Genomic DNA, 461,373 nt, shown 5'->3' with positions numbered 1-461,373 from the left:
GGGCTAATCAGGTGCAGCGCCGCTACCGCCCACCATACAGTGAGTAAAACAGCTAACGTGCCAATGCTTAAAGTGACCTGACGCGAGAGCGGCCAGCGCCATTTCAGCCGCCGCGAATGCAGTTTTTCATTAATAAGCACACTCATGAGAACGCCTCCCGTTGCTCAAATACGCGGCTTAAAACATATTCGCGCATGGCGATGAATTGTGGATCGGACTTGATGCTGCGGCTCGACTCTCCCGCAACAAAGCGGCGAGCAAAGTTGAGCGGCAGCCGCTCCAGCACGCGGCCAGGGCCGGGTGAAAGCAGAACCAGTTCAGTCGCCATAAACACCGCTTCTTCTATATCATGGGTAATCAACAACACCTGCTTGCCCGTCTCCTGCCAGAGTTTCAGCAGCAGGGTTTGCATCTGGTCGCGGGTGAAGGCGTCCAGCGCACCAAACGGTTCGTCGAGTAATAACAGCTGGGGATTTGCCGCCAGCGCGCGGGCAATCCCTACCCGCTGACGTTGACCGCCGGAAAGCTGCCAGATGTAGCGTTTTTCTGCGCCTTCCAGCCCCACTTTTTTCAGCATCTGGTGCGCGATTTCTAGTCGCTGCATTTTCTCAACACCTGCCAGTTGCAGGCCGAATGCCACGTTGTCCCGTACATTGCGCCACGGTAGCAGCCCTTCATTCTGAAAAACTACGCCACGCTCTGCTCCCGGTCCCTCAATGCCCTTACCCGCCAGTTGAATGCTGCCATGCTGATAAGGCACAAAACCGGCAATCAGATTCAGCAGGGTGGTTTTGCCGCAGCCGGACGGCCCCAGCACCACCAGTAGCTCGCCGCTTTCCAGCATCAGGTTGATATCTTCCAGCGCCGGTTTGCCGCCATAATCGGCATAGAGATGAGAGATTTGCAGCATCTGCGCCTCCTTTTATTGCACGAAGCGCGAGGTAACGTACTGGCTGTAATCATTCGCTACAGCCGGGACTTTGCCCTGCTCTTTCAAAAACTGCGCGGTGTCGATGATCGCTTTGTTCACCGGTCCGGTCAGTTCTGCCGTTTGTTGCTGCGGTGTCAGATAGGTATTCCCCTTCACCAGCCCCGGAACGTCACCTTCCGGCACGCCGCTTAAACGCGCCAGCTTGCTGATGTTTTCCGGCTGTTTCAGCCACGCGTCTGGGTTAGCAATGTACGGTTGCTGAGCATCGATGGCGCTTTTAGCGAACGCTTTCACGACTTCAGGATGTTTCTCGGCAAAATATTTGCGCACTACCCAGACGTCCAGTGTCGGCGCGCCCCACTGCCCGACCTGTTCAGAATCGGTCAGCACCTTGCCATCTTTTTCCAGGGCGTTAACCGCCGGTGCCCAGACATAAGCACCATCAATGTCTTCCCGCTGCCAGGCGGCGATAATCGCAGGCGGCTGCAGGTTCACAATCTCCACTTGCCCGGGTTTAATGCCCCAGTGTTTCAGCGCCGCCAGCAAGCTGTAATGCGTGGTGGAGATAAACGGTACGGCAATGCGTTTGCCAATCAGATCTTCCGGTTTGCTGATGGTTTTCTTCACCACCAGCGCTTCGGAGTTACCCAGTTTTGACGCCAGCAAGAAGACCTCAATCGGCACCTGTTGGCTGGCTGCAACCGCTAATGGGCTGGAACCGAGGTTGCCGATTTGCACATCGCCAGAAGCCAGTGCCCGCACGATGCTGGCCCCGCTGTCAAACTTACGCCAGTCCACGGTCGCCCCGCTCTCTTTAGCAAAGGTGTTATCAGCCTGAGCCACTTTCGCCGGTTCAGCGGAGGTTTGATAGGCCACAGTGACGTTCACCGCCTGTGCCTGAAAAGCGATGAATGCCAGTGCGGCAAGAAGTGTGTTACGCGATGAAATTGCCATGATTGTCTGCTCCCCTGTCTTGTTATGGGAGCAGTATTTCGTTGCTGGTCAGTTTGATAAAGGAATTAAAACGTCTTGTTAAGAACAAAGCGTTTTTAGAAAAAAACTGGCAATGGTTAGCGAGTTTACGCATTTTGCAGCTTGGGCGAATGTAGCATGCCGATTCACAAACCAGATCAGATGTTCGCTCTCCGGCAAATTATTGCCATTTTGTTACATCCATTCCATATCTGTCGCTGGTTGATTGCCAGCGACGCGCCGTGATGCATGATAGGAGAATGAGATAATAAGAGAAGAAAAGTATGATTAGGGTTGTGCTGGTGGATGACCATGTGGTGGTGCGCTCTGGCTTCGCACAGTTACTCTCTCTGGAAGACGATCTGGAGGTCATTGGTCAGTACAGTTGTGCCGCGCAGGCATGGTCGGCATTAACTCATAATGACGTTAATGTTGCCGTCATTGATATCGCCATGCCGGACGAAAATGGCCTCAGTCTGCTTAAGCGCCTGCGTGCACAAAAACCGCAATTTCGCGCCATTATTCTTAGCATTTATGACGCGCCCACCTTTGTGCAAAGCGCGCTGGATGCCGGTGCCAGCGGCTATTTGACCAAACGCTGTGGGCCGGAAGAGTTAGTACAGGCGGTGCGCTCGGTCGGGCTGGGCGGGCATTATCTCTGTGCCGATGCAATTCGGGCTTTACGCGGCGGCGGGCAACCTGCCCAGGCGCTGGAAATTCTCACCCCACGAGAACGTGAAGTGTTTGATTTACTGGTCAAAGGAGACAGCGTTAAAGAGATCGCCTTTAAACTCGAACTCAGTCATAAAACGGTACATGTGCATCGCGCCAATGTGCTGGGAAAACTGAACTGCCATAGCACCATTGAACTGGTACATTTTGCGCTCGACCACCATCTGCTGGCGGGGCATTAATGTCGCGTAACCTTCGTCATTGGGTGATTTCGCTGTTTATTGTGCTGGCCTGGGGAAGCGGCTGGCTGATGTTGTGGACGCTCAGCTTTTATCTGACCAATAACGGTCAACAGGCAGTGTTATTTCTGCCGCACGGAGTTTACCTCGCTCTTCTTATTTTGCTCTCTCGCCGTTACTGGCCTGCGTTGGTGCACCCCCCTTTGCTGATGATGTTCTGGCTGCACAGCGAGCAACTGTTGAACGGCTATCTCATGCTGGCAACGCCGGTTATTAGCCTGCTTCCTGCCATCCTTGCACAAAACGTCTGGCACCGTTTTCCACTTTACTGGCAGCGTCTGACGTTGCTGTTAGCCTCAGTAACAGCAGCTTCATTGCTGAATACAGCCATGCTAACCCCTTTTATGTCAGGCCCAATAATGCTGCCCGGTCTGACCTCATTTACCGGCGGCGTATTGTTGACGCCGTTTGTCTATCTCATCTTTGAGTTTCTGCGCCAGCAGCATCGCTATCAGCTTCTGAGACTCGATACGCATAATCCCCCCTTGCGAACCTCTTTAATCATCTGGTGTAGCCTATTTTTTATTATTGGTATCGGCACCCAGATGGTGTTGTCGCCTGAAATCGAACGCCTGCTGCTGATCGTGGTATTTCTACCCAATGTGGTCATGGCCTGGAAATTTGGCTGGCAAGGTGGCGTACTCTCGGGGCTTTTGGGCAGCATGATGATCACTATTGCCCGCCAGATTGGCGTGGGCTTTAGTAACCTGGTGGAACTGGAGATTTTTCTCGCAACCCAGGCATTGCTGGGAATTGGCCTGGGCATTGCCATCAGTCGCCAGCAACATCTGGCGCTAAACCTACATCATTACCGTCAGCGACTGGAGGCAGAACTGGCAGCACGGCGGGCATTGGCTGAAAAGCTGATCCACACCGAGGAAGACACGCGTAAAAGCCTGGCTCGCGAGCTGCACGACGAAATCGGTCAGAACATTACCGCCATTCAGATCCAGTCGCAACTGGTGACGCGGGCACGCGATCCGGCGCAAGTTCATTCCGCAGCTAGCCAAATCAACGAACTCGCCCGCCGCATTCATCTCTCCACCCGCCAGTTGCTGCGCCAGTTGCGGCCACCCGCGCTTGATGAACTGACATTCCGCGAAGCATTACTTCATCTGATTAATGAATTTGCCTTTAGTGAACGCGGCATTCATTGCCAGTTTACCTATCAACTAACCACCACGCCAGAAAACGAAACGGTTCGCTTTACACTGTATCGGTTATTGCAGGAGTTACTCAATAACGTCTGTAAACACGCCGAAGCCAGCGAAGTGACGATTATTCTGCGCCAGCAGGGAGAGATATTGCACCTGGAGGTCAGCGACAACGGTATAGGAATCGCCAGCGGGAAAATGACCGGATTTGGCATTCAGGGGATGCGTGAACGCGTCAGTGCCCTGGGCGGCGACTTAACGCTCGAAAAACATAACGGTACGCGGGTAATTGTTAACCTGCCCACATTTTTGCAACAAATCGCCGGATAACCAGGAAAAAGTCTTAGGCATCCCGGATTTTCTCTCATCCTCTTTCACTTTCATTTTCATATAGTCAGCAACATGGAGACGACCATGCACGCGCGTTCAGCGAGAGAGATTAATCAATGCTACCGGACATTACGTCCGCGATTGCTGATGTGCATGATTATTGGCTACGCCGCATTTTATCTGACGCGAAAAAGCGTGAATTACGTCCTTCCGGCGCTGCAAACCGACCTCGGACTGGATAAAGGCGACATTGGCCTGCTGGGTTCGCTGTTTTATCTCAGCTACGGATTGTCGAAATTTACCGCCGGACTGTGGCATGACAGCCACGGACAACGCGGTTTTATGGGCGTCGGCTTGTTCGCCACTGGGCTATTGAACATGGTGTTTGCCTTTGGCGAATCACTTACGCTTCTGCTTGTGGTCTGGACACTGAACGGATTTTTTCAAGGCTGGGGGTGGCCACCGTGTGCCCGCTTACTGACCCATTGGTACTCCCGTAATGAACGTGGTTTCTGGTGGGGCTGCTGGAATATGTCGATCAACATTGGCGGAGCGATTATTCCGCTGATTAGCGCCTTTGCCGCCCACTGGTGGGGCTGGCAGGCCGCGATGCTGACACCGGGGATTATCAGCATGGCATTAGGGATCTGGTTAACGCTACAGCTTAAAGGCACACCCCAGGAAGAGGGATTACCGACGGTGGGTCAGTGGTGTCACGATCCGCTGGAATTACGTCAGGAACAACAAAGTCCGCCGATGGGGCTGTGGCAAATGTTGCGCACCACAATGCTGCAAAATCCGATGATCTGGCTGCTGGGTGTCTCTTATGTACTGGTTTATGTGATCCGGATTGCGTTAAACGACTGGGGCAATATATGGCTGACGGAAAGCCACGGCGTCAACCTACTCAGCGCCAACGCCACGGTAATGCTGTTTGAAGTGGGCGGCTTACTCGGCGCGTTATTTGCCGGATGGGGTTCGGATTTGCTGTTTAGCGGGCAGCGAGCCCCCATGATTTTGCTGTTTACCCTGGGGTTGATGGTGTCGGTCGCTGCACTCTGGTTGGCACCGGTTCATCACTATGCCCTTCTGGCTGTGTGCTTTTTTACTGTGGGCTTTTTTGTCTTTGGCCCGCAAATGCTGATTGGACTTGCGGCAGTGGAATGTGGACACAAAGCTGCGGCGGGTTCAATCACCGGATTTCTCGGTCTGTTCGCCTATCTCGGTGCGGCGCTGGCAGGCTGGCCGTTGTCGCTGGTTATCGAACGCTACGGCTGGTCAGGAATGTTCAGTTTACTCTCGGTCGCCGCAGTACTTATGGGTTTACTGCTGATGCCGTTACTGATGGCGGGCATCACCACCACTCACGCTCGAAGGATAAAACAATGAAAATGCCCCTTACCTCTACTCTGATTGCTTCTGCCGTTGCGCTGGCAACCTTAACGGGTGCCGCACAAGCGAAAGGTCGACTGGTGGTCTATTGCAGCGCCACCAATGAAATGTGTGAGACCGAAACCAAAGCGTTTGGCGAGAAATATGATGTGAAAACCTCGTTTATCCGCAACGGCTCCGGTAGCACCCTGGCAAAAGTCGATGCTGAAAAGAAAAACCCACAGGCTGACGTCTGGTACGGCGGCACCTTAGACCCGCAGTCGCAGGCCGGCGAGATGGGTCTGTTACAGGCATATAAATCGCCTAACCTTGAACAGATCATGGAAAAATTCCGCGATCCGGCAAAAGTGAAAGGAAACCTTTCCTCCGCCGTTTATGTGGGGATCCTCGGGTTTGGCGTCAACACAGAGCGTCTGAAAGAGAAAAACCTGCCTGTGCCGAAGTGCTGGAAAGATCTCACCAAACCTGAATATAAAGGCGAAATTCAGATTGCCGATCCACAAAGTTCCGGTACCGCCTACACCGCGCTGGCTACCTTTGCGCAGCTGTGGGGGGAAGATCAGGCCTTTGATTATCTAAAACAACTTAACACCAACGTCTCCCAGTACACCAAATCAGGCATTGCCCCGGCACGTAACGCCGCCCGCGGCGAAACGGCGATTGGTATTGGTTTCCTGCATGACTACTCGCTGGAAAAAGAACAGGGCGCACCACTGGAGTTGATTTCCCCGTGTGAAGGTACGGGCTACGAAATTGGCGGCGTCAGCATTCTGAAAGGCGCGCGCAACCTCGACAACGCCAAACTGTTTGTGGACTGGGTATTATCAAAAGAAGCTCAGGAACTGGCGTGGAAGAAAGGGAAGTCTTATCAGATCCTGACCAATACCACCGCCGAAACGTCGCCAAATTCGCTGAAGCTCGACGACCTGAAATTAATCAACTACGACATGGATAAATACGGTTCCACGGATGTTCGTAAGGCATTGATTAATAAATGGGTCAGCGAAGTGAAGATGGGTAAATAAACCCGCATTGCGTGCATTTGCCGGGCGCAGCACAAACGCCTGCCCCGGCCAACCATACCGGAACTGCTATGTCACAGACACTTGCACTCCATCCCGTGAAAAAGCGGGATGCGATTTTCCTTTGGGTTTTGCTGGGCTGGCTGGCATTTATCCTGTTGCCGAGCTGGAGTCTCGATTATGGTCTGCTGGAGTCCACGAGTGATGAGATCCTCGAGGCGTACAGCTGGTCGCATTTTAATATCAGCTGGCTGTGGTATTTACTCCCGAGTTTGCTGCTGGTTCGCCCGTTTAATGAGGCCAAACGCGAGCAGCGTAGCCGTCATTATTTTGATGCCGGCTGGGCATTGCTTTGTTTAGCGTTTATGGTCATCAGTGCCACCATCGTTGGCCGCGGTCTAGGCTACGCCGCCATCGTGCTGTTTATCGAATTAAGCGCGATAATGACGCTGGCCTTAACCCGCCTCGAATGGCTGGGTGGCGACCGCTTTGTGATCGGCTCGCTGATTGCGATTGTGGCGCTGATTGGCATTTTTATCGTCTGGCCGAGCATCGCCATTTTTATCCCGATGTTCACCAACGACGCGGGAGGGTTCGCCCCACTGGCGTTTATGAATGTGCTCTCGCAGGCACATATTGTTCAGGTGATCGTCAACTCCATCGTCTTATCGATAGCGGTTGGTATTGGCTGTACTTTCTTCGGTCTGGTGCTGGCGATATATACCACGCGCATCGCTAAACGCAGCGCCGTAATCGGCCGCATCTTTTCCATTCTGCCAATTGTCACGCCACCGTTTGTGGTCGGCTTAGGCGTTACGCTCATGATGGGGCGCTCCGGCTACATAACGGAATTTATGGTGGAGTGGTTTGGGCTGACCAACACCAACTGGCTGTATGGTTTTACCGGGATCTGGCTGGCACAGGTCCTGGCATTCACGCCAATGGCTTTTATGATCCTTGATGGGGCCATTAAAACCATTCATCCCTCGCTGGAAGAGGCCTCCTACACCCTGCGTGCCAGCCGCTGGCAAACCTTTAACGGCGTGTTTGTGCCGTTGCTAAAGCCCGCGCTCGCCAATGCCTTTTTAATCGTCGTGGTACAGTCACTGGCTGATTTCAGTAACCCGCTGGTACTTGGCGGCAACTTCGACGTACTGGCGACGCAAATTTACTTCTACATTACCGGCTCGCAGCTGGATTATCAGGCCGCCAGCACCCTTGGCGCTTTCCTGCTGCTGTTCTCGCTACTGGTGTTCTGCGTCCAGTATATGTGGATTGGTAAACGCTCTTACGTCACGGTTTCCGGAAAGTCCTACCGCGGCGATGTCCAGCCACTACCGGTCACCCTGGTGTGGAGCGTGGTCGCCATACTTGCGATATGGATTGTCTTTAACGCCCTGCTCTATGGCAGCATTTTCTACGGCAGCTTCACCGTGAACTGGGGCGTAGACTACACCCTAACGCTGGATAACTTTATCAAGTTATTTGGTCAGGGGATGAGCGACGGCGCGTGGCCTTCACTGTTAGATACCTTGCTCTACGCCGGGATTGCCGCACCCATTACCGCTATCTTTGGCCTGCTCATCGCCTGGGTGGTGGTGCGCCAACAATTCAAAGGCAAAAAGACCATCGAGTTCACCACCATGTTGTGCTTTGCCGTACCGGGTACGGTGGCGGGCGTCTCGTATATTCTCGCCTTTAACAGCGCTCCGGTTTATCTCACCGGAACGGCGGCAATTGTGATTATCTCGATGGTGATGCGTAACGTTCCGGTGGGTATTCGCGCCGGGATTGCGGGTCTGGGGCAGATCGACAAATCGCTGGATGAAGCCTCACTTAGCCTGCGTGCGGGTTCCCTGCGAACCATTACGCACATTTTACTGCCGTTGTTACGCCCAGCTATTCTCTCGGCCCTGATTTACAGCTTTGTGCGGGCTATCACGACGGTCAGCGCCATCGTCTTTCTCGTCACGCCGGACACACGCGTGGCAACCGCCTACATCCTTAACCGCGTAGAAGACGGCGAATATGGCGTAGCCATCGCCTACGGTTCGATTCTGATCGTGGTGATGCTGGCGATTATTTTCCTCTTTGACTGGCTGATCGGTGAAGCACGTATTTCCCGTTCTAAAGCCAAAAACCAGGCGTAATGGAGCGCACTATGAGTCAGAAAAATTTTGTGGAACTGCGCAACGTCACTAAACGATTCGGCAGTAATACGGTTATCGACAATATCAATCTCACCATCCCACAAGGGCAAATGGTGACGCTGCTCGGTCCTTCCGGATGCGGCAAAACCACCATTCTGCGTCTGGTTGCCGGGCTGGAAAAACCGAGCGAAGGGCAAATTTTTATAGATGGCGAAGATGTCACGCATCGTTCCATTCAGCAACGCGATATCTGCATGGTGTTTCAGTCATACGCTCTGTTCCCACATATGTCGCTGGGCGAAAACGTTGGCTATGGGCTGAAAATGCTTGGCGTGTCGCGTAGTGAAGTGAAGCAGCGGGTGAAAGATGCGCTAGCAATGGTGGATCTGGAAGGATTCGAAGACCGCTATGTCGACCAGATTTCCGGTGGTCAGCAACAGCGTGTGGCTCTGGCCCGTGCGTTGATCCTTAAGCCTAAAGTGCTGCTGTTTGATGAGCCGTTAAGTAACCTCGATGCCAACCTGCGTCGCAGCATGCGCGATAAAATCCGCGAGCTGCAAAAGCAATTTAACATCACTTCGCTCTATGTGACTCACGATCAAAGTGAAGCTTTCGCGGTGTCCGACACCGTGTTGGTGATGAATAAAGGTCACATCATGCAGATTGGTTCACCGCAGGATCTCTATCGTCAGCCCGCCTCCCGCTTTATGGCAAGTTTTATGGGCGACGCCAACCTGTTCCCGGCGAACTTTAGCGAAGAGTATGTCGATATCTACGGTTATCGCCTGCCGCGCGCGGCGCATTTCCCGGCGCAAGGTAGCGGCACCGTCGGCGTTCGCCCGGAAGCCATCACCTTAAGCAATCACGGCGAAGAGAGTCAGCGTTGTGTTATTCGCCATGTCGCCTACATGGGGCCGCAGTACGAAGTGACCGTAGAATGGCATGGTCAGGAGATTTTATTGCAAGTCAACGCCACCCGTTTACAGCCCGATATTGGTGAGCACTATTACCTCGAAATCCATCCTTACGGGATGTTTGTTTTAGCGGATGCGGCATAAAAATAGCAGATAAACGGTCCCAACCTGTCTTGAGGGACCGTTCACCTGTTTAAACGTCGGACAACAATTATTCTCCGGCGTTATATACTATAGGGGGGTATGCATTGACATATAGCATACCCCCCTATAGTATATTGCGTGCAGATGATGAGGTGCGAAATGCCCAGTACTCCGGAAGAGAAGAAAAAGGTCCTTACTCGAGTTCGTCGTATTCGGGGGCAAATTGATGCTCTGGAACGGTCGCTGGAGGATGATGCCGAATGCCGTGCCATACTCCAACAGATCGCTGCCGTTCGGGGCGCGGCTAACGGGCTGATGGCAGAAGTGCTTGAAAGCCATATCCGGGAAACGTTTGACCGAAATGACTGCTACAGCCGCGAAGTCAGCCAATCCGTTGACGACACTATTGAACTGGTTCGTGCCTATCTTAAATAGCTGAATCTATTACCATATTGAGGAAGAGCGAGAGATGAAATCACGTGCTGCCGTTGCATTTGCTCCCGGTAAACCGCTGGAAATCGTTGAAATTGACGTTGCACCACCGAAAAAAGGTGAAGTGCTGATTAAAGTCACCCATACCGGCGTTTGCCATACCGACGCATTTACCCTCTCCGGCGATGACCCGGAAGGTGTATTCCCGGTAGTTCTCGGTCACGAAGGGGCCGGCGTTGTGGTTGAAGTCGGTGAAGGCGTAACCAGCGTCAAACCTGGCGACCATGTGATCCCGCTTTATACCGCAGAGTGCGGCGAGTGTGAGTTCTGTCGTTCCGGCAAAACTAACCTCTGCGTCGCAGTTCGCGAGACTCAGGGCAAAGGCCTGATGCCAGACGGCACCACCCGTTTTTCTTACAACGGGCAGCCGCTGTATCACTACATGGGATGCTCTACATTCAGTGAATACACCGTGGTTGCGGAAGTGTCTCTGGCCAAAATTAATCCAGAAGCAAACCATGAACACGTCTGCCTGCTGGGCTGTGGCGTGACCACTGGCATTGGCGCAGTGCACAACACCGCTAAAGTCCAGCCAGGTGATTCTGTTGCCGTGTTTGGTCTTGGCGCGATTGGTCTGGCAGTAGTTCAGGGGGCTCGTCAGGCGAAGGCGGGACGGATTATCGCTATCGACACTAACCCGAAGAAATTCGATCTGGCGCGTCGTTTCGGTGCTACCGACTGCATTAACCCGAATGACTACGACAAACCGATTAAAGATGTCCTGCTGGATATCAACAAATGGGGTATCGACCATACCTTTGAATGCATCGGTAACGTCAACGTGATGCGTGCGGCGCTGGAAAGTGCGCACCGCGGCTGGGGTCAGTCGGTGATCATCGGGGTCGCGGGTTCCGGTCAGGAAATCTCCACCCGTCCATTCCAGTTGGTCACCGGTCGCGTATGGAAAGGTTCCGCGTTTGGCGGCGTGAAAGGTCGTTCCCAGTTACCGGGTATGGTTGAAGATGCGATGAAAGGCGATATCGATCTGGAACCGTTTGTCACGCATACCATGAGCCTGGATGAAATTAATGACGCCTTCGACCTGATGCATGAAGGCAAATCCATTCGAACCGTAATTCGTTACTGATTTCCCGCTGATTTCGCCCCGTCCAGTTCAGACGGGGTTCTCAATACCGTCCCCGGGCAGCCGTCCGGGGATTAACCGTGAGATAATGACTGATGGAACTCATTGAAAAACATGCCAGCTTTGGCGGCTGGCAAAATGTGTATCGGCATTATTCCCAATCACTGAAATGTGAAATGAATGTCGGCGTCTATCTCCCACCAAAAGCCGGGAATGAAAAATTGCCGGTACTGTACTGGCTTTCGGGCCTGACCTGTAACGAGCAGAATTTCATTACTAAATCGGGGATGCAACGTTACGCGGCTGAGCACAACATTATTGTTGTTGCGCCAGACACCAGTCCGCGAGGCAGTCATGTCGCAGATGCCGACCGTTACGATCTCGGACAAGGTGCCGGGTTTTACCTGAACGCAACGCAAGCGCCGTGGAATGAACATTACAAAATGTATGATTATATCCACAACGAGCTGCCGGATTTAGTGATGCAACATTTTCCGGCAACGACCAGAAAGTCTATCTCAGGTCATTCTATGGGCGGGCTGGGCGCGCTGGTGCTGGCGTTACGTAACCCAGATGAATATGTCAGCGTCTCGGCGTTTTCGCCCATTGTCTCCCCATCGCAAGTACCGTGGGGACAGCAAGCCTTTGCCGCATATCTTGGTGAAAATAAAGATGCCTGGTTGGATTACGATCCGGTGAGCCTTATTTCACAAGGTCAACGCGTTGCGGAAATCATGGTTGATCAGGGATTGAGTGATGATTTTTACGCAGAACAGCTGCGGACTCCAAATCTTGAAAAGATCTGCCAGGAGATGAATATCAAAACGTTAATCCGTTATCACGAGGGTTATGATCACAGCTATTATTTTGTCTCCAGTTTTATTGGCGAGCATATTGCCTACCACGCCAATAAACTGAATATGCGTTGAGCATCCGCGCACGCCAGCCGGATGCGGCGTGAACGCCTTATCCGCCTACATTTCGCCCATAAACCGTAGGCATGATAAGACGCGCATAGCATCGCATCAGGCATCTGCGCACAACTGCCGGATGCGGCGTGAACGCCTTATCCGGCCTACATTTCGCCCATGAGCCGTAGGCATGATAAGACGCGTCAGCGTCGCATCAGGCATCTGTGCACGACTTATCTATGTTTACCACATCAAATCATCAGGCACTTTAAAGTCGGCATACGGATCGTCTTCATCCTGCTCTTCGGCGCTGAGCGCGCTGTGCAACACAATACTGCTGGCGTCACGCTGAGCAATTTTATCGGCAACGCTGGCGGGAATAATGGCGTATTCACCTTCGCTATTGTTATCGATCTGCAAACGTGCAATCGCCAGACGACCATTAATCAACTGCGTTTGTGTGAGCTTATCGACAAAAATCTTCTTAATCAGATTGCCATCGGTAAAGTTAAAACCGATATCGCCATTGGCAATGGTGATCCGGTTCATTTCAATAAGCTGCTTCACCTGAGCTTTATATTCTTTCGCCAGTGCCGCTTGTTTTTGCTGCTCGCTAAGCTGTTTATCACGCTCAAGCTGTGCCTTTTTATTTTCTTCTACCGCCGCCCGAGCCTCACGCGCCTGAACGCGCGATTTTTTCGCCGTTCTCTCGACCTTCGCCGCTTTTTTGCTGGTGACTAATCCTGCTTTGAGCAACTGCTCTTGTAAGGTAAGTTTTGCCATCTTTGTTTCCAAACCCGCTGAATAATTTTTAGCGAGTATACCTGTAAACGCCGTAGGTGTATTGGGGGCAAGTCCCTTTCGCCCCGGCTTAATAAGGCGCGTCAGGCATCAGCGCACGGCTGCATTCGTGATTTTCGACTCATCAAAATAAACACCGCTAATCCAGCAACAAGAATACCCGGCGCAGATGCAGCCATTACGCCAACCGTGCCAGTGCCTAATGCCAGCATTTTCCCTGCCAGCAACGGGCCGCTCATGGCACCCAGACGCCCAATCGCCACGGCGGTTCCCACGCCGGTTGCGCGGATCTGCGAACTGTAAAACAACGGAGCCAATGCATACAAAACGCTTTGCCCACCTGTTGCAAACAACCCTGCGACGAATCCCGCCAGCAACATACCGTTAAATGATGACACCGTTCCCAGCGCTAACAGCGAAGCTAACATACCGCTATAAATCAGTAGCGACATGGTCATTGGACGCAGTTTATCCATCAAGGCGCCCAATATTAACGTCCCGCTTGCCGCCCCCATTTGTAGTGCAAACATCACCCCTGCCGCCTGCGATGGCTGGAATCCTTGTTCCACCAAAAGCAGCGGTAGCCAGTTGATCAACATGTAGACCACCAGCAAAGTGAAGAAATAACACAACCACAGCAGCAGCGTTGCGGTTGCCGTTTCTGGCGCAAATAACGCACGCAGCGGCGGCGCGGCCTGTTTTTCGCCAGCGAACACCGCCGACTCCGGCAGCCAGCGCATTAATAGCGGCACCAGAATCAGCGGCACCACACCACCGACCCAAAACACCGTTTGCCAGGCTAAGTTTGCCCCCGCGAAACCCAGCGTCGCCGCCAGCGCTGCGCCAATGGGGACACCGCAATACATCAGGCTCACCGCCGTTCCACGAAAACGTGGCCCCGCCGCTTCAGACGTCAGGGCGATAAGATTCGGCAACGCCGCCCCCAGCCCGACACCGGTCATCAGCCGCGCAAAGACCAGTGAGGGGAAATCCCAGGCAATAGCCGTTGCCAGCGAGAACAAACCAAACAGCGCAACTGAACCAATCAAAATGCGTTTACGACCATAACGGTCCGCCAGCATTCCGCCAACCAGCGCGCCGGGTAGCAAACCGAGTATTCCGGCACTGAATATCCAGCCCATTTGCATTTTATCGAGTGCAAAAGCCTGGGCGATGCCACCCGCCGCAATGCCAGCCGCCTGAAGATCCAGTCCTTCCATCAGAGCGACTAAAAAACAAAGCCCGATGGTCAGCATCAGGCGGGATGAAGATGATGAAGGGGTACGAGTCGACATAAGATGAACCTCGTTGCGAATGCAGGTGAATCGCGGCTGATACATTGCCAGCCGCGTAATCAAAACCATTTAATGACTGCCTACGGACGAAAGTAGGCCGGATAAGGCGTTTATGCCGCATCCGGCTGTCGTGCGCCATTGCCTGATTCGACGCTGACGCGTCTTATCATGCCTACAAATTCCCGCGCCATCCGTAGGCCGGATAAGACGTTTACGCCGCATCCGGCAGTCGTGCACAGATGCCTGATGCGACGCTGACGCGTCTTATCATGCCTACAAATTCCCGCGCCATCCGTAGGCCGGATAAGGCGTTTATGCCGCATCCGGCAGTCGTGCGCCATTGCCTGATGCGACGCTGACGCGTCTTATCAGGCCTGGGATGGGTATACAAAATGCACGTTGCCAGCAGTCAACATGATTTGTTGTTGCGCAGATCCAGCGCCACGTCGACGATCATATCCTCCTGGCCACCGACCATCCGGCGTTTACCCAGCTCAACGAGAATATCCACCGCGCTTAAACCATAACGCGCCGCCGCCGTTTCACAGTGACGCAAAAAGCTTGAGTAAACACCAGCGTATCCCAGCGCCAGCGTTTCGCGGTCGACACGTACCGGACGATCCTGCAACGGACGCACCAGGTCGTCAGCGGCATCCATTAACGCATAGAGATCGGTCCCATGCTGCCAGCCCAGTTTATCCGCGGCGGCAATAAACACTTCCAGCGGTGCGTTACCTGCACCCGCGCCCATCCCCGCGAGGCTAGCGTCGATGCGGTCACAGCCCTCTTCCACCGCCGCGATAGAGTTCGCCACACCAAGACTCAGGTTATGGTGAGCATGCATGCCAGTTTGCGTTTCCGGTTTCAGCACCGCTTTCAGGGCGCGGAAACGGTCGCGGATATCGCTCATGTTCATCGCACCGCCAGAATCCACCACATAAATACAGGTCGCACCGTAGCCTTCCATCAGCTTTGCCTGTTTTGCGAGATTCTCTGGCGTGGTCATGTGGCTCATCATCAGAAAGCCAACGGTATCCATTCCGAGTTCGCGGGCATACTGAATATGCTGAGCGGAAACATCAGCTTCGGTGCAGTGCGTAGCCACACGAACCACCCGCGCGCCAGCCTGCCAGGCATTTTTCAGATCGTGAATAGTGCCAATTCCTGGCAGCAACAATGTCGCGATTTTGGCGTGCTTCACCACATCCGCCGCAGCTTCAATCCATTCAAGGTCGCTATGCGCACCGAAACCATAGTTAAAGCTGGAACCCTGCAAACCATCGCCATGGGCCACTTCAATCGAATCCACGCGGGCATCATCCAGTGCTTTGGCAATCTGGCGGACATTTTCAAGTGAATACTGATGACGAATGGCGTGCATACCGTCACGCAACGTGACGTCCGAGATATATAGTTTTTTACCGTTCATGCCGCTTCTCCTGCCTTGCGCGCCAGTGACTGGGCCATTTTTTCTGCTGTCGCCAGCGCACTGGAAGTCATAATGTCGAGGTTGCCTGCGTAGGCAGGCAGATAATGCGCTGCGCCTTCGACCTCCAGCCAGACCGCCGTTTTCAGCCCAGAGAACTGACCAATGCCCGGTAAATTAACCGGTTTATCCTGCGGGATAACTTCAAACTGCACGCGCTGTTTCAGGCGATATCCCGGTACGTAAGCCTGCACCGCCTCAGCCATTTCATTGATTGAGGCTTCGATATCATCTTGTGAAGCTTCATCGCTCAATACATACACCGTGTCGCGCATCATCAACGGCGGCTCTGCCGGATTAAGCACAATAATCGCCTTCCCTTTTGCCGCGCCGCCTACGACTTCAATGGCTCGCGAGGTGGTTTCCGTAAATTCATCGATATTGGCACGCGTGCCAGGGCCAGCAGATTTACTGGCGATAGAAGCGATGATTTCGGCGTAATGAACACGCGCCACGCGTGAAACCGCCGCTACCATCGGAATGGTGGCCTGGCCGCCGCAGGTGACCATGTTGACGTTCAATTGATCGACGTTTGCGTCGAGATTAACGACCGGCACGCAGTAAGGGCCGATGGCAGCTGGCGTCAGGTCGATTAAGCGAATATCCGGTTTCGCTTCGCGCAAAGCGGCATCGTTTTTCACATGTGCGCCCGCGCTGGTCGCATCAAACACTATATCGATATCAGCAAATTCAGGCATGTTCATCAGCCCAATCACCCCTTCATGGGTGGTAGCGACGCCCATGCGTCTGGCACGCGCCAGCCCGTCGGACTGAGGATCAATGCCGACCATCACCGCCATCTCCAGATGCTGACCGTGACGCAAAATTTTAATCATCAGGTCGGTGCCAATATTGCCAGAACCGATAATGGCGACTTTACGCTTACTCATGACAGACTTCCTTTTAGGGCTGCGTTTGAAAATGTCGCAGCAACTGAACCTATGCCTTCAATATGGGCTTCAAAACGATCGCCCGCATTCACCGCCACCATCGGACCTAATGCCCCGGTAAGAATGATATCTCCGGCGCGCAGCGGTTCACCCAGGCTGGCCATTTTGCGTGCCAGCCAGACGGCGGCATTAAGCGGATGTCCCAGGCATTCGCTGCCGCGCCCGCTGGAAACCTCTTCGTTATTACGCGTCATCTTCATGGCGCAGTTTTTCAGATCTAACCCTGCCGGACGTTGCGCCGGACCACCGATGACATACACCCCACAGGAGGCGTTATCTGCCACGGTATCGACAAACTGAATCGACCAGTCGCGAATGCGGCTGCCCACCACCTCCAGCGCCGGAAGCACCCATTCAATGGCGTTATACAGTTCGTCGAAGGTAATATCCGTTGCGGGTAAATCGCGGTTTAGCACCAGTGCGATCTCTGCTTCAATACGAGGTTGCAGAACACGGGAAAAAGGAATGGTTTCGTTATCGCCATAACACATGTCGGCAAATAATGTTCCGAAATCCGGTTGATCAACCCCCAGTTGTTGCTGCACTTTCGGATGCGTCAGTCCCACTTTACGCCCCACAACGCGACGCCCCAGCGCGACGTCATGTTGCACATTTATGTGCTGAATGGCGTAGGCCGCTTCAGCGTTATCGATACCAATCAGATCGCGTAGCGGTGCAATCGCTTCGCCCTGTTCTGCGGCGCGGCGTAAATCCGCCGCCAGTTGCTCAAGAGTATGCTTCGTCATGACCGTTCCTTAAGGACGTGCGAGGAAATTCAGTACCAGTTGATTGAAAGCGTCGGCATGTTCCCACTGCGCCCAGTGACCACAGTCGCGGAAGATATGCAGCTCAGAACCGGCGATGCCAGAAAGCAGACGCAGCCCTGCGTCCATCGGCACAAAACGGTCGTTACGCCCCCAGACAATCAGAGTTTGCGCTTTGATTTCCGCCAGACGTGGGCCAAAATCCGGGAACTGTTTCGGATTGGCTTCCAGGCTCTTAACGAAGTTTTCCAGGTGATCGCGACGCGACAGCATATTATTCAGGCGCGCTTCAAACAGGGCGTCAGTCAAATCGCTGGTATCGAAAACGAAGATATCCATCATCAGCTTCAGATTTTCGATAGTCGGCTGGCGATAAAGCTGATTCAGTCGCTTAATGCCTTCAGTTGGCATCGGCGTAAACAAACTCATGCCACCTGTACCGCCGCCCATCAGCACCAGTTTGCCGACGCGCTCCGGCCAGTTAAGGGTGAACGCCACAGAACTGTGGCCGCCCATCGAGTTGCCCAGCAGGTGGATTTTGGCGATATCCAGTTGATCCACCACGCTTTTCAGGATGCGCGCATTGAGATCCGATCGCGAACCACTGTTAACGATCGAATCGCTCTTACCCCAACCAGGACAATCCAGCAGGATCACCCGATAACCAGCTTCTACCAGCGGATCGATATTGCGGCTGAAGTTCGCCCAGCCCGTAGCCCCCGGGCCGGAGCCGTGCAGCAGGACAACGGTTTCGTCGCCTTGACCGCAGTCATTAAAATGGATGCGCAGCGTTTTACCCGCTTCTTCTACATTCAGAAAACAGCTGGTGGCGGCTTCGGTTTGTGGCTGATAACTCATCATCTTCTCCTGCATATTCAGTTCTCTGTTCTGGCGCTTAACGAGCCAAATCCGGCAATCCACTCCGGGATCGGGCGGTAATAACGCCCTTCGCTACGCCAGTTGCCAAACGCAGAAATAGCGGCAAAAGCAGCGACCCAGGTTTTGATTTCATGTGTCGACTTTCCTGCAATGGCGGAAAGCTCTTCGTTACTGACGGCATCCAGTTCCTGTATGCGTCCCTGCTCCAGCAAAGACATGAACTGGTTATCCCAAATCGGGTTGAGCGGATGCAGAGTTCTCTGATCCTCAACAAACCTCTCAGCGGCGCTAATCACCCGTTGCTGGCGCATTTCGCGCTCATTGGCGGGCAAATCTTTCCCGCTACCCAACAGACGATCGCGCATATGGGCATCCGCTTTCGCCAGTTCTGGCACTGGCGGCTGATGGGAAAGCCCACCGGAACCCAGGAACAGCACGCGCTTATTCAGCGTGCTGGTGAAACGTCCAATGGCTTCACCCAACATGCGGGTACGCTGAAAACCAGGTAGCGGCGTGGCGACACCGTTGATGAATACAGGCAGGACCGGCACCTTATCCAGCCCACCGAGCAAGAACTCCAGCGGCTGGGCGAACCCATGATCCACCTGCATACAGTAAGAAACGGCAAGATCAATCCCGCTCTTCATGACGGCATGCGCACAAGCCTCCGCCAACTCCACAGGCACAGGAAGCTCTCCTGCCGCACTGCCGAAATCGCCAATTGCCGTCGCCCCAACGCCTAAACAGAAGGGTGGCATCACGTCATAGAAAAAACCGTTGTAATGATCTGGCGCAAACAGCACCACCAGTTCAGGGGAGAAGGCCGCAATACGCTCGCGGGCGCTGGCAATCACGCCATTGACCTCATCGAGTATCTCTTGCGCCGGGTCGACATACCCTACCAGCGGCGAGTGGGAAAGACAGTGAAGATAAGCGTGCATATCAGGCTACCTTTTCGACAGAAACGTCGACATCAGGGCGGTTGAGTGTCATCACGGACGCCAGTTTATTCAGCGTATTACCCAGAGTTTGCGGAATGGCGATGGCGGCAACAAAGCGATCCGGGCGCATCACCACTAGCGAAGCATTATGTTGTGCGAACCAGCTACGCAGGCGACCTTGCGTATCGCCCACGCGCAGCACGCCGTCGTAGTTATCCTGCGCGGTATGAATTTGCACATCCGGCACCACCTGAATGAAGCGAGTACCCAGCGCGCGCCATTGCTGGATTTGCTCATCGCTCATCCCCCACAGTGGATTGCATCCCCAGCCAATTACCGCGAAGTTCGCGCCGATCGCGTTATCGAGCAGCGTCACGTCGCCGTTTTCCAGCGTGACTTTCGGCTGAATAAACATCTTGCCGACCGGAGAGTGCTTCGCTTCGCCTTCACGCACCAGCGCACCGGCGTAATATTGCGGCATCGGCTTGAAGCGCATTTCGAGAAAGTAGCGTTTTACTGGCGGTAGATAATTCAGCAGCCAGGAAACACCGTCACGTAACGTACCCTGCCAGCGTTTCGGCGGAGCCAGTACGTTGCCCGCCGTCACCGACAGATCAATCATCGCTTTGGCGTGATCGCGACGTTCTTGTTGATAGGTATCGAGCAGCGCATCGCGAGCTTTCCCCTGGATAACCAACGCCAGTTTCCAGGCGAGGTTAAAGGCGTCGCGCATACCACTGTTATAGCCCTGCCCCTGCCACACCGGCATGATATGTGCGGCATCGCCCGCCAGCAGTACGCGGTCAATACGAAAACGTTGTGCCAGTCGCGCGTTGTGGGTGTAGACACGCTGGCGAATCAACTCGACGTTGTCCGGATTAGGCAGCACTTTGCTTAACAGCTTGCGCATATTTTGCGGCTCGCGGAGCTGTTCTTCGGTTTCGCCCGGCATCACCATAAATTCAAAGCGACGTACCGCATGAGGCAGAGCCGCAGAAACATACGGGCGCACCGGATCGCAACACAAATAGATATGCGGCGTACTTAACGGATCGTTGGCGATATCCACCACAATCCACTGATTTGGTGCGGTTTTACCTTCAAACGGCACATTCAGGGTGCGCCGGACAAAACTTGCTCCACCGTCACAGGCTACCAGCCACTGGGCTTTGACCGTTTCCCGCTGCCCTTCTGCCGTTTTCAGATACAAGGTCACTTCGTCATCTTGCTGGCTAAAGGCCTCCAGCTCGCGGGAAAACAGGCAGCGCACATTCGGAAACCGCGATAACCCTTCCAGCATCACCGCATCGACCTGCGGCTGAATAAAGGCGTTACGACGCGGCCAGCCAAATTCATCGGTCATTGGCTGAATATCAGCAAAACAGCGGCCTTTTGGGGTAAGAAAACGCATCGCATGCCACGGCGTAGTGTGCGGCAGAACATTATCGACAAGGCCAACCGACTGCATGGTGCGCAGCGCCTCGTCATCAATTCCAATCGCGCGTGGATAGTCGATCAACTTATCGAGTTTCTCCACCACCAGCACGTCAATGCCCATCTGGCCGAGATAGTTCGCCATCATCAGCCCGACCGGACCGGCACCAGCGATCGCCACCTGAACGCAATGGTTAACAGCAGGCTGGATGTCAGGGTGTTGTATTGCCATTTCAGTACCTCACGACTCGGAAAAAATGCCGTTGCGCGCACAGTTCAACGCAACTTATTTTGTTAAAAACATGTGAATGATTTTTTATTGTGCGCTCAGTATAGGAAGGGTGTTTTCGGCTACAATCGAAACATGCCTGAGTGTGCACCAAGTGCACAACGTTGTTTTAACTATAGAAATGTCAATTAATATGCAGAAAGATGAGCAGACGGAATACAAAACCGTGCGCGGCTTAACCCGCGGTCTAATGTTATTAAATATGTTAAATAAACTCGATGGCGGTGCCAGCGTCGGGCTGCTGGCGGAGCTCAGCGGCCTGCATCGCACCACTGTGCGGCGACTGCTGGAAACGCTGCAGGAAGAGGGATATGTCCGGCGCAGTCCCTCCGATGACAGTTTTCGTCTGACCATCAAAGTGCGGCAATTAAGCGAAGGATTTCGTGACGAACAATGGATTTCTGCACTGGCAGCCCCGCTGCTGGGCGATCTGTTGCGCGAAGTGGTATGGCCGACAGATGTGTCCACGCTGGATGTTGATGCAATGGTGGTACGCGAAACCACCCACCGTTTCAGCCGTTTATCCTTTCACCGGGCAATGGTCGGGCGACGTTTACCGCTTCTGAAAACCGCCTCGGGCCTGACCTGGCTGGCCTTTTGCCCGGAACAAGAACGCAAGGAGTTAATCGAAATGTTAGCCGCCCGCTCCGGTGATGACTATCAGCTGGCACGGGAGCCGTTAAAGCTGGAAGCCATTCTGGCGCGCGCACGCAAAGAGGGTTACGGACAGAACTATCGTGGCTGGGATCAGGAAGAGAAGATCGCCTCCATTGCCGTGCCCCTACGCAGTGAACAACGGGTGATTGGCTGTCTGAATCTGGTGTATATGGCAAGCGCAATGACCATAGAACAGGCAGCGGAAAAGCATCTTCCGGCGCTACAACGGGTAGCAAAACAGATCGAAGAAGGGGTTGAATCGCAGGCTATTCTGGTGGCCGGACGGCGAAGCGGCGTGCATTTACGCTAGTTGCGCCAATGTGTAATTTGGCCCATTCTCATCGTTATTCGCCCATTTGCCCACATGCACAGTACGGGCTGCACGCTACGCTAATGCCATCAATACTGTGATGTGGAGCAAATCATGAAAATTACTCAAATTCGTAATGCCACCCAAATTATCCAATACGCTGGCAAAACATTTCTTATTGACCCGTTACTCGCGCCTAAAGGAAGTTATCCGGGTTTTGCCGGAACGGCACGCGCAGAAATCCGCAATCCAACGGTAGAATTACCGTGCGATTTAACAACGTTACTCAACGTTGACGCCCTAATAGTGACCCATTTGCATGAAGATCACTGGGACGAAACAGCCTCCCGCGTCGTCCCCAAAGATAAACTGATTTATGTGCAAAATGAGCAAGATGCTGAATCACTGCATAAACAAGGATTTACGCATCTTACCGTACTTGCCGACGAGACTAAATTTGGCGATATTACTCTGCATAAAACGACAGGGCAGCACGGCTCCGATCGCACCTATGCAGACCCGGCTATGGCGAAGCGTTTAGGCGCAGCCTGCGGCGTTGTTTTCCAGCACCCGACAGAGAAAACGCTCTATCTGGCTGGCGATACCCTCTGGCGTGATGACGTCGAGGCTACAATGCTAACTTTCCAACCAGAAGTGGTGGTGTTGAATGCCGGATTTGCGCATGTTCTGGGGCATGGCGCGATAATTATGGGAGCTGAAGATATTCTCAAAACACATTTTACCCTGCCAGAAGCGCAAATTGTCGCGACACATATGGAGGCCGTAAACCACTGTTTGCTGACGCGTGATGCGCTCAAGGAATACGCCAGAGATAATCAAATTATCGAATTTGTGAACGTACCAGAAGATGGTGAAACGTTGACATTCTAATTCGGAGATAAAGAGTGTTATGCGCCCGCTAACTGTTGCCATTATCGCCGTTGCCGGTTTTAGTCCTTTTCACCTTTCCGTACCGTTTATCGTGTTTAGCGAAAAAATGGCGGAGAAAAAACGCTTTCATGTAATTATCTGCGCTGAAAAGCCGGGAAATGTGGACTCTGCCGATGGATTTTCCGTAACCGCCACCCATGACTATACGGCAGTCATCCAGGCGGATATTGTGATAATTCCTTACTGGGGAACAATTACACAAAAACCGCCACAAAAACTGCTGGAAGCCTTAACGACCGCACGAGATAACGGGGCACAGATTGTCGGGCTTTGCCTGGGCACGTTTGTGCTCGGCTATGCAGGTTTACTGAACAATAAGCGTGCTGCCACGCACTGGGAGTTCGAGCGTGAATTTCAGGCACGTTTTCCACAAACACATCTGGATATTAACGCGTTGTATGTAGACGATGATGGCATTATTACCTCTGCCGGTACTGCCGCGGCGCTGGATTGCTGTTTGTATATTGTTCGGCAACATTTTGGCAGCGACTATGCTAACCATATTGCCCGACGGATGGTCGTACCGCCATATCGCACCGGCGGTCAGGCGCAGTTTATAGAGCAACCGGTGCCGAAAAATACCCATGATGAACGCATTAACCTCCTGCTGGATTACCTGCGGCAAAACATTGCGCAACAGCATGATCTCGACTCGCTGGCTCAGCGAGTAATGATGAGTCGCCGCACACTAACCCGTCATTTTATGAAAGCGACCGGTTCGAGTATCGCCGAATGGCTCATCACTGAACGCTTACGCCGTAGCCAGGAACTGTTGGGATCCAGTCAGTTGCCCGTTGAGCGGATAGCGGCTGAGGTGGGTTTTCTCTCACCTGTGACCTGGCGTCAGCATTTTAAATCTCACTTCGGCGTCAGCCCCGCAGAATGGCGCAAAACCTTTCGTGGTATGGCATGATAGCGCCCGGAAGAAAGTCAATTCAGGGTGGTGAATGTGAAACCAGTAACGCTATACGATGTCGCGGAGTATGCCGGTGTCTCTTATCAGACCGTTTCCCGCGTGGTGAATCAGGCCAGCCACGTTTCAGCGAAAACGCGGGAAAAAGTGGAAGCGGCGATGGCGGAGCTAAATTACATTCCCAACCGCGTAGCACAACAGTTAGCGGGCAAACAGTCGTTGCTGATTGGCGTTGCCACCTCCAGTCTGGCCCTGCACGCACCGTCGCAAATTGTCGCGGCGATTAAATCTCGCGCCGATCAACTGGGTGCCAGCGTGGTGGTGTCGATGGTAGAAAGAAGCGGTGTCGAAGCCTGTAAAGCGGCAGTACACAATCTTCTCGCGCAACGCGTAAGTGGTCTGATCATCAACTATCCGCTGGATGACCAGGATGCCATTGCTGTGGAGGCAGCCTGCGCTAATGTTCCGGCGCTATTTCTTGATGTCTCTGACCAGACTCCCATCAACAGTATTATTTTTTCCCATGAAGACGGTACGCGGCTGGGCGTAGAGCATTTGGTCGCATTGGGTCACCAGCAAATCGCGCTGTTAGCGGGCCCATTAAGTTCTGTCTCGGCGCGTCTGCGTCTGGCGGGCTGGCATAAATATCTTAAACACAATCAAATTCAACCGATAGCGGAACGGGAAGGCGACTGGAGCGCCATGTCCGGTTTTCATCAAACCATGCAGATGCTGAATGAGTGCATCATTCCTACCGCGATGCTGGTTGCCAACGATCAGATGGCGCTGGGTGCAATGCGCGCCATTACCGAGTTCGGGCTGCGCGTCGGCGCGGATATCTCGGTAGTGGGATACGACGATACCGAAGACAGCTCGTGTTATATCCCGCCATTAACGACCATCAAACAGGATTTTCGCCTGCTTGGGCAAACCAGCGTGGACCGCTTGCTGCAACTCTCTCAGGGGCAGGCAGTGAAGGGCAATCAGCTGTTGCCCGTCTCACTGGTGAAACGAAAAACCACCCTGCCACCCAATACGCAAACCGCTTCTCCCCAGGCGTTGGCTGATTCCTTAATGCAGCTGGCGCGACAAATTTCCCGACTGGAAAGCGAGCAGTGAGCGCAACGCAATTAATGTGAGTCAGCTCACTCATTAGGCACCCCAGGCTTTACACCTGATGTGTCCGACTCGTATGTTGTATGAAATTGTGAGCGGATAACAATTTCACACAGGATACAGCTATGACCATGATTACGGATTCACTGGCCGTCGTATTACAACGTCGTGACTGGGAAAACCCTGGCGTTACCCAACTCAACCGCCTTGCGGCGCATCCTCCTTTCGCCAGCTGGCGAAATAGTGAAGAGGCCCGCTATAATCGCCCTTCCCGGCAGTTACGCAGCCTGAATGGTGAGTGGCAATTTGCCTGGTTCCCGTCCCCAGAAGCGGTGCCGGAAAGTTGGCTGGAGCGCGATCTTCCTGACGCCGATACTGTCGTCGTCCCCTCAAACTGGCAGATGCTCGGTTACGATGCGCCTATCTACACCAATGTGACCTATCCCATTGCAGTCAATCCACCGTTTGTTCCCACGGAGAATCCGACAGGTTGTTACTCGCTCACATTTAATGTTGATGAAAGCTGGTTACAGGAAGGCCAGACGCGAATTATTTTTGATGGCATTAACTCGGCGTTTCATTTGTGGTGCAACGGGCGCTGGGTCGGTTACGGACAGGACAGCCGTTTGCCGTCTGAATTTGACCTCAGCGCATTTTTACGCGCCGGAGATAACCGCCTCGCGGTGATGGTGCTGCGCTGGAGTGACGGTAGCTATCTGGAAGATCAGGATATGTGGCGAATGAGCGGCATTTTCCGTGACGTCTCGTTGCTGCATAAACCGACCACACAAATCAGCGATTTCCATGTTGCCACTCACTTTAATGATGATTTCAGCCGCGCGGTACTGGAAGCAAACGTTCAGATGTGCGGTGAACTGCGCGATGCGCTGAGGGTGACGGTTTCTTTGTGGCTGGGTGAAACGCAGGTCGCCAGCGGTACGGCGCCTTTCGGCGGCGAAATTATCGATGAACGTGGTGGTTATGCCGATCGCGTCACGCTACGCCTGAACGTTGAAAACCCGGCGCTGTGGAGCGCCGAACTCCCGAATCTCTATCGTGCAGTTATTGAACTGCACACCGCCGACGGCACGCTGATTGAAGCAGAAGCCTGCGATGTCGGTTTCCGCGAGGTGCGGATTGAAAATGGTCTCCTGCTGCTGAACGGCAAGCCGTTGCTGATTCGCGGCGTTAACCGTCACGAGCATCATCCTCTGCATGGTCAGGTCATGGATGAGCAAACGATGGTGCAGGATATCCTGCTGATGAAGCAGAACAACTTTAACGCCGTGCGCTGTTCGCATTATCCGAACCACCCGCTGTGGTACACGCTGTGCGACCGCTACGGCCTGTATGTGGTGGATGAAGCCAATATTGAAACCCACGGCATGGTGCCAATGAATCGTCTGACCGATGATCCACGCTGGCTACCGGCCATGAGTGAACGCGTAACGCGGATGGTGCAGCGCGATCGAAATCACCCGAGCGTAATTATCTGGTCGCTGGGTAATGAATCGGGCCACGGTGCCAATCACGACGCACTCTATCGCTGGATTAAATCTGTCGATCCTTCCCGCCCGGTGCAGTATGAAGGCGGCGGAGCAGACACCACAGCCACCGATATTATTTGCCCGATGTACGCGCGCGTGGATGAAGACCAGCCCTTCCCGGCAGTGCCAAAATGGTCCATCAAAAAATGGCTTTCGCTGCCTGGAGAGACGCGCCCACTGATCCTTTGCGAATACGCCCACGCAATGGGTAACAGTCTTGGCGGCTTCGCGAAATACTGGCAGGCGTTTCGTCAGTACCCCCGTTTACAGGGTGGATTCGTCTGGGACTGGGTGGATCAGTCGCTGATTAAATATGATGAAAACGGCAACCCGTGGTCGGCTTACGGTGGTGACTTTGGCGATACGCCGAACGATCGCCAGTTCTGCATGAACGGTCTGGTCTTTGCCGACCGCACGCCACATCCGGCAATGACAGAAGCAAAACACCAACAGCAGTTTTTCCAGTTCCGTTTATCCGGGCGAACCATCGAAGTGACCAGCGAATACCTGTTTCGTTATAGCGATAACGAGCTCCTGCACTGGTCGGTGGCGCTGGATGGCAAGCCGCTGGCAAGCGGTGAAGTGCCTCTGACTGTCGCTCCACAAGGTAAACAGTTGATTGAACTGCCTGAACTGCCGCGGCCGGAGAGCGCCGGACAACTCTGGCTTACGGTACACGTAGTGCAACCGAACGCGACCGCCTGGTCAGAAGCCGGACACATCAGCGCCTGGCAACAATGGCGACTGGCGGAAAACCTCAGTGTGGCACTCCCCTCCACGTCCCACGCCATCCCGCAACTGGCCACCAGCGAAACGGATTTTTGTATCGAACTGGGTAATAAGCGTTGGCAATTTAACCGCCAGTCAGGCTTTCTTTCACAGATGTGGATTGGCGATGAAAAACAACTGCTGACGCCGCTGCGCGATCAGTTCACCCGTGCCCCGCTGGATAACGACATTGGCGTCAGTGAAGCGACCCGCATTGACCCGAATGCCTGGGTAGAACGCTGGAAGGCGGCGGGCCATTACCAGGCCGAAGCCGCGTTGTTGCAGTGCACGGCAGATACGCTTGCCGACGCGGTGCTGATTACCACTGTCCACGCCTGGCAGTATCAGGGGAAAACCTTATTTATCAGCCGGAAAACCTACCGTATCGATGGGCACGGTGAGATGGTCGTCAGTGTGGATGTTGAAGTAGCGAGCGACACACCGCATCCGGCGCGGATTGGCCTGACCTGCGAGCTCGCACATGTCGCAGAGCGGGTAAACTGGCTCGGATTAGGGCCGCAAGAAAACTATCCCGACCGTCTGACTGCGGCCTGTTTTGACCGCTGGGACTTGCCATTGTCAGACATGTATACCCCGTACGTCTTCCCGAGCGAAAACGGTCTGCGCTGCGGGACGCGCGAATTGAATTATGGACCACACCAGTGGCGCGGCGACTTCCAGTTCAACATCAGCCGCTACAGCCAACAACAACTGATGGAAACCAGCCATCGCCATCTGCTGCGCGCGGAAGAAGGCACATGGCTAAATATCGACGGTTTCCATATGGGAATTGGTGGCGACGACTCCTGGAGCCCGTCAGTGTCGGCGGAATTCCAGCTGAGCGCCGGTCGCTACCATTACCAGTTGGTCTGGTGTCAAAAATAATAATAACCGGGCAGGCCATGTCTGCCCGTATTTCGCGTAAGGAAATCCATTATGTACTATTTAAAAAACACAAACTTTTGGATGTTCGGTTTTTTCTTTTTCTTTTATTTTTTTATCATGGGAGCCTACTTCCCGTTTTTCCCCATTTGGCTACATGACATCAACCATATCAGCAAAAGTGATACGGGTATTATTTTTGCCGCTATTTCTCTGTTCTCGCTATTATTCCAACCGCTGTTTGGTCTGCTTTCTGACAAACTCGGGCTGCGCAAATACCTGCTGTGGATGATTACCGGCATGTTAGTAATGTTTGCACCGTTCTTTATTTTTATCTTCGGGCCACTATTACAATACAACATTTTAGTAGGGTCGATTGTTGGTGGTATTTATCTTGGTTTCTGTTTTAACGCCGGTGCGCCAGCAGTAGAGGCATTTATCGAGAAAGTCAGCCGTCGCAGTAATTTCGAATTTGGTCGCGCGCGGATGTTTGGCTGTGTTGGCTGGGCGCTGTGTGCCTCGATTGTCGGCATCATGTTCACCATCAATAATCAGTTTGTTTTCTGGCTGGGCTCTGGCTGTGCACTCATCCTCGCCGTTTTACTCTTTTTCGCCAAAACGGATGCGCCCTCTTCTGCCACGGTTGCCAATGCGGTAGGTGCCAACCATTCGGCATTTAGCCTTAAGCTGGCGCTGGAACTGTTCAGACAGCCAAAACTGTGGTTTTTGTCACTGTATGTTATTGGCGTTTCCTGCACCTACGATGTTTTTGACCAACAGTTTGCTAATTTCTTTACTTCGTTCTTTGCTACCGGTGAACAGGGTACGCGGGTATTTGGCTACGTAACGACAATGGGCGAATTACTTAACGCCTCGATTATGTTCTTTGCGCCACTGATCATTAATCGCATCGGTGGGAAAAACGCCCTGCTGCTGGCTGGCACTATTATGTCTGTACGTATTATTGGCTCATCATTCGCCACCTCAGCGCTGGAAGTGGTTATTCTGAAAACGCTGCATATGTTTGAAGTACCGTTCCTGCTGGTGGGCTGCTTTAAATATATTACCAGCCAGTTTGAAGTGCGTTTTTCAGCGACGATTTATCTGGTCTGTTTCTGCTTCTTTAAGCAACTGGCGATGATTTTTATGTCTGTACTGGCGGGCAATATGTATGAAAGCATCGGTTTCCAGGGCGCTTATCTGGTGCTGGGTCTGGTGGCGCTGGGCTTCACCTTAATTTCCGTGTTCACGCTTAGCGGCCCCGGCCCGCTTTCCCTGCTGCGTCGTCAGGTGAATGAAGTCGCTTAAGCAATCAATGTCGGATGCGGCGCGAGCGCCTTATCCGACCAACATATCAGGACGGAATGATCAAAATGAACATGTCCATGACAGAAAGAATAAAAGCAGGAAAGCTATTTACCGATATGTGCGAAGGCTTACCGGAAAAAAGACTTCGTGGGAAAACGTTAATGTATGAGTTTAATCACTCGCATCCATCAGAAGTTGAAAAAAGGGAAAGCCTGCTTAAAGAAATGTTTGCCACGGTAGGGGAAAACGCCTGGGTAGAACCACCCGTCTATTTCTCTTACGGTTCCAACATCCATATAGGCCGCAATTTTTACGCAAATTTCAATTTAACCATTGTCGATGACTACACGGTAACAATCGGTGATAACGTATTGATTGCACCCAATGTTACTCTTTCCGTTACGGGACACCCTGTACACCATGAATTAAGAAAAAACGGAGAGATGTACTCTTTTGCGATAACGATTGGTAATAACGTCTGGATCGGCAGCCATGTGGTCATTAATCCAGGCGTCACCATCGGGGATAATTCTGTTATTGGCGCGGGAAGTGTCGTCACAAAAGACATTCCACCAAACGTCGTAGCTGCTGGCATTCCTTGTCGGGTTATTCGCGAAATAAACGACCGGGATAAGCAATATTATTTCAAAGATTTTAAAGTTGAATCGCCAGTTTAAATAAGCAAAATTGCCTGATGCGCTCCGCTTATCAGGCCTATAAGTTCAGTGATCTACGTAGGCCGCATCCGGCGTAAACAAAGCGCAGGAACGAGCGTCGCATCATGCCTCTTTGACCCACAGCTGCGGAAAACGTGCTGGTGCAAAACGCAGGGTTATGATCATCAGCCCAACGACGCACAGCGCATGAAACGCCCAGTCCATCAGGTAATTGCCACTGATACTACGCAGCACACCAGAAAACCACGGAGCAAGCCCGGCAATGATAAAACCGATCCCCTGCATAAACGCCACCAGTTTGCCAGCAATAGCCGGTTGCGCAGAGTGATCGAGCGCCAGCAGCAAACAGAGCGGAAATGCGCCACCCAGACCTAACCCACACACCATTGCCCACAATACCGGCAATTGCAGCGGCAGCCAGATAAAGCCGCAGAAACCCACCAGTTGTAACACCAGCGCCAGCATTAACAGTTTGCGCCGATCCTGATGGCGAGCCATAACTGGCATCAGCAAAGCTCCTGCGGCTTGCCCAAGCGTCATCAATGCCAGCAAGGAACCGCTGTACTGCGCGCTGGCACCAATCTCAATATAGAAGGCGGGTAACCAGGCAATCAGACTGGCGTAACCGCCGTTAATCAGACCGAAGTAAACACCCAGCGTCCAGGCGCGGGGAGTGAAGACTACGCGAACCGGAGTGGTTGTTGTCTTGTGGGAAGATACGACCTCGCGGGAGCTTTGCCACCACCAGGCAAAGAGCGCAATAATGGCAGGCAGCGCCCACCAGGCGAGAGTCTGGAACCAAATCTCGCTGTGTTGAACTAACCAGGGCGTCAGGGCGGCACCAAGTCCACCGCCGCCCATCAGAGCCGCAGACCACAGCCCCATCACCAGTGGCGTGCGCTGCTGAAACCGCCGTTTAATCACCGAAGGCATCACCGCCTGAATGATGCCGATCCCCACTCCACCGAGCAGTGCGCTGCTAAGCAGCAGCACACTTTGAGGGTAAAGCTCTCGCATCAATGCGCCGACGGCTATCAGCAACAAACTGATGGCGACGCTGCGACGTTCGCTGACATGCTGATGAAGCCAGCTTCCGACCAGCGCCAGCCCGCCCATGGTGACCACCGGCAGAGCTGTCAACAGGGCAGCCACGCTAAAGCTCATTCCGCTCGCCTGGCGCAATTGCGGTAGCAGTGGCCCGACGGAGGTGAGCAGTGGTCGCATATTAAGACCAATCAGCACCAGAACCAGCAGCATCGTGAACGTCTTTTGATGGTCGCGCATGGCTGTCAGAACGGTTTGGTCGGCAGATATTTACCATCTAAAGTGATGACCGCACGTTCGCCACCTTCCGGGTCCGCCACTTTCTTGACGTCGAGTTTGAAGTTAATCGCACTGATAATGCCATCGCCAAACTTCTCATGAACCAACGCTTTTAGGGTCGTACCGTACACCTGCAACATTTCATAGAAACGGTACATCGTTGGGTCGGTTGGAACACGGTCATCAATGCAGCCACGCAGTGGAATCATCTGCAACAGTAAAATGGCGTCTTCGTCAAGCTCCAGCTTCGCCCCGACCAGGCGGGCAGCGTCGGCAGGAAGCGCCTGCTGCCCCAGCAAAGCCGCGGTCACAAAGGCTTCTGCCAGACCGGTGCCGTCGGCAATCTCGGCAAATGAGAGATCTTTTTTAGCTTTGCTGAGCAAAATGGCATCGGCAAGATCAAGACGAATATTGCGGTTAATTTGCGACTGAATCATGGTGAATCTCCTGATGGTTTAAAAATAAGGTTACGCTGCGGTCGGCTGGCGTAGCGGTATGGCACAAACGCGAGGATTAGCGGCCAGTGGCACAAACTGGCGGGTTGCGCCGTCAAAGGCTGCGATACTGCCGCTTTCAATGTCGTAAACCCAGCCGTGCAGGGCGATCCGCCCCTCTTCGAGCGCCAGGCGCACCGATGGATGAGTTTGCAAATTAGCCAACTGAGCAATGACGTTTTCACGTACCATCGCCGCAGCTTTTGACGCTAAATCGGAATGCGGGCGCGCCTCATTAACGACGCGGGCTGAATCGGCATAACGCAGCCAGTGGGAAACAGCAGGCATATGGTCCATGCACTGACAGCTGGCAATGGCGGTCATCGCGCCACAGTTGGAATGACCGCAAATCACAATGTCAGATACCCGAAGCGCAGCGACGGCATACTCCACCGAAGCAGAAACGCCACCAGGTTCCGGTCCGTAGGAAGGGACGATATTGCCCGCGTTGCGAATCACGAACAGATCGCCAGGTTCGCGTTGCGTCACCAGCTCAGGGACCAGACGGCTGTCGGAGCAGGAGATAAAAAGTGTGCGCGGGCTTTGCTTTGTCGCCAGCTGTTTAAACAAGGCTTCCCGCTCAGGAAATGCCTCGCGCTGGAATTTAAGGAATCCATCAATAATCTCTTTCACCGTTAACCTCTGTCTGTCTCTGGAATGAGAGGCAGACTACTCGCCGATTGCCATAAGGTAAAAGACTCATTTATGATGAGTTCTATTGGATTTGCTTATAGGTTGGCGAATGCTCTCTCGACATATCAATTACTTTCTTGCCGTGGCTGAACATGGCAGCTTCACCCGTGCCGCCAGTGCGTTGCATATCTCCCAACCTGCGCTTTCCCAGCAGATTCGCCAGTTAGAAGAGAGTTTGGGCGTACCGCTGTTTGACCGTAGCGGGCGAACGATTCGTCTCACCGATGCGGGAGAAGTCTGGCGACAGTACGCCAGCCGTGCGTTACAGGAACTGGGGGCGGGTAAACGGGCGATTCATGATGTTGCCGATTTGACGCGAGGATCGCTGCGCATCGCCGTCACCCCCACCTTCACGAGCTACTTTATCGGCCCTTTAATGGCGGATTTCTATGCGCGTTATCCCGGCATCACGCTCCAGCTACAGGAAATGTCACAGGAGAAAATCGAAGATCTGCTTTGCCGCGACGAGCTGGATGTTGGGATTGCCTTCGCGCCGGTGCATTCGCCGGAACTGGAGGCAATACCTTTACTGACAGAAAGTTTAGCGTTAGTCGTGGCGCAACATCATCCACTGGCAGACCATGAACAGGTGGCGTTGAGTCGCTTGCATGATGAAAAACTGGTACTGCTCAGCGCGGAATTTGCCACCAGAGAGCAAATTGACCACTACTGCGAGAAAGCGGGGCTACATCCACAGGTGGTGATAGAGGCGAACTCAATTAGCGCAGTTCTGGCGCTGATTCGCCGCACTTCCCTTTCCACATTGTTGCCAGCAGCGATTGCCACACAACATGACGGGCTTAAAGCTATATCCCTTGCCCCACCGTTACTGGAGAGAACGGCGGTTTTGTTGCGGCGGAAAAATAGCTGGCAGACAGCCGCCGCGAAGGCATTTTTGCAAATGGCGTTGGATAAATGCGCGGTTGTTGGCGGGAATGAATCGCGGTAGCCGCTGACACAGGTCAGCGGCTGGAATTGCCTGATGCGGACGCTTATCAGGCCTTGTATTATCCCTCCTGTGCAGAGAAAATCGGCCAGTTTTCTCTGCCTGCAGTCCGCATGCCGTATCGGGCCTTAGGTTTTCAACCTGTTGCGTAGATTTATGCAGCGGACTGCCTTTCTCCCAAAGTGATAAACCGGACAGTATCATGGACCGGTTTTCCCGGTAATCCGTATTTGCAAGGTTGGTTTCACGATGGAACATGAACTTCATTATATCGGTATCGACACCGCTAAAGAGAAACTGGATGTCGATGTGTTGCGTCCTGATGGTCGTCATCGCACCAAAAAATTCGCTAACACCACTAAAGGGCACGATGAGCTGGTGAGCTGGCTGAAGGGTCACAAGATTGACCATGCGCATATCTGCATCGAAGCGACCGGCACCTATATGGAACCTGTCGCAGAGTGCCTTTACGATGCAGGCTACATAGTGTCAGTCATTAATCCTGCGTTGGGTAAAGCTTTCGCTCAGAGTGAAGGACTGCGTAACAAGACTGATACCGTGGATGCGCGCATGCTGGCAGAGTTCTGTCGTCAGAAGCGCCCTGCAGCCTGGGAAGCGCCTCACCCGCTTGAACGCGCGTTGCGTGCCCTGGTAGTACGCCACCAGGCGCTGACAGATATGCACACGCAGGAACTGAACCGCACTGAAACGGCGCGGGAAGTCCAGAGACCGAGCATTGATGCTCACCTTCTGTGGCTTGAAGCAGAGCTGAAGCGTCTTGAGAAGCAGATAAAAGACCTGACAGACGATGATCCGGATATGAAACACCGCAGGAAACTGCTGGAAAGTATCCCGGGTATCGGAGAGAAAACATCTGCGGTATTACTGGCTTATATCGGTCTGAAGGACCGCTTCGCCCATGCCAGACAGTTCGCCGCTTTTGCGGGTCTGACACCACGGCGTTATGAATCAGGCAGTAGTGTGAGAGGGGCAAGCCGGTTGAGTAAAGCCGGACATGTGTCGCTTCGCAGGGCGTTGTATATGCCTGCAATGGTAGCCACCAGTAAGACTGAGTGGGGACGGGCGTTCCGCGACCGTCTGGCGGCTAATGGCAAGAAAGGAAAAGTGATTCTCGGCGCGATGATGCGCAAGCTGGCACAGGTGGCGTATGGAGTGCTGAAGTCAGGCGTACCGTTCGATGCGTCACGGCATAATCCGGTAGCTGCGTAAAAATCGCGGAAGGGATGAAAAAAACAGCGCCTGACGGCGCTGTGTCTGGCATGCCTGCAATCTGGGAAACCAGGGTAGAAAAAAACTTGCAGGCCATAACAGTATCTACGAGTTCAGTGCAAGGCGTTCACGCCGCATCCGACATAAACTACGCTCGCTGCAACCCAGCCGATTACCGTTTGTAATCGATGGCTTCTGGCTGCTCCAGATATACGGTGGTTTGTGCCGGTTGTGTGCTGGCAATCACCTTGCCGCCACGTACCGAATAACGTACCGGAACCTGACGGCGCAGCGCATCAAATCCATTTTCAGCCGGCAGGATAATCAGGTTGGCGCTGTTTCCGGCGGCAATGCCGTAATCCTGCAAATTCAACGTCCTGGCGCTGTGGTGGGTGATTAAATTCAGGCCATCGTTAATCTGCCCGTAGCCCATCAGCTGGCAAACATGCAGCCCCATATGCAGCACTTGCAGCATATTCGCCGTTCCCAGCGGATACCACGGATCGAAGACATCATCGTGACCAAAGCAGACGTTAATGCCGGACTCCAGCATCTCTTTAACGCGCGTAATACCGCGACGTTTTGGATACGTATCGAAACGCCCTTGTAGATGAATATTGACCAGCGGGTTGGCGACAAAGTTAATACCGGACATTTTCAGCAAACGGAACAGGCGCGAGGTATACGCCCCGTTATAGGAGTGCATTGCCGTGGTGTGGCTGGCGGTGACTCGCGCGCCCATGCCTTCACGGTGAGCCAGGGCGGCAACGGTTTCGACAAAGCGCGACTGTTCGTCATCGATCTCATCACAGTGAACATCAATGAGACGGTCGTATTTTTGCGCCAGGGCGAAGGTTTTATGCAGCGACTCCACGCCATATTCACGGGTAAATTCAAAATGCGGAATCGCCCCCACTACGTCAGCCCCTAAGCGTAACGCCTCTTCCAGCAACGCTTCACCGTTGGGATACGACAAAATCCCTTCCTGCGGGAAGGCGACGATTTGCAGATCAATCCACGGCGCGACTTCCTGCTTCACTTCCAGCATTGCTTTCAGCGCAGTCAGGGTTGCATCCGAAACATCGACATGGGTACGCACATGCTGAATGCCGTTGGCAATCTGCCATTTCAGCGTTTGCCAGGCGCGTTGTTTCACATCGTCATGGGTTAATAACGCTTTGCGCTCGGCCCAGCGTTCAATGCCTTCAAACAGCGTGCCAGACTGATTCCAGTTCGGTTGTCCGGCGGTTTGCGTGGTGTCCAGGTGAATATGTGGCTCCACAAACGGCGGTATAACTAAACCTTGTTCGGCATCCAGGCTGTTTTCAGTTATGGGCATCACGCCGGATTGCGCATCAATGGCGCTGATTTTTCCGTCCTGCAGATGAATCTGCCATAGCCCCTCTTTGCCGGGTAACCGGGCGTTAATAATTGTCTGTAAAGCGTTATTCGACACTGTTAGCCTCCACATGCGTCATTGCAGCTGTCGTTTTGCGATTCAAAATCGGGTTAAGGATCAGATAGCTCAGCGCACCACCTAATACCGCGTTGACCGGAACAATGCCCGGTAACCAGTGGCCTGCGGCAATCCCCAGCGCGACCGCCAGAATCGCCACCCAATTGACACTCATCATACGCGTGGTCGCAAAGTGCTCATAGCGGCGACGGTTCATCAGATAGTCGGCGATGATCACGCCACCCACCGGAGGAATAGCAGCCGAAAGGAAAGTCAGCCAGCCGACAAAATTGTTATACAGCCATAGTGCGCAGACCGTGCCGATAACACCGTTGATTACTGAAAGAGTTTTGCTCGACATACCGGTAATATTGGCGAAACCTAAACCCGACGCATAGAGCGCGTTATCGTTGGTGGTCCAGATATTCAACCCCAGCACCACAATCGCGGGCAGCAGCAAGCCCTGAGCAATCATCACATCAGAGATATCCGCCATCCCCAGTGCCGCAGCGCCTGCCGCACCGAAAATAAACATCAACGAGTTGCCGAGGAAAAAGGCCACCATCGCCACCAGCACCGCCAGTTTGGCATTGCGACCAAAGCGGACAAAGTCAGCGGTGAGCGTACCCGCACTGATAAATGACCCCACAACCAGCGCCAGCGCGACATTGAAATCTAGCGGTTGTGCGGGAACGACCGCTTTTAAGGCGTCCAAACCGCCCATGCCGTTAACGGCCAGCCATACGGAATAACCGCCAAGGCAGGCAATCGCCGGAACCGCAATCACCGAAAGTACCGTCAGCGCCGAAATGCCAAAGAAGACGGTGACGGTCATCAGTAAACCGGAAACGGCAATCAGCAAATTAATATCCAGCCCGGTTGCCTTGCCCACCGGAATAGCAAACATCGCCACGCCAACACCAAACCAGCCGACCTGAGTGCCGCCCAGCAGCAGTGAAGGCAGCCATGAGCCTTTAACACCAAACGAGAAGCGAGCAAGAAGATGGGTGGTCAGGCCGGTTTTTGCGCCAATGTAACCAAGAAATGAAGTGTAAATACCGAGGAGAAGATTACCGATGAGGACTGCGAGGAAGAAATCATGATAGCTAAGACCGGTTCCGAGAGTGCCGCCGGTCCACATACTGGCGGAAAAGAAGGTTAATCCCAGCATGACGAACGTCAATGCCAATACCCCTTTCCGCGCCGACTGCGGGACTGGCCCCTGGCTAAAGTTGTTATCTTGCGACACGAAATTCCCCCTTTTTGCTGTTTGAAACCCAAAAAATCCGCCGCATTCTATTCATCTGAAGATAAAAAGCAATCGTTTTCGTGGAGGGGATATATTTTTTATATGGATGAATGCGGAAAAGTGGATAAAAACTTATTTGAGAAAAAATGGGTACACATGATAAGACACGCCTGCGTCGCATCAGGCATCTGCGCACGGTGTCGGATGCGCCGCGTGCGCCTTATCCGACCTACGGTTCAGGCCTGTAGGCATGATAAGACGCGCCTGCGTCGCATCAGGCATCTGCGCACAGTGTCGGATGCGCCGCGTGCGCCTTATCCGACCTGCGGTTCAGACCTGCAGGCATGATAAGACGCGTCAGCGTCGCATCAGGCATTGGTGCACGGTGTCGGATGCGCCACACGACACATCCGACAACACCTTACTCTTCCATCGCCTGGCGGATCTGATCCAACGACGCAGGATCATCAATGGTCGTCAGATCTCCAGGATCGCGTCCTTCGCAAATCGCCTGGATCGTGCGGCGCAGCATTTTTCCGGATCGCGTTTTTGGCAATTGCGAGACAAACCAGACGTGCGCCGGGCGACCAAAGTTGCCAATCTGGCTGTCCACCAGCGCCATAATCGCCTTCTCTTGCGAGTGCGCCACCTCGCGATCTTCCAGGCTATCGCTCTCTTTCGGAATGACAAACGCCACCGCCACCTGCCCTTTCAGCGCATCTTTCACCCCAACCACCGCCACTTCAGCAACGCCCGGATGACTGGAGATACTCTCTTCAATCTCGCGTGTGCCAAGCCGATGCCCGGCAACATTAATTACATCGTCAGTACGCCCGAGAATAAAGTGATAACCGTCAGCATCGCGGATGCCCCAGTCAAAGGTGGCGTACACCGGACGGGAAAACAGCGACCAGTACGTCTTCACAAAGCGGTCGTCATCGCCCCAGATGGTTTGAATACACCCCGGCGGCAGCGGCCCTTCCACCACTACCATCCCTTTCTCGTTGACACCGCACGGTTCGCCGGTGACTTCATTGAGCAACTGCACGTTGTATCCATACATCGGCACGCCGGGGCTTCCCAGACGTGTCGGCCTGTCGTCCAGACCACGAGCAATCGCCATAATCGGCCAGCCGGATTCGGTCTGCCAGTAATTGTCGATGACCGGCACATCCAGCGTATTGCTCACCCAACTGGCAGTCGGCTCATCCAGCGGCTCCCCCGCCAGATAGAGCACTTCCAGCGACGAGAGATCGTGTTTGCGAATTTCAGCGGTAGGGAATTTTTTCAGCACGCGGATGGCGGTCGGCGCTGAGAACATCCGGCTAACCTGATATTTCTCGACGATTTTCCACCACACACCGCAGTCAGGATAAGTCGGCAATCCTTCGTAAACAATGGTCGCCATCCCCGCCAGCAGCGGCGCGTAGACGATATACGAATGCCCCACTACCCAGCCGATATCTGACGCACAGAAGAACACACCGCCCGCTTTGCCACCAAAAATGGTGTCCATTGAGGTCGCCAGCGCCACCGCATAACCGCCGACGTCACGCTGTACACCTTTTGGTTTGCCGGTCGTGCCGGAGGTGTAGAGAATGCAGGAGGTTTCGTTGGATTCCAGCCACGCCACCGGCACCCGCGCGCCGATGTGCTGATGGCGCAATGACGCGAAATCGACATCCCGTCCGGTAACGCGCGCCATTTTCGCCAGCCCGCGATCCACCAGCAAAACGTGGCGCGGCTGATGCTGCGCCTGACTTATCGCATCGTCGAGCAATTTTTTATAAGGAATGATTTTGCCACCGCGCGCTCCGGCATCTGCCGAGACAATCAGCACCGGTTTAGCGTCATCAATCCGCGCAGCCACGCTGTGCGAGGCAAATCCACCAAACACTACCGAGTGAATAGCGCCAATGCGCGCGCAGGCCAGCAGGGTAATATGCGCTTCGGCAATCATCGGCATATACACCAGCACCCGATCGCCACGCCGTACGCCCAGTGAGCGCAGCATTGACGCCACCGCGTTCACTTCGTCATGCAACTGGCGAAAGGTAAAAGTGCGCTCTTCTTCTGTTTCCGAAGAGACGGCAATTAATGCCAGCGCCTCTGGCTGTTTCTCCAGCCAGCGGTCGATGGCGTTGTGGCACAAATTGGTTCGGCCTTCACAAAACCAACGAGCAAACGGCGGATTGCTGTGATCGAGCGTTTGCGTAAAGGGCGTCTGCCAGTCAATACGCCGGGCCTGCTCGGCCCAGAATTGCTCCGGTTCGTTAATCGAACGCTGATAAAATTCGCTAAAAGACATAATGCTCTCCTGTTGAACTTACGCCTTACCGCCGTTTACTTAAATGACGTACAGATCGAGATACTCATTGACCGGCATCTGTTCCAGGCGAGCTCTGTCGAGAGAAACGTCCAGAATGCGCTGCTGCTGTCGAGTCGGGAACTGGCGCGCGAGGTTGATTTTGAATTTATCGACCAGTTTTGGAATACCGTCCTGACGGCGGCGAGCATGACCAATTGGGTACTCCACCACCACTTCTTCAAAGCGCGTGCCGTCGGTGAACTCAAGGGTAATGGCATTGGCGATGGCGCGTTTTTCCGGGTCGTGGTAGTCAGCGGTAAATGCCGGATCTTCAAAGCAATTGATCTTCTCGCGCAGGGCGTCGATGCGTTTATCTTGCGCAACGTTGTCTTCGTAATCTGCCGCCGTTAAGCGCCCGAATAGCAGCGGGATCGCCACCATGTACTGAATGCAGTGGTCGCGGTCAGCCGGGTTATTGAGCGGCCCTTTTTTGTCGATGATGCGAATACAGGCTTCGTGGGTGCGAATGGTCACTTTTTCGATATCTGCCGCCGTTTTGCCTGCTGCCTGCATCTGTTCATAGAGCGTCATCGCCGCTTCAACTGCCGTCTGGGAGTGGAACTCCGCCGGGAAGGAGATTTTGAACAGCACATTTTCCATGACGTAAGAACCGTACGGGCGCTGGAAGCGGAACGATTCACCTTTAAAGGAGACGTCGTAGAAGCCCCATACCGGCGCGGTCAGAGCTGACGGGTAACCCATTTCGCCCGTTTTCGCCATCAGCGCCAGACGTACCGCGCGGGATGTAGCATCGCCCGCCGCCCAGGATTTACGCGTACCGGTGTTCGGTGCATGACGATAAGTGCGCAGCGACTGTCCGTCTACCCATGCCAGCGAAACGGCGTTGAGGATTTCATCACGGGTCAGGCCAAGCATTTCGGCGACCACGGCGGTGGAAGCCACTTTCACTAACAGAACGTGGTCGAGGCCGACGCGATTAAAGGAGTTTTCCAGCGCGATGCAGCCCTGAATTTCATGGGCTTTAATCATTGCGGTCAGCACCTGTTTCATGGTCAACGGCGCTTTGCCGCTGGCGACAGCGTTGCGTGAAAGCCAGTCTGCCGTTGCCAGAATACCGCCGAGGTTGTCGGAAGGATGGCCCCACTCCGCCGCCAGCCAGGTATCGTTAAAATCGAGCCAGCGAATCATCGCGCCGATGTTAAATGCCGCCTGGACGGGATCGAGCTGGAACTGGGTTCCGGGGACGCGCACACCGTTAGGTACAACGGTGCCGGGGACAATTGGCCCCAACAGTTTTTTACAGGCCGGGTATTCGAGAGCTTCCAGACCGCAGCCGAGGGTGTCGAGCAGGCAGTAATGGGCGGTGTCATAGGCCACTCTGGAGCTGATTTCGTAGTTCATGACGTAATCGACAATATCAATAATTTCGCGGTCGAATTCCGGGCGGATGTTGTTGATTTGAGCTGACATTGGGTACGTTTCCTTCTTGTTATTCGTAGAGGTTTACTGGCGCTTATCCAGCGCGACAAACTGGCGGTCTTCAGGGCCAACATAATTGGCGGAAGGACGGATAATTTTGTTGTCCTGACGTTGTTCGATAATGTGCGCCGCCCAGCCGGTGACGCGGGCGATAACAAACAGTGGCGTGAACATCTCGGTGGGAACGCCCATCATGTTGTAGGAAACAGCGGAGAACCAGTCGAGATTGGGGAACATTTTTTTGCTCTCCCACATTACCGTTTCCAGGCGATCGGCGATGTTGTACATCTTCAGCGAGCCGCCTTCCTGCGAGAGCTGCTTCGCCACTCGTTTGATCACCTGATGACGCGGGTCGGCGATGGTATAAACCGGATGCCCAAAACCAATCACCACTTCTTTGTTTTCAACCCGCTTGCGGATATCAGCTTCGGCTTCGTCCGGCGTTTCATAGCGTTGCTGGATCTCCAGCGACACTTCATTCGCCCCGCCGTGTTTCGGCCCGCGCAGTGCGCCAATCGCGCCGATAATGGCTGAATACATGTCAGAGCCGGTGCCCGCAATCACCCGGCTGGTAAAGGTGGAGGCGTTAAACTCGTGTTCGGCGTACAGCACCAGCGAAATATGCATCGCCTTTTCCCAGCTTTGCGACGGCTTTTCGCCGTGCAGCAAATGCAGGAAGTGACCGCCGATGGAGTCGTCATCGGTTTCCGGCTGGATGCGTTCGCCGTTGTGGCTGTAGTGATACCAGTAGAGAAGAATCGAGCTAAGCGACGCTAATAATTTGTCGGCAATATCCCGCGCGCCGGAAACGGTATGCCCCTCTTTTTCTGGCAGCGTGCAGCCGAGCGCGGAAACCCCGGTGCGCATAACATCCATCGGGTGCGACGCCGCTGGTAAGGCTTCCAGCACGGTACGCACGTTAGCCGGTAAACCGCGCAGGGCTTTCAGTTTTGTTTTGTAAGCGGCGAGTTCGTCACGGGTCGGCAGTTTGCCATGGATCAGCAGATGCGCCACTTCTTCAAATTCGCAATGTTCCGCCAGATCAAGAATATCGTAGCCGCGGTAATGCAGGTCATTGCCGCTTTTACCCACCGTACACAGCGCCGTATTGCCCGCCGGAACGCCAGAAAGTGCCACAGATTTTTTCGGTTTAATGACATGGGTACTGTTTTGCAGGATCGTTGTGTCGCTCATGTTGTCCTCGTCATTGTTATCATTTGTAGGGTCGAGAATGTTGTCGGATGCGACGCTATGCGTCTTATCCGACCTACAGTTCAGTTCATCCCGTAGGCCTGATAAGCCGCGTCAGCGGCGCATCAGGCATCGGTTGTCGAATACAACCAACGGGCGTTTGTTTTATTTCGTCTGGCTACGGGCAAACAGGTCGTCGAGCTTTTCTTCGTACTGGTAGTAGTTAATGCTTTCATACAGCTCGTTGCGGGTCTGCATGGTGTCGATGACGCTTTTCTGCGTGCCTTCCTGGCGCAGGACGTTGTAGACATGTTCAGCGGCGCGGTTCATTGCGCGGAAAGCAGAAAGGGGATACAGCGCCATTGCGACATGGGCGCTGCGTAATTCGTCGGTGGTAAACAGCGGCGTGGCACCAAATTCAGTAATGTTGGCAAGGATCGGCACCTGCACCGCATCGGCAAACTGGCGGTACATGGCGAGTTCGGTAATTGCTTCCGGGAACAACATCTCGGCACCCGCTTCAACATAGGCCTGCGCACGCTCGAGCGCCGCATCCAGCCCTTCAACCGCCAGCGCATCGGTGCGCGCCATGATCACAAAATCAGGATCGGTTTTCGCATCCACCGCCGCGCGGATCCGATCCACCATTTCTTCTTTTGAAACGATCGCTTTGTTCGGACGATGTCCGCAGCGTTTTGCTCCAACCTGATCTTCAATATGTAAGCCCGCCGCACCGGCTTTAATCATCGATTTCACGGTGCGGGCAACGTTAAAGGCCGAAGAGCCAAAACCGATATCCGCATCCACCAGCAGCGGCAGCGAGCAGACGTCGGTGATACGACGAATATCAGTCAGCACATCATCAAGAGTAGAAATACCGAGATCCGGCAACCCCAGCGAACCTGCCGCCACACCACCGCCGGAGAGATAAATCGCCTGATATCCGGCACGCTGCGCCAGCAGCGCATGGTTGGCGTTAATGGTGCCGACAATCTGCAATGGATTTTCTTTAGACAGTGCAGCGCGAAACGCTTTACCTGGAGAGTGTAGAGACATAGCCCATCCTTTGTTATCAACTTGTTATTTACGTTGATAAACTCAGAGCAAGGGGTGTGCCACAATTACCTGGATGAAATTAAATGTTTTATTTCAATTTGTTATAGATAAAGCCATGAAGCAATCCGCAAATATGCGTTTCAGTTAACGTTTCAGGCAATGTTTCACTGCGTTTCATTGCAACAATTATGAAACAAGACTAAACCCATTATTCGGTTTCTTAACTTTGCGGTGCGCTATGGCACATCCACCACGGCTGAATGACGACAAACCGGTTATCTGGACGGTATCTGTAACGCGGCTGTTCGAGCTATTTCGCGATATCAGCCTCGAGTTTGATCACCTGGCAAACATTACTCCTATCCAGCTTGGCTTTGAAAAAGCAGTGACCTACATCCGCAAAAAACTGGCCAGCGAACGCTGCGACGCCATCATTGCCGCTGGCTCTAACGGTGCGTACCTGAAAAGCCGCCTGTCGGTACCGGTGATTCTGATAAAACCGAGTGGCTATGATGTGTTACAGGCACTGGCAAAAGCTGGAAAACTCACCTCTTCTATCGGCGTTGTCACCTATCAGGAAACCATTCCGGCACTGGTAGCGTTTCAAAAAACCTTTAATTTGCGCCTCGACCAACGTAGCTACATTACCGAAGAAGACGCACGTGGGCAGATTAACGAGCTAAAAGCCAACGGCACCGAAGCGGTGGTCGGCGCGGGGCTGATTACCGATCTGGCAGAAGAAGCCGGAATGACCGGAATTTTTATCTATTCTGCCGCCACCGTGCGCCAGGCATTTAGCGATGCGCTGGATATGACGCGCATGTCGTTACGCCATAATACTCACGATGCCACCCGCAACGCCCTGCGTACTCGTTACGTGCTGGGCGATATGCTCGGTCAATCACCACAGATGGAACAGGTACGGCAGACTATTTTGCTGTATGCCCGCTCCAGTGCGGCGGTGTTGATTGAAGGGGAAACGGGGACGGGCAAAGAGCTGGCGGCCCAGGCGATTCATCGGGAATATTTTGCCCGCCACGATGCGCGACAGGGCAAAAAGTCACATCCGTTTGTTGCCGTCAACTGCGGGGCGATTGCTGAATCTCTGCTGGAAGCGGAGCTGTTTGGCTATGAGGAAGGGGCGTTTACCGGCTCGCGACGCGGAGGACGCGCCGGGCTGTTTGAAATCGCCCACGGTGGCACGCTGTTTCTTGACGAGATAGGCGAAATGCCGCTGCCGTTGCAGACCCGGCTGCTGCGGGTGCTGGAAGAAAAAGAGGTCACCCGCGTCGGCGGGCATCAGCCTGTTCCGGTGGATGTGCGGGTTATTAGCGCCACTCACTGCAATCTCGAAGAGGATATGCAGCAAGGGCGTTTTCGCCGTGATCTGTTTTATCGACTGAGTATTTTGCGTCTGCAATTGCCGCCGCTACGCGAGCGGGTGGCGGATATTCTGCCGCTGGCGGAAAGCTTTTTGAAAGTGTCACTGGCGGCACTTACTGCGCCGTTTTCTTCCGCGTTACGTCAGGGATTACAGGCAAGTGAAACTGTGCTGTTGCGCTACAACTGGCCGGGAAATATTCGTGAACTGCGCAATATGATGGAACGACTGGCGCTATTTTTAAGTGTGGAACCGACGCCGGATTTAACGCCGCAATTTTTGCAGTTGCTACTGCCGGAACTGGCGCGCGAGTCGGCGGAAACTCCCGGTCCATGCTTACTGACGCCACAACAGGCACTGGAGAAATTTAATGGCGATAAAACAGCCGCGGCGAATTATTTAGGTATCAGCCGAACGACATTCTGGCGGCGGCTGAAAAACTGAAATGCCGAATCCAGCGCGAACGCCTTATCCGGCATAAATTTCAATAGATGATCACCGATAAACTTACGCATCGGGCATGTTTACATGGGGTGCAGAATTATTTCTTCTTATAAATATTTGCCGTGCCGTGGATCTTATTGTCAGTTTGACCAGAGGTCAGCACCAACACATCTGCCCCTTTTTCATCCGCTTTTTTGATCAGATCTTCTTTCGCATCTGCAGTCGACATTTCATTACTGGTTGAAATATCACCTATTTTTTCATATTGCGATGCAACTTTTTCAAATTCTGCTTTGGTCATTAATTCTGCGGCATAAACGTTGGTAACGGCAAACGCTAACGCACCGATTAACATTTTAGAGATTATTTTCATATTACGGCTCCAGAGTTGTTATCAAACTATCACCCACCCATATTATTGGGCTGATTAATAATTAGTTCAGTCAGGGCATAAACGCCAGTAACCGGAAATAAGACACTTTGTGATCTCTCTCGCATCCGATTACTTTTTGTAGAAATATGATGAAGTTACTTCACTTATTTATGGATGAAATCACATGGATCCCTTGCACGCCGTTTACCTGACCGTAGGACTGTTCGTGATGACTTTTTTTAATCCGGGAGCCAATCTTTTTGTGGTGGTACAAACCAGCCTGGCTTCCGGTCGACGCGCAGGAGTGCTGACCGGGTTGGGCGTGGCACTGGGCGATGCGTTTTATTCCGGGTTGGGTTTGTATGGTCTTGCGACACTCATTACGCAGTGTGAGGAGATTTTTTCGCTTATTAGAATCGTCGGCGGCGCTTATCTCTTATGGTTTGCGTGGTGCAGCATGCGCCGCCAGTCAACACCGCAAATAAGCACACTACAACAACCGATTAGCGCCCCCTGGTATGTCTTTTTTCGCCGTGGATTAATTACCGATCTCTCTAATCCACAGACCGTTTTATTTTTTATCAGTATTTTCTCAGTAACGTTAAATGCTGAAACACCAACTTGGGCACGTTTAATGGCCTGGGCGGGAATTGTGTTCGCATCAATTATCTGGCGAGTCTTTCTTAGTCAGGCGTTTTCTTTGCCCGCTGTGCGTCGTGCTTATGGGCGTATGCAACGCGTTGCCAGTCGGGTTATTGGTGCAATTATTGGTGTATTCGCGCTACGCCTGATTTACGAAGGAGTAACGCAGCGGTGAGCAGATAATTTACTCTCTACGTAATCAACCTGATTTGCCGAATCCCGCTCATCGGCGATGATATCCCCCGTAATGCGTGGTCCTTATTTCCGATAAGTTTACTTGAGTCTTTAGCTTCCCATTTCAGCCCACTCTCCCCTGTGTGGGCTTTTTTCATTTGTCTGCTTCAGTGAGTAGCTGGCAATGCTCCATCCACTCTGCAAGGATGATAATAAGAGGATCTGATTCAGAAGAGTTTTGAAAAATTGGACCGCCATCGAGGCCTCGAACCCCGTACCATACAACAATCCTGGTTGTCGTCTGCTCTTCCTGATGAGCTAATGGCGGTTTGTGATATGAGCCTTACAGCATATTGTCTGTCAGGCTTGAGTGCGATGCGTAAGATACAGAAAAGACCCCACACAAACATGATGGAATTATGAATTTTTTCATATGAATGTCAACCAACACATTCATAAAACATTCGCACAAGTTCACTTTTTAAGCAACATGACGCCGATCACAACAAAATATCGGCGAAAAAGGAGGGTAAATGCCATTTGACGTAGAGATAAGCAGATGAAATGATTACCCGCTTTGCGATTCACTCTCTGATGGAATAACAAATTGGAGAGGGAAAAGTTTCTAAACTAAAGAGTGTAGCGTATTTTAACGTGCTTATTTACAGGATAATATTTGTCACCTAATTCCTGCACTCTATTAGATACCCATTGATTTAATCGTGCATCATCTCTGTATGTTTTCACGTTCAGAACGGAGAGCAATAACATCACTAGCGATTCAGGAAAAACAGGGTAAAAATTTTTTAAGTGCAATAATAATTCATACGCAAGCGCCTGCTTAATAGGTGCGTCTGCGTCCGGAATGCGCGACATTTCGCGAAGCCATTTTTCTACATGCTCACATTCTTTCCCTTCACGGAAAAGTCTCAACAAAGGCATATGGTGCTCAAGAAGAATGCATTTGCAATCTGTTCGTACTGAATCGATAAACTGCACTAATTTCTTAAGTCCGGTGAAGCGTCCGGCATGGATATTCTCTTTAATATCAAGAAACACGTCATCCTGATCATATACCCAAACGGTCCCTTTTTGATTTTCAAGTATCCGAAAAACAAACTTAATCGGGTAATCAGGGTAATCCACCCAGTCATAAACTCCAGGGAAATCATTAAACTGCACATTTATGGTAAGCGCATTGTCGGCTGCCCACTCGCAATCTCGTACGGCAGCCATGAGATAAATGAGTTTATCATCATCGACTAAATCATCACGACAATCATAAGGATAATCATAGTATTGTTTAATCAAAACCTTGAATATATCGACACAAGAAACCAGTGTACTTCTGATATCTTCAGGTAACTGATTGTTTTTAACCGTATTGTGTACGCTTTGTTTCGTATATAGCAACAAATTATTGTGCGGCGCTTTTAATGATATCATTGCGATCTCTCTTAAATAAAAATAAACGTCGCAGATAATAAAGCCCTGATTAAACCAGGCACTATCAGAAATCGCTCATAACTAATATATGCAGCATTGTGTACTGGAGGGAATTAATTTAACAATTTGAATTTACGTTATAGATTTTACTGCTACTTAGATAGTATTTCGCCCTTCTTAACTAAAAAGTTAAGTGGAGGGCGAAATTAATATGTTAAATCATAGAGCATTTATTAATTTTTTCAGTCTGTTAGTGTGCGATTATCGATAACAAAACGATATTTCACATCACCACGTAGCATTCGCTCATAGGCTTCATTAATTTGATCGGCCCGAATCATCTCTATATCAGCCACGATGCCATGTTCGGCGCAAAAATCGAGCATCTCCTGTGTTTCTGGAATGCCGCCAATCATAGAGCCGGCTATCGCGCGGCGTTTCATGATCAGGTTGAAAACTTCCGGCGATTTATGCGGTGTCGCAGGCGCACCAACCAGCGTCATGGTGCCATCGCGCTTCAGCAAGGTGGTAAAATCGTCGAGATTATGTGGCGCAGCTACGGTATTCAAAATGAAATCGAAACTCTTCAGATGAGCCGCCATCTCATCGGCATTGCGTGAGTTAACAACTTCATCGGCCCCCAGGGCTTTTGCCGCTTCGCGTTTTGACTCAGAAGTGGTAAATGCCACCACATGTGCCCCCATCGCGTGGGCCAGCTTAATCCCCATATGTCCCAGACCGCCGATGCCAACCACGCCCACTTTTTTACCCGGCCCGGCCTGCCAGTGACGTAGCGGCGAGTATGTGGTGATCCCTGCACACAACAAAGGAGCCACCGCCGCCAGCTGCGCTTGCGGGTGACGAATACGCAGAACATATCGCTCATGAACGACGATCTGTTGTGAGTAGCCGCCCAGCGTATGGCCCGGTTCGTCCGGCGTCGGCGAGTTATAGGTGCCGGTCATGTGATCACAGTAGTTTTCCAGCCCATCTTCACACTCTTCGCAATGTTTACAACTGTCGACAATGCAGCCGACACCGACCAGATCGCCCGGCGCATATTTTTCTACCTGATCACCAACGGCTACCACGCGCCCTACAATTTCATGGCCCGGCACGCAGGGATAAACCGTCCCCGCCCACTCGGAACGCACCTGGTGGATATCGGAATGGCACACGCCACAGTAAGCGATTTCAATTTTGACATCATGCGGTCCCGGTTCACGCCGGGTGATATCCATCGGTTCAAGTGGTTGTTTAGCGGAATATGCACCAACAGCTTTGATCTTCATTGTGTTTACTCCTGATTAGCTATATGTATTTGGCGATGACTGAAATGCCATCGCAGCAAAACGCGTCCATTGAATATAGCCAATATTTAAACCACCCGATCCAGCCCCAACATGCCGCGAGCCTGAATGAAACAGAGCAGCAACGTTCCCCATAAGGCCATCGTCAGGTAGGGGCTTATCCCGAGAATATTGAAGCCGCTTTCAATAATTTGCAGAAGAAACAGCGCCAGCACCATACCAATTATCCGCCCGCTGCCGCCGTCCGGATTAACCCCGCCGAGTACTGCCGCGAGGATTGACACCAGCAAGTACGATTCGCCATAAGAGGCCTTAGCCGAGTTGAGTTTCGACATCATCAAAAATGCCGCTACCGCACAAAGCAAGGCGGAAATGACATACACCCATATCAGCACCCGACGCGTGTTAATACCGGAGTAAAGTGTTGCTCGTTCGTTAGAACCAATCAGATAAATGGATTTACCGAGCGGCGTTTTCTCCAGCAATATCCACAGCCCCAGCGCCACTGCGGTAAACAACCACATCGGTAGCGGAATACCGAACCACTGTGCATGATTCAACCACAGCACCCATGAGGGATAATTAGCAATGGCGCTACCGCCTGTCACCAGAATATTTACTCCTTTGAGCAACGTCATCATCCCAAGCGTTGCAAGAATTGGCGACACTCGAATACCGGCAATCAATACGCCATTACATAAACCAATTATCACCGCCGCGCCAGCGCCCGCCAGCAGCGTAGCGACAACCGTAGCAATACCCGGTGGATACTGAGTCGCCACCCACGCCATCACCAGTGAACAGGCGTTAGCAGTGGCAATAATTGACAAGTTAATGCCACCGCAAAGCATGGTCACCGCCATAGCCAACGCCAGAATGCCCAGCACGGGCATTTGCGAAGCGACGGACTGGAAATTACTTATCGACCAGAAAATCTCCGGCATAGTAATGCTGAAGGCGGCAACAGTTAGCACCAGCAGGCCGATCAAGTAAAACTCAACGTTATTACGCCACGATTTTTTCATAGCAGACTCCGGTTCTGATGCTGACTCCACGCCGTGGCGCTAATGCTGGCAACGATGATGATGCCTGTGATCAATGTTTGCCAGTAAGACGAGACTCCCAATAAATTTAGCCCGTTTTGCATCACTGCCAACAACACCACGCCGAGCAAAGTACCGGTTAACGTGCCGCGCCCGCCGAGCAAACTAGTGCCGCCAAGCACCACCGCAGCCAGTACTGTCAGCTCATAACCCAGAAGAGAATCGGGGGCGACAGTCATCACCGTCCACGACTGCACTACACCCGCAGCACCAGACATCAATCCCATATAGCCGTAAACGAAAAGTTGCAGTTTCAGCACGCTAAAGCCGATGCGACTGGCTGATTCACGGTTCCCACCAAGGGCATAGATTTTGCGCCCCACACTGGTGAAATTCATGATAAATGCTGTTAGCAGCACCACCGTAATCATGGCGATCAGCGGCAGACCAAGGCCATAGTCATAGCCGTCAACATCGGTGTACTTGAACAACATTACCCCCTGCTCAAACCACGGCGGAAAGTCGTACAGCCACACACCTTTACTCAACCATAACAGCAGGCCATAGAAAATATTCAGCGTCGAAATGGTGATGATGATAGAAGGCACCCGTAGGCGATTAACCAGTAAGGCGTTTATTAAGCCAAGTAAAATGCCGATGCCGCCCGCTAGGGCAAACGCGACAGCAAAGTTGCCACCCATTTTTTGTAGCAACAGCACCATGCCGTATTGCGCAATGATGGTCATTGCTGGAAACGAAATATCAATTCCACCGGAAATTAACACCACAAACAAACCACAGGCGAGAATAGTCAACATGGCATAGTTATTGGCGAGATCGTACAAATTACCGAATGTCAGAAACTCGTCGCTGCGCCAGGCAAGGCCGACAAACAGCCCCACAATCAGTAATGCCAGCCAGAATTCATGACGTTTTTTCAGTTCAGCCATTTACCACCTCCGCAATCCTGGCCTGAGAACTGCTGTCAGGCAGGAAGCTATGGGTGATCTGACCTTTTTGCATTACCAAAATCCGGTGGCTTTGATACCACGCTTCTTCAATTTCATCGCAGATCATCAATACCGCAATGCCATGAGCCGCCAGATCGCTGATAATGCCGTATATTCCTGCTTTGTTGGCGATATCAACACCGACAGTCGGGCTATCGAGAATCAACAGTCGTGGCCCAATCGCCAGCCATTTGGCGATCGATACTCGCTGCGCGTTACCCCCGGAAAGCGTATTCACCGGGAGATGTGGGTCAGAGACTTTGATGGTCAATGCCTTAATTAGCCTATCCACCAGGTCACGCACTTTAGCTTCACTCAGAAAGCCGAAGCGATCTTTTACCTTGTGAAAAACAGTGCTAATGATGTTGTCTTCAATAGATTGCGCCATCACCAAACCGCGCGACATGCGATCTTCCGAAACATAACCAATACCGTGGCGGATGGCGTCCTGGTTACTATGCAGTGTTACCGGCTGACCGTTGATGAGGATCTCACCAGCATCCGGTCGGGTCATACCAAACAGACTCAGACATAATTCCGTGCGCCCCGCACCAAGCAGGCCAACAATCGACACCACTTCGCCCGCTTCCACCCGCAAGTTAATATTTTGATATTCCCCATGACGACTTAAATTACGCACCTCCAGCACTGGGGTGCTGGATTTTCCCTGCCACAACTCTCGCACCTGATATTCAAACTCCTGGCCGGTCATCAGGAAACCGAGTTGTTTTGTGGTCATCTCTGCAGCCGGAAAGGTCCCGACCAGCTCACCATCTTTCAACACTGAAATACGGTCGGAAACTTCCATCACCTCTTCCAGACGATGACTGACGAAGACCACGCAAATCCCGCGTTCCCGCAATTGATGCACCACCTGTAATAACCCTTGCACTTCCTGATGGGTCAGCGAAGCGGTTGGTTCATCCATCACGATCAACCGTGCGTCCTGCGCCAGTGCACGGCAAATTGCCACCAGCTGACAGCGGGCAATTGAAAGCTCAGAAACGAGCGTATCCAGTGGCAATGTGACGTTAATACTGGTCATTGCCGCCTGCGCCACCTCACGCAGACGACGTCGGTTAACAAACAGACCGTGGTGATAGTGATTCACGGCGATATTCTCCCAGACACTCAGGTTAGGAAATAAAGAGAGGTCCTGATAAATCACCTGAATCCCCTGCGCCACCGAAGCGGCGGGTGTCAGCTTTGACCAGTTTTTCCCACCAAGCGTAATTTCCGCCCCCTCATCCGGGCGATAAACACCGGACATAATTTTAATCAACGTCGATTTACCACAGCCGTTTTGCCCGGCAAGGCAGTGCACCTCACCCGACATAAAGTCGAGAGAAACATCGCGCAGCGCTCGCGTGGCATGAAACGTTTTGTTGATATGACGAAGGGAAAGGAAGGTTTCCATAGCATCCCCTGGCAATAAGAATCGGGGCTTTCGCCCCGAAGAAATGGATTAATAAAGTGAGTCAATATTGTCTTTGTTGACCAGTAATACCTTATGGAAACGGATAATTCGCTTATCCATATCTACGTCGGCCTTACCGAGATTCTCCATTTCTAATCCAGGTTTGATCTCTTCACCCTTCAGCAACGTGCTGGCGACGGCCGCGAGTGCGTAACCTGCAGAGGCCGGATCGTAAGTAATCCCTTCGGTGATATCACCACTTTTAATCAGTGATGCCGCCTGTGAAGGGATCATCATGCCATAGACTGCGACTTTATTTTTCGCCCGTTTCTCTTTCACCGCACGTCCCGCGCCAATCGGACCGTTTGAACCAAAGGAGACAACCGCTTTCAAGTCAGGATAGGTTTTCATGAGGTCCAGTGTGGTACGACGTGAGTCATCCACACTCTCGGCAACCGGCATACGGCGAGTAACTTCATGCATATCCGGGTAATGCTCTTTCTGGTATTTCACCAGCAAGTCAGCCCACAAGTTATGCTGTGGCACGGTCAAACTACCCACGTAAATCACATAGCCGCCCTTGCCACCCATGCGTTTCGCCATATGTTCAACATATTCAGCGGCAAATTTTTCGTTATCAATGATTTCGATATCCCAGTTAGCACTTGGCTGACCGGGGGATTCGTTGGTCAGAACCACAATTCCGGCATCTCGCGCTTTTTTGAATACCGGTTCCAGCACGTTGGCATCGTTTGGCACAATTGTAATTGCATTAACCTTACGGGCGATTAAATCCTCAATGATTTTAACCTGTTGCGGTGCATCAGTACTTGAAGGCCCCACCTGTGACGCATTAACACCAAAGGCTTTACCCGCCTCGACCACACCTTCGCCCATGCGATTAAACCACGGCATACCATCGACTTTAGAGATATTCACCACGACTTTTTCCGCGGCCTGGAGCGGCGCAGAAATTAGCGCAGCGCCTAATAACAGCGAAGACACCATATTGATAACAAAACGTTTATTCATCATTTCAGCCTCATTGCAGGGTAGTCAGGAAGTGTTCGCCCAAATTAGCGCGCTGGAGAGAATAAGAATTTTCGAATATTTTTATGCAGAATAAACAGCCCTATTTCAGGCAGCTATTAAAAATTTGGTTGTAAATATGGACAAAACGGGCAGTAACAATAAGTGTGACAATCATCACGTAAAAAATAGCAAAATAAACAAAATTAGCGATACTTTATGTTTGTGAGCTTATTTCGCGTAGAAAAATAGTTATCTACACAACGTCAATAAGGGCATATTCTTCAAAGATAACGTCCATTTCGGGTGAATAGCATCCTTCTGCCTGGAAAAAACGACGGTGTTCATTACGCCAATATTCAAGACTGAGGTCACCTTCACCTTCCTTACGGGCAAGCTCCGCGGTGACATCAGAAAAGCGCAGTAAATGCAGGCCAATAACTCTGATAACACACACAGGCTCACCACGGCTATTTTCTACAATCTTATACTCGCCAATCATCGGAAATGCGTTGTCTTCAATACATCCCGCCAGCGAACCACAGGAAGCAGTTTTAACACCAGTTGCAATCAACGTTGCGAGGTAATCGGCCAACGCTGCTGAATCGCCAAAAGTACAAAAGGAAGCATGGGGATATTTTTGTGAGATTTTTTCTTTTATGGTCATGGCAATATTTTCGCGATAACAGAACAACAAATTACATCTTAATTACTGTCGATAACTATCAGCAAGAGGATCATTGGTTTTTCTATGTTTAATCTTTTTTATCCGAAGCAGGTCACATTTATGACTTGATAAATACCTTTGTTAAAACTCACTTTTGTGTATTTCTCTCAAATAATCCCCTGGAAATTATGCCGGGAGATTATAAAGTTCAGGATCATTCATTAACAAACCATTCCCGCCCCACTCCCTGGGGCTTAAATCTCTTACTATTCACCGTTGCAGGCGTTTCAAATTCGTATCAACCTGCCACACTCCCCCACACCAGTTGCCCTTTATGGAACGTTGCGGTTCTCGGCGAGATACGCGCCACCGCCTCGGCGGAACAGGAGGCGTCCACCAGCACAAAGCTGGCGTCATCCTGCGCTTTGGGCCAGACGCGCTCGCCTTTTTCGTTGAGCGGCAATACATCACCAGTGGCTAAAAACAGCGAGCGGGAGAGGTTCTGTTCGTTAGGACGAATATAGAGTTGCGCATACAGATTGGCTTTTTCCAGCATGTCACCCAGGCCGTAAGGCGACCAGTGGTCGATAACGCTGTCGGTGCCAGTCATGACTTTTACACCTTTGTCGTGCAGCTGTTTGAGTGGCATATGCAACGTGCCAATCGGTACCGTCGAGGCAATAGAAATTTGCTGCGCCGCCATCCGGTGCGCCAGTTCATCTACCTGTTGCTCATTGAGCGTTGCCAGCGCAAAGGCGTGGCTGATGGTCAGTTTGCCCTTCAGTTGCGGCGTTTTCTCCACCATTTCAACCATATAATTGATGGCCGCCACGCCTGCCGGAGTGGTTTCATGCAGATGAATATCGACGCCTTTGTCGTAGTCCAGCGCAATCTGGAACATGGTGTCGAGGGATTTTTCCATCGCGCCATCAACACTGGTCGGGTCCAGCCCGCCGACGTAATGCGCCCCTGCCTGCATCGCTTCACGCATCAAGGGTTCCGATTTCGACAGCAGCAAACCGTGCTGCGGGAAGGCGACGATTTCACACTCGAAGCCCGCCTGACGTCGCGCCAGCACCGCCTGCAAATTTTGCAGATTTTTCAGGCCGGAAACCGGTTCGATATTGCAGTGGCTGCGGGCAATGGTGGTGCCTTTCGACTGCAATAAATCGATCAGTTTTTCTGCCCGCTCCTGAGTGTAGGGTTGCAGTTCCGGCAGCATTTTCTGCTCAAGTTTGATCATGTCCTGGATAGTGGTGCCTGCAGGGCGATTGAGTGAGCGCCACGGTCCGCCGTAAAAGGTTTTGTCAAGATGAATATGCATGTCGCGAGTAGTGGGCAACATAAGCTTACCGCCAGCGTCATAGTGCGGTAGCGTGGCGTCCGGATGCTGCTTGTTCTCATGTAGCGCAACAATTTTACCGTCCTGAATCTCCACGGTCTGGCGCGCCGTGCGGGTCTGTACTGCCACACCGTTTTCGTAGTCAAAACCGGTTTCCAGCAGCACGTTGTCGAGATAGTAGTGCGGGTCAGTGATTTTCATTGTGTTATTCGCGTCGCAGTGGGTTGTGCCAGAGACCTCCGCATGGGCGAATGGCACAGAGGTACCAAACAGCGCGGCGGCGGTGACCATCTTACCGCTCTGGCTCAAAAACTCACGACGGCTATTGTTTTCTTTCATCTTACGTCCTTACGTTTTAATAATATGGGTGCCCGTCTCGCCACGCAGCGCCGCGGGCAGGCATTCCGGCGTGGTGATAATCACTTCTTTACCGCCCTGTTCCAGGAACGTCAGGCTGGCGATGATTTTTGGCAACATGCTGCCTGGCGGGAAATGCCCTTCCTGCATATAGCGGGTCATGGTGGCAATATCCACCCGATCCAGCGCCTGCTGCTGCGGTTTGCCAAAATGAATACACACTTTTTCGACGCCGGTGGTGATCACCAGAATGTCGGCGTGAATTTCGCGGGCCAGCAGCGCGGTGGAGAGATCTTTGTCGATAACCGCGTCCACGCTTTGGTAATCTCCCGCGTCAGTACGCACCACCGGAATTCCGCCACCGCCCGCACCAATCACCACAAACCCTTGTTGGATCAGCGCTTTAATGGCAGGTGCTTCAACAATACGTTTCGGTTCCGGCGAGGCGACCACGCGGCGATAGCCGCGTCCGGCATCTTCAACAAAACGCCAGTCAGGGTTTGCCTTTTGTAATTCGTTACGCTGGCTTTCACTGAAGAATGCGCCAATGGGCTTGGTGGGGTGAGCAAATCCCGGATCGTTTTTATCCACTTCCACCTGAGTCACCACGGTGACGGCTTTTTTCTCGCCGTGGCGCGCCAGCCGATTGTTCAGCGCCTGTTGGATCAAGTAGCCAATGCCGCCTTGCGTATCCGCCACACAGTTCGCCAGCGGCGTTAAGGGCAGCCCTTCGCGCTCGTGGGCAATCTCCGCACGGCGTAGATCCAGCCCAACCTGCGGCCCGTTGCCGTGGGTCAGCACAATGTCGTAATCGGAAGCCAGCATTTCCAGCACCGTATCGGCGACGGCCTTCACCGCCTCCGCCTGATGCTCAATCGACTGGCTGGCGTTATCTTTGATAATGCTGTTGCCACCAATGGCAACGACCACAAGTTCTTTCATGTTGTTATGTCCGCTACAGAGGGTGATGGGGTTATGACCAACGCCAAATTGCCTGATGCGCTACGCTTATCAGGCCTACAGATTCTTGAGCCATTCGTAGACCGGATAAGGCGTCCACGCCGCATCCGGCAATCGTGACAAATGCCTGATGCGCTACGCTTATCAGACCTACAGATTCTTGCGCCATTCGTAGACCGGATAAGGCGTTCACGCCGCAACCGGCAATGGTGACAAATGCCTGATGCGCTACGCTTATCAGGCCTACAGATTCTTGCGCCACTCGTAGGCCGGATAAGGCGTTCACGCCGCATCCGGCAATCGTGACAAATGCCTGATGCGCTACGCTTATCAGGCCTACAGATTCTTGCGCCACTCGTAGGCCGGATAAGGCGTTCACGCCGCATCCGGCAGAGACAACGCGCACTTTGCAGGTCAGACGCCGTAACGTTCGCACCAGCCAAGAATGGCTTTTTCGAAGCAGGCGAATGGTGGATGCACAATGCCCGCGCCAATCATGCCGACGCCCGCATCTTTATGGGCAATGGCGGTGTTGATCACCGGCAGAATGCCACTGCTACCCACGCGGGTGATGTCGATTGCCGTCGGCACACCCATAAAACCGAGCAGCGGAATGGTCACGTTGGGGTTTTCGCCGAGGGTGATTTCGCGCATCTGACGGGAGAAATCGATAGCCTCTTCCACCGTACCGCCCACCAGCGCGACGATTGCAGGCGCGGTCGCCATAGCAAATCCACCAATGCCGTAGGTTTCGGTGATGGCGCTGTCGCCAATATCCAACCCAGAATCTTCCGGCTTATAACCGGCAAACATCGGGCCGATGACCTGCTGCGCCGGGCCGGTAAACCACTGCCCCGGTAATCCGCTGACCCGCAGGCCGAACTCGACGCCGTTACGCGCCATCGTGGTCACCACGGTGCTGTATTCGATGCCGTGCGCCGCATCCATCGCTGCTTTACACATTGCCATCCACGTCGGGCCGGAGAAGTAATCGCTGCTGGCGACAAACTCAAACACTTCACGCTGTTGCTCGACAGAATAGCCCGCCTGAATAATCCCCGGCGTCAGCGCCTGAATCAGCAGCGTCGTCCCGGCGTTATTGCGGTTATGACACTCATCGCCCATATGCAGCGCCTGCGCCAGCATTAAGCGCAGATCAATCTCACCGAGAATCTTCATTGCGTCGCGCAGCATTGGCCCCTGCACATCGCGCATCCAGTTGAGGCGGTCAATCACGCTCTGATCGTTAGCGCCCATACGCAAAATCTTCGCCATCTGCTCGCTCATGTTGGTGTAAGCGATGTTGCCGTAGGTTTTGTTTTTCACGATGTGCATAAACATTGAGGCCGAGGTGACGCCCGCCATCGATCCCACACAGTCGTGTTCGTGGCACGGCGAGAAAGTGATCTCCCCGGAGGCCGCCAGTTCAGCCGCCTCGTCAAGATCTTTCGCCAGTCCTTCGAACACCAGCGCCCCGGTGACCGCGCCTTTCATCGCGCCGCACATTTTTTCCCAGGTCACTGGTGGCCCGGCGTGAAGAATGGTTTTCGGCGTCATACCCGGCACCACGTTAATCGCCTGATCAAAACCAATCAGCACCGGATGCGACTGGATAATGCGCTCCAGCGCCTGCTGGTTAGCGGCGGCGATTTTGTCTGCCAGCGGCGAATCGGCAATATTGTCCAGCGCCTGCACCACCTGCATATTGCCCTGCCCCGGCGGCGTCCAGTCGAGTTGGGTTACTTCTACATGCTGCTTTTTCAGATCATCGCTAAACATAGCGATGCCGACATTAATAACGTTCAACGGTTGGCTAAACAGTGACTGGCTCATCAGGCTTCCTCCCCTTTGCAAATAAATTCACGCGCCAGCAATCCGGTATTGGTGCTGCTGCTTGCCAGAATTACCCCGGCATCAAGCAGCATCTGGCTTTGTTGTTCTAATGATGGCGTATCGAGATCGGTGCCCAGTACATAGGCGAGAATGATCAACTCGCGTCCTTCGGCAGCGGCGATCGCTTTCGCTTCTTTGATTGCCTCGATGGTGGAACCGACCGGATCTTCATGCGATCCAAATCCGAGCACAAAATCCATCACGATCACCGCCACTTCTGGATCGCGCGCTTCTTCGATCAAGCGACTGATGCGGTTGGTGGGGTCAATCATTGGATGCGGCTTGCCGTTGGTGAAGTCGTCATCGCCAAAGTCGAGGAAGGTATGTTTGATGCTGCGGTTGATATCTTGCAGGCGGAATTCAGGATCGGGCTGGATATTGCTGTAGACATCGCCGTGTTTTTCCATCACCGCGAACATGGTTTCGTCACACAGCGTGCCGCCGCAGAACAGGCCACGAATGTATTTCTGCTGCGGTTGCAGGCGAGCGCGCACGTCAGCAATCAACGGCTGGTTCAGCGTATGCAGCTCGAGATGTTCCTGTTTCACGCCGGAGAGCATCACCGCTTTCAATGCCGCCTCTTTACTGCCGCGGGCAAACTGTAGCCCCTGCTCATCCACTGGCGTTTCGCCACGACCGAGGAAGCAGACTACCACCGGCTTGCGGCAGGCGCGTGCGCGTTCCAGCACTTTGCGGGCCACCGCAGGCGCAGGCGGTTTGGAGATAAGCACAATGATTTCAGTTTGCGGATCGTTTTCCAGCATCCCGATGGCGTCGAGCATCATCAGGCCGCCGATTTTCTCGCTCAGGTCGCGCCCGCCGGTGCCAATCAGTTGCGAAATGCCGCCACCAAATTCATGAATGCGGACGCTCAGCTCCTGGCTACCGGTGCCGGATGCGCCAACAATACCGATGTTGCCGCGACGCACAGCGTTACCAAAGCAGAGCGCCGCGCCGTTGATAATCGCCGTGCCGCAGTCTGGCCCCATCATCAGCAGCCCTTTTTCGTGGGCCAGTTGCTTGAGCGCCAGTTCATCTTCAACTGAGACATTATCGGAAAACAGCATCACGTTCAGATCGTTTTGCAGCGCCTGACGCGCTTCGCGAGCGGCAAACAGACCGTTGACCGAAATCACTGCCAGGTTACTTTCCGGGATATGCTTTTTGGCGCTGGCAATAGTGGCATAACGCGCCTCGTGCGAGCCGCTTTGCGCTTTGCTGTTGAACAGTTCTTCAATCTCCACCAGCAACTGCTCGTTGTCTGCGCCCGCTTTGCCGTTGATGACAATCATCAGGTCGCCGTTTTTCGCCTGCTCCAGCTCCGGCGTCAGCAGCCCTAAATTCTTCAGAACGCCTTTGTTCATTTCGGTCGCCATCGCCACAAATGCCTGCTCGACGCCGTCGAGTTTATTTGCACGCGTGGAGATAGACATCAGCGAGACAGAATCAAAATAGGTATTCGGTTTAATGACTATTTTAACTGACATAATTCCCTCCGTAGGTTTGGCTCAGCGCACAACCATCGGCCATGCCATACAGCATGTCGCAGCCGGAACTGGAGCCAATATGTTTAATTTTTTCTATTGCCTGAGTTGCGTTCCCAGGTATGTCATAAATAATGTTATGAATAAAACGATGAATATTTTCCCGGCAGCGTTGTTGTAATGCGGCTTCCAGCGTTATGGCACTTAATAACGTGGTATTATTTCTGCCGCGTTGCAGACCGAGATAAAATTCCTCTTTGTATTTTTCCGCCGGATGCCCGGGAATAAATAAAATAAGCGCCAGACCTGTTAAATAATCATCGGCTGATGGTGTAAGGCCAATCCCTAACCCCATCATACTGACGACCGCTGAGGCGATATTTTGTTTATCGTTTACGGCCTGAATAACTGCCCGTCGTTTAATATGTAATTCTTTTTTTAATGCCTGATAGAACGGGTTATCGCCACAATAATTAAACAGGGTTTCATTTTCCCCCAGGTGTTGATGAATAATGTCGTGCCACTGTTGCCAGGCGATAAGGTGAAAATTTTCAGCGGTCATTTGCAAAGCTGGGGACAGCCAACGCTGGCAATGACTCATCTCTATATGAAGATGTTGACCAACCGTAATACCTTGATCATCAAACTGAACCTTATCACCATGACGGAACAGACCATCAAAGTGAGTGAGTGCCAACCGACAACTGTTTGGCGCATTGTCGTACTCTTCACAAAGCAGTGTCAGCAACTGCTGGCGGGCCGGAAGTGCGATATTTACCGCTCTGGCAAAGACCTGTTCAACCTGTCCTTGCCCCCGCTGCGCCAGAAAATCAGCATCCGCAGTTAGCGCCCACACACACCGTCTTTCTGGTGTGTTGATAGCAAGCCTCCCGGTTTATGCACCTGCGGCAATCAGTAACTGCGCAATCTCTTCAAAGCCTCGTTCCCGCGCCAGTTCCAGCGGCGTTTTGCCATATTTATCCGTCATGTGCGGGCTGGCACCGTGTTCCAGCAATAACTGGACAATCGCCTGCTGTTTTATCCCGCCATCATTAAGCACAATTGCTTCCAGTAGCGGCGTCCAGCCAACATGGTTGGTCTGGTTAACGTTAATCTCCGTATGCGCCAAAAGCTCTTTTACAATACTTAAATGGCCTTTTTCACAGGCAGGCGTCAGGCCGACACCGCCAAAACGGGTGACGCAATTAAGATCGGGTTTAGCCGGTAAAATAATCCGTAACAGGGTTAAATCGCCGGTCAGGCAGCTCATTAAAAAAGGATTTAAACAGGTCTGGTCTTGTTTATTAATATCCGCACCGGCATCAATTAACGCCTGAACGCAAGCATATTGCTGATATAAACTTGCCAGCGTAATTGCCGTTTTCCCCTGCCGATCGCAGGTATTTATATCGACACCCAGCGCAAGGCAAGTTTTTACTTTATCGATATCACCCTGTTGTGCAGCCAATAAATAGTCGGCAGGTAGATTTTTTATACTCATTAACATTCCCCTGGTTTTTGTGGCTGTTTTCGATGAATTGAGAATAGCAACGATAATCTGATAAAAGAACCCGCTTAAATTTAATTCGCCGTATTTCGCCTTTTTGTTGAATGATGTTCAACAATCTTTTCGCAGTGTGCGGTAGTGCAATATTTATTTCTTTGACCCGATACCCTTTCACTCAATCAGGTTTTATTTCTCTATAGTCTGCACATGTAAGAGTAGCTTTCGTCCATGTCTAACCAGAGGGGAACAAGATGAACGGACTCACGGCAACGGGTATAACCGTCGGTATTTGTGCAGGGCTTTGGCAGTTAGTGTCTTCACATGTCGGGCTCTCTCAGGGATGGGAATTATTAGGAACCATTGGCTTCGTCGCCTTTTGCAGTTTTTATGCCGCAGGCGGCGGTAAATCGGGGTTTATCAGAAGCCTGGCGGTTAATTATTCCGGGATGGTGTGGGCGTTTTTCGCCGCGCTGGCTGCCGGTTGGCTGGCCTCGGTGAGTGGGATTTCCGGCTTCTGGGCGAGCGTGATTATGACTGTACCCTTCTCGGCGGTGGTGGTCTGGCAAGGACGTTTCGGTTTACTGTCTTTTATTCCCGGAGGCTTTCTCGGCATGACGCTATTTTTTGCCAGCGGGATGAACTGGACGGTGACATTACTGGGTTTTCTGGCGGGTAACTGCGTGGGGATAATTTCAGAATATGGCGGACAAAAATTAAGCGAAGCGACGACTAAACGCGACGGGTATTAAAAGTTATTCAAAAATGATTATCTATCTTTAACCGATACCTCTACAGTCATAGCTGGAGAAATTCATAGTAGATAATGGCGGGAATGGTTTAATGAACTCAATTTTTACCGAAGAGAATCTGTTGGCATTTACTACCGCTGCGCGTTTTGGCAGCTTCAGTAAAGCTGCAGAAGAGTTGGGTTTAACCACTTCCGCCATTAGCTACACCATCAAGCGAATGGAAACAGGGCTGGATGTGGTGCTGTTCACTCGCAGTACCCGCAGCATTGAGTTAACGGAGTCCGGGCGTTATTTTTTCCGCAAAGCTACCGACCTGCTGAATGATTTTCACGCCATCAAACGCAGCATCGATACTATTTCGCAGGGCATAGAAGCGCGTGTGCGTATTTGTATTAATCAGCTGCTTTATACGCCCAAACACACCGCACGCTTATTACAGGTACTGAAAAAGCAATTTCCAACCTGCCAGATTACCGTCACCACCGAAGTGTATAATGGCGTCTGGGATGCGATTATTAATAATCAGGCGAATATCGCTATCGGCGCACCCGACACGCTGCTGGACGGCGGCGGCATTGATTACACGGAGATTGGCGCGATTCGCTGGGCTTTTGCTATCGCCCCGGATCACCCGTTAGCCTTTGTGCCGGAACCCATCGCCGAAAGCCAACTACGTCTCTATCCTAATATCATGGTGGAAGACACCGCGCATACGATTAATAAAAAAGTGGGCTGGTTGCTGCATGGGCAGGAGTCGATTCTGGTGCCAGATTTCAACACCAAATGTCAGTGCCAGATTTTAGGCGAAGGAATTGGTTTTTTGCCGGATTACATGGTCCGTGAGGCGATGGCGCAATCCCTGCTGGTTACCCGACAAATCCATAATCCGCGCCAGGATTCACGCATGTTACTGGCGACCCAGCACTCTGCCACCGGTCAGGTGACGCAGTGGATTAAAAAACAATTTTCGCCAAATGGCATATTAACGGGGATCTATCAGGATTTACTGCATCGGGAGAATTAATCGCTGCCAACCTCCCGATGCGCTGTGAATAGCGGTTTACATCAACCACCTGCTTTCATTACCCATTCAGAGATAAATTTATTACCCGGTACTGGCGGAGAGTACAAATAGCCCTGCAAAAAGTGAACGCCTTTGCCGATCATTAAATCCGCCTGCTCCTGGGTTTCTACCCCTTCCGCCACAATACTCAGACCAGGCTTACGCGCCAGTTCGACAATATTGTCCACAATATGACCGGAAATTTCGTCGACACTCGCCATTTGCACAAACGACTTGTCAATTTTAATAAAATCGACCGGAAACGCCTGCAAATAACGATAGGTCGCATAACCCGTACCAAAGTCATCCAGCGCAAAGGTAATGTTGTGCTGATGAAGGCTGTCAAATATCGCTCTGGCTTCTGGCGTTACCGGAATGGGGTTGCGTTCCGTTAGCTCAAGAACCAGCTTGATTTTATCGTTACCTAATTTCTTGACCAGGTTCAGACACTCTTTTTCAAATCCTGCGGCCAAAAAACATCCTGCCGAGACGTTGATGCCAATATGGAAATTATCCGGCAGCAAATGTTTTACTGGCATCAGAATATCCGCAGTCTGTTTCATCAGCTGGCGAGTCATTATGACAATAAGACCGGATGACTCCGCCAGAGGAATAAACTGATCCGGTGGGATAATTCCCGTTTGCGGATGTTCCCAGCGAACAAGCACTTCACAGCCCGTCAGTACCCCTGTCTGCGCGCAGAAAACGGGCTGGATCCACGGTTTGAATTCGTGATTTTCCAACGCCAGACTGATGGCTTCAGGCGTGACGATATGGTGATAGTGATTATCATTAATATATTTGTGACTATTATTACCCGTGGCGGATATGATCTCCGGATTGTACTGAAAGAAAATATCCCGCCAGAAAGTAATATCGCTCTGAATCCCCAGTTTCTCAAAGAGCTGTTTCTTTTGATGTGAAATGGTCTTTGCACTGCGATTTCTGTACTGTGATATTTCTGTTACAGACATTCCCTGCATCAGCAGCTTGAGTAGCAGTCGTTCTTTCTCGGATACGCTACCAGGCAATGACAAATGAACCGTTGTACCGAACTCTTGCAGAAAAACACGAAAATCACATGAATTCATGAACACACCTTTTATCTTTTATCGCTGTTCAGTATGAGTGATTACCTGTGGATTCCTGAGCACACATAAGGGGTAACCATAAACATTAGCGATGCCATACGTATAACATCCCACATCACTATCAAGAAGATTATCTTTACCTCTGATGCTCGCTCAAAAACAGTTACGCTAAATACCTTAAAAAGGTAATCACAAGTCAAACTCAGGAGATAATCACGCAAGAATGCAATATTAAAATTCAGATACTCATTTTTGGTAATAAAGAAGTAGTTGGACTATTTCGATATTTATAATTTCCCACTACGTATTGACGCCCATTCATGAGTAAAGGCGCATTATATGAATTTAACAATCCAGATCAACTGAAAATACCTCAACCTCATAAACACATAGCGTCAACATTCAATGACATAATGAGTAAAGATGTTGGTTATGCATACACGTCATTACTCTATGCCAATCCCTTAACAACCTGCCTTTTAAGACTGAATCCATTCAGCAATAGATAGCCAACATTATAACAATGACAATAAAAACAATATTTAAAACAATCAATAAAATATCAGACACAGACAATTAAACCTTAAACAACAAACAGTTACATTGATTTTAGTTGATTTGCGCTACGCGTTCCCCATGAATAAAGCGTCATTTCAAATTAGCACCAATATTTACATTAAATAAGACTAAGCTTATTGAACATTCACAACAGTCCAAACGTAGTGTTTGGGCTTCAATAGTTCTTTTCTTTTTTATTATCTGTTGCCTGGCAATCATCAATCGATACTAAGGGCTTAACTGTACAGATATAACGTATCAAGAGGTAAGAGAAACCGCGCCATATGCAGACATGGCGCGGTTTTATGCAATAACAATCACGCGTCCGGGAACATCACGCTATGGCCCGGCGCTTCACGATGGAGATGGATAAAGTTAAGGTGCCGCTCGTACTGGTCGAGAATATCGGTGATCACCTGCTCTTTGCTGTAGTCCATCAGGTCGTTGCCCTGGCTGCCTTCTAACAGGAAGGTTTCCAGCCGGTAGTAGGTCGATTTACCGCTACGTGCGCGGTAGGTAAAGCCCGGCACCGAATATTGCTGCGGCCAAATCTGATAGACAAAGTTTTGCTCTTCGCCCATATGCACCAACAAATCCAGATGCCCCAACTGTTGTCCCTCTTCCGGCGGCAGGCTTTTTAGCTCCACGTACGCGCCGCGCAACCGCAGCTCCTGCGCCACTTCTTCCATTGCCGGGTAACAGACCGTCTCCATCATCTGTTTAGTGTAACGCGTGCCCGGATAATTCATCAGGCGCGAGAGACGCTTTTTCCAGCTCAGGCGATCCTGAAGCCCCAGCGGTCGCGGTGCGGTATCACGGTTGGCACTTTCACGGCGGTAATCTTCTACCTTCAGAGATTTATACAATCCCGCCATCACGAAGAAAATCACAAAGCTGAACGGCAGCCCCATGATTACCGTGGTGTTTTGCAGCGCGGATATCCCGTTGGTCATCAGCATGCCAAGCGTCAGCAGACCAATCGCCACCGACCAGAAGACGCGCAGCCAGCCGGGGGCGTCGCTGTTGATATCTTTAAGCTGCGAGGTGAAATTCCCCAGCACCAGCGCGCCGGAGTCCGCCGAGGTCACATAAAACAGCAGGCCAGTAATGGTGGCAACCGAGGCGCTAAAGGTAAACGCCGGATACTGCGCCAGCAGGCTGTAGAAGCCGCGCTCCGGATGGACCATCGCTTCCTCGGCAAATGCCGCGCCGCCGTGAATGATTTCATACAACGCGCTATTGCCGAACACCGAGAGCCATAACAGCGTGAAGGTAAACGGAATAATCAACGTGCCCAGCACGAACTGGCGAATGGTACGCCCACGCGAGATACGCGCCAGGAACAGGCCGACAAACGGCGACCATGCCACCCACCATGCCCAGAAGAAGAGCGTCCAGTTATTCATCCACTCAACCGGACGGTCGAAGGCAAAACTGTTGAGCGTCAAGCCCATAAAGCGATTCACATAGTCGCCAACGTTCAGCACCAGCGCATTAAGCAGGAACGAGGTGTCGCCCATAAACAGCACGAACAGAATCAGCCCCAGCGCCAGTGCGACATTGAGTTCAGACAATACGCGAATGCCTTTGTCGACACCGGATGTCACCGAGATAGTCGCGATGATCACCGACAGCGCGATCAGCGCCGCTTTCGCCGCCATTGAATCCGGAATATCAAACAGTACGCTCAGGCCATAGTTAAGCTGCACCACGCCAATGCCGAGCGTGGTGGCAATCCCGAAGATGGTGCCGATTACCGCTGCAATATCCACCGAATGACCAATCGGCCCGTTGATCCGTTTACCGAAAATCGGATACAGCGCCGAGCGGATCGTGAGCGGCAAATTATAACGATAGCTGAAGTATCCGAGCGCCATGCCCATCAGCGCATACATCGACCAGCCGGTTAAACCGTAGTGGAAGAGCGTCCAGACCATCGCCTGACGCGCCGCCTCCATCGTCTGCCCTGCCCCTTCCGGCGGCTGCATATACTGCGTGACCGGCTCAGCAACGGAGAAGAACATCAGATCAATACCAATCCCGGCGGCGAACAGCATCGCCGCCCAGCTCAGTAAACTGAACTCTGGCTTAGACTGCTCAGGCCCAAGTTTTACCGAACCAAAGCGCGAACAGGCAATGCAGACCACAAAGACAATATAGAGCGTTGCCGCTAACAGATAGTACCAACCAAAAGTTTTAGAAACCCAGTCCAGCGTGCGGCCAATCCACAAGGCCGAGAAGTCGCGAAACAGGATCGTTGTCAGGGAAAACAACAAAATCAGTCCGGCGGAAGTATAAAACACCACCGGATTGATTTTGTCCTTTTCCCTGCTGTGCGAAAGGTCTGTCATCCAGTATCCCCACTGTTATTGTTACCATTTAAAATCAAATTAGTAACAATTAAGACACATTTTATATTGAACGTCCAATCAATAACCGCTTTAATAGATTAACAACGCTGATGAATGGAGTGGCAAAAATGCCCAAATTGGGGATGCAGTCGATCCGGCGCAGACAACTGATCGACGCCACGCTGGAAGCAATAAATGAAGTAGGTATGCACGATGCGACGATCGCGCAGATCGCCCGCCGGGCGGGCGTTTCCACCGGGATCATTAGCCACTATTTCAAAGATAAAAATGGTCTGCTGGAAGCAACCATGCGTGATATCACCAGCCAGCTGCGTGACGCGGTCTTGAACCGCTTACACGCGCTACCGGATGGCAGCCCTGAGCAGCGATTACAGGCGATTGTTGACGGAAATTTCGATGAGACTCAGGTCAGTAATGCTGCGATGAAAGCCTGGCTGGCGTTTTGGGCCAGCAGTATGCATCAGCCGATGCTTTACCGTTTGCAGCAGGTGAGCAGCCGCCGCTTGTTGTCGAATCTGGTGAGCGAATTTCACCGCGAGTTACCGCGCAAAGAGGCACAGGAGGCAGGTTATGGCCTGGCCGCGCTGATTGACGGTTTATGGCTGCGCGCGGCATTGAGCGGTAAACCGCTGGATAAACCTCTCGCACACTCGCTGACCCGTCACTTTATTACTCAGCATTTACCCACCGATTAACCGAGGAGACGTGATGTCCCGAATGGCAGAACAGCAGCTTTATATACATGGTGGTTATACCTCCGCCACCAGCGGTCGCACCTTCGAGACCATTAACCCGGCCAACGGTAACGTGCTGGCAACCGTGCAGGCCGCCGGGCGCGAAGATGTCGATCGCGCCGTGAAGAGTGCCCAACAAGGGCAAAAAATCTGGGCGGCGATGACCGCCATGGAACGCTCGCGCATTCTGCGTCGGGCCGTTGATATTGTGCGCGAACGCAATGACGAACTCGCTAAACTGGAAACCCTCGACACCGGAAAAGCGTATTCAGAAACCTCAACCGTCGATATCGTTACCGGCGCGGACGTGCTCGAGTACTACGCCGGGCTGATCCCGTCGCTGGAAGGCAGCCAGATCCCGCTACGCGAGACGTCGTTTGTTTATACCCGCCGTGAACCGCTGGGCGTGGTCGCCGGAATTGGCGCATGGAATTACCCGATTCAGATTGCTTTGTGGAAATCCGCACCGGCGCTGGCCGCAGGCAACGCGATGATATTCAAACCGAGCGAAGTTACCCCGCTTACCGCGTTAAAGCTGGCTGAAATCTACAGCGAAGCGGGCCTGCCGGACGGCGTATTTAACGTGTTGCCGGGCGTAGGTGCGGAAACCGGGCAGTATCTGACCGAGCATCCGGGCATCGCCAAAGTGTCATTTACCGGCGGCGTCGCCAGCGGCAAAAAGGTGATGGCTAACGCGGCGGCTTCCTCCCTGAAAGAAGTGACCATGGAGCTGGGCGGTAAATCACCACTGATCGTTTTCGACGATGCGGATCTCGATCTCGCCGCTGATATCGCCATGATGGCGAACTTCTTCAGCTCCGGTCAGGTGTGTACCAACGGCACCCGTGTGTTTATTCCGGCGAAATGCAAAGCCGCGTTTGAGCAGAAAATACTGGCGCGCGTTGAACGCATTCGCGCGGGCGACGTTTTCGATCCGCAAACTAACTTCGGCCCGCTGGTCAGCTTCCCGCATCGCGATAACGTGCTGCGTTACATCGCCAAAGGCAAAGAGGAAGGCGCGCGCGTACTGTGCGGCGGCGATGTATTGAAAGGCGATGGCTTCGATAACGGCGCATGGGTTGCACCGACCGTGTTCACCGATTGCCGCGACGAAATGACTATCGTGCGCGAAGAGATCTTCGGCCCGGTGATGTCGCTCCTCACGTATGAGTCTGAAGACGAAGTGATTCGCCGCGCCAATGATACCGACTACGGTCTGGCGGCGGGTATCGTCACGGCGGATCTGAACCGCGCGCATCGCGTCATTCATCAGCTGGAAGCGGGTATTTGCTGGGTCAACACCTGGGGAGAATCCCCGGCGGAGATGCCCGTTGGCGGCTACAAACACTCCGGCATTGGTCGCGAGAACGGCGTGATGACGCTCCAGAGTTACACCCAGGTGAAGTCCATCCAGGTTGAGATGGCTAAATTCCAGTCCATATTCTAACCAGGAGGTTTATTTGCAATTTGACTACATCATTATTGGCGCCGGCTCTGCCGGCAACGTCCTCGCGACACGTCTGACTGAAGATCCGAACACTACCGTGCTGCTGCTTGAAGCGGGCGGCCCGGACTATCGCTTTGACTTCCGTACCCAAATGCCCGCTGCGCTGGCGTTCCCGCTACAGGGTAAACGCTATAACTGGGCCTATGAGACCGAGCCGGAACCGTTTATGAACAACCGTCGCATGGAGTGCGGACGCGGTAAGGGGCTTGGTGGATCATCACTGATCAACGGCATGTGTTACATCCGTGGTAACGCGCTGGATCTCGATAACTGGGCGAAAGAACCCGGTCTGGAGAACTGGAGCTACCTCGACTGCCTGCCCTACTACCGCAAGGCCGAGACGCGCGATGTGGGCGAGAACGACTACCACGGCGCTGATGGCCCGGTAAGCGTGACCACCTCAAAACCGGGTGTCAATCCGCTGTTTGAAGCGATGATTGAGGCGGGCGTGCAGGCGGGCTATCCGCGCACAGAAGACCTTAACGGTTATCAGCAGGAAGGTTTCGGCCCGATGGACCGCACCGTCACGCCGCAGGGCCGTCGCGCCAGCACCGCGCGGGGTTATCTCGATCAGGCCAAATCGCGCCCGAACCTGACTATTCGAACTCACGCCATGACCGATCACATTATCTTTGACGGCAAACGCGCGGTAGGCGTCGAGTGGCTGGAAGGCGACAGCACCATCCCAACCCGCGCAACGGCCAACAAAGAAGTGCTGTTATGTGCAGGCGCGATTGCCTCACCACAAATCCTGCAACGCTCCGGCGTCGGCAACGCTGAACTGCTGGCCGAATTTGATATTCCGCTGGTGCATGATTTGCCCGGCGTGGGCGAAAATCTTCAGGATCATCTGGAGATGTACCTGCAATACGAGTGCAAAGAACCGGTTTCCCTCTACCCTGCCCTGCAGTGGTGGAATCAGCCGAAAATCGGTGCGGAGTGGCTGTTTGGCGGCACCGGCGTTGGTGCCAGCAACCACTTTGAAGCAGGCGGATTTATTCGCAGCCGTGAGGAATTTGCGTGGCCGAATATTCAGTACCATTTCCTGCCAGTGGCGATTAACTATAACGGCTCGAACGCAGTGAAAGAGCACGGCTTCCAGTGCCATGTCGGATCGATGCGCTCGCCAAGCCGTGGGCATGTGCGGATTAAATCCCGCGACCCGCACCAGCATCCAGCGATTCTGTTTAACTACATGTCGCACGAACAGGACTGGCAGGAGTTCCGCGACGCGATTCGCATCACCCGCGAGATCATGCATCAACCGGCGCTGGATCAATACCGTGGCCGCGAAATCAGCCCCGGCGCGGAATGCCAGACAGATGAGCAGCTCGATGAGTTCGTGCGTAATCACGCCGAAACCGCCTTCCACCCATGCGGTACGTGCAAAATGGGGTACGATGAGATGTCCGTTGTGGATAGCGAAGGCCGCGTGCACGGGCTGGAAGGCCTGCGCGTGGTGGATGCGTCGATTATGCCGCAGATTATCACCGGCAATTTGAACGCCACGACGATTATGATTGGCGAGAAAATAGCGGATATGATTCGCGGGCAAGAAGCGTTGCCGAGGAGCACGGCAAGATATTTTGTGGCAAATGGGATGCCGGTGAGAGCGAAAAAAATGAGTCGTGATTTGAACTAACTCAGGAACCTATCAGATTGAGAGTTACCGTTCTACGATAAGGACCGAATCCTTATATAAAAAACATAGGTAACTCTCATGCTTCATATCCAGTATTCATGATGCTGGTTTTTTGCTGATGTTTTTACCAGAATATTCCTGATACAGACTATTAATTCAAGCTTATCTGCGACAGATTTCATTTTCTGGATATATTATGAGTGACAAATCAAACAGGATATCGATCTGATTGAAATTTTATTTTATCTGAAGAAAAAGATTCGTGTTATTCTGTTTATTATAGCTGTTTGTATGACAATGGTGCTATTATTTCTGTATATCAATAAAGACAATATAAAGCTGAGTTACAGCCTAAAAATAAACCACACAACATCAGGCATACTTGTAAGCTGTAATAGCAATAATAACTTTGCCTGTCAGACCACAATGACTGAAGATGTTATTCAGCGAATTACGAGTTTTTTAGACCAGTACTAATGCTAAAAATTGCCTTGTCAAAAAAATGGTAGATGAATACCAACAAAACTCTGGGCAGTAATAAACAGCATTCTGATAGAGAGTGCCTGTATATAGCTGAAGTGACAATGACCGGGAAGGGAACCCGTTTTCAGGAATGGATGCCTGTCTTTTTCACTGTAAATATCCTGGCATTACTAATGCCAGGATATTTACAGAAGAGGAGCATAACCATGACAGAACGGGGTTAAGTCAGGTTGTCCTTAGCGCTATTCGCAACCTCGTGCCGCCTTCAGGTTTATGTCCAGACTTCATATCTCTCTCAGCAATCCTCAATAATCAGATACACCGCTTTCACCGGACCATGAACCCCGACGACTTTGATAAGCTCAATGTCCGCCGTTGAACTGGGACCACTGATGATGTTAATACATGACGGCATTCGTTCACCGGCCTGCGCTTTCTGATGCAATTTTTCTGCGAGTTGCGCTACACGCGGCAGGATTGTGCTTTTACGCAGGATAAAAAGAGAAGATTCCGGGAGCAGGCTCAATGAACGCCCGCGCCCGGCGGCGGAAAAAAGAACCACGCCTCCCGATTCGGTTAAACCATATTCAGCATACTGAACCGCCCCGGAAATCCTGGAGACTAAACTCCCTGAGAAAGAGGTAAACAGGATGACTAAAAATACTCGTTTTTCCCCCGAAGTCCGTCAGCGGGCGATTCGTATGGTTCTGGAAAGTCAGGATGAATATGACTCACAGTGGGCGGCAATTTGTTCCATTGCCCCAAAGATTGGCTGTACGCCGGAGACTCTGCGTGTCTGGGTTCGCCAGCATGAGCGGGATACCGGGGGCGGTGATGGTGGGCTCACCAGCGCTGAACGTCAGCGTCTGAAAGAGCTGGAACGTGAAAATCGTGAACTGCGCCGCAGTAACGATATCCTTCGCCAGGCTTCCGCTTATTTTGCGAAGGCGGAGTTCGACCGCCTCTGGAAAAAATGATGCCACTGCTGGATAAGCTGCGTGAGCAGTACGGGGTCGGACCGGTATGCAGCGAACTGCATATTGCCCCGTCAACGTATTACCATTGTCAGCAACAGCGACATCATCCGGATAAACGCAGTGCCCGTGCGCAGCACGATGACTGGCTGAAGAGAGAGATACAGCGCGTATACGATGAAAATCATCAGGTGTACGGTGTGCGTAAAGTCTGGCGTCAGTTGTTACGGGAAGGAATCAGGGTGGCCAGATGTACAGTGGCGCGCCTCATGGCGGTTATGGGACTTGCCGGTGTTCTCCGGGGTAAAAAGGTCCGCACTACCGTCAGCCGGAAAACCGTTGCCACAGGTGACCGCGTAAACCGTCAGTTCGTGGCAGAACGTCCTGACCAGCTGTGGGTGGCTGATTTTACTTACGTCAGCACATGGCAGGGCTTCGTCTATGTGGCGTTTATCATTGATGTGTTTGCCGGATACATCGTGGGGTGGCGGGTCTCATCGTCTATGGAAACGACATTCGTGCTGGATGCGCTGGAGCAGGCGTTGTGGGCCCGTCGTCCGTCTGGCACCATCCATCACAGCGATAAAGGCTCTCAGTATGTGTCACTGGCCTATACGGAGCGACTAAAAGAAGCCGGATTACTGGCATCAACAGGGAGTACAGGCGACTCGTATGACAACGCGATGGCTGAGAGCATCAATGGTCTTTACAAAGCGGAGGTAATACACCGTAAGAGCTGGAAAAACCGTGCAGAAGTGGAACTGGCCACACTAACGTGGGTGGACTGGTATAACAATCGACGATTGCTGGGAAGGCTGGGCCATACTCCTCCGGCAGAAGCAGAAAAAGCTTATTATGCTTCCATCGGAAACAATGATCTGGCAGCCTGAGTTCACAGATAAAACACTCTCCAGGAAACCCGGGGCGGTTCATACACTACGCCAACTTTAGCCTGCTCTGCTTGTGATATGTTCTCAATACCTTTCGCCGGATCCCAAACAACGGCATTGCATTCCTGCTGCAAACGTTCGCTAATCCCCAATTCCTCCAGCCTCGTGTCACGGCTAATCACGACCGACTGCTCTCCCAGCTCTTTACACAGACATATTGCAGCTTCTGCGGCCTGCGCCTCGCTGGTCAGTTCACAGCGCGTCAACATAACATCGCTGGCAAACTGGATAAACGCGTCACAGCGCTGCTGTTGGTTAAGTTCGGTAAGCCGCTCGTTAGCATAGTTGTTAAGCGGCGCATCTTCTGCTTGCGGTTCAAGTCGCTGCGGGCGACCCAGTGCCTGAGCAACGTTATTCAAAAATTCGCTCCGATTATCCATTCTTTTTCTCCTGCGCCTGATGTTTCTTAAACCAACTACGGAAACTCTCTCCGTCAGCTTCAGGAAGATCGCGTGCTTCCATCCAGTCGCTAATCGCGCCAAATTTGAGTGGTGTTTTGCCGCCATTGATAAACCAGCTTGCCGCATGAGCACCAGCCATCATCCCGACTTTCCACAATCCTGGATGACTATTGGCATAAGCGAACATTTTTATCGCCCGTTGCTCTGCTTTTGCGGTGATCCCTTTTTCAGCCATCACCCGACGATGACGCAAAATCAGTTTTGACAGCGGAATACGCACCGGACACACGCTGTCACAAGCGGTGCATAAAGAGCAGGCGTAGGGTAAATCTTTAAAATCTTTATAGCCGCCAAGTAGCGGAGAAATCACCGCACCAATTGGCCCTGGATAAATAGAGCCATATCCATGACCGCCAATATGGCGATATGCCGGACAAGTATTCATACAAGCCCCGCAGCGAATACAGCGCAGCACATCCCGAAATTCAGAAGCCAGCACCTCAGAACGCCCGTTATCGACAATAACCAGATGAAACTCTTCAGGACCATCAACGTGCCCCGCTTCGCGCGGTCCTGTCAGCCAGGTGTTGTATCCCGTCAAACGTGCACCAACGGCACTGCGCGCCAGCATGGTGATCAATACATCTACCTCTGCAAACGTGGGGGCAATACGCTCCATTCCCATCACTGCAATATGCGTTTTAGGCAGCGTGGTACACATTCGCGCATTACCTTCATTGGTCACCAGGCATACCGAACCGGTCTCTGCCACCGCGAAATTACAGCCGGTAATACCTATTTCAGCACTGAGGAAATCTTCGCGGATTTTTTGCCGAATGAATAAGGTCATCGCTTCAGGCGTTTCCGGCCCCTCATAACCCAGACGTTCGTGTAGCACTCGACGGATCTGATGGCGATCTTTATGAATTGCCGGGACCACAACATGAGAGGGCGGATCTTGATCCAGCTGGAGAATGTATTCACCCAGATCGGTTTCAATCACCTGAATGCCTGCATCCTGCAACACATGATTGACACCAATCTCTTCGGTCACCATCGATTTAGACTTCACCACCTTCCGGGCATTTTTGCGCTGAGCGACTTGTAAAATATAACGAGTGGCGTCTTCTTTGGTTTTTGCAAAATAGACGTGACCGCCGTTCTGCGTCACTTTTTCTGAAAGCTGGTACAGATAAGCGTCGAGATTACTCAGAACATGATCACGTATCTGGGCGGCCCGGTCGCGCCACTCCTCCCAGTGCCCCAATTCATCGACCATTTTTTGCCGATTTGCCCCAATACGCTGCTGCGCGTTTGCCACAGCTTTGCGCATGATCGGATCTTCAATTTGCTGACGGATGCGTGTCTTAAAATCTGTATTACTGGTTTTGATCGACATCTTTATATCCTCAGCGGCTCATCAGCACTTCAGCAATATGCATCACTTTGACTTTCTGCCCTTCCCGTTGTAATCGTCCACTGATGTTCAGCAGGCAACTCACGTCAGCACCAATTAAATACTCAGGGCGGACTTCCATCAGGTGCGAAACCTTTTCTTTCACCATCTCGCCGGATATTTCGGCCATTTTGACCGAGAACGTGCCGCCAAATCCGCAGCAGGTATCCTGTTCAGCAAAGGTCAACAGCTCCAGTCCACGCACATTTTTCAGCAGCGTAAGTGGCTCGTCCTTCACCCCCAGCTTACGGGCCAGGCTACAAGATGGGTGATACACCGCTCTCCCTTGCAAACTGGCACCTACATCGACTACCCCTAATGTATTAACAATAAAAGAGGTGAGATCCTGCATACGCGCGGCAACCTTTTCGGCACGTGATGCCCATTCAGGCTCATCCGCCAGATACGTTGGGTAACTTTTTACGGCATAGGTACAGGAGCCAGCCGGTGAAATAATGGGATCGTCGTTATACTCCAGTGCGGCGATCAGATTTTTCATCCCTGGAATCGCTTCTTTGATATAACCACTATTGATCGCAGGCTGACCGCAGCATCCCTGTTTCTCCGGGAAATTTACGCGACAGCCGAGTTTTTCCAGTAGCAGCACGGAGTCTCGTGCCATTCTTGATTTCAGGGCGTCACCAATACAGGTGACAAAGAAATTGACATTCACAACTAATACTCCATTACTTCATGCCCATTTATGCCCGATGTTTCCCCCCACCAGGGGATCAATCATCAATAAATATGGCGTTCTTATTTAATTGGCTAGCAACATACCACCCCTCATTTGTATGACAAATGATAATCTTTCATCCAAACTTCAAATGCAATAACTAATTTTATTTCTTTCGGCATCGCTCACATTTTATAGGGAAATCGACGATCATTTTTGGCATAAGAAATTCATTTAAAAAGGCCACATCCCTTATACCTATTCAGAGCTACTTATTCAGGGGTTGTTGAGATATACAATGATGGTGTACTAACAAAATCACCGGCAATAATCAGGTATCAAGTAATAGTCGGCATTTATTTAATTAAAGCAATTTAGTTTGCGTTTTTATTTACATACTGGGCCAGCATTCTTCAAAAAAACATATAAAACACAGTTGGAAATAGAAATAGTTGAAAGGCTCACAACACCCGGAATGCTGATTATCTTTGCTCCGATTCCTGGCGGTTTTATTCAGGGTGCAAGCTGTCTGACTCTTTCCCGATATTCTCCCGGGGTACAACCAAACTCGCGGACAAACGCCTTGTGAAAAGATGATTCACTGGCATAGCCTACTGACTCAGCGATCACCACAACAGGGAGCGTTTCCCGGGAAAACATCTGGGCCGCTATTTGTAGACGCAACTTTGTTAATACAGACAGCGGCGTGGTTCCGGAAACATCACGGAAAAGCTGGGCAAAACTTGCCCGGGACATGTGGGCGATGCTGGCCAGCGATTCGACGGTCCAGGCGTGTCCTGGCATTTCCAGCATTTGCTGTATTACCGCACCAAGACGTGGATGCAGAAGCAAACTGAGAATGTTTTTCTCAGTATTAACCTGTGCAATCCACTCACGCACCGCGAGGGTAAAGAATGTAGCGCAGATCTGGCTACACAGTGCATCCACTCCCGGCATTGCCGATTTGGACTCCTGTTGTAAAAACGGGATCGCCTCCCTCAGCCAGTTATATTCCACGCTGTGGTTAACCGGTGCTACAAACAGCGTTTCCGGCAAAGACGTTAAAAAATAACGCGCCGAATGTTGCAGTCGAAGAGTGCCACAGACAATACAGGTCGATTCATTATCGACATGACTCAGGCGATGAGCTGAATTTTGTGGTAGCAGGACCACATTTCCCGGGCGTAATGTAAAAATCTCTCCCGTCGGCATTTCCAGCTTCGCCGCTCCTTGCGTTAACGCATGCCAACGAATAACCGACAATTCCCCGGCACCATGTGGAAGTTGCCAGTCACTTCCTAACACGCAATTCTTATCGATCGTTCCTTGTGGAGCGTTAAGCATCAACAAACGGCTAAGAGCATCCATACCAGACTCCTGAGTGGTTTTTGATTACAAACACCAACAATCTTAGACAATAATTAATCTAATACCATCAAATGGTTAATCATGATTTTTGTTTTGTGATTCTGATTAAGAAAAAGAAAATACCAGACGATAAGACAAAATATCAAGCGTTGTGAAGAAATGTTATTTGCTATTTTGCGTCTATAGTCATGATGTCAAATGAACGCGTTTCGACAGGAAATCATCATGAATAAATATCAGGCAGTTATTATTGGTTTTGGCAAGGCTGGAAAAACATTAGCCGTCACGCTGGCAAAAGCAGGTTGGCGTGTGGCTCTCATCGAACAATCAAATGCAATGTATGGCGGGACCTGTATTAATATCGGCTGTATCCCAACCAAAACATTGGTTCATGACGCACAGCAGCACACAGATTTTGTCCGTGCCATACAGCGTAAAAATGAAGTGGTTAATTTTTTACGTAATAAGAATTATCATAATCTTGCGGATATGCCCAATATCGACGTGATCGACGGCCAGGCGGAGTTTATCAATAATCATAGCCTGCGTGTTCATCGGCCTGGGGGAAATCTGGAGATTCATGGCGAGAAAATTTTTATTAATACCGGTGCACAAGCCGTGGTTCCGCCAATTCCTGGAATTACCACCACGCCTGGTGTATATGACAGCACCGGATTACTTAATCTAAAAGAATTGCCTGGGCATTTAGGTATTTTGGGCGGCGGATATATTGGCGTTGAGTTCGCCTCTATGTTCGCTAATTTTGGCAGCAAAGTAACCATTTTAGAGGCAGCTTCGCTGTTTTTGCCTCGGGAAGATCGGGATATTGCTGATAATATCGCGACGATTTTACGCGATCAGGGCGTCGATATGATCCTCAATGCCCATGTGGAGCGAATCAGTCACCATCAAAATCAAGTGCAAGTGCATAGCGAGCACGCCCAACTGGCGGTGGATGCACTGTTAATAGCTTCCGGTCGTCAACCGGCTACCGCTTCGTTACATCCAGAAAATGCCGGTATCGCAGTAAACGAGCGCGGGGCAATTGTCGTTGACAAGCGATTACATACCACCGCAGACAATATTTGGGCGATGGGAGATGTTACCGGCGGGCTGCAATTTACTTACATATCACTGGATGATTACCGCATTGTGCGTGATGAGTTGCTGGGAGAAGGCAGACGTAGTACTGATGATCGGAAAAATGTGCCTTATTCCGTATTCATGACACCGCCCCTGTCCAAGGTTGGTATGACAGAAGAGCAAGCCAGAGAGAATGGTGCTGATATTCAGGTGGTGACATTGCCTGTAGCTGCAATTCCGCGCGCCAGAGTGATGAACGATACCCGTGGGGTATTAAAAGCAATTGTTGATAATAAAACCCAACGTATATTAGGGGCATCACTGCTGTGTGTTGACTCCCACGAGATGATCAATATAGTGAAAATGGTGATGGATGCCGGGCTGCCTTATAGCATATTACGCGATCAGATATTTACTCATCCGTCGATGAGCGAATCACTCAATGATCTATTTTCATTAGTCAAATAAACTCAAAATCAGACGCCAGGACAAATATTCTGGCGTCTCAGAGAAAAGAATCTTATTAATTCCTTGTTATTATATAACTTCTTAATCACTTCATTGATGGTATTTTATATGTTTAAAAAACCTGTTTTATTTGCAACACTATTATCTGGCGTTATGGCATTTTCCACCAATGCAGATGATAAAATAATTCTGAAACATATCAGCGTCTCGTCAGTATCAGCATCACCGACAGTTCTGGAGGATGCCATTGCTGATATAGCCAGAAAATATAATGCTTCATCCTGGAAAGTCACATCGATGCGAATTGATAATAATTCAACCGCAACAGCAGTATTGTATAAATAAGGATGTTCACAATGGAAAAATACCTGCACCTGTTAAGTCGGGGAGATAAAATTGGCCTGACATTGATTCGCCTGAGTATTGCGATTGTTTTTATGTGGATTGGGTTATTAAAGTTTGTCCCTTACGAGGCAGACAGCATTACACCATTCGTCGCAAACAGTCCACTAATGTCGTTCTTTTATGAACACCCGGAAGACTATAAACAGTATCTGACTCACGAAGGCGAATACAAACCAGAAGCAAGGGCATGGCAATCGGCCAATAATACCTATGGTTTTTCCAACGGTCTTGGCGTCGTGGAGGTGATTATTGCTCTGCTGGTTTTGGCTAATCCTGTCAATCGCTGGTTAGGTTTATTGGGAGGGCTGATGGCATTTACCACACCGTTGGTAACACTCTCATTTTTAATCACCACCCCGGAGGCATGGGTACCCGCATTGGGTGACGCTCATCATGGTTTCCCTTATTTATCTGGTGCTGGTCGCCTGGTATTGAAAGATACTCTGATGCTGGCAGGTGCTGTCATGATAATGGCAGATTCGGCGCGGGATATTCTTAAACAACGCAGTAATGAATCCAGTTCAACGTTAAAAACTGAATATTGATAATCCGAACACTGTCTGTTGTTCACTTTTTCAGGCGTCAGGCTCCCTTTCTGATGATGAAGCCTGACGCCATATTACCGGAGATATGACAGAGTGAAGATCAATATCACTCCTCTGTTAAAAGATTCTTGTCGTCTCAGGTAAAATAAGTGATTAATATCAATCATGTATTTTTACAGCAAGACAACCACGAACAAACTCAGGATTAAAATGTTTTACCGATTCCCCAACATAACCCAAATCAAGCGAACTAATTTGCGCCATTTCTTTCTCTGTCAGTGAGAAATCCCAAATAGCAAAATTTTCTTCGATACGCTGTTGATGTGTCGATTTCGGAATAACGACCACTCCCCGTTGAATATTCCAACGCAGAATGACCTGAGAAATCGATTTTTGATGGGCATCTGCAATATTCTGAAGCAGACTATTTTCAAAGGGTTTATGTCTTCCACCGCCTAACGGAGCCCATGCTTCAGGCTGCACGTTATAATACTTCATGGTTGCCAGCGCCTCTGGTTGGGCAAAATAGGGATGCAACTCGACCTGGTTGACCATCGGTTTAACTCTTACCGTTTCACAAAAGTTTGCCAGAACATGAGGGTAGAAATTGGAAACCCCAATCGCTTTTAATTTGCCCTCTTCATAGGCATCTTCGAGTGCACGCCACGCACTAAAATAATCGCGCATGGCCTGGTGCAATAAATAGAGATCGAAGTATTCTAGTCCCGATTTTTTTAATGACGCTTCAATACCTGCTTTTGCCGTATCCTGATTCAACATATCCTGCACCCACAATTTAGACGTTATAAATAACTCATCTCGGGTACATAAACCTTCAGATATAGCTTCACGAACGGCTTCACCGACGGCATCTTCATTACCGTATACCGCTGCAGTGTCGATGAGTCGATAACCCGTGCGGATAGCGTTCAACACTGACTGTTTGCACACGTTTTTATCGGTAACCTGAAAAACACCAAATCCCATCATCGGCATTTTCAGATTGTTACTTAATACGGAAAATTCCACTGTCAGTCCCTCCATTAGGTATGAACAATGAGTCTACGTTAAAACGTAACTGGATTTGCCCCTATATTTCCAGACATCTGTTATCACTTAACCCATTACAAGCCTGCTGCCGCAGATATTCCCGTGGCGAGCGATAACCCAGCGCACTATGCGGATGCCATTCGTTATAATGCTCGAACGCCTCTGCAAGGTTCTTTGCTGCCGTTAACCCGTCTGGTTTGGGCATGATACTGATGTAGTCACGCTTTATCGTTTTCACGAAGCTCTCTGCTATTCCGTTACTCTCCGGACTCCGCACCGCCGTGTTCTTCGGTTCAAGTCCCAACATCCGGGCGAACTGGCGTGTTTCATTAGCCCGGTAGCATGAACCATTATCCGTCAGCCACTCCACTGGAGACGACGGAAGATCGTTGCCGAAGCGGCGTTCCACCGCTCCCAGCATGACGTCCTGTACTGTTTCACTGTTGAAGCCGCCGGTAGTGACCGCCCAGTGCAGTGCCTCACGATCACAGCAGTCCAGCGCGAACGTGACACGCAGTCTCTCTCCGTTATCACAGCAGAACTCGAACCCGTCAGAGCACCATCGCTGATTGCTTTCTTTCACGGCCACTCTGCCTGTATGTGCCCGTTTCGATGGCGGTACAGCAGGTTTTCGCTCAAGCAACAGCGCATTCTGGCGCATGATCCGGTAAACACGTTTGGCATTGATCGCAGGCATACCATCAAGTTCTGCCTGTCTGCGAAGCAGCGCCCATACCCGACGATAACCATACGTGGGCAGCTCTCCGATAACATGGTGTATACGGAGAAGCACATCCGTATCATCAGTGTGACGACTGCGGCGGCCATCCATCCAGTCATCGGTTCGTCTGAGAATGACGTGCAACTGCGCACGCGACACCCGGAGACAACGGCTGACTAAGCTTACTCCCCATCCCCGGGCAATAAGGGCGCGTGCGCTATCCACTTTTTTGCCCGTCCATATTCAACGGCTTCTTTGAGGAGTTCATTTTCCATCGTTTTCTTGCCGAGCAGGCGCTGGAGTTCTTTAATCTGCTTCATGGCGGCAGCAAGTTCAGAGGCAGGAACAACCTGTTCTCCGGCGGCGACAGCAGTAAGACTTCCTTCCTGGTATTGCTTACGCCAGAGAAATAACTGGCTGGCTGCTACACCATGTTGCCGGGCAACGAGGGAGACCGTCATCCCCGGTTCAAAGCTCTGCTGAACAATTGCGATCTTTTCCTGTGTGGTACGCCGTCTGCGTTTCTCCGGCCCTAAGACATCAATCATCTGTTCTCCAATGACTAGTCTAAAAACTAGTATTAAGACTATCACTTATTTAAGTGATACTGGTTGTCTGGAGATTCAGGGGGCCAGTCTAGTAACCTCAAATTAGTATGTGGATTTTGATATCACTTATGCAAAAAATTCATTAATAATGTAGGACTGAAACCTCTCTATTTTTGGGGCAATGAAGCAGACGCTATCAGTGCTTTTGCCTTGGGACTTGCTGTTTTTGATACACTTAGGGTCCAGGACATAACGAAAATGTGCGATATGACAAAGAATTAACGGAGAATGTGATGATCAGGCAGAAGATTCTACAGCAGCTCCTGGAGTGGATTGAGTGCAATCTCGAGCACCCTATTTCAATCGAAGATATCGCACAGAAATCTGGCTACAGCAGACGCAACATCCAGCTTCTGTTCCGAAATTTCATGCATGTGCCTTTGGGAGAATACATTCGCAAACGAAGGCTTTGTCGCGCCGCCATTCTTGTCCGGCTCACCGCGAAATCTATGCTTGATATTGCACTCTCTTTGCATTTTGATTCACAGCAGTCATTCAGCCGCGAATTTAAAAAGTTATTCGGCTGCTCTCCCCGTGAATACCGCCACCGTGATTATTGGGATCTCGAAAATATCTTCCCTTCTTTTTTAATACGTCAACAGCAAAAGACGGAGTGTAGATTAGTCAACTTTCCTGAGACACCTATTTTTGGCAATTCATTTAAATATGATATTGAAGTGTCGAATAAATCACCGGATGAAGAAGTCGAACTGCGACTTCATCATTTAGCCAGATGTATGAAGAATTTTAAGACGGATATCTATTTCGTCTCCACGTTTAAACCGTCAACAAAATCGGTCGATTTGCTGACAGTTGAAACTTTTGCCGGTACGGTATGTAAACAAACCGATTCAGAGATGCCGAAAGAGTGGATAATTAACCGAGGACTGTATGCCTCTTTCCGCTATGAAGGTGAGTGGGAGCACTACCCTGAATGGGCGCGAAACCTCTATCTGATGGAATTACCTGCCAGGGGGTTAGCCAGAGTGAACGGCAGTGATATTGAGCGATTTTATTACAATGAAGATTTCGTAGAAAAGGATAGCAATGATGTTGTTTGCGAAATATTTATCCCTGTTCGTCCGGTTTAGTTATCGCTATGTCTAAATGAATTTATAACAAGACTACTGTCAGGCAATTCAATAAATAATGGCGTTGAAGATGTCAACGCCATTATTGTTTATTAGAATGTTACTTTCATACTCTTAATATTATTTCATCGCCTCCTCGCCCGTTGCCGTATTGGCATCCACCGCGGTAATGGTCACCGTCACTGGCTTCATTTCGTACCCGCCATAAGTCAGGGCGTTAAATGTGAACGTATAGACACCAGGCTTGCTGGTACTAAATGTACGCGTGATTTTTCCGCTCACGAAATGGTCATTTTTCGACGGCAGGAACTGATAATCCTTCTCCGTCACCCCTTCCGGCGTCTGAATGTCAACCCACATATTCCCCCCAACAGGGTTGTTTGCCGACATCAGGGTAACCTTCAGCGTTGCGGTCGATTCCCCATCTGCCACCAGAGATTCCATATCAGATGTTGCGGTGAGTACCGCATTTTTATCATCCGCCACGAAACTGGATTCAGCCGTTTTCGTTGATACCTGACCGTTGTCCTGACTCACTTGCGCCGTAAGTGTATATTTCGCTGCAACAGTCGTGGTGGCGGTGAAAATAGCCTGCCCTTGCTCATTCGTTGTCGCTGTGCCATTCGGTTCCAGGTTTAAAGAAGCCGGGCTGGCGGTCAGCGTCACTTCGCTATCTTTCAACAAATTGTTATTGGCATCAGTCACCGTAACTTTATACGTCTGTTTGGCTTTGCCATCCGCCACTGCACGGTTGCCAATCACCTCAATACTGGAGATGGTCGCCGTAGTCTTATCCGCCACAAACGTAATGCTCTTCGCGTCTGAAGGCTGGTTATTTCCTGCTGAAGCCGTGATCTCATACGTTCCGGCAGTCACTGAAACCACCTGCAACTCTGCTTTCCCTTCATCGTTGGCTTTCACCCAGACATTATCACCTGTAAGTGGCTTGACGCCCCGAGGCAGATTAAAGGTCACCAGAGTTCCTGGAACAGGGTTACCGTTTTTATCCTCAACGGTCGCCGTCAGCGTAAAGGCATCTTTGCCGTTTGCCACTTTTTGAGCGGCAGTGTCAACCTGCAGGTTTGCCTGACCGGTGCTGGCGTCTGCGTTGAATTTCACCGTGACCGTCTTCTGAGCATTATTCACTGAGGCCGTGATACTGTGTTCCCCAGCAACGGTTGCTATCAACTCAATGTCCGCTTTACCTGCGGCATTGGTTGTTATTGTATTCCCCGTCTTGCTGGTCACACCCTGCGGTAAAGTCAGCGTAACTTCTTGCCCCTGCAACGGGTTACCATAGCTGTCCACGACGGTCAGGGTTACCTGGTTAGCAGACTGTCCATTTGCCAGTTGGTTATTCACCTTCACCGCCATATCACTGATCACTGCCCGGGAAGCGTCGCCTGCAACATTCAGCACCAATGGCTGAGCAACGGCATTTTGGCCGTTCACGCGTGGCATGACAGACAACTGACCTGCAGCCGATCCCAGCGTTAAGGTCGCCACGTAGACCCCATTACTTTGCTCTGTCCAGCTTCCAACTGAAGGTCGCTCTGATCCCGTGCTGGCGGCACCGCTAAACACTGGTGCATCTGGCTTCAGCCCGGTGACCGGGTTCCCGTACGCATCCTTCACGGTGAAGGTGAGTTCCGTCGTCGTTTTAACCGTTGGAGTCTTATTGTCCACAACAAGCGTAGAGTTCGCTGATGACATCTCCCCGGCGATGACCGTCAACTGCGCGGCTTCGGTGGCTGCTGGCTGGCCGTTGAAGAGCGGCATGACACGAAGCTCGCCCGTCTTTCCGCCTGTGGTCAACGTAGCAACATAGGAACCGTCACCTTTTTCGGTCCAACTGGAAATAGTCGCCCCTTCAGAGGCGGTCCCCGTCAAACTTGCCGACAACGAAAGACCACTGATAGCGTTGCCATGCGCATCTTTCGCCACCAGCGTCACGGTTGTGCTTTCGCCTGCTTTTACGCGATCTGCGGCTACAGACACTGTCGACTGGCCTGAAGATAACGCATCAGCCACCACGGTTACTTTTGCCGCGTTTGCTGCCGCATCCTGTCCATTTAGCTTCGGCATAACTTCTAATTCACCCGCCGTAGAGCCGAGAGTAATCTGCGCAGTCCACGTCCCATCACCATTATTTGTCCAGCCAGATGCCGTAGAACCAGCAGCTGCTGCGCCCGATAATGACGGTGCATCCGGATTGAGGCCAGTTACAGGGTTGTCATTAGCATCTTTTGCCGTCCAGATTGCCGTAAGCGTACCGCCGACCACCGGTTTATCAGGATTCAGGGTGATGGACGAATGTGCTGCATCAAGCGGCCCGGCAACAAACTTCAGCGTTTGTTGTAACGTGCCCAGCTGATACTGCTCGCTGAAGGCACGCACAACAACGTTTCCGGCACGGGTCGAAGAAACCGTGGCGCTGTAAACCCCTGGTTTTATTTCCGAAATGGCACCAACGGTTACACCATTAGTGTCTTGCGGAACAAGTCGCAGGCGGCTGGCTTCTCCCGTCACCGGATTACCCTCGGAGTCCACCGCTGTCAGTGTCAGCGTGTAGGCTTGCTGACCATCAGCAACCACATCACCTGACGGCTCGTTAGCGCTCAGGGTGGAGTTTGCCACATCCATCATCGTGGCCCGCAGTTCTGCAGTGACAGTTTTGCTCATGTCATCAACGCTAACAGTAATCGTTACCTCACCTGACTGCGTTCCGGTAGTAAAGACAGACTGATACACCCCTGCTTCAGTTTCGGTGAACTCACCCAGTGTGGGTTTTGCCTGTGATTTAGTGGCCTTCAGGGTACGAGTCACAATATTTCCAGCCGGTTTGAAGGTTAGTTCAGTCTTGATCTGATCTTTCATGCCCGTGACTGGCTGGCCCTCGGCGTCGCGCAGAGACAGCACCAGCGGCTTTTGCTCATTACCGTTAGCAAGCATTTGAATACTGCTCTGACCGTCAAGCGTTAACGCCGTACGATCGGCGCTCATACCAGCTCCGCTAATAACCACTTCTGTCTGCACACGTTTCGAGGCATTGCCTTTGTTATCGTAGGCAACTGCTGAAATCGCATAATAATTGTCTTTGCCTGGACGGTAAGCCGGGAGCGTTACTTGCCACTGACTACCCTGACCGGTAATTTTGCCACCTTCAGCCAGTAATGACGGCGCTTCCCACTGCACATTTTTCAGTCCGTGAGTTGCTTTGCTGACCACAAGCCCCAGGGAAACCGTCTGACCGCCCTTGCCTTCAATACGCTCAGGCAGAGCAATACGGATCACTTCAGATTTGCGGTACTCAAGAACGATGTTGTTATTACGCTCAACCAGGTCATAGCGGCTGCCTGCCAGCATTCGACGCTCGCGAATGCTGTCTGTATCGAGTTGTTTTTCCAGAGGTTCGCCAATTCGGTAGTTAACTTCCAGGCCAAAGCGAGTGTCATTCTCACCACTCTTGCCCTGCTTATGCCCGGCGCTCAGTGTCAGAAGAGGCACTGGTGTATAGGTTACCTCGGCAGAAATAGCATGCGGGTCTTTCTGGCGTTTATCTTTACCAAACAGCCCGACTTCATCGCCATAATACTGCTCATACATCAGGCTTGCGCCAAGCTGCGGCCAGGCAGGTAAATAGCCCTCAGCACGAATATCCCAGCCATTCGCCGGGCGTTCCTGATAATCCTCAACATCCGGTGATTTTTTCCAGCCAGAAGCCCGGATATAACCATTGGCGCTCAGTTTCAAATAATCACGCCAGTATTCCGCACCAACACCAATGCGGGTATGACTACGGGATAAATCATGATCGATAAAAGTATTCACCCCCGCCATCCAGTCATTTCCTGAAAAATGACGCCAGCCAAAACCAATATTTGACTGAGTACGATCGTCGGTACGATGTATTGCCCCCTGAGTGAACAACATATTTGTCGGCGTGTCATAAATCGGATAAAGCATTTCCAGCGAAGAGTCCTTCAGCGAGAAATCTTTATCAACATTCAGTTTGACGCGCGCAGTACCATATTTCCCGAGCCACTCCTGTATTTCCTGGTTAGCTTTAGCTGTGGCTATTCCGGTAATAAAATTACGTGTCGCATCGCTATCTGGCTGACTGCTTAAAAATGTCCCGGCATTTGCGGCAAACGATGCGACATTTTTCTCCACATTATTATCAGCAGCTACCGTGGTGTTTTCCATGCTCAACCGTGGCTGAACCGCATGCTGCGCGCGTGCTGCCATTACTGGGGTAAAGGTGACAGCGAGTGGGAAAAGAACCTGAACAGAGATATTTGCCCACGCCACGCAGCGGGCCAGAACTGAATAACGAAATCGTGGTTGTTTATGACCTGTTTTATAACGTGACATTGAGATAATTTCCTGATGAACGAATTAACGAACATAGGCAAACACAAATAATGGTGTCTGCTTGTCAGAAAAACCGGGGATTTCCCGGTTTCCTTTTCCACAGAAAAGGAAATACCTTTATGTAAGAAAGTGTACCGCCACCTAATATATCCAGTGTCTGTAGCCACTCATCAGGTGGTTGGGCGCGGGATTATATTTTCATTTATGGGTAAAAATTTAGCTTTTTGTGCAAGCCATTAAATAGATACCTAAGTCATATTTCTTACTCTGCGGACAGTGAATAATTCATTATTCAGAGTGAATAATAATGACCTGCTTTTAATTTACCACGATTGGAAATACGTCGAAGTAGGTATATACGCCAGGATAAACCGATATATTTTTTATGGATATTCATTTTCCTTCATCAGACTGTGAATTGCAGGGATATCGAACTTGCACGACTCATCGCAACACTCAAACAGATTTATGAATTTCGTTCATAACCCCTGACAAATCCTGCCGTCTAATCGAGCTTTTCCCTTTACGTTATGCTTCTCATGAACGATAACACAACTTGTTCCTGAATTAACCATTCCGGATAAACTATGGGATCAAATTCAGGCATCGAAAGGAACTGGCTGGTTTCCGTTAATGGATTAAATATCTATTACTCTCCCGAGAGTAAAACTATCAAACCAATGAGTAACCGATACAGCCTCGCAAATTCTTTCAGATAATTAACCCGTCACTGCGGCACGTTCTCTCATAAGGCGTGCCTGCTGTGTAATCCAGTATGTATCCGGCATACTTGACGGTTTAGTAGAACTCAATTCCTTTCCCAGGTTACCAACAACGATATCTTGTATAACACCCCAGGAGATACGACATTATGATGAGATGAGGTATGCTCCTCAGCGCCAATCAACGCCAGGGCTGGGCCAGTTTTGAGATCAGACTCATTCCCGGACTGACTTCAGGCGACATATATCAATGACTTTGGGGCAATAAAAGATAGCCGATGTAATACATCCATTCAAATTTGTGATACATGTCAAAAAATTGGTTGACCAAACTCGTTATTTATATAAGGGCACTTACGAAGTGCACTCTTTTTTAAAGCGAGGAAGTACCAATGAAAGAGAATAAAGTACAGCAAATCAGTCATAAACTGATTAATATCGTTGTTTTTGTCGCAATTGTAGAATACGCCTATTTATTTCTCCATTTCTATTAATAACGGCAATAAACTGTTCACTTCAGTGATATTTAAAATATGCATCCTCTCCCTTTTTTTTAAGTAATTATTATATCCGTGGGAGAGGAATACACGCTGTCAGGTAATCAATCAAACTGCGATAAATCATCGGCCAGTAAAGTGGAGATAGCCTCCATTCTCGAAAAATTCATACTCTCAGCGAAACCATCATCAATCACTCATCCAGGCGTTTATGGGAGCGTCGCCAATGGCTGCTAACAATGCCAGACTTCCCCGTTGCCGAAATTCCACATACCACAAATGGTCACAGGGATTGGGTGTTGAAATGATCCGGATGAGCATGTATCTTTGCGGTTATGTTATAACATAACATGTAAAAATGATGAAACCCAATATCCATCCTGAGTATCGTACTGTGGTGTTCCATGACACCAGTGTTGATGAGTACTTTAAAATCGGCTCGACTATCAAAACAGACCGTGAGATTGAGCTGGATGGCGTAACGTATCCGTACGTGACAATTGATGTCTCTTCGAAATCGCACCCGTTCTATACAGGGAAGCTGAGAACAGTGGCATCAGAAGGAAATGTTGCACGATTCACCCAACGTTTTGGTCGTTTTGTTAGCACGAAAAAGGGGGCGTGATGAAAGTCCTTAACTCTCTGCGTACCGCAAAAGAACGCCATCCAGACTGTCAGATTGTGAAGCGAAAAGGACGGCTGTATGTGATTTGTAAATCTAATCCACGTTTTAAGGCCGTTCAGGGGCGTAAGAAAAAGCGTTGATTCATAATTCGCCGAATTAACGATATTTGTCTGATTAATAATCAGACCGGATTAATGTTGGTGTGTTTATAACACCAACATTAATTTCCTGGGGATATATTCTTCCTGTTCATTTGAGGTCAACTGCCTGACGTTTCTCTCCGAATATTCCATTATCTTAATGTTGACTTGTTGACCAACTTCGCCCCTGTATGCTGGTATCAACTCTCTTTTAGACTGAACAAGCCACTCCGCCCCCTCCCTTTGCGGAGCAGCCTGCATTTACACTCAAACTGTTAAGATGATAAATGTGGTAAATCTGTTGGTACTAACATAAAAACGTTTACGCCACAGGAACAGCCTGATCCACCGGTAACCCCATCGCCGACGTTCGAGTGCCAGTTAGAGTAACGCGCACAGATGACTGCACGCAGTGCCCTGTCAAAGAGGCCATCGTTCCTGTGACAGCTGGCAGCCTTCGTTTAACTTCACTTAATTTGGCTCTTGGGGGGCTTACCGAACAGATGACGTAGTCACACCTATTCAATTTATCACCACTTATTGGAGTAAACACCCATAACCATCTTGTGCGGCATGTTAATCCATTAAAACACCTTATTGATTGTCAAATCTTCTTTAATGATGGCCAATAATAGTTTTATGCTCTATTTATTATCATTAAAAATTGTTTTTTTACTAGTCGAGCACAAAACGCATTAAGACTATTCCTAACACCTCAGGGCAAAGTTCCTGGCTAATATAAAATGCAAGTAAGAATTGAACGTTATATTGCCAATAACCTTATGAAACTGAATGTCTTTTTCTTCTTATCAAAAAGCAATATTTTCATTTTTAGTAAATATTGACTTAACCATGGAATTCCTTTTCTGTTCACATATTGACACTCATCAGGAAAAAAACATAAATTTAAGCCCAATCGAAAATAATTAAAACTTAATCTCGTTTAACCTATATTGATATGTGCTACGTATCTTATTTACTTCCGATTTACTAACAACACTGAATGTACCTGTAAAAATTACAGGTTTGGAAAGTAGTGACATGGCAAAATGATTACAGCAGGGACTATGAGGTTAAAAACCATATGGAATATCAAAACCGTTCTGATAAATACATCTGGTCTCCCCATGACGCCTACTTCTATAAAGGACTCTCTGAACTGATTGTGGATATCGACAGATTAATTTATCTATCGCTGGAGAAAATTAGAAAAGATTTCGTGTTTATCAATCTCAATACGGATTCTTTAACTGAGTTTATAAACCGTGATAACGAATGGTTATCCGCGGTAAAGGGGAAACAGGTCGTATTGATTGCGGCCAGAAAGTCAGAAGCCTTAGCAAATTATTGGTATTACAACAGCAATATTAGGGGCGTGGTATACGCTGGGCTGAGTCGTGATATTAGAAACGAATTGGCCTATGTGATTAATGGCAGGTTTCTCAAAAAAGATATTAAGAAAGATAAAATCACTGACCGGGAAATGGAAATTATCCGCATGACGGCCCAGGGAATGCTGCCTAAATCGATTGCCAGAATTGAAAATTGTAGTGTGAAGACAGTGTATACCCATCGGCGTAATGCTGAGGCCAAGCTGTACTCAAAAATATATAAGTTGGTTCCGTAAACTCCAGGCAAGTTAGTTTTAAAAAATGACTCACAGGGACATCATGTCCTCAATTTAACTCGGGAAGAAAAGCAATGAAAAAAAAGGTTCTGGCAATAGCTCTGGTAACGGTGTTTACCGGCATGGGTGTGGCGCAGGCTGCTGACGTAACAGCTCAGGCTGTAGCGACCTGGTCGGCAACAGCCAAAAAAGACACCACCAGTAAACTGGTTGTGACGCCACTCGGTAGCCTGGCGTTCCAGTATGCCGAAGGCATTAAAGGCTTTAACTCACAGAAAGGTCTATTTGACGTGGCTATTGAGGGTGACTCAACGGCTACCGCCTTTAAACTGACCTCACGTCTTATCACCAACACCTTAACCCAGTTGGATACCTCAGGTTCCACACTGAATGTGGGCGTGGATTATAACGGCGCGGCAGTCGAAAAAACTGGCGATACCGTGATGATCGATACCGCCAACGGCGTACTGGGCGGCAACCTTAGCCCGCTGGCTAACGATTACAATGCCAGCAATCGTACCACCGCACAGGATGGTTTCACCTTCTCCATCATCAGCGGTACCACCAATGGTACCACCGCAGTAACCGATTACAGCACTCTACCGGAAGGCATCTGGAGCGGCGACGTTAGCGTACAGTTCGACGCGACCTGGACCAGTTGATCTCTTTGATGTACCAGCAGGGGTAACCCCCTGCTTTATTCCTGGACGGAATTGTTATGAAAAAGCACCTTCTGCCTCTCGCTCTGCTGTTTGCCGGAATATCTCCGGCCCAGGCGCTGGATGTCGGCGATATATCATCGTTTATGAACAGTGACAGCAGCACGCTGAGCAAAACAATCAAAAACAGTACCGACAGTGGTCGCCTCATCAATATCCGTCTCGAACGGCTCTCTTCACCGCTTGACGACGGGCAGGTTATCGCAATGGACAAGCCGGATGAGTTGCTACTCACTCCCGCCAGCTTGCTGCTACCCGCCCAAGCCAGCGAAGTGATCCGCTTCTTCTATAAGGGACCAGTAGATGAAAAAGAGCGCTACTACCGCATTGTCTGGTTTGATCAGGCCCTCAGTGATGCGCAGCGCGATAATGCCAACCGCAGCGCTGTAGCCACTGCTTCCGCCCGCATCGGCACCATTCTGGTCGTCGCCCCCCGCCAGGCGAACTACCGCTTTCAGTACGCCAACGGCTCCCTGACAAATACAGGAAATGCGACGCTGCGGATCCTCGCCTACGGCCCCTGCCTGAAAGCCGCCAATGGTAAGGAGTGTAAAGAGAACTACTACCTGATGCCGGGCAAGTCGCGTCGTTTTACCCGCGTGGACACGGCGGATAACAAAGGACGGGTTGCACTTTGGCAGGGTGATAAGTTCATTCCCGTGAAATAGATAGCTGTGCAGATGGATAACGACAATGCCTTTACGACGGTTCTCCCCAGGACTGAAAGCCCAGTTTGCCTTCGGCATGGTCTTTTTGTTCGTTCAACCCGATGCCAGCGCTGCTGACATAAGCGCGCAGCAAATAGGTGGGGTGATTATTCCGCAGGCCTTCAGTCAGGCGCTTCAGGACGGCATGAGCGTCCCGCTCTATATTCATCTTGCCGGTAGCCAGGGTCGCCAGGACGATCAGCGAATCGGCAGCGCTTTTATCTGGTTGGATGATGGACAGTTACGCATCCGGAAAATACAGCTGGAAGAGAGTGAAGATAACGCCAGTGTCAGCGAACAAACTCGACAGCAGCTGATGGATCTGGCGAACACCCCGTTCAATGAGGCCCTTACCATCCCCCTGACTGACAACGCGCAGTTGGATCTCAGCTTGCGCCAACTGCTGCTGCAGCTGGTGGTCAAGCGCGAAGCACTGGGCACCGTACTACGCTCACGTAGCGAAGACATCGGGCAATCCAGTGTTAACACCCTCAGCAGTAACCTGAGCTATAACTTCGGCATCTATAACAACCAGTTGCGTAACGGCGGGAACAATACATCCAGCTATCTGTCGCTAAATAACGTGACAGCACTGCGCGAACATCATGTGGTACTCGACGGCTCGCTGTATGGGATCGGTAGCGGTCAACAGGACAGTGAATTATATAAAGCGATGTATGAACGCGATTTTGCTGGTCACCGATTTGCCGGTGGAATGCTCGACACCTGGAACTTGCAGTCCTTAGGGCCGATGACCGCCATTTCAGCAGGGAAGATTTACGGCCTTTCCTGGGGAAACCAGGCCAGCTCCACCATCTTCGACAGCAGCCAGTCGGCCACGCCAGTGATCGCCTTTTTACCTGCAGCGGGCGAAGTACATCTCACCCGTGATGGGCGGTTACTGAGTGTTCAGAACTTCACCATGGGCAATCATGAAGTGGATACCCGAGGTCTACCGTACGGTATTTACGATGTGGAAGTTGAGGTCATCGTTAACGGTCGCGTGATCAGCAAACGCACCCAGCGGGTCAATAAGCTGTTTAGCCGGGGGCGCGGTGTCGGTGCGCCGCTGGCGTGGCAGATATGGGGCGGCAGCTTTCATATGGATCGCTGGTCGGAAAACGGGAAAAAGACGCGACCAGCTAAAGAGAGTTGGCTAGCAGGAGCCTCGACCTCCGGCTCACTGAGTACGCTTAGTTGGGCGGCAACGGGATATGGGTACGATAATCAGGCAGTGGGTGAAACCCGTCTGACGCTGCCGCTTGGGGGAGCAATCAACGTTAACCTGCAAAACATGCTGGCCAGTGACAGCTCATGGAGCAATATCGGCAGCATCAGCGCCACACTACCGGGAGGCTTTAGTTCACTGTGGGTTAATCAGGAAAAAACCCGCATTGGCAATCAATTGCGACGTAGCGATGCCGACAACCGTGCAATCGGCGGCACACTTAACCTGAACTCACTGTGGTCGAAGCTGGGCACATTCAGCATCAGCTACAATGATGACCGCCGTTACAACAGCCATTATTACACGGCAGATTACTATCAAAATGTCTACAGCGGTACCTTTGGTTCGCTTGGCCTGCGGGCCGGTATTCAGCGCTATAACAACGGCGACAGCAGCGCCAATACAGGGAAATATATCGCTCTCGATCTCTCGCTACCACTGGGCAACTGGTTTAGCGCAGGGATGACCCATCAAAACGGCTACACCATGGCAAACCTGTCAGCACGCAAACAGTTTGATGAAGGAACCATTCGCACTTTTGGTGCCAATCTGTCACGAGCCATCTCCGGCGATACCGGTGATGACAAAACTCTCAGTGGTGGGGCGTATGCACAGTTCGACGCTCGTTACGCCAGCGGAACGCTGAACGTCAATAGCGCGGCGGACGGCTACGTCAATACCAACTTAACTGCCAATGGCAGCGTTGGCTGGCAGGGTAAAAACATTGCTGCCAGCGGGCGGACTGATGGCAACGCCGGGGTGATATTCAATACCGGGCTGGAGGACGACGGTCAGATCAGCGCCAAAATCAACGGACGGATTTTCCCGCTTAACGGCAAGCGCAACTACCTCCCGCTCTCTCCGTATGGGAGATATGAGGTGGAGTTGCAGAACAGCAAAAACTCACTCGACAGCTACGATATCGTCAGCGGCCGCAAAAGCCATCTGACCCTCTATCCAGGCAATGTCGCCGTCGTTGAGCCAGAGGTGAAGCAGATGGTTACCGTCTCCGGTCGTATCCGTGCAGAAGACGGCACAGTGCTGGCTAACGCACGGATTAACAACCATATCGGCCGAACCCGAACCGATGAAAACGGCGAGTTTGTCATGGACGTGGATAAGAAATACCCCACTATCGATTTTCGCTACAGTGGCAATAAAACCTGCGAAGTGGCACTGGAACTCAACCAGGCGCGCGGTGCCGTCTGGGTCGGTGATGTGGTCTGCAGCGGCCTCTCATCGTGGGCGGCGGTGACGCAGACAGGAGAAGAGAATGAGAGTTAACCTACTGATAGCAATGATAATCTTTGCGCTATTCTGGCCAGCAACCGCGCTCAGAGCGGCAGTGAGCAAAACAACCTGGGCGGATGCACCGGCACGCGAGTTTGTGTTTGTCGAAAACAACTCAGACGACAACTTTTTCGTCACTCCTGGCGGGGCGCTGGATCCGCGCCTGACCGGTGCCAACCGCTGGACCGGTTTAAAATACACTGGCTCAGGAACCATCTATCAACAAAGCCTCGGCTACATTGATAACGGTTACAACACCGGCCTTTATACCAACTGGAAGTTTGATATGTGGCTGGAAAATTCGCCGGTTTCATCTCCTTTAACTGGCTTGCGCTGCATCAACTGGTACACAGGGTGTAATATGACCACCAGTCTTATCCTGCCGCAAACCACCGACGCCAGTGGATTTTATGGCGCGACGGTGACCAGCGGCGGCTCGAAGTGGATGCACGGCATGTTGTCAGACGCGTTTTACCAGTATCTGCAACAAATGCCCGTTGGCAGCAGCTTTACGATGACCATCAATGCCTGCCAAACCTCAGTGAACTATGACGCCAGCAGCGGCGCGCGCTGTAAGGATCAGGCCTCCGGCAACTGGTATGTTCGCAACGTCACCCATACGAAAGCAGCAAATTTGCGGTTGATAAATACCCACTCGCTGGCGGAGGTATTTATCAACAGCGACGGAGTACCGACTCTGGGCGAAGGGAACGCCGACTGCCGGACGCAAACCATCGGCAGCCGTTCAGGATTAAGTTGTAAGATGGTTAACTATACCCTGCAAACAAACGGGCTCAGCAACACCTCAATCCATATATTCCCGGCGATCGCCAACTCGTCGTTAGCCTCGGCCGTCGGGGCGTACGATATGCAGTTCAGTCTGAATGGCAGTTCATGGAAACCGGTGAGCAATACCGCCTATTACTACACCTTCAACGAGATGAAGAGCGCAGACTCGATCTATGTTTTCTTCTCGAGCAACTTCTTTAAGCAGATGGTGAACCTGGGGATCAGCGATATCAACACCAAAGATCTATTCAACTTTCGCTTTCAGAACACCACATCACCGGAGTCTGGCTGGTATGAATTTTCTACCTCCAACACGCTGATTATCAAACCCCGTGATTTCAGCATCAGTATTATCTCCGATGAATATACTCAGACACCGTCGCGAGAGGGATATGTCGGCAGCGGCGAACCGGCACTCGATTTCGGCTATATCGTAACCACCAGCGGTAAAACAGCTGCCGACGAAGTGCTGATCAAGGTGACCGGACCCGCGCAGGTGATTGGCGGGCGCTCCTATTGTGTCTTCAGCTCCGATGACGGTAAGGCGAAAGTACCGTTCCCGGCGACGCTTTCCTTTATTACCCGCAACGGAGCTACAAAAACCTACGATGCCGGGTGCGATGATAGCTGGCGGGATATGACCGATGCGCTGTGGCTAACCACACCGTGGACTGATATCTCTGGCGAAGTGGGGCAGATGGATAAGACCACTGTCAAATTTTCAATTCCAATGGATAACGCCATTTCGCTGCGTACGGTAGATGATAACGGCTGGTTTGGCGAAGTCAGCGCTTCAGGAGAGATTCATGTTCAGGCGACGTGGCGTAACATTAACTAAGGCGCTGCTGACAGTGGTCTGTATGCTGGCGGCACCTTTGACACAGGCGATTTCGGTCGGCAATCTGACATTTTCGCTGCCGTCCGAGACTGACTTTGTCAGCAAACGTGTAGTGAATAACAACAAAAGCGCACGGATATACCGTATTGCCATCAGTGCCATCGATAGCCCAGGCAGCAGTGAATTGCGCACTCGACCGGTGGATGGTGAACTGCTTTTCGCTCCCCGCCAGCTGGCGTTGCAGGCTGGTGAGAGTGAGTATTTTAAATTTTACTATCATGGCCCCCAGGATAAACGCGAGCGCTACTACCGGGTCTCATTCCGCGAGGTCCCCACTCGCAACCAGACAAGACGTAGCCCAACCGGCGGCGAGGTCAGCACAGAGCCGGTGGTGGTGATGGATACCATTCTGGTAGTACGACCACGTCAGGTTCAGTTTAAATGGTCCTTCGACCAGGTGACAGGAACGGTAAGTAACACCGGCAACACGTGGTTTAAGCTACTGATTAAACCAGGATGTGATTCGACCGAAGAGGAAGGCGACGCCTGGTACCTACGTCCAGGGGACGTGGTTCATCAGCCTGCGTTACGTCAACCGGGGAATCATTATCTGGTCTATAACGACAAATTCATTAAGATTAGCGATTCCTGTCCGGCTAAGCCCCCTTCGGCGGACTAAGACTTATCCATCGGACGAGGGAAGAATTCCACCTCAGAGACTCAAATAATCGTTTAAATGATGTGGAAGCGATCGTCAATGTCACCTGTAATGATGGGCTTTCTCATATGTACACCATAGTGTTCAGGAGACACGGAAAGGTGCCAGGCAGCCTGCTAACGAGTGGTTTCTTCACGAATTAGTACGTAAAATCGGTAACGGCTGGAAATCATTCAATACTCACACTATCGAAAGTTCCCCAGCCAACCGCGGTACGTTCTTACATACGAGGTACCGCTGTTCTCTTTACGATTTATAGCTGTACTGGTGAATTATGAGCAATCTGAATCCATGCATGACGTGTGGTGCCTGTTGTGCATTTTTCCGCGTCTCTTTTTACTGGGCCGAAGCCGACGATGCTGGCGGTACCATTCCCGCCAGGCTCACTGAACAAATATCCCCTTTTCACCGATGCATGAGCGGTACCAATCAGAAAAACCCCCGATGTATTGCCCTTGCAGGAACACCGGGCAAAAATGCCTGCTGCACGATATATAAAAATCGATCGTCCACGTGCAGAGAATTCGCCATGTCTGGTGAGAACGGAGTCGTCAATGAGGCTTGCAATCGTGCAAGAGCTAAATACGGGCTGACACCGTTATAAATATGCAATAATTAATTGCACTGCCCCGCCAGCTATAATCGCGGGGCTTCGTTTTTCAGGGATAACAAAACCCGAGACTTCTTCCATCTGCCAGCAACAATGCCTCTTCCTCTACAGTGTTCTCCGGATCTACAGCATCCTGAAGTAGCGCGATGTACTCACTGGCTATCTGCATCAGAAAGTTAAAAACAATGTTTTTAACCTATAAAAATGGCGCTGTATTTGCGCCATTTTTATCATTCAATGCATTATCTGTTTGAGCCTAAAGGGATCTCAGGGTCTGGCTCATGAGTAATTCTGTTTCGTAAATCTCTGCGAATAATTTCAATGGACCAGAACCAGACTAAATGTCCAAAAATTTCAGAAACATTCTCATACCACGGGAGATCAAACAGAGGTGGCGTCAGTCCCATGAGAGGGAATGAAATCATATGAACAAAAAGTTGGGCTAAAGCACCTGCCAGTAAGCCCTGCCAGAGTTTAATTTTTGGAAATACTTCAGCGACCACACAATAACCGACAGCAAACACTATCGAAAAGATAATGTGCGTAACACCAACCCAGTTAAAGACATGCCCGGCAAAGGTATAAACAGCCGCATTGGGATCTGTCAGCCCCAGCCAGTCTCGAAGAAAAATATACGGAGGATTGAGAAAATTACGGGAGCAATCAATTTGCCCAGCAGCCCTGATTAATGATTCCGGGCCACACGCTGCATTAAACATATCCACCGGGCTACGTGGCGGCAATGGAACTTCTGCCCCCCACTTAACAAATGCGGAAACAACGCCAGCAATCAGCCCAATGAATGCAGCAAGACCATAACGTCTGCGGTTCGGTGGAGTTTGTTCAAATATATTCATATTTACCCTGTTTGTTTCATTATGTTGTACACCTCTTCAGGAGTATTCATAAAACAAGATAAATGTAAAGAACTGTATTGTTTTGTATAATGCAATGGTGACTAATCGCCAATTAATATAAGCACCATCATTTCTCCCTATTTTTATGTTAGAAGTGACAACGATTTGCAGGGTGATGCAGAGCTGACAATCACAGGTTTACTTATCGGTTTTTGCATCGCACAACTAAAGCAATAAACTAGCTCCCGTCATCGGCGAATATGAATTAATTAGCCGGGCTCATAGCTGCATTCGCGTTTTAAGAATAATCCTCCTGCTCTCACCGACTATGCTTAACGTTTAAAAAAGCATCAACACTCTCGCAACGCACTCTTATTTTCCCCTTTAGAATACCGGAGGCCTGGTATGAGCAACCAAGGCGAATACCCCGAAGATAATCGGGTTGGGAAGCACGAGCCGCACGATTTTAGTTTGACCCGCCGCGATCTGATTAAAGTGAGCGCCGCAACGGCGGCGACCGCCGTGGTTTATCCTCATTCTACGCTTGCGGCAAGCGTTCCGGCAGCTACACCCGCGCCAGAGATAATGCCCCTGACACTTAAGGTGAACGGCAAAACCGAGCAGCTTGAGGTGGATACCCGAACCACGCTACTGGACGCTTTGCGTGAAAATCTGCATCTGATCGGTACCAAGAAAGGTTGCGATCACGGACAGTGCGGAGCCTGTACCGTACTGGTCAATGGTCGCAGGCTTAATGCCTGCCTGACGCTGGCAGTCATGCATCAGGGGGCCGAGATCACCACCATTGAAGGCCTGGGTTCACCAGAGAATCTTCACCCCATGCAGGCGGCCTTTATCAAGCATGATGGCTTCCAGTGCGGCTACTGCACCTCCGGGCAAATTTGCTCATCAGTAGCGGTGCTAAAAGAGATTCAGGACGGCATTCCCAGTCACGTCACGGTCGATTTGGTTTCCCCTCCAGAAAGAACTGCCGATGAGATCCGTGAACGTATGAGCGGCAACATCTGTCGCTGTGGTGCATACGCTAACATCCTTGCCGCCATTGAAGACGCTGCGGGGGAGATAAAATCATGAAGGCGTTTACCTATGAACGTGTGAACACCCCTGCCGAGGCGGCACTTAGCGCTCAGCGCGTACCCGGCGCAAAATTTATCGCTGGCGGGACCAATCTGCTGGACCTGATGAAGCTGGAAATTGAAACGCCAACCCACCTTATCGATGTGAACGGGCTCGGGCTCGATAAGATTGAAGTGACCGACGCGGGTGGGCTGCGCATCGGCGCACTGGTACGGAACACCGACCTGGCGGCTCACGAGCGCGTGCGTCGTGATTACGCGGTACTCTCCCGCGCTCTGCTCGCTGGCGCGTCTGGTCAGTTACGTAATCAGGCAACCACCGCAGGTAATCTGCTCCAGCGCACGCGCTGCCCCTATTTTTACGACACCAATCAGCCCTGCAATAAGCGCCTGCCCGGGAGCGGCTGCGCGGCACTTGAAGGCTTTAGCCGTCAGCACGCGGTGGTAGGCGTAAGCGAAGCCTGCATTGCCACCCATCCGAGCGATATGGCGGTCGCAATGCGGTTGCTGGATGCGGTGGTGGAAACCATCACGCCGGAGGGAAAAACTCGCAGTATCACACTGGCTGATTTTTATCACCCACCGGGGAAAACGCCGCACATTGAAACCGCCCTGCTTCCCGGTGAGCTTATCGTTGCGGTGACGTTACCTCCGCCGCTCGGCGGAAAACATATCTACCGCAAGGTGCGCGATCGCGCCTCCTACGCCTTTGCCCTGGTATCGGTCGCGGCGATTATTCAGCCTGACGGCAGCGGGCGCGTCGCGCTGGGCGGAGTAGCACATAAGCCCTGGCGCATTGAGGCTGCGGATGCTCAGCTATCCCAGGGGGCGCAGGCCGTGTATGACGCGCTGTTCGCCAGCGCCCATCCCACCGCTGAAAATACCTTTAAACTCCTGTTGGCGAAGCGAACGCTTGCCTCCGTACTGGCTGAAGCGAGGGCACAGGCATGAAATTTGATAAACCCGCAGGGGAAAACCCGATCGATCAGCTGAAGGTTGTCGGTCGTCCCCATGACCGCATCGACGGACCGCTGAAAACTACCGGCACGGCACGCTACGCCTACGAATGGCATGAAGAAGCCCCCAACGCCGCCTATGGCTATATCGTCGGTTCCGCCATTGCCAAAGGGCGCCTCACCGCCCTTGATACGGACGCCGCGCAAAAAGCGCCGGGCGTACTGGCTGTCATTACCGCCAGTAACGCTGGGGCACTCGGCAAAGGCGACAAAAACACCGCCAGGCTGTTAGGCGGCCCCACTATTGAGCACTATCATCAGGCCATTGCGCTGGTAGTGGCCGAGACCTTCGAACAGGCGCGAGCGGCGGCCTCGCTGGTGCAGGCGCACTATCGCCGTAATAAAGGAGCTTACTCCCTGGCGGACGAGAAACAGGCCGTCAGTCAGCCGCCGGAAGACACGCCCGATAAAAACGTTGGTGACTTTGACGGGGCTTTCACCTCCGCTGCGGTGAAAATTGATGCTACATACACGACCCCGGACCAGAGCCATATGGCGATGGAGCCGCATGCCTCGATGGCCGTCTGGGATGGAAATAAGCTTACCCTCTGGACCTCAAATCAGATGATTGACTGGTGCCGCACCGATCTGGCAAAAACGCTGAAAGTGCCCGTGGAGAATGTGCGTATTATCTCCCCGTATATCGGCGGAGGGTTTGGCGGCAAGCTATTCCTGAGAAGCGATGCGCTGCTGGCGGCCCTCGCCGCCCGTGCGGTGAAACGTCCGGTTAAAGTGATGCTCCCCCGCCCCACTATTCCCAATAACACCACGCACCGCCCCGCCACCCTTCAGCACCTGCGTATCGGTGCCGACCAGAGCGGGAAAATCACCGCTATCTCACATGAAAGCTGGTCCGGAAACCTGCCCGGCGGCACGCCGGAAACGGCGGTACAGCAAAGCGAATTACTCTACGCAGGGGCAAACCGTCATACCGGCCTGCGGCTCGCCGCGCTTGATTTGCCGGAAGGGAACGCCATGCGTGCGCCCGGCGAAGCCCCCGGTCTGATGGCGCTCGAAATCGCGATCGACGAACTGGCGGAAAAAGCGGGCATCGATCCCGTCGAGTTTCGCATCCTGAATGACACTCAGGTTGACCCCGCCGACCCGACGCGCCGCTTCTCTCGCCGTCAGCTTATCGAGTGCTTGCGCACCGGAGCGGATAAATTTGGCTGGAAGCAGCGCAACGCCACACCCGGACAGGTGCGCGACGGGGAGTGGCTAGTCGGCCACGGTGTTGCGGCGGGCTTTCGCAATAATCTGCTGGAAAAATCGGGGGCTCGGGTTCACCTCGAACAAAACGGCACCGTTACCGTAGAAACGGACATGACCGACATTGGCACCGGCAGCTACACCATTCTAGCCCAGACGGCAGCGGAAATGCTTGGCGTACCGCTGGAGCAGGTTGCGGTTCACCTCGGCGATTCCAGTTTCCCGGTTTCTGCGGGTTCTGGTGGACAATGGGGCGCGAATACCTCCACCTCCGGCGTTTACGCCGCCTGTGTGAAACTTCGCGAAATGATTGCCTCGGCGGTCGGGTTTGATCCTGAGCAGTCGCAGTTTGCCGACGGCAAGATTACCAACGGTACCCGAAGCGCCACGCTACATGAGGCCACCGCAGGCGGCAGACTGACAGCGGAAGAGAGCATTGAGTTCGGCACTCTCAGCAAGGAGTACCAGCAATCGACCTTTGCCGGGCATTTTGTGGAGGTCGGCGTGCATAGCGCGACGGGAGAAGTTCGGGTCCGGCGTATGCTCGCCGTGTGCGCAGCAGGGCGCATTCTGAATCCGAAAACTGCACGCAGCCAGGTCATTGGCGCGATGACTATGGGCATGGGCGCGGCACTGATGGAGGAGCTGGCGGTAGATGACCGTTTGGGCTACTTCGTTAATCACGATATGGCGGGGTATGAGGTGCCGGTTCATGCGGATATCCCAAAACAGGAGGTGATTTTCCTGGATGATACCGACCCCATCTCCTCCCCGATGAAGGCCAAAGGTGTCGGTGAGCTGGGCCTGTGCGGCGTAAGCGCGGCTATCGCCAACGCGGTGTATAACGCCACCGGTATTCGGGTACGGGATTATCCCATCACTCTGGATAAGCTGCTCGATAAACTGCCGGATGTGGTTTAAGGAGGAACAATGTCATACTCGCTTTTTGACAAAGACGAGCACTGGCATAAGCCAGAGCAGGCGTTTCTCACCGATGACCACCGGACCATTCTGCGCTTCGCCGTAGAGGCGCTAATGTCCGGTAAAGGAGCGGTGCTGGTGACGCTGGTGGAGATACGCGGCGGCGCGGCGCGCCCGCTCGGAGCACAGATGGTGGTGCGCGAAGATGGTCGTTACTGCGGTTTTGTCTCTGGCGGCTGCGTGGAGGCCGCTGCCGCTTTTGAAGCGCTGGAGGTGATGGGCTCAGGCTGCGATCGCGAAATTCGCTATGGCGAAGGTTCGCCGTGGTTTGACATCGTTCTGCCCTGCGGCGGTGGGATCACGCTGACGCTCCATAAACTACGCTCGACACAGCCTCTGCTCGCCGTGCTGAACCGCCTGGAACAGAGAAAACCGGCGGGTCTGCGCTACGATCCGCAAGCTCAATCGCTGGTGTGCCTGCCCACACAAACCCGAACGGGCTGGAATCTCAATGGCTTTGAGGTGGGGTTCAGGCCATGCGTCAGGCTGATGATTTATGGACGTTCTCTTGAGGCGCAGGCAACCGCGAGTCTTGCAGCAGCCACAGGCTATGACAGCCATATCTTCGATCTTTTTCCGGCCTCAGCCAGCGCTCAGATCGATACCGATACGGCGGTCATTTTGCTGTGCCATGATCTCAACCGGGAGCTGCCAGTGTTGCAGGCCGCGCGAGAGGCAAAACCCTTTTATCTCGGCGCATTGGGCAGCTATCGAACCCACACGTTACGTCTGCAAAAGCTCCACGAGCTAGGATGGTCCAGGGAGGAGACAGCGCAAATCCGGGCACCCATCGGGATATTCCCCAAAGCCCGGGATGCGCATACTCTGGCACTCTCCGTGCTGGCAGAAGTCGCTTCTGTACGTCTCCATCAGGAGGAGGATTCATGCCTGCCCCCGTCGTCGTGATCCTTGCGGTCGGGCGTGGAGAGCGCTTTCTCTCCTCCGGGGGAAATACCATAAATTAAGAGAAAAATCTGCAGTAGCCGTTTTAGAAAATCACCTAAATCGTTTAAAAGAGCGCCCAACCCATAGTGGGCGCTCATCGCCTTGTGTAACTTATTCAGCAACGCGCGTCCTCGCCGGACTAAAGCGCACCGGCCTTCTGGCGTGCGGTAACAAAGGTCAGTACGCCAGCGCATAGGAGCAGCACGCTACTCATGGCAAACGTACTCTGCCAGCCGAGGTGGTCAAACACGATGCCTCCTGCCGTCGATCCAAGGGCGATTGAAAGCTGAATCACCGCGACCATTAGCCCGCCTCCGGCTTCCGCGTTGTCGGGCAACGTACGCGCAATCCATGTCCACCACCCGGTTGGCGCGGCGGTTGCCAGCATGCCCCAGAGGCCTAACAGCAGCGAGACCATCCAGACGTGATGCCCGGTAAGCATCAGGCCGATGGCAATGACGGCCATCAACCCAGGTATGGCCATCAGCGTAGGGTAGAATTTTCTGTTGAGGAATGTCGAAACAACCAGCGTGCCAATAAAACCGGCCACGCCGATAATCAGCAAAATCAACGACAAGCCTGAGGAATTAACCCGTGTCACCGACTCCAGAAACGGGCGCACATAGGTGAATAGCGCAAACTGCCCCATGAAAAACAGGCCACAAGCTATCATGCCGACCACAACCATGCGGCGGCTAAATAAGCGGAATACCGTGCCAAATGACGTGTGGCTTTTATTCGCATCCATACTGGGCAGGCTGATGCACTGCCAGATAAAGGCGACAACCGCCATGGGCACCAGGCACAAGAAAGCGCCTCGCCATCCGACCGTAGCCCCCAGATAGCTTCCCAGCGGTGCGGCCACGACCGTCGCCAGCGCATTACCGGCATTGAAAATCGCCAGCGCACGCGTGACCTGTTGCTGCGGCACCAGACGAATAGCCGTTGCCGCAGACATCGACCAGAATCCGCCAATGGCCACACCAATCATCGCACGACCAACCATATACATCAGATAACTGGAAGCCAGCGCAATAATAAGCCCCGATACGGCCATCAGAACCGTCATTCCCAGCAGCAGGAATTTACGATTCATCTTTCCAGCTAGCGTTGAAAGCGTCAGGCTTGTCAGAACCGCCAGCGCGCCGGAGATAGCAATCCCCTGCCCAGCCAACCCCTCCGTCACGCCTAAATCGCGGGCAATCGGCGTGAGCAGGCTGACGGGCATAAATTCAGAAGCAATCAGCACAAACACGCACAGGGTCATGGCAAAAATACCGCCCCAGTATGCGCGCTGATGATGAGGTGATGGTGTTTGGTTTAGCGTCGACATAGTGAAATTTCACGAAGGCCAGGATAAAAGCCACCAGCCTATGGCCGGTGGCTTTGCATCAATTCAGGAGAGGTTTTATTTCAGTTTGGTCTGGAAAAATTGTTCGAACTTCGCGAAAGGTATTTTTCCGGCCACGTTATCGTACAGGTCCACGTGATTTGCCCCTGGTACCACCACCAGCTCTTTATCTTTACTGCCAACCGCCTTGTAAGCATCTTCAGCAAAATAGCGTGAATGTGCTTTCTCACCGGTCACAATCAGCGTCGGAATGGTGATTTCACTGGCGTAACTCAACAGCGGCATATTCATAAATGACAGCGGCATCGTTGCCGTCCACGCCCCGGTAGAGTTAACGGAATGTTCGTGGAAGCCGCGTGGCATGCGATAGTAGTCAAAGAACTCTTTCAGTACCGAATGAGGATTTGCCGGCAGCGTTTCTGGCAGAATGCGCTCGCCCGCACTGACCTTGCCATTGCTATCGACATTAATATCATGACCACCGTGAGCGAACGTTCCGCTCTGCGCATCCTTCCAGCGCTGTTCATTCAGATATTGCAGAACAGCACGACGGTCGGCGGTAGAATAACGGTCTTCGCCATCCCCCACACCATGGCCCATCGCCCGGCTCATGTCATACATCACGCTGGTAGCAACCGCTTTAACGCGGGTATCCATCGCCACGTCGTTCAGCACCATGCCGCCCCAGCCACAAATACCGAGTAGCCCGATACGGTTGCGATCTACCTCTTTTTGCAGCCCTAAGAAATCCGCCGCCGCGCTGAAATCTTCAGTGTTTATATCCGGTGAGGCGACGTTTCGCGGATAGCCGCCGCTTTCCCCGGTGTAAGAAGGATCGAACGCCAGGGTAACAAACCCTCGTTCCGCCAGCGTCTGCGCATACAGGCCGCTGGATTGCTCTTTCACCGCGCCAAATGGCCCACTGACCGCAATCGCCGCCAGCTTGCGATCGCCACGGTCTTTAGGCAGGTAAAGATCGCCCACTAAGGTGATGCCATATCGGTTCGGGAACGAGACTTTACGGTGATCGACTTTCTGGCTCTCGGCGAACGTTTTATCCCATTTATCTGTCATGGACACAGGGGCATTAGGATTGGTTGAATCAGCATAACTCATTGTCGTGACTCCACTTAATGATGCGAAAAGCAGCATGGTCGGCATCGCGGTTTTTAGCGTTCGGGTGAAGGCTTTCATAAAAATCCCCATAAAAAACAACAGAGAGATACAGGTTTCCGACGGACAACACTGCGGTGCTTTACTTTGATGGGGTCATTATAGTGAGCAGAATTAGTGCTGATTAGGGGGCGATTAATGCTAAGATTAATACCATATTGTTATAAATTAATGCGGAGATTGCCGGCATGAAGGGGGGATGTTTCAATGGCGAAAAGGGAGAACTACAACGAGCTGTACCTGTTTATGCAGGTGGTGCGGGAAGGCAGCTTTACCGCAGCGGCTCAGCGGCTGGGTCTTGCTCAGTCAGGAGTCAGCCGTTCTGTTCGCGAGCTTGAAGAAAGGCTCGGCGTCCAGCTGCTGGTGCGCACCACGCGTAAACTGTCGCTGACGCAAGCAGGCGAGCAGCTCTACCAGAAGACGGCATCTGGATTTGAAATGTTAGATCTTGGGCTTGCCACACTGGCGCACTATCGAGAGACGCCCTCCGGCACGGTACGTATCAATGCCAGCCAGCACGCGATTGATAAATGCCTGCTGCCAAAGCTGGCGGTATTTAAACAGCGATATCCTGATATCCGGCTTGAACTGATAAATGAGAGCCGGTTCGTCGATATCATCGAGGAAAGATTCGATGCTGGTGTCCGCCTGGGGCCTGAAGTCGGCCAGGGTATGGTCGCGGTACGCATCACGCCCGATATGGAGATGGCAATTGTGGGGACTCCGGAACATTTTCGTCGCTATGGTTTTCCGCAAACCCCGGCGGATTTAAAGGCGCATCCCTGTATCGCCTATCAGTTTGCCGACGGTAGCGTATACCAGTGGGAACTCAATCAGGATGATAAAAAAATCACTCATCGACCTGAAGGGCAATGGGCCCTATCCGACAGCTATATGGAAGCAGAAGCCGCACGGCTGGGCCTCGGATTGGCCTATGTTCCTGTTGAACTGGTTGCGGATGATTTAGAACACGGTAAGCTTATCAGAGTGTTGCAGCGTTACAGCCTGCGAATGGAGGGATTGTTTCTCTATTACCCTCATCGCAACGTCTCCCCCGCTCTGCGGATGGTCATTGATACATTGAAAATCTGAACGTTAACAACGACCGACTCTTCACTGTGCAATATTGTGTCAGGTAGTCACTCTGCGTTCAATTCCAGGGGCCGCTTTGAGCGAGAAAGAGCGGTCTTATCTGTACAAGGGGACTATCCAGTAATGGAGATCACCCAAAAGAAAAAAGTACCTGGCTCCCTCGACAACCTTCATCCGGGAATTTAGCCTCAATCAACATTTTTATATCTGTCAGGTTACTTCATTATGAAAACCGATCAATATCGTTGTTTTTGTTGCAATAGTAGAATACACCTATTTATTCCTCCATTTCTATTAATAACGGCCATAAACCGTTCACTTCACTGATATTTAAAATATGCATCCTTTTCCTGCTTTTCAAGTTGTTCAGCGGCGTAAGAAAACGTATTAAATATGAATTCGACGATTTAACCATTTCTGTCTGATTGGTAATCATCTGTGATTAATGCTGGTCTATTGATTACGCCAGCACCCTCTCTAGCTTATTCACCGCCGCCACATACTTCGCCGGATTTTTATCTTTCAGCACCGCCAGATTACGTTGCTTCCAGCGAATAGCCGGAAAATGCTGAATTTCAGGATAGCGATACCGCGACCAGTCAGGGCTGTTTTGCTTAAAACTGAGCAAGAACTCGCGATCCCGATCCGTAAGATGTGACTTCAACGCCTGCGGCAGCAAAGTCGTTACTGACAGCAGCGATTCCAGCGACGTTTCCTGCTGAGTCATCCCCGAAAATTCCTGAGCATACAGCGTCGTGATTCGCTCTGTATCCCAGTTTGGGGCCAGCAACTCGGCAATGGGGCGGGGATGGCCTGCCAGATAACAAAGAAAACCGTCAAAGATCTCCCGCATCAGTCCCGGTTTCTCCAGCATATTCAGCACATCAAACAGATCGCGCGGGTGCTGACGATCAAGCGCTGCGCAGATTTTACCGCCATAAAGATCCGCCAGCGAAACGACACTCATAGTGGTGAAGCCATACTCCATTTCCACACGTTCGCACACCGACATTTCTGCCGGAGGCAACAACAGCCCACGCCAGACCGGACTAACCTCGATCTTAATCTGGGCATCAGCCGTATTCACAATGATGCGCTTTTCATCCGTTTTATTTTCCTGCCGAATCGCGGTAATCCCCGGTTTACTGTTCAGCGATGCAGTAATTCTCTTCAAAGCGTCGTTGATCGCCGTCAAATCGGTATCGCGATCCGCAAAAGTCTTATACGCCAGATCGATATCCACCGACAGACGGGGAAAATCCTGCACAAACAAATTGATTGCGGTGCCGCCTTTTAATGCGAAACAGGACTCCTTCGCCACATGCGGCAGAGCGGCCATCAACAGTTTGACCTGCCGGGTATAGCTATCACGCAGATCCATCTTCGACTCCTTCCGGTTTAAATTCGCGTGGAACAGTAATTTGATAATCCGGCTCCAGCCAGCCACCAGGTATGATTTGCCGCTTTCCCGTACCTATTTCTATACCGCTTTGATCAAGATACTGAAAATAAGGGTGTCCATTACGCCGGGCAAGGTAAAGCATCACCCGGTTGGTTTTAATCGAATGACTGGCGCGAAGCAGTGCCTGCAATTTGCGTGGGCTGAGAAGATTCAACCCCTGAAACAGAGCATCGGCATGTTCGAACGAGATCAACGAAGGAACGCCGCAGGCGATCTCATACGCGGCCAGTTCCGGAACACTGCCTGCTAACTGGCGGTCGCCAATTTTCAGTTCCGTAGTCAATGACGTTACATCTACGGTAAGCCCCGATGTATACAGCGTGATAAATGTTGCAGATTGTTCGAAGGCAGCAAACCATCCCGGCAGCTTAACGTAAGCCGGAAGCGCGAGCCAGACCTGCGGCTTACCCGGTTCGGTATAGTGCGCATGGCCCTGAAGCGCAAGGCTGGTTAGCCCCGCCACCCGAACAGGCTTTTCCCACTGTGTTTGAAGGCAGTAAACCGCGTCTACCCAATCCGGCTCACGGCCCGTCCGGCAGTACACACCGTGAGCGATGCGCCTGAGCCAGCCATTCTGAACATAGAGATAAGAAAGCTTACGATCTACGCCGTTGCGGGTAAGCCATGACTGGAGCAGCACCTGACCGGGTAGTGTATGCTGCATCAGCCAGTTTAGATAGTTTGGCAAATGTCGCCTCTGAATAGACATTAACAATAATATATAAACTAGTGTAGATTAAGGGATACGCCACAGCAAGAAATAGTTTACTTATTCCTCATTTTGTCTACTTAAACTCGACATTAAACAAAAAATTCAAACTTAATCACTTTCGGGAAAAATGTGACAAATATATGCTCGGACTGGTTGCGGGGAGCGTGTAACATGGATACAAATCAAAATTATTGCCAGCCTCACTGATGGATTACTGGTGTCAAGAGCACCTCCTTCGGGCATGAAACGGCTGGCTAATTCTGTACAGACTTTAATCTAAGGACGATAACGCATGACATATCAGGCAACTTTCACTGGCTGGGATGATCTGACGATTGAAGACCTTCTGGTCGCTTACCGGAAAGCAAAAGCCGATAGCTTCTTTGAGAATACATTTCCTGTTGCTATCAAATTTGCCGAGTATGAGCAGGAATTACTTGAAAACCTGCAAAAACTCTTAGATCTTTTACAGAGCGAAGATGGATTCAGTAGCAATAAGAAGTTGATTGGCAAATTTCGTTTGTTACCGAAAAAATTAACCATAAAGAAAAAACATGAATCCCAAAATGGACACGTCCACTTTTCTAATCCTAAACGAGCAGCCGACCATTTATTTAATAATTTTGATCTGATACCAGAGTTTCGTATTATTGGTGACTTCCCGGTTGATAGTCACATTATCTCTGCACTATGGATTAACATGGTCGGGCATAAATTTGATGCCAGCTTAGATAACTGTTGCTATGGCGCGCGGCTAAAGCGTATTCGTAATGATGAATTATTTAGCAATGAGCAGGATAATCCATTCCATATCAGTGCAGTGGGTTCTTTTAGCCCCTACTTCCAGCCCTACCAAAAATGGCGTGGTGATGGCTTAAAAGCTATACGTGACGAGTTGGAAAAAGATCGTGACATTATCGCCGCCTCACTGGATTTAAAAAGTTACTATCATTTTATTGATCCACTGGCTATAACCTCTGATGATCTCTATAACACACTAAACATAAAACTGACTGAGGATGAAAAAGCGTTTACTGCACAGTTAGCAGTATTCTTAAAGCACTGGTCTGACGGCGCAGCGGCATTTGGAAAGAAAATAGCGTACAAAACACCTGTTATTAATGGTGGTCTGGTCATTGGATTAACAGCCAGTCGGATCATTTCAAATATATTGCTACACCATTGGGATAAATTAGTCATTGAAAAACTATCACCAATTCACTACGGTCGTTATGTCGATGATATGTTCCTTGTAATACGCGATACAGGGAAAATTACTAATAATCACGAATTTATGTTATTGCTGCAAGATAGGCTTGGCAATGATTGCGTTTATTTGAAAAACGAGCAAAAACAAATATGGCAAATACAGCAGGGCGAGCATTTCCATGGTAAGACCACCATCCAGTTACAATCCGATAAGCAAAAACTTTTCGTGCTTCAAGGGAGGGCTGGAATAGACCTGCTCGACAGTATCGAAAAGGAGATCTACGAGCTTTCTAGTGAACACCGCTTGATGCCTTCACCGGATCAACTGGAACACTCAACCGCAGCTAAAGTCCTTTCCGCTGCCGGTAGTGTAGGTGAAAATGCCGATACTCTGCGCCGTGCAGATGGATTAACCATTCGTCGTTTGGGCTGGTCACTGCAATTACGCTACGTTGAAACACTGGCACGAGATCTGCCTCCAAGTGAATGGAAAGAACAGCGGGAAGAGTTTTATCAGTTTGCCTACAACCATATTCTTAGGGCTGATAATCTATTTGCACATTTTAGTTATCTGCCAAGGCTGCTTGGCTTTGCTATCAGTATGAATGAATGGCAGCACGCGGAAAAAATTGTACTTAAAGCTTACGAATCCATCAACCTGTTGGCATCGGTGATTACTTCAGGTAAGGAAGTGAATATAAATGGTTGCAAAACTCGAGCAGTAAATGATCTTTGGCGCTGTATAAAAGGCACATTAAGCTGGCTATTTGTTGATGCAGCGACACGATATTACAGTCCTGACAGATTATTTCTTGATAAACGTTCAAAGAAAGAAGAGTGCCTTGCGGATACATTTTTTAATCATATTTCACAAAGTCTGACGAATCTAAAGGATTTACTGGATCTTCGCTTTGATTCAGCAGATTTTTATTTAAAAGCGCCATTGGTAGCTCGAGCTGATTTAGCAAAGGAACCTTATAAACAGATCGTAAAGAGTCAGTCGGCAGAAAAACTTGTTAATCAGCGTGATAGTAAAAAAGAAGTTAAAATACTGAAATTAATGAGCGACTCATCGCTTATTGATATTGACGTTATTAAGCTATTTTTGAAATCAACCAAGAATACCCGACTGGAAAAAGTGGCTAAAGGAAATCGTAAGAACGAAAGTTACCTACCTTACATTTTCCCTACACGTCCTTTAACACCCGCTGAAATATCAGAACTGGCCCCCGAATGTGTTGGATTACCCTCCACATCCGACAAAAAACCAGATGAGAGACCGTCCACCATTTGGGCAAAATATACTCAAGCATTACGCGGAGTATGGATCAAACCGACGTTGCTAGCATCGGAGCAGGACTCAGATGAAGCGACAAAAAAAGCTCGGCCTAAGAAATTCATTCATATTGGCACAGACAGGAAACATAAAGTTGTCGTTGCGCTAACCAGCATTAAAACAGAGGAGGACGACTGGGCTAAAATGGCCTGCAATAAATCTAACTTGTCCCGTTCAAGGTACCAGCGGATTTCTGAACTGGTTAATGCAACATTGAAACTATCTCCTAAACCTGATTATGTTTTATTCCCTGAGCTTTCAATCCCGTTACGCTGGGTTAACAGTATTGCTGATCGTTTGAGTTCGGCGGGTATCAGTCTAATTGCGGGAACAGAATACCGCCACTTAGACGATAATCAACTGAAGAGTGAGGCCGTACTTGTCCTTTCAGATAACAGACTCGGCTATCCAGCGAGTGTCAAAATATGGCAACCCAAGCTGGAACCCGCCGTAGGTGAAGATGAGGCATTATTTTCAACTTATGGTAAGTCTTGGGACTCGACACTTAATGTTAAACAACGTAAGCCGGTATATATTCATCATGGCGTCAATTTTGGCGTTATGATTTGCTCTGAACTCCAGAATAGTAAAGCGAGGATCCGTTTTCAGGGCGCACTCGATGCATTAATGGTATTGAGCTGGAATAAAGATCTAGATACGTTTGCATCGTTGATTGAATCAGCAGCGCTGGATATTCATGCCTATACTATTTTAGTGAATAACCGAAAATACGGCGATAGTCGCGTACGTTCCCCGGCAAAAGAACCCTTTATGCGTGATATTGCTCGTGTGAAGGGCGGTGATAATGACTTTGTGGTCGCTGCAACGCTGGATATCGACTCGTTAAGGGCATTTCAGAGCAGGGCAAAACGCTGGCCTAAAGGCGGCGATAAATTCAAACCGTTACCTGAAGGATTCCAGTTGGCAAAGAACCGCAAAAAGCTACCGCCAAAATAAGAAACTGATTTTCGCTATTAATAATCAGGGTATTTTTGCGTGAGATGTCGGTAAACATGATGTAGCTCTTGCCACTCATGACCAATCGCAGTATCTTTCTCCCGCGCCTGCAAAATCAGGCGTCGGGATTAGCCTCCTGAAGAAATCTTATCGGCGACACATGACGCGCCAGCGTCTTTTTTTGTGTTGTTCGCACGGTTACACCTCAATGGTGGGCCGGGCGGGGGCGTCGCAAGACGCGCCAGTGTCCGATAAGGCTGGTAAGGCTAACCCTGCCCGGTTCCACCACCCGCGAGATTAGCCTCTCCGGTGGTGGCTTGAACACCCACTTATCGGAGGTTGCCCTATGGCTACAATCCTCACCACTGACAGCGATTTACTCGATCTATTGACCGTCCCCTTCAATGCCACCACGGATTTCACTGTCCTTGCTGACTACTGCGCCCGCTTTGCCGAAACCCTGATTGAAACCGACGATCCCGCGCTACGACTGGCGCTCTGCGGGCGGCTTCACGCGGCTCTTGCGCTATTGCAACCCACACTACACGACCCCATCCCACCGCATCTTACCGAAAGCCTGACCGTGGATACCCTTCCCGCCACACCAGAGCACTTTATTTCCGAACCTGATTCCTTGTGCGAATACTGCCTCGCACTACTCCAGCTTCTGCTGGAACGTCCGGCGGAACCAAAAATGGAGCAAACCCTGACCGGGCTGCTGTGTGAGCTGGTCTGGTATTTCACGGAAGGACTCAAAGCCCCGCGCTGGATGCGTACCGCCGACGGCGTAAAATTTATCAGCGAGGTGGCCGCATGATGCAACAGGACTGGCATTCCGCCGACATTATTGCGGTGCTGAAAAAGCGGGGAACGCCTCTGGCGGCACAGAGAAAAACTCATTGCGGAAGCGCTGTAAATATCGCCAGAAATCATCTGGTCCTCAAGGTACTTTGATAGCAAAGGCAAGCTGGCTGGTTCAGTCCGGAGTCTCTCTTCTTGCACTTAAAGAGATGGGAGGATGGGAAACTCTCAAAAAGGTTCAGAGATACGCTCACCTTTCAGCCGGGCATCTCACCGAGCACGCAAGCAAAATCGGCACGATCATAAGTCGCAATGGCACAAATACGGCACAGGAGGAAGCGTGGTGTATTTAAATATGGGGTAACTACTTGATTTAAATGGTGCCGATAATAGGAGTCGAACCTACGACCTTCGCATTACGAATGCGCTGCTCTACCAACTGAGCTATATCGGCCCTGAAAGGACATGTTCACGAACGTGAATCACGGTGGACAAGGTTAAAACTAACCGGGCGATGCGTCAATGGCCTTGTGAATCAAATGGCTACTTTTGCATCACCCGGTTTTATTTATGCACGAATGGTGTAATCACCAATGCCGATCCACTTGTAGGTGGTCAGAGCTTCCAGCCCCATTGGGCCGCGCGCGTGGAGTTTTTGTGTGCTTACCGCAACTTCCGCCCCCAGACCAAACTGGCCGCCGTCGGTAAACCGCGTAGAGGCGTTAACGTAAACAGCGGAGGAGTCCACTTCGTTGACAAAACGCTGGGCATTACGCATATCGCGGGTCAGGATCGCATCGGAGTGTTGCGTACCGTGTTCACGAATATGGGCGATGGCATCGTCAAGATCGCTGACGATTTTGACGTTCAAGTCTAATGACAGGAACTCATCGTCATACTCTTCGGCTTTAACAGCCACCACCTTCGCTGGGCCTGCCTGCAACTGCGCCAGCGCAGTTGCGTCAGCGTGTAATGTCACGCCGCTTTCCGCCATTTGCTTGCTTAATGCGGGCAGGAAGCTATCTGCGATGTTTTTATTTACCAGCAACGTTTCTACCGTATTACACGTGCTCGGGCGCTGAGTTTTCGCGTTGACAATCACTTTCAATGCTTCAGCGATCTCTGCACTTTCATCAACGTAAATATGGCATACGCCTATACCACCTGTGATTACCGGAATCGTCGACTGCTCGCGGCACAGTTTATGCAAACCAGCCCCGCCGCGTGGGATCAGCATGTCGATGTATTTATCCATACGCAGCATTTCACTGACCAGTGCACGGTCAGGATTATCAATCGCCTGCACGGCACCCGCCGGTAATCCGCAGGAATTCAGAGCATCCTGAATCACCGCTACCGTTGCAGCATTAGTGCGGCAGGTTTCTTTACCGCCACGCAGAATCACCGCGTTACCGGTTTTCAGGCACAGTGAAGCAACATCAACCGTCACGTTCGGGCGCGCTTCATAAATCACGCCAATCACCCCCAGCGGCACGCGACGGCGTTCCAGGCGCAGGCCACTGTCCAGCACGCCACCATCAATCACCTGCCCCACTGGATCGGCGAGGTTACACACCTGGCGCACATCATCGGCAATGCTTTTCAGCCGTGCGGGCGTCAGTGCCAGGCGGTCAAGCATCGCGTCACTAAGACCATTGGCACGCGCGTCAGCAACATCCTGGGCGTTAGCATTGAGGATGCTTTCGCTTTGTGCTTCCAGTTCATCGGCGATTTTTTCCAGCACGCGATTTTTTTCGCGGCTGGAGAGTTGCGCTAATTTATACGAGGCTTGCTTCGCGGCAATGCCCATTTTTTCCAGCATCGGCCTGCTCCTTAACGGGTAATCATGTCATCACGGTGAACGGCAACCGGGCCGTATTCATATCCCAGTATTGCATCAATTTCTTGCGAGTGGTGTCCGGCAATACGGCGTAATGCATCGCTGTTGTAACGACTGACGCCGTGGGCGATATCGCGACCTTCGAGGTTGCAAATGCGAATGACTTCACCACGCGAGAAGTTGCCGGTTACGCTTTTAATGCCTTTCGGCAACAGGGAGCTGCCGCGTTCAAGAATGGCGGCGGTTGCCCCTTCATCTACCGTGATTTCACCCGCAGGTGGCGCACCAAAAATCCAGCGTTTACGGTTTTCAAGCGGAGTTGCCTGGGCATGGAACAGCGTACCGACGGAAATGCCTTCCATCACATCACCAATGACGCCCGGCTTGCTGCCCGCGGCAATAATGGTGTCGATACCCGCGCGGCAAGCCACGTCAGCGGCCTGCAATTTGGTGCTCATGCCGCCGGTTCCAAGACCTGAAACGCTGTCACCGGCAATCGCGCGCAGTGCGTCATCAATGCCGTACACATCTTTAATCAGTTCTGCCTGCGGATTGCTACGCGGGTCAGCGGTATACAAACCTTTTTGATCGGTCAGCAACAACAGTTTATCGGCACCTGCCAGAATCGCCGCCAGCGCCGAAAGGTTATCGTTATCGCCGACTTTAATCTCTGCAGTAGCGACAGCATCGTTCTCATTAATTACCGGGACAATGTTGTTATCGAGCAGCGCACGAAGGGTATCCCGCGCGTTAAGGAAGCGTTCACGGTCTTCCATATCAGCACGAGTTAGCAGCATCTGCCCGACGTGAATGCCATAAATCGAAAACAGCTGTTCCCACAGTTGAATCAGTCGACTCTGCCCTACCGCCGCCAGAAGTTGTTTCGAGGCGATAGTCGCTGGCAGTTCCGGGTAACCCAGGTGCTCACGTCCGGCGGCAATCGCCCCCGACGTCACAATTACAATCCGATGCCCGGCGGCATGTAGCTGCGCGCACTGGCGAACAAGTTCAACGATATGGGCACGGTTCAGGCGGCGCGATCCGCCTGTTAGCACACTGGTGCCGAGTTTTACCACCAGCGTCTGGCTGTCACTCATGATTCTCTGCCATTCAATTTTAGGGAAAATGATATCAAACGAACGTTTTAGCAGGACTGTCGCCGGTTGCCAACCATCTGCAAGCAAAGCATGGCGTTTTGTTGCGCGGGATCAGCAAGCGTAGCGGCAGTTGTTTACGCTTTTATTACAGATTTAATAAATTACCACATTTTAAGAATATCATTAATCTGTAATATATCTTTAACAATCTCAGGTTAAAAACTTTCCTGTTTTCAACGGGACACTCCCGCTGAATATTCGCGCGTTAATTAAAATCAGGAATGAAAATGAAAAAGAGCACTCTGGCATTAGTGGTGATGGGCATTGTGGCATCGGCATCCGTACAGGCCGCAGAAATATATAACAAAGACGGTAATAAACTGGATATCTATGGCAAAGTTAAAGCCATGCATTATATGAGTGATAATGACAGTAAAGATGGCGACCAAAGTTATATCCGTTTTGGTTTTAAAGGCGAAACACAAATTAACGATCAACTGACCGGTTATGGTCGCTGGGAAGCCGAGTTTGCCGGAAATAAAGCAGAGAGTGATACTGCTCAGCAAAAAACGCGTCTTGCCTTTGCCGGGTTGAAATATAAAGATTTGGGTTCTTTCGACTATGGTCGTAACCTGGGGGCGCTGTATGACGTGGAAGCATGGACCGATATGTTCCCGGAATTCGGCGGCGATTCCTCCGCGCAGACCGACAACTTTATGACCAAACGCGCCAGCGGACTGGCAACGTATCGGAACACCGACTTCTTCGGCGTTATCGATGGTCTGAACTTAACCCTGCAATATCAAGGAAAAAACGAAAACCGCGACGTTAAAAAGCAAAACGGTGATGGCTTCGGCACGTCATTGACATATGACTTTGGCGGCAGCGATTTCGCCATTAGTGGGGCCTATACCAACTCCGATCGCACCAACGAGCAGAACCTGCAAAGCCGTGGCACGGGCAAGCGTGCAGAAGCATGGGCAACAGGCCTGAAATACGATGCCAATAATATTTACCTGGCAACTTTCTATTCTGAAACGCGTAAAATGACGCCAATCTCTGGCGGCTTTGCCAATAAGACGCAGAACTTTGAAGCAGTCGCTCAATACCAATTCGACTTTGGCCTGCGTCCATCGCTGGGTTATGTCTTATCGAAAGGGAAAGATATTGAGGGCATCGGTGATGAGGATCTGGTCAATTATATTGATGTCGGTGCTACATATTATTTCAACAAAAATATGTCAGCGTTTGTTGATTATAAAATCAACCAACTGGACAGCGATAACAAATTAAATATTAATAATGATGATATTGTCGCGGTTGGGATGACCTATCAGTTTTAATGGAGATTGCCGGATGCGGCGCATCCGGCACTTTTCACTCACGCGGTTAACTTCACCGGTTCATCACGAAAATCATCCGCCGGTTCCAGCTTCAGATTCAGTGTCGTCAGCAGTTCACGCAGCTTCTCATGAAACTCACGCAGGGTATGTTCCAGTCGCTCAACCACTTCGGCATCTTTTACCGGAACGTTCTTCCAGTCGCCTGCTTTATCGAACAGACCAAACTGGTAGCTGTAAGTAAAACGGGATTCCTGCGCTTCAAGCTCCATCCACCAACCCCAGAACTCACGCACTTCCGGCGCTGGTTTCACGTTGACGCATACAGCCAGACAATCGAAAAAGAATCGATTATCTTCGCACTTACCTTCACGAATATAGGGGCCTAGTGCGGTAAATTTTTTGATCAATCTGCTCTTCGGGTGTCCACTCGGTAACGTCATTGCGATCTCCTGTTGTGATGCACCTGTTTTACCAAACTGGTAAAATTTAGCAAATTTTTAACACAATCGTTTTTCGATCCAGCTCGTGATTTCCTGAAGACCTTTGTCAAAATTCCGATACACCGGATTAAATGGAATCTCTAACAATTTACCATCAGCAGATGATGAGGTGATTAAGCGTGAGTCCTCTTCCGGGCTGAACGGATCGTTCTTCCAGTAGCCTGATAACATTGGCGTTGGGCAGCGACGGCCCAGCAATCCTTGCACTTTTAATGAATAACGATTCAGTTCCACACGCAACGCTTCATCGGAAGCATCATGCATCCCCAAACGACTCGCCAGAACGTCAAGATACATTTCCGGCACCTGTTGCTGGCACTTAAAATCACTCAACAGGGTATGAACTACTGGACCAAGACAAGCAACCGCTTTCAGACGCGGCGATTCAAGATATGCCAGACGCACAGCAACGTTAGCGCCAAAACGGAAACCAAAGGCCGCGACACGGGTGTGATCCACCCACGGGACGTTAGGCAGCGCCTTTAAGACGTGCTGATGCAACAGGCTGGAGTCCTGAGTGAGCTTCCATTTTGAAGAAAAGCCCACCGACGGCATATCAATAGTCAGCATCGCAATGCCGCGCGGGGCAAAATAACGTTCATACAGACTGTAATAATCCGTCTGCATCGCATCCAGACCACCACACATTAATACCGTCGGGAACGGGCCATCGCCTTTCGGCATATGCAAAAAGCCGGTGATGGGCGCACCGCCTGGTACGGTAAACTCCATCTGCCGCATCGTGCCCGGCAGACGTTGGGCGGCCTCTTCATAGGCACGGTTTGACAAAGCCTGCGCTTGCTCGGCCAGGTCATCCCCTTTCAGATGAGGATAGGCGGCAATGTTGTACAACGTGGCCGCATGCAGCCAGTGACGACCACTGAGTTGTGGATCTTCTTCCGCACAAGCTTTTTGTTGCCACACCATCGCCTGGGTGGCCCATTCATAAATCCAGTTGCCGCCGCGGTAGCCAATCACCGTATCGTATAAATCATCGTCGGTACGTTCAGCATCGCTCATCACAATACGCGCCTGAACGTCGAGGATTTCACGTGGGTCAATGCCGCGCCAGATCCACATCAGACGGTTTATCATGCGATACCAGTGGGGGATGGTTTTACCATCAAGGGCCGACTGCACAGGCGGTTGTGCGCCGTGATTAAAGCGGCGGACTAGCGTCGAGGTTTCAGGATGTTTAAAGCGGGGTTTGAACAGGGTTTCGCTCAGGTTTGCCTGTGTCATGGATGCAGCCTCCAGAATACTTACTGGAAACTATTGTAACCTGCCTGAAGTTAAAAAGAACAACGCCCGGCAGTGCCAGGCGTTGAAAAGATTAGCGACCGGAGATTGGCGGGACGAATACGACGCCCATATCCCACGGTTGTTCAATCCAGGTATCTTGTGGGATATCAACAACATAATCATCAACCAGCGGACGACCTGCCGGTTTAGCGAAGATGGTGACAAAGTGCGCTTTTGGATACATTTCACGAATCGCAACCGCAGTACCGCCGGTATCCACCAGATCATCAATAACGATGAAGCCTTCGCCATCGCCTTCTGCGCGTTTCAGCACTTTAAGCTCGCGCTGGTTGTCGTGATCGTAGCTGGAAATACAAACGGTATCGACATGACGAATACCCAGTTCACGCGCCAGTAACGCACCCGGTACCAGACCGCCACGGCTTACGGCAATAATGCCTTTCCATTGTTCAGAAGGCATCAGTCGGCTTGCGAGTTTACGTGCATGGATCTGCAACATGTCCCAGGTGACGATGTATTTTTCGCTCATGTGAAGTGTCCCAGCCTGTTTATCTACGGCTTAAAAAGTGTTCGAGGGGAAAATAGGTTGCGCGAGATTATAGAGATCTGACGCACTAAAAACCAGTATTTCACATGAGTCCGCGTCTTTTTACGCACAGCCTCTCCCTGACGCGGGATAAAGTGGTATTCTCAAACATATCTCGCAAGCCTGTCTTGTGTTGACAACATTTTCTGCTAACCCTGTGACCTGCAATACTGTTTTGCGGGTGATCGACAAGGAGACTTAACGTGTCTGAACTGTCTCAATTATCTCCACAGCCGCTGTGGGATATTTTTGCCAAAATCTGTTCTATTCCTCACCCGTCCTATCATGAAGAGCAACTCGCTGAATACATTGTTGGTTGGGCAAAAGAGAAAGGTTTCCATGTCGAACGCGATCAGGTGGGTAATATCCTGATTCGTAAACCTGCTACCGCAGGTATGGAAAATCGTAAACCAGTCGTCTTGCAGGCCCACCTCGATATGGTGCCGCAGAAAAATAACGATACCGTGCACGATTTCACTAAAGATCCTATCCAGCCTTATATTGATGGCGAATGGGTTAAAGCGCGCGGTACCACGCTGGGCGCGGATAACGGCATTGGTATGGCCTCTGCACTGGCGGTTCTGGCTGACGAAAACGTGGTTCACGGCCCGCTGGAAGTGCTGCTAACCATGACCGAAGAAGCCGGTATGGACGGGGCGTTCGGCTTACAGAGCAACTGGTTGCAGGCTGACATTCTGATTAACACCGACTCCGAAGAAGAAGGTGAAATCTACATGGGTTGTGCTGGGGGGATCGACTTCACCTCCAACCTGCATTTAGATCGTGAAGCCGTTCCGGCTGGTTTTGAAACCTTCAAATTAACCTTAAAAGGTCTGAAAGGCGGTCACTCCGGCGGTGAAATCCACGTTGGCCTGGGTAACGCGAACAAACTGCTGGTGCGCTTCCTGGCGGGACATGCAGAAGAACTGGACCTGCGTCTTATCGATTTCAACGGCGGCACACTGCGTAACGCCATCCCGCGTGAAGCCTTTGCGACCATTGCTGTCGCAGCTGATAAAGTCGACGCGCTGAAAACGCTGGTGAATACCTATCAGGACATCCTGAAAAACGAGCTGGCAGAGAAAGAGAAAAATCTGGCCTTGTTGCTGGACTCTGTTGCGAACGATAAAGCTGCCCTGATTGCGAAATCTCGCGATACCTTTATTCGTCTGTTGAACGCCACCCCTAACGGTGTGATCCGCAACTCCGACGTAGCAAAAGGCGTGGTTGAAACCTCACTGAACGTCGGTGTCGTGACCATGACCGACAACAACGTAGAAATTCACTGCCTGATCCGTTCTCTGATCGACAGCGGTAAAGACTACGTGGTGAGCATGCTGGATTCGCTGGGTAAACTGGCAGGCGCGAAAACAGAAGCGAAAGGCGCATATCCTGGCTGGCAGCCGGACGCTAACTCCCCGGTGATGCATCTGGTACGCGAAACCTATCAGCGTCTGTTCAACAAGACGCCGAACATCCAGATTATCCACGCGGGTCTGGAATGTGGTCTGTTTAAAAAGCCGTATCCGGAAATGGACATGGTTTCTATCGGGCCAACCATTACCGGTCCACACTCTCCGGATGAGCAAGTTCACATCGAAAGCGTAGGCCATTACTGGACACTGCTGACTGAACTGCTGAAAGAAATTCCGGCGAAGTAATTACAATAATGTCCACGCCTGCGGGCGTGGACTACTGTTTGAAGCCAATGGCTATCTATATCGAAATAACAAAACATTATGAAACTCATGAAAAGGTCGCATATTTATATAGCTGCGACCATATTTCATGGGGAGAATTTCTGATCATCAAAGAAAGTTTTGCGCTGGAATCCGTGAAAGAACTTAAGGGTGAAAAGCAGAATTTTTATATGTTCAGAGCCTGGGGCAAAGTCAGGAAAACATACTTAGCCACGGGAGAATTTCCCCTGGAAACATGTTACGCCGCTTAAAGTCAGAATCATTTTTTCACGCGTTTTACATTTACCATTTTAGCATTACGCCTGCACCACATAGCAATGGCGGCAGCTACTAATGCCAGTTCCAGTAAAAAAGACCAGTGTAATAAAAAATTGAGCCACCACGGATGATGTACCGCTGTAATATGAAAGAATGCAAATGGCTGGTTAACGAAAGGCATCAACCACCAGATATCACCGACCAGCGTATCGAGTAATAAATGCGCGATACTATTCAGGCAAAACACCACGCCCAACCACGCCGGAAGTTTATTCTTCGCAATTGCGGCCCAGACTAATGTCGCCGCCAGCAGAGCAAACCATAATAATGGCCAATGAGACGGGTAAAGATGATGATGTCGTTGCCCGTTATCCACCAGATAACACCAGAAGAGATCAAAATCGGGTGCAACGGCCCCGACTAAGCCAATAACCATCGCCCACCGCGCATGACGAGAAATCAGCGGTAGGCGTTTCACTAAAGTACAAGTTATTAAATATCCAGCCGGAAGATGACCGATAAACATGACGAATCCTTTCATTTTTGCCCGCCGCTTTCACGAAGAAAACGGCGGGTGACATTCCTCAATTACACAGCGATAAAAGCCATCCCTGTAAACGTCCGTCGCGGGTTGCCACGTTCAATCTGGTGATGGAACATTCGCCGCTGCGATTTCAGCGCCGCGCTATTTTCCTGTCGCTGTTGTTCCAGCTTCCAGGCAATCAGTAATCGCGCCAGCCGTTTGTTAGCATGCTGACTGCGCTCTGACTGAACCTTCACCCTAATACCGGATGCCAGATGCGTGGCGCGCACAGCCGAGTCGGTTTTATTGACATGTTGACCGCCCGGCCCCGACGAACGCAGCGTCTCATAATGGATCGCATCGGATTGCTCCTGCTCATCTGCAGTAAAACGCCCAATGCCCAGAAACCAGTTTTTGCGCCCATGATGAGGGCGATACGGACTCGGACAAATCCACTGGATAGTGCCACACCAGCTTTCGCTTAGTGCCCATGCGTTGTCGCCATCAAGTGAAACCAGCGCCGAACGTAGTGTGTCAGAGTAGCGACCCGTTTCTGTTTCCAGCACCGTTACCGCGACGTCTTGTCGGGCAGCTTCTTTAATCAGCCTGTCCAGTGCCTTTTTCACTGCGAGACAACATTCTTCCGGTCCCTGAGCTGAGGAGAGTTGTAGCAAGATCATCCTTTTTTCCCTCCACTGTTTTTGAGCGTCAGCACCGGACGCAGTCGCGCGACAGGAATAATTAAACCGGCCTGCACCAGACATTGCACCACACTTTCAGCCGATTTATAGGCTTGTGGCGCTTCTTCAAAGATGAGTTGTTTATCGCGACAAATTACCCGGCTGCCAAGTTCAGTACGTGAGAGCTGCGTCGCTGTGTATTTCGCTGCCAGACGCCCTTTACACTCGGTGCGCCCCCATTTACGCCCTGCCCCATGCGCCAGCGAGTGGAGCGTTTTTTCGTTCGCAACAGGCTTAACCAGCCAGGAGTAATCACCGCGTGAACCGGGAATAATCACCAGACCGTTGTCATCCGGCGTAGCCCCTTTACGGTGTAACCATCCTTGTTGATCGCCGATTCGACATGCGCTAACAAAGTTATGCGCCACATCCAGAACCGAATTTCCGTTGGCCTTAACTTGTTGCATTATGCGCAAAGCGATCAGCTGGCGATTAATACGCGCAAACGCCAGCGCATCATCATGTTCCGCAATATAACTTAGCGCGTCGTCACTGCCTTCAGGCAAACCATGATGCGAAAACGAGGCAATATGCCGCTGTAAAATAGACTGCCCTAAACCACGCGAGCCGCTATGGACCAGCAGTTGCAGATGCTGCGCATCCAGACCTGACAGTGCAAACAGTTCAGCGTCGATAATTTGATCAACTTGTTGCAGTTCTGCGAAGTGGTTTCCGCCACCGATAGAGCCAAGCGCGCAGCGCCACGGATGCTGTGCAAACGCTGACGGCAGGTTTTCCTCCAGCCAGCTTTCTTCAGCAACGTCATCCAGCACAGATAATCGCTTTTCAAACTTATCGGCGTTGTATTTACGCGCGAGAATATCTGTTTGCCATAGCGCCATGCCGCAGCCGATATCATTGCCGACCAGTGCCGGGTAAAAACGGCCTACGGAGAAGAACGCTGCGCCAATCGGATAGCCGCGTCCGGGGTGTAAATCTGGCATCCCTACTACGCGTTGCATGTCGGGTAAATTTGCCGTGATGTGTAATTGTTGGATCGCTGAACTCTCGATCCACAGGTCATCAGATGCAATGGTAAATACCGCATCGGATAAGGGACGAATATATTTGCCCATGTATCATTCCATTTATACTCGTCATACTTCAAGTTGCATGTACTGCGACTGCGTTCGTTCACCCCAGTCACTTACTTTAGTAAGCTCCTGGGGATTCACTCGCTTGTCGCCTTCCTGCAACTCGAATTATTTAGAGTATATAAATATAAAAATCAGGAAATGGCAGACGAATCCAGGGCAAGAAAAAAAGAATTAATCCTGGAAAGGTCTGCAAAGAGTCATTGATAAAGGATTTTTCATGATTTACCTCCTTGCAGTTTGTGGAATAAGAAAACGCGCACATATTAGGCGGGCGTTATTTTCATTGCAAGCTGGATTTAGTGTTGCGGTTTATATCGCATATGAAAATTAGTAAACCACGCTCCCCGGCATTCAACGCGCTGCTGCTTAACTGTCTGAAAACCATAACGTTCAAAAAAGGGTTTTGCGGTTATGCTGGCGTCCACCGTAAGTTCGGATTCAGACTTAATCAAAGGTTTTAACAAAGCGCTGGCAACCCCACGGCGGGTATATTCAGGGTCAACAAATAACATATCGATATAATGTTCAATGCGGGAAATAAAACCAACCGGTTGTGCATTAATCACAGCAACCCGCACTTGTGATTTCGCGAGTTTCTCTTTCCATCGATGTTCATCAATCTGCGCCCAGGCGGCAATTTGTTGTGGTGAATAATGCTGACTGGCGGTCATCGTAACCGCTCTAATGAAAATAGCGCATAGTTGCTGAAAATCGCAAGGCTGATAGTTTCTTATTTGTATGTTATTCATAATCCCAACACCAGTTGTCTTTCCATTTGCGGATCCAGCAACGTCACATGCAGCCCCACCAGTCGCACACCGCGCCCGCCACGGCGTTCATCCCAGGTTTTACGCGCAGTGGCGATCAAGTCAGCTTTATTCAGCCGCGGCCAGACGTGTTCCTGGGTGGTTTGCTGAAAATCGTCGAACTTTAATTTCACCCCCTGGCGGGCAATCAGCAAATCAGGTTTTACCTTTGCCAGACGACGCTCCAGTTCAGGGTAAAGCCGCTCGATGATCGCTTCACATTCAGACCAGTGATGAATATCTTCCGCCATGGTGCGTTCTACACCGACGGATTTTCGCAACCTTTCGCTGTTAACGTCGCGCTCGTCAATCCCCTGACTACGCTCCCACAAAATGCGGCCAAATTTGCCAAAGCGTTTAAGCAACGTCACCAGATCACACTTTTGTACATCGCCACAGGTTCGTAGCCCCATCGCTTCCAGTTTTGCCGCCGAGACTTTGCCGACACCGGGAATTTTTGCCAGCGGTAAGGTTTGCAGAAATGCCGGGACGTCCGCCGGCGTAATCACAAACTGTCCGTTGGGTTTATTCATATCAGAGGCGATTTTGGCAAGAAACTTGACCGGCGCAATGCCCGCAGAGGCGGTAAGTTGCAGCTCGTTGAAAATCGTCTGACGGATTTCCTGAGCAATAAGGGTCGCAGAACCGTGGCAATGGACACTATCGGTGACGTCGAGATAGGCTTCATCCAGTGACAGCGGCTCAATACGCGATGTGTAGCGAGAGAAGATTTCGCGGATATGATTTGACGCTTCTTTGTAGGCGTCAAAGCGCCCTGGAAGCAAGGTGAGATGCGGACACAGTTTGAGCGCCATGCCGGTTGGCATTGCGCTACGCACGCCAAATTTACGCGCGGGATAATTGGCGGTGCTGATCACCCCCCGGCGTTCGCGGCTGCCGCCAATAGCAATAGGGATATCGCGCAGGGCGGGATTGTCGCGCATCTCCACCGCGGCGAAAAAGCAGTCCATATCCACATGAATGATTTTACGCATTGCTCACCTCTCAATACTGGTAAAGTATACAGTGATTTCAGAGTTTGAGAAATGCGTAAAGATTCAGCATTTAACGCGTTCGGTGCGAAAGCACCTGCTGCTTATCCAGCTTTTTCACCAGCGGCTGCACCACCTTATCCCCATGCTGACCAAAATATTGATACAACGTATCAGACGCGCTTTTGGTGAGCACCATAATCTCAATGCGCCGGTTACCCGCACTTTGCGGATTTTTCGTGTCCAGCAGCATCTGGTCCGCCATTGCGCTCACCTGCATCACTTTATCTTCCGGCATCCCGGCCTCTTCCAGCACCCGACGAGCCGAAAGCGCGCGGTCACCCGAAAGGTTCCAGTTGTTGTAGATATTGCTTTTATAGGCCATCGCATCGGTATGCCCGGTAATAATAATTTTGTTATCGAGCGAGTCGAATACCGGCGCGAGCTCCACCAGCAGCGTTTTAAAGAACGGCATAATCTTCGCGCTGCCGCGTTCAAACATATTGCGGTTCTGGTCATCTTTAATCAGCACGCGTAATCCCTGCGGGACAATCTCCATCTCCAGATTGGCTTCCATATGCGCATCGCGGGCGATGGTGTTGATACTGGTCGCCAGCTCGCCAAGCTCAGTAGCGGACTTCTTCTTCAGTAGCGCTGTTTTCTCATTCACATCGCGCACTTTTTTCTCCGTCTCTTCCGGCACCGCCACAGTGGCAGGTTTCGGCGGATGCGTAGGGCTGATTTTATTTAACGGCGATAGCCCGCCGCCGTTGAAAATCGACTGCCCGTGCAGCGCGGCGATAATGCTTTCACGCTCGGATTTACTCACGCTGTTGACAATCCACAGCGTCATGAATAGCGCCATCATCGCCAGGGTAAAGTCGGCGAACGCCACCTTCCACGCCCCGCCGTGATGCCCGGCATGATTCTTTTTGATCTGCCGCCGGACGATGGTGGTTTTTGCCCCTCGCTCGCGGCGGTTGCCCGTCTTCCTCATGCTTATTCTTGCTCCAGCATCGCATTCACCCACGCGTCGAGGTTGGCGAAAGTCGGTTTGGACGCCAGATGCAGCAGCTTACGCCCGGCATCCACCGCCAGCAGCGTCGGTTTGCCGCCCGCCTGCGCCACCAGCACGGTACGCACGCACTCCAGCAGGGAATGTTCCGCCCGCGCCTGCTGTTCCATGGCGTTGGCGAGCGGGTCCATCAGGCAGTAGCAGATAAACACGCCTAAAAAAGTCCCCACCAGCGCCGCCGCCACTTTCAGGCCAATCAGGGCGATAGAGCCATCAATCGACTGCATGGTGATGATGATGCCCAGCACTGCCGCGCAAATGCCAAACCCCGGCATCGCTTCGGCGGTACGTTGCAATGAGCGCGACGGCGTGAGCAGCGACTCTTCGGCGGTGTCCAGCTCCTGATCGAGAATACCTTCCAGTTCATGGGCGTCGATTTTGCCCATCGCCATCAGGCGAAAGTTATCGGCAATAAAAGTCACCAGCCGCTTCTGGGTTAATATCAGCGGGTATTTCTGGAAAATGGTGCTCTCTTCCGGCTGCTCGATATGCTGATCCAGCATGCGCAGACCGCCGTTTTGCACCATTTCGAGCAACTCATACAGGCACATTAAAAGCTGACGCTGAAACTCCGGCCCGAGCTGTTTTTTACTGATCACGCCTTTAATTTGATGGGCAATCTCTTTCAGCACATGTTTCGGGTTACCAATAATCATTGCCCCGAAACCTGCGCCTAAAATAATGATCATTTCCGCCGGTTGCCAGATAGCGACTAATTGTCCACCCGCTTCAAAATATCCGCCAAATACGCAGCCGAGCACCACCAGTAAACCTAATATTTTTTGCATGATTTCTTCACTTTAATTCGGATAGACAAAATCACGAATTTTCTGCGCGATCTGTTTATTCAGTTGACAAATTCGGGCCTCGGTTAGCCCTAATACCAGCGCAATTTCTTTGAGATTCATCTCATGCTGGTAATACATGGCGAGGATCAGTTGCTCTTTTTCACTTAATTGTGAGAGCGCCTGTTGCAGCATTTGCTGAGTAATAAACTGCTCTTCCAGTTCCCTGCCAGCAAGCGGAATGCCAGGCCCTTCGCCGTTCAGCAGTTCGTCAAGGCTGGCGAGCGTTTCCGCTCCTTCCAGTTGCTGATATTCGAGATAATCTTCATGCGAGATCCCTTCCACAGCCAGTTCTGACCACTCCGGTTCGTGCCCCAGTTTCTTACGCGTTTCGCGAATCAGGTCCTTCATCTGATGATATTTCTGCCGCAGCTGGCGCGGTCGCCAGTCGAGAGCGCGCAGCTCATCCAGAATCGCACCGCGAATACGGTGCACGGCATAGCCCGCAAAACCTTCATCCGGCAGCCCGTAGCGGCGAATGGCGTTAAGCAGCCCCATTAACGCCGTTTGTTCCATATCCTGACGGTCAATAATGCAGTTACATTGCGGGGCAAGTTGCCGCACCACTTTACGCACCAACGGTAAATAGGCCTGCAAATAGTGGCTCTCCTGCTGCGGGGTTAATACCGGCGCGGCAGCAAATTCTTCTGACTCGAATACATCCTGTAGCATGTTTATATCCGCCTGGTGATTACTGGAAGACCACTTTTTTCACCAGTAAATCCTTATACGGTGCGCTCATTTTGCGACGCTGAAGATCTTGCTTTAGCGCGTCAGAAATCAGTTTGCGGATGGCAGATATTTTCATGCCGCGCAAATCTTCAAATTTCATTTCCGTCAGGCATTCAACTGCAATACTTTGATACAGCGGCTCCTGATGTTTTATTTTTTCCGCTTCTTTATCATTGGCGACCACCATGACTAACTCCGCCGACAAATAATGATCCGCGCCATTTTTATCATGCAGCGTGACAATGGTTTCCGGTAAGGTCACAAATACGCTTTTGCTCTCATCCAGAGTTTCCACGGATTCCGTCTGCGCGGCGGCAGTCGGTTTTCCTTTTCCGGCATAATGATGCCAGACTCCCCATCCTGCTCCGGCCCCTACCACTAACGCCAGCACGGCGCTGACCACGCCCGCCACCACGATTTTCTTCATCTTGCCTTTACACTTTGATTAAAACGGATTCGTTCTGTGGAAATTGAGGCGCATCGTCAAGAAGTAAGGCGGCACTCACCTCTTCCTGCTGATGGCCCGACTGTTGTTGCTGTTGCTGCGACTGCCCTTCGGAGGAAACCTGTACGTTCACCTCCATAAAATTTTGCGCCGTCAGATGCTGGCGGAGATCGTCGCTAAACTGCTGTAACGCGCGACAAACCTCGCTTTGGTTCGCGCCGATGTGCACCGTCAGTTTGCCGTTGTCGAGTTGCACGGCGATCTCGAGCTTGCCAAGCGACGGCGGATCAAGACGTATCGTGGAGATCTGCTGTTGTTTGTTGAGCTGAAAATGGATCTGATCTTTCAGAAGCGTCGTCAGCTTTTCGCCCAGTTCGTCCATCGAAAGCGTGGCTGGTTTGGCGACAATCTCCTGATGATCGCTGACCAGCTCCGGCGTCTTAACCTGCAACACGGCCCGCGCAATAACCGGCTCGCTGTCTGCTACTTTTTCCGTTTTACGCTCGACCTGCGGGCGCGCGGTCACGCGGTTTGGCTCAGGTTTCGGACGAACGGGCTGTGCCGATACGCGCGACTGCATCGGCGCAATGGCATGTAAATCTTCACTGGCGTAAGTCGCCAGTCTGGCCTGCTGCTCCGGTTTCGCCTGTGGCAACTGGCCGACCAGCGCCTGCAACTGCGGCGGCAACGGCGTGGGCTCCTGCTGCTGCGCCGAGCGTTGCGACGCGTTTTGCGCCACCGCTTTCGTCAAGTGCTGGATAACCGGCGATGTTGCGACATTTCGCGGCTGCGGCGTGTCCTGATGCGGCGCGGCAGGTTGCGGAAGTAACAGTGCCAGTAGCGCCTGCATCGCCACCGGATCGTTCTCCTGCGGGTGCGTGGCTTGTTGCTGACTGGTTTTAGCGCTATGAACGCGCTCCGCCACTGCGGCCACTGCCATTTTCGGCAGGGTAAACGCGAGCGCGTTTTCACTGCTCACCGACGGTAAAATATCCGCCTTCAACGACGCGGTTTCCGCAAGTGTTCCGAGCGTGGCAAGCAATGCCGGATTCATGACTTCTCCGATAATAAATTAACAATTGAGTAGGCCAGCACGCCTTCCTGATGGCGCTGATGCTGTTCCATACGCGCCTTCAACACTTCTGCACGCTGCTCGCGCCGTTTAATCAGGGCATTAAACGCGCCGTACAATTGTGCTTTCACCGCACACAACTGCGCCGCATCGGTTTCCGCCGCCGCGTAATCGTGAAACTGGCGCATCAATTGCTGATGCAGTGCCGGAAGGCGTCGCCAGCGTTGTTTATCCAGTGCCTCATTCATCGCCTCAACCAGCGCGAAAAGTTGCCTGCATTGTTTTTCCATCGTCTTAACCCAGCTTGCCCGAAAGCCCTTCCCAGCCTTCGCGCAGGTTGCTTAAAATCAGCATCACTTCATCGATTTTCTCTGCCGACAGTTCGCCGCTGGCCTCATACAAGCGATACACACAGTGGTCATAGAGGCGTGAAAGGTTGACCACCAGCTCGCCGCCGGTTTCAAATTCCAGCGAACTGGTGAGCGCATTGAGAATGTCGATGCATTTATTGATGCTCTGGGCTTTCTTCTCGAAACGCCGCCCTTCAATATGACTTTTGGCGCGTTCCAGCTCGTCCATCAGGCCAGAAAACAGCACCAGCACCAGTTCCAGAGGCGATGCCGCCGCTGTACGCGCCGCGAGATCGATCTCTTTATATTGCGAATAGCCATCCTGTACTTGGTACATCTTTAGGGATATTCCTTCTGAGTTACGCGAATGCCGCCATGCTGGCTTTCATGGTGTACACCTCAACCAGCGTGTTGGTGTACTCCTCCAGATAACGGTCGTAGTTGGCGTTATAGGTATCGGTAAGCTGATCGCCTTCGTCCTGAATTTTGCTCATCTGATCGTCAATGTTCTGCTGGCGCAGGGTGATGATGCCGTTGCTGGAGTCCGTGTAGGTGTTAATCAGATCGTCCATCTGTGCCACCATGCTGTTGTCGCCAACGAAAATAGAGGTCAGACCGTCAGGATTTTTCGCCATTTCGTCGTTGAACTGGTCGGAGTCAATCTGTAAGTGGCCGTGAGAATCAAGCGTGATGCCATAGTCAACAATCGACACCCCGTTGTAGCTGGCATGGGCGATATCATCGAGCTGGTTCGCCAGTGAGCTGAGTCCGGCATCACCCGCAAATACCCCGGCGCTGGTACTGTCATCACCGTGGGTGGTCAATGAATCAACCGTATCAATCAAGGTGTTATAGGCATCAACAAAGGTCTGTACTTTCTCCTGGCTGGCGCTGGAATCTTCGCTGATGTTAAAGGTAGTGAGATCGCTGTCAGAATCGCTGACTTCGGTAAAAGTCATGGTGACGCCGGGGATCACATCATCAAAGGTGTTGCTGCTATTGGTGATGGCGGGCCCCGTGGCACTGCCGAGATGAATAATCGCGTCCTGAGCGGAGGAAACATCCGTAGCAACGGGCGCGCTGGCGCTGTCGTTGCTGGCATCATGCCCCGTTACGCTCACCGAAAACGCGCTCTGCGCCCCGGTGCTATCCGAGGTGAGCATAATGGTGGTGGTGCCATCGGTTTTTACCAGTGCCGCTGAAACGCCGGGGTTATCGTCAGAGTCGTTAATCGCATTCACCAGCTCGCTGGCGTCGATAAAACCGTCGCCGTCACCGTTCTGATCCGCCGCCGCCAGGTCGATATCCATGGTGCTGTCGCCCATCGTCAGCTCGAAGGTGCCGGTAGCGGAAAAGGCGTCGTCGCCCATACTGAACGTGGTCTGCTGCCCCTGCGCCAGTTGCTCAACGAAAAATGAGTAGCTTCCCGCCTGTGCCTGCGAGTTAGCGGAAACGGTCGCTGAGTCATTATTGCTGGTGGCGGCAAATGTTACCGGGCCGTCGGTATCGCTGTTCAGCGCATCGACGGCACTTTGAAAGTCGCTCAACGCCGAGCTGAGCGTATCCAGGCCGCTGCTTTCGGCATCCAGCTCCGTTTGCTTCTCCTGCAAATTTGCCGCCTGAGTGGCGACATCCGCATAAGCGATTTCCTGGGCAATAGTTCTTGGGTTAATCATTGATGACTCCGGTTAACGATGTCAGGTTATTGGCAAAAGGCGTGCCAATATTTTTTATGTTAATAATCAATAATTTGAAAAATGGGCGGAAAGCGTGTTTCCGGTTCGGCGGAAAAGTGCCTGCCGCAAAAAGCACAACACCGCCCGCAGGCGGTATTGAGACTGATGACAAACGCAACACTGCCTGATGCGCTGCGCTTATCAGGCCTACAAGGTTTCTGCAATATATTGAATTTGCAATATTTTGTAGGCCGGATAAGGCGTTCACGCCGCATCCGGCAATCCCGCACTACTGCAGCAGGCTGGAAACCATGCTGGACATGCTGTTGGACTGTTTCAGCATGGTGATACCGGTCTGCATCAGCACCTGCTGTTTGGTCATGTTGGACGCTTCCGTCGCGTAGTCGGTATCCATAATGTTGCCGATAGCGACTTCGGTGTTGTCCTGCATGCTGGTCAGGTTGTTGGCAGTGTCGTTCAGACGGTTAATAGACGCACCCAGCTTGGATTGGATCTGCGAAACATCATCCATCGCGGTAGAAATGCTGGTAATCATCTGGTTAGCTGAGCCAGACGCAGTCAGTTCAGTACCGCCAGACACGCCTGCGGTGCCCGTGGTGTCAGCCTGATCCGCACTAAAGGAGTTGCTGATAGCAGAAAGATCCGTCACCAGCGTGTTCAGTTGGCTTGAAATGTTCACGGTCATGGTATCGGAAGATTCCGCTCCCACCTGGAAAGTCACCGCGCTCTGGAACAGGCCGTCAGTACCGGTGTTGCTGGTGCCGGAAACACCGAACAGGTTGGTGCCGCCGTAAGTGGTGTTTTGCAGCATGTCAGACATCTGCTGGCCCAGTTCGTCGTATTCGTCCTGCATCGCCTGCAGGTCATCGTCGCTGTAGGTGCCGTTCGCTGCCTGAGTTGACAGGTCTTTCATACGACCCAGCACATCAGACATTTCGTCGAACATGCTGTCAGCGGTTTGCAGCATCGCCGTTGCATCATTAATGTTGCTCAGTGCCACCCCCATACCGCTGGACTGTGCAGTCAGACGGTTAGCAATCTGTTTGCCTGCGGCGTCATCGGCAGAAGAGTTAATCCGGTTACCTGTTGCCAGGCGTTCCATAGATGTAGACAAAGAAGAACTGCTTTTGCTGATTGCATTAACGGCGGCCATTGAGGCGTTATTGGTGTTAATAGATAACATGATACTGCTCCTTGGGATTAATCGTTTTCGTTTCGATACCCTGTAAAAACGACACCTCAGGCGCAAACTTAAAATCACTATGAAAAAAATTTCGCCACGTATTATCCGATGCCACTTTTAGCTAAAAAAAGCAGAGGTTAAATTCAGATAAAAAGATTATTAGCAATATCTGCCACATGGCCAGGTATCAAAATATGTCTTTATCAATTGCTTGATATAGTTAAGATTGTCATCAATTAACGCGTTTTCTTCACAATGTACTGATGCCAAAATTTACATTGCGTTGCAAATAGTACACATTTGGCTATTGTACCTGTCCTGTCATTTCGTTACATTCCCACGCCATATAGTGATTAAGAATAATCCTATTACCATAAAATATTAATTATCACGCAGAAAAATCATCTTCTCAGGGACGTATAAGACTGTGCTTTATGTAAAGCACTATCAGGAACCATTTATCCCTTGCTAAGGTAAACTCAACTATGAGTATTATTATCAACAACTGGCGGATGGACCCGTCACTCAATGCCTTAATACATTGCGAAACGGGTGAAACACGTCGTCTCGGCGAATACCATTTTATTTTGCTGGAAACATTAGCAAAAAATGCCGATGTGGTTTTATCGCGATCTTATTTATGTGCCGAAGTATGGAAGAACCGCATTGTCGGCGGTAACAGCCTGCCGACGGCGATCCATGCGTTGCGCGTTGCTATCGACGATGATGGCAAACAACAGAACATTATCAAAACCATCCCGAAAAAAGGTTACTTGTGCAATAAAGAGTATGTGTCTTTGCCGGAATCATCGCCTGCGGAAAAGCTGATGATTACCGACCAGGTACAGAAAACTGTGCCAGAAAAGATATCTTCGACAACACCGCCTTTACCTGGTAGAAAAAAATATAAAGAAATGATAGGGCTGGCGTTGAGCGCAGCTGTTATTTTTGTTGGCTCGACCGTGGGCTATTCACACTTGAAAAGTACACCTGACGCCCCGCAACTGGTAAAAGAGTCAATTAACAGTCCAAGAATAAAAATATTTCATTTAACTTCTGCTGGAGAAAATAATTCCGTACCGTTACTATCACAAACCCTCGCACCAGGAAAAGACAAACTCGATAATTTATTGTCAGCGCATAATATGACAATGACAACCTATTATAAATATGTTCGTAACCGACTGGAGAGTGATATTGTTCTGCGCAACCAGTGCAATGGTAGCTGGCAATTAACCTTTAATGTGGAAGGCTGGCAGAACAGTGATATTAATAGCACGATGTATCAGAATTTAGAGAAGTTGTTAAATACTGTGCAGAAGTGCTGATGAATACGAATATATGCCGGATGCGACGCTAAACGCGTCTTATCCGGCCTACCGATAATTACCCCAATAAATTCCTCACCGTCTGGCTGGAAATTCGCGCCTGACCGTTCACCGCCTGCAATAAAACCTGATAGTTATGATTGGCGCTGTCGAGCACACCGCCGAGATTTTCCGACGCCTGTACCGCACTTTCTGTCTGCGGGAAGCGGGACATGCCGTCGATCAACTGGCGGGCCTTTTCCTGCTGCACAGCCATCTTCGCGCGCTGCTGATTAATGTTTTCTAACGTCTGAGAAATCCCCGCCCCGCCCTGTTGCAGGCTTTGCGCTAACCGCTCAGCCTCAGAGGGTTCGGCAAAGGTTTTTAGTGGCATAAACGCTGATTTATCGCCATCGGTGCGCACGCTTAACGTGCGTTCAATGTCAGGCCACTGTTTTTCGGTGGTGGAGAAGCTGATGCCATCCGCTTGCTGATGCAGCTGCACGCCTACGCGGCGCAGGGCGTTGGTCAGCCGTGTCTGGTACTGCCCGGCGTTATCATCCTCAGACAGCATCACCGCCGAAAGCTGGGTCTGCCGCCCGTCAGAAACGCTGAACATCCGCGTTCCCGGTGTGGGGTTGTTGACGAGATTCGCCAAATCCGGCGAGTGAAAGGTCACCCGCGCTTCCCCCTGCAACACCGGCTGCAACTGGCGGTCCACCGCGCCGCCGGAAAGTGCGGTGCGTTTGTCCAGCATCTGCGTGAGCGCCGTACTCTGCGCCTGCCCGCCCTTACGCAGGCTGTGACGATAATCGAGCAACTGCTGTTCCAGTTGCCCGAGATAGTGATCCGCCTGCTGCAAGGTGGTGAGCTGGTCGTTAAGCTGCACGCTGTAACGCTGCGGGCGAGTGGTAATCAGCGGCGAGGCCGGATATTCACTCGCCGTCGCCGGGAGCTTTTGCCGCACCGCCTGAGTGGGCGCAACGGTTGACGACGATACCGCAGCGCTATGCGCACCGCCGGTGGCGAGTGATGAAGATGTAAGTCCGACCTGCATACTGTTCCTGAAAGAGTTAGAGAACGCTGAATAAATTCAACTCACTCACTTTCGAGTAAGTCTTGAGGGTAGCTTCCATTGCCACTTCCAGTCCGGTAAAGGTGATCGACGCAGGGCCGTAATCGAGATCCTGCAATGAACCAATCAACTCATCATTAGAGGTAGAGATATCGGTCTGCGCATCGCTCAGCATCGACATGGTGTTTTGTGTCTCGCCGAGCGACGCAATCGAGGCGTTGAGGTCGTCCGAGGCGGTGTCCACCACATTAACGGCGTTTTGAATATCGCTTTGTACCTGCGGATCTGCCGGGTCAACGTTAGGGTCTTGCAACTCCTGAGAGAGCGAATTGAGCGTGTTGAGCACATCTAAATTACTTCCGAAGAAATCGCTCACCGCCACGTTGGTATCCACTTCAACGCCGTTCGACACCGTCGTCTGGCGATGGTCGCTGTTACCCTGATAGCTGTAGCTATCGGTCACGCCATCACCGTCATCGTCCAACGCCACAATCGGCGGCTGATCGTTGATGGTGCCGCCAAAGACGTAATGCCCGTCTTCATCCTGATAGTTGAGCGCCGCCACCATCGATTCGGTGAGCGACTCAATATCCTGCCCAAGGCTTGCCAGCGAATCGGCGGTATTGGTGCCGTTCGCTGCTTCCAGCAGGTCGTCGCGCACCGCCAGCAGGCTGTTGTTGACGCCATCGAGAATCGACTCCTGCTGGCTTAACCCCGCCGACGCAGAGTCAATATTGCTTTGATACTGCTCAATCGCCGACTGCTGGCGGTTCAACTGAGTGATGCGTGTGGCGGCGATAGGATCATCCGATGGCTGCAAAATTTCCTTGCCGGTTGCCATCTGCTCGACCACGTGCGCCAGTTCGCCAGAAAGATTATTAAAACTTTGCGTCATCGAGACGTAGGTTTGTTGAGTGGTTACTCGCATTTTCGCGCTCCCGCTTAGCTGCACATTTCCAGCACCGAATCGAAAATCTCGGCCCCGGCGGAAATGACTTTCAGATTGGCTTCATAAATTTGTTGATAGGTGATCAGGTTCACCGCCTCTTCGTCCATGCTGACGCCGCTGACGCTGCTCTGCTGGTTTTGCGCCTCAGAATAGACATTGGACGCAGCGGTCACTTCGGTCTGGTTTTGCTGAGTGTAAATGCCGATATTGCTGATGATTGACGAGCACGCTTGCCCGACCGTCACGCTGCCGAGGTTGCCTATCTCCAACGGCTCAGTGGAGATGTTGATCAGCGCCTGCAGGTTGTCGCTGTTGCCGCTTTCATCCGGCGAACTGGAGAACGCCAGTTCATCGGCGGTGATATCCGGGTTAACGGTCAGCGGGCCATCGGCATTACTGGCATCGTAAATAAACAGCGGCTCGCCGGGGTTACCGTTGAGATCGTAGCCCTGCGCCAGCTGGTTGTTGACCGCATCGGCAAACTGCGACGCCATGCTGTTGATGGTGTCGGTCAGCGGCGTCAGCACGTCGTTTTGATAATCAAAAAGTGCGCCTAATGAACCGCCGGTGTCGGTGGTCATGGTCGAGGTCGTTCCGGCAAAGGTCAGTGTCATCGTTGGCGTGCCATCGGCGTTGGTTTCCAGCGCAATGGTCGAGCTTTGCTGCCCGCTCACCAGCGGCTGACCGTTTTGCAGGGTGACGTTGTAGTTGCCCTGGTCGTCGATATTGACCTGCACATCCATCATCCCGCTGAGTTCTTCCACCATCTGGTCGCGGGCATCGTACAGCGCAGAGGCGTTATCGCCGTTGGCTTCGGCCTGGGCGATTTGCTGGTTATAGCTGGCGATGCCGCTGGTGAGGGTGTTAATTTGCGACACCATCGCCTGCTGCTGGCTGATGATTTCCGTGCTTTGCGAGTCGATGTAATCGAGCGTGTTATCGATACGCAACGACAGCGCCCCGGCTTCGCTGATCACCTGCTCGCGCAGGGCAGAATCATCGGGGCTGGTGGTCGCTTCGTTGAGGGCCGCGAAAAAGTTATCGAACCCGCCGCTCAGGCTGCTGTTATCGTCGCTCAATACCGCTTCCAGTTGCGTGAGATACCCTTGCTGGGTGTTGTAATAGCCGTAATCGCTGGCGGCATACCACACCTGATTCACCTGATACTGGTTGGAGACGCGACGAATGCTGTCGACCTGCACACCGTTTCCGGCGCTGTTCGGCGAACCGCCGCTGGCACCGATGGTGCTGATCTCCGCCACCTGGCGGGTGTAGCCCGTGGTCATGGCGTTAGCGGTGTTTTGCGCCGTGACGTTCAGCTCCACCTGCGCCGTTGATGCGCCGCTGTAGCCGATGTTAATCATGTCCATGTTGGATCCTTACCGGTAAATCGTGCCGGATAAAAGCGGCGTGAAGTTGGGGATTCTTAAGTGGGAGGGGGTGCGCGCATTGCCCCCTCACCCTAACCCTCTCCCTGAGGGAGAGGGGACCGATCGAGCACGGTATTGAACAGGGTGCCGGTTTTCTCCCTCTCCCTGTGGGAGAGGGCCGGGGTGAGGGCATCAGCGCGCACCTCCCCTCACCTATGCTTCGGCGACAACTGCTTCACAATCATCGCCGCAATCCCTATCCCGTGCTGCTGCGCCAGGGCGTTACACAACTCATCGTCATAAAATCCCTGCATCATGCGCACCGAATCGCTGTTAAATGGGTTATCTTTCGAATCAAACAACTCGTTGGTTTTTCGCATCTCTTTGAGCATGTTGCGTAAAAAAATCGCCTCAAACTGTTCGGCGGCCTGCTTAATATCATTGGCCTGAACCTTCGGCCCCATTAACGCATCGCTGCCGTCAATCCCGCCGCTGGCGTTGACTTTCATCAGATCACCTCCAGGTCGGCATCCAGCGCGCCCGCTTCATGCAGCGCCTGCAAAATCGACATAATGTCGTCCGGCGTTGCGCCTAAACTGTTCAGCGCATTGACCAACGTTTTCAGGCTGCTCGATTCCGGCAAACTCACCACGCCCGGACGGGCATGATTCACCGCGATATTGCTCTGCGGCGTCACCGCCGTGCGCCCGCCAGCAAAGGCATTCGGCTGGCTGACGTTGCTGGTTTCGTTAATTGAGACGGTCAGGCTGCCGTGCGACACCGCCGCCGCGTGCAGCGCGATGCCATCGCCCATCACCACCGTACCGGTACGCGAGTTAAACACCACGCGGGCGCGGATTTTCTCCGCCTGTACCTGCACATCATCCAGTTGCGACATAAACGCCACCCGCGCGCCGGAGCTGGTGGGCGCACGCACGGTGACGTTGGTGGAACTCTGCGCCGTGGCAATGCCGCCAAACGAGGCGTTGATCGCCGCCGCAATGTTGTTGGCGTCTTTAAACGACGGACGTTTCAGGTTAAGCGTGATGGTGTCGCCCATCTGAAAATCGCTGGGAATTTCGCGCTCCACCGTCGCGCCATTGGGGATTAATCCGGCGGTCGGCGTATTAACCGTTACGCTCGAGCCGCTGGCCCCGGTGGCGTTCATCCCGCCCACCACCACGCTGCCCTGCGCCAGGGCATACACTTCGCCATCTGCGCCGTGCAACTGGGTCAGCAGCAAGGTGCCGCCGCGAATACTTTTGGCATCGCCAATCGACGAGACGGTGACATCAATGGTCTGCCCGCGCGAGTACATCGGCGGCAACGTGGCACTCACCGCCACCGCGGCGACGTTTTTCACCTTCGGGTCGATTTTATTTGGCAACTGCACGCCAAACTGGCGCAGCATATTGGTGATGGTCTGGTTGGTGAATTTGACCTGGTTTTTATCGCCCGTACCGTCGAGGCCGACCACCAGGCTGTAGCCGACCAGTTGGTTTTCACGCACGCCCTGTACGTTGACCAGCGACTCCAGCGATTGCGCCAGCGCCACACCGGGTAGCGCCAGGGTTACGGCTACCATCACCGTTTTTATCCAGTTTTGCATTGCACTCTCCGGCATTAAATCGGGAACAGAGGATGGTTAAACAGCCGGGTCAGCCAGCCTGCGGCGTTGGCGTCACTTAACGCGCCACGTCCGGCATAGGAGATGCGGGCGTCGGCGATCCGCTGGGAGGAGACCGAGTTGTCATTCTGGATATCGTCGGCGCGCACCAGGCCGCTTAAGCGGATGTACTCATCGCCCTGATTGAGGGTGAGCCATTTCTCGCCGCGAATTTCCAGGATGCCGTTAGGCTGCACCGCATGAACGGAAACGGTGATCTCCCCGCGCAGGCTGTTCTGCTGCTGGGACGTGGCGCTGCCGTCAAAGTCGCGGTTGGCGTCGATGGAGCCGGAAAGGTTATTTTTGGTGTGACCAAATACCGTTGGCGCGGTGATATCGACGCTGTTGCTTTTGCCAAAGTTGGTTTTCGCCTGTTTGCTCGACTGGGTCGATTCTTCGAGGATCACCGTCAGGATATCGCCCACGCGGTAAGCCCGCCGATCGGCGGTTAGCGACCAGTTGTAGCCCGTTTCAAACACGCCCCCGGCACGCCCGTCTGCCGGAGGCGGCGCTTCGGTTTTCGGTGGCGCAAAGTATGCGTCGTCTTTTTTGACCAGAATGGCCTGCGATTCACACCCGCTAAGCAGGGGAAGCAGCGCCACCAGCCAGAGATAATTTTTCACGTTCTGCCTGTTTTAAATACAGTGAGTTATGCGCTTTTGTAGGTCGGATAAGACGCGTCAGCGTCGCATCCGACATTTCGCCTTACAGCGTCTGACTGATGTACTGCAACATATCGTCCGCCGCCGAAACCATTTTGGCGTTCATCTCGTACGCGCGTTGCACCGTAATCATCGCCACCATTTCGTTGACGATATCCACGTTCGAGCCTTCGAGCGCATTGTCCTGCAAGGTGCCAAGCCCATCTTCGCCCGGTACGCCTTCGGTCGGCTGACCGCTGGCGGCGGTTTCCAGATAGAGGTTGTCGCCCTCGGCGGAAAGCCCCGCCGGGTTGGCGAAGTTCACCAGCGTCAGTTGCCCTAACTCGGTCACGTCGCTGTCGCCGGGTAAGATAGCCGTCACCGTACCGTCCTCACCAAACGCAACATTCGTCGCCCCCGCCGGAACGTCGATTTCCGGCTGCAATGGCAAGCCCTGCGAGTTGGTTAGCACGCCGTCGGCATTCACCTGCAAATTGCCGTCGCGGGTATAGGCGATATCGCCGTTGGCCTTTTGCACCTGCAAAAACCCCTGCCCCATAATGGCGACATTCATCGCGTTGTCGGTGGTTTCGACGTTGCCTTCGGTAAAGGTTTTCTGAGTGCCGACAATGCGCACGCCGCTACCGAATTGCAGCCCGGTCGGCATGATGTTGTTCTGGTCGAGCATCGCGCCCGGCGCTTCCTGGGTCTGGTAGAACAGATCCTGAAACATCACCCGGTCGCGCTTGAAGCCGGTGGTGTTAACGTTGGCGATGTTGTTGGCAATCGCGCTCATTTCAGCATCCTGCGCCGAGAGGCCGGTTTTGCTGATCCATAATGCTGCGTTCATGGTGCTTTATTCCCTGATGTCTGTTATCACGAGCCGCGCAATAAGCGGTTGCCCGCGTCGCTGATATCTTCGGCAGTTTTCATCATCTTGATCTGCGCTTCAAACTGGCGATTCATGGCGATGGACGACATCATTTCGCTCACCGCCGAGACGTTGCTGCCTTCGAGAAAACCGCCGCTGACTTTGATGTTTTCATCGCGCTGGGCCGGAATGCCGTCGCTAGTCACCAGCATCCCTTCAGGATTTTTCGCCAGGTTAGCGACAGGGATATCCACCAGCTTCAGGCGGTCGATATCCATCGTGGCGGTCACGTCGCCGTCATCGGGCGTCACCGAGAGCGTGCCGTCGCTGCCAAAAGAGGCGATGGCGTTCGGCGGCAGAATGATCGGGCCGTTATCCCCCAGCACCAGATTGCCGTCGATGGTCAGTTGCCCCTGATCGTTCTGCTGAATATTGCCGTTGCGGGTATAGACTTCGTTGCCGTTTTTATCCTGCACCGCAATGTAACCCGCCCCCTGAATCGCCACGTCCAGCGGGCGTTCGGTTTTCTCCGCCACACCCGTGCTGTCGTTCACGCCGCTGGCCCCTTCCTGCGCCATATAGCGCGTGTCGAAGCCGCCGCCTTTCACCTTGTCGTTGGTCGCCATCGCCATATCGGCGCGAAAACCGTTGGTGTTGACGTTCGCCAGGTTGTTGGCACTAATTTGCTGCTCGTACAACGTCTGAGAAGCCCCGCTCAGGGCGGTATAAATCAAGCGATCCATTACATTGCCTGGAACAGCGCGTCATCGAGCTGCGTGCTGGTGGCGATAACTTTGGTGTTGGCCTGATAGTTACGCTGGGCGGTCATCAGGTTAACCAGTTCGCTGGTGATATCGACGTTAGAGCTCTCAAGCGCTCCCGACGTGAGCGTGCCGCAGGTTCCGGAACCGGGAACACCAATCAGTGGCGTGCCGGATTCTCCGGTTTGTACCCACGCGGTGCCGCTTACGGCTTGCAGGCCGTCATCGTTAGGGAACGTCGCCAGCACCACCTGTCCCTGCAACATGCGTTCGCCGTTGCTGTAGGTGGCGTAAACTTTACCGTCGTCATCAACCTGCACACCGTTTTGCGTGGCGGAAGCGTAACCGTTGGCGGAGTTGGTGGTGACCGAAAATTCAGAGCCGTATTGCGTACAGGTGGAGTAATCGACGGTTAAGTCGATGGGCGCGGCGGCGTCGGTTTGAAATTCAATGGTCTGCGGCGTGGTTGGCGAGGTCAGTTTCCCGGTGTTCGGGTCGAAGGTTAATGTGGTCGCAGGAACGCCGGTCTGCTGCTGACCGTCGAAGGTGTACTGCACTTCCCAGGTGTTGTCGCTGGTTTTGGTGAAATACTGGCATACCGAGTGTTCGTTGCCTAATGAGTCATATACTGTGGTGGTGTAGCTGTCGGTATACGAGCTGCTGTTGGTCGCGTCGAACGGTACGGTTGTACGGTCTATAGCCGCATCGCTGGCATCGAAGTTGGCGGTAAAGGTCAGGCTGCTGCTGGCCTGCGCCGGGATATTGCCGGTTTTGATCTGGATATCGGTGACCGTACCGGTTTGCAGGGTGCCGCTGTCATCGACCGGATAGCCCTGTAAATAAGCGCCCGAGGCGTTAACGATATAGCCGTCTTTGTCCGTTTCAAACGATCCGGCGCGGGTATAAGAGATGTTGCCTGCGCTGTCGCACATCACAAAAAAGCCGTCGTCGTTAATCGCCAGATCCAGCGCATTACCGGTGGAGACCAGCGAACCGCCGCGCGAAATACTTTGCGCGGTGCCCGCCACGCTGACGCCCATTGCCTGGCTTCCGGCATACATGGCGGAAAACTGGGTGGTCATCGATTTATAGCCCACCGTTCCGGCGTTGGCGATGTTGTTACTGATCCCGTCCAGCTGTTCGTTAACGGCATTCAGCCCCGTTGCGGCAATTTCATAACTCATTGTGTCTTCCTGTTAATTGATTCTTACGCCACATCACTGTCGGCATCGGGTACGCCAAACTGGCTAATCATGGTGAACGGCACTTCACCTACACCGGCAACGTTAAGTACCGGGGAGCTGCCGTCGAGCGGGATGCGCACATCTTCCACTTCGCCGGAGACTTCAATCGGTACCTCTTCTTCCCCGGTGTTGGTCACCACCGAAACGTCGTAATCACCCGGCGGGATGCCGTAATCCGCCGGATTAATCGAGAAATCAACCTGGCCTGGTCCAACCGACGAACTCCCTTCCGGGATCAGCGAGACGGTGTAGTCATCGCCCGCGGCATCGGTAAAGTGGAGTTCGGCGGTGGTACAGGCGTCGTCCAGTGTGGCGCGACCGTTAATGGTCTGGTCACTCACCTGCAAGGCGGTGGTCTGCACCATAATGTCGTCGCCCACCAGGTTGCCGAGCGCCATCACCTGAATGTTGCTCATCAGCACCGCGTTGGTATTGGCCTGCACGCTCATCTCTTCCATCATCGCCACCTGCGCCATCGACGAAAGCTGGTCGATATATTCGGTGGCATCGGTCGGGTCCTGGTTTTGGATCTCGGCGACAAACAGCGTCAGAAAGGTATCAACGGGCGAGCTATCGCTGCTGCTTGTCGTGTCGCTGGCCGCCACAGTGTTGCTTTCCGCCGTGGCGGTCGGCTGCGGTGATTGCGCATTCAGCGCCAGGGTATTCATCAGGCTTCTCCCAGTTTCAGCAGGCTTTGCTGCATACTTTTCACGTTGTTGAGCACATCGACGTTAGTTTCAAAATCGCGCGAAGCCGACATCATGTCCGCCATCTGTTCCACCACGTTGACATCGGGATACCAGACATCACCGTTGGCATCCGCCAGCGGCGAATGCGGTTCATAGCGTTTCACCGCCCCGCCGGTTTGCAGCACGTCCTGCACCTGCACGCTGGCACCGTCAATGGCATGGCGATGCGTTCCCGCCAGCAAGCTGTGGTGATAGACCGCCGCAAACACCGGGCTGCGCGCTTTATACGCCTGCGCCTCGCTGCCAGCGGGCGCATTGGCATTTGCCAGGTTACTGGCAACGGTATTCAGACGTAGCGTTTGCGCCGTCATCGCCGAGCCGGAAATCTGATAGATATCAGTAAATGACATGCTTATTTCCCTTCAATGGCCTCTCTGATGCCGCTGATTTGCAGATTCAGAAAGGTCAGACTGCTTTGATAATCCATACTATTTTGTGAAAACCGCGCCTGTTCGCTGTTCAGTTCCACGGTGTTACCATCTTCCGATGGCTGCATCGGTACGCGATACTGGACATCCACCGCCGCGTTATTTGCCCGTTGCATCTCCCTGGCAAAATCAATATCTTTAGCCTTGAAATTTGGCGTATCGACATTCGCCAGATTCGCAGTCAGTAGCTCGGTCCTCTCAAGACGTAACTTCACTGCCTGCGGATGTACTCCCAATGCTTGTTGAAAACTGATCCCCATTTCTTGCGCCACTCCCGCTTCAATCCGCATACGCTAAGCAATCGCTGTGCCAATTTTTAAGTGACTGATGAGAAAGGGTTTATGAGGTTTCAATTTTGCAGGCGGAAGTTGTATTTCCTCCTGGCGCTGGCCTTACCGGGCTACGCCGCCGTCCATCCCGTGCAACATAGCGCGCGGGAACAAATCAACGCCCAGGTGCTGAATGCCGCGAGCCAGCAGATTGAATCGCTGGCGCAACAGCGGCAGTGGCATGACTATCGCTACACCTTTAAGGTCTACATTCCCTCGCAGATTGCGACCGCCGCGCCCTGCGCTACGGCCCCCGGCGTCACGCTGACGTCGCCTGCGGAAATCGCTCTCAACCGGATGAACTTCACCGTCAGTTGCCCGCAAAGCTGGCAGATGAACGTTGCGGTGCGCCCGGATGTTCTGGTGCCGGTGGTGATGGCGAAGTCACTGGTTGCCCGCGATACGCCGCTCACGGCAAATGATGTGGAGCTGAAGCCCTACAACGTCAGCGCCCAGCGGCGGGATGTGCTGATGGATCTCAATGAAGCGATTGGTTTAAGCAGCAAACATGCCCTGCAACCAGGCAGGCCGCTTACCAAAGAAGAACTGGTTTCGCCAGTGCTGATCGAGCGCGATCAGCCGGTGATGATTGTTTACCAGAGCGCGGGGATCACCGCCTCGATGCCCGGCGTGGCGCTGAAAAATGGTCGCAAAGGGGAAATGGTGAAAGTACGTAACGCCAGCAGCCAGCGGGTCATTAGCGCGAGGGTGGCGGAAAGCGGCGTGGTGACAACGGTAAGCGCGGAGTAATTTGCTTCGATACCGCGTAGCATATGTATGACTATCTCCCAATATTATGACTTTCTGACAAATTTCATCGTGTCTTTTGGATAATTATTGAGCACTCAATCACTACTGTTTAAATATCCAGATGGTAACTATTTCATCTGGGTCAAATGAGTGATACTGTATCACCAATAAGACCTATGGGGGATGCTATGTCTGAATTTGAATTACTCGTGAAAGATCTTCTTTTAAAATCAGAAGAAGACGAGAAAAAGCGACAAGAAAAAGATCGAGAATTAATTTCAAAGGTCCTTGAAATCTATGATCAAAAATATGTTGCAGAACTCTTACGAAAACTAGGAAAAAATGAATGGAGCAGAGAAACACTTAACCGTTGGATAAATGGTAAGTGCAATCCTAAGCAATTAACTTCTGCGGAGGAAACTTTACTCCGCAAGATGCTTCCAGCACCTCCTGAACATCATCCTAACTACACATTTCGTTTTATTGATTTATTCGCAGGGATTGGTGGTATTCGTAAAGGTTTCGAAAACATTGGTGGACAGTGTGTTTTTACCAGCGAATGGAATAAAGAAGCGGTAAGAACCTACAAAGCTAATTGGTTTAATGATGAACTAAATCATAAATTTAATCTTGATATACGAGAAGTCACTTTAAGTGATAGAGATGATGTTTCCGAAGTAGAAGCCTATAATCATATAGACAAAAATATTCCAGATCATGATGTCCTTCTGGCCGGTTTTCCATGTCAGCCCTTTAGTCTGGCTGGGGTAAGCAAGAAAAACTCTCTGGGGCGTGCACATGGTTTTGAATGTGAGGCACAAGGAACACTATTTTTTGATGTCGCTCGGATTATTAAATCAAAAAAACCAGCTATTTTTGTGCTTGAGAATGTGAAAAACCTTAAAAGTCATGATAAAGGTAAGACTTTTAAAGTCATCATGGAAACACTCGATGAATTAGGATATGAAGTCGCCGATGCTGGTGTTACTGGCTCAGATGATCCCAAAATTATAGATGGAAAACATTTTTTACCCCAACATCGTGAGCGTATAGTGTTGGTAGGATTTCGTAGAGATCTGAATATTCACAAGGATTTCACGTTACGAAACATTAACCGCTTTTACCCTCAAAACAGGCCAACATTTGGTGAATTATTAGATCATGATGTTGACGATAAATATATTTTGACTCCAAGGTTATGGGAATATCTTTACAATTATGCAAAAAAACATGCAGCAAAAGGCAATGGGTTTGGTTTTGGTTTAGTGGATCCTAAAAATCCAGATAGTATCGCAAGGACTCTGTCTGCTCGTTATCATAAAGATGGCTCTGAAATATTGATTGATCGTGGCTGGGATAAGGCTGTCGGTGAAATTGACTTTAGTAATCCAGCGAATCAAGAGCATCGTCCAAGAAGACTGACACCTCACGAATGTGCCAGGCTAATGGGTTTTGAAAAACCAAGGGGAAGACCTTTTAGAATACCTGTATCGGATACACAAGCCTATAGACAATTTGGGAACTCAGTTGTTGTTCCAGTATTTGAAGCTGTAGCAAGATTACTAGAACCATATATACAAAAGGCAGTCAATATGCATATTATTAACGATTAATAATAATTAATTTTCACTATTGTGAGGCCTTTTTATTAAAGGCCTCTAAATATATAATCATGAGTTTTTACAAGTATGTTTTTATATTATACAAAATCTTCATAAAGCGTTATTAACTGTGTAATAAAACCATCTAATGTTAATATTTCCTCCCTGATTTCCTCCGGGTATTTTTTATGAAGAGGGGAAGGTACAACCAAGGTGACACCTTCAGCTCTCATTTCGTTAAATTGAGCAACAGAGACACCCTCTTGCAAGGTAAACAAATATATCTTGTTGATTTTATTTGCTTCATTAAGCGCCTGTCGCCACCGATCCTTACATGTTGTTTTTACAGCAAGCATACGGAGTTTTTCTCTTGGAAAGTGATCATCATGGTAAGCTGCCGCTGATGGGAAAAGAAAATCGGGTTTCTTTTTTCCTTCAGTAATACATTGAGTAGCAAAATGATGCAGTCCATGCTCAATAAAAATTTGCTCAAGATGTAGCTCCAGTGATTTCCCGGCTCGAGATTTTCTTCTATTACTAACAGAGTTAGCCATAGCTATAAAATCATCTACAGAACCAAATCCTTGACGGATGATGTCCAGTACGTGAATTTCTTCAACCATTAGAAAGAGATCATATTCAATACGGCGGCGTTCTAAAAGTTGGTCATCTGGACTGGTTACGCCTGTTGGGTAATAACCTGCCGCATATTGGATAATATCTAAGCCAGAAGGAAAACTATGTTTCCAGCTTTCCGGAATAACATATTCCTTTTGAGAGATTTTTGGCCTTGATGCGAGTACACCAAGTATTTCACTGGCAGGCCCAAACATTAAAGTTCCTGGAATGATCTCCCCAACAGCTGATTCCAGTACATCCTCTTCTTCTGGGCTTACACAAACCCATACATCAACACTTTTGCTGTCTCTCCCAGGCTCATGTTCAAACGCAAGCACAGACAAAGCACCTGTATTTTCCGGATCTTGTAGGGGACTGCCAGCCCCCCACCGAGTGATACGTTTTTCATTTCTTGTTTGCCCGAAATACTTATTATTGTAGTAAATAGCGCGAACCTCACTGTCTACACATTCATGAGAGGAATAAGTTGCGCGCAATAAAACCGAAGGATTTTTTTCTGACGTATGATCTATAGATGGGAAAAGTTCACCGACGATACCGGAAGGGATATATACCCCCACTTGATGCCCTCCTGTTGCACCAGTGTCGTTTGCTGAAAGACGTTTGATATAGAGATAATTGTTACCACCGACCTTATCAAGCAGCCAATCTTGTAATCCTGACATAAGACATCCTTATTTTTGCATAGTATCCGATTCAGATTTTTCCACATATCCATCAGAACGACCAGAACCAACATATCTGAACAAAAAGTAAATATGCGATAACGATTAAAGTTTTGCCGCCTGTTAACCGCTTTACCGGAGTAACCACCCAATACCGAGACGAGGTTGCGATGAAAATCACCCCGACGATGCCAGGCAATCGCCCGACAGCCACAACGGCAGGCTCCAGCCAGCCGCGTAAAAGTACGGCGACCACCACCACGACGCTGAGTGCCGACGACATTACCCAGGCGGGATTGCAGTCTGCCCAGCAAACGCTGAACGACCAGCAAGAGAGCGATATCGACAGCGATAAAGTGGCGCAAATGCAGGCGATGCTGGCGTCCGGCAGCCTGCAAGTGGACACCGAACAGTTAGCCAGCGACATGCTGAGTTTTTTCCAGAACTAAGAGGCCGATGAAGTGAGTATCCGGTTACAACAGGTGAAGGCGTTGTTGCAGGGAATTCGTGACGACGACGCGCTGTATGATTCCCTGAGAGAACTTCTCCAGCGTCAGCGGATCTGCATGATTCGCCGCGCCAGCGAAGAGTTGCTGGCGGTAAACGACGAGATAACGCAGCACTATGAGCAGTTGCATGGGCATAGCCATCAGCGACACAGCCTGCTGCAACTGCTGGGTGTCAGCGTAAATCGTGACGGTCTGGCGCAGGTTTTCGCCTGGCTTCCGGCGGTACAAAAAGCGGCAGCACAACAGTTGTGGCAACGCCTGGAGCAAAAAGCGGAACGCTGCAAAGCCTATAACGATAAAAACGGCGAGCTGTTGATTCGCCAGTATGAATTTATTCAGTCGTTTTTAGGTAACGAAACAGATTTTCTGTACCAGGAATAACGCGAATACCTTCCCCATAGCGGAAATGGATTTTCCGCCTGATTTCCAATCCTTTGTTTTTAATTACAAAAAATCCCGGCACGCTTATTGCACATCCTGCACAGCATTAAAGACTGGAAGCCACCTATGAGTTTTATTGAATGTTACGAACCGGAATATGTGCGCAATTTTATGGCGCAATATCCCGATTCGCCTTTATACGTCCGCAAGGTGTGGAAGAATGAGATTCGCCAGAGCCTGGCATTGACCGATATTGCCAGTTGCAAAGCAGTGCTCAACAATGCCAGGGCCTTTGAATTACAGCTTACCTATCGCCCTGTGGAAGAAAATGCCGCAGCGCTCTCCGCGCGCGATGCGATAGTAAACCAGATAATTTTGAGCACCCTCACGCTCCCTGATTTAACCCCAGAGCTTTCACTGTATGCCGTCGGGATTTTGCTCTCCCGCGCCAGTAAAATGCCGGGCAGAGACGGCGACACTCTCGCCCGGCTGACAGCACTGCCGCAGGCGCTGGCCGATCACGCACAAAAAGGCACGTTACAGGCACAGTTCGCCCAGCTACCGCCCGTGCCACAGCTGGCGCGCCAACTGGTGACACTGCTCGGCAGTTGTGCCTTTGACTGGTCGATTCTGCCGGAAAGCCCGCGCAAAGCCTCACTGCCGTTGCAGGTAACCTTGCTAACGCTGCACGACGCCAACAGCGAAGCCCTGTTACAACAGCAGCTACAGACACAGTGGCAAACTACCTGGCAACAGCATTTTGCCACCGCGCCGTGGATGATGCGTAACTGGATAATTTACCGGGTTTATCACGACGCGATCGGGCAGGATGACGGGACGGATTATTGCCCGCTGGTGTGCGATTTTTACCTCATCCGCACGTTAATCAGTTTATGGACGCTGGATGATTCACCGCTGCGGCAGGAGGTTATTTTCGCCCTCTTCGCGGTGTTTGAACGCTGGCGAGTGAGTGAAAATGCCGTGCTGATTCGCCAGCAAATTCAGTCATTATGTGCCGCCGACCCGCTGCTTTCAGCGTTTTCGCTGCTTACATGAGTCGCTCTGTGCGCGCTGATGCCCCTCACCCCGGCCCTCTCCCACAGGGAGAGGGAGAAAACCTGCGCCCAATTCAGCACCACGCTCGATCGGTCCCCTCGCCCCTTCGGGGAGAGGGTTAGGGTGAGGGGCAAAGCGCGCACAGCCCCCCTTATCCATCACATTCACCCACTAACTCACCCAAACACCATGCCAACACCAAGCATCATCAAAACACTCGCCACCCACCGCGAAAAACCGTTCGTCAGCGTCGTCACGCCAACCTGGAACCGCGGCGCATTCCTCCCGTACCTGCTCTATATGTACCGCTATCAGGACTACCCGGCAGACCGCCGCGAACTGGTCATCCTTGACGACTCGCCGCAAAGCCATCAACACATCATCGACCGCCTGACCAATGGCACGCCGGAAGCCTTTAACATCCGCTACATCCATCACCCGGAAAAACTGCCGCTGGGAAAAAAACGCAATATGCTCAACGAACTGGCGAGCGGCGAATATATCCTCTGCATGGATGACGACGACTACTACCCGGCAGATAAAATCTCTTACACCATCGCCATGATGCAAAAACACCGGGCGCTGATCTCCGGTTCCGACCAGATCCCCATCTGGTACAGCCATATCAACCGCATCTTTCAAAGCCGCAGCTTTGGCCCGCGTAACATCCTCAACGGCACCTTTTGTTATCACCGTAACTACCTGAAAAAGCACCGTTACAATGACGATTGCAATTTAGGCGAAGAGAAAAGTTTCACCGACAATTTCAGCGTAAACCCGCTGCAACTGCCCGGCGAGCGCACGATTTTGTGTATTTCGCATAGCCACAACACCTTTGATAAAGACTTTATTCTCGGGGCCAGCACGCCAGTAAACGCGGCGCTTACGGATATCGTCACCGATCCGCTGCTCCGCAATGCTTATCTGAGTCTGCATAACGCCACTCATCACCAGGGGATCAACCATCAGGCGATCGATCAGATCGTTCTGCTGAATCTGGATAAACGCCCGGATCGTTTACGGCAGATCCGTGAAGAGCTGGCATTGCTGCATATTCCGCCTGAAAAAATTACCCGCCTTGCCGCCTGTGAAGATGAAAACGGTCAACGGGGCCGCCGCCTGTCGCACTTGCAGGCGCTACGCCTGGCGCAACAGCACAGCTGGCAAAATTACCTGCTGCTGGAAGATGACGCTCTTATTCTCAAGCAGGAGAAACATATTCAGATACTGAACACGCTGCTGGCGAGCCTGGCGAAAATTCCCTGGCAGGTGATGATCCTTGGTGGCGAAATTTCACAAGGAACAATGCTAAAAAGCCTGCCGGGGCTGGTGCACGCGCGGGACTGCCGCAAAGTGTGTGCTTATCTGGTGAACAGCCGCTACTACCCACAACTGGCGCAGCAGATGAGTAACGATGAGCACTCGCTGGAAGACGGCTGGCAGCCACTGCTGCGCGCCGACAAATGGCTGGCCTGTTACCCGAGCCTTAGTTATCAGCGACCGGGCTTTAGTGATATCGAGAAAAAAGCGACTGATAACATTAACCACTACTTCAATAAGTTACCCGTAGCCACCAAGCCATCCACATTACCCATCGCCGTCACCACCGGCTTTTTTATGGAAACCTCCTTCCACTACGCGCTCTATCGCCCAATCATCACCGCCCTACAGGCGCAGGGGCAGAGTTGCACACTGGTAATCAACGATCGCGTGTTTAAACCGTTTCTGGATGAAATACTGGAAACACTGAAAAGCATCGACGATCCACAGCTTAAAGGTATGCGCTTATCAGAAATGCAGGCGCACGGTCAGCGGGTGAAATGCCTGGTCAGCCCCTACCACACGCCCGCGCTCAATGGCATTTCACCCGTGAACGTTCGCGCCATGTACGGCTTAGCCAAAGAGACGTGGAACCACGCCGACTGGAACCGTTTTTATCAGCGCATTTTGTGTTACAGCCACTACAGCCAGCAAGCACTGAAACATTTCGGCAGCACAAAAGTGGTCGGCAACCCGCGCTTCGACGCCTGGCATAACGGCACGTTTGACCGCGCCCTGCCGGAAAATATCCAACCCGATTCCCGTAAACCTACGGTGCTCTATGCCCCCACGTTTGGCGCATTAAGCTCCCTGCCCCACTGGGCAGAAAAATTGGGGCGCTTAAGTGGCGATGTGAACCTGATTTGCAAACTGCACCACGGCACCTGCTCGCGCCCGGAAGAAGTTGCATCGCTGGCCCTGGCGCGCAGACACTTAAAACAGCGCACCGACTCCGCTCGGCACACGCTGGCGCTACTGGCAACGGCCGATTACGTGCTCACCGATAACAGCGGCTTTATTTTCGATGCTATCCACGTTGATAAGCGGGTAATCCTGCTCGACTTTCCGGGCATGAATAAACTGCTCGACGGCGAGAAAAGCTACTCCACACCGGATAGTGCCGACCAGCAAATCCGCGAAATATTGCCGGTGGCTCATGATATGGCAGAGCTGCGTTACTTGTTGTCAGAGGCGTTTGACTGGGGTGCGTTGCAGGCGCGGCTTACGGAAATTCGTCATCACTATTGCGACATGTTTATGGATGGTAAGGCGGGAGAACGGGCGGCGATGGTGATTGTGGAGGCGCTGGGTTAAACCGCAGAAGTGCCTGATGCGCTTCGCTTATCAGGCCTACTCGCCGCTGCAATAGTTTGAATCTGTGATGATTTGTAGGCCGGATAAGGCGTTTACGCCGCATCCGGCACGAACAGCGCACTTATCTACCCTTCGATTTTAAATACATCTCTTTATGGCTGGTGAATCGGTAAAGTCGTAGATTGTGGGGGAGCGATCTTTATGAATTCTGAAAAAACCCTGAATCTTGCTAAACATATTGCTTATCATAAATATAGGTTACACACTATAAAAATTACTGCGTAATTTAACATCTTGCCTAAAAATGATAGAGCGTAAACGATAATATGACTTCTGATAAAAAAGTAACTTCCGGTACGACAAGCCAGAAACAAAACAACATTGTCACTCAAAAAATATCACGCCAGAAGGAATTGTTTCTATTATTTTGGGTTGATGAGTCCGATGATAGCCGACGTTCTATTTTTGAAGAAGCATGTCTGACGCGTTATTTCAATATCCTTTATTCCCCCGAGTATAAAAAAGAAACACAGATAGTTTATCATTTATCAATTAACACATTTAATCAAATCAAAGAAATATTAGAAATCTTTATAAACAAGAATGGAGGTAAAACTAAAGCAAAGGTTAAAGAAGTCAGTTTATTCTCACATGGGGGGCCAATTCATGGTCCTACAACCTCAAACTCTATAAATACACCTTCCGTGCCTAAATACCCACAACAAATGGACATATCCGGAGGATGGGATTCAATTGATTTTAACTGGTCAAACAATGCTATGTTTGTTATGTATGGTTGTCGCACTAGTTATGCAAGTGATGATTCAGGACAAGGTTTTGCCAGTAAATTATCCCTATTAGATAATTTTAAGGACGTGAATGTCTGGGGTCAAACAGAAAGTACTTATCCATCTTATTTCCCAGATATCAGGACAACGTCGATTATGAGGTCAATAAATATAGGTTGGTCTTTTTCACCAACATATATGGTTGCCAATTCTGAAGGTCAAGGATGGGATGCATTATTCCCGGATAATCGAAATCCATTAAAAGCTCTCCCTATGCAGTGTTATAATAATGGGACATTGATTTTAACCTGCGATCAAAGCAATTTTAATGATCACCGGAAGAATAAATCAAATGATTAGCATTGTATTGAGAAGCTTTATTTTATTATTCATAATAATAGTGTATCCGGATTATAATAAAAACCCACCTGCCTTTGAAGTATATGGGGAAAATGACATACTTAAGGATATGGTTATTAATATGAAAACTTATAGATACCATAGTAAGGAAAACTCTTCCCCCACAGCTATAGTGCAAACCATCCTTTTTAAAGGAAATATACAGCAAGTTTTTGAAAGCAATGACATGGGTGGTGCGAGCTTCTTTTTTTCTTATAATAATAAGGTTGAAACGCTGGTAACAGACGCTTTCTTTTTAAATAAAAAATTAGACAAACTGCATGATGCAAATATTTTTGAGGTTATAAAGCATAAGGAAAACATCGTTATTAGATATTACAAGTGCAAAATTGAATATATGCAAAGAGAAAAATTTATCGAAATAGAGATATCAACAAACAAAAATAGTTATTTTAACAAGAATGGAATAAAACAAAAAGATACAAATAAATATAACACATATTTCTTCAATTACTTTGAGTCTCAAAAATAAATTTTATTTTGTCATGCGCGCCCTCCTAATCACCTCAATAATCCCCGTCGTCGACACCGACGGCGTGCGGGGGAAATAGACCACCTCACAAATATACGCGAAGCTATCAAACTTCCCTGCCCAGTCATCGCCCATCACTAAAATATCTGCACTGTACCCCCGCAAATACTCCGCTTTCTGCTCCAGCGATTCCTCCAGAAAAACGCCATCCACGCACGCCAGCCCAGCGATAATCGCCATGCGGTCATCCTGAGGGTAAACCGGTGCCCTGCCCTTTTTAGCAATGTTCAGGGCGTCAGACGACACGCCAACCAGCAGCCGTTCGCCCAGCGTTCGGGCGCGTTGTAAAAGGCGCAGATGACCGACATGAAACACATCGAAGGTGCCGAAGGTGATGACCGTTTTCATGGCTACTCCGCTAATTTTTGCCGCAGCCAGCACTGAACGGCGATGTCATCCACCGCTTTTTGCGCTTTCGCCGTGGCACTTTCTTGCTGCTCGCGGCGTTTGTCATCCAGCGTCAGGGCTACCACTTTCTCTTCGCACGCCGCCGCCGTCAGGTTTTTCTGCATTCGCGTAGCCTTGATGTTAGCCAGCGTTTTTTCCTGCTCCTGCCAGGCGATCACTTTGCGCAAGGTGCCTTTGTAGCCGCTGACGTTTTTCAGCGATTCCACCGACGCCGCCGCGCCCGCAGATGTTTTCTCCACCAGGTAGCCTAACGCTTTAATATTGTTGTCATAGCCCGCGCAAATCTGTTTTTGCTTTGCCAGCTCGACGGTTTTGTCTTTGACCGATTTATCCCGCAGGCGCTGCAATTGCGCGAGGGTGTCGATGATTTGTCGCATAGTTACTGTTCTGCCTTTTTGGCACCAGGAAAGAGGATTTGCAGGCGGCTTTGTACCAGTTCGAGGGAGGCGGGTTCGCGCATCTCCTGGCGTAAAAATCGCTCGATGGCCGGGAACATTTTCACCGCTTTGTCGACGCTGGCATCCGCGCCTGCCACGTAGCCACCGAGCGGGATCAGCGGTTTGATCTCCATATAGGCAGCGTAGTTTTGCTTTAACGCGCGAGCGGATTGCTGATGTTCCGGACAGGTGACCTGGTTCATGCAGCGGCTGATCGACTGGCCGATATCGATGGCCGGATAGTGCCCCGCTTCCGCCAGTTTGCGGGTTAATACGATATGCCCGTCCAGCACCGCGCGGGCGCAGTCGACAATCGGATCTTGCTGGTCGTCGCCTTCCGCCAGCACGGTATAGATGGCGGTCATCGATCCCGTGCTTTCGCTGTTGCCTGCGCTTTCGACCAGTTTGGGGATCATGCCAAATGCCGACGGCGGATAGCCTTTGGTAGCGGGCGGTTCGCCAAGCGAGAGCGCAATTTCACGCTGCGCCATCGCATAGCGGGTCAGGGAATCCACCAGCAGCAAAACGTGATGCCCGCGGTCGCGAAACCAGGCGGCGATGGAGTGGCACAGTTCGGTGGCTTTCAGGCGCATCAGCGGCGATTCATCGGCGGGCGCGACGACGACGATAGACTTCGCCAGCCCGTCCGCGCCCAGTGAATGGTCGATAAACTCTTTCACTTCGCGCCCGCGTTCGCCAATTAGCCCAACCACCACAATATCGGCTTTAGTCTGGCGGGTGATCATCCCCAGCAGCACGCTTTTCCCGACGCCGCTACCCGCCATCAGCCCGACGCGCTGGCCTTTGCCGATGGTCAGCAGGCCGTTGATCGCTTTCACGCCCACATCTAAGGGTTCGTCCACCGAACGGCGGGTTAAGGGATTGACCGAGGGCGGTAGCGGCGGCAGAAGGTCGTTGCCGTTCAGGCGGCCTTTACCATCCAGCGGTTCGCCGAGGCCATTCACCACGCGGCCTAACCAGCTTTCGCCTATCAGGATGTCGTGGGCTTTTTCTTCCGGGAAGACACGCGCCCCCGCCATCAGGCCAACTGGCTGTTTGAATGGCATTAAGTAGGTGATGTCACGATTGAAGCCCACGGCCTGCGCGTCAATTAGCGTGTGGTTAGCGCTTTCGATGCGGCACAACTGCCCGGTCATTAATGGGCAGCCGACGCTCTCCAGCAGAATGCCGTTCAGGCGCACCAGCCGTCCGGCGACGCGAGCCAGCGGGATCGACTCCAGCGAACGCAGGGCGTTATCGAAAGCAGAAAAATCACTCACTCTGCGTCTCCGGCGTCAGCGTCTCTTGCAGCGCGGTCATGCATTGTTCAAGGCGATGCTCGCAGCCGATGTCCAGTTCTGATTTATCGGTGATCACCCGGCATTCCCCCGGCGGCAAATCCGGCGAAGGCGTCAGCCCCCATTCGCTGACCTTTTCCGGCACCGCGTCGCGCAGGCGGTTAAACTCTTCCGTGCTCAGCATCACTTGCAGGGTTTCCGGCATCGCCGGGAAGGCCGCCAGCGCCTCTTCCACCAGCGCCAGTAACTGCGTCGGTTGCAGCGCCAGTTCGCAGCGGATCACCTGGCGGGTGACTTTCTCCACCAGTTGCAGCAAATCTTCCCGCTGTTTACGTTCGATATGGGCGAGGAAGTCATTCACTTGTCCAGTGATGGCTTCCAGCGGCTGCGCCGCCTCAATAAACTGCTTGCGCCCTTCCTGCTGCCCGGCGAGGCTCCCTTCGGTGTAGCCCTGACGCCGCCCCTCGGCAAAACCTTGCTGATGACCTTCGCTAAAGCCCTGCTCCTGACCCTCGGTCATGCCCTGAGCAAACCCTTTTTGCAGTCCTTCCTGAAAACCGTCCATCAACTGGCGTTGGTAATCGGCGGCGCTAATGCTGGCAGTGAGCGGTTCTCCGGTCACCGCACGCTGACGCGGCGGGAAACGGTGCAGGCGATAGCGCCCGCGCAGTGTTTCAATGGTCATGGGTTACTCCGCCGTCTGTTCCGCAAAGAGCTGTAGCTGAAGTTCGCCCGCCTCTTCCAGTTCACGGGCGATACCCATGATTTCGCGGCGGATTTGTTCGATACGGCTGACCGGCACCGGACCCAGGCGCGCGGTGATCGCTTCCAGTTGCTGCACCTGACGTTTTGGCATCACCGCATAAATGGAGCGACGTAACAGGGCTTCGGTGCCTTTCAGCGCCACCGCCCAGTCTTCCATTGGCACTTCGTCGAGCAGGCGACGGCGCACCTCTTCGTTCTGGCGGCTGAGAATAAAGAAGTCGTACATCTCATCCTGCAACTGCTCCAGCACGTCTTCGTCGCGCTCGCGCATCTGGTCGAGGATCACCTGCTGGTTTCCCTGGAAGCGGTTGACAATATCCGCCGCCTGTTTGATGCCTTTCACCTTCGAGCCGTGCTCTGAAAGCACCGACAGGCCGCGTTCGATCAGACGATCCAGTTCATCCACCACATCGCGGTTGACGTCGTTGAGTTTCGCTACCCGGTAAAGAATTTCGTTTTGCACCGATTCGTTGAGATAAGAGAGCACCGCCGCCGAGATTTCCGGCGTCAGAAACGCGAGGAATACCGCCTGCAATTGCAGATGTTCTTCGGAGATCAGCATCGCCAGCTGGCGCGGTTCCACCCATTGCAGGCGCGCCATCCGCGAGCGAATCTCATCGCCGTAGATGCCATTGATCACGCTGCTGGCGATCTCGGTGCCCAACGCCTTGTTAAGAATGCCCTGCAACATGGATCGCGACGCACCGTTGATCCCGCTCTGTTCGCGGAACTCATCAAAGAAGTTATTGATCACCTTGCGCGCCATGCTGGTTTTGACGCCGGAAAGCCGCGCCATGTTTTCGCTCAGTCGCACTACTTCTTCGCGGCTGAGTTTTTGCATCACCGTTGCCGCCGCTTCTTCGCCCAGACACAGCAGCAGAATCGCCGCCTGTTCGAGATAGCTGTTGCTCTTATTTATTGTCAATTCGCTCATTGCTGGTAATCCATTGTCTGAGAACTTCGGCAACGCGATCGGTGTCGCTCATGGCCAGTTTTTGCAGGAACTCGAGTTTCACTTCGAGGCCAGAACTCTGGGACGGCAGACTGTCATCACCAGGCAGCGACGGCAGGTCGACATTTTTACGCTCCTCTTCCGGCACGGCGATCCACGGTTCGCTGATGGCTTCCGGTTCTGGTGTGATAACCGGCGCACGTACCGCCGTCAGCCGTTTCATCAGCGGGCGCACCACAAAGAACAGCAGCAACAGCGCCAGCAGGCCGCAGCCAATCAGCCGCACCCACGCCAGCACGCTGTCATCTTTCCACAGTGGAATAACCGGTTCGACAGGCACCGCCTGCGGCACAAAGTTGAGCAGTGATAAGGTGAGATTGTCACCACGCTGGGCGTCGATCCCGGCGGCATTGTTCAGCAGCGCGGTAAGCTGTGTGGTCTGCTCCGGCTTCCAGTTTTTCAGCGCCGGGGCGTTTTGATTGAGCACCACCGCCACGTTGAGGCGTTTCACCGCAAAGCCGGGATGCTGAATATGCTGGACGCTGCGGTCGTAAGAGTAGTCGCGCTTACTTTCGCTGTGTTTGGAAAGCGCTTCCGGCGAGCGGTTTTCTTCCGCACCGTTGGTCATCTGATTCGCTGCAATCGGCGGACGGTTACTGAGTGAACCGGGCACGCCCATCGCCACCTGATTGGTGTCGCTGTCCAGCACGCTCTCTTCGCGGTTGATTTTCGGCGCGTCACCGTAGTGTTCCTGGGTTTCGTCGATGGTGCTGAGGTCGAGATCCGGCATCACACTGACGCGGTAATTCCCGCTGCCAACCAGCGAATCCAACACGTTCGCCACGCTTGCACGGGTTTTGTCCTGAATATCTTTGAGGATCTGATCGCGTTTACGGGTCGCGGCAGAAACCGCCTCGCCCGCGCCAATGCCGTCGGTCAGCAGATTTCCCGCCTGATCGACGACGCTGACTTTACTGGCCTGTAGCCCCGGAATACTGCCGGACACCAGATGCACAATGGCGTTCACCTGGTCCATATTCAGCTTCGCGCCGTAATGCAAGCGCACCACCACCGAGGCACTGTTTTGCGGCTCATCGCTGACCACAAACGAGCTTTCTTCGTTGAGCGCCAGATGCACCCGCGCGCTTTCCACCGCGTCCAGCGACATGATGCTTTGCGCCAGCTCCCCTTCGAGGCTGCGTTTATAGCGCACGTTCTGCACGAACTGACTGCTGCCGAGCACTTCGTCTTTGTCCATCAGCTCGTAGCCGCTGGGCAATATCGCCTGCACGCCTTTCGCGGCAAGGGTCATGCGCGTTTTCGACAGTTCGTCTTCCGGCACCAGTATCTGCCCGCTTTGCGGGTCGATGCGGTAGGTGAGCTTTTCGCCGTCCAGCACGGTGACAATCTGCGACACGGGCAGATTTTCCTGGCGTCCGTAGAGCGAGACGTAGCCGCGATTCCCCGTCCACAGCACGCTGACGATAATCGCCGTCGCCGCAACGGCAAGCCCCACACCCGCCATCAACGCCCAGCGTTTGTTATCTGCGAGCCGCAGTCGAAACGCCGGAAAGGCCTGGGTTAACTTCTTTATTTGTGCATTCATAGGGTTAGATCGACATACTCATCAGATCGTTAAATCCGGTGGCGATTTTGTTGCGCACCTGCACCAGCGCGGAGAAAGAAAGCGACGCCTGCTGGCTGGCGATCATCGCCCCGGCGAGGTCATCACTTTTGCCCGTGTCGACAGCCGTTTGCTGCTGCTCCGCCACCTGCTGGAACTGGTCAACGTGACCGAGCGCGCCGGACATAATGCGATTAAACGACACGTCCGGGTCGGTGGAACTGAAGGTCATGGCGGGTAGCACTGGCGCCTGGGCGTTGGCCTGCATCCGCTGCACGTCCTGCATAATTTGCGCCTGCATGGTGCTGTTGATTGTGGTAATGCTCATTTTTAACTTCCGGGTCAGGAGAAAACTTCGATACCGTGCTTGCGCATGGAGGCCAGTCGATAGCGCAGGGCGCGCGGGGTAATGCCTAACAGGTCAGCGATTTTGCTGCGGTTACCCTGATATTTACGCATCAGGTCGGCGATATATTGATACTGCGCGCTTCGTCCGTGCTGGCCTAAATCGCCGGTTTCGGCAATGTGGACGGCGGGCTGAACAGGCCATTGCAGTTCACTGTGGTCAGCAATATCGGTGTCCGGCAGGCCTAATGCATCCGGGTAAATTACGCCGTCGCGATTTAAAATCATTCCCCGCTGAATGGCGTTTTCCAGTTGGCGCACGTTACCGGGCCAGCGGTAATTAAGCAGCGCACGGCGGGTGGATTCGGACAGGGTGATATTTTTCACCAGTACCGTGGAGTATTTTTTAATAAATGACTCCGCCAGCGGAATAATATCGTTCGGGCGTTCACGCAGTGGCGGCATGGTAATAGGAATCACCGCCAGACGATAATAGAGATCTTCACGAAAACGCCCGGCGGCAACTTCCTGTTCAAGGTTTTTATTGGTGCAGGCAATCAGGCGAAAATTGAGTTTAATTTGTCGGTTGCTGCCTAATCGCTCAACCTGCTGTTCCTGCAATACGCGTAATATTTTGGCCTGTAGAGCCAGCGGCATTTCACCAATTTCATCGAGCAATAAGGTGCCGTTATTTGCCAGTTCCATTTTTCCTGGCACGCTGGCAATTGCGCCGGTAAATGCACCTTTGTCGTAGCCAAATAACGTCGATTCGAGCATATTTTCCGGGATCGCCGCGCAGTTCACGCCGATATAGGGCGCGTTATCATTTTCACCAAAGGCTACGGTGTGAATATATTTCGCCACACACTCTTTGCCCGCACCGGTTTCGCCCTGAATCAGGACCGGCACGTTAAAGGCGGCGACACGCTTTGCCAGAGTAAAAGCGTTAATGCTGGAGGCAGCAGTTGCAATAAGTTCAGACATAGGGTGAACAATATAAGTAGCGACAATAATCAGGATGTTCTGAAGCGTATCACCGACGGGATTAACAAGTTTGAATTAAACGATAATAAAAATATTATTTCATTTTAAACAATGAGTTAGAGTCGTAGGCCGGATAAGGCGTTTACGCCGCATCCGGCAATTGCGCACCGATGCCCGACATATCACCCTTTAATAATTTAATTATTTTTTCACCCTATTAATAATTTGCCCCTTTCATCCCCCCTCTATTTAATACCTCTCCTTGTGTCACTGCCGGAATTGCGTGCACAAAAACGCCCATACCATTACAGCAGAGAAAGTAAGCCATGCTGAAGTACAGTAAAACGCCAGGCATCTTTAAATTAGAAGGTAATCGGCTCGGACGCCCCTACCATCGCCTGCCGACCCTGTTTACGGGGAATTTTGACGTGATTGATTCGCATCTTGGCAGCTACTTTCTCAAAAAGCATCGCAGCAATATCACTTTAAAAAAGATTGGCTGCGAAATGGATATTATCAATAAAAACGCCGAACTGATGGTTTCCCAGGTCGGGCATCTGGCGTTTGATATTGATCGCTCCTTGCTGTTAATGCTGCTGGGCAATTTTTATGGTCTGGAGTCCTCTCTTGAAGAGGCAAAAGCCCATAATGGCCTGCCGACCAAAACCGAAACACGTTTAAAAAACCGCCTGGCGCTGGATATCTGCACGCTGATATTTAATCTGCAAACCTCCGGTATTGCGCTGAAATTAAAGCTGGACAGCAGCACGGTAATTACCCACTGGGCGTATCAATTAACCTTTACCCTCGCGGGCGATGAAGAGAGCCGTTTTCGTATTTTGCTCGACGATGCCCACACCGATTTTATTTTAAATCTGATCCGCCACAGTGAGCACAGTAAACCGCAGCAGGTGGCGAAATCCGTCAACAAGCCGGCACTGATTAAAGAGATCATCCGCTCCCTGCCGTTGACCCTGAACGTCAAAATCGCCGAGCTGTCGATGAATGTTGCCGATCTGGCGCAGGTAAAAGCCGGAGATATTTTACCCATCTCGCTGGGAGAAACGTTCCCGGTGGCGATTGGGCAATCTGAATTATTTAGCGCCCTGATAGTGGAAGACAAAGACAAACTGTTTTTGTCGGAGCTGGCGGGCAAAAATGAGAATAGCCATGAGTAAGCAAGAAGATATTTTAGCCGGGGATTTTGGCCTCACCGATGACGTTGCGCCTGTCACGAAATCCGCCGACGCCGAAACGCTGGTCACCCGCCTGGAGGACCGTTTTTCCGACTCGATGACGCTGCTGAAACGCATTCCGGTGACCTTAACGCTGGAAGTCTCCTCGGTGGAAATCATGTTAGCCGACCTGCTGAACATCGACGACGACACGGTGATTGAACTGGATAAGCTCGCCGGGGAGCCGCTGGATATTAAAGTGAACAATATCCTACTGGGCAAAGCGGAAGTGGTGGTGGTCAACGAGAAGTACGGCCTGCGCGTGCTGGAGTTTAACACCCGCGATATCAACGACCTGGCGCCATGAAACGCCGCGCTCAACTGACGCTGGGCCTGGCGCTGCTGGCGCTCGCGCCGCTGGCAATCGCCCAGGGCGGTGATATTGCGCTGCTTAACGTGGTCACTCATGGCAACACTCAGGAATACAGCGTCAAAATCCAGGTTCTGATTCTGATGACCCTCGTCGGTTTGTTGCCGACGATGGTGCTGATGATGACCTGCTTTACGCGCTTTATTATCGTGCTTTCACTACTGCGCCAGGCGCTGGGGCTGCAACAAACGCCGCCAAACCGCATTCTGATTGGCATTGCGCTCTCCCTCACCCTGCTGGTGATGCGCCCTGTCTGGCTGAATATTTACGACCACGCGGTGGTGCCGTTCGAAAACGATCAGATTACCCTGACCGATGCGCTAAGCACCGCCGCGACGCCGCTGAAACGCTTTATGCTGGCGCAGACCGACAAAAAAGCGATGGCGCAAATCATGACCATCGGTGGCGCGAAGGGCAATGCCGCCGACCAGGATCTCTCCATCGTGGTGCCCGCCTATGTGCTGAGCGAGCTGAAAACCGCTTTCCAGATTGGCTTTATGATTTACATCCCGTTTCTGGTTATCGACCTGATTGTCGCCAGCGTGCTGATGGCGATGGGGATGATGATGCTGTCGCCGCTGATTGTTTCGCTGCCGTTTAAACTGATGCTGTTTGTGCTGATCGACGGCTGGTCGCTGACCATCGGCACGCTTACCACCAGCATTCGCGGGCTGGGGCTGGGCTGATTATGCTGACCGTTGACGTAGCCGCCGACATTGTCGCCAGCGGCATAAAAGTAGTGATTTTACTGGTTTCGGTGCTGGTGGTGCCAAGCCTGCTCGTTGGCCTGCTGGTGAGCGTGTTCCAGGCAGTGACGCAGATTAATGAGCAGACACTTAGCTTTTTACCGAGGCTGATTGTCACGCTGGTGGTGCTGGGGATATGCGGCAAATGGATGATTATCCAGTTGCATGACCTGTGCATTCACCTGTTTAGCCAGGCCGCCCTGCTGGTGCATTAAGATGCGCACAAGCGACGTTACGCAACTGACGGATCTGGCGCTGGGGCTGTGGTTTCCCTTCGTGCGCATTATGGCGTTTCTGCGCTATGTGCCGGTGCTGGATAACAGCGCCCTGACCGTGCGCGTGCGGATTATTTTGTCGCTGGCGCTGGCAATCATCATCACGCCGTTGATCCCCCATCCTGTTCCCCACGACCTGCTTTCACTCAACAGCCTGATCCTGACGGTGGAGCAAATTTTATGGGGCATGTTATTCGGGCTGATGTTTCAGTTTCTGTTTCTCGCACTACAGCTGGCCGGGCAAATTCTCTCGTTCAATATGGGGATGAGCATGGCGGTGATGAACGACCCGAGTAGCGGCGCATCGACCACCGTGCTGGCGGAGCTAATCAACGTCTACGCGATCCTGCTGTTTTTTGCCATGGACGGGCATCTGCTGCTGGTGAGCGTGTTGTACAAGGGCTTCACCTACTGGCCGATTGGCAACGCGCTGCATCCGCAAACCCTGCGCACCATCGCGCTGGCCTTTAGCTGGGTGCTGGCGTCGGCATCGCTGCTGGCGCTGCCGACCACCTTCATCATGCTGATTGTGCAGGGCTGCTTTGGCCTGCTCAATCGCATTGCACCGCCGCTGAACCTTTTTTCGCTCGGCTTTCCCATCAACATGCTGGCGGGGCTGGTCTGCTTTGCCACCCTGCTCTACAACCTGCCGGATCACTATCTGCATCTGGCGAATTTTGTGTTGCAGCAACTCGACGCGCTGAAAGGCCACTATGGCGGATAGCAGCAGCGAAGAAAAAACAGAGAAACCCTCGGCGCAAAAGCTGCGTAAAGCGCGTGAAGAGGGACAACTGCCGCGCTCGAAGGATATGGGGCTGGCGGCGAGCCTGTTTGCGGCATTTGTGGTGATCTCCAGCAGCTTCCCTTGGTATGCCGATTTTGTGCGCGAGAGTTTTATCAGCGTGCATCAGTACGCGCAGGAGATTAATAACCCGGACGTTATCGGCCAGTTTCTGCGCCATCACCTGTTAATTCTCGGCAAGTTTATTCTCACCTTGCTACCGATGCCCGCCGCCGCACTGCTCTCCTCACTGGTGCCCGGCGGCTGGCTGTTTTTGCCGAAAAAAATCCTCCCGGATTTCAGCAAAATCAGCCCGTTAAAAGGCATTGGTCGCCTGTTCTCCAGTGAACATCTGGCGGAAACAGGCAAGATGACGGCGAAGTCGGTGGTGGTGCTGGTGATGCTGTGGATTAGCCTGCGCAATAACTTTGCCGCCTTTCTCGGCCTGCAGGCGCTGCCGTTCAAACTGGCGATGAATGAGGGTTTGTCGCTCTACGCCAGCGTGATGCGCAACTTTGTCATCCTGTTTATTTTCTTCGCGCTTATCGACGTGCCGCTGGCGAAAGCCCTGTTCACCAAAGGGCTGAAGATGACCAAACAGGAGCTGAAAGAAGAGTACAAAAATCAGGAAGGTAAGCCGGAAGTGAAGGCGCGTGTGCGGCGGCTGCAACGGCAGCTGGCGATGGGGCAAATTCGCAAAGTGGTGCCGAAAGCCAACGTGGTGATCACCAACCCGACCCACTACGCCGTAGCGTTGCAGTATGACCAGTCGCGCGCCGCTGCGCCGTTTGTGGTGGCGAAAGGCACCGATGAAATCGCCCTCTATATTCGCCAGGTCGCCACTGAAAATCAGGTGGAAGTGGTCGAGTTCCCGCGGCTGGCGCGCTCGGTTTACTACACCACCCAGGTGAACCAGCAAATTCCGTTTCAGCTTTACCGGGCCATCGCCCACGTTTTGACCTACGTCCTGCAAATGAAACACTGGCGCGAGGGCGCACAGCCGCGCCCGGCCCTGAACAGACATATTTCCATTCCCAAAGAGGTCCTTAAACTGGATGGCGAAAACAACTAAATCGTTCCTCGCGCTACTGCGCGGCGGTAATCTCGGCGTACCGCTGGTGATCCTGTGTATTCTGGCGATGGTTATTCTGCCGCTGCCACCTGCGCTGCTGGATATTCTGTTCACCTTCAACATTGTGCTGGCGGTGATGGTGCTGCTGGTGGCGGTGTCGGCGAAACGACCGCTGGAATTCAGCCTGTTCCCGACCATTTTGCTGATCACCACCTTAATGCGCCTGACGCTCAACGTTGCTTCTACGCGCGTGGTGCTGCTGCACGGGCATCTCGGCGCGGGCGCGGCGGGTAAGGTGATTGAGTCGTTTGGTCAGGTGGTGATTGGCGGCAACTTTGTCGTCGGTTTCGTGGTGTTTATCATCCTGATGATCATCAACTTTATCGTCGTCACCAAAGGGGCCGAGCGTATTTCCGAGGTTTCTGCCCGCTTTACCCTGGACGCGATGCCCGGCAAACAGATGGCGATTGACGCCGATCTTAACGCCGGATTGATCAACCAGGCGCAGGCGCAAACCCGGCGTAAAGATGTTGCCAGCGAGGCCGATTTCTACGGCGCAATGGACGGGGCATCGAAGTTTGTGCGCGGGGATGCCATCGCCGGGATGATGATTCTGGCGATCAACCTGATTGGCGGCGTTTGTATCGGGATCTTCAAATACAACCTGAGCGCCGATGCCGCCTTCCAGCAGTATGTGCTGATGACCATCGGTGACGGCCTGGTGGCGCAGATCCCTTCCCTGCTGCTCTCCACCGCGGCGGCGATTATCGTCACCCGCGTCAGCGACAACGGCGATATCGCCCATGATGTGCGCCACCAGCTGCTGGCAAGCCCGTCGGTGCTCTACACCACCACCGGGATTATGTTCGTGCTGGCGGTGGTGCCGGGAATGCCGCACTTCCCGTTCCTGATGTTCAGCGCCCTGCTTGGTTTTACCGGCTGGCGAATGAGCAAACGCCCGCAGGCGGCGGAGGCGGAAGAGAAAAGCCTCGAAACGCTGACCCGCACAATCACTGAAACCAGCGAGCAACAGGTCAGTTGGGAAACCATTCCGCTGATCGAGCCCATCAGTTTAAGCCTCGGTTACAAGCTGGTGGCGCTGGTGGACAAAGCGCAGGGCAACCCGCTCACCCAGCGGATTCGCGGCGTGCGGCAGGTGATTTCCGACGGCAACGGCGTGCTGCTGCCGGAAATCCGTATTCGCGAAAACTTCCGCCTCAAGCCCAGCCAGTACGCCATTTTCATCAACGGCATTAAGGCTGATGAAGCTGATATTCCGGCGGATAAACTGATGGCGTTGCCCTCCAGCGAAACCTACGGCGAGATAGACGGCGTGCTGGGGAACGACCCGGCGTACGGGATGCCGGTCACCTGGATTCAGCCCGCGCAGAAGGCGAAGGCGCTGAATATGGGGTATCAGGTGATCGACAGCGCCAGCGTGATTGCTACCCATGTTAATAAGATTGTGCGCAGCTATATTCCTGATTTGTTTAACTATGACGACATCACGCAGTTGCATAACCGTTTGTCGTCAATGGCACCGCGCCTGGCAGAGGATTTGAGTGCGGCGCTGAATTACAGCCAGTTGCTGAAAGTGTACCGGGCGCTACTGACCGAAGGCGTTTCCCTGCGCGATATCGTCACCATCGCCACCGTGCTGGTCGCCAGTAGCACCGTCACCAAAGATCATATTCTGCTGGCGGCCGATGTGCGCCTGGCATTGCGGCGGAGCATTACCCATCCGTTCGTTCGCAAGCAGGAGCTGACGGTGTATACGCTGAATAATGAGCTGGAAAACCTGCTGACCAACGTGGTGAATCAGGCGCAACAGGCTGGCAAAGTGATGCTCGACAGCGTGCCGGTTGACCCGAATATGCTCAACCAGTTCCAGAACACGATGCCGCAGGTGAAGGAGCAAATGAAAGCGGCGGGTAAAGACCCGGTGCTGCTGGTGCCGCCGCAGCTGCGCCCGTTGCTGGCGCGTTATGCGAAGTTGTTTGCGCCGGGGTTGCATGTGCTGTCGTATAACGAAGTGCCGGACGAGCTGGAGTTGAAGATTATGGGGGCGTTGAGTTGATTGAGGATTCTTTTCCATACTTTGCAGCACCTGACACCATTAATTGACGTCACACTGCAAAGAGACTACGATGACACCATACAATGACGTCATGGATTGATAGTATGATTAAGGTCAGCGCGCTAGGCTCTCGTCATAGAAAAACATTCGACGATGTAATGACGGAGCCGCCAAAATCTGGAATTAAATGGGATGATGTTGTTGCTCTCATTAAAGCGGTGGGTGGATCAATAAAAAATAACAACGGCTCCAGACGAAAATTTCAGATTGGAACGACCAAATTCAGCACACATGAGCCGCATCCAAAGAATGTGATGGATAAAGGCGCAGTAGCAGGTCTTAAGGAGTGGTTTGTTAACTGTGTAGGGGTAGATTATGAATAAAGCATCGAACATTATCACAATTAAAGGTCAACCAGCCGCAGTGACATTTGAAGCCGATATCAACGCATTTCGCGGCAAGTTCCTCAATGTAAACGGTTATTGTGACTTTGTAGCCACAAGTATTGAGGCATTATATCGTGAAGGCGAAAGCGCTCTGGATGAGTGGATGGCGGATTGTGAAGAGGACGGTATTGCCCCTTTTCGTGAAGAAGAAGAGCAAAAACGCCTGACGCTTCGTGTGCCGCATCACATCGATTCGCGGCTGACCATCGTCGCCAGACAACATTCCATTTCAAAAAACCAGCTCATTATTGATGTCTTAGAACGTGAGTTTTCAGCCCAGATGTAAACAGGTCGTCAATATTACCCATTTACAAAATCGTCTCTTCCGTCAAAATCCGCCGCGCGCCTAAAAAATGATCCTGCCAGAAAGGTTCAGCTAACCGACTTACCCGAATGGTTTCCCCGGTGCGCGGCGACTCGATAAACTGACCGTCTCCCAGATACACGCCCATATGGTCGGCAATCTCGCGGCTGTGAATATGGAAAAACAGCAAATCTCCCCGGCGCAGGTCGTTATTTGCCACAATGGTTGCCCGACGGTAGTGATACATCTCATTGGCCGTGCGCGGGAGTTTCGCCTCGAGGATCTTGTTGTAGGCATAAAAAACCAACCCGCTACAGTCGAAGCCTTGATCGGGTCGCGTGCCACCCCAGACGTATGGCTTGCCAAGCTGCTGCTCCAGACGGTGAATCGCCACTTCGGTGATATTATGCAGGTGGTTACTGCTAAGGAAATGATTGTTTTCCGCCAGCGCCTGCCAGCGTCTGTCACTCGCCTTGAGCGGCGCAGGAAACCATTCTGGATGCTGTTTTATCTGTTCGCGGTTGTGTTGCCGCAGTGCCCTTCTGCTTTCGGCATTGCCTTCCACAATATAGCTGACCTGCTTTTTCAGATGAATTTGGTACTGTTTTAATAAACGCGCACGGTTTTGCATCCGCTGGCGGGCGGCGTAGCTGAAAGAGATATGTGATGTGGTGGCGCTGGCGAGTAAAGGGAGCAAAACGCATAACGAAAACACGCCTGGATGCAGAAATCTGCCGAGCAAGAACGAAGACATGAAGGACATAAACCGGCTGAATGAAGGTGAGAATTTTAAAAGACCGGAGGAGTAAACGGGATTATTAATTGCTTATTTGCATATTACTATTGAGGTTTCATAATCTTAGGAAATAAATGATACATGCGCTTTTCGGACTAATGAAAACTGCCCTTGTGCTAAATTTGTAAACCCTGCGCCGACAGGCTTGCGTAAAACTCTTTTGGTGATAATGTGAGCCTTCCAAATCCAGACTATTCCGATTTGGGATCCATTTTGCCGTCCTGGCGTGTGTAACCGTTTTATCAAGGAATAAGCAGTATGCGTAAAATCGCATTAATTCTTGCGATGTTGTTGATCCCGTGCGTTTCGTTTGCCAGTTTGCTGGGCAGCAGTAGCTTGACCACGCCAGTGAGCAAAGAGTATAAGCAGCAGTTGATGGGATCCCCTGTCTACATCCAGATCTTCAAGGAAGAACGTACGCTCGATCTCTACGTCAAAATGGGCGAGCAATATCAACTGCTCGATAGTTATAAAATCTGTAAATATTCCGGCGGTTTAGGGCCAAAACAGCGTCAGGGCGATTTCAAAAGCCCGGAAGGGTTTTATAGCGTCCAGCGTAATCAGTTAAAACCAGACAGCCGTTACTACAAAGCGATTAATATTGGTTTCCCCAATGCCTATGACCGTGCGCATGGTTATGAAGGGAAATACCTGATGATCCACGGCGATTGTGTTTCCATCGGCTGCTACGCAATGACCAATCAAGGTATTGATGAGATCTTCCAGTTCGTTACTGGTGCGCTGGTGTTTGGTCAGCCGAGCGTGCAAGTGAGTATTTACCCGTTCCGCATGACCGACGCCAATATGAAGCGCCATAAATATTCCAACTTTAAGGACTTCTGGGAGCAACTGAAGCCGGGTTACGACTACTTTGAACAGACCCGTAAGCCACCGACCGTTTCTGTGGTCAATGGCCGTTACGTCGTCAGCAAGCCGTTAAGCCACGAAGTTGTGCAGCCACAACTGGCATCAAACTACACGCTCCCCGAGGCAAAATAAGCGCCATTCGCCTGGCATAATCTTTTGCCAGGTTTCATTGCCCGTCAGCGGCTGTGTTGCAATCACCGTGACCACATCATTCGGTGTGGTCTGCGAGCTGAAGTCGATTTCCACATCCTGATCCAGCAACGTTGCCACGCCAAACGGCGCGCGGCGGGTGATCCAGTGTAAATTAGTCGAGCAATACGCCATTACATAGCGCCCGTCCGAAAGCAGCATGTTGAAAACGCCCTTCTGCCGCAGTTCATCCGCCAGTGAGGCGATATATTTAAATACCGCCGCCATGTTGCCCGGTGTGCGCGGGTAACGCTGCGTTAATTTATGCAGGAGCCAGCAGAAGGCTTTTTCGCTGTCGGTTTCGCCTACCGGGCGGAAGTTGCCGGTTTCCAGTGATTTGTAGCCCGTCAGTTGTCCGTTATGGGCATAAGTCCAGTTACGCCCCCATAACTCGCGGGTAAATGGGTGAGTATTTTCCAGCGCCACCTCGCCCCGATTAGCCTGGCGAATATGAGCCACCACCGAACAGGATTTTATCGGGTAGTCCTGGACAAGTTTGGCGATGGGGGAATTAAAGCTGGGTTGTGGATCTTTAAATGTGCGACAGCCTTTACCTTCGTAAAAGGTAATGCCCCAGCCATCTTTATGTGGCCCGGTTCCACCACCACGCTGCACCAGACCGGTGAAACTAAAGCAGATATCGGTAGGGACGTTAGCGCTCATCCCGAGCAATTCGCACATGGGTAACCTCCACAACAGCGGGAGCGCATGGCCCCCGGCGAAGATTGATTTAAGAATTTTCAGGTCGGATGCGGCGTGAACGCATTATTCGGCCTACGGTTCGGGTACAGATTTGTAGGCATGATAAGACGCGTCAGCGTCGCATCAGGCATCAGCGCACAAGTGCCGGATGCGGCGTAAACGCCCTATCCGGCCTACGCCAGACTTACTTAACCATCTCTTTTTCAATTAACTGGATCAGGATATGGATCACTTTAATGTGGATCTCCTGAATGCGGTCGGCATAACCAAAGTGCGGAACGCGAATTTCGATATCCGCCGCGCCAGCCATTTTGCCGCCGTCTTTACCCGTCAGGGTGATCACTTTCATCCCCTTCTCACGCGCCGCCGAGATCGCTTTGATCACGTTTGCAGAGTTACCAGAGGTGGAGATCCCCAGCAGTACATCGCCTTCGCGACCTACCGCTTCAACGTAACGGGAGAAAATATCATTGAAACCGAAATCGTTACCGACGCAGGAAATATGACTAACGTCAGAAATGGCAATCGCCGGATAGCCCGGACGGTTTTCACGGTAGCGCCCCGTCAACTCTTCGGCAAAGTGCATGGCGTCGCAATGGGAACCACCATTACCGCAGGAAAGCACCTTACCACCGGCTTTAAAGCTATCTGCTAACAGGACCGCCGCGCGCTGAATGGCGTGAATATTGGCGTCATCTTTTAAAAAGTTAGCCAGCGTTTCCGCCGCTTCGTTCAGTTCGTTACGAATAAGATCCTGGTACATGAGGATATCCTTCAGCATAAATGTAATAGACAAAATGCAGTGTACCGGATACCGCCAAAAGCGAGAAGTACGGGCAGGTGCGATGACCAGGACTTTTTGACCTGAAGTGCGGATAAAAACAGCAACAATGTGAGCTTTGTTGTAATTATATTGTAAACACATTGCTAAATGTTTTTACATCCACTACAACCATATCATCACAAGTGGTCAGACCTCCTACAAGTAAGGGGCTTTTCGTTATGATGATTTTGAGTATTCTCGCTACGGTTGTCCTGCTCGGCGCGTTGTTCTATCACCGCGTGAGCTTATTTATCAGCAGTCTGATTTTGCTCGCCTGGACAGCCGCCCTCGGCGTCGCTGGTCTGTGGTCGGCGTGGGTACTGGTGCCTCTGGCCATTATCCTCGTACCGTTTAACTTTGCGCCTATGCGTAAGTCGATGATTTCTGCGCCGGTATTTCGTGGATTCCGTAAGGTGATGCCACCGATGTCACGCACTGAAAAAGAAGCGATTGATGCAGGCACTACCTGGTGGGAAGGCGACTTGTTCCAGGGTAAGCCGGACTGGAAAAAGCTGCATAACTATCCGCAGCCGCGCCTGACCGCAGAAGAGCAAGCGTTTCTCGACGGCCCGGTAGAAGAAGCCTGCCGGATGGCGAATGATTTCCAGATTACTCATGAGCTGGCTGATTTGCCGCCGGAGCTGTGGGCGTACCTTAAAGAGCATCGCTTCTTCGCGATGATCATCAAAAAAGAGTACGGCGGGCTGGAGTTCTCGGCTTATGCCCAATCTCGTGTGCTGCAAAAACTCTCCGGCGTGAGCGGGATCCTGGCGATTACCGTCGGCGTGCCGAACTCATTAGGCCCGGGCGAGCTGCTGCAACATTACGGCACTGACGAGCAGAAAAATCACTATCTGCCGCGTCTGGCGCGTGGTCAGGAGCTCCCTTGCTTTGCACTGACCAGCCCGGAAGCGGGTTCCGATGCGGGCGCGATTCCGGATACCGGGATTGTCTGCATGGGTGAATGGCAGGGCCAGCAGGTGCTGGGGATGCGACTGACCTGGAACAAACGCTACATTACGCTCGCGCCAATTGCGACCGTGCTTGGGCTGGCGTTTAAACTTTCCGACCCGGAAAAACTGCTGGGTGGCGCAGAAGATTTAGGCATTACCTGTGCACTTATCCCGACCACCACGCCAGGCGTGGAAATTGGTCGTCGCCACTTCCCGCTGAACGTACCGTTCCAGAACGGACCGACGCGCGGCAAAGATGTCTTCGTACCGATCGACTACATTATCGGCGGACCAAAAATGGCCGGGCAAGGCTGGCGGATGCTGGTGGAGTGTCTCTCCGTGGGCCGCGGCATCACCCTACCTTCCAACTCAACCGGCGGCGTGAAATCGGTAGCACTGGCAACGGGCGCGTATGCGCACATTCGCCGTCAGTTCAAAATCTCTATCGGTAAGATGGAAGGGATTGAAGAGCCGCTGGCGCGTATTGCCGGTAATGCCTACGTGATGGATGCTGCGGCATCGCTGATTACCTACGGCATTATGCTCGGTGAAAAACCTGCCGTGCTGTCGGCTATCGTTAAGTATCACTGTACCCACCGCGGGCAGCAGTCGATTATTGATGCGATGGATATCACCGGGGGCAAAGGCATTATGCTCGGGCAAAGCAACTTCCTGGCCCGTGCTTACCAGGGCGCACCGATTGCCATCACCGTTGAAGGGGCCAACATTCTGACCCGCAGCATGATGATCTTCGGTCAGGGAGCGATTCGTTGCCATCCGTACGTGCTGGAAGAGATGGAAGCGGCGAAGAACAATGACGTTAACGCATTCGATAAACTGCTATTCAAACATATCGGCCACGTCGGCAGTAACAAAGTTCGCAGCTTCTGGCTGGGCCTGACGCGCGGTTTAACCAGCAGCACACCAACCGGCGATGCCACTAAACGTTATTATCAGCACCTGAACCGCCTGAGTGCCAACCTCGCCCTGCTTTCTGATGTGTCGATGGCGGTGTTGGGCGGCAGCCTGAAACGTCGCGAACGCATCTCGGCACGTCTGGGGGATATTTTAAGCCAGCTTTACCTCGCCTCTGCCGTTCTGAAGCGTTATGACGACGAAGGCCGTAATGAAGCCGATCTGCCGCTGGTGCACTGGGGCGTACAGGATGCGCTGTATCAGGCTGAACAGGCGATGGATGATTTACTGCAAAACTTCCCGAACCGCGTGGTTGCCGGGCTGCTGAATGTGGTGATCTTCCCGACCGGACGCCATTATCTGGCACCGTCTGACAAGCTGGATCATAAGGTGGCGAAGATTTTACAAGTGCCTAACGCCACCCGTTCACGTATTGGTCGCGGTCAGTACCTGACGCCGAGCGAGCATAACCCGGTTGGTTTACTGGAAGAGGCGCTGGTGGATGTGATTGCCGCCGACCCAATTCATCAGCGGATCTGTAAAGATCTGGGTAAAAACCTGCCGTTTACCCGTCTGGATGAACTGGCGCATAACGCGCTGGCGAAGGGGCTGATTGATAAAGATGAAGCCGCTATTCTGGTGAAAGCTGAAGAGAGTCGTCTGCGCAGTATTAACGTTGATGACTTTGATCCGGAAGAGCTGGCGACGAAGCCGGTAAAGTTGCCGGAGAAAGTGCGGAAAGTTGAAGCCGCGTAATTGAATAACGGAGCCGAAAGGCTCCGTTTCTTTATCCGCTAATTATTTAAAATTAAAGCCATCCGGATGGTTTTCCAGGCTGCCGGTCAACGCCGCGAATAGCACCGTTTTACCATCAATCGAAAGCGCATCATTCACATTCAACCAGGTGAGTTTCTCTTGCGAGGTTTTCTCATCAATGGTCGAGAACAGCCCCGTCATCTGATTAGATTTCTCGGACCACATCACAGCGATACGTTGCGAGCCACAGTCATGCGGTTTGCACGCGCTCATCACCTGATACGTCTCATCTCCCAATGTCACGGTTTGTGCGGGGGTATAAGTACCGCCTTTCATCACCCAGGCAGGCAGCTTATGCCCTTGCACCATCTGACTAAACGCAGCTTTGGTGGTTTCGCCCTTTGCAAGGCTGCTAATGGTTAAATCATCCTGCGCCATTGCACTGGTGGCGATGACCAGTGCGGCGACTGTCGTTATTGCCTTAAACATCATTCCTCCCGAGCTTATCCTGCCCATGTTATTAACCTCCTAAAGCCTGGCGATAACACGATAATTTGCAAATCAGATATTTCCAATATCAGCATTTGTTATCAATTTATTCTGCGCCAAGGCAACTGCCTGATAAGGTGTTAAAGTTATAAAACCCTTCACATAAAGGAGTTGTACACCGTGCCTGGTTTGAAGATTACGCTTTTGCAGCAACCACTGGTGTGGATGGATGGTCTTGCCAACCTGCGCCATTTTGATCGTCAACTGGAAGGTATTACCGGGCGCGATGTGATCGTTCTACCGGAGATGTTTACCAGCGGCTTTGCCATGGAAGCGGCAGCTTCGTCGCTAGCACAAGATGACGTAGTGAACTGGATGACAGCTAAAGCGCAGCAGTGCAATGCGCTGATTGCAGGCAGTGTTGCATTACAAACGGAGTCTGGTTCGGTTAACCGCTTTTTGCTGGTTGAGCCGGGCGGCACGGTACATTTTTATGATAAGCGTCATCTGTTCCGAATGGCAGATGAGCATCTGCATTATAAAGCGGGCAATGCGCGAGTGATTGTGGAATGGCGCGGCTGGCGTATTTTGCCGCTGGTGTGCTACGACCTGCGTTTTCCGGTGTGGTCGCGCAATCTCAACGATTATGACCTCGCCATCTACGTCGCCAACTGGCCTGCCCCACGCTCTCTGCACTGGCAGGCATTGCTGACAGCCCGCGCGATTGAGAATCAGGCGTATGTGGCGGGATGCAATCGCGTCGGCAGCGATGGCAACGGCTGCCATTATCGCGGTGACAGCCGGGTGATTAATCCACAGGGCGAGATTATCGCTACTGCCGACGCGCATCAGGCAACGCACATTGATGCGGAGCTGTCGATGGCGGTGTTAAGGGAATATAGAGAGAAATTTCCGGCATGGCGGGATGCGGATGAGTTTAGGTTGTGGTGAGTGGGTGTTGTGTTTAGGGCCGGGGAGAGTCGGGGTAAGACTACGAAAGCCCGCTCTCCTGCGACCACTTTTATCATAGGAGTGTGGAAGCGCTTTTCCATCAATTGCGATGACGTCTTTATCATTTGATGAATGGCAATCTCGCATCCAGTTAATAAAGCATTCGTGAAATTATACTGAACGGATACAAGACATAACTCTAATTATGGTGCCGTGAACAGGATTACCATTTTCAAAATTACGATATTATCTGCAGTAATTATGTTATTAATCATTGTGATATTTCCATCTCTGTGATTAATACCGGATAAGTATTTAATTGCAGAGTTTGCACGAAATTATCGCAGATAACTGGCAATAACAATAACCCATCAGCCCGCTGCTGTAATACCTCCATTCGTTCTACTGATTCAACATTAACAACCAAACCAAGGGCATTTAGCGATTTAAGGATCTCCAGATGTTCACTCATCCAGCGCAGAGAAAAAGGATCATCACCAATTATAAAAACAGGCCCCCAGCCGGTTAATAACTGGCGTTTCATTACGGAACCAGGATGAAGTCGAGTACATATTACAGGAAATACCCCCTGTTGCGATGGTTCCGATGATGTGGATAATTCAGAAATATTTTCCATTGTTAGTGAAGAATTAACATCCATTAATAATGGTGAAACAACCTCACTTTCCTTGCTAGTAATGGCTGCACTAATCTGAGAGGAAAATAACAATATTATTACGTATAAACTCATTTTTAACATAACAAATTCAATCCGTTTATTCATGTTATAGAATAATGATGCTATAAATCATCATTAATGTTCAATTATTTAATCACACTGTTTAAAAAATCATTGACCAATGTGAATTGGCAATGTACCACTCAAGTTAAAATCACTGAATATTTTATCAATTTCTCTTGCAGTTTCTATATATTTAACCTCTTTCGTACTTGCATTATAAATAGCCCAAGCCTCGGGATGGGATGTTCCACCAAACCTTACAAAAAAACTTGATTTCATATTATTATATAAATTAACATCAGGAAAAGGATCTTCTCCAAAATTAGTAGTATTGAATAATGAAAGTTCGTATCGCTTAGAAAATTCTATTGGTAGGATAGCTTCACTGCCATCAATAGCATTCATCCAGAGTTTGTTACCATTATATTCCAACAATAATCTCTGTTTTGCATGTGTTTTATCTCGTTCTTTAACGACAGCGAATACCTTTTTAACAACCTGCTGTGCGGATGGTCCTATTGTATTACCAAAAGATGGCAACCCGATTTTGCCATAAACACTCTCCTGAATGAAATAAATATCCGTTTTATCGGCCTCGACAATATCTACCATTTATCCCTCCAAACAAGACCTGACTCCAGGACAAGAGCATAGTGTGTAGTAAACACTTCATGCTCTTGCCCTGACCATTGAAATAACAACTTTCGTTTGTTTACTGTACGCTGTCTAAATAGCTGCGTGGAATAAAGTTGCACTTTTTATCATCCCTTGCAGAGCAAGATTACGAAAGCCCGCCCCCGCAAGGGCTGACGCGAGGTAGTCTCTGTCCGCAGCTGCTTTTCACATCTTACATCTTGCCCCTGCCTTGAGTATCTTATCTTTCGTTAAAATATTAATAGCGATCTTCCGTATCCCTGAAAATAATTATGCTGCATTTCCTCTTCTTATTTTGAAGTCGTCTTTATTCATTACCACTTCCAGATGCCAGTGCAATTTATTCTCCACTTGCCAGTGATTTCGGTTCGCTGTGGCGAACTTCTCTGCGGTTAAATCAGCAGAAATGCTATAATATCTGACCGTCATTTCGGGATTTTTCTTTTGTTCTGCTATTATTGAGCGAAATGAGACTGCCATGCATAATTTCTTCAGCCCTTTCCATTCAAACGTAAAATCAATAAATTCATCAGAGACATGCAAACAATATGAAGACGGATTTTAATGACATAAGTTGCTCCCTTGTGACGAGTTTTATCATAAGAGTGCCGGAGCGTTTTTCCATCAATTGCAATGACGTCTTTATCATCTGAAGAATGACATTCACGCATCCGGTTAATAAAGCATTCGTGAAATTTTGCAGGACTGATACATGATACAACTCTGGCAATAGTATCGTGAACAGGAATACCATTTTCAAAATCACCATATTGCTTCAAAAAATCGAGATGAGTTTCCCCGAAATCCTCTATATCTTCCCAGCCTTCTGCACCCGAAATAACGGCGCAAATAGTCAACAGTAGAATATCCGATAATTTATGCTCCACTTTCCAGGCTTGTCTGTAATCGGGGATAATAGAAATATGTTCCATCAATTTTTTAAGTTCCATTTTGTTCTCCTTAATTATGTAAGGAGTATTTGATCATGTATAAGCAATAAAAAACAGCTTCAGGTAATGAGGAATATCTCAATTTTTAAACATAAAATGCGAATTATTTAGTACAAAAAAGCAGCGTTAAGTGAGTAGGCCACCGGAACCTCCCCGACAGCCTCTCGCAGAACCGTACGTGAAACTCTCGCTTCATACGGCTCCCGTCAGGCAAACGAGCTTCCTGGTCCTGCTTTCCAGTGGGCAAACAACTCCGGCTTCTCTTTTGACAGCCTTTCCATTAGCTGACACGCCTTCGTCTTTCTATACCGCAGGGTTTTATATTTCTTTCTCGCCCACGCAATCAGCGTCAGATTAATATATCTGCATACTTTCTTCATCGCTGATTTGTGGTATCTCGCGTAATAATTCAGCCACCCCGATATTATCGGATTCAGCCACTTCGCAATATCTTCGAGACTCATCTCCACCCTGCGTCTGATCCACAGTTTCCTGAGTTTTCCAATCATGCCTTTCTGCGCACGGTTACTCGCCGCCGGGCTGAAACTCGTAAAGAGGTTTCCCCGCCGGTGGTTACGTGCTCTTCGCGCTCTGAACGTATACCCCAGAAAATCAAACTGCACTGTTTCATGGTTCGCCTGTCGTTCGCTGTCTTTGCAGTAAACTATTTTCGTTTTCTCCGGATGTAATTCCAGTCCACATTCCTGAAAACGTTTTGCCAGCTTATTCAGTAATTCCTCTGCCTGTTGTTTACTGCCACAATGAATTAATCCATCATCTGCATAACGGCACCAGGGAATTTCCGGATAATGTAACGTCAGCCATTTATCAAACACATAGTGCAGAAATAAATTCGCCAGTACCGGGCTGATGACTCCACCCTGTGGCGTACCTTTATTTCTTTCCTTCAGTGTTCCATCCGGCATCTGCACCGGCGCTGTCAGCCACCGGCGAATAGACAGTCTTACCCATTTATCCGCACAATGTTTATCTACTGCCCTGAGTAATAAATCGTGGGGGATATTATCGAATAACCCTTTAATATCAAACTCAAGACACCAGTCGTATTGCCAGCAACGTTTTCTGGTGACTGCTATTGCATCCAGCGCTGATTTTCCATGCCGGTATCCGTATGAATCATTCAGGAAATAACGCTCCACTAATGGTTCAAACGTTACCAGCACCGTCATCTGCGCTATTCGATCGCTTACTGTCGGTATTCCTAAAAGTCTTTTGCTGCCATCCTTCTTCGGAATTTCCACCGCACGCACTGGCGGCGGCATCCAGCTTCCCGACGATAACCTGTTCCAGATTTTGTACAGATTTCCTTTCAGATCCCGCTCAAAATCTTTCAGCGTCTGGTTATCCACTCCGGCAGCTCCGGCATTCGCCTTTATCCGCCGGTACGCTTCCACCACATGCAATTTACTGACCTGAAACGGTTTTGTCTGTTCACACACAGCCTCCTCCTGCCTACAGTTGGGCTGTGATGCAGACTGCCCGACGCTGTCCCTTCGCTCCACGTTCATTACAAACGCTTCCTCACTACTACGAACAGCTCTGCCCCGGTTTCGCACATCGATACTCTCATACTCATAATTTCGGTTATTTGTATTTCTCTCTTGAAATTGCGACGACCGGTTCCCGTAGTTCCTGCAAAGAGCCTGATACAGCGTCATGCCTGCTATACACCGGACACCATTCACGCAGCATTCGGAATTCACCCGTAAATTAATCCCGGCGGTATCACGAAACCTCCGGTTTTGATGTCACTTAGGACTAACGACGTTTCAACACAGGTTCGGGTTTACTCATCTCACTGTATCTCACATAGGATCAGATCTCGTCTGATCGTTCCCCCTGCGCTCACTACCATGGCTCTTTACCACAGCAGCCGGGGTTGTTTGGGACCGACTTCCGACAGCAGATCCCGGTGGGCCTGCCACCATCTCTTCACAAGCTTATGCTTATTACATGCAAAACGTCCCGTTTTGCATCTTTGTGCCTACGGCACACGATGATCTTTCCCTGATTACTTGACCTTTCCCTGGGAGTACAGAGTGAAGTTTCCGGCATGGCGGGATGCGGATGGGTTTGAACTGGGGTGATTAGGCACTACATGTCTACATTTTCGTAAGCGACTCGTCAGAACCGTATTGATATTTACTGAGAGCTCAGATCAACTTTCCAGGGCAACAGATCGCGTACCCGGTTTGCCGGCCAGTCCTGGATATGTTCAATGACGTAACGCAGCCACTTTTCTGGCTCCACATTGTTCAGACGGCATGTGCCGATCAGCGAGTACAACACCGCCGCATGTTCACCACCGCTGTCGGAACCCGCGAACATCCAGTTTTTCCGGCCTACGGCCACTCCCCGTAAGGCGTTCTCTGCGATGTTGTTGTCGATTTCCACCCAGCCATTACTGCAGTACACGTTCAGTGCATCCCACTGTTTCAGCAGGTATGCGAACGCTTTTGCCGTATCTGAGTGACGCGACAGTGTTTTCATCTGTTGCTGTATCCAGTCATACAGTGACTGCATCAGTGGCGCGGCTCTGGCTTTTCTTGCCGCCAGACGCTGTTCTGCTGAACAGCCCCGGACCTCTGCCTCGATGGCATACAGTTCACCGATACGCTGCAGGGCTTCCGTGGTGATGTAGGTGGGCGCTCTTGCATGCACATCGTGGATTTTTCTCCGGGCATGAGCCATACACGCGGCTTCCGTTATTCTGCCGGATTCGTATAACGCCCGGTAACCACCGTAAGCATCGGCCTGAAGCACACCGCTGTAACCGGCCAGGTGATTTTGTGGATGGATACCTTTCCGGTCCGGACTGTACGCGAACCAGACCGCCGGGGGCATCTGTGAACCGGCGTTACGGTCATCACGGACGTAGACCCACAGCCGGGCTGTCCGGGTTTTACCGCTGCCCGGCTCCTGGACCGGGACGGGGATATCATCAGCATGGACTTTACCGGGCATCAGCACATACTGGCGCAGGACGTCATACAGCGGCTCCAGCAGTTCAGCAACAGCACCTGTCCAGCGCCCCAGTGTGGCACGGCTCAGCTCCACTCCCTGACGACGGTATATTTCTGACTGGCGGTATAACGGCAGATGGTCTGCATATTTCCCGGTGACAACATGGGCCAGAAGCCCCGCTCCGGCATAACTGCGTGCAATGGGTTTTGAAGGTACTGGTGCCTGCACGATATGGTCGCACCGGCAACAGGCCTGTTTCGGACGTTGTGTTTCGATAACCTTAAAGGCGCTGCTGATAAGCTCCAGTTGCTCTGACACATCACATCCCAGAGAACTGAGTTCACCACCACAGGCAGGACAGCATTCCTCTTCCGGCCGGATAACCCGGGTTTCACGGGGAAGTGAGGCCGGTAACGGTTTACGGGCTGAAGACTGGCGCAGGGCGGATGGCAGTACCGGGTCATATTGCTCACCCAGCGTTTCCGCCATTTCTTCCTGAAGTGCGCTGATTCGCTCCTGTGCTTCCTGTATCTGCCGTTCGGTTTTTGCACGAAGTTTTTCTGAGCTTTTACCGAACTGCATACGTTGCAGTTTCGCAACCAGCGCCTTCAGCCGGTTGATTTCGGAAGCATAAGCCGCCACCCGCTGTGAGAGCAGGCGGTTGTATTCAGCCATCTGGCGGATGGTGTCCTGTTGCGTCTGCAACAGTGCCCGCAGGCGGGCGTTCTCATGAGCAAGTGAGGTGTCCATATCCTCACTTTACAACGGGTTATATGCGGATTCCAGCGCGTTCCGTTCGTTTCGGGTGCTTCCAGTTGATACCTTCAAGAAGCATGGATAACTGAGCCGGAGTAAGGTGCACCTTGCCGTCACGGGTGACTGGCCAGACGAAGCGGCCCCGCTCCAGGCGTTTGGTGAAGAGGCACAGTCCGTCACTGTCAGCCCACAACACTTTTATCTGGTCACCCCGGCGTCCGCGGAAGATGAACAGGTGTCCGGAGAACGGGTCATCCTTCAGGACGTTCTGAACTTTTGATGCCAGGCCGTTAAAGCCATTTCGCATATCGGTGATACCTGCAACCAGCCAGATACGCGAACCTGCAGGGAGAGATATCATCAGTGGCTGCTCCCTTTTATTTCGCGGATAAGTGTCTGTAATAACGCCGGCGTCAGTTTACCTTTAAGCCTGAGAGTTCCGGCCGGCAGAACCAGCTCACAACACAGACTGTCGGACGGTGTATTTATCTGCTCTGGTTCCTGTGCGGGGGCCGGGATTTTATTATCCGGCTCCGGCGTTAACGTCACGGGAAGCAGTGCCGGCATATTTTTTCCGGAAGGCAGCAGGCCACCTTTCCGGTATTGATGGCGCCAGTTGAAGAGCAGGTTATCGTTGATTCCGTTTTCCCGGGCGATCTGCGCCACACAGGCTCCGGGCTGCAGTGACTTCTCCACTAAGGCGATTTTAAACTCATAAGGGAAGTTGGGCCGCCGGGGACGTTTTTTTACCACGGGGGCTTCGGATATAACGGTGCTTTCAGGACGTACGACTGGTACCGTGGAAAATTGTCCGTAAAGGCAGGCATCAAGTTCCTGCTCCGACATGCCTGCGGGCAAAGGCCACGAAAGGCCAGCTCTCCGAAAGCGCACGAACATACTACAAACTGTTGATTTTGGTACACCCAGGCGACGCCCGGCCACAACCCGGGGTAAATGTTCTTCAAAGTGAAGACGTAAAGCTTCAGTGATCCAGGTCCGGTGTTTCATACGATAGTGTCCATTAAAAATGATGGACATTATTTTTGTAGAGCCGGAGGAAACAGACCAGACGGTTTAAATGAGCCGGTTACACATTTTCCCGGTCTCCAACCCCTCAATCTTATAAACTTAACCTCGGCTCACCGTTTTCGATTCCATCCAATAAATGACCCGGTTGGATGTGGGCTGATCGCCAACAACTTTGCCATCTGCAGAGATTAGCTTCAGCTCTTTATTAGCCTCATCACCGAAGTAAATCATGCGGTAGCGAAAATAACCGCCCCAGGGTTCGCGTCCACCCAGCGAACTTTGCATAAACCAGGCGCGGGAGTCGTGAACCTGGTCATCATAGAGAGCCAGTAATTCAGCGCAGGGCTGAGTTCGCGTTCCCGTTCCCAGTGAATCAATAAAAAATTGTGGATAGAGTCCGTTTCCCATAGCCTTAATTTGTTGATATTCCTTTGCTTCATCATCGCCATTAATCAGATACACCGGATATTTAGGAATGACATCCACAAGAATCTGAATGGCTTTCTCCGTGACGCTGCCGTTAATATCGCGCGTCCATCCTTTATAATCGCTCTGAAATTCTCGGGCTGCCTCTCGCAATTGGTACTGAGCGTTCGTCGGGTCAAGGATAGGTATGCCCTGATTACTTTCATCAAGTGTGCCATTGCCTTTCTGCGTGTTCGCCCGCTCTTTTTCGATATTTTCCATTTGTTCTTCGCGCGCTTGGGCCTCTTTATCAAGTCCATCTTTATCCAGCTGTGGCGCCTTAATATAAAAAGGTTGCACAAGAAGGCTGTTGTTCGCATAGCGACCGATACGCCAGGCGGTGATCCAGCCGATCTGATCGCTAATTGCGCTTTCAAGAACCTGGGCAAGTTGATAGGGGTGATAACCTTCCCTCGTATCAATCATTTCTTCTGTACCCTGCAAGGTGGTGTTCAGCAGCGTTTGTCGCCAGATGTTGAAGCGTTTTGTTAATGAATTAGCAATCGTAAATTCCTTTACGCTAGAAGGACTCATAATTCGCAGAGGCGACACACCTTTTATTAATGGAGTAACAAATTTAGAATAAACAGCAAGTGGTGCTCCTGAATCAAATGCAGCAAGATACATATCATGCAGGGCTATCTGAGAAAGAATTTCGCCTGAGTCACCACAGGACTTCCCCTGATCGCGAACGGGATAGCCACCACCGACATCAGAGTGCATCCCCGGATAGATAACTTCCTCTGCATATAAAGGATAATTGCCTTCAGGACGACGGATTGAATCCAGCGGAAAGCACAACCGCTGTTCATGCGCAGCGACGAAGTGGCGGCAGCATTTAATCAGGCCGGGAAACTGCGTCTCATCAGGGAGTTGCTGAGTACTATCGGCCCATCCCATATGACCGGCAGCGCCGTGAACCGCCCCGGAAATCCTGGAGACTAAACTCCCTGAGAAAGAGGTAAACAGGATGACTAAAAATACTCGTTTTTCCCCCGAAGTCCGTCAGCGGGCGATTCGTATGGTTCTGGAAAGTCAGGATGAATATGACTCACAGTGGGCGGCAATTTGTTCCATTGCCCCAAAGATTGGCTGTACGCCGGAGACTCTGCGTGTCTGGGTTCGCCAGCATGAGCGGGATACCGGGGGCGGTGATGGTGGGCTCACCAGCGCTGAACGTCAGCGTCTGAAAGAGCTGGAACGTGAAAATCGTGAACTGCGCCGCAGTAACGATATCCTTCGCCAGGCTTCCGCTTATTTTGCGAAGGCGGAGTTCGACCGCCTCTGGAAAAAATGATGCCACTGCTGGATAAGCTGCGTGAGCAGTACGGGGTCGGACCGGTATGCAGCGAACTGCATATTGCCCCGTCAACGTATTACCATTGTCAGCAACAGCGACATCATCCGGATAAACGCAGTGCCCGTGCGCAGCACGATGACTGGCTGAAGAGAGAGATACAGCGCGTATACGATGAAAATCATCAGGTGTACGGTGTGCGTAAAGTCTGGCGTCAGTTGTTACGGGAAGGAATCAGGGTGGCCAGATGTACAGTGGCGCGCCTCATGGCGGTTATGGGACTTGCCGGTGTTCTCCGGGGTAAAAAGGTCCGCACTACCGTCAGCCGGAAAACCGTTGCCACAGGTGACCGCGTAAACCGTCAGTTCGTGGCAGAACGTCCTGACCAGCTGTGGGTGGCTGATTTTACTTACGTCAGCACATGGCAGGGCTTCGTCTATGTGGCGTTTATCATTGATGTGTTTGCCGGATACATCGTGGGGTGGCGGGTCTCATCGTCTATGGAAACGACATTCGTGCTGGATGCGCTGGAGCAGGCGTTGTGGGCCCGTCGTCCGTCTGGCACCATCCATCACAGCGATAAAGGCTCTCAGTATGTGTCACTGGCCTATACGGAGCGACTAAAAGAAGCCGGATTACTGGCATCAACAGGGAGTACAGGCGACTCGTATGACAACGCGATGGCTGAGAGCATCAATGGTCTTTACAAAGCGGAGGTAATACACCGTAAGAGCTGGAAAAACCGTGCAGAAGTGGAACTGGCCACACTAACGTGGGTGGACTGGTATAACAATCGACGATTGCTGGGAAGGCTGGGCCATACTCCTCCGGCAGAAGCAGAAAAAGCTTATTATGCTTCCATCGGAAACAATGATCTGGCAGCCTGAGTTCACAGATAAAACACTCTCCAGGAAACCCGGGGCGGTTCACCGGGTAAAACATGCGCCGCCCCCACAGAAGCTACGGTATCCAGCAGCCCCAAAAACTCAATACTGACAGCTAACCCGGCCAGCATCACCTGTTGCTCCTGCGGGCAAGCTAACTGAGTCAACCAGTTAACAAAAGTTCGTGCTTCCGCTGCGCCACGGGAAAATCCGTAGATAAATAGCTTTACGTTTAGCAGGCGCGGCTTGGCTTGCTCTAACTGCCCCTGTAATTTTTCCAGATAAGGGTTAATCACATTGCGACGATTAACTTCACCAGTCATCGGCCAGGGAGCGCGCATAAGAGGAATATGTCCTTTTGCCACCGTATCATTCAGTCCATTGTGGGCGGGGTCAATGGCATAGCTCAGGGCATCCACGAGGCGTAATAATGCCCAATTAATTCGGTCTTCACCACCGGTGGCAAATTCCAGTCCGCTGTTGCTGTAATCCATTTCCCCTATCTTGGGAAATGGCGTGCCTACTCCAGGCATGTAATAGGAAAAATACCCAGCATTACGGTCTTCAATACTTGTGTGGAATAATTTTGCAATATTGGTTGGGTGAGAGGCTTTTGTATCATTATATTCATTATTATTTGTACCATCAAAAAACAGACTAATATGCAGACTTTGACTACATGTAAAGCCAATTCTAAATCCAGCCTGTTTACTACAGTTGGTTTTGTGCTCTTCTGTTTTATTGATTTGTTTCAGGTAGTTCGCGTTTACCTGCGCTTCAGATAATATTAATCGCCCATCTTCAGGGAACACCGGGGGGGCATAACACGGAAAAGCCAGACCACTTATTTCGCTGGACATGTTGCAGGTTCCTTCATCTCGCGGGGTTCTTTGATAGGATAATTTGGTGTACCATATTTCTGGCAGACGGTTGTCACTTTTATCTGATTGCACGATAGAAAATGAACGGTCAGGCCACAAAGCTCAGCATCGTATTCCGGGATATCAACAATTACTTTATATTTTTGATAATTTTCAGCATGTTTAGCATACGCATCTTCTTCATAGCCAAAACCTTCTTTTTTCATTGCAATAGGTTCAAGGGGGTTCGGGTCTACTTCCCACTCAATCCGGGCCTTTAATCCCACACGCCACTTATCTGGCAGCATAACGCAACAATATCCTCCACCGTCCCCGAATGGAGAAATATTTGGCCCACCGTAACCATTGATGTGTAAATAATTTATAGCCTTATCCGTATGATTTATCCCATTAATATCCACAGCAGTGTAATCTCTGCTATTTTTTGCCATTGAACAGCCTGATACTGCAAATAAAATCATTAGAGAATAACATTTGAAAATCGCTCTCATACTGATACTTTTCCTTATTTCGCTGGACATGTTGCAGGTTCCTTCATCTCACGGGGTTCTTTGATGGGATAATTCGGTGTACCATACCCCTGGCAGACGGTTGTCACTTTTATCTGATTGCATGGCAGAAAATGAACGGTCATGCCACAACGCTCAGCACCGTATTCCGGGATGTCAACAATTACTTTATATTTTTGATAATTTGCAGCATGTTTAGCATAAGCATCTTCTTCATAGCCAAAACCTTCTTTTTTCATTGCAATAGGTTCAAGGGGGTTCGGGTCTACTTCCCACTCAATCCGGGCCATTAATCCCACACGCCACTTATCTGGCAGCATAATGCAACAATACCCCCCCCGCTCCCCGAACGGAACTATATTTGGCCCGCCATAGCCATTGATACTGAAATAATTAATAGCAACATCGGTATGGTTCATACCTTTAATATCTCCAGCAGTGTAATCACCGCTATTTTTCGCCATTGAACAGCCTGATAGCACAAATAAAATCATTAGAGAATAACATTTGAAAATCGCTCTCATACTTATACTTTTCCTTATTTTGATGGACATGTTGCTGGTTCCTTCATCTCGCGGGGTTCTTTGATGGGATAATTTGGTGTACCATATTTCTGGCAGACGGTTGTCACTTTAATCTGATTACACGTTAGAAAATGAATCGTCAGGCCACAAAGCTCAGCATCATATTCCGGGATATCAACAATTGTTGAATATTTTCTAAAACTGTTTAGCGCAACTTTCTTCCATGCTTCAAATTTCTCCCTGTCCTTATAGCCTGGAGGCAGAGGAGCTGTATTTGGATCAACCTCCCACTCAACCCGAGCTTTTAATCCAGAATGCCACTTATCTGGCAGCATAACGCAACAATATCCTCCACCGTCCCCGAATGGACCAATATTTGGTCCGCCGTAACCATTGATGTGTATATAATTTATAGCCTTATCCGTATGATTTATCCCGTTAATATCCACAGCAGTGTAATCACCGCTATTTTTCGCCATTGAACAGCCTGATACAACAAATAAAACAATTAGAGAATAACATTTGAAAATCGCTCTCATACTTATACTTTTCCTTATTTTGCTGGACATGTTGCTGGTTCTTTTACTTTGAGAGATTTTAATTGATGGGTGTTATTTCTACGACAACAAAGTTTTGACAAAGAAGCAAATAAAATGCATATCTTTTGATTGTCACACATTGGAATATCGACAGAGCATTGATGATATTACGCAAAATATATTGCAGCCAAGTGAACTGACATTACGATCGAACACAAATGCAACATGATGGATACTACCATTACATGTCGAGCTTGATTTTCCGCTTATTTTACGATTATCTCTTGATATTAACAGCTACGGACTTTTAAACAGATAAATCTCCCCGTACATCACTACAATATTATCCTTCGAAGTCCCGCAAAGCTCCAAAATATTTCGCGTCATTGGCCCTGAAAGCAATATCAAGACAGTGGGCAAAATAGCTTTCCTGACTGAGTTCACTGACTGCTTTTTCCTTCATCAGGGCTTCAGCGTCGCAGATACAGCCCATCAATCCCACCTGTACATCATCCACCCGATTCATCTCCGGGTTGTCAGTAAGCCTGCGTTCTGGTGAAAAACTTCCTGATTTCCAGTTAATCTCTCCATCACGGTCTAACCAGCTCCAGAACAACGCAATATCAGTAAATGTCGCCTGCTGCTCGTTGGTCAAAACATGTGTGAACAGTAAAGGGAACACCCGATTATCATAGTAACGCAGCAATCCGGTCTGTTCTTCCCACTGAACCTGTGACAATACCTGAAGATGCCGCCCCAGCAGGTCGAATGTAAGAGGGGATATCAACAAAGTAAGACGCGGCGTATCAGCAAATGACGCCATCAGTTGCGCCAGAAATTTGCGATGACTACTGAGCGCAAAGTACAGGCGTAACACTACAGGGGAATACTCCATCGTCTCAGCTTCAGGCGTTCCTTCAAACAGGGCATACCAGTGAATGGCTGGCGACAGATGAAGCATATCATTTTGCAAAGGTTGGTCTGTTCCAGCCTGGTCAACAAGCACATCTATGTAATCCAAACCAGCGGCAGAACAGAATGATTCAGCCTGCTTCAGCCAGATAATATATTTGTCTTGATCGCTAGCGTGTGGCGATACTGTTATCATTGTCATTCTCCCTTATCCACGAGGCGCAAAAGCGGCGGCGGCTTCTTGCGCCCTTTTCAGGCACTCCTTACACACCGATTTTTCTGGCGCTTCCTCACCCTCATCGTTGTTATCATTCTGATCGGACGATGCATTACTATCATTTTTCTCAGCCGCTAAACTTTTATCATCTGCCAGCGCTTTCAGAACCGCCGGTTGCAGCGCCGGCACCGGCGCTCCCGGACTACCGCCGCTATTGAGATTGATTTTCGGCCCGACGATGTCCACGCCCCCTGAATGGATGACCACAAACGAACCACCCACTTTCATGGTGATTTTACCGCCACTCTCCAGTACAATTTCATCCCGGACCTTCATTCCCAGCGCACCGCTAATCTTCCTCGCCAGGTCCCCCTTCACCACCAGGCTGTGCTTTCCCTCCACCAGGCTGACATGGTTCCCCGTCGTCTTATGCTCCTGCTTCCCTTCCACCGTCACTTTACGGTCGTTTCTGACATACAGGCCGTCATCGTGACTCACGCTCACCGTCCGGTCATTCGTCACCTTCAGCGTCTGGTCATTACGTACCGTTATGCGCCGGTCGTTCGCCACCGTGATACTCTGGTCGTGGCCCCCTTCTTTTCTGGTGCCGACCTCAACCGTCTGCCCCTTCACCACCCTTATCTTCTGGTCGTTACCGATGGTCTCCGTATGGTCATGCTTCACGTCCGTCGTCCGGTCGTTAAGCACCTCCGTGTCCATGTTCTTCTGCGCGTGGATATACACCTGCTCACTGTCCGTCGCATCCTCGAAACGCAGTTCATTAAAGCCGCTTCCTTTATAGGTCTTCGAGCGGATGGTCATCTGCGTCCGCGTGCCCGGTAAATCCCCCGGTGAACGGTTATCTTCATGGTAGGTCCGCCCCGTCACAATGGGCTGGTCCGGGTCGCCGTTCAGAAAGTCCACTATCACTTCCTGACCCACACGCGGTATCGCCAGATTGCCGAACCCCGGTCCCGCCCATGCCTGCGACACCCGTATCCAGCATGAACTCTCCTCCGTCATCCCGTGATAACGGTCCCAGTGAAACTTCACCCGTACCCGGCCATGCTCGTCGCAGAATATCTCCTCACCCTTCGGCCCGGTCACGATGGCACTCTGCGGGCCGTCCACCTTCGGCTTCGGCAGCGGCGCGTGACGCCACGTCCTGTCTGCCGGTATCACCTCAAACTGATTGCTCAGTGTCGTCCCTTCACCGTGACTCCCGTGCAGCGCCTGCGGCTGTTCTCCCCGCAGTGTGCTTCCCACAACCTGCCATTCCCGGTTCAGCGTCGCTGACGGATGGCCCGTCAGCCGGAACCGCGTTCCCGGCCACAGTCGCGCCGTGTTACACACCCCGCTCGCCGTCTCCGCCCCGTTCCGCCACCCTTCCGTCTGGTAACGCGCAAAATCCTGGCCATGCTGCTCATCCTTGAAACGCCCCGGATAATCAAATATCTCGTACTGCGTTCCCTGTCCGTTCAGGCTCTCCCCGTCATGGCTGTAGTACCCCGGCCACCCCGGCGTTTTGAACGTATAATCCTGCGTCTCCACCGACGCCACGCTTATCTGCGCACGGTAACGGAAGTCGCGGATGTACTCTGTCGTGCCTCCGGTCGTGGTATTCGGGTTAAACGCCAGCGCCCCCATTCCCGTCAGCCCCGCCACGTCATCACACACCGCCAGCTTCTGTTCCGGCCCGTCCTGACTGCAGCGTTCATAAAAGAAGATACCTTCCTCCGCCCACAGCCGGGTCAGGAATGTCAGGTCGCTCTCCCCGTACTGCACGCAGAACTCCCGCGCCGGGTGCGCCTCATAGAACAGCGGCATCCACGCCGTCACCCCGTTCTCTTCAAGAAGCTGCGCTGATATCGTCTGAATGTCCTGCTGCTGGAAGATACGGAAGTTCTGCCGTAACCCTGCCCGCCACAGCGGCGGGCTGATGCTCAGGGAATAACGCATCTGCCAGTCGTTGTTCTCACCGAGCTGCACCTCCGTCACGATACCGCTGACGTAACGCTGTGCAGTGTCGCCCTGCCAGACCGTCAGCAGCGCGCTTTTCTCCAGAAAATCCTCCGCCGTCAGGTCAGACAGTCCGCTGGCGATATCCACATCCAGGATGAACGGTGTGCAGTGGTGCTGGTACAGACGGAAGCTCACCACTGCCGTCGCCATCTCCACAATACCGTCCACCGACAGCGTGAAACGTAATCCTTCTGAGGACATATGACCTCCCTTGATTCACTTACAGAACACTGGTTGTCTACTGACCATGCAGCAGAGGGTGCCAGTACAGCGTTACGCTCATATTCAGGTACGCTACCGCCCGGGTTCCCGGCATCCACCATCTCCCTCATGAAAGCGTAACTCCTTACTGACACTCATTTTTTACACGTACAAAAACAACATCCTGCACTAAGGCAGGATGTTGTTGACTCAGATTTATGCTTCCAGCGGTGCACGCCAGTCATCGGCACCAGAAGTACCGGATTTGATGTGCTCCCACTCAACCTTACGGTAGGCCAGTGATACTGCGAGCAATTGCGTAAACTCACGCTGTGCAGGGTCCTGGCAGTGCGGCATATGCAGGTTCATGTCCACAATCGTCGCGTCAGTAAGACGTGTGGTGAAGTAGTGCTCCTGCTTGCCTTCAACAGAGGTACGCCACCAGTGCAGCTCCACTTTCGGCAGCATTTCACCGGAGGCCAGCGCGTTGTACAGCAGCGGAACGGCTTTGTTCAGCGCCACGGTGAAAATGAACGGTTTGTGAGCACGCTGCCCGGAAGGCTGACCAGACTGCGGATCGGTTGGAACAGTAACGTTATGCAGAAACTCCTGCACCAGCATTTCATCTTCGTGTCCCTGCACGTAGATATTGCCGACAGAATCTGCGGTGAAAGCACCGGCAGTGATGTTCCCCTGGGTCTGACCTGTAATTGAAATGTAACATGGGGTTGGCATTTATGAACTCCTTGTGAAATTATCAACTGCTGTTTTACGAACAACCCGTCGTTAATCCCCGACAGGTTAGAGTGTGATGTGGCTCACATCAGGAACCACACCCTTTTCTTTATTCGAGTTACAGGCACACGTAATTAGCACCTACCGAAAAACTCTTTTATGGTGTTTAAATATATTTTTAGTCAATTTCAGAACACGGTCACATAAGCTAAAAATATATCAACATCAACAGTAGAATTATCCATAACGTATCCTTACCCCCATAAAAACCTACAATTTCGTCAAAAATCAATTATTACAACACTTACTTCACCATCGTTCCGGCACGCAATTAAGATATTCCTTAAAGAAATTTCTTATGATGTATTGCTAGCAATTAATTAATTTATAAAACCATACATAAAAATTATTAATCAATTTAATAAACACATATAAATCAATATGTTATGGCACTTTACTGGCCGTAAAATTATATTCACCAAGTCTATAAATACCAAATTGATTTCACTATCATGTATTAATAATGAAGGATACATCTCTTTCAAAAATATAAATAGTTCTTTTAATATTTTATTTCACGAGTAGAATACCGATCACAACAGAAGGAAGGTTACATTATCTAACTGCCACTGAAACGGTATTGTCGGTATTTGTATGCAGTACGAAAATGCTGTGCTCATGGCCTGAACGGGAACATTTTTATGAGCAAAATGAACAACAATGGCGGCAGTGTCGCGCCGAAAGAAAGAATCAGCGTTCGGTATACACCAAAAGTTGATGGGGTGGCTGCTGATATCGAATTGCCGCTGAATTTATTGATCACCGGCAATCTGAAAGGGAAACCAGATAACACGCCGTTGGATGAGCGAACTGCCATTGCTATCAACCGCTATAACCTCAACGCAGTCATTTCAGAAGCTGACATTGAACGGGAGTTTGTTGTTCCGGCTGAACTCAGTGACGCACCCAATGAGCAAATGTACGTCAACCTGAAAGTCAAATCTATGGATGACCTTTCTCCTGACCATATTGCCAGCCAGGTACCAGAAATAAAACGTCTGCTCGAATTGCGTGAAGCCCTGGTCGCACTTAAGTCTCCACTAGGCAATATTCCGGCCTTCCGCGCACAACTTCAGGCGCTACTGGAAAACGAAGACAGCCGCGAGCAGCTGATCCAGGAACTGGGTATCGCCGTTCAGAAATAATTTTCACAGAAGGATATTCAGTATGTCAGTAAAGGAAGAAATTGCTCCCGTCAGCGCGTCTCAAACCGCCGCGCCCCCATCTCTGCTTGATGAAATCATGGCGCAAACCCGCGTCCAGCCTAAATCAGAAAGCTACGATATCACCCGCCAGGGCGTGAGCGCCTTTATTGCCGCCATGTTACAGGGCGACAGTAGCGCTGAACCTATCAATATCCTGGCCGTTGACGCCATGATTGCTGATATTGATGCCCGAACCAGCAGGCAGATGGATGCCATTATTCATGCCCCGGAGTTTCAGGAACTGGAATCCCTGCTGCGCTCGCTGAAGCTGCTGGTTGAACGCGCGGATACACGGGAAAACATCAAAGTCCATTTCCTGAATGTCACTCAGGAAGAACTGCTGGATGATTTCGAATTTGCACCTGAAATCACGCAGTCTGCGTATTACAAGCATGTATATTCAAGCGGTTACGGACAATTTGGCGGTGAGCCAGTGGCGGCGGTAATCGGCAACTTTGCCTTTAAGAACACCACGCCGAATATGAAGTTGCTGAAATATATCAGCCAGGTCAGTGCGATGGCGCACAGCCCGTTCCTCTCATCAGTATCATCCGAATTTTTCGGTCTGGACTCATGGACAGAGCTACCAGGGATCAAAGAACCAGGAGCCATCTTTGAAGGCCCGGCCTATTCCCGCTGGCGTGCCTTGCGTGAATCTGAAGATTCACGCTACCTGGGGCTGACTGCCCCCCGGTTCCTGCTGCGTCACCCTTACTCGCCAGATGAGAACCCAGCCAGGACCTTCCGTTACCATGAAGACGTCAGCCAGAGTCACGAGTCTTATTTGTGGGGGAACACCTCGTTTTTACTAGCTGCGAACCTGGCTGAAAGTTTTGCTAAATATCGCTGGTGTCCCAATATCATTGGCCCTTCCAGCGGCGGCGCAGTCAAAGACCTCCCGGTGCATCTGTATGAATCCATGGGGCAAATGCAGGCAAAAATTCCGACTGAAGTGTTGATCACTGACCGGAGAGAGTATGAGCTGGCGGAAGAAGGCTTTATCACACTGACCATGCGTAAAGGGTCTGATAATGCGTGCTTTTTCTCGGCCAACTCGGTGCAGAAACCCAAAAAATTCCCCAAAACCCCCGAAGGCAAGGCTGCGGAGACCAACTATAAACTCGGCACCCAGCTGCCATACTTGTTTGTTATCAGTAGGTTAGCGCATTACATCAAGGTAATTCAGCGCGAACAGCTTGGCTCATGGAAAGAACGCAGTGACCTGGAGCGTGAGCTGAACACCTGGATTCGCCAGTATGTTGCCGACCAGGAGAATCCGCCTGCCGAAGTCCGCAGCCACCGGCCATTGCGTCAGGCAAAGATCGAGGTACTGGATGTGGATGGTGAGCCAGGCTGGTACCAGGTCGCGATATCTGTCAGACCGCATTTTAAATACATGGGTGCCAGTTTCGACCTGAGCCTGGTCGGACGATTGGATAAGGAATAATCCGATGCAAAGACGGGATTCAGGACCAACCGGCAGTCTTTTTGAACGTATCCGTGAGGCGGCAAACCCACCTTCATACCAGAATCCAAAAGAAGCACTGATACGTTCCATCAGATGTAACCTGCGACAGGTCCTGAATACCCGCGCCGGCAGCTGTTATGGCTCACCAGAGCTGGGGATCGGCGATCTGGATAATGTGGCCTCCATCTCCATGAATCTCAGGGATTCAACTGCGCAGAAAATCAGGCACTGCATTCTGCGTTATGAACCCCGTATCACTGAAGTCACTGTTATCGTCGTCGCACAGGATGAAAATGCACCGTTAGAGTTGCGTTTTCGGATTGTGGCTTGTGTTGATTTCAGCGAGGCCAGAGATGTACTTGAGTTTGACATCGTGCTGGACAGCCACCAGCAATACCGAGTGGAGTAAACGTCATGCCCTTTGAGGAACGGTATTACCGCGAAGAGCTGGATTATCTGCGCCAGCTCGGCAAGCTGTTGTCCCAGGAAAAACCGCATCTGGCCCATTTTCTGGCCGAGAAAGAGGGCGATCCGGATGTGGAACGCCTGCTGGAAGCCTTTGCTTTTATGTCCGGCAGCCTGCGCCAGAAACTTGAAGATGAATTTCCAGAATTCACCCATGGGTTGATCCGTATGCTGTGGGCCAACTATTTACGCCCAGTTCCGGCCATGACGGTTATTGCTTATGAACCCAAAGCCAGTCAGTTAAAAGTTCCTGTTCAGGTCTGTCGTAATGAGCTGATAAGTTCAGATACAACCCGTACAACCGTTTCGGGTCGAAAACCCCTGCCAGACGACAAAGATAAATCAGAGTTACTCCCAGCCTGCCATTTCACGCTAGCAAGGGATATCTGGCTGCAACCGCTGCGTATTCTCGATACCCGCAACTCCAGCAGCCTGAAAGAAGGCGTCATCGATATCAGTTTCACCGCAGATAACAAAGTCTCCCCCGCCATGCTTGACCTGAACAAAATCACATTCTGGTTGGGTAATGAAGACGATTATACCCGACACCAGCTTTATCTGTGGTTTTGCGAATGCCTGATGGATGCGGAGCTGATTGCCGGAGAGCGCCACCTGCCGCTGCCGGATCTGTGGCTGGAAGCTGCGGGTTTTGACAACCAGGATGCCCTGCTGCCGTGGCCGAAAAATGTCCACAGCGGCTACCGGGTACTCCAGGAGTATTTCTGCTATCCCGAAGCCTTCTTCTTTTTTCATCTGCGCGATGTTGCGCCGCTACCGGACGATTTCCCGGTGAGTGCGTTTACGCTGCGCCTGCACTTTAACCGCCCGTTACCTGCTGACATTAAACTACGCCAGGATTCACTGCGTCTGCATTGTACGCCAGCCATTAACTTGTTTACGCATTACGCGGAACCCGTCAGGCCGGATGGTCGGATGGCGGAATACCCACTGCGCGCCAGCCATCGACACCCGGATGCTTATGACATTTTTCAGATAAGCACCGTCACCAGTAAAGCCAAAGTTTCAGGTACTGAATCCAGCCCTGGTAGCCAGGCGCGTGTCTGGCCCGAATTTGAAAGCTTCCAGCACCAGATGGAGTACAGCCGCCAGCGGGAAGTCGTCTACTGGCACCACCGGACTAAAACATCCCTGTTTCACCGCGGGCTTGAACATTCCATCGCCTTTGTCCATGCTGACGGCAGCATACCGGACCGTTCACTGTTTAACGATGATGTGATCACCACGTCATTACTCTGTACCAACCGGATGCTTCCGGCCCGGCTGCATACTGGCGATATCTGCGTGGCCGTCAACAAAAATCCGGCAGTGGCCTCATTTCGTAATGTCACGCGCCCGACACAGCCGCTCTGGCCAGTAACGGACGGCGACATGCACTGGTCGCTGATTTCCGCGATGAACCTGAACTACCTCTCGCTGCTGGACAGGGAGACACTGATCCAGATCCTGCGGACCTTCGACCTGCCAGGCGCTCACCATCCGCAACGGGCCAGACTGTCACGCCAGAAACTGGATGCCATAGAAAAACTCGAAACCAAACCTGTTGACAGGTTGTTTAAAGGCGTACCGGTTCGCGGGCTGGCGACCACGCTGTGGATACGTCCCGATCCGTTTATCTGCGAAGGTGAAATTTATCTTCTGGGTACCGTGCTCTCGCACTTTTTTGCCCTCTACGCCAGCATCAATTCGTATCACTGTCTGAAAATCATTAACACGGAAAGTCAGGAGTCCTGGGAATGGCAGGAGAAAATGGGCCAGCACGCCCTGATATAGCGGCAAAACCGCCGTTACCGGCGGATGTGCGCAACTGCAATTTCTATGTGCTAATGGAGGCGCTGTACCGTCGGTATGGCACGCCGGGCCAGGACATTTCCCTGCGTACCGAGCCTGCCCGGGAGATCGTGCGTTTCAGCTCTGACGCCAGTATCGGTTTTCCGGGTACGGACCTGAGTGCGCTTTCCCGTAGCCAGAACGGACAGTATGTACTGCAAACCCGGTTCCTGGGTTTTTCCGGCAGCCAGTCGCCGCTACCAGGCTATTATCTGGATCAGATGGCGCAGGAGTCCGCACAGAACGAAGACGGCCTGAAAGAATTTCTCGATCTATTCAGCCACCGCTGGACACAGTTTGCCTATCATGCCTGGCGCAAATACCGCTACTACATCTGCTTTCGTAACGGCGGTACTGACACCTTTTCACAGCGCATGTACGCACTGGTCGGGCTGGGTAATCAGAGCGTGCGTGACAGGCTTGCCATTAACCACAGCAAAATGCTGGCCTACGCCGGAATTCTGGCAACACCAGGCCGCGCGCCGGAGGTTATCTGTAATCTGGTGTCGCACTGTTTTGATTTGCCGGATGTCACCATTGAACGCTGGCAACTGCGTAAAGTCGCCATTGATCCGGCACACCAGAACCGGCTGGGTGTACGTAATCCGAAAGGAAAAACGGCTGGACATATTCCGGGACGCTCCATACTCGGCGTTAATTTTACCCTCGGCGCACGGGTGCCGGATCGCAGCGGAAAATTCCTGTTGCAGATTGGCGGCCTGTCGCAGGAGCGTTATCTCTCATTTTTACCCGATGGCGAAAATCACCTGCCGCTGACCATGTTCCTTTCTTTTATTCTGCGCGACCAGTTTGCCTGGGATTTACGGCTGTGCCTGGCACCACAGCAGGCTAAAGGGATGCGCCTTGGCGATTCGGCCAGCTCCCGCCTCGGCAGAACCAGCTTTATTGGTCAGCCGAAAGTACCGCCCGCCATCACAATCCGAATCAGGGAATAATTCTATGGAACCACATATGGCTGAGGAAAAACAGCAATCCCGCCAGGCCTCACTGACTTTACAGGTGATGAATGGCAACGAACTGGAAAGCGGACGTGCCGCAAAATGCCTGTTCAGCGAAAACGGCGGTGATATTGGCCATACGCCGGAATGTCACTGGCAGGTACAGGACCGGGCGGGAAGCATTGCTGCGCGTGCCTGTACCGTTATCCGGCACGACGGAGCCTATTGCCTGCGGTGCCTGACGCCGGGACTGATGATTAATCTGGCCCCGGTCTCTTCCGATGCGCTCATCCGCCTGCGCCAGGGGGATGAGATCCAGCTCGGCGCACTGGCGCTGAAAGTGTTTCTGCATGACGGTGCAGCTGTTACTTATGACGAGCGGATGGCGACCCCGGAAACGATTGTAATGAACCGCGACAGTCTGGCGGACACCCTGTTGACCACCGAGGGACAACCGGCGTATCCGGGAATGCCGTTCCAGCATCAGCTTGCCCCCACGGTGGCGCACGGTTTTTCCAGCGATCCGCTCCAGGCACTCCAGACGGAAAGCCTGATGGTGGCAGATGATCCGATCGCCCCACGCGTTTCCCGGCCCGTTGCCCCCGCCTCCGATCTGACAGGTGCAAACGGGATCAACACGCCGTTTATGGATCTGCCGCCCGGCAATGCCCGTCATGAGGACGGCGATGAATTTTCTGCCATGGCGCAGTACCACCTGGCCGTAACCCCGCTGCTGCGCGGTATGGAGTGTCCGCTGACGCTGCACAATTCTCAGGATGCGGATGAGTTTCTCGAAGAGGCCGGACGGGCGTTGCAGGCCGCCATTAAGGGATTGCTGAGTCTGCAACAACAACAGAACAGCCTGTCGGATAAACACCTGCGTCCACTGGAAGACAACCCGTTGCGCCTTGATATGGACTATGCCACCGCGCTGAACGTCATGTTCGCCGAGGGTAAAAGCCCGGTACATCTCGCCGCACCTGCGGCCATCGCCGAAAGCCTGCGCAACATCCGGCATCATGAAGAGGCCAACCGGGCGGCGATTGTGGAAGCGTTGCGTGTCATGCTGGACGCCTTCTCGCCGGGCAACCTGATGCGCCGCTTTGCGCAATACCGCCGCAGCCATGAGCTGCGCCAGAAAATGGACAACGCCTGGGCATGGCAGATGTACAGCAACTATTACGATGAACTGGCCTCCAGCCGACAGCAGGGATTTGAAATGCTGTTCAATGAAGTTTATGCCCAGGTCTATGACCGGGTGCTGCGCGAAAAACAGCGGGAGCCGGAAGCATGAACGGCAAAGCGTTTCTGGCCTGCGTTCTGATGAGCGTTGTGTTAACTGGCTGTGAAACAGCGAAAAAAATCAGCCAGGTGATCCGCAATCCGGATATTCAGGTCGGAAAGCTGATGGATCAGTCAACCGAGCTGACCGTCACGCTGCTGACCGAGCCGGACAGCAACCTGACGGCAGACGGTGAAGCCGCGCCGGTGGATGTGCAACTGGTTTATCTGAGTGATGACTCTAAATTCCAGGCCGCCGACTACGACCAGGTTGCCACCACCGCACTGCCCGACGTGCTGGGAAAAAACTATATCGATCATCAGGACTTCAACCTGTTGCCGGACACCGTAAAAACACTGCCGCCGATCAAGCTGGATGAGAAAACCGGTTATATCGGTGTCATTGCCTATTTTTCAGACGACCAGGCCACAGAATGGAAACAAATTGAGCCGGTAGAAAGTATCGGCCACCACTATCGCCTGCTCGTGCATATCCGCGCCAGTGCGATTGAGATGAAAAAAGAGGAAAACTGACGATGGCAACAATGAAAAACAAGGTGATCTGGCAGGAAGGGCTGTTTGCCCTGCCGCAGCATTTTCAGCAACAGCAGCGTCACTGCGAGTACCTGCTGACCCGTCGTCTGGATGCTCAGGGTGATTTTTTCTGGGGCTTTACGGAACTCTCCATCAATACCGAACTGCTTGCCCAGGGCAAAATCATGATTGACCGTGCGGCGGGCTGTATGCCTGACGGCACCGTATTCAGCATTCCCGACCAGGATCTGCTGCCGGAACCTTTCCAGCCGGGAACCCTTTCATCGAAAGAGAGCCACAATATTTATCTGGCGCTGCCTGTAATCAGCGACGTGATCAATGAAATCCAGGGGTTGCACAGCGCCGGTCAGGGTACGGAGCGTTACCGCCTCACCCATACCCGCGTCCGTGATTTTCACACTGACGAAGGCGACGAACAGCCGGTCGGTCTGGGGCAGTTGATCCCCAGGATAGTCAGCGGCGCAGATGATCTCAGCGCGATGGTGACCCTCCCCCTGTGCCGTATCCTCAATAAAAATGCTACCGGCGCACTGGTGCTGGACAACACCTTTATTCCCACCATTCAGGCCGTCCGTGTCAGCGGGTTGCTCGGGGCATTCTCCGGCGAGGTGCAGGGGCTACTTGCCACCCGCGCCGCCGACCTGGCCGGGCGCATCGGTTCGCCTGAACAGAGCGGGATCGCCGATGTGGCCGAATTTATGATGTTGCAGATGCTTAACCGCCATCAAATGCAGTTCACGCATCGTTCCCAACTGCACACGCTGCATCCGGAAGCCTTCTACCGGGATCTGGTGGGGCTGCTGGGAGAACTGATGACCTTCACCGAAGGTAATCGCCTGCCCTGCACCGTGGAGCCGTATAATCACCGGGATCTTACCGCGACCTTCACCAGAACAGTAATTCCGGAACTGCGGCGCGCACTCAATACCGTGCTGGTACCGCGTGCGCAGAATCTGCCGCTGTTCTTTTCAGAGGGGACCTGGATCGCCACCATCAGCGATCCCACACTGTTGCAGTCCTGCAAGCTGGTACTGGCAGTGCGCGCCAGGATGCCCTACGACCAGGTGCAGCGCCAGTTCATCCAGCAGTCGAAAGTGGCCGCTACCGACAAAATCCGCAGCGTGGTCAGCGTGCAGGTGCCGGGTATTCCGCTGCACACGCTTACCGCTGCGCCGCGTCAGTTGCCCTGGCATGAAGGTTATGTTTACTTCGAACTGGAAAAAGGCACCCCAGCCTGGCAGGACGTGATAAAAGCGGGCGCGCTGGCGCTGCATATCTCCGGCACCTTCCCCGATCTGAACCTTCAGCTCTGGGCGATAAGGGGATAAGTGAATGAGCGATATCAGCGATATGGGTGAACCGTCGGTTTTTCCCATGGAGCCGGAGAGCGGAACATCAGGACGTCAGTACCGTCTCGCCCTTCGCGGCAACAGCCTGAACCCAATGATTGACGCCGCCACGCCGTTGCTCGGCATGGTGATGCGTCTGTCCACCATGAACAGCCAGGCCATGCCGGAACACCTGTTTGCCCAGGTGGTAACCGATGTCCAGGCTGTGGAGCAACTACTCCAGGAGCAGGGTTACGAGCCGGGCGTCATTGTTTCGTTCCGCTACATTCTCTGCACATTTATAGACGAAGCGGCGCTAGGCAACGGCTGGTCCAACAAAAACGAATGGATTAAACAGTCACTGCTGGTTCATTTCCATAACGAAGCCTGGGGCGGTGAGAAAGTGTTTATCCTGCTCGAACGCCTGATCCGCGAGCCGGTACGTTACCAGGATCTGCTGGAGTTTTTATACATCTGTTTTTCGCTCGGCTTTCGCGGGCGCTACAAGGTTGCCATTCAGCAACAGGATGAATTTGAGCGGATCTACCAGCGCCTGCACCATGCCCTGCACAAACTGCGCGGTGACGCGCCATTTTCGCTGCTTCACCAGAAGAACAACATACAGGGCGGGCGTTATCAGTTAATCCGGCGGCTGACCATCAGGCATGTAATGTGCGGCGGTCTTGTTGTGCTGGCCGTATTTTATCTGTTTTATCTGCTGCGTCTGGACAGCCAGACACAGGATATTCTGCATCAGCTCAATAAATTACTCCGATAAGGACATCTTATGATCCAGATTGATTTAGCCACGCTGGTAAAGCGGCTTAACCCCTTTGCAAAACAGGCGCTGGAAATGGCTGCCTCGGAGTGTATGAGCCAGCAGGCCAGTGAGATCACCGTTGCCCATGTGCTGTTGCAGATGCTGGCTATCCCGCGCAACGACGTAAGGGTAATTACCGAACGCACAGGCATCAGTGCGGAGGAGCTACGCCAGGCGCTGACCGTGGAGAGTTATCCCAGCGGACGTTCCGCCGAAGGCTATCCCAGCTTCTCCCCGATGCTGGTCGAATGGCTCAAGGAGTCATGGCTGCTGGCCTCGGCCCAGATGCAGCACAGCGAACTACGCGGCGGCGTGCTGCTGCTGGCTCTGCTGCATTCACCGCTGCGCTATATTCCACCCGCTGCTGCCCGTCTGCTGACGGCCATAAACCGCGACCAGTTACAGCAGGATTTCGCGTCATGGACTAAAGAGTCCGCCGAATCCGTGAACCAGGTTGGCGGACAGGCACCCGGCACGCCTGAAACCGGCGACAGCGGGCTTGCCCGCTACGCCAAAAACATGACCGAAGATGCCCGTAACGGCAAACTTGACCCTGTACTGTGCCGTGACCATGAAATCGACCTGATGATCGACATTCTCTGCCGCCGTCGTAAAAACAATCCGGTGGTGGTGGGTGAAGCGGGTGTGGGTAAAAGTGCCTTAATCGAAGGGCTGGCGCTGCGTATTGTCTCAGGCCAGGTGCCGGACAAGCTGAAAAACACCGATATTATGACCCTTGACCTCGGCGCATTGCAGGCCGGGGCGTCAGTGAAGGGCGAGTTTGAAAAACGCTTTAAGGGACTAATGGCGGAAGTTAACTCGTCTCCTGTGCCGGTCATTCTGTTTATCGACGAAGCGCATACCCTGATTGGCGCGGGAAATCAGGCCGGAGGACTCGATGTTTCCGGGTTGCTGAAACCGGCGCTGGCGCGGGGTGAACTGAAAACCATCGCCGCCACCACCTGGAGCGAATACAAAAAATACTTCGAGAAAGATGCCGCGCTTTCGCGCCGCTTCCAGTTAGTGAAAGTCAGTGAACCTACCGCAGCAGAGGCCACCATTATTCTGCGTGGTCTGTCGGCGGTCTATGAACAGTCTCACGGCGTGCTGATTGATGATGACGCCTTGCAGGCCGCTGCGACATTAAGTGAGCGTTATCTCTCCGGGCGTCAATTGCCGGACAAAGCGATTGATGTGCTGGATACGGCCTGCGCCCGCGTGGCAATCAACCTGTCATCGCCACCAAAGCAAATCTCAGCGCTGACCACCCTGAGCCACCAGCAGGAGGCGGAAATTCGCCAGCTTGAGCGCGAGCTTCGCATCGGGCTGCGTACCGACACCTCGCGGATGACGGAGGTGCTGGTGCAGTATGATGAAACGCTGACGGCGCTGGATGAACTGGAAGCCGCCTGGCACCAGCAACAGGCGCTGGTACAGGAGATTATTACGCTACGCCAGCAGTTACTGGGCGTTGCAGAGGACACAGATGCCGTAGTGGATACGCCGTCAGAGTCAGAACAGGATAATACCGGTGCCGTACTGGCTGATGAAGCTGGCAGCGTACAGCCGGAAGAGACTGTTGAAACAGTTTCCCCGGTACAGCGTCTGGCACAGCTCACTGCCGAGCTGGACGCCCTGCATAACGACCGGTTGCTGGTTTCCCCGCACGTCGATAAAACGCAGATTGCGGCGGTAATCGCAGAATGGACCGGCGTACCGCTTAACCGCCTGTCGCAGAATGAAATGTCGGTCATCACCAACCTGCCCGTATGGCTTGGAGACACTATCAAAGGCCAGGACCTGGCGATTGCCAGCCTGCATAAACATCTGCTGACTGCACGCGCCGACCTGCGCCGTCCGGGACGTCCGCTTGGCGCGTTCCTGCTGGCTGGCCCCAGCGGCGTGGGTAAAACCGAAACCGTCCTGCAACTGGCGGAACTGCTCTACGGCGGTCGCCAGTATCTGACCACCATCAATATGTCCGAGTTTCAGGAAAAACACACCGTCTCGCGGCTGATTGGTTCCCCTCCGGGCTATGTCGGCTATGGCGAAGGTGGCGTCCTGACCGAAGCGATTCGCCAGAAACCCTACTCGGTGGTGCTGCTCGATGAAGTGGAAAAAGCGCACCCGGATGTACTCAACCTGTTCTACCAGGCGTTTGACAAGGGCGAGATGGCAGACGGTGAAGGCCGCCTGATTGACTGTAAAAATATCGTTTTCTTCCTGACCTCCAACCTTGGCTACCAGGTGATTGTCGAACACGCCGATGACCCGGAAACCATGCAGGAAGCCCTCTATCCGGTGCTGGCGGACTTCTTTAAACCTGCCCTGCTGGCGCGCATGGAAGTGGTGCCTTACATGCCGCTGTCGAAAGAGACGCTCGCTACCATTATTGCCGGGAAACTGGCCCGCCTGGATAACGTGCTGCGCAGCCGCTTTGGCGCGGACGTGATTATTGAGCCGGAAGTGACGGACGAAATCATGAGCCGTGTCACCCGCGCTGAAAACGGCGCAAGGATGCTCGAATCGGTCATCGACGGCGACATGCTGCCGCCGCTCTCGCTGCTGCTGTTGCAGAAGATGGCAGCCAACACGGCGATTGCCCGGATTCGTCTGTCGGCGGCAGACGGTGCATTCACAGCAGACGTGGAAGATGCTCAGGACGACGAGTCCGTCACAGAGGATGAAACGGTTTTATGAGCAGGTTGCGCGTTTTCCGGCAGACAGGATTGTTTATCGCGGGCCTGATGGCGGGCTTACCCGCCAGTGCCGCACCCGCAGAAACATCGTCAATGGCCGGTGTGGCGGTAGCTGTCGCCACAGCGACACCGCCGGATGCGACAGCCACGTTACAGGCCATGCAGTCCTGTCGCCAGGAGACGGCGGCGCTGGATCGGCTTGACTGTTATGACCGCATTCTTGCGCCGGAACAGGCTGGCTTTGGTGGTGCCGCACTGGTGAAAGCTCGTTACCAGGGTGAAGCCTGGACCCGTGCGACAGAACAGGAAAAACGCCGCCAGGGCAACACCACGGAGCTGCTGGTAACGCAAGTACCGGGTGAACGCCCGACGGTGGTGATAACCACCCCGGCTATCGGCCATGTTCCGCCGCGCCCGGTGCTGATGTTCAGTTGCGTGGACAATATCACCCGGATGCAGGTGGCGCTGATGCACCCTCTGGATGTCCATGATATCGCCGTCACCCTGAATGCCGACAGCCGGGCATTGCGCAGCCACTGGTTTGTGCGCGAGAACGGCACCCTGCTGGAGTCCAGCCGGGGGTTATCCGGTATCGATGAAATTAAGCAACTGTTCGGCGCAAAAACGCTGACGGTGGATACCGGCACAGACAACGCCGCCGGAAAGCTGACCTTTAACATTGACGGGCTGGCACGGGTTATTGCGCCGCTACGCGACGCCTGCCACTGGGCGGGAGAATAAGAATATGGCAATGGACTTACGTAATCCTGATGTATGGCTTGCACACCTGCTGGAAAACCTGCCGGAAGATAAGCGGTCCGCCGCGCTTGATGATGGCAATGCAGACTGGGAGTTTATCGACAGCGAAATCGTCAAGCTCGGCTCGCTGGCGCACAGCCAGCTCGATATCCCGGAACTTCAGCGCCGGGGCCTGATGCTTCTGGCCTCAGAAACCAAAGATTTTCGCCTGCTGGCCCACCTGCTGCGTACCCTGCAACATGCCGGTGATATTCTGCTGGCCACCAGGATGCTGGCACAATATACAGAACACTACTGGACATGCGCCGCACCGCAGAACATGGCCCACAAAAAACGCTTTGCCGCCCAGGTGATAAAACGCTTTGAGTCTGCCGTTCAGGACTTTGCCGGGAATGCTGCGACAATACAGCGCGATGCTTTGCTGGGAGAGCTGGCAAAACTGGCACAGTGCTGGCAGGCGCACAACGCGCCTGAGCTGGCTAAGGCGACAGACGATTTATTTGCCCTGTTTCAGCGCGCGTTTCGTGATGTAGCGCCTGAAATGCCATCATCTGCACGAACCGCCGCCATTGCGCCGCAGGCCACAGCCGGATCTGTACCGGATATGTCACCGCACACGGTTGCCGCTCAGCCTCCTGTTGCAGCCACTCCAATCCCGCAGGTCACTGTTGACAGCCACGACGATAAAGCATGGCGCGACACCCTGCTGAAGGTGGCCGCCATTCTCTGTGAGCGCCAGCCGGAGTCACCGCAGGGTTACCGACTGCGCCGCCATGCTCTGTGGCAGACCATCACCAGTCCCCCGCAGGCAGAAAGCGATGGCCGGACCCCACTGGCAGCCTTCCCTGTCGATATGATGGATGATTACCTGGCGCGGCTGAACAATGCCGACATGGCGCTGTGGCAGCAGGTGGAAAAAAGCCTGCTGCTGGCCCCGTACTGGCTGGACGGCCATTACCTCTCAGCACAGACCGCGTTGCGCCTTGGTTATATACAGGTGGCGGATGCTATCCGTGATGAAGTTACCAGTTTTCTTGCTCGCCTGCCCGCACTGCTCAACATGTTGTTTAACGACCGCACTCCGTTTGTGTCCGAACAGACGAAACAGTGGCTGGCATCATCGGGCTCAGGCAACCAAACCGCAGCAGCTGTACAGACCGATGAAGAATTACAGGCGGCCAGGGCGTGCTTCGATGAGAACGGGCTGGAAACCGCGCTGCGGTATCTGGAAAACCTGCCCGAAGGTGATCCCCGTAACCAGTTTCATCGCCAATTTTTCGGCGCGCAGTTACTGGAAGAAGCCGGTATGGTTCAGCTTGCACAACAGCAGTACCGGATGCTCTTCAGAACAGGATTACACATGATGCTGTCCGAATGGGAACCGTCCCTGCTGGAAGCTCTGGAACAAAAATTCACGGCATAACAGTAAAAGATAACAAGGAGTTACCGTGTTCAAATTTCCCACATCCCGACTGTTCAGCTCGTTGAGATCTGCGCTCAGGCCAGCGATGCCGCGATTCAGGGTATCCGCCGCCTGGCTGCTGGCGCTGGCATGGATTTTTCTGCTGGTGTGGATCTGGTGGCAGGCTCCAAAATGGACGCTCTATGAGCAGCACTGGCTGGCTCCGCTGGCAAACCGCTGGCTGGCGACCGCCGTCTGGGGGCTTATCGCTCTGGTCTGGCTCACCTGGCGGGTAATGAAGCGTCTGCAAAAGCTGGAAAAACAGCAGAAACAGCAGCGGGAGGAAGAAAAAGATCCGTTGACCGTGGAACTCCACCACCAGCAGCAATATCTGGATCACTGGCTGCTGCGCCTGCGCCGCCATCTGGATAACCGCCGTTATCTGTGGCAGTTGCCGTGGTATATGGTCATTGGTCCTGCGGGTAGCGGCAAAAGCACGCTGCTGCGCGAGGGCTTTCCGTCTGACATTATTTACATGCCGGAAAGCATCCGGGGGGTGGAATATCATCCGCTGATCACACCGCGAGTGGGCAACCAGGCAGTAATTTTCGATGTTGACGGCGTACTGACCTCCCCCGGCGGGGATGATCTGCTCCACCGCCGCCTGCGCGAACACTGGCTGGGCTGGCTGATGGAAACGCGCGCACGCCAGCCGCTCAATGGTCTGATCCTGACGCTCGATCTTCCCGAACTGCTGACGGCGGATAAACCCCGTCGCGAAGCACTGGTACAAAATCTGCGTCAGCAACTTCAGGAAATTCGCCAGTGCCTGCACTGCCGGTTGCCCGTTTATGTGGTGCTGACCCGACTGGATCTACTGACCGGCTTTGCCGCGCTGTTCCATTCACTGGATAAAAAAGACCGCGACGCGATCCTCGGCGTCACGTTTACCCGCCGCGCTCATGAAAACGATGACTGGCGCAGCGAGCTGAGCACCTTCTGGCAGACCTGGGGACAACAGATGAACCTGGCCCTGTCAGACCTGATGCTCGTGCAGACCGGCACTGCATTGCGCAGTGCCGTGTTCAGCTTCTCCCGTCAGATGCAGGGAACGGGAGAAATCGTCACCGCACTGCTCGCCGCATTGCTGGACGGTGAGAACATGGATGTGATGCTGCGCGGCGTCTGGCTCACATCATCGCTACAGCGTGGCCAGGTGGATGATATTTTCACGCAGTCTGCCGCCCGCCAGTACGGGCTGGGCAACAGTTCGCTGGCAACCTGGCCTCTGGTGGAGACAACGCCCTATTTCACCCGCCGCCTCTTCCCTGAAGTCCTGCTATCCGAGCCGAACCTGGCGGGTGAAAACAGCGTCTGGCTGAGCAGCTCCCGGCGCAGGCTGACCGCCTTTTCCGCCTGTGGCGCAGCGCTGGTGGCGTTGCTGGTCGGAAGCTGGCACCATTATTACAACCAGAACTGGCAGTCCGGCGTTAACGTACTGGCACAGGCTAAAGCCTTTATGGACGTACCACCACCGCAGGGAACGGATGAATTCGGCAATCTGCAACTACCGTTGCTTAACCCGGTACGCGATGCCACCCTGGCCTATGGCGATTACCGCGATCACGGTTTTCTGGCGGATATGGGATTGTACCAGGGCGTCCGCGTAGGGCCGTATGTGGAGCAAACCTACATTCAGCTTCTTGAGCAGCGTTATCTCCCCTCATTAATGAACGGCCTGATCCGGGATCTGAACAATGCCCCGCCAGAGAGCGAAGAAAAGCTCGCCGTGCTGCGCATACTGCGCATGATGGAAGACAAAAGTGGGCGCAACAACGAGGCGGTAAAACAGTACATGGCGCGGCGCTGGAGCAATGAATTTCACGGCCAGCGTGATATTCAGGCGCAACTGATGGCGCATCTGGAGTATGCGCTTGAGCACACGGACTGGCACGCGCAGCGCCAATCCGGTGATAGCGATGCTGTCAGCCGCTGGATACCCTATGATAAACCGGTCATTAATGCACAACATGAACTGAGCAAGCTGCCCATATACCAGCGTGTCTACCAGACACTACGCACCAAAGCATTAAGCGTGTTGCCCGCCGATTTGAATTTGCGCGACCAGGTTGGCCCCACCTTCGACAAAGTTTTCGTCGCTGGTAATGATGAAAAACTGGTGATCCCGCAGTTTCTCACCCGCTATGGCCTGCAAAGCTATTTTGTCAAACAGCGTGAGGGCCTCGTTGAACTGACCGCGCTGGATTCGTGGGTACTGAACCTGACGCAAAGCGTCGCCTACAGCGAGGCCGACCGTGAAGAGATCCAGCGTCATATTACCGAACAGTACATCAGTGATTACACCGCCACCTGGCGTGCCGGAATGGATAACCTCAACGTACGTGATTATGAGGCTATGCCGGAGCTGACCGACGCGCTGGAGCAGATTATCAGCGGCGACCAGCCGTTCCAGCGTGCACTGACAGCGCTGCGAGATAATACCCACGCGTTAACGCTCCCCGGTAAACTGGACGATAAGGCGAGAGAAGCGGCGATAAATGAGCTGGATTACCGCCTGCTATCCCGGCTGGGACATGAGTTCGCACCAGAAAACAGCGCACTGGAGGAGCAAAAGGACAAAGCGAGTACGCTCCAAGCCGTGTACCAGCAACTGACCGAGTTGCATCGTTACCTTCTGGCGATCCAGAACTCACCAGTGCCGGGGAAATCGGCACTAAAAGCAGTACAGCTACGGCTGGATCTAAACAGCAGCGATCCAATCTTCGCCACCCGTCAGATGGCAAAAACCCTGCCTGCGCCTCTTAACCGCTGGGTGGGCAAGCTGGCGGATCAGGCCTGGCATGTAGTGATGGTGGAAGCCGTTCATTACATGGAAGTGGACTGGCGCGACAATGTAGTGAATCCCTTCAACGAACAGCTTGCCGACAACTATCCATTTAATCCACGCGCCACACAGGATGCCTCACTGGATGCGTTTGAACGTTTCTTTAAACCGGATGGCATTCTGGACAATTTCTATAAGGATAACCTGCGACTGTTCCTTGAAAACGATCTGACCTTTGGCGACGACGGCAGAGTGCTGATCCGTGAAGATATCCGACAACAACTGGATACCGCGCAAAAAATCCGCGACATCTTCTTCAGCCAGCAGAACGGGCTGGGCACACAATTTGCCGTGGAAACGGTGTCGCTTTCCGGCAATAAACGGCGCAGCGTACTTAACCTGGACGGCCAGTTAGTGGACTACAGCCAGGGACGCAACTATACCGCCCATCTGGTCTGGCCAAACAACATGCGTGAAGGCAATGAAAGCAAGCTGACGCTGGTTGGCACCAGCGGTGGAGCACCGCGCAGTATCGCTTTCAGTGGACCGTGGGCGCAGTTCCGCCTGTTCGGCGCGGGCCAGTTGACCAACGTGACCAGTGACACCTTTAACGTGCGCTTTAACGTGGACGGCGGCGCGATGGTTTATCGGGTGCATGTGGATACCGAAGATAACCCGTTCACCGGTGGTCTGTTCAGCCAATTCCGTTTACCGGATACGTTGTATTAAGGGGGTTAGTGATGAGCAACAATGTACTGACACAAACTATCGTTACCGGCAGCGATCCGCGTACCCTGCCGGAGTTCAGCGCCATCCGCGAAGAAATTAACAAAGCTAACCACCCGTCACAGCCGGAGCTGAACTGGAAACTAGTGGAATCGCTGGCGCTGTCAATTTTTAAGGCCAACGGGGTGGATTTGCATACCGCCACCTACTATACGCTGGCACGTACACGTAATCAGGGACTGGCAGGGTTCTGTGAAGGCGCGGAACTGCTAGCTGCGATGATCACCCACGAATGGGATAAATTCTGGCCGCAAAGTGGCCCGGCGAGGACTGAGATGCTGGACTGGTTCAACACCCGCACCGGGAATATCCTGCGCCAGCAGGTTTCCTTTTCCGAAAATGATCTTTCGTTGCTCTACCGCACGGAACGGGCTTTGCAGCTTATCTGCGACAAACTCCAGCAGGTGGAACTGAAGCGCCAACCGCGCGTGGAAAATCTGCTTTATTTTGTGCAGAACACACGCAAGCGGTTTGAGCCGCAGCCCAGAAACCGTACTGCTACGGCGGCACAGACCATGGTCAGAACGCTGGTCTATGCGCCTGAAGGCACGGCTTCCGCCACAGCGGAAACCATGCCCCCCCTACCCGACCTGCCGGAAATGCGGGTGGAGGTGCGCGGAGTGGCAGATAACGCCGACAAAGCAAAACAGGGCGACACGGTAAAAGGTTTTGTTGCCGGTGCCGCCTGTACTGCCGTTATCGCTGCTGCACTCTGGTGGTGGCAGACGTACCCGATGCAGCGGCAGCTTACAAAGGTCAGGGATACCACACAGGGAGCAGCCACCGTCTGGCTGGCATCACCGGTACTGAAAGAATATGAACAGAACCTGCAACAGCTTCTGAATACCCCACCGCTACAGCCGCTGGAAACCGGAATGCAGATGATGCGCACCGCAGACACCCTCTGGCCGGAAAGCCTGCAACAGCAGGAAGCCAGCCGGATGTGGAGCACCACGCTGAGAAACCGGGCGCAAGCCAGTCCGCAGATGAAGGGCTGGCAACAGGCGCGGCAGAATTTGCGGGATTTTGCGGATCTGATGATGAAAAAGGAGACGGAGAAACAGGGTTTCACCCTCTCGTATATCAAAACGGTGACCTGGCAGGCCGAACGGTTACTGAATCAGGAAACTCCACTGGAGTACATGCTGACGCAGTACCAGGAGACCCGCACGCAGAATCAGGACACACAAGCGCTAGCAAAAGAGATCAACCAACGGCTGGATGGGCTGTTAAGCCGCTGGCTGTTGCTGAAAAATACCGGACAGGATATGGCAACGGACAACAGCACCGTGCCAGTCCCTCCGACCCATTGAGTTTAAGGAGAATAACAATGGCAAATCCCGTCTATCTGACACTGAACGGAGAACTTCAGGGGCTGATTTCATCCGGATGCTCGTCAATGCCGTCCATCGGTAACAAAGCCCAGATTGCACATCAGGATCAGATCATGGTGACGTCACTGTCCCATGGTCTGAGCCGGGCGCAGAATGTCAACCACCAGGAGCTGACCATCACGAAACCGGTGGACAAATCTTCCCCCCTGCTGGGCAAGGCCATTTCGGAGAATGAATGTCTGACCTGTGATTTTGTATTCTATCGCACCAACCGCTTTGGTGTTAATGAACCGTACTACAAGGTGAAACTGACTAACGCCCGGATCTCAAACATCGGCCTTACCGTTCCCCATACCATTAACGACAGCCCAGGACAGCCGGAAGAGTCTGTGTCATTTACCTATGAGAGTATCAACTGGGAGCACAGCGTCGCCGGAACCAGTGCGTACAGCCTTTGGAGTGAACGGATTTTCTAAGTTACCTGGGAGTTTTTCATCTGCATTATTGTTATATTTTAAAAAGGCAATTTAACATCATAAAATAAAATGATAAAGTACGGTTAATCACGAATAAAAATTCTTAATTAACCGTACCTGCTGTTGTATAGATGTGTATGATGTATTTTTGACAGTTCAACCGAAAACTCGAACTACAGCTTATATGTTGAGAGAACAATAAATAACTTTAGTAAAGTTTTTTACTACTCCTAAAAAAATATATATGTAAAATTAATTAGCAGACTTGAACCAGAGTATAAATAGAAAAGAAAATGCTGTTTCTTGCTAAGTACCATTAAAACGTCTGGTATAAAACCTTACTACTGATAGCGATTCACCAGATCTTTAACCACTGCTGCGTACGTTTTCTGCTTAAGTTGTGAAATCTGCTGTTCTGCCACATCAAGGCTGTCAGAATTTTTATTCCCTATCTGCGGAAAAATCACTTTCGATTCATAATTCACAGGCGACCAGGTAGCCCACTCACCTGTAGCCACATCCACCAGCGTGAATCGAACCAAATAACGCAGTGACATCGTGTCAGTCAATTTTTGATTTTTATAATCTGACCAAACTATTGATTTCAATCCAGAGTCATATTTTCCTGTCTGCAACGTATCCTGGAAAACAATAATCGCTTTCTGATGGCCTTTTGCCGCAACAAAACGTAATGCCTGCATCCAGTTCATATTTTCGGCATCTACAACATCCAGACTTTCATCTTTGTTTTTGTCTTTATTACAAGTTACAGGTTTTTGCCTGTCAGGAATGCCAGAAAATGTGGCAACTGTATAATATTTTCTCATCTCCTCCTGCATAATGGTTTCCGGTGCGCGACTGCCAGACTGAACAAGTATAACGGGAGAATTAAGAGGCACACGAAACTCATCTCCTTCAAGCGCAGCTTGAATATCCTCCTCGGATACAGCCAGTGTGGTTTCATTACCATATAAATCTTTGTCTGTTAGTTGCTGGGGAACGTTTTTATTAATAGAACTTTGTGCGGTTTGAGTTTTTTTCTTTTTTTCATCAATAGGAGATTCAGAGGCACATCCTGCAAGCAGCGAGAATAATACACATATACAACAACCCCTTCTTAAATTCATAATCGGACACTCCCTCGCCTGTCATAATCATGGTAATGTTTAGCTAACGATTTTTAATTATATACTCCACTTGAATCAGAACAAACAAAAATAACAGCAAATATAAATTCATTAAATCAATAGAAAAATGAAAATCATAACATGCAAATATATTTAAATTGAATGATTCGATAGTATGATTAAATATTAATGATATGGTCTACCATATGTGATTAACACATTTACAGCATAACAAAATCATAGACCGAAGAAATAGCGGGATTTAAATGCAAAAAAACCGCAAAATTAAAAATCTTGCGGTTCTCTGAACTCATTTTCATGAGTGAATTTGGCGGAACGGACGGGACTCGAACCCGCGACCCCCTGCGTGACAGGCAGGTATTCTAACCGACTGAACTACCGCTCCGCGTTGTGTTCCGTTGGGAACGAGGCGAATATTACGGATTGCCTCCCCCTTCGTCAATGGTTTTTCTCATCTTTTGAATCGTTTGCTGCAAAAATCGCCCAAGTCACTATTTTTATCGCCTTTCACAGATAATTAAGCCCGCCAGAGGCAGCTTCCACCCTTCTTCTGCACCAGATCAAGACGGGCTTCATGTGCTGCAAGCTCTTCATCTGTCGCAAAAACAACGCGTAACTTACTTGCCTGACGCACAATGCGCTGAATTGTTGCTTCACCTTGTTGCTGTTGTGTCTCTCCCTCCATCGCAAAAGCCATCGACGTTTGACCACCGGTCATCGCCAGATAAACTTCCGCAAGGATCTGGGCATCGAGTAATGCCCCGTGCAGCGTTCGTTTACTGTTATCTATTTCGTAGCGGGCACATAACGCATCGAGGCTGTTGCGCTTACCGGGAAACATTTTCCTCGCCACCGCAAGGCTATCGGTGACCTTACAGAAGGTATTGGTCTTCGGAATATCGCGCTTAAGCAACGAAAACTCGTAGTCCATAAAGCCGATATCGAACGCTGCGTTATGGATCACGAGCTCCGCGCCGCGGATATAGTTCATGAACTCATCGGCTACCTCGGCAAACGTGGGCTTATCGAGCAAAAATTCATCGGCAATACCATGTACGCCAAAGGCTTCCGGATCCACCAGCCGATCGGGTTTGAGATAAACATGGAAGTTATTGCCCGTCAGGCGACGGTTCACCACTTCAACGGCACCAATCTCAATGATCTTGTGGCCTTCATAGTGCGCACCAATCTGGTTCATACCGGTGGTTTCGGTATCGAGAACGATCTGGCGTGTAATTGCAGTGCTCATAGCGGTCATTTATGTCAGACTTGTCGTTTTACAGTTCGATTCAATTACAGGAAGTCTACCAGAGATGCTTAAACAGGTAGAAATTTTCACCGATGGTTCGTGTCTGGGTAATCCTGGACCCGGGGGTTACGGCGCTATTTTACGCTATCGCGGACGCGAGAAAACCTTTAGCGCTGGCTACACCCTCACCACCAACAACCGTATGGAGTTGATGGCCGCTATTGTCGCGCTGGAGGCGTTAAAAGAACATTGCGAAGTCATTTTGAGTACCGACAGCCAGTATGTCCGCCAGGGGATCACTCAGTGGATCCATAACTGGAAAAAACGTGGCTGGAAAACAGCAGACAAAAAACCAGTAAAAAATGTCGATCTCTGGCAACGTCTTGATGCTGCATTGGGGCAGCATCAAATCAAATGGGAATGGGTTAAAGGCCATGCCGGACACCCGGAAAACGAACGTTGCGATGAACTGGCTCGTGCCGCAGCGATGAATCCCACACTGGAAGATACGGGCTATCAAGTCGAAGTTTAAGCCTGTGGTTTACGACATTGCCGGGTGGCTCCAACCGCCTGGCGAATTCGTGGCTTGTTTTTACTCTGTTTCATCGGATTTAGCGTTAAAGGAATAGTCCGTTTCCGGGCGACAATAAGTTGTAAGCAACCAAGCGCAGGAATATGCGCATTCAATAGTTTTCCACCGTGTTTGTTCCACGGGAGAACGTGGAAACGGCTGGCGTGCAGCACTTCAAAATTCAACAAAGAGAGCCAGTCCAGTTGCCGCATCAGAGTAAACATCCGGCTGTTATAGGGCGATGTTTTTCGCAATACCGGCACAAGTTTGCGTAATCCCATTAAACTGATGGGATTGAAGCCGCTAATGACCAACCAGCCATCATCAATCAATACCCGATCGGCTTCACGTAATAATCGATGCGGATCGGTGCACCACGGCAATGTATGTGCCAGTAGACAAACATCAACGGATTTATCGGCAAAAGGAAGATGAAGTGGGTCCGCCTGCACCTGGACGGGCATTCCTTGCGCAGAAACATTCACTTGATGAGAAACCGCGCACGCATCGCAATTGATTTCTGCGCTTAAATTGCCAATCTTAAGCAGATGAAAACCATACATTTTAGTGAACCACGGGTTGAGCTGGCGCTCCAGCGCTTTGCGATAAAGCTCTCCCCAGGGCAAATCGCCCCAGCAATCAGGAGCCACGACAGTTTGAGGGACTCTTGCCGGTTTCATCACAACCTTCCGTTTCACACTGAGAGGTAATCTATGAATCTTAACAGTATTCCCGCCTTTGATGACAATTACATCTGGGTTTTGAATGATGAAGCAGGTCGCTGCCTGATTGTCGATCCCGGAGACGCAGAGCCAGTATTAAACGCCATTACCGCCAATAACTGGCAACCGGAGGCCATATTTCTCACTCACCATCACCACGATCACGTTGGCGGCGTAAAAGAACTGGTGGAAAAGTTTCCGCAAATTGTGGTGTATGGTCCACAAGAGACACAAGATAAGGGAACAACACAGGTAGTCAAAGATGGCGAAACTGCCTTCGTTTTGGGGCATGAATTTAGTGTAATTGCCACACCGGGTCACACTTTAGGACATATCTGTTACTTCAGTAAACCTTATCTATTTTGCGGCGACACGCTGTTTTCTGGTGGGTGTGGTCGGTTGTTTGAAGGGACACCATCACAAATGTATCAATCACTTAAAAAGTTAAGTGCGTTACCTGACGATACATTGGTATGTTGTGCTCATGAATATACGTTATCAAATATGAAGTTTGCTTTGAGTATTCTTCCGCACGATTTGTCCATAAATGATTATTATCGTAAAGTTAAGGAGTTACGGGCAAAAAATCAAATAACACTACCCGTAATTCTGAAAAATGAGCGGCAAATTAATGTTTTTTTAAGAACGGAAGATATTGATTTAATTAATGTAATTAATGAAGAAACATTATTGCAACAACCTGAAGAGCGTTTTGCATGGTTAAGGTCAAAGAAAGATAGGTTCTGATAAAACTTTCTTGTCATCGGCTCCGTTCGCCGTTATGATCGGTCGTCTTTTAAGCAACTATTGACACACACATGAAGGCAAAAGCGATATTACTCGCCTCTGTCCTGCTCGTGGGTTGCCAGAGTACCGGCAACGTTCAACAGCACGCACAGAGCCTTTCTGCAGCTGGTCAAGGGGAAGCAGCAAAGTTTACAAGTCAGGCACGATGGATGGACGATGGGACGTCTATCGCGCCAGATGGTGACTTGTGGGCTTTCATTGGCGACGAGCTAAAGATGGGAATTCCGGAAAATGACCGGATTCGCGAACAGAAACAGAAATATTTACGCAATAAGAGCTATCTCCACGATGTAACTTTACGGGCAGAGCCGTATATGTACTGGATAGCCGGGCAAGTTAAAAAACGTAACATGCCTATGGAACTGGTACTACTACCCATAGTGGAGAGCGCTTTTGATCCTCACGCGACGTCTGGCGCCAATGCCGCAGGCATCTGGCAGATCATTCCGAGCACGGGGCGCAATTATGGTTTGAAACAGACCCGCAATTATGACGCGCGTCGCGATGTTGTTGCTTCAACGACTGCCGCGCTGAACATGATGCAGCGTCTGAACAAGATGTTTGACGGCGACTGGCTTCTGACCGTAGCGGCTTATAACAGCGGCGAAGGTCGGGTCATGAAGGCAATTAAAACGAACAAAGCGCGTGGGAAATCCACGGACTTCTGGTCGTTACCGTTGCCGCAGGAAACGAAACAGTACGTGCCTAAAATGCTGGCATTGAGTGATATTCTCAAAAACAGCAAGCGTTATGGTGTACGTCTGCCAACGACTGATGAAAGCCGTGCTCTGGCGCGTGTGCACCTGAGCAGCCCGGTTGAAATGGCGAAGGTTGCAGATATGGCGGGGATTTCCGTCAGCAAGCTGAAGACATTCAACGCTGGCGTGAAAGGCTCCACGCTGGGCGCAAGTGGCCCGCAGTACGTGATGGTGCCAAAGAAGCATGCAGATCAACTGCGTGAATCTCTGGCTTCTGGCGAAATTGCTGCCGTACAGTCGACACTGGTTGCCGACAATACGCCGCTTAACAGCCGTGTTTACACCGTACGCTCTGGCGACACGCTTTCAAGCATCGCTTCACGTCTCGGCGTTAGCACCAAAGATTTGCAGCAGTGGAACAAACTGCGCGGATCTAAGCTGAAGCCAGGCCAAAGCTTGACGATTGGCGCAGGTAGTAGCGCACAGCGGTTGGCAAACAACAGCGATAGCATTACTTATCGTGTGCGCAAAGGCGATTCGCTTTCAAGCATTGCTAAACGCCACGGCGTGAACATCAAAGATGTGATGCGCTGGAACAGCGATACTGCGAATCTGCAACCAGGCGATAAGCTGACGTTGTTTGTGAAAAACAACAACATGCCAGATTCCTGACAAACCAGATAATAAAAGGCACCGATTCCCCCGGTGCCTTTTTTATTTATGCTGCTTTATGTGCTTCTACCATGATGATATCACTGGTGAAAGAGCCATCATTCTGCAAGGCAAAATACGTTTTCACCTCTGTCGATGCGCTCTGTTGGTAAATGCGAATAGCGTCTACTAACGCTTCTTGCGTACGCATTCTCGCGACCCATGAAGAAAATTCCAGCGGTAACTTATCTGTAATTAAATTATCAACTATCAGATTGGCTTCATTGATTAACGCCAACCACTCACCGCAGGCGTAATTACGCACATGTGATGTATCGCGTAACGCTTCTACCGTCTGTAACCAGATATCACGTACCGGATGTCCTGGCGACATGATGTCCATCACAATCAGCATACCGCCGGGCTTCAATACCCGATTCACTTCGCGCAGTGCTGCGCCGACATCATGCCAGTGATGGGCAGAATAACGGCTGATAACAATATCAAAGGCGTTATCGGCAAATGGCAGACTTTCGGCATATCCCTGGCGGGTGGTGATATTTTTCAGTTGCCGGGCTTCGGCAGCTTGTGCCACGACATCCAGCATTTGGGCAGATAAGTCATACGCCACCACCGCGCTCACGTTCTGCGCAGCGACAAAGCTGGCATGCCCTGCTCCGCAGCCCATATCAAGTACACTTGCATCAGGATAATCAGCCAGACGCTCCGCCAGGCGCTGTAAATCTCGTCCGGATGTATGTACGGTACTGGTCAGATATTCGCTGGCTTGAGAGCTAAACTGCTTTTCTACGTGGTCATGGTGGGATTGTGTTGTCATTGCGCTGTCCTTTTGTTATTTGAGTATAAAAGGGCAGCGCCAAACGTTGGTCTGCCCTGTGGCAGACCTGACATACCTTATTTATCAGGCTTGCCGGGACTGAATTCAACGAGTAGCGGATTGTGATCGGAAGCGCGCGTAACCAGTACAGAAGCTTCGCTGACGTTCAGACCACGGTAGAAAACAAAATCGAGCGGGCGACCAAACGCCCGACGGCGCTGATCATCGGTAAAACGCACCTGGCGCAGCGACATTTCCCGCGCAAAGCGATATAACGCGTTCATCCTTCTACGGCTCCAGGCATTGAAATCTCCTGCCATAATGACCGGGCCGCTGTGGTGAGCTATCTGATCACCAATAGGAAGTAACTGCTTACTATAGACATCCACGCCCAGACTGAAGTTGACGGCGTGTATATTAACCACCATCAACAGGCGGGTGTCAGGTAATGGATAGACCGTCACCAGTGCCGACTTCGCCAGACGCAAAATGGGTTCTCGTTCACGTAACGGGCAGCAATACACTGGATGCGCCGCCGAAAGGGTCATTACACCGGAAGGATGTTGTGGCAGCACGAAAGCGGGTACCTGATCGGCGGCAAGATAGTTAGCGGTCGCAAACTGTACTAACTCTGGCGTTGTCTGCGCTTCCTGCAATAACACCAGATGTGCATCTTTGCCGTAGTTCTTTAATACCGACAACCATTCAGCGCGTTGCTGTTTGTATATGTTCCACACCAGGATCCGAATACGCTCTTCGGTACTTAACGGTTCTCCAGGTGGTAATGCCTGGCCGATGCTCGCAAAAGACCCCGGCGGTAAGATCCTTTCCGCAGGTTGTCCGGCAACATAGCGCATGGCATAGGTGGTTTTTCGCACTTTTGACTTTGAAACCTCTATTACGTCAACCCTTCCGCACTCGGGAAGGTTCTACTGTTATAGGGATTTTAGCTCTCTCTTTCAACGAGCAATTGTATATTGTTATGTAAGCAAGTGCTTACACCGGTCAGAAATTTGCTCATTATTGAGAATATTAAATCGGATGACATATCACGTATCCTGATGGTTTAATGACAAATAAATTCAAAATATCTCATCTATTTTGCAACAGGAGCAAAAATGAAAGCCACGTCGGAAGAACTCGCCATTTTTGTTTCGGTCGTCGAAAGCGGCAGCTTTAGCCGGGCAGCGGAACAATTAGGGCAAGCAAACTCAGCGGTAAGCCGGGCGGTGAAAAAGCTGGAGATGAAACTTGGCGTTAACCTGCTTAATCGGACCACGCGGCAACTTAGCCTGACAGAAGAAGGCGAGCGTTATTTTCGCCGCGTACAGTCAATTTTGCAGGAGATGGCAGCGGCAGAATCAGAAATTATGGAGACGCGTAATACACCGCGTGGACTGTTACGGATCGATGCCGCAACTCCAGTGGTGCTGCACTTTCTGATGCCGTTAATTAAGCCTTTCCGTGAACGCTATCCGGAAGTTACTTTATCGCTAGTCTCCTCCGAAACGATTATTAATTTGATCGAAAGAAAAGTGGATGTCGCGATACGCGCTGGTACGTTAACGGATTCCAGCTTACGTGCCAGGCCATTGTTTAACAGTTATCGAAAAATTATCGCCTCCCCTGATTATATTGCCCGCTACGGCAAGCCAGAAACTATTGACGATTTAAAGCAACATGTTTGCCTGGGATTCACTGAACCCGCGTCTCTCAATACCTGGCCAATAGCCTGTAGTGATGGGCAATTACATGAAGTGCAGTACAGTTTGTCATCTAATAGTGGCGAAACGCTGAAACAGCTTTGCCTGAGTGGCAACGGGATTGCGTGTTTGTCCGACTATATGATCGACAGAGAAATCGCTCGCGGAGAATTGGTGGAGTTAATGGCAGACAAAGTGTTGCCAGTGGAAATGCCATTCAGTGCAGTCTATTACAGCGACCGTGCGGTAAGTACGCGCATCCGGGCTTTTATCGATTTCCTTAGCGAGCATGTAAAAACAGCTCCCAGAGGAGCTGTCAGAGAGGCTTAATCCCATTCAGGAGCCAGACCTTCCGGGCTAACCAGGCGGTCGTTGCAATCCAGTGCGGCGATCGCTTTTTTATCTTCGGCATCAAGCTGTAAATTTTGTGCCTTAAGATTACTCTCCAGGTTTTCACGTTTAGTAGAAGAAGGAATTACTGAGTAACCTTCCCCCATAGCCCACGCCAGAATCACTTGTGCCGGAGTCGCATTGTGTTTAGCTGCAATACGAGCAATAACCTCATCTTTCAGGGCATTCCCATATGCCAGCGTCATATAGGAAGTAATATGGATGCCGTGCTGTTTAGCCCAATCGACTACTTTACGGTTTTGCAGATAAGGAGAGAGTTCAATCTGGTTGGTAGCGATATTTTCAGCGCCAACAGCAGCAATCGCTTTTTCCATCAATGGGATCGTGAAGTTGGAAATACCGATCTCACACGTCAGACCTTGTTTTTTGGCTTCCAGCAGCGCCTGCATAAACTCTTCAACAGAGACTTCATCGTTTGGTGACGGCCAGTGGATTAGCGCCAGATCAACATAATCGGTACGCAATTTTTGCAGACTCTCTTTCAGACTCGGGATCAGTTTGTCTTTGCTGAGATTTTCAATCCAGATTTTAGTGGTGATATAGAGTTCATTACGAGGCACGCCACTTTCTGCAATCGCCTGACCTACTGCGGCTTCGTTATCATAGATTTGTGCGGTATCAATTGCGCGATAACCAAGTTCAAGCGCCGTTTTCACAGATGAAATAACAACGTCGTCTTTCAGACGAAAAGTACCTAAACCAAATGCAGGGATAGCCATAATATGCCTCTTTTGATGCTATGTTCGTTAACTGAGATGATTATGGACTTTAGACTGTTGCGGGAAAAGGGCGTAAAACGCAGAGGATTTTTGCGATTTTGGCAATAATAGAAATACAGACGAAAAAAAAACCTCGAGCTTTAACTCGAGGCTTCTTAATAAGTGGCGGAACGGACGGGACTCGAACCCGCGACCCCCTGCGTGACAGGCAGGTATTCTAACCGACTGAACTACCGCTCCACCGAATTCTTTTACAACCACCGGTTTTATGACCGGCTTACTGCTTAATTTGATGCCTGGCAGTTCCCTACTCTCGCATGGGGAGACCCCACACTACCATCGGCGCTACGGCGTTTCACTTCTGAGTTCGGCATGGGGTCAGGTGGGACCACCGCGCTAAGGCCGCCAGGCAAATTCTGTTTATCAACACGTCCTGTTCTGACCTGTTGATGTCATCTGTATCAAGCTTACTTGTCGATGTCTCTTCCGCCAAAACATCTTCGGCGTTGTAAGGTTAAGCCTCACGGTTCATTAGTACCGGTTAGCTCAACGCATCGCTGCGCTTACACACCCGGCCTATCAACGTCGTCGTCTTCAACGTTCCTTCAGGACCCTTAAAGGGTCAGGGAGAACTCATCTCGGGGCAAGTTTCGTGCTTAGATGCTTTCAGCACTTATCTCTTCCGCATTTAGCTACCGGGCAGTGCCATTGGCATGACAACCCGAACACCAGTGATGCGTCCACTCCGGTCCTCTCGTACTAGGAGCAGCCCCCCTCAGTTCTCCAGCGCCCACGGCAGATAGGGACCGAACTGTCTCACGACGTTCTAAACCCAGCTCGCGTACCACTTTAAATGGCGAACAGCCATACCCTTGGGACCTACTTCAGCCCCAGGATGTGATGAGCCGACATCGAGGTGCCAAACACCGCCGTCGATATGAACTCTTGGGCGGTATCAGCCTGTTATCCCCGGAGTACCTTTTATCCGTTGAGCGATGGCCCTTCCATTCAGAACCACCGGATCACTATGACCTGCTTTCGCACCTGCTCGCGCCGTCACGCTCGCAGTCAAGCTGGCTTATGCCATTGCACTAACCTCCTGATGTCCGACCAGGATTAGCCAACCTTCGTGCTCCTCCGTTACTCTTTAGGAGGAGACCGCCCCAGTCAAACTACCCACCAGACACTGTCCGCAACCCGGATTACGGGCCAACGTTAGAACATCAAACATTAAAGGGTGGTATTTCAAGGTCGGCTCCATGCAGACTGGCGTCCACACTTCAAAGCCTCCCACCTATCCTACACATCAAGGCTCAATGTTCAGTGTCAAGCTATAGTAAAGGTTCACGGGGTCTTTCCGTCTTGCCGCGGGTACACTGCATCTTCACAGCGAGTTCAATTTCACTGAGTCTCGGGTGGAGACAGCCTGGCCATCATTACGCCATTCGTGCAGGTCGGAACTTACCCGACAAGGAATTTCGCTACCTTAGGACCGTTATAGTTACGGCCGCCGTTTACCGGGGCTTCGATCAAGAGCTTCGCGTTACCGCTAACCCCATCAATTAACCTTCCGGCACCGGGCAGGCGTCACACCGTATACGTCCACTTTCGTGTTTGCACAGTGCTGTGTTTTTAATAAACAGTTGCAGCCAGCTGGTATCTTCGACTGATTTCAGCTCCACGAGCAAGTCGCTTCACCTACATATCAGCGTGCCTTCTCCCGAAGTTACGGCACCATTTTGCCTAGTTCCTTCACCCGAGTTCTCTCAAGCGCCTTGGTATTCTCTACCTGACCACCTGTGTCGGTTTGGGGTACGATTCGATGTTACCTGATGCTTAGAGGCTTTTCCTGGAAGCAGGGCATTTGTTGCTTCAGCACCGTAGTGCCTCGTCATCACGCCTCAGCCTTGATTTTCCGGATTTGCCTGGAAAACCAGCCTACACGCTTAAACCGGGACAACCGTCGCCCGGCCAACATAGCCTTCTCCGTCCCCCCTTCGCAGTAACACCAAGTACAGGAATATTAACCTGTTTCCCATCGACTACGCCTTTCGGCCTCGCCTTAGGGGTCGACTCACCCTGCCCCGATTAACGTTGGACAGGAACCCTTGGTCTTCCGGCGAGCGGGCTTTTCACCCGCTTTATCGTTACTTATGTCAGCATTCGCACTTCTGATACCTCCAGCATACCTCACAGTACACCTTCGCAGGCTTACAGAACGCTCCCCTACCCAACAACGCATAAGCGTCGCTGCCGCAGCTTCGGTGCATGGTTTAGCCCCGTTACATCTTCCGCGCAGGCCGACTCGACCAGTGAGCTATTACGCTTTCTTTAAATGATGGCTGCTTCTAAGCCAACATCCTGGCTGTCTGGGCCTTCCCACATCGTTTCCCACTTAACCATGACTTTGGGACCTTAGCTGGCGGTCTGGGTTGTTTCCCTCTTCACGACGGACGTTAGCACCCGCCGTGTGTCTCCCGTGATAACATTCTCCGGTATTCGCAGTTTGCATCGGGTTGGTAAGTCGGGATGACCCCCTTGCCGAAACAGTGCTCTACCCCCGGAGATGAATTCACGAGGCGCTACCTAAATAGCTTTCGGGGAGAACCAGCTATCTCCCGGTTTGATTGGCCTTTCACCCCCAGCCACAAGTCATCCGCTAATTTTTCAACATTAGTCGGTTCGGTCCTCCAGTTAGTGTTACCCAACCTTCAACCTGCCCATGGCTAGATCACCGGGTTTCGGGTCTATACCCTGCAACTTAACGCCCAGTTAAGACTCGGTTTCCCTTCGGCTCCCCTATTCGGTTAACCTTGCTACAGAATATAAGTCGCTGACCCATTATACAAAAGGTACGCAGTCACCCCATAAAGAGGCTCCCACTGCTTGTACGTACACGGTTTCAGGTTCTTTTTCACTCCCCTCGCCGGGGTTCTTTTCGCCTTTCCCTCACGGTACTGGTTCACTATCGGTCAGTCAGGAGTATTTAGCCTTGGAGGATGGTCCCCCCATATTCAGACAGGATACCACGTGTCCCGCCCTACTCATCGAGCTCACAATATGTGCATTTTTGTGTACGGGGCTGTCACCCTGTATCGCGCGCCTTTCCAGACGCTTCCACTAACACACACACTGATTCAGGCTCTGGGCTCCTCCCCGTTCGCTCGCCGCTACTGGGGGAATCTCGGTTGATTTCTTTTCCTCGGGGTACTTAGATGTTTCAGTTCCCCCGGTTCGCCTCATTAACCTATGGATTCAGTTAATGATAGTGTGACGAATCACACTGGGTTTCCCCATTCGGAAATCGCCGGTTATAACGGTTCATATCACCTTACCGACGCTTATCGCAGATTAGCACGTCCTTCATCGCCTCTGACTGCCAGGGCATCCACCGTGTACGCTTAGTCGCTTAACCTCACAACCCGAAGATGTTTCTTTCGATTCATCATCGTGTTGCGAAAATTTGAGAGACTCACGAACAACTCTCGTTGTTCAGTGTTTCAATTTTCAGCTTGATCCAGATTTTTAAAGAGCAAAACTTCGCAGTGAACCTTTGCAGGTACACTCTGAAGTATTTTTTATTTAATCACTACAGAGATGGTGGAGCTATGCGGGATCGAACCGCAGACCTCCTGCGTGCAAAGCAGGCGCTCTCCCAGCTGAGCTATAGCCCCATAACATGTAGTTAAAACCTCTTCAAATTTGCGGTGCAAATTTGGTAGGCCTGAGTGGACTTGAACCACCGACCTCACCCTTATCAGGGGTGCGCTCTAACCACCTGAGCTACAAGCCTGTAGAGATTTTACTGCTCATTTTCATCAGACAATCTGTGTGAGCACTGCAAAGTACAGTTCTTTAAGGTAAGGAGGTGATCCAACCGCAGGTTCCCCTACGGTTACCTTGTTACGACTTCACCCCAGTCATGAATCACAAAGTGGTAAGCGCCCTCCCGAAGGTTAAGCTACCTACTTCTTTTGCAACCCACTCCCATGGTGTGACGGGCGGTGTGTACAAGGCCCGGGAACGTATTCACCGTGGCATTCTGATCCACGATTACTAGCGATTCCGACTTCATGGAGTCGAGTTGCAGACTCCAATCCGGACTACGACGCACTTTATGAGGTCCGCTTGCTCTCGCGAGGTCGCTTCTCTTTGTATGCGCCATTGTAGCACGTGTGTAGCCCTGGTCGTAAGGGCCATGATGACTTGACGTCATCCCCACCTTCCTCCAGTTTATCACTGGCAGTCTCCTTTGAGTTCCCGGCCGGACCGCTGGCAACAAAGGATAAGGGTTGCGCTCGTTGCGGGACTTAACCCAACATTTCACAACACGAGCTGACGACAGCCATGCAGCACCTGTCTCACGGTTCCCGAAGGCACATTCTCATCTCTGAAAACTTCCGTGGATGTCAAGACCAGGTAAGGTTCTTCGCGTTGCATCGAATTAAACCACATGCTCCACCGCTTGTGCGGGCCCCCGTCAATTCATTTGAGTTTTAACCTTGCGGCCGTACTCCCCAGGCGGTCGACTTAACGCGTTAGCTCCGGAAGCCACGCCTCAAGGGCACAACCTCCAAGTCGACATCGTTTACGGCGTGGACTACCAGGGTATCTAATCCTGTTTGCTCCCCACGCTTTCGCACCTGAGCGTCAGTCTTCGTCCAGGGGGCCGCCTTCGCCACCGGTATTCCTCCAGATCTCTACGCATTTCACCGCTACACCTGGAATTCTACCCCCCTCTACGAGACTCAAGCTTGCCAGTATCAGATGCAGTTCCCAGGTTGAGCCCGGGGATTTCACATCTGACTTAACAAACCGCCTGCGTGCGCTTTACGCCCAGTAATTCCGATTAACGCTTGCACCCTCCGTATTACCGCGGCTGCTGGCACGGAGTTAGCCGGTGCTTCTTCTGCGGGTAACGTCAATGAGCAAAGGTATTAACTTTACTCCCTTCCTCCCCGCTGAAAGTACTTTACAACCCGAAGGCCTTCTTCATACACGCGGCATGGCTGCATCAGGCTTGCGCCCATTGTGCAATATTCCCCACTGCTGCCTCCCGTAGGAGTCTGGACCGTGTCTCAGTTCCAGTGTGGCTGGTCATCCTCTCAGACCAGCTAGGGATCGTCGCCTAGGTGAGCCGTTACCCCACCTACTAGCTAATCCCATCTGGGCACATCCGATGGCAAGAGGCCCGAAGGTCCCCCTCTTTGGTCTTGCGACGTTATGCGGTATTAGCTACCGTTTCCAGTAGTTATCCCCCTCCATCAGGCAGTTTCCCAGACATTACTCACCCGTCCGCCACTCGTCAGCGAAACAGCAAGCTGTTTCCTGTTACCGTTCGACTTGCATGTGTTAGGCCTGCCGCCAGCGTTCAATCTGAGCCATGATCAAACTCTTCAATTTAAAAGTTTGATGCTCAAAGAATTAAACTTCGTAATGAATTACGTGTTCACTCTTGAGACTTGGTATTCATTTTTCGTCTTGCGACGTTAAGAATCCGTATCTTCGAGTGCCCACACAGATTGTCTGATAAATTGTTAAAGAGCAGTTGCGACGCGGCTTTCAGCTCACTGTCGCGAGTTGGCGTATATTACGCTTTCCTCTTTCAGAGTCAACCCTGAATTTCAGGATTTTTCTCTTCAACCGAACCGGCTGTTTGTGTGAAGTGATTCACATCCGCCGTGTCGATGGAGGCGCATTATAGGGAGTCGTTTCAGGAAGACAAGCGGAAAAATGCATTTTTATTTCAACCGCTCATCTTTTAATCATTACGCCGGTTTTTGCTGCTTTTTTATCGCTTGCGGCAGGTCTGCCAGGCTATTTAACACCCAATCCGCCGCGTTTTCTGCTTCAGGCGTAATAGGTTTTCCCGTACGCACCAGCACTTTTGTTCCCACGTTCGCCGCAGCCGCTGCCTGCATATCTTCTAATTTATCGCCCACCATATAAGAAGCAGCCATATCAATATGTAAATAATCGCGTGCTGACAAAAGCATCCCCGGATGTGGTTTGCGGCAATCGCAGACCTGACGAAACTCTTCAACACTACCCTGCGGATGATGCGGGCAATAATAGATGCCATCCAGATCGACATCGCGGTCCGCCAGCGACCAGTCCATCCACTCGGTCAGCGTTTCAAACTGTGCTTCAGTAAATTTACCGCGAGCAATGCCAGACTGGTTGGTTACTACCACCAGCGCAAAGCCCATTTTTTTTAGCTCGCGCATGGCGTCAATAACACCGTCGATAAATTCAAAGTTGTCGATCTCATGGACATAGCCGTGATCGACATTAATGGTGCCATCACGGTCAAGAAAAATTGCGGGTACGCTCTTCGCCACCTTTTATAGCTCCTTAATAAGGCATGTGACGCTAGTATCGCATGTTTCGACCTGCAAGAAAGTGCTCTTCGCATAAACCTGATTGATTTAGACGTCTGGATGCCTTAACATCCATTTCATTGACGGCTTTGACCGTTTCAGGCATTCGAAATGCCACGACTAACTTAATGACGATAATAAATAATCAATGATAAAACTTTCGAATATCACCAAAGTGTTCCACCAGGGCACCCGCACCATCCAGGCGTTGAACAACGTCAGCCTGCATGTGCCAGCTGGACAAATTTATGGCGTTATCGGTGCCTCAGGCGCGGGTAAAAGTACGCTTATCCGTTGTGTAAACCTGCTGGAGCGCCCAACCGAGGGTAGCGTGCTGGTCGATGGTCAGGAACTGACCACGCTGTCAGAATCCGAGTTGACCAAAGCTCGCCGCCAGATTGGTATGATTTTCCAGCATTTTAACCTGCTCTCTTCGCGCACTGTTTTTGGCAACGTGGCACTGCCGCTGGAGCTGGACAACACGCCGAAAGACGAGATTAAACGTCGCGTGACAGAATTACTGTCATTGGTTGGTCTTGGCGATAAGCATGATAGTTACCCGTCTAACCTTTCCGGTGGGCAGAAACAACGTGTGGCGATTGCCCGTGCGTTAGCCAGCAATCCCAAAGTATTGCTGTGTGATGAGGCCACCAGCGCGCTGGACCCGGCAACAACACGTTCTATTCTCGAACTGCTGAAAGACATCAATCGTCGTCTGGGTTTGACGATTCTGTTGATCACCCACGAAATGGACGTTGTGAAGCGCATTTGTGATTGCGTGGCGGTGATCAGTAATGGCGAGTTGATCGAGCAGGACACGGTAAGTGAAGTGTTCTCGCATCCGAAAACGCCGCTAGCGCAGAAGTTTATTCAGTCGACCCTGCATCTGGATATCCCGGAAGACTATCAGGAACGACTGCAAGCGGAACCATTCGCTGACTGCGTGCCGATGCTGCGTCTGGAGTTTACCGGTCAATCGGTCGATGCCCCGCTTCTTTCTGAAACCGCGCGTCGTTTCAACGTCAATAACAACATTATTAGCGCGCAGATGGATTACGCCGGTGGCGTTAAGTTCGGCATCATGCTGACTGAAATGCACGGCACACAACAAGATACGCAAGCCGCCATTGCCTGGCTGCAGGAACACCATGTAAAAGTAGAGGTACTGGGTTATGTCTGAGCCGATGATGTGGCTGCTGGTTCGTGGCGTATGGGAAACGCTGGCAATGACCTTCGTATCCGGTTTTTTTGGTTTTGTGATTGGTCTGCCGGTTGGCGTCCTGCTTTATGTCACGCGTCCGGGGCAAATTATTGCTAACGCGAAGCTGTATCGTACCGTTTCTGCGATTGTGAACATTTTCCGATCCATCCCGTTCATTATCTTGCTGGTATGGATGATTCCGTTTACTCGCGTTATTGTCGGTACATCGATTGGTTTGCAGGCAGCGATTGTTCCGCTGACAGTTGGTGCAGCACCGTTTATTGCCCGTATGGTCGAGAACGCTCTGCTGGAGATCCCAACCGGGTTAATTGAAGCTTCCCGCGCAATGGGTGCTACGCCGATGCAGATCGTGCGCAAAGTGCTGTTACCGGAGGCGTTGCCAGGTCTGGTGAATGCAGCAACTATCACCCTGATTACTCTGGTCGGTTATTCCGCAATGGGTGGCGCAGTCGGTGCCGGTGGTTTAGGTCAGATTGGCTATCAGTATGGCTACATCGGCTACAACGCGACGGTGATGAATACGGTACTGGTATTGCTGGTCATTCTGGTTTATTTAATTCAGTTCGCAGGCGACCGCATCGTCCGGGCTGTCACTCGCAAGTAACGTTCAACACAACATAAATAATTGAAGAAGGAATAAGGTATGGCGTTCAAATTCAAAACCTTTGCGGCAGTGGGAGCCCTGATTGGATCACTGGCACTGGTAGGCTGCGGTCAGGATGAAAAAGATCCAAACCACATTAAAGTCGGCGTGATTGTTGGTGCCGAACAGCAGGTTGCAGAAGTCGCGCAGAAAGTCGCGAAAGACAAATATGGCCTGGACGTTGAGCTGGTAACCTTCAACGACTATGTTCTGCCAAACGAAGCATTGAGCAAAGGCGATATCGACGCCAACGCCTTCCAGCATAAACCGTACCTTGATCAGCAACTGAAAGATCGTGGCTACAAACTGGTCGCAGTAGGCAACACTTTTGTTTATCCGATTGCTGGTTACTCCAAGAAAATCAAATCACTGGATGAACTGCAGGATGGTTCGCAGGTTGCCGTGCCAAACGACCCAACTAACCTTGGTCGTTCACTGCTGCTGCTGCAAAAAGTGGGCTTGATCAAACTGAAAGATGGCGTTGGCCTGTTGCCAACAGTTCTTGATGTTGTTGAGAACCCAAAAAACCTGAAAATTGTTGAGCTGGAAGCACCGCAGCTGCCGCGCTCTCTGGACGATGCGCAAATCGCTCTGGCGGTTATCAACACCACCTATGCCAGCCAGATTGGCCTGACTCCGGCGAAAGACGGTATCTTTGTCGAAGATAAAGAGTCTCCGTACGTAAACCTGATCGTGACGCGTGAAGATAATAAAGACGCAGAGAACGTGAAGAAATTCGTCCAGGCTTATCAGTCTGACGAAGTTTACGAAGCAGCGAACAAAGTGTTTAACGGTGGCGCTGTTAAAGGCTGGTAATTTTTAGGCTGTTTCCACAATTTGTAATATCATTCAGGACGGGCGCTTGCCCGTCTTGTCATTTTTACAAGCTCCTGATTCAATATTGACGTTTTGATCATACATTGAGGAAATACTATGCGTGCTTTACCGATCTGTTTAGTAGCACTCATGCTAAGCGGCTGTTCCATGTTAAGCAGATCCCCTGTCGAACCCGTTCAAAGCACTGCACCCCAGCCGAAAGCGGAGCCTGCAAAACCGAAAGCACCGCGCGCCGCGCCGGTCCGAATTTATACCAATGCAGAAGAATTAGTCGGCAAACCATTCCGCGATCTCGGTGAAGTCAGTGGCGATTCTTGCCAGGCCTCTAATCAGGACTCTCCGCCGAGCATTCCAACCGCGCGTAAGCGGATGCAAATCAATGCCTCTAAAATGAAAGCCAATGCGGTATTACTGCATAGCTGCGAAGTTACCAGCGGTACGCCAGGCTGCTATCGTCAGGCTGTATGTATCGGTTCTGCGCTTAACATTACGGCGAAATGAGCAGTTTCCAGTTCGAGCAAATAGGCGTTATTCGCTCGCCCTATAAAGAAAAATTCGCCGTTCCGCGCCAGCCAGGTCTGGTAAAAAGCGCCAACGGTGAACTGCATCTCATTGCTCCCTACAACCAGGCCGACGCCGTACGCGGCCTGGAGGCGTTCAGCCATTTATGGATACTTTTCGTCTTTCATCAAACGATGGAAGGCGGCTGGCGCCCAACTGTGCGTCCGCCTCGTCTTGGTGGTAATGCCAGAATGGGCGTTTTCGCCACACGCTCTACTTTCCGTCCTAATCCGATTGGTATGTCGCTGGTAGAGCTGAAAGAGGTTGTTTGCCATAAAGACAGCGTGATTCTGAAGCTTGGCAGTCTGGATCTGGTCGATGGGACGCCAGTGGTGGATATCAAACCGTATCTCCCCTTTGCCGAATCGCTTCCCGATGCCAGCGCCAGCTATGCGCAAAGTGCACCAGCGGCAGAGATGGCGGTGAGTTTTACCTTAGAGGTCGAAAAGCAGCTTTTGACACTGGAGAAGCGATATCCGCAGTTAACGCTGTTTATCCGCGAAGTACTGGCGCAGGACCCGCGTCCAGCCTATCGTAAAGGTGAGGATACGGGCAAAACCTATGCCGTCTGGCTGCATAATTTTAACGTTCGCTGGCGCGTCACCGACGCTGGTTTTGAAGTCTTTGCGCTGGAACCGCGTTAAATTCGCGCCCTTCTCTTTTGACATTTCTTTTGCACTGGTAAACTAAATCACTTTTTTTGTCCCAGGCTCGCCTTGAGCCTGCTCTACCTTCCAACTGGAACCGTAACAACATGCGTACTAGCCAATACCTGCTCTCCACTCTTAAGGAGACACCTGCCGACGCCGAGGTGATCAGCCATCAGCTGATGTTGCGCGCCGGGATGATCCGCAAGCTGGCCTCCGGGTTATACACCTGGCTGCCGACCGGCGTGCGCGTTCTGAAAAAAGTCGAAAACATCGTGCGTGAAGAGATGAACAACGCCGGTGCGATCGAGGTGTTAATGCCGGTGGTTCAGCCATCTGAACTGTGGCAAGAGAGTGGTCGTTGGGAACAGTATGGCCCGGAATTGCTGCGTATTGCTGACCGTGGTGACCGTCCGTTCGTACTTGGCCCAACTCATGAAGAAGTGATTACCGACCTGATTCGTAACGAGCTGAGCTCTTACAAACAGCTGCCGCTGAACTTCTATCAGATCCAGACCAAGTTCCGTGATGAAGTGCGCCCGCGTTTCGGCGTCATGCGTTCCCGCGAATTCCTGATGAAAGATGCTTACTCTTTCCATACCTCTCAGGAATCCCTGCAGGAAACCTACGATGCAATGTATGCGGCCTACAGCAAAATCTTCAGCCGCATGGGGCTGGATTTCCGCGCCGTACAGGCCGATACCGGTTCTATCGGCGGCAGCGCCTCTCACGAATTCCAGGTGCTGGCGCAGAGCGGTGAAGACGATGTGGTCTTCTCCGACACCTCTGACTATGCAGCGAACATTGAGCTGGCAGAAGCTATCGCGCCGAAAGAACCGCGCGCTGCTGCTACCCAGGAAATGACGCTGGTTGATACGCCGAACGCGAAAACCATCGCTGAACTGGTAGAACAATTCAATCTGCCGATTGAAAAAACGGTTAAGACTCTGCTGGTTAAAGCCGTTGAAGGCAGTAGCTTCCCGCTGGTTGCGCTGCTGGTTCGCGGTGACCACGAGCTGAACGAAGTTAAAGCTGAGAAACTGCCGCAGGTTGCAAGCCCGCTGACTTTCGCGACTGAAGAAGAAATTCGTGCCGTGGTTAAAGCCGGTCCGGGTTCACTGGGTCCGGTAAACATGCCGATTCCGGTAGTAATTGACCGTACTGTTGCGGCGATGAGTGATTTTGCTGCTGGTGCTAACATCGATGGCAAACACTACTTCGGTATCAACTGGGATCGCGATGTCGCAACCCCGGTAGTTGCGGATATCCGTAACGTAGTGGCTGGCGATCCAAGCCCGGATGGACAGGGTACGCTGCTGATCAAACGTGGTATCGAAGTCGGTCACATCTTCCAGCTGGGTACTAAGTACTCCGAAGCACTTAAAGCCTCCGTTCAGGGTGAAGATGGCCGTAATCAGATCCTGACTATGGGTTGCTACGGTATCGGCGTAACGCGCGTAGTAGCTGCGGCAATTGAGCAGAACTACGACGAACGCGGCATCGTATGGCCTGACGCTATCGCACCTTTCCAGGTGGCGATTCTGCCGATGAACATGCACAAATCCTTCCGCGTACAGGAGCTGGCTGAGAAACTGTATAGCGAACTGCGCGCACAGGGTATCGAAGTGCTGCTGGATGACCGCAAAGAACGTCCGGGCGTGATGTTTGCTGATATGGAACTGATCGGTATTCCGCACACTATCGTGTTGGGCGACCGTAACCTCGACAACGACGATATCGAATACAAATACCGTCGTAACGGTGAGAAACAGTTAATTAAGACCGGTGACATCGTCGATTATCTGGTGAAACAGATTAAAGGCTGATGCCAGAAAGGGTCCTGAATTTCAGGACCCTTTTTTACATGGATTGTATAAAATGGATAAACCAAAGGCGCACTGGTGCCTGCTTCTCCCCTGCTTTCTTTCACTTTCGGCCTGTACCGTTGACATCAGCCAGCCAGACTCATCAGCCACAGCGGTAGATGCCGCGGCAAAAACATGGGCAGTCAAATTCCAGCATCAAAGCTCTTTCACCGAACAATCAATAAAAGAAATAACAGAACCTGATCTCAAACCCGGCGATTTACTGTTCTCCTCAAGCCTTGGGGTAACCTCATTTGGTATCCGCGTCTTCAGCACTTCCTCTGTGAGCCACGTTGCAATCTTTTTGGGAGATAATAACGTTGCAGAAGCGACAGGAGATGGCGTCCAGATTGTTTCCCTTAAAAAAGCGATGAAGCATAGTGATAAGCTTTTCGTCTTACGAGTTCCGGATCTTACCCCGCAACAAGCCACAGAAATTACCGCGTTTGCCAATAAAATCAAAGATAGCGGTTATAACTATCGCGGCATTGTCGAATTTATTCCATTTATGGTGACTCGCCAGATGTGCTCACTGAATCCGTTCTCCGAGGATTTTCGCCAACAGTGCGTCAGCGGCCTGGCGAAAGCGCAGTTAAGCAGTGTGAGCGAAGGAGACAAAAAGTCGTGGTTTTGTTCGGAATTTGTCACTGATGCATTTGCCAAAGCCGGACATCCGCTTACGCTGGCACAGTCTGGCTGGATTAGCCCTGCCGATCTGATGCATATGCGTACTGGCGATGTCTCTGCGTTTAAGCCAGAAACGCAGTTAGAGTATGTCGGGCACTTGAAGCCAGGGATTTATATTAAAGCGAGTCGCTTTGTTGGTCTGACTCGGTGATAAAAGCCGGAGAATGCTCCGGCATTCAATTACTGCCCCAAACTACTGCAATCCTGGTTTGGGTAAAATTTACCTGCCGTATCGGGCGCTAATACTTTGGTTGGCGCACCGTTATCCGGATTAGTCTCAAGCGTAAAGTGACCTTCTACTGACAGTAACACCGGTTTTTCACTGTTACCGCGCGCAGCCAGGTAGCTACGCTCCAGCTCTGCATTATTCGCTACCATGAAACGTTTTCCGGTCGCACAATCAGTAAAGGTTGCCGCATCAGCCATATAAAAATACATGCCGCGTAGAGTCATCGGCGTCACTGGCAGGCTGGATTTTGCCGGTTCCAGTGTATAGTTGAACTGCGATTCGATCGGATTGCCTTCACGATCGAGCATCTCCAACGCATCTCCTTTCGCCCGATAATATGACTTTTCACCTTTACTGTCGGTTAATACCAGTTTGTCAGCGGTTCGCGCCCATGTACCGTAGGAGGCGAAAGAGAAAGGTTCTTCACGAGCCCCCAGATAACGCTCATTCATCACCCAGGTTCCATCTTTTTCGAGGAACAGAGAGGTTTCGATACCTTCGCAATCAGCACACGGCAGCACGCCGCGCCAGCTTTGCGGCATCGGCTTCAGTTCAGCGGCCTGCGCCGGAGAAAGCGTATCGACTTCGGCTCGATTATTACATCCCATCAGAGTAAAGAGGCTGATTACAGCCATCGCTGTCACTATCGCTTTTTTCACCATCCATTCCTTCTTTTTATTCCCGACCGCCGCGCACTTTGCCGCGCAACGCCTTCACGCTTGATTTTTGTGCTTTCGATACCAGCCTGCGCTCTTTTGATGCGCGGGTAGGTCGTGTCGGTCGTCGGGCTTTTTGTTCTGTTGTTAATTCTTTAATCACTGCCACCAACCGTGCCAGCGCCGCTTCGCGGTTCAGTTCCTGGCTACGGTATTCCTGTGCCTTGATGACTATCACTCCATCGCTGCTAATCAGATGATGGCTGGCAGCGAGCAGGCGCTCTTTGTAATACTCTGGCAGGCTGGACGCTCGAATGTCAAAACGCAGATGAATAGCCGTTGAGGTCTTATTAACATGCTGTCCGCCCGCGCCCTGTGCACGAATAGCAGTGATCTCAAACTCGCCATTGGGGATAGCAACATGTCGGGAAATCACAATCATGAAGGTTGTTGCCAGACGGTTAAGTTCACTTCCAGATTATTCTTGTCATCCGATAACCAGATCACGCCATCCTGAATCGTTGCCTGCAGCGTCATGGTACGATCGGCAAAGGCGCTCACTTTTGCCAGTTGCTCGTCGTCCAGATACCAGACGGAAAGATTGGCAAACTGCGCACATTTACTCTGATTTTGCTGCCACCAGATTTGCGCCGCCCGACTATTATAGGCAAACAGCGCCACTTCTGCGGCCTGGGTGCAGGCTTTCTTAATCCGCCGCTCATCCGGCAATCCCAGTTCAATCCACAAATCAATGCCCAGATGATCATTACGCAGCCACGCTTCCGGCTCATCATCGGCACACAAACCTCGGGTAAATTGCAGACGTTCATCAGCATATTTCAGCCACGCCAGCAGGCGCAGCATCATGCGCTCCTGGGTTTCTGAAGGATGGCGCGCCAGCGTCAGAGAGGCATCGAGAAACTGGTTGCGGTCGAGATCGGCCACATTAACCGTCGCTTTATAAATTGTCGCTTTAAGCGCCATAAGAAAACTCCTTTCGAATCAGGAGGCCATTGTAACGGAATACGTGCAGTTGCGACGCTGATATTGCAGAAATGAGTGTGGTATAGTCACCTTGCGAAACAGAGTTTATCTTCGTAGGCTTAGACTTGCATCCACGGTTAAGTCAGAGTGCTGACAGGAGGGCATGTGGAAAAATATTGTGAGTTAATACGCAAGCGGTACGCGGAAATCGCCAGCGGAGACTTAGGATACGTTCCGGACGCGCTGGGCTGCGTTTTGAAAGTGCTGAATGAAATGGCTGCCGACGATGCCCTTTCTGAGGCTGTCAGGGAAAAAGCAGCATACGCTGCGGCAAACTTACTGGTGAGCGATTATGTCAATGAATGATACGTATCAACCAATCAATTGTGATGATTACGATAATCTTGAGCTCGCCTGCCAGCATCATTTAATGCTGACACTTGAGCTGAAAGATGGCGAAAAATTGCAGGCGAAGGCCAGCGATTTAGTCTCCCGCAAAAATGTGGAGTATCTGGTCGTCGAGGCCGCTGGTACAACCCGCGAACTGCGTCTGGATAAAATTACCAGCTTTAGCCACCCGGAAATCGGTACGGTGGTGGTGAGCGAGTCCTGATTGACTTTCACCGGATGCGACGTTTGATGCGTCTTATCCGGCTTTCACTTAACTAAGCGTTTCGCCGCCAGACAAAACTTACGCCATTCTCACCTTCAGCCACACCTTCTTGCGTCACAAATACCTCTGCCGCTGCAATCAGCGTTTCGCCATAAAACAGCAGTGGCGTGGTGTCACGCAACCACGGCGGTACGCCCAGTTCCTGCCAGATTTTCTTTAACTTACGCCCACCATTGCGCCCGACAATATGCAGCAATCCTGGCGCTTTGAAACGCACGCTGACCGCTTCGTCTGCACGCGGAGGGCGAATATCGCCTCCCGCAGTAAGCTGTACACTTCCCAGCGCCGCCGGTAATTCCAGCGGTTGTAACCACGTCTGCCACGGCACAATGGTTTCGCTTTGCCCAGTGACGGATTTAATCCACCACAGTTGCGATTGATAGCGGCGGATTTCAAACGCCCCCAAACGTAAACAGGGGGAAGCATCTTCTCGCGCCAGCGCCACTTCCTGCCAGATCCTCACCAACGCGTCGCGGGAAGGCATCGGTGCATTCTGCCCTGCAAGCCAGCGGCGAATAATCGCCGCGCGACGGGCATCACTCATCGCCAGCATTGGCGCAATCTGCAGCGTTCCCTGCGGCGTTTGACAGTGTGCTAAATCATCCACCAGCAGTTCATCCAACAGGCTCTCTTGCTCAGCACAAAGTGCGGCGCTGCGGGCCGTTGCTTCGGCAAAATGCGGCCAACGCTGCTGCAATAACGGCACAACGCGCAGGCGCAGGAAGTTACGATCGTATGAGTCGTCCTGATTACTTTCGTCTTCAATCCAACGTAAACCATGCGCCAACGCCCACTGCTCCAGTTCTCCCCGCGTGCGGGCGAGCAACGGGCGGATAAGCCGCGTTCCGGCAAACTCCGAGATTTCCGCCATAGCCGAAAGCCCTGCAGGACCGCTACCGCGTTTTAGCGCCAGCAGAAACGTTTCACATTGATCGTCGAGATGTTGCGCTGTAACCAGCACTTCACCAGGTAACAGGGTACGAGCAAATGCCTGATAACGTGCCTGCCGCGCCTGGGCCTCAATACCTAGCCCCTCTTGCGCAAGTTGCACACGCTCAACCACCAGCGGCACCTGCCACTGCTGGCAGATATTTTCACAATGTTTCACCCAAGCATCAGCGTTGGCACTTAAACCGTGATGCACATGAATAGCGCGCAGGATGACGCCCGGATTTTCCGTCCGCCACTGCACCAACTGATGCAGCAGAACGGTGGAGTCAAGCCCGCCGCTAAAGGCCACCAGAATCTGGCGTGAGATGAGAAGTTGTCTATTGAGAGTGAGTGTCATGATGGTGCGATTTTACAGTAGCAATGCCCGGCACGTTACCGGGCAAATATGGCGATGACAAGCCTTACTGCTCATACAGTTCCAACGGCAGTCCGTCCGGATCGTTAAAGAATGTGAAGCGCTTTTGCGTGTAGGGATCGACACGTATGGCTTCACATTTCACGTTATGGCTTTCAAGATGCGCCACTGCCGCATCGATATCATCAACGCTAAAAGCCAGATGACGCAGGCCGCAAGCTTCCGGTCGGCTGGGGCGCTCCGGCGGGAACGGAAATGAGAAAAGCTCAATCACATATTGCCCATTAAGCGCCAAATCCCCTTTCCACGAATCGCGCGCTTCGCGATAGACTTCGCTTTGCAGCGTGAAACCGAGAATATCGCAGTAGAAAGCTTTGCTCACCGCATAATCCGTCGCAATAATCGCAATATGATGAACTTGTTTTAAACCCAGCATAACGTCTCCTTTATTTGTTAACAGCACGTTACTCGCCCGGAAGCCGCTCTGGCAAGTTATCCCGCCATTTTTAGGACTCGTACGCGGTAAACGCCATCTTCGTCCTGTTTCGCGCCGTGAATATCCGTTTCAAAGCCGGGGTAGCGCTGGCCCACTGAACAGAGCATCAGCAGAAAATCGAGTACCGTGCGGCTCTTCTCGGTCAGCATTTCTCCTGGCATCAGTAGCGGTACGCCAGGCGGATAAGGCAGGATCATATTTGCCGATACTCTACCGACCAGTTGTTCCAGCGCAATGGTTTCTACTTCACCTTTAATCTGTCGTTGCCAGGCCTGATGTGGCGTCATGATCATCTCCGGCAAAGTATCAAATGCCCGCAACATCAAACCGGGAAGATCGTGTTTACGAATCAGCTTATGGATGCCTTGCGCCAGATCCTGAATACGCATATTGCGATAAAAATCGGGATCTTCTGCATAGAGATCGGGCAGCATATTTTTGATCCGCAGGTTGAGATCGTAAGAGCGCTTAAATTCCGTCAACCCACGCAATAATCCCATTGCTTTGGTTTTATCGATGCCAATACTAAAGAGAAACAGCAGGTTATAAGGGCCGGTTTTCTCTACTACGATCCCACGTTCGTCGAGGAATTTTGCCACCAGCGCCGCCGGGATCCCCTCATCGCTCATATTGCCCTGCTCGTCCATCCCCGGTGTCAAAATAGTGACTTTAACCGGATCGAGAAACATATGATCGGCATCCGCATCGTTAAAGCCGTGCCACTGTTCGCCAGGCGCAACGGGCCAGCATTCGGCTTCATCCACCTGCGGCGGTTGCCAGATATCGAAAAACCAGCCGTCAGACTCTTCCCGCAGCCGCTGGACCTCTTTGCGAAAATGCAGCGCTCGTTCTACTGAACGGTTAATCAGCCGTTTGCCCGGATTACCACGCAGCATCGCCGCCGCTGTCTCAACCGAAGCAACAATGGGATAACTGGGCGAGGTGGTGGTATGCATCATAAAGGCTTCATTAAACGCCTCTTCGTCGTACTCACCTTTAATGTGGATCAGTGATGCCTGCGACAACGCCGCCAGCATTTTGTGGGTCGATTGCGTTTCGAAGAAAACTTTTCCTGCCACCCGATCGCCACTCATACCACTTTTGCCCTGATAGATCGGATGAAAATGAGTATACGGGACCCAGGCGGAATCGAAGTGGATCGAGGGGACATCCAGCGTCTGTTTGATCCAGTCGGTGTTGTAGAGCAAGCCATCATAGGTTGAGTTGGTGATCACCGCATGAACCGGCCATTGTGCCTGCGTGGTAGCAGCGACTTTCTCTTCGATACTGTCGCGGGTAAATTCTCGTCGCGGGATCCCACCCAGAATCCCCAACGCATTACGTGTTGGTTTTAGCCAGACCGGCACTACATCGTTCATCATCAACAGATGCGCCAGCGATTTATGGCAGTTGCGGTCAATTAACAGCGTACTGCCGGATGGCGCGGCGTACATACCCACAATTTTGTTCGACGTCGATGTTCCGTTGGTGACGATATAACTCTGTTCCGCGCCGAAAGTCCGTGCGATGTACTCTTCCGCTTCCAGATGTGGCCCGGTGTGGTCGAGCAACGAACCAAGCTCGGTGACCGAAATAGAGACGTCCGCCTTGAGGGTATTCCCGCCGAAAAAATCATAAAACAGACAGCCTACCGGGCTTTTCTGATACGCGGTGCCGCCCATATGCCCCGGCGTACAAAAGGTGTACTTCCGCTCTTTGACATAAGTAAACAAGGCTTTAGTGAATGGCGGGGTAATGTTATCGAGATATTCGTTGGTGTACTGACGCATACGAATGGCGATATCTTCTGCCTGCCCCAGCGCATATTCAAAGAACCAGAGCGCCATCCGCATATCCTGCACGCTGACATCCATCGTCGAGTGAGTATTGATGAAGGCATAAAGCGGGAGATATTCATTAAGTTGATTGATATCGCTACATAAATCGAGACTGTATTCATCCCAGTCAAAAATCACGCCGCATATTCGTGGGTTGTGTTCGATAAATTTCAGCAAATCAACGCTGTTTTGTGGCCAGATAATCTGAAAACCTTGCGCCACCAGCGCCGACTCCAGTTCTTTGATGGGCTCATCTTTATAAAAGACGCCATGCGGTCCCATAATGGCAATGATATTCATGTGTTCCTCCTGGAAAATCCTTCCTTAATCATAGCCCGCTCAAACCATGGCGATAAAAAAGGGCCACCGAAGTGACCCTTTTCAGTACATTTGCTGTTTACGCGTAACCGTAGCTCATCAGGCGCTGATAACGACGATTTTTTAAATCTTCAGTACTTAACACGTCGAGATCGGCCAGATCCGCCAGCAGTTGCGCTTTCAGAGACGCCGCCATCGCTTCCGGGTTACGGTGAGCGCCGCCCAGCGGTTCCGGGATGATGGAGTCAATCAGTTTCAGTTCTTTCAAACGCGGAGCGATGATCCCCATCGCTTCAGCCGCCAGCGGTGCTTTGTCGGCGCTCTTCCACAGAATGGACGCGCAACCTTCCGGCGAAATAACGGAATAGGTGCTGTATTGCAGCATATTCACTTTATCGCCCACGCCAATCGCCAGTGCGCCGCCAGAACCACCTTCACCGATAACGGTGCAAATAGTCGGTACGCTAAGGCGAGACATTTCACGCAGGTTGCGTGCAATGGCTTCAGACTGACCGCGTTCTTCTGCGCCCACGCCCGGATAAGCCCCCGGGGTGTCGATAAAGGTGATGATTGGCATCTTAAAGCGTTCAGCCATTTGCATCAGACGCAGTGCTTTGCGGTAACCTTCTGGCGCTGGCATACCAAAGTTACGGCGAATTTTTTCTTTGGTTTCACGACCTTTTTGATGACCAATGATCATCACCGGACGACCATCGAGACGGGCGATACCACCGACGATAGCTTTATCGTCTGCATACGCGCGGTCGCCAGCCAGTTCGTCAAATTCATCAAAGGCCAGGCGAACGTAATCCAGGGTATAAGGACGCTGTGGATGGCGTGCCAGCTGCGCAATCTGCCATGCACCGAGATCGGCGAAGATTTTACGCGTCAGTTCTACGCTTTTTTCACGCAGCCGATGCACTTCTTCATCGATGTTAATATCCAGTTTCTCATCCTGGCGGCTAACCGCAGTCAGAGAATCGATTTTCGCTTCCAGCTCTGCAATCGGCTGTTCAAAATCAAGGAAATTCAGACTCATAGTATTCCTGTATTAGTCAAACTCCAGTTCCACCTGCTCCGAACCAATGAGGCCACGGAGATCGTTTAATAAACGATCGCTCGGAGAGACACGCCACGTCGCGCCAAAACGCAACCGCGCGCGTGCATCCGCCCTCTGATAGTAGAGATGTACTGGAATTGTCCCAGAGCGGTGGGGTTCCAGAGACTGACGGAGTCGGTTTAAAAGCTGGTCATCAATTTGCCTGTCCGTCAGCGAGATAGCAAGCCCGCGAGCATATTTTTCCCGGGCTTCGTCAATATCCATCACTTCGCGAGCGGTCATTTTAAGCCCACCGCTGAAGTCATCAAAGCTGACCTGTCCGCTGACGATAAGTATGCGGTCTTTTTCCAGCAATTGCTGGTATTTATCCAGGGCGTCAGTAAACAACATCACTTCCAGCCGCCCGGAACGGTCATCCAGCGTGCAGATACCGATACGATTGCCGCGCTTGGTGACCATAACCCGCGCAGCAACAACGAGCCCCGCAGCCGTGGTGACTTTACCACGTTCTGTCGGGTGCATGTCTTTCAGCCTTACGCCTCCGACATAACGCTCAATCTCTTTTAAATACTGGTTGATAGGGTGTCCCGTCAGATACAGACCTAACGTTTCACGCTCCCCATCTAACACCACCTGCTCCGGCCACGGTTGGCAACTGGCGTAGGATTGTTCAATTTGTTCCGGCTCTTCTGCCAGCACGCCGAACATATCGGCCTGACCGATGGCTTCTGCTTTCGCGTGTTGATCAGCCGCCTTTAACGCATCGCCCAGCGAGTTCATCAGCGCCGCACGGTGTGGCCCAAGACGGTCAAACGCCCCGGACATGATCAGTTTTTCCAGCACTCGCCGGTTTAACTTTTTGGTATCTGTACGGGCGCAGAGATCAAACAGTTCACGGAAATAGCCGCCTTTATTACGGGCTTCGATGATCGCCTCAATCGGACCTTCACCTACCCCTTTGATCGCGCCAATACCATACACGATTTCGCCGTCGTCGTTGACGTGGAAATGGTAAAGACCGGAGTTTATATCTGGTGGCAGGATTTTCAGCCCCATCCGCCAGCACTCATCCACCAGGCCTACCACCTTCTCGGTGTTGTCCATATCGGCGGTCATTACTGCCGCCATAAACTCCGCTGGATAGTGCGCTTTCAGCCATAACGTTTGATATGAAACCAAAGCATAGGCCGCAGAGTGCGATTTGTTAAATCCGTAACCGGCGAATTTCTCCACCAGGTCGAAGATTTTCATCGCCAGTTCGGCGTTGATCCCGTTCTTTTCTGCGCCTTCAGCAAATACAGAACGCTGCTTGGCCATCTCTTCCGGCTTTTTCTTACCCATCGCACGACGCAGCATATCCGCGCCACCGAGGGTATAACCAGAAAGCACCTGGGCAATCTGCATGACCTGTTCCTGATACAGGATGATGCCGTAGGTTGGCTCCAGTACCGGTTTCAGGCTTTCATGCTGCCACTGCACATCCGGATAGGAGATCTCTTCGCGACCATGTTTACGGTCGATAAAGTTATCCACCATCCCTGATTGCAACGGGCCGGGGCGGAACAGTGCCACCAGTGCGATCATATCTTCGAAGCAGTCAGGTTGCAGACGCTTGATCAGGTCCTTCATGCCGCGCGATTCAAGCTGGAACACCGCCGTGGTTTCCGAGCGTTGCAGCATGTCGAAACTTTTCTTGTCATCCAGCGGGATAGCGGCGATATCCAGCGGCGGCTCACCATTCTTCGCCCGCCGTTTGTTGATCATCTCCAGCGCCCAGTTGATGATGGTGAGCGTACGCAGACCGAGGAAGTCGAACTTCACCAGCCCGGCGTATTCAACGTCGCTTTTATCAAACTGGGTAACCGGATGTTTGCCCTCTTCATCGCAATAAAGCGGCGCAAAATCGGTAATTTTGGTCGGCGCGATAACCACCCCACCGGCGTGCTTACCAGCGTTACGGGTGACCCCTTCCAGTTTGCGCGCCATGTCGATCAGCGCCTTAACTTCTTCGTCCGCTTCGTAGATTTCCGGCAGTTGCGGCTCGGCTTCAAACGCTTTTGCCAGCGTCATCCCCGGATCGGGCGGGATCAGTTTCGAGATACGATCGACAAATCCGTACGGATGCCCCAGTACACGACCTACGTCGCGGATCACCGCTTTCGCCGCCATCGTACCGAAGGTGATGATCTGCGATACCGCATCACGGCCGTACATATCTGCCACGTGTTCGATAACCTGGTCGCGTTTTTCCATACAGAAGTCAACGTCGAAGTCAGGCATGGAGACACGTTCCGGGTTAAGGAAACGTTCGAACAGCAGGTCAAACTCCAGCGGATCGAGGTCGGTAATTTTCAGCGCGTAGGCCACCAGTGACCCTGCACCGGAACCACGGCCTGGCCCTACTGGTACGCCGTTATCTTTCGACCACTGGATAAATTCCATAACGATGAGGAAGTAACCCGGGAAGCCCATCTGGTTGATAACCTGAAGTTCAGTATCCAGACGCTCGTCATACTCCGGGCGACGCTTAAGACGTTCTTCCTCGTCAGGGAATAAAAATGCCAGACGCTCTTCCAGGCCTTCTTTTGCACGCTTGACCAGATAATCTTCGGTGCTCATGTCCCCGGTCGGGAACTGCGGCAGAAAGTATTCACCCAGACGCACAGTCACGTTACAGCGTTTGGCAATCTCAACAGTGTTGGCAAGGGCTTCGGGGATGTCGGCAAACAGCTCGCACATCTCCTCTTCGCTGCGCATATATTGCTGCGGCGAATAATTACGCGGGCGTTTGGGATCGTCGAGAGTAAAGCCGTCATGGATCGCGACACGGATTTCGTGCGCGTCAAAGTCGCTGCTGTCGATAAAGCGCACGTCATTGGTCGCCACGACGGGCAAACCGCGCGCTTCCGCCAGCTCCACTGCCGCGTGCAGATAACTTTCTTCGTCCGGCCTGCCGGTGCGGATCAGCTCGAGAAAATAGCGATCCGGGAAGTGCTCTTCATAAAACGCAACGCACTCATCTACCAGCGCGCTGTTACCACGCAAAAGACTGCGCCCGACGTCGCCCATGCGCCCGCCGGAAAGGAGGATCAGCCCTTCGTTTAATTCGATAAGCCAGTCGCGATCGATGATCGGCCCGGCGGCACCGTACCCGCGCTGATACGCTTTTGAGATCAGCAACGTCAGATTCTGATAGCCGATATTGTTCGCCGCCAGCACCGTCAGGTGGGTTAACTCATCACCCAGCAGGTCGCACTGGACATTAAAATCTGCCCCGACGATAGGCTTAATCCCTGCGCCATGTCCCGCTCCGTAGAACTTCACCAGACCGCAAAGGTTGGTGAAATCGGTGATCGCCAGTGCTGGCATACCCAACGCCGCCGCCTTTTTTACCAGCGGCGCGGTTTTGGCCAGGCCATCGATCATCGAGTAGTCGCTGTGCACCCGCAGGTGTACGAAACGTGGTTCAGACATCTTCAGATTCCGGTTTACTTAATCTCGACACAAGAATCAGGACGCAAGTCCCAGTGCGCGTTTGACAGGCCCAAAGCTGCGACGATGATGTTCAGTCGCGCCATATTCAGCCAGTTTTTCCAGATGAAAAGCGGTTGGATACCCTTTGTGCTGGGCAAAACCATATTGCGGGAAAACAATATCCAGCGCCGCCATTTCAGCGTCGCGCGTCACTTTCGCCAGGATAGACGCAGCACTGATTTCCGGTACGCGGCTATCGCCTTTCACCACTGCCATCGAAGGCATCGGTAATTTTGGGCAGCGGTTACCATCAATCAACACATATTCCGGCGCAATATGCAGCCCCGCGACGGCGCGCTGCATCGCCAGCATGGTCGCGTGTAAAATATTCAGTTCGTCGATTTCGTGGGGTTCCGCGCGGCCCAGACTCCAGCTTAACGCTTTCTCTTTGATCTCTTCACAGAGCGCCAGACGGCGTTTTTCGCTCAGCTTTTTGGAATCATTCAGCCCGGCAATCGGGCGCGTCGGGTCAAGGATTACAGCAGCGGTAACCACCGCGCCAACCAACGGCCCGCGTCCAACTTCATCCACACCCGCAACCAGCTGCGTGTGTGGATAAACAAATTCGATCATTGTGCTAACTCCAGAACGGCTTGTGCCGCCTGCTCATCGGCATTGCAGCGGATCTGCTGATGCAGTTCACGGAAGGTATCGTGCATCGCGTGACTGGTTTTCCCATTCGCCAACAGCGGTAACAGCGCCGCAGCCAGTTTTTGCGGCTCACACTCTTCCTGCAATAATTCTTTAACTAACTCTCTGCCCGCCAGCAGGTTTGGCAGCGAGACATAATCGGTTTTCACCAGCCGCTTCGCCAACCAGAAGGTAAAAGGCTTCATGCGATACCCCACCACCATCGGGCATTTTGCCAGCATGCACTCCAGTGCTGCCGTACCCGACGCCAGTAGCGCCGCATCACTGGCGACCATCGCCTCACGGCCCATTCCATCCAGCAGATGAACTGACAGGTCTGGCGCAACTTCAGCTTTGATACGCTCAAACTGCTCGCGGCGTTTGGCATTCACCAGCGGCACCACGATCTCGAGATCGGGATACGTCTGACGCAAAAGCTGGGCCGTTTTCAGGAAATCGGCACTCAGCATCTCCACTTCCGCACCACGACTTCCCGGCAGCAACGCAAGACAGTGAGCATCGTGAGGGATCCCCAGCACATCACGGGCGGCATTTTTATCTGGATCTAACGGCATGGCATCAGCCATGGTGTGACCGATAAAACGGCACGGCACGTTGTATTTGTCATAAAACGCTTTTTCGAAAGGCAGAAATGCGAGCACCAGATCGGTGGCTCTGCCTATTTTGAAAACGCGTTTCTGTCGCCACGCCCAGACGGACGGACTGACGTAATGAATAGTTTTGATACCCTGCTTTTTAAGATTACCTTCGAGGGTAATATTGAAGTCAGGCGCATCAATGCCGACAAAAACATCTGGCTTCAGTTCGCCAAAACGCTTTGTCAGATCGGCACGAATATGCAGTAAGCGACGCAGACGACCGAGCACTTCAACAATGCCCATCACCGCCAACTCTTCCATTTCGTACCAGGCTTCGCAGCCTTCGGCCTGCATTCGTGGCCCGGCAACGCCAACAAAGCGAGCGTTGGGCACACGTTCTTTCAGAGCACGGATTAAACCGGCCCCCAGGATATCGCCGGAGGTTTCTCCGGCGACCAGGGCAATCGTTAATGGACGCTGTTCAGTCATTAACGAATCAGACCGCGCGTTGAGCGTGCAAAGAAATCGGTAAACGCTTTTACTTCCGGATATGTTTCCGCCAGTTCAGCAATTTCCGGTTTCACTTCTTCGAGCGTTTTACCGCTGCGATAAATCAGCTTATACGCATTGCGGATAGCGGTAATCGCCTCACGGCTGAATCCGCGGCGCTTCAGCCCTTCGATGTTGACACCGAACGGCGTTGCGTGGTTACCCTGCGCAATGACATAAGGAGGGACGTCCTGCGCCACACCGGAACAGCCGCCAACCATCACGTGCGCACCAATGATGCAGAACTGATGGACTGCGGTCATGCCGCCGATGATCGCGAAGTCGTCTACCGATACATGACCCGCCAGCGTTGCGTTGTTGGCGAGGATGCAGCGGTTACCTACCGTACAATCGTGCGCAATGTGCGCGTTGATCATCAGTAAGTTGTCGCTGCCCACCTTCGTCAATCCACCGCCCTGGACTGTGCCACGATGAATGGTGACGCTTTCGCGAATGCGGTTACGATCGCCGATTTCCACACGGGTCGGTTCGCCAGCATATTTAAGATCCTGGTTGACTTCGCCGATGGAGGCGAACTGATAAATCTCATTGTCGCGGCCAATTTTAGTATGACCATTCACGACAACGTGAGATTTCAGTACGGTACCCTCACCAATTTCGACATGGGGTCCAACGATACAAAAAGGACCAATGTGAGCATTGGCGGCAATCGATGCGCCCTCTTCCACAATGGCGGTTGGATGCACAAAGGCGGATTTATCAATCACGTATCAGGCCTCCCGGCTACGAGCACACATCATCGTTGCTTCGCAAACTACTTTACCGTCGACCAGAGCAACCCCTTTAAAACGGGTCAGGCCGCGGCGCGTTTTTTCGAAAGTGACTTCCATGATCATTTGATCGCCTGGCACGACCGGGCGCTTGAAGCGCGCTTCGTCAATACCGGCGAAGTAGTACAGCTCGCCCGGTTCCAGTTTTCCTACGCTCTTAAACGCCAGAATACCTGTTGCCTGTGCCATTGCTTCCAGAATAAGCACACCCGGGAAAATCGGTTTTCCAGGAAAATGGCCCTGGAAGAATGGCTCATTGACAGAGACATTTTTTACTGCGCGCAGAAAACGACCTTCTTCAAAATCCAGCACGCGATCCACCAGTAAGAACGGGAAACGGTGCGGCAGAAGTTCTAAAATCTCTTCAATCTGCAGAGTATGAGTGTTAGTAGTCAAGATACTCTTCCTGTCAAAATATAAGAAACGACAATAATAACACGGCCTGCCGCAATCGTAAGAATGAGACAGGCCGTAAAGTTTGGCGAACAAAAGATGGAACGTTAGTCTTGTTGATTAACCTTGCGCTCAAGCGATTTTAAACGCTTGCTCATGTCATCAATGTTCATCACCAGTGCAGCGGTTTTGCGCCAGACTTTGTTGGGTTGCAGCGGAATGCCTGAGGAATAGACGCCTGGTTCAGTGATGGGACGCATCACCATACCCATGCCCGTAACCGTCACTTTGTCGCATATTTCCATATGCCCATTGATTACGCTGGCTCCGCCGATCATGCAGTAACGACCAATTTTCAGGCTTCCCGCCATAATGACGCCACCGGCAACCGCCGTATTGTCGCCAATCACGACGTTATGTGCAATCTGGCACTGGTTATCAATGATCACGCCATTGCCAATAACGGTGTCATCCAGCGCACCGCGATCGATAGTAGTACAGGCACCGATCTCCACGCGATCGCCAATAATTACGCGACCAATCTGTGGGATCTTCACCCAGTTACCCCGATCGTTGGCATAGCCAAAGCCGTCTGCGCCTACCACTGTTCCGGACTGGATCAGGCAATTCTGACCGATCTGGATCTCATGGTAAATGGTTACGTTCGCCCAGAGACGCGAACCTGCACCGATTTTGCTGTTTTTACCTACGAAGCAACCGGCACCGATAATCACGTTATCGCCCAGTTCAACGCCGGACTCAATCACCGCGTTAGCGCCAATCGATACGTTGTTACCCAGCTTCGCCGTCGCGTCAATCACTGCACTGGGTGCAATGTTCTGCGCAGGCTGCGGCGTGGTATCTAAAATTTGCGCCATGCGCGCGTAAGTCAGGTAGGGGTTCTTCACTACCAGCGCGGCACTTTTCGCGAAAGGAAGATCGTCCTGGGTCATGACAACCGCGGACGCCTGGCACAAGCCTAAATGCTCACGGTATTTTGGGTTAACCATGAACGTGATGTGACCTGTTTGTGCAGATTGCATGGACGCAACGCCGGTGATGACGATATCGCCATCACCGTGTAGTTCTGCATCCAACTGCTGCGCTAAATCAGCCAGTCGAATTGAAGGCATTACTTATTTAACCTGTTTCAGTACGTCAGCAGTGATGTCTTTTACATCGCTGCTGTTGTAAGCAACGGCGTTTGCATCAACAACCAGATCGATATCCTGGCTGTTGGCAACGGATTTCACAGCAGTCTGGATACGAGTAACCAGTTTGCCGCGTTCTTCGTTGGAACGACGAGCGCGATCCTGCTCAAAAGCCTGCGCTTTCTGAGCAAAAGTCTGGCGCTGAGCCATCACGTCTTTTTCCAGTTTGGTACGATCGCTGCCCGCTTTCATGGACTGCAGCTTTTTCATTTTAGCCTGCAGATCGGTTTCCATACGCTGCAGTTCGCTGGCACGGCCTTTGAACTCATTTTCCAGCGTGTTAGAAACACCGGTTTTCTGCGCTACCTGCTGGAACAGGCTGCCCATATTGACGATTGCAATTTTGTCAGCCGCCTGAGCAGAAGTTGCCAGTGCTAAACCGAGACCTGCAGCTAATAACCACTTTTTCACAATAAACTCCTTACCATCCCATTTGCACCGGAGGGTGCAGTTCTTTGCGTGGCCCGGCGATCTTATATTGATCGCCTAAAGTCATCGCTACACTACCACTACATTCCTTTGTGGAGAACACTTACCAGGTTTTACCGATGTTAAACTGGAACTGTTCTGCCTTGTCTCCATCGTACTTTTTGAACGGCTGGGCGTAGGAGAACACCAACGGCCCCAATGGGGACATCCATTGTAATGCGATACCCGCAGACATACGGATATTGCTTGGATCACTATAGTCCGGATATCCAGAATATTGGCTGGAATCCCAGTTTGTATCCCAAACGGTACCCATATCCCAGAAGAAGGAAGTACGAACCGAGTTAGCATACTTGTCGCTAATGAACGGCGTCGGGGTGATGAACTCGAGGCTGGCAACCGCCATAGCGTTACCGCCTACAGCATCATCCGATTTACACAGGTCTTTCGCGCCGTCCTGAGTCGCACATTCGTAATCATAGTCCGGATCATAATTACTAGCCTGATGCGGGAAGTAAACTGCTTTCGGACCAATGGTATTGGACTGGAAGCCACGCACGGTGCTGGAACCACCGGCATAGAAGTTCTCGTAGAACGGCATCTCTTTGCCGCCTAAACCATCACCATAACCCCAGCGGGTACGACCCAGAACAACCCATTTGTGATCGTCATCGATCGGCACATAAGTCGCCGTGTCTAACGTCACTTTGTAGTATTCGTTATCCGATCCCGGAATGGTCACTTTACCGGTCAGGTTGACACGTGAACCATCTGTCGGGAAGTAACCACGGTCAAGCTTGTTATAGGTCCAACCATAGTTGAACGTGAAGTCGTCCGTTTTGAAGCTGTTATCCTGATCAGAGGTACTCGGATGTTCACCCATAGAGTACAGATAACGCCACATCGCAACCTGAGGCTGCATGTTGGACAGGGAGTTATGTACATAACCCAGACCTGCACGCAGCGAGTTATATTCGTTGATCGGGAAGCCCAACGTCACGTCTGTACCATAACTCTTGTTGGTATAGTCGGACAGGTCGGCGTCATCTGCCTGGAAGTCATTATAGAAGAGACGACCACCGAGGCTTACGCCATCTACGGTGAAGTACGGGTTGGTTACCGACAGTTCAGCATAGGTCTGGTAATCGTTTTTGGTCCCGTTGATACCAACAGCATAACCCGTACCTAACCAGTTATCCTGTTGCACACCAGCCTGGAAGCTCACGCCACTTTCAGTACCGTAACCAATCCCGAAGTTGAAGCTACCGGTGTTACGTTCTTTCACCTTGTAGACTACATCAACCTGGTCCGGGCTACCCGGAACACGTTGGGTATCGGTATCGACAGTTTCAAAGAAGCCCAGACGATTCAGACGCTCCTTACCCTGATCGACCAGATCGCTCCCCAGCCATGCACCTTCCATCTGACGCATTTCGCGACGCAGAACGGCATCTTTCGAGGTATCGTTACCTTCAAAACGGATCTTACGCACGTAGAAACGGTTACCCGCATCAACGTTCACACGTAATTTAACGGTTTTGTCAGCATCGTTAATTTCAGGCATCGACTGTACGCGCGGATAGGCATAACCGTAGCGACCGAGAAGCTTTTTAATGTCATCTTCCATTTTGGTCACTTTGGTGCCGTTATACAGCTCACCCGGCTCGATCTTAGTCAACTGCTCAATTTCAGCGGAGTGCCCGGCAAGGTTACCGCTCACTTCAACGCCAGAAAGCTTGTATTGATCGCCTTCGGTGATGTTCACCGTGACGTAAATACCTTTTTTATCTGGCGTCAGACTGACCTGGGTAGAGTCAATGTTGAAACGAGCATAACCGCGATCCAGATAGTAGCTGCGCAGGGTTTCAAGGTCGCCTGCCAGTTTCTGTTTCTGGTATTTACGATCGCCTACTACGTTCCACCACGGCACTTCGTCACGCAATTGGAAATGAGAGATCAGTTCGTCGGTGGTGAAAGCATGGTTACCAACAATGTTAATTTGCTGGATTTCAGCTGACACACCTTCCTGGAACACCAGCTTGAGGTCAACACGGTTGCGCGGCAGCGGGGTCACGACAGCTTTAACGCTGGCGCTATATTTACCGACGCTGTAGTAGAAGTCTTCCAGACCTTTCTCGATATCGGCAATGGTGGTGCGATCGAGGGATTCGCCCACACGCACGCCAGAAGCCTCGAGGTTTTGCTTCAGCATGTCATCTTTCACCGATTTGTTACCGGAGAAAGTAATGCTGGCAATGGTCGGACGTTCTTTTACCTGAACCAGAAGGGTATCACCATCACGAAGGACGCGAACATCCTCAAAGTTGCCGGTAGCAAACAGAGCGCGAATGGTATTACTGATATCTTCATCATTAACCGTGTCGCCTGTGCGCACCGGCATACTGAGGAGGGCCGCACCAACGGCGACACGCTGAAGGCCTTCGAAATGAATATCTTTCACTACGAATCCTTCAGCACCGTATACGGTGGCGCTGCTAAACAGCAGCGACGCTATGAGCAACTTTTTCATCGCCATCGTTATTATGCGTTCTTCCTAACTAACTCTCATAACCGAGAGAAATCATTGAAAAGTGCAAGCCCCATTAACAGCACCAGCAAAATCGAGCCAATGCGATAACAAAAGTCTTGAACCCGCTCGGATACCGGTCCGCCCTTGATCTTTTCGATCGCAAGGAACAGCAGATGCCCCCCGTCAAGTACGGGCAACGGAAACAGGTTAATTATCCCTAAGTTCACGCTAATGAGCGCAAGAAACGGCAGGTAATAAACAACCCCGAGTTCCGCTGTCATCCCAGCCCCCTTGGCGATAGAGATCGGCCCACTGAGGTTGTTCAGTTTCACATCACCGGTGATCAATTTTCCCAGCATACTGACCGTCAGCTTCATCAGCTGCCACGTTTTGTCCGTGGCTTCGACGATAGCGTTGAACGGCCCATACTGGCGTACAACTTTATACTCATCTGGCAAAGGAATGACTTTCGGCTCAATACCGACAAAACCAATCGCTTTACCATTACCCGGTTTACTCTCCGGGATTAATGTCAAAGACAAGGGACTCCCCTGTCTTTCGATTTCTAACGCTAAGGATTTACCCGGGTTATCCCGGACAAGCATCACAAAGGTCACCCACTGCGTTAAGGGCTGACCATCGACTTTAACGATCCTGTCGCCTGCTTGCAAACCTGCCTTGCTTGCGGCCGAGTTTGGCTGCACATTTTCCAGTACAGGTTCAATTTGCGGGCCACGAGGACGAATCCCCAGCGAAGATACCGGATCTTCTTTATCAGGCTCAAACGCCCAGTGACGTAAATCGAGCTTTACATCCCGTCGTTGGTCGCTGCCAAATGGCGCTACCGTAATGGTGGTGCTTTCATCGCCAATTTTATCGACCAACTGCAAACGCACGGCATCCCAATCAGGCGTTTCGATACCATCTACGGCTTTTAGTTCCGTACATGGTGCAATTTGTGCTTCCGCAGCTATCGAATTGGCTGCTATTTCGCCAACCACCGGACGTACGCCAGGCACACCAATAATAAAAACCAGCCAGTAGGCAAAGATAGCAAAAATGAAGTTTGCAACCGGACCTGCGGCAATAATCGCCGCACGTTGGCCGACAGATTTATTATTGAAGGCATGGTGGCGGAGTTCCGGAACAACCGGTTCTGCGCGCTCATCCAGCATTTTGACATAACCGCCCAACGGGATCAGGGCGATGACATATTCGGTGCCTAGCTTATCAGTTCGGCGCCAAAGCGCCTTGCCAAAACCTATTGAGAAACGCTCAACGCGAACACCACAACGCCGGGCAACCCAGAAATGACCAAATTCATGCACGGTGATGAGCACACCCAGTGCAACGATGAACGAAGCCAAATCCCAGAGAAAACTCAGCATATTACCTTCCGTTAAAGCGTCCTGAATACCAGTAACAACAAGCAAGCAAAGACCGGTACCGCAGCCGTCAGACTATCAATACGATCTAAAATACCACCGTGTCCTGGAATTAAATGACCGCTGTCCTTAATTCCTGCTTCACGCTTAAACATACTCTCGGTCAGATCGCCGAGCACTGAGGCTAACGCTGCGACAATAGAGCAAATGAGTAAGGTGACGGGAGCGACGTCGAGATTCGCCCACATGCCATAACCCCATGAGATTACCGCTGCAGTCGCGAGTCCACCGATAAAGCCTTGCCAGGTTTTACCCGGAGAAACCTTCGGTGCCAGCTTATGTTTACCAAACAATTTGCCAAACATATATGCGCCAGAGTCAGCGCCCCATACCAAGATCATGACATAGAGCAGCCATATTGCGCCACTGTAATGATTCTCGTCGTAGTGCCAGGCCCGTAACGCCAGCATGCCCCAGAAGAAGGGAACAATGGTTAGCACGCCAAAAATAATGCGCAATGTTTTAGAGTTACGCCAGATTGCTGCGGAACCTGGGTAAAACAGCACCAGCAATAGCGCGACAATCCACCAACCCAGCGAAGCCCAAAGTGAGATTTCAACCAGCGGTTGATGAATATTTCGGTGATATTCCGGCAACAGAAAAAGCATCAGCGCCAACAATAACCCACATAACACCGCCAACCATACTCGCTGCGAGCGAGTGGTAAAACCGCTAAGCTGTCCCCATTCCCACGCTGCCAGCATACAGACCACCAGCGTTACAATGGCGAACCCCACCGGCGGCAACAGAAACAACGCCGCGATGACGACGGGTATTAACACAAAAGCAGATATCAGGCGATACTTCAGCAAAAGCGACCCCCATCAGGCTGTTTCATCACCGGGCTCGGTGCCGCCGAAACGACGCTCTCGATTAGCAAAGGCATTTAACGCCCCTTCAAAGTCTTGTTCATCGAAATCGGGCCAGAGAACATCTGTAAAGTAAAGTTCGGCATAGGCAATTTGCCAAAGCAAAAAGTTACTAATGCGATGCTCCCCCCCAGTCCTAATTACTAAATCTACAGGGGCCAGTTCATGCATACAGACATGCTGGTTTAGCATCTCTTCATCTATCTGATCTGGTTGCAGGTTTCCTTGCTGCACCTTTTCAGCCAGTTGCCTGACTCCCTGGACTATATCCCAACGTCCACCGTAGTTCGCCGCAATATTCAGCGTTAGACCGGTATTTCCGGCTGTTAGCGCCTCCGATTTACGAATACGTTCTTGCAAACGCGAGTTAAAGCGACTGGTATCGCCAATAATACGCAGACGTACGTTATGTCGGTGCAGGCTTTTTACTTCGCTATCGAGCGCCCAAACAAACAGTTCCATTAACGCACTGACTTCCTGCGCTGGTCGGTTCCAGTTTTCACTACTAAAGGCATACAGCGTTAACGCCTCAATACCGTTGTTGGCCGCAAAAGAGACAGCCCGGCGGACGGATTTTGCCCCGGCTTTATGCCCAAAGGCACGAATCTTCCCTTGCTTTTTTGCCCAGCGACCATTGCCGTCCATAATGATCGCAACATGACGACAGCCATGTACTGGCAATTTTTCGCTAAGTGGTTGAGTAGCAGACAACATCACGCGTTTCTTATTCCCTGACAGGGTTTACGGTACTCAGGAATACTGAAGCCTATACAAAAAAAAGCCGTGTAAAACCACGGCATACCTGACCTTATAAAGCCAACTACTTATGGTCAGATGGCGCAGACTATATCACTGAAGCCCTACGCTAACAAATAGCACGACTCTCTGTAGCCGGATTATCCTCAGCTTGCGAGACGCGTCACCTCTTTTCTGGCGACTTCACGCGCGTTCGTATCAACAGATAACACATCGTCCACGCATTGTGGTTCGCGCATATCCATTTTTTCCAGTACGGATAAATTCAACGCGGCGATATCCGTAAAGCGGATTTGTTGCGCAAGAAAGGCTGCAACGGTGATTTCGTTTGCGGCATTCAATGCAGTCGTCGCAGCCTGGCCTTGTTCGAACGCGTCCATTGCCAGTTTAAGGCATGGATAGCGATCATAATCCGGTGCGGCAAATGTCAACGCACTCAGTTTGCAAAAATCGAGCGGCTTCACACCAGAGTTCACGCGATTCGGCCAGGCCATGGTGTGGGCAATTGGCGTACGCATATCCGGTTCACCCAACTGCGCCAGAACACTGCCGTCCTGATAACGCACCATTGAGTGAATCACTGACTGCGGATGAATCAGCACTTCCATCTGGCTGGCACTGGCGTTAAACAACCAACGCGCTTCAATGTATTCCAGACCTTTGTTCATCATGGTAGCCGAATCGACAGAAATTTTACGCCCCATCGACCAGTTCGGATGACGGCAGGCTTGATCCGGCGTCATTGTTGCCAAATCGCGCAATGGCGTCTCACGGAAAGGGCCACCAGACCCGGTAAGCAAAATGGACACCACGCCATTTTGCTCAAGGTCAGCGTATCCCAGATTATGCTGGATAGGTTGCGGTAAACTCTGAAAAATGGCGTTATGTTCGCTATCGACTGGTAACAATTGCGCTTTGCTCTGCTTTACGGCGTCCATAAACAGACGTCCGCAAGTGACCAGTGATTCTTTATTGGCCAACAAAATGGTTTTACCCGCGCGGATTGCAGCAAGCGTAGGCAACAGGCCAGCTGCGCCAACAATAGCCGCCATCACCTGATTAACATCTTCAAGCGCTGCCATATCACAAGCTGCCTGCTGACCACTTAAGACTTCGGTGCGGCTACCCTGTTGCTGTAGCATCGTTTTAAGAAGTTTCGCACTCGCTTCATCATCCATTACGGCATAGCGGGGAGAGAATTCCAGGCACTGTTCTACCATGCGAGTGACATTTTTGCCTGCCACCAGCGCAACTACGCGGAAGTGTTCGGGATTATGGCGCACCACGTCCAGCGTGCTGCAACCAATCGAGCCGGTCGAGCCCAGAATGGTGAGTTGCTTCATGAAACATCCAGAGTTGAGACAGAATAAAAAGCAAAACGCCGCCAGCCGATCCGCAAGGATCTACTGAGCGGCGTTTTTTGTCGTTCAAGAAATCAGAACTGCATCAGTTCTGCTTCTTTGTCTGCCAGCGCCGCTTCAATTTTCTTGATTGCAGCATCAGTCAGTTTCTGTACATCGTCCTGAGAACGGCGATCGTCGTCTTCGCTGATCTCTTTATCTTTCAACAGTGCTTTCACTTTGTCGTTCGCGTCACGACGCACGTTACGTACTGCAACACGCGCTTGTTCTGCTTCACCACGAACGATTTTGGTCAGATCTTTACGACGTTCTTCCGTCAGCGGCGGCAGCGGAACACGGATGTCGCTACCCGCAGAGTTCGGGTTCAGGCCAAGATCGGACGCCATAATCGCTTTTTCAACGGCCGGAGACATTGAACGATCAAACACGTTGATTTTCAGAGTACGGGAATCTTCTACCGTTACGCTTGCCAGCTGACGCAGCGGCGTCGGCGTGCCGTAATATTCCACGACAATGCCATCCAGCAGGCTGGGAGAAGCACGACCCGTGCGTATTTTGCTGATTTGGGTTTTGAACGCTTCTACGCATTTATCCATGCGTACTTCAGCATCTTTTCTGATATCGCTAATCACGTTACGAATCCTTGAAAACTTGTCTCAGTCAGACCAGACAGTCACACACAGTGGAAGTGTGCTAAGTATAGCCCTGATTAAACATATTACGGGTAATCGTCTGGATTATTAGGCTATTTTATTTGCCATTTTGGCCCCGGGCAGTGCTCGCCATCCTCACGTACTTGTGTACGCTCCGGTTGCTGCGCGCTGGCCGTGACCAAACTGCCTGCAACAATAACGCCTTATAACCAGACTTACGCCCCCGCGATACTTACGCGGAATCTTACCCTTATTTATCCATCACGGGAATTATTCCGTGATTAAAGTCCCTTCTTTTTCACCCATTACCACACGGCGCAGCGCACCCGGTTTGTTCATGTTGAAAACACGAATCGGTAATTTATGGTCACGAGCCAGCGTGAAGGCCGCCAGGTCCATGACTTTCAGCTCTTTTTCCAGCACTTCGCTGTAAGTCAGTTGCTCGTACATGGTTGCGGTTGGATCTTTCGCCGGATCAGCGGTAAACACGCCGTCAACTTTGGTTGCTTTCAGCACCACATCAGCTTCAATTTCGATACCACGCAGGCAAGCTGCTGAGTCGGTGGTAAAGAACGGGTTACCTGTACCGGCGGAGAGGATCACCACACGGTTGTTGCGCAACAAGCTGATAGCTTCTGCCCAGCTGTAGCTGTCGCACACGCCATTCAATGGAATAGCGGACATCAGACGAGCGTTCACATAGGCGCGGTGCAGTGCATCACGCATTGCCAGGCCGTTCATTACGGTCGCCAGCATCCCCATGTGGTCGCCCACAACGCGGTTCATACCCGCTTTCGCCAGACCAGCGCCACGGAACAGGTTACCCCCACCAATCACCACACCAACCTGAATACCCAGTTCAACCAGTTCTTTGATTTCCTGAGCCATGCGATCCAGTATGCTTGCATCAATACCGAAGCCTTCCGTGCCCTGCAGAGCTTCGCCACTCAACTTAAGCAGAATGCGTTTATAGACGGGTTTTGCATTGGTAGCCATGTTTCTTTCCTGAGACTGTCAACGATTGAAATGAATTAATACCGGCGACATTGTACGTCGCTTTTCAGCGCAGCCCCATAAGGGTTAGCTGAATTTACAAGATGGGCGCAAAAAGAAGCCGCCCTCAGGCGGCTCCTTTTCGATAATTAAGACTGCTTGGACATCGCAGCAACTTCTGCTGCAAAGTCAGTCTCAACTTTCTCGATGCCTTCACCTACTTCGAAGCGGATGAAGCCAGTCACTTCAGCGTTATGCTCTTTCAGCAGCTGACCAACAGTTTTGCTTGGTTCCATAACGAACGGCTGACCGGTCAGAGAAACTTCGCCGGTGAATTTCTTCATGCGGCCTTCAACCATTTTCTCTGCGATTTCTTTCGGCTTACCAGACTGCATCGCGATATCCAGCTGTACCTGGTATTCTTTTTCTACCACTTCAGCGGATACATCTTCTGGTTTGATGAATTCTGGTTTGCTTGCAGCAACGTGCATAGCGATGTGTTTAACCAGCTCTTCGTCAGCGCCTTTAGCAGCAACCAGAACGCCGATACGCGCACCGTGCTGATAAGAACCCAGAACGTCGCCTTCCAGCGCAGCAACGCGGCGAATGTTGATGTTTTCACCGATTTTCGCTACCAGCGCAACACGTTCTTCTTCGAACTGTGCTTTCAGAACTTCAACGTCAGTGATTTTGCCAGCAACAGCTGCGTCCAGAACTTTGTCTGCGAACGCCTGGAAACCAGCGTCTTTTGCAACGAAGTCAGTCTGGCAGTTAACTTCCAGAATGATGCCGTAGTTGCCGTCGATTTTGGTTTTGATCACGCCGTCAGCAGCAACGTTGCCTGCTTTTTTCGCTGCTTTAATAGCACCGGACTTACGCATGTTTTCGATTGCCAGCTCGATGTCGCCGTTAGCTTCAGTCAGTGCTTTTTTGCAATCCATCATGCCTGCGCCAGTACGCTCACGCAGCTCTTTTACCAGGGATGCGGTAATTTCAGCCATTCTAAAATCCTCGGAGATGTGATCTGCCCGGCATTAAACCGCACAGATATAAAAGTGAAAAAGGGGGCCATATGCAGGCCCCCTAACCAAACGTGTACTACCTGGTCTATAAGGGCTCTCCCCCTTCATATTTCGCGCCGCAGATGCGTTGTCTTCGCTCGCTCATCCCGGTCACTTACTGATGTAAGCTCCCGGGAATTCTCGAGCTTGCCGCCTTTCTGCAACTCGAACTATTTTGGGGGAGTTATCAAGCCTTATTACTCAGCTTCTACGAAGCTTTCTTCCGCCTGGGAAGCCAGATCCTGAGAACGGCCTTCACGTACGGTTGCAGCAACAGCGCCCAGGTACAGGGTCACAGCACGGATTGCGTCGTCGTTACCCGGGATAACGAAGTCAACACCGTCCGGATCAGAGTTGGTATCAACGATAGCAAATACCGGAATACCCAGGTTGTTTGCTTCTTTGATAGCAATGTGTTCGTGGTCAGCATCGATTACAAACAGAGCGTCCGGCAGACCGCCCATGTCTTTGATACCGCCCAGGCTGTTTTCCAGTTTCTCCAGCTCACGAGTGCGCATCAGCGCTTCTTTCTTGGTCAGCTTGTCGAAAGTACCGTCCTGAGACTGAGTTTCCAGGTCTTTCAGACGTTTGATGGACTGACGAACGGTTTTCCAGTTAGTCAGCATACCGCCCAGCCAGCGATGGTTCACGAAGAACTGGTCGCAGCTCAGAGCAGCGTCTTTCACCGCTTCGCTTGCAGCGCGTTTAGTACCAACGAAAAGGATTTTACCTTTACGAGAAGCAATCTTGTTCAGTTCAGCCAGAGCTTCGTTGAACATCGGTACAGTTTTCTCAAGGTTGATGATGTGAACTTTGTTACGCGCACCGAAGATGAACGGCTTCATTTTCGGGTTCCAGTAACGGGTCTGGTGACCGAAGTGAACACCAGCCTTGAGCATGTCGCGCATGGAAACAGTTGCCATGATTAAAACCTCTATATAAAAGTTGGGGTTATGCCTCCACGTATCCCATATTACCGACCCTAAAGGGCACCCCGGAATATGTGCCGATACGTGTGTGTTGTTACACAAAGTGAGATTGTCGCTTCCGTCCAGTCTGTGTATACGAAATGGATCGGAAGTCCGGCGCGCTTTATACCACAAATACGTCGTGGACACCAATAATTGTTGGCGCTGTGTACAGCATCAGACGATGAATTTTCTATTATAGAAAACGTTCAGTGGCACGTTTGGCGAAATTCAGAATGATTCTCAATTTGCCCGGGTGTGATACCATTGACGACACTTACATATATATTGTCGGTATCACCGACGCTGATGGACAGAATTAATGGCTATCTCAATCAAGACCCCAGAAGATATCGAAAAAATGCGCGTCGCTGGCCGACTGGCTGCCGAAGTGCTGGAAATGATCGAACCGTATGTTAAACCGGGCGTCAGCACCGGCGAGCTGGATCGCATCTGTAATGATTACATTGTTAATGAACAACACGCGGTTTCTGCCTGCCTCGGCTATCACGGCTATCCGAAATCCGTTTGCATCTCTATTAATGAAGTGGTGTGCCACGGTATCCCGGACGACGCCAAGCTGCTGAAAGATGGCGATATCGTTAACATTGATGTCACCGTAATCAAAGATGGTTTCCACGGCGACACCTCGAAAATGTTTATCGTCGGTAAGCCGACCATCATGGGCGAACGTCTGTGCCGCGTAACGCAAGAGAGTCTTTACCTGGCGCTGCGCATGGTAAAACCGGGCATTAATCTGCGCGAAATCGGTGCGGCGATTCAGAAATTTGTCGAAGCAGAAGGCTTCTCCGTCGTTCGTGAATATTGCGGACACGGTATTGGTCGCGGCTTCCACGAAGAACCGCAGGTGCTGCACTATGACTCCCGTGAAACCAACGTCGTGCTGAAACCGGGGATGACCTTCACCATCGAGCCAATGGTCAACGCGGGCAAAAAAGAGATCCGCACCATGAAAGATGGCTGGACGGTAAAAACCAAAGATCGCAGCTTGTCTGCACAATATGAGCATACTATTGTGGTGACCGATAACGGCTGCGAAATTCTGACGCTACGCAAGGATGACACCATCCCGGCGATAATCTCGCACGAAGAATAAGATGAAGCCGGCGAATGCCGGCTTTTTTAATACGATAATTTAATCTTATGGGTGGCGCACAATGAATACCCTTCCAGAACAGTATGCAAACACCGCTCTCCCCACCCTGCCCGGTCAACCGCAAAATCCATGCGCCTGGCCCCGTGATGAATTAACCGTTTGTGGGATAAAAGCCCATATTGATACCTTCCAGCGTTGGCTGGGTGATGCCTTTGACAATGGGAACTCCGCAGAACAATTGATTGAGGCACGCACCGAGTTTATCGACCAACTCCTGCAACGGTTATGGATTGAAGCGGGATTCAGCCAGATTGCCGACCTGGCATTGGTCGCCGTCGGTGGCTACGGTCGTGGCGAGCTGCATCCACTTTCTGACATCGATTTACTGATTTTAAGCCGTAAAAAGCTCCCGGACGATCAGGCGCAAAAAGTGGGCGAGCTGTTAACGCTGCTCTGGGATGTAAAGCTGGAAGTGGGTCATAGCGTGCGCACGCTTGAAGAGTGCATGCTGGAAGGGTTATCGGATTTAACCGTCGCCACCAATTTAATCGAATCCCGCTTATTAATTGGCGATGTTGCGCTGTTCCTCGAACTGCAAAAACATATTTTTAGCGAAGGATTCTGGCCTTCCGACAAGTTCTACGCGGCGAAAGTTGAAGAACAGAACCAGCGCCATCATCGTTACCACGGCACCAGCTACAACCTTGAACCAGACATCAAAAGTAGCCCCGGCGGCTTGCGCGATATCCACACTCTGCAATGGGTTGCCCGCCGTCATTTTGGCGCAACATCGCTGGATGAGATGGTTGGATTTGGCTTCTTAACCTCAGCGGAACGGGCGGAATTAAACGAATGTCTGCATATATTGTGGCGTATTCGCTTTGCCCTGCATCTGGTCGTCAGCCGTTACGATAATCGCCTGCTGTTTGATCGCCAACTTAGCGTCGCCCAGCGTCTGAATTACAGTGGCGAAGGTAACGAACCCGTCGAGCAGATGATGAAGGATTACTTCCGCGTTACACGCCGCGTCAGCGAACTCAACCAGATGCTGCTGCAACTGTTCGATGAAGCCATCCTCGCCCTGCCCGCCGACGAAAAACCACGTCCAATCGACGATGAGTTTCAGCTACGCGGTACGCTAATCGACCTGCGCGATGAAACACTGTTTATGCGCCAGCCGGAAGCCATCTTGCGTATGTTCTACACCATGGTGCGCAACAGTGCGATCACCGGCATTTACTCCACCACGCTGCGCCAGTTGCGCCACGCCCGTCGCCACCTGCAACAACCTCTGTGTAATATTCCGGAAGCGCGAAAACTGTTTTTGAGCATTCTACGCCACCCCGGAGCGGTGCGACGCGGACTATTGCCAATGCATCGCCATAGCGTGCTCGGCGCGTATATGCCGCAATGGTCGCATATCGTCGGGCAGATGCAGTTTGACCTGTTCCACGCCTATACGGTGGATGAACATACTATCCGCGTGATGTTGAAACTGGAGAGTTTTGCCAGTGAAGAAACACGACAGCGCCATCCGTTGTGTGTGGACGTCTGGCCGCGCCTGCCGTCAACTGAGCTGATTTTCATCGCCGCGCTGTTTCACGATATCGCCAAAGGACGCGGCGGCGACCACTCCATTCTCGGTGCTCAGGATGTAGTGCATTTTGCCGAACTCCACGGGCTGAACTCACGCGAAACACAGCTGGTCGCCTGGCTGGTTCGCCAGCACTTGCTGATGTCGGTGACAGCTCAGCGCCGCGATATTCAGGATCCGGAAGTCATCAAGCAGTTTGCCGAAGAAGTGCAAACAGAAAATCGTCTGCGTTATCTGGTATGCCTGACAGTGGCAGACATTTGCGCCACCAACGAAACACTGTGGAACAGCTGGAAGCAAAGTCTGTTGCGTGAGCTCTACTTTGCCACCGAAAAGCAGCTACGGCGCGGAATGCAAAACACGCCGGATATGCGCGAACGCGTTCGCCATCACCAGCTACAGGCGCTGGCGCTACTGCGTATGGACAATATTGACGAAGAGGCACTGCACCATATCTGGTCACGCTGTCGCGCTAACTATTTTGTCCGCCATAGCCCAAATCAACTGGCCTGGCATGCGCGCCATTTATTACAGCATGATTTAAGCAAACCGCTGGTATTGCTTAGCCCGCAGGCTACGCGTGGTGGCACGGAGATTTTTATCTGGAGCCCGGACCGCCCATATCTGTTTGCCGCCGTGTGTGCCGAGTTAGACCACCGCAATTTAAGCGTTCACGACGCACAAATTTTCACCACTCGCGACGGTATGGCAATGGATACCTTTATAGTGCTGGAACCCGATGGCAGCCCGCTGTCCGCCGATCGTCATGAGGTTATTCGGTTTGGTCTGGAGCAAGTACTGACACAAAGTAGCTGGCAGCCACCGCAGCCGCGTCGCCAGCCTGCCAAATTGCGCCATTTTACTGTTGAAACCGAAGTGACGTTTTTGCCGACCCATACCGACCGAAAATCATTCCTCGAATTGATTGCCCTCGACCAACCTGGCTTGCTGGCGCGAGTCGGGAAAATTTTTGCCGATCTGGGAATTTCGCTTCATGGCGCCCGAATTACAACCATTGGCGAGCGAGTAGAAGATTTATTCATAATTGCCACCGCTGACCGGCGTGCGCTTAATAACGAGTTGCAGCAGGAAGTGCATCAGCGGTTGACAGAGGCCCTCAATCCAAACGATAAAGGGTGATGTGTTTACTGATATGAAAAGAGTTTAACAATGCAGCAGTTACAGAACATTATTGAAACCGCTTTTGAACGCCGTGCCGAGATCACCCCAGCCAATGCAGACACCGTTACCCGCGAAGCGGTAAATCAGGTGATCGCCCTGCTGGATTCCGGCGCACTGCGTGTTGCGGAAAAAATTGACGGTCAATGGGTGACGCATCAGTGGTTGAAAAAAGCGGTGCTGCTCTCTTTCCGTATTAATGATAATCAGGTGATCGAAGGGGCAGAAAGCCGCTACTTCGATAAAGTACCGATGAAATTCGCCGACTACGACGAAGCGCGTTTTCAGAAAGAAGGATTCCGCGTTGTACCACCAGCGGCAGTACGTCAAGGTGCGTTTATCGCCCGTAACACTGTGCTGATGCCGTCTTACGTCAACATCGGTGCATATGTTGATGAAGGCACAATGGTTGATACCTGGGCGACCGTCGGTTCCTGTGCGCAGATTGGTAAAAATGTCCACCTTTCCGGTGGCGTAGGTATCGGCGGCGTGCTGGAGCCGCTGCAGGCTAATCCGACCATCATTGAAGATAACTGCTTCATCGGCGCACGTTCAGAAGTCGTTGAAGGGGTGATTGTCGAAGAAGGTTCCGTCATTTCCATGGGCGTATACATCGGTCAGAGCACCCGTATTTACGATCGCGAAACTGGCGAAATTCACTACGGTCGCGTTCCGGCTGGTTCGGTGGTTGTTTCTGGCAACCTGCCGTCGAAAGATGGCAAATACAGCCTTTATTGTGCAGTTATCGTTAAGAAAGTTGACGCGAAAACTCGCGGCAAAGTCGGCATTAACGAACTGCTACGCACCATCGACTAAAAGTCAGTACACGGGCAGCATGAAGCTGCCCGTTTTTTTACAGGGATGAATGATGATTTCACGCCGCCGATTTTTGCAGGCTACTGCCGCGACGATAGCCACGGGCTCAGGTTTCGGTTATATGCATTACCTGGAACCCGGCTGGCTTGAATTAAGCCATCACCGCTTCGCCTTTTTTGAAGAAAAAGCCGCACCATTCAAAATTCTGTTTCTGGCCGATCTCCATTACTCTCGTTTTGTTCCTTTAAGCCTGATTTCTGACGCTATTGCCCTTGGCGTAGCGCAAAAACCTGATTTGATTTTGCTGGGTGGCGATTATGTTTTATTTGATATGCCGCTGAATTTTTCGGCGTTCAGTGACGTACTCTCTCCCCTTGCCAAATGTGCACCGACATTTGCCTGTTTTGGCAATCACGATCACCCCGTGGGTACAGAGAAAAATCGCTTAATTGGCGAGGCGTTAAAATCGGCGGGGATCACTGTGTTGTTTAACCAGGCAACGGTAATCGCCACATCAAAACGGCAATTTGAACTGGTTGGCACTGGTGATTTATGGGCCGGACAATGCAAACCACCTCCCGCCAGCGAAGCAAATCTGCCTCGTCTGGTGCTGGCACATAATCCCGACAGCAAAGAAGTCATACGTGATGAACTCTGGGATCTGATGCTGTGCGGCCATACTCATGGCGGGCAACTGCGCGTACCGTTGGTTGGTGAACCTTTTGCCCCTGTCGAAGATAAACGCTACGTCGCCGGATTAAATGCCTTTGGCGAACGACACATCTACACAACCCGCGGCGTGGGCAGTTTATATGGTTTGCGTCTGAACAGCCGCCCGGAAGTAACGATGCTGGAACTGGTGTAGAACGTGAATTTTATCGCCAGAATAAAGCAGGTAATTTTTTGATTTTTACGCCATGATAGAAGTCTGGAAGAAAAAGGCTTTCTGCGATCACAGTCGAGCCGGGCGGGCCAGGCCAAATGCTAAAATAAGCACAATTTACTGACTCATTTTGAGGTAACGCTATGTACGACAATCTGAAAAGTCTGGGTATTACCAATCCTGAAGAAATTGATCGTTACAGCCTCCGGCAGGAAGCCAACAACGATATTCTGAAAATCTATTTCCAGAAAGACAAAGGCGAGTTTTTCGCCAAGAGCGTGAAGTTTAAATATCCGCGTCAGCGTAAAACGGTCGTCGCTGATGGTGTGGGTCAGGGTTATAAAGAAGTCCAGGAAATCAGCCCGAATCTACGGTATATCATTGATGAGCTTGATCAAATCTGCCAGCGTGACCGCAGCGAAGTTGATCTTAAGCGTAAGATCCTCGACGACTTACGTCACCTGGAGTCAGTAGTAACCAATAAGATCAGCGAGATTGAAGCCGATCTGGAAAAACTGACGCGTAAATAATGTCATTCTGTGGGCCGGGTACAGTCTCACCCGGCTGTAATTTTGTAATCGACCTACCGCTCTTCATCCAGTTGTAACGCCACATACAGCAGCAACCTGTCATCAAAATTGCCCAAATCAAGCCCGGTCAGTTCCGATATACGATTAAGCCGATACTCAAGAGTATTACGATGAATAAACAACGCCTTTGACGTTGCCAGCGGTTGCACATTGTGGCGAAACCACGCCGCCAGCGTTCGCCGCAGCAAGCCGTTATTGTCCATCGCTTTCAGCCGCGCCAGCGGTCGCGCCAGTTCGTTGGCCTGCCAGTCGCCACGCAAACTGTCGAGCAACACAGGCAACATCAGATCCTGATAAAAATAGCAGCGACTTTCGGGCATCCGCTGTTTACCCACCACCATCGTCGTTTTCGCCGTACGATAAGAGCGGGCAATACTGCCTGGTCCGGTAAAATAGTTACCCAGCGAAACGCGAAAACGTAGCTGACCATACTCTTTCATGCGGGCAATCAGTTGTTCAACTCGCTTACGATGATCTTCTGCATCCCAGCGCCCAAACGAATTCAACGCCGGTTTCAACACCACCATTTCGGTCAGTGAAACAATCGCCACCAGATTATTACGCTCGGGTGTAGTCAGCGCGTTTTGCAGTTGCTGTAACTCCGCCATTGCGCTGTCCACGCCAAGTTGACCGCTATCGACCTCAACAATAGCCACCACTCGCGGTTGATTGAGATCGATCCCCAGCCGTTGCGCCCATTCAGTGAGTGCAGGAGTATTCTCCTCCGCCTGAATCAGGTTCATCACCAGTTCTTCCCGCAAACGGCTATCCTGCGCCAACAGATGCATCAACCGCGACTGTTCCAGCATCATTTCAGCCGTCATGCAGACCAGTTCGCCATATTTACGCAGATTCTCTGGTTCACCAGTCAGGCCGATTACGCCGACAATTTCACCTTCCAGCCGTAATGGTAGATTAATCCCCTGCCGCACACCGTGCAGATGACGTGCCACCGCGTCATCGATATCAACTACTCGTCCCTGTGAAAGTACCAGCAATGCACCTTCGTGCAATTCACCAATACGCTCACGATCGCCGCTGCCGATAATACGCCCGCGGGCATCCATTACGTTAATATTGGTATCAATGATGCGCATGGTGCGCGCCACGATATCCTGCGCCATTTTGGTATCAAGATGCCAGCCAGCCATAAGTCCTCCGTTATGCACGGCTTAGCATAAGGAAGTACGTAACGTACGGCATTGTGCAAATGCCCAAAGGATGAGGAAGATGTATGGAGTTGTGGTGAAGTTCACAGATTGTAAGGAGAACCCCTTCCCGTTTTCAGGAAGGGGTTGAGGAAGATTACTGCATTAACAGATAGATGGTGCTGTCGCCGCGCTGAATATTCAGTGCCAGCACAGACGGTTTGCTGTCGAGAACTTTACGCAGTTCAGCGATGTTTTTCACTGCCTGCTGGTTCGCACCAATAATCACATCACCTTTCTTCAGGCCGATCTGCGCAGCCGGAGTGCCCGTTTTCACGTTGTTCACCACCACGCCCTGATCTTTGCCTTTGTTGCTCATCTCAGCGCCTTCAATGCCGTTGAAGATGGTGCTGGAATCAACCTGATTCTGGCTGCTCTGCTGCAGTTCCAGGTTCACGTTAACCTGCTTCCCGTCGCGCAGTAAGCCCAGGGTCAGTTTGCTGCCTACCGGCATAGTGCCCACCTGAGCACGCAGTGCGGCAAAGCTGCTGATTGGCTTACCGTTCAGTGAGGTGATCACATCACCCGCTTTAATGCCCGCTTTCGCGGCGGAAGAGTTCGGCAGAACCTGGCTTACGAAAGCACCGCGCTGGGCGTCAACTTTCATCGCTTTCGCCAGATCGGAGTTCAGCTCAGTGCCCATAATACCCAGCTCACCACGTTTCACCTGGCCGTATTCCACCATCTGCGAGGTCAGGTTTTTCACCATGTTGCTCGGGATAGCAAAACCGATACCGATGTTTCCGCCGTCCGGTGCGAGGATCGCGGTGTTGATACCAATCAGTTCGCCGTTCAGGTTAACCAGCGCGCCACCAGAGTTACCCCGGTTGATCGCAGCATCGGTCTGGATGAAGTTTTCATAGTTTTCGGCATTCAGACCGCTACGCCCCAGCGCAGAGACAATCCCGGAAGTTACCGTCTCGCCCAGACCAAACGGGTTACCAATTGCTACGGTGTAATCACCCACGCGCAGTGCATCAGAATCCGCCATCTTAATTGCGGTCAGATTTTTCGGGTTCTGGATCTGGATCAGCGCGATATCAGAGCGCGGATCTTTGCCAACCATCTTCGCGTCGAACTTACGACCATCGCTCAGCTGGACTTTAATCACCGTCGCGTTATCAACAACGTGGTTGTTGGTGACGACATAGCCTTTATCGGCATCAATGATGACGCCGGAACCCAGCGCCATGAATTTCTGTTGTTGGCCGCCGCCATTACCGCCCTGGCCCCCCTGGCAGAACGGAGAGCTCTGGAACGGAGAACCTTCCTGGCAGAACGGAGAATCATCACCGAAGAACTGCTGGAAATTACGCGGCATACGCGGCGTATTAACGGTTGTGCTACCTTCTACGTTAATGCTGACCACTGAAGGCATCACCTTTTCGAGCATCGGTGCAAGGCTTGGCATCTGCTGGGCTGTCGTTGCTGAAGAAGTCTCAGCCGCCGTTGCAGAGAGCGGAGATAACGCCAAACCTAAACTCAGAGCCAGTGCACTCAGTGCTAATGTGGTTTTTTTCATGTATTTCAGTCTCGATTAACAGATAACGCAAAATTGCTGTGTTCTTCAGATTCGTTTTATAGCGCGAAGTTCCGAACTAAAGTTTCTGCAAAAGGTAAAAATTTATTGTTCGTCTTTACAAAAGCCTGGTTATTGTTCTACGGCCATCAGACGTCGGTATTCATCCCAGGCATAGAGGTCGGTCATACCGCTGATATAATCCTGCAGCAGGCGGCAACGGTAATAATATTCCCATAGCGGAAACTCAGGAGAATCTGACGGTAATTTACTGACAGCCTCGACATAGGCCAGCCGATGGCGCGTCGAGAGTTTGTGGAATAAGCGCGATTCAATAGGGAAACGTTTCACCCGTTCTTTTTCTACCAGTTCAGTAAAGTCTGATAACGACAGGCTTAATAAAGGGCGATAAATCTCTAATAATCCGCTAATGACCCGATAGCCCTGCAATTCAAGCTGCTCGACATCTGGATGGCTAAACACATGTTTTACAGCGACATTTTTATATAGCTTTAGAAGATCGCTGCATTCGCTGGCATCTTCCAATAATGCATGATTAAACGTTCCGGCGAAAATCGCAGGCAGATTATCAATAAATCGTTGTGCTGCGTAGGGTACCAGTTTATTTAGGGTGTTTACCCGTAAATACATAAAAAACTGATCTTCCGTACTGCGGCTTAAACTATTTGAGCGTGATTTTTCCCAGGCATTTTCAACCACCAGCGAAAAGAGCGAACCTTTCTCATGCTGGCCCCACGCTTCGTGCAAATGATGATAAAGCTGCTCAACGCTGAATATTCTTTTCTCTACCGCATCTTCAAGATCTGCCACACAATAGGAGATGTCGTCGGCAGCTTCCATAATCCACGTTAATGGAAAACGACTGTAAAGCGCCAAATTAAGTTCTTTACGCAACCGGGCAATATAAGCTTCTTCAGAAAGATAATAACCCGGCTTTTTCATTAAATAGTGATGTGTCTCAGGCGTTTCGCCACGCCACCACGCCGGACGGGTATATTTTAAAATACCGCCAACCTGTGCCCAGGTGAGATTCATCCGCATCAATGTATGCACCAGACGAATACCTTGTGCATTCCCCTCAAAATGGCATAAGTCCTGACGAATTTTGCGCCGCAGTTCGTTAAGCGGTTCTTCCCCTTCCCGTAAACGTAATGCCACCACGCAGCAGCGATCGTCAGTCAGAGGCTGGCTTTCGGCATCAGCCGGAAACAAACGCTGGCGAAACCAGTCATTTATCGCCGCTTCACCAAAATGGCCAAACGGCGGATTGCCGATATCGTGCATCAGGCATGACATCTCAACAATACTTTCAAAGGGGCCGGTCAGTTCATCCAGACCATACTCTTCCAGTAATTTAAGTTCTTTCAGACGGCTTAAAATTTCTTTGGCGATGTAGCGCCCCACCTGCTGGACTTCCATTGAATGGGTTAGACGCGTGCGCACGGCGGCATTTCGCTCCAGCGGAAAAACCTGGGTCTTTTGTTGCAGACGACGAATTGCCGGAGAGTTAATAATACGCCCGCGATCGCTCTCAAAGATTCGCAGGATCTCATGTTCGGTTTTAACGCCCTGTGGTGAACGGTAACGACGATGCCAGTTTATTTTTTTTCGGAAATCAATCTGTGCCATGTCCTCTCCCGCGTGAGAAATACGCTTCCCCGTAAGCGCATGGTAAACTATGCCTTCAAATCGGGCTTATCGCGAGTAAATCTATGAAAATCGGCATCATTGGTGCAATGGAAGAAGAAGTTACGCTGCTGCGTGACAAAATCGAAAACCGCCAAACTATCAGTCTGGGCGGTTGCGAAATCTATACCGGCCAACTGAATGGAACCGAAGTTGCGCTTCTGAAATCGGGCATCGGTAAAGTTGCTGCGGCACTGGGTGCAACTCTGCTGTTGGAACACTGCAAGCCAGATGTGATTATTAACACCGGTTCTGCTGGTGGCCTGGCGCCAACGCTGAAAGTGGGCGATATCGTTGTCTCGGACGAAGCACGTTATCACGACGCGGATGTCACGGCATTTGGTTACGAATACGGTCAGTTACCTGGCTGCCCGGCTGGCTTCAAAGCTGACGATAAACTGATCGCTGCCGCTGAGGCCTGCATTGCCGAACTGAATCTTAACGCTGTACGTGGCCTGATTGTCAGCGGCGACGCTTTCATCAACGGTTCTGTTGGCCTGGCGAAAATCCGCCACAACTTCCCGCAGGCCATTGCTGTAGAGATGGAAGCGACGGCAATCGCTCATGTCTGCCACAATTTTAACGTCCCGTTTGTTGTCGTACGCGCCATCTCCGACGTGGCCGATCAACAGTCTCATCTTAGCTTCGATGAGTTCCTGGCTGTTGCTGCTAAACAGTCCAGCCTGATGGTTGAGTCACTGGTGCAGAAACTGGCACATGGCTAAGTCACTGTTCAGGGCGCTGGTCGCCCTGTCTTTTCTCGCCCCTCTGTGGCTCAACGCCGCACCGCGCGTCATCACGCTTTCACCCACCAACACTGAACTTGCTTTTGCCGCCGGGATCACGCCGGTTGGGGTCAGCAGTTATTCCGACTACCCTCCACAAGCGCAAAAGATTGAGCAGGTTTCAACCTGGCAGGGGATGAATCTCGAACGCATTGTGGCCCTTAAACCCGATCTGGTGATTGCCTGGCGTGGAGGTAATGCCGAGCGGCAGGTTGACCAGTTAGCTTCGCTGGGAATAAAAGTGATGTGGGTCGATGCGACAAGCATTGAACAAATTGCCAATGCGTTACGTCAACTGGCCCCCTGGAGTCCACAACCAGACAAGGCCGAACAAGCCGCACAATCCCTGCTGGACCAGTACGCGCAATTGAAAGCGCAATATGCTGATAAACCTAAAAAACGTGTTTTTCTGCAATTCGGCATTAATCCGCTATTTACCAGTGGAAAAGAGTCGATTCAAAACCAGGTACTCGAAGTTTGTGGCGGAGAAAACATCTTTAAAGACAGCCGGGTTCCCTGGCCGCAAGTTAGCCGCGAACAGGTGTTAGCACGCGCGCCACAGGCGATTGTCATTACAGGCGGACCGGACCAAATTCCTAAAATCAAACAATACTGGGGTGAACAGCTCAAAATTCCCGTTATTCCTCTCACGAGTGACTGGTTTGAACGTGCAAGCCCACGTATTATCCTCGCTGCACAACAGCTCTGTAATGCGCTTTCACAGGTAGATTAGCGCCTGATCTTTTCAGGTGCTCAGTGGGGATAGAACAATGCTCGTCTATTGGCTGGATATAGTCGGCACAGCGGTATTTGCCATCTCCGGCGTTTTGTTAGCCGGAAAATTGCGTATGGACCCTTTTGGTGTCCTGGTATTAGGCGTGGTTACCGCAGTAGGCGGCGGGACAATTCGCGACATGGCGCTGGATCACGGCCCGGTCTTTTGGGTGAAAGATCCCACCGATCTGGTTGTTGCAATGGTGACCAGCATGCTGACGATCGTGCTGGTGCGCCAGCCAAGACGCTTACCGAAATGGATGTTGCCGGTGCTGGATGCCGTTGGTCTGGCGGTGTTTGTCGGCATTGGCGTGAATAAAGCCTTTAATGCGGAAGCCGGTCCGTTGATCGCGGTTTGTATGGGCGTCATTACTGGCGTTGGCGGCGGGATCATTCGTGATGTACTGGCCCGCGAAATCCCCATGATTTTACGCACAGAAATCTACGCAACGGCCTGTATTATCGGCGGTATTGTCCACGCTACGGCTTATTACACATTTTCCGTGCCCCTGGAAACAGCCAGTATGATGGGCATGGTCGTGACGCTATTGATTCGACTGGCGGCTATTCGTTGGCATCTTAAGCTACCGACGTTTGCGCTGGATGAGAATGGGCGTTGAAGAGAGAAGATGTGCCGGATAGTTTATCCGGCACATGAACAGCAGATTAGATACTAAAGGAAGAACCGCAACCGCAGGTGCTTTTCGCGTTCGGGTTGGTCACGATGAAACGAGAACCTTCCAAGCCTTCGGTATAGTCAACGGAACCGCCGACCAGATATTGCAAGCTCATCGGGTCAACCACCAGGCCTACGCCCTGTTTTTCGATGGTCATATCGCCTTCGTTCACCTGATCATCAAAGGTGAAACCATACTGGAAGCCGCTACAACCGCCACCGGTGATATACACGCGTAATTTCAGATTCGGGTTATCTTCGTCAGCGATCAGGCTTTTAACTTTGTTGGCTGCTGCGTCGGTAAACTCCAGCGGCAGTGCTACGTCATCACTCATATTTTGCTCCAAACGACATCGGCAATTGGGCAAATTCTAACCCAATAATAATCGCCATTATCTAATACCCTGGTATTTCGTTCAAGTATTCTCGCTGGCTGATGCGGCCTTGCTTCGCGCCAGTTGTTCCGCTTCCTGTTTTGCCAGCGTGCGCGCAAGAATCGCCGAGTATAGCGGTTTCCCGCCGGTAAATTGTGCTAATAGTGTTGCGCCAAGACCGGTAATAATCATTGGCAAAATGAGCTGATAGTTATCGGTCATCTCCAGAACCAGAATAATCCCCGTTAACGGCGCGCGAATAGAAGCCGCCAGTAACGCCCCCATTCCGGCAATAGCAAACGTCCCCGCCTCAAGGTGATATTGCGGAAACAGCTCAACGGCAACCATTCCGAAAGCAGTACCCAGCACAGTACCCAGCGCCAACATCGGGGCAAAAATACCGCCCGGCGCACCGGAAGAGAAGCAAAGTAAGGTAGTAATGACTCGCGCGACGAAGATAAACACCAGCATTCCCATGCTGAAGTTCCCCGCCGTGGCGATAGGAATCAGGTTAAAACCGCCGCCCGAAGTTGCTGGTGCCACAAACCCCAGCAATCCACACAGACCGCCAATCGCACCGCCCATCAGTACCCATTTGGTAATATTGCCGCCGTGCACACGGTGCAGCAAATCCTGCATCCCCAGCACCCATTTATTAAAAATAGGGCCGAAAATGCCAAAAATAATACCGAGGATCAGATAAAGCCACAGTGTATTAAGCGGCGCGTCAGAAAGTTTACCGACGTCAATCAACGCAACTTCATGATTAAAAATCCGGTACATAATGGTCGACATAATGACACCAATAAATACCGCTTTAATCGAAATTAACGTATAGCGAAACTGCGGACGCATCTCTTCGATAATAAACAATATACCCGCCAGCGGCGCGTTAAAGGCCGCCGCCAGCCCCGCAGCAGCACCGGTTGCCAGCAGCGTATGGCGAGCTTCGTCACCTTTCAGGCGGAAAATATCAAGTACCATGCGACCGATATTACCGCCGATCTGCACGGTTGGCCCTTCGCGCCCCAGCACCATGCCTCCGCCGAGTGTCCCCAGCCCGCCAAAGAATTTCACAGGCAACACACGCCACCAGCGAACGGGACGTTGATCTTCCAACGCCCCTTCAATTTCCGGGATCCCCGAGCCACCAGCTTCCGGCGCGTATTTGCGCACCAAAAAGTAGCCGAACATCGCCAGCACCGCCGAACAGAGAAAAGCGACGGTTAACAGTAGCGGATAATTATCGGCCGTATGGACCAGCGCCCCCATACGTTGGTTCTGCAACCAGGCGACGCCTTTGTCAAAAGCAACCGCTGCCAGCCCGACAAGCGTGCCGACGACTGCCGCCATAAACAAAATGGCTAACGGGGTTTTATCGCGCTCAAGAAGTTGGCGAATCAGTTGTCTGCGTCGCAGGCGCGCGGCCTGCGGTGTTTCTAAAGAGGGAGTATCAGTTTTCATCCAATGATCACTTATTGGTCATACAAATAAGATGACGGCATTTTACTCGCACGTTCCATGAAAATCCTTTGCAAAGCGTAATGTTTCAAATGCACAAAACTTTTATACTCTAAGAAATCAGGATTGTACCAGTACAAGCAACCTGACGTTTGACGAGTATTTAACTTGTTATGAATAACATAGAATAGCAGCCATTCACTTTTTCTACGAATCAGGAACCCTCCATGAGTAAGTCTGAAAATCTATACAGCGCAGCGCGCGAGCTGATCCCTGGCGGTGTGAACTCCCCTGTTCGCGCCTTTACCGGCGTGGGCGGCACTCCACTGTTTATCGAAAAAGCGGACGGCGCTTATCTGTACGATGTTGATGGCAAAGCCTATATCGATTATGTCGGTTCTTGGGGGCCGATGGTGCTGGGCCATAACCATCCGGCGATCCGCAATGCCGTGATTGAAGCCGCCGAACGCGGTCTGAGCTTTGGCGCACCGACCGAAATGGAAGTGAAAATGGCGCAACTGGTGACCGAACTGGTCCCGACCATGGATATGGTGCGCATGGTGAACTCCGGCACCGAAGCGACGATGAGCGCCATCCGCCTGGCCCGTGGTTTTACCGGTCGCGACAAAATCATTAAATTCGAAGGTTGCTACCACGGTCACGCTGACTGTCTGCTGGTAAAAGCCGGTTCTGGCGCACTCACTTTAGGCCAGCCAAACTCGCCGGGCGTTCCGGCAGATTTCGCCAAACATACATTAACCTGTACTTATAACGATCTGGCCTCGGTACGCGCCGCGTTTGAGCAATACCCGCAAGAGATTGCCTGTATTATTGTCGAGCCAGTAGCAGGCAACATGAACTGTGTTCCGCCGCTACCAGAGTTCCTACCGGGTCTGCGCGCACTGTGCGACGAATTTGGCGCATTGCTGATCATCGATGAAGTGATGACCGGTTTCCGCGTGGCGCTGGCTGGCGCGCAGGATTATTACGACGTGGTGCCAGACCTCACCTGCCTGGGCAAAATCATCGGCGGTGGAATGCCGGTAGGCGCATTCGGTGGTCGTCGTGATGTGATGGATGCGCTGGCCCCAACCGGTCCGGTCTATCAGGCGGGTACGCTTTCCGGTAACCCGATTGCGATGGCAGCCGGTTTCGCCTGTCTGAATGAAGTCGCGCAGCCGGGCGTTCACGAGACGCTGGATGAGCTGACAACACGTCTGGCAGAAGGTCTGCTGGAAGCGGCAGAAGAAGCGGGAATTCCATTGGTCGTTAACCACGTTGGCGGCATGTTCGGTATTTTCTTTACCGACGCCGAGTCCGTGACGTGCTATCAGGATGTGATGGCCTGTGACGTGGAACGCTTTAAGCGTTTCTTCCATATGATGCTGGACGAAGGTGTTTACCTGGCACCGTCAGCGTTTGAAGCGGGCTTTATGTCTGTGGCGCACAGCATGGAAGATATCAATAACACCATCGATGCTGCACGTCGGGTGTTTGCGAAGTTGTGATCCAGCATGGTTTGTCGGATGCGGCGTAAACGCCTTATCCGACCTACAGATCAGGACCGTTTGTAGGCCCGATAAGACGCCACAGCGTCGCATCGGGCATCCGTTGCCGCGTAAAAGCTTTATCCATCCAGGAGTTAAGGGCCGTTATATGGAAAAATTAACGGCTCTGCTTTCTCAACAAATAGATAAAATACGGCGCGCCGATAAAGGTCGACAGCAGCCCCGCTGGGATCTGGAATGGAAACAGCACCATCCGCCCACACCAGTCAGCGAACACCAGCAGTAAACCACCCACCAGCGCCGAAATCACAATATGCGGCATCGTCCGTCGAAAGCCCATCATCCGCGCGATATGCGGTGCCATCAGACCAACAAAACTCAACGGTCCAATGGTCATTGTCGCGGTCGCCGTCAGGCAAGCCGCCAGCAGCAGTAGCGCAATTCGCGTCGGCGTCAGCGCCATTCCCACTGCTCGTGCGGTATCACCGCCCAGCGGTAAAATGGTCAGCCAGCGGCGGCACAGCGGGGTAATCGCCAGCAAAATTACCATCACAATTCCCGTGCGCCAGACCTGCGCCTCGGTCGCGTTGTAGGTCGAACCGGAAATCCACGTCAGCACTTGCGCCATTCGCGGGTCACCACTTGCCTGCAACATCATCAAAAGCATGGTGAACGCGGTACTTAAGGCCATCCCCGCCAGTAACATGCGGTGTGGGGAAAATCCACCGCGTCCGGCAGCGATCATAATGATCAACAGCGTCACCGCCGCGCCGAGACTGCCCGCGGGTAACAGCCAGCCAAAGGCATTACCCGGCACCAAAAACAGCATCAATACCACACCAAACGCCGCGCCGGAACTAATCCCCAGCACTTCCGGGCTTGCCATCGGGTTTCCGGTCAGCCGCTGAATAATACAGCCCGCCACTGCCAGCATGATGCCCGCAAACAGTGCCGCCATAATTCGCGGCCAGCGCCAGGGCATTAAATCATCGAGCAGCGCCCCGCTCGCCCACGTCCAGCCGTGCGCATCACGACCAAACGACAGCGCCACCACCACAGCAATTATCAGCAGCACACCGCCAGCAAGGGCAAACGCCAGCACATGTTGGCGTTCAGTCGCGACACGATCGTTGGCCTTCATATCCGGCGCACTGATGCTGCGTAAACGCGGCAGCAGCCACAGTAACAGCGGCGCACCTATCAACGCCGTCACCGAACCGGTAGAAACTTCCATCCACACGCGAGTCAGCCAGAGGATGATTTGATCGGAAAGCCAGAGGATCAGCGCACCAATCAGTGACGCCAGCATCAATCGTGGCAACAAACGCCGCGCCCCCAGCATTTTTGCCAGCAGCGGCGCGAACAACCCGATAAAGCCGATAATCCCCACCGCGTTCACCAGCAGCGCACTGATGACTATCGCCAGCGACAGCGCCGCCAGACGCGCGAGCGACAAGGCCAGCCCGAGATTGCGCGCCACGCCATCATCAAGCCCCATCAGGGTTAACGGACGAAGTAGCAGTAACGTCAGCATCACGCCGCCCAGCAACTGCGGCCATAAACGCTCAACGCCGCCCCAGTCGGTTTGCGTCAGCGTTCCGGTGCTCCACAGGAACATGCTTTGTAGCTGGTCGTGATGGAAGATAACCAGTAACTGATTGATTGCCCCGCAATAAAGGCTCACCACAAGCCCCGCGAGGATCAGCGTTACCGGAGAAAGCCGTTTCCCCCACGCGACGCCAAAGACAATTAAGCCAACCACACAAGCCCCTGCCAATGCAGCAAACTGGCTCGCCATCGCACCAGGGATCGCCCAGAGCGTGGTAACGGTAATCCCCAGTTGCGCGCCTGTAGCAACGCCCAACGTCGTCGGTTCCGCCAGCGGGTTACGCAGCACTTGCTGAAACAGCACGCCCACCAGCCCCAGGCCCGCGCCCACCAGCAGCGAAATCGCCAGACGCGGTAACAAGCTGTAGTGAAAAATCATCTGCTCGATGACATCGATATCCGGCGACCAGGTGGCCTGCACCCACTGGCTACGCGGCAGCGCCTGCGAGAAGTTCATCCAGGTGAGCATCGCTGCGGCAATCACCAGCAGCGCCAACAATAACGCCGGGAAAAGCGCAATACGTTTACTCACGCTTTACCTCCAATGGCGTTATCCAGAATACGCACAAAGTGCATTGCCGAGAGCGTCGCACCATAAAACCAGACTGCAGGTACGCGCTGAAAGCGTCCGGCGCGGACAAACGGCATAGCCTGCCACAGCGGGGTTGCCATTAGGGTGTCCATGTCTTTGCTGTTGTCGTGATCAAAACAGAGCACATCAACGTCTTTATACGCTGCCAGACGATCGATACTGACGGCGGTACTGCCCCAGAAGTTGGTTTCCCCTTGCCAGGCATTTGGGATGCCGTACTCATCAAGAATTTCCTGGAACAAGCTGTTTGGACCGAAGACCAGCATATGGCGCGGATCGATAAGTGTCGTCAGCAATAACGGGCGCGCACCACGCTTCACAAAGCGGGGTTTCATGCTGCGGATAAAGTCTTCATAGTGCGCTAAATGCGTTTCCGCTGCGCTTTGCAGGTTAAGTAAATCTGCCATTTCCGTCAGTGACTTACGCGCCATCGCCAGCGGCTGTTTGCCGTCGCTGAAGTTAAATCCGCGCCCAGGCGCAATGCGTGCCAGCATTTCTGGTGAAGGGCCATACCCTGCCGACCAGACCATAAACGACGGTTTCATTTCGGTCAGCAGTTCAAGGTTAGGTTCTGTACGCAAACCAACGTCAATCACTGAATCCGGCAATGGTGGCTCGCTGACCCACAGGCGATAGTTGATGGTATCCGCCACGCCGTAAGGCACGATGCCGAGCGCCAGCAGTAATTCCACCGGCAACCACTCCAGCGCCACAATACGCTTTGGATCAATAGCCGCCGCGCGGGCGGTATTCATCTGCCATAACAACGGAGAAAGCGCCATCGCCGTTAACAGTCGACGGCGCGAAATAAGAGGTAAGCCGCTCATCAATAAACAAAACTCACAGGTGCAGCACCCGCCGGATGCGGCAAAATACCCATCGGGATGCCATAAATCATTTCGAGGGTTTCGCCGCGCATAATTTCCGCAGGCGTTCCCTGAGCAATCATTTCACCGCCGCGCAGGGCGACCAGATAATCACAGTAACGCGCAGCCATATTGATATCGTGCAGCACGGCAATGACCGTCAGGCCACGCTCCTGACTTAAACGGTGCACCAGCGCCAGCACATCAACCTGGTGGGCGATATCCAGCGCCGAGGTCGGTTCGTCCAGCAACAGACAACGGCTATCCTGCGCCACCAGCATGGCGATCCACGCCCGTTGACGTTCGCCGCCAGAGAGGCTATCGACCAGCCGATGCGCCAGCGGTTTTAAGCCAACCAGCGAGATAGCCTCTTCGACCTTTTCGCGATCTGCCGCGCCAAAGCGCCCCAGCGCGCCATGCCACGGGTAACGACCAATCGCCACCAGTTCACGCACCGTCATCCCTTCTGCCGGAGGAAGCTGCTGCGGCAAATAAGCCACTTTGCGAGCAAACGCTTTGCTGCTCCAGCTTTCCAGCGGCTGGGCATCAAGAAGAATCTCCCCTTCTGACGGTGGCTGATGGCGGCCCAACATTTTTAACAGCGTGGATTTACCAGAGCCGTTGTGACCAATCAGACCGGTCACTTTCCCGGCAGGAAAGGTTAACGACAGCGGATGCAAAAGCGTGCGCCCGGGCACACGAAAGGAGATATTACGCAGTGCAAAAGTGGTATCGGAATGATTCGTGTATTCCTGCATAACAGCCAACTTGTGAAACGGGCACGGAAATCCGTGCCCCAAAAGAGAAATTAGAAACGGAAGGTTGCGGTTGCAACGACCTGACGTTCTGCGCCCCAGAAGCAGCCATAGGTATTAAAGCAGCTGGCGACGTATTCACGATCGAACAGGTTGTTGACATGCAGCGCCACGTTGGAGCCCGCCATGCCGACTCGCGCCAGATCATAACGCACTAACGCATCCACGACCGTATAACTTCCCACTTTAAAGGAGTTAGCCGGATCACCATAGCTGGAGCCTGTAAAGCGACCGCCAGTACCGAGCGTCAGGCCGGAGAGCGGGCCTTCAAAGAAGGTGTAGTCAGCCCACAGAGAAGCCATGTGTTTTGGCACCTGCGCAGGCGTGTTGCCTTTGTAGGTAGTATCGGTGGTGTATTCTGCATCGGTGTAAGTATAAGAACCAACTACGTTAACACTCGCCGACAGCGCCGCTTTCGCTTCGATTTCTACGCCACGCGCGCGGATTTCACCACCTTCAACCGAGAAGAAGGAACCCTCAGGGTCCGCCATCAGGTTGTTGGTTTTAGTGAGATTATACACAGCACCAGTAACCACAATTGGGCGATCTTCCGGTACATATTTCACGCCGACCTCATACTGCTTACCTTTAGACGGCGCAAAAATATTACCATCCTTCCCAACTTGTGAAGAAGGTTCAAACGATTCGCTATAGCTGAAGTAAGGTGTTACACCATTATCAAACAGGTAGTTAACACCACCACGCCAGGTAAACTGTTTGTCATCACGTTTATCGGTCGTCCCTTCAACGCGGTTATGAGACTCTTGATCCGCCCAGTCATAACGACCGCCCAGGGTGACCAGCACTTTATCCCACTGCGCCTGATCCTGAACATAAACGCCCGTTTGTTTCTGCTTATTCAGAATGCGGTAAGGGCCGGAGTTTGCCGGATCTTTCGCATTAAAGTCGAAATCGGTATTCACCGGATTGTACAGATCGAGCAGCGGTACGGAGTCGTCGTAACCAAACCAGGCGTTGATGTCATTACGCATACGCATAAAGTCGACACCGGTCAGCAGAGTGTGGTCGATATCGCCAGTGGCAAACTTGCTCTGCAACTGGGTATCAACGGAGAAGTTTTGCAGCTTCTCATCATCAACGACGTATTTACGTGCCAGGTAGTGACCTTTATCGGCTGGCGCTAAAGCGGCACACTGTTTGCTGTAAGCATTCGCCGGATCGGAGCAGACGCCGTAACCATAAACGCTGTTTTGCGAGGTTTTGTTTTCAGCAAAGCGCAGGTTCTGACGCACCGTAAAGGTGTCGTTAAATTCGTGATCGAAGCTGTAGCCCACCATCTTCTCATTACGAGAATAGGTGTTGTTCTTCGCCCCTTCGTTAAAATCTGTCGGCAGACGCTTACCGTTCGGCAGCGGCTCAACGGTTCCCTCTTTCGGCAGCCAGCCGTAATAACCGGTTTCCGGCTCGTTCTGGAAGTAAGAAAGGAAGGTGAAATTGGTTTTATCATCCGGGCGCCAGGTGAACGCTGGAGCAATAGCATAACGCTGCTCTTCTGCCCCCTTCTGCTGAGCATTGGCTGAACGCGCAATACCAGTCAGACGATAAGAGTAAACGCCGTCATCATCCAGCGCATCACTGAAGTCAAAACCAGTCTGGAACAGGCTGTCAGTACCGGCTTTAAACTGAATTTCTTTCAGCGGTTCTGTAGTCGGGCGCTTGCTGACCATGTTCAACAGGCCGCCAGGACTGCTTTTACCGTAAAGCACTGAAACCGGACCACGCATAATTTCAGCGCGTTCCAGCATATACGGGTCAATAACTGCATCGTTATAGAAGTTGCCTTGCAACTTCAGACCGTTGAGATAGTTATTCTGGCTTTGGCCTTCTGCTGCAAAACCACGAATAATCAAATGATCATAAGTGTTTGATGCACCTCGCGTACCGACCGAAACGCCTGGCGTATAGCTAAGAGCTTCTTTTACCGACTTCGGCTGATGCAGCGCCATCTCTTCGGCGGTCACAACAGAAATAGACTGTGGCACTTTTTGAATCGGTGTATCGGTTTTGGTGCCGGTAGCGGACTGTCGCGCCGCAATAGTTGCAGCTGGCCCCCATGCGCTTTCTTGCGGCGCTGGTGCAGCGGTAACGGTGATAGTGTCTTCTTTCGGTTCAACCGCTGCCTGTGCGTAAACAGACATGCCGCTAACCGCTGTGGCTACTACAACTGCGATTTTACGCAGTGAGTGTTTTGGCTGAGCAGTTTTGGAACGCGCCATTGGTATATCTCTGATGTAAAGTGAATGATAACGTAAACGAGAATGATTATTATAAAGATAAGATAATATTCGAAACGCTGGCGGGTTCGCAAGCGGTACGCAATCTGAGCGTTCCTGAAGGGTTAATAAACAACCAGATGAAAAGAAAGGGTTAATACTTTAGGTGGGATGTTATTTTACCGGATGGCAACTCGCCATCCGGTATGTCACGCTTAGACGTTAATTACTACCAAACATATCCTTGATCCAACCTGCTACGCCGTCACTGTCTTTCTGCTCTTGCTGAGCAGGTTGCTGTTGCGGCTGTTGCTGCGGCTGAGAAGACTGATCAAACGGATTGCCTGACGGTTGCTGCTGCATCTCACTCTGCTGGCACAGCGATTGCGGATCGCTGGTCCAGACCGGTAAGACACGCATGCCCCCGCTGCAGACAAAGTTGCCGTCGTAGTCCACGCCCATATCAGCAATGTCTTCTGGCGGAACAAGATTCAGCGGTGTTGGTGTCTGGTTAGCCAGATAACGCTGATAAATCGACATTGCCCCACTGGCACCATACAGTTTGGTCGGCTGGTTGTTATCACGGCCTACCCAGGTGATGGTCACCGTGCTGCCGTCAATGCCCGCAAACCAGGTATCCACGTTGTTGTTGGTAGTCCCGGTTTTGCCCGCCAGATGCAGGTTCGGGTATTTCGCCCCAAGCTGACGACCCGTACCGCGTTGTACCACCTGCTGCATGGTCCATAGTGTCAGATACGCCGCCTGCGCCGGAACCGCGCGTTCCGCCTGCGGGAAGCTCTGATACAACACCTTGCCATCTTCCGCGATTACCGAACGCAGCGCAGAAAGCGGTGCTCGGTTACCACCACTAGCGATGGTCTGGAACGCCTGCGCCACTTCAATTGGCGTTAAGTTCAACGCCCCCAGCAGCATTGCCGGAACCGGATGCAGCTGATCTTTCGGTACGCCCAGTTTAATCCAGGTATCCGTAACCGCAGGCAGACCCAGCGCCATCCCCAGATTCACCGTCGGCACGTTCATCGAACGTGTCAACGCATCCACCAGCATCACTCTGCCACTTTCGCTATAACGACGATCATCGTTCTGCGGTGACCAGACCTGGCCATTCGGCTGACGAAGCGCGATTGGCGCATCGGCAATCCACGTGTTCAGGCGATAGATTTTCGGCTGGCTTAAGGCCGTCAGATAAGTCGCTGGTTTTGCAAGGGAACCAATCGAACGACGCGCCTGCATCGCACGGTTGTAACCTGCAAACTGCGGCTCAGAACCACCAACCATCGCGCGAACTTCACCGCTAAAGCGGTCGACAACCACAATTGCCGTTTCCAGATCGCTCAGCTTTCGCTGTTTCTTCAGCGCCGGAATACCTTCCACGGCGGCTTTTTCTGCCGCGTCCTGGGCCACCGAGTCAAAGGTAGTGAAGATCTTCACGCCGGAGAGATCTTTCACTTTATCGCCCAGTTTCGCCTGTAGCTCCTGACGCACCAGTTGCATAAAGGCTGGCTGTGGAGAGATTACCCCGCCGCGCGGCTGAACCCCCAGCGGACGTGCACTCAACATGTCATAGAGCTCTTGATCAATAATCTGCTGTTGTTGCAGCAGACGCAGCACCAGGTTACGTCGCTCCAGCGCCAGTTTCGGGTTACGCCACGGGTTGTAGATGGACGCTCCTTTCACCATACCCACCAACAGCGCCTGCTGATCGAGGCTCAATTCTTCTACCGGGCGACCAAAGTAATACAAGCTCGCCAGCGGGAAACCGCGGATTTCGTTGTCGCCGCTCTGACCGAGATACACCTCGTTCATATACAGCTCAAGAATGCGGTCTTTGCTGTAACGCGCATCCATGATCAGCGCCATGTAGGCTTCGTTCGCTTTACGCCAGTAAGAACGTTCGCTGGAGAGGAACAGGTTTTTCACCAACTGTTGCGTCAGCGTACTCGCTCCCTGCACCGTGCGTCCGGCGGTCAGGTTTGCCAGCACCGCACGTCCGATGGAGTAGAGACTGATCCCATCATGCTCGTAGAAATGACGGTCTTCTGTCGCCAGCAAAGTATCCACCAGCAAATCCGGGAAACCACTGCGCGGCACAAACAGACGTTGCTCACCGTTTGGTGAAGAGATCATAGTGATCAGGCGCGGATCAAGACGGAAGAAACCGAACTGACGGTTGTTCTCCATATTGACGATCGTCGCCAGATGATCGCCATCAAAGGTCAGACGCGCACGCACCTGTCCTTCTTTGCTGTCCGGGAAATCAAACGGACGACGGATCATCTCAATGCTGTTGGCCTGCACGGTAAATTCGCCAGGGCGCGTCATTTTCGACACCTGACGATACTGGGTCGCCTCCAGCAGCTTCACCATCTCGTTTTTGCTGATGGTCATGTCTGGCTCAAGGTTGACCATTCGGCCATAAACAGCCGCAGGCAATTGCCAAACTTTGCCATCAATACGGCTACGAATTTTTTGATCGAGATAAACACCGTAAATGGCGATCAGCACGGCAAAAACGATAGCCAGTTTTAGCAGCAGCCATAGCCAGCCGCGTTTGCCACGAGGCTTACGCCCTTTGCCTTTGCCCTTACCTTTGCGCGGCATCGGTTCTTCATCCTCATAGTCATCATAATCGTCGTAATCATCGTCATCTTCGTAACGACGACGGCTTACCTTTTGTTTGACCGGACGCGTCGGTTTCCCTTTGCGTCCAATTGGCTCGCGGTCATTCCCGGCCATGCTTTTTCTCCGCAATATTCAGGCGCAAAAGCCCGATTTTCTGTTCTTCTGTAACAAGACAGAAGAAGATATCTCTCAAATTTACCTTGGTCTTCATGAATACTTTTTCGTCCGTCGCGTCGGTGCGGTATTTGCCGGATCATCCGGCCAGACGTGTTTGGGATAACGCCCTTTCATCTCTTTTTGCACCTCGCGATACGCTCCTTTCCAGAAGGCACTCAAATCTCGCGTTATTTGCAGAGGCCTTTGGGCAGGAGAAAGCAACTCCAGCACCAGCGGCACGCGCCCCTGGGCGATCGTCGGATTGGTGGCCTCGCCAAACATCTCCTGCATTCTCACCGCCAGCGCGGGCGGGTTATCTTCATGGTAACGAATGGCGATCCGGCTTCCCGTCGGCACAGTGTAATGCGCAGGCAATTCACTATCCAGACGTTGCTGCATCCCCCAATCAAGTAATCCGCGTAGCGCCTGATAAATATCGAGTGATTTCAGGCCGCGTAGCGAATGTACGCCTGTCATATGCGGCAGTAACCACGTTTCCAGCGTCGCCAATAAACTTTCATCATCAACCGCTGGCCAGTCATATTCTGGCAACCACCTGGCGGCGCATAACAAACGCAAGCGTAGCTGTTCCGCTTCCGCCGTCCAGTTGAGCACGCTTAAGCCTTTATCACGAACGCCGTTAAGCATCGCCTGATGCAGCTCGTCTTCTGAAGGCTTCGCCAGCGGCTGCACTTTTACTGTCAGTTGGCCAATTTGCAGCCGACGCCAGGCTTTCAGCGTACCTTGCGCATCATCCCACTCCACAGTGTCAGACTGCTGTACCAACTGCGGACAGCGTTGTACTAATTCATCGATATCGACCGGTAGCGCCAGTAAAATCCGCGCATCCGGCGAGGCGCTACCCTGCAATAATAACGGTGCGATCAACCATTCGTGGCGGCTGAGCGCATCATCGGCATCGAGCATTGCCCCCATGCCGTTTGCCAGTTGATAGCGTCCATCTTGCCCACGGCGACGAGCGATGCGATCGGCAAACGCTCCGGCAAGTAACGGTGCGATAAGCGAACTGTCTGCCTCACCGCCGCGTACGTTTAAGCGCTTTAACAGTTGCTGGCTACGTTGCTGCCAGGCAGGTTGATTGCGCGAAAACGCCACGCCCAGATCGATATTGCCCATCCGTGGTGGCTCTTCGAGAATAGCGGCAATTTTTGCAGCGGTAGCAGCCTCGTCGTCGCTCTTTGCGCTCACCAGCATTGCCGCTAAACGCGGATCGTTACCCAGCGTCGCCATTTTCTGCCCTTTCGTGCTTAGCCGTTCACCGTCCATCGCCCCCAGCATCCGTAACAGGCGTTTCGCGGCCTGTAAATTCACGGCTGGCGGTTGATCCAGCCAGCTCATCTGCGTCGGATCGCTGCATCCCCATTGCAGTAATTCCATCAGCAAACCGGAGAGATCGCTTTGTAATATTTCTGGTTCACTTTGCGCGGAGGCGCGTTCTGCTTGTTCTTTGGCGATTAAATGTAAACAGATCCCCGGCTCCAGACGTCCGGCACGCCCCGCACGCTGCGTCATAGATGCCTGACTAACGCGTTGAGTAATCAGCCGCGTAAGCCCCGTGCGCGGATCAAAGCGCGCCACACGTTCCTGAGCACAATCCACCACCAGACGAATACCTTCGATGGTTAAACTGGTTTAAGCAATATTGGTTGCCAGCACCACTTTGCGCATCCCTTCTGGTGCCGGAAGGATCGCTTTTCGCTGATCGTTCAGCGACAACGCGCCATACAGCGGGCAGAGCAACACATCACTACCGATGCGCGAAGCCAGTTGTTCCTGAACGCGATGAATTTCTCCGACACCAGGTAAAAATAACAGTAATGATCCGCGTTCCTGACGCAGCAATTCGGCGGTGGCAACCGCCACGGCTTCATCAAAACGCTGATGAGCGGGCAGCGATAAATAACGGCGTTCAACCGGAAACGAGCGCCCTTCTGAGATGACGACGGGCGCTTCTGGCAGCATCTGCTGCAAGCGGTCATTGTCCAGCGTAGCCGACATAATCAGTAGTTTAAGGTCATCACGCAGACCTTGTTGCACATCGAGTAACAGCGCCAACGCCAGATCCGCCTGCAAGCTGCGCTCATGAAACTCATCGAGGATCACCAATCCAACGCCGCTCAGTTCAGGGTCACGCTGGATCATGCGCGTCAACACGCCTTCGGTAACTACTTCCAGGCGAGTATTTGGCCCGACACAGTTTTGCGCGCGCATCCGGTAGCCTACCGTATCACCTGTTTTTTCGTTAAGCAGTTCCGCCAGTCGTTGCGCAACGTTACGCGCCGCCAGGCGACGCGGCTCCAGTAGGATAATTTTTCCGTTAATGCCGGGATGCGTCAGCAGTTGCAGCGGCAGCCAGGTTGATTTCCCGGCCCCGGTCGGCGCACTTAATAACACCTGCGGTGCACCATCGAGGGCAGCAAGTAACTCAGGTAAGACGGCAGCAACGGGCAACGACGACACAAAACGCTCCAGAGGGTTAACATTCTTCGCGCCACATTGTAGCATCGCGGTAATGCATAACCGAGTACCTCACATGTCTGAACCGCAACGGCTGTTCTTTGCTATCGACTTACCTGCAGAAATCCGCGAACAGATTATCCACTGGCGCGCCGCACAGTTCCCACCAGACGCGGGACGTCCGGTCGCCGCCGATAATTTACATCTGACACTGGCATTTTTAGGCGAAGTGAGCGCAGAGAAAGAGAAGGCGCTTTCTCTTTTAGCCGGACGGATTCGTCAGCCCGGTTTCACACTCACGCTTGATGACGCCGGTCAGTGGCTGCGTTCGCGTGTGGTATGGTTAGGGATGCGTCAGCCGCCACGCGGCTTAATCCAGTTGGCGAATATGCTTCGTTCACAAGCTGCACGCAGCGGTTGTTTTCAAAGCAATCGACCGTTTCATCCACATATCACCTTATTGCGCGACGCCAGCGAGGCGGTGACAATCCCGCCGCCAGGCTTTAACTGGTCGTATACGGTGACGGAGTTCACCCTTTACGCCTCCTCGTTTGCCCGTGGGCGCACACGCTACACGCCGCTAAAACGCTGGGCGCTAACGCAATAACAAGGATTGTCGCAATGGAATTTTCTCCCCCTCTACAGCGCGCAACGCTAATTCAACGTTACAAACGCTTTTTAGCCAATGTGATCACACCCGATGGTTGCGAATTAACGCTACACTGCCCGAATACGGGTGCGATGACCGGATGTGCAACGCCTGGCGATACCGTCTGGTATTCAACTTCAGACAACACAAAACGGAAATACCCACACACCTGGGAGTTAACCCAAAGCCAAAGCGGCGCATTTATTTGCGTCAATACACTTTGGGCTAACAGGTTGACGAAAGAGGCTATCCTTAATGAATCCATTTCAGAACTGTCAGGATATAGCTCTCTGAAAAGCGAAGTAAAATACGGCGCCGAACGCAGCCGTATTGACTTCATGTTGCAGGCGGATTCGCGTCCAGACTGCTATATTGAAGTGAAATCGGTTACGTTAGCGGAGAACGAACAGGGATATTTTCCCGATGCGGTCACTGAACGAGGTCAGAAACACCTTCGGGAGTTAATGAGCGTAGCGGCTGAAGGCCAGCGTGCGGTTATCTTTTTCGCCGTGCTGCATTCAGCCATTACACGGTTTTCACCCGCGCGCCACATCGATGAGAAATACGCGCAACTATTGTCAGAAGCTCAACAGAGGGGGGTAGAAATTCTGGCTTACAAAGCAGAACTTTCTTCTGAAGGCATGGCTCTTAAAAAATCACTGCCGGTTACATTGTAGTAGAGTAAGTAACTGGTTAATTTACATTCTGGTCGCGTGCGCAAATACGCTTTTCCTCACACAGTTGTCAAGTGTTACGTTTAGATAATTGCTATCCGGAAAAGCTTCTGCTATTTATAGCGGCCTCATTTTTCCCCCGAACATGGGGATCGATAGTGCGTGTTAAGGAGAAGCAACATGCAAGAAGGGCAAAACCGTAAAACATCGTCCCTGAGTATTCTCGCCATCGCTGGGGTGGAGCCATATCAGGAGAAGCCGGGCGAAGAGTATATGAACGAAGCCCAGCTGGCGCACTTCCGTCGTATTCTGGAAGCATGGCGTAATCAACTCAGGGATGAAGTCGATCGCACCGTTACACATATGCAGGATGAAGCAGCCAACTTCCCGGATCCGGTAGACCGTGCAGCCCAGGAAGAAGAGTTCAGCCTCGAACTGCGTAACCGCGATCGCGAGCGTAAGCTGATCAAAAAGATCGAGAAAACGCTGAAAAAAGTGGAAGACGAAGATTTCGGCTACTGCGAATCTTGCGGCGTTGAAATTGGTATTCGTCGTCTGGAAGCGCGCCCGACAGCCGATCTGTGCATCGACTGCAAAACGCTGGCTGAAATTCGCGAAAAACAGATGGCTGGCTAATTACAGCCGTTCCATCACGTTTACCACAGGCGGGAAATGCTCCCGCCTTATTTTTTGTTCAACGAGATGACAGACACACACTATATTGGTCGCTTCGCCCCCTCTCCTTCTGGCGAGCTTCATTTTGGCTCTCTGATTGCCGCGCTTGGAAGCTTTCTACAGGCTCGCGCCCGGCAAGGTCGCTGGCTTGTTCGCATTGAAGATATCGATCCGCCTCGTGAAGTTCCCGGTGCCGCAGAGACCATCCTGCGCCAGCTGGAACATTACGGTCTACACTGGGACGGCGATGTTCTCTGGCAATCGCAACGTCACGACGCCTATCGCGAAGCACTCGCATGGTTACATGAGCAAGGGTTAAGTTATTACTGCACCTGCACGCGCGCACGTATTCAAAGCATTGGCGGTATTTACGACGGTCATTGCCGGGAGTTGCATCATGGGCCAGAAAACGCTGCTGTACGTATTCGCCAGCAGCATCCGGTCACCCAGTTTACTGACCAGCTGCGCGGCATTATTCATGCCGACCAAAAACTGGCGCGGGAAGATTTTATTATTCATCGCCGTGATGGTTTATTTGCCTATAACCTGGCGGTGGTCGTTGACGATCACTACCAGGGCGTGACAGAAATTGTCCGTGGCGCGGATTTGATCGAACCCACGGTGCGCCAAATCTCGCTGTACCAGCTTTTTGGCTGGCAGGTGCCAGATTACATTCATTTGCCACTGGCACTTAATCCACAAGGCGCTAAACTTTCCAAGCAGAATCATGCGCCTGCGTTGCCAAAAGGCGATCCTCGGCCGGTGTTAATCGCGGCACTTCAATTTCTGGGCCAGCAGGCAGAAACACACTGGCAGGATTTCAGCGTCGAGCAAATTCTCCAGTCAGCCGTCACAAACTGGACGCTGACTACCATTCCTGACTCGGCAATTGTAAATTCAACATTCTCAAATGCGTCATGCTGAGCTATGATTAGCCGCTATTTTTTTGTCCTGAATGATGTTTGACACTACCGAGGTGTACTATTTTTACCCGAGTCGCTAATTTTTGCCGCAAGGTGCTAAGCCGCGAGGAAAGCGAGGCTGAACAGGCAGTCGCCCGTCCACAGGTGACGGTGATCCCGCGTGAGCAGCATGCTATTTCCCGCAAAGATATCAGTGAAAATGCCCTGAAGGTAATGTACAGGCTCAATAAAGCGGGATACGAAGCCTGGCTGGTTGGCGGCGGCGTACGCGACCTGTTACTTGGCAAAAAGCCGAAAGATTTTGACGTGACCACCAACGCCACGCCTGAGCAGGTGCGCAAACTGTTCCGTAACTGCCGCCTGGTGGGTCGCCGTTTCCGTCTTGCTCATGTCATGTTTGGCCCGGAGATTATCGAAGTTGCGACCTTCCGTGGACATCACGAAGGTAACGTCAGCGACCGCACGACCTCCCAACGCGGGCAAAACGGCATGTTGCTGCGCGACAACATTTTCGGCTCCATCGAAGAAGACGCCCAGCGCCGCGATTTCACTATCAACAGCCTGTATTACAGCGTGGCAGATTTTACCGTCCGCGATTACGTTGGTGGCATGAAGGATCTGAAAGACGGCGTTATCCGTCTGATTGGTAACCCAGAAACGCGCTACCGTGAAGATCCGGTACGTATGCTGCGCGCGGTTCGTTTTGCCGCCAAATTGGGCATGCGCATCAGCCCGGAAACCGCAGAACCGATCCCACGTCTGGCAACCTTGCTAAACGATATTCCTCCGGCGCGTTTGTTTGAAGAATCTCTGAAACTGTTGCAAGCGGGCTACGGTTACGAAACCTATAAACTGCTGTGTGAATACCATCTGTTCCAGCCGCTGTTCCCGACCATTACCCGCTACTTTACGGAAAATGGTGACAGTCCAATGGAGCGGATCATTGAGCAGGTGCTGAAGAATACTGACACGCGTATTCATAACGATATGCGCGTCAACCCGGCGTTCCTGTTTGCCGCCATGTTCTGGTATCCCCTGCTGGAAACAGCACAGAAAATTGCCCAAGAGAGCGGCCTGACTTATCACGACGCTTTCGCGCTGGCAATGAACGATGTGTTAGACGAAGCCTGCCGTTCACTGGCGATCCCGAAACGGCTAACCACTTTAACCCGTGATATCTGGCAATTACAGTTGCGCATGTCCCGCCGTCAGGGTAAACGCGCATGGAAATTACTCGAACATCCGAAGTTCCGCGCCGCTTATGACCTGCTGGCACTGCGTGCTGAAGTAGAACGCAACGCCGAGCTACAACGACTGGCGAAATGGTGGGGTGAGTTCCAGGTTTCAGCGCCGCCAGACCAAAAAGGGATGCTTAACGAACTGGATGAAGAACCGTCACCACGTCGTCGTACTCGTCGCCCGCGCAGACGTGCGCCGCGCCGTGAGGGCACCGCATGACAGTGGCGTATATTGCCATCGGCAGCAATCTGGCCTCTCCGCTGGAGCAGGTCAATGCTGCCCTGAAGGCAATAGATGACATTCCTGAAAGCCGCATTCTTGCCGTTTCTTCGTTTTACCGCACCCCACCGCTGGGGCCGCAAGATCAACCCGATTACTTAAACGCAGCCGTGGCGCTGGAAACCTCTCTTACAGCAGAAGAGCTCCTCAACCACACACAGCGTATTGAGCTGCAACAGGGTCGTGTCCGCAAAGCTGAACGCTGGGGACCGCGCACGCTCGATCTTGATATCATGTTGTTTGGTAATCAGGTCATAAACACTGAGCGCCTGACCGTTCCGCACTATGATATGAAGAATCGTGGATTTATGTTGTGGCCGCTGTTTGAGATCGCGCCGGAACTCGTGTTTCCTGATGGTGAAACGTTGCAAGCAAGACTCACTACTTTCCCTCCCAGCCCACAGCACTGGTAAACCACATTCCTGGAAAAACGTATTGGGTAATGCAATGTTGTATAATATTATTTTATAGTTTCAATGAATTAATTCTCTCTCCCCCATCATAAAAATCACAAAAAAACAGCATTAAAAATATAATTACGGCAAATATATTTTCATTACCTATATTAACTTTTCTCTTTATAAGAGGTTTTAATGATAATTAACCAATTTATTCTGAGTACTATGCCTCACTCCCGGTATTAGCACTGGATAGCACTTAATTGGATTCTGTCAGGCTGGGACGGGGGCAACAAGTGCATACAACGACCTGTCCTTAACGCGTAATTATTAATTTCTACAGCGTATTATCATATTATTTAAACCTGCCCAACCTCACCAAATACATTCATAAAATGCATAATTATAATAAATCATAAAAATCCATTCACCGAAGATATTTTTCTTTAAAGAGTGTGGCATTTATAATAAGTTTTGGTGAGAAAATTCACCACCATTAATTTTAATAAGGATATTTCTATGTTAAATAAAAGTGCTATTGCTGCGGCATTAGTCATGTTCACCAGTTCAGCCTTCGCGCTTGATGGCGGTCAATTAGATTTCTCAGGTTTGGTCAGTGACAATACCTGCGCCCTGCACGTCAACGGTGGCGCGCAGGACGGTCAAATTACTCTGCAAACCGCTACAACCGCTGAAGTTAATGGCGCAGGTGTCGTAAAGACTGCCGACGTTGGCGCAAAACCGGAAGCCTTTTCTATTGCGATAGATTGCTCGGGCGATCCAAAAAATAACGCCAGTCTGAGCATGGGTTCTGTGTTCTTCAGTAACAGCCAGGGCACTCTGAACAACGATCTCTCTATCAGCCAGGCGGCAACCGGGGTCGCAATTGCCATTCACTACCTTACCAATGCCACCACCTACCAACAGGTGAAAGTTAACGACAGCACCGATGTTAAAAACCTTGTGTTTACCAACGGCAAAGCGGTTTACAACTTTAAAGCGTCGTATGTTAAACAGGCAGCAACAGTTGACGCAACGGCAGGTTATGTCAAAAGCAATGCCACTTATACAGTGACTTATCAGTAAATCTCTGCATCACCCGACAGCCCACTGCTGTCGGGTAACTCAATAAGGATGGTGTTATGACCAGGATGTGTCAGTTTGTTGTTTCCGTTGTTTTCATCGTATCGACAGCCGTTTTCAGCCTCACCGCGCAAGCAGATATCGTGCTTTCCGGTACGCGCATTATTTACAATGCAGACCAGAAAGACGTTACATTGCGCATGGAAAACAAAGGCGCCCGCCCATTATTAGTCCAGACCTGGATTGATACCGGCAGCGAGAATGCCGACCCCAGCACATTGAAAGTGCCTTTTACCGTGACGCCACCGGTTTCCCGCGTTGATGGTAAAAAAGGCCAAACGGTTAAAATTGCGTGGAACGCCAGCCAGACCCTTCCAGCCGATCGCGAAAGCATTTATTGGTTCAATGCGCTGGAAGTTCCCCCCAAGATGAGCGATGCCGATGCCAAAGGAAAAAACATTCTGCAACTGGCTTTCCGCACCCGTATCAAGCTGTTCTATCGCCCAACCGGTCTGGCGGGTAACCCGGCTGATGCACCAAAACAGTTAACCTGGCGTCTCCAGTCTTCAGCCGGAAAAGTGGTGCTGCAGGCGACAAACCCTACGCCTTATCACGTCTCATTCAGCAGCATTACCCTTGGCTCAGGCGGTAATAAATATACCGTGGAGACCAGTATGGTCGCGCCCATGAGCAGTGCGGAAATGGTGGTAAAAGGCGCTCCCCGTTCTGTGTCTGGTGCAACAGTTGATTACTCCGCCATTAATGATTTTGGCGGTGGCATTGACGGCCAAGTCAAACTTTGATGCCCACAAATTATATCGGCTGAGATCGTACAATGAAGATCCCCTACGATGGCAAAAAAATTCAACGATCGCCGCTCGCTTGCCTGATTGCGTGCAGCCTGCTGCCCTGTACTCAAAATGTGTGGGGGGCAGACGAGACCGTTGAGTTTGATAACACGTTCCTGATGGGCGCAGGCGCCAGGGATATTGATGTCAATCGTTACAGCAAAGGTAACGCAACATTACCTGGACGCTATGACGTCAGCGTGTTTATTAATAACCAGGCCAGCGCCAATCTGAAAATCGAGTTTATTGAATTAGACCCAAAACACGCTGCTCAACCCTGCATCTCCGCGAACACGTTATTACAGCTGCATATTCGCCAGCCAGAAAAGCTAACGGATAACGCAATTTTGCAAAAACGCGAAAATGCTGCGCAGGATTGCCTCAACCTAGAGGTTGCTATTCCGCAATCAAGCGTCGCTTACAACAGCAATGATCAGCGGCTTGATATCAGCATGCCGCAAATCTGGCTGCAAAGAACCTATGCCAACTATGTCGACGCCTCACTCTGGGATGAAGGCATCAATGCCGCAATGCTCTCTTACACCCTTAACGGCTGGCGCAGTGAATCCCCCGATCAAACCACAGAAACCAGCTACGCCGGACTAATGGGCGGTATCAATTTATGGGGATGGCATTTTCGCTCACATGGTAACTATTCGTGGGACAAAGAAGACGGCGGCAGTTTTGAATTTCAGGATAAATACCTGCAACGCGATATCGCCGCGCTTCGCTCTCAACTGGTGATGGGTGAAACCAATACCACAGGAGAAACCTTCGACTCGGTGCCTATTCGCGGGCTGCGACTCTATAGCGAAAGCCGCATGTTGCCACCCACGCTGGCATCGTATGCGCCCATTATCCGTGGCGTGGCAAACTCTAACGCGAAAGTCACGATCACCCAAAACGGCTATAAAATTTATGAAACGACCGTGCCACCAGGGCCATTCGCGATTGACGATCTCACCCCGGCAGGGTTCGGTGCCGACCTCGAAGTGACCATCACCGAATCGGACGGCTCAAAGCGTACGTTTAGTCAGGCCTATTCATCGGTGATCCAGATGATGCGTCCCGGCGTAGGCAAATGGGATATCAGCGGCGGTGAGGTCAATAAAGAGGAACTTCAGGATAAACCGAACCTGCTGCAAGGGACCTACTATTACGGATTGAGCAACACCTTCACCGGCTACACTGGTCTGCAAATGACCGATAACGGCTACTGGGCCGGTTTACTGGGGGTGGGGATGAATACATCGCTGGGCGCATTCTCCTTCGATGTTACTCAGTCTCATGCCGAAATCCCTGACGATAAAACTTATAGTGGGCAGAGCTACCGTATTTCATGGAATAAATATTTCGCCCCGACCGAAACGTCACTCAACATTGCCGCCTATCGCTACTCCACTGAAAACTATCTGGGGCTAAACGACGCGTTAACGCTGATTAATTCAGCCAATCATCCTGATGAAGAGGACTACTCGGGTATTGTCAGTTATGCGCGCATGAAAAATCAGTTCAGCGTTAGCATTAACCAAACGTTAAAAAGTGATGAACGTGACTATGGATCTTTCTATGTGAATGGCACATGGACAGATTACTGGGTAACCAACGAATCACAGAGCAGTTTTTCCTTTGGCTACAGTAATTCCTTTAACTGGGCGAGCTACAGCGTCAGCCTGCAACGCACATACGATGAAGACAATAAGAAGGATGATTCAGTTTACCTGAGCGTGACCATTCCGCTTGATAAACTGCTGGGTCGTGATAGCCGCCAGGGTGGCTTCAAAACGCTGAACACCAGCGTTAACAGCGATATGAAAGGGAGTTCGCAATATAACGCCATTGCCTCGGGCTACAGCCAGGATAATCGCTGGAGTTACAGCGTGAATACCGCCTATAACGCGCATAAAAACAGTGACAGCCTGAAAAGTATCAGCGGTTATACCAGCTATGAATCGCCGTGGGGAACATTTTCAGGCTCAGCCTCCACCAGTAGCGATCACTCACGTCAGTATGGGCTCAGCACCGATGGCGGTTTTGTACTCCACCGGCACGGTCTGACCTTCAGTAACGACAGTTTTACCGACTCTGACACGTTGGCGCTGATCAACGCCCCCGGTGCAAAGGGCGCGCGCATTAACTTTGGTAACAGCACCATCGATCGCTTTGGCTACGGCGTGAGCAGTTCACTGTCACCGTATCGGGAAAATACTGTCGTGCTCGATGTTAACGATCTGGATAACGACGTGGAGCTCAAAAACACCAGTAGCATCGCCATTCCGCGCCAGGGTTCCGTCATTTTCAGCCATTTTGACACCGACACCGGGCGTTCTGCCATTCTCAATTTACTGCGCAGCAACAATCAGCCCGTGCCGTTTGCTTCTGATATTACCGACGAAAAAGGGACCTCTATCGGGACCGTCGGACAGAGTAGTCAGGCATTTGTACGTGGTATTGCCGACAGCGGTGAATTGACGGTCACCTGGTATGAGAAAAATAGTCGCCAGCAGTGCCGTATTCATTATCAGATACCGTCATCACCCACCATGACCGGTAAAACCATCGTACTCAACGGCGTGCCATGCACCCAGCAATAATGTTCCAGGAGAGGAAATGAGAACTTTTTTACTACCGCCCCTGCTGCTGCTGACGTCGCTTTGTCTCCGCCCTGCACTGGCAACCGATCTTTCGGTCAACTTTACCGCAACAATCAAAGAGACGACCTGTGCCATGACGCTCAATGCATTGAATGGGGCCAATATCAGCGGTGATGCCGCAGCGAATAACTATTATCTGGATCTGCCTGACATGGGCGTTTCGGACATTGTGAATAAATCGTCAATGTCGGAGGCTAATTTTAAAATCCTTCCCAGCAATTGTAATAACTATATTTCCAGCATGTCGATGACCCTTAATGGCGCAGTCAGCAGCTATACAGATTCGTTAATCTCTAATGACCAGACAGTTTCGGGGCATACCAACTTTGTTGGTCTTGGTATTAAGCATATGAACGCAAATGAAAATCTCCGTTTTAAACTCAACGGTAGCCAGCGAGTCACCTGGACGAGTGATGAAATAAGTAATGGATTGGATCTCACTGCCATGCTTCGTCAGACCACCACAGCGAATCCGATCACCACTGGACAATTCCAGGCCAAAGTGACTTTTGTCTTTACCTACGAATAGCAGGTTTGTTTATGAATTATCAAAATATAACCTTTGTATTGCTGCTGTGCTTTGGATATATCACCATCGGCCACGCCGCCAGTAGCTCTATGGACGTTACGGTACGCGCTAAGGTCATTGCCAGTACCTGCACGGCGGAATTGCGCAATGCGCAGGATCAGCAAGCCACCACCATCGCAATTGGCGATGTCTATCTCAACGAGCTTTCCGCTAAATCGAAATACCAGAACTTCAGCCTGGTGTTTTCAAACTGCGAAGGGTTAGCAAAGGATCAGGCCAAAGTTGTGCTTTCTGCACAGACGGGCTGCGATGGCGCTTCCAGTTCCGGTGGCGGATATCGTAATGAACTGACGACGGCGGACGATGATGCGGCAACCGGTGTCGCAGTTGAAGTGTGGACGACGAATCAGCCAGAAGGTCAGGGCAGCATTCAGCTTAATTGTAAAACCAAACCGACCAGCATTGTCGATTTAACCGCGGCAACAGGCTCGAATATTGTCCACTGGCCGCTCAGTGCCCGAATTGTCATTGCATCGGATAATACCATCGCGGATGTTCGTGCAGGTCAATTCTCCACCAACGCTATATTTTTTGTAACCTATGAGTAGATGATGATGAAAACATTTATCTACATATTCGCACTGTGGTTTTCATACAATGCCATTGCCGCCAGCACCAATATTAATATGACCGCCAATATTGTCAGCACCAGCTGTAAAGTCACGTTCGACAATAGTGGGAGTATTGATTTAGGAACGGTGGATTACAACTACCTGAACAATAATACTTCCGTCGATCGCGTTTATACCGGTGGTCACTCGTTCTACATTTCTGTCAGCGACTGTGCGCAGGTTGCAGGAAAGAACCCTGCTCGTCTTACAGTGAGTTTTACGCCCGTCGCTGGTACGCTCGGTGCAACAAACCAACAGGTTTTCGCTAATCAGACGACTAATGGCGCTAAAAATGTCGGCATCGTGATCTTATCCACTCAGGATGCGCAAAATATTTTCAATGTACTGGATACCCACGGTCAACCGCAGAGCATTTATCCTGTGAGTGCCGATCAGTTAGCTAATGCTACTTATCATTTTCATGCGAGGATGCAGAAGGTCGACCTGACGCAAGCCGCGACAGCCGGCTTAGTACGAGCCAGTGTGTTTGTGGGTGTTTATTATGAGTAATGTTTTTCGTTTTCAAGGATGATGAAATGAACCGTTTACAGCTAACAACGTGGGGCAACATTTTATTGCTATTATTGCCCCTATATTCAGGCTGCCTCCAGGCCGCAGACACACTTGTTGTCGGAAGTAAAGATACCGCTGACGGCGGCACTCAATTTCAAAACGCTGGTCCGGCTGGTGATGGTTATTCCACTACCATCTATACTACGGGTAGCAGCCAGGTCGTGATTGGGCGTGCCACAGCACTGCAATACAGCAATGTTAAAATCAAGCTAAATCTCGATACCGCTGCCACTCCTAATACAGGGGTTATTTACTGCTCCCCTGACGGTACGGGCGGACCGATTTCACTGGAGAACCATTTTCTTAAAAGTCCGTACATCTACGATGGTCACCAACTTTTTAAAACCAATATTCAAGGGCTGTATTTTACCGCACGCATGTATGGTCTTGAGTCGTATGGTGTAGACTCACTAGACAACTTTTATATCGGTGATACAAATCCACAACCACTGAATCTTCACACATCAACGTGCCCGGACGCTTCTGGATGGTATCTGACCCTTGGTGGCTTAGTCTCTAAAATCGACATCGACTTATATAACGACGCTACCTTTGACCCCGATGCCAGCGGCAGCATTGCCCTGCTGAGTGACGCACCCTATCACTACTCTCTGAAAAATCAGTCCCCTGGCGGAAATCTCAATTCCCGTACAATTTTTCAGACGTTTAATATGGGAAATGTCACGTTAACCTCTCCTACCTGTTTGTCGGCAGTCCTCACTGGCAGCAGTGTCAGTCAGGGTGACACGGTAGGTTTGGGCGAATACAGTCCAAAAGAAGTTATTGACGGTGCGAATGGTGTGCCTTTTTCGATCACACTAAAAGGATGTTACCGGGTAACAAACATCGAAGTAAAATTGACGACAGGAGCTCCTGCGCTATCAGCGTCGCTATTGGGCAACTCGCTTACAGCAAATGCGGCAAGCGGTGTAGGTGTGGAGATCAAAGGTAAGCCCAACTCACATTATCCAGAAGTGACGCTGATGCCCAACGACGCCTCCTCAATCTATAAAGCGTATGGCGATAACCCGGATAACTCAAACGGTATTATTGGCAGTAACTCTTCGGGTTCTCCTGCCGACCAAACGCTGAATTTCACCGCGACTCTTAAGCAGGATGACAATCAGCAGATCCGGGCCGGAGATTTTAAAGCGACTGGCATCTTCTCAATCACCTACCCCTGAGCCCCGCTACCGGCAGGTCCCCCTGCCGGTTTTGACCACAAAGGGCTAACACTCATCACTGACATCCCCTACAATGCGCCAATCCTATCGATAACACTTATGACTAACAGGGGTTATGATGAAACCGACCACCATCTCCTTACTGAATAAATACAAACAAGAAAAAAAACGCTTCGCCACCATTACCGCTTACGACTACAGCTTCGCCAAACTGTTTGCTGATGAAGGGCTGAACGTGATGCTGGTTGGCGATTCTCTGGGTATGACTGTTCAGGGGCACGACTCCACACTCCCGGTAACCGTTGAAGATATCGCTTATCACACCGCCGCCGTGCGTCGTGGCGCACCAAATTGCCTGCTGCTGGCTGACCTGCCGTTTATGGCTTACGCCACCCCGGAACAGGCCTTTGAAAATGCCGCCACAGTAATGCGTGCCGGAGCCAATATGGTCAAAATTGAAGGCGGCGCATGGTTGGTTGAGACGGTACAAATGCTGACTGAACGCGCAGTTCCGGTGTGTGGTCATTTAGGTTTAACCCCACAGTCAGTTAATATATTTGGCGGCTACAAAGTACAAGGGCGTGGCGATGAAGCGAGCGATCAACTGCTCAGCGATGCGTTAGCCTTAGAAGCCGCTGGTGCACAGTTGCTGGTGCTGGAATGCGTACCGGTTGAACTGGCGAAACGCATTACCGAAGCGCTGGCGATTCCGGTCATCGGTATCGGGGCGGGCAACGTCACCGACGGGCAGATTCTGGTGATGCACGATGCGTTTGGCATTACCGGCGGCCATATCCCTAAATTTGCCAAAAATTTCCTCGCCGAAACGGGCGACATCCGCGCAGCGGTGCGTCAGTATATGGCTGAAGTCGAGTCCGGCGTTTATCCGGGCGAAGAACACAGTTTCCATTAAGGAGTCACGTTGTGTTAATTATCGAAACCCTGCCGCTGCTGCGTCAGCATATCCGCCGTCTGCGTATGGAAGGCAAGCGCGTGGCGCTGGTGCCTACTATGGGCAATTTACATGATGGTCATATGAAGCTGGTTGATGAAGCGAAAGCGCGGGCCGATGTGGTCGTGGTCAGTATTTTCGTTAACCCGATGCAGTTTGACCGCCCGGAAGATCTGGCGCGCTATCCGCGCACCTTGCAGGAAGATAGCGAGAAGCTGAACAAGCGCAAAGTGGATCTGGTTTTCGCTCCCTCGGTAAAAGAGATCTACCCGAACGGTACAGAAACCCACACCTATGTCGATGTTCCAGGCCTTTCCACCATGCTGGAAGGTGCCAGTCGTCCAGGACATTTTCGCGGCGTATCGACCATCGTCAGCAAACTGTTCAACCTGGTCCAGCCGGACATCGCCTGCTTCGGGGAAAAGGATTTTCAGCAACTGGCACTGATCCGCAAAATGGTTGCCGATATGGGCTTCGATATTGAGATTGTCGGAGTGCCGATTATGCGCGCGAAAGACGGTCTGGCGCTCAGTTCCCGTAACGGCTATCTGACAGCGGAACAACGTAAAATTGCGCCGGGTCTGTACAAGGTCTTAAGTTCAATTGCCGACAAATTGCAGGCTGGCGAACGGGATCTCGATGAAATTATTGCTATTGCCGGGCAAGAACTGAATGAAAAAGGTTTCCGTTCCGATGATATTCAGATTCGCGATGCCGACACCTTGCTGGAAATCGCTGAAAACAGCAAACGAGCTGTGATTCTGGTAGCCGCCTGGCTTGGCGATGCTCGCCTGATCGACAACAAAATCGTCGAACTGGCGTAATACTTATACTCTAAATAATTCAAGTTGCAGGAAGGCGGCAAGCGAGTGAATCCCCAGGAGCTTACATAAGTAAGTGACTGGGGTGAGCGAACGCAGACGCAGCACATGCAACTTGAAGTATGACGAGTATAACTGGCGCTACGGCTGATGGCGCCAATTATTAATTTGCCCCACGTCATGGCGATGACGTCTGTAAGCGGTTATTCATATCGCAGGCAATTTAGTTAATCAGCTTATCAAGCTCAGCAAGAGGTAAATTTGCCATCTCTGCAACGTCTTCCCGAGACATTCCTTTACTCAGAAGACGCAGGGCGAATTCTTGCCTTTCCTCCTGTCTTCCCAGCTGAATCCCCTTCTCAATCCCCTTCTCAATTCCCTTCTCTTCAAACCACTGCGCCAGCGTCATCATAGACTCCCCTCCCGTTTCCCTGTCTCTCACCACACCATAAAACAAATCCGCTTGTTCAGTATGACCACGTTGCAGCATATAGTTTTGCATGGCAACTAACTGACTTCCGCTAGTGTACCCTTCGTCAATCAGCGTGACCAGTTGCTCCAGCAATAACATTAAGTCGCGCTGGCGAATATGTTTTTGCAGCAGTTCGAGAATCGCAATCCGCCGATGTTGCATGATTTCGTCATCCGGTGTGATAGTGATATCCACCAGCGGGAAAGGACTGTTATAGACGCGTCGCGCCAGCTCCGGCGAGTAAAACATATCAAACCAGCACATTGAGAGCGGATAAGGTGTGGCCTCGCCCTGATAAAACAGAATCGGCACCACCAGCGGCAGCTTATCGTGATCTGCCTCCAGATGCCGGTGCATGGCAGCAATAGAATAACGCATCATGCGAAACGCCATTTTTTTATCCGGCTTGCTTTGGTGTTCAATCACAACATGTAGATAGCCCGTATTACCCTGCATTTGCACGGAATAGAGCACGTCAGTGCTGTGCCCTTTCAGGCTTTCTTCAATAAAACTCCCCGACTCAAGATGCAGCGTGTCGAGATCACACAGTTCGCGTAGCTCCGCTGGCAAATGGATATCCAGAAAGTCGCGAGCCGTTTCCGCGTGCATTAAAAATTGTTTAAACACCGCATCATGCGGTGTGGTACTCGGTGCTTCCATCTTCCCTGCCTTCCGTGTTGTCTTGCGTGAAGGCAGTATCCAGTCAAGGCGCGCCGTCGTCAGCCGCCTCTTTAGTGTTTACCGAGCAGCGTTCAGAGAAATTTCAATTGGTTACAGGTGTTACATGGCTCGCCTCGGCACGGTACGCAAACTGCTGATGCAAATGCCGTCAGATGAGTAGACACTAAACAAAAATCGGGCAATACTGCGTGAGAATTTCCTCAAAGCAGGCACCGCCTGCTTCGTTAACGACAGGGTAGAAAGGTAGAAGTTATGATTCGCACGATGCTGCAGGGCAAACTCCACCGCGTGAAAGTGACTCATGCGGACCTGCACTATGAAGGTTCTTGCGCCATTGACCAGGATTTTCTTGACGCAGCCGGTATTCTCGAAAACGAAGCCATTGATATCTGGAATGTCACAAACGGCAAGCGTTTCTCCACCTATGCCATCGCAGCAGAACGCGGTTCGAGAATTATTTCTGTTAACGGTGCGGCAGCCCACTGCGCCAGCGTCGGCGATATTGTCATCATCGCCAGCTTCGTCACCATGCCGGATGAAGAAGCTCGCACCTGGCGGCCCAACGTTGCCTACTTTGAAGGCGACAATGAAATGAAACGTACCGCGAAAGCGATTCCAGTTCAGGTGGCCTGATAATCACCCCTGCGGCTGGTTACTCACCAGCCGCGACATCGTCTCAAGCGAATCCGTTCTTAAGATATAAAGCCGTTTTAGTAACAACGGATTATCCCCCGGTTTTACTTTGCCTTTCATGGTGGTCACTGCCAGATGAAATCCGGCTTCACGTGCCGCCTTCACCGCTTTGTCATTAAAACCGCCAAACGGATAAGAAAGATACAAGACATGTGGATTAAACTGCGCCAGCGCCCGACGCGATCGCGCAAAATCAAACAGAATATTGTGCTCACTACGGCTCAGTAATATGGGGCGGCGATAGCCATCTATCCGATGCAAAAAATGAGTATGTGACTGGAAATCAAATACATCACGAATTTCGTTAAGCTCAGAAATGCTCATAAATTGCAGCGATTTTGGATCCCATTTCTGCGGGTGACGTTTGATGCGCGAGGTAACAATAAATGCCGTCGTCTTCATACCATAGTGTTTCAACACAGGATACGCATAGCGGCTCACCGACTTGAGACCATCATCAAAGGTAATCACCACGGCACGTGCCGGGAGATTAATTTTATTCTGCACGTAACCTTCCAACTGCGTCATGCTCAGTGTCGCGTACCCCCTGTCGCGCAGCCAGGCCATCTGGTTATTGAAGGCGCGTACCGAGGTGGTCGTCGAAGTATGGCGAAAACGGGTATTTTCTTCGTCGCGCAGAATATGATGATAGGTTAGCACCGGCAGGCCATTGTCGGGTTGGGCATCCAGCGCGCTGATATAGGCCAGTCGATCGCCAATACGGATCTGATACCAGGTTTGGTTTAACCTGTCTTTCAGTTTATGCAAAATCGGATAACGCAAATTGTCCGCCAGTACCCCAAATGGCGCACTGCCCACACTCGGCGCGTTATAAACCGGCGTATCTTTCCAGGTTATTAAGTTCTGATTACTCAGCGGCTTGTTGAGGTCACCCAAACCGTCTTCAACTTTTTGTCGCCCCTGAACCGGCTCGAGATGACCTTTATCGATAAACCCTTTGCCAAAGCCAAAATTAAATGCGTAATAACTTGCGGCAGTGGGCTCCACGGCAATGATTTGTCCGGCCCGAATATTCCCTACCGTCACCATTTTGTCGCCAATTTGCGCCCAGACCGCAGCATTTTCGATGGTTTGCATATAACGGGCAGGTAATGCGGCACTGACGCTTGTGGTAAACAGCATCAGCAGGAGAATAACAGCTTGTTTATACATGAAAAAATAACCAAGGATGAAACAACGCTTTTATTGTAGCAAAAGCGTCATCAGGATCGCGGGTTAATACTCATACAAATTATGTTTGAGGACGAAAGGCGGATTTTTTTGTTGTTGGTGCCAAAGACTACTGACCTCCGGCGCACCCAGTTCGACAATTCGCTCGCGAAACTCAGCGCTGGATAATGTTTCACGGTAGGCCAGCATCTGTTCAACTAACGGTAACGTTACCCCAGAAATCACTTCACAGCGGGAGTGTTTGTGGCTTAATAGCGAAGCCACGCGGTACGGCGGCGCTCCGGCAATATCAGTTAAAAAGATCACCCCATCGCCAGAGTCTGCTTCATGCAGAGCATCGCACATCATACGGCTGAGCATATTAGAACTTAATCCGCGCCAGAAATTCACGGCCCGGCACTGAAGAAGCGCCCCGTGTTTTTTCTCCAGCGCATCCAGTATCTCTTGCGCCCGATCATCGTGACAGGTAATAACCCAACCTAGCATCGCCTTCCTCCTTAGCCGAAAATCAGTCTACCCTGACCATTGTTGATAAAGGGTGATAGCCGTCAAAACTCCTCTCCCCCGAATCCAGAGGAGAGGAAATAGCCTTAGCTACGTAGACCACGCCCACGTTGGATCAGCGACCAGCAAATCAAATAAAACGCCACAATAAAGACCACCAGTACGCCAAAGGTAGTGACCAGCGGCACATCATTGATTCCGAGGAAGCCGTAGCGGAAACCACTGATCATATAAACGATCGGGTTCAGGTGCGACAGTCCCTGCCAGAACGGCGGCAGCAAAGTCAGGGAGTAAAAGACCCCGCCCAAATACGTGAGTGGCGTTAACACAAAGGTTGGCACCAGGCTGATGTCATCGAACGTTTTGGCAAACACGCCGTTCAGCAATCCAGCAAGGGAGAATAACACCGCCGTGAGCACCAGCGTTAAAGCGACAAATACCCACGAATGTACCTGAAAAGGCACAAAAAACAGTGAAATTGCCGTCACCAGAATGCCAACAAACAGTCCGCGCGCCACGCCACCGCCAACATATCCGGCAATAATCACGTGAGTCGGTACGGGTGCAACCAGCAGCTCTTCAATATTACGCTGGAACTTGGCACCAAAAAATGATGAAGCGACGTTGGCGTAGGCATTGGTGATTACCGACATCATGATCAGCCCCGGCACGATGAACTGCATATAGCTGAAGCCATGCATATCGCCGATGCGCGAACCAATCAGGTTACCGAAGATAATAAAATAAAGGGTCATGGTGATGACCGGTGGCACCAGCGTCTGCACCCAGATACGCATAAAGCGATGGATCTCTTTCGCCCAGATGCTTTTTAGTGCCACCCAGTAAAGATGCATCATGCGCGATCTCCTTGTTTTTCATTAACCAGTGAAACAAACAGCTCTTCCAGACGGTTAGCTTTGTTACGCATACTTAATACCTGAATACCCTGCTCACTTAACTGCGTGAACACGCTGTTAATCCCCTGCTCACGCAGCACTTCAACTTCCAGCGTAGCGGTATCGACCAGTCGATACTGATAGCCATCGAGCTTCGGTAATGGGCTTTTCGGCGCGAGATCGAGAATAAAAGTTTCCGATTTCAGCTTCGCCAGCAGCGCCTTCATCGAGGTATTTTCCACCAGCTCACCATGTTGAATAATGCCGATATTGCGGCACAGCATTTCTGCTTCTTCCAGGTAGTGCGTGGTAAGAATGATGGTGGTGCCTTTGTCGTTTAAATCCTTCAAAAATCCCCACATTGAGCGGCGAAGTTCGATATCCACGCCTGCGGTCGGTTCGTCAAGAATCAGCAGTTTAGGTTCATGCATTAACGCACGAGCAATCATTAAACGGCGCTTCATCCCACCCGATAACATACGCGCACGTTCGTTACGCTTTCCCCATAAATCGAGCTGTTTAAGATACTTTTCGCTGCGGATGTACGCTTCTTTGCGCTCTACACCGTAGTACCCCGCCTGGTTCACCACAATTTGTTGCACGGTTTCAAACGGGTTGAAGTTAAATTCCTGCGGCACCAGTCCCAACTGACGTTTAGCGTTCACGACATCCTTCTCGAGATCGTAACCAAATACGCTGACCCGCCCGGAGGTTTTATTTACCAGAGAGCTGATAATACCGATAGTGGTTGATTTCCCGGCCCCGTTCGGCCCGAGAAGCGCATAAAAATCACCCGCTTCGACCTGCAAATCGATTCCACGAAGCGCCTGAACGCCGCCTGGATAGGTTTTTTTAAGCTGTTGAAGTTCCAGTGCAATGGTCATAAATTTTTACTTACCTTACGTTCTTACACTTTATCTGTGGTTTAAATCGTCCCGGAGTTGCCCTATATTAGCCAAACGTAATTATTTGGTTACAGGTCGTTAACCTCCATGAAAGACATAGATACACTCATCAGCAACAATGCACTATGGTCAAAAATGCTGGTGGAAGAGGATCCCGGGTTTTTTGAGAAACTGGCGCAAGCGCAAAAACCGCGCTTTCTATGGATTGGATGTTCCGACAGTCGCGTTCCTGCAGAACGTTTAACCGGTCTTGAGCCGGGCGAACTCTTTGTTCACCGTAATGTTGCTAACCTGGTCATTCACACCGACCTGAACTGCCTTTCCGTGGTTCAGTATGCAGTGGATGTTCTCGAAGTTGAACACATTATTATCTGTGGCCACTACGGTTGCGGCGGCGTACAGGCCGCAGTTGAAAACCCGGAACTGGGGCTTATCAACAACTGGCTGCTACACATTCGCGATATCTGGTTCAAACATAGCTCATTGCTTGGCGAAATGCCGCAAGAGCGCCGTCTGGATACCTTGTGCGAACTGAACGTCATGGAGCAGGTATATAACCTGGGCCACTCCACCATTATGCAATCAGCGTGGAAACGCGGGCAGAAAGTCACCATTCACGGCTGGGCCTACGGCATTCACGACGGTTTGCTGCGTGATCTGGATGTTACCGCCACCAACCGCGAAACCCTTGAACAACGTTACCGTCACGGGATTTCCAATCTCAAGCTGAAACACGCCAACCACAAATAATAACACCATGCCGGATGCAACACATCCGGCACATCCGCACTTACTCGTCCAGCAGCACTACTTTGCCGATGTACGGCAGATGGCGGTAACGCTGAGCGTAATCAATGCCGTAACCCACCACAAACTCATCCGGGATCGAGAAACCGATAAATTCTACCGGGACGTTCACTTCACGACGGGACGGTTTATCCAGCAGCGTACAAATCGCCAGCGACTTCGGTTCGCGCAGGCTTAAGATTTCACGCACTTTCGACAGTGTATTACCCGAGTCGATGATATCTTCAACAATCAGCACGTCCTTGCCACGGATATCTTCATCCAGATCTTTGAGGATTTTCACATCGCGGGTGGTGGACATGCCGCTACCGTAGCTGGAGGCGGTCATAAAATCGACTTCATGAGATACCTGAACTTCACGGCACAGGTCCGCCATAAACATAAATGAGCCACGCAGCAGGCCTACCAGCACCATATCGCTGCCGCTGTCTTTGTAACGCTCAGTAATCTGACGACCCAGTTCGGCGATACGCGCTTTAATCTCCGCTTCGGGGATCATTACTTCTACAGTATGTTTCATATCTCTAACCATATGATTTAAAAACAAATCACTTCGCACGGGCAGGTTTTGGCACCGCAACAAAGCGCAAGACACGCAGTATACCAGTAAAACTATTCATTGGCGGAATCTGTTAATAAAGCTCGAATTGTGATGACGATCACACATGTTAAAACCTATAATTAATTGCTACTAAAATATTAATGAATTGAAATGGTGTCTCTTTATGGCAATTAACAATACCGGCTCGCGACGATTACTCGTCACGCTAACAGCCCTATTTGCAGCGCTTTGCGGGCTGTATCTTCTCATTGGCGGAGGCTGGTTGGTCGCGATCGGCGGCTCCTGGTACTACCCTATCGCTGGCCTTATGATGCTCGGCGTCGCCTGGATGCTGTGGCGCAGCAAACGCGCCGCACTTTGGCTTTACGCGGCATTGCTGCTTGGCACCATGATTTGGGGCGTCTGGGAAGTGGGTTTCGATTTCTGGGCGCTGACGCCGCGTAGCGACATTCTGGTCTTCTTTGGTATCTGGCTGATCCTGCCGTTTGTCTGGCGTCGCCTGGTCATTCCTGCCAGCGGCGCAGTTGCCGCGTTGGTGGTCGCGCTGTTGATTAGCGGTGGTATCCTCACCTGGGCCGGATTTAACGATCCACAGGAAATCAACGGCACCTTAAGCGCTGATGCTACACCTGCCGAAGCTATCTCCCCCGTTGCCGATCAAGACTGGCCTGCCTATGGTCGCAATCAGGAAGGTCAACGCTTTTCACCACTGAAACAAATTAACGCTGATAACGTCCACAAGCTGAAAGAAGCTTGGGTGTTCCGTACAGGCGATGTGAAACAGCCGAACGATCCGGGCGAAATCACCAATGAAGTGACGCCGATTAAAGTAGGCGACATGCTTTACCTGTGTACCGCTCACCAGCGTTTGTTTGCGCTCGATGCCGCCAGCGGCAAAGAGAAATGGCATTACGATCCTGAGCTGAAAACCAACGAGTCTTTCCAGCATGTAACCTGCCGTGGTGTCTCTTATCATGAAGCCAAAGCAGAAACTGCCTCGCCGGAAGTGATGGCGGATTGCCCGCGTCGTATCATTCTTCCGGTCAATGATGGCCGCCTGATTGCACTCAACGCCGAAAATGGCAAGCTGTGTGAAACCTTCGCTAATAAAGGCGTGCTCAACCTGCAAAGCAACATGCCGGACACCAAACCGGGCCTGTATGAGCCGACTTCGCCACCGATTATCACCGATAAAACCATCGTGATGGCGGGTTCCGTCACTGATAACTTCTCAACCCGCGAAACGTCTGGCGTGATCCGTGGTTTTGATGTCAACACCGGGGAGCTGCTGTGGGCTTTTGATCCGGGCGCGAAAGATCCGAACGCGATCCCGTCTGACGAACACACCTTTACCTTTAACTCGCCAAACTCGTGGGCACCTGCGGCCTATGACGCGAAGCTGGATCTGGTGTATCTGCCGATGGGCGTTACCACGCCAGATATCTGGGGCGGTAACCGCACCCCAGAACAGGAACGTTATGCCAGCTCAATTCTGGCGCTGAATGCCACTACCGGGAAACTGGCGTGGAGCTATCAGACCGTTCACCACGACCTGTGGGATATGGATCTTCCGGCACAGCCAACGCTGGCAGATATCACCGTTAATGGTCAAAAAGTTCCGGTTATTTACGCTCCAGCGAAAACCGGCAACATTTTTGTGCTTGATCGCCGCAATGGTGAACTGGTGGTTCCGGCCCCGGAAAAACCGGTGCCGCAAGGCGCAGCGAAAGGTGATTACGTTACACCTACTCAACCGTTTTCTGAACTGAGCTTCCGCCCGACGAAAGATTTAAGCGGTGCGGATATGTGGGGCGCCACCATGTTTGACCAACTGGTGTGCCGCGTGATGTTCCACCAGATGCGCTATGAAGGCATTTTCACCCCGCCATCTGAACAGGGTACGCTGGTCTTCCCGGGTAATCTGGGGATGTTCGAATGGGGCGGGATTTCCATTGATCCGAATCGTGAAGTGGCAATTGCCAACCCAATGGCGCTGCCGTTCGTTTCGAAACTGATCCCTCGCGGTCCAGGCAACCCGATGGAACAACCGAAAGATGCCAAAGGCACGGGTACGGAATCCGGCATTCAGCCGCAGTACGGCGTACCGTATGGCGTTACGCTCAACCCGTTCCTTTCGCCGTTTGGTCTGCCGTGTAAACAGCCAGCATGGGGCTATATCTCGGCGTTGGATCTGAAAACCAACGAAGTGGTGTGGAAGAAACGCATTGGTACGCCGCAGGACAGCATGCCGTTCCCGATGCCCATTCCGGTGCCGTTCAATATGGGTATGCCGATGCTTGGCGGGCCAATCTCCACAGCGGGTAACGTGCTGTTTATCGCCGCTACGGCAGATAACTACCTGCGCGCTTACAACATGAGCAACGGTGAAAAACTGTGGCAGGGCCGTTTACCGGCGGGTGGTCAGGCAACACCGATGACCTATGAAGTGAATGGCAAGCAGTATGTGGTGATCTCCGCAGGCGGTCACGGTTCATTTGGTACGAAGATGGGCGACTATATTGTGGCTTATGCGTTGCCGGATGATGTGAATTAAGATTGACTCATATTGCTGACAAAGTGCGCTTTGTTCATGCCGGATGCGGCGAAAACGCCTTATCCGGCCTACTAAAACTCGCAAATTCAATAAATTGCAGAGTTCACGTAGATACTGTTATGGCCTGCAAGTTTTTTTCTACCCTGGTTTCCCAGATTGCAGGCATGCCAGACACAGCGCCGTCAGGCGCTGTTTTTTTCATCCCTTCCGCGATTTTTACGCAGCTACCGGATTATGCCGTGACGCATCGAACGGTACGCCTGACTTCAGCACTCCATACGCCACCTGTGCCAGCTTGCGCATCATCGCGCCGAGAATCACTTTTCCTTTCTTGCCATTAGCCGCCAGACGGTCGCGGAACGCCCGTCCCCACTCAGTCTTACTGGTGGCTACCATTGCAGGCATATACAACGCCCTGCGAAGCGACACATGTCCGGCTTTACTCAACCGGCTTGCCCCTCTCACACTACTGCCTGATTCATAACGCCGTGGTGTCAGACCCGCAAAAGCGGCGAACTGTCTGGCATGGGCGAAGCGGTCCTTCAGACCGATATAAGCCAGTAATACCGCAGATGTTTTCTCTCCGATACCCGGGATACTTTCCAGCAGTTTCCTGCGGTGTTTCATATCCGGATCATCGTCTGTCAGGTCTTTTATCTGCTTCTCAAGACGCTTCAGCTCTGCTTCAAGCCACAGAAGGTGAGCATCAATGCTCGGTCTCTGGACTTCCCGCGCCGTTTCAGTGCGGTTCAGTTCCTGCGTGTGCATATCTGTCAGCGCCTGGTGGCGTACTACCAGGGCACGCAACGCGCGTTCAAGCGGGTGAGGCGCTTCCCAGGCTGCAGGGCGCTTCTGACGACAGAACTCTGCCAGCATGCGCGCATCCACGGTATCAGTCTTGTTACGCAGTCCTTCACTCTGAGCGAAAGCTTTACCCAACGCAGGATTAATGACTGACACTATGTAGCCTGCATCGTAAAGGCACTCTGCGACAGGTTCCATATAGGTGCCGGTCGCTTCGATGCAGATATGCGCATGGTCAATCTTGTGACCCTTCAGCCAGCTCACCAGCTCATCGTGCCCTTTAGTGGTGTTAGCGAATTTTTTGGTGCGATGACGACCATCAGGACGCAACACATCGACATCCAGTTTCTCTTTAGCGGTGTCGATACCGATATAATGAAGTTCATGTTCCATCGTGAAACCAACCTTGCAAATACGGATTACCGGGAAAACCGGTCCATGATACTGTCCGGTTTATCACTTTGGGAGAAAGGCAGTCCGCTGCATAAATCTACGCAACAGGTTGAAAACCTAAGGCCCGATACGGCATGCGGACTGCAGGCAGAGAAAACTGGCCGATTTTCTCTGCACAGGAGGGATAATACAAGGCCTGATAAGCGTAGCGCATCAGGCAGTTTTGCGTTTGTCAGCAGAATAATGCCCGGAGAGATCCGGGCATATTTCCGAATACGGTCTTTTTATACCGTAAACCCTAACATCATCCCCGTATCTTCATGCTCCAGCAGATGGCAGTGCGCCATATATGCATGTTCTTTCGGTGCGTCGTGATTAAACTTCACCAGGACTTCGCTGACATTACCTTCTACCTTAACAGTATCTTTCCAGCCTGCGCGATGCGTCGCTGGCGGTTTGCCATTTTCTGACAAGATACGGAACTGCGTACCGTGGATATGGAACGGATGCAGCATCATGTCGCCCACGCCAGAGATAACCCAACGTTCGTATTGCCCTTTCGCCGCCGCAAACATCGGCTTGTTCATATCAAACGCCTGACCGTTGATTTTATTGGCATGGTGGAAATCGAACTTCCCGCCGTGGTTCATATGATTCATATTGCCGTGCCCCATATGGCCCATCATCTGGCTGTGATCCATCCCGGCCATCGCCTGATCGCCATATTTCTCCATCAGCATCTGCATACCCATCATATCGAGCATCGGGTCCATAGAGAGTTGCAGCTTGCGTACCGTCAGCCCTTCCAGCGAAGGTAATGCTGGCAGGCTACTTAACGCGTCAGGTAAGGCACCTGAAGCACTAATGGAAATCGGCTGGATCCGCATTACCGGATGCGGCTTGTCAAACGGTGCAATTGCCATTCCCATCTGGCTGACCGGTAGCGTCACCAGATCAAAGGGTTTGTTGTCGTTAACCTCCACCAGCACTTCGAAACGCTCGCCCATCAGCACCGGCAGCTCGCTCACCTTCACTGGTTCAGGTAGCAGACCACCGTCGCTGGCAATCACATATAGCGGGCGATTGTCACTGGTAGCGAAATTGAGCGAGCGGGCGTTACAGCCATTGAGCAAACGCAGGCGCAGCCAGCCGCGCGGGGCGGCGTGTTGCGGGTAGATAGCACCATTGGTCAGCAGCGTATCGCCAAACCAACCCACGGCAGCGGTCATCATATCCAGTTGATAATCAATCTGCCCGTCAGCGTTAAATTTTTTATCCTGCACGATCACCGGGACATCATCGATACCCCACTGTTTTGGCAGCATTAATTTTAGAATCTCGTCATCTTCAATCACTACCAGCCCCGCCAGCCCCATCGCCACCTGTCGCCCGGTTTTGCCATGTTGATGCGGATGGAACCAGCAGGTAGCGGCAGGTTGATCAACGTTCAACGTCACCGTACGCTTGCCACCTGGCGGAATAATTCCCTGCGGGCCGCCGTCGACTTCACCCGGTACTTCCAGCCCGTGCCAGTGCAACGTCGTCTCTTCCGTCAGTTGGTTGTAGATATCAACCGTTACCGCTTTGCCGCGCTGTAATTTCACCGCTGGCCCCAGCAGATTGCCGTTATAGCCCCAGGTGGTTGCGGTTTTCCCGCCAAAGGTGGATTGGCCTACGCCAATAGTTAACTGAATGCGATTACGGGCATCGGTCGTGAGCAAATCAGGGATCGGTAACGTTGGGCGTTCCGCCGCAAATACTGCGCGGCTCCACAGCGGTAAGGCTGAAGCCACGCCCAGCGCGACGGAATATTTTAAGAAATCACGACGTTGCATAGTTATTTCCTTATTCTTAAGCAGGCGAAACAAAATCAAACGTTGAGCATAGTCCTTCCCCTTACGGGAAGGTCAAGCCGCAGACACAATTTAATCGACAATAATGGTCGTCGCCTCGCTCGCAGTGTGCTAACGTTTATCTTCTTTAAGCCCCTGGTAGAAGCAATGAAGACGTTTTTCAGAACAGTGTTATTCGGCAGCCTGATGGCCGTCTGCGCAAACAGTTACGCGCTCAGCGAGTCTGAAGCCGAAGATATGGCCGATTTAACGGCAGTTTTTGTCTTTCTGAAGAACGATTGTGGTTACCAGAACTTACCTAACGGGCAAATTCGTCGCGCACTGGTCTTTTTTGCCCAGCAAAACCAGTGGGATCTCAGTAATTACGACACCTTCGACATGAAAGCCCTCGGTGAAGACAGCTACCGCGATCTCAGCGGCATCGGCATTCCCGTCGCTAAAAAATGCAAAGCCCTGGCTCGCGATTCCTTAAGCCTGCTTGCCTACGTCAAATAATCCCTGATACCTTTTTGTAGAAATATTGACCGTGCATCCGCGGTCAATGTTAGCTATTATGTTGCGCCCTTTTTTTACGGGTGTTAACAAAGGAGGTATCAACCCATGGCCGAAAAAAAACAGTGGCATGAAACGCTACACGACCAGTTTGGGCAGTACTTTGCTGTAGATAACGTTCTGTATCATGAAAAGACCGATCACCAGGATCTGATCATTTTTGAGAACGCCGCATTTGGTCGCGTAATGGCGCTGGATGGCGTAGTACAAACCACCGAGCGCGACGAGTTTATCTATCATGAGATGATGACCCACGTTCCGCTATTAGCCCACGGTCACGCGAAACATGTGCTGATTATCGGCGGCGGCGACGGTGCCATGCTGCGTGAAGTGACCCGACATAAAAACGTTGAGTCAATCACGATGGTGGAAATCGATGCGGGTGTCGTGTCGTTCTGCCGTCAGTATCTGCCCAACCATAACGCCGGTAGCTACGACGATCCGCGCTTTAAACTGGTGATCGACGATGGCGTCAATTTCGTTAATCAAACCAGCCAGACCTTTGATGTCATTATCTCCGACTGCACCGATCCTATCGGTCCCGGCGAAAGTCTTTTCACCTCAGCATTTTATGAAGGCTGCAAACGTTGCCTGAATCCTGGCGGTATTTTTGTCGCACAGAACGGCGTCTGCTTTTTACAGCAGGAAGAGGCCATTGACAGCTATCGTAAACTCAGCCATTACTTCAGCGATGTTGGCTTTTATCAGGCGGCAATCCCGACCTATTACGGCGGCATCATGACCTTTGCATGGGCGACAGATAACGACGCCTTACGCCATCTCTCAAGCGAAATTATTCAGGCGCGTTTTCTCGCCTCTGGCCTGAAATGCCGTTATTACAATCCGGCAGTCCATACGGCAGCTTTTGCCTTACCTCAGTATCTGCAAGACGCACTGGCCTCACAGCCGTCCTAAGGAGAAGATAAGAAATTGAAAAAACTGAAACTGCATGGCTTTAATAATCTGACCAAAAGTCTGAGTTTTTGTATTTACGATATCTGCTATGCCAAAACTGCCGAAGAGCGCGACGGTTATATCGCTTATATCGATGAACTCTATAATGCCAACCGCCTGACCGAAATTCTGTCAGAAACCTGTTCCATTATCGGAGCCAATATTCTTAACATCGCCCGCCAGGATTACGAACCACAGGGTGCCAGCGTCACTATTCTGGTGAGTGAAGAACCGGTCGACCCGAAACTTATCGACAAAACAGAACACCCTGGACCACTGCCAGAAACGGTCGTTGCCCATCTCGATAAAAGTCATATTTGCGTACATACCTATCCGGAAAGCCATCCTGAAGGCGGTTTATGTACCTTCCGCGCTGATATTGAAGTCTCGACCTGCGGCGTGATTTCTCCGTTGAAGGCACTGAATTACCTGATCCACCAGCTTGAATCCGATATCGTGACCATTGATTATCGCGTGCGCGGTTTTACCCGCGACATTAACGGTATGAAGCACTTTATCGACCATGAGATTAATTCGATTCAGAACTTTATGTCCGAGGATATGAAGGCGCTGTATGACATGGTGGATGTGAACGTCTATCAGGAAAATATCTTCCATACAAAAATGTTGCTTAAAGAGTTCGACCTTAAGCACTACATGTTCCACACCAAACCGGAAGATTTAACCGACAGCGAGCGCCAGGAAATTACCGCTGCGCTGTGGAAAGAAATGCGCGAGATTTATTACGGGCGCAATATGCCAGCTGTTTAACGGCTCTGGCGGAGCTCGCAGGCTCCGCCAGATTTATCTACTTCTGCTGCACAAAATCGCGATAAGCCGCCACTACCTGCAAGAAGTCCTCAACGCCGCACAGCGACAGGCTTTCCTCGTCGTAGTAGTTCATCCCCTCTTCCATTTCATCGCCAGCGAATTCCAGTTGATTGGCGCGAACCATTACCTCTTCACCGTCCATCCACAGGGTGTATTCATGCCCTGCCCGTTGCCAGGAACGTTCGCTGCCTTTGAGCGTGCGCGCGGCGTCTTCCACTTCATCAAGCAAGGCCAGGTTTTCTTTTACCTCTTCATTAAACCAGTGCCCGACCACTTCATGCCCCATGGACATGCGCACCTTTACCACTCCGGTTACATCGCGCAGAAATTCATAATCCATAGTGTGTTCCTCTGCTCCCGGCAATGCGCCGAAATCGCATTGCGCCATTGATTTAATTATCGCAGCCTTATCGGAGAAAAACAGCGGAACGGCGATGGTTTAGAAATAAAAAATGCCCGGGAATCTCATTCACCGGGCATTGTCTCGTTTATGCGCAGCGGGTGCGCTTACTTATTAAACCGCAGTCTGGAAAATCACCCCATCCGCTTTTTCGGTGTACTGAGAAAGCTGGTTGAAGTTCAGATAACGGTAAGTATCAACGGCTGTTTTATCTACCTGCGCCACGTAGGTCTGGTACTCTTCCGGCGTCGGCAGTTTGCCAATCAGCGCCGCAACAGCAGCCAGTTCCGCAGAAGCCAGGAAGACGTTCGCGCCAGTCCCCAGACGGTTCGGGAAGTTACGGGTAGAGGTGGAAACCACCGTCGCACCGTCTGCTACACGCGCCTGGTTACCCATACACAGGGAACAGCCAGGGATCTCGATACGCGCACCACTCTTACCGAAGACGCTGTAGTAGCCTTCTTCGGTCAACTGCGCGGCGTCCATACGCGTTGGCGGAGCCACCCACAGACGGGTCGGCAGCTGACCTTTATGCGCATCCAGCAGTTTACCGGCGGCACGGAAGTGACCGATGTTGGTCATGCAAGAACCGATAAACACTTCGTCGATCTTCTCGCCCTGTACCGCAGACAGCGGACGTGCGTCGTCCGGGTCGTTCGGTGCACAGAGGATTGGCTCTTTGATATCAGCCAGATCGATGTCGATTACTGCTGCGTATTCTGCATCAGCATCGGCTTCCAGCAGCTCAGGATTCGCCAGCCATTTTTCCATGCCCTGAATACGGCGTTCCAGGGTACGACGATCGCCGTAACCTTCCGCGATCATCCACTTCAGCAGGACGATGTTAGAGTTCAGGTATTCAATGATCGGCTCTTTGTTCAGCTTGATGGTACAACCGGCAGCAGAACGCTCGGCGGACGCATCGGTCAGCTCAAAGGCCTGCTCAACTTTCAGATCCGGCAGACCTTCAATTTCCAGAATGCGACCAGAGAAGATGTTTTTCTTGCCTTTCTTCTCAACAGTCAGCAGACCTTGTTTGATCGCATACAGCGGAATGGCGTGTACCAGATCGCGCAGGGTGATGCCCGGCTGCATTTTGCCTTTGAAGCGAACCAGAACGGATTCCGGCATATCCAGCGGCATTACGCCTGTTGCAGCTGCAAATGCCACCAGACCAGAGCCCGCCGGGAAAGAGATACCGATCGGGAAACGGGTATGGGAGTCACCGCCCGTACCGACGGTATCCGGCAGCAGCATACGGTTCAGCCAGGAGTGGATTACGCCGTCACCCGGACGCAGCGACACACCGCCACGGTTCATGATGAAGTCCGGCAGCGTGTGGTGCGTGTTAACGTCAACTGGTTTCGGATAAGCCGCTGTGTGACAGAAAGACTGCATCACCAGATCAGCCGAGAAGCCCAGGCACGCCAGGTCTTTCAGTTCATCACGGGTCATTGGGCCGGTGGTGTCCTGAGAACCGACAGAGGTCATTTTCGGTTCGCAGTACGCACCCGGACGAATGCCTTTCACGCCGCAGGCACGACCGACCATTTTCTGCGCCAGCGAGAAGCCGCGATCGCTCTCAGCGACATCTTTCGCCTGACGGAACACATCGCTCTGCGGCAGGCCGAGTGCTTCACGCGCTTTGGTGGTCAGGCCACGCCCGATAATCAGCGGAATACGGCCACCTGCTCGCACTTCATCAATCAGCACGTCGGTTTTCAGTTCGAAGGTCGCCAGCAGTTCGCCGGTTTCGTGGTTACGCACTTCACCTTTGTACGGGTAAACGTCAATCACGTCGCCCATGTTTAGGTTAGAGACGTCGACTTCGATTGGCAGTGCACCCGCGTCTTCCATCGTATTAAAGAAGATTGGTGCAATTTTACCACCGAGGCACAAACCACCGCCGCGTTTGTTCGGTACATGAGGAATATCTTCACCCATAAACCACAGCACGGAGTTAGTCGCAGATTTACGTGAGGAACCGGTACCCACAACGTCACCCACATAGGCCAGCGGGAAACCTTTCTGTTGCAGAGCTTCGATTTGCTTGATCGGACCAACAACACCCGGCTGATCTGGCTCAATACCTTCACGCGCGTTTTTCAGCATCGCCAGCGCGTGCAGTGGGATATCCGGGCGCGACCACGCATCCGGTGCCGGAGAGAGGTCATCGGTGTTGGTTTCGCCAGTTACTTTGAAGACGGTAACGGTCAGTTTTTCAGCCAGCGCCGGGCGATTCAGGAACCATTCGGCATCCGCCCAGGACTGCATTACCTGCTTCGCATATTCGTTACCTGCTTTCGCTTTCTCTTCTACGTCATAGAAGTTATCGAACATCAGCAGCGTGTGAGAAAGTGCTTTGGCAGCGATCGGTGCCAGTTTGGCATCATCCAGCGCGTCGATCAGCGGATGAATATTATAACCACCCTGCATGGTGCCCAGCAGTTCGATGGCTTTTTCCGGAGTCAGCAGTGGGGATTTAGCTTCGCCTTTGGCGACAGCAGCCAGGAAGCCTGCTTTGACATAGGCGGCTTCATCGACGCCAGGGGGAACACGGTTGGTTAACAGATCTAACAGGAATTCTTCTTCGCCCGCGGGCGGGTTTTTCAGCAGCTCTACAAGTGCGGCCATTTGGTTTGCATCCAGGGGTTTGGGCGCAATCCCCTCAGCGGCACGCTCAGCTACGTGCTTACGGTATTCTTCTAGCACGACGGTTCTCCTCGCTCTCATTGTCATAGTGCGGCAGGCGATTCTCTTCACGCTCCTGTGAGACAGCAGTTTGTAGGGTAAATGCCCAGTACCGCAACGGGCAGAATAGCAGGATTTTGACGATGTGTTAATCTGTTTACAAAAAAGCAACATAAAAAAGTGGCTGAATCGTTAAGGATAGTCTAGAGATTGTTTCCCTCCGTAAAAACCTCGTTAATTCGCATGGTGATAATCACCTTTCTCAACAAAACCCAAGATTAGTCAAAATTTAAACTACCGCCTCTTTATACTCGGATTCACAGCACCTGCGGGTGGCAGTTCGCCGACCATTGCGATTTCCTTGAGATCCGAATTATGAAAATGACTTTGCCGTTTAAACCCCATGTGCTGGCGCTAATTTGCAGTGCCGGGCTTTGTGCCGCCTCTGCCGGGCTATATATAAAAAGCCGCACAGTGGAAGCGCCTGTGGAAGCGCAATCGACACAACTGGCTGCGCCTGACATCACCGCAGTTACGCTTCCTGCAACGGTTTCCGCACCGCCCGTAACGCCCGCCGTCGTTAAAACCGCATTCAGCACTGCGCAAATAGATCAATGGGTTGCACCTGTCGCGCTGTACCCCGACTCTTTGCTTTCACAAGTGTTAATGGCATCAACCTATCCGGCAAACGTTGCGCAAGCAGTGCAATGGTCGCACGATAATCCACTTAAACAAGGCGATGCTGCTATTCAGGCGGTATCTGACCAGCCGTGGGACGCCAGCGTCAAATCACTGGTAGCCTTTCCACAGTTGATGGCGTTGATGGGCGAAAACCCGCAATGGGTGCAAAACCTGGGCGATGCTTTTCTGGCGCAGCCGCAGGACGTGATGGACTCGGTACAGCGGTTGCGGCAACTGGCGCAACAAACCGGCTCGCTGAAGTCATCAACCGAACAGAAAGTTATTACCACAACGAAGAAAGCTATACCGGTAAAACAGACAGTCACGGCTCCCGTCATACCATCCAATACCGTTACAACTGCCAACCCTGTCATTACAGAGCCTGCAACAACCGTCATTTCCATTGAGCCCGCCACCCCTGATGTGGTCTATATTCCCAACTACAACCCAACCGTGGTTTACGGGAACTGGGCCAATACTGCGTATCCGCCGGTTTATCTGCCACCACCAGCCGGAGAACCGTTTGTTGACAGCTTTGTGCGCGGATTCGGCTATAGCATGGGCGTTGCTACTACATACGCACTATTCAGCAGCATCGACTGGGATGACGACGATCATGACCATCATCATGACGATGATGATTATCACCACCACGATGGCAGTCATCGTGACGGTAATGGCAGGCAACACAACGGCGACAACATCAATATCAACGTCAACAATTTCAACCGTATCACCGGTGAGCATCTTACTGATAAGAATATGGCATGGCGGCACAATCCAAACTACCGTAATGGTGTGCCCTATCATGATCAGGATATGGCAAAGCGGTTTCACCAAACCGATGTCAACGGCGGCATGAGCGCCACGCAGTTACCTGCTCCAACACTCGACAGCCAGCGTCAGGCGGCAGCAAGTCAGTTTCAGCAACGAACACACGCCACACCCGTCATTACGCGAGATACCCAAAGTCAGGCAGCGGCACAGCGGTTTAATGAAGCTGAACACTATGGGAGCTATGACGACTTCCGCGACTTCAGCCGTCGCCAACCACTGACCCAGCAACAAAAGGACGCCGCTCGTCAGCGTTATCAGTCGGCCTCTCCTGAGCAGCGCCAGGCAGTCCGCGAGAGAATGCAGACTAACCCACAGAACCAGCAGCGAAGAGAGGCAGCGCGTGAGCGTATTCAGTCTGCCTCGCCTGAGCAGCGTCAGGCGGTTCGCGAGAAAATGCAGACTAACCCACAGAACCAGCAGCGAAGAGAGGCAGCGCGTGAGCGTATTCAGTCTGCCTCGCCTGAGCAGCGCCAGGTATTTAAGGAAAAAGTACAGCAGCGCCCACAGAACCAACAGCAACGTGATAACGCCCGCCAGCGTGTTCAATCAGCATCACCTGAACAACGTCAGGTTTTTCGGGAGAAAGTTCAGGAGAGCCGCCCACAACGTCTAAACGACAGTAACCATACTGCCAGGCTGAATAACGAGCAACGGTCAGCAGTACGCGAACGGCTGTCTGAGCGTGGAGCAAGAAGACTGGAAAGGTAAATTGCAGACGTAAAAAAGCGGCGTGGTTAGCCGCTTTTTTAATTGCCGGATGTTCCGGCAAACGAAAAATTACTTCTTCTTCGCTTTCGGGTTCGGCAGGTCGGTAATGCTACCTTCGAACACTTCTGCCGCCAGGCCCACAGACTCGTGCAGAGTCGGGTGCGCATGGATGGTCAGTGCGATGTCTTCAGCATCACAACCCATTTCGATTGCAAGGCCGATTTCACCCAGCAGTTCGCCGCCGTTAGTACCGACAATCGCACCACCGATCACACGGTGAGATTCTTTGTCGAAAATCAGCTTGGTCATACCGTCTGCGCAGTCGGAAGCGATAGCACGACCAGAAGCAGCCCACGGGAAGGTGGCGGTTTCATAGCTGATGCCTTTCTCTTTCGCTTCTTTCTCGGTCAGACCCACCCATGCAACTTCTGGTTCGGTATAGGCGATAGACGGGATAACTTTCGGATCGAAGTAGTGTTTCTTACCGGCAATAACTTCAGCGGCAACGTGACCTTCGTGAACACCTTTGTGTGCCAGCATCGGCTGACCGACGATATCGCCGATAGCAAAGATGTGCGGTACGTTGGTACGCAGCTGTTTATCAACGCGGATGAAACCACGGTCGTCCACTTCCACGCCTGCTTTGCCTGCGTCGAGGTTTTTACCGTTCGGGACACGACCAATCGCTACCAGTACGGCGTCGTAACGCTGCGGTTCAGCCGGTGCTTTTTTACCTTCCATCGTCACATAGATACCGTCTTCTTTCGCTTCAACGGCGGTAACTTTGGTTTCCAGCATCAGGTTGAATTTCTTGCTGATACGCTTGGTGAAGACTTTAACGATGTCTTTGTCAGCTGCCGGGATAACCTGGTCGAACATTTCAACCACGTCAATCTGTGAACCCAGCGCGTGGTATACGGTCCCCATTTCCAGACCGATGATACCACCACCCATTACCAGCAGGCGTTCTGGTACTTCTTTCAGTTCCAGCGCGTCAGTGGAGTCCCAGATACGCGGATCTTCATGCGGAATAAACGGTAGTTGGATCGGGCGAGAACCCGCTGCAATGATCGCGTTGTCGAAGTTGATCACGGTTTTGCCGTTCTCACCTTCCACTTCCAGGGTGTTAGCCCCGGTGAATTTACCCAGACCGTTGACCACTTTGACTTTGCGGCCTTTCGCCATACCAGCCAGACCACCGGTCAGCTGATTGATCACTTTCTCTTTCCAGGTACGAATCTTGTCGATATCGGTTTTCGGTTCGCCGAAGACGATACCGTGTTCAGCCAGCGCTTTGGCTTCTTCGATAACTTTTGCTACGTGCAGCAGTGCTTTAGAAGGGATACAGCCGACGTTCAGGCAAACACCGCCGAGGGTGTTGTAGCGTTCTACGATTACGGTTTCCAGACCTAAATCAGCGCAACGGAAGGCAGCGGAGTAACCTGCGGGGCCTGCCCCAAGTACCACGACCTGAGTTTTGATTTCAGTACTCATCATGACCTCTATATATTTATCTCCGGCGGTCATACCCGTCGTCTTTCAGGCCGCAGCGGCGTTAGCTTCACGCCCTCACCCCAGTCACTTACTTATGTAAGCTCCTGGGGATTCTGGCGCTTGCTACCTTGCTGCACCCAGAAATCCATAGGGTATGTGAAGTAATACCCTAACCACCACCGGGTCGTTCTATCCGTCGGTATTTTACAAAATTGTTAACAATTTTTAAACAACAAACGGCAACCGATTTGTCTATTCGCTAATAACCTCAATACATTCATGAGATTACCAGAAAAAAGCCGGCCGTTGGGCCGGCTCTTTTACTTACATCACCAGACGGCGAATGTCAGACAGCGTGTTGTTAATGATGGTAATGAAACGGGCACCATCAGCACCGTCGATCACGCGGTGGTCGAAGGAGAGAGAAATCGGCAGCATCAGACGCGGCACGAACTCTTTACCATTCCACACCGGCTCCATCGCGGACTTGGAAACGCCTAGGATAGCCACTTCCGGCGCGTTCACAATCGGCGCGAAGTGGGTAGTACCCAGGCCGCCGATGCTGGAGATGGTGAAGCAACCGCCCTGCATTTCGCCCGCAGTCAGCTTACCGTCACGCGCTTTCTTAGAAATAGTCATCAGCTCGCGAGACAGCTCGATGATGCCTTTCTTGTTGACGTCTTTGAATACCGGAACAACCAGGCCGTTCGGGGTATCCACCGCCACACCGATGTTGATGTATTTCTTCAGGGTCAGACGCTGACCGTCTTCCGACAGAGAACTGTTGAAGCGAGGCATCTGCTCAAGTGCCGCAGCAACGGCTTTCATGATGAAGACAACTGGGGTTATCTTCACATCCAGCTTACGTTTCGCTGCTTCTTCGTTCTGCTGTTTACGGAACGCTTCCAGCTCAGTGATATCGGTTTTGTCGAAGTGAGTAACATGCGGGATCATCACCCAGTTACGGCTCAGGTTCGCACCAGAGATTTTCTGGATGCGGCCCAGTTCCACTTCTTCGATTTCACCAAACTTGCTGAAGTCCACCTTCGGCCACGGCAGCATGCCAGGGATACCGCCGCCAGTTGCCGCCGGAGCCGCTTCTGCACGTTTGATCGCTTCTTTCACGTAAGCCTGAACGTCTTCGCGCAGGATACGACCTTTACGGCCAGTGCCCTTCACTTTCGCCAGGTTAACGCCAAATTCGCGTGCCAGACGGCGGATCAGCGGAGTCGCGTGAACGTAAGCGTCGTTTTCAGCAAACTCAGATTTGCCTTCTGCTTTCGCAGCCGGTGCTGCTGCCGGAGTTTCAGCTTTTGCTGCCGGAGCCGGCGCTGCCGCTTCCTGTTTCGCAGGAGCTGCCGCAGGTGCTGCGCCTTCAACTTCGAAGATCATAATCAGCGAGCCAGTTTTCACTTTGTCGCCAACGTTGACTTTCAGTTCCTTCACGACGCCTGCAAACGGAGCCGGAACTTCCATAGAAGCTTTATCGCCTTCTACGGTGATCAGTGACTGTTCAGCGGCAACTTTGTCGCCCACTTTCACCATCACTTCGGTCACTTCAACTTCGTCACCGCCGATATCCGGAACGTTAACTTCTTTCACGCCAGCCGCTGGTGCAGGGGCCGCTGCCGGAGCCGCTTCCTGTTTAGCCGCCGGAGCTGCCGCGCCTGCTTCACCCGCGACTTCGAAGACCATAATCAGCGAGCCGGTAGACACTTTGTCACCCACGGTCACTTTGATCTCTTTCACGGTGCCTGCAAACGGAGCCGGAACTTCCATAGAAGCCTTGTCGCCTTCTACGGTGATCAGCGACTGTTCAGCTTCAACTTTGTCGCCCACTTTCACCAGGATTTCGGTCACTTCGACTTCATCGCTGCCGATATCCGGAACATTTACGTCTTTTGCCGCCGCAGCCGCGGGTGCTGCTGCCGGAGCTGCTTCTTTCTTCTCTTCTGCCTGAGCAGGTGCAGCGTCAGCTGCACCGTCGGCGGAATCGAAAATCATAATCAGTGCGCCGGTCTGGGTTTTATCGCCAACAGAGACTTTGATCTCTTTAACGATACCCGCCTGCGGAGACGGTACTTCCATAGAGGCTTTGTCGCCTTCTACGGTGATCAGCGACTGTTCGGCTTCAACTTTGTCGCCCACTTTGACCAGGATCTCGGTGATTTCAACTTCATCAGCCCCGATGTCCGGTACTTTGATTTCGATAGCCATTATTCTTTTACCTCTTACGCCAGACGCGGGTTAACTTTTTCTGCATCGATGTTGAATTTGGCGATTGCGTCAGCAACCACTTTCTTATCGATTTCGCCACGTTTAGCCAGTTCGCCCAGCGCCGCAACCACGACATAAGAAGCATCAACTTCGAAGTGGTGACGCAGGTTCTCACGGCTGTCGGAACGACCGAAGCCATCAGTACCCAGTACGCGGTAGTCGTCAGCCGGTACGTAAGTACGGACTTGCTCAGCGAACAGTTTCATATAGTCGGTAGATGCCACTGCCGGAGCGTCGTTCATCACCTGAGCGATATACGGAACGCGCGGAGTTTCCAGCGGGTGCAGCATGTTCCAGCGCTCACAATCCTGACCATCACGCGCCAGTTCGGTGAAGGATGTCACGCTATATACGTCAGAACCTACGCCGTAATCTTTCGCCAGGATCTCTGCCGCTTCACGGACGTGACGCAGGATAGAACCGGAGCCGAGCAGCTGAACTTTACCTTTGCTACCTTCAATGGTTTCGAGTTTGTAGATACCTTTACGGATACCTTCCTCAGCACCTTCCGGCATTGCCGGCATGTGGTAGTTTTCGTTCAGCGTAGTGATGTAGTAGTAAACGTTCTCTTGTTTCTCACCGTACATACGCTCCAGACCATCATGCATGATGACAGCAACTTCGTAAGCGTAAGCCGGGTCGTAAGAAATACAGTTCGGGATAGTCAGCGACTGAATGTGGCTGTGACCATCTTCGTGCTGCAGACCTTCGCCGTTCAGGGTGGTACGACCGGAAGTACCGCCGATCAGGAAGCCACGTGCCTGCTGGTCGCCAGCAGCCCAGCACAGATCGCCGATACGCTGGAAGCCGAACATCGAGTAATAGATGTAGAACGGAATCATCGGCAGATTGTTGGTGCTGTAAGAGGTCGCCGCTGCCAGCCAGGAGCAACCTGCGCCCAGCTCGTTGATCCCTTCTTGCAGAATCTGACCTTTCTCGTCTTCTTTATAGTAAGCAACCTGCTCGCGGTCCTGCGGGGTGTACTGCTGACCGTTCGGGCTGTAAATACCAATCTGACGGAACAGACCTTCCATACCGAAAGTACGCGCTTCGTCGGCGATGATCGGCACCAGACGATCTTTGATCGACTTGTTCTTCAGCATCACGTTCAGGGCACGAACGAAAGCGATAGTGGTAGAGATCTCTTTGCTCTGCTCTTCCAGCAGCGCGCCGAAGTCTTGCAGGCTCGGCAGCTCCAGCTTCTCGGTGAAGTTCGGCTGGCGGCTTGGCAGATAACCGTGCAATTTCTGACGCTGAGCGTGCAGATAGGTATGCTCTTCAGAACCTTCCGGGAAGGTGATGTACGGCAGTTTTTCGATATCAGCATCAGACACCGGCACATTGAAACGGTCGCGGATATGACGCACGCCGTCCATGTTCATTTTCTTAACCTGGTGCGCGATGTTTTTACCTTCAGCTGCGTCGCCCATGCCGTAACCTTTAATGGTATGAGCAAGGATTACTGTCGCTTTGCCTTTGGTTTCCTGCGCTTTCTTGAATGCAGCGTAGATTTTCTTCGGATCGTGACCACCACGGTTCAGCGCCCAGATCTGCTCATCAGTCCAGTCTGCAACCAGAGCTGCGGTTTCCGGATATTTACCGAAGAAGTGTTCACGAACGTACGCACCATCTTTCGATTTGAAGGTCTGGTAGTCGCCGTCAACGGTTTCGTTCATCAGCTGGATCAGTTTACCGCTGGTATCTTTACGCAGCAGCTCATCCCAACGGCTACCCCACATCACTTTGATCACGTTCCAGCCAGCACCTTCGAAGATGCCTTCCAGTTCGTTGATGATCTTGCCGTTACCGGTGACCGGGCCGTCAAGACGCTGCAGGTTACAGTTGATAACGAAGACCAGGTTATCCAGTTTTTCACGGGTAGCGATGGTGATCGCACCTTTGGATTCTGGTTCGTCCATCTCGCCGTCGCCGAGGAAGGCGTAAACGGTCTGTTTAGAAGTATCTTTCAGGCCACGGTGTTCCAGATATTTCAGGAATTTAGCCTGGTAAATAGCACCAATCGGACCCAGACCCATAGATACGGTCGGGAACTGCCAGAATTCCGGCATCAGTTTCGGGTGCGGATAGGAAGAGAGGCCATTGCCGTGAACTTCCTGACGGAAGTTATCCAGCTGCTCTTGAGTCAGACGACCTTCCAGGAAAGCACGTGCGTAAACGCCCGGGGAGATGTGGCCCTGGAAGTAAACCAGGTCGCCGCCATCCTGCTCGTTGCGCGCACGGAAGAAGTGGTTAAAGCACACATCATAAATGGTTGCGGACGACTGGAAGGACGCCATGTGGCCGCCCAGTTCGAGGTCTTTTTTCGACGCACGCAGAACCGTCATGATGGCGTTCCAGCGGATAGCTGAACGAATACGGCGTTCCAGTTCCAGATTACCCGGATACTCCGGTTGTTCTTCAACGGGGATGGTGTTGATGTAGTTGCTGATACCGGTGCCTGCGGCTACGTTGACACCGCCTTTGCGGGCTTCAGCAAGCAGTTGGTCGATCAGATACTGAGCACGCTCAACACCTTCTTCACGGATGACCGATTCGATCGCCTGGAGCCAGTCGCGAGTTTCGATCGGATCCACGTCATTTGGGAAACGTTCTGACATGGGTTATTCCTTATCTATCTAATAACGTTGAGTTTTCTGGAACCTGTCCCATTGAACTCTCGCAGGAAAGCTCAATAAGACAGGTTCTACGTTTAGTTGCCGCGCTTTTATATGCGCTTGATTTACAACATCTTCTGGATAATTTTTACCAGAAAAATCACTAATTCTTTCGTTGTTCCAGACGACGCAGAGAACGCTCACGGCGGCTCTCTTCACGGCTTCTGTCGAGCAAAATTTCTTCGATAAAGGCCAGATGGCGATGCGATGCTTCGCGCGCTTCTTCCGGCTTACCGGCCATAATCGCTTCGAATATGCGAGTGCGGTGACTACTCACCAGCGGCAGCATCTCGCGACGCGAATAGAGCAATTCGAAGTTCTGACGGACATTCTGAGCCAACATCGGCTCCATACACCTTAGCAGATGAAGCAGAACTACATTGTGGGCTGCTTCGGTGACGGCAATCTGATACTGGAGGACGGCGTTTGATTCCGCGTCCAGATCGCCAGACTGCTGCGCCAGCTCTATGGCGTGGTGGAGTTCACGGATGCGTTCCTTGTCTTCATCGGTACTACGCAGCGCGGCGTAATAGGCGGCGATACCTTCCAGGGCGTGTCGTGTTTCGAGCAAGTCATACTGTGATTCAGGATGGTCGGAGAGCAGCTCCACCAGCGGATCGCTGAAACTTTGCCAGAGGCTGCTCTGAACAAAAGTGCCGCCACCCTGGCGACGAAGCAACAAGCCCTTTGCTTCGAGACGTTGAATCGCCTCACGCAAGGAGGGACGGGAGACGTCGAACTGTTTCGCCAGTTCGCGTTCCGGTGGGAGTTTTTCGCCCGGGCGGAGTGTGCCTTCGAGGATCAAAAACTCCAGTTGCTGCTCAATCACATCGGAGAGTTTTGGTTGGCGGATTTTGCTGTAGGCCATGAGTTCCTGTCTTAAGCCACTTGCCGAAGTCAATTGGTCTTACCAATTTCATGTCTGTGACGCTAAAGTAACAAAGTATTCACCTCATGTCCATACAGGTTTTGATTGAAATCATGAAACTGTGCACATTTTAACAAGTTGACATATATAACGTTTCAAAGTTGTAACTATGCACAAATGTAGACTTTACGTAGGAAAGGTTTTTTTTAACGATTATTAAACTATAAAAAATCCAAATTGAACCGATTCACTTACCAATTTTTCGGTTTTTAATTCAATAAAATTGAATTTATATTCATTTTGTATGTTGAGGGGTTTTTAGGCTGCCATTTACAAACGGTTCCTTTTTAAGCAACTCATCTTCAACCATGCATAAAGCGGGTGCATTCGCAGGCGCATACCATTATTCTTGATCTGACGGAAGTCTTTTTGTAACAATTCAAACAACTTTGATGTAAACAAATTAATACAACAAACGGAATTGCAAACTTACACACGCATCACTGCGTAGATCAAAAAAACAATCACCGCACGAGGTTTCATGATGGAAGGTCAACAGCACGGCGAGCAGCTAAAGCGCGGCCTTAAAAACCGCCATATTCAGCTTATCGCGCTGGGTGGCGCGATAGGGACCGGGCTATTTCTGGGTAGCGCCTCCGTAATACAGTCCGCAGGGCCAGGGATTATCCTGGGTTACGCCATTGCTGGTTTTATCGCCTTTCTGATCATGCGTCAGCTAGGTGAAATGGTGGTCGAAGAACCTGTCGCAGGCTCCTTTAGCCACTTTGCTTATAAATACTGGGGTAGCTTTGCCGGTTTCGCTTCTGGCTGGAACTACTGGGTACTGTACGTTTTAGTTGCCATGGCAGAGCTGACTGCCGTGGGTAAATACATTCAGTTCTGGTATCCGGAAATCCCCACCTGGGTTTCTGCCGCCGTGTTCTTTGTGGTGATCAACGCCATCAACCTGACAAACGTAAAAGTGTTTGGCGAGATGGAGTTCTGGTTTGCCATTATCAAAGTTATCGCAGTGGTGGCGATGATCATCTTCGGCGGCTGGCTGCTATTCAGCGGCAACGGCGGACCGCAGGCGAGTGTTAGCAACCTGTGGGATCAGGGTGGTTTCCTGCCGCACGGCTTTACCGGACTGGTGATGATGATGGCGATTATCATGTTCTCTTTCGGCGGTCTGGAACTGGTGGGGATCACCGCAGCAGAAGCTGATAACCCGGAGCAAAGCATTCCAAAAGCGACTAACCAGGTTATCTACCGCATCCTGATTTTCTACATTGGTTCATTAGCCGTCCTGCTCTCCCTGATGCCATGGACCCGCGTTACCGCTGATACCAGTCCGTTTGTACTGATCTTCCACGAATTGGGCGATACCTTTGTGGCGAATGCGCTAAACATCGTAGTACTGACTGCTGCGCTCTCCGTGTACAACAGCTGCGTATATTGCAACAGCCGTATGCTGTTTGGTCTGGCACAACAGGGCAACGCGCCAAAAGCGCTGGCGTCTGTCGACAAACGCGGTGTACCGGTTAACACTATTCTGGTGTCTGCGCTGGTTACGGCATTGTGCGTGCTGATTAACTACCTTGCACCGGAATCCGCATTCGGACTGTTAATGGCGCTGGTAGTATCTGCTCTCGTGATCAACTGGGCGATGATCAGCCTGGCGCATATGAAATTCCGTCGCGCCAAGCAGGAACAAGGCGTGGTAACTCGCTTCCCTGCTCTGCTTTATCCGCTGGGTAACTGGATCTGCCTGCTGTTTATGGCGGCGGTACTGGTGATTATGCTGATGACCCCAGGAATGGCGATTTCGGTATACCTGATCCCGGTATGGCTGATCGTGTTAGGTATCGGCTATCTGTTTAAAGAGAAAACCGCCAAAGCCGTAAAAGCGCATTAATCTCTCTATGCCCTCACCCGTGCAGGGTGAGGGCAATAATCTTTACACCAACGCTCCGTAAATCGTCAGTAGCGCAATTACCACCACGACCACGAACGAGGTTTTCTTCGCCATTGAAACCGCTGCCTTTGGCGTCTCCACCTTATCGACATGCGGTTCACGCGCCAGAGAGAACTGTGCCAGACGCGTTAATACCTGATATTGCGAAGTATGGAAATCACCCAGCGAAGCAAACCAGGCCGGTAACGCTTTCTCACCATGACCGATCAAGGCATATACCACACCCGCAAGACGAACCGGCACCCAATCCAGTACATGAAGCACGGCATCAATGCCGGACTGTAAACGATGATGCGGCGTCTGGTAACGCGCCAGCCAGTATTGCCATGCACGCAAAAACGCATACCCCATCAGCGTAACGGGTCCCCAGGTTCCCCCCACAATCAGCCAGAACAACGGAGCAAGATAAAAACGAAAGTTAATCCACAGCAATGCATTTTGCAGCTCACGCAAATACTCACGTTCATCGCAGCCTGCCGGGACGCCGTGAATCATGGTGAGTTCGCCAGCCATCGTGGCACGGGCATGGCTATCATTACGTGAAGCAGCTGTCAGATAAGCATGATAATGAAGACGAACTTTACCTGCGCCAATACACAGCAAACCAATCAGCAGCCACACCAGCAGCGTGGGAACGTTGAACAATACTCCCTGCAATGCGCGTAACAGTAAAAAAGTCACGCCCATCGCAATAATGGTCATGCCTAATGTGCGCCCGAGAGAAAAATGTTTCACCCGCCGAAAGAACGCTTCAAGACGATGATCAAGCTGCCAGTGCTCGCCCAACTTAAACAGGCGCTCGAAAATTAACACCAGTAAGGTTGTAAATAGCGTCATGTTGTCTCCTTGCTGACCAGCGCACGAAACCGTGCCCAATCAAATGCAGGACCGGGATCGGTTTTCCGATCCGGCGCAATATCACAATGGCCCGTCATGTTATTAGCGATATCCGGATAGCAATCAATCAACACCCGCGTAACCGCTGCCAGTTGTTGATACTGCTCATCGGTATACGCCAGCGTATCGGTGCCTTCCAGCTCAATCCCAATAGAAAAATCATTGCAGCGTTCGCGCCCCTGATACTGAGAGACTCCGGCATGCCAGGCACGTTTATCGAAAGGAACATACTGGACTATTTCACCATCGCGGCGAATCAAACAGTGAGCGGAGACGCGCAAATGGGCGATCTCAGCAAAGAAAGGATGTGCCTGCGGATCAATAGTTCCAGTGAATAATGCGTCGATCCACGGACCGCCAAACTCGCCTGGCGGCAGGCTAATATTGTGCACCACCAGCAGGGTGGGTGTTTCGTCATCCGGGCGGCAATCGTAATGTGGTGAGGGAACGCGGCGCGCGCCAACCAGCCACCCCTGTTCTAACAACATGCAGGATCTCCTTATATGTGGTGCTAATACCCGGTTCAGAGTAGCATGTTTCTACCTTATGATTCGTTAGCTATCTGGAGTTTTAACATGCCGCCTCGCCGCTATAACCCTGACACCCGACGTGACGAGCTGCTGGAACGCATTAATCTCGATATCCCCGGCGCGGTGGCCCAGGCGCTGCGGGAAGATTTAGGCGGAACAGTCGATGCCAACAATGACATTACGGCAAAACTTTTACCGGAAAACTCTCGCTCTCATGCCACAGTGATCACACGCGAGAATGGCGTATTTTGCGGCAAACGCTGGGTTGAAGAGGTGTTTATTCAACTGGCAGGCGACGATGTCACCATAATCTGGCATGTGGATGACGGCGATGTCATCAACGCCAATGAACCCTTGTTCGAACTTGAAGGCCCATCCCGCGTGCTGTTAACGGGCGAACGCACTGCACTTAATTTTGTGCAAACCCTTTCAGGGGTTGCCAGTAAGGTACGCCACTATGTCGAATTACTGGAGGGCACCAACACGCAGTTGTTGGATACGCGCAAAACCTTACCCGGCCTGCGTTCAGCTCTGAAATACGCGGTACTTTGCGGCGGCGGAGCGAATCACCGCCTGGGGCTTTCTGATGCCTTCCTGATCAAAGAAAACCATATTATTGCCTCCGGCTCAGTGCGCCAGGCGGTCGAAAAAGCGTCCTGGCTGCACCCAGATGCGCCAGTAGAAGTCGAAGTAGAGAATCTGGAAGAACTTGATGAAGCCCTGAAAGCAGGTGCCGATATCATCATGCTGGATAACTTCGAAACAGAACAGATGCGCGAAGCCGTCAAACGCACCAACGGCAAGGCGCTACTGGAAGTGTCTGGCAACGTCACTGACAAAACACTGCGCGAATTTGCCGAAACGGGCGTGGACTTTATCTCCGTCGGTGCGCTAACTAAACACGTACAGGCACTCGACCTTTCAATGCGTTTTCGCTGATTGCTGACAGATTTATCCGCTCCATCGCGGGCGGATAATCTCCCCTTTCCCAACTATCTTCGTAACGCCTCGCAAATTTCTTGTCTTTCGCTGCAACGTAATAAAAAACTCCGGAAGCTGCTTTCCCGTTTCGTTTTTTGCCCCTCGCTTGTGCTGATGGCGTTTGCCAAAGTAGCGCCAACCAAATCAAGGAGCGAAACAAATGGACAAGCAACGCGGTTTTACACTTATCGAACTGATGGTGGTTATTGGCATCATTGCCATTTTAAGCGCCATTGGTATCCCCGCTTATCAAAACTACCTGCGCAAAGCCGCACTCACCGACATGCTACAAACCTTTGTGCCTTACCGTACCGCCGTAGAGTTGTGCGCGCTGGAACATGGTGGATTAGATACCTGCGACGGTGGCAGCAATGGCATTCCCTCGCCTACCACCACCCGCTATGTTTCAGCCATGAGTGTGGCAAAGGGCGTGGTGTCGCTGACCGGGCAAGAAAGTCTCAATGGGCTAAGCGTCGTCATGACACCGGGTTGGGATAACGCAAACGGCGTCACCGGCTGGACGCGCAACTGCAATATTCAAAGTGACAGCGCATTGCAGCAAGCCTGCGAAGATGTCTTTCGCTTTGATGACGCCAACTAAGGAGCGGCAATGAATATTCCACAGCTCACCGCCCTGTGTCTGCGTTATCAGGGAGTCTTGCTGGATGCCAGCGAAGAGGTGGTTCATGTTGCGGTGGTCGATGCCCCTTCGCATGAGCTACTGGACGCATTGCATTTCGCTACCACCAAACGTATTGAGATCACCTGCTGGACGCGCCAACAAATGGAAGGTCACGCCAGTCGCACCCAACAGACATTGCCCGTAGCTATTCATGAGAAGCATCAGCCCAAAGCAGAGTTGCTGACTCGAACGTTACAATCTGCGCTGGAACAACGCGCGTCTGATATTCATATCGAACCAGCGGACAATGCCTACCGCATCCGCTTGCGTATCGACGGTGTATTGCATCCTTTACCGGATATTTTACCGGATGCCGGAGTCGCATTAACCGCCAGATTAAAAGTGCTGGGCAACCTGGATATTGCGGAACATCGCCTGCCGCAGGACGGGCAATTCACTGTCGAACTGGCAGGAAACGCCGTCTCATTTCGTATTGCGACCTTACCATGCCAGGGTGGTGAAAAGGTGGTATTAAGGTTGTTACAGCAGGTGAGCCAGGCACTGGATATCAACACGCTGGGGATGCAGCCGTTACAACTGGCGGACTTTGCTCATGCCTTGCAACAACCACAGGGACTGGTGCTGGTAACTGGCCCTACAGGCAGCGGCAAAACGGTCACGCTTTATAGTGCCCTGCAAACGCTGAATACCGCTGACATTAATATTTGTAGCGTCGAAGATCCGGTTGAGATCCCCATAGCCGGACTAAACCAGACGCAAATCCATCCGCGTGCCGGTCTTACCTTTCAGGGCGTTTTGCGTGCGTTATTGCGCCAGGACCCTGACGTCATCATGATCGGAGAGATCCGCGATGGCGAAACAGCAGAGATCGCTATTAAAGCGGCGCAAACCGGTCACCTGGTGTTGTCTACCCTACACACCAATTCCACCACTGAAACGCTGGTACGTTTACAGCAAATGGGAGTCGCCCGCTGGATGCTCTCATCGGCGCTTACGCTGGTAATAGCCCAGCGTCTGGTACGTAAACTTTGCCCACATTGTCGCCTGCAGCAAGGGGAGCCCATCCATATTCCAGACAATGTATGGCCGTCGCCGCTGCCCCGCTGGCAAGCACCCGGTTGTGTACATTGCTACCACGGTTTTTATGGTCGCACGGCCTTATTTGAAGTTCTGCCCATAACACCGGTCATACGTCAGCTTATTTCCGCTAATACCGACGTTGAATCGCTGGAAACGCACGCCCGACAGGCGGGTATGCGAACGCTTTTTGAAAACGGCTGCCTGGCCGTGGAGCAAGGCTTAACCACCTTTGAAGAGTTAATCCGCGTATTGGGAATGCCATATGGCGAGTAAGCAACTCTGGCGCTGGCGTGGCATAACCAGCGACGGCAATGCACAAGATGGGATGCTATGGGCAGAGAGCCGTGCTTTGCTGCTCATAGCACTACAGCAACAGATGGTTACCCCACTTAGCCTGAAGCGAATCGCCATCAATTCTGCGCAGTGGCGAGGAGATAAAAGCGCGGAAGTCATTCATCAACTGGCGACGCTACTCAAAGCCGGGTTAACGCTTTCTGAAGGGCTGGCACTGCTGGCGGAACAGCATCCCAGTAAGCAATGGCAAGCGTTGCTGCAATCGCTGGCGCACGATCTCGAACAGGGCATTGCTTTTTCCAATGCCTTATTACCCTGGTCAGAGGTATTTCCGCCGCTCTATCAGGCAATGATCCGCACGGGGGAATTGACTGGTAAGTTAGATGAATGTTGCTTTGAACTTGCTCGACAGCAAAAAGCCCAACGTCAGTTAGCCGATAAAGTGAAATCAGCGTTGCGTTATCCCATCATCATTTTAGCGATGGCAATCATGGTGGTTGTGGCAATGCTGCATTTTGTACTGCCGGAGTTTGCTGCTATCTACAAGACCTTTAACACCCCATTACCGGCGCTAACGCAGGGGATCATGACGCTGGCAGACTTTAGTGGCGAATGGGGCTGGCTGCTGCTGTTGTTCGGCTTACTGCTGGCAATAGCCAATAAGTTGCTGGTGCGCCGCCCGACCTGGCTCATCGTGAGGCAAAAATCACTGTTACGCATCCCAATTATGGGTTCACTGATGCGAGGACAAAAACTCACGCAGATCTTTACGATCCTGGCGCTGACACAAAGTGCAGGCATTACTTTTTTACAGGGCTTAGAGAGCGTCAGAGCAACAATGCGCTGTCCGTATTGGGAGCAACTTCTGACACAAATCCAGCACGATATCAGTAACGGTCATCCCATCTGGCTGGCGCTAAAAAATGCCGGTGAGTTTAGCCCGCTCTGTTTGCAATTAGTGAGAACAGGAGAGGCATCCGGTTCGCTGGATCTCATGTTAGGCAACCTCGCCCGTCATCATCGGGATAATACCATAGCGCTGGCGGATAACCTTGCAGCCTTGCTCGAACCGGTGTTGCTGGTCATAACGGGAGGAATTATCGGTACGCTAGTGGTGGCAATGTATTTGCCAATTTTCCATTTAGGCGATGCGATGAGTGGGATGGGATAACGCTGGCGTGTTACTCCACGCCAGCATTGGGAGATTACAGATTGTTGAAGATGCGGTTTTCTTGTTCCTGTACACGGATAAACGTGGTGCGCTTGGTCAGCTCTTTCAGACGTGAAGCCCCAACGTATGTACAAGCTGAACGCAGGCCGCCCAAAATATCACGCGCGGTATTTTCAACCGGGCCTCGCAGCGGCAGCTTAACGGTTTTACCTTCTGCTGCGCGATATTCCGCAACGCCGCCAACGTGACGTTTCATCGCAGACTCGGAGCTCATGCCGTAGAACAGCATAAATTTCTCGCCGTTCTCCTCAACGATGCGACCGCCGCTCTCTTCGTGGCCCGCCAGCATGCCGCCAAGCATGACGAAATCGGCACCGCCGCCAAAGGCTTTCGCGACATCGCCCGGCGTGGTGCAGCCACCGTCGCTGACGATCATTCCGCCCAGACCATGCGCAGCATCGGCACATTCGATCACCGCAGAAAGTTGCGGATAACCGACGCCTGTTTTGACGCGAGTTGTACAAACAGAACCTGGGCCAATGCCAACTTTAACGATATCAGCACCGGAGAGGATAAGCTCCTCACACATTTCACCTGTCACGACGTTGCCAGCACAAATGGTTTTGGTCGGCCACGCTTCACGCGCTTTCGCAACGAACTGCACGAAGTGTTCAGAATAACCATTCGCCACATCAATACAAACGAAGTTTAATGCCGGGTTCAGGTCGAGAATCTGTTTAGTTTTTTCGAAATCCGCATCAGACGTACCGGTAGAAACCATCACATGTTTCAGCACATCAGCGGAAGAATTGTTGATAAACGCTTGCCACTCTTCGACAGAATAGTGTTTATGCACAGCAGTCAGAATATCAAAAGAAGCCAGCGCAGAGGCCATAGAAAATGTGCCTACGGTGTCCATATTTGCGGCGATAATCGGCACGCCGGACCAGCTCTGACCTGAATGTTTGAAGGTGAATTGACGTTCCAGTTCAACATCGGAACGGCTTTTAAGAGTGGAGCGTTTAGGGCGGATGAGAACGTCTTTAAAACCTAACTTCAGATCTTCTTCAATACGCATGTGCGGATTCCTGGGGTTAATGGCTATAAGGGTAAGAGCGCAACTCCAGTGACGCTATCATACGCACTAATCAATGCGGCGCAAGACTGCGAAATTGTCTTTTTTTACGCTACAATCCCATAAATTTACCTGGTAAATAGTGAGCAAACGTTTCATCAATTTCGCTTTCGTGCGCTCATTTTTAACGTTTTGATAATCATGATGAATTCCCGGGAATATAAATTATGAGGTATATAGTTGCCTTAACGGGAGGCATTGGCAGTGGCAAGAGTACCGTTGCCAATGCGTTTGCTGATCTCGGAATTAACGTCATTGATGCCGATATTATTGCGCGTCAGGTGGTTGAACCAGGTGCACCTGCGCTACATGCCATTGCTGATCACTTTGGCGCTAACATGATTGCTGCTGATGGAACATTGCAGCGCCGGGCCTTGCGCGAGCGGATTTTCGCCAACCCGGAAGAGAAAAACTGGCTTAACGCCCTGCTGCATCCGCTGATTCAGCAAGAGACGCAACACCAGATCCAGCAAGCAACTTCCCCCTATGTACTGTGGGTTGTGCCATTGCTGGTAGAAAACTCACTGTATAAAAAAGCGAATCGAGTGCTGGTGGTGGATGTCAGCCCAGAAACGCAACTTAAGCGCACCATGCAGCGCGATGATGTCACTCGCGAGCATGTCGAACAAATCCTTGCTGCTCAGGCACCGCGCGAAGCTCGCCTTGCCGTGGCAGATGACGTCATTGATAATAACGGCGCACCGGATGCTATCGCATCGGATGTTGCCCGCCTGCACGCACACTATTTGCAGCTTGCGTCGCAGTTTGTCTCACAGGAAAAAACGTAATGCAGACCCAGGTCCTTTTTGAACATCCACTAAATGAAAAAATGCGTACATGGCTGCGCATTGAGTTTTTAATTCAACAACTCACCGTAAATTTGCCCGTCGTTGACTACGCTGGCGCGCTGCATTTGTTCCGCAATGTCAGTGAATTACTGGATGTTTTCGAGCGCGGCGAAGTCCGTACTGAGCTGTTGAAAGAACTTGACCGCCAGCAGCGCAAACTCCAGACCTGGATTGGCGTGCCTGGCGTTGACCAGAGCCGCATTGAAGCATTAATTCAGCAGTTAAAAGCGGCGGGTAGCGTGTTAATATCCGCGCCGCGTATCGGGCAATTTCTGCGTGAAGATCGTTTGATTGCCCTGGTGCGTCAGCGACTGAGCATCCCAGGCGGCTGTTGTAGCTTTGATTTACCTACATTGCACATTTGGCTGCATCTACCCCAGGCGCAGCGCGACAGCCAGGTAGAAACCTGGATTGCCAGCCTGAACCCGCTCACCCAGGCACTTACCATGGTGCTGGATTTAATTCGCCAGTCGGCCCCCTTCCGTAAACAAACCAGCCTGAATGGTTTTTATCAGGATAACGGTGGCGATGCCGACTTGCTGCGCCTGAATCTGTCACTCGATTCACAGCTTTATCCGCAAATTTCCGGTCATAAGAGCCGTTTTGCCATTCGTTTTATGCCGCTGGACAGTGAAAACGGACAGGTACCGGAACGTCTGGATTTCGAACTGGCCTGTTGCTAAGGAGTAAAAATGTCAGAAACTATTACGGTGAATTGCCCAACCTGCGGGAAAACGGTGGTGTGGGGTGAAATCAGCCCGTTTCGGCCATTTTGTTCCAAACGTTGCCAGCTGATCGACCTCGGAGAATGGGCTGCTGAAGAAAAACGAATCCCCAGCAGTGGCGATCTTTCCGAAAGCGATGACTGGAGCGAAGAGCCAAAGCAGTGACATTTTATCTGATGCGACGCTGGCCTGATAAGACGCGGGCAGCGTCGCATCAGGCATCGTGTGCAAATGTCGGATGCGGCGGGAACGCCTTATCCGACCTACAAGACCTTACATATCAACGTGTTAAAATTGTAGATGCTGATAAGACGCGCCAGCGTCGCATCGGGCATCTTGTGCAAATGTTGGATGCGGCATAAACGCCTATCCGACATACACACGCTTAAGCTTCGCAAGTACCGGTTCATTGGCTGGCGGAAAATCATCGGCATTCAGACCAACCAGCGACATCCACTCACCGGGTTGCCCTTCTTTACCCCACGGCTCCCCTTCCCAGCTTTCGACCAGCCAGAACCACAGAGTTATATGCCTGTCCGGGAATTCATATTCCAGTTTTTCAAATAGCGAATAATGTTGTGGGGTAATCCCGACTTCTTCCTGAAGTTCACGCACCACCGCCTGTTCCGGCGTTTCGCCCATTTCAATTTTACCGCCAGGAAACTCCAGTTTATTCGCCATGTGCGCATCTGCGGCGCGACGGGTTATAAAGATTTCATTGTTCTCGTTGCGAATAATACCTACCGCAATTTGCAGCTTTTTCATTGTCTTAAACCTATAAAAAAGGCGCAGAATCCTGCGCCTTTTACTTCAACTGTTAGCTTTATTGCAGGCGACCGTGGCACTGCTTGTATTTTTTACCAGAACCGCACGGGCAAGGATCATTACGTCCAACTTTGCGTTCACCGGTTTGTGCCGCCAGTGCAGCTGCGGCTGCAGAGTCGTCATCCTGATGGCTAAGCTGCTGCATTTGCGCTAAACGCTCGGCTTCCATACGACGCTGTTGTTCCAGCTCCTCAACCTCTTCAGGCATACGTACCTGAACTTTGCTCAGCGTGCTGATAACTTCATATTTCAACGACTCCAGCATCGCTGCAAACATGGAGAACGATTCACGTTTGTATTCCTGCTTCGGATCTTTCTGTGCATAGCCACGCAGGTGGATACCTTGACGCAGATAATCCATCGCCGCCAGGTGCTCTTTCCACAGGGAGTCAAGCGTTTGCAGCATGACGCCTTTCTCGAAGTGACGCATCATCTCAGCGCCAACCACTTCTTCTTTACGCTGATACACTTCGATGGACTGCGCCAGAATACGCTCACGCAGCGTCTCTTCATGCAGTTCTGGCTCTTTGTCCAGCCACTCGGCAATCGGCAAATCGAGGTCGAAATCGTTCTTCAGACGTTCCTGCAGCCCCGGAATATCCCACATTTCTTCCAGCGACTGCGGCGGAATGTAGGCATCAATGGTCGCTTTGAACACATCTTCACGAATGCTGTTGATGGTTTCACTCACATCGCTGACATCCAGCAGTTCGTTACGCTGGGAGTAAATGGCGCGACGCTGATCGTTAGCCACGTCATCATATTCCAGCAGTTGCTTACGAATGTCGAAGTTACGGCTTTCAACTTTACGCTGGGCGTTGGCAATCGCTTTGGTCACCCACGGGTGTTCAATGGCTTCGCCTGGCTTCATACCCAGTTTACGCATCATGCCGGATACTCGGTCGGAAGCAAAAATACGCATCAGCGCATCTTCCATCGACAGATAGAAACGGGAAGAACCAGCATCCCCCTGACGACCAGAGCGACCGCGCAACTGGTTATCGATACGACGAGATTCGTGACGTTCTGTACCGATGATATGCAGACCACCTGCAGCCAGTACCGCATCGTGACGCACCTGCCAGTCGGCTTTGATTTTTTCAATTTGCTCTGCGGTCGGATTTTCCAGCGCGGCAACTTCTGCCTGCCAGCTACCACCGAGCACAATATCTGTACCACGACCCGCCATGTTAGTCGCGATAGTCACCGCCGCCGGATAACCCGCTTGTGCAACAATCGCTGCTTCGTTAGCGTGGAATTTGGCGTTCAGAACGTTGTGTTTGATACCGGCTTTGGTCAGCTCGTTTGACACCAATTCCGATTTTTCGATGGAGATAGTACCCACCAGCACTGGCTGGCCCTTCGCAGTACGCTCTTTGATATCTTCGATGATCGCCTGGATTTTTTCCGCTTCAGTCATATAGACCAGATCTGGCAGATCTTTACGAATCATCGGACGGTTGGTTGGAACAACAACGGTATCCAGTTTGTAGATTGAGCTAAATTCGAAAGCTTCGGTATCTGCAGTACCGGTCATGCCCGCCAGTTTTTCATACAAACGGAAGTAGTTCTGGAAGGTGATCGACGCCAGCGTCTGGTTTTCGTTCTGGATCTGTACACCTTCTTTCGCTTCCACTGCCTGATGCAGGCCATCGGACCAACGACGTCCCTGCATGGTACGACCGGTGTGTTCATCAACGATGATAACTTCACCATCTTTAACGATGTAGTCGACGTCTCGGGTAAACAGCGCATGAGCGCGCAGCGCCGCCGTTACGTGGTGCATCAGCATGATGTTGGCCGGAGAGTACAGAGACTCCCCTTCATCCATGATGCCTTCTTTCACCAGCAGTTCTTCAATCAGCACCAGACCACGTTCGGTCAGGTTCACCTGGCGAGATTTTTCGTCCACCGAGAAGTGGCCTTCGCCCTGGAAGGTTTCGGAGTCTTCTTTTTCCTGACGGATCAGGTGCGGAATAATTTTATTCACGCGTTTATACATTTCCGAGCTGTCTTCAGCCGGGCCGGAAATGATCAGCGGTGTACGCGCTTCATCGATGAGGATGGAGTCCACTTCGTCCACCAGCGCATAGTGCAGTTTACGTTGTACACGTTCTTCAGGGCTGAATGCCATGTTGTCGCGCAGGTAGTCAAAGCCGTATTCGTTGTTTGTACCGTAAGTGATGTCAGCTGCGTAAGCTTCGCGCTTTGCCGGTGCTGGCATGCCCGGCAGGTTAATGCCGACTGTCAGGCCGAGGAATTCAAACAACGGACGGTTGTTTTCGGCGTCACGTTGCGCCAGGTAATCGTTGACGGTAACAACGTGTACCCCCTTACCGGTTAATGCGTTCAGGTAAGCAGGCAGCGTTGCGGTTAGGGTTTTACCTTCCCCGGTACGCATTTCTGCGATGCAACGTTCATTAAGAACCATACCACCGAGCAACTGAACGTCGAAGTGACGCATGCCAAAGACGCGCTTACTTGCTTCACGCACCACGGCAAAAGCTTCCGGAATCAGATTTTCCAGCACCTCACCTTTTTCCAGACGTGCACGAAACTCTGCAGTTTTCCCTTTAAGTTCTTCGTCGGAGAGTTTTTCCATCTCCGGTTCCATGGCATTGATAATGTTGACGACTTTGCGCATCCGGCGCAGGGTGCGATCGTTACGACTACCGAAAACTTTAGTTAATAATTTGATTAGCATAATAAAATCTCAAACGCCCCGTGTTGCGGAGTCAATAAAATGAAATAAAAGTTTATTGTTGTTAGCTGAGGCGTTGAGGGCCAGCACGGATACCTTGCGCCTGGCTTATCCAGACGGGCGTGCTGAATTTTGCTTGCGGGGTAAAATGCGCATAATCAATGCGATAACCCTTTTCAGACGGCGTGCCTTCCTGGGTCAACAGCGCGCTGAGCGTATCCAGTAATGCAAGATGTTGCGCCTGAAGAGGCAAAGATTCTTCAGCAACGGGCAGCGTTTGCGGTGCCATTGCGAAGGAAAGATGACGGATTACCGTGCGAATGGCATGTTGATGCCAGTAATCAACGGAATAGTTCGAATTCGGGCGGCGCGTGTTCGCTTCCAGCAAGGCCAATTGACCAAAGTTAACTTTGGCTGAAGGCTCGTGGTTGCGGGTTGTCGCTTTTGCGGGCGCGTTTGGTTCGGCGGCGTTGCTGAGCGCAGGCAAACCTAAACTCGCCGCGACCATCCCTAATAAGAGATGCGGCCAGAAGTAGCGTTTACCAAACTGTCGCCAGCGCGTCAGTATTCCACTCACGTTATTGCCATCCCGATCGTATTCAAACGTATTTAGCGCACAAATCTTATCATTAAAGCCTGAAGTCCACAGCACGAATGAAGATAAGTTGTGCGTAAAAGTGCTTAAGAAAACAGCGTTCGCACCGTTTTTTATCGTTCTTATAAAATTCAAAAAAAAACGACCGGTTCACCTGGCCGGAGAGAGTGCCAGATTTGCCAGTCGAATTTTATACGACAGTATAAATGTCGTTATGCCAGTACGGCTGAAGGCGCTTTGAAGGCCAACGGCAGTTCTGCGTCGTCCTGGAAGGTCACATATTCCCAGGCTTCCTGTTTTGCAAGGACAGCCTGCAGCAGTTTGTTATTCAGTGCATGACCAGATTTATAAGCGGTAAATGCACCAATAATATTGTGACCACACATGAACAAGTCACCGATCGCATCGAGCATTTTGTGACGCACAAATTCGTCTTCAAAACGCAGGCCGTCTTCGTTCAGTACGCGATAATCGTCAACAACGATGGCACAATCGAAGCTGCCGCCCAGGCACAAACCACGGGACTGCAGATATTCGATATCACGCATGAAACCGAACGTACGCGCACGGCTGATCTGGCGCATAAACGCATCAGCGGAGAAGTTCATCGCATAGCGCTGGTTGCTGGAATCAATAGCCGGATGGTTAAAATCGATGGTGAAATCCAGCGAAAAACCATTGTACGGCTTAAATTCAGCCCACTTATCGCCATCTTCGACACGAACAGTCTCTTTGATGCGAACAAATTTCTTGGCGCAGTTCAACTCGTCGATACCGGCGTCAAGCAGCAGGTATACAAACGGAGCGGCGCTGCCGTCCATGATCGGGATTTCCGGCGCGTTAACTTCGATAACAATGTTATCGATGCCCAGGCCCGCGAGAGCAGCATTGAGGTGCTCTACGGTTGAAATCCGTACATCATGCTCGTTGACCAGACACGTACAGAGCATGGTATCACGCACAGATTTGGCATCGGCCGGGAAATCTACCGGTGGATTCAAGTCGGTGCGACGATAGATGACCCCGGTGTTGGCCGGCGCAGGGCGTAACGTCAGGGTGACTTTCTTGCCGGTATGTAAACCGACACCCGTCGCCTGAACGATACGTTTAAGTGTCCTTTGTTTGATCATCGTATTATCTCGCCAAATTACCTATCCAACCGAAGTGTACTATACATTCGGCGGGCCAGTTTAGCACAAAGAGCCTCGAAACCCAAATTCCAGTCAATTCTTAATCAGCTTGCTTACGCAGGAATGCTGGGATATCCAGATAATCCGGCTCTTTCGCAGTTTGCGGTGCGTTGTCATTCACGACTTTAGCAACCGGTTTCTGCTCCTGAGTCAGCGGTGCCATCCCGTGCTGCTGGTAGCGATCCATCACTGGCTGCTGAACCTGCTTATTGGTCACCAGGGTGATTTCAGGACGTTTGTCCATACCGATACCTGTCGCAACAACGGTTACGCGCAGCTCGTCATTCATATCCGGGTCAAGAGAAGTACCGATAACCACAGTTGCGTTGTCGGATGCAAATGCACGGATGGTGTTACCTACCGTTTCGAACTCATCCAGACGCAGGTCGAAGCCCGCCGTGATGTTAACCAGCACGCCGCGTGCGCCAGACAGGTCGATATCTTCCAGCAGCGGAGAGGAGATAGCCATTTCAGCAGCTTCTTCCGCACGGTCTTCGCCGCTCGCCACACCAGACCCCATCATTGCGTAGCCCATTTCAGACATTACGGTACGTACGTCTGCAAAGTCCACGTTCATCAGGCCTGGACGAGTAATCAGTTCAGCGATACCTTGCACAGCACCTTTCAGTACATCGTTCGCTGCGCCAAATGCATCCAGCAGGGAGATACCGCGGCCCAAGACTTTCAGCAGTTTGTCGTTAGGGATAGTGATCAGAGAGTCCACATGCTTGGACAGTTCAGTGATCCCCTGCTCAGCGAATGCCATACGCTTCTTGCCTTCAAAGTTGAAAGGCTTAGTCACGACAGCAACGGTCAGGATCCCCAAATCTTTTGCCACTTCAGCGACAACTGGTGCTGCACCAGTACCGGTACCACCACCCATACCCGCAGCAATAAAGACCATGTCTGCACCTTCCAGCGCCGCACGCAGTGCATCGCGATCCTCATCAGCCGCATTACGGCCAACTTCTGGATTTGCGCCAGCTCCCAGTCCTTTGGTGATACCGCTACCGATTTGAATCGTCTGTCCAACCGCTGTTTTACGCAGCGCTTGTGCATCGGTATTTACCGCGAAGAATTCAACACCTTCAATGCGCTCGCGCACCATGTGTTCAACAGCATTACCGCCGCCGCCGCCGACGCCGATGACTTTAATCACCGCGTCATTGGTAAGTTCCATTGGTTCAAACATAGTTTCTCTCCGATTTGTGCCTGTCGCCTGAGGCCGTAATTATCGTCGACCTCATAAAAATTAAAACTCTTTTCGCAGCCAACTATTGAGTCGCTTGATCCACGAGCCAACTGATGCTGTAACACGTTTTTCTACTTCAGCTTCACCGTTAAGATGTGACTCTTTCCCATAGTGAAGCAATCCCACCGCCGTCGAATAATACGGCTCCTGAGCATAATCCGTTAAACCGGTAATGTTCAGCGGCGCGCCGATACGCACTTGCGTATGAAACACGCGCTGAGCACAGGCTGCAAGACCTTCGATCTGCGCTGCGCCACCAGTTAAAACAATGCCTGCCGCCAGGTGATGTTTAACCCCTTGTTGGCGAAGCTTTTCCTGCAACTGCAATATCTCTTCGTTGACCAGGTTGAGCAGCTCGGTATAGCGCGGCTCGATCACCTCTGCCAGGGTCTGACGTTGCAGACTCCGCGGTGGACGACCGCCTACGCTCGGCACTTCCACGCTCTCATCTTTTCCAACGATGGAACCCAGCGCACAACCGTGGCGAACTTTAATCGCTTCGGCGTCGCTTGGCGGCGTGCCAAAGGCGTAAGCGATATCACTGGTCACGACATTGCCAGCATAAGGAATTACCTTAGTGTGGCGCAATGCCCCACCGGTATAAACGGCGATATCCATTGTACCACCACCGATATCGACGACGCAGACACCCAGTTCACGTTCATCTTCCGTCAATACCGAATAACTTGATGCCAGTCCGGCAAATATCAGTTGGTCAACTTTCAGCCCACAACGTTCAACCGCTTTGACGATGTTTTTCGCCATATCGTTGTGACATGTGATCAGATGCACTTTTGCCTGCATCCGCACGCCCGAAAGTCCTACCGGATTCTTGATCCCTTCCTGATAGTCAATCGCATACTCTTGCGGGATCACATGCAGCACACGATGCTCATCGCGCACACGCACTGATTTCGCGGTATGGACGACGTTTTCCACATCTTCTTGCGTCACTTCTTCTTCAGAAATAGGCACCATACCAATTTCATTCTGGCAGCTGATGTGCTTACCAGAAAGCGCCAGATATACCGAAGAGATCTGACAATCTGCCATCAATTCTGCCTGGTCAATGGCGCGTTGTACGCACTTGACCACGGATTCGAGGTCGTTTACCCCGCCTTTATCCATACCACGCGACGGGCAGCTGCCCACGCCAATGATATTGACCATACCGTCGGGCAGAACTTCCCCTACTAAAGCGGCAACCTTCGCGGTACCAATCTCCAGTCCTACTACCAGTTTTCTGTCCGTCGCCTTGATCATTGTTGTTCTGCCTGTGCCTGATTTTGTTGCTGAGTAGATTCCTCTGGCGGCAAAGGCGCCCAGCCTACTGCCGCTCCAGAGTCATAACGCAAATCAACGTAGCTAATCCGTTTGCCATCGGTTTGCGCCTGCTGCTGTAAAACCGGATAAAGTTCTACAAAGCGAGCCAAACGTTTCATCGTATCGCCCCGGCCAAGATTGAGCTTAATATCGTTATTCAGCGTCAACTGCCAGGAACGCCGCGCGGTCATCGCCGCTTCCTTCAGAGTAAATCTGTCCTTTGCCAGCATCTGCCCCATTTCGCGATAGCCCTGCAACACTTCATTGGCGCTGCCTTCTGGGCCATACAGCATTGGAAGCACCTGCTTGCTGGTGCGATCTGGCGGCACGCTGAAAGTGTTTCCTTCCGCGTCTACCATATGTTGATCATTCCACCGCGCAATCGGCACATATTCAACCAGATGAATCTTCAATTCATCAGGCCACTGCTTTCTGACGCTCACCTGCTTAATCCACGGCAGGCGTTGTTCTATTTGCGTCTGGATGATGTTGACATCCTGGGTCATAAAGGTACCTGGCTCACCCAATGCCAGGATCGACTGTCGGATATCGTCATTACGCGTGTAATGGCGTTCACCGGTCAACACCAGCTTTGAGAGCGGCAGGCGTTGCGCATCTTCCATCCAGCCCAACACGACCCAGCCGCTCACCAACACTGTCGTTAAAACGGTCAGCAGGAAAAGGATCCCCGCCAGACGCGTTCCATTATTGCGGCGAGAAGAAACCTCTTCTTCGCTGTTTCGCGTGTTCAGAGCAGCCTGCGACATATTAGTCCGCCAGTTCCAGAATTCGTACTACCAACTGCGAGAAGCTCATACCTGCCTGACGTGCCGCCATTGGCACCAGGCTGTGACTGGTCATACCCGGTGAGGTATTGGCTTCCAGCAGATAAAACTGTCCATCGCTGTCCAGCATAACGTCAATACGTCCCCATCCTTTGCAACCTAACGTCGTCCATGCTTTCAGCACTAATGCCTGCAAATTGGCCTCTTGTGACGCATCCAGCCCTGCGGGGCAGAAATACTGTGTCTCATCAGAGAGATACTTCGCCTCATAATCATAGAAGGTTCCGGCCGGTTGAATACGTATTGACGGTAAAATTTCTTCACCAAGTATCGCAACCGTGAACTCCGGCCCACTTAGCCATTTTTCAATCAATACTTCTTCATCGTGCTGAAATGCCAATCTTAATGCATCTTGTAGAGCATTTTCTGCTACTACTTTTGACATTCCCACGCTGGAACCTTCGCGACTCGGCTTAACGATAACCGGCAAACCTAAGGCAGAAATTTCTGCTAACTGCTTATCGCTCAGGCCTTTTTCAAACTCTGCGCGGGTTAATGCTACCCACGGCGCTACCGGTAAACCAGCGCCCTGCCAAAGCAATTTGCTGCGTAGTTTATCCATTGAAAGCGCAGATGCCATCACTCCGCTGCCGGTATAAGGCAAGCCCATCAGCTCGAGCATACCCTGCAGCGTGCCATCTTCACCGCCGCGACCATGTAGCGCGATAAACACTTTCTGAAAGCCCATCGACTTCAGTTGCGTCACGTCGACTTCTTTCGGGTCGACAGGATACGCGTCAATACCGCCTTCACGCAGCCCGGCTAACACCGCTGCACCAGAATTCAGAGAAACTTCCCGCTCAGCGGAGGTCCCGCCCAACAGGACCGCGATTTTATCAGTCATGTTGTTCTTCCTCCGGAGTTTGCGGCTTCAGTTTGATTTCAGCTAAAGAACGAGCAATTTTTCCGATATTACCGGCCCCCTGAACGAGAATCAGGTCGTTACCGGTTAATACCGGTGCCAGCATCTCGGCTACCTGCGCCGGGTCCGGCACCAGAATGGGATCAATTTTCCCACGTCCACGAATTGTGCGACACAGCGAACGGCTGTCCGCTCCCGGAATTGGCGCTTCGCCAGCCGGATACACTTCCAGCATCAACAGGGTATCAACCTGCGTCAGCACATTGGCGAAATCATCATACAGGTCGCGCGTACGGGTAAAACGGTGCGGCTGAAACAGCATTACCAGGTTTTTATCCGGCCAGCCAGCACGCGCCGCTTTAATGGTGGCATCCACTTCGGTCGGATGGTGACCGTAGTCATCAACCAGCATTGCCGTACCGCTTTTACCATTCACTGGCTCCAGCGGGAATTCACCGAGGAAATCAAAACGACGGCCTGTCCCCTGGAAACTCTCCAGCGCACGCAAAATAGCCTCGTCGTCAATCCCCTCTTCCGTGGCAACAGCGACCGCAGCTGCGGCATTCAGCGCGTTATGACGGCCTGGCGCATTCAGGGTAACGCGCATCGGCTCTTTGTCCTGGCGCAGCAGCGTAAAGTGCCCCTGCGGACCAATCTGCTGATAATCTTCTACACGCACGTCGGCATCTTCGCTGAATCCGTAAGTCGTGGTCTGACGCCCCACACGCGGTAACAATTCGCGGATCACCGGATCATCTACACACATCACCGCACGACCGTAAAACGGCAGGTTGTGCAGAAAATTAATAAAGGTCTGTTTTAAATTCTCAAAGTCGCCCTGGTAGGTATCCATGTGGTCGGCTTCGATATTGGTGACAATCGCCACCATCGGTTGCAAATGGAGGAACGATGCATCGCTCTCATCCGCTTCGGCAATCAGGTATCGACCATGCCCCAAACGCGCATGAACACCCGCCGCTTTTACCAGCCCGCCGTTAACGAAGGTTGGGTCGAGCCCCGCTTCTGCGTAGATGCTGGAAACCATCGCGGTGGTTGTCGTTTTGCCGTGCGTTCCGGCAATGGCGATGCCATGACGAAAACGCATTAACTCAGCCAGCATTTCGGCACGACGGATCACCGGAATACGCGCTTCATGAGCTGCGACAATTTCCGGGTTATCGGCAGAAATCGCGCTGGAAACAACGACCACACTGGCATCACGTACGTTTTCCGGGCGATGGTTGAAATAAATCGTCGCTCCCAGATTCATTAACTGTTGCGTGACCGGATTTGGCGCTAAATCGGAACCACTGATCTGATAACCTTCATTGGCCAGAACTTCGGCAATACCGCCCATACCGGCACCACCGATGCCGACAAAATGTATGTGCCGAACGCGACGCATTTCGGGCACGATGGAACGCAGTTTTGCCAATTGTTGTGTATTCATTCTTTACGCCATTAACTTCTTACATTCATACGATGCAAAAGGCATCGCTACAATTACGCCCGGGCAGCCCGGCTCACTTCATTTGCCACTCGCTCGGTGGCATCCGGAATGGATGCAGCACGGGCGCGTTCTGCCATGGTTAATAAGGTTTCTCGCGACCACCCGGCCAGGGTGTTGGCGACAGCATCCACAGTAAGCTGTGGCTGCTCGATAATTTTGGCTGCGCCCGCTTTTTCCAGCGGTAGCGCATTCCAGTATTGCTGGCGGTCTTTATGTTGAAACGGCACAAACAATGCCGGTAGCCCCGCTGCGGCAATTTCACTCACCGTTAACGCACCGGAGCGGCAAACAACGACATCTGCCCACGCATACGCCGCCGCCATATCATCAATAAATTCCGTCACTTTATGCTGCGGTTGCCCCGCTTCCGCATACGCCTGTTCAACGGATTGTTGCGAACCTTTGCCGCTCTGATGCCAGATAGTGACTGAATCACCCAGTTTCGCAGCAACCTGCGGCATTGTCTGGTTAAGAATGCGTGCGCCCTGGGAACCCCCCACTACCAACACACGAACCGGACCTTCACGACCAGCCAAACGTTGCTGCGGCAGTGGCAACGCCAGCACATCGGTACGCACCGGGTTACCCACCACTTCCGCATTAGGGAAAGCGCCTGGAAACGCCTGCATCACTTTGGTGGCAATCTTCGCCAGCCATTTATTGGTTAAGCCCGCAATACCGTTTTGTTCATGAAGTACAACCGGAATGCCTAACGACCACGCTGCCAGTCCACCTGGACCTGATACGTAGCCGCCCATACCGAGCACCACATCAGGTTTGAACGCTTTCATAATCGCCCGTGCCTGACGCCAGGCGTTAAAAATACGCAGAGGTGCAGCTAACAGTGCTTTTATACCTTTACCACGCAGACCAGAGATACGAATGAAATCAATTTCGATGCCATGTTTTGGCACTAAGTCCGCTTCCATACGGTCGGCAGTCCCCAGCCAGCGAACTTGCCAACCCTGAGCCATTAGATGGTGCGCAACCGCCAGTCCCGGGAACACATGTCCACCGGTTCCGCCGGCCATCACCATTAATCGCTTTCCTTGACCACTCATCGTGAACCTCGTACAAACGCCTGCGCTTTCTCCAGACGCGTTTCATAATCAATACGCAACAGCATCATGATGGCTGTCGACATAATCAGTAAGCTCGAACCACCGTAACTGATCAGCGGCAATGTCAGACCTTTGGTCGGTAACATCCCCGCTGCCGCGCCTACGTTAACCAGCGCCTGGAAACTAAACCAGATGCCAATGGAACAGGCGAGAAAACCGGAAAAACGATGGTCAATTTCTAATGCTTTACGGCCAATCGACATCGCACGAAAAGCGACGAAGAATACCATTAAAAGTGCCAGCACCACACCGACATACCCCAGTTCTTCGCCGATAATGGCGAAAATAAAGTCAGTGTGTGCTTCCGGCAGATACTCCAGTTTTTGAACCGAGTTACCTAAACCTTGCCCCCACAGTTCGCCGCGACCAAACGCCATCAGCGATTGCGTTAACTGATAGCCGCTGCCAAAGGGATCTTCCCACGGATTCCAGAATGCGGTAACACGGCGGATACGGTACGGTTCGGCGAGGATCAGTAACACAACCGCTGAAATCCCCATGCCGATAATGGCAATGAACTGCCACAATTTCGCCCCCGCCAGGAACAACATCGCCAGCGTGGTCACAAACAGCACCACCACCGTACCAAGGTCTGGCTGTGCCAGCAGTAACACTGCCAACACCAAAATCACGCCCATCGGTTTCAAGAAGCCGCGCAGGTTATTACGCACTTCGTCGCCTTTACGCACCAGATAGTTGGCGATATAGCAAAACAGCGACAGTTTTGTCAGCTCCGCAGGCTGGATACGCAGCAAGCCGAGATCGATCCAACGCGATGCCCCTTTAACAGAGCTACCCACTACCAGAACGATCATCAACAGGATGATTGAACCGAGTAGCATCGTAGCGCTGTAACGTTGCCAGAACTCCATCGGCAGACGCAGCGTAATGATCGCCAGAATGAACGCCAGGATCAGGTAGACGCCATCACGCTTAGCGAAGAAAAAGGGATCGTTAGTCAAGCGTTGTCCGATAGGCATTGATGCGGACGTCACCATGATAAAGCCGATCGCCGCGAGGCCGAAGGTCAGCCACAGTAAGGTGCGATCGTACATGATCAGGCTGTCGGTATCTTTTTCCCGCGAGCCCATCACCCAGCCCTTTAGCGCCGTGGAGATCCAGACCAGAATACTGAATCCTGGCAGGCGCGGCATTTTCAGGCGAGGGAGAGATAAACGCATCAACCTAACTCCTTCGCCAGACGGGCAAACTCATTGCCTCGTTGTTCAAAGTTCTTGAATTGATCAAGGCTGGCACAGGCCGGGGAGAGCAGAACCATATCTCCTGGTTGAACACGCGGAGCCAGCAAGCGCATCGCCTGTTCCATGGTTTCGGTTTGTTCTGCCACTTCCGGGCGCAGTGCCGCCAGCTGTGCGCCGTCACGACCGAAACAATACAAACGTACGTTATCGCCATTCAGGTAACGTGCCAGCGGACTAAAGTCCGCCGATTTACCATCGCCGCCCAGCAACAAATGCAGCGTGCCATCTACGTGCAGGCCATTGAGCGCCGCTTCCGTACTGCCGACATTGGTCGCTTTCGAGTCGTTAATCCAGCGCACACCGTTATGTTCCAGCACCACTTCAAAGCGATGCGGCAAACCAGTGAACGTAGTTAACGCTTTCAGGCTACTGGCGCGTGGCAAACCAGCTGCGTCTGCCAGCGCCAGTGCCGCCAGCGCATTGGTGTAGTTATGCTGACCGGAAAGTTTCATCTCTTTCACGTTCAACACTTTCTCGCCTTTCACCCGCAGCCAGGTTTCACCCTGCTGATGATTCAGGTGATAGTCGCCCATATTGATACCAAAGCTAACGCAGCGTTCATCCGCACCACGAATCGGCATTGTTAAGGCATCATCAGCATTAACCACGCAAACTTTCGCATTTTCATAAATGCGCAGTTTTGCCGCACGATACTGCTGTAAACCAAATGGATAGCGATCCATATGATCTTCAGTCACGTTCAGAATGGTCGCTGCTACCGCCTGTAAGCTGGAGGTGGTTTCAAGCTGGAAGCTCGACAGCTCGAGCACGTACAGTTCGCACTCATCATCCAGCAGCATCAACGCAGGCAGGCCAATATTGCCACCCACACCAACGTTAACCCCCGCCGCTTTCGCCATTTCACCCACTAGCGTGGTGACCGTGCTTTTGCCGTTAGAACCGGTGATCGCCACAATCGGTGCTTGTGCTTCGCGGCAGAATAGCTCGATATCGCCAACGATTTCGATTCCGGCATCAGCGGCAGCGCTTAAGGATGGATGCGCCAGTGCAATACCGGGACTGGCGACAATCAGATCGGCCGCCATCAGCCATTCATCATTCAGACCGCCCGTGTGGCGTTCTACGGCTTCGGGTAATTTATCCAGGCCAGGCGGTGTCATACGCGTATCCATAACGCGCGGCGTCACACCGCGAGCGAGGAAAAAGTCCACGCAAGAAAGCCCGGTGAGGCCCAGGCCGATAATGACGACATTTTTACCCTGGTAATCAGCCATGATTAACGTACCTTCAGCGTTGCCAGACCAATCAGGACCAGCATCAGCGAAATAATCCAGAAACGTACAATGACGCGCGGTTCCGGCCAGCCTTTCAGTTCATAGTGGTGATGAATCGGTGCCATGCGGAAAATACGTTGTCCGCGCAGTTTAAAGGAGCCGACCTGCAGGATGACGGAAAGTGTTTCTACCACGAACACGCCCCCCATAATCACCAGCAGGAATTCCTGACGCAGCAGTACGGCGATAATGCCTAACGCACCACCTAACGCCAGCGAACCGACATCGCCCATAAAGACCTGCGCCGGATAGGTGTTAAACCACAGGAAGCCCAGCCCTGCCCCGACTATCGCGGTACAGACAATGACCAGTTCCCCGGCGTGTCGTAGATACGGTATGTGTAAATAGCTGGCAAAGTTCATGTTGCCGGTTGCCCATGCCACCAGCGCAAAACCACCGGCGACGAATACAGTCGGCATAATCGCCAGGCCATCAAGACCATCGGTCAGGTTTACCGCGTTGCCAGTACCCACAATGACGAAGTAAGCCAGCAGAATGTAGAACAGCCCCAGTTGCGGCATCACATCTTTAAAGAACGGAACCACCAGCTGCGTTGCGGGCGTGTCTTTGCCGGCAAGGTACAGCGCGAAGGCAACACCCAGCGCAATGACCGACATCCAGAAATACTTCCAACGAGCGATCAACCCTTTGGTGTCTTTACGCACCACTTTGCGATAGTCATCAACAAAGCCAATGATGCCGTAACCTACCAGCACCACCAGTACGCACCAGACGTACGGATTGGATGGATAAGCCCACAGCAGCACGGAGATCACAATCGCCGTCAGGATCATAATCCCGCCCATGGTCGGCGTACCGCGCTTGCTGAAGTGTGATTCAGGACCGTCGTTACGCACCACCTGACCAAAGGAGAGTTTTTGTAAATGAGCAATCATGCGCGGGCCCATCCACAATGAGATGAACAGCGCAGTCAGCAGGCTGACGATGGCGCGAAACGTCAGATAGGAAAAGACGTTAAAGCCGGAATAATATTTGACCAAATGTTCGGCCAGCCAAACTAACATGTCCCATTCTCCTGTAAAGCGCGTACTACCTCTTCCATGGCAGCACTACGTGAACCCTTAACTAAAATCGTAATTACCTGTTGCTCAGCAATCAGTGATTTAAGACGTGTGATAAGCGCAGTTTTATCGGAAAAATGTTCGCCAACGCCGCTGGCGGTGCTGATAGCATGGCTTTGTTTACCCACACTTAACACGCGGTCAATACCCGCCGCCTTCGCCGCTTCGCCCACCTGTACATGGCAGGCCTCGCTTTCAGCGCCCAGTTCCGCCATATCGCCCACCACCAGCACACGGTAGCCCGGCATTTCAGCCAGTACCTGAACAGCGGCGGTCATGGAGCCGACGTTAGCGTTGTAGGAGTCGTCGAGCAGCAACTGATTTTCCGCCAGTTGAATGGGGAACAGACGGCCAGGAACAGCTTTCAGATTTGCCAGCCCCGCTTTAATAGCATCAAGCGTTGCGCCCACGGACATGGAGAGCGCAGCGGCTGCCAGCGCATTCGCAATATTGTGACGCCCCGGCAACGGCAGCAGAACATCGACGCTACCCGTTGGGGTTTGCAGCGTAAATTCCGTACCGTGCGAGGTCACGTGGATATTGGTGGCGGTGAAATCGCTGTTGTTAGCATTCGGTGAGAAGCGCCACACTTTGCGTGAGCCAATCACACTCTGCCAGTTCAGCCAGTCGTTGTTGTCGGCATTCATAATGGCGATACCGTTTTCCGGCAGGCCGCTAAAGATTTCACCTTTCGCTTTCGCGACACCCGCAAGCGAGCCAAAACCTTCCAGATGCGCCGCTGCCAGGTTGTTGACCAGCGCCGCTTCCGGGCGAGTCAGACTCACAGTCCAGGCAATTTCGCCCTGATGGTTCGCGCCAAGTTCAATTACTGCGTAATCGTACTCTGGCGTTAAGCGCAACAGCGTCATCGGTACACCGATATCGTTGTTGAGATTGCCTGCCGTATAAAGCGTGTTGCCACACTGGCTTAAAATCGCTGCCGTCATCTCTTTAACGGAGGTTTTGCCGGAGGAACCGGTCAGAGCAACCACGCGCGCCGGAACTTGCTGGCGAACCCATGCAGCCAGTTCACCAAACGCCAGACGCGTATCCTTGACGATTAACTGCGGCAGATCGATATCCAGCGGACGGCTAACCAGCAGTGCACCCGCACCGCCAGCTTTCGCCTGGTCAGCAAAATCATGGGCATCGAAACGTTCGCCTTTCAGGGCAACAAACAGGCAACCCGGCGTCAATTTACGGGTGTCAGTGGTTACAGCATCAAGGGTAATATCTGCCCCTTTTAGTTCACCGTTGAGAATATCGGTAAGTTGGCTAAGGGTTACGCTAATCATGCAATCACCCCCAGTAGACGCGCTACCGTGACGCGATCGGAGTAGTCCAGACGCTGGTTGCCAACAATCTGATAATCCTCATGGCCTTTGCCCGCGATCAGCACCACATCATTCTCTTTAGCCTGCATAACAGCGCAAGTCACCGCTTCAGCGCGGCCTTCCATCACTTTGGCATGTCCGGCGTCCAGCATTCCCGCCAGAATATCGTTGATGATAGCGCGCGGTTCTTCGGTACGCGGGTTATCGTCCGTTACCACCGCCACGTCAGCAAACTCTTCAGCAATTGCTCCCATCAGTGGACGCTTACCTTTATCGCGATCGCCACCACAGCCAAAGACGCACCACAGCTTGCCTGCACAGTGAAGACGTGCAGCCTGCAAGGCTTTTTCCAATGCATCCGGCGTATGCGCGTAATCCACCACCACCGTCGGTTTGCCCGGTGCAGTGAACACTTCCATACGTCCGCAAACCGGTTGCAGACGCGCGGCGGTTTTTAACAGATCAGCCAGCGGGTAGCCAAGTGCCAGCAGCGTCGCCAGCGCGAGCAGCAGGTTGCTGACGTTAAAAGCGCCCATCAGATGGCTTTCAATTTCGCCATCACCCCAGCTTGAGCTAAAGCGAATAGTCGCACCGCTGTCGTGATAGTTCACTTCAGTCGCTTTCAACCAGCGTCCGTGACAGTTCGGATTGATATGATCTTCCATTGATACCGCAACCGCGTCCGGCAGTTTTGCCAGCCAGCGGCGGCCCACTTCATCGTCGGCGTTAATAATCGCCTGACCGCAATGATGCTCAGAATAAAGCAGCCATTTCGCGGCTTCGTAGTGTTCCATATCACCATGATAATCAAGGTGATCGCGGCTTAAGTTGGTAAAGACCGACGCCGCAAATTTCAATGCCGCCACACGGTGCTGTACCAGTCCGTGGGAGGAAACTTCCATTGCGCAAAAAGTCGCGCCCTGATCCACCAGCCCCGCCAGCTCATGCTGAACATCGACTGCCGAACCGGTGGTATTTTCTGTCGGGATCACTTTTCCCAGCAGGCCGTTACCAACGGTGCCCATTACCGCGCTGGTTTCGCCAAGCAGTTGGCTCCACTGCGCCAGCAGCTGGGTAGTCGTGGTTTTGCCGTTGGTGCCCGTTACGCCTACAAGACGTAAATTGTCAGAGGGTTCATGGTAAAAGCGGCCCGCCAGTGCAGATAAACGCTCGTTGAGCTGGCTGAGATAGATGACTGGTACGCCGTGCATTTCACGGATTTCACCGTCGGTCGCCTCATCTTTCGCCTCTGCAATAATGGCAGCCACACCTTGCGCTATCGCCTGCGGGATATATCGACGCCCGTCCGCCTGATGACCTACTACAGCTACAAAGAGATCGCCCGCCGCAGCCACACGGCTGTCGAGTGTCATCTCTCGCAGTGCTCGCGAAGGTGCGTCTGGCACCCACGGAGCAAGAAGGTCGCGCAAATTACGATCTGCCACCTGTCCCCTCGCCTTGATTAATCACAAATTCATTTTTATCGCCCGTTGTCAGCGCATCCGGCTCGATGTTCATGGTACGCAATACGCCGCCCATGATGGCACCAAAGACCGGCGCGGAAACGGCGCCGCCGTAGTATTTACCCGCCTGCGGATCGTTGATAACAACAACCAGCGCGAAGCGCGGCTGACTCGCAGGCGCAACGCCTGCGGTATAAGCAATATATTTATTGATGTAGCGACCGTCCGGCCCGACCTTTTTCGCGGTACCGGTTTTAATGGCGATACGATAGCCTTTAATCGCCGCCTTCACGCCGCCACCGCCCGGTAGCGCCACGCTTTCCATCATATGCACCACGGTGCGAACAATGGACTCCGGGAAGACACGTTCACCGGGAACCGGGGGATCAACTTTGGTAATCGACAGCGGGCGATAAATGCCATAGCTGCCGATAGTTGCGTAGACTCGCGCTAACTGTAACGGTGTTACCATTAGCCCATAGCCGAAAGAGAAGGTGGCCCTCTCTATGTCAGACCACCGTTGTTTTTGAGGATATAAGCCACTGCGTTCTCCGACCAACCCCAAATTGGTCGCTTTTCCCAGTCCAAAACGTGAGTAAGTATCTACTAACGCTGAGGACGGCATCGCTAACGCCAGTTTGGAAACACCGACGTTACTCGACTTCTGTAATACCCCGGTCAGGGTTAATTCGCTGTAGCGTGCCACGTCTTTGATTTCGTGGCCGTTAATTCGATAAGGAACGGTATTCAGTACCGAGTTTTCTCGCACCACGCCACGTTGCAACGCGGTCATCACCACCATCGGTTTGACCGTTGAGCCAGGTTCAAACACGTCGGTGATGGTACGGTTACGCATCGCCTCTTTCGGCGTGCCACTCAGATTGTTTGGGTTGTATGACGGGCTGTTAGCCATCGCCAGCACTTCACCGGTGTTGACATCCACCAGCACGGCACTACCAGATTCAGCCTTGTTAAAGGCCACCGCGTTATTCAGTTCGCGATAAACCAGCGCCTGCAGGCGTTCATCAATACTCAGCGCCAGGTTGTGTGCCGCCTGACTGTCGGTGGAAGAGATATCTTCAATTACGCGACCATAGCGGTCTTTACGCACAATGCGCTCGCCAGGCTGCCCGGTAAGCCATTTATCGAAACTCTTCTCGACGCCCTCAATCCCCTGACTATCGACGTTAGTAAAGCCGATGAGGTGAGCGGTCACTTCGCCAGACGGATAGTAACGGCGAGATTCTTCACGTAGATGAATCCCCGGCAGCTTCAGTTTTTTGATGTACTCAGCCATGTCAGGGTTAACCTGACGCGCCAGATAGATAAAGCGCCCTTTCGGGTTGGCATTAATGCGGGCGGAAAGTTGATCCAGCGGAATATTGAGCGCGTTAGCCAGCGCCTTCCAGCGGTCACCGACGCTGATGCCGCCAGCTTCATGCACTTCTTTCGGGTCGGCCCAGATCGCTTTTACTGGCACACTCACTGCTAACGGGCGACCAGAACGGTCGGTAATCATGCCGCGGGAGGTGGAAACTTGCTGAACGCGAAGAGAACGCATGTCGCCCTCTTTTACCAGCATATCCGGGGAGATAACTTGTAACCACGCTACGCGTCCGAGCAGAAAAGCCAGCGCCAGGAGAATACAGCCGCATAACAACGCAAAACGCCAACTGATAAAGTTGGCATGTTCTTCCTGACGTTTTGGTTTCTGCGTTTTCGCCGCTGCTTTCATGCGTCGCGTTTATCCTTATTTTTGCACTACGATATTTTCTTGTGACGGATCAACATGCTGCATTTGCAGCTTTTCCGTGGCGATCCTTTCCACCCGGCTATGGTCGCCGAGCGCATTCTCTTCAAGGATCAGGTTGCGCCATTCAATGTCTAAAGCATCTCGCTCCAGCACCAGTTGTTCGCGCTGAGCGGTCAGTAAACGGGTATGGTGCGCCGTGGTTACCACGGTCACCGCCGTCAAAATAATGCAAATGAACAGGCAGAGTGGCAGCTTCCCAAATCGCAAAAGATCGTCACCGATAACACCAGGCAATGCATGGCGCTCGTGGCTTCCCATCGATCCTTTAACTTTGCTTAGAGCTTCTGTCACTCTGCTGATCATGCGTTCGTCCTCTCTGCAATACGCAGAACTGAACTACGGGCACGAGGGTTCTCAGCCACCTCTTCTTCGCCCGGCATTAACTTGCCTAGTGCTCGCAGCTGACGGCCACCCAGTTTTTTGAGTTGCTCTTCAGTCATCGGTAACCCTGCCGGAACTTGCGGACCACGGCTGTTTTCACGCATAAAGCGTTTCACAATGCGGTCTTCCAGCGAGTGGAAGCTGATGATCGAGAGCCGCCCCCCCGGGGCCAGCACGTTGAGCGAGCTTTTTAGCGCCTGCTCTATCTCCTCCAGTTCACTGTTTACCCAAATGCGCACCGCCTGGAAGGTACGGGTCGCGGGATGTTTAAACTTATCTTTCACCGGCGTTGCGGCAGCCACGACTTCCGCCAGTTCTTTGGTGCGGGTCATCGGCTGTTCGCGGTTTCGCTCGACAATGGCGCGGGCAATGCGTTTGGCAAAACGCTCTTCACCATAGGTTTTCAATACCCAGGCGATATCGGCTTCTTCTGCGGTTTGTAGCCATTCAGCGGCTGACTGCCCACGGGTTGGGTCCATACGCATGTCCAGCGGACCATCGCGCATAAAGGAAAAGCCGCGTTCAGCATCATCAAGTTGCGGTGAAGAGACGCCAAGATCGAGGAGAATGCCGTCGATCTTGCCGATAAGATCGCGCTCGGCAACATATTCGCCCAGCGCGGAGAAAGGTCCGTGGATGATGGAGAAGCGCGGATCATCAATAGTCTTCGCAACGGCGATAGCCTGCGGGTCGCGATCGATCGCCAGCAAACGCCCCTCTTCGCCAAGCTGCGAGAGGATCAGACGTGAGTGACCACCGCGACCAAAAGTCCCATCAATGTAGATGCCATCAGGACGGATATTGAGGCCATTAACGGCTTCATCCAGCAGCACCGTAGTATGTTTATAGTTTTCCATCATTTTATAGAGACAAGTCCTGCAGTCGTTCCGATAAGTCTCCGGTAGCCAACTGCTCTGCGTCGATATCTTCCTTGACCTGTTGATGCCAGGTTGTTTCATCCCACAGCTCAAACTTGTTGAACTGTCCAACCAGCATCACTTCTTTTGTCAGCCCGGCATGTTGCCGCAGTACTGGCGCGATTAACAATCGACCGGCGCCATCCATCTGACATTCGCTGGCATGACCTAACAGAAGGCGCTGCACACGGCGCTCAACCGGGTTCATGCTCGACAGACGCGATAATTTTTGCTCGATAATTTCCCATTCAGGCAGGGGGTAAAGCAGCAGGCACGGGTGATGAATGTCAATGGTGCAAACCATTTGACCGGCAGCGTTCTCAAGCAGCTGTTCCCGATAACGGGTAGGCACTGATAAGCGCCCTTTGCTGTCGAGATTGACTAACGTTGCTCCCCGGAACATGCCAGCCTCACCCCTTATTCCCACTTTGCCCCACAATTTCCCACTGAAAGGAGTTTACGGAGCGGAGGAAAAGCTTGTCAAGCCAGTCACAAGGCATACCGAGGTAAAAAACCCGATGTTTACGGCTAATATCAGCGTTGTTTATTTTACGTCCAACGTGCGAAGCAAATTAACGTTATGAATAGCTGTAAGAAAAAATCCCTCATCGTCATCACCGTTTTAAAATGACTAACTACTTTCCACAGCAAATATAAAGTGTCAGTTTGCGACGCGAGCGGCATTTTAGGACATATCTTCCCCGGTTAACAGTCCCTGTTGCGTCTGTGTGGCGCTTGATGCCAGCAGGTTTGTGCAAAAGCAAAGAAAAGTGTTTGTTAAATCGGCAATTCATCTCTGCATGTAACAAAATAATGCAAAAACGCTCTGTCAATATTGCTTAATTATTGTGAATTTCAGCAGGTGAGTTAATTAATGGGCGGGTTTAAAAGCATTTATCAATAATAGCCAGGAATAGTCTTATTTACTTTAAGGATATTGATGTCCATTCCCGTACTCGACGCGCCAATGAGAAATTCACTGGCGCGTATTTTTGTTCGCGGCTTAGTTACGGCTGAGCACGCCGCGGCGATAGAGATTACGTTTAATGCGCGTTAACCCAGGTTTTGGCTTACGCGGTTCGTCCAGGCTTGCCAGGACAATTTCCAGCACACGCTCTGCGACATCGCGGTGACGTTGAGCCACTGCCAGCACCGGGCACTGTAAGAAGTCGAGCAGTTCGTTATCGCCAAAGGTGGCAATTGCCAGGTCAGAAGGCAGTTTGCCATCGCGACGCAGCGTGACATCCATCACCCCTTGCAACAACGCAAACGACGTTGTGAACAGCGCCTGCGGCATCGGATGCGTTTCCAGCCATTTTTCGAATAACTGGGCAGCCGCCTCCCGCTCATAACTGTTGGCATAAAGGAAATGCACTTCGCGCGGATCATCTTTCCAGGCAGTACGGAAACCTTGCTCACGCAAGAAGCTCACAGAAAGCTCCGGCAGCGCGCCAAGATAAAGCACCGTCTCGGCGGGAAACTTACGTAACTCTTCCGCCAGCATTTCGGCATCATCCTGATCGGCACCAACCACGCTGGTGAAGTGTTCACGATCGAGGGCGCGGTCCAGCGCGACAATCGGGAACGGGTCGTTAGCCCAGCGTTGATAAAAAGGATGCTCTGGTGGCAACGACGTCGAAACAATAATGGCATCAACCTGACGCTGTAGAAGATGCTCAATACAACGCATTTCGTTGTCTGGCTGATCTTCTGAGCAAGCAATCAGCAGTTGATAACCCCGTTGCCGCGCCTGACGTTCAAGATAATTAGCGATGCGGGTATAGCTGGTGTTCTCCAGATCGGGGATCACAAGACCAATAGAACGTGTGCGTCCAGCACGAAGCCCAGCTGCCACGGCGTTCGGGTGGTAATTGTGCTCACGCACCACAGCCATGACTTTTTCAACGGTTTTGTCGCTCACACGGTATTGCTTCGCTTTGCCGTTAATAACATAGCTTGCAGTGGTCCGCGACACTCCCGCTAGCCGAGCGATTTCATCCAGTTTCACAATTGCCCCTTGCGTAAAATGTAAAAACCATAGCCATTGTACTGGTATGGGTTAAATTCATTAACATCTAAGCGCAGAAAATTAACTGCGGCAACTGCTTTTATTCCAGGTTCCCACTGAATTCGCAAAAAAAGCCCAACGTGACATGTTGGGCTGCAAATTGCGCATTGAGATCATTCTCAACGCATTATTTTATCGCCGCGCGAAAGTCCAACTACACCAGAGCGAGCAACTTCCACAATTTTCGCCACATCGCGAATCGATGCTAAAAATGCATCAAGCTTATCGCTGGTGCCTGCCAGTTGGACGGTGTAAAGCGATGGCGTGACATCGATGATTTGCCCACGAAATATTTCCGTATTGCGCTTCACTTCGTCACGTCCGTAGCCGCTGGCCTGAATTTTCACCAGCATGATTTCCCGCTCGACGTGCGCCCCCTGCCCCAGCTCGCTCACGCGCAAGACATCGACCAGTTTGTGTAATTGCTTTTCGATCTGCTCAAGCACTTTTTCATCGCCCACGGTCTGGATGGTCATACGCGATAATGTCGGATCATCGGTGGGCGCAACGGTCAGGCTTTCAATGTTGTAGCCACGTTGGGAAAAAAGGCCAATCACGCGGGATAACGCGCCTGATTCATTTTCGAGTAAGACTGATAATATCCGGCGCATAATCAGGTTCTCTCCGTTTTGCTTAACCACATTTCATCCATTCCGCCCCCGCGAATCTGCATCGGGTAGACGTGCTCACTGCCATCGACGGTAACATCAACAAAGACCAGACGATTATTGCGCACCTGTTCCAGCGCCTCGCTAAGTTTGCTTTCCAGCTCTTGCGGATGAGAAATCTGAATCCCGACATGCCCATAGGCTTCCGCCAGACGGACGAAATCGGGTAGCGATTGCATATAAGATTGTGAATGACGGCCGGAATAGATCATGTCCTGCCACTGCTTCACCATCCCCAGATAGCGATTATTGAGATTCACCACCAGTACGGGCAACTCGTATTGCAACGCGGTAGACAGTTCCTGAATGTTCATCTGAATACTGCCGTCGCCAGTGACGCAAACCACGGTTTCTTCTGGCAACGCCATTTTGACGCCCAGTGCCGCAGGTAAACCAAACCCCATCGTGCCGAGGCCACCAGAGTTAATCCAGCGACGCGGTTTGTCGAAAGGATAATAAAGTGCGGCGAACATCTGGTGCTGCCCGACATCGGACGTCACGTAAGCGTCCCCCTTCGTCAGCCGCCAAAGAGTCTCGATAACCGCCTGCGGTTTAATCTTTTCACTGTGAATATCGTATTTCAGGCACTGACGAGCACGCCACTGTTCAATCTGCTGCCACCAGTCGCGGATCTCATCCAGCGGTTGATGGGCGGATTCTTGCGACAGGAGTTCAAGCATTTGTTCGAGGACCTGGCGGGCATCCCCAACAATCGGGATATCAGCAGTCACAGTTTTAGAAATGGAGGTAGGATCAATATCGATATGCAAAACAGTGGCATTTGGGCAGTACTTTGCCAGATTGTTCGTCGTTCGATCATCAAAACGTACCCCGACGGCAAAAATCACATCCGCGTTATGCATCGTCATATTGGCTTCGTAGGTGCCGTGCATTCCCAGCATGCCCAGTGCCTGACGATGCGTTGCCGGAAACGCCCCCAGCCCCATTAATGAGGAAACAACAGGCAGATTTAACGCCTCCACCGTGTCTTTCAACTGCTGATGGCAGCCCGCCGTGATTGCCCCACCGCCTACATACACAACCGGTTTTTTTGCCGCCACCAGCGTTTGCAGAGCGCGCTTAATTTGCCCTTTATGTCCGGAGGTCGTGGGATTGTAAGACCGCATACTGACCGACTCCGGCCAGACGTAGGGTAATTTGTTCGCAGGATTAAGAATATCTTTCGGTAAATCAACGACCACTGGTCCAGGGCGACCACTTGCCGCCAGCCAAAAAGCCTTTTTCAGCACCTGCGGAATGTCTTCCGTTTGCTTAACCAGAAAACTGTGCTTCACCACCGGGCGGGAAATTCCCACCATGTCGCACTCCTGAAAGGCATCGTAGCCTATCAACGAGGTCGCTACCTGCCCGGAAAGGACAACTAATGGAATGGAATCCATATAAGCGGTGGCAATGCCAGTAATCGCATTGGTCGCCCCTGGACCCGACGTTACCAGCACGACGCCGACTTCCCCGGTCGCGCGCGCCAGACCATCGGCCATATGCACCGCCGCCTGCTCATGACGAACTAAAACATGATCGATACCACCCACGGTATGCAATGCATCGTAAATATCAAGGACCGCGCCTCCGGGATAACCGAATACTTGTTTAACGCCCTGATCGATAAGCGATCGGACGACCATCTCGGCTCCAGACAACATCTCCATGGCCTGCCTCACTGTTTAACGGAAAAATGTGTAAAACACATTAACCGTCCGATCTTGCTTAAGCAATTGGTAGCCAGAGACATAAACACGAGGTAATAAGAATAAACAGGAGGAAAGGTGAAAAGAAACGATAAAATCCTCCATTACGGAGGATTAAATTGATAATAAATCGGCTAAATCCCACAACTTACAGCAATTTCTCTATTTTTTTAATTAATCCTAAAATAGCGAGCTCTCACATTTAGAATAAAATTCTATATTAAATAAAAAATACAGAATAAACCAGACATCAATGCCTGACCTATTCTGCATCCAGTTAGCGTTTGCAAATTGAGACTAATTGCTCTTCCATCCACTGATGGCCTTTGTCGCGTCCGGCAGCTTCATGCCAGGAGAGATAACAGGTTCTGCTGTTGTGTTTTAATGGCAGCGGTAATACCTGTAACTCTAAAGATTCAGCGAACTCTTCAGCCAGCCAACGCGGCGCAATAGCGACCAGATGCGTTTGCGATACCACGCTCAGTACGCTCATCATTGCCATGCCCTGATACGCGATACTGGCTTGCTTGTCTACCGTGTCATACCACGGTTGACTAAATGACGCGAAACGATCGAGCGAAACTGCCGCATGTTGTTCGTTATAAACATCATGTTTCAGTAACGGGCCTTTAATTGTTGGATGATTTTTGCTGGCTACCAGCACCATTTCATCTTTAAATAATGGCACACTGGTAAATTCAGGACGATGGAAGTCTTCATAACTAATCACAAACTCCGTTTCCTGATAACGCAGCTGATGTTCAGTGTTCTGATTTAATGAAGACTTGAACATAACATGTATATTTGGCGCAGTTTGCTCAATGTGATTATATATCTGCGAGGTCAGAATGCTGTCTAACGGGCTGCAAACACAAAGATGAAATACACGTTCACTGCTCGCGGGTTCAAAACCTGAACCTGGCAATTCATTTTGCACTAATTGCAATGCCTGACGAACTGAACCAAAAAGTTGAAATGCGCGAGCAGTCGGTTGAATGCCACGGCCATAACGAACAAAAAGCTCGTCATTAAACATCACCTTCAGGCGTGCAACCGCGTTACTGACCGCAGGTTGCGACATCCCCAGAACATGAGCGGCACGGGTGATGTTTTGCTCCTGCATCACGGCATCGAAAACGGTTAATAAGTTGAGATCGACCATGCGTAGCTGTGGTTTGCTTAACTCCGCCGTCTCTGGTTGATCTGTTTGTACCTCTGGCATACTTAACTCCACTGTCACACTTAACTCCCTTTCCCTTATTGGAATGCAGAGAAATAATCCTCGAGAATATGATTTATCATGCATATAAAATAAGAAAAAGGAAAATGAGAAAAATTAGGAAAACATAAAGATACGGGTTCTTATAAAAACAGAACCCATTGCCAAGTAAAGAGTCATTTACCGCAGCATAATAATCCATAATGTTTTTGTTGCGAAAACAATCTAATCATAACTACCGCGAATACTCAATCATCCACAAAATGGATTAAATGTGCTTTTTTAATAATTAATTTATATGTTTAATGCATTAATTCTTAACATTAATCGAACAATAATATTCACCAAATGAATATCAAAAAATTAGCAAAATATATAATTCAATACAAATCATCAAGATAGGTTTTGTACGCGTGCATTTTATCCCCCTTTTCCTCGTTGATGAGATGCAAAAATTTATTCTGAAATATGTCAACCGATGAAAAGCGTCGGTGGTTAAGCAGAAATTAATATCGCTTGTTTTAACCACCGCAGCACAATTAGCTAATTTGACGAATGCAGAACTCACTCTGGCGGAATGTTTTTATTGCGTCAGGGTTGACATCCGTTTTGGTATCCAGTAACTCTAAAAGCATATCGTATTCATCTGGAGCTGATTTAATGACTCACATCGTTCGCTTTATCGGTCTACTACTACTAAACGCATCTTCTTTGCGCGGTAGACGAGTGAGCGGCATTCAGCATTAAGCCAGCACGCAGTCAAACAAAAAACCCGCGCCATTGCGCGGGTTTTTTTATGCCCGAAGCGAGGCGCTCAAAAAGAGACAAGGACCCAAACCATGAGCCAGCAAGTCATTATTTTCGATACCACATTGCGCGACGGTGAACAGGCGTTACAGGCAAGCTTGAGTGTGAAAGAAAAACTGCAAATTGCGCTGGCCCTTGAGCGTATGGGTGTTGACGTGATGGAAGTCGGTTTCCCCGTCTCTTCGCCGGGCGATTTCGAATCGGTGCAGACCATCGCCCGCCAGGTCAAAAACAGCCGCGTATGTGCGTTAGCTCGCTGCGTGGAAAAGGATATCGACGTGGCAGCTGAATCTCTGAAAGTTGCCGAAGCCTTCCGTATCCATACCTTTATTGCCACTTCGCCAATGCACATCGCCACCAAGCTGCGCAGCACGCTGGACGAAGTGATTGAACGCGCTATCTATATGGTGAAACGCGCCCGTAATTACACCGATGATGTTGAATTTTCTTGCGAAGATGCCGGACGCACACCCATTGCCGATCTGGCGCGCGTGGTTGAAGCGGCGATTAACGCCGGTGCCACCACCATCAACATTCCGGACACCGTGGGCTACACCATGCCGTTTGAGTTCGCCGGAATCATCAGCGGCCTGTATGAACGCGTGCCTAACATCGACAAAGCCATTATCTCCGTACATACCCACGACGATTTAGGCCTGGCAGTTGGCAACTCACTGGCGGCGGTACATGCCGGAGCGCGCCAGGTGGAAGGTGCAATGAATGGGATCGGCGAGCGAGCCGGTAACTGTTCGCTGGAAGAAGTGATCATGGCGATCAAAGTTCGTAAGGATATTCTCAACGTTCATACCGCCATTAATCACCAGGAAATATGGCGCACCAGCCAGTTAGTTAGCCAGATTTGTAATATGCCGATCCCGGCAAACAAAGCCATTGTTGGCAGCGGCGCATTCGCACACTCCTCCGGTATCCACCAGGATGGCGTGCTGAAAAACCGCGAAAACTACGAAATCATGACACCAGAATCTATTGGTCTGAACCAAATCCAGCTGAATCTGACCTCTCGTTCCGGTCGTGCGGCAGTAAAACACCGCATGGATGAGATGGGGTATAAAGAAAGTGAATATAATTTAGACAATTTGTACGATGCCTTCCTGAAGCTGGCGGACAAAAAAGGTCAGGTGTTTGATTACGATCTGGAGGCGCTGGCCTTCATCGGTAAGCAGCAAGAAGAGCCGGAGCATTTCCGTCTGGATTACTTCAGCGTGCAGTCTGGTTCTAACGATATTGCCACTGCCGCCGTCAAACTTGCCTGTGGCGAGGAAGTTAAAGCGGAAGCTGCCAACGGTAATGGTCCGGTCGATGCCGTCTATCAGGCGATTAACCGCATCACTGACTATAACGTCGAACTGGTGAAATACAGCCTGACCGCCAAAGGCCACGGTAAAGATGCGCTGGGTCAGGTGGATATCGTCGCTAACTACAACGGTCGCCGCTTCCACGGCGTCGGCCTGGCCACCGATATTGTCGAGTCCTCCGCCAAAGCCATGGTGCACGTACTGAACAATATCTGGCGCGCCGCAGAAGTCGAAAAAGAGTTGCAACGCAAAGCTCAACACAACGAAAACAACAAGGAAACCGTGTGATGTCGAAGAATTACCATATTGCCGTTTTACCCGGAGATGGGATCGGGCCGGAAGTGATGACCCAGGCACTGAAAGTGCTGGATGCCGTGCGTAACCGCTTTGCGATGCGTATCACCACCAGCCATTACGATGTAGGCGGCGCAGCCATTGATAACCACGGGCAGCCGCTGCCGCCTGCGACGGTTGAAGGTTGTGAGCAAGCCGATGCCGTGCTGTTTGGCTCGGTGGGCGGCCCGAAATGGGAACATTTGCCGCCAGACCAGCAACCAGAACGCGGCGCGCTGTTGCCTTTGCGTAAGCACTTCAAATTATTCAGCAACCTGCGTCCGGCAAAACTGTATCAGGGGCTGGAAGCATTCTGTCCGCTACGTGCTGACATTGCCGCTAACGGCTTCGACATCCTGTGTGTGCGCGAACTGACCGGCGGCATCTATTTCGGTCAACCAAAAGGCCGCGAAGGTAGTGGACAATATGAAAAAGCGTTTGATACCGAGGTGTATCACCGTTTTGAGATCGAGCGCATTGCCCGTATCGCGTTTGAATCTGCCCGCAAGCGTCGTCGCAAAGTCACCTCAATCGACAAAGCCAATGTGCTGCAATCCTCTATTTTATGGCGGGAGATTGTTAACGAGATCGCCACGGAGTATCCGGATGTCGAACTGGCGCATATGTACATCGACAACGCTACCATGCAGCTGATTAAAGATCCGTCGCAGTTTGACGTACTGCTGTGCTCCAACCTGTTTGGCGACATTCTGTCTGATGAATGCGCGATGATCACAGGCTCGATGGGCATGTTGCCTTCCGCCAGCCTGAACGAGCAAGGTTTTGGTCTGTATGAACCGGCGGGCGGCTCGGCACCCGATATCGCAGGCAAAAACATCGCCAACCCGATTGCACAAATTCTGTCGCTGGCGCTGCTGCTGCGTTACAGCCTGGATGCCGATGATGCGGCTTCCGCCATTGAACGCGCCATTAACCGCGCGTTAGAAGAAGGCATTCGCACCGGGGATTTAGCCCGTGGCGCTGCCGCCGTTAGTACCGATGAAATGGGCGATATCATTGCCCGCTATGTGGCAGAAGGGGTGTAATCATGGCTAAGACGTTATACGAAAAATTATTCGACGCTCACGTAGTGTACGAAGCCGAAAACGAAACCCCGCTGTTATATATCGACCGTCATCTGGTACATGAAGTGACCTCACCGCAGGCGTTCGATGGTCTGCGCGCCCACGGTCGCCCGGTACGTCAGCCGGGCAAAACCTTCGCCACCATGGATCACAACGTCTCGACTCAGACTAAAGACATTAATGCCTGCGGTGAAATGGCGCGCATCCAGATGCAGGAGCTGATCAAAAACTGCAAAGAGTTTGGCGTCGAGCTGTATGACCTGAATCACCCGTATCAGGGGATTGTCCACGTAATGGGGCCGGAACAGGGCGTCACCTTACCAGGAATGACCATTGTCTGCGGCGACTCACATACCGCCACCCACGGGGCGTTTGGTGCACTGGCCTTTGGTATCGGTACATCCGAGGTCGAACACGTACTGGCAACGCAGACCCTGAAACAGGGGCGCGCGAAAACCATGAAAATTGAAGTCCAGGGCAAAGCTGCGCCGGGCATTACCGCGAAAGATATTGTGCTGGCGATTATCGGTAAAACCGGCAGCGCTGGCGGTACCGGGCATGTGGTGGAGTTTTGCGGCGAAGCAATCCGTGATTTAAGCATGGAAGGTCGTATGACCCTGTGCAACATGGCAATCGAAATGGGCGCAAAAGCCGGTCTGGTTGCGCCGGACGAAACCACCTTTAACTATGTTAAAGGCCGTCTGCATGCGCCGAAAGGTAAAGATTTCGACGACGCCGTTGCCTACTGGAAAACTCTGCAAACCGACGAAGGCGCAACTTTCGATACCGTTGTCACTCTGCAAGCAGAAGAGATCGCCCCGCAGGTAACATGGGGAACTAACCCCGGTCAGGTGATCTCCGTGAACGATAACATTCCCGATCCGGCTTCGTTTGCCGATCCGGTTGAACGCGCGTCGGCAGAAAAAGCGCTGGCCTATATGGGGCTGAAACCGGGTATTCCGCTGACCGAAGTGGCTATCGACAAAGTGTTTATCGGTTCCTGCACCAACTCGCGCATTGAAGATTTACGCGCGGCGGCTGAAATCGCCAAAGGCCGGAAAGTCGCACCGGGCGTGCAGGCACTGGTGGTTCCCGGCTCTGGCCCGGTAAAAGCACAGGCGGAAGCGGAAGGTCTGGACAAAATCTTTATTGAAGCTGGTTTTGAATGGCGTTTACCCGGTTGCTCAATGTGTCTGGCGATGAACAACGACCGCCTGAATCCGGGTGAGCGTTGTGCCTCCACCAGCAACCGTAACTTTGAAGGCCGCCAGGGGCGTGGCGGGCGCACGCATCTGGTCAGCCCGGCAATGGCTGCCGCTGCTGCTGTGACCGGACATTTCGCCGACATTCGCAACATTAAATAAGGAGCACACCATGGCAGAGAAATTTATCAAACATACAGGCCTGGTGGTTCCACTGGATGCCGCCAATGTCGATACCGATGCAATCATCCCGAAACAGTTTTTGCAGAAAGTGACCCGTACAGGTTTTGGCGCGCATCTGTTTAACGACTGGCGTTTTCTGGATGAAAAAGGCCAACAGCCAAACCCGGACTTCGTGCTGAACTTCCCGCAATATCAGGGCGCTTCCATTTTGCTGGCACGAGAAAACTTCGGCTGCGGTTCCTCGCGTGAGCATGCGCCGTGGGCATTGACCGATTACGGTTTTAAGGTGGTGATTGCGCCGAGTTTTGCTGACATCTTCTACGGCAATAGCTTTAACAACCAGCTGCTGCCGGTGAAATTAAGCGATGCAGAAGTGGATGAGCTGTTTGCGCTGGTGAAAGCCAATCCGGGGATTCATTTTGATGTAGACCTGGAAGCGCAAGAGGTGAAAGCGGGTGAGAAAACTTATCGCTTTGCCATTGATGCCTTCCGCCGCCACTGCATGATGAACGGTCTGGACAGCATCGGCCTGACCCTGCAGCACGACGACGCTATTGCGTCTTATGAAGAGAAGCAACCGGCATTTATGCGTTAGTTTGTAAACCGTCCGGCACTCAATCGCCAAAAAGAAAAAAGCCAGCAGATAATCACTGCTGGCGTGGCGATTAACACCAATACTCAGTCACACATGATGTCCGCAAATCAGTAGTCAGAATGACTCCCCTCCCACTGCATCAGCTCTTCAAGCATGGTTAATCGTTGTGGGACGCTTAACCAACGCAACCAGCACAACTTCGCTGTCGCGGTAAAATAGTGCTGATAAAACTGACGCATGGGGCACCTCCTTGCTTCATCGTTAGGAATTATTGACTTAATATAGGGAAAATAAAATTGCTGTCTTTTGCGCAGGAGTTCCCCTTTTATGCCATCCGCTCGTCTGCAACAACAGTTCATCCGCCTGTGGCAATGCTGCGAGGGTAAATCGCAGGACACAACGCTCAACGAACTAGCGGAGTTATTGAGCTGCTCCCGTCGTCATATGCGCACCCTGCTCAATACCATGCAGGATCGCGGCTGGCTGACGTGGGAAGCGGAGGTCGGGCGCGGTAAACGCTCACGTTTAACATTCCTCTATACCGGGCTGGCGCTTCAGCAACAGCGGGCGGAAGACTTACTGGAGCAGGATCGTATCGATCAGTTGGTGCAACTGGTTGGCGACAAAGCGGCTGTGCGGCAAATGCTGGTTTCTCATCTGGGGCGTACCTTCCGTCAGGGGCGGCACATCCTGCGCGTGCTCTACTATCGTCCGTTGCGCAATCTGCTGCCCGGCAGTGCATTGCGCCGTTCCGAAACCCATATCGCCCGGCAAATCTTCAGTTCGCTAACGCGCATAAATGAGGAAAATGGGGAACTGGAAGCAGACATCGCCCACCACTGGCAGCAAATATCACCGCTTCACTGGCGCTTCTTTTTGCGTCCAGGAGTCCATTTTCATCATGGTCGTGAACTGGAAATGGACGATGTGATCGCCTCTTTAAAACGAATCAATACGCTGCCGCTCTATTCGCATATTGCGGACATTGTGTCGCCGACGCCCTGGACGCTGGATATCCATCTCACGCAACCGGACCGCTGGTTACCGTTACTGCTGGGGCAAGTTCCGGCGATGATCCTGCCACGAGAATGGGAAACCCTCAGTAACTTTGCCAGCCATCCCATCGGCACCGGTCCGTATGCGGTGATCCGCAACAGCACCAATCAACTGAAAATTCAGGCATTCGATGACTTCTTCGGTTACCGGGCATTAATCGACGAAGTTAACGTCTGGGTTCTGCCGGAAATTGCCGACGAGCCAGCCGGAGGGCTGATGCTAAAAGGGCCGCAAGGCGAGGAAAAAGAGATTGAAAGTCGGCTGGAGGAAGGTTGCTACTATTTACTGTTCGACAGCCGCACCCACCGTGGGGCGAATCAGCAAGTCAGGGACTGGGTAAGTTATGTGCTTTCTCCAACTAATCTGGTCTATTTCGCCGAGGAACAATACCAGCAACTCTGGTTTCCGGCTTATGGACTGCTCCCCCGCTGGCATCATGCCCACCCGGCGCAGTGCGAAAAACCTGCCGGGCTGGAAAGCCTCACCCTGACCTTTTATCAGGATCATATTGAGCATCGGGTGATTGCCAGGATCATGCAGCAGATTCTGGCAAGTCATCAGGTCACACTTGAAATTAAAGAGATCAGCTATGATCAGTGGCACGAAGGAGAGATCGAGAGCGATATCTGGCTTAACAGCGCCAACTTTACGCTGCCGCTGGATTTTTCGCTGTTCGCACATTTGTGCGAAGTGCCGCTGCTACAATACTGTATTCCGATCGACTGGCAAGCCGACGCCGCCCGCTGGCGCAATGGCGAAATGAACCTGGCGAACTGGTGCCAGCAACTGGTCGCCAGTAAAGCAATGGTGCCACTTATCCACCACTGGCTGATCATTCAGGGGCAACGCAGTATGCGCGGTCTGCGTATGAACACCCTTGGCTGGTTCGATTTTAAATCCGCGTGGTTTGCGCCGCCGGATCCATGATTGCTGGTTGATAACAAAATCACTACACTAACGCCGTTCTCAACGGGGTGCCACGCTGCCGCGTGCGCTGAGAAAATACCCGTCGAACCTGATCCGGATAACGCCGGCGAAGGGATTTGAGGCTCCTTCTCAAGTCCTTTGCCACTCTTCTTTGAGGTGCAAAGTGTTAAATAAATATCTTCCCCTGCTGTTGCTCTGTACAGCACCAGCTTTCGCTAAACCCGTTCTGACTGTTTATACCTACGACTCCTTCGCCGCCGACTGGGGGCCAGGTCCGGTGGTGAAAAAAGCCTTTGAAGCCGACTGTAATTGCGAACTGAAACTGGTGGCGCTGGAAGATGGCGTTTCGCTTCTCAACCGTCTGCGGATGGAAGGCAAAAACAGTAAAGCCGATGTGGTGCTGGGGCTGGATAACAATCTGTTAGATGCCGCCAGCAAAACCGGGCTGTTTGCTAAAAGCGGTGTGGCAGCGGATGCCGTTAACGTTCCCGGCGGCTGGAATAATGACACTTTCGTCCCGTTTGATTACGGCTATTTCGCCTTCGTCTATGACAAGAACAAACTGAAAAATCCGCCGCAAAGCCTGAAAGAATTGGTTGAAAGCGATCAAAACTGGCGGGTGATTTATCAGGATCCGCGCACCAGCACGCCGGGGCTGGGTCTGCTGTTGTGGATGCAAAAAGTCTATGGCGATGACGCCCCACAAGCCTGGCAGAAACTGGCGAAGAAAACGGTCACGGTCACCAAAGGCTGGAGCGAAGCCTACGGCCTGTTTTTAAAAGGCGAAAGCGATCTGGTACTGAGTTACACCACTTCTCCGGCTTATCACATTCTCGAAGAGAAGAAAGATAACTACGCCGCCGCGAACTTCAGCGAAGGTCACTATTTGCAAGTGGAAGTCGCCGCCCGCACCGCTGCCAGTAAACAGCCGGAGCTGGCGCAAAAATTCCTCCAGTTTATGGTTTCTCCGGCTTTTCAGAATGCGATCCCAACCGGCAACTGGATGTATCCGGTGGCAAACGTCACGCTGCCTGCCGGTTTTGAAAAATTGACCAAACCGGCAACCACGCTGGAGTTCACGCCAGCCGAGGTGGCGGCACAACGTCAGGCATGGATTAGCGAATGGCAACGCGCCGTCAGCCGTTAATTCCCGGCTGGTTAATTCCAGGCGTAAGCGCCGCTACGCTTGTGGTGGCGGTTGCACTGGCGGCATTTCTCGCCCTGTGGTGGAACGCGCCGCAGGGTGACTGGATGGCAATCTGGCAGGACAGCTACCTGTGGCATGTGGTGCGCTTCTCCTTCTGGCAGGCGTTTCTCTCGGCGCTGCTCTCTGTCGTACCCGCGATATTCCTCGCCCGCGCGCTCTATCGCAGGCGCTTTCCGGGTCGGCTGGCGCTGTTGCGTCTGTGCGCAATGACCTTGATCCTCCCGGTGCTGGTTGCTGTTTTCGGCATTCTTAGCGTCTATGGTCGCCAGGGCTGGCTGGCATCACTCTGCCAATCGCTCGGTCTGGAGTGGACCTTTTCGCCCTACGGCCTGCAAGGTATTTTGCTGGCGCACGTATTTTTTAATCTGCCGATGGCGAGCCGCTTATTACTCCAGGCACTGGAAAACATTCCCGGCGAACAACGTCAGCTTGCCGCCCAGCTTGGGATGCGCGGCTGGCATTTTTTCCGCTTCGTCGAATGGCCGTGGTTACGGCGTCAAATCCCGCCGGTTGCCGCGCTTATCTTTATGCTCTGTTTCGCCAGCTTCGCCACCGTGCTATCGCTGGGCGGCGGTCCGCAGGCGACCACTATCGAGCTGGCAATCTATCAGGCGCTGAGTTACGACTACGATCCCGCCCGCGCGGCGATGCTGGCGCTGATCCAGATGGTGTGTTGCCTTGGGCTGGTGCTGTTGAGTCAGCGACTAAGTAAGGCCATTGCGCCCGGCACCACGCTGCTGCAAGGCTGGCGCGACCCGGACGATCGTCTGCATAGCCGCATTTGCGACACGGTGTTAATTGTGCTGGCGCTGTTGCTGTTGCTGCCACCGTTACTGGCGGTGATTGTCGATGGGGTAAATCGCCAGTTGCCGGAAGTGCTGGCGCAGCCGGTGCTGTGGCAGGCGCTGTGGACCTCGTTGCGTATTGCGCTGGCGGCAGGCGTATTATGCGTGGTGCTGACCATGATGCTGCTATGGAGCAGTCGCGAATTGCGGGCACGGCAAAAAATGCTGGCGGGTCAGGCGCTGGAGATGAGCGGAATGCTGATCCTCGCCATGCCGGGGATTGTGCTGGCAACGGGCTTCTTTTTACTGCTCAACAACACCATCGGCCTGCCACAATCTGCTTACGGCATCGTGATTTTCACCAATGCGTTAATGGCCATCCCTTATGCGCTGAAAGTGCTGGAAAACCCGATGCGCGATATCACTGCCCGCTATAGCATGCTTTGTCAGTCGCTGGGCATTGAAGGCTGGTCGCGCTTAAAAGTGGTGGAGCTGCGCGCCCTGAAACGTCCGCTGGCGCAGGCGCTGGCCTTTGCGTGTGTGCTGTCGATTGGTGATTTTGGCGTGGTGGCGTTGTTCGGTAACGATGATTTCCGCACCCTGCCGTTTTATCTCTACCAGCAAATTGGCTCCTATCGCAGCCAGGACGGCGCGGTGACCGCGTTAATTCTGCTGCTACTCTGTTTTCTGCTGTTTACTGTGATTGAAAAACTACCGGGGCGAAATGTTAAAACTGACTGATATCACCTGGCTTTATCACCATTTGCCGATGCGTTTTAGCTTAACGGTGGAACGCGGCGAGCAGGTGGCGATCCTCGGGCCAAGCGGCGCGGGTAAAAGTACCCTGCTGAATTTGATCGCCGGTTTTCTGACGCCAGCCAGCGGTTCGCTGACTATCGATGGTATTGATCACACCACTACGCCGCCGTCACGCCGTCCGGTATCGATGCTGTTTCAGGAGAACAACCTGTTCAGTCACCTGACGGTCGCGCAGAACATCGGGCTGGGGCTAAATCCGGGCTTGAAACTGAACGCGGCGCAGCAGGAGAAAATGCATGCTATCGCCCGCCAGATGGGGATTGATAATTTAATGGCGCGATTACCGGGCGAGCTTTCTGGCGGTCAGCGACAGCGCGTGGCGTTAGCGCGTTGTCTGGTGCGCGAACAGCCGATTTTATTGCTCGATGAACCGTTCTCTGCGCTCGATCCGGCGTTACGTCAGGAGATGCTGACGCTGGTGAGCACGAGCTGCCAGCAGCAAAAAATGACGCTATTGATGGTGTCGCACAGTGTGGAAGATGCGGCGCGGATCGCCACACGCTCGGTGGTGGTCGCTGACGGGCGCATCGCCTGGCAGGGTAAGACTGAAGAATTGTTGAGCGGTAAGGCGAGTGCTTCGGCAATATTGGGGATTACGGGTTAGTATGCACTGTCGGATGCGGCGTGAACGCCTTATCCGACCTACGGACAGTGCGTTTTGTAGGCCTGATAAGACGCGGCAAGCGTCGCATCAGGCAACCCGCACAGACTATCCCCTAAACCCCAACCACTTTCCGCAAAATATCGATATATACCGGCATCAACGGGTGGCGAATTAACACTACCAGCGCCACTACACCGACGGCAGAAATCAACGGTGTCAACCACAACAAATGACCGCGCGACAAATAATGACTTAAACGATCAGTTACCTTGCCGCTGCGCCATAACCGCCAACACAGCCAGCCGCCAACCCACAAAAACACCGCTGTTGCCAGCAGCAACCACTTAAATTCACCGCTCTGCATCCCGGCAGGAATATCAATCGCCGCGCCTGCCAGAATCCCCGGCAGGAAGTAAAACGGAGGCCATAACAGGCAGCCGATAATATTTGGCGTAATAAATTTCGCCACCGGGAGATCCAACATTCCCGCCACCATTGGCACCAGCGGACGCGTCGGGCCGACAAAACGACCGACCAGAATGGTAAACATGCTGTGTTGATGCAACGCATGTTCAGTTTTATCGAGTAATGCTTTGTTCTTCTTCAGAAATGACCAGCGATGCAACGGCTTTTTAAAACGCCAGCCCAGCCAGAAGGAGATCCAGTCGCCCAGCAGGCAACCGACGATCCCTGCCAGCCAGGCGTGCCAGAAACTTAACTCGCCACTGCCAATCAGCGCCCCCAGTCCCGCCATTAGCACCGTACCGGGTAAAATCAAACCGACCAGCGCCAGCGACTCCAGAAAGGCCACCAACACCACCGCCATCAATGAATACACGGTGGATTGGGTAATAAAGTGTTCCAGCAATGCTTGCATAATGTGCCTGTCAAATGGACGAAGCAGGGATTCTGCAAACCCTATGCTACTCCGTCAAGCCGTCAATTGTCTGATTCGTTACCAATTATGACAACTTGACGGCTACATCATTCACTTTTTCTTCACAACCGGCACGGAACTCGCTCGGACTGGCCCCGGTGCATTTTTTAAATACCCGCGAGAAATAGAGTTGATCGTCAAAGCCAACATTGCGACCGACAGTGGCGATAGGCATCCGTGTGGTGCTCAAAAGCAGCTTCGCCTGGCTGATGCGTTGGTCCTCGCGCCAGCTTAAGACGCTAATTCCTAACTGCTGGCGGAACAGATGTGACAGACGCGACGGCGACAGGCAAACATGCTGTGCGACGCTGGCGATATCAAAATTGCTGTCTGCCAGGTGATCGCTGATGTACTGACAAGCCTCGCGTACCCGATTATCCATCGGTGGATGGAGCGACTCGTTAATTGCTTCCATGCGCCGCAGTAACAATTGCTCAAGCAGATTTATCGCCAGCAGCTCCGAATAGCGCCCTTCCCCTTGCCCGGCGTTAATGATTTGCCCAAACAGGTCGCTGAAATGCGGCTGGTGCGCTTCATCCGGGCGAAAGAAACCGGTATTGGCAAATATCGACGGCCAGTTAAGCCATTCATGCCAGTAGGCGCGCGGACGAAAGTAAACCCACTGGTGATACCATTCGCGAGCCTCCGGATGACGACCGTAGTGATGAATCTCTCCTGGCGGGAACAGCAAAATATCACCCGGTCGGCAGACAAATTCTCGTCCCTGATTTTTCACCACCCCCTGGCCGCGTATGGTGAGATTGAGAATATAACCCTTCATTCCCAGTGGTCGGTCGATAAAAAAATCGAGATATCCGTTGGCCTCAATCGGCGTTAAACCCGCCACCAGATGGGCGTTAAACGAGTATCCCGGCAGCAGGGGATCATTTTGCGCTTCAGCCATACTTTTCATACTCCCGCCATTCAGAGAAGAAACCAATTGTCCATATTGCATTAGACATTGCCGTCACTGCGTCTTTTACTGGCTCTTCTCGCTAATCCAACCGGTAACCCCGCTTATTAAAAGCATTCTGTAACAAAGCGGGACCAAAGCCATGACAAAAACGCGTAACAAAAGTGTCTATAATCACGGCAGAAAAGTCCACATTGATTATTTGCACGGCGTCACACTTTGCTATGCCATAGCATTTTTATCCATAAGATTAGCGGATCCTACCTGACGCTTTTTTTCGCAACTCTCTACTGTTTCTCCATACCCGTTTTTTTGGATGGAGTGAAACGATGGCGATTGCAATTGGCCTCGATTTTGGCAGTGATTCTGTGCGAGCTTTGGCGGTGGACTGCGCCACCGGTGAAGAGATCGCCACCAGCGTAGAGTGGTATCCCCGTTGGCAGAAAGGGCAATTTTGTGATGCCCCAAATAACCAGTTCCGTCATCATCCGCGTGACTACATTGAGTCAATGGAAGCGGCGCTGAAAACCGTGCTGGCAGCGCTTAGTGCCGAACAGCGCGCAACCGTGGTCGGGATTGGCGTAGACACAACCGGCTCAACGCCCGCACCGATTGATGCCGACGGTAATGTACTGGCGCTGCGCCCGGAGTTTGCCGAAAACCCGAACGCGATGTTCGTATTGTGGAAAGACCACACCGCGGTTGAAGAAGCGGAAGAGATCACCCGTTTGTGTCACGCGCCGGGCAAAGTTGACTACTCCCGCTATATTGGCGGTATTTATTCCAGCGAATGGTTCTGGGCAAAAATACTGCATGTGACTCGCCAGGACAGCGCCGTGGCGCAATCTGCCGCATCGTGGATTGAGCTGTGCGACTGGGTGCCAGCTCTGCTTTCCGGTACCACGCGCCCGCAGGATATTCGTCGCGGACGTTGCAGCGCCGGGCATAAGTCGCTATGGCACGAAAGCTGGGGCGGCCTGCCGCCAGCCAGTTTCTTTGATGAGCTGGACCCAATCCTCAATCGCCATTTGCCTTCCCCGCTGTTCACTGACACCTGGACTGCCGATATTCCGGTGGGCACGTTATGCCCGGAATGGGCACAGCGTCTCGGCCTGCCTGAAAGCGTGGTGATTTCCGGCGGCGCGTTTGACTGCCATATGGGCGCAGTCGGCGCGGGCGCACAGCCTAACGCGTTAGTAAAAGTTATTGGTACTTCGACCTGCGACATTCTGATTGCCGACAAACAGAGCGTTGGTGAGCGGGCAGTGAAAGGTATTTGCGGTCAGGTTGATGGCAGCGTGGTGCCTGGATTTATCGGTCTGGAAGCAGGTCAGTCGGCGTTTGGTGATATCTACGCCTGGTTCGGTCGCGTACTCGGCTGGCCGCTGGAACAGCTTGCCGCCCAGCATCCGGAACTGAAAGAGCAAATCAACGCCAGCCAGAAACAACTGCTTCCGGCGCTGACCGAAGCATGGGCCAAAAATCCGTCTCTGGATCACCTGCCGGTGGTGCTCGACTGGTTTAACGGCCGCCGCACACCGAACGCTAACCAACGCCTGAAAGGGGTGATTACCGATCTGAACCTCGCTACCGACGCTCCGCTGCTGTTCGGCGGTTTGATTGCTGCCACCGCCTTTGGCGCACGCGCAATCATGGAGTGCTTTACCGATCAGGGGATCGCCGTTAATAACGTGATGGCGCTGGGCGGCATCGCGCGGAAAAACCAGGTCATTATGCAGGCCTGCTGCGACGTGCTGAATCGCCCGCTGCAAATTGTTGCCTCTGACCAGTGCTGTGCGCTCGGTGCGGCGATTTTCGCTGCCGTCGCCGCGAAAGTGCACGCAGACATCCCATCAGCCCAGCAAAAAATGGCCAGTGCGGTAGAGAAAACCCTGCAACCGCGCAGCGAACAGGCACAACGCTTTGAACAGCTTTATCGCCGCTATCAGCAATGGGCGATGAGCGCCGAACAACACTATCTTCCAACTTCCGCCCCGGCACAGGCTGCCCAGGCCGTTCCGACTCTATAAGGACACGACAATGACGATTTTTGATAATTATGAAGTGTGGTTTGTAATTGGCAGCCAGCATCTGTATGGCCCGGAAACCCTGCGTCAGGTCACCCAACATGCCGAGCACGTCGTTAATGCGCTGAATACGGAAGCGAAACTGCCCTGCAAACTGGTGCTGAAACCGCTGGGCACCACGCCGGATGAAATCACCGCTATTTGCCGCGACGCGAATTACGACGATCGTTGTGCAGGTCTGGTGGTATGGCTGCACACCTTCTCTCCAGCCAAAATGTGGATTAACGGCCTGACCATGCTCAACAAACCGTTGCTGCAATTCCACACCCAGTTCAACGCGGCGCTGCCGTGGGATAGCATCGATATGGACTTTATGAACCTGAACCAGACTGCACATGGCGGTCGCGAGTTCGGCTTTATTGGCGCGCGTATGCGTCAGCAACATGCTGTCGTTACCGGTCACTGGCAGGATAAACAGGCACATGAGCGTATCGGCTCATGGATGCGTCAGGCGGTCTCTAAACAGGATACCCGTCATCTGAAAGTTTGCCGCTTTGGCGATAACATGCGTGAAGTAGCGGTTACCGATGGCGATAAAGTTGCCGCACAAATCAAATTCGGTTTCTCCGTCAATACCTGGGCGGTTGGCGATCTGGTGCAGGTGGTGAACTCCATCAGCGATGGCGATGTTAACGCGCTGGTCGATGAGTACGAAAGCTGCTACACCATGACGCCTGCGACACAAATCCACGGCGAAAAACGGCAGAACGTGCTGGAAGCTGCGCGTATTGAGCTGGGGATGAAGCGTTTCCTGGAACAAGGTGGCTTCCATGCGTTCACCACCACCTTTGAAGATTTGCACGGTCTGAAGCAGCTTCCAGGCCTGGCCGTGCAGCGTCTGATGCAGCAGGGCTACGGCTTTGCGGGCGAAGGCGACTGGAAAACTGCCGCCCTGCTTCGCATCATGAAGGTGATGTCAACCGGTCTGCAGGGCGGCACCTCTTTTATGGAGGACTATACCTACCACTTCGAGAAAGGTAATGACCTGGTGCTCGGCTCCCACATGCTGGAAGTCTGCCCGTCGATCGCCGCAGAAGAGAAACCGATCCTCGACGTTCAGCACCTCGGTATTGGTGGTAAAGACGACCCGGCCCGCCTAATCTTCAACACCCAAACCGGTCCGGCCATTGTCGCCAGCCTGATTGATCTCGGCGATCGTTACCGTCTGCTGGTTAACTGCATCGACACGGTGAAAACGCCGCACACCCTGCCGAAACTGCCGGTGGCGAATGCGCTGTGGAAAGCGCAGCCGGATCTACCAACCGCTTCCGAAGCGTGGATCCTTGCTGGTGGCGCGCACCACACCGTCTTCAGCCATGCGTTGAACCTCAACGATATGCGCCAGTTTGCCGAGATGCACGACATTGAAATCACGGTGATTGATAACGACACCCGCCTGCCAGCGTTTAAAGATGCACTGCGCTGGAACGAAGTGTATTACGGATTTCGTCGCTAAGTAGCCGCATCAGGTATGTAACGCCTGATGCGACGCTGACGCGTCTTATCTGGCCTACACGTTCCGATTTTGTAGGCCGGATAAGCAAAGCGCATCCGGCACGAAGGAGTCAACATGTTAGAAGATCTCAAACGTCAGGTTTTAGAAGCCAACCTGGCGCTGCCAAAACACAACCTGGTCACGCTGACCTGGGGCAACGTCAGCGCCGTTGATCGCGAGCGCGGCGTCTTTGTAATCAAACCTTCCGGCGTCGATTACAGCATCATGACCGCTGACGATATGGTCGTGGTCAGCATCGAAACCGGTGAAGTGGTAGAAGGTACGAAAAAGCCCTCCTCCGACACGCCAACTCACCGGCTGCTCTATCAGGCATTCCCGTCCATTGGCGGCATTGTGCATACGCACTCGCGCCACGCCACCATCTGGGCGCAGGCGGGCCAGTCAATTCCGGCAACCGGCACCACCCACGCCGACTATTTCTACGGCACCATTCCCTGCACTCGCAAAATGACCGACGCAGAAATCAACGGCGAATATGAGTGGGAAACCGGTAACGTCATCGTTGAAACTTTCGAAAAACAGGGTATCGACGCAGCGCAAATGCCTGGCGTTCTGGTCCATTCTCACGGCCCGTTTGCATGGGGTAAAAACGCTGAAGACGCAGTGCATAACGCCATCGTGCTGGAAGAAGTCGCTTATATGGGGATTTTCTGCCGCCAGCTTGCTCCGCAGTTACCGGATATGCAGCAAACATTGCTGGATAAACACTATCTGCGTAAGCATGGTGCGAAGGCATATTACGGGCAGTAATGACTGTATAAAACCACAGCCAATCAAACGAAACCAGGCTATAATCAAGCCTGGTTTTTTATTGGAATTTAAGCGTGGCGCAGGCAGGTTTTATCTTAACCCGACACTGGCGGGACACCCCGCAAGGGACAGAGGTCTCCTTCTGGCTGGCGACGGACAACGGGCCGTTGCAGGTTACGCTTGCACCGCAAGAGTCCGTGGCGTTTATTCCCGCCGATCAGGTTCCCCGCGCCCAGCATATTTTGCAGGGTGAACAAGGCTTTCGCCTGACGCCGCTGGCGTTAAAGGATTTTCATCGCCAGCCGGTGTATGGCCTTTACTGTCGCGCCCATCGCCAGTTAATGAATTACGAAAAGCGCCTGCGTGAAGGTGGCGTTACCGTCTACGAGGCCGATGTGCGCCCGCCGGAACGCTATCTGATGGAGCGGTTTATCACCTCTCCGGTGTGGGTCGAGGGTGATGTGCGCAATGGCGCTATCGTTAATGCCCGTCTGAAACCGCATCCCGACTACCGCCCGCCGCTCAAGTGGGTTTCTATTGATATTGAAACCACCCGCCACGGTGAACTGTACTGCATCGGTCTGGAAGGCTGCGGGCAGCGCATCGTTTATATGCTGGGGCCGGAGAATGGCGATGTCTCCGCGCTTGATTTCGAACTGGAGTACGTCGCCAGTCGTCCGCAGCTGCTGGAAAAACTCAACGCCTGGTTTGCTAACCACGATCCTGATGTGATCATCGGCTGGAACGTGGTGCAGTTCGATCTGCGAATGCTGCAAAAACATGCCGAGCGCTACCGTATTCCACTGCGTCTGGGGCGCGATAACAGTGAGCTGGAGTGGCGCGAGCATGGCTTTAAAAACGGTGTGTTTTTTGCCCAGGCTAAAGGTCGGCTAATTATCGACGGTATCGAGGCGCTGAAATCTGCATTCTGGAATTTCTCTTCATTCTCGCTGGAAACCGTCGCTCAGGAGTTATTAGGCGAAGGAAAATCTATCGATAACCCGTGGGATCGGATGGACGAAATTGACCGCCGTTTCGCCGAAGATAAACCTGCCCTGGCGACTTATAACCTGAAAGATTGCGAGCTGGTGACGCAGATCTTCCACAAAACTGAAATCATGCCGTTTCTACTCGAACGGGCGACGGTGAACGGCCTCCCAGTAGATCGGCACGGGGGATCGGTGGCGGCGTTTGGTCATCTCTATTTTCCGCGAATGCATCGTGCTGGTTATGTCGCGCCTAACTTCGGTGAAGTGCCGCCGCACGCCAGCCCTGGCGGCTATGTGATGGATTCGCGGCCTGGGCTTTATGATTCGGTGCTGGTGCTGGACTATAAAAGCCTGTACCCGTCGATCATCCGCACCTTTCTGATTGATCCCGTCGGACTGGTAGAAGGTATGGCGCAGCCTGATCCAGAGCACAGTACCGAAGGATTTATCGATGCCTGGTTCTCGCGGGAGAAACATTGCCTGCCGGAGATTGTGACTAACATCTGGCACGGGCGCGATGAAGCCAAACGCCAGGGCAATAAGCCACTGTCGCAGGCGCTGAAGATCATCATGAATGTCTTTTATGGCGTGCTCGGGACTACCGCCTGTCGCTTCTTCGATCCCCGCCTGGCGTCGTCAATCACTATGCGTGGTCATCAGATCATGCGGCAAACCAAAGCGTTGATTGAAGCGCAGGGCTATGACGTAATCTACGGCGATACTGACTCAACGTTTGTCTGGCTGAAAGGCGCGCACTCCGAAGAAGAAGCGGCGAAAATCGGTCGTGCACTGGTGCAGCACGTTAACGCCTGGTGGGCAGAAACGTTGCAACAGCAACGGCTGACCAGCGCATTAGAACTGGAGTATGAAACCCATTTCTGCCGTTTTCTGATGCCAACCATTCGCGGAGCCGATACCGGCAGTAAAAAACGGTATGCCGGGCTGATTCAGGAGGGCGATAAGCAGCGGATGGTGTTTAAAGGGCTGGAAACCGTGCGCACCGACTGGACACCGCTGGCCCAGCAGTTTCAGCAGGAGCTATATCTACGTATCTTCCGCAACGAGCCATATCAGGAATACGTTCGCGAAACCATCGACAAACTGATGGCGGGTGAACTGGATGCGCGGCTGGTTTACCGTAAACGCCTTCGCCGTCCACTGAGCGAATACCAGCGTAATGTGCCGCCTCATGTACGCGCCGCACGTCTTGCGGATGAAGAAAACCAAAAGCGTGGTCGCCCCTTGCAATATCAGAACCGCGGCACCATTAAGTACGTCTGGACCACCAACGGCCCGGAGCCGCTGGACTACCAACGTTCACCGCTGGATTACGAACACTATCTGACCCGCCAGCTACAACCCGTGGCGGAGGGAATACTCCCTTTTATTGAGGATAATTTTGCTACACTTATGACCGGGCAACTTGGACTATTTTGAGCAAAAAAAGAGTTCGCCAGATACCATTTTGATGCGTGACGAATGCTTTGCCATCCAGTACCATAGCGCCCTTTCCATTCCTGGACCTGAATAACACCACTACCTCATAAGCACGGTAGCGGGTGGTTATTGCCTGCAATTAAAGATATAGAGCCGAACACATATGCCTTTTACACTTGGTCAACGCTGGATCAGCGATACAGAAAGCGAATTGGGACTTGGAACCGTTGTCGCGGTGGATGCGCGAACTGTCACTTTACTTTTCCCATCTACTGGTGAAAACCGTCTGTACGCACGCAGTGATTCCCCCGTGACCCGCGTGATGTTCAACCCTGGTGATACTATTACCAGCCACGACGGCTGGCAGATGCAAGTCGAAGAAGTAAAAGAAGAAAATGGCTTGCTGACCTATATCGGTACTCGCCTGGATACTGAAGAGTCCGGCGTAGCCCTGCGTGAAGTTTTCCTTGATAGCAAACTGGTGTTCAGCAAACCGCAGGACCGTCTGTTTGCCGGGCAGATTGACCGTATGGACCGCTTTGCGCTGCGTTATCGCGCACGTAAATATTCCAGCGAACAGTTCCGTATGCCGTACAGCGGCCTGCGCGGTCAGCGTACCAGTCTGATCCCGCATCAGCTCAACATCGCTCATGATGTTGGGCGCCGCCATGCGCCGCGCGTCCTGCTGGCTGACGAAGTGGGTTTAGGGAAAACCATTGAAGCCGGGATGATCCTGCATCAGCAGTTGCTCTCTGGCGCTGCTGAACGTGTACTGATTATCGTCCCGGAAACCTTACAGCATCAGTGGCTGGTAGAAATGCTGCGCCGTTTCAACCTGCGCTTTGCGCTGTTTGATGATGAGCGTTATGCCGAAGCTCAGCACGATGCTTACAACCCGTTCGACACCGAACAGCTGGTCATTTGCTCGCTGGATTTTGCCCGTCGTAGCAAACAGCGTCTGGAACATCTCTGTGAAGCCGAATGGGACCTGCTGGTGGTCGATGAAGCGCATCACCTGGTGTGGAGCGAAGATGCGCCGAGCCGTGAATATCAGGCCATTGAACAACTGGCAGAGCATGTGCCCGGCGTTCTGCTGCTGACTGCGACCCCGGAACAACTGGGGATGGAAAGCCACTTCGCCCGTCTGCGTCTGCTGGACCCGAACCGTTTCCACGATTTCGCGCAGTTCGTTGAAGAGCAGAAAAATTATCGTCCGGTAGCAGATGCCGTTGCCATGCTGCTGGCAGGTAACAAACTGAGCAATGATGAACTGAACATGCTTGGCGAGATGATCGGCGAGCAGGATATCGAGCCGTTGCTGCAGGCGGCAAACAGCGACAGCGAAGATGCCCAGAGCGCCCGTCAGGAACTGGTTTCGATGCTGATGGATCGCCACGGCACCAGCCGCGTGCTGTTCCGTAACACGCGTAACGGCGTTAAAGGCTTCCCGAAACGCGAGCTACACACTATTAAACTGCCGCTGCCGACGCAGTATCAGACGGCGATTAAAGTGTCCGGCATTATGGGCGCACGTAAAAGTGCGGAAGATCGCGCTCGCGATATGCTCTACCCGGAGCGTATTTATCAGGAATTTGAAGGCGATAACGCCACCTGGTGGAACTTCGATCCGCGCGTTGAGTGGCTGATGGGCTACCTGACCAGCCATCGCTCTCAGAAAGTGCTGGTGATCTGCGCTAAAGCCGCTACCGCGCTGCAACTGGAGCAGGTACTGCGTGAGCGTGAAGGTATCCGCGCCGCGGTGTTCCACGAAGGCATGTCGATTATTGAGCGTGACCGCGCTGCGGCATGGTTTGCCGAAGAAGACACCGGCGCGCAGGTGCTGCTGTGTTCGGAAATCGGTTCTGAAGGGCGTAACTTCCAGTTCGCCAGCCACATGGTAATGTTCGATCTGCCGTTCAACCCGGATCTGCTGGAGCAGCGTATTGGTCGTCTGGATCGTATCGGTCAGGCACACGATATTCAGATCCATGTGCCTTATCTGGAAAAAACCGCTCAGTCGGTACTGGTGCGCTGGTATCACGAAGGTCTGGATGCATTCGAGCACACCTGCCCGACCGGACGCACTATCTACGATAGCGTGTATAACGATCTGATTAACTACCTGGCCTCACCGGATCAAACCGAAGGCTTTGACGATCTGATCAAAAACTGCCGCGAGCAGCACGAGGCGTTGAAGGCACAGCTGGAACAGGGTCGTGACCGCCTGCTGGAGATCCACTCCAACGGTGGCGAAAAAGCCCAGGCACTGGCAGAAAGCATTGAAGAGCAGGATGACGATACCAATCTGATCGCCTTCGCCATGAACCTGTTCGATATTATCGGTATCAATCAGGACGATCGCGGCGACAACATGATCGTGCTGACGCCGTCCGATCATATGCTGGTGCCGGACTTCCCGGGCCTGTCGGAAGATGGCATCACCATCACCTTCGACCGTGAGGTAGCGCTGGCGCGTGAAGATGCGCAGTTTATTACCTGGGAGCATCCGCTGATCCGCAACGGTCTGGATCTGATCCTCTCTGGCGATACCGGTAGCAGCACGATTTCACTGTTGAAAAACAAAGCGTTGCCGGTAGGTACGCTGTTGGTGGAATTGATTTATGTCGTTGAAGCCCAGGCTCCGAAGCAGTTGCAGCTCAACCGCTTCCTGCCGCCGACGCCGGTACGTATGCTGCTGGATAAAAATGGCAACAACCTGGCGGCGCAGGTGGAGTTTGAAACCTTTAACCGTCAGCTTAACGCGGTTAACCGCCACACTGGCAGCAAGCTGGTTAATGCCGTGCAGCAAGATGTTCACGCTATCCTTCAGCTGGGTGAAGCGCAGATCGAGAAATCTGCCCGTGCATTGATTGATGCAGCACGTAACGAAGCCGACGAAAAACTGTCTGCCGAGCTGTCTCGTCTGGAAGCGCTGCGCGCAGTGAACCCGAACATTCGTGACGACGAACTGACCGCTATTGAGAGCAACCGTCAGCAGGTAATGGAAAGTCTGGATCAGGCAGGCTGGCGTCTGGATGCCCTGCGTTTGATCGTTGTGACGCATCAGTAACGGAGCCGAAAATGGGGATGGAAAACTACAATCCACCGCAGGAACCCTGGTTGGTTATCCTGTATCAGGATGACCATATTATGGTGGTCAACAAGCCGAGCGGTTTGTTGTCTGTGCCGGGTCGTCTGGAAGAGCACAAAGACAGCGTGATGACACGCATTCAGCGTGATTATCCGCAGGCGGAATCGGTGCATCGTCTGGATATGGCTACCAGTGGCGTGATTGTAGTGGCGCTGACCAAAGCCGCGGAGCGGGAGTTAAAACGCCAGTTCCGCGAGCGCGAGCCGAAAAAGCAGTATGTGGCCCGCGTCTGGGGGCATCCATCCCCTGCAGAAGGTCTGGTAGATCTGCCGCTGATTTGCGACTGGCCAAACCGCCCAAAACAGAAAGTCTGTTACGAAACGGGCAAGCCTGCGCAGACGGAATATGAAGTGGTGGAGTATGCAGCGGATAACACGGCAAGAGTGGTGTTAAAACCGATTACCGGGCGTTCGCATCAGCTGCGTGTGCATATGTTGGCGCTGGGTCATCCGATTCTCGGCGATCGTTTTTATGCATCACCAGAAGCGAGAGCTATGGCACCGCGTTTGTTACTACATGCAGAGATGCTGACGATTACCCATCCGGCGTATGGCAATAGTATGACGTTTAAAGCGCCAGCGGATTTTTAATAGTCTCGCTAGCGCGATTAGGTAGGCAGGAGAAGGCGTTCACGCCGCATCCGGCAATTTGTGCCGCCGGATGCGGCGCGGGCCGCGTCTTATCCGGCCTACAATTTGAAACTTATTTAAACCCTTTCTGCTGCTTTATCAGCTCATAGGCCTGCTGAATTTCCTGCGCTTTCTGCTTCGCCATCTCCATCATCTCAGGCGGCAAACCTTTCGCCACCAGCTTATCGGGATGGTGTTCACTCATCAGCTTACGGTAGGCACGTTTGATGGTGGTCGCATCATCCGTCGGCTTCACACCCAGCACATTACAGGCATCTTCCAGCGTCGGGCCACGCTGCGCTTGCTGCCAGTTACCACCGCCAGATTGCTGCTGATAACCGCCGCCAAACTGTGCACCGCCCTGCATCATGCGCAAAAACTGGTCAAACTGGGCACGGGAGATCCCTAATTCTTCAGCAATGACATACAGCACCGCCCGTTCATTCGGATGCAGCGAACCATCAGCAAACGCCGCCTGAATCTGGATCTCCAGAAACATACGAATTAAGTCAAAACGACCAAAGCAGACACTGCGAAACTGGCGCATCTTTTCGCGCAGTGGGTAATTGTCTGATTTTCCAACCCGGAACGCATTTTGCGCCGCAGTACGGGAAGCGCCATGAAGGTTCATTCGGTCCATCAACTGGCTGGCGATATGAATATCAGCCTCCGTGACGCGACCTTTGGATTTGGTTAAATGCCCCATCACTTCAAAAGTGGTGGCAAAAAACAGCGCCTGACGCTCACGCTGGTTGGCGAACCACGCCATTTTACGGCTACGGGCTTTATCAAACATATGGCCAATTAACAGGCCTAACACTACGCCCCAAAAGCCGCCGCCCATCAGTAAGGCCACGGCCACGCCAATGATTTTTCCCCAATACTGCATATATTCCCCAAATCGACACACGGATATCAGGGCTATCTCCCACAATATAAAGGTGCTTTTACCGTTTTCCGGCTGCGGTCAATTGTGGGACATCGCCTATAATTTGCATTATCATACCTGTCATTCAATGCCGTGCCTAACACCACTGACGCTATTCGGACAGGATTAACACTAGCGTAGAGATGACGAGTACGTTAGTCTCTGACCGTTTGTCACGCGCAACGTTACCGATGATGGAACAATAAAATCAACGTATGAAAAAACGTATCCCCACTCTCCTGGCCACCATGATTGCCACCGCCCTTTATAGTCAACAGGGACTGGCAGCCGACCTCGCCTCACAGTGCATGTTGGGCGTGCCAAGCTATGACCGTCCTCTGGTACAGGGCGATACCAATGACTTACCCGTGACTATCAATGCTGACCACGCGAAAGGGGACTACCCGGATGACGCCGTGTTTACTGGCAGCGTGGATATCATGCAGGGTAACAGCCGTCTGCAGGCCGACGAAGTGCAGCTCCATCAAAAAGAGGCACCAGGACAACCGGAGCCGGTACGTACCGTTGATGCGCTCGGTAATGTCCATTACGACGATAACCAGGTCATCCTCAAAGGGCCGAAAGGCTGGGCGAACCTGAACACCAAAGATACCAACGTCTGGGAAGGTGATTACCAGATGGTGGGTCGCCAGGGTCGCGGTAAAGCGGACCTGATGAAACAACGTGGTGAAAACCGCTATACCATTCTGGATAACGGTAGCTTTACCTCCTGTCTGCCGGGTTCCGACACCTGGAGCGTAGTAGGTAGCGAAATTATTCATGACCGCGAAGAACAAGTTGCGGAAATCTGGAACGCCCGCTTTAAGGTGGGTCCGGTACCGATCTTTTATAGCCCATATTTGCAGTTGCCGGTGGGTGACAAACGTCGCTCTGGTTTCTTGATCCCGAACGCCAAGTACACCACCACCAACTACTTTGAGTTCTACCTTCCATATTACTGGAACATCGCGCCAAATATGGATGCCACCATCACGCCGCATTATATGCATCGTCGTGGCAATATCATGTGGGAGAACGAATTCCGCTACCTCTCCCAGGCGGGCGCTGGCTTGATGGAACTGGACTATCTGCCTTCAGATAAAGTCTATGAAGATGAACACCCGAACGATGACAGTTCACGTCGTTGGTTGTTCTACTGGCAACACTCCGGGGTTATGGATCAGGTGTGGCGTTTCAACGTCGACTACACCAAGGTGAGCGATCCTAGCTACTTCAATGATTTTGATAACAAGTACGGTTCCAGTACTGACGGCTACGCAACGCAAAAATTCAGCGTTGGCTATGCGGTGCAAAACTTCAATGCCACCGTTTCAACCAAGCAGTTCCAGGTCTTCAGCGAACAGAACACCAGTAGCTACTCGGCAGAACCGCAGTTAGACGTTAACTACTACCAGAATGATGTTGGTCCGTTTGATACACGCATTTACGGCCAGGCAGTACACTTTGTTAACACCAGAGACGACATGCCTGAAGCAACCCGTGTTCACCTGGAACCGACCATCAATTTGCCGCTCTCTAATAACTGGGGCAGCATCAATACCGAAGCGAAGTTGCTGGCAACCCATTATCAGCAAACTAATCTTGACTGGTATAACTCCAGAAACACAACCAAGCTGGACGAATCCGTTAACCGCGTAATGCCGCAATTCAAAGTTGACGGCAAAATGGTCTTTGAACGCGATATGGAAATGCTGGCACCGGGTTATACCCAAACGCTGGAACCGCGCGCGCAGTATTTATACGTGCCGTATCGCGATCAGAGCGACATCTATAACTACGACTCGTCTCTGCTGCAATCTGACTATTCTGGTCTGTTCCGGGACCGGACTTACGGCGGTCTTGACCGTATTGCCTCCGCTAACCAGGTGACGACCGGTGTCACATCTCGCATATATGATGATGCTGCCGTTGAACGTTTTAATATTTCCGTTGGTCAAATCTACTATTTCACGGAGTCTCGCACTGGCGATGACAACATAACATGGGAGAATGACGACAAAACGGGCTCACTGGTATGGGCAGGCGATACCTACTGGCGTATCTCCGAGCGCTGGGGGTTGCGTGGCGGGATTCAGTACGACACGCGCCTGGATAACGTAGCCACCAGTAACTCTAGCATTGAATACCGTCGGGATGAAGACCGTCTGGTGCAGTTGAACTACCGTTACGCCAGCCCGGAATATATTCAGGCTACGCTGCCTAAGTACTATTCCACGGCAGAGCAGTATAAGAATGGTATTTCGCAGGTAGGTGCCGTCGCCAGCTGGCCAATTGCCGATCGTTGGTCAATTGTCGGGGCCTACTACTACGACACCAATGCGAACAAGCAAGCCGACTCTATGTTAGGTGTGCAATATAGCTCCTGCTGCTATGCGATTCGCGTCGGTTACGAGCGGAAGCTGAACGGTTGGGATAACGATAAACAACATGCGGTATATGACAACGCAATCGGCTTTAACATCGAACTTCGCGGCCTGAGCTCCAACTATGGTCTGGGTACGCAAGAGATGCTGCGTTCGAACATTCTGCCGTATCAAAACACTTTGTGATTTGTTGATTTACCACGTAATCCGCAGTGCGGTTAATTGAAATGGAAAAAGTATGAAGAACTGGAAAACGCTGCTTCTCGGTATCGCCATGATCGCGAATACCAGTTTCGCTGCCCCCCAGGTAGTCGATAAAGTCGCAGCCGTCGTCAATAACGGCGTCGTGCTGGAAAGCGACGTTGATGGATTAATGCAGTCGGTAAAACTAAACGCTGCCCAGGCAAGGCAGCAACTTCCTGATGACGCGACGCTGCGCCACCAAATCATGGAACGTTTGATCATGGATCAAATCATCCTGCAGATGGGGCAGAAAATGGGAGTGAAAATCTCCGATGAGCAGCTCGATCAGGCGATTGCTAACATCGCGAAGCAAAACAACATGACGCTGGATCAGATGCGCAGCCGTCTGGCTTACGATGGGCTGAACTACAACACCTATCGTAACCAGATCCGCAAAGAGATGATTATCTCTGAAGTGCGTAACAACGAAGTGCGTCGTCGCATCACTATCCTGCCGCAGGAAGTTGAATCCCTGGCGCAGCAGGTGGGTAACCAAAACGATGCCAGCACTGAGCTGAACCTGAGCCACATCCTGATTCCGCTGCCAGAAAACCCGACCTCTGATCAGGTGAACGAAGCGGAAAGCCAGGCGCGTGCCATTGTCGATCAGGCGCGTAATGGCGCTGATTTCGGTAAACTGGCGATTGCTCACTCTGCCGACCAGCAGGCGCTGAACGGCGGCCAGATGGGCTGGGGTCGCATTCAGGAGCTGCCGGGGATCTTCGCCCAGGCATTAAGCACCGCGAAGAAAGGCGACATTGTTGGCCCGATTCGTTCCGGCGTTGGCTTCCATATTCTGAAAGTTAACGACCTGCGCGGTGAAAGCAAAAACATCTCGGTGACCGAAGTTCATGCTCGCCATATTCTGCTGAAACCGTCGCCGATCATGACCGACGAACAGGCCCGCGTGAAACTGGAGCAAATTGCTGCCGATATCAAGAGTGGTAAAACGACTTTTGCCGCTGCAGCGAAAGAGTTTTCTCAGGATCCAGGCTCTGCTAACCAGGGCGGCGATCTCGGCTGGGCTACACCAGATATTTTCGATCCAGCCTTCCGTGATGCGCTGACCCGCCTGAACAAAGGTCAAATGAGTGTACCGGTTCACTCTTCATTCGGCTGGCATTTAATCGAGCTGCTGGATACCCGTAATGTCGATAAAACCGACGCTGCGCAGAAAGATCGTGCGTACCGCATGCTGATGAACCGTAAGTTCTCGGAAGAAGCAGCAAGCTGGATGCAGGAACAACGTGCCAGCGCCTACGTTAAAATCCTGAGCAACTAATGGTTAAAACCCAACGTGTTGTGATCACTCCCGGCGAACCCGCCGGGATTGGCCCGGACTTAGTTGTCCAGCTTGCACAGCGTGAGTGGCCGGTCGAACTGGTTGTTTGTGCCGATGCCACTCTTCTTACCGACCGGGCAGCGATGCTCGGTTTGCCGCTCACCCTCCGCCCTTATACCCCCAACTCCCCTGCACAACCGCAAACTGCGGGCACATTAACGCTACTTCCTGTCGCGCTACGTGAATCTGTCACTGCGGGGCAGTTAGCGGTTGAAAATGGGCATTATGTGGTGGAGACGCTGGCGCGAGCGTGTGATGGCTGTCTGAACGGTGAATTTGCTGCGCTGATCACAGGCCCCGTGCATAAAGGCGTCATTAACGACGCTGGCATTCCATTTACCGGTCATACCGAGTTTTTCGAAGAGCGCTCGCAGGCAAAAAAAGTGGTGATGATGCTGGCAACCGAAGAACTTCGCGTGGCGCTGGCAACGACGCATTTACCGCTGCGCGATATTGCGGACGCCATCACCCCTGCGCTTTTGCACGAAGTCATTGCTATTTTGCATCACGATTTGCGGACCAAATTTGGTATTGCCGAACCGCGCATTCTGGTCTGCGGGCTGAATCCGCACGCGGGCGAAGGCGGTCATATGGGTACGGAAGAGATAGACACTATCATTCCGGTGCTCGACGAGTTACGGGGGCAGGGGATGAAACTTAACGGGCCGCTGCCTGCCGATACCCTGTTTCAGCCGAAATATCTCGATAACGCCGACGCCGTGCTGGCGATGTACCACGATCAGGGTCTTCCCGTGCTAAAATACCAGGGCTTCGGGCGCGGTGTGAACATTACGCTGGGCCTGCCCTTTATTCGCACATCAGTGGACCACGGCACCGCGCTTGAACTGGCGGGACGTGGCAAAGCCGATGTCGGCAGTTTTATTACGGCGCTTAATCTCGCCATCAAAATGATTGTTAACACCCAATGAATAATCGAGTCCACCAGGGCCACTTAGCCCGTAAACGCTTCGGGCAAAACTTTCTTAACGATCAGTTCGTGATCGACAGCATTGTTTCTGCCATTAACCCGCAGAAGGGCCAGGCGATGGTCGAAATCGGCCCCGGTCTGGCGGCATTGACCGAACCGGTCGGCGAACGCCTGGACCAGCTGACGGTCATCGAACTTGACCGCGATCTGGCGGCACGTCTGCAAACGCATCCATTCTTAGGCCCGAAACTGACTATTTATCAGCAGGATGCGATGACCTTTAACTTTGGCGAACTGGCTACGAAAATGGGACAGCCGCTGCGTGTTTTCGGCAACCTGCCTTATAACATCTCCACGCCGTTGATGTTCCATCTGTTTAGCTATACTGATGCCATTGCCGACATGCACTTTATGTTGCAAAAAGAGGTGGTGAATCGTCTGGTTGCAGGACCGAACAGCAAGGCGTATGGTCGATTAAGCGTCATGGCGCAATACTATTGCAACGTGATCCCGGTGCTGGAAGTTCCGCCGTCAGCCTTTACACCACCACCCAAAGTGGATTCCGCCGTCGTGCGCCTGGTTCCTCATGCAACGATGCCTCACCCGGTCAAAGATGTTCGCGTGTTGAGCCGCATCACCACCGAAGCCTTTAACCAGCGTCGTAAAACCATTCGTAACAGCCTCGGCAACCTGTTTAGCGTCGAGGTGTTAACGGGAATGGGGATCGACCCGGCGATGCGAGCGGAAAATATCTCTGTCGCGCAATATTGCCAGATGGCGAACTATCTGGCGGAGAACGCGCCTTTGCAGGAGAGTTAACGATGATCAATTCGCCCCGAGTGTGTATTCAGGTTCAAAGCGTCTACATTGAGGCACAATCTTCACCTGATAATGAACGTTACGTTTTTGCTTATACCGTAACCATACGCAATCTGGGGCGAGCGCCAGTTCAGTTGTTGGGGCGTTACTGGCTGATCACCAATGGCAATGGCCGTGAAACCGAAGTCCAGGGCGAAGGAGTGGTTGGCGTTCAGCCACTTATCGCGCCTGGCGAAGAGTACCAGTACACCAGCGGTGCAATCATTGAAACCCCGCTGGGCACCATGCAGGGTCACTACGAAATGATCGATGAAAATGGCGTCCCTTTCAGCATCGACATTCCCGTATTCCGACTCGCCGTTCCCACACTCATTCATTAAAAGAATATGGCGACATACCTTATTGGCGACGTTCATGGTTGTTACGATGAACTGATCGCATTGCTGCATAAAGTAGAATTTACCCCTGGGAAAGATACCCTCTGGCTAACAGGCGATCTGGTTGCGCGCGGCCCAGGTTCGCTGGATGTTCTGCGCTATGTGAAATCCTTAGGCGACAGCGTACGTCTGGTGCTGGGCAATCACGATCTGCATCTGCTGGCGGTATTTGCCGGGATCAGCCGCAATAAACCGAAAGATCGCCTGACAGCGCTGCTGGAAGCGCCTGACGCCGACGAGCTGCTTAACTGGCTGCGTCGCCAGCCTTTGCTGCAAATCGACGAAGAGAAAAAGCTGGTGATGGCCCACGCAGGGATCACGCCGCAGTGGGATCTGCAGACCGCCAAAGAGTGCGCGCGCGATGTAGAAGCGGTGCTGTCGAGTGACTCCTATCCCTTCTTTCTTGATGCCATGTACGGCGATATGCCAAATAACTGGTCACCGGAATTGCGGGGGCTGGGAAGACTGCGGTTTATCACCAACGCCTTTACCCGTATGCGTTTTTGCTTCCCGAACGGTCAACTGGATATGTACAGTAAAGAATCGCCGGAAGAGGCCCCTGCCCCACTGAAACCGTGGTTTGCGATTCCTGGCCCTGTCGCTGAAGAATACAGCATCGCCTTTGGTCACTGGGCATCGCTGGAAGGCAAAGGTACGCCGGAAGGTATTTACGCGCTGGATACTGGCTGCTGCTGGGGTGGTACATTAACCTGCCTGCGCTGGGAAGATAAACAGTATTTTGTCCAGCCGTCGAACCGGCATAAAGATATGGGTGAGGGAGAGGCGGCCGCGTCTTAAATCCCGTCGAGCATAAAATCTAATGCTCCTTTAATCAACGTTCGGTGCGCGCTGGCATCGCAAAATTTCGTTCCCAGCGCGTTAACTGGAACAGTTGCAGTCTCATGCGTCATGAGCACATATTCTTTGCCATATACCAGTAAAAGGATTGGGTTAAGCCGTTCTGGTGGGCGAATATGGCTAAATCGTTCAATAGGTGTTCATGGAATAACGATACGGCGATTAATCTCACCAATAATGTCGCTGGTAACATCGATAACAAAGGGCAACGCGGCGTTCCTGCCGCGACTGCGGTATACCGTAAATTGCATCGCTAGAAGCTCCGGTACTCATCAGAGAAACATCCGGTTTCATCAGCCAATTGATTTAACGCAGCGATAGCTTCTGCGTTCTCTTCACGCCAACGTGTTGCTGCATGTTTTTTAAGTTCAGCATTGAGCGCAACCGTAAGGGTGGCGCTCATATTTAAGCCTGCATCACGAGCGCGATTGACTAACTCACGGTCGACGGTGACGGTCACACTTTGTGTGGTACGTTTTGCAGTCATGATATCGTGCTCCTGTACAATTTATACGTCTAGTATGCACGGATATCTGCACGTATCAGTGATGCCGGAATTCTAATATACAAACTTACCGCCGCTCCAGAATCTCAAAGCAATAGCTGTGAGAGTTCTGCGCATCAGCGTCGTGGAATTCGCTGAATACCGATTCCCAGTCATCCGGCTCGTAATCCGGGAAATGGGTGTCGCCTTCCACTTCTGCGTCGATATGCGTCAGATACAGTTTTTGCGCTTTTGGCAGGAACTGCTCATAAACGCGACCACCGCCAATCACCATGATTTCTGGTACGTCACCACACGCCGCGATGGCTTCATCCACCGACTTCACCCACGTTACGCGATCATCCGTACCCGGTTGACTGCTGAGGATAATATTTTTGCGTCCTGGCAGCGGACGACCGATGGATTCCCAGGTATGGCGGCCCATAATCACGGGTTTATTTAAGGTGTTGCGTTTAAACCAGGCGAGATCGGCAGGCAGGTTCCACGGCATGGCGTTTTCCATGCCGATAACGCGATCTACCGCTAACGCCGCAATCAGACTAATCATTGATTTATCCTGGATATAAAAAATTGTCGCCACTATACGTAAAGCGTAAACCTTCGTCGACTGGCGCAAGGATGATGTTGAGGAAAATTTTACGTTCTGCTGGCGAGTCCACGCTCTCTTCGTGGACTCGCTGCATTACAATGAAACAAAAACAATCAGTTAGCTGTAAAGTGTGATTTACGTCACTCTTTATTAGGATGAGGGTTTCGTTTCCGGTTCATCCGCTATGTTGCCGGTATGTTTACCTTCTTCGGTGCCCTGCCAGCCATGTCGTTGAATTAATGACAGATGTTCGCGGTCTTCGGTAATGATCTCACTTAACATCGCACTGGTGCGTTTATAGACCGCTGCGCGGGCTTTGGTGTCGTTCTCAACTACTGCCATCTCTTCCACCATCTGAATATTAAAGCGGCGGAATACATCTGCACGCTCCCGCGCTTCATACGGCCCCAGACCTAAACTTTCCAGCGCCAGACGCCCGGTTTTCAGTGCCCCTTCAAAGGTTTCACGCTCTGGCTTTTCAACGCCTGCCTGACGCAAACGAATGTAGTGATCGACATCGCGGGCGCGGGCAATAATCTGCAGATGCGGGAAATGTTCTTTCACCATCTCCGTCAGTTGCAGGTTGGTTTGAGGATCGTCAATGGCGTTAATCAGCACTTCCGCTTTCGCCGCTCCGGCAGATTCCAGTAAATCCATCCGCGTGGCATCGCCGTAAAACACTTTCATGCCGAATTTTCGCAGCGTTTCGATATGGTCCGGATCGTGATCGAGTACCACCATTTTCACCCCGCTGGAGAGCAGTAAACGTCCGGTGATCTGCCCAAAACGACCGAATCCGGCAATGATTACCCGCGGCTGTTCTTCGTCGATCTCATCGGCTTCACGCGCCTCTTCAGTAGAAGATTGCTCAAGGCGATTGAGGATCACCAGCAGAATCGGCGTTGCTGCCATCGACAGCGCCACCGCCAGGGTCAGCGATTTCGCCCACTCCGGCTCCAGCACATTCGCCATCTGCGCCGCACCAAATACTACAAAGGCAAACTCACTGCCCTGTCCTAATAACACCGCAAACCAGCGACGCTGTTTATTTGGCACCTGCAACGGTCGGGCAATCAGCCACAGCATGGCGATTTTGATGATGAGGAAACCGAGCAGCAAAATGACAATGCGCAATGGGTTTTCAATCAGCGTGCCAAAGTCTATCGACATGCCAACACCGATGAAAAACAGCCCCAACAGCAAACCTTTAAATGGCTCGATATCGCTTTCCAACGCATGGCGGTATTCCGAGCTTGCCAGCAGTACGCCCGCCAGAAACGCCCCCATCGCCATCGACAAGCCGACCTCTTCCAGCAGCAAACCAAAGCCAAACACGAGGAATAACGCCACGGCACTAAACACTTCCCGCAAGCCAGAGCGGGCAACAAAACGCAGCGCCGGACGCGTGACATAGCGCCCCAGCAGTACCACCAGCACCAGTGCACCCGCCACTTTTAACGCCGAGAGAGCAAATGCGCCCATCGTCGTCGAGGCACTGCTCGCCGCCAGTAGCGGGATCATCGCTACCAGCGGGATCGCGGCGATATCCTGGAACAGCAGCACCGCAAAGGCGCTACGGCCCATTTGTGTCACCATCAGGTTGCGTTCATTCATCGCCTGCATGGCAATTGCCGTTGATGAGAGCGCCAGTGTCATGCCGATCAGTTCCGCTACCTGCCAGCGCAGACCAAGGAACATGCAGAACAGCCCCAGCAGGCCGCCGCAAACCACCATCTGTAATGCACCACCACCAAACACTGCCGCACGCAACTTCCACAGCCTTTGTGGATCGAGTTCGAGGCCGATAATAAACAGCATCAGCACCACGCCGATCTCGGCAAAGTGCAGAATAGATTCGGCATCGGTCACCAGTCGCAGCCCCCACGGGCCAATAATGCAGCCGGCGATCAGGTAGCCAAGTACCGATCCCAGACCAAGACGTACCGCAATGGGTACAATCAGCGCCGCCGAACCGAGATAAATCAGCGCCTGAATCAGCGTATGGCTATCCATGATGTGCCTCCTGCCATTCCAGCAGACGTTGCTTATAGTGACGCGCCTGCCCTTCGAGGGTTTCGTCGTCACAAATAAAGGTACAGTGCATGGCAAACGGTGGCAGCCAGTTCAGCCCGCAGTAGATTGCCGTCGCCTGTAGCGGCTGCGACAGCACATCAAAGCCCGGATGTGCACCAATCTCAAAATGGCTTTCCCCGCCGCCGGTCGTCACCGCCCACAGCAAATGTTTATCATGCAGTGCCGTGCCGCCGTGACCGTAAGCCCAGCCGTGCGAGAAGACTTTATCGATCCAAAGTTTAAGGAGCGGAGGAATGCTGTACCACTGCATCGGGTGCTGCCAGACGATCAGGTCGGCGCGAGACAACGCCTCCTGCTCGGCAGCAATATCGATATTGAAGTCAGGATAGAGTTGATAAAGAGAGCGAACTTCGACGCCTTCCAGCGTCCTTGCCTGTTCAAGCATCCGTTTATTCGCATGAGAATGATGCGGATACGGATGCGCATAAATTATGAGGATCATAGTTAACTCGCGTGTTTACGCCTTTGTTTTCCCACAAAGTGTAGTCACATATTCACGCAGCTAATAGTCAATAATATTGATTCAAAAAAGGCAGAAATCTGAATAAATTACCCCATTCGTTGCCTGCGAATCGTCATATTGCTGGTCTGGGCCAGCGACATCCCCCGTGTCTCTGGCGCAAACGCAATGGAAATCAACAAACCAAACAGCGAGATACCTGCTCCCATCAGCATCGTGTTACTGATGCCGTAATTATTGATAAAGATCGGCAGCGCCCAGGTTGAAACAATGGTGCCAATACGGCTTAAGGACATAATAACGCCCACAGCAGAGGCGCGGATATCCGTCGGGAAGAGTTCATTAGGATAGAGCCACTGCAAATTACCTGGCCCGCCAGAGAAAAAGGCATACACCGCAAATGCCATCACTACCAGCCAGATCCCCATATCCGGGATCAGCCCCAAAACCGCCAACGCCAGCGTCATCATGGCAAAGCTGCCAATCAACAACGGACGCCGTCCGGCAGTGTTTAGCCACAGCATCGGCGGAATACAGCCGAGCATAAAGAACAGGCTAATCACCACGTTCCCCAGTGCCGCGTTTTTGCCAACGCCCAATCCCAGCAGACCAACTATTTGCGGGCCAAAGGTGTAAATAGCGAACATCGGGATCACCTGGCAGGTCCAGATGGCGGCAACAAACAGAACAAAAGGAAAATGGCGGCGATTAAACAGATCGCGAAAACGGGTTTGCTGCGGCGGCTCTTCGTCGAAAGCCACCGGCTCACCAAACAGTTTGATCATCATCTCTTCGCACTCTTTCACTCGCCCTTTGCGTAATAACCAGCGGGGAGATTCTGGCAGTTCGAATCGACCAATCAAAATCAACAAACAGGGGATCGCCGCGCTACCCAGCATCCAGCGCCAGCCGCCTTCCACATCATAAAGCCAATAGCCGACCAAATCGGCGCAGGTCGCGCCGACATACCACATAGCGGCGATAAAGCTGATTGAAAACGCCCGCTGTCGGGTGCTGGAGAACTCGGTGATCATCGAAGTCGCGATGGGATAATCCGCACCGATGACAATGCCGATGAGTACCCGCATCACCAGTAGTTCGATGGGGGATGAGACAAACATCGTTGCTACCGATATCACACCAATGGCGATGATATCAATGAGGAACATTTTGCGCCGTCCGACTTTATCGGAGATATAGCCAAACAGCGATGTACCGACAAACAGCCCGGCGAGCGTTCCCGCCCCCAGCAAGCCAATCCAGTCTGCGTCCAGCTTTAGCGCAGGAGTCAGTTGCTCCAGCGCCACGCCAATCATTACCAGTACATAACCATCCAGAAACGGGCCACCGCTTCCCCACAGCAAAATGCGGCGGTGAATTGAGGAGAATTTGAGATCGTCAAAGTTTCTGGACGGTTGCATGGGTTATTCCTGTTTTTTTACAATGAGAGTCAGTACGGCGTTACGTATCAAACCAACATCAGCCGTAACGAAACTCCACACCAAAGGTGCCGCGCGGGTATTCCCACTGTTCCAGCGCCGACCCCAGCCCCAGAATTCGGCAGGTGCCACACTCCAGACATCCGGCGTAATCGAAACGCACGCTGCCGTCATCCTGCTTCTTATACAGACCTGCGGGGCACGCTTTCACCAGCAGCTCCAGCGCCTGTTTATCCGCATCGGCCTTTACAACAATGTGCGGATGCTCTTCATCGACATTGAATTTATTGACGCCCAGTTTGACGTCCACATTGACGGGAGAAGTCATAAAACGGTCACTCCTTTCATGCCATCCTTGATCAGATTGATGAAGCCCACTTTCTTGCCGTGGCGGAGGATTTTCTTGCGCATCAGTTCCGGCACGCTGCCGTCAATGGTGAACAGGTCACGCGCCACGCCCACCGCCAGTTCCGGGTAGCCGCTAAACATGCGTGGGTTATCAAGGAACGTCGGTAGTTTCTGGTACATGCGCATATCGCGCAGTGGGCCACTCTCCAGATGCTGACGATATTCCGTCAGTTTTTGCTTACTGAAATCGTCGCTTTTCATCGCTGAAAGCACGGTTTTTGCAGCAGCTTCCCCGGCGGCAATCGCCAGATCCATACCGCGAATAGTAAAACCGAGGTTCATACACATTCCGGCGGCATCACCGGCAATCAACACGCCGTCACCGACCAGCTCCGGCAGCATGTTGATGCCTGCTTCCGGCACTACGTGAGCGGAATATTCCACCAGCTTGCCACCCGCAATCAGCGGTGCAACTGCCGGATGTTGTTTGAAATCTTCCAGCATTTGCGGCACCGATTTTTTTGCGTCATGCAGATGATGCAGACCGCAAACCAGCCCCAGCGACAGGGTATTTTCATTGGTATAAAGGAAGCCGCCGCCCATCAGGCCATCAGTAGGTGATCCCGCAAATAAGCAAGCCGCCCCCTGATTACCCTGCAACTGAAAACGGTCTTCGATAACCGACTTCGGTAACTCGATCAGTTCCTTCACGCCAACCGCCACATCCGTCGGTTTGACGCGTTTTGCCATCCCCAGCTTTTCGGCAAGGATCGAATTCACTCCGTCAGCAAGGATCACCGTTTTCGCTTCAATCACATCGCCATCGGCTTCTACGCCGACAACTTTGCCATCGCGCTGTACGAGGTTATCGACACGAATCCCGGTAATTAACTGCGCGCCCGCCTCTTCGGCCTGCTCCATCAACCAGGCATCAAATTTACTGCGCAAAACGGAGTAAGAACGCTGGGATGGCGAGGTTTCGTCGCCATTGCAGTAGTCCATAGTCATCGCTGACTTTTCCGTCATAAACGCGAGTTTTTCATGGGTGATCAGGCGTTCTACGGGGGCGGATTCGGCGAAACCAGGAATAATGTGTTCCAGACTGTGGGCATAGAGACGCCCGCCGGTGACGTTCTTGGCACCTGCGGAATTGCCACGCTCGATAACTAACACTTGCGCACCTTCGCGGGCGAGCACCAGTGCGGCAACCGAACCGGCAAGCCCTGCACCTACGATGATGGCGTCAAAGATATCTTCGGACATAAGAGCTCCCTGTCAGCGGCAGGGCCGAAATGCAGCCCTGCCAGAGTGGATCAACGCGCTAAAGCGGCGGTCAGCGCCGGAAGGATCTTCACGGCGTCACCAACAATGCCGTAATCCGCGAACTGGAAGATCGGCGCATTTTTATCTCTGTTGATGGCGAAAATAGTTTGCGACGCGTTAGCGCCAACCATGTGCTGGATCTGCCCGGAGATCCCCACCGCCAGGTACAATTCAGGTTTCAGCATCAGGTTGGAGATACCGACATAGCGTTCGTGCTCCATCCATTTTTCGTTTTCCGCCACCGGACGAGAACAGGCCAGCTCCGCACCTATCGCCTTGCAAAGCTGTTCTGCCAGCGCAATGTTCTCTTTGCTGCCAATGCCGCGACCGACGCTGACCACCAGACGGGCTTTGTCGAGATCGACGCTGTTGCTCTGGCGCGCCTGCGTTGCCGTGCGGGTAATCGCCACCGCCGGAGCCTGCCACGCCACGGTGTGTGTTTCGCCAGTACGTGACGCGTCTGGCTGAGCCGCATCGAACGTGCCGCTGCTGATGGTCAGTACCGCATACGGCGTGGCAATGCGTTCTTCGCCAATCGCCAGACCGCCGTAAACCATGTGTTTCACTGTCGCTTTACCGTCCTGCACGCTAACGGCGCTGGCATCGTTCGAAACCGCCGCTTTAAGGCGGTAACCCAGTTTTGCCGCCAGTAATTTGCCGCGACGGGTATTCGGCAACAGCACCAGACCGTCTGCGCCGTGCTGGCGAATAGTGTCAGCCATGACACCGGCGTAATCTTCGATCATCCGATCGTCCGGTTTGCCGCTTAATGTCCAGACATGATTAGCGCCAAGCTGGATTGCCAGTGCGCCGTCGGCATCATTGAGGACAAAGGTGTTGATTTGATTAGCTAAAGCCTGCGCACCGTTCATCAGTTCCGGCAGACGAGAAGGGGTATCGCTGAATACCCAGACTTGAGAAAACGTGTTCATAGCATCCCCTGTAATTAAATGACTTTGCGAAGATTTTCAGCAAATGCGGCGATCTGTTCTTCGCCGTCGCCTTCAATCACAATGCGCTGACGCTCGCGCTGTTTCGGTGCGGCAACCTGTTGTTCAGACCAGGCTTCCACGGCGTTAAAGCCAATGTCCGCCGCCGACCATACCTGGACTGGCTTTTTCGCCGCGCCGAGAATGGCTTTCATCGAAGGAATTTGTGGGGAATTGATATCAGTGGAAACAGCAACAACCGCAGGCAGCGGAATGCTTAAGGTTTCTGTTTCATCTTCCAGTTCGCGCTCAACGGTGAGGGTATCTGCCGTCAGGGAGATAATTTTGCTGACGCCGTTAACTGCCGGAATATTGAGGATTTCGCCCACCAGCAAACCAACCTGCTGGGCATAAAGGTCGGAAGAACCATCGCCACAAAGGATCAAATCAAAGCCTGCTTTCTGGGCGGCAGCAGCCAGTGCGGTCGCCGTTTGTTGCGGCAGTGCCTGCTCGAACTGGTCATCAATCACCACAATCAGTTCATCCGGACCGCGTGATAGCACATCTTTACGCCCTTTGGCGTTGGTCAGGGCTTTACCGCCCACACTTAAGGCCGTCACCTGCGCCTCTGCTGCCTGTTGCTTTAGCTGGCAAGCCGCTTCAATAGCGTTGAGATCGTATTGGCTTATTTTGGCATCGGCTTTACTGAAGTCTAACGAACCATCAGCATTATTGACCGCAATATCCTGTTCATCAGGCACGCACTTATAGCAAGTAATAATCTTCATTGCATCTCCAGAAATCATGAAGGAAACGTCGTTCATATCGGTGGTGTTAATTACAGATATCACGCCCTTTAATTTGGAAATAAAACTTTAATCACCAATATTGAAAATGTCACACGCAGATAAATCCAACTTTCAATATTGTTAAGTTCCTCACCAATATTGAAAACACGGCGTAGCAAAAAGAAATTTTCAATATTGTTTTATGGATCACCAATATTGAAAGTCAGATGCTATTTTTTTACTCATATCAGAACATAACACACTGATTAATAATCAAAATTAACACAAAAATACCCTCTATTCACCCGAAACAAAAATGTGATAACAATCACAGAATGCAGCTTGTTGAATACCCATTATGAGTTAGCCATTAACGCGTCCACGAGGTTAATAATAATTATATTAAATGTTAACAAAAATAAAACAAACGGGAACGCAAAATAAATATTCGTTTTCACAGTGGAATTAACTCATGAAGAATGAAAAGAGAAAAACGGGAATAGAACCGAAGGTTTTCTTTCCGCCGTTAATAGTCGTCGGCATACTTTGTTGGCTTACAGTCAGAGATCTGGATGCGGCGAATGTCGTTATTAATGCTGTATTCAGTTACGTCACCAATGTCTGGGGATGGGCATTTGAATGGTATATGGTGGTGATGCTTTTCGGTTGGTTCTGGCTGGTGTTTGGCCCGTATGCCAAAAAGCGTTTAGGTAACGAACCGCCCGAGTTCAGTACCGCCAGTTGGATCTTTATGATGTTCGCCTCCTGCACGTCTGCTGCCGTACTGTTCTGGGGATCGATTGAGATCTACTACTACATCTCTACCCCGCCGTTTGGCTTAGAACCGAACTCGACGGGTGCGAAAGAGCTGGGGCTGGCTTACAGCTTGTTCCACTGGGGACCGTTGCCGTGGGCCACTTACAGCTTCCTCTCCGTCGCCTTCGCTTACTTCTTCTTTGTCCGCAAAATGGAAGTGATTCGCCCCAGCTCCACCCTGGTGCCGCTGGTAGGTGAAAAACACGCCAAAGGGTTGTTCGGTACCATCGTCGACAACTTCTATCTCGTCGCCTTGATCTTCGCCATGGGCACCAGCCTGGGCCTTGCTACGCCGCTGGTGACCGAGTGTATGCAGTGGTTGTTTGGTATTCCGCATACCCTGCAACTGGACGCTATCATCATTACCTGCTGGATTATCCTCAACGCCATTTGCGTCGCCTGTGGTCTGCAAAAAGGGGTACGTATCGCCAGTGACGTGCGTAGTTACCTGAGCTTCCTGATGCTGGGTTGGGTGTTCATCGTCAGCGGTGCCAGCTTCATCATGAACTACTTCACCGATTCGGTGGGAATGTTGCTGATGTATCTGCCGCGTATGTTGTTCTATACCGATCCCATCGCCAAAGGCGGCTTCCCGCAGGGTTGGACCGTATTCTACTGGGCATGGTGGGTAATTTACGCTATCCAGATGAGTATCTTCCTTGCCCGCATCTCCCGTGGTCGTACGGTGCGTGAACTGTGCTTCGGCATGGTACTGGGTCTGACCGCATCCACCTGGATCCTGTGGACTGTACTCGGTAGTAACACTCTGCTGTTGATGGATAAAAACATCATCAACATTCCGCATCTGATCGAACAGTACGGTGTCGCGCGCGCCATCATCGAAACCTGGGCTGCTCTACCGTTCAGCACCGCCACCATGTGGGGCTTCTTCATCCTCTGCTTTATCGCCACCGTTACCCTGGTTAACGCCTGCTCTTATACCCTGGCGATGTCCACCTGCCGCGAAGTACGCGATGGCGAAGAGCCACCGCTGCTGGTGCGTATCGGCTGGTCAATTCTGGTTGGCATTATCGGTATTGTTCTGCTGGCGCTCGGCGGCCTGAAACCGATTCAAACCGCCATTATTGCCGGAGGATGCCCGCTGTTCTTCGTCAACATTATGGTGACGCTCTCCTTTATTAAAGACGCGAAACAGAACTGGAAAGATTAATTAACCCACAAAATATCAAGAGGTTGAAAGATGGATTTTAATTTAAATGATGAGCAGGAACTGTTTGTCGCCGGTATCCGCGAACTGATGGCCAGCGAAAACTGGGAGGCCTATTTTGCCGAGTGCGACCGTGACAGCGTCTACCCGGAACGTTTTGTCAAAGCACTGGCAGATATGGGTATCGACAGCCTGCTTATCCCGGAAGAGCACGGCGGGCTGGACGCAGGTTTTGTCACCCTCGCCGCCGTGTGGATGGAATTGGGTCGTTTGGGGGCACCAACCTACGTGCTGTACCAGTTGCCGGGTGGATTCAACACCTTCCTGCGCGAAGGCACACAAGAGCAGATCGACAAGATTATGGCGTTTCGTGGTACTGGTAAGCAGATGTGGAACTCAGCGATTACCGAACCAGGGGCTGGCTCTGACGTGGGTAGCCTGAAAACGACTTATACCCGTAGAAATGGTAAGATTTATCTTAATGGTAGTAAGTGTTTTATTACCAGCAGCGCCTACACCCCGTACATCGTGGTGATGGCGCGTGACGGGGCTTCTCCGGACAAACCTGTCTACACCGAATGGTTTGTTGATATGAGCAAACCGGGCATCAAAGTGACCAAACTAGAGAAGCTCGGTCTGCGTATGGATAGCTGCTGTGAAATCACCTTTGACGATGTGGAACTGGACGAGAAAGACATGTTCGGTCGGGAAGGTAACGGCTTTAACCGCGTCAAAGAAGAGTTCGATCATGAACGTTTCCTGGTAGCTCTCACCAACTACGGTACGGCGATGTGCGCCTTTGAAGATGCGGCGCGATACGCCAACCAACGCGTACAGTTTGGCGAGGCTATTGGTCGTTTCCAGTTGATTCAGGAAAAATTCGCCCACATGGCGATCAAATTAAACTCCATGAAAAACATGCTGTATGAAGCAGCGTGGAAAGCAGACAACGGCACCATCACCTCTGGCGATGCAGCGATGTGCAAATACTTCTGCGCCAATGCGGCATTTGAAGTGGTGGATAGCGCAATGCAGGTGCTGGGCGGTGTCGGGATTGCGGGCAACCACCGCATCAGCCGCTTCTGGCGTGACCTGCGTGTAGACCGCGTTTCCGGAGGATCTGACGAAATGCAGATCCTGACGCTGGGTCGCGCGGTGCTGAAGCAATACCGCTAAGTCCGTGCGCTGCCTGATGCGACGCTGACGCGTCTTATCAGGCCTACGGGAGCACGAATGTCGGCCGGATAAAGCGTTTACGCCGCATCCGGCAGTCATGCGCTACATAAATTTTTCAGGAGCTAATAATGGATCATCTACCCATGCCGAAATTCGGGCCGCTGGCCGGATTGCGCGTTGTCTTCTCCGGTATCGAAATCGCCGGACCGTTTGCCGGACAAATGTTCGCAGAATGGGGCGCGGAAGTTATTTGGATCGAGAACGTCGCCTGGGCCGACACCATTCGCGTTCAACCGAACTACCCGCAGCTCTCCCGCCGTAATTTGCACGCGCTGTCGTTAAATATTTTCAAAGATGAAGGCCGCGAAGCGTTTCTGAAATTAATGGAAACCACCGATATCTTCATCGAAGCCAGTAAAGGTCCGGCCTTTGCCCGTCGTGGCATTACCGATGAAGTCCTGTGGCAGCACAACCCGAAACTGGTTATCGCTCACCTGTCCGGTTTTGGTCAGTACGGCACCGAGGAGTACACCAATCTTCCGGCCTATAACACCATCGCCCAGGCCTTCAGTGGTTACCTGATTCAGAACGGTGATGTTGACCAGCCAATGCCTGCCTTCCCGTATACCGCCGATTACTTTTCTGGCCTGACCGCAACCACTGCGGCGCTGGCAGCACTGCATAAAGTGCGTGAAACCGGTAAAGGCGAAAGTATCGACATCGCCATGTATGAGGTGATGCTGCGTATGGGCCAGTACTTCATGATGGATTACTTCAACGGCGGCGAAATGTGCCCGCGCATGACCAAAGGTAAAGATCCCTACTATGCAGGTTGCGGTCTGTACAAATGCGCCGACGGCTACATCGTAATGGAACTGGTAGGCATTACTCAGATTGCAGAATGTTTTAAAGATATTGGCCTCGCACATCTGCTCGGTACGCCGGAAATCCCGGAAGGCACTCAGCTTATCCACCGTATCGAATGCCCTTACGGCTCACTGGTAGAAGAGAAACTCGATGCCTGGCTGGCGGCACATACCATCGCGGAAGTAAAAGAACGCTTTGCTGAACTGAATATCGCCTGCGCCAAAGTGCTGACCGTACCGGAACTGGAAAGTAATCCACAGTATGTGGCCCGTGAATCGATCACCCAGTGGCAAACAATGGATGGTCGCACCTGCAAAGGGCCAAACGTGATGCCGAAATTCAAAAATAACCCCGGTCAAATCTGGCGCGGAATGCCATCACATGGCATGGACACAGCCGCCATTTTGAAAAATATCGGCTACAGCGAAAACGACATTCAGGAGTTGGTCAGCAAAGGTCTGGCCAAAGTTGAGGACTAAACGCGTGGCGTCAGTCAGCTTGCCTGACTAGCGCCCGCCCAATAACAAACGACTAAAATGGATAGAGGTGCAATGGATATCATTGGCGGACAACATCTACGTCAAATGTGGGACGATCTGGCGGACATTTACGGTCATAAAACGGCGCTGATTTGTGAATCCAGCGGCGGAGTCGTTAACCGGTACAGTTATCTTGAGTTAAATCAGGAGATTAACCGCACGGCAAACCTGTTTCATACGCTGGGGATTCGCAAAGGCGACAAGGTTGCTCTACATCTCGACAACTGCCCGGAATTTATCTTTTGCTGGTTCGGGTTGGCAAAAATTGGCGCGATTATGGTGCCGATTAACGCCCGCCTGTTGCGCGAAGAAAGCACGTGGATCCTGCAAAATAGCCAGGCGTGCCTGCTGGTGACCAGTGCGCAGTTCTATCCCATGTATCAACAGATTCAGCAGGAAGATGCCACTCAGTTGCGGCACATTTGCCTGACAGATGTGGCACTTCCCGCTGATGATGGCGTGAGTTCGTTTACTCAACTGAAAAATCAACAACCTGCCACCTTGTGCTATGCACCGCCGCTATCGACTGACGATACGGCGGAAATTCTCTTTACCTCCGGTACCACTTCCCGGCCGAAAGGGGTGGTGATTACCCATTACAACCTGCGCTTCGCCGGATATTACTCCGCCTGGCAGTGCGCACTACGTGACGATGACGTCTACCTGACGGTAATGCCTGCATTTCATATCGATTGCCAGTGTACTGCGGCGATGGCGGCGTTTTCTGCCGGAGCCACCTTTGTGCTGGTCGAGAAATACAGCGCCCGCGCCTTCTGGGGACAGGTACAAAAGTACCGCGCCACCGTTACCGAATGCATTCCGATGATGATCCGTACCTTGATGGTGCAGCCGCCTTCTGTGAACGATCGGCAACACCATCTGCGGGAAGTGATGTTTTATCTCAACCTGTCGGAGCAGGAAAAGGACGCATTTTGTGAACGCTTTGGCGTCCGCTTGCTGACGTCTTATGGGATGACGGAAACCATTGTTGGCATTATCGGCGATCGCCCCGGCGATAAACGACGCTGGCCGTCAATTGGCCGTGCAGGATTTTGCTACGAAGCGGAGATCCGCGACGATCACAATCGTCCGCTCCCGGCTGGTGAAATCGGTGAAATCTGCATTAAAGGCGTACCAGGGAAAACCATCTTCAAAGAATATTTTCTTAACCCGCAAGCCACTGCCAGAGTCCTGGAAGCCGATGGCTGGCTGCACACTGGCGATACCGGATACCGCGACGAAGAGGGCTTTTTTTATTTCGTCGATCGCCGCTGCAATATGATTAAACGCGGTGGCGAGAATGTCTCCTGCGTGGAGCTGGAAAATATTATCGCCGCACATCCGAAAATTCAGGACATCGTAGTTGTTGGTATTAAAGATTCGATTCGTGATGAAGCTATCAAAGCATTTGTGGTGCTGAATGAAGGTGAAATATTGAGCGAAGAGGAATTTTTCCGCTTCTGCGAACAAAATATGGCGAAATTTAAAGTGCCCTCTTATCTGGAGATCAGAAAAGATCTGCCACGTAATTGCTCGGGGAAAATAATTAGAAAGAATCTGAAATAAATGAAACGGCAGGGAACTACCCTGCCCGCTAATAATAACGCTCTAAAACAATATGCATTTTTTGCAGGGATGTTGTCGTCCCTGAAAAAGCAAAAATGGAGAAAAGGAATGAGTGAATCATTACATCTGACCCGCAATGGATCAATTCTGGAAATTACCCTTGATCGCCCAAAAGCGAATGCTATTGATGCAAAAACCAGCTTTGAAATGGGCGAAGTCTTTCTAAATTTCCGTGACGATCCGCAATTACGCGTCGCCATTATTACCGGTGCCGGAGAGAAATTCTTTTCCGCGGGCTGGGATTTAAAAGCGGCAGCAGAAGGCGAAGCACCTGATGCTGACTTTGGCCCGGGTGGTTTTGCGGGATTAACCGAAATTTTCAATCTCGACAAACCGGTTATCGCAGCTGTGAACGGCTACGCCTTTGGCGGCGGCTTTGAACTGGCACTGGCGGCAGATTTTATTGTCTGTGCAGATAACGCCAGCTTCGCCCTGCCGGAAGCCAAACTGGGCATCGTTCCTGACAGCGGCGGTGTGCTGCGTCTGCCGAAGATCCTGCCGCCTGCTATCGTCAATGAAATGGTGATGACCGGCAGAAGAATGAGCGCAGAAGAGGCGCTGCGTTGGGGGGTAGTCAACCGCGTGGTTAGCCAGGCGGAACTGATGGATAACGCCCGCGAACTGGCGCAACAACTGGTTGACAGCGCCCCGCTGGCGATTGCGGCGCTGAAAGAGATCTACCGCACCACCAGCGAAATGCCGGTAGAAGAAGCGTATCGCTATATTCGCAGCGGCGTGTTGAAACACTATCCATCGGTTCTGCATTCGGAAGATGCCATTGAAGGGCCGCTGGCGTTTGCCGAAAAGCGCGATCCGGTGTGGAAAGGACGTTAACAACCGTGAGTTATTACGCCTTTGAGGGGTTAATTCCAGTGGTTCACCCGACGGCGTTTGTCCATCCCAGTGCGGTCTTGATTGGCGATGTGATTGTGGGAGCCGGTGTCTACATCGGCCCACTCGCCTCACTGCGTGGTGACTACGGGCGGTTGATCGTGCAAGCGGGAGCCAATATTCAGGATGGTTGCATTATGCATGGCTACTGCGACACTGACACCATCGTTGGGGAAAACGGCCATATCGGGCACGGAGCAATCCTGCATGGTTGTGTGATTGGTCGCGATGCATTGGTCGGGATGAACAGCGTGATTATGGATGGCGCGGTCATTGGCGAAGAGAGCATTGTTGCCGCCATGAGCTTTGTCAAAGCAGGCTTTAGCGGCGAGAAACGTCAGTTGTTGATGGGTACGCCTGCCCGCGCTGTACGCAGTGTTAGTGACGACGAGTTACACTGGAAGCAGTTGAATACCAAAGAGTATCAGGATCTTGTCGGCCGCTGCCATGTAGCGTTACATGAAACGCAGCCGTTGAGACAAATGGAGGAAAATCGCCCCCGTTTGCAGGGGACGACGGATGTGACGCCGAAACGGTGATCTTGCCGGATGCGGCGCAAACGCCTTATCCGACCTGGCTGGAGAGCAACCGTAGGCCGGATAAGATGCCAGCATCGCATCCGGCAACCAGACCGCACGGTATCAACGAAATTAAATTAACGACGCATACTCTTCGACAACATCATTTGCCACTTCTGCTCGCGGTTAAGTTCCGTGAGTGGAACGGCAGGAATACGCGGTGTCTTTCTTACGCCGACTAATTTTTCCCGACTGTTATTGCGCAGGCGCGCGTAAATTTGCTCATCGATATCGACCACTTTAACCAGTCGCTGACACTGGCATCCCCGCCCTTCCAGCTTATTAGGGATCATCTTAACTTCGCAGCTTATTTCTGTGACTTCCGACAGAATATAAGTGAGGGTATTAACCGCCTTGCTGTGTTCAATATCGAAATGAATAGAGATCTCTCTTGCTATCACCCACCGATTTTCAGCCATCATCCATTCGGCGATTAACAAGTAGAGTGGTTTTTCAACATATCCTTCACACATACGAACTCCAGTTTCACAAATTAAAAGTCTGGCTATGACTCGTTTTGAAGCAATTAAACAAGGCCATATTAAAATTGTGGATATATCGATAGTATGCAACTTCACCGTCGATAAGTGTGAGCTAAATCCTGCTTATGTCATCAAAAATATCGATTCCCCAAAAGATTTACTTAATGGGCAAAAAAAAACGGTCCTCATCAGAGAACCGTATTAGTTATTCGATCAAATTAGCGGATGAAAAATATCCGCCATGACACGCTATTATTTGATCTGCGCGTGCATTTCCTGCACCGAAATTACTTTTTCAGTCGCATCGGCATTCAGCGCCATCGCGGTAGCGAAACCACCGTTCAGGGTGGTGTCATAATGCACTTTATATTGCAGCGCACTGCGACGAATCACGCGGGAGTCCTCAATCGCACGACGGCCTGACGTGGTGTTGATGATGTAGGTATATTCGCCATTCTTGATACGGTCCTGAATGTGCGGACGACCTTCATGCACCTTGTTCACCAAACGCGGGTTAATACCTGCTTCGCCCAGCACAATCGCTGTGCCGTGGGTCGCATCCAGCTCGAATCCCTGTTTCAGCAGTTTTGCCGCCAGGTCAACCACGCGTTCTTTATCGCCTTCACGCACGGAGAGCAACGCACGACCGTGTTTCTTCATCGTGGAGTTACTGCCCAGCTGCGCTTTGGCAAACGCTTCAGCGAAGGTGCGGCCCACGCCCATCACTTCCCCGGTAGAGCGCATTTCTGGCCCTAACAGCGGGTCAACGCCGGGGAATTTGTTGAACGGCAGCACCACTTCTTTCACCGAGTAATACGGCGGGATAACTTCTTTAGTTACGCCCTGCTCAGCCAGCGATTTGCCAGCCATCACACGCGCCGCCACTTTCGCCAGCGGTACGCCGGTGGCTTTGGAGACGAACGGAACAGTACGCGCCGCACGCGGGTTAACTTCAATCAGGTAGACTTCGTTGTTTTTCACCGCAAACTGCACGTTCATCAGTCCGCGCACCTGCAATTCGAAGGCCAGTTTCTGCACCTGTTGGCGCATCACATCCTGAATTTCCTGACTTAAAGTGTAGGCTGGCAGAGAACATGCGGAGTCACCGGAGTGCACGCCCGCCTGCTCAATATGCTCCATGATGCCGCCAATCAGCACCATTTCACCGTCGCAGATGGCGTCCACATCCACTTCTACCGCGTCATCGAGGAAGTGGTCCAGCAATACTGGTGCATCGTTAGACACGCTCACCGCCGTCTGGAAGTAGCGACGCAGGTCAGCTTCGTCATAGACGATTTCCATCGCCCGACCGCCGAGAACGTAAGACGGACGCACCACCAGCGGGTAACCAATCTCTTTTGCCTTCTCAACCGCCATTTCAATAGCGGTAACGGTGGCGTTCGCCGGTTGTTTCAGTTTCAGACGGTCAACCGCATGCTGGAAGCGTTCACGGTCTTCCGCACGGTCGATAGCATCCGGGCTGGTGCCGATAACCGGTACGCCAGCGGCTTCCAGTGCGCGCGCCAGTTTCAGCGGGGTCTGACCGCCGTACTGAACGATAACGCCTTTCGGCTTCTCAATACGCACGATTTCCAGCACATCTTCCAGAGTTACCGGCTCGAAGTAGAGGCGATCGGAAGTGTCGTAGTCAGTGGAGACGGTTTCCGGGTTACAGTTAACCATAATGGTTTCGTAACCGTCTTCGCGCAGCGCCAGTGAGGCGTGTACGCAGCAGTAGTCGAATTCGATACCCTGACCGATACGGTTCGGGCCGCCGCCGAGGACCATGATTTTGTCACGGTCAGATGGGTTGGATTCGCACTCTTCTTCATAAGTGGAGTACATATAAGCGGTGTCGGTAGCGAACTCTGCCGCACAGGTATCCACGCGCTTGTAAACCGGGTGCAGGTCATACTGGTCACGCAGCTTACGGATTTCTGCTTCACGCACGCCCGCCAGTTTTGCCAGACGCGCATCGGCAAAGCCTTTGCGTTTCAGCTGGCGCAGGAAGTCAGCGTTCAGGCCAGTGATGCCCACTTCCGCTACTTTCTCTTCCAGGCGCACCAGCTCTTCAATTTGTACCAGGAACCAGCGGTCAATGTTGGTCAGATTGAAGACGCCGTCTACGGACAGGCCCGCACGGAACGCATCGGCGATATACCAGATACGCTCTGCGCCTGCGTCTTTCAGCTCGCGGCGAATTTTGGTCAGCGCTTCCGGGTCGTCGAGACTCACTTTCGGGTCGAATCCAGTCGCACCGACTTCCAGGCCGCGCAGCGCTTTTTGCAGGGATTCCTGCTGCGTGCGACCAATCGCCATCACTTCACCAACCGATTTCATCTGAGTGGTCAGACGGTCGTTAGCACCAGCGAATTTCTCGAAGTTGAAGCGAGGAATTTTGGTCACCACGTAGTCGATAGACGGCTCGAAGGACGCCGGAGTACGCCCGCCGGTGATGTCGTTCATCAGCTCATCGAGGGTGTAACCTACCGCCAGTTTCGCCGCCACTTTGGCAATCGGGAAACCGGTGGCTTTCGACGCCAGCGCCGAAGAACGGGACACGCGCGGGTTCATTTCGATAACAATCAGGCGACCATTTTTCGGGTTCACCGCAAACTGGACGTTGGAACCACCGGTTTCAACGCCGATTTCACGCAGCACCGCCATCGAGGCGTTACGCATGATTTGATATTCTTTGTCGGTCAGCGTTTGGGCTGGCGCGACAGTGATGGAGTCACCGGTATGGATGCCCATCGCATCGAAGTTTTCGATAGAGCAGACGATGATGCAGTTGTCGTTTTTATCACGCACCACTTCCATCTCGTACTCTTTCCAGCCGATCAGCGACTCATCAATCAGCAGTTCTTTGGTCGGAGAGAGATCCAGACCGCGGGCGCAAATTTCTTCAAACTCTTCGCGGTTATAAGCGATACCACCACCGCTACCACCCATGGTAAAGGATGGGCGAATAATGCACGGGAAGCCCACTTCAGCGGCAACTGCCAGCGCTTCTTCCATGGTGTGTGCGATACCAGAACGCGCAGTTTCCAGACCGATTTTCTTCATCGCCACGTCGAAACGGCGGCGGTCTTCGGCTTTATCAATCGCATCGGCGGTGGCACCAATCATGGTGACGCCGAACTCTTCCAGCACGCCCTGACGCTCCAGCTCCAGCGCACAGTTCAGCGCTGTCTGACCGCCCATCGTTGGCAGCACCGCGTCCGGACGCTCTTTTTCAATAATCTTGCGTACCACTTCCCAGTGAATCGGCTCGATGTAGGTCGCATCGGCCATTTCCGGGTCGGTCATGATGGTCGCAGGGTTGGAGTTCACCAGAATGACGCGGTAACCCTCTTCGCGCAGGGCTTTACATGCTTGCGCGCCAGAGTAGTCAAACTCACACGCCTGACCGATAACAATCGGGCCCGCACCCAGAATCAGGATACTTTTTATATCTGTACGTTTTGGCATGGCTCTTTTACTCCTGATTACTTAGCGGTTTTACGGTACTGCTCAATTAACTCGATAAAGTGGTCGAACAACGGCGCGGCGTCGTGTGGACCCGGACTGGCTTCAGGGTGGCCCTGGAAGCTGAATGCCGGTTTATCGGTGCGATGAATGCCCTGTAACGTACCGTCGAACAGGGATTTATGCGTAACACGCAGGTGTGCAGGTAATGTTGCTTCATCCACCGCAAAACCGTGGTTCTGGGCGGTGATCATCACCACGTTTTTTTCAACATCTTTAACCGGATGGTTGCCGCCGTGGTGTCCAAATTTCATTTTGACAGTCTTCGCACCGCTCGCCAGCGCCAGCAACTGATGGCCGAGGCAGATGCCGAATACCGGGATGTCGGTTTCGAGGAATTTCTGGATGGCAGTAATAGCGTAATCACACGGTGCCGGGTCGCCAGGACCGTTGGAGAGGAAGATACCGTCTGGATTCATTTTCAGTACATCTTCGGCAGATGTTTGCGCCGGAACGATGGTCAGGCGGCAGCCGCGGTCAACCAACATGCGCAGGATGTTGCGTTTGGCGCCGAAATCATAAGCCACGACGTGGAACGGCAACTCGTCTTCTTTTTTTGCTTCTGGCAAGCCGCCAGTCAACGTCCAGCTCCCTTGTGTCCAGCTATAGGCTTCTGCGGTAGTCACTTCTTTTGCCAGATCCATGCCGTTCAGACCTGGGAACGCGCGGGCTTTTTCTAACGCCAGCGCCGCATCCGGGTTATCGCCTGCGATAATGCAGCCATTCTGTGCGCCTTTCTCACGCAGTAAACGCGTCAGCTTACGGGTATCGATATCAGCAATCGCCACGATGTTATGGCGTTTAAGGTAAGAAGAGAGGTCTTCGGTATTACGGAAGTTGCTGGCAATCAGCGGCAGGTCGCGAATCACCAGACCTTGTGCATGTACCTGAGAAGATTCTTCATCGGCGTCATTAGTGCCGACATTGCCAATATGGGGATAAGTAAGAGTAACGATTTGACGAGAATAGGAAGGATCAGTGAGGATTTCTTGATAACCGGTCATTGAAGTATTGAAAACGACTTCCCCAACCGCCGAACCTGTTGCCCCTATGGCCCGACCGTGAAACTGGGTTCCGTCTTCCAGAACCAATAGCGCTGACTTAATCAAAACACCCTCCAGAGAATATTCACTCACTTTATTTGCATATTAATTCACAATGATGACGTAAATCAATGCAAATCTGCTTACCGACGAATTTCTGGCAAACGGCGGCATTCTGGAGAGATGAGAGCTAAAAGTCAACTTAATGGTGGTATTTTTTATATTATTTTGTGGCTCATGCATGTTTTGCAGGCATTAAGCGACAAAAAGATCATATAACCCGTTCTGGAAAACGCTTGCGCAGCAAGAAGATTGTATAAAATCAAAACGCGTAGAAAAAAGTGGACCAAATGGTCAAAACTTACATTAAAACAACAAAAACAGAAGAGAAAACATGTTATTTTTAGCACGCTATACGCTTTTATAAATAAAAAACTCAAAATAAAAGGGCTAAAAATTAAAGCCCTTTATAATCAATAAATTAAATACGTTATTTTTGCACCATCACAAATGTTTTGTGGTTACAAATTATTGAGATCAAGCACATCTCGCATATCAAAAAGACCACTTTCCTTACCACTCAACCACAATGCCGATCTTACCGCACCGTTAGCAAATGTCATGCGGCTGGAAGCCTTATGGGTGATCTCCAGACGCTCGCCGATATCGGCAAACATGGCGGTATGTTCACCAACGATGTCACCTGCACGCACGGTGGCAAAACCAATGGTGCCAGGCACACGTTCACCGGTATGGCCTTCACGACTGTAGACCGCGCAATCTTTCAGATCTTTATCCAGGGCGTGGGCGATCGCCTCTCCCATTGCCAGTGCGGTGCCTGAAGGCGCATCAACTTTATGTCTATGATGTGCTTCAATAATTTCGATATCGGTGTAGTCACCCATCACTTTGGCTGCTTTCTCCAGCAGCTTAAGCATGACGTTAACGCCAACGCTAAAATTGGCGGCAAAGACAATCGCAATATCGGCGGCGGCGTCACGAATCGCCTGTTTACCGGCTTCGTCAAACCCCGTAGTGCCGATCACCATCCCTTTGCCATGCTGGCGACAAAAAGCGAGATGGTTCAGCGTACCTTCCGGACGGGTAAAATCGATAAACACATCAAAATCATCTTTTATCGCATCAAGGCTGCTTTGCACAGTAACGCCTGTTTTTCCTGCACCCGCCAGCTCACCGGCGTCGCTGCCCAGTAAAGAAGATCCTTCGCGCTCCAGCGCCGCGCCCAGCTGCACGCCTTCTAATGCCAGCGCCGCCTGAATCAACTGGCGGCCCATACGCCCCCCGGCTCCCGCGATGGCAACGCGGATGTTTGCATCATGCATAGCTATTCTCTTTTGTTAATTTGCATAGACCGTTTTCAGAGTAACCAGCGCATCGCTACGCCGCCAGCCAAAAACGCTGATAATTAGAAATTAATGATAAACAGGGAGGGATATCAGTGAAAGGCATGAGTCGATGAATGACTGCATGCCGATAACATGTGACAGGTTACGACGCCAGAGCCAGCACCTCAGCCACCCACTGCTGGAAACCTTTCACATCCAGATCCAGCGCCACCTGCACGTTTGCAGGTTTACTCAGGCAACCATCAATATCAACAACCGTAGTACCTGAGGTAAATTCACCCTGAGTTTCCACCGCCACAAAACACGGTTTGAGAGTGAACAAGTCTGGGCGCACCAGCCAGACGATGGCGCAGAGATCGTGCATACGCAGACCGCTTTGCATACTGCCGCTACGGTAGTGGCTAAACAGGGCGTGCAACATTTTCCCGGTACGATTCAACTCCGGCAAAGTAGCGAGATAGTCAGGAGTTAATATTGCCTGATTGGTGACATCCAAACCGCACATAACGATTTCGATGCCGCTACGGAAGACACAGGCTGCTGCTTCTGGATCGGCAGCGATATTAAACTCGGCGTTTGGTGTGCAGTTGCCGCGACCGGCAGAACCGCCCATGATCACCAGACGGCGAATATGCGGTTTGCATTCCGGGCATTGTGAAAGTAACAGCGCAATATTGGTTAACGGGCCGATGGCTACCAGCGTAACAGGCTCAGGCGCACGCAGCAGGGCATCACGAATCGCCAGAAATGCGGGTTTGTCCAGTGGGCTTCTGTTGTGCTCGACAAAGTCGTAGCCAGCCATTCCCGATTCACCGTGCACAGATGCTGCATTACGCGGTGCGCGTACCAGCGGCACAGCGGCTCCCTGGGCGAGCGGAATATCCGCATTCCAGAAATGCAGCAGTTGCAGGGCGTTGCGGGTAGTTTTCTCAACCGAAACATTACCCGCGACGGTGGTCATCAGTTGCAGGTCGAGTTCGGGGGCAAAAATCGCGGCGGCAATGGCGACCGCATCGTCAATACCGGGGTCTGTATCGAGGAAGATAGGTAAACGCATGTTTTCTCCATAAAAAATGCCGGTAACAGGACCGGCATTTTCGCATAACTTAGGCTGCTAATGACTTAATCGACTTCACGAATATCGACACGCAGCTCTTTCGGCACTTCGAAAACAATGTTTTCTTCACGGCCTTCCAGCGGGATGGCTTCACCACCGCCCAGCTGCTGCAAACGTGCCACCACATTCTGCACCAGAATATCCGGAGCCGATGCGCCCGCAGTCACGCCGACGCATTTAAACTCTTTCACCCACTCTTCCTGGATATCTTTCGCATCGTCAATCAAAAACGCGCGTTTGCCCATACGCTGGGCCAGTTCCGCCAGACGGTTGGAGTTGGAAGAGTTTTTTGAACCAACCACCAGTACTACTTCCGCCTGTTCTGCCAGAGCGCGTACCGCTTCCTGACGGTTAGTGGTGGCGTAGCAAATGTCATCTTTGCGCGGCCCGACAATTTTCGGAAAGCGTTTACGCAACGCATCGATCACATCAGACGTGTCATCCACCGACAGCGTAGTTTGGGTCATAAAGGAGAGTTTCTCTTCGTTTTTGACCGTCAGTTTCCACACATCGTCCGGCGATTCGACCAGATACATTCCCCCTTCCGGGTTGCTGTACTGACCCATCGTCCCTTCCACTTCCGGGTGACCGGCGTGACCGATAAGAATAGACTCTTCACCACGGCGGCTGGCACGGGCGACTTCCATATGCACTTTGGTCACCAGCGGACAGGTGGCATCAAACACCGTCAAATCACGGCTTTTCGCTTCGTTACGTACCGCCTGAGAAACACCGTGTGCGGAGAAAATCAGGATCGCGCCGTCCGGGACTTCGCTAATCTGCTCAATAAAGATAGCCCCACGCTCGCGCAGGCTATCGACCACGTAGCGGTTATGCACCACTTCGTGACGGACATATATCGGTGCGCCGTAAATGGCCAGCGCGTTTTCAACAATGCTGATAGCGCGGTCTACCCCGGCACAAAAACCACGCGGGTTGGCCAACAGGATCTGCATGTTACGCCTCCAGTGCCGGATCGATTTCCAGCACTTCAATATCAAAATGAACGGTCTGCCCGGCCAGCGGATGATTGAAATCAACGGTAATGGAGTCGCCGTTAATTTCGCGGATCACGCCAGGCATCTCACTGCCATCCATTGCGGTAAAAAGCATGATTGCACCAATTTCTGGCTCGCCTGCATCCATAAACTCACGGCGGGAGAAGTACTGAATCAGGTCCGGTGACGGCACGCCAAACGCCGCATCTGGCTCCAGCGAGAAGGTGGTTTTATCACCCACTTTCAGCCCCAGCAGGTGTTGCTCCAGACCTTCGGAGAGAGAAGCATCGCCCAGGCGGAACAGCGCCGGTTTACCGTTGTTGCGGGTAGACTCGGCGGTGGTGCCATCGTCGAGTTTTAGCGTGAAGTGCACCAGGACGGCGCTATTGCTCTGTACAGATTCAGACATGCAGGTTTGCTCTTATATTTTGAGGATTTTTGCCGGATGCGGCCTACGATTTCACAGCAATCTGTAGGCCGGATAAGATGCGTCAGCATCGCATCCGGCAGGGTTTATTATTGTTTTTTCGCTTTCGAAGGTAAAAAACCTTCCAGCACAATCAGTGCCGCACCGACACAGATAGCAGTATCGGCGAGGTTGAAGGTGGCGAAGTGCCAGTCGCCGACGTAGAAGTCGATCATATCGACAACGAAGCCGTGCCACAGGCGGTCGAACAGGTTGCCCAGCGCGCCGCCAATAATCAGCGCGTAAGCGATATTGTTCAGCTTCTGCGTGGCCTTCGAGCGATACATCATCACTACCAGAATCACGCTAATACCAATCGCAATACCGGCAAAGAACCAACGCTGCCAGCCGCCGCTATCGGCAAGGAAACTAAACGCCGCGCCATAGTTACGCGCATAATGCAGATTAAGCGACGGGAACAGCGGGACCGTATCCCCCAGAGCAAAGTTCTGGAGGATCAGGTATTTGCTGCCCAGATCGATAATCAGCACGACTACCACCAGCCACAGCCAGCGTAGCCCTGTTGAACAGATCGATTGACTCATCAGGCAAACTTACGTTTTTCACCGTCACCGGCGACGTTGCTGACACAGCGGCCGCAGATTTCTGCGTGTTCCGCCACCTTGCCGACATCCTGGGTGTAGTGCCAGCAGCGTGGGCACTTCTCACCTTCGGCTTTACTCAACGCGACTTTCAGCCCTTTGAGTACTTCGCTCTGCTGAGCATCAGCAGGGGCGTCGTTATAGTCTGCAACGGTAGCGCCGGAGGTCAACAGGACAAATCGTAATTCATCGCCCAGCGCGGTCAGTTTCGCCGCCAGTTCCGGTTCTGCATACAAGGTTACTGCCGCTTCCAGCGAGCCACCCACTTTCTTGTCGGCACGTGCTTGCTCAATGACTTTGTTCACTTCGCCACGCACTTTCAGCAGCTCGTCCCAGAACGCATCGTTCATCGCTTCGCTGTCTGCCAGACCAAACAGGCCTTCGTACCACTCGCCGGTGAAGACGTATTTTTCACGTTCGCCCGGCAGATAGCCCCACACTTCATCAGCGGTGAAGGAGAGGATTGGTGCCATCCAGCGAACCAGCGCTTCTGCGATGTGATACAGCGCAGTCTGGCAGCTACGACGCGCCACGCTGTCCGCTTTCGCGGTGTACTGGCGGTCCTTAATGATGTCGAGGTAGAAAGAGCCCATCTCAACGGAGCAGAAGCGCATCAGACGCTGTACCACTTCGTGGAAATCGTATGCTTCGTACGCCTTGAGGATGTCTTCCTGCGCCGCTTTCGCACAACCTACGGCCCAGCGATCCAGTACCACCATCTCTTCCGGTTTCACCATATCTTTTGCCGGATCGAAACCGTTCAGGTTTGCCAGCAGGAAACGTGCAGTGTTACGGATACGACGATAGCTGTCGGCTGCACGTTTCAGGATCTCGTCAGAAACGGCCATTTCACCGGTGTAGTCCGTTGATGCCACCCACAGACGCAGAATATCCGCGCCCAGTTTGTTCATCACATCCTGCGGCGAAACGGTGTTGCCGATGGATTTAGACATCTTGCGACCCTGACCATCCACGGTAAAGCCGTGGGTCAGTACCTGACGATACGGCGCTTTGCCTTTCATCGCGGTGGAGATCATCAGGGAAGACATGAACCAGCCACGGTGCTGGTCAGAACCTTCCAGATACATGTCCGCTGCGTGACCAGCAAATTCCGGACGCACGTCAACAACAGAAGAGTGGGTAGATCCGGAGTCAAACCATACGTCCAGCGTATCCGGCACTTTCACGTACTGATCAGCTTCGTCGCCGAGGATCTCTTTCGCATCAAGATCCCACCATGCCTGAATGCCATCAACTTCAACGCGTTTTGCCACTTCTTCCATCAGTTCGAGGGTACGCGGATGCAGCTCTTCCGTGTCTTTGTGCACGAACAGTGACATCGGTACGCCCCAGGTGCGCTGACGGGAGATACACCAGTCAGGACGGTTAGCGACCATCGACTCGATACGCGCCTGGCCCCAGTCAGGGATCCACTGCACGCCTTTGATCTCTTTCAGTGACTGCGCACGCAGACCTTTCTGATCCATGCTGACGAACCACTGCGGCGTAGCGCGGAAGATGATCGGCGTTTTGTGACGCCAGCAGCACGGATAGCTGTGCTGCATTTTCTCAACGTGCAGCAGCGCGCCTTTTTCCTGTAGCAGCGCAACGACGATGTCGTTCGCTTTGAAGACGTTAACACCATCCAGCGTCGGGTAAGTACCCGGCAGATAAGTACCGTCCGGGCCAACCGGGTTAGCGGTTTCCAGACCATATTTCTGACCGATCACATAGTCGTCCGGACCGTGGCCTGGCGCGGTGTGAACGGCACCGGTACCGGCATCCAGCGTAACGTGATCGCCAAGAATTGCCGGAACGTCGAAGCCCATAAACGGATGGGTAAAGCGCAGCAGCTCCAGCTCCGCACCTTTTACCGTGCCGAGAATGGTGTAATCGGTCACGCCGATACGCTGCATTACGCTTTCAACCAGATCTTTCGCCAGAATCACGGCCTGACCGTCGATCTGCACCAGCGCATAGTCGAAATCCGGTGCAATGGAGATTGCGCGGTTGGCAGGCAAAGTCCACGGTGTAGTGGTCCAGATCACCAGCGAGATTGGACCGTTAACGTTGCTTACGCCAAATTTTGCTTTCAGTGCATCCTGATCGACTGCCTGGAAAGCGACGTCGATGGACGGAGAAGTTTTGTCGTAATACTCAACTTCCGCTTCTGCCAGTGCAGAACGGCAGTCAACGCACCAGTGCACCGGCTTCGCGCCTTTGTGCAGGTGACCGTTGCCGATGATTTTGCCCAGCGCGCGGATGATGTTGGCTTCAGTTTTGAAGTCCATAGTCAGGTACGGGTGCGACCAGTCGCCCAGCACGCCCAGACGGATAAAGTCTTTGCGCTGACCGTCAACCTGGGTCGCAGCGTATTCACGGCACTTGGCGCGGAACTCGGCAGCGGTGAATTTCTCACCCGGCTTACCGTATTCTTGCTCTACTTTCAGCTCGATCGGCAGACCGTGGCAGTCCCAGCCAGGCACATACGGCGAGTCATAACCGGAAAGCCCTTTGGACTTCACGATAATGTCTTTCAGAATCTTGTTAACCGAGTGACCAATATGAATGCTGCCATTCGCATAAGGAGGGCCATCATGCAGAATGAAGGTTTTTTTGCCTTTTTTAGCCGCACGGATGATGCCGTACAGATCATCATCAGTCCAACGCGCCAGCATTCCCGGTTCACGCTTGGCGAGATCGCCACGCATCGGGAACCCTGTTTCCGGCAAATTCAGGGTTGATTTATAGTCACTCATCAGATTCTCGGTTCCGTATTTCGGTTTGATTACATAACAGGCTTAAGCCGGTTTTGTTAGCCCAAAAAATTCGCGGGCGGTTAATTCATCACGCGCAATCTGCGCTTTCAGTTCGTCCAGCGACGCAAATCGCTGCTCATTGCGTATTTTTTTACGCAGCACTACTTGTATATGGCGACCATACAGGTCCATTGCAACATCTAACAAATGCACTTCCAGCTGCTGGCGAATACCGGCAACCGTTGGGCGTGTTCCGATGTTTGCCACGCCGGGTAACGGCTTTTCACCGAGGCCCAGCACTTCTACCGCATAAACCCCTTTCACCGGGGAAACCTGACGGCGCAGCGGTACATTCGCCGTCGGGAAACCTATAGTGCGCCCTAATTCATCACCGTGGACCACACGCCCGGAGATGGCAAACGGGTGCCCCAGTAAACTTTCTGCCAGAGCCAGATTGTCATCCGCCAGCGCCTGACGTACAGCGGTACTGCTGATGCGCACGCCACCTTCGCAAAAAGTTTGCGTACTGGTGATATCGAAGCCGTATTCCGCGCCAGCTTTCTGTAATAACAAGAAATCGCCTTCACGACCAGCGCCAAAGCGGAAATCATCACCTACGGCAAGAAATTTTACCCGCAAATGCTTCACCAGAAGGTCACTGATGAAATTTTGCGCGGTTAACGCCGCGAAACGCCTGTCGAAACGCACGCACAGCACGTAATCAACGCCACACTCTGCAAGGTAACGCAGTTTTTCCCGCAGTCGGGTCAGCCGTGCCGGGGCTTTATCGGTAGCAAACAGTTCCAGTGGTTGAGGTTCAAAAAGCATCACCATCACCGGTAAGTTGCGCTTGCGCCCTTCTTCCTGCAAGCCCTGTAACAGCGCGCGATGACCGCGATGCACGCCGTCGAAATTACCAATAGTCAGCACACACCCTTCTTGCGGGGCCTGGCTGAGATTATGTATGCCGCGTATCAGCTTCATGTCTGGCTCAAAACAGTGAAAATCGTCCGAGTATACCTTGTACAGCGGTCAAGGTTAACCGGCGATTGAGTACCGAAATCAGAAAGAAGTGGCTTTTCATTGCCATGCCGCAAATTACGGGAAGAAACAGACCGCCTGCTGCAATTTTTATCGCGGAAAAGCTGTATTCGCACCACGCAAGCTGGTAGAATCCTGCGCCATCACTACGTAACGAGTGCCGGCACATTAACGGCGCTTATTTGCACAAATCCATTGACAAAAGAAGGCTAAAAGGGCATATTCCTCGGCCTTTGAATTGTCCATATAGAACACATTTGGGAGTTGGACCTTGGCTAATATCAAATCAGCTAAGAAGCGCGCCATTCAGTCTGAAAAGGCTCGTAAGCACAACGCAAGCCGTCGCTCTATGATGCGTACTTTCATCAAGAAAGTATACGCAGCTATCGAAGCTGGCGACAAAGCTGCTGCACAGAAAGCATTTAACGAAATGCAACCGATCGTGGACCGTCAGGCTGCTAAAGGTCTGATCCACAAAAACAAAGCTGCACGTCATAAGGCTAACCTGACTGCACAGATCAACAAACTGGCTTAATCGCCAATTTGCTGAAGCTTTGTGAAAAAGCCCGCGCAAGCGGGTTTTTTTATGTCTGCGGCTTTTGTGATGCCTGAGAGAACACAATGGCGATTGCCAGAGAGTCAAAAGTTGCAGGTGCTTGCAGACATGCCGTTACACTCTCTGGACTCTTCGTGGCTTAAAAATCGCAGAACCATCGGCTGATACATTCTGAATAAGAATATCTACTCAATCTCCAGACTCCCCTACATAGAATGTGGAGATCGTGATACATATTGAGGTCTTAAACTTAAGATCACTCTATTTTTGAATTAAATTCCTATACTCTTTAACCATCCATAAATATCACTTTATTAAATCTAATAAATTATTAACCACAATCAATACAGGTCAAATACTTATTTATAATGTACTTATTAAAAACTAATGAGCGATTTTTGATAGTAATCACATATACTTTAAAATAAATTAATAAAAAACTCATCAAATTCAAGGACTGATAATGAAAGATGGTATATATACTTTGCCACATTATCTTTATAAATCAAATATAGCAGATAATGAAACAATAAAGGAAACAAGAAAAGACAATTCATTAAAAATATTATGCGAGTATAAAACAGAGTTAATTATTTTATTTGATGATTTTTTAGAAGCCAACAGTTACCTAAAATATCTCCAGCACTTCATTTTTTATTTCAACAGACTAATTTGATAGATGCGCATTTTTATAGATGTAAAGTCCAAGAACACACAATCCAACTTTCTTTTTTAAAAGACAAAAACATCACATTACTTAGATTGGATGTTTTTGATGACGTCACAAGTGAATATATTACTGAAGATATTAAGATATCAGAAGATTGCCATGTCAAATTCCTTAAATTTTTAAAGACAAACTTCGATCAGGAAATATACGATCAGTTATATACTCCTGAAATATTTTATGAAGCCTGCAAAAAAGTTCAGTCATTTTATGATCATCAGGATACCTTGCTAAACAGAAAATACAGAGAAATAGACAAGAAAAAAGGTTATCTTAGCAAGGAACTCAAAAAGCTAATTAAAATGAATACATACCCTGAGTTATACAATGGGCAATATCAAAAAATCCCTTACTTATCCATCGATGTTAACCAAGATATAACATGGCAGAATTTTAAAACTAGCAACACAGCATATTCACAGCTTTGTGAAAAATTATCATCTTTTAAAATTACGACTAATCAATTAATACAAAAAACAGCTTGCTGCACAACTGAAAAAACGACCACCAATAAATTTAATGTTGTCTTTTCTTACGACGGATATTATATAAAGGAATTCATACTTTTATTACCCTATAATAAATCCATGGAGATTTATGAACTTAACAAGCAAAAATCCAGTACTTGACTGCTCCAAATATTAACATACATAAAATATTGCTATCAAACTTAACGATAGAAAAGAGCAACCTGACATATGGTTATTATTCCACTTGTATATTATCAAATATATCATGCTTTGAAAGTGACTTATCAAACACAACCTTTTTCAATGGAGAAATAAATAATCTTTTCTTAAAAAAATGTAATATATTTGGAGTATTCTTCATTAAAACAAAAATAAAAAACCTTCTCTGTGAAGATATTATGCCTGTTCGATGGACCACTCAACTTGTCAATAAGTACTTAGGTAACATATATACAGGAGTATTCAAAACACTGGGAAGTATTGATGACAAAGCGTCTCGTTTCGAAATTTTGATTCCATTGGTTCAAACATTAGTTCGCGACAATGTAACGCTAAATAATGATGTGTATCAAGAATTGACTAAGTATATGCACGATTACGACAAAACATCTCCGGAAATGAGTAAATACCTTCAGAGCATCAATGAAAGTATGTTCCTTATGACAAACATCCCTCATCAGGATCCCCCCCCAAAGAAAGATGTTATTCAGAATAAAATTACATCTGATGCATATTAATTCACTGTAGAGAAATAAAAAAACCTGAAACATGCACTCAAATATCCTACTCTTCACTCTAATGAGTGAACCCCAGAACTTTTATAAAGAAGCGAGCAACGAAGAATATTAAACTTTCAACATTTCATCAACTTCACATCAAAAATTTAAAAACTTAAACATTAATATAAATAGTAACAACCTGATCACATAATCAGGTTTGAAAATGAGCAACCTTCCATACTAGTCAATTAAGAATGATTTATGAAAAAGTATATTATTCCGTTCGTGGCGACAACGTTGATATTCAGCGTAACAACCTTCGCCAAGGATATCGATCAAGGAACACTAACCGTTAGAGGAGAAGTTGTTGATACAACGTGTTACTTTGTTAATGGTGATTCAACAACCGATATTGTTGTCGAAGATGTTGTAACCAGTGCAATGAATCAACTTATTAATAATGAAATCTATACTTTAAAAACCGGTTCAACCGCTCATGACTTAGAAATTCAGTGTGATGGCAATACAGCACCAAATATCGAAGTATTAGCCTCAGAGTTTGATGCTAATAACTTTACGTTGAATAAAGGAACTGCTGAAAACGTTGGCTTTGCCTTTTTCCTCGGTGATGGAAATATGACAAGAATATTGCCAGGTGTAAAAACACCGCTGAAAGATAATGGTTCTGGACAATATTTTCTTAATTTAAATGCACAATATGAGCGTACAAGTACCGATCCTGTAACAAAAGGCTCCGTGGAGTCAACCGTGACGATTAAAATCAGTGCAGATTAAAATTTTTATGCCGGTAGCTCTGCTACCGGTATTATTTACGGAGTGATTACGTGAGAATTATAACAGCATTGCTGATGTCATTTTTTATTTTACCTGTTCATGCGGGTGTGGTCATCTATGGTACGCGTATTATCTATCCAGAAAAAAACAGAGAAGTTCTCGTACAGTTAATGAATCAAAGCAAAAATGCCTCTTTGATTCAGGCATGGATCGATGATGGAAACACAACTATCGCGCCAGAAAAAATTCAGGTCCCATTTATTCTCACTCCGCCAGTAAGTCGTGTAGCAGGAGGTTCTGGCCAACAACTAAAAATAAAAAAATGCCAAACAATTTACCTCACAATAAAGAAAGTTTATTTTATCTAAATGTTATAGACATCCCTCCAAACAACCCACAAAATGCTGGAAAAAACAAAATTAAACTTGCATTACAAAACCGTATAAAGTTATTTTGGCGTCCCGAAGGCGTAGCGCCGGTAGATAAAAAAAGCCTGTCTCAATTAAATATCAAAAAGAAAGATAATGCCATCTCAATAAACAATGAAACAGCGAACTGGATAACGATTACAACTATCAAAGCCCAAAATGTGAAAGTTAATAATGAAAGTATATTACTACCTCAATTTTCTAATAACGACATTACATTAAAAAATAACAACGCCTCAGAGTATGAACTAACGGTAGTTGATGATTACGGGAATAATATCAATAGTAAAATCGCTGCAAAATAACAGATAAAAGTCATGTTAAGGACGACACGATGGGTCGCTGCAATTATTATTTTGTATTCTTTTCCAGGTTATGCTGAAGAAACTTTTGATACACACTTTATGATCGGCGGCATGAGAGGAGAAAAAGTTTCCGAATATCGCTTCGATAATAAATAACCTCTTCCGGGAAACTACGAACTTGATGTTTATGTAAACCACCAGTGACGTGGAAAACAAGATATCATGATCCCAGAGTCACCAAACAAACCATGTCTGCCTGAGGAGCTGTTCACCACACTGGAGGTAAAGACCGATAATCTCAATACAGAAGATAATTGTATTTTACTGGATGAAGCGGTTCATGGTGGTCAATATCAGTGAACACCGACTAAATTTAACGATCCCACAGGCGTATATCATTGAACTTGAAAGAGGCTACGTTCCCCCAGAAAGTTGGGATCGCGGCATTGATGCTTTTTATACCTCCTATAATTTAAGTCAGTATCGCTCTTATGACAGCAATAATAACAGTAATACAGCCAGTTATGGTCGTTTTAACAGCGGATTAAATTTATTTAGTTGGCAATTACACTCTGATGCCAGCTATAGCAAGCCTGATGATATGAAAGGCACATGGCAAAGTAATACTCTTTACCTGGAACGTGGCTGGTCGCAAATATTAAGCACAGTTCAGATAGGAGAAAATTACACATCCTCACTCATATTCGACTCTCTGCGATTTAGCGGAATACGCTTATTTCGCGATATGCAAATGTTACCTGATTCCATGCAGAGCTTTACACCTTTAGTACAAGGTATTGCGCAAAGTAATGCATTGATAACGGTTTCGCAAAATGGCTACATCATTTACCAAAAAGAGGTTCCCCCGGGTCCATTTACTATCGCAGATTTGCAACTTTCGGGCAGCGGCTCTGATCTCGATGTCAGCATAAAAGAAGCAGATGGTAGTGTTCGTTCCTTTTTGGTGCCCTACTCTTCCGTGCCCAACATGCTGCAACCAGGTGTTTCAAATTTCGATTTTATCCCCGGACGCAGTAAGATATATGGTGTAAACAATCAGGAGGACTTTCTTGAGGCAAATTATTTATATGGCCTCAACAATCTTGTGACACTGTATGGCGGTACGATTTTAACCGATAACTATAATGCAATAACGTTAGGAAATGGTTGGAATACACCGCTGGGTGCTATTTCTTTTGACGCTACCCGATCGAGTAGTAAGTTATATAATGATAAAATACACGAAGGTACAAGCTATCAGGTCGCCTATAATAAATATCTAGTGCAAACGGCTACTCGCTTTAGCGTGGCCGCCTGGCGTTATGCTTCGCAGGATTATAGGACATTCAGCGACCATCTTTACGAAAATGATAAACACAATCATCATAGTGAATATGATGATTTTTATGATATTGGCAGAAAAAATAGCCTTTCTGTCAATATTATGCAACCTTTATCCACCGGCATAAAAATTGCTCTCAACGATGAACAGAACTTATTTTGTACCATTCCTTTTAAAAACGTTATCGATGAAAATAAAACATATATATGTCAGTAAAAGGAGTTTACTATGAAGTGGCTTTTATTGCTCTCCTTGAGTCTATATTCTTTTATTGTGCAAAGTGCTCCCTGTACACTGACCAATGTCGGTGAACAACGTGGAACTTACACTCTAAAACCACTTAATATGAAAGGTAATCTCGCTGTTGAAAAAATTGAAAACACTGGAAATATCGTTGAGTGTGCGGATTTGCAAGATACGACCAACGCCATTAAAGTTCATTTTTTAACACTGAACGCCTTAAGGTTTAAAGTGGGGGGGGCGTCATTATATTATTAATTTTCCTTTTGAATCTAACGGTAAAAAAAATAGAACCACCCGGTAAATCATCTTATAATTTAGAAGAAATCTTATCTGCAATAAATTTCACGATTCCATATTCTATTACTTCGTTACCAGATAATTCTAACATCTCAGATGTTTTTCCCGGGGCACCTTTTCCTTTGTTGTTTGAAATTAAAGTGAGCTCATGCATAGGGAGTAATACTAATTGTAACAGCGTCCGCTTTAACTTTAATTTAAATACCATTTTACAGCTTAACTTAATGACTTGTGGTTTTGAAGACCAATCTATCGACACTGTACGATTTGTACTGTCTCGTATCAATAGTGAAAATTATCAGTTTCATCATATAAGATTTGACTGCATCCAGGGCGAGCAAGGTGAATTAGTTTTTGAACCCAGCGAAGTTGAATATTACTTTGAACCAGTGACGATACAGGAGTCAGGGAGCAGTATATTAAAAAATGAGTTAGAAAATAGTGAGGAAGGTGCTGGTCAAGTAGGCTTTCAACTCTCGAATGATGGTACGAATGAAATCCTGTATGGCAAAAGCAATAGCTATGCTTTTCAGCATCCCCATGAAGGAAGTAATCAGATTCCTCTTTTTATTCGCCCGCGTACATATGGAAACAATGTCTCAAGCGGGCAAATAATGAGCCGAGTCAAGATTGTGGTTATATACAACTAATCTATCTCCCCCGCCTTAACTTTGGGGGAGTTGCCGATTAACGCGCCGCTGGACTAAAAAGCGCAGAATAATCCGTATTGCAGATTCGCTGTACCGCTGGATGCTGAATCATCCGCTCAGCAAAAATGGCATGGTACTCTTCCATTACATTTTCTACGCGACCAATTTCCACGACAGTTTTATCGGCATAAAAGTCATATGCATAAAGCGTTGGAGCAACGAAGATTGCATTGTGCATCGCACCAAAAGCTTTCATTAATGCGGCATCATCAAACTCGCCAAGGATTTCTACGTTTAATCCCTGGGAGTTAAACCAGTTAAGCAATTTGCGTCCTAACATTGAACGCCGTCCAGGAATCAAAAGCCGCCGTTCTTCCAGACAAGCCGGGAATGGTTTTTCCGGTGGTGGATTTGTACACCAGAAGCTCACGCCACATTCGCCAATTCTCACGGAGAACAGGCCTTCCTGCTGCGTAGAATCTATCGGGCAATCGGAAATGATCATATCCAGTTTATGCTGACTTAATTGCTCCAGCAGCATTTCGTGGGTGGATTCGAAGCAGCGAAGATGAATCGGCTCACCTTCTACCACTGCGGCGTTCAGTACGCTACTGACCAGGCGTTTGGAAAGTGCATCAGCCACGCCAACGTCAAACAATAAATTGGATTCTTTGCGATAGTTCACAATATCCAGCATTTCCTGGCTTAAGGTGAACATTTTATCGGCATAGCGATAGACCAGCTCTCCCAGCTCGCTGGGTTCGAGACCACGTCCCTTGCGTTTAAATAATTTGCCTTGCAGGCGCTCTTCCAGCGCTCGAATCTGTCCGGTAATGGTTTGTGGTGTTAAATAAAGCGCCTCCGCTGCGCCAACCACGGAACCTTCTTTATAGACATGCCAGAAGTAATACAAGTGGTTGTAATTGATATGAGACATGCTCATTTCTCTCCCTGATAATAATGAAAAGGGAGCCGTTTATGGCTCCCCGGTAAACCGTCCTGTCAAACTGATGGACGTAAACGAACGCGTAACCAGCTGTATCCAATTACCGCCGAAGAGATAGAACCGACCAGGATACCGAGTTTCGCCCAGTTAATCAGTTCTGGATCTACGCTACCAAAGGCCAGGCTTGCAATAAAGATAGACATAGTAAAACCGATACCGCACAGGATCCCCACCGCCATAATTTGCTGATAAGTCGTTCCCTCAGGCAGATGCGCCAGTTTCAAACGCAGCGCCAACCAGCAGAACAGACTAATCCCCAGCGGTTTGCCAATCAGCAAGCCAGCGATAATCCCCAATGGCAGAATGGAGGTCAAGCCATCCAGCGTGACGCCTTGCAGTGAAACGCCAGCATTAGCAAATGCAAACAGCGGCAAAATCAGATATGCCACCCACGGGTGCAACACATGCTCCAGTCGCTTCGCTGGAGAACGCCCATGCTTCTCTTTCAAAGGAATAAAGAAGCCGACAATTACCCCCGCCAGGGTTGCGTGAACCCCCGATTTCAACACCGCAGTCCACAACACCACGCCAACCAGAATATAAACGCCCGTGCGGCGTACACCACACAGATTCAGTACCGCGAGTACGGCAATTGCAACGGCCGCGACGCCAAGAGAGGCCATCGATAAGTCATTAGTGTAGAACAATGCGATGATAATGATGGCCCCAAGATCGTCGATAATAGCCAGAGCCATCAAAAAGATCTTCAGCGCTAACGGAACACGACTTCCCAACAGCGCCAGCACACCAAGTGCAAAGGCAATGTCAGTAGCCGCCGGGATCGCCCACCCTTCGCGGGTAATCGGATCGGCATAGTTAAAGGCCAGATAGAGCAATGCTGGCACAATCATCCCACCAATAGCGGCGATAACTGGAAATGCGGCCTGGCGTAAGCTGGCTAGCGATCCTTGCATCAGTTCACGTTTAACTTCCAAACCAACTAACAGGAAAAATACCGCCATCAGCGCGTCATTTATCCATAACAGCATGTTTTTGTTGATTTCGAGTGAACCAACCCGGAGCTGAACCGGCGTCTCCAGAAAGTCGTGATACCATCCACTGGTTGCGCCGCTATTGGCCATAATCATCGCCAGGATAGCGGCAATGATAAGAATAATGCCTCCCGAGGCATCACTGCTAAAGAATCGATGCAGATGTTTCACTTTTTATTTCTCTTTCAGGTGAATAGATCGTTTTTACTATTTTATCCCGCACAAATCATCGTTAAAATCAGATTATAGTGTAGGAATAGTTCGTTTTTTACGATCTATTAAAAGAATTGCGCCATCAGCGAGAGATGAGTTTTTGATGCCCGAAAGCGGCGGCTGATGACCTTAACCCCCATTAATCATAGTCTAAGGCCAAGATTTCTGAAGAAATTATTCGGAAAAGTAATAATTAAATTGTTCCATGCTCTAGTTTTTTATTCCACAGATGTTTGAGGATATCTAATGTAGAAACGACATTCGCAGGAGACATTCGGTTCAATGATATAAGGAAAGGATGGTTCTCCACAAAGTGGATAAAACGCGTCGCACTGTTCAATGTTGCATGCCGCATCTCGCGGACTTTCTTACTGCCAGTGAGATTGCATACAGCCATTGAATAATTGCGGTTAGAAAATGCACGCCAGACATTATTTCGTACCCCACCACTAAGGAATAATCGCGGTGGAAAATCAATGGTGGCGGGTGCCACACCGCGCTCTTTGACAAAGGAAATATGGCAGCGGCCTTGATGAATGTGCTGTAAGTTAGCCATCAGACAACCGCCTAATATAAAGCACTCGTGATCAAGGTAGTGTTGAATATTTATAGAATATGCTTCAGTCAGTGCTCTAACCAGTTCGAAATGGCGATATGCCGGAAGAACCGGTTTCACCAGCATCCCCGGATCGTTTTGATGTAAAACTGCCGGGCCGTAATCAATATCAAACAAGGTATCCCGCCGCATAGTGAGTAACTCTTTGCGTTGGACATGATGTGCCAGCGTCCCTGGAGACATACGCTCTTCATAGTTCGATGTGTATTGATAATGTTGCTCTACGGCAGATGGGGAGTAATTGGTTGAGATGGCAACCACCCTGCCGCTTTGTTCTTCTGCGGTAACAAGAGCATAAAGAGAGTTATTGCTACCATTATACTTGACGCGAAAAGCGCGGGTAGCGAGAGAAATATCAGAAGCAGAAGAGTACTGGCAACTTTCTTTATAGTTTACTTCCCGGGCTAGTTTCATCAACTCACGGTTAAGCCCTGTGCTATTAAGAAGTAATAATTTACGGATATCTGCAAGTGAGGCCCCTTGCTCAATCATCAATGCTAAATGTGTTCTTCGCGGCGTTGTATTTACATGATCCAGAGTGATAAAAGTTCTGGAACAATGATGACAATACATTCTCCTCTGCCCCTGAGCTGAATAGCCATACTTTTTCAGAGATGTGCTTCCGCAAGCTGAACATTGTGGAACCAACCCTCTCCATGAATGATTAACACGATTACGATAAATATTAAGAGATCGTTCAGATATCACAGGAAACAAGTAACCGCATTCCCGACATAAAATATTTTTGCCTTGTGCAATATAATCCTGGCTATTCAACAATCCCAGGTTTTTGCATCCTGGTGTTTTGCAACAATCAACATTTACGTTGGTAAACATATCCACTCCCTGCGAATAGCCGTATCTTGATATTGTTCAACGCGAAAAGAACCTGATTCAATGCGTAGCACTGAATCAGGCGGGCATAGCCCTAAATGGCATACATTACATTTATTATGATTATCAGGTTAGCCCCAGGTCACCGCTTCTGGTTTATCACCTCTGGCTTTCATTAGAGAATCATTATCAATATCAGTTTTATATTTTAAAAACTTACCATACATCTGTTTTTCAATATCTGGTTTTTTACCGATCAGATTAAGTGTTTCAAAACGATCAGATTTCAGATTGTAGAGATATTTCGGTTTATTATTGCGATCGATAATCATCTTCCAGTCACCATCACGGATCGCCCATTCATCGGTTGGATTATCCTGGAATGGCATATCAATCCCGAAAATTAATGGCTTTTCGCGTTTCAATGCTTTTTGCTCAAGAACAGGAACCAGCGATTCACCATCGAAAGTACGGTCTGTAGGTAATTTGAAGTTCATCATTTTCGCTAAAGTAGGCATCCAGTCCAGACCATAAACGGGAGTATCTGAAACCATTCCCTTTGGAAGATGCTTTCCGTATTTAATAATCGCCGGAACACGGATGCCGCCTTCCCAAAGATTATCCTTGCGACCACGTAATCCATCAGTTTCCCCTGCCAAATTCAGTTCATAAACTTTACGTGCTTCACGGGTTACTGGGCCGTTATCACTGGTAAAAATAACGATGGTGTTATCTTCTTCACCCATCGCTTTGATTTTATCCAGTACTTTTCCAACCTGAGCATCCAGATAACTGATGTTGGCATAATATTCTCCTGTACCACGCCAGGGTTTATCCGCCCAGTCGCCATAAAATAAATCAGGATGCTGCTTCTGATAGTCGCTCATATAATGTGAGTACATGTCGAGGTATTTTTTGGGCGAAGCCAGGGGACTGTGCACTTCGGTAAAAGCGACATAAAGGAAGAAAGGCTTACTATCCTTTTTGTTATCCAACCAGTTAACGACTTCCGAACTGACATACTCACCGCTCATTTTATCGGCTCGTGGAGTGGGTTGCCCGTTACGTAGCCAGCCTGTCGGGTAAACTATGCCATAACGCGGGCGTTCTTTAGCGTTATCTAGCGTGGCGTCGGTAACAAAGCCCGCCGTATTAACCAGTGAGTAATCAAAGCCCATATCTTTTGCCTGAGGCTGATCGGTACGATCGCCGCCTGCATTCAGATGCAGCTTACCCATCATTGCCGTGTCGTACCCTTGCGCTTTGAGTAGATTAGCAATCGTGAGTTCGTTACGCCCTAAGGCAACATCTTTGCCTGAAGGAATCCATGAGCGAATTCCAGTACGAAATGGCATCCGGCCGGTTAATAGCCCAGCGCGTGAAGGTGAACTTAAAGGGGCGGGGGCATAGTAGTCAGTAAATTTGACCCCTTCCTGGGCAAGCCTGTCGATATTAGGTGTTTTAACGATCTGATGACCATATGTTGCTAAATCGCCATAACCTAAATCATCCGCCATAATAATGACTAAATTAGGTTGTTTAGCCTCTGCGGCTAAGGCAGGACTAAAAGCATTCCCTGTGCAAACTGCAAGGCCGATCAAACTGGCCATTAACGTTTTCTGCATAATTATTCCCTGATAAAAAATTAGAAATCATAACCAAGCATATAAATCATTTGATCGCCAAAGCCATCGTAGCCCAGCTTATTATCGAAATAACGCCACGTCACACTGGCTTTCCAGCGAGGATAGAACTTCCAGGCAATAGTTAAACCGCCATTTAATCCGTTCCGGCCAAATTGCTGCTCCGTGTAAGCATCGTTCCTGTCCAGTTCTATTTCATTCCAGTTAGATAAAACAAATTTTTCGTCAAATAACATAAATGGCAATACTGCTGTCCAGCCAACAACATAACCATTCCAACCATTCGTTTGACCATATTTAGCTGATACGTAGTCACCAGATTGATTATGTAATCCAATATACGGTTTAAAAAAGCCCCACTCGCCGTTCCAGCCGAGGTAACCGAATCCATAAAACATGTCCAGATCGTCACCCCATGAGTTATCCCATTGGCCATAAATTTTGCCAAAGAATGTCATATCAGAGTCAAAGAGTCTGACATGCGTCATTGCTGAAACCGTATGATTTCTCCCTGCTACAGCATGATTGAGTACATTACTTTCATAAAATGAGTAAAATTCTGCTTCTTTAAAATTTACCCCAAAATCCGCAGTCACTTTCCATACTTCACCACGGTGAGTGTTTACAAATCCACTATTCCAGTCTGCATAACCCGCATTTATTGAACCAAAGGTTCCTTTATATTCTAATGAAGAATATGCAGGAAAATGATAGATAGCTGTTATCAGGGTACACGCAATAAGAAGTCGTCTTTTGGCAGACATATAATATGCTCTCCATTCATTGTTTTTATGGTTCCATAGAAATCAATACATCAGATAATTCATTTTTATTAAGAATGACCAGGCCAGTATATTTAAAGATGACTATCGAAGCGTGATGAAGATCGCAGATTACTTTTGCGAACGGGCGGAGAGATATCGTGTTTCAGAAAATGTGTCTATTTTAAATATCACCCTTTGATTTATAGGCATTTTTCATGATGAACTTAGCATTGACTGCTGAACGTATTTCTTTGTCTCTCTATAGTATTACACTAACATTTAATAATTAATTTCCTTTAACTATTCACTTTTGATAGAGGAAAACACTTTTTTTTGTGAATCCCTGGATATATTTAAGTTAAATAAATTGATGTATTGAAATATTATTCCGTAAAAATGCGAGGCGTCTTCAGAAAAAGAATTGATAAAACAGAAGTGAATTAAAAGCGCAGTATAATAGCGGCGGGTGCTTGAGGCTGTCTGTCTCAGGCATTAGCTGAACGGCAGATAGAGAAAAGCCCCGAGTGATATTTTACCATCAACCCGAGGCCCCCTATATGCAGAACACATGTAGAGTGCCTCTTACTGACCGTAAGGTCAAGGAGAAGAGAGCAATGAAGCAGCATAAGGCGATGATTGTCGCCCTGATCGTCATCTGTATCACCGCCGTAGTGGCGGCGCTGGTAACGAGAAAAGACCTCTGTGAGGTTCACATCCGAACTGGCCAGACGGAGGTTGCTGTTTTCACGGCTTACGAATCCGAGTAAGAGCAACGGCGGGGAGTGATCCCCGCCACTTTACAGGTGCTCGCATATCTTCAACGCACCCTATTTTTACCCAAGCCTGCCCACAGGCAGGCTTTTGGGGAGGTTAGCGAGTCAGGTCGTCAAAAAACTTCTTCACACCATCAAAGAAGCTCTTTGAACGCGGGCTGTTGTGCTCACCGGTTGGGCCACCGAAGCTTTCCTGCAGCTCTTGCAGCAGCTGTTTCTGCTTCTCGTTCAGACCTACCGGTGTTTCGACGACAACGCGGCACAGCAAGTCACCTTGCGCACCGCCGCGAACAGACTTGACGCCTTTACCGCGCATACGGAACAGCTTACCGGTCTGGGTTTCGCCAGGCACTTTCAGTTTGACGCGACCATCAAGGGTCGGTACTTCGATTTCGCCCCCCAGCGCCGCCATAGCGAAGTTGATCGGGACTTCGCAATACAGGTTGTTGCCTTCACGCTCGAAAATCGGGTGCTGTTTAACCTGAACCTGAACGTACAGATCGCCTGCCGGTGCGCCATGCTCGCCCGCTTCACCTTCGCCCGCAAGACGGATGCGGTCTCCAGTGTCCACCCCTGCCGGAATTTTAACGGACAGCGTTTTGCTGCGCTCAACACGCCCATGACCATGACATTTGTTGCACGGATCTTTGATCAGCGTACCGCGGCCCTGACAGTGTGGACAGGTCTGCTGCACAGCAAAGAAGCCCTGGCGCATCTGCACCTGACCAGAGCCATGACAGGTCGGACAGGTCTGCGGCTGTGTACCTGGTTTTGCACCGCTACCGTGGCAAACGTCACACTCTTCCAGAGTCGGAATGCGGATCTCTTTGGTCACGCCACGTACAGCTTCTTCGAGGGTGAGCTCCATGTTATAGCGTAAATCAGCACCGCGCGCCGCACGTTGACGACCACGTCCGCCGCCAAAAATATCGCCGAAAACGTCACCAAAAATATCGCTGAAGTCTGCGCCGCCGCCAAAACCGCCGCCGCCCATGCCGCCTTGCTCAAACGCAGCATGACCATACTGATCGTATGCCGCACGTTTTTGCGAGTCGGTCAGAACTTCATAAGCTTCCTTGATCTCTTTAAATTTCGCCTCGGCCTCTTTGTCACCCTGGTTACGGTCCGGGTGGTATTTCATGGCCAGGCGTTTGTAGGCCTTTTTGATTTCACGCTCTTCCGCTGTTTTGGAAACGCCTAAAATCTCGTAATAATCTTGCTTAGCCATCTTTTTTGATTTGCCCCTAGATGAATGCACGGGCGGAGAGGAAATTCCCCTTCGCCCGTGTCAGTATAATTACCCGTTTATAGGGCGATTATTTTTTGTCTTTGACTTCTTCAAATTCAGCGTCGACAACATCGTCATCTTTCGCGTTGTTTGCAGAAGCATCAGCACCGGCAGTCTGCTGCTGGGCATGTTGCTGCTGGGCGATTTCCATCAGTTTCTGGGAAACCTGTGCCAGTTCCTGCATTTTTGCTTCGATAGCGGCTTTGTCTTCACCTTTCAGAGCAGTTTCCAGTGCAGTCAGCGCAGACTCGATAGCAGTTTTGTCGTCAGCTGGCAGTTTATCGCCTGCTTCTTCAACCTGCTTACGGGTGCTGTGCAGCAGATGGTCGCCCTGGTTGCGAGTCTGTACCAGCTCTTCAAACTTACGGTCAGCTTCGGCGTTCGCTTCTGCGTCGCGTACCATTTTCTGGATTTCATCTTCGTTCAGACCAGAAGAAGCCTTGATGGTGATCTTCTGCTCTTTACCGCTGTTTTTATCTTTCGCGGAAACGTGCAGGATACCGTCAGCATCGATATCGAAGGTAACTTCGATCTGCGGCATACCGCGCGGTGCCGGGTTGATGCCATCCAGGTTGAACTGACCCAGAGATTTGTTATCAGCCGCACGTTTACGTTCACCCTGCAGCACATGGATGGTTACCGCAGACTGGTTGTCTTCAGCGGTAGAGAACACCTGGCTGTGCTTGGTCGGGATAGTGGTGTTTTTCGCGATCAGCGTCGTCATCACACCGCCCATGGTTTCGATACCCAGAGACAGCGGGGTAACGTCCAGCAGCAGTACGTCTTTTACGTCACCAGTCAGAACACCACCCTGAACAGCAGCACCGATGGCTACAGCTTCGTCCGGGTTAACGTCTTTACGCGGCTCTTTACCAAAGAATTCAGCAACTTTCTTCTGAACCATTGGCATACGAGTCTGACCACCAACGAGGATAACGTCGTCGATATCAGATACGGACAGGCCAGCGTCCTGCAGTGCAACTTTCAGCGGCTCAATGGAACGGTTTACCAGATCTTCAACCAGGCTTTCCAGTTTCGCACGAGTCACTTTGATGTTCATGTGTTTCGGACCGGTCGCGTCTGCAGTGATGTACGGCAGGTTAACGTCGGTCTGCTGAGCGGAAGACAGCTCGATTTTCGCTTTTTCTGCCGCTTCTTTCAGGCGCTGCATTGCCAGCGGATCGTTGCGCAGGTCAATGCCCTGATCTTTCTTGAATTCTTCAACCAGATAGTTAATCAGACGGCTGTCGAAGTCTTCACCACCCAGGTGGGTATCACCGTTGGTTGCCAGAACTTCGAAGGTTTTTTCGCCGTCAACTTCGTCGATTTCGATAATAGAAATATCGAAAGTACCACCACCCAGGTCATAAACCGCGATAGTACGGTTGCCAGTACCTTTGTCCAGACCATAAGCCAGCGCAGCTGCGGTCGGTTCGTTGATGATACGTTTTACTTCCAGACCAGCGATACGGCCTGCGTCTTTGGTTGCCTGACGCTGAGCATCGTTAAAGTATGCCGGTACGGTAATAACAGCTTCAGTTACCGGTTCGCCCAGGTAATCTTCCGCGGTTTTCTTCATTTTTTTCAGCACTTCAGCAGAAATCTGCGGCGGTGCCATTTTCTGGCCTTTAACTTCGACCCAAGCGTCGCCGTTATCAGCAGCAATAATTTTGAACGGCATGATGGAAACATCACGCTGTACTTCTTCGTCCTGGAAGCGGCGGCCAATCAGGCGTTTAATCGCAAACAGGGTGTTTTGCGGGTTTGTCACTGCCTGACGTTTAGCCGGCTGACCAACCAGAGTTTCACCATCCTGGGTATAGGCAATGATAGAAGGCGTGGTGCGATCGCCTTCGGCGTTCTCCAGCACTCGCGGAGTGGTGCCATCCATAATCGCTACACAAGAGTTGGTAGTACCCAGGTCGATACCAATTATTTTACCCATCTAAACGTCTCCACTATATATTCGGTCATCATGTGGTTGTGAGTCTGTAATAGGGGCGAAACGTCTGGTTTCAACTGCCCAATTTCATTTTTTTGCAGACTCACTCACTGCGGTTGACTACTAAATGGGGTCGTAACCCACGTCATCAAGGGGGAGATGCAAAAATTTTTTATGCTTTTGCGCAGAAATTTCGCGATATGCCAGAACAAGACACGAAACTGACAGCAATTTTATTCATATAAAGAATGAATGGCAGCCAAGACATTCATAGAAAAATTGTAATAAAAAGAAAATATTACGTACCTGAATCTTCTCTTTATCAGCAGTAAACTAGTGGGTATTCATCCCCTACCTCTCCCCACTAAGAGAATACTTATGAAATCCGTTTTTACGCTTTCCGCCAGCCTGGCGATTAGCCTGCTGCTGTGCTGCACGGCGCAGGCAAACAACCATAAAATCCTCGGCGTCATTGCGATGCCGCGTAACGAAACCAACGATCTGGCGCTGAAACTTCCTGTTTGTCGCATTGTTAAACGCATTCAACTCACTGCCGACCATGGCGATTTACAGTTAAGTGGTGCATCGGTTTATTTCAAAGCCGCCCGTAGCGCCAGTCAGAGCCTGAATATTCCTTCAGAAATAAAAGAAGGGCAAACCACTGACTGGATCAACATTAACAGCGATAACGACAATAAACGCTGCGTCTCAAAAATCACCTTTTCCGGCCATACGGTGAACTCATCGGATATGGCCACGCTGAAAATTATCGGCGACGACTAACGCCAGAATATAGAAGCCACAAAAAATGAATGTTAATTACCTGAATGATTCAGATCTGGATTTTCTCGAGCATTGTAGTGAGGAACAATTGGCAAATTTCGCCCGGCTGCTCACCCATAATGAAAAAGGCAAAACTCGCCTCTCCAGCGTACTGATGCGCAACGAACTGTTTAAATCGATGGAAGGGCATCCCGAGCAACACCGCCGCAATTGGCAACTGATTGCCGGAGAATTGCAACATTTTGGCGGTGATAGCATCGCGAATAAATTACGCGGACACGGCAAACTGTACCGGGCCATTTTGCTCGACGTCTCAAAACGATTGAAACTGAAAGCCGATAAAGAGATGTCTACGTTTGAAATTGAGCAACAATTACTGGAACAATTTCTGCGTAATACCTGGAAGAAAATGGACGAGGAACATAAGCAGGAGTTTCTGCACGCGGTCGATGCCAGGGTGAATGAGCTGGAAGAGCTGCTGCCGCTGCTGATGAAAGACAAATTATTGGCAAAAGGCGTGTCGCATTTGCTTTCCAGCCAATTGACCCGCATTTTACGCACCCACGCAGCAATGAGCGTACTTGGGCATGGTTTGCTGCGCGGCGCGGGGCTGGGAGGCCCTGTAGGCGCGGCACTAAATGGGGTTAAAGCGGTCAGCGGCAGCGCCTATCGCGTGACGATTCCAGCCGTACTGCAAATCGCCTGCCTGCGCCGGATGGTTAGTGCCACTCAGGTCTGATACCGGAAACCGGGGAAAATTTTCATTTTCCCTTCAAAAGATCGTAGACACTGCCCCACTGGCTGATTATTATGCCGCGCCCTGAAAACACTACAGTTATTCAGGGAAATTATTTCACCATTCATTCGATGATGATTTTTGAGGAATTATGGGCAACACTAAGTTGGCTAATCCGGCACCGCTGGGCCTGATGGGCTTCGGCATGACCACCATTCTGCTTAACCTGCACAACGTGGGTTATTTCGCTCTTGACGGTATTATTCTTGCAATGGGCATTTTCTACGGCGGCATCGCGCAAATTTTTGCTGGTCTGCTGGAGTACAAAAAAGGCAACACTTTCGGTTTAACCGCATTCACCTCTTACGGTTCTTTCTGGCTGACGCTGGTTGCGATTCTGCTGATGCCGAAACTGGGTCTGACCGATGCGCCAAATGCACAGTTCCTTGGTGTCTACCTTGGTCTGTGGGGCGTATTTACGCTGTTTATGTTCTTCGGCACGCTGAAAGGCGCACGCGTTCTGCAATTCGTTTTCTTTAGCCTGACCGTGCTGTTTGCCCTGCTGGCGATCGGTAACATTGTCGGTAATGCCGCGATCATCCACTTTGCCGGCTGGATTGGTCTGATCTGCGGTGCCAGCGCAATCTATCTGGCGATGGGTGAAGTACTGAACGAGCAGTTTGGTCGCACCGTTCTGCCGATTGGTGAATCCCACTAATTGTTTTGAGATCCCCCCGCTCGGGGGGATTTTTTTATTCGCTAACTTCGCGTCTTGCACTCTTCGGTCTGAATGCTGCAACTACTTCCGGTGCCGTTTCAACGTATGGCCCTTCCAGCAATTGAATGCAGTACGGTACGCTGGCAAAAATACCGTGTACCACAACGTTACCCTCAGCATCCTTCACCCCTTCCAGCGTCTCTTTAATAGACTTCGGCTGACCGGGTAAGTTAAGGATTAGTGCTTGTTTGCGAATCACGCCCACCTGGCGCGAAAGGATCGCGGTTGGAACAAAATGCAGGCTAATTTGGCGCATCTGTTCACCAAAGCCCGGCATCTCGCGGTCCGCTACAGCCAGCGTCGCATCGGGCGTGACGTCACGACGCGCCGGACCAGTTCCGCCCGTGGTGAGCACCAGATGGCAACTCATTTCATCCACCAGCTCACACAACGTTTGCTCGATGATCGCCTGCTCGTCGGGGATTAAGCGGGTTTCCAGTTCAAACGGCGTGGTTAGCGCCGATGTCAGCCATTCTTCCAGCGCTGGGATGCCTTTATCCTGATAAACGCCGCTGGATGCGCGATCAGAGATGGAAACTAAGCCAATACGTAAATTATTCATTAAGATTTTTCCGTTTAAACAGTCTCGTTAAACAGAATGATACACTGCGAAGGGAGTGACAGACAGGCTTCAGAAGAGGTAGCGTGACCGACTTCCCGGTCACGCTAAGAATGATTACAGCAGATCGCCGATCATTTTTTCCAGTTTTTCCTGGTCAACAGCAAACTTACGGATACCTTCCGCCAGTTTATCTACTGCCATTGGATCCTGGTTGTGCTGCCACAGGAACTCGGACTCAGTGATACGCGCCGGACGCGCTTTCACTTCGCCGGTGTAAGACAGTTTACGCTCGACAGCCCCTTCGCTCTCAGCCAGCTCTTTCAGCAGTGCCGGTGCGATGGTCAGACGGTCGCAACCTGCCAGTTCCAGAATTTCGCCGATGTTACGGAAGCTTGCGCCCATCACCACGGTTTCATAACCGTGCTCTTTGTAGTACTGGTAGATTTCAGATACAGAAACCACGCCCGGATCTTCTGCCGGAGCGTACTCTTTCTTATCGGTATTCGCTTTGTACCAGTCAAGAATACGGCCAACAAACGGCGAGATCAGGAACACGCCCGCTTCCGCACAAGCACGAGCCTGAGCGAAGGAGAACAACAGGGTCAGGTTACAGTTGATACCTTCTTTTTCCAGCTGTTCTGCAGCACGGATACCCTGCCAGGTAGAAGCCAGTTTGATCAGAATACGATCGTTGCTAATACCTGCATCGTTGTAGAGCTTGATCAGGCGTTTTGCTTTCGCAATTGACGCTTCGGTGTCATAGGAAAGACGCGCATCAACTTCAGTTGATATACGGCCCGGAACCAGTTTCAGGATTTCCAGACCAATATTTACTGCCAGTTTGTCGGTCGCGTCCACGATCTGCTGCGCGCGATCGTTGCTCTGCTGTTTCGCCCAGGCGACAGCATCATCAATCAACTTACGATATTCCGGAATCTGCGCTGCGTTAAGAATGAGAGAAGGGTTAGTTGTGGCATCCTGCGGTTGATACAGCTTCATTGCCGCGATGTCCCCAGTGTCGGCCACTACGGTGGTGTACTGACGAAGGGAGGTCAATTTGTCCGTCATGATAGTATTTCTCTTTAAACAGCTTGTTAGGGGGATGTAACCGGTCTGCCCTGATGATATCACGACGCAACGTCAGCGCAACCGCCGACAAGACGGTTATCGCCTGGCAAGACTGTTTCGGATTTCTGACACTGCGTTGATATCGCCCGCCATTTTTATACAAAACCTCATGTATGCTACGCAGAAGTTATCAACTACCTCGTAGCGTATATACTTCTTAAACAATTGGTAACGTTTACACAGGAAAGTCATCGCGACCGGCAATAAGAGGGATATGCATGCCAGATTTTTTTTCCTTTATTAACAGCGTCCTCTGGGGCTCGGTAATGATTTACCTGCTCTTCGGCGCAGGTTGTTGGTTCACTTTTCGCACCGGTTTTGTGCAGTTTCGCTACATCCGCCAGTTTGGCAAAAGTCTTAAAAATAGCATTCATCCACAGCCAGGCGGTTTAACCTCATTTCAGTCATTGTGTACCAGTCTTGCGGCGCGCGTGGGTAGCGGCAACCTGGCTGGCGTTGCGCTGGCTATTACCGCCGGTGGACCAGGTGCCGTCTTCTGGATGTGGGTTGCCGCGTTTATCGGCATGGCGACCTCGTTTGCCGAATGTTCCCTTGCACAACTTTATAAAGAACGTGACGTTAATGGGCAGTTTCGTGGCGGACCGGCATGGTATATGGCGCGCGGGCTGGGGATGCGCTGGATGGGCGTTCTGTTCGCCCTCTTTTTGCTCATCGCCTACGGCATAATTTTCAGCGGAGTTCAGGCGAACGCCGTTGCCCGCGCTCTGAGTTTTTCTTTTGATTTTCCCCCGCTGGTGACAGGCATTATTCTTGCTGTCTTTGCTCTGCTGGCAATCACTCGCGGTCTTCATGGCGTCGCCCGGCTCATGCAGGGGTTTGTCCCGTTGATGGCGATAATCTGGGTACTGACCAGCCTGGTAATTTGCGTAATGAATATCGGGCAACTTCCCCACGTCATTTGGTCTATTTTTGAGAGTGCGTTTGGCTGGCAGGAAGCGGCAGGCGGCGCGGCGGGATATACCTTAAGCCAGGCGATTACTAACGGTTTTCAGCGCAGTATGTTTTCCAATGAGGCGGGAATGGGGTCGACGCCAAACGCGGCAGCGGCAGCTGCGTCCTGGCCTCCGCATCCCGCAGCGCAAGGGATTGTCCAGATGATTGGCATTTTTATCGACACCCTGGTCATCTGTACGGCAAGCGCCATGCTGATATTACTGGCGGGTAACGGCACAACCTACATGCCGCTGGAAGGTATTCAGCTTATCCAGAAGGCGATGCGGGTGCTAATGGGCTCCTGGGGTGCGGAGTTTGTTACCCTCGTGGTTATTCTGTTTGCCTTCAGCTCTATCGTTGCCAACTACATTTATGCTGAAAACAATCTCTTCTTTTTACGCCTGAATAACCCTAAGGCAATCTGGTGTCTGCGGATCTGCACCTTCGCAACGGTCATCGGTGGCACCTTGCTAAGTCTTCCGCTGATGTGGCAATTGGCAGATATCATAATGGCCTGCATGGCTATTACCAATTTGACCGCCATTTTACTGCTCTCGCCTGTGGTTCATACCATTGCCAGTGATTATCTGCGCCAGCGTAAACTCGGCGTACGCCCGGTGTTTGATCCGTTGCGTTATCCGGATATTGGCCGCCAGCTTTCTCCGGACGCGTGGGATGATGTTTCGCAGGAGTAATCACAACTATCGATCAACTCATTCTCTTTTTTTGCTAAAGTCGGCATAAATTTCCTGCAAGGACTGGATATGCTGATTCTTATTTCACCTGCGAAAACGCTCGATTACCAAAGCCCGTTGCCCACCACGCGCTATACGCTGCCGGAGCTGTTAGACAACTCCCAGCAGTTGATCCATGAAGCGCGGAAACTGACGCCTCCGCAGATTAGCACGCTGATGCGCATCAGCGACAAACTGGCGGGTATCAACGCCGCTCGCTTTCATGACTGGCAGCCAGATTTCACGCCAGAGAATGCCCGACAAGCGATTCTGGCATTTAAAGGTGATGTCTATACTGGCTTGCAGGCCGAAACCTTCAGCGAAGACAATTTTGATTTTGCCCAACAGCATTTGCGAATGCTTTCCGGATTGTATGGCGTACTGCGCCCGCTCGATTTAATGCAGCCTTATCGTCTGGAAATGGGGATCCGTCTTGAGAATGCCCGAGGGAAAGATCTGTATCAATTCTGGGGAGATATCATCACCAACAAACTGAACGAGGCGCTCGCAGCACAAGGCGATAATGTGGTGATTAATCTGGCGTCAGATGAGTATTTTAAATCGGTGAAGCCGAATAAATTGAATGCCGAGATTATCAAGCCAGTGTTCCTCGATGAGAAGAACGGCAAATTTAAGATAATCAGCTTCTACGCTAAGAAAGCACGCGGTCTGATGAGTCGTTTCATTATTGAAAATCGGCTGACCAAACCAGAGCAACTGACTGGTTTTAATAGCGAAGGTTACTTCTTTGATGAAGCTTCCTCCAGCAACGGCGAACTGGTGTTTAAACGCTACGAGCAGCGTTAAGTTTGCAGTAAATGCCGGATGCGGCATGAACGCCTTATCCGGCCTACAAAAGCATGCAGATTCAATATATTGCAGAATTAACGTAGATACTGTTATGGCCTGCAAGTTTTTTTCTACCCTGGTTTCCCAGATTGCAGGCATGCCAGACACAGCGCCGTCAGGCGCTGTTTTTTTCATCCCTTCCGCGATTTTTACGCAGCTACCGGATTATGCCGTGACGCATCGAACGGTACGCCTGACTTCAGCACTCCATACGCCACCTGTGCCAGCTTGCGCATCATCGCGCCGAGAATCACTTTTCCTTTCTTGCCATTAGCCGCCAGACGGTCGCGGAACGCCCGTCCCCACTCAGTCTTACTGGTGGCTACCATTGCAGGCATATACAACGCCCTGCGAAGCGACACATGTCCGGCTTTACTCAACCGGCTTGCCCCTCTCACACTACTGCCTGATTCATAACGCCGTGGTGTCAGACCCGCAAAAGCGGCGAACTGTCTGGCATGGGCGAAGCGGTCCTTCAGACCGATATAAGCCAGTAATACCGCAGATGTTTTCTCTCCGATACCCGGGATACTTTCCAGCAGTTTCCTGCGGTGTTTCATATCCGGATCATCGTCTGTCAGGTCTTTTATCTGCTTCTCAAGACGCTTCAGCTCTGCTTCAAGCCACAGAAGGTGAGCATCAATGCTCGGTCTCTGGACTTCCCGCGCCGTTTCAGTGCGGTTCAGTTCCTGCGTGTGCATATCTGTCAGCGCCTGGTGGCGTACTACCAGGGCACGCAACGCGCGTTCAAGCGGGTGAGGCGCTTCCCAGGCTGCAGGGCGCTTCTGACGACAGAACTCTGCCAGCATGCGCGCATCCACGGTATCAGTCTTGTTACGCAGTCCTTCACTCTGAGCGAAAGCTTTACCCAACGCAGGATTAATGACTGACACTATGTAGCCTGCATCGTAAAGGCACTCTGCGACAGGTTCCATATAGGTGCCGGTCGCTTCGATGCAGATATGCGCATGGTCAATCTTGTGACCCTTCAGCCAGCTCACCAGCTCATCGTGCCCTTTAGTGGTGTTAGCGAATTTTTTGGTGCGATGACGACCATCAGGACGCAACACATCGACATCCAGTTTCTCTTTAGCGGTGTCGATACCGATATAATGAAGTTCATGTTCCATCGTGAAACCAACCTTGCAAATACGGATTACCGGGAAAACCGGTCCATGATACTGTCCGGTTTATCACTTTGGGAGAAAGGCAGTCCGCTGCATAAATCTACGCAACAGGTTGAAAACCTAAGGCCCGATACGGCATGCGGACTGCAGGCAGAGAAAACTGGCCGATTTTCTCTGCACAGGAGGGATAATACAAGGCCTGATAAGACGCGCCAGCGTCGCATCAGGCGCTGAATGCCGGATTGTTACCCGGCATTTGTCATTTAGCGGTGATGTTTGCCTGGACCATGACCGCCGTGATGATCATGAGGAGCTTTCTTATGGTGGCGCGGCGGTGGCGGTGGTCCGTGTGGGTGCCAGCGATTGCCTCGCCATTCATAATGTTGTTTCCACCAGCCGTGGTCGCGCCAGTGACCGCCATCCCAGTAATAGCCACGATTATCACGATCGCCTATCTGTAATTTTACTGACGGGACTAACGTAATTTCCGCAGCCTGTGCTGCCATGGGAGCGACCAGAACCAGGGAAAGTGCGAGTACGATAGATTGCATCTTTTTCACAGGTTACTCCTTTTATCATTGCCCGTTATGGGTCGATATCCGGAGATTACGCGATGAGAACGGCGGTTGTTATTCTCCGCAATCCTAATCTCTAAGTTACCGCATTTATTGAGAATTCCTCCTTTTTTCCTGTCGTTTTTCTCCATATTTTCTTCATAAAAAAGCCGGGCTGTATAAAAGCAAACCCGGCCTGATTGAGATAATGAATAGATGTTACTGATGATTCATCATCAATTTACGCAACGCAGCAAAATCGGCGGGCAGATTATGCGAAAGCAAGGGTAAATCAGCACGTTCTGCCAGCTCTTTTGGCAGATCCAATGTTTCACCGAGAATCGCCTCCACGCTCTCTTTAAATTTCGCCGGATGCGCGGTGCCGAGGAACAGGCCATATTCGCCTGGATGCAACTGGTCGCGCAGCGCACGATAAGCTACGGCAGCGTGCGGCTCCGAGGTATAGCCCAGCGCTTTTAACTCACGCATTGTCTGTTGCGTGGTTTCATCATCCACGGCTGCATAGCCCAGCTCTTTCAGTTGCCAGATTTTGCGGCGGAATAACTCCTCCACACGCGGCCAGTTGTTCGGCTGACTCACGTCCATCGCATTGGATAATGTCGCCTGAGTCGCTTTAGGGGACCACTGCCCGTCGTGCAAGAAACGCGGCACGGTATCGTTCACGTTAGTGGCAGCGATAAAACGCTTCACCGGCAGGCCAAGAGATTTCGCCAGCAGGCCCGCAGTCAAATCGCCGAAGTTACCGCTCGGCACCGAGACAACCAGCTGGTTGCGCGCTTCCTGCGGCAGCTGCGCAACAGCTTCAAAGTAGTAGCAAATCTGCGCCAGTAAACGACTGATGTTAATGGAGTTAGCAGAGTTCAGCCCCAAAGCCACTTTCAGTTCTTCATCATCAAACGCCTGCTTTACCAGCGCCTGACAGGCATCAAAATCGCCGTCAATGGCAATAGTTTCAATATTGCCACCCAACGTACAGAACAGTTTTTCTTGCAGTGGACTGATTTTGCCTCGTGGATAGAGGATAACCACTTTCACATTCGGTAAACCGTAGAAAGCATGAGCCACTGCCGCTCCAGTATCACCGGAGGTTGCGGTCAGAATGGTCACTGGCTTATCGCCCGCAATATGGGTCAGCATTTGTGCCATAAAGCGACCGCCGAAATCTTTAAATGCCAGTGTTGGCCCGTGAAACAATTCCAGACAACCGACATCGCTTTCAACATTGGCGACCGGAGCCGGGAAGGCAAACGCCGCGCGTACGCGCTCTTCCAGTATTTCCTGCGGGATCTCATCACCAATAAACGCCGAGAGAATCTTCGCACTGCGGGTGACAAAATCCAGTTTCAGCATCTCATCAATTTCAGTCAGGCTGAATTCCGGTAGGTCGTGCGGAAAAAACAGCCCCTGATTTTTGCCCAACCCCTGAGTTACGGCTTGCGCAAAGCTGACCTGTTCGTTGTGATCTTTCAGATTGTAGAGTTTCATTTAGTTTTCCAGTACTCGTGCGCCCGCCGTATCCAGCCGGCAAATATGAACAAAACCTTCCTGATTTTGCAGGTAGTTCTTACCCAACCAGTCGGCAACGCGCTGGGCGGTATCCGGCTTGTCACACAGAGCGAACAAGGTCGGCCCGGATCCGGAGATACCGCTCGCTACCGCGCCGATTTCCGCGACCGCCTGCCGCGCCTGCTTGAAGCCAGGCAGTAAACGTTCACGGTAAGGTTCAGCGATAACATCTTTCATCAACTTCGCGGCAAGCTCAGGTTGACGGGAATAGCAGGCGTGAATGAAGCCTGCCAGATGTCGCCCGTGCGCAATGCAATCCTGGCGACGATACTGTGCCGGTAAAATAGCCCGGGCTTCTGCCGTCGAGACTTTAATCCCCGGATATGCCAGCACCCACAGCCACTCATCAAACCCCGGCACTTGCTGGCTGATGATGTCGTTTTCTTCGATCATCAACTGCATACCACCAAGAAAACACGGTGCCACGTTGTCGTAATGAATGCTGCCGGAGATACGCCCTTCCAGCTCGCCCATCAAAGCCAGCAAACGGGTGTCATTAAGCGGCTTGCCGCAATGTTCATTCATCGCCATCAGCGCCGCCACCACCGAACAAGCGCTGGAGCCTAAACCCGAACCGATCGGCATATTCTTTTCCAGCGTCATTGCCACTGGAATTTGCTTGCCCAGCTCCTGGCAAAAACGCTCCCAGCACTGATAAACGATATTTTCCCGTGGTTCTGACGGCAGCTTATCGGCAAAACGTCCGAGATTGTTGAGACTGAATGTCTCTGCCGCCTCAACCGTGACTACATCTCCGAGCAATGCACCATCAACAGGTGTCACCGCCGCCCCGAGCACATCAAACCCGACGCTCATATTGGCACTGGAAGCCGGGGCATAAACTTTAACCATGTCAGACTCCTAACTTCCATGAGAGGGTACGTAGCAGATCGGCAAAGACACCAGCAGCTGTAACGTCATTGCCCGCGCCATATCCGCGCAGAACCAACGGCAGCGGCTGATAATAGTGGCTATAGAAGGCCAGGGCGTTTTCGCCATTTTTCACTTTGAACAGCGGATCATTGCCATCCACTTCGGCAATCTTCACGCGGCAGATGCCATCTTCATCAATATTGCCAACATAGCGCAAAACTTTGCCCTCATCACGAGCCTTCGCCACGCGTGCGGCAAAGAGATCGTCGAGCTGTGACAGATTCGCCATAAAAGCTGCAACATCACCCTCTGCGTTAAACTCTGCGGGCAGCACAGGTTCAATTTCAATATCCGCCAGTTCCAGTTCACGTCCCGTTTCACGGGCGAGAATCAATAGCTTACGCGCCACATCCATACCAGAAAGATCATCTCGCGGGTCCGGTTCGGTATAACCCATTTCCCGCGCCAGCGTGGTCGCCTCGGAGAAACTCATGCCTTCGTCTAACTTGCCGAAGATATAAGAAAGCGAACCGGAAAGAATGCCGGAGAACTTCATTAATTCATCACCTGCGTTGAGCAGATTTTGCAGGTTCTCAATAACCGGTAATCCAGCCCCAACGTTAGTGTCATAGAGGAATTTACGCCGCGATTTTTCCGCCGCATAACGCAACTGATGGTAGTAATCCATCGACGAGGTGTTGGCCTTTTTGTTTGGCGTAACCACGTGGAAACCTTCGCGCAGGAAGTCAGCATACTGATCCGCCACCGCCTGGCTGGAGGTACAGTCGACAATCACCGGATTCAGCAAATGATATTCTTTCACCAGGCGAATTAAGCGCCCGAGGTTAAACGGCTCTTTGGCTTGCGCCAGTTCTTCCTGCCAGTTCTCCAGATTAAGGCCATGCACATTGGTGAGCAGAGCCTTTGAGTTGGCAACGCCGCAGACACGTAAGTCGATATGTTTATTCTTCAGCCAGCTTTGCTGGCGCTTCAGTTGCTCCAGCAGCGCACCGCCAACACCACCGACGCCAATCACAAACACTTCGATAACCTGATCGGTATTGAACAGCATCTGGTGGGTAACGCGCACGCCAGTGGTCGCATCATCGTTATTTACCACGACAGAGATTGAGCGTTCAGAAGATCCCTGAGCAATGGCGACAATGTTGATATTGGCGCGGGCCAGCGCGGCAAAGAATTTCGCCGAGATCCCACGCAAGGTGCGCATACCATCACCTACCACCGAGATAATGGCTAGCCGTTCCGTCACCGCCAGCGGCTCCAGCAAGCCTTCCTTCAGTTCAAGATAGAACTCTTCCTGCATCGCCCGTTCAGCTCGCACACAGTCGCTTTGTGGAACGCAGAAACTGATACTGTATTCGGAAGATGATTGCGTAATCAGCACCACGGAAATACGGGCGCGTGACATCGCTGCAAAGACGCGCGCCGCCATGCCGACCATTCCTTTCATCCCCGGGCCGGAAACACTGAACATTGCCATATTATTCAGATTGGAAATGCCCTTGACCGGTAATTCGTCTTCATCACGGCTGGCGCCAATGAGCGTACCTGGTGCTTGAGGATTTCCGGTGTTTTTAATCAGGCAAGGGATCTGGAACTGAGCGATGGGGGTAATGGTGCGGGGGTGAAGAACTTTAGCGCCGAAGTAGGAAAGCTCCATCGCTTCCTGATAGGACATCGACTTCAACAACCTCGCATCGGGCACCTGACGCGGGTCGCAGGTATAGACCCCGTCAACGTCCGTCCAGATCTCGCAACAATCGGCGCGTAAACAGGCAGCCAGTACCGCGGCGGAGTAGTCGGAACCGTTACGTCCAAGCACCACCAGTTCGCCTTTTTCATTACCCGCAGTGAAACCTGCCATCAGCACCATGTGGTCAGCCGGAATGCGGCTTGCCGCAATACGGCGGGTGGACTCAGCAATATCGACGGTAGATTCGAGGTAATGACCGACTGCCAGCAGTTTTTCGACCGGATCGATTACGGTAACGTTGTGACCACGCGCTTCTAAAACTCCGGCCATAATGGCGATCGACATTTTCTCGCCACGGCAAATCAGTGCCGCGTTGATGCTATCCGGGCACTGCCCTAACAAACTAATACCATGCAGGACATGTTTAATTTGGGCAAATTCCTGGTCGACGAAAGTTTTCAGCTGCGCCAGCGGGAATCCCGGCTGAGCGGCGGCGAGTCCCGTCAGAAGTTCGGCAAAAATACGTTCGGCATCGCTGATATTGGGTAAAGCATCCTGGCCGCTAATGGTTTTTTCAATCATCGCCACCAGGTGGTTGGTGATTTTGGCGGGGGCAGAGAGGACGGTGGCCACCTGCCCCTGCCTGGCATTGCTTTCCAGAATATCGGCAACCCGCAGAAAACGTTCTGCATTTGCCACTGATGTACCGCCGAACTTCAACACTCGCATGGTTGTTACCTCGTTACCTTTGGTCGAAAAAAAAGCCCGCACTGTCAGGTGCGGGCTTTTTTCTGTGTTTCCTGTACGCGTCAGCCCGCACCGTTACCTGTGGTAATGGTGATGGTGGTGGTAATGGTGGTGCTAATGCGTTTCATGGATGTTGTGTACTCTGTAATTTTTATCTGTCTGTGCGCTATGCCTATATTGGTTAAAGTATTTAGTGACCTAAGTCAATAAAATTTTAATTTACTCACGGTAGGTAACCAGTTCAGAAGCTGCTGTCAGAGACTCTTTTTTTAATCCACACAGAGACATATTGCCCGTTGCAGTCAGAATGAAAAGCT

At 51.6% G+C, this 461,373-nt stretch carries 407 protein-coding genes, 5 tRNA genes, 3 rRNA genes, 16 pseudogenes, 1 riboswitch and 3 other annotated features (1 of these 435 only partly in view); of the genes and pseudogenes, 184 read left to right on the top strand and 247 right to left on the bottom strand.

Annotation, left to right across the window (positions count from 1 at the left end; genetic code table 11):
* The 3 genes in view from tauC to tauA are tightly spaced (at most 12 nt apart) and all read right to left on the bottom strand, a layout consistent with a single transcriptional unit that may run on beyond the window.
* Positions 1-146, bottom strand: partial view of a taurine ABC transporter permease TauC gene (tauC, locus tag QUF14_RS02155; protein ID WP_000114591.1) — the 5' end (the start) only. The gene continues 682 nt to the left of window position 1, outside the view; only the first 146 of its 828 coding nucleotides appear in the window; the start codon lies at positions 144-146; its stop codon lies off the left edge, out of view.
* Positions 143-910 carry a taurine ABC transporter ATP-binding subunit gene (tauB, locus tag QUF14_RS02150; RefSeq protein WP_000939337.1) on the bottom strand — a complete coding sequence of 256 codons (768 nt, stop codon included), beginning with the start codon at positions 908-910 and terminating at the stop codon, positions 143-145. Before tauB ends, tauC begins: the two co-directional genes overlap by 4 nt.
* 12 nt (positions 911-922) lie before the next feature.
* A complete protein-coding gene (tauA, locus tag QUF14_RS02145) occupies positions 923-1,885 on the bottom strand; it encodes a taurine ABC transporter substrate-binding protein (protein ID WP_001018413.1) in 963 nt (320 codons plus the stop codon).
* A 302-nt stretch (positions 1,886-2,187) separates the two neighbouring features.
* On the opposite strand from tauA, the gene QUF14_RS02140 reads away from it, so the two are divergent.
* The 9 genes from QUF14_RS02140 (at position 2,188) to fghA (ending at position 12,485) form a co-directional block, all read left to right on the top strand.
* Positions 2,188-2,817 carry a response regulator transcription factor gene (locus QUF14_RS02140; protein WP_000621909.1) on the top strand — a complete coding sequence of 210 codons (630 nt, stop codon included), beginning with the start codon at positions 2,188-2,190 and terminating at the stop codon, positions 2,815-2,817.
* Positions 2,817-4,358 (top strand): MASE1 domain-containing sensor histidine kinase, encoded by a 1,542-nt coding sequence (locus tag QUF14_RS02135; RefSeq protein ID WP_052953566.1) that lies wholly within the window; start codon positions 2,817-2,819, stop codon positions 4,356-4,358. The genes QUF14_RS02140 and QUF14_RS02135 overlap by 1 nt, the downstream gene beginning before the upstream one ends.
* 72 nt (positions 4,359-4,430) lie before the next feature.
* Complete coding sequence (gene uhpC, locus QUF14_RS02130; protein ID WP_100733718.1) at positions 4,431-5,747, top strand: MFS transporter family glucose-6-phosphate receptor UhpC; 1,317 nt, start codon at positions 4,431-4,433, stop codon at positions 5,745-5,747.
* On the top strand, positions 5,744-6,775 hold the full coding sequence (locus QUF14_RS02125) for an ABC transporter substrate-binding protein (protein ID WP_000783756.1): 1,032 nt from the start codon (positions 5,744-5,746) through the stop codon (positions 6,773-6,775). Before uhpC ends, QUF14_RS02125 begins: the two co-directional genes overlap by 4 nt.
* 68 nt (positions 6,776-6,843) lie before the next feature.
* The gene (locus QUF14_RS02120) at positions 6,844-8,922 is read left to right on the top strand and encodes an ABC transporter permease (protein ID WP_000084160.1); all 2,079 of its coding nucleotides are present in this window, start codon (positions 6,844-6,846) and stop codon (positions 8,920-8,922) included.
* An 11-nt stretch (positions 8,923-8,933) separates the two neighbouring features.
* Complete coding sequence (gene fbpC, locus QUF14_RS02115) at positions 8,934-9,980, top strand: ferric ABC transporter ATP-binding protein (RefSeq protein WP_000078830.1); 1,047 nt, start codon at positions 8,934-8,936, stop codon at positions 9,978-9,980.
* Between the two features lie 159 nt (positions 9,981-10,139).
* Positions 10,140-10,415, top strand: a complete 276-nt coding sequence (gene frmR / locus QUF14_RS02110; protein ID WP_100733717.1) for a formaldehyde-responsive transcriptional repressor FrmR — start codon at positions 10,140-10,142, stop codon at positions 10,413-10,415.
* Between the two features lie 34 nt (positions 10,416-10,449).
* Positions 10,450-11,559, top strand: a complete 1,110-nt coding sequence (gene frmA / locus QUF14_RS02105) for an S-(hydroxymethyl)glutathione dehydrogenase (RefSeq protein ID WP_000842102.1) — start codon at positions 10,450-10,452, stop codon at positions 11,557-11,559.
* Positions 11,560-11,651: 92 nt separating this feature from the next.
* Positions 11,652-12,485, top strand: a complete 834-nt coding sequence (gene fghA, locus QUF14_RS02100; RefSeq protein WP_000419075.1) for an S-formylglutathione hydrolase — start codon at positions 11,652-11,654, stop codon at positions 12,483-12,485.
* Positions 12,486-12,710: 225 nt separating this feature from the next.
* On the opposite strand, the gene QUF14_RS02095 is transcribed toward fghA, so the two are convergent.
* The 8 genes from QUF14_RS02095 to QUF14_RS02060 all read right to left on the bottom strand — a co-directional run bounded on the left by QUF14_RS02095 (position 12,711) and on the right by QUF14_RS02060 (position 21,249).
* On the bottom strand, positions 12,711-13,250 hold the full coding sequence (locus tag QUF14_RS02095) for a DUF2058 domain-containing protein (protein WP_001096712.1): 540 nt from the start codon (positions 13,248-13,250) through the stop codon (positions 12,711-12,713).
* Between the two features lie 101 nt (positions 13,251-13,351).
* Positions 13,352-14,563 carry a 3-(3-hydroxy-phenyl)propionate transporter MhpT gene (mhpT, locus tag QUF14_RS02090; RefSeq protein WP_024212016.1) on the bottom strand — a complete coding sequence of 404 codons (1,212 nt, stop codon included), beginning with the start codon at positions 14,561-14,563 and terminating at the stop codon, positions 13,352-13,354.
* A gap of 409 nt (positions 14,564-14,972) precedes the next feature.
* Positions 14,973-15,992, bottom strand: a complete 1,020-nt coding sequence (gene mhpE / locus QUF14_RS02085) for a 4-hydroxy-2-oxovalerate aldolase (RefSeq protein WP_001013508.1) — start codon at positions 15,990-15,992, stop codon at positions 14,973-14,975.
* Complete coding sequence (mhpF, locus tag QUF14_RS02080; protein WP_000044306.1) at positions 15,989-16,939, bottom strand: acetaldehyde dehydrogenase; 951 nt, start codon at positions 16,937-16,939, stop codon at positions 15,989-15,991. The genes mhpE and mhpF overlap by 4 nt, the downstream gene beginning before the upstream one ends.
* A complete protein-coding gene (mhpD, locus tag QUF14_RS02075) occupies positions 16,936-17,745 on the bottom strand; it encodes a 2-keto-4-pentenoate hydratase (protein ID WP_000160706.1) in 810 nt (269 codons plus the stop codon). The genes mhpF and mhpD overlap by 4 nt, the downstream gene beginning before the upstream one ends.
* Positions 17,746-17,754: 9 nt before the next feature.
* On the bottom strand, positions 17,755-18,621 hold the full coding sequence (mhpC, locus tag QUF14_RS02070) for a 2-hydroxy-6-oxonona-2,4-dienedioate hydrolase (protein ID WP_000121878.1): 867 nt from the start codon (positions 18,619-18,621) through the stop codon (positions 17,755-17,757).
* A gap of 17 nt (positions 18,622-18,638) precedes the next feature.
* The gene (mhpB, locus tag QUF14_RS02065; protein WP_000543449.1) at positions 18,639-19,583 is read right to left on the bottom strand and encodes a 2,3-dihydroxyphenylpropionate/2,3-dihydroxicinnamic acid 1,2-dioxygenase; all 945 of its coding nucleotides are present in this window, start codon (positions 19,581-19,583) and stop codon (positions 18,639-18,641) included.
* Between the two features lies 1 nt (position 19,584).
* On the bottom strand, positions 19,585-21,249 hold the full coding sequence (locus QUF14_RS02060) for a bifunctional 3-(3-hydroxy-phenyl)propionate/3-hydroxycinnamic acid hydroxylase (protein WP_001007398.1): 1,665 nt from the start codon (positions 21,247-21,249) through the stop codon (positions 19,585-19,587).
* Between the two features lie 190 nt (positions 21,250-21,439).
* On the opposite strand from QUF14_RS02060, the gene QUF14_RS02055 reads away from it, so the two are divergent.
* The 7 genes from QUF14_RS02055 (at position 21,440) to lacA (ending at position 30,435) form a co-directional block, all read left to right on the top strand.
* Positions 21,440-22,273 carry a DNA-binding transcriptional regulator gene (locus QUF14_RS02055; protein ID WP_001168074.1) on the top strand — a complete coding sequence of 278 codons (834 nt, stop codon included), beginning with the start codon at positions 21,440-21,442 and terminating at the stop codon, positions 22,271-22,273.
* Between the two features lie 114 nt (positions 22,274-22,387).
* The gene (locus tag QUF14_RS02050) at positions 22,388-23,164 is read left to right on the top strand and encodes an MBL fold metallo-hydrolase (RefSeq protein WP_000705451.1); all 777 of its coding nucleotides are present in this window, start codon (positions 22,388-22,390) and stop codon (positions 23,162-23,164) included.
* 19 nt (positions 23,165-23,183) lie between these two features.
* On the top strand, positions 23,184-24,137 hold the full coding sequence (gene ovrA, locus QUF14_RS02045; protein ID WP_001247700.1) for an OI-19-encoded virulence regulator OvrA: 954 nt from the start codon (positions 23,184-23,186) through the stop codon (positions 24,135-24,137).
* Between the two features lie 36 nt (positions 24,138-24,173).
* On the top strand, positions 24,174-25,256 hold the full coding sequence (lacI, locus tag QUF14_RS02040; protein WP_000805872.1) for a DNA-binding transcriptional repressor LacI: 1,083 nt from the start codon (positions 24,174-24,176) through the stop codon (positions 25,254-25,256).
* A 122-nt stretch (positions 25,257-25,378) separates the two neighbouring features.
* The gene (lacZ, locus tag QUF14_RS02035) at positions 25,379-28,453 is read left to right on the top strand and encodes a beta-galactosidase (RefSeq protein ID WP_000177963.1); all 3,075 of its coding nucleotides are present in this window, start codon (positions 25,379-25,381) and stop codon (positions 28,451-28,453) included.
* A 51-nt stretch (positions 28,454-28,504) separates the two neighbouring features.
* Positions 28,505-29,758, top strand: a complete 1,254-nt coding sequence (gene lacY, locus QUF14_RS02030; RefSeq protein ID WP_000291532.1) for a lactose permease — start codon at positions 28,505-28,507, stop codon at positions 29,756-29,758.
* A gap of 65 nt (positions 29,759-29,823) precedes the next feature.
* Positions 29,824-30,435 (top strand): galactoside O-acetyltransferase, encoded by a 612-nt coding sequence (lacA, locus tag QUF14_RS02025; RefSeq protein ID WP_024212097.1) that lies wholly within the window; start codon positions 29,824-29,826, stop codon positions 30,433-30,435.
* Between the two features lie 102 nt (positions 30,436-30,537).
* Here the strand turns inward: lacA and cynX are convergent, their stop codons facing one another.
* The 3 genes from cynX to cynT are packed head-to-tail and all read right to left on the bottom strand — an operon-like array spanning position 30,538 to position 32,885.
* Positions 30,538-31,719, bottom strand: coding sequence for a cyanate transporter CynX (gene cynX / locus QUF14_RS02020; RefSeq protein WP_038813248.1), 1,182 nt, complete (start codon positions 31,717-31,719; stop codon positions 30,538-30,540).
* A 5-nt stretch (positions 31,720-31,724) separates the two neighbouring features.
* On the bottom strand, positions 31,725-32,195 hold the full coding sequence (gene cynS, locus QUF14_RS02015; RefSeq protein WP_000616244.1) for a cyanase: 471 nt from the start codon (positions 32,193-32,195) through the stop codon (positions 31,725-31,727).
* 30 nt (positions 32,196-32,225) lie between these two features.
* Positions 32,226-32,885 (bottom strand): carbonic anhydrase CynT, encoded by a 660-nt coding sequence (cynT, locus tag QUF14_RS02010; RefSeq protein WP_000658633.1) that lies wholly within the window; start codon positions 32,883-32,885, stop codon positions 32,226-32,228.
* A 109-nt stretch (positions 32,886-32,994) separates the two neighbouring features.
* On the opposite strand from cynT, the gene cynR reads away from it, so the two are divergent.
* Together cynR and QUF14_RS02000 are read left to right on the top strand one after the other, a co-directional pair.
* On the top strand, positions 32,995-33,894 hold the full coding sequence (gene cynR / locus QUF14_RS02005) for a transcriptional regulator CynR (protein WP_000952468.1): 900 nt from the start codon (positions 32,995-32,997) through the stop codon (positions 33,892-33,894).
* Between the two features lie 246 nt (positions 33,895-34,140).
* Positions 34,141-35,121, top strand: coding sequence for an IS110-like element IS621 family transposase (locus tag QUF14_RS02000; RefSeq protein WP_000399629.1), 981 nt, complete (start codon positions 34,141-34,143; stop codon positions 35,119-35,121).
* A gap of 172 nt (positions 35,122-35,293) precedes the next feature.
* Here QUF14_RS02000 and codA read toward each other — a convergent pair whose 3' ends face one another.
* The 6 genes from codA to prpB form a co-directional block, all read right to left on the bottom strand.
* Positions 35,294-36,577: a cytosine/isoguanine deaminase gene (gene codA, locus QUF14_RS01995; RefSeq protein ID WP_001299008.1), complete on the bottom strand. Its 1,284-nt coding sequence runs from the start codon at positions 36,575-36,577 to the stop codon at positions 35,294-35,296.
* The gene (gene codB / locus QUF14_RS01990) at positions 36,567-37,826 is read right to left on the bottom strand and encodes a cytosine permease (RefSeq protein WP_000076240.1); all 1,260 of its coding nucleotides are present in this window, start codon (positions 37,824-37,826) and stop codon (positions 36,567-36,569) included. Before codB ends, codA begins: the two co-directional genes overlap by 11 nt.
* 421 nt (positions 37,827-38,247) lie before the next feature.
* Positions 38,248-40,134, bottom strand: coding sequence for a propionate--CoA ligase (prpE, locus tag QUF14_RS01985; RefSeq protein ID WP_000010306.1), 1,887 nt, complete (start codon positions 40,132-40,134; stop codon positions 38,248-38,250).
* Between the two features lie 39 nt (positions 40,135-40,173).
* Complete coding sequence (prpD, locus tag QUF14_RS01980; RefSeq protein ID WP_001275844.1) at positions 40,174-41,625, bottom strand: 2-methylcitrate dehydratase; 1,452 nt, start codon at positions 41,623-41,625, stop codon at positions 40,174-40,176.
* A 33-nt stretch (positions 41,626-41,658) separates the two neighbouring features.
* Positions 41,659-42,828, bottom strand: coding sequence for a bifunctional 2-methylcitrate synthase/citrate synthase (gene prpC / locus QUF14_RS01975; protein WP_001285909.1), 1,170 nt, complete (start codon positions 42,826-42,828; stop codon positions 41,659-41,661).
* A gap of 162 nt (positions 42,829-42,990) precedes the next feature.
* On the bottom strand, positions 42,991-43,881 hold the full coding sequence (gene prpB / locus QUF14_RS01970) for a methylisocitrate lyase (protein ID WP_000052179.1): 891 nt from the start codon (positions 43,879-43,881) through the stop codon (positions 42,991-42,993).
* A 238-nt stretch (positions 43,882-44,119) separates the two neighbouring features.
* Between prpB and prpR the strand changes: the two genes are divergently transcribed.
* Positions 44,120-45,706, top strand: coding sequence for a propionate catabolism operon regulatory protein PrpR (gene prpR / locus QUF14_RS01965; RefSeq protein ID WP_000941086.1), 1,587 nt, complete (start codon positions 44,120-44,122; stop codon positions 45,704-45,706).
* Between the two features lie 97 nt (positions 45,707-45,803).
* Here prpR and yahO read toward each other — a convergent pair whose 3' ends face one another.
* A complete protein-coding gene (yahO, locus tag QUF14_RS01960) occupies positions 45,804-46,079 on the bottom strand; it encodes a DUF1471 family periplasmic protein YahO (RefSeq protein ID WP_000691948.1) in 276 nt (91 codons plus the stop codon).
* Between the two features lie 184 nt (positions 46,080-46,263).
* Between yahO and QUF14_RS01955 the strand changes: the two genes are divergently transcribed.
* Positions 46,264-46,896 (top strand): LysE family transporter, encoded by a 633-nt coding sequence (locus QUF14_RS01955; RefSeq protein WP_000371335.1) that lies wholly within the window; start codon positions 46,264-46,266, stop codon positions 46,894-46,896.
* 16 nt (positions 46,897-46,912) lie between these two features.
* On the opposite strand, the pseudogene QUF14_RS01950 reads toward QUF14_RS01955, so the two are convergent.
* The 15 genes and pseudogenes from QUF14_RS01950 to QUF14_RS01880 all read right to left on the bottom strand — a co-directional run bounded on the left by QUF14_RS01950 (position 46,913) and on the right by QUF14_RS01880 (position 62,354).
* Positions 46,913-47,153 (bottom strand): annotated as a pseudogene (locus QUF14_RS01950) (hypothetical protein).
* Positions 47,154-47,525: 372 nt separating this feature from the next.
* Positions 47,526-48,341, bottom strand: coding sequence for a hypothetical protein (locus QUF14_RS01945; protein ID WP_001355155.1), 816 nt, complete (start codon positions 48,339-48,341; stop codon positions 47,526-47,528).
* A 242-nt stretch (positions 48,342-48,583) separates the two neighbouring features.
* Positions 48,584-49,633: an NADPH-dependent aldehyde reductase YahK gene (gene yahK / locus QUF14_RS01940; protein WP_000692718.1), complete on the bottom strand. Its 1,050-nt coding sequence runs from the start codon at positions 49,631-49,633 to the stop codon at positions 48,584-48,586.
* Positions 49,634-49,719: 86 nt separating this feature from the next.
* Positions 49,720-50,676, bottom strand: coding sequence for an ABC transporter permease (locus tag QUF14_RS01935; RefSeq protein ID WP_000750346.1), 957 nt, complete (start codon positions 50,674-50,676; stop codon positions 49,720-49,722).
* Positions 50,673-51,644 carry an ABC transporter permease gene (locus QUF14_RS01930; protein ID WP_000818891.1) on the bottom strand — a complete coding sequence of 324 codons (972 nt, stop codon included), beginning with the start codon at positions 51,642-51,644 and terminating at the stop codon, positions 50,673-50,675. The genes QUF14_RS01935 and QUF14_RS01930 overlap by 4 nt, the downstream gene beginning before the upstream one ends.
* Positions 51,637-53,121, bottom strand: a complete 1,485-nt coding sequence (locus tag QUF14_RS01925) for a sugar ABC transporter ATP-binding protein (RefSeq protein WP_000447340.1) — start codon at positions 53,119-53,121, stop codon at positions 51,637-51,639. The genes QUF14_RS01930 and QUF14_RS01925 overlap by 8 nt, the downstream gene beginning before the upstream one ends.
* Before the next feature lie 48 nt (positions 53,122-53,169).
* On the bottom strand, positions 53,170-54,153 hold the full coding sequence (locus tag QUF14_RS01920; RefSeq protein ID WP_001042105.1) for an autoinducer 2 ABC transporter substrate-binding protein: 984 nt from the start codon (positions 54,151-54,153) through the stop codon (positions 53,170-53,172).
* Positions 54,154-54,406: 253 nt separating this feature from the next.
* Positions 54,407-54,817 carry an ASCH domain-containing protein gene (locus QUF14_RS01915; protein WP_001355154.1) on the bottom strand — a complete coding sequence of 137 codons (411 nt, stop codon included), beginning with the start codon at positions 54,815-54,817 and terminating at the stop codon, positions 54,407-54,409.
* A 298-nt stretch (positions 54,818-55,115) separates the two neighbouring features.
* Positions 55,116-56,498: an amidohydrolase family protein gene (locus tag QUF14_RS01910; RefSeq protein WP_000662405.1), complete on the bottom strand. Its 1,383-nt coding sequence runs from the start codon at positions 56,496-56,498 to the stop codon at positions 55,116-55,118.
* 9 nt (positions 56,499-56,507) lie between these two features.
* Complete coding sequence (locus QUF14_RS01905) at positions 56,508-57,458, bottom strand: carbamate kinase family protein (protein ID WP_100733892.1); 951 nt, start codon at positions 57,456-57,458, stop codon at positions 56,508-56,510.
* Positions 57,459-57,489: 31 nt separating this feature from the next.
* Positions 57,490-57,912: a hypothetical protein gene (locus QUF14_RS01900; protein WP_502877364.1), complete on the bottom strand. Its 423-nt coding sequence runs from the start codon at positions 57,910-57,912 to the stop codon at positions 57,490-57,492.
* Complete coding sequence (locus tag QUF14_RS01895; RefSeq protein WP_000083462.1) at positions 57,891-59,309, bottom strand: YlbE family protein; 1,419 nt, start codon at positions 59,307-59,309, stop codon at positions 57,891-57,893. Before QUF14_RS01895 ends, QUF14_RS01900 begins: the two co-directional genes overlap by 22 nt.
* Positions 59,309-60,856: an acyl-CoA synthetase FdrA gene (gene fdrA / locus QUF14_RS01890; protein WP_000111782.1), complete on the bottom strand. Its 1,548-nt coding sequence runs from the start codon at positions 60,854-60,856 to the stop codon at positions 59,309-59,311. The genes QUF14_RS01895 and fdrA overlap by 1 nt, the downstream gene beginning before the upstream one ends.
* Positions 60,846-61,709, bottom strand: a complete 864-nt coding sequence (locus QUF14_RS01885; RefSeq protein WP_024211917.1) for an oxamate carbamoyltransferase subunit AllH family protein — start codon at positions 61,707-61,709, stop codon at positions 60,846-60,848. The genes fdrA and QUF14_RS01885 overlap by 11 nt, the downstream gene beginning before the upstream one ends.
* Positions 61,710-61,748: 39 nt before the next feature.
* A complete protein-coding gene (locus QUF14_RS01880; protein WP_000023647.1) occupies positions 61,749-62,354 on the bottom strand; it encodes an ankyrin repeat domain-containing protein in 606 nt (201 codons plus the stop codon).
* A gap of 257 nt (positions 62,355-62,611) precedes the next feature.
* Between QUF14_RS01880 and QUF14_RS01875 the strand changes: the two genes are divergently transcribed.
* Entirely contained in the window at positions 62,612-63,109 is a 498-nt protein-coding gene (locus QUF14_RS01875; protein WP_001013856.1) for a DUF1097 domain-containing protein, read from the top strand.
* Between the two features lie 91 nt (positions 63,110-63,200).
* Positions 63,201-64,133 (top strand): LysR substrate-binding domain-containing protein, encoded by a 933-nt coding sequence (locus tag QUF14_RS01870; protein ID WP_001084390.1) that lies wholly within the window; start codon positions 63,201-63,203, stop codon positions 64,131-64,133.
* Between the two features lie 41 nt (positions 64,134-64,174).
* Here QUF14_RS01870 and pdeL read toward each other — a convergent pair whose 3' ends face one another.
* Together pdeL and betT are read right to left on the bottom strand one after the other, a co-directional pair.
* Positions 64,175-65,263, bottom strand: coding sequence for a DNA-binding transcriptional activator/c-di-GMP phosphodiesterase PdeL (gene pdeL / locus QUF14_RS01865; protein WP_001305451.1), 1,089 nt, complete (start codon positions 65,261-65,263; stop codon positions 64,175-64,177).
* An 875-nt stretch (positions 65,264-66,138) separates the two neighbouring features.
* A complete protein-coding gene (gene betT, locus QUF14_RS01860) occupies positions 66,139-68,172 on the bottom strand; it encodes a choline BCCT transporter BetT (protein WP_000131062.1) in 2,034 nt (677 codons plus the stop codon).
* Between the two features lie 128 nt (positions 68,173-68,300).
* On the opposite strand from betT, the gene betI reads away from it, so the two are divergent.
* From betI to QUF14_RS01840, 4 genes and pseudogenes are all read left to right on the top strand, one after another.
* A complete protein-coding gene (betI, locus tag QUF14_RS01855; protein WP_001355152.1) occupies positions 68,301-68,888 on the top strand; it encodes a transcriptional regulator BetI in 588 nt (195 codons plus the stop codon).
* A gap of 13 nt (positions 68,889-68,901) precedes the next feature.
* Complete coding sequence (gene betB / locus QUF14_RS01850) at positions 68,902-70,374, top strand: betaine-aldehyde dehydrogenase (RefSeq protein WP_000089107.1); 1,473 nt, start codon at positions 68,902-68,904, stop codon at positions 70,372-70,374.
* 13 nt (positions 70,375-70,387) lie between these two features.
* A complete protein-coding gene (gene betA, locus QUF14_RS01845) occupies positions 70,388-72,076 on the top strand; it encodes a choline dehydrogenase (RefSeq protein WP_001159120.1) in 1,689 nt (562 codons plus the stop codon).
* Between the two features lie 207 nt (positions 72,077-72,283).
* Positions 72,284-72,538, top strand: a pseudogene (locus tag QUF14_RS01840) (hypothetical protein); the annotation flags it as partial.
* A gap of 316 nt (positions 72,539-72,854) precedes the next feature.
* On the opposite strand, the pseudogene QUF14_RS01835 reads toward QUF14_RS01840, so the two are convergent.
* Positions 72,855-73,160, bottom strand: a pseudogene (locus tag QUF14_RS01835) (LutC/YkgG family protein); the annotation flags it as partial.
* Between the two features lie 49 nt (positions 73,161-73,209).
* On the opposite strand from QUF14_RS01835, the gene QUF14_RS01830 reads away from it, so the two are divergent.
* Positions 73,210-74,423, top strand: a protein-coding gene (locus QUF14_RS01830; RefSeq protein WP_371829233.1) for an IS3 family transposase whose coding sequence is annotated in 2 segments (ribosomal slippage) — positions 73,210-73,498 and positions 73,498-74,423 — 1,215 coding nt in all. Because the reading frame shifts where the segments join, the coding sequence is not laid out codon by codon here.
* Positions 73,491-73,607: a sequence feature (AL1L pseudoknot), on the top strand. (Overlaps the previous gene by 117 nt.)
* 41 nt (positions 74,424-74,464) lie before the next feature.
* Here QUF14_RS01830 and QUF14_RS01825 read toward each other — a convergent pair.
* The 4 genes and pseudogenes from QUF14_RS01825 to rclR form a co-directional block, all read right to left on the bottom strand.
* Positions 74,465-74,863, bottom strand: a pseudogene (locus QUF14_RS01825) (LutB/LldF family L-lactate oxidation iron-sulfur protein); the annotation flags it as partial.
* Positions 74,856-76,283 carry a LutB/LldF family L-lactate oxidation iron-sulfur protein gene (locus QUF14_RS01820; protein WP_000023919.1) on the bottom strand — a complete coding sequence of 476 codons (1,428 nt, stop codon included), beginning with the start codon at positions 76,281-76,283 and terminating at the stop codon, positions 74,856-74,858. The gene QUF14_RS01820 and the pseudogene QUF14_RS01825, both read right to left, overlap by 8 nt.
* A gap of 10 nt (positions 76,284-76,293) precedes the next feature.
* The gene (locus tag QUF14_RS01815) at positions 76,294-77,013 is read right to left on the bottom strand and encodes a (Fe-S)-binding protein (protein ID WP_286333274.1); all 720 of its coding nucleotides are present in this window, start codon (positions 77,011-77,013) and stop codon (positions 76,294-76,296) included.
* 516 nt (positions 77,014-77,529) lie between these two features.
* On the bottom strand, positions 77,530-78,384 hold the full coding sequence (gene rclR, locus QUF14_RS01810) for a reactive chlorine-specific transcriptional regulator RclR (protein WP_000339602.1): 855 nt from the start codon (positions 78,382-78,384) through the stop codon (positions 77,530-77,532).
* Positions 78,385-78,609: 225 nt separating this feature from the next.
* Between rclR and rclA the strand changes: the two genes are divergently transcribed.
* The 3 genes from rclA to rclC all read left to right on the top strand — a co-directional run bounded on the left by rclA (position 78,610) and on the right by rclC (position 80,885).
* Positions 78,610-79,935 (top strand): reactive chlorine resistance oxidoreductase RclA, encoded by a 1,326-nt coding sequence (rclA, locus tag QUF14_RS01805; protein WP_001046342.1) that lies wholly within the window; start codon positions 78,610-78,612, stop codon positions 79,933-79,935.
* 108 nt (positions 79,936-80,043) lie between these two features.
* Complete coding sequence (gene rclB, locus QUF14_RS01800; protein ID WP_000474001.1) at positions 80,044-80,280, top strand: reactive chlorine resistance periplasmic protein RclB; 237 nt, start codon at positions 80,044-80,046, stop codon at positions 80,278-80,280.
* A gap of 11 nt (positions 80,281-80,291) precedes the next feature.
* Complete coding sequence (gene rclC, locus QUF14_RS01795) at positions 80,292-80,885, top strand: reactive chlorine species resistance protein RclC (RefSeq protein ID WP_001355150.1); 594 nt, start codon at positions 80,292-80,294, stop codon at positions 80,883-80,885.
* 159 nt (positions 80,886-81,044) lie between these two features.
* On the opposite strand, the gene QUF14_RS01790 is transcribed toward rclC, so the two are convergent.
* Together QUF14_RS01790 and QUF14_RS01785 are read right to left on the bottom strand one after the other, a co-directional pair.
* The gene (locus QUF14_RS01790) at positions 81,045-81,914 is read right to left on the bottom strand and encodes an aldo/keto reductase (RefSeq protein ID WP_024211919.1); all 870 of its coding nucleotides are present in this window, start codon (positions 81,912-81,914) and stop codon (positions 81,045-81,047) included.
* Positions 81,915-81,975: 61 nt separating this feature from the next.
* A protein-coding gene (locus QUF14_RS01785) for an IS3-like element IS2 family transposase (RefSeq protein ID WP_097494069.1) occupies positions 81,976-83,204 on the bottom strand; the annotation gives its coding sequence in 2 pieces (ribosomal slippage) (positions 81,976-82,889 and positions 82,889-83,204; 1,230 coding nt in all).
* Positions 83,205-83,497: 293 nt separating this feature from the next.
* On the opposite strand from QUF14_RS01785, the gene QUF14_RS01780 reads away from it, so the two are divergent.
* On the top strand, positions 83,498-84,355 hold the full coding sequence (locus tag QUF14_RS01780) for a helix-turn-helix domain-containing protein (RefSeq protein ID WP_024166200.1): 858 nt from the start codon (positions 83,498-83,500) through the stop codon (positions 84,353-84,355).
* A gap of 120 nt (positions 84,356-84,475) precedes the next feature.
* Here QUF14_RS01780 and fdeC read toward each other — a convergent pair whose 3' ends face one another.
* On the bottom strand, positions 84,476-88,729 hold the full coding sequence (fdeC, locus tag QUF14_RS01775) for an inverse autotransporter adhesin FdeC (protein WP_100733936.1): 4,254 nt from the start codon (positions 88,727-88,729) through the stop codon (positions 84,476-84,478).
* Positions 88,730-89,281: 552 nt separating this feature from the next.
* On the opposite strand from fdeC, the pseudogene QUF14_RS01770 reads away from it, so the two are divergent.
* The 4 genes and pseudogenes from QUF14_RS01770 to ykgO form a co-directional block, all read left to right on the top strand.
* Positions 89,282-89,371 (top strand): annotated as a pseudogene (locus QUF14_RS01770) (hypothetical protein); the annotation flags it as partial.
* A gap of 472 nt (positions 89,372-89,843) precedes the next feature.
* Positions 89,844-89,945, top strand: coding sequence for a small membrane protein YkgR (ykgR, locus tag QUF14_RS28850; protein ID WP_000662258.1), 102 nt, complete (start codon positions 89,844-89,846; stop codon positions 89,943-89,945).
* Positions 89,946-90,309: 364 nt separating this feature from the next.
* Entirely contained in the window at positions 90,310-90,573 is a 264-nt protein-coding gene (locus QUF14_RS01760) for a type B 50S ribosomal protein L31 (protein WP_000803998.1), read from the top strand.
* A complete protein-coding gene (gene ykgO / locus QUF14_RS01755) occupies positions 90,573-90,713 on the top strand; it encodes a type B 50S ribosomal protein L36 (protein WP_000866436.1) in 141 nt (46 codons plus the stop codon). Before QUF14_RS01760 ends, ykgO begins: the two co-directional genes overlap by 1 nt.
* Before the next feature lie 34 nt (positions 90,714-90,747).
* On the opposite strand, the pseudogene ykgL reads toward ykgO, so the two are convergent.
* Positions 90,748-90,974: pseudogene (gene ykgL / locus QUF14_RS01750) on the bottom strand (protein YkgL).
* Positions 90,975-91,797: 823 nt separating this feature from the next.
* On the opposite strand from ykgL, the gene ecpR reads away from it, so the two are divergent.
* The 7 genes from ecpR to QUF14_RS01715 all read left to right on the top strand — a co-directional run bounded on the left by ecpR (position 91,798) and on the right by QUF14_RS01715 (position 99,233).
* Positions 91,798-92,340 (top strand): ECP biosynthesis operon DNA-binding transcriptional regulator EcpR, encoded by a 543-nt coding sequence (ecpR, locus tag QUF14_RS01745; RefSeq protein ID WP_024166199.1) that lies wholly within the window; start codon positions 91,798-91,800, stop codon positions 92,338-92,340.
* Positions 92,341-92,414: 74 nt separating this feature from the next.
* Positions 92,415-93,002, top strand: coding sequence for a common pilus major fimbrillin subunit EcpA (gene ecpA / locus QUF14_RS01740; RefSeq protein WP_000730970.1), 588 nt, complete (start codon positions 92,415-92,417; stop codon positions 93,000-93,002).
* Positions 93,003-93,058: 56 nt separating this feature from the next.
* On the top strand, positions 93,059-93,727 hold the full coding sequence (gene ecpB, locus QUF14_RS01735) for a fimbrial chaperone EcpB (RefSeq protein ID WP_000716391.1): 669 nt from the start codon (positions 93,059-93,061) through the stop codon (positions 93,725-93,727).
* Positions 93,728-93,752: 25 nt separating this feature from the next.
* A complete protein-coding gene (ecpC, locus tag QUF14_RS01730) occupies positions 93,753-96,278 on the top strand; it encodes a fimbrial usher EcpC (RefSeq protein ID WP_001131105.1) in 2,526 nt (841 codons plus the stop codon).
* Positions 96,268-97,911: a fimbrial adhesin EcpD gene (gene ecpD, locus QUF14_RS01725; RefSeq protein WP_024212215.1), complete on the top strand. Its 1,644-nt coding sequence runs from the start codon at positions 96,268-96,270 to the stop codon at positions 97,909-97,911. The genes ecpC and ecpD overlap by 11 nt, the downstream gene beginning before the upstream one ends.
* On the top strand, positions 97,880-98,590 hold the full coding sequence (gene ecpE, locus QUF14_RS01720) for a fimbrial chaperone EcpE (protein WP_001355145.1): 711 nt from the start codon (positions 97,880-97,882) through the stop codon (positions 98,588-98,590). The genes ecpD and ecpE overlap by 32 nt, the downstream gene beginning before the upstream one ends.
* A 313-nt stretch (positions 98,591-98,903) precedes the next feature.
* Positions 98,904-99,233, top strand: coding sequence for a YkgJ family cysteine cluster protein (locus QUF14_RS01715; protein WP_001303809.1), 330 nt, complete (start codon positions 98,904-98,906; stop codon positions 99,231-99,233).
* A 248-nt stretch (positions 99,234-99,481) separates the two neighbouring features.
* Here QUF14_RS01715 and QUF14_RS01705 read toward each other — a convergent pair whose 3' ends face one another.
* Entirely contained in the window at positions 99,482-100,096 is a 615-nt protein-coding gene (locus tag QUF14_RS01705) for a YagU family protein (RefSeq protein WP_001019920.1), read from the bottom strand.
* 405 nt (positions 100,097-100,501) lie between these two features.
* Between QUF14_RS01705 and paoA the strand changes: the two genes are divergently transcribed.
* Genes paoA through paoD form a run of 4 tightly spaced genes read left to right on the top strand, consistent with a single transcriptional unit; the run spans position 100,502 to position 105,305 of the window.
* The gene (paoA, locus tag QUF14_RS01700; protein ID WP_000070682.1) at positions 100,502-101,191 is read left to right on the top strand and encodes an aldehyde dehydrogenase iron-sulfur subunit PaoA; all 690 of its coding nucleotides are present in this window, start codon (positions 100,502-100,504) and stop codon (positions 101,189-101,191) included.
* Complete coding sequence (gene paoB, locus QUF14_RS01695; protein WP_000643332.1) at positions 101,188-102,144, top strand: aldehyde oxidoreductase FAD-binding subunit PaoB; 957 nt, start codon at positions 101,188-101,190, stop codon at positions 102,142-102,144. The genes paoA and paoB overlap by 4 nt, the downstream gene beginning before the upstream one ends.
* Positions 102,141-104,339 carry an aldehyde oxidoreductase molybdenum-binding subunit PaoC gene (gene paoC, locus QUF14_RS01690; protein ID WP_000667032.1) on the top strand — a complete coding sequence of 733 codons (2,199 nt, stop codon included), beginning with the start codon at positions 102,141-102,143 and terminating at the stop codon, positions 104,337-104,339. The genes paoB and paoC overlap by 4 nt, the downstream gene beginning before the upstream one ends.
* Before the next feature lie 9 nt (positions 104,340-104,348).
* Positions 104,349-105,305, top strand: a complete 957-nt coding sequence (gene paoD / locus QUF14_RS01685; protein ID WP_000122400.1) for a molybdenum cofactor insertion chaperone PaoD — start codon at positions 104,349-104,351, stop codon at positions 105,303-105,305.
* Between the two features lie 178 nt (positions 105,306-105,483).
* On the opposite strand, the gene QUF14_RS01680 is transcribed toward paoD, so the two are convergent.
* A complete protein-coding gene (locus tag QUF14_RS01680; protein ID WP_145960290.1) occupies positions 105,484-106,611 on the bottom strand; it encodes an MFS transporter in 1,128 nt (375 codons plus the stop codon).
* A gap of 141 nt (positions 106,612-106,752) precedes the next feature.
* On the bottom strand, positions 106,753-107,811 hold the full coding sequence (locus tag QUF14_RS01675; RefSeq protein ID WP_138983879.1) for an alpha/beta hydrolase: 1,059 nt from the start codon (positions 107,809-107,811) through the stop codon (positions 106,753-106,755).
* A gap of 264 nt (positions 107,812-108,075) precedes the next feature.
* Between QUF14_RS01675 and QUF14_RS01670 the strand changes: the two genes are divergently transcribed.
* Positions 108,076-108,960, top strand: a complete 885-nt coding sequence (locus QUF14_RS01670; RefSeq protein ID WP_001119037.1) for a LysR family transcriptional regulator — start codon at positions 108,076-108,078, stop codon at positions 108,958-108,960.
* A 229-nt stretch (positions 108,961-109,189) separates the two neighbouring features.
* Positions 109,190-109,258: pseudogene (gene ykgR / locus QUF14_RS28845) on the top strand (small membrane protein YkgR); the annotation flags it as partial.
* 162 nt (positions 109,259-109,420) lie between these two features.
* Here ykgR (QUF14_RS28845) and QUF14_RS01665 read toward each other — a convergent pair.
* Positions 109,421-110,341: a nucleotidyl transferase AbiEii/AbiGii toxin family protein gene (locus QUF14_RS01665; RefSeq protein ID WP_100733902.1), complete on the bottom strand. Its 921-nt coding sequence runs from the start codon at positions 110,339-110,341 to the stop codon at positions 109,421-109,423.
* Positions 110,328-111,110, bottom strand: a complete 783-nt coding sequence (locus tag QUF14_RS01660) for a type IV toxin-antitoxin system AbiEi family antitoxin domain-containing protein (protein WP_001134470.1) — start codon at positions 111,108-111,110, stop codon at positions 110,328-110,330. Before QUF14_RS01660 ends, QUF14_RS01665 begins: the two co-directional genes overlap by 14 nt.
* A 316-nt stretch (positions 111,111-111,426) precedes the next feature.
* Here QUF14_RS01660 and QUF14_RS01655 point away from each other — a divergent pair, with 316 nt between their 5' ends.
* The 4 genes and pseudogenes from QUF14_RS01655 to QUF14_RS01640 all read left to right on the top strand — a co-directional run.
* A complete protein-coding gene (locus tag QUF14_RS01655; protein WP_100733901.1) occupies positions 111,427-114,636 on the top strand; it encodes a hypothetical protein in 3,210 nt (1,069 codons plus the stop codon).
* Positions 114,637-114,982: 346 nt separating this feature from the next.
* Positions 114,983-115,453 (top strand): hypothetical protein, encoded by a 471-nt coding sequence (locus tag QUF14_RS01650; protein WP_000201186.1) that lies wholly within the window; start codon positions 114,983-114,985, stop codon positions 115,451-115,453.
* Positions 115,450-115,590 carry a helix-turn-helix domain-containing protein gene (locus QUF14_RS01645; protein WP_001424131.1) on the top strand — a complete coding sequence of 47 codons (141 nt, stop codon included), beginning with the start codon at positions 115,450-115,452 and terminating at the stop codon, positions 115,588-115,590. Before QUF14_RS01650 ends, QUF14_RS01645 begins: the two co-directional genes overlap by 4 nt.
* Positions 115,591-115,598: 8 nt before the next feature.
* Positions 115,599-115,801: pseudogene (locus QUF14_RS01640) on the top strand (integrase); the annotation flags it as partial.
* Positions 115,802-115,815: 14 nt separating this feature from the next.
* Here the strand turns inward: QUF14_RS01640 and QUF14_RS01635 are convergent.
* The 3 genes from QUF14_RS01635 to proB form a co-directional block, all read right to left on the bottom strand.
* Positions 115,816-115,891: transfer RNA gene (locus tag QUF14_RS01635), tRNA-Thr, on the bottom strand.
* Positions 115,892-116,005: 114 nt separating this feature from the next.
* Positions 116,006-117,259, bottom strand: a complete 1,254-nt coding sequence (gene proA, locus QUF14_RS01630; protein WP_000890578.1) for a glutamate-5-semialdehyde dehydrogenase — start codon at positions 117,257-117,259, stop codon at positions 116,006-116,008.
* Between the two features lie 11 nt (positions 117,260-117,270).
* Positions 117,271-118,374 carry a glutamate 5-kinase gene (gene proB, locus QUF14_RS01625; RefSeq protein ID WP_001285288.1) on the bottom strand — a complete coding sequence of 368 codons (1,104 nt, stop codon included), beginning with the start codon at positions 118,372-118,374 and terminating at the stop codon, positions 117,271-117,273.
* Positions 118,375-118,661: 287 nt separating this feature from the next.
* Between proB and phoE the strand changes: the two genes are divergently transcribed.
* Positions 118,662-119,717, top strand: a complete 1,056-nt coding sequence (gene phoE, locus QUF14_RS01620) for a phosphoporin PhoE (RefSeq protein WP_000749856.1) — start codon at positions 118,662-118,664, stop codon at positions 119,715-119,717.
* 38 nt (positions 119,718-119,755) lie between these two features.
* Here phoE and crl read toward each other — a convergent pair whose 3' ends face one another.
* The 3 genes from crl to gpt form a co-directional block, all read right to left on the bottom strand.
* Positions 119,756-120,157 carry a sigma factor-binding protein Crl gene (gene crl / locus QUF14_RS01615; RefSeq protein ID WP_000174675.1) on the bottom strand — a complete coding sequence of 134 codons (402 nt, stop codon included), beginning with the start codon at positions 120,155-120,157 and terminating at the stop codon, positions 119,756-119,758.
* A 57-nt stretch (positions 120,158-120,214) separates the two neighbouring features.
* Positions 120,215-121,459 (bottom strand): esterase FrsA, encoded by a 1,245-nt coding sequence (gene frsA, locus QUF14_RS01610; protein WP_000189544.1) that lies wholly within the window; start codon positions 121,457-121,459, stop codon positions 120,215-120,217.
* A gap of 91 nt (positions 121,460-121,550) precedes the next feature.
* A complete protein-coding gene (gene gpt, locus QUF14_RS01605) occupies positions 121,551-122,009 on the bottom strand; it encodes a xanthine phosphoribosyltransferase (RefSeq protein ID WP_001291990.1) in 459 nt (152 codons plus the stop codon).
* A gap of 260 nt (positions 122,010-122,269) precedes the next feature.
* Between gpt and pepD the strand changes: the two genes are divergently transcribed.
* Positions 122,270-123,727: a cytosol nonspecific dipeptidase gene (gene pepD, locus QUF14_RS01600; protein WP_001293012.1), complete on the top strand. Its 1,458-nt coding sequence runs from the start codon at positions 122,270-122,272 to the stop codon at positions 123,725-123,727.
* Positions 123,728-123,735: 8 nt separating this feature from the next.
* Complete coding sequence (locus QUF14_RS01595) at positions 123,736-124,017, top strand: hypothetical protein (protein WP_000106437.1); 282 nt, start codon at positions 123,736-123,738, stop codon at positions 124,015-124,017.
* 8 nt (positions 124,018-124,025) lie between these two features.
* Here the strand turns inward: QUF14_RS01595 and QUF14_RS01590 are convergent, their stop codons facing one another.
* The 15 genes from QUF14_RS01590 to lafA form a co-directional block, all read right to left on the bottom strand.
* Entirely contained in the window at positions 124,026-124,550 is a 525-nt protein-coding gene (locus tag QUF14_RS01590; protein WP_000469798.1) for a metal-dependent hydrolase, read from the bottom strand.
* Between the two features lie 62 nt (positions 124,551-124,612).
* Positions 124,613-125,227: a peptide chain release factor H gene (prfH, locus tag QUF14_RS01585; RefSeq protein WP_000602108.1), complete on the bottom strand. Its 615-nt coding sequence runs from the start codon at positions 125,225-125,227 to the stop codon at positions 124,613-124,615.
* Positions 125,224-126,363 carry an RNA ligase RtcB family protein gene (locus QUF14_RS01580; RefSeq protein ID WP_000521570.1) on the bottom strand — a complete coding sequence of 380 codons (1,140 nt, stop codon included), beginning with the start codon at positions 126,361-126,363 and terminating at the stop codon, positions 125,224-125,226. Before QUF14_RS01580 ends, prfH begins: the two co-directional genes overlap by 4 nt.
* A gap of 317 nt (positions 126,364-126,680) precedes the next feature.
* Positions 126,681-127,133, bottom strand: coding sequence for a GNAT family N-acetyltransferase (locus QUF14_RS01575; protein WP_001059866.1), 453 nt, complete (start codon positions 127,131-127,133; stop codon positions 126,681-126,683).
* Positions 127,130-128,185: a DNA polymerase IV gene (dinB, locus tag QUF14_RS01570; RefSeq protein ID WP_001226156.1), complete on the bottom strand. Its 1,056-nt coding sequence runs from the start codon at positions 128,183-128,185 to the stop codon at positions 127,130-127,132. The genes QUF14_RS01575 and dinB overlap by 4 nt, the downstream gene beginning before the upstream one ends.
* A gap of 70 nt (positions 128,186-128,255) precedes the next feature.
* Positions 128,256-129,179 carry a putative lateral flagellar export/assembly protein LafU gene (lafU, locus tag QUF14_RS01565; protein ID WP_001232568.1) on the bottom strand — a complete coding sequence of 308 codons (924 nt, stop codon included), beginning with the start codon at positions 129,177-129,179 and terminating at the stop codon, positions 128,256-128,258.
* Between the two features lie 2 nt (positions 129,180-129,181).
* Positions 129,182-130,045: a flagellar motor stator protein MotA gene (gene motA, locus QUF14_RS01560; RefSeq protein WP_001169517.1), complete on the bottom strand. Its 864-nt coding sequence runs from the start codon at positions 130,043-130,045 to the stop codon at positions 129,182-129,184.
* Between the two features lie 12 nt (positions 130,046-130,057).
* Positions 130,058-130,774 carry a FliA/WhiG family RNA polymerase sigma factor gene (locus QUF14_RS01555; protein WP_000938727.1) on the bottom strand — a complete coding sequence of 239 codons (717 nt, stop codon included), beginning with the start codon at positions 130,772-130,774 and terminating at the stop codon, positions 130,058-130,060.
* 19 nt (positions 130,775-130,793) lie between these two features.
* On the bottom strand, positions 130,794-131,261 hold the full coding sequence (locus QUF14_RS01550; protein WP_000725253.1) for a flagellar basal body-associated FliL family protein: 468 nt from the start codon (positions 131,259-131,261) through the stop codon (positions 130,794-130,796).
* A gap of 7 nt (positions 131,262-131,268) precedes the next feature.
* On the bottom strand, positions 131,269-132,333 hold the full coding sequence (locus QUF14_RS01545) for a flagellar hook-length control protein FliK (RefSeq protein WP_001067488.1): 1,065 nt from the start codon (positions 132,331-132,333) through the stop codon (positions 131,269-131,271).
* On the bottom strand, positions 132,330-132,641 hold the full coding sequence (locus QUF14_RS01540; protein WP_000414761.1) for a hypothetical protein: 312 nt from the start codon (positions 132,639-132,641) through the stop codon (positions 132,330-132,332). Before QUF14_RS01540 ends, QUF14_RS01545 begins: the two co-directional genes overlap by 4 nt.
* A 4-nt stretch (positions 132,642-132,645) precedes the next feature.
* Complete coding sequence (gene fliS, locus QUF14_RS01535; RefSeq protein WP_000285319.1) at positions 132,646-133,038, bottom strand: flagellar export chaperone FliS; 393 nt, start codon at positions 133,036-133,038, stop codon at positions 132,646-132,648.
* A 22-nt stretch (positions 133,039-133,060) separates the two neighbouring features.
* On the bottom strand, positions 133,061-134,377 hold the full coding sequence (gene fliD, locus QUF14_RS01530) for a flagellar filament capping protein FliD (RefSeq protein WP_000609687.1): 1,317 nt from the start codon (positions 134,375-134,377) through the stop codon (positions 133,061-133,063).
* Positions 134,370-134,645 carry a hypothetical protein gene (locus QUF14_RS01525; protein WP_237710166.1) on the bottom strand — a complete coding sequence of 92 codons (276 nt, stop codon included), beginning with the start codon at positions 134,643-134,645 and terminating at the stop codon, positions 134,370-134,372. The genes fliD and QUF14_RS01525 overlap by 8 nt, the downstream gene beginning before the upstream one ends.
* A 21-nt stretch (positions 134,646-134,666) precedes the next feature.
* Positions 134,667-135,581 (bottom strand): lateral flagellin LafA, encoded by a 915-nt coding sequence (gene lafA, locus QUF14_RS01520; protein WP_000949083.1) that lies wholly within the window; start codon positions 135,579-135,581, stop codon positions 134,667-134,669.
* Between the two features lie 485 nt (positions 135,582-136,066).
* Between lafA and QUF14_RS01515 the strand changes: the two genes are divergently transcribed.
* Complete coding sequence (locus QUF14_RS01515) at positions 136,067-136,909, top strand: winged helix-turn-helix domain-containing protein (protein ID WP_000022373.1); 843 nt, start codon at positions 136,067-136,069, stop codon at positions 136,907-136,909.
* Positions 136,910-136,967: 58 nt separating this feature from the next.
* Here QUF14_RS01515 and QUF14_RS01510 read toward each other — a convergent pair whose 3' ends face one another.
* The 12 genes from QUF14_RS01510 to QUF14_RS01455 all read right to left on the bottom strand — a co-directional run bounded on the left by QUF14_RS01510 (position 136,968) and on the right by QUF14_RS01455 (position 146,902).
* Entirely contained in the window at positions 136,968-137,945 is a 978-nt protein-coding gene (locus QUF14_RS01510) for a hypothetical protein (RefSeq protein WP_001195931.1), read from the bottom strand.
* A gap of 16 nt (positions 137,946-137,961) precedes the next feature.
* The gene (flgL, locus tag QUF14_RS01505; protein WP_001266812.1) at positions 137,962-138,891 is read right to left on the bottom strand and encodes a flagellar hook-associated protein FlgL; all 930 of its coding nucleotides are present in this window, start codon (positions 138,889-138,891) and stop codon (positions 137,962-137,964) included.
* A gap of 14 nt (positions 138,892-138,905) precedes the next feature.
* Positions 138,906-140,282, bottom strand: a complete 1,377-nt coding sequence (gene flgK, locus QUF14_RS01500; protein WP_000367221.1) for a flagellar hook-associated protein FlgK — start codon at positions 140,280-140,282, stop codon at positions 138,906-138,908.
* A 209-nt stretch (positions 140,283-140,491) separates the two neighbouring features.
* Positions 140,492-140,791 (bottom strand): rod-binding protein, encoded by a 300-nt coding sequence (locus tag QUF14_RS01495; protein WP_000867177.1) that lies wholly within the window; start codon positions 140,789-140,791, stop codon positions 140,492-140,494.
* Positions 140,791-141,891 carry a flagellar basal body P-ring protein FlgI gene (locus tag QUF14_RS01490; protein WP_001181892.1) on the bottom strand — a complete coding sequence of 367 codons (1,101 nt, stop codon included), beginning with the start codon at positions 141,889-141,891 and terminating at the stop codon, positions 140,791-140,793. The genes QUF14_RS01495 and QUF14_RS01490 overlap by 1 nt, the downstream gene beginning before the upstream one ends.
* Before the next feature lie 14 nt (positions 141,892-141,905).
* The gene (gene flgH, locus QUF14_RS01485) at positions 141,906-142,571 is read right to left on the bottom strand and encodes a flagellar basal body L-ring protein FlgH (protein ID WP_000800865.1); all 666 of its coding nucleotides are present in this window, start codon (positions 142,569-142,571) and stop codon (positions 141,906-141,908) included.
* Between the two features lie 82 nt (positions 142,572-142,653).
* Positions 142,654-143,439 (bottom strand): flagellar basal-body rod protein FlgG, encoded by a 786-nt coding sequence (gene flgG, locus QUF14_RS01480; protein ID WP_000990540.1) that lies wholly within the window; start codon positions 143,437-143,439, stop codon positions 142,654-142,656.
* A gap of 26 nt (positions 143,440-143,465) precedes the next feature.
* Positions 143,466-144,203: a flagellar basal body rod protein FlgF gene (locus tag QUF14_RS01475; protein ID WP_000375460.1), complete on the bottom strand. Its 738-nt coding sequence runs from the start codon at positions 144,201-144,203 to the stop codon at positions 143,466-143,468.
* The gene (gene flgE, locus QUF14_RS01470; RefSeq protein WP_000119515.1) at positions 144,203-145,405 is read right to left on the bottom strand and encodes a flagellar hook protein FlgE; all 1,203 of its coding nucleotides are present in this window, start codon (positions 145,403-145,405) and stop codon (positions 144,203-144,205) included. The genes QUF14_RS01475 and flgE overlap by 1 nt, the downstream gene beginning before the upstream one ends.
* A gap of 23 nt (positions 145,406-145,428) precedes the next feature.
* The gene (locus QUF14_RS01465; protein WP_286333261.1) at positions 145,429-146,133 is read right to left on the bottom strand and encodes a flagellar hook capping FlgD N-terminal domain-containing protein; all 705 of its coding nucleotides are present in this window, start codon (positions 146,131-146,133) and stop codon (positions 145,429-145,431) included.
* Positions 146,133-146,564 carry a flagellar basal body rod protein FlgC gene (flgC, locus tag QUF14_RS01460; RefSeq protein ID WP_000010945.1) on the bottom strand — a complete coding sequence of 144 codons (432 nt, stop codon included), beginning with the start codon at positions 146,562-146,564 and terminating at the stop codon, positions 146,133-146,135. The genes QUF14_RS01465 and flgC overlap by 1 nt, the downstream gene beginning before the upstream one ends.
* Before the next feature lie 2 nt (positions 146,565-146,566).
* Positions 146,567-146,902 (bottom strand): flagellar basal body protein, encoded by a 336-nt coding sequence (locus QUF14_RS01455; protein ID WP_000512950.1) that lies wholly within the window; start codon positions 146,900-146,902, stop codon positions 146,567-146,569.
* Between the two features lie 81 nt (positions 146,903-146,983).
* Here QUF14_RS01455 and flgA point away from each other — a divergent pair, with 81 nt between their 5' ends.
* The gene (gene flgA, locus QUF14_RS01450) at positions 146,984-147,721 is read left to right on the top strand and encodes a flagellar basal body P-ring formation chaperone FlgA (protein WP_024212116.1); all 738 of its coding nucleotides are present in this window, start codon (positions 146,984-146,986) and stop codon (positions 147,719-147,721) included.
* A 188-nt stretch (positions 147,722-147,909) separates the two neighbouring features.
* Complete coding sequence (locus tag QUF14_RS01445) at positions 147,910-149,334, top strand: DNA cytosine methyltransferase (RefSeq protein WP_001288436.1); 1,425 nt, start codon at positions 147,910-147,912, stop codon at positions 149,332-149,334.
* Positions 149,335-149,420: 86 nt separating this feature from the next.
* Here QUF14_RS01445 and QUF14_RS01440 read toward each other — a convergent pair whose 3' ends face one another.
* On the bottom strand, positions 149,421-150,626 hold the full coding sequence (locus tag QUF14_RS01440; protein ID WP_000016020.1) for a type II restriction endonuclease: 1,206 nt from the start codon (positions 150,624-150,626) through the stop codon (positions 149,421-149,423).
* 170 nt (positions 150,627-150,796) lie between these two features.
* On the opposite strand from QUF14_RS01440, the gene flgM reads away from it, so the two are divergent.
* From flgM to QUF14_RS01410, 6 genes are all read left to right on the top strand, one after another.
* Positions 150,797-151,075, top strand: coding sequence for a flagellar biosynthesis anti-sigma factor FlgM (gene flgM / locus QUF14_RS01435; RefSeq protein ID WP_000705397.1), 279 nt, complete (start codon positions 150,797-150,799; stop codon positions 151,073-151,075).
* A 12-nt stretch (positions 151,076-151,087) separates the two neighbouring features.
* Positions 151,088-151,516, top strand: a complete 429-nt coding sequence (flgN, locus tag QUF14_RS01430) for a flagellar protein FlgN (RefSeq protein WP_000027807.1) — start codon at positions 151,088-151,090, stop codon at positions 151,514-151,516.
* 126 nt (positions 151,517-151,642) lie between these two features.
* The gene (locus QUF14_RS01425) at positions 151,643-152,572 is read left to right on the top strand and encodes a hypothetical protein (protein WP_000008074.1); all 930 of its coding nucleotides are present in this window, start codon (positions 151,643-151,645) and stop codon (positions 152,570-152,572) included.
* Positions 152,573-152,761: 189 nt separating this feature from the next.
* Positions 152,762-155,206: a glycosyltransferase gene (locus QUF14_RS01420; protein WP_024212117.1), complete on the top strand. Its 2,445-nt coding sequence runs from the start codon at positions 152,762-152,764 to the stop codon at positions 155,204-155,206.
* Between the two features lie 326 nt (positions 155,207-155,532).
* Positions 155,533-156,354, top strand: coding sequence for a hypothetical protein (locus QUF14_RS01415; RefSeq protein WP_000199870.1), 822 nt, complete (start codon positions 155,533-155,535; stop codon positions 156,352-156,354).
* A complete protein-coding gene (locus QUF14_RS01410) occupies positions 156,347-156,886 on the top strand; it encodes a hypothetical protein (protein WP_000623687.1) in 540 nt (179 codons plus the stop codon). The genes QUF14_RS01415 and QUF14_RS01410 overlap by 8 nt, the downstream gene beginning before the upstream one ends.
* Positions 156,887-156,889: 3 nt before the next feature.
* Here QUF14_RS01410 and QUF14_RS01405 read toward each other — a convergent pair whose 3' ends face one another.
* Genes QUF14_RS01405 through QUF14_RS01370 form a run of 8 tightly spaced genes read right to left on the bottom strand, consistent with a single transcriptional unit; the run spans position 156,890 to position 163,759 of the window.
* A complete protein-coding gene (locus tag QUF14_RS01405; protein ID WP_000859541.1) occupies positions 156,890-157,294 on the bottom strand; it encodes an FAD synthase family protein in 405 nt (134 codons plus the stop codon).
* 2 nt (positions 157,295-157,296) lie between these two features.
* Positions 157,297-157,731, bottom strand: a complete 435-nt coding sequence (gene fliJ / locus QUF14_RS01400) for a flagellar export protein FliJ (RefSeq protein WP_001248921.1) — start codon at positions 157,729-157,731, stop codon at positions 157,297-157,299.
* 2 nt (positions 157,732-157,733) lie between these two features.
* Entirely contained in the window at positions 157,734-159,071 is a 1,338-nt protein-coding gene (gene fliI / locus QUF14_RS01395) for a flagellar protein export ATPase FliI (RefSeq protein WP_001279409.1), read from the bottom strand.
* Positions 159,064-159,774 (bottom strand): flagellar assembly protein FliH, encoded by a 711-nt coding sequence (gene fliH / locus QUF14_RS01390; RefSeq protein ID WP_000151514.1) that lies wholly within the window; start codon positions 159,772-159,774, stop codon positions 159,064-159,066. Before fliH ends, fliI begins: the two co-directional genes overlap by 8 nt.
* A 3-nt stretch (positions 159,775-159,777) precedes the next feature.
* The gene (locus QUF14_RS01385) at positions 159,778-160,788 is read right to left on the bottom strand and encodes a flagellar motor switch protein FliG (protein ID WP_001293121.1); all 1,011 of its coding nucleotides are present in this window, start codon (positions 160,786-160,788) and stop codon (positions 159,778-159,780) included.
* On the bottom strand, positions 160,766-162,412 hold the full coding sequence (gene fliF, locus QUF14_RS01380; protein ID WP_000993685.1) for a flagellar basal-body MS-ring/collar protein FliF: 1,647 nt from the start codon (positions 162,410-162,412) through the stop codon (positions 160,766-160,768). Before fliF ends, QUF14_RS01385 begins: the two co-directional genes overlap by 23 nt.
* Positions 162,413-162,416: 4 nt before the next feature.
* Complete coding sequence (gene fliE / locus QUF14_RS01375; RefSeq protein ID WP_000029088.1) at positions 162,417-162,758, bottom strand: flagellar hook-basal body complex protein FliE; 342 nt, start codon at positions 162,756-162,758, stop codon at positions 162,417-162,419.
* Between the two features lie 14 nt (positions 162,759-162,772).
* Positions 162,773-163,759: a sigma-54 interaction domain-containing protein gene (locus tag QUF14_RS01370; protein ID WP_001292210.1), complete on the bottom strand. Its 987-nt coding sequence runs from the start codon at positions 163,757-163,759 to the stop codon at positions 162,773-162,775.
* Between the two features lie 326 nt (positions 163,760-164,085).
* On the opposite strand from QUF14_RS01370, the gene QUF14_RS01365 reads away from it, so the two are divergent.
* The 9 genes from QUF14_RS01365 to QUF14_RS01325 all read left to right on the top strand — a co-directional run bounded on the left by QUF14_RS01365 (position 164,086) and on the right by QUF14_RS01325 (position 171,047).
* A complete protein-coding gene (locus QUF14_RS01365; RefSeq protein WP_000922508.1) occupies positions 164,086-164,937 on the top strand; it encodes a FliM/FliN family flagellar motor switch protein in 852 nt (283 codons plus the stop codon).
* Positions 164,930-165,301 (top strand): FliM/FliN family flagellar motor switch protein, encoded by a 372-nt coding sequence (locus tag QUF14_RS01360; protein ID WP_000043125.1) that lies wholly within the window; start codon positions 164,930-164,932, stop codon positions 165,299-165,301. Before QUF14_RS01365 ends, QUF14_RS01360 begins: the two co-directional genes overlap by 8 nt.
* Positions 165,298-166,050, top strand: coding sequence for a flagellar type III secretion system pore protein FliP (fliP, locus tag QUF14_RS01355; protein ID WP_000828874.1), 753 nt, complete (start codon positions 165,298-165,300; stop codon positions 166,048-166,050). Before QUF14_RS01360 ends, fliP begins: the two co-directional genes overlap by 4 nt.
* Positions 166,051-166,052: 2 nt before the next feature.
* Positions 166,053-166,325: a flagellar biosynthetic protein FliQ gene (locus tag QUF14_RS01350; protein WP_000958538.1), complete on the top strand. Its 273-nt coding sequence runs from the start codon at positions 166,053-166,055 to the stop codon at positions 166,323-166,325.
* Between the two features lies 1 nt (position 166,326).
* Positions 166,327-167,109, top strand: a complete 783-nt coding sequence (fliR, locus tag QUF14_RS01345) for a flagellar biosynthetic protein FliR (protein ID WP_001260516.1) — start codon at positions 166,327-166,329, stop codon at positions 167,107-167,109.
* Positions 167,099-168,238: a flagellar type III secretion system protein FlhB gene (flhB, locus tag QUF14_RS01340; RefSeq protein WP_000785651.1), complete on the top strand. Its 1,140-nt coding sequence runs from the start codon at positions 167,099-167,101 to the stop codon at positions 168,236-168,238. Before fliR ends, flhB begins: the two co-directional genes overlap by 11 nt.
* The gene (flhA, locus tag QUF14_RS01335) at positions 168,222-170,315 is read left to right on the top strand and encodes a flagellar biosynthesis protein FlhA (protein ID WP_001140820.1); all 2,094 of its coding nucleotides are present in this window, start codon (positions 168,222-168,224) and stop codon (positions 170,313-170,315) included. Before flhB ends, flhA begins: the two co-directional genes overlap by 17 nt.
* A 104-nt stretch (positions 170,316-170,419) precedes the next feature.
* Positions 170,420-170,698: a type II toxin-antitoxin system HicA family toxin gene (locus tag QUF14_RS01330; protein ID WP_000598759.1), complete on the top strand. Its 279-nt coding sequence runs from the start codon at positions 170,420-170,422 to the stop codon at positions 170,696-170,698.
* A complete protein-coding gene (locus QUF14_RS01325; protein WP_001030482.1) occupies positions 170,691-171,047 on the top strand; it encodes a type II toxin-antitoxin system HicB family antitoxin in 357 nt (118 codons plus the stop codon). The genes QUF14_RS01330 and QUF14_RS01325 overlap by 8 nt, the downstream gene beginning before the upstream one ends.
* A 22-nt stretch (positions 171,048-171,069) precedes the next feature.
* Here the strand turns inward: QUF14_RS01325 and QUF14_RS01320 are convergent, their stop codons facing one another.
* Entirely contained in the window at positions 171,070-171,819 is a 750-nt protein-coding gene (locus tag QUF14_RS01320; RefSeq protein WP_186269283.1) for a C40 family peptidase, read from the bottom strand.
* A 300-nt stretch (positions 171,820-172,119) separates the two neighbouring features.
* Here QUF14_RS01320 and dpaA point away from each other — a divergent pair, with 300 nt between their 5' ends.
* Positions 172,120-172,860 carry a peptidoglycan meso-diaminopimelic acid protein amidase gene (dpaA, locus tag QUF14_RS01315; RefSeq protein WP_001225688.1) on the top strand — a complete coding sequence of 247 codons (741 nt, stop codon included), beginning with the start codon at positions 172,120-172,122 and terminating at the stop codon, positions 172,858-172,860.
* Here the strand turns inward: dpaA and QUF14_RS01310 are convergent.
* The gene (locus QUF14_RS01310; RefSeq protein ID WP_000333380.1) at positions 172,831-173,598 is read right to left on the bottom strand and encodes a class II glutamine amidotransferase; all 768 of its coding nucleotides are present in this window, start codon (positions 173,596-173,598) and stop codon (positions 172,831-172,833) included. The two genes, dpaA and QUF14_RS01310, sit on opposite strands and share 30 nt — an antisense overlap.
* A 205-nt stretch (positions 173,599-173,803) precedes the next feature.
* The gene (gene lpcA / locus QUF14_RS01305) at positions 173,804-174,382 is read right to left on the bottom strand and encodes a D-sedoheptulose 7-phosphate isomerase (protein ID WP_001355141.1); all 579 of its coding nucleotides are present in this window, start codon (positions 174,380-174,382) and stop codon (positions 173,804-173,806) included.
* 239 nt (positions 174,383-174,621) lie between these two features.
* Between lpcA and fadE the strand changes: the two genes are divergently transcribed.
* Positions 174,622-177,066, top strand: coding sequence for an acyl-CoA dehydrogenase FadE (gene fadE, locus QUF14_RS01300; protein WP_100733899.1), 2,445 nt, complete (start codon positions 174,622-174,624; stop codon positions 177,064-177,066).
* Between the two features lie 42 nt (positions 177,067-177,108).
* On the opposite strand, the gene ivy is transcribed toward fadE, so the two are convergent.
* Positions 177,109-177,555 carry an Ivy family C-type lysozyme inhibitor gene (gene ivy, locus QUF14_RS01295; protein WP_024212190.1) on the bottom strand — a complete coding sequence of 149 codons (447 nt, stop codon included), beginning with the start codon at positions 177,553-177,555 and terminating at the stop codon, positions 177,109-177,111.
* A gap of 180 nt (positions 177,556-177,735) precedes the next feature.
* Between ivy and yafV the strand changes: the two genes are divergently transcribed.
* Entirely contained in the window at positions 177,736-178,506 is a 771-nt protein-coding gene (gene yafV / locus QUF14_RS01290; RefSeq protein WP_001118005.1) for a 2-oxoglutaramate amidase, read from the top strand.
* Between the two features lie 51 nt (positions 178,507-178,557).
* On the opposite strand, the pseudogene QUF14_RS01285 reads toward yafV, so the two are convergent.
* The 9 genes and pseudogenes from QUF14_RS01285 to QUF14_RS01245 form a co-directional block, all read right to left on the bottom strand.
* Positions 178,558-178,752: pseudogene (locus QUF14_RS01285) on the bottom strand (ISAs1 family transposase); the annotation flags it as partial.
* A 25-nt stretch (positions 178,753-178,777) separates the two neighbouring features.
* Positions 178,778-179,290 carry an integrating conjugative element protein gene (locus QUF14_RS01280; RefSeq protein WP_077630158.1) on the bottom strand — a complete coding sequence of 171 codons (513 nt, stop codon included), beginning with the start codon at positions 179,288-179,290 and terminating at the stop codon, positions 178,778-178,780.
* A gap of 66 nt (positions 179,291-179,356) precedes the next feature.
* The gene (locus QUF14_RS01275) at positions 179,357-179,860 is read right to left on the bottom strand and encodes a hypothetical protein (RefSeq protein ID WP_000227715.1); all 504 of its coding nucleotides are present in this window, start codon (positions 179,858-179,860) and stop codon (positions 179,357-179,359) included.
* A 228-nt stretch (positions 179,861-180,088) separates the two neighbouring features.
* A pseudogene (locus tag QUF14_RS01270) lies at positions 180,089-180,852 on the bottom strand (ISAs1 family transposase).
* A gap of 206 nt (positions 180,853-181,058) precedes the next feature.
* Positions 181,059-182,381, bottom strand: coding sequence for a group II intron reverse transcriptase/maturase (gene ltrA, locus QUF14_RS01265; RefSeq protein ID WP_038813497.1), 1,323 nt, complete (start codon positions 182,379-182,381; stop codon positions 181,059-181,061).
* A 634-nt stretch (positions 182,382-183,015) separates the two neighbouring features.
* Positions 183,016-184,587: an IS66-like element ISCro1 family transposase gene (locus QUF14_RS01260; RefSeq protein WP_000381395.1), complete on the bottom strand. Its 1,572-nt coding sequence runs from the start codon at positions 184,585-184,587 to the stop codon at positions 183,016-183,018.
* Between the two features lie 19 nt (positions 184,588-184,606).
* A complete protein-coding gene (gene tnpB / locus QUF14_RS01255) occupies positions 184,607-184,954 on the bottom strand; it encodes an IS66 family insertion sequence element accessory protein TnpB (protein WP_000624622.1) in 348 nt (115 codons plus the stop codon).
* Positions 184,954-185,631 carry an IS66-like element accessory protein TnpA gene (gene tnpA, locus QUF14_RS01250; RefSeq protein ID WP_100733974.1) on the bottom strand — a complete coding sequence of 226 codons (678 nt, stop codon included), beginning with the start codon at positions 185,629-185,631 and terminating at the stop codon, positions 184,954-184,956. The genes tnpB and tnpA overlap by 1 nt, the downstream gene beginning before the upstream one ends.
* Before the next feature lie 90 nt (positions 185,632-185,721).
* Positions 185,722-186,987 carry a T6SS phospholipase effector Tle1-like catalytic domain-containing protein gene (locus QUF14_RS01245; RefSeq protein WP_286333247.1) on the bottom strand — a complete coding sequence of 422 codons (1,266 nt, stop codon included), beginning with the start codon at positions 186,985-186,987 and terminating at the stop codon, positions 185,722-185,724.
* Positions 186,988-187,057: 70 nt separating this feature from the next.
* Between QUF14_RS01245 and QUF14_RS01240 the strand changes: the two genes are divergently transcribed.
* A protein-coding gene (locus QUF14_RS01240; protein ID WP_371829233.1) for an IS3 family transposase occupies positions 187,058-188,271 on the top strand; the annotation gives its coding sequence in 2 pieces (ribosomal slippage) (positions 187,058-187,346 and positions 187,346-188,271; 1,215 coding nt in all).
* Positions 187,339-187,455 (top strand) — a sequence feature (AL1L pseudoknot). It overlaps the preceding gene by 117 nt.
* 2 nt (positions 188,272-188,273) lie before the next feature.
* Here the strand turns inward: QUF14_RS01240 and QUF14_RS01235 are convergent.
* The 7 genes from QUF14_RS01235 to QUF14_RS01205 form a co-directional block, all read right to left on the bottom strand.
* On the bottom strand, positions 188,274-189,128 hold the full coding sequence (locus QUF14_RS01235; protein WP_249822564.1) for a phospholipase effector Tle1 domain-containing protein: 855 nt from the start codon (positions 189,126-189,128) through the stop codon (positions 188,274-188,276).
* Positions 189,113-189,640 (bottom strand): Tli1a family immunity protein, encoded by a 528-nt coding sequence (gene tli1a, locus QUF14_RS01230; protein WP_100733945.1) that lies wholly within the window; start codon positions 189,638-189,640, stop codon positions 189,113-189,115. Before tli1a (QUF14_RS01230) ends, QUF14_RS01235 begins: the two co-directional genes overlap by 16 nt.
* Positions 189,641-189,654: 14 nt before the next feature.
* Positions 189,655-190,182: a Tli1a family immunity protein gene (gene tli1a, locus QUF14_RS01225; RefSeq protein WP_039021153.1), complete on the bottom strand. Its 528-nt coding sequence runs from the start codon at positions 190,180-190,182 to the stop codon at positions 189,655-189,657.
* 14 nt (positions 190,183-190,196) lie between these two features.
* A complete protein-coding gene (gene tli1a / locus QUF14_RS01220; RefSeq protein ID WP_100733943.1) occupies positions 190,197-190,721 on the bottom strand; it encodes a Tli1a family immunity protein in 525 nt (174 codons plus the stop codon).
* Between the two features lie 343 nt (positions 190,722-191,064).
* The gene (tla1, locus tag QUF14_RS01215) at positions 191,065-191,829 is read right to left on the bottom strand and encodes a toxin Tle1 chaperone Tla1 (protein WP_000633875.1); all 765 of its coding nucleotides are present in this window, start codon (positions 191,827-191,829) and stop codon (positions 191,065-191,067) included.
* A gap of 12 nt (positions 191,830-191,841) precedes the next feature.
* On the bottom strand, positions 191,842-194,073 hold the full coding sequence (gene tssI / locus QUF14_RS01210) for a type VI secretion system tip protein TssI/VgrG (protein WP_286333241.1): 2,232 nt from the start codon (positions 194,071-194,073) through the stop codon (positions 191,842-191,844).
* A gap of 216 nt (positions 194,074-194,289) precedes the next feature.
* Positions 194,290-194,808: an Hcp family type VI secretion system effector gene (locus QUF14_RS01205; protein WP_001142963.1), complete on the bottom strand. Its 519-nt coding sequence runs from the start codon at positions 194,806-194,808 to the stop codon at positions 194,290-194,292.
* A 701-nt stretch (positions 194,809-195,509) separates the two neighbouring features.
* Between QUF14_RS01205 and tssB the strand changes: the two genes are divergently transcribed.
* Genes tssB through QUF14_RS01130 form a run of 15 tightly spaced genes read left to right on the top strand, consistent with a single transcriptional unit; the run spans position 195,510 to position 215,098 of the window.
* Positions 195,510-196,013 carry a type VI secretion system contractile sheath small subunit gene (gene tssB / locus QUF14_RS01200; protein WP_000041479.1) on the top strand — a complete coding sequence of 168 codons (504 nt, stop codon included), beginning with the start codon at positions 195,510-195,512 and terminating at the stop codon, positions 196,011-196,013.
* Between the two features lie 22 nt (positions 196,014-196,035).
* The gene (tssC, locus tag QUF14_RS01195; RefSeq protein WP_000111584.1) at positions 196,036-197,520 is read left to right on the top strand and encodes a type VI secretion system contractile sheath large subunit; all 1,485 of its coding nucleotides are present in this window, start codon (positions 196,036-196,038) and stop codon (positions 197,518-197,520) included.
* 4 nt (positions 197,521-197,524) lie between these two features.
* On the top strand, positions 197,525-197,950 hold the full coding sequence (tssE, locus tag QUF14_RS01190; protein ID WP_001189666.1) for a type VI secretion system baseplate subunit TssE: 426 nt from the start codon (positions 197,525-197,527) through the stop codon (positions 197,948-197,950).
* Between the two features lie 5 nt (positions 197,951-197,955).
* On the top strand, positions 197,956-199,797 hold the full coding sequence (gene tssF / locus QUF14_RS01185; protein WP_001115714.1) for a type VI secretion system baseplate subunit TssF: 1,842 nt from the start codon (positions 197,956-197,958) through the stop codon (positions 199,795-199,797).
* Positions 199,761-200,810, top strand: coding sequence for a type VI secretion system baseplate subunit TssG (gene tssG / locus QUF14_RS01180; protein WP_000896710.1), 1,050 nt, complete (start codon positions 199,761-199,763; stop codon positions 200,808-200,810). The genes tssF and tssG overlap by 37 nt, the downstream gene beginning before the upstream one ends.
* A 16-nt stretch (positions 200,811-200,826) precedes the next feature.
* Complete coding sequence (gene tagH, locus QUF14_RS01175; protein ID WP_001468491.1) at positions 200,827-202,107, top strand: type VI secretion system-associated FHA domain protein TagH; 1,281 nt, start codon at positions 200,827-200,829, stop codon at positions 202,105-202,107.
* On the top strand, positions 202,104-202,628 hold the full coding sequence (gene tssJ, locus QUF14_RS01170) for a type VI secretion system lipoprotein TssJ (RefSeq protein ID WP_001013425.1): 525 nt from the start codon (positions 202,104-202,106) through the stop codon (positions 202,626-202,628). Before tagH ends, tssJ begins: the two co-directional genes overlap by 4 nt.
* A 2-nt stretch (positions 202,629-202,630) precedes the next feature.
* Entirely contained in the window at positions 202,631-203,977 is a 1,347-nt protein-coding gene (gene tssK / locus QUF14_RS01165) for a type VI secretion system baseplate subunit TssK (protein ID WP_000224520.1), read from the top strand.
* 22 nt (positions 203,978-203,999) lie between these two features.
* Positions 204,000-204,755 (top strand): type IVB secretion system protein IcmH/DotU, encoded by a 756-nt coding sequence (icmH, locus tag QUF14_RS01160; protein ID WP_050541223.1) that lies wholly within the window; start codon positions 204,000-204,002, stop codon positions 204,753-204,755.
* A gap of 9 nt (positions 204,756-204,764) precedes the next feature.
* The gene (gene tssH / locus QUF14_RS01155; RefSeq protein WP_100733858.1) at positions 204,765-207,497 is read left to right on the top strand and encodes a type VI secretion system ATPase TssH; all 2,733 of its coding nucleotides are present in this window, start codon (positions 204,765-204,767) and stop codon (positions 207,495-207,497) included.
* Positions 207,494-208,237 (top strand): type VI secretion system-associated protein VasI, encoded by a 744-nt coding sequence (gene vasI, locus QUF14_RS01150; RefSeq protein WP_000088848.1) that lies wholly within the window; start codon positions 207,494-207,496, stop codon positions 208,235-208,237. Before tssH ends, vasI begins: the two co-directional genes overlap by 4 nt.
* A gap of 4 nt (positions 208,238-208,241) precedes the next feature.
* Positions 208,242-209,678, top strand: coding sequence for a type VI secretion system protein TssA (gene tssA / locus QUF14_RS01145; protein WP_145960283.1), 1,437 nt, complete (start codon positions 208,242-208,244; stop codon positions 209,676-209,678).
* Positions 209,679-209,703: 25 nt separating this feature from the next.
* Entirely contained in the window at positions 209,704-213,231 is a 3,528-nt protein-coding gene (tssM, locus tag QUF14_RS01140; protein WP_100733856.1) for a type VI secretion system membrane subunit TssM, read from the top strand.
* An 11-nt stretch (positions 213,232-213,242) separates the two neighbouring features.
* On the top strand, positions 213,243-214,601 hold the full coding sequence (locus QUF14_RS01135; protein ID WP_001355442.1) for a VasL domain-containing protein: 1,359 nt from the start codon (positions 213,243-213,245) through the stop codon (positions 214,599-214,601).
* A gap of 17 nt (positions 214,602-214,618) precedes the next feature.
* On the top strand, positions 214,619-215,098 hold the full coding sequence (locus tag QUF14_RS01130) for an Hcp family type VI secretion system effector (protein WP_000013183.1): 480 nt from the start codon (positions 214,619-214,621) through the stop codon (positions 215,096-215,098).
* 341 nt (positions 215,099-215,439) lie between these two features.
* Here QUF14_RS01130 and QUF14_RS01125 read toward each other — a convergent pair whose 3' ends face one another.
* From QUF14_RS01125 to dnaQ, 3 genes are all read right to left on the bottom strand, one after another.
* Entirely contained in the window at positions 215,440-216,225 is a 786-nt protein-coding gene (locus QUF14_RS01125; protein WP_001053596.1) for a lipoprotein YafT, read from the bottom strand.
* 329 nt (positions 216,226-216,554) lie between these two features.
* Positions 216,555-216,631, bottom strand: a tRNA-Asp gene (locus tag QUF14_RS01120).
* Positions 216,632-216,763: 132 nt separating this feature from the next.
* Positions 216,764-217,495 carry a DNA polymerase III subunit epsilon gene (dnaQ, locus tag QUF14_RS01115; RefSeq protein WP_001360395.1) on the bottom strand — a complete coding sequence of 244 codons (732 nt, stop codon included), beginning with the start codon at positions 217,493-217,495 and terminating at the stop codon, positions 216,764-216,766.
* A gap of 64 nt (positions 217,496-217,559) precedes the next feature.
* Between dnaQ and rnhA the strand changes: the two genes are divergently transcribed.
* The gene (gene rnhA / locus QUF14_RS01110) at positions 217,560-218,027 is read left to right on the top strand and encodes a ribonuclease HI (protein ID WP_000917877.1); all 468 of its coding nucleotides are present in this window, start codon (positions 217,560-217,562) and stop codon (positions 218,025-218,027) included.
* On the opposite strand, the gene QUF14_RS01105 is transcribed toward rnhA, so the two are convergent.
* On the bottom strand, positions 218,024-218,746 hold the full coding sequence (locus QUF14_RS01105; RefSeq protein ID WP_024212248.1) for a class I SAM-dependent methyltransferase: 723 nt from the start codon (positions 218,744-218,746) through the stop codon (positions 218,024-218,026). The genes rnhA and QUF14_RS01105 overlap by 4 nt on opposite strands.
* Positions 218,747-218,779: 33 nt before the next feature.
* On the opposite strand from QUF14_RS01105, the gene gloB reads away from it, so the two are divergent.
* Positions 218,780-219,535 (top strand): hydroxyacylglutathione hydrolase, encoded by a 756-nt coding sequence (gene gloB / locus QUF14_RS01100; protein WP_001052752.1) that lies wholly within the window; start codon positions 218,780-218,782, stop codon positions 219,533-219,535.
* A gap of 71 nt (positions 219,536-219,606) precedes the next feature.
* A complete protein-coding gene (gene mltD, locus QUF14_RS01095) occupies positions 219,607-220,965 on the top strand; it encodes a murein transglycosylase D (RefSeq protein WP_000644685.1) in 1,359 nt (452 codons plus the stop codon).
* 46 nt (positions 220,966-221,011) lie between these two features.
* Here the strand turns inward: mltD and QUF14_RS01090 are convergent, their stop codons facing one another.
* Together QUF14_RS01090 and QUF14_RS01085 are read right to left on the bottom strand one after the other, a co-directional pair.
* A complete protein-coding gene (locus tag QUF14_RS01090; protein ID WP_000211732.1) occupies positions 221,012-221,782 on the bottom strand; it encodes a class I SAM-dependent methyltransferase in 771 nt (256 codons plus the stop codon).
* A gap of 77 nt (positions 221,783-221,859) precedes the next feature.
* Positions 221,860-222,660, bottom strand: coding sequence for an endonuclease/exonuclease/phosphatase family protein (locus QUF14_RS01085; RefSeq protein WP_001232862.1), 801 nt, complete (start codon positions 222,658-222,660; stop codon positions 221,860-221,862).
* Between the two features lie 240 nt (positions 222,661-222,900).
* On the opposite strand from QUF14_RS01085, the gene yafC reads away from it, so the two are divergent.
* A complete protein-coding gene (yafC, locus tag QUF14_RS01080; RefSeq protein WP_000648546.1) occupies positions 222,901-223,815 on the top strand; it encodes a DNA-binding transcriptional regulator YafC in 915 nt (304 codons plus the stop codon).
* Here the strand turns inward: yafC and dkgB are convergent.
* The 8 genes from dkgB to gmhB all read right to left on the bottom strand — a co-directional run bounded on the left by dkgB (position 223,812) and on the right by gmhB (position 230,956).
* Positions 223,812-224,615: a 2,5-didehydrogluconate reductase DkgB gene (dkgB, locus tag QUF14_RS01075; RefSeq protein WP_000997054.1), complete on the bottom strand. Its 804-nt coding sequence runs from the start codon at positions 224,613-224,615 to the stop codon at positions 223,812-223,814. The genes yafC and dkgB overlap by 4 nt on opposite strands.
* Positions 224,616-224,778: 163 nt before the next feature.
* A tRNA-Asp gene (locus QUF14_RS01070) sits at positions 224,779-224,855 on the bottom strand.
* 54 nt (positions 224,856-224,909) lie between these two features.
* Positions 224,910-225,025 (bottom strand): 5S ribosomal RNA (rrf, locus tag QUF14_RS01065).
* 100 nt (positions 225,026-225,125) lie between these two features.
* Positions 225,126-228,030: ribosomal RNA gene (locus tag QUF14_RS01060) — 23S ribosomal RNA — on the bottom strand.
* Between the two features lie 183 nt (positions 228,031-228,213).
* Positions 228,214-228,289 (bottom strand) — tRNA-Ala (locus QUF14_RS01055).
* A 42-nt stretch (positions 228,290-228,331) separates the two neighbouring features.
* Positions 228,332-228,408, bottom strand: a tRNA-Ile gene (locus tag QUF14_RS01050).
* A 68-nt stretch (positions 228,409-228,476) separates the two neighbouring features.
* Positions 228,477-230,018 (bottom strand): 16S ribosomal RNA (locus tag QUF14_RS01045).
* The 16S, 23S and 5S rRNA genes sit together here with 3 tRNA genes alongside, the layout of an rRNA operon.
* Positions 230,019-230,383: 365 nt before the next feature.
* Positions 230,384-230,956 (bottom strand): D-glycero-beta-D-manno-heptose 1,7-bisphosphate 7-phosphatase, encoded by a 573-nt coding sequence (gmhB, locus tag QUF14_RS01040; protein WP_001140174.1) that lies wholly within the window; start codon positions 230,954-230,956, stop codon positions 230,384-230,386.
* Positions 230,957-231,143: 187 nt separating this feature from the next.
* Between gmhB and metN the strand changes: the two genes are divergently transcribed.
* The 7 genes from metN to QUF14_RS01005 all read left to right on the top strand — a co-directional run bounded on the left by metN (position 231,144) and on the right by QUF14_RS01005 (position 237,608).
* A complete protein-coding gene (gene metN / locus QUF14_RS01035) occupies positions 231,144-232,175 on the top strand; it encodes a methionine ABC transporter ATP-binding protein MetN (protein WP_000593991.1) in 1,032 nt (343 codons plus the stop codon).
* Entirely contained in the window at positions 232,168-232,821 is a 654-nt protein-coding gene (locus QUF14_RS01030) for a methionine ABC transporter permease MetI (RefSeq protein WP_001294600.1), read from the top strand. The genes metN and QUF14_RS01030 overlap by 8 nt, the downstream gene beginning before the upstream one ends.
* 39 nt (positions 232,822-232,860) lie before the next feature.
* Positions 232,861-233,676 (top strand): methionine ABC transporter substrate-binding lipoprotein MetQ, encoded by an 816-nt coding sequence (gene metQ / locus QUF14_RS01025; protein WP_000874226.1) that lies wholly within the window; start codon positions 232,861-232,863, stop codon positions 233,674-233,676.
* 117 nt (positions 233,677-233,793) lie between these two features.
* Complete coding sequence (gene rcsF, locus QUF14_RS01020; protein ID WP_001202321.1) at positions 233,794-234,198, top strand: envelope stress sensor lipoprotein RcsF; 405 nt, start codon at positions 233,794-233,796, stop codon at positions 234,196-234,198.
* Positions 234,195-234,902, top strand: coding sequence for a tRNA (N6-threonylcarbamoyladenosine(37)-N6)-methyltransferase TrmO (tsaA, locus tag QUF14_RS01015; RefSeq protein WP_000094015.1), 708 nt, complete (start codon positions 234,195-234,197; stop codon positions 234,900-234,902). The genes rcsF and tsaA overlap by 4 nt, the downstream gene beginning before the upstream one ends.
* Positions 234,903-235,012: 110 nt before the next feature.
* Positions 235,013-236,731 (top strand): proline--tRNA ligase, encoded by a 1,719-nt coding sequence (gene proS / locus QUF14_RS01010; protein ID WP_001260697.1) that lies wholly within the window; start codon positions 235,013-235,015, stop codon positions 236,729-236,731.
* Between the two features lie 52 nt (positions 236,732-236,783).
* Positions 236,784-237,608 (top strand): YaeF family permuted papain-like enzyme, encoded by an 825-nt coding sequence (locus QUF14_RS01005; RefSeq protein WP_000360450.1) that lies wholly within the window; start codon positions 236,784-236,786, stop codon positions 237,606-237,608.
* Between the two features lie 29 nt (positions 237,609-237,637).
* Here QUF14_RS01005 and nlpE read toward each other — a convergent pair whose 3' ends face one another.
* Genes nlpE through QUF14_RS00990 form a run of 3 tightly spaced genes read right to left on the bottom strand, consistent with a single transcriptional unit; the run spans position 237,638 to position 239,326 of the window.
* Positions 237,638-238,348 (bottom strand): envelope stress response activation lipoprotein NlpE, encoded by a 711-nt coding sequence (gene nlpE, locus QUF14_RS01000; RefSeq protein ID WP_000239158.1) that lies wholly within the window; start codon positions 238,346-238,348, stop codon positions 237,638-237,640.
* Between the two features lie 13 nt (positions 238,349-238,361).
* On the bottom strand, positions 238,362-238,784 hold the full coding sequence (gene arfB / locus QUF14_RS00995) for an alternative ribosome rescue aminoacyl-tRNA hydrolase ArfB (protein ID WP_000635561.1): 423 nt from the start codon (positions 238,782-238,784) through the stop codon (positions 238,362-238,364).
* Positions 238,781-239,326: a YaeQ family protein gene (locus QUF14_RS00990; protein ID WP_001185283.1), complete on the bottom strand. Its 546-nt coding sequence runs from the start codon at positions 239,324-239,326 to the stop codon at positions 238,781-238,783. Before QUF14_RS00990 ends, arfB begins: the two co-directional genes overlap by 4 nt.
* 165 nt (positions 239,327-239,491) lie before the next feature.
* Between QUF14_RS00990 and QUF14_RS00985 the strand changes: the two genes are divergently transcribed.
* Both QUF14_RS00985 and rof read left to right on the top strand, forming a co-directional pair.
* Complete coding sequence (locus tag QUF14_RS00985) at positions 239,492-239,692, top strand: YaeP family protein (RefSeq protein WP_000417058.1); 201 nt, start codon at positions 239,492-239,494, stop codon at positions 239,690-239,692.
* Positions 239,679-239,939 carry a Rho-binding antiterminator gene (gene rof, locus QUF14_RS00980; protein ID WP_000062315.1) on the top strand — a complete coding sequence of 87 codons (261 nt, stop codon included), beginning with the start codon at positions 239,679-239,681 and terminating at the stop codon, positions 239,937-239,939. Before QUF14_RS00985 ends, rof begins: the two co-directional genes overlap by 14 nt.
* Positions 239,940-239,991: 52 nt before the next feature.
* Here rof and tilS read toward each other — a convergent pair whose 3' ends face one another.
* The 20 genes from tilS to rpsB form a co-directional block, all read right to left on the bottom strand.
* Positions 239,992-241,287, bottom strand: coding sequence for a tRNA lysidine(34) synthetase TilS (gene tilS, locus QUF14_RS00975; RefSeq protein ID WP_000176507.1), 1,296 nt, complete (start codon positions 241,285-241,287; stop codon positions 239,992-239,994).
* A gap of 64 nt (positions 241,288-241,351) precedes the next feature.
* Positions 241,352-241,741 (bottom strand): VOC family protein, encoded by a 390-nt coding sequence (locus QUF14_RS00970; RefSeq protein ID WP_000901098.1) that lies wholly within the window; start codon positions 241,739-241,741, stop codon positions 241,352-241,354.
* A gap of 56 nt (positions 241,742-241,797) precedes the next feature.
* Entirely contained in the window at positions 241,798-243,939 is a 2,142-nt protein-coding gene (gene ldcC, locus QUF14_RS00965) for a lysine decarboxylase LdcC (RefSeq protein ID WP_001021008.1), read from the bottom strand.
* A gap of 97 nt (positions 243,940-244,036) precedes the next feature.
* On the bottom strand, positions 244,037-244,996 hold the full coding sequence (accA, locus tag QUF14_RS00960; protein ID WP_000055746.1) for an acetyl-CoA carboxylase carboxyl transferase subunit alpha: 960 nt from the start codon (positions 244,994-244,996) through the stop codon (positions 244,037-244,039).
* Positions 244,997-245,008: 12 nt separating this feature from the next.
* Positions 245,009-248,491 (bottom strand): DNA polymerase III subunit alpha, encoded by a 3,483-nt coding sequence (gene dnaE / locus QUF14_RS00955; protein WP_001294736.1) that lies wholly within the window; start codon positions 248,489-248,491, stop codon positions 245,009-245,011.
* A 36-nt stretch (positions 248,492-248,527) separates the two neighbouring features.
* Positions 248,528-249,124 carry a ribonuclease HII gene (rnhB, locus tag QUF14_RS00950; protein ID WP_000569442.1) on the bottom strand — a complete coding sequence of 199 codons (597 nt, stop codon included), beginning with the start codon at positions 249,122-249,124 and terminating at the stop codon, positions 248,528-248,530.
* Positions 249,121-250,269 (bottom strand): lipid-A-disaccharide synthase, encoded by a 1,149-nt coding sequence (lpxB, locus tag QUF14_RS00945; protein ID WP_000139667.1) that lies wholly within the window; start codon positions 250,267-250,269, stop codon positions 249,121-249,123. The genes rnhB and lpxB overlap by 4 nt, the downstream gene beginning before the upstream one ends.
* Positions 250,269-251,057 carry an acyl-ACP--UDP-N-acetylglucosamine O-acyltransferase gene (gene lpxA, locus QUF14_RS00940; protein ID WP_000565959.1) on the bottom strand — a complete coding sequence of 263 codons (789 nt, stop codon included), beginning with the start codon at positions 251,055-251,057 and terminating at the stop codon, positions 250,269-250,271. Before lpxA ends, lpxB begins: the two co-directional genes overlap by 1 nt.
* Positions 251,058-251,060: 3 nt before the next feature.
* Positions 251,061-251,516 carry a 3-hydroxyacyl-ACP dehydratase FabZ gene (gene fabZ / locus QUF14_RS00935; protein WP_000210739.1) on the bottom strand — a complete coding sequence of 152 codons (456 nt, stop codon included), beginning with the start codon at positions 251,514-251,516 and terminating at the stop codon, positions 251,061-251,063.
* A gap of 104 nt (positions 251,517-251,620) precedes the next feature.
* Positions 251,621-252,646: a UDP-3-O-(3-hydroxymyristoyl)glucosamine N-acyltransferase gene (gene lpxD, locus QUF14_RS00930; RefSeq protein WP_001139282.1), complete on the bottom strand. Its 1,026-nt coding sequence runs from the start codon at positions 252,644-252,646 to the stop codon at positions 251,621-251,623.
* A 3-nt stretch (positions 252,647-252,649) separates the two neighbouring features.
* Positions 252,650-253,135 carry a molecular chaperone Skp gene (gene skp, locus QUF14_RS00925; RefSeq protein ID WP_000758956.1) on the bottom strand — a complete coding sequence of 162 codons (486 nt, stop codon included), beginning with the start codon at positions 253,133-253,135 and terminating at the stop codon, positions 252,650-252,652.
* A 121-nt stretch (positions 253,136-253,256) separates the two neighbouring features.
* Entirely contained in the window at positions 253,257-255,689 is a 2,433-nt protein-coding gene (gene bamA / locus QUF14_RS00920; RefSeq protein WP_001240896.1) for an outer membrane protein assembly factor BamA, read from the bottom strand.
* Between the two features lie 29 nt (positions 255,690-255,718).
* Complete coding sequence (gene rseP / locus QUF14_RS00915) at positions 255,719-257,071, bottom strand: sigma E protease regulator RseP (protein ID WP_100733613.1); 1,353 nt, start codon at positions 257,069-257,071, stop codon at positions 255,719-255,721.
* A gap of 11 nt (positions 257,072-257,082) precedes the next feature.
* Entirely contained in the window at positions 257,083-257,940 is an 858-nt protein-coding gene (gene cdsA, locus QUF14_RS00910) for a phosphatidate cytidylyltransferase (RefSeq protein ID WP_000922437.1), read from the bottom strand.
* Between the two features lie 12 nt (positions 257,941-257,952).
* A complete protein-coding gene (gene ispU, locus QUF14_RS00905) occupies positions 257,953-258,711 on the bottom strand; it encodes a (2E,6E)-farnesyl-diphosphate-specific ditrans,polycis-undecaprenyl-diphosphate synthase (RefSeq protein WP_001517776.1) in 759 nt (252 codons plus the stop codon).
* A 188-nt stretch (positions 258,712-258,899) separates the two neighbouring features.
* The gene (gene ispC / locus QUF14_RS00900; RefSeq protein WP_000811933.1) at positions 258,900-260,096 is read right to left on the bottom strand and encodes a 1-deoxy-D-xylulose-5-phosphate reductoisomerase; all 1,197 of its coding nucleotides are present in this window, start codon (positions 260,094-260,096) and stop codon (positions 258,900-258,902) included.
* A gap of 92 nt (positions 260,097-260,188) precedes the next feature.
* Positions 260,189-260,746, bottom strand: coding sequence for a ribosome recycling factor (gene frr, locus QUF14_RS00895; protein WP_000622418.1), 558 nt, complete (start codon positions 260,744-260,746; stop codon positions 260,189-260,191).
* A gap of 291 nt (positions 260,747-261,037) precedes the next feature.
* Positions 261,038-261,763, bottom strand: a complete 726-nt coding sequence (gene pyrH / locus QUF14_RS00890) for a UMP kinase (RefSeq protein WP_000224573.1) — start codon at positions 261,761-261,763, stop codon at positions 261,038-261,040.
* Positions 261,764-261,909: 146 nt separating this feature from the next.
* A complete protein-coding gene (tsf, locus tag QUF14_RS00885) occupies positions 261,910-262,761 on the bottom strand; it encodes a translation elongation factor Ts (protein ID WP_000818114.1) in 852 nt (283 codons plus the stop codon).
* Between the two features lie 257 nt (positions 262,762-263,018).
* Complete coding sequence (gene rpsB, locus QUF14_RS00880) at positions 263,019-263,744, bottom strand: 30S ribosomal protein S2 (RefSeq protein WP_000246882.1); 726 nt, start codon at positions 263,742-263,744, stop codon at positions 263,019-263,021.
* A 367-nt stretch (positions 263,745-264,111) separates the two neighbouring features.
* On the opposite strand from rpsB, the gene map reads away from it, so the two are divergent.
* The 5 genes from map (at position 264,112) to QUF14_RS00855 (ending at position 269,908) form a co-directional block, all read left to right on the top strand.
* Positions 264,112-264,906, top strand: a complete 795-nt coding sequence (gene map / locus QUF14_RS00875) for a type I methionyl aminopeptidase (protein ID WP_001018200.1) — start codon at positions 264,112-264,114, stop codon at positions 264,904-264,906.
* A gap of 61 nt (positions 264,907-264,967) precedes the next feature.
* Positions 264,968-267,640 (top strand): bifunctional uridylyltransferase/uridylyl-removing protein GlnD, encoded by a 2,673-nt coding sequence (gene glnD, locus QUF14_RS00870; protein WP_100733612.1) that lies wholly within the window; start codon positions 264,968-264,970, stop codon positions 267,638-267,640.
* Between the two features lie 30 nt (positions 267,641-267,670).
* A complete protein-coding gene (dapD, locus tag QUF14_RS00865) occupies positions 267,671-268,495 on the top strand; it encodes a 2,3,4,5-tetrahydropyridine-2,6-dicarboxylate N-succinyltransferase (RefSeq protein WP_001186650.1) in 825 nt (274 codons plus the stop codon).
* A 52-nt stretch (positions 268,496-268,547) separates the two neighbouring features.
* A complete protein-coding gene (gene yaeI, locus QUF14_RS00860; RefSeq protein ID WP_000625627.1) occupies positions 268,548-269,360 on the top strand; it encodes a phosphodiesterase YaeI in 813 nt (270 codons plus the stop codon).
* Between the two features lie 161 nt (positions 269,361-269,521).
* Positions 269,522-269,908: a DUF3461 family protein gene (locus QUF14_RS00855; protein ID WP_000272188.1), complete on the top strand. Its 387-nt coding sequence runs from the start codon at positions 269,522-269,524 to the stop codon at positions 269,906-269,908.
* Between the two features lie 53 nt (positions 269,909-269,961).
* Here QUF14_RS00855 and cdaR read toward each other — a convergent pair whose 3' ends face one another.
* From cdaR to dgt, 3 genes are all read right to left on the bottom strand, one after another.
* Positions 269,962-271,119 (bottom strand): DNA-binding transcriptional regulator CdaR, encoded by a 1,158-nt coding sequence (gene cdaR / locus QUF14_RS00850; RefSeq protein ID WP_000929430.1) that lies wholly within the window; start codon positions 271,117-271,119, stop codon positions 269,962-269,964.
* A 154-nt stretch (positions 271,120-271,273) separates the two neighbouring features.
* Entirely contained in the window at positions 271,274-272,698 is a 1,425-nt protein-coding gene (gene degP / locus QUF14_RS00845) for a serine endoprotease DegP (RefSeq protein ID WP_000753942.1), read from the bottom strand.
* A 129-nt stretch (positions 272,699-272,827) separates the two neighbouring features.
* Complete coding sequence (gene dgt / locus QUF14_RS00840) at positions 272,828-274,345, bottom strand: dGTPase (protein WP_000057104.1); 1,518 nt, start codon at positions 274,343-274,345, stop codon at positions 272,828-272,830.
* 83 nt (positions 274,346-274,428) lie between these two features.
* On the opposite strand from dgt, the gene mtnN reads away from it, so the two are divergent.
* The 3 genes from mtnN to QUF14_RS00825 are packed head-to-tail and all read left to right on the top strand — an operon-like array spanning position 274,429 to position 276,581.
* The gene (gene mtnN, locus QUF14_RS00835) at positions 274,429-275,127 is read left to right on the top strand and encodes a 5'-methylthioadenosine/S-adenosylhomocysteine nucleosidase (protein WP_000689844.1); all 699 of its coding nucleotides are present in this window, start codon (positions 274,429-274,431) and stop codon (positions 275,125-275,127) included.
* Positions 275,120-275,920, top strand: coding sequence for a vitamin B12 ABC transporter substrate-binding protein BtuF (gene btuF, locus QUF14_RS00830; RefSeq protein WP_100733611.1), 801 nt, complete (start codon positions 275,120-275,122; stop codon positions 275,918-275,920). Before mtnN ends, btuF begins: the two co-directional genes overlap by 8 nt.
* A gap of 37 nt (positions 275,921-275,957) precedes the next feature.
* Positions 275,958-276,581 (top strand): TRIC cation channel family protein, encoded by a 624-nt coding sequence (locus QUF14_RS00825; RefSeq protein WP_000964221.1) that lies wholly within the window; start codon positions 275,958-275,960, stop codon positions 276,579-276,581.
* 46 nt (positions 276,582-276,627) lie between these two features.
* Here QUF14_RS00825 and erpA read toward each other — a convergent pair whose 3' ends face one another.
* The 4 genes from erpA to yadX are packed head-to-tail and all read right to left on the bottom strand — an operon-like array spanning position 276,628 to position 278,534.
* Positions 276,628-276,972 carry an iron-sulfur cluster insertion protein ErpA gene (gene erpA / locus QUF14_RS00820; protein ID WP_001295564.1) on the bottom strand — a complete coding sequence of 115 codons (345 nt, stop codon included), beginning with the start codon at positions 276,970-276,972 and terminating at the stop codon, positions 276,628-276,630.
* Positions 276,965-277,030, bottom strand: a complete 66-nt coding sequence (yadW, locus tag QUF14_RS00815) for a small protein YadW (RefSeq protein WP_120795373.1) — start codon at positions 277,028-277,030, stop codon at positions 276,965-276,967. Before yadW ends, erpA begins: the two co-directional genes overlap by 8 nt.
* A gap of 23 nt (positions 277,031-277,053) precedes the next feature.
* Positions 277,054-278,475, bottom strand: a complete 1,422-nt coding sequence (clcA, locus tag QUF14_RS00810; protein WP_000845394.1) for a H(+)/Cl(-) exchange transporter ClcA — start codon at positions 278,473-278,475, stop codon at positions 277,054-277,056.
* An 11-nt stretch (positions 278,476-278,486) separates the two neighbouring features.
* Positions 278,487-278,534, bottom strand: a complete 48-nt coding sequence (gene yadX, locus QUF14_RS00805; protein ID WP_211180485.1) for a protein YadX — start codon at positions 278,532-278,534, stop codon at positions 278,487-278,489.
* A 165-nt stretch (positions 278,535-278,699) separates the two neighbouring features.
* Here yadX and hemL point away from each other — a divergent pair, with 165 nt between their 5' ends.
* Positions 278,700-279,980: a glutamate-1-semialdehyde 2,1-aminomutase gene (gene hemL / locus QUF14_RS00800; RefSeq protein ID WP_000045287.1), complete on the top strand. Its 1,281-nt coding sequence runs from the start codon at positions 278,700-278,702 to the stop codon at positions 279,978-279,980.
* Between the two features lie 157 nt (positions 279,981-280,137).
* Here hemL and fhuB read toward each other — a convergent pair whose 3' ends face one another.
* The 6 genes and pseudogenes from fhuB to hrpB form a co-directional block, all read right to left on the bottom strand.
* Complete coding sequence (gene fhuB / locus QUF14_RS00795) at positions 280,138-282,120, bottom strand: Fe(3+)-hydroxamate ABC transporter permease FhuB (RefSeq protein WP_000044023.1); 1,983 nt, start codon at positions 282,118-282,120, stop codon at positions 280,138-280,140.
* Positions 282,117-283,007 carry a Fe(3+)-hydroxamate ABC transporter substrate-binding protein FhuD gene (gene fhuD / locus QUF14_RS00790; protein WP_001355205.1) on the bottom strand — a complete coding sequence of 297 codons (891 nt, stop codon included), beginning with the start codon at positions 283,005-283,007 and terminating at the stop codon, positions 282,117-282,119. Before fhuD ends, fhuB begins: the two co-directional genes overlap by 4 nt.
* Positions 283,007-283,804 carry a Fe3+-hydroxamate ABC transporter ATP-binding protein FhuC gene (fhuC, locus tag QUF14_RS00785; protein ID WP_001158929.1) on the bottom strand — a complete coding sequence of 266 codons (798 nt, stop codon included), beginning with the start codon at positions 283,802-283,804 and terminating at the stop codon, positions 283,007-283,009. The genes fhuD and fhuC overlap by 1 nt, the downstream gene beginning before the upstream one ends.
* Before the next feature lie 50 nt (positions 283,805-283,854).
* Positions 283,855-286,098 carry a ferrichrome porin FhuA gene (gene fhuA, locus QUF14_RS00780; RefSeq protein ID WP_000124406.1) on the bottom strand — a complete coding sequence of 748 codons (2,244 nt, stop codon included), beginning with the start codon at positions 286,096-286,098 and terminating at the stop codon, positions 283,855-283,857.
* A 219-nt stretch (positions 286,099-286,317) separates the two neighbouring features.
* Complete coding sequence (gene mrcB / locus QUF14_RS00775; RefSeq protein WP_000918155.1) at positions 286,318-288,852, bottom strand: bifunctional glycosyl transferase/transpeptidase; 2,535 nt, start codon at positions 288,850-288,852, stop codon at positions 286,318-286,320.
* Positions 288,853-288,945: 93 nt separating this feature from the next.
* Positions 288,946-291,375 (bottom strand): annotated as a pseudogene (hrpB, locus tag QUF14_RS00770) (ATP-dependent helicase HrpB).
* 73 nt (positions 291,376-291,448) lie between these two features.
* On the opposite strand from hrpB, the gene thpR reads away from it, so the two are divergent.
* The 15 genes from thpR to panC all read left to right on the top strand — a co-directional run bounded on the left by thpR (position 291,449) and on the right by panC (position 305,527).
* Entirely contained in the window at positions 291,449-291,979 is a 531-nt protein-coding gene (thpR, locus tag QUF14_RS00765; protein WP_001294670.1) for an RNA 2',3'-cyclic phosphodiesterase, read from the top strand.
* 14 nt (positions 291,980-291,993) lie between these two features.
* Positions 291,994-292,698 (top strand): DNA/RNA nuclease SfsA, encoded by a 705-nt coding sequence (gene sfsA, locus QUF14_RS00760; RefSeq protein WP_100733610.1) that lies wholly within the window; start codon positions 291,994-291,996, stop codon positions 292,696-292,698.
* A gap of 177 nt (positions 292,699-292,875) precedes the next feature.
* Entirely contained in the window at positions 292,876-293,331 is a 456-nt protein-coding gene (dksA, locus tag QUF14_RS00755) for an RNA polymerase-binding protein DksA (RefSeq protein ID WP_001155227.1), read from the top strand.
* 66 nt (positions 293,332-293,397) lie between these two features.
* The gene (gene gluQRS / locus QUF14_RS00750) at positions 293,398-294,294 is read left to right on the top strand and encodes a tRNA glutamyl-Q(34) synthetase GluQRS (RefSeq protein ID WP_001360390.1); all 897 of its coding nucleotides are present in this window, start codon (positions 293,398-293,400) and stop codon (positions 294,292-294,294) included.
* A gap of 59 nt (positions 294,295-294,353) precedes the next feature.
* Complete coding sequence (gene pcnB / locus QUF14_RS00745) at positions 294,354-295,751, top strand: polynucleotide adenylyltransferase PcnB (protein ID WP_203369798.1); 1,398 nt, start codon at positions 294,354-294,356, stop codon at positions 295,749-295,751.
* Complete coding sequence (folK, locus tag QUF14_RS00740) at positions 295,748-296,224, top strand: 2-amino-4-hydroxy-6-hydroxymethyldihydropteridine diphosphokinase (RefSeq protein WP_000215120.1); 477 nt, start codon at positions 295,748-295,750, stop codon at positions 296,222-296,224. Before pcnB ends, folK begins: the two co-directional genes overlap by 4 nt.
* Before the next feature lie 504 nt (positions 296,225-296,728).
* On the top strand, positions 296,729-297,295 hold the full coding sequence (locus QUF14_RS00735; protein WP_000932937.1) for a fimbrial protein: 567 nt from the start codon (positions 296,729-296,731) through the stop codon (positions 297,293-297,295).
* Positions 297,296-297,360: 65 nt separating this feature from the next.
* On the top strand, positions 297,361-298,095 hold the full coding sequence (locus QUF14_RS00730) for a fimbrial chaperone (protein ID WP_100733614.1): 735 nt from the start codon (positions 297,361-297,363) through the stop codon (positions 298,093-298,095).
* A gap of 32 nt (positions 298,096-298,127) precedes the next feature.
* Positions 298,128-300,734: an outer membrane usher protein gene (locus QUF14_RS00725; protein ID WP_100733609.1), complete on the top strand. Its 2,607-nt coding sequence runs from the start codon at positions 298,128-298,130 to the stop codon at positions 300,732-300,734.
* 16 nt (positions 300,735-300,750) lie between these two features.
* The gene (locus QUF14_RS00720; RefSeq protein WP_001258735.1) at positions 300,751-301,323 is read left to right on the top strand and encodes a fimbrial protein; all 573 of its coding nucleotides are present in this window, start codon (positions 300,751-300,753) and stop codon (positions 301,321-301,323) included.
* Between the two features lie 11 nt (positions 301,324-301,334).
* Entirely contained in the window at positions 301,335-301,931 is a 597-nt protein-coding gene (locus QUF14_RS00715) for a fimbrial protein (RefSeq protein WP_001109255.1), read from the top strand.
* Positions 301,932-302,504 carry a fimbrial-like protein gene (locus tag QUF14_RS00710; protein ID WP_000980010.1) on the top strand — a complete coding sequence of 191 codons (573 nt, stop codon included), beginning with the start codon at positions 301,932-301,934 and terminating at the stop codon, positions 302,502-302,504.
* Positions 302,505-302,530: 26 nt separating this feature from the next.
* Entirely contained in the window at positions 302,531-303,751 is a 1,221-nt protein-coding gene (locus QUF14_RS00705) for a fimbrial protein (RefSeq protein ID WP_001081044.1), read from the top strand.
* Between the two features lie 118 nt (positions 303,752-303,869).
* Complete coding sequence (panB, locus tag QUF14_RS00700; RefSeq protein WP_000805482.1) at positions 303,870-304,664, top strand: 3-methyl-2-oxobutanoate hydroxymethyltransferase; 795 nt, start codon at positions 303,870-303,872, stop codon at positions 304,662-304,664.
* Between the two features lie 11 nt (positions 304,665-304,675).
* Positions 304,676-305,527, top strand: coding sequence for a pantoate--beta-alanine ligase (panC, locus tag QUF14_RS00695; RefSeq protein ID WP_000905338.1), 852 nt, complete (start codon positions 304,676-304,678; stop codon positions 305,525-305,527).
* 220 nt (positions 305,528-305,747) lie between these two features.
* Here panC and rpnC read toward each other — a convergent pair whose 3' ends face one another.
* A complete protein-coding gene (rpnC, locus tag QUF14_RS00690; protein WP_000387995.1) occupies positions 305,748-306,656 on the bottom strand; it encodes a recombination-promoting nuclease RpnC in 909 nt (302 codons plus the stop codon).
* A gap of 273 nt (positions 306,657-306,929) precedes the next feature.
* Here rpnC and panD point away from each other — a divergent pair, with 273 nt between their 5' ends.
* Positions 306,930-307,310: an aspartate 1-decarboxylase gene (gene panD, locus QUF14_RS00685; protein ID WP_000621515.1), complete on the top strand. Its 381-nt coding sequence runs from the start codon at positions 306,930-306,932 to the stop codon at positions 307,308-307,310.
* Positions 307,311-307,313: 3 nt separating this feature from the next.
* On the opposite strand, the gene QUF14_RS00680 is transcribed toward panD, so the two are convergent.
* From QUF14_RS00680 to QUF14_RS00665, 4 genes are all read right to left on the bottom strand, one after another.
* Positions 307,314-308,543 carry a polysaccharide deacetylase family protein gene (locus tag QUF14_RS00680; protein ID WP_000277948.1) on the bottom strand — a complete coding sequence of 410 codons (1,230 nt, stop codon included), beginning with the start codon at positions 308,541-308,543 and terminating at the stop codon, positions 307,314-307,316.
* A gap of 63 nt (positions 308,544-308,606) precedes the next feature.
* Positions 308,607-309,047 (bottom strand): PTS sugar transporter subunit IIA, encoded by a 441-nt coding sequence (locus tag QUF14_RS00675; protein ID WP_000901977.1) that lies wholly within the window; start codon positions 309,045-309,047, stop codon positions 308,607-308,609.
* A gap of 104 nt (positions 309,048-309,151) precedes the next feature.
* On the bottom strand, positions 309,152-309,922 hold the full coding sequence (locus QUF14_RS00670) for an ABC transporter permease (RefSeq protein WP_000972203.1): 771 nt from the start codon (positions 309,920-309,922) through the stop codon (positions 309,152-309,154).
* Positions 309,919-310,845 carry an ABC transporter ATP-binding protein gene (locus tag QUF14_RS00665; protein ID WP_000150637.1) on the bottom strand — a complete coding sequence of 309 codons (927 nt, stop codon included), beginning with the start codon at positions 310,843-310,845 and terminating at the stop codon, positions 309,919-309,921. Before QUF14_RS00665 ends, QUF14_RS00670 begins: the two co-directional genes overlap by 4 nt.
* Positions 310,846-310,953: 108 nt before the next feature.
* Here QUF14_RS00665 and can point away from each other — a divergent pair, with 108 nt between their 5' ends.
* Positions 310,954-311,616, top strand: a complete 663-nt coding sequence (gene can, locus QUF14_RS00660; protein WP_000651599.1) for a carbonate dehydratase — start codon at positions 310,954-310,956, stop codon at positions 311,614-311,616.
* A 40-nt stretch (positions 311,617-311,656) separates the two neighbouring features.
* On the opposite strand, the gene hpt is transcribed toward can, so the two are convergent.
* Positions 311,657-312,193 (bottom strand): hypoxanthine phosphoribosyltransferase, encoded by a 537-nt coding sequence (gene hpt, locus QUF14_RS00655; protein ID WP_000683336.1) that lies wholly within the window; start codon positions 312,191-312,193, stop codon positions 311,657-311,659.
* A gap of 205 nt (positions 312,194-312,398) precedes the next feature.
* Here hpt and gcd point away from each other — a divergent pair, with 205 nt between their 5' ends.
* Positions 312,399-314,789: a quinoprotein glucose dehydrogenase gene (gene gcd / locus QUF14_RS00650; protein ID WP_100733608.1), complete on the top strand. Its 2,391-nt coding sequence runs from the start codon at positions 312,399-312,401 to the stop codon at positions 314,787-314,789.
* Positions 314,790-315,005: 216 nt separating this feature from the next.
* On the opposite strand, the gene QUF14_RS00645 is transcribed toward gcd, so the two are convergent.
* Together QUF14_RS00645 and cueO are read right to left on the bottom strand one after the other, a co-directional pair.
* On the bottom strand, positions 315,006-315,986 hold the full coding sequence (locus QUF14_RS00645; RefSeq protein WP_000399629.1) for an IS110-like element IS621 family transposase: 981 nt from the start codon (positions 315,984-315,986) through the stop codon (positions 315,006-315,008).
* A 284-nt stretch (positions 315,987-316,270) separates the two neighbouring features.
* On the bottom strand, positions 316,271-317,821 hold the full coding sequence (gene cueO / locus QUF14_RS00640; protein ID WP_001189658.1) for a multicopper oxidase CueO: 1,551 nt from the start codon (positions 317,819-317,821) through the stop codon (positions 316,271-316,273).
* A gap of 165 nt (positions 317,822-317,986) precedes the next feature.
* On the opposite strand from cueO, the gene QUF14_RS00635 reads away from it, so the two are divergent.
* The 3 genes from QUF14_RS00635 to speD all read left to right on the top strand — a co-directional run bounded on the left by QUF14_RS00635 (position 317,987) and on the right by speD (position 320,116).
* Positions 317,987-318,334, top strand: coding sequence for a YacC family pilotin-like protein (locus QUF14_RS00635; RefSeq protein WP_001295568.1), 348 nt, complete (start codon positions 317,987-317,989; stop codon positions 318,332-318,334).
* 105 nt (positions 318,335-318,439) lie between these two features.
* A complete protein-coding gene (speE, locus tag QUF14_RS00630; RefSeq protein WP_000818419.1) occupies positions 318,440-319,306 on the top strand; it encodes a polyamine aminopropyltransferase in 867 nt (288 codons plus the stop codon).
* Positions 319,307-319,321: 15 nt separating this feature from the next.
* A complete protein-coding gene (gene speD, locus QUF14_RS00625) occupies positions 319,322-320,116 on the top strand; it encodes an adenosylmethionine decarboxylase (RefSeq protein ID WP_000734290.1) in 795 nt (264 codons plus the stop codon).
* A gap of 37 nt (positions 320,117-320,153) precedes the next feature.
* Here the strand turns inward: speD and yacL are convergent, their stop codons facing one another.
* The gene (yacL, locus tag QUF14_RS00620; RefSeq protein ID WP_001353457.1) at positions 320,154-320,516 is read right to left on the bottom strand and encodes a protein YacL; all 363 of its coding nucleotides are present in this window, start codon (positions 320,514-320,516) and stop codon (positions 320,154-320,156) included.
* Between the two features lie 174 nt (positions 320,517-320,690).
* The gene (gene acnB / locus QUF14_RS00615; protein ID WP_012599867.1) at positions 320,691-323,288 is read right to left on the bottom strand and encodes a bifunctional aconitate hydratase 2/2-methylisocitrate dehydratase; all 2,598 of its coding nucleotides are present in this window, start codon (positions 323,286-323,288) and stop codon (positions 320,691-320,693) included.
* 354 nt (positions 323,289-323,642) lie between these two features.
* On the opposite strand from acnB, the gene QUF14_RS00610 reads away from it, so the two are divergent.
* Positions 323,643-325,493 carry a DUF3300 domain-containing protein gene (locus QUF14_RS00610; protein WP_100733636.1) on the top strand — a complete coding sequence of 617 codons (1,851 nt, stop codon included), beginning with the start codon at positions 323,643-323,645 and terminating at the stop codon, positions 325,491-325,493.
* A 69-nt stretch (positions 325,494-325,562) separates the two neighbouring features.
* On the opposite strand, the gene lpdA is transcribed toward QUF14_RS00610, so the two are convergent.
* From lpdA to pdhR, 4 genes are all read right to left on the bottom strand, one after another.
* Positions 325,563-326,987: a dihydrolipoyl dehydrogenase gene (gene lpdA / locus QUF14_RS00605; RefSeq protein WP_000102485.1), complete on the bottom strand. Its 1,425-nt coding sequence runs from the start codon at positions 326,985-326,987 to the stop codon at positions 325,563-325,565.
* A 324-nt stretch (positions 326,988-327,311) separates the two neighbouring features.
* Complete coding sequence (gene aceF, locus QUF14_RS00600) at positions 327,312-329,204, bottom strand: pyruvate dehydrogenase complex dihydrolipoyllysine-residue acetyltransferase (RefSeq protein WP_000963545.1); 1,893 nt, start codon at positions 329,202-329,204, stop codon at positions 327,312-327,314.
* A gap of 14 nt (positions 329,205-329,218) precedes the next feature.
* Positions 329,219-331,882 (bottom strand): pyruvate dehydrogenase (acetyl-transferring), homodimeric type, encoded by a 2,664-nt coding sequence (gene aceE / locus QUF14_RS00595; protein WP_000003821.1) that lies wholly within the window; start codon positions 331,880-331,882, stop codon positions 329,219-329,221.
* 160 nt (positions 331,883-332,042) lie between these two features.
* Positions 332,043-332,807 (bottom strand): pyruvate dehydrogenase complex transcriptional repressor PdhR, encoded by a 765-nt coding sequence (gene pdhR / locus QUF14_RS00590; RefSeq protein WP_000331776.1) that lies wholly within the window; start codon positions 332,805-332,807, stop codon positions 332,043-332,045.
* 541 nt (positions 332,808-333,348) lie between these two features.
* Here pdhR and aroP point away from each other — a divergent pair.
* Entirely contained in the window at positions 333,349-334,722 is a 1,374-nt protein-coding gene (aroP, locus tag QUF14_RS00585; protein ID WP_000969912.1) for an aromatic amino acid transporter AroP, read from the top strand.
* A 42-nt stretch (positions 334,723-334,764) separates the two neighbouring features.
* On the opposite strand, the gene ampE is transcribed toward aroP, so the two are convergent.
* Both ampE and ampD read right to left on the bottom strand, forming a co-directional pair.
* On the bottom strand, positions 334,765-335,619 hold the full coding sequence (gene ampE, locus QUF14_RS00580; RefSeq protein ID WP_000172005.1) for a beta-lactamase regulator AmpE: 855 nt from the start codon (positions 335,617-335,619) through the stop codon (positions 334,765-334,767).
* On the bottom strand, positions 335,616-336,167 hold the full coding sequence (gene ampD, locus QUF14_RS00575; RefSeq protein WP_000923731.1) for a 1,6-anhydro-N-acetylmuramyl-L-alanine amidase AmpD: 552 nt from the start codon (positions 336,165-336,167) through the stop codon (positions 335,616-335,618). Before ampD ends, ampE begins: the two co-directional genes overlap by 4 nt.
* Before the next feature lie 87 nt (positions 336,168-336,254).
* On the opposite strand from ampD, the gene nadC reads away from it, so the two are divergent.
* From nadC to hofC, 4 genes are all read left to right on the top strand, one after another.
* On the top strand, positions 336,255-337,148 hold the full coding sequence (nadC, locus tag QUF14_RS00570; protein ID WP_001135153.1) for a carboxylating nicotinate-nucleotide diphosphorylase: 894 nt from the start codon (positions 336,255-336,257) through the stop codon (positions 337,146-337,148).
* 202 nt (positions 337,149-337,350) lie between these two features.
* Complete coding sequence (gene ppdD, locus QUF14_RS00565) at positions 337,351-337,791, top strand: prepilin peptidase-dependent pilin (protein ID WP_000360904.1); 441 nt, start codon at positions 337,351-337,353, stop codon at positions 337,789-337,791.
* Between the two features lie 9 nt (positions 337,792-337,800).
* Positions 337,801-339,186, top strand: coding sequence for a type II secretion system protein GspE (gspE, locus tag QUF14_RS00560; RefSeq protein WP_100733637.1), 1,386 nt, complete (start codon positions 337,801-337,803; stop codon positions 339,184-339,186).
* The gene (gene hofC / locus QUF14_RS00555; RefSeq protein WP_000157294.1) at positions 339,176-340,378 is read left to right on the top strand and encodes a protein transport protein HofC; all 1,203 of its coding nucleotides are present in this window, start codon (positions 339,176-339,178) and stop codon (positions 340,376-340,378) included. Before gspE ends, hofC begins: the two co-directional genes overlap by 11 nt.
* 34 nt (positions 340,379-340,412) lie before the next feature.
* Here hofC and guaC read toward each other — a convergent pair whose 3' ends face one another.
* The gene (gene guaC, locus QUF14_RS00550; protein ID WP_001217338.1) at positions 340,413-341,456 is read right to left on the bottom strand and encodes a GMP reductase; all 1,044 of its coding nucleotides are present in this window, start codon (positions 341,454-341,456) and stop codon (positions 340,413-340,415) included.
* 155 nt (positions 341,457-341,611) lie between these two features.
* The gene (locus QUF14_RS00545) at positions 341,612-341,656 is read right to left on the bottom strand and encodes a protein YacM (RefSeq protein WP_120795372.1); all 45 of its coding nucleotides are present in this window, start codon (positions 341,654-341,656) and stop codon (positions 341,612-341,614) included.
* A 24-nt stretch (positions 341,657-341,680) separates the two neighbouring features.
* Here QUF14_RS00545 and coaE point away from each other — a divergent pair, with 24 nt between their 5' ends.
* The 3 genes from coaE to yacG are packed head-to-tail and all read left to right on the top strand — an operon-like array spanning position 341,681 to position 343,251.
* Complete coding sequence (gene coaE, locus QUF14_RS00540; protein WP_001269518.1) at positions 341,681-342,301, top strand: dephospho-CoA kinase; 621 nt, start codon at positions 341,681-341,683, stop codon at positions 342,299-342,301.
* Positions 342,301-343,044 (top strand): cell division protein ZapD, encoded by a 744-nt coding sequence (gene zapD / locus QUF14_RS00535; protein ID WP_001194744.1) that lies wholly within the window; start codon positions 342,301-342,303, stop codon positions 343,042-343,044. Before coaE ends, zapD begins: the two co-directional genes overlap by 1 nt.
* Positions 343,045-343,053: 9 nt before the next feature.
* Positions 343,054-343,251, top strand: a complete 198-nt coding sequence (gene yacG, locus QUF14_RS00530; RefSeq protein WP_000005042.1) for a DNA gyrase inhibitor YacG — start codon at positions 343,054-343,056, stop codon at positions 343,249-343,251.
* A 201-nt stretch (positions 343,252-343,452) separates the two neighbouring features.
* Here yacG and mutT read toward each other — a convergent pair whose 3' ends face one another.
* The 23 genes from mutT to ilvI form a co-directional block, all read right to left on the bottom strand.
* Positions 343,453-343,851, bottom strand: coding sequence for an 8-oxo-dGTP diphosphatase MutT (gene mutT / locus QUF14_RS00525; protein WP_000736034.1), 399 nt, complete (start codon positions 343,849-343,851; stop codon positions 343,453-343,455).
* Between the two features lie 58 nt (positions 343,852-343,909).
* A complete protein-coding gene (gene secA / locus QUF14_RS00520) occupies positions 343,910-346,615 on the bottom strand; it encodes a preprotein translocase subunit SecA (RefSeq protein WP_000905780.1) in 2,706 nt (901 codons plus the stop codon).
* A gap of 61 nt (positions 346,616-346,676) precedes the next feature.
* Positions 346,677-347,189: a secA translation cis-regulator SecM gene (secM, locus tag QUF14_RS00515; protein ID WP_000014320.1), complete on the bottom strand. Its 513-nt coding sequence runs from the start codon at positions 347,187-347,189 to the stop codon at positions 346,677-346,679.
* 230 nt (positions 347,190-347,419) lie between these two features.
* Complete coding sequence (gene lpxC / locus QUF14_RS00510) at positions 347,420-348,337, bottom strand: UDP-3-O-acyl-N-acetylglucosamine deacetylase (protein WP_000595482.1); 918 nt, start codon at positions 348,335-348,337, stop codon at positions 347,420-347,422.
* A gap of 100 nt (positions 348,338-348,437) precedes the next feature.
* Positions 348,438-349,589 carry a cell division protein FtsZ gene (ftsZ, locus tag QUF14_RS00505; RefSeq protein WP_000462776.1) on the bottom strand — a complete coding sequence of 384 codons (1,152 nt, stop codon included), beginning with the start codon at positions 349,587-349,589 and terminating at the stop codon, positions 348,438-348,440.
* A 60-nt stretch (positions 349,590-349,649) separates the two neighbouring features.
* Entirely contained in the window at positions 349,650-350,912 is a 1,263-nt protein-coding gene (gene ftsA, locus QUF14_RS00500; RefSeq protein WP_000588474.1) for a cell division protein FtsA, read from the bottom strand.
* Complete coding sequence (ftsQ, locus tag QUF14_RS00495) at positions 350,909-351,739, bottom strand: cell division protein FtsQ (protein ID WP_000075744.1); 831 nt, start codon at positions 351,737-351,739, stop codon at positions 350,909-350,911. Before ftsQ ends, ftsA begins: the two co-directional genes overlap by 4 nt.
* A gap of 1 nt (position 351,740) precedes the next feature.
* Positions 351,741-352,661, bottom strand: coding sequence for a D-alanine--D-alanine ligase (gene ddlB, locus QUF14_RS00490; protein ID WP_000130049.1), 921 nt, complete (start codon positions 352,659-352,661; stop codon positions 351,741-351,743).
* Positions 352,654-354,129 (bottom strand): UDP-N-acetylmuramate--L-alanine ligase, encoded by a 1,476-nt coding sequence (gene murC / locus QUF14_RS00485; RefSeq protein ID WP_001096048.1) that lies wholly within the window; start codon positions 354,127-354,129, stop codon positions 352,654-352,656. The genes ddlB and murC overlap by 8 nt, the downstream gene beginning before the upstream one ends.
* A 53-nt stretch (positions 354,130-354,182) precedes the next feature.
* Positions 354,183-355,250, bottom strand: coding sequence for an undecaprenyldiphospho-muramoylpentapeptide beta-N-acetylglucosaminyltransferase (gene murG, locus QUF14_RS00480; RefSeq protein WP_000016571.1), 1,068 nt, complete (start codon positions 355,248-355,250; stop codon positions 354,183-354,185).
* Positions 355,247-356,491, bottom strand: coding sequence for a cell division protein FtsW (gene ftsW, locus QUF14_RS00475; protein ID WP_001295532.1), 1,245 nt, complete (start codon positions 356,489-356,491; stop codon positions 355,247-355,249). The genes murG and ftsW overlap by 4 nt, the downstream gene beginning before the upstream one ends.
* Complete coding sequence (murD, locus tag QUF14_RS00470; RefSeq protein WP_000796457.1) at positions 356,491-357,807, bottom strand: UDP-N-acetylmuramoyl-L-alanine--D-glutamate ligase; 1,317 nt, start codon at positions 357,805-357,807, stop codon at positions 356,491-356,493. The genes ftsW and murD overlap by 1 nt, the downstream gene beginning before the upstream one ends.
* A 2-nt stretch (positions 357,808-357,809) precedes the next feature.
* Positions 357,810-358,892: a phospho-N-acetylmuramoyl-pentapeptide-transferase gene (gene mraY / locus QUF14_RS00465; RefSeq protein ID WP_000964122.1), complete on the bottom strand. Its 1,083-nt coding sequence runs from the start codon at positions 358,890-358,892 to the stop codon at positions 357,810-357,812.
* The gene (gene murF, locus QUF14_RS00460; RefSeq protein ID WP_000626660.1) at positions 358,886-360,244 is read right to left on the bottom strand and encodes a UDP-N-acetylmuramoyl-tripeptide--D-alanyl-D-alanine ligase; all 1,359 of its coding nucleotides are present in this window, start codon (positions 360,242-360,244) and stop codon (positions 358,886-358,888) included. The genes mraY and murF overlap by 7 nt, the downstream gene beginning before the upstream one ends.
* On the bottom strand, positions 360,241-361,728 hold the full coding sequence (gene murE, locus QUF14_RS00455; protein ID WP_000785123.1) for a UDP-N-acetylmuramoyl-L-alanyl-D-glutamate--2,6-diaminopimelate ligase: 1,488 nt from the start codon (positions 361,726-361,728) through the stop codon (positions 360,241-360,243). Before murE ends, murF begins: the two co-directional genes overlap by 4 nt.
* The gene (gene ftsI / locus QUF14_RS00450) at positions 361,715-363,481 is read right to left on the bottom strand and encodes a peptidoglycan glycosyltransferase FtsI (protein WP_000642222.1); all 1,767 of its coding nucleotides are present in this window, start codon (positions 363,479-363,481) and stop codon (positions 361,715-361,717) included. The genes murE and ftsI overlap by 14 nt, the downstream gene beginning before the upstream one ends.
* A gap of 15 nt (positions 363,482-363,496) precedes the next feature.
* Complete coding sequence (ftsL, locus tag QUF14_RS00445; protein ID WP_000625658.1) at positions 363,497-363,862, bottom strand: cell division protein FtsL; 366 nt, start codon at positions 363,860-363,862, stop codon at positions 363,497-363,499.
* Entirely contained in the window at positions 363,859-364,800 is a 942-nt protein-coding gene (gene rsmH, locus QUF14_RS00440; protein ID WP_000970479.1) for a 16S rRNA (cytosine(1402)-N(4))-methyltransferase RsmH, read from the bottom strand. The genes ftsL and rsmH overlap by 4 nt, the downstream gene beginning before the upstream one ends.
* 1 nt (position 364,801) lies before the next feature.
* Positions 364,802-365,260 (bottom strand): division/cell wall cluster transcriptional repressor MraZ, encoded by a 459-nt coding sequence (mraZ, locus tag QUF14_RS00435; protein ID WP_001295770.1) that lies wholly within the window; start codon positions 365,258-365,260, stop codon positions 364,802-364,804.
* Between the two features lie 600 nt (positions 365,261-365,860).
* The gene (cra, locus tag QUF14_RS00430) at positions 365,861-366,865 is read right to left on the bottom strand and encodes a catabolite repressor/activator (protein ID WP_000762400.1); all 1,005 of its coding nucleotides are present in this window, start codon (positions 366,863-366,865) and stop codon (positions 365,861-365,863) included.
* Positions 366,866-366,946: 81 nt separating this feature from the next.
* On the bottom strand, positions 366,947-367,033 hold the full coding sequence (locus tag QUF14_RS00425; RefSeq protein ID WP_032160836.1) for a hypothetical protein: 87 nt from the start codon (positions 367,031-367,033) through the stop codon (positions 366,947-366,949).
* 11 nt (positions 367,034-367,044) lie between these two features.
* Positions 367,045-367,536, bottom strand: a complete 492-nt coding sequence (gene ilvN / locus QUF14_RS00420; protein ID WP_001252744.1) for an acetolactate synthase small subunit — start codon at positions 367,534-367,536, stop codon at positions 367,045-367,047.
* A 2-nt stretch (positions 367,537-367,538) separates the two neighbouring features.
* Complete coding sequence (ilvI, locus tag QUF14_RS00415; protein ID WP_000425647.1) at positions 367,539-369,263, bottom strand: acetolactate synthase 3 large subunit; 1,725 nt, start codon at positions 369,261-369,263, stop codon at positions 367,539-367,541.
* Positions 369,264-369,380: 117 nt separating this feature from the next.
* Here ilvI and QUF14_RS00410 point away from each other — a divergent pair, with 117 nt between their 5' ends.
* On the top strand, positions 369,381-369,425 hold the full coding sequence (locus QUF14_RS00410; RefSeq protein ID WP_175565144.1) for a hypothetical protein: 45 nt from the start codon (positions 369,381-369,383) through the stop codon (positions 369,423-369,425).
* A 154-nt stretch (positions 369,426-369,579) separates the two neighbouring features.
* On the opposite strand, the gene leuO is transcribed toward QUF14_RS00410, so the two are convergent.
* On the bottom strand, positions 369,580-370,524 hold the full coding sequence (gene leuO, locus QUF14_RS00405; RefSeq protein WP_001355213.1) for a transcriptional regulator LeuO: 945 nt from the start codon (positions 370,522-370,524) through the stop codon (positions 369,580-369,582).
* Between the two features lie 657 nt (positions 370,525-371,181).
* Between leuO and leuL the strand changes: the two genes are divergently transcribed.
* The 5 genes from leuL to leuD all read left to right on the top strand — a co-directional run bounded on the left by leuL (position 371,182) and on the right by leuD (position 376,042).
* Complete coding sequence (gene leuL / locus QUF14_RS00400; protein WP_001300467.1) at positions 371,182-371,268, top strand: leu operon leader peptide; 87 nt, start codon at positions 371,182-371,184, stop codon at positions 371,266-371,268.
* A gap of 92 nt (positions 371,269-371,360) precedes the next feature.
* Positions 371,361-372,932: a 2-isopropylmalate synthase gene (leuA, locus tag QUF14_RS00395; RefSeq protein WP_000082846.1), complete on the top strand. Its 1,572-nt coding sequence runs from the start codon at positions 371,361-371,363 to the stop codon at positions 372,930-372,932.
* Positions 372,932-374,023: a 3-isopropylmalate dehydrogenase gene (leuB, locus tag QUF14_RS00390; protein ID WP_000042368.1), complete on the top strand. Its 1,092-nt coding sequence runs from the start codon at positions 372,932-372,934 to the stop codon at positions 374,021-374,023. Before leuA ends, leuB begins: the two co-directional genes overlap by 1 nt.
* Before the next feature lie 2 nt (positions 374,024-374,025).
* Positions 374,026-375,426, top strand: coding sequence for a 3-isopropylmalate dehydratase large subunit (leuC, locus tag QUF14_RS00385; protein WP_001140645.1), 1,401 nt, complete (start codon positions 374,026-374,028; stop codon positions 375,424-375,426).
* 10 nt (positions 375,427-375,436) lie between these two features.
* Positions 375,437-376,042, top strand: coding sequence for a 3-isopropylmalate dehydratase small subunit (gene leuD, locus QUF14_RS00380; RefSeq protein ID WP_000818223.1), 606 nt, complete (start codon positions 375,437-375,439; stop codon positions 376,040-376,042).
* Between the two features lie 107 nt (positions 376,043-376,149).
* Here leuD and sgrT read toward each other — a convergent pair whose 3' ends face one another.
* Entirely contained in the window at positions 376,150-376,281 is a 132-nt protein-coding gene (gene sgrT / locus QUF14_RS00375; protein ID WP_001248768.1) for a glucose uptake inhibitor SgrT, read from the bottom strand.
* An 88-nt stretch (positions 376,282-376,369) separates the two neighbouring features.
* Here sgrT and sgrR point away from each other — a divergent pair, with 88 nt between their 5' ends.
* From sgrR to thiQ, 4 genes are all read left to right on the top strand, one after another.
* The gene (gene sgrR / locus QUF14_RS00370) at positions 376,370-378,025 is read left to right on the top strand and encodes a DNA-binding transcriptional regulator SgrR (RefSeq protein WP_100733639.1); all 1,656 of its coding nucleotides are present in this window, start codon (positions 376,370-376,372) and stop codon (positions 378,023-378,025) included.
* 33 nt (positions 378,026-378,058) lie between these two features.
* Positions 378,059-378,158: riboswitch (TPP riboswitch) on the top strand.
* A 30-nt stretch (positions 378,159-378,188) separates the two neighbouring features.
* A complete protein-coding gene (gene thiB / locus QUF14_RS00365; protein ID WP_024212240.1) occupies positions 378,189-379,172 on the top strand; it encodes a thiamine ABC transporter substrate binding subunit in 984 nt (327 codons plus the stop codon).
* Complete coding sequence (gene thiP / locus QUF14_RS00360) at positions 379,148-380,758, top strand: thiamine/thiamine pyrophosphate ABC transporter permease ThiP (protein ID WP_000235660.1); 1,611 nt, start codon at positions 379,148-379,150, stop codon at positions 380,756-380,758. The genes thiB and thiP overlap by 25 nt, the downstream gene beginning before the upstream one ends.
* Complete coding sequence (gene thiQ / locus QUF14_RS00355) at positions 380,742-381,440, top strand: thiamine ABC transporter ATP-binding protein ThiQ (protein ID WP_000916276.1); 699 nt, start codon at positions 380,742-380,744, stop codon at positions 381,438-381,440. The genes thiP and thiQ overlap by 17 nt, the downstream gene beginning before the upstream one ends.
* 112 nt (positions 381,441-381,552) lie before the next feature.
* On the opposite strand, the gene QUF14_RS00350 is transcribed toward thiQ, so the two are convergent.
* Positions 381,553-382,317, bottom strand: a complete 765-nt coding sequence (locus tag QUF14_RS00350) for a DedA family protein (RefSeq protein ID WP_001148409.1) — start codon at positions 382,315-382,317, stop codon at positions 381,553-381,555.
* Positions 382,318-382,402: 85 nt separating this feature from the next.
* Positions 382,403-383,281 (bottom strand): arabinose operon transcriptional regulator AraC, encoded by an 879-nt coding sequence (araC, locus tag QUF14_RS00345; protein WP_001300811.1) that lies wholly within the window; start codon positions 383,279-383,281, stop codon positions 382,403-382,405.
* A 338-nt stretch (positions 383,282-383,619) separates the two neighbouring features.
* Here araC and araB point away from each other — a divergent pair, with 338 nt between their 5' ends.
* The 6 genes from araB to rluA all read left to right on the top strand — a co-directional run bounded on the left by araB (position 383,620) and on the right by rluA (position 393,810).
* On the top strand, positions 383,620-385,320 hold the full coding sequence (gene araB / locus QUF14_RS00340) for a ribulokinase (protein WP_000951834.1): 1,701 nt from the start codon (positions 383,620-383,622) through the stop codon (positions 385,318-385,320).
* 10 nt (positions 385,321-385,330) lie between these two features.
* On the top strand, positions 385,331-386,833 hold the full coding sequence (gene araA / locus QUF14_RS00335; RefSeq protein ID WP_000151727.1) for an L-arabinose isomerase: 1,503 nt from the start codon (positions 385,331-385,333) through the stop codon (positions 386,831-386,833).
* Between the two features lie 114 nt (positions 386,834-386,947).
* Complete coding sequence (araD, locus tag QUF14_RS00330) at positions 386,948-387,643, top strand: L-ribulose-5-phosphate 4-epimerase (RefSeq protein ID WP_000888658.1); 696 nt, start codon at positions 386,948-386,950, stop codon at positions 387,641-387,643.
* Positions 387,644-387,717: 74 nt separating this feature from the next.
* Positions 387,718-390,069, top strand: coding sequence for a DNA polymerase II (gene polB, locus QUF14_RS00325; protein ID WP_100733641.1), 2,352 nt, complete (start codon positions 387,718-387,720; stop codon positions 390,067-390,069).
* Between the two features lie 163 nt (positions 390,070-390,232).
* The gene (gene rapA, locus QUF14_RS00320; protein ID WP_001117011.1) at positions 390,233-393,139 is read left to right on the top strand and encodes an RNA polymerase-associated protein RapA; all 2,907 of its coding nucleotides are present in this window, start codon (positions 390,233-390,235) and stop codon (positions 393,137-393,139) included.
* Between the two features lie 11 nt (positions 393,140-393,150).
* Complete coding sequence (rluA, locus tag QUF14_RS00315; protein WP_000525176.1) at positions 393,151-393,810, top strand: bifunctional tRNA pseudouridine(32) synthase/23S rRNA pseudouridine(746) synthase RluA; 660 nt, start codon at positions 393,151-393,153, stop codon at positions 393,808-393,810.
* A 112-nt stretch (positions 393,811-393,922) separates the two neighbouring features.
* Here rluA and djlA read toward each other — a convergent pair whose 3' ends face one another.
* Positions 393,923-394,738: a co-chaperone DjlA gene (gene djlA / locus QUF14_RS00310; RefSeq protein ID WP_001200573.1), complete on the bottom strand. Its 816-nt coding sequence runs from the start codon at positions 394,736-394,738 to the stop codon at positions 393,923-393,925.
* 254 nt (positions 394,739-394,992) lie between these two features.
* On the opposite strand from djlA, the gene lptD reads away from it, so the two are divergent.
* Genes lptD through apaH form a run of 6 tightly spaced genes read left to right on the top strand, consistent with a single transcriptional unit; the run spans position 394,993 to position 401,728 of the window.
* The gene (gene lptD, locus QUF14_RS00305) at positions 394,993-397,347 is read left to right on the top strand and encodes an LPS assembly protein LptD (protein WP_000746156.1); all 2,355 of its coding nucleotides are present in this window, start codon (positions 394,993-394,995) and stop codon (positions 397,345-397,347) included.
* A 52-nt stretch (positions 397,348-397,399) separates the two neighbouring features.
* Positions 397,400-398,686 (top strand): peptidylprolyl isomerase SurA, encoded by a 1,287-nt coding sequence (gene surA, locus QUF14_RS00300; RefSeq protein ID WP_000800459.1) that lies wholly within the window; start codon positions 397,400-397,402, stop codon positions 398,684-398,686.
* Positions 398,686-399,675: a 4-hydroxythreonine-4-phosphate dehydrogenase PdxA gene (gene pdxA, locus QUF14_RS00295; protein ID WP_000241268.1), complete on the top strand. Its 990-nt coding sequence runs from the start codon at positions 398,686-398,688 to the stop codon at positions 399,673-399,675. Before surA ends, pdxA begins: the two co-directional genes overlap by 1 nt.
* Entirely contained in the window at positions 399,672-400,493 is an 822-nt protein-coding gene (gene rsmA, locus QUF14_RS00290; protein ID WP_001065391.1) for a 16S rRNA (adenine(1518)-N(6)/adenine(1519)-N(6))-dimethyltransferase RsmA, read from the top strand. Before pdxA ends, rsmA begins: the two co-directional genes overlap by 4 nt.
* Positions 400,494-400,495: 2 nt before the next feature.
* Positions 400,496-400,873 (top strand): Co2+/Mg2+ efflux facilitator ApaG/CorD, encoded by a 378-nt coding sequence (gene apaG / locus QUF14_RS00285; protein ID WP_000610901.1) that lies wholly within the window; start codon positions 400,496-400,498, stop codon positions 400,871-400,873.
* A 6-nt stretch (positions 400,874-400,879) separates the two neighbouring features.
* Positions 400,880-401,728, top strand: a complete 849-nt coding sequence (apaH, locus tag QUF14_RS00280; protein WP_000257175.1) for a bis(5'-nucleosyl)-tetraphosphatase (symmetrical) ApaH — start codon at positions 400,880-400,882, stop codon at positions 401,726-401,728.
* On the opposite strand, the pseudogene QUF14_RS00275 reads toward apaH, so the two are convergent.
* From QUF14_RS00275 to QUF14_RS00225, 11 genes and pseudogenes are all read right to left on the bottom strand, one after another.
* Positions 401,725-402,039 (bottom strand): annotated as a pseudogene (locus QUF14_RS00275) (CcdB family protein). The gene apaH and the pseudogene QUF14_RS00275 overlap by 4 nt on opposite strands.
* Positions 402,040-402,041: 2 nt before the next feature.
* The gene (locus QUF14_RS00270) at positions 402,042-402,275 is read right to left on the bottom strand and encodes a type II toxin-antitoxin system CcdA family antitoxin (protein ID WP_000125566.1); all 234 of its coding nucleotides are present in this window, start codon (positions 402,273-402,275) and stop codon (positions 402,042-402,044) included.
* Between the two features lie 85 nt (positions 402,276-402,360).
* Positions 402,361-402,840, bottom strand: coding sequence for a type 3 dihydrofolate reductase (folA, locus tag QUF14_RS00265; protein WP_000624375.1), 480 nt, complete (start codon positions 402,838-402,840; stop codon positions 402,361-402,363).
* A gap of 4 nt (positions 402,841-402,844) precedes the next feature.
* The gene (locus QUF14_RS00260; RefSeq protein WP_001189995.1) at positions 402,845-402,976 is read right to left on the bottom strand and encodes a hypothetical protein; all 132 of its coding nucleotides are present in this window, start codon (positions 402,974-402,976) and stop codon (positions 402,845-402,847) included.
* Positions 402,977-403,032: 56 nt separating this feature from the next.
* On the bottom strand, positions 403,033-404,895 hold the full coding sequence (gene kefC / locus QUF14_RS00255; protein ID WP_000377141.1) for a glutathione-regulated potassium-efflux system protein KefC: 1,863 nt from the start codon (positions 404,893-404,895) through the stop codon (positions 403,033-403,035).
* A complete protein-coding gene (gene kefF, locus QUF14_RS00250; RefSeq protein ID WP_000600744.1) occupies positions 404,888-405,418 on the bottom strand; it encodes a glutathione-regulated potassium-efflux system oxidoreductase KefF in 531 nt (176 codons plus the stop codon). The genes kefC and kefF overlap by 8 nt, the downstream gene beginning before the upstream one ends.
* A gap of 107 nt (positions 405,419-405,525) precedes the next feature.
* A complete protein-coding gene (locus tag QUF14_RS00245) occupies positions 405,526-406,857 on the bottom strand; it encodes an MFS transporter (RefSeq protein ID WP_001183187.1) in 1,332 nt (443 codons plus the stop codon).
* 58 nt (positions 406,858-406,915) lie between these two features.
* The gene (gene fixX / locus QUF14_RS00240; protein ID WP_000203741.1) at positions 406,916-407,203 is read right to left on the bottom strand and encodes a ferredoxin-like protein FixX; all 288 of its coding nucleotides are present in this window, start codon (positions 407,201-407,203) and stop codon (positions 406,916-406,918) included.
* Complete coding sequence (locus tag QUF14_RS00235) at positions 407,200-408,486, bottom strand: FAD-dependent oxidoreductase (protein ID WP_001287744.1); 1,287 nt, start codon at positions 408,484-408,486, stop codon at positions 407,200-407,202. Before QUF14_RS00235 ends, fixX begins: the two co-directional genes overlap by 4 nt.
* A 50-nt stretch (positions 408,487-408,536) precedes the next feature.
* The gene (locus QUF14_RS00230) at positions 408,537-409,478 is read right to left on the bottom strand and encodes an electron transfer flavoprotein subunit alpha/FixB family protein (RefSeq protein WP_001091491.1); all 942 of its coding nucleotides are present in this window, start codon (positions 409,476-409,478) and stop codon (positions 408,537-408,539) included.
* A gap of 14 nt (positions 409,479-409,492) precedes the next feature.
* A complete protein-coding gene (locus QUF14_RS00225) occupies positions 409,493-410,263 on the bottom strand; it encodes an electron transfer flavoprotein FixA (RefSeq protein WP_000692221.1) in 771 nt (256 codons plus the stop codon).
* A gap of 472 nt (positions 410,264-410,735) precedes the next feature.
* Here QUF14_RS00225 and caiT point away from each other — a divergent pair, with 472 nt between their 5' ends.
* From caiT to caiE, 6 genes are all read left to right on the top strand, one after another.
* Positions 410,736-412,250 carry an L-carnitine/gamma-butyrobetaine antiporter gene (caiT, locus tag QUF14_RS00220; RefSeq protein WP_000787130.1) on the top strand — a complete coding sequence of 505 codons (1,515 nt, stop codon included), beginning with the start codon at positions 410,736-410,738 and terminating at the stop codon, positions 412,248-412,250.
* Between the two features lie 30 nt (positions 412,251-412,280).
* Positions 412,281-413,423, top strand: coding sequence for a crotonobetainyl-CoA dehydrogenase (gene caiA / locus QUF14_RS00215; protein WP_000347117.1), 1,143 nt, complete (start codon positions 412,281-412,283; stop codon positions 413,421-413,423).
* A 128-nt stretch (positions 413,424-413,551) separates the two neighbouring features.
* Positions 413,552-414,769, top strand: a complete 1,218-nt coding sequence (caiB, locus tag QUF14_RS00210; RefSeq protein ID WP_000349947.1) for an L-carnitine CoA-transferase — start codon at positions 413,552-413,554, stop codon at positions 414,767-414,769.
* Between the two features lie 72 nt (positions 414,770-414,841).
* Positions 414,842-416,395: a crotonobetaine/carnitine-CoA ligase gene (gene caiC / locus QUF14_RS00205; RefSeq protein ID WP_001355218.1), complete on the top strand. Its 1,554-nt coding sequence runs from the start codon at positions 414,842-414,844 to the stop codon at positions 416,393-416,395.
* Positions 416,396-416,503: 108 nt separating this feature from the next.
* A complete protein-coding gene (gene caiD, locus QUF14_RS00200) occupies positions 416,504-417,289 on the top strand; it encodes a crotonobetainyl-CoA hydratase (RefSeq protein WP_001353468.1) in 786 nt (261 codons plus the stop codon).
* A gap of 5 nt (positions 417,290-417,294) precedes the next feature.
* A complete protein-coding gene (gene caiE / locus QUF14_RS00195; protein WP_024212258.1) occupies positions 417,295-417,885 on the top strand; it encodes a carnitine operon protein CaiE in 591 nt (196 codons plus the stop codon).
* Between the two features lie 116 nt (positions 417,886-418,001).
* Here caiE and caiF read toward each other — a convergent pair whose 3' ends face one another.
* The 11 genes from caiF to QUF14_RS00140 all read right to left on the bottom strand — a co-directional run bounded on the left by caiF (position 418,002) and on the right by QUF14_RS00140 (position 431,496).
* Complete coding sequence (caiF, locus tag QUF14_RS00190; RefSeq protein ID WP_000333125.1) at positions 418,002-418,397, bottom strand: carnitine metabolism transcriptional regulator CaiF; 396 nt, start codon at positions 418,395-418,397, stop codon at positions 418,002-418,004.
* 261 nt (positions 418,398-418,658) lie between these two features.
* Positions 418,659-421,877, bottom strand: a complete 3,219-nt coding sequence (gene carB, locus QUF14_RS00185; RefSeq protein ID WP_001126398.1) for a carbamoyl-phosphate synthase large subunit — start codon at positions 421,875-421,877, stop codon at positions 418,659-418,661.
* Between the two features lie 17 nt (positions 421,878-421,894).
* Entirely contained in the window at positions 421,895-423,043 is a 1,149-nt protein-coding gene (gene carA, locus QUF14_RS00180) for a glutamine-hydrolyzing carbamoyl-phosphate synthase small subunit (protein ID WP_100733643.1), read from the bottom strand.
* A 455-nt stretch (positions 423,044-423,498) separates the two neighbouring features.
* Complete coding sequence (dapB, locus tag QUF14_RS00175) at positions 423,499-424,320, bottom strand: 4-hydroxy-tetrahydrodipicolinate reductase (RefSeq protein WP_000543585.1); 822 nt, start codon at positions 424,318-424,320, stop codon at positions 423,499-423,501.
* Positions 424,321-424,486: 166 nt separating this feature from the next.
* The gene (gene rihC, locus QUF14_RS00170; RefSeq protein WP_100733644.1) at positions 424,487-425,401 is read right to left on the bottom strand and encodes a ribonucleoside hydrolase RihC; all 915 of its coding nucleotides are present in this window, start codon (positions 425,399-425,401) and stop codon (positions 424,487-424,489) included.
* A 65-nt stretch (positions 425,402-425,466) separates the two neighbouring features.
* On the bottom strand, positions 425,467-426,417 hold the full coding sequence (ispH, locus tag QUF14_RS00165) for a 4-hydroxy-3-methylbut-2-enyl diphosphate reductase (RefSeq protein WP_001166394.1): 951 nt from the start codon (positions 426,415-426,417) through the stop codon (positions 425,467-425,469).
* 1 nt (position 426,418) lies between these two features.
* A complete protein-coding gene (gene fkpB / locus QUF14_RS00160; RefSeq protein WP_000004655.1) occupies positions 426,419-426,868 on the bottom strand; it encodes an FKBP-type peptidyl-prolyl cis-trans isomerase in 450 nt (149 codons plus the stop codon).
* Between the two features lie 107 nt (positions 426,869-426,975).
* On the bottom strand, positions 426,976-427,470 hold the full coding sequence (gene lspA / locus QUF14_RS00155; RefSeq protein ID WP_000083381.1) for a signal peptidase II: 495 nt from the start codon (positions 427,468-427,470) through the stop codon (positions 426,976-426,978).
* Entirely contained in the window at positions 427,470-430,286 is a 2,817-nt protein-coding gene (gene ileS / locus QUF14_RS00150; RefSeq protein ID WP_001286887.1) for an isoleucine--tRNA ligase, read from the bottom strand. Before ileS ends, lspA begins: the two co-directional genes overlap by 1 nt.
* Before the next feature lie 42 nt (positions 430,287-430,328).
* Complete coding sequence (gene ribF / locus QUF14_RS00145; RefSeq protein WP_000767324.1) at positions 430,329-431,270, bottom strand: bifunctional riboflavin kinase/FAD synthetase; 942 nt, start codon at positions 431,268-431,270, stop codon at positions 430,329-430,331.
* A 7-nt stretch (positions 431,271-431,277) separates the two neighbouring features.
* Positions 431,278-431,496 (bottom strand): DUF2575 family protein, encoded by a 219-nt coding sequence (locus QUF14_RS00140; RefSeq protein ID WP_001353471.1) that lies wholly within the window; start codon positions 431,494-431,496, stop codon positions 431,278-431,280.
* 102 nt (positions 431,497-431,598) lie between these two features.
* On the opposite strand from QUF14_RS00140, the gene rpsT reads away from it, so the two are divergent.
* The 6 genes and pseudogenes from rpsT (at position 431,599) to QUF14_RS00110 (ending at position 437,859) form a co-directional block, all read left to right on the top strand.
* Positions 431,599-431,862, top strand: coding sequence for a 30S ribosomal protein S20 (gene rpsT / locus QUF14_RS00135; RefSeq protein WP_001274021.1), 264 nt, complete (start codon positions 431,599-431,601; stop codon positions 431,860-431,862).
* 484 nt (positions 431,863-432,346) lie between these two features.
* Positions 432,347-433,817 (top strand): annotated as a pseudogene (locus tag QUF14_RS00130) (pentapeptide repeat-containing protein).
* A 243-nt stretch (positions 433,818-434,060) separates the two neighbouring features.
* Positions 434,061-434,594, top strand: coding sequence for a fimbrial protein (locus QUF14_RS00125; protein ID WP_000759925.1), 534 nt, complete (start codon positions 434,061-434,063; stop codon positions 434,592-434,594).
* 50 nt (positions 434,595-434,644) lie between these two features.
* Positions 434,645-435,327: pseudogene (locus QUF14_RS00120) on the top strand (fimbria/pilus periplasmic chaperone).
* A gap of 12 nt (positions 435,328-435,339) precedes the next feature.
* Positions 435,340-436,795, top strand: a pseudogene (locus tag QUF14_RS00115) (fimbria/pilus outer membrane usher protein); the annotation flags it as partial.
* Between the two features lie 102 nt (positions 436,796-436,897).
* A pseudogene (locus tag QUF14_RS00110) lies at positions 436,898-437,859 on the top strand (fimbrial protein).
* A gap of 37 nt (positions 437,860-437,896) precedes the next feature.
* Here the strand turns inward: QUF14_RS00110 and nhaR are convergent.
* The 5 genes from nhaR to QUF14_RS00085 all read right to left on the bottom strand — a co-directional run bounded on the left by nhaR (position 437,897) and on the right by QUF14_RS00085 (position 443,927).
* A complete protein-coding gene (gene nhaR, locus QUF14_RS00105) occupies positions 437,897-438,796 on the bottom strand; it encodes a transcriptional activator NhaR (protein ID WP_001300855.1) in 900 nt (299 codons plus the stop codon).
* Positions 438,797-438,861: 65 nt separating this feature from the next.
* Positions 438,862-440,028: a Na+/H+ antiporter NhaA gene (gene nhaA, locus QUF14_RS00100; RefSeq protein WP_000681360.1), complete on the bottom strand. Its 1,167-nt coding sequence runs from the start codon at positions 440,026-440,028 to the stop codon at positions 438,862-438,864.
* A 235-nt stretch (positions 440,029-440,263) separates the two neighbouring features.
* Positions 440,264-441,523 (bottom strand): IS1/IS1595 family N-terminal zinc-binding domain-containing protein, encoded by a 1,260-nt coding sequence (locus QUF14_RS00095; protein ID WP_000494922.1) that lies wholly within the window; start codon positions 441,521-441,523, stop codon positions 440,264-440,266.
* Between the two features lie 128 nt (positions 441,524-441,651).
* The gene (locus QUF14_RS00090; RefSeq protein WP_024212095.1) at positions 441,652-443,145 is read right to left on the bottom strand and encodes a sulfatase family protein; all 1,494 of its coding nucleotides are present in this window, start codon (positions 443,143-443,145) and stop codon (positions 441,652-441,654) included.
* A 20-nt stretch (positions 443,146-443,165) separates the two neighbouring features.
* The gene (locus QUF14_RS00085) at positions 443,166-443,927 is read right to left on the bottom strand and encodes an outer membrane protein OmpK (protein WP_001274831.1); all 762 of its coding nucleotides are present in this window, start codon (positions 443,925-443,927) and stop codon (positions 443,166-443,168) included.
* A 614-nt stretch (positions 443,928-444,541) separates the two neighbouring features.
* Here QUF14_RS00085 and mokC point away from each other — a divergent pair.
* A complete protein-coding gene (gene mokC / locus QUF14_RS00080; protein ID WP_000809168.1) occupies positions 444,542-444,694 on the top strand; it encodes a type I toxin-antitoxin system toxin MokC in 153 nt (50 codons plus the stop codon).
* 103 nt (positions 444,695-444,797) lie between these two features.
* Here the strand turns inward: mokC and dnaJ are convergent, their stop codons facing one another.
* Both dnaJ and dnaK read right to left on the bottom strand, forming a co-directional pair.
* Positions 444,798-445,928 carry a molecular chaperone DnaJ gene (dnaJ, locus tag QUF14_RS00075; protein WP_001118464.1) on the bottom strand — a complete coding sequence of 377 codons (1,131 nt, stop codon included), beginning with the start codon at positions 445,926-445,928 and terminating at the stop codon, positions 444,798-444,800.
* Between the two features lie 88 nt (positions 445,929-446,016).
* Positions 446,017-447,933, bottom strand: coding sequence for a molecular chaperone DnaK (gene dnaK / locus QUF14_RS00070; protein WP_000516135.1), 1,917 nt, complete (start codon positions 447,931-447,933; stop codon positions 446,017-446,019).
* A 375-nt stretch (positions 447,934-448,308) separates the two neighbouring features.
* Here dnaK and QUF14_RS00065 point away from each other — a divergent pair, with 375 nt between their 5' ends.
* The 3 genes from QUF14_RS00065 to satP all read left to right on the top strand — a co-directional run bounded on the left by QUF14_RS00065 (position 448,309) and on the right by satP (position 450,167).
* Positions 448,309-448,713, top strand: a complete 405-nt coding sequence (locus tag QUF14_RS00065; protein ID WP_000843579.1) for a DUF2541 family protein — start codon at positions 448,309-448,311, stop codon at positions 448,711-448,713.
* A 25-nt stretch (positions 448,714-448,738) separates the two neighbouring features.
* Positions 448,739-449,452 (top strand): acidic protein MsyB, encoded by a 714-nt coding sequence (gene msyB / locus QUF14_RS00060; protein WP_001102349.1) that lies wholly within the window; start codon positions 448,739-448,741, stop codon positions 449,450-449,452.
* Positions 449,453-449,600: 148 nt separating this feature from the next.
* Positions 449,601-450,167, top strand: a complete 567-nt coding sequence (gene satP / locus QUF14_RS00055; protein ID WP_000528541.1) for an acetate uptake transporter — start codon at positions 449,601-449,603, stop codon at positions 450,165-450,167.
* Between the two features lie 34 nt (positions 450,168-450,201).
* On the opposite strand, the gene mog is transcribed toward satP, so the two are convergent.
* Together mog and tal are read right to left on the bottom strand one after the other, a co-directional pair.
* Entirely contained in the window at positions 450,202-450,789 is a 588-nt protein-coding gene (gene mog / locus QUF14_RS00050; protein ID WP_001061744.1) for a molybdopterin adenylyltransferase, read from the bottom strand.
* 114 nt (positions 450,790-450,903) lie between these two features.
* Positions 450,904-451,857, bottom strand: a complete 954-nt coding sequence (gene tal / locus QUF14_RS00045) for a transaldolase (protein WP_000130188.1) — start codon at positions 451,855-451,857, stop codon at positions 450,904-450,906.
* A gap of 278 nt (positions 451,858-452,135) precedes the next feature.
* Between tal and QUF14_RS00040 the strand changes: the two genes are divergently transcribed.
* Positions 452,136-453,566: an alanine/glycine:cation symporter family protein gene (locus tag QUF14_RS00040; RefSeq protein ID WP_001112573.1), complete on the top strand. Its 1,431-nt coding sequence runs from the start codon at positions 452,136-452,138 to the stop codon at positions 453,564-453,566.
* Between the two features lie 69 nt (positions 453,567-453,635).
* Entirely contained in the window at positions 453,636-454,412 is a 777-nt protein-coding gene (gene yaaA, locus QUF14_RS00035; RefSeq protein ID WP_000906179.1) for a peroxide stress protein YaaA, read from the top strand.
* 191 nt (positions 454,413-454,603) lie between these two features.
* Here the strand turns inward: yaaA and QUF14_RS00030 are convergent, their stop codons facing one another.
* The 6 genes from QUF14_RS00030 to thrL all read right to left on the bottom strand — a co-directional run bounded on the left by QUF14_RS00030 (position 454,604) and on the right by thrL (position 461,184).
* Entirely contained in the window at positions 454,604-455,584 is a 981-nt protein-coding gene (locus QUF14_RS00030; RefSeq protein ID WP_000399629.1) for an IS110-like element IS621 family transposase, read from the bottom strand.
* 260 nt (positions 455,585-455,844) lie between these two features.
* Complete coding sequence (locus QUF14_RS00025) at positions 455,845-456,141, bottom strand: DUF2502 domain-containing protein (RefSeq protein ID WP_000738723.1); 297 nt, start codon at positions 456,139-456,141, stop codon at positions 455,845-455,847.
* Positions 456,142-456,354: 213 nt separating this feature from the next.
* A complete protein-coding gene (thrC, locus tag QUF14_RS00020) occupies positions 456,355-457,641 on the bottom strand; it encodes a threonine synthase (protein WP_000781051.1) in 1,287 nt (428 codons plus the stop codon).
* Positions 457,642-458,574, bottom strand: coding sequence for a homoserine kinase (thrB, locus tag QUF14_RS00015; RefSeq protein WP_000241655.1), 933 nt, complete (start codon positions 458,572-458,574; stop codon positions 457,642-457,644). It lies immediately after the preceding gene.
* 1 nt (position 458,575) lies between these two features.
* Positions 458,576-461,038 carry a bifunctional aspartate kinase/homoserine dehydrogenase I gene (thrA, locus tag QUF14_RS00010; protein ID WP_001264706.1) on the bottom strand — a complete coding sequence of 821 codons (2,463 nt, stop codon included), beginning with the start codon at positions 461,036-461,038 and terminating at the stop codon, positions 458,576-458,578.
* Positions 461,039-461,063: 25 nt separating this feature from the next.
* Positions 461,064-461,183, bottom strand: a sequence feature (Thr leader region).
* Positions 461,119-461,184, bottom strand: coding sequence for a thr operon leader peptide (gene thrL, locus QUF14_RS00005; protein WP_001386572.1), 66 nt, complete (start codon positions 461,182-461,184; stop codon positions 461,119-461,121). Its footprint overlaps the feature before it by 65 nt.
* Positions 461,185-461,373: the final 189 nt, after the last annotated feature.

The organism is Escherichia sp. HH091_1A (assembly GCF_030295175.1).
GTDB classification, from domain to species: domain Bacteria; phylum Pseudomonadota; class Gammaproteobacteria; order Enterobacterales; family Enterobacteriaceae; genus Escherichia; species Escherichia coli_F.
The sequence above is the reverse complement of the archived record's forward strand: the minus strand, read 5'-3'. Positions and strand labels throughout refer to the sequence as shown.

What these genes read in the sequence shown, in the direction of transcription:
- nadC (WP_001135153.1), top strand. Translation starts at nt 336,255, where the DNA reads ATGCCGCCTCGCCGCTATAACCCTGACACCCGACGTGACGAGCTGCTG.
- QUF14_RS00645 (WP_000399629.1), bottom strand. Translation starts at nt 315,986, where the DNA reads ATGGAACATGAACTTCATTATATCGGTATCGACACCGCTAAAGAGAAA.
- yaaA (WP_000906179.1), top strand. Translation starts at nt 453,636, where the DNA reads ATGCTGATTCTTATTTCACCTGCGAAAACGCTCGATTACCAAAGCCCG.
- QUF14_RS01235 (WP_249822564.1), bottom strand. Translation starts at nt 189,128, where the DNA reads ATGTCCAGCGAAATAAGTGGTCTGGCTTTTCCGTGTTATGCCCCCCCG.
- frsA (WP_000189544.1), bottom strand. Translation starts at nt 121,459, where the DNA reads ATGACACAGGCAAACCTGAGCGAAACCCTGTTCAAACCCCGCTTTAAA.
- tssI (WP_286333241.1), bottom strand. Translation starts at nt 194,073, where the DNA reads ATGTCCTCAGAAGGATTACGTTTCACGCTGTCGGTGGACGGTATTGTG.
- mhpT (WP_024212016.1), bottom strand. Translation starts at nt 14,563, where the DNA reads ATGTCGACTCGTACCCCTTCATCATCTTCATCCCGCCTGATGCTGACC.
- fdrA (WP_000111782.1), bottom strand. Translation starts at nt 60,856, where the DNA reads ATGTCAGTTAAAATAGTCATTAAACCGAATACCTATTTTGATTCTGTC.
- proS (WP_001260697.1), top strand. Translation starts at nt 235,013, where the DNA reads ATGCGTACTAGCCAATACCTGCTCTCCACTCTTAAGGAGACACCTGCC.
- fliF (WP_000993685.1), bottom strand. Translation starts at nt 162,412, where the DNA reads ATGAATGCACAAATAAAGAAGTTAACCCAGGCCTTTCCGGCGTTTCGA.
- QUF14_RS01540 (WP_000414761.1), bottom strand. Translation starts at nt 132,641, where the DNA reads ATGGAAAAACAATGCAGGCAACTTTTCGCGCTGGTTGAGGCGATGAAT.
- QUF14_RS00030 (WP_000399629.1), bottom strand. Translation starts at nt 455,584, where the DNA reads ATGGAACATGAACTTCATTATATCGGTATCGACACCGCTAAAGAGAAA.
- prpE (WP_000010306.1), bottom strand. Translation starts at nt 40,134, where the DNA reads ATGTCTTTTAGCGAATTTTATCAGCGTTCGATTAACGAACCGGAGCAA.
- hemL (WP_000045287.1), top strand. Translation starts at nt 278,700, where the DNA reads ATGAGTAAGTCTGAAAATCTATACAGCGCAGCGCGCGAGCTGATCCCT.
- rsmH (WP_000970479.1), bottom strand. Translation starts at nt 364,800, where the DNA reads ATGATGGAAAACTATAAACATACTACGGTGCTGCTGGATGAAGCCGTT.
- prpR (WP_000941086.1), top strand. Translation starts at nt 44,120, where the DNA reads ATGGCACATCCACCACGGCTGAATGACGACAAACCGGTTATCTGGACG.
- QUF14_RS01920 (WP_001042105.1), bottom strand. Translation starts at nt 54,153, where the DNA reads ATGAATAAACGTTTTGTTATCAATATGGTGTCTTCGCTGTTATTAGGC.
- ecpE (WP_001355145.1), top strand. Translation starts at nt 97,880, where the DNA reads ATGTTCAGGCGACGTGGCGTAACATTAACTAAGGCGCTGCTGACAGTG.
- caiF (WP_000333125.1), bottom strand. Translation starts at nt 418,397, where the DNA reads ATGTGTGAAGGATATGTTGAAAAACCACTCTACTTGTTAATCGCCGAA.
- QUF14_RS00040 (WP_001112573.1), top strand. Translation starts at nt 452,136, where the DNA reads ATGCCAGATTTTTTTTCCTTTATTAACAGCGTCCTCTGGGGCTCGGTA.
- QUF14_RS01910 (WP_000662405.1), bottom strand. Translation starts at nt 56,498, where the DNA reads ATGAAAGAAAACAATAGCCGTCGTGAGTTTTTGAGCCAGAGCGGTAAG.
- mhpF (WP_000044306.1), bottom strand. Translation starts at nt 16,939, where the DNA reads ATGAGTAAGCGTAAAGTCGCCATTATCGGTTCTGGCAATATTGGCACC.
- guaC (WP_001217338.1), bottom strand. Translation starts at nt 341,456, where the DNA reads ATGCGTATTGAAGAAGATCTGAAGTTAGGTTTTAAAGACGTTCTCATC.
- murG (WP_000016571.1), bottom strand. Translation starts at nt 355,250, where the DNA reads ATGAGTGGTCAAGGAAAGCGATTAATGGTGATGGCCGGCGGAACCGGT.
- proA (WP_000890578.1), bottom strand. Translation starts at nt 117,259, where the DNA reads ATGCTGGAAAAAATGGGCATTGCCGCGAAGCAAGCCTCGTATAAATTA.
- ecpC (WP_001131105.1), top strand. Translation starts at nt 93,753, where the DNA reads ATGCCTTTACGACGGTTCTCCCCAGGACTGAAAGCCCAGTTTGCCTTC.
- murD (WP_000796457.1), bottom strand. Translation starts at nt 357,807, where the DNA reads ATGGCTGATTACCAGGGTAAAAATGTCGTCATTATCGGCCTGGGCCTC.
- ftsQ (WP_000075744.1), bottom strand. Translation starts at nt 351,739, where the DNA reads ATGTCGCAGGCTGCTCTGAACACGCGAAACAGCGAAGAAGAGGTTTCT.
- QUF14_RS01955 (WP_000371335.1), top strand. Translation starts at nt 46,264, where the DNA reads ATGGATCCCTTGCACGCCGTTTACCTGACCGTAGGACTGTTCGTGATG.
- QUF14_RS02120 (WP_000084160.1), top strand. Translation starts at nt 6,844, where the DNA reads ATGTCACAGACACTTGCACTCCATCCCGTGAAAAAGCGGGATGCGATT.
- QUF14_RS01595 (WP_000106437.1), top strand. Translation starts at nt 123,736, where the DNA reads ATGTCCACGCCTGCGGGCGTGGACTACTGTTTGAAGCCAATGGCTATC.
- QUF14_RS02095 (WP_001096712.1), bottom strand. Translation starts at nt 13,250, where the DNA reads ATGGCAAAACTTACCTTACAAGAGCAGTTGCTCAAAGCAGGATTAGTC.
- QUF14_RS01495 (WP_000867177.1), bottom strand. Translation starts at nt 140,791, where the DNA reads ATGAAAGTCAACGCCAGCGGCGGGATTGACGGCAGCGATGCGTTAATG.
- rclR (WP_000339602.1), bottom strand. Translation starts at nt 78,384, where the DNA reads ATGGATGCTCTTAGCCGTTTGTTGATGCTTAACGCTCCACAAGGAACG.
- yacG (WP_000005042.1), top strand. Translation starts at nt 343,054, where the DNA reads ATGTCAGAAACTATTACGGTGAATTGCCCAACCTGCGGGAAAACGGTG.
- lacZ (WP_000177963.1), top strand. Translation starts at nt 25,379, where the DNA reads ATGACCATGATTACGGATTCACTGGCCGTCGTATTACAACGTCGTGAC.
- lpxC (WP_000595482.1), bottom strand. Translation starts at nt 348,337, where the DNA reads ATGATCAAACAAAGGACACTTAAACGTATCGTTCAGGCGACGGGTGTC.
- rapA (WP_001117011.1), top strand. Translation starts at nt 390,233, where the DNA reads ATGCCTTTTACACTTGGTCAACGCTGGATCAGCGATACAGAAAGCGAA.
- yahK (WP_000692718.1), bottom strand. Translation starts at nt 49,633, where the DNA reads ATGAAGATCAAAGCTGTTGGTGCATATTCCGCTAAACAACCACTTGAA.
- sgrT (WP_001248768.1), bottom strand. Translation starts at nt 376,281, where the DNA reads ATGCGTCAGTTTTATCAGCACTATTTTACCGCGACAGCGAAGTTGTGC.
- dksA (WP_001155227.1), top strand. Translation starts at nt 292,876, where the DNA reads ATGCAAGAAGGGCAAAACCGTAAAACATCGTCCCTGAGTATTCTCGCC.
- thrC (WP_000781051.1), bottom strand. Translation starts at nt 457,641, where the DNA reads ATGAAACTCTACAATCTGAAAGATCACAACGAACAGGTCAGCTTTGCG.
- btuF (WP_100733611.1), top strand. Translation starts at nt 275,120, where the DNA reads ATGGCTAAGTCACTGTTCAGGGCGCTGGTCGCCCTGTCTTTTCTCGCC.
- ampE (WP_000172005.1), bottom strand. Translation starts at nt 335,619, where the DNA reads ATGACGCTATTTACAACCTTACTGGTGTTAATTTTCGAGCGCCTGTTT.
- ltrA (WP_038813497.1), bottom strand. Translation starts at nt 182,381, where the DNA reads ATGAACGTGGAGCGAAGGGACAGCGTCGGGCAGTCTGCATCACAGCCC.
- tsf (WP_000818114.1), bottom strand. Translation starts at nt 262,761, where the DNA reads ATGGCTGAAATTACCGCATCCCTGGTAAAAGAGCTGCGTGAGCGTACT.
- flhA (WP_001140820.1), top strand. Translation starts at nt 168,222, where the DNA reads ATGGCGAAAACAACTAAATCGTTCCTCGCGCTACTGCGCGGCGGTAAT.
- vasI (WP_000088848.1), top strand. Translation starts at nt 207,494, where the DNA reads ATGAGCAGGTTGCGCGTTTTCCGGCAGACAGGATTGTTTATCGCGGGC.
- tauB (WP_000939337.1), bottom strand. Translation starts at nt 910, where the DNA reads ATGCTGCAAATCTCTCATCTCTATGCCGATTATGGCGGCAAACCGGCG.
- lptD (WP_000746156.1), top strand. Translation starts at nt 394,993, where the DNA reads ATGAAAAAACGTATCCCCACTCTCCTGGCCACCATGATTGCCACCGCC.
- caiB (WP_000349947.1), top strand. Translation starts at nt 413,552, where the DNA reads ATGGATCATCTACCCATGCCGAAATTCGGGCCGCTGGCCGGATTGCGC.
- ldcC (WP_001021008.1), bottom strand. Translation starts at nt 243,939, where the DNA reads ATGAATATCATTGCCATTATGGGACCGCATGGCGTCTTTTATAAAGAT.
- fliS (WP_000285319.1), bottom strand. Translation starts at nt 133,038, where the DNA reads ATGTACCAAGTACAGGATGGCTATTCGCAATATAAAGAGATCGATCTC.
- ppdD (WP_000360904.1), top strand. Translation starts at nt 337,351, where the DNA reads ATGGACAAGCAACGCGGTTTTACACTTATCGAACTGATGGTGGTTATT.
- QUF14_RS00260 (WP_001189995.1), bottom strand. Translation starts at nt 402,976, where the DNA reads ATGCAGCGAGTCCACGAAGAGAGCGTGGACTCGCCAGCAGAACGTAAA.
- QUF14_RS00730 (WP_100733614.1), top strand. Translation starts at nt 297,361, where the DNA reads ATGTGTCAGTTTGTTGTTTCCGTTGTTTTCATCGTATCGACAGCCGTT.
- flgM (WP_000705397.1), top strand. Translation starts at nt 150,797, where the DNA reads ATGAAAATCACCCCGACGATGCCAGGCAATCGCCCGACAGCCACAACG.
- QUF14_RS01555 (WP_000938727.1), bottom strand. Translation starts at nt 130,774, where the DNA reads ATGCTACAGGATGTATTCGAGTCAGAAGAATTTGCTGCCGCGCCGGTA.
- QUF14_RS00350 (WP_001148409.1), bottom strand. Translation starts at nt 382,317, where the DNA reads ATGCAAGCATTGCTGGAACACTTTATTACCCAATCCACCGTGTATTCA.
- QUF14_RS01320 (WP_186269283.1), bottom strand. Translation starts at nt 171,819, where the DNA reads ATGTCTTCGTTCTTGCTCGGCAGATTTCTGCATCCAGGCGTGTTTTCG.
- aroP (WP_000969912.1), top strand. Translation starts at nt 333,349, where the DNA reads ATGATGGAAGGTCAACAGCACGGCGAGCAGCTAAAGCGCGGCCTTAAA.
- araB (WP_000951834.1), top strand. Translation starts at nt 383,620, where the DNA reads ATGGCGATTGCAATTGGCCTCGATTTTGGCAGTGATTCTGTGCGAGCT.
- murF (WP_000626660.1), bottom strand. Translation starts at nt 360,244, where the DNA reads ATGATTAGCGTAACCCTTAGCCAACTTACCGATATTCTCAACGGTGAA.
- map (WP_001018200.1), top strand. Translation starts at nt 264,112, where the DNA reads ATGGCTATCTCAATCAAGACCCCAGAAGATATCGAAAAAATGCGCGTC.
- mhpB (WP_000543449.1), bottom strand. Translation starts at nt 19,583, where the DNA reads ATGCACGCTTATCTTCACTGTCTTTCCCACTCGCCGCTGGTAGGGTAT.
- ampD (WP_000923731.1), bottom strand. Translation starts at nt 336,167, where the DNA reads ATGTTGTTAGAACAGGGGTGGCTGGTTGGCGCGCGCCGCGTTCCCTCA.
- QUF14_RS01135 (WP_001355442.1), top strand. Translation starts at nt 213,243, where the DNA reads ATGAGCAACAATGTACTGACACAAACTATCGTTACCGGCAGCGATCCG.
- pdhR (WP_000331776.1), bottom strand. Translation starts at nt 332,807, where the DNA reads ATGGCCTACAGCAAAATCCGCCAACCAAAACTCTCCGATGTGATTGAG.
- fadE (WP_100733899.1), top strand. Translation starts at nt 174,622, where the DNA reads ATGATGATTTTGAGTATTCTCGCTACGGTTGTCCTGCTCGGCGCGTTG.
- degP (WP_000753942.1), bottom strand. Translation starts at nt 272,698, where the DNA reads ATGAAAAAAACCACATTAGCACTGAGTGCACTGGCTCTGAGTTTAGGT.
- frmR (WP_100733717.1), top strand. Translation starts at nt 10,140, where the DNA reads ATGCCCAGTACTCCGGAAGAGAAGAAAAAGGTCCTTACTCGAGTTCGT.
- sfsA (WP_100733610.1), top strand. Translation starts at nt 291,994, where the DNA reads ATGGAATTTTCTCCCCCTCTACAGCGCGCAACGCTAATTCAACGTTAC.
- fdeC (WP_100733936.1), bottom strand. Translation starts at nt 88,729, where the DNA reads ATGTCACGTTATAAAACAGGTCATAAACAACCACGATTTCGTTATTCA.
- flgC (WP_000010945.1), bottom strand. Translation starts at nt 146,564, where the DNA reads ATGTCATTTACTGATATCTATCAGATTTCCGGCTCGGCGATGACGGCG.
- QUF14_RS00225 (WP_000692221.1), bottom strand. Translation starts at nt 410,263, where the DNA reads ATGAAGATTATTACTTGCTATAAGTGCGTGCCTGATGAACAGGATATT.
- QUF14_RS02125 (WP_000783756.1), top strand. Translation starts at nt 5,744, where the DNA reads ATGAAAATGCCCCTTACCTCTACTCTGATTGCTTCTGCCGTTGCGCTG.
- lafU (WP_001232568.1), bottom strand. Translation starts at nt 129,179, where the DNA reads ATGAGGAAGACGGGCAACCGCCGCGAGCGAGGGGCAAAAACCACCATC.
- QUF14_RS00970 (WP_000901098.1), bottom strand. Translation starts at nt 241,741, where the DNA reads ATGCTGGGTTTAAAACAAGTTCATCATATTGCGATTATTGCGACGGAT.
- QUF14_RS01545 (WP_001067488.1), bottom strand. Translation starts at nt 132,333, where the DNA reads ATGAATCCGGCATTGCTTGCCACGCTCGGAACACTTGCGGAAACCGCG.
- QUF14_RS01365 (WP_000922508.1), top strand. Translation starts at nt 164,086, where the DNA reads ATGCTGAAGTACAGTAAAACGCCAGGCATCTTTAAATTAGAAGGTAAT.
- motA (WP_001169517.1), bottom strand. Translation starts at nt 130,045, where the DNA reads ATGCAAAAAATATTAGGTTTACTGGTGGTGCTCGGCTGCGTATTTGGC.
- pdxA (WP_000241268.1), top strand. Translation starts at nt 398,686, where the DNA reads ATGGTTAAAACCCAACGTGTTGTGATCACTCCCGGCGAACCCGCCGGG.
- QUF14_RS00230 (WP_001091491.1), bottom strand. Translation starts at nt 409,478, where the DNA reads ATGAACACGTTTTCTCAAGTCTGGGTATTCAGCGATACCCCTTCTCGT.
- tssA (WP_145960283.1), top strand. Translation starts at nt 208,242, where the DNA reads ATGGCAATGGACTTACGTAATCCTGATGTATGGCTTGCACACCTGCTG.
- tssC (WP_000111584.1), top strand. Translation starts at nt 196,036, where the DNA reads ATGTCAGTAAAGGAAGAAATTGCTCCCGTCAGCGCGTCTCAAACCGCC.
- djlA (WP_001200573.1), bottom strand. Translation starts at nt 394,738, where the DNA reads ATGCAGTATTGGGGAAAAATCATTGGCGTGGCCGTGGCCTTACTGATG.
- lpxD (WP_001139282.1), bottom strand. Translation starts at nt 252,646, where the DNA reads ATGCCTTCAATTCGACTGGCTGATTTAGCGCAGCAGTTGGATGCAGAA.
- aceF (WP_000963545.1), bottom strand. Translation starts at nt 329,204, where the DNA reads ATGGCTATCGAAATCAAAGTACCGGACATCGGGGCTGATGAAGTTGAA.
- flgA (WP_024212116.1), top strand. Translation starts at nt 146,984, where the DNA reads ATGAGGTTTCAATTTTGCAGGCGGAAGTTGTATTTCCTCCTGGCGCTG.
- QUF14_RS01655 (WP_100733901.1), top strand. Translation starts at nt 111,427, where the DNA reads ATGACATATCAGGCAACTTTCACTGGCTGGGATGATCTGACGATTGAA.
- QUF14_RS01205 (WP_001142963.1), bottom strand. Translation starts at nt 194,808, where the DNA reads ATGCCAACCCCATGTTACATTTCAATTACAGGTCAGACCCAGGGGAAC.
- ecpB (WP_000716391.1), top strand. Translation starts at nt 93,059, where the DNA reads ATGAAAAAGCACCTTCTGCCTCTCGCTCTGCTGTTTGCCGGAATATCT.
- QUF14_RS01275 (WP_000227715.1), bottom strand. Translation starts at nt 179,860, where the DNA reads ATGGTAGATATTGTCGAGGCCGATAAAACGGATATTTATTTCATTCAG.
- tauA (WP_001018413.1), bottom strand. Translation starts at nt 1,885, where the DNA reads ATGGCAATTTCATCGCGTAACACACTTCTTGCCGCACTGGCATTCATC.
- gspE (WP_100733637.1), top strand. Translation starts at nt 337,801, where the DNA reads ATGAATATTCCACAGCTCACCGCCCTGTGTCTGCGTTATCAGGGAGTC.
- mokC (WP_000809168.1), top strand. Translation starts at nt 444,542, where the DNA reads ATGAAGCAGCATAAGGCGATGATTGTCGCCCTGATCGTCATCTGTATC.
- fliD (WP_000609687.1), bottom strand. Translation starts at nt 134,377, where the DNA reads ATGATTAACCCAAGAACTATTGCCCAGGAAATCGCTTATGCGGATGTC.
- betB (WP_000089107.1), top strand. Translation starts at nt 68,902, where the DNA reads ATGTCCCGAATGGCAGAACAGCAGCTTTATATACATGGTGGTTATACC.
- QUF14_RS01440 (WP_000016020.1), bottom strand. Translation starts at nt 150,626, where the DNA reads ATGTCAGGATTACAAGATTGGCTGCTTGATAAGGTCGGTGGTAACAAT.
- tssF (WP_001115714.1), top strand. Translation starts at nt 197,956, where the DNA reads ATGCCCTTTGAGGAACGGTATTACCGCGAAGAGCTGGATTATCTGCGC.
- QUF14_RS00825 (WP_000964221.1), top strand. Translation starts at nt 275,958, where the DNA reads ATGCTCGTCTATTGGCTGGATATAGTCGGCACAGCGGTATTTGCCATC.
- QUF14_RS01310 (WP_000333380.1), bottom strand. Translation starts at nt 173,598, where the DNA reads ATGTGCGAATTGCTCGGGATGAGCGCTAACGTCCCTACCGATATCTGC.
- QUF14_RS01490 (WP_001181892.1), bottom strand. Translation starts at nt 141,891, where the DNA reads ATGCAAAACTGGATAAAAACGGTGATGGTAGCCGTAACCCTGGCGCTA.
- QUF14_RS00710 (WP_000980010.1), top strand. Translation starts at nt 301,932, where the DNA reads ATGATGATGAAAACATTTATCTACATATTCGCACTGTGGTTTTCATAC.
- can (WP_000651599.1), top strand. Translation starts at nt 310,954, where the DNA reads ATGAAAGACATAGATACACTCATCAGCAACAATGCACTATGGTCAAAA.
- QUF14_RS00140 (WP_001353471.1), bottom strand. Translation starts at nt 431,496, where the DNA reads ATGTGCCGGCACTCGTTACGTAGTGATGGCGCAGGATTCTACCAGCTT.
- thrB (WP_000241655.1), bottom strand. Translation starts at nt 458,574, where the DNA reads ATGGTTAAAGTTTATGCCCCGGCTTCCAGTGCCAATATGAGCGTCGGG.
- QUF14_RS00090 (WP_024212095.1), bottom strand. Translation starts at nt 443,145, where the DNA reads ATGCAGAAAACGTTAATGGCCAGTTTGATCGGCCTTGCAGTTTGCACA.
- tssE (WP_001189666.1), top strand. Translation starts at nt 197,525, where the DNA reads ATGCAAAGACGGGATTCAGGACCAACCGGCAGTCTTTTTGAACGTATC.
- QUF14_RS00670 (WP_000972203.1), bottom strand. Translation starts at nt 309,922, where the DNA reads ATGATGCATCTTTACTGGGTGGCACTAAAAAGCATCTGGGCGAAAGAG.
- caiC (WP_001355218.1), top strand. Translation starts at nt 414,842, where the DNA reads ATGGATATCATTGGCGGACAACATCTACGTCAAATGTGGGACGATCTG.
- QUF14_RS00735 (WP_000932937.1), top strand. Translation starts at nt 296,729, where the DNA reads ATGTTAAATAAAAGTGCTATTGCTGCGGCATTAGTCATGTTCACCAGT.
- QUF14_RS01575 (WP_001059866.1), bottom strand. Translation starts at nt 127,133, where the DNA reads ATGAATAACATACAAATAAGAAACTATCAGCCTTGCGATTTTCAGCAA.
- QUF14_RS00665 (WP_000150637.1), bottom strand. Translation starts at nt 310,845, where the DNA reads ATGACCATTGCACTGGAACTTCAACAGCTTAAAAAAACCTATCCAGGC.
- paoA (WP_000070682.1), top strand. Translation starts at nt 100,502, where the DNA reads ATGAGCAACCAAGGCGAATACCCCGAAGATAATCGGGTTGGGAAGCAC.
- leuC (WP_001140645.1), top strand. Translation starts at nt 374,026, where the DNA reads ATGGCTAAGACGTTATACGAAAAATTATTCGACGCTCACGTAGTGTAC.
- kefF (WP_000600744.1), bottom strand. Translation starts at nt 405,418, where the DNA reads ATGATCCTCATAATTTATGCGCATCCGTATCCGCATCATTCTCATGCG.
- prfH (WP_000602108.1), bottom strand. Translation starts at nt 125,227, where the DNA reads ATGATCTTGCTACAACTCTCCTCAGCTCAGGGACCGGAAGAATGTTGT.
- satP (WP_000528541.1), top strand. Translation starts at nt 449,601, where the DNA reads ATGGGCAACACTAAGTTGGCTAATCCGGCACCGCTGGGCCTGATGGGC.
- sgrR (WP_100733639.1), top strand. Translation starts at nt 376,370, where the DNA reads ATGCCATCCGCTCGTCTGCAACAACAGTTCATCCGCCTGTGGCAATGC.
- dkgB (WP_000997054.1), bottom strand. Translation starts at nt 224,615, where the DNA reads ATGGCTATCCCTGCATTTGGTTTAGGTACTTTTCGTCTGAAAGACGAC.
- QUF14_RS01665 (WP_100733902.1), bottom strand. Translation starts at nt 110,341, where the DNA reads ATGGATCTGCGTGATAGCTATACCCGGCAGGTCAAACTGTTGATGGCC.
- ftsI (WP_000642222.1), bottom strand. Translation starts at nt 363,481, where the DNA reads ATGAAAGCAGCGGCGAAAACGCAGAAACCAAAACGTCAGGAAGAACAT.
- mraY (WP_000964122.1), bottom strand. Translation starts at nt 358,892, where the DNA reads ATGTTAGTTTGGCTGGCCGAACATTTGGTCAAATATTATTCCGGCTTT.
- yaeI (WP_000625627.1), top strand. Translation starts at nt 268,548, where the DNA reads ATGATTTCACGCCGCCGATTTTTGCAGGCTACTGCCGCGACGATAGCC.
- ftsA (WP_000588474.1), bottom strand. Translation starts at nt 350,912, where the DNA reads ATGATCAAGGCGACGGACAGAAAACTGGTAGTAGGACTGGAGATTGGT.
- ykgR (WP_000662258.1), top strand. Translation starts at nt 89,844, where the DNA reads ATGAAAGAGAATAAAGTACAGCAAATCAGTCATAAACTGATTAATATC.
- ecpA (WP_000730970.1), top strand. Translation starts at nt 92,415, where the DNA reads ATGAAAAAAAAGGTTCTGGCAATAGCTCTGGTAACGGTGTTTACCGGC.
- QUF14_RS02140 (WP_000621909.1), top strand. Translation starts at nt 2,188, where the DNA reads ATGATTAGGGTTGTGCTGGTGGATGACCATGTGGTGGTGCGCTCTGGC.
- yafC (WP_000648546.1), top strand. Translation starts at nt 222,901, where the DNA reads ATGAAAGCCACGTCGGAAGAACTCGCCATTTTTGTTTCGGTCGTCGAA.
- QUF14_RS02135 (WP_052953566.1), top strand. Translation starts at nt 2,817, where the DNA reads ATGTCGCGTAACCTTCGTCATTGGGTGATTTCGCTGTTTATTGTGCTG.
- QUF14_RS01350 (WP_000958538.1), top strand. Translation starts at nt 166,053, where the DNA reads ATGCTGACCGTTGACGTAGCCGCCGACATTGTCGCCAGCGGCATAAAA.
- rclB (WP_000474001.1), top strand. Translation starts at nt 80,044, where the DNA reads ATGTTTAAAAAACCTGTTTTATTTGCAACACTATTATCTGGCGTTATG.
- paoD (WP_000122400.1), top strand. Translation starts at nt 104,349, where the DNA reads ATGTCATACTCGCTTTTTGACAAAGACGAGCACTGGCATAAGCCAGAG.
- rclA (WP_001046342.1), top strand. Translation starts at nt 78,610, where the DNA reads ATGAATAAATATCAGGCAGTTATTATTGGTTTTGGCAAGGCTGGAAAA.
- mhpE (WP_001013508.1), bottom strand. Translation starts at nt 15,992, where the DNA reads ATGAACGGTAAAAAACTATATATCTCGGACGTCACGTTGCGTGACGGT.
- panB (WP_000805482.1), top strand. Translation starts at nt 303,870, where the DNA reads ATGAAACCGACCACCATCTCCTTACTGAATAAATACAAACAAGAAAAA.
- surA (WP_000800459.1), top strand. Translation starts at nt 397,400, where the DNA reads ATGAAGAACTGGAAAACGCTGCTTCTCGGTATCGCCATGATCGCGAAT.
- crl (WP_000174675.1), bottom strand. Translation starts at nt 120,157, where the DNA reads ATGACGTTACCGAGTGGACACCCGAAGAGCAGATTGATCAAAAAATTT.
- thrA (WP_001264706.1), bottom strand. Translation starts at nt 461,038, where the DNA reads ATGCGAGTGTTGAAGTTCGGCGGTACATCAGTGGCAAATGCAGAACGT.
- prpB (WP_000052179.1), bottom strand. Translation starts at nt 43,881, where the DNA reads ATGTCTCTACACTCTCCAGGTAAAGCGTTTCGCGCTGCACTGTCTAAA.
- dnaK (WP_000516135.1), bottom strand. Translation starts at nt 447,933, where the DNA reads ATGGGTAAAATAATTGGTATCGACCTGGGTACTACCAACTCTTGTGTA.
- uhpC (WP_100733718.1), top strand. Translation starts at nt 4,431, where the DNA reads ATGGAGACGACCATGCACGCGCGTTCAGCGAGAGAGATTAATCAATGC.
- leuB (WP_000042368.1), top strand. Translation starts at nt 372,932, where the DNA reads ATGTCGAAGAATTACCATATTGCCGTTTTACCCGGAGATGGGATCGGG.
- QUF14_RS00085 (WP_001274831.1), bottom strand. Translation starts at nt 443,927, where the DNA reads ATGTCTGCCAAAAGACGACTTCTTATTGCGTGTACCCTGATAACAGCT.
- QUF14_RS01820 (WP_000023919.1), bottom strand. Translation starts at nt 76,283, where the DNA reads ATGTCGATCAAAACCAGTAATACAGATTTTAAGACACGCATCCGTCAG.
- QUF14_RS00235 (WP_001287744.1), bottom strand. Translation starts at nt 408,486, where the DNA reads ATGTCCGAAGATATCTTTGACGCCATCATCGTAGGTGCAGGGCTTGCC.
- leuD (WP_000818223.1), top strand. Translation starts at nt 375,437, where the DNA reads ATGGCAGAGAAATTTATCAAACATACAGGCCTGGTGGTTCCACTGGAT.
- yahO (WP_000691948.1), bottom strand. Translation starts at nt 46,079, where the DNA reads ATGAAAATAATCTCTAAAATGTTAATCGGTGCGTTAGCGTTTGCCGTT.
- QUF14_RS01425 (WP_000008074.1), top strand. Translation starts at nt 151,643, where the DNA reads ATGAGTTTTATTGAATGTTACGAACCGGAATATGTGCGCAATTTTATG.
- gluQRS (WP_001360390.1), top strand. Translation starts at nt 293,398, where the DNA reads ATGACAGACACACACTATATTGGTCGCTTCGCCCCCTCTCCTTCTGGC.
- QUF14_RS01405 (WP_000859541.1), bottom strand. Translation starts at nt 157,294, where the DNA reads ATGAAAACGGTCATCACCTTCGGCACCTTCGATGTGTTTCATGTCGGT.
- QUF14_RS01550 (WP_000725253.1), bottom strand. Translation starts at nt 131,261, where the DNA reads ATGAAGAAAATCGTGGTGGCGGGCGTGGTCAGCGCCGTGCTGGCGTTA.
- ecpR (WP_024166199.1), top strand. Translation starts at nt 91,798, where the DNA reads ATGGAATATCAAAACCGTTCTGATAAATACATCTGGTCTCCCCATGAC.
- araD (WP_000888658.1), top strand. Translation starts at nt 386,948, where the DNA reads ATGTTAGAAGATCTCAAACGTCAGGTTTTAGAAGCCAACCTGGCGCTG.
- gcd (WP_100733608.1), top strand. Translation starts at nt 312,399, where the DNA reads ATGGCAATTAACAATACCGGCTCGCGACGATTACTCGTCACGCTAACA.
- mtnN (WP_000689844.1), top strand. Translation starts at nt 274,429, where the DNA reads ATGAAAATCGGCATCATTGGTGCAATGGAAGAAGAAGTTACGCTGCTG.
- QUF14_RS00125 (WP_000759925.1), top strand. Translation starts at nt 434,061, where the DNA reads ATGAAAAAGTATATTATTCCGTTCGTGGCGACAACGTTGATATTCAGC.
- leuA (WP_000082846.1), top strand. Translation starts at nt 371,361, where the DNA reads ATGAGCCAGCAAGTCATTATTTTCGATACCACATTGCGCGACGGTGAA.
- flgE (WP_000119515.1), bottom strand. Translation starts at nt 145,405, where the DNA reads ATGAGTTATGAAATTGCCGCAACGGGGCTGAATGCCGTTAACGAACAG.
- tal (WP_000130188.1), bottom strand. Translation starts at nt 451,857, where the DNA reads ATGACGGACAAATTGACCTCCCTTCGTCAGTACACCACCGTAGTGGCC.
- caiT (WP_000787130.1), top strand. Translation starts at nt 410,736, where the DNA reads ATGAAGAATGAAAAGAGAAAAACGGGAATAGAACCGAAGGTTTTCTTT.
- rof (WP_000062315.1), top strand. Translation starts at nt 239,679, where the DNA reads ATGTCAATGAATGATACGTATCAACCAATCAATTGTGATGATTACGAT.
- QUF14_RS01875 (WP_001013856.1), top strand. Translation starts at nt 62,612, where the DNA reads ATGAACGGACTCACGGCAACGGGTATAACCGTCGGTATTTGTGCAGGG.
- mhpC (WP_000121878.1), bottom strand. Translation starts at nt 18,621, where the DNA reads ATGAGTTATCAGCCACAAACCGAAGCCGCCACCAGCTGTTTTCTGAAT.
- QUF14_RS01245 (WP_286333247.1), bottom strand. Translation starts at nt 186,987, where the DNA reads ATGGGATGGGCCGATAGTACTCAGCAACTCCCTGATGAGACGCAGTTT.
- QUF14_RS01670 (WP_001119037.1), top strand. Translation starts at nt 108,076, where the DNA reads ATGGCGAAAAGGGAGAACTACAACGAGCTGTACCTGTTTATGCAGGTG.
- proB (WP_001285288.1), bottom strand. Translation starts at nt 118,374, where the DNA reads ATGAGTGACAGCCAGACGCTGGTGGTAAAACTCGGCACCAGTGTGCTA.
- QUF14_RS00065 (WP_000843579.1), top strand. Translation starts at nt 448,309, where the DNA reads ATGAAATCCGTTTTTACGCTTTCCGCCAGCCTGGCGATTAGCCTGCTG.
- fhuD (WP_001355205.1), bottom strand. Translation starts at nt 283,007, where the DNA reads ATGAGCGGCTTACCTCTTATTTCGCGCCGTCGACTGTTAACGGCGATG.
- QUF14_RS00610 (WP_100733636.1), top strand. Translation starts at nt 323,643, where the DNA reads ATGAAAATGACTTTGCCGTTTAAACCCCATGTGCTGGCGCTAATTTGC.
- metQ (WP_000874226.1), top strand. Translation starts at nt 232,861, where the DNA reads ATGGCGTTCAAATTCAAAACCTTTGCGGCAGTGGGAGCCCTGATTGGA.
- fliE (WP_000029088.1), bottom strand. Translation starts at nt 162,758, where the DNA reads ATGAGCATTACCACAATCAACAGCACCATGCAGGCGCAAATTATGCAG.
- ilvI (WP_000425647.1), bottom strand. Translation starts at nt 369,263, where the DNA reads ATGGAGATGTTGTCTGGAGCCGAGATGGTCGTCCGATCGCTTATCGAT.
- cueO (WP_001189658.1), bottom strand. Translation starts at nt 317,821, where the DNA reads ATGCAACGTCGTGATTTCTTAAAATATTCCGTCGCGCTGGGCGTGGCT.
- pyrH (WP_000224573.1), bottom strand. Translation starts at nt 261,763, where the DNA reads ATGGCTACCAATGCAAAACCCGTCTATAAACGCATTCTGCTTAAGTTG.
- fliR (WP_001260516.1), top strand. Translation starts at nt 166,327, where the DNA reads ATGCGCACAAGCGACGTTACGCAACTGACGGATCTGGCGCTGGGGCTG.
- zapD (WP_001194744.1), top strand. Translation starts at nt 342,301, where the DNA reads ATGCAGACCCAGGTCCTTTTTGAACATCCACTAAATGAAAAAATGCGT.
- nlpE (WP_000239158.1), bottom strand. Translation starts at nt 238,348, where the DNA reads ATGGTGAAAAAAGCGATAGTGACAGCGATGGCTGTAATCAGCCTCTTT.
- dapB (WP_000543585.1), bottom strand. Translation starts at nt 424,320, where the DNA reads ATGCATGATGCAAACATCCGCGTTGCCATCGCGGGAGCCGGGGGGCGT.
- ecpD (WP_024212215.1), top strand. Translation starts at nt 96,268, where the DNA reads ATGAGAGTTAACCTACTGATAGCAATGATAATCTTTGCGCTATTCTGG.
- QUF14_RS01705 (WP_001019920.1), bottom strand. Translation starts at nt 100,096, where the DNA reads ATGAATATATTTGAACAAACTCCACCGAACCGCAGACGTTATGGTCTT.
- pdeL (WP_001305451.1), bottom strand. Translation starts at nt 65,263, where the DNA reads ATGAATTCATGTGATTTTCGTGTTTTTCTGCAAGAGTTCGGTACAACG.
- dapD (WP_001186650.1), top strand. Translation starts at nt 267,671, where the DNA reads ATGCAGCAGTTACAGAACATTATTGAAACCGCTTTTGAACGCCGTGCC.
- QUF14_RS01715 (WP_001303809.1), top strand. Translation starts at nt 98,904, where the DNA reads ATGAGCAATCTGAATCCATGCATGACGTGTGGTGCCTGTTGTGCATTT.
- tagH (WP_001468491.1), top strand. Translation starts at nt 200,827, where the DNA reads ATGGCTGAGGAAAAACAGCAATCCCGCCAGGCCTCACTGACTTTACAG.
- QUF14_RS01445 (WP_001288436.1), top strand. Translation starts at nt 147,910, where the DNA reads ATGTCTGAATTTGAATTACTCGTGAAAGATCTTCTTTTAAAATCAGAA.
- thiP (WP_000235660.1), top strand. Translation starts at nt 379,148, where the DNA reads ATGGCAACGCGCCGTCAGCCGTTAATTCCCGGCTGGTTAATTCCAGGC.
- prpC (WP_001285909.1), bottom strand. Translation starts at nt 42,828, where the DNA reads ATGAGCGACACAACGATCCTGCAAAACAGTACCCATGTCATTAAACCG.
- tli1a (WP_100733945.1), bottom strand. Translation starts at nt 189,640, where the DNA reads ATGAGAGCGATTTTCAAATGTTATTCTCTAATGATTTTATTTGCAGTA.
- icmH (WP_050541223.1), top strand. Translation starts at nt 204,000, where the DNA reads ATGGGTGAACCGTCGGTTTTTCCCATGGAGCCGGAGAGCGGAACATCA.
- QUF14_RS01590 (WP_000469798.1), bottom strand. Translation starts at nt 124,550, where the DNA reads ATGTTTATCGGTCATCTTCCGGCTGGATATTTAATAACTTGTACTTTA.
- tnpB (WP_000624622.1), bottom strand. Translation starts at nt 184,954, where the DNA reads ATGATATCTCTCCCTGCAGGTTCGCGTATCTGGCTGGTTGCAGGTATC.
- paoB (WP_000643332.1), top strand. Translation starts at nt 101,188, where the DNA reads ATGAAGGCGTTTACCTATGAACGTGTGAACACCCCTGCCGAGGCGGCA.
- QUF14_RS00680 (WP_000277948.1), bottom strand. Translation starts at nt 308,543, where the DNA reads ATGTATAAACAAGCTGTTATTCTCCTGCTGATGCTGTTTACCACAAGC.
- QUF14_RS00725 (WP_100733609.1), top strand. Translation starts at nt 298,128, where the DNA reads ATGAAGATCCCCTACGATGGCAAAAAAATTCAACGATCGCCGCTCGCT.
- apaH (WP_000257175.1), top strand. Translation starts at nt 400,880, where the DNA reads ATGGCGACATACCTTATTGGCGACGTTCATGGTTGTTACGATGAACTG.
- fkpB (WP_000004655.1), bottom strand. Translation starts at nt 426,868, where the DNA reads ATGTCTGAATCTGTACAGAGCAATAGCGCCGTCCTGGTGCACTTCACG.
- tssK (WP_000224520.1), top strand. Translation starts at nt 202,631, where the DNA reads ATGGCAACAATGAAAAACAAGGTGATCTGGCAGGAAGGGCTGTTTGCC.
- tnpA (WP_100733974.1), bottom strand. Translation starts at nt 185,631, where the DNA reads ATGTCCATCATTTTTAATGGACACTATCGTATGAAACACCGGACCTGG.
- panD (WP_000621515.1), top strand. Translation starts at nt 306,930, where the DNA reads ATGATTCGCACGATGCTGCAGGGCAAACTCCACCGCGTGAAAGTGACT.
- araC (WP_001300811.1), bottom strand. Translation starts at nt 383,281, where the DNA reads ATGGCTGAAGCGCAAAATGATCCCCTGCTGCCGGGATACTCGTTTAAC.
- apaG (WP_000610901.1), top strand. Translation starts at nt 400,496, where the DNA reads ATGATCAATTCGCCCCGAGTGTGTATTCAGGTTCAAAGCGTCTACATT.
- QUF14_RS00705 (WP_001081044.1), top strand. Translation starts at nt 302,531, where the DNA reads ATGAACCGTTTACAGCTAACAACGTGGGGCAACATTTTATTGCTATTA.
- QUF14_RS01125 (WP_001053596.1), bottom strand. Translation starts at nt 216,225, where the DNA reads ATGAATTTAAGAAGGGGTTGTTGTATATGTGTATTATTCTCGCTGCTT.
- lspA (WP_000083381.1), bottom strand. Translation starts at nt 427,470, where the DNA reads ATGAGTCAATCGATCTGTTCAACAGGGCTACGCTGGCTGTGGCTGGTG.
- ispH (WP_001166394.1), bottom strand. Translation starts at nt 426,417, where the DNA reads ATGCAGATCCTGTTGGCCAACCCGCGTGGTTTTTGTGCCGGGGTAGAC.
- ispC (WP_000811933.1), bottom strand. Translation starts at nt 260,096, where the DNA reads ATGAAGCAACTCACCATTCTGGGCTCGACCGGCTCGATTGGTTGCAGC.
- fliJ (WP_001248921.1), bottom strand. Translation starts at nt 157,731, where the DNA reads ATGCGACAAATCATCGACACCCTCGCGCAATTGCAGCGCCTGCGGGAT.
- tsaA (WP_000094015.1), top strand. Translation starts at nt 234,195, where the DNA reads ATGAGCAGTTTCCAGTTCGAGCAAATAGGCGTTATTCGCTCGCCCTAT.
- dgt (WP_000057104.1), bottom strand. Translation starts at nt 274,345, where the DNA reads ATGGCACAGATTGATTTCCGAAAAAAAATAAACTGGCATCGTCGTTAC.
- QUF14_RS01930 (WP_000818891.1), bottom strand. Translation starts at nt 51,644, where the DNA reads ATGGCTGAACTGAAAAAACGTCATGAATTCTGGCTGGCATTACTGATT.
- mrcB (WP_000918155.1), bottom strand. Translation starts at nt 288,852, where the DNA reads ATGGCCGGGAATGACCGCGAGCCAATTGGACGCAAAGGGAAACCGACG.
- speE (WP_000818419.1), top strand. Translation starts at nt 318,440, where the DNA reads ATGGCCGAAAAAAAACAGTGGCATGAAACGCTACACGACCAGTTTGGG.
- gloB (WP_001052752.1), top strand. Translation starts at nt 218,780, where the DNA reads ATGAATCTTAACAGTATTCCCGCCTTTGATGACAATTACATCTGGGTT.
- phoE (WP_000749856.1), top strand. Translation starts at nt 118,662, where the DNA reads ATGAAAAAGAGCACTCTGGCATTAGTGGTGATGGGCATTGTGGCATCG.
- fghA (WP_000419075.1), top strand. Translation starts at nt 11,652, where the DNA reads ATGGAACTCATTGAAAAACATGCCAGCTTTGGCGGCTGGCAAAATGTG.
- QUF14_RS01650 (WP_000201186.1), top strand. Translation starts at nt 114,983, where the DNA reads ATGGCTACAATCCTCACCACTGACAGCGATTTACTCGATCTATTGACC.
- rluA (WP_000525176.1), top strand. Translation starts at nt 393,151, where the DNA reads ATGGGGATGGAAAACTACAATCCACCGCAGGAACCCTGGTTGGTTATC.
- QUF14_RS01130 (WP_000013183.1), top strand. Translation starts at nt 214,619, where the DNA reads ATGGCAAATCCCGTCTATCTGACACTGAACGGAGAACTTCAGGGGCTG.
- QUF14_RS01515 (WP_000022373.1), top strand. Translation starts at nt 136,067, where the DNA reads ATGAGTATTATTATCAACAACTGGCGGATGGACCCGTCACTCAATGCC.
- mhpD (WP_000160706.1), bottom strand. Translation starts at nt 17,745, where the DNA reads ATGACGAAGCATACTCTTGAGCAACTGGCGGCGGATTTACGCCGCGCC.
- coaE (WP_001269518.1), top strand. Translation starts at nt 341,681, where the DNA reads ATGAGGTATATAGTTGCCTTAACGGGAGGCATTGGCAGTGGCAAGAGT.
- rpnC (WP_000387995.1), bottom strand. Translation starts at nt 306,656, where the DNA reads ATGGAAGCACCGAGTACCACACCGCATGATGCGGTGTTTAAACAATTT.
- QUF14_RS01030 (WP_001294600.1), top strand. Translation starts at nt 232,168, where the DNA reads ATGTCTGAGCCGATGATGTGGCTGCTGGTTCGTGGCGTATGGGAAACG.
- cynR (WP_000952468.1), top strand. Translation starts at nt 32,995, where the DNA reads ATGCTCTCTCGACATATCAATTACTTTCTTGCCGTGGCTGAACATGGC.
- prpD (WP_001275844.1), bottom strand. Translation starts at nt 41,625, where the DNA reads ATGTCAGCTCAAATCAACAACATCCGCCCGGAATTCGACCGCGAAATT.
- QUF14_RS01580 (WP_000521570.1), bottom strand. Translation starts at nt 126,363, where the DNA reads ATGGGCAAATATATTCGTCCCTTATCCGATGCGGTATTTACCATTGCA.
- clcA (WP_000845394.1), bottom strand. Translation starts at nt 278,475, where the DNA reads ATGAAAACTGATACTCCCTCTTTAGAAACACCGCAGGCCGCGCGCCTG.
- flgG (WP_000990540.1), bottom strand. Translation starts at nt 143,439, where the DNA reads ATGAACGCAGCATTATGGATCAGCAAAACCGGCCTCTCGGCGCAGGAT.
- ftsL (WP_000625658.1), bottom strand. Translation starts at nt 363,862, where the DNA reads ATGATCAGCAGAGTGACAGAAGCTCTAAGCAAAGTTAAAGGATCGATG.
- QUF14_RS02055 (WP_001168074.1), top strand. Translation starts at nt 21,440, where the DNA reads ATGCAGAAAGATGAGCAGACGGAATACAAAACCGTGCGCGGCTTAACC.
- QUF14_RS01510 (WP_001195931.1), bottom strand. Translation starts at nt 137,945, where the DNA reads ATGCAGGTCGGACTTACATCTTCATCACTCGCCACCGGCGGTGCGCAT.
- QUF14_RS00720 (WP_001258735.1), top strand. Translation starts at nt 300,751, where the DNA reads ATGAGAACTTTTTTACTACCGCCCCTGCTGCTGCTGACGTCGCTTTGT.
- tli1a (WP_039021153.1), bottom strand. Translation starts at nt 190,182, where the DNA reads ATGAGAGCGATTTTCAAATGTTATTCTCTAATGATTTTATTTGTGCTA.
- lpxB (WP_000139667.1), bottom strand. Translation starts at nt 250,269, where the DNA reads ATGACTGAACAGCGTCCATTAACGATTGCCCTGGTCGCCGGAGAAACC.
- flhB (WP_000785651.1), top strand. Translation starts at nt 167,099, where the DNA reads ATGGCGGATAGCAGCAGCGAAGAAAAAACAGAGAAACCCTCGGCGCAA.
- tssH (WP_100733858.1), top strand. Translation starts at nt 204,765, where the DNA reads ATGATCCAGATTGATTTAGCCACGCTGGTAAAGCGGCTTAACCCCTTT.
- ovrA (WP_001247700.1), top strand. Translation starts at nt 23,184, where the DNA reads ATGCGCCCGCTAACTGTTGCCATTATCGCCGTTGCCGGTTTTAGTCCT.
- araA (WP_000151727.1), top strand. Translation starts at nt 385,331, where the DNA reads ATGACGATTTTTGATAATTATGAAGTGTGGTTTGTAATTGGCAGCCAG.
- dnaQ (WP_001360395.1), bottom strand. Translation starts at nt 217,495, where the DNA reads ATGAGCACTGCAATTACACGCCAGATCGTTCTCGATACCGAAACCACC.
- QUF14_RS01455 (WP_000512950.1), bottom strand. Translation starts at nt 146,902, where the DNA reads ATGGGGATCAGTTTTCAACAAGCATTGGGAGTACATCCGCAGGCAGTG.
- QUF14_RS01005 (WP_000360450.1), top strand. Translation starts at nt 236,784, where the DNA reads ATGGATAAACCAAAGGCGCACTGGTGCCTGCTTCTCCCCTGCTTTCTT.
- folA (WP_000624375.1), bottom strand. Translation starts at nt 402,840, where the DNA reads ATGATTAGTCTGATTGCGGCGTTAGCGGTAGATCGCGTTATCGGCATG.
- QUF14_RS00270 (WP_000125566.1), bottom strand. Translation starts at nt 402,275, where the DNA reads ATGACTGCAAAACGTACCACACAAAGTGTGACCGTCACCGTCGACCGT.
- hofC (WP_000157294.1), top strand. Translation starts at nt 339,176, where the DNA reads ATGGCGAGTAAGCAACTCTGGCGCTGGCGTGGCATAACCAGCGACGGC.
- fliP (WP_000828874.1), top strand. Translation starts at nt 165,298, where the DNA reads ATGAAACGCCGCGCTCAACTGACGCTGGGCCTGGCGCTGCTGGCGCTC.
- QUF14_RS01925 (WP_000447340.1), bottom strand. Translation starts at nt 53,121, where the DNA reads ATGGAAACCTTCCTTTCCCTTCGTCATATCAACAAAACGTTTCATGCC.
- ftsZ (WP_000462776.1), bottom strand. Translation starts at nt 349,589, where the DNA reads ATGTTTGAACCAATGGAACTTACCAATGACGCGGTGATTAAAGTCATC.
- QUF14_RS01330 (WP_000598759.1), top strand. Translation starts at nt 170,420, where the DNA reads ATGATTAAGGTCAGCGCGCTAGGCTCTCGTCATAGAAAAACATTCGAC.
- ykgO (WP_000866436.1), top strand. Translation starts at nt 90,573, where the DNA reads ATGAAAGTCCTTAACTCTCTGCGTACCGCAAAAGAACGCCATCCAGAC.
- QUF14_RS00425 (WP_032160836.1), bottom strand. Translation starts at nt 367,033, where the DNA reads ATGCGCAATTTGCAGCCCAACATGTCACGTTGGGCTTTTTTTGCGAAT.
- QUF14_RS01415 (WP_000199870.1), top strand. Translation starts at nt 155,533, where the DNA reads ATGACTTCTGATAAAAAAGTAACTTCCGGTACGACAAGCCAGAAACAA.
- tilS (WP_000176507.1), bottom strand. Translation starts at nt 241,287, where the DNA reads ATGACACTCACTCTCAATAGACAACTTCTCATCTCACGCCAGATTCTG.
- QUF14_RS01465 (WP_286333261.1), bottom strand. Translation starts at nt 146,133, where the DNA reads ATGAATACCCTGGCGCTGAATGCGCAATCACCGCAGCCGACCGCCACG.
- nhaR (WP_001300855.1), bottom strand. Translation starts at nt 438,796, where the DNA reads ATGTCTCATATCAATTACAACCACTTGTATTACTTCTGGCATGTCTAT.
- dinB (WP_001226156.1), bottom strand. Translation starts at nt 128,185, where the DNA reads ATGCGTAAAATCATTCATGTGGATATGGACTGCTTTTTCGCCGCGGTG.
- aceE (WP_000003821.1), bottom strand. Translation starts at nt 331,882, where the DNA reads ATGTCAGAACGTTTCCCAAATGACGTGGATCCGATCGAAACTCGCGAC.
- yacL (WP_001353457.1), bottom strand. Translation starts at nt 320,516, where the DNA reads ATGGATTATGAATTTCTGCGCGATGTAACCGGAGTGGTAAAGGTGCGC.
- fliH (WP_000151514.1), bottom strand. Translation starts at nt 159,774, where the DNA reads ATGACCATTGAAACACTGCGCGGGCGCTATCGCCTGCACCGTTTCCCG.
- tla1 (WP_000633875.1), bottom strand. Translation starts at nt 191,829, where the DNA reads ATGATAACAGTATCGCCACACGCTAGCGATCAAGACAAATATATTATC.
- QUF14_RS01680 (WP_145960290.1), bottom strand. Translation starts at nt 106,611, where the DNA reads ATGACCCTGTGCGTGTTTGTGCTGATTGCTTCTGAATTTATGCCCGTC.
- betT (WP_000131062.1), bottom strand. Translation starts at nt 68,172, where the DNA reads ATGACAGACCTTTCGCACAGCAGGGAAAAGGACAAAATCAATCCGGTG.
- QUF14_RS01675 (WP_138983879.1), bottom strand. Translation starts at nt 107,811, where the DNA reads ATGAGTTATGCTGATTCAACCAATCCTAATGCCCCTGTGTCCATGACA.
- ivy (WP_024212190.1), bottom strand. Translation starts at nt 177,555, where the DNA reads ATGTTTAAGGCAATAACGACAGTCGCCGCACTGGTCATCGCCACCAGT.
- QUF14_RS01475 (WP_000375460.1), bottom strand. Translation starts at nt 144,203, where the DNA reads ATGGATCGCTTGATTTATACCGCCCTGAGCGGGGCTTCTCAGACGTTG.
- QUF14_RS00990 (WP_001185283.1), bottom strand. Translation starts at nt 239,326, where the DNA reads ATGGCGCTTAAAGCGACAATTTATAAAGCGACGGTTAATGTGGCCGAT.
- mraZ (WP_001295770.1), bottom strand. Translation starts at nt 365,260, where the DNA reads ATGTTCCGGGGAGCAACGTTAGTCAATCTCGACAGCAAAGGGCGCTTA.
- kefC (WP_000377141.1), bottom strand. Translation starts at nt 404,895, where the DNA reads ATGGATAGCCATACGCTGATTCAGGCGCTGATTTATCTCGGTTCGGCG.
- QUF14_RS01915 (WP_001355154.1), bottom strand. Translation starts at nt 54,817, where the DNA reads ATGACCATAAAAGAAAAAATCTCACAAAAATATCCCCATGCTTCCTTT.
- arfB (WP_000635561.1), bottom strand. Translation starts at nt 238,784, where the DNA reads ATGATTGTGATTTCCCGACATGTTGCTATCCCCAATGGCGAGTTTGAG.
- cynS (WP_000616244.1), bottom strand. Translation starts at nt 32,195, where the DNA reads ATGATTCAGTCGCAAATTAACCGCAATATTCGTCTTGATCTTGCCGAT.
- mutT (WP_000736034.1), bottom strand. Translation starts at nt 343,851, where the DNA reads ATGAAAAAGCTGCAAATTGCGGTAGGTATTATTCGCAACGAGAACAAT.
- QUF14_RS01780 (WP_024166200.1), top strand. Translation starts at nt 83,498, where the DNA reads ATGATCAGGCAGAAGATTCTACAGCAGCTCCTGGAGTGGATTGAGTGC.
- fhuC (WP_001158929.1), bottom strand. Translation starts at nt 283,804, where the DNA reads ATGCAGGAATACACGAATCATTCCGATACCACTTTTGCACTGCGTAAT.
- QUF14_RS02000 (WP_000399629.1), top strand. Translation starts at nt 34,141, where the DNA reads ATGGAACATGAACTTCATTATATCGGTATCGACACCGCTAAAGAGAAA.
- QUF14_RS00245 (WP_001183187.1), bottom strand. Translation starts at nt 406,857, where the DNA reads ATGCAACCGTCCAGAAACTTTGACGATCTCAAATTCTCCTCAATTCAC.
- QUF14_RS01895 (WP_000083462.1), bottom strand. Translation starts at nt 59,309, where the DNA reads ATGAGCCAGTCACTGTTTAGCCAACCGTTGAACGTTATTAATGTCGGC.
- QUF14_RS01945 (WP_001355155.1), bottom strand. Translation starts at nt 48,341, where the DNA reads ATGATATCATTAAAAGCGCCGCACAATAATTTGTTGCTATATACGAAA.
- fixX (WP_000203741.1), bottom strand. Translation starts at nt 407,203, where the DNA reads ATGACTTCTCCCGTCAATGTGGACGTCAAACTGGGCGTCAATAAATTC.
- QUF14_RS01905 (WP_100733892.1), bottom strand. Translation starts at nt 57,458, where the DNA reads ATGAAAGAACTTGTGGTCGTTGCCATTGGTGGCAACAGCATTATCAAA.
- QUF14_RS00715 (WP_001109255.1), top strand. Translation starts at nt 301,335, where the DNA reads ATGAATTATCAAAATATAACCTTTGTATTGCTGCTGTGCTTTGGATAT.
- cdaR (WP_000929430.1), bottom strand. Translation starts at nt 271,119, where the DNA reads ATGGCTGGCTGGCATCTTGATACCAAAATGGCGCAGGATATCGTGGCG.
- tssB (WP_000041479.1), top strand. Translation starts at nt 195,510, where the DNA reads ATGAGCAAAATGAACAACAATGGCGGCAGTGTCGCGCCGAAAGAAAGA.
- flgK (WP_000367221.1), bottom strand. Translation starts at nt 140,282, where the DNA reads ATGGACATGATTAACATCGGCTACAGCGGCGCATCAACGGCGCAGGTG.
- metN (WP_000593991.1), top strand. Translation starts at nt 231,144, where the DNA reads ATGATAAAACTTTCGAATATCACCAAAGTGTTCCACCAGGGCACCCGC.
- QUF14_RS02050 (WP_000705451.1), top strand. Translation starts at nt 22,388, where the DNA reads ATGAAAATTACTCAAATTCGTAATGCCACCCAAATTATCCAATACGCT.
- rsmA (WP_001065391.1), top strand. Translation starts at nt 399,672, where the DNA reads ATGAATAATCGAGTCCACCAGGGCCACTTAGCCCGTAAACGCTTCGGG.
- tssJ (WP_001013425.1), top strand. Translation starts at nt 202,104, where the DNA reads ATGAACGGCAAAGCGTTTCTGGCCTGCGTTCTGATGAGCGTTGTGTTA.
- glnD (WP_100733612.1), top strand. Translation starts at nt 264,968, where the DNA reads ATGAATACCCTTCCAGAACAGTATGCAAACACCGCTCTCCCCACCCTG.
- cynX (WP_038813248.1), bottom strand. Translation starts at nt 31,719, where the DNA reads ATGCGCGACCATCAAAAGACGTTCACGATGCTGCTGGTTCTGGTGCTG.
- mog (WP_001061744.1), bottom strand. Translation starts at nt 450,789, where the DNA reads ATGAATAATTTACGTATTGGCTTAGTTTCCATCTCTGATCGCGCATCC.
- lpcA (WP_001355141.1), bottom strand. Translation starts at nt 174,382, where the DNA reads ATGTACCAGGATCTTATTCGTAACGAACTGAACGAAGCGGCGGAAACG.
- rnhA (WP_000917877.1), top strand. Translation starts at nt 217,560, where the DNA reads ATGCTTAAACAGGTAGAAATTTTCACCGATGGTTCGTGTCTGGGTAAT.
- caiD (WP_001353468.1), top strand. Translation starts at nt 416,504, where the DNA reads ATGAGTGAATCATTACATCTGACCCGCAATGGATCAATTCTGGAAATT.
- QUF14_RS00635 (WP_001295568.1), top strand. Translation starts at nt 317,987, where the DNA reads ATGAAGACGTTTTTCAGAACAGTGTTATTCGGCAGCCTGATGGCCGTC.
- ftsW (WP_001295532.1), bottom strand. Translation starts at nt 356,491, where the DNA reads ATGCGTTTATCTCTCCCTCGCCTGAAAATGCCGCGCCTGCCAGGATTC.
- QUF14_RS00095 (WP_000494922.1), bottom strand. Translation starts at nt 441,523, where the DNA reads ATGTTTACCAACGTAAATGTTGATTGTTGCAAAACACCAGGATGCAAA.
- betI (WP_001355152.1), top strand. Translation starts at nt 68,301, where the DNA reads ATGCCCAAATTGGGGATGCAGTCGATCCGGCGCAGACAACTGATCGAC.
- QUF14_RS01260 (WP_000381395.1), bottom strand. Translation starts at nt 184,587, where the DNA reads ATGGACACCTCACTTGCTCATGAGAACGCCCGCCTGCGGGCACTGTTG.
- QUF14_RS01105 (WP_024212248.1), bottom strand. Translation starts at nt 218,746, where the DNA reads ATGAAACCGGCAAGAGTCCCTCAAACTGTCGTGGCTCCTGATTGCTGG.
- carB (WP_001126398.1), bottom strand. Translation starts at nt 421,877, where the DNA reads ATGCCAAAACGTACAGATATAAAAAGTATCCTGATTCTGGGTGCGGGC.
- ribF (WP_000767324.1), bottom strand. Translation starts at nt 431,270, where the DNA reads ATGAAGCTGATACGCGGCATACATAATCTCAGCCAGGCCCCGCAAGAA.
- secA (WP_000905780.1), bottom strand. Translation starts at nt 346,615, where the DNA reads ATGCTAATCAAATTATTAACTAAAGTTTTCGGTAGTCGTAACGATCGC.
- tssG (WP_000896710.1), top strand. Translation starts at nt 199,761, where the DNA reads ATGGCAGGAGAAAATGGGCCAGCACGCCCTGATATAGCGGCAAAACCG.
- QUF14_RS01410 (WP_000623687.1), top strand. Translation starts at nt 156,347, where the DNA reads ATGATTAGCATTGTATTGAGAAGCTTTATTTTATTATTCATAATAATA.
- rclC (WP_001355150.1), top strand. Translation starts at nt 80,292, where the DNA reads ATGGAAAAATACCTGCACCTGTTAAGTCGGGGAGATAAAATTGGCCTG.
- msyB (WP_001102349.1), top strand. Translation starts at nt 448,739, where the DNA reads ATGAATGTTAATTACCTGAATGATTCAGATCTGGATTTTCTCGAGCAT.
- QUF14_RS02060 (WP_001007398.1), bottom strand. Translation starts at nt 21,249, where the DNA reads ATGGCAATACAACACCCTGACATCCAGCCTGCTGTTAACCATTGCGTT.
- QUF14_RS01880 (WP_000023647.1), bottom strand. Translation starts at nt 62,354, where the DNA reads ATGAGTATAAAAAATCTACCTGCCGACTATTTATTGGCTGCACAACAG.
- caiA (WP_000347117.1), top strand. Translation starts at nt 412,281, where the DNA reads ATGGATTTTAATTTAAATGATGAGCAGGAACTGTTTGTCGCCGGTATC.
- thiQ (WP_000916276.1), top strand. Translation starts at nt 380,742, where the DNA reads ATGTTAAAACTGACTGATATCACCTGGCTTTATCACCATTTGCCGATG.
- folK (WP_000215120.1), top strand. Translation starts at nt 295,748, where the DNA reads ATGACAGTGGCGTATATTGCCATCGGCAGCAATCTGGCCTCTCCGCTG.
- lacY (WP_000291532.1), top strand. Translation starts at nt 28,505, where the DNA reads ATGTACTATTTAAAAAACACAAACTTTTGGATGTTCGGTTTTTTCTTT.
- accA (WP_000055746.1), bottom strand. Translation starts at nt 244,996, where the DNA reads ATGAGTCTGAATTTCCTTGATTTTGAACAGCCGATTGCAGAGCTGGAA.
- rpsB (WP_000246882.1), bottom strand. Translation starts at nt 263,744, where the DNA reads ATGGCAACTGTTTCCATGCGCGACATGCTCAAGGCTGGTGTTCACTTC.
- hpt (WP_000683336.1), bottom strand. Translation starts at nt 312,193, where the DNA reads ATGAAACATACTGTAGAAGTAATGATCCCCGAAGCGGAGATTAAAGCG.
- leuO (WP_001355213.1), bottom strand. Translation starts at nt 370,524, where the DNA reads ATGCCAGAGGTACAAACAGATCAACCAGAGACGGCGGAGTTAAGCAAA.
- ileS (WP_001286887.1), bottom strand. Translation starts at nt 430,286, where the DNA reads ATGAGTGACTATAAATCAACCCTGAATTTGCCGGAAACAGGGTTCCCG.
- leuL (WP_001300467.1), top strand. Translation starts at nt 371,182, where the DNA reads ATGACTCACATCGTTCGCTTTATCGGTCTACTACTACTAAACGCATCT.
- QUF14_RS01325 (WP_001030482.1), top strand. Translation starts at nt 170,691, where the DNA reads ATGAATAAAGCATCGAACATTATCACAATTAAAGGTCAACCAGCCGCA.
- rcsF (WP_001202321.1), top strand. Translation starts at nt 233,794, where the DNA reads ATGCGTGCTTTACCGATCTGTTTAGTAGCACTCATGCTAAGCGGCTGT.
- gpt (WP_001291990.1), bottom strand. Translation starts at nt 122,009, where the DNA reads ATGAGCGAAAAATACATCGTCACCTGGGACATGTTGCAGATCCATGCA.
- QUF14_RS01420 (WP_024212117.1), top strand. Translation starts at nt 152,762, where the DNA reads ATGCCAACACCAAGCATCATCAAAACACTCGCCACCCACCGCGAAAAA.
- paoC (WP_000667032.1), top strand. Translation starts at nt 102,141, where the DNA reads ATGAAATTTGATAAACCCGCAGGGGAAAACCCGATCGATCAGCTGAAG.
- dnaJ (WP_001118464.1), bottom strand. Translation starts at nt 445,928, where the DNA reads ATGGCTAAGCAAGATTATTACGAGATTTTAGGCGTTTCCAAAACAGCG.
- rihC (WP_100733644.1), bottom strand. Translation starts at nt 425,401, where the DNA reads ATGCGTTTACCTATCTTCCTCGATACAGACCCCGGTATTGACGATGCG.
- QUF14_RS00675 (WP_000901977.1), bottom strand. Translation starts at nt 309,047, where the DNA reads ATGCTAGGTTGGGTTATTACCTGTCACGATGATCGGGCGCAAGAGATA.
- QUF14_RS01360 (WP_000043125.1), top strand. Translation starts at nt 164,930, where the DNA reads ATGAGTAAGCAAGAAGATATTTTAGCCGGGGATTTTGGCCTCACCGAT.
- erpA (WP_001295564.1), bottom strand. Translation starts at nt 276,972, where the DNA reads ATGAGTGATGACGTAGCACTGCCGCTGGAGTTTACCGACGCAGCAGCC.
- QUF14_RS01370 (WP_001292210.1), bottom strand. Translation starts at nt 163,759, where the DNA reads ATGTCTGAACTTATTGCAACTGCTGCCTCCAGCATTAACGCTTTTACT.
- QUF14_RS01280 (WP_077630158.1), bottom strand. Translation starts at nt 179,290, where the DNA reads ATGAATAAACGGATTGAATTTGTTATGTTAAAAATGAGTTTATACGTA.
- flgL (WP_001266812.1), bottom strand. Translation starts at nt 138,891, where the DNA reads ATGCGAGTAACCACTCAACAAACCTACGTCTCGATGACGCAAAGTTTT.
- QUF14_RS01870 (WP_001084390.1), top strand. Translation starts at nt 63,201, where the DNA reads ATGAACTCAATTTTTACCGAAGAGAATCTGTTGGCATTTACTACCGCT.
- mltD (WP_000644685.1), top strand. Translation starts at nt 219,607, where the DNA reads ATGAAGGCAAAAGCGATATTACTCGCCTCTGTCCTGCTCGTGGGTTGC.
- QUF14_RS01385 (WP_001293121.1), bottom strand. Translation starts at nt 160,788, where the DNA reads ATGAGCGAATTGACAATAAATAAGAGCAACAGCTATCTCGAACAGGCG.
- ddlB (WP_000130049.1), bottom strand. Translation starts at nt 352,661, where the DNA reads ATGACTGATAAAATCGCGGTCCTGTTGGGCGGGACCTCCGCTGAGCGG.
- fbpC (WP_000078830.1), top strand. Translation starts at nt 8,934, where the DNA reads ATGAGTCAGAAAAATTTTGTGGAACTGCGCAACGTCACTAAACGATTC.
- QUF14_RS01760 (WP_000803998.1), top strand. Translation starts at nt 90,310, where the DNA reads ATGAAACCCAATATCCATCCTGAGTATCGTACTGTGGTGTTCCATGAC.
- thpR (WP_001294670.1), top strand. Translation starts at nt 291,449, where the DNA reads ATGTCTGAACCGCAACGGCTGTTCTTTGCTATCGACTTACCTGCAGAA.
- bamA (WP_001240896.1), bottom strand. Translation starts at nt 255,689, where the DNA reads ATGGCGATGAAAAAGTTGCTCATAGCGTCGCTGCTGTTTAGCAGCGCC.
- QUF14_RS00855 (WP_000272188.1), top strand. Translation starts at nt 269,522, where the DNA reads ATGTACGACAATCTGAAAAGTCTGGGTATTACCAATCCTGAAGAAATT.
- tli1a (WP_100733943.1), bottom strand. Translation starts at nt 190,721, where the DNA reads ATGAGAGCGATTTTCAAATGTTATTCTCTAATTGTTTTATTTGTTGTA.
- QUF14_RS01090 (WP_000211732.1), bottom strand. Translation starts at nt 221,782, where the DNA reads ATGACAACACAATCCCACCATGACCACGTAGAAAAGCAGTTTAGCTCT.
- lafA (WP_000949083.1), bottom strand. Translation starts at nt 135,581, where the DNA reads ATGTTATCTATTAACACCAATAACGCCTCAATGGCCGCCGTTAATGCA.
- rseP (WP_100733613.1), bottom strand. Translation starts at nt 257,071, where the DNA reads ATGCTGAGTTTTCTCTGGGATTTGGCTTCGTTCATCGTTGCACTGGGT.
- frmA (WP_000842102.1), top strand. Translation starts at nt 10,450, where the DNA reads ATGAAATCACGTGCTGCCGTTGCATTTGCTCCCGGTAAACCGCTGGAA.
- murC (WP_001096048.1), bottom strand. Translation starts at nt 354,129, where the DNA reads ATGAATACACAACAATTGGCAAAACTGCGTTCCATCGTGCCCGAAATG.
- ilvN (WP_001252744.1), bottom strand. Translation starts at nt 367,536, where the DNA reads ATGCGCCGGATATTATCAGTCTTACTCGAAAATGAATCAGGCGCGTTA.
- rnhB (WP_000569442.1), bottom strand. Translation starts at nt 249,124, where the DNA reads ATGATCGAATTTGTTTATCCACACACGCAGCTGGTTGCGGGTGTGGAT.
- QUF14_RS01935 (WP_000750346.1), bottom strand. Translation starts at nt 50,676, where the DNA reads ATGAAAAAATCGTGGCGTAATAACGTTGAGTTTTACTTGATCGGCCTG.
- lpdA (WP_000102485.1), bottom strand. Translation starts at nt 326,987, where the DNA reads ATGAGTACTGAAATCAAAACTCAGGTCGTGGTACTTGGGGCAGGCCCC.
- lacA (WP_024212097.1), top strand. Translation starts at nt 29,824, where the DNA reads ATGAACATGTCCATGACAGAAAGAATAAAAGCAGGAAAGCTATTTACC.
- fhuA (WP_000124406.1), bottom strand. Translation starts at nt 286,098, where the DNA reads ATGGCGCGTTCCAAAACTGCTCAGCCAAAACACTCACTGCGTAAAATC.
- QUF14_RS01645 (WP_001424131.1), top strand. Translation starts at nt 115,450, where the DNA reads ATGATGCAACAGGACTGGCATTCCGCCGACATTATTGCGGTGCTGAAA.
- dnaE (WP_001294736.1), bottom strand. Translation starts at nt 248,491, where the DNA reads ATGTCTGAACCACGTTTCGTACACCTGCGGGTGCACAGCGACTACTCG.
- dpaA (WP_001225688.1), top strand. Translation starts at nt 172,120, where the DNA reads ATGCGTAAAATCGCATTAATTCTTGCGATGTTGTTGATCCCGTGCGTT.
- ispU (WP_001517776.1), bottom strand. Translation starts at nt 258,711, where the DNA reads ATGTTGTCTGCTACTCAACCACTTAGCGAAAAATTGCCAGTACATGGC.